This is a genomic window from Alcaligenes sp. SDU_A2 (assembly GCF_038237375.1).
Taxonomy (GTDB): Bacteria; Pseudomonadota; Gammaproteobacteria; order Burkholderiales; family Burkholderiaceae_B; genus Alcaligenes.
On the sequence record NZ_CP151273.1, the window covers coordinates 1,138,400 to 1,595,846 of the forward strand.

431 protein-coding genes, 5 tRNA genes, 1 other RNA gene, 4 pseudogenes and 1 riboswitch (2 of these 442 cut by a window edge) are annotated in these 457,447 nt (G+C 58.9%); of the genes and pseudogenes, 296 read left to right on the forward strand and 145 right to left on the reverse strand.

Features of this window, described 5'->3' with window-relative positions; genetic code table 11:
- The 5 genes in view from AADW57_RS05270 to AADW57_RS05290 are tightly spaced (at most 59 nt apart) and all read left to right on the forward strand, a layout consistent with a single transcriptional unit that may run on beyond the window.
- A protein-coding gene (locus tag AADW57_RS05270) for a tetratricopeptide repeat protein (RefSeq protein ID WP_341669008.1) crosses the window boundary here: on the forward strand, positions 1-729 show its 3' portion. Its footprint begins 237 nt before the window's first position; only the last 729 of its 966 coding nucleotides appear in the window; its start codon lies beyond the left edge, outside the window; it ends in the stop codon at positions 727-729.
- Between the two features lie 28 nt (positions 730-757).
- Positions 758-1,228: a DUF3613 domain-containing protein gene (locus AADW57_RS05275; protein ID WP_341669009.1), complete on the forward strand. Its 471-nt coding sequence runs from the start codon at positions 758-760 to the stop codon at positions 1,226-1,228.
- A gap of 23 nt (positions 1,229-1,251) precedes the next feature.
- Positions 1,252-3,351, forward strand: a complete 2,100-nt coding sequence (locus AADW57_RS05280) for a pilus assembly protein TadG-related protein (protein ID WP_341669010.1) — start codon at positions 1,252-1,254, stop codon at positions 3,349-3,351.
- A 19-nt stretch (positions 3,352-3,370) separates the two neighbouring features.
- Positions 3,371-4,774 carry a sigma-54 dependent transcriptional regulator gene (locus AADW57_RS05285; protein ID WP_341669011.1) on the forward strand — a complete coding sequence of 468 codons (1,404 nt, stop codon included), beginning with the start codon at positions 3,371-3,373 and terminating at the stop codon, positions 4,772-4,774.
- A gap of 59 nt (positions 4,775-4,833) precedes the next feature.
- Positions 4,834-5,550 carry a DUF2968 domain-containing protein gene (locus AADW57_RS05290; protein WP_341669012.1) on the forward strand — a complete coding sequence of 239 codons (717 nt, stop codon included), beginning with the start codon at positions 4,834-4,836 and terminating at the stop codon, positions 5,548-5,550.
- Between the two features lie 57 nt (positions 5,551-5,607).
- Here AADW57_RS05290 and AADW57_RS05295 read toward each other — a convergent pair whose 3' ends face one another.
- The 3 genes from AADW57_RS05295 to AADW57_RS05305 are packed head-to-tail and all read right to left on the reverse strand — an operon-like array spanning position 5,608 to position 8,267.
- A complete protein-coding gene (locus AADW57_RS05295) occupies positions 5,608-6,780 on the reverse strand; it encodes a vWA domain-containing protein (RefSeq protein ID WP_341669013.1) in 1,173 nt (390 codons plus the stop codon).
- The gene (locus AADW57_RS05300; protein ID WP_341669014.1) at positions 6,770-7,390 is read right to left on the reverse strand and encodes a GNAT family N-acetyltransferase; all 621 of its coding nucleotides are present in this window, start codon (positions 7,388-7,390) and stop codon (positions 6,770-6,772) included. The genes AADW57_RS05295 and AADW57_RS05300 overlap by 11 nt, the downstream gene beginning before the upstream one ends.
- A 1-nt stretch (position 7,391) precedes the next feature.
- Entirely contained in the window at positions 7,392-8,267 is an 876-nt protein-coding gene (locus AADW57_RS05305) for an AAA family ATPase (protein WP_341669015.1), read from the reverse strand.
- A 259-nt stretch (positions 8,268-8,526) separates the two neighbouring features.
- On the opposite strand from AADW57_RS05305, the gene AADW57_RS05310 reads away from it, so the two are divergent.
- On the forward strand, positions 8,527-8,868 hold the full coding sequence (locus tag AADW57_RS05310) for a c-type cytochrome (protein ID WP_341669016.1): 342 nt from the start codon (positions 8,527-8,529) through the stop codon (positions 8,866-8,868).
- A gap of 14 nt (positions 8,869-8,882) precedes the next feature.
- The gene (locus tag AADW57_RS05315; RefSeq protein WP_341669017.1) at positions 8,883-9,245 is read left to right on the forward strand and encodes a c-type cytochrome; all 363 of its coding nucleotides are present in this window, start codon (positions 8,883-8,885) and stop codon (positions 9,243-9,245) included.
- Between the two features lie 3 nt (positions 9,246-9,248).
- Here the strand turns inward: AADW57_RS05315 and AADW57_RS05320 are convergent, their stop codons facing one another.
- On the reverse strand, positions 9,249-9,677 hold the full coding sequence (locus AADW57_RS05320; protein ID WP_341669018.1) for a DUF1841 family protein: 429 nt from the start codon (positions 9,675-9,677) through the stop codon (positions 9,249-9,251).
- A gap of 260 nt (positions 9,678-9,937) precedes the next feature.
- Here AADW57_RS05320 and icd point away from each other — a divergent pair, with 260 nt between their 5' ends.
- Both icd and AADW57_RS05330 read left to right on the forward strand, forming a co-directional pair.
- The gene (icd, locus tag AADW57_RS05325; RefSeq protein WP_341669019.1) at positions 9,938-11,194 is read left to right on the forward strand and encodes an NADP-dependent isocitrate dehydrogenase; all 1,257 of its coding nucleotides are present in this window, start codon (positions 9,938-9,940) and stop codon (positions 11,192-11,194) included.
- Positions 11,195-11,336: 142 nt separating this feature from the next.
- Positions 11,337-11,660: a tetratricopeptide repeat protein gene (locus AADW57_RS05330; RefSeq protein ID WP_341669021.1), complete on the forward strand. Its 324-nt coding sequence runs from the start codon at positions 11,337-11,339 to the stop codon at positions 11,658-11,660.
- Between the two features lie 264 nt (positions 11,661-11,924).
- Here AADW57_RS05330 and AADW57_RS05335 read toward each other — a convergent pair whose 3' ends face one another.
- Together AADW57_RS05335 and trxB are read right to left on the reverse strand one after the other, a co-directional pair.
- Complete coding sequence (locus AADW57_RS05335; protein WP_341669022.1) at positions 11,925-12,698, reverse strand: Smr/MutS family protein; 774 nt, start codon at positions 12,696-12,698, stop codon at positions 11,925-11,927.
- Positions 12,685-13,641: a thioredoxin-disulfide reductase gene (gene trxB, locus AADW57_RS05340; RefSeq protein WP_341669023.1), complete on the reverse strand. Its 957-nt coding sequence runs from the start codon at positions 13,639-13,641 to the stop codon at positions 12,685-12,687. The genes AADW57_RS05335 and trxB overlap by 14 nt, the downstream gene beginning before the upstream one ends.
- 43 nt (positions 13,642-13,684) lie before the next feature.
- On the opposite strand from trxB, the gene AADW57_RS05345 reads away from it, so the two are divergent.
- The 5 genes from AADW57_RS05345 to serS all read left to right on the forward strand — a co-directional run bounded on the left by AADW57_RS05345 (position 13,685) and on the right by serS (position 22,487).
- Complete coding sequence (locus AADW57_RS05345) at positions 13,685-16,060, forward strand: DNA translocase FtsK (RefSeq protein WP_341669024.1); 2,376 nt, start codon at positions 13,685-13,687, stop codon at positions 16,058-16,060.
- Positions 16,050-16,676, forward strand: coding sequence for an outer membrane lipoprotein chaperone LolA (gene lolA / locus AADW57_RS05350; protein ID WP_341669025.1), 627 nt, complete (start codon positions 16,050-16,052; stop codon positions 16,674-16,676). Before AADW57_RS05345 ends, lolA begins: the two co-directional genes overlap by 11 nt.
- Positions 16,676-17,980, forward strand: a complete 1,305-nt coding sequence (locus AADW57_RS05355) for a replication-associated recombination protein A (RefSeq protein WP_341669026.1) — start codon at positions 16,676-16,678, stop codon at positions 17,978-17,980. The genes lolA and AADW57_RS05355 overlap by 1 nt, the downstream gene beginning before the upstream one ends.
- Positions 17,981-18,733: 753 nt before the next feature.
- The gene (locus AADW57_RS05360) at positions 18,734-21,010 is read left to right on the forward strand and encodes a hypothetical protein (protein WP_341669027.1); all 2,277 of its coding nucleotides are present in this window, start codon (positions 18,734-18,736) and stop codon (positions 21,008-21,010) included.
- A 136-nt stretch (positions 21,011-21,146) separates the two neighbouring features.
- The gene (gene serS / locus AADW57_RS05365; protein ID WP_341669028.1) at positions 21,147-22,487 is read left to right on the forward strand and encodes a serine--tRNA ligase; all 1,341 of its coding nucleotides are present in this window, start codon (positions 21,147-21,149) and stop codon (positions 22,485-22,487) included.
- Positions 22,488-22,607: 120 nt separating this feature from the next.
- Here serS and AADW57_RS05370 read toward each other — a convergent pair whose 3' ends face one another.
- On the reverse strand, positions 22,608-22,922 hold the full coding sequence (locus tag AADW57_RS05370) for a hypothetical protein (RefSeq protein ID WP_341669029.1): 315 nt from the start codon (positions 22,920-22,922) through the stop codon (positions 22,608-22,610).
- 172 nt (positions 22,923-23,094) lie between these two features.
- Positions 23,095-23,511 carry a hypothetical protein gene (locus AADW57_RS05375; RefSeq protein ID WP_341669030.1) on the reverse strand — a complete coding sequence of 139 codons (417 nt, stop codon included), beginning with the start codon at positions 23,509-23,511 and terminating at the stop codon, positions 23,095-23,097.
- A 306-nt stretch (positions 23,512-23,817) separates the two neighbouring features.
- On the opposite strand from AADW57_RS05375, the gene AADW57_RS05380 reads away from it, so the two are divergent.
- A tRNA-Ser gene (locus tag AADW57_RS05380) sits at positions 23,818-23,907 on the forward strand.
- Positions 23,908-23,922: 15 nt separating this feature from the next.
- Here the strand turns inward: AADW57_RS05380 and AADW57_RS05385 are convergent.
- The 7 genes from AADW57_RS05385 to AADW57_RS05415 form a co-directional block, all read right to left on the reverse strand.
- A complete protein-coding gene (locus AADW57_RS05385; RefSeq protein ID WP_341669031.1) occupies positions 23,923-24,993 on the reverse strand; it encodes a tyrosine-type recombinase/integrase in 1,071 nt (356 codons plus the stop codon).
- Positions 24,994-25,188: 195 nt separating this feature from the next.
- The gene (locus AADW57_RS05390; protein ID WP_341669032.1) at positions 25,189-25,647 is read right to left on the reverse strand and encodes a hypothetical protein; all 459 of its coding nucleotides are present in this window, start codon (positions 25,645-25,647) and stop codon (positions 25,189-25,191) included.
- Complete coding sequence (locus AADW57_RS05395) at positions 25,644-25,829, reverse strand: helix-turn-helix domain-containing protein (protein ID WP_341669033.1); 186 nt, start codon at positions 25,827-25,829, stop codon at positions 25,644-25,646. The genes AADW57_RS05390 and AADW57_RS05395 overlap by 4 nt, the downstream gene beginning before the upstream one ends.
- Complete coding sequence (locus tag AADW57_RS05400) at positions 25,826-27,583, reverse strand: ParB/RepB/Spo0J family partition protein (RefSeq protein WP_341669034.1); 1,758 nt, start codon at positions 27,581-27,583, stop codon at positions 25,826-25,828. The genes AADW57_RS05395 and AADW57_RS05400 overlap by 4 nt, the downstream gene beginning before the upstream one ends.
- 220 nt (positions 27,584-27,803) lie before the next feature.
- Positions 27,804-28,001 (reverse strand): hypothetical protein, encoded by a 198-nt coding sequence (locus AADW57_RS05405; RefSeq protein ID WP_341669035.1) that lies wholly within the window; start codon positions 27,999-28,001, stop codon positions 27,804-27,806.
- On the reverse strand, positions 28,001-28,231 hold the full coding sequence (locus AADW57_RS05410) for a hypothetical protein (protein ID WP_035272403.1): 231 nt from the start codon (positions 28,229-28,231) through the stop codon (positions 28,001-28,003). Before AADW57_RS05410 ends, AADW57_RS05405 begins: the two co-directional genes overlap by 1 nt.
- 158 nt (positions 28,232-28,389) lie before the next feature.
- Entirely contained in the window at positions 28,390-29,052 is a 663-nt protein-coding gene (locus AADW57_RS05415) for a S24 family peptidase (protein ID WP_341669036.1), read from the reverse strand.
- 72 nt (positions 29,053-29,124) lie between these two features.
- On the opposite strand from AADW57_RS05415, the gene AADW57_RS05420 reads away from it, so the two are divergent.
- The 30 genes from AADW57_RS05420 (at position 29,125) to AADW57_RS05565 (ending at position 55,722) form a co-directional block, all read left to right on the forward strand.
- The gene (locus tag AADW57_RS05420; RefSeq protein ID WP_081055418.1) at positions 29,125-29,385 is read left to right on the forward strand and encodes a helix-turn-helix domain-containing protein; all 261 of its coding nucleotides are present in this window, start codon (positions 29,125-29,127) and stop codon (positions 29,383-29,385) included.
- 774 nt (positions 29,386-30,159) lie between these two features.
- Positions 30,160-32,487, forward strand: a complete 2,328-nt coding sequence (locus tag AADW57_RS05425; RefSeq protein WP_341669037.1) for a VapE domain-containing protein — start codon at positions 30,160-30,162, stop codon at positions 32,485-32,487.
- A 4-nt stretch (positions 32,488-32,491) separates the two neighbouring features.
- Positions 32,492-32,839, forward strand: coding sequence for a hypothetical protein (locus AADW57_RS05430; protein ID WP_155624348.1), 348 nt, complete (start codon positions 32,492-32,494; stop codon positions 32,837-32,839).
- Positions 32,836-33,327 (forward strand): hypothetical protein, encoded by a 492-nt coding sequence (locus AADW57_RS05435; RefSeq protein WP_341669038.1) that lies wholly within the window; start codon positions 32,836-32,838, stop codon positions 33,325-33,327. Before AADW57_RS05430 ends, AADW57_RS05435 begins: the two co-directional genes overlap by 4 nt.
- Before the next feature lie 360 nt (positions 33,328-33,687).
- Positions 33,688-34,464, forward strand: coding sequence for a phage antirepressor N-terminal domain-containing protein (locus AADW57_RS05440; protein ID WP_341669039.1), 777 nt, complete (start codon positions 33,688-33,690; stop codon positions 34,462-34,464).
- The gene (locus tag AADW57_RS05445) at positions 34,457-35,263 is read left to right on the forward strand and encodes a BRO-N domain-containing protein (RefSeq protein ID WP_341669040.1); all 807 of its coding nucleotides are present in this window, start codon (positions 34,457-34,459) and stop codon (positions 35,261-35,263) included. Before AADW57_RS05440 ends, AADW57_RS05445 begins: the two co-directional genes overlap by 8 nt.
- A 662-nt stretch (positions 35,264-35,925) precedes the next feature.
- Positions 35,926-36,321, forward strand: a complete 396-nt coding sequence (locus AADW57_RS05450) for an HNH endonuclease (protein WP_341669041.1) — start codon at positions 35,926-35,928, stop codon at positions 36,319-36,321.
- 142 nt (positions 36,322-36,463) lie between these two features.
- Positions 36,464-36,931 carry a P27 family phage terminase small subunit gene (locus tag AADW57_RS05455; protein ID WP_341669042.1) on the forward strand — a complete coding sequence of 156 codons (468 nt, stop codon included), beginning with the start codon at positions 36,464-36,466 and terminating at the stop codon, positions 36,929-36,931.
- Positions 36,928-38,592, forward strand: a complete 1,665-nt coding sequence (locus AADW57_RS05460) for a terminase large subunit (protein ID WP_341669043.1) — start codon at positions 36,928-36,930, stop codon at positions 38,590-38,592. The genes AADW57_RS05455 and AADW57_RS05460 overlap by 4 nt, the downstream gene beginning before the upstream one ends.
- Entirely contained in the window at positions 38,589-39,890 is a 1,302-nt protein-coding gene (locus tag AADW57_RS05465) for a phage portal protein (RefSeq protein WP_341669044.1), read from the forward strand. Before AADW57_RS05460 ends, AADW57_RS05465 begins: the two co-directional genes overlap by 4 nt.
- A gap of 10 nt (positions 39,891-39,900) precedes the next feature.
- On the forward strand, positions 39,901-40,770 hold the full coding sequence (locus AADW57_RS05470; protein ID WP_341669045.1) for a head maturation protease, ClpP-related: 870 nt from the start codon (positions 39,901-39,903) through the stop codon (positions 40,768-40,770).
- A gap of 9 nt (positions 40,771-40,779) precedes the next feature.
- Positions 40,780-41,997, forward strand: coding sequence for a phage major capsid protein (locus tag AADW57_RS05475; RefSeq protein WP_341669046.1), 1,218 nt, complete (start codon positions 40,780-40,782; stop codon positions 41,995-41,997).
- A gap of 51 nt (positions 41,998-42,048) precedes the next feature.
- Entirely contained in the window at positions 42,049-42,525 is a 477-nt protein-coding gene (locus tag AADW57_RS05480; protein ID WP_341669047.1) for a hypothetical protein, read from the forward strand.
- Positions 42,526-42,536: 11 nt separating this feature from the next.
- A complete protein-coding gene (locus AADW57_RS05485) occupies positions 42,537-42,860 on the forward strand; it encodes a head-tail connector protein (protein ID WP_060186428.1) in 324 nt (107 codons plus the stop codon).
- The gene (locus tag AADW57_RS05490; protein ID WP_081055420.1) at positions 42,857-43,231 is read left to right on the forward strand and encodes a phage head closure protein; all 375 of its coding nucleotides are present in this window, start codon (positions 42,857-42,859) and stop codon (positions 43,229-43,231) included. The genes AADW57_RS05485 and AADW57_RS05490 overlap by 4 nt, the downstream gene beginning before the upstream one ends.
- Positions 43,228-43,665, forward strand: a complete 438-nt coding sequence (locus AADW57_RS05495) for a hypothetical protein (RefSeq protein ID WP_341669048.1) — start codon at positions 43,228-43,230, stop codon at positions 43,663-43,665. Before AADW57_RS05490 ends, AADW57_RS05495 begins: the two co-directional genes overlap by 4 nt.
- Positions 43,662-44,264: a phage tail terminator protein gene (locus AADW57_RS05500; RefSeq protein WP_341669049.1), complete on the forward strand. Its 603-nt coding sequence runs from the start codon at positions 43,662-43,664 to the stop codon at positions 44,262-44,264. Before AADW57_RS05495 ends, AADW57_RS05500 begins: the two co-directional genes overlap by 4 nt.
- Entirely contained in the window at positions 44,261-44,443 is a 183-nt protein-coding gene (locus tag AADW57_RS05505) for a DUF2635 domain-containing protein (protein WP_341669050.1), read from the forward strand. The genes AADW57_RS05500 and AADW57_RS05505 overlap by 4 nt, the downstream gene beginning before the upstream one ends.
- A gap of 1 nt (position 44,444) precedes the next feature.
- Positions 44,445-45,938: a phage tail sheath C-terminal domain-containing protein gene (locus AADW57_RS05510; RefSeq protein WP_341669051.1), complete on the forward strand. Its 1,494-nt coding sequence runs from the start codon at positions 44,445-44,447 to the stop codon at positions 45,936-45,938.
- Between the two features lie 66 nt (positions 45,939-46,004).
- Positions 46,005-46,358, forward strand: a complete 354-nt coding sequence (locus AADW57_RS05515; protein WP_131070767.1) for a phage tail tube protein — start codon at positions 46,005-46,007, stop codon at positions 46,356-46,358.
- Positions 46,355-46,678 (forward strand): phage tail assembly protein, encoded by a 324-nt coding sequence (locus AADW57_RS05520; RefSeq protein WP_341669052.1) that lies wholly within the window; start codon positions 46,355-46,357, stop codon positions 46,676-46,678. The genes AADW57_RS05515 and AADW57_RS05520 overlap by 4 nt, the downstream gene beginning before the upstream one ends.
- Before the next feature lie 130 nt (positions 46,679-46,808).
- On the forward strand, positions 46,809-48,758 hold the full coding sequence (locus AADW57_RS05525; RefSeq protein ID WP_341669053.1) for a phage tail tape measure protein: 1,950 nt from the start codon (positions 46,809-46,811) through the stop codon (positions 48,756-48,758).
- On the forward strand, positions 48,755-50,056 hold the full coding sequence (locus AADW57_RS05530; protein ID WP_341669054.1) for a DNA circularization protein: 1,302 nt from the start codon (positions 48,755-48,757) through the stop codon (positions 50,054-50,056). Before AADW57_RS05525 ends, AADW57_RS05530 begins: the two co-directional genes overlap by 4 nt.
- A 16-nt stretch (positions 50,057-50,072) precedes the next feature.
- On the forward strand, positions 50,073-51,164 hold the full coding sequence (locus tag AADW57_RS05535; RefSeq protein ID WP_257724329.1) for a phage baseplate assembly protein: 1,092 nt from the start codon (positions 50,073-50,075) through the stop codon (positions 51,162-51,164).
- Positions 51,161-51,712 carry a phage baseplate assembly protein V gene (locus AADW57_RS05540; protein ID WP_341669055.1) on the forward strand — a complete coding sequence of 184 codons (552 nt, stop codon included), beginning with the start codon at positions 51,161-51,163 and terminating at the stop codon, positions 51,710-51,712. The genes AADW57_RS05535 and AADW57_RS05540 overlap by 4 nt, the downstream gene beginning before the upstream one ends.
- Positions 51,709-52,110 (forward strand): phage GP46 family protein, encoded by a 402-nt coding sequence (locus tag AADW57_RS05545; protein ID WP_341669056.1) that lies wholly within the window; start codon positions 51,709-51,711, stop codon positions 52,108-52,110. Before AADW57_RS05540 ends, AADW57_RS05545 begins: the two co-directional genes overlap by 4 nt.
- Positions 52,100-53,143, forward strand: a complete 1,044-nt coding sequence (locus AADW57_RS05550) for a baseplate J/gp47 family protein (protein WP_341669058.1) — start codon at positions 52,100-52,102, stop codon at positions 53,141-53,143. Before AADW57_RS05545 ends, AADW57_RS05550 begins: the two co-directional genes overlap by 11 nt.
- Positions 53,134-53,730, forward strand: coding sequence for a YmfQ family protein (locus tag AADW57_RS05555; RefSeq protein WP_239054359.1), 597 nt, complete (start codon positions 53,134-53,136; stop codon positions 53,728-53,730). The genes AADW57_RS05550 and AADW57_RS05555 overlap by 10 nt, the downstream gene beginning before the upstream one ends.
- 84 nt (positions 53,731-53,814) lie before the next feature.
- Positions 53,815-54,537 carry a hypothetical protein gene (locus AADW57_RS05560; RefSeq protein ID WP_341669059.1) on the forward strand — a complete coding sequence of 241 codons (723 nt, stop codon included), beginning with the start codon at positions 53,815-53,817 and terminating at the stop codon, positions 54,535-54,537.
- A 489-nt stretch (positions 54,538-55,026) separates the two neighbouring features.
- On the forward strand, positions 55,027-55,722 hold the full coding sequence (locus tag AADW57_RS05565; protein WP_341669060.1) for a hypothetical protein: 696 nt from the start codon (positions 55,027-55,029) through the stop codon (positions 55,720-55,722).
- Here AADW57_RS05565 and AADW57_RS05570 read toward each other — a convergent pair.
- Positions 55,705-56,691 carry a tyrosine-type recombinase/integrase gene (locus tag AADW57_RS05570; RefSeq protein WP_341669061.1) on the reverse strand — a complete coding sequence of 329 codons (987 nt, stop codon included), beginning with the start codon at positions 56,689-56,691 and terminating at the stop codon, positions 55,705-55,707. The genes AADW57_RS05565 and AADW57_RS05570 overlap by 18 nt on opposite strands.
- 93 nt (positions 56,692-56,784) lie before the next feature.
- Between AADW57_RS05570 and AADW57_RS05575 the strand changes: the two genes are divergently transcribed.
- The 28 genes from AADW57_RS05575 (at position 56,785) to yaaA (ending at position 79,042) form a co-directional block, all read left to right on the forward strand.
- Positions 56,785-57,132, forward strand: a complete 348-nt coding sequence (locus AADW57_RS05575) for a putative holin (protein WP_341669062.1) — start codon at positions 56,785-56,787, stop codon at positions 57,130-57,132.
- A gap of 1 nt (position 57,133) precedes the next feature.
- Positions 57,134-57,418, forward strand: a complete 285-nt coding sequence (locus AADW57_RS05580; protein ID WP_341669063.1) for a phage holin family protein — start codon at positions 57,134-57,136, stop codon at positions 57,416-57,418.
- Positions 57,419-57,427: 9 nt separating this feature from the next.
- Positions 57,428-58,003, forward strand: coding sequence for a lysozyme (locus AADW57_RS05585; RefSeq protein ID WP_341669064.1), 576 nt, complete (start codon positions 57,428-57,430; stop codon positions 58,001-58,003).
- Complete coding sequence (locus tag AADW57_RS05590) at positions 58,000-58,251, forward strand: hypothetical protein (protein WP_341669065.1); 252 nt, start codon at positions 58,000-58,002, stop codon at positions 58,249-58,251. Before AADW57_RS05585 ends, AADW57_RS05590 begins: the two co-directional genes overlap by 4 nt.
- A gap of 303 nt (positions 58,252-58,554) precedes the next feature.
- On the forward strand, positions 58,555-59,310 hold the full coding sequence (locus AADW57_RS05595; protein WP_341669066.1) for a hypothetical protein: 756 nt from the start codon (positions 58,555-58,557) through the stop codon (positions 59,308-59,310).
- Positions 59,294-59,803 (forward strand): PIN domain-containing protein, encoded by a 510-nt coding sequence (locus AADW57_RS05600; protein ID WP_341669067.1) that lies wholly within the window; start codon positions 59,294-59,296, stop codon positions 59,801-59,803. The genes AADW57_RS05595 and AADW57_RS05600 overlap by 17 nt, the downstream gene beginning before the upstream one ends.
- Positions 59,804-60,400: 597 nt before the next feature.
- On the forward strand, positions 60,401-61,564 hold the full coding sequence (locus AADW57_RS05605; RefSeq protein WP_341669068.1) for a tyrosine-type recombinase/integrase: 1,164 nt from the start codon (positions 60,401-60,403) through the stop codon (positions 61,562-61,564).
- A gap of 9 nt (positions 61,565-61,573) precedes the next feature.
- Complete coding sequence (locus AADW57_RS05610) at positions 61,574-62,368, forward strand: hypothetical protein (protein ID WP_341669069.1); 795 nt, start codon at positions 61,574-61,576, stop codon at positions 62,366-62,368.
- Between the two features lie 121 nt (positions 62,369-62,489).
- On the forward strand, positions 62,490-62,690 hold the full coding sequence (locus AADW57_RS05615) for a helix-turn-helix transcriptional regulator (protein WP_341669070.1): 201 nt from the start codon (positions 62,490-62,492) through the stop codon (positions 62,688-62,690).
- An 11-nt stretch (positions 62,691-62,701) separates the two neighbouring features.
- Positions 62,702-62,917, forward strand: a complete 216-nt coding sequence (locus tag AADW57_RS05620) for a helix-turn-helix domain-containing protein (protein WP_341669071.1) — start codon at positions 62,702-62,704, stop codon at positions 62,915-62,917.
- 374 nt (positions 62,918-63,291) lie between these two features.
- On the forward strand, positions 63,292-63,552 hold the full coding sequence (locus AADW57_RS05625; RefSeq protein ID WP_341669072.1) for a hypothetical protein: 261 nt from the start codon (positions 63,292-63,294) through the stop codon (positions 63,550-63,552).
- Complete coding sequence (locus AADW57_RS05630) at positions 63,545-63,877, forward strand: hypothetical protein (protein ID WP_341669073.1); 333 nt, start codon at positions 63,545-63,547, stop codon at positions 63,875-63,877. The genes AADW57_RS05625 and AADW57_RS05630 overlap by 8 nt, the downstream gene beginning before the upstream one ends.
- Positions 63,870-64,223, forward strand: coding sequence for a hypothetical protein (locus tag AADW57_RS05635; protein WP_341669074.1), 354 nt, complete (start codon positions 63,870-63,872; stop codon positions 64,221-64,223). Before AADW57_RS05630 ends, AADW57_RS05635 begins: the two co-directional genes overlap by 8 nt.
- Complete coding sequence (locus tag AADW57_RS05640) at positions 64,210-64,626, forward strand: hypothetical protein (RefSeq protein WP_341669075.1); 417 nt, start codon at positions 64,210-64,212, stop codon at positions 64,624-64,626. Before AADW57_RS05635 ends, AADW57_RS05640 begins: the two co-directional genes overlap by 14 nt.
- Before the next feature lie 817 nt (positions 64,627-65,443).
- Entirely contained in the window at positions 65,444-66,661 is a 1,218-nt protein-coding gene (locus AADW57_RS05645; protein ID WP_341669076.1) for a phage major capsid protein, read from the forward strand.
- Positions 66,662-66,676: 15 nt separating this feature from the next.
- Positions 66,677-67,204, forward strand: a complete 528-nt coding sequence (locus AADW57_RS05650) for an HK97 family phage prohead protease (RefSeq protein ID WP_341669077.1) — start codon at positions 66,677-66,679, stop codon at positions 67,202-67,204.
- On the forward strand, positions 67,198-68,415 hold the full coding sequence (locus AADW57_RS05655) for a phage portal protein (protein ID WP_341669078.1): 1,218 nt from the start codon (positions 67,198-67,200) through the stop codon (positions 68,413-68,415). Before AADW57_RS05650 ends, AADW57_RS05655 begins: the two co-directional genes overlap by 7 nt.
- Entirely contained in the window at positions 68,412-68,780 is a 369-nt protein-coding gene (locus AADW57_RS05660) for an HNH endonuclease (RefSeq protein ID WP_341669079.1), read from the forward strand. The genes AADW57_RS05655 and AADW57_RS05660 overlap by 4 nt, the downstream gene beginning before the upstream one ends.
- 45 nt (positions 68,781-68,825) lie before the next feature.
- Positions 68,826-69,287, forward strand: coding sequence for a TerS protein (locus AADW57_RS05665; RefSeq protein ID WP_341669080.1), 462 nt, complete (start codon positions 68,826-68,828; stop codon positions 69,285-69,287).
- Positions 69,284-70,780 carry a terminase large subunit gene (locus AADW57_RS05670; protein ID WP_341669081.1) on the forward strand — a complete coding sequence of 499 codons (1,497 nt, stop codon included), beginning with the start codon at positions 69,284-69,286 and terminating at the stop codon, positions 70,778-70,780. Before AADW57_RS05665 ends, AADW57_RS05670 begins: the two co-directional genes overlap by 4 nt.
- Before the next feature lie 10 nt (positions 70,781-70,790).
- Entirely contained in the window at positions 70,791-71,069 is a 279-nt protein-coding gene (locus AADW57_RS05675) for a head-tail connector protein (RefSeq protein WP_341669082.1), read from the forward strand.
- Between the two features lie 470 nt (positions 71,070-71,539).
- Complete coding sequence (locus AADW57_RS05680; RefSeq protein WP_341669083.1) at positions 71,540-72,859, forward strand: ABC transporter substrate-binding protein; 1,320 nt, start codon at positions 71,540-71,542, stop codon at positions 72,857-72,859.
- Positions 72,860-72,959: 100 nt separating this feature from the next.
- Positions 72,960-74,666 carry an ABC transporter permease gene (locus tag AADW57_RS05685; protein WP_341669084.1) on the forward strand — a complete coding sequence of 569 codons (1,707 nt, stop codon included), beginning with the start codon at positions 72,960-72,962 and terminating at the stop codon, positions 74,664-74,666.
- Positions 74,667-74,668: 2 nt separating this feature from the next.
- Complete coding sequence (locus AADW57_RS05690) at positions 74,669-75,763, forward strand: ABC transporter ATP-binding protein (RefSeq protein ID WP_341669085.1); 1,095 nt, start codon at positions 74,669-74,671, stop codon at positions 75,761-75,763.
- Positions 75,764-75,771: 8 nt separating this feature from the next.
- Positions 75,772-76,680: a LysR family transcriptional regulator gene (locus AADW57_RS05695; protein ID WP_341669086.1), complete on the forward strand. Its 909-nt coding sequence runs from the start codon at positions 75,772-75,774 to the stop codon at positions 76,678-76,680.
- The gene (locus AADW57_RS05700) at positions 76,677-77,327 is read left to right on the forward strand and encodes a histidine phosphatase family protein (protein WP_341669087.1); all 651 of its coding nucleotides are present in this window, start codon (positions 76,677-76,679) and stop codon (positions 77,325-77,327) included. Before AADW57_RS05695 ends, AADW57_RS05700 begins: the two co-directional genes overlap by 4 nt.
- Before the next feature lie 81 nt (positions 77,328-77,408).
- Positions 77,409-78,191, forward strand: coding sequence for a 3-hydroxybutyrate dehydrogenase (locus AADW57_RS05705; RefSeq protein ID WP_341669088.1), 783 nt, complete (start codon positions 77,409-77,411; stop codon positions 78,189-78,191).
- A 74-nt stretch (positions 78,192-78,265) separates the two neighbouring features.
- The gene (gene yaaA, locus AADW57_RS05710) at positions 78,266-79,042 is read left to right on the forward strand and encodes a peroxide stress protein YaaA (RefSeq protein WP_341669089.1); all 777 of its coding nucleotides are present in this window, start codon (positions 78,266-78,268) and stop codon (positions 79,040-79,042) included.
- Here yaaA and AADW57_RS05715 read toward each other — a convergent pair.
- On the reverse strand, positions 79,039-81,324 hold the full coding sequence (locus AADW57_RS05715; protein ID WP_341669090.1) for an FUSC family protein: 2,286 nt from the start codon (positions 81,322-81,324) through the stop codon (positions 79,039-79,041). The genes yaaA and AADW57_RS05715 overlap by 4 nt on opposite strands.
- A 443-nt stretch (positions 81,325-81,767) precedes the next feature.
- Between AADW57_RS05715 and ilvB the strand changes: the two genes are divergently transcribed.
- The 6 genes from ilvB to pnp all read left to right on the forward strand — a co-directional run bounded on the left by ilvB (position 81,768) and on the right by pnp (position 88,799).
- Positions 81,768-83,492, forward strand: a complete 1,725-nt coding sequence (gene ilvB, locus AADW57_RS05720; RefSeq protein WP_341669091.1) for a biosynthetic-type acetolactate synthase large subunit — start codon at positions 81,768-81,770, stop codon at positions 83,490-83,492.
- A 10-nt stretch (positions 83,493-83,502) separates the two neighbouring features.
- The gene (gene ilvN, locus AADW57_RS05725; protein ID WP_341669092.1) at positions 83,503-83,994 is read left to right on the forward strand and encodes an acetolactate synthase small subunit; all 492 of its coding nucleotides are present in this window, start codon (positions 83,503-83,505) and stop codon (positions 83,992-83,994) included.
- An 89-nt stretch (positions 83,995-84,083) separates the two neighbouring features.
- Entirely contained in the window at positions 84,084-85,100 is a 1,017-nt protein-coding gene (ilvC, locus tag AADW57_RS05730; protein WP_341669093.1) for a ketol-acid reductoisomerase, read from the forward strand.
- Positions 85,101-85,371: 271 nt separating this feature from the next.
- Positions 85,372-86,139 (forward strand): CDP-diacylglycerol--serine O-phosphatidyltransferase, encoded by a 768-nt coding sequence (gene pssA, locus AADW57_RS05735; RefSeq protein ID WP_341669094.1) that lies wholly within the window; start codon positions 85,372-85,374, stop codon positions 86,137-86,139.
- A 162-nt stretch (positions 86,140-86,301) separates the two neighbouring features.
- A complete protein-coding gene (gene rpsO, locus AADW57_RS05740; RefSeq protein ID WP_003801068.1) occupies positions 86,302-86,571 on the forward strand; it encodes a 30S ribosomal protein S15 in 270 nt (89 codons plus the stop codon).
- Positions 86,572-86,660: 89 nt separating this feature from the next.
- Complete coding sequence (gene pnp / locus AADW57_RS05745; protein WP_341669095.1) at positions 86,661-88,799, forward strand: polyribonucleotide nucleotidyltransferase; 2,139 nt, start codon at positions 86,661-86,663, stop codon at positions 88,797-88,799.
- 238 nt (positions 88,800-89,037) lie between these two features.
- Here pnp and AADW57_RS05750 read toward each other — a convergent pair.
- A tRNA-Leu gene (locus AADW57_RS05750) sits at positions 89,038-89,123 on the reverse strand.
- A gap of 8 nt (positions 89,124-89,131) precedes the next feature.
- Positions 89,132-89,221: transfer RNA gene (locus AADW57_RS05755), tRNA-Ser, on the reverse strand.
- A gap of 226 nt (positions 89,222-89,447) precedes the next feature.
- Between AADW57_RS05755 and AADW57_RS05760 the strand changes: the two genes are divergently transcribed.
- From AADW57_RS05760 to AADW57_RS16765, 21 genes and pseudogenes are all read left to right on the forward strand, one after another.
- Positions 89,448-90,422, forward strand: a complete 975-nt coding sequence (locus AADW57_RS05760; protein WP_341669096.1) for an NAD(P)H-quinone oxidoreductase — start codon at positions 89,448-89,450, stop codon at positions 90,420-90,422.
- Positions 90,423-90,574: 152 nt separating this feature from the next.
- Positions 90,575-91,315, forward strand: coding sequence for a triose-phosphate isomerase (gene tpiA / locus AADW57_RS05765; RefSeq protein ID WP_341669663.1), 741 nt, complete (start codon positions 90,575-90,577; stop codon positions 91,313-91,315).
- A gap of 17 nt (positions 91,316-91,332) precedes the next feature.
- The gene (secG, locus tag AADW57_RS05770; RefSeq protein WP_341669097.1) at positions 91,333-91,800 is read left to right on the forward strand and encodes a preprotein translocase subunit SecG; all 468 of its coding nucleotides are present in this window, start codon (positions 91,333-91,335) and stop codon (positions 91,798-91,800) included.
- A 158-nt stretch (positions 91,801-91,958) separates the two neighbouring features.
- Positions 91,959-92,043 (forward strand) — tRNA-Leu (locus AADW57_RS05775).
- Positions 92,044-92,466: 423 nt separating this feature from the next.
- Positions 92,467-93,639 carry a porin gene (locus tag AADW57_RS05780; RefSeq protein WP_341669098.1) on the forward strand — a complete coding sequence of 391 codons (1,173 nt, stop codon included), beginning with the start codon at positions 92,467-92,469 and terminating at the stop codon, positions 93,637-93,639.
- Positions 93,640-94,157: 518 nt separating this feature from the next.
- Positions 94,158-94,517 (forward strand): NADH-quinone oxidoreductase subunit A, encoded by a 360-nt coding sequence (locus tag AADW57_RS05785; protein ID WP_341669099.1) that lies wholly within the window; start codon positions 94,158-94,160, stop codon positions 94,515-94,517.
- Between the two features lie 146 nt (positions 94,518-94,663).
- Complete coding sequence (locus AADW57_RS05790) at positions 94,664-95,140, forward strand: NuoB/complex I 20 kDa subunit family protein (RefSeq protein WP_003801059.1); 477 nt, start codon at positions 94,664-94,666, stop codon at positions 95,138-95,140.
- A gap of 20 nt (positions 95,141-95,160) precedes the next feature.
- The gene (locus AADW57_RS05795; protein ID WP_341669100.1) at positions 95,161-95,778 is read left to right on the forward strand and encodes an NADH-quinone oxidoreductase subunit C; all 618 of its coding nucleotides are present in this window, start codon (positions 95,161-95,163) and stop codon (positions 95,776-95,778) included.
- Between the two features lie 5 nt (positions 95,779-95,783).
- Positions 95,784-97,037: an NADH-quinone oxidoreductase subunit D gene (locus AADW57_RS05800; protein ID WP_341669101.1), complete on the forward strand. Its 1,254-nt coding sequence runs from the start codon at positions 95,784-95,786 to the stop codon at positions 97,035-97,037.
- A 28-nt stretch (positions 97,038-97,065) separates the two neighbouring features.
- The gene (gene nuoE, locus AADW57_RS05805) at positions 97,066-97,560 is read left to right on the forward strand and encodes an NADH-quinone oxidoreductase subunit NuoE (RefSeq protein ID WP_341669102.1); all 495 of its coding nucleotides are present in this window, start codon (positions 97,066-97,068) and stop codon (positions 97,558-97,560) included.
- On the forward strand, positions 97,557-98,924 hold the full coding sequence (nuoF, locus tag AADW57_RS05810) for an NADH-quinone oxidoreductase subunit NuoF (RefSeq protein ID WP_341669103.1): 1,368 nt from the start codon (positions 97,557-97,559) through the stop codon (positions 98,922-98,924). The genes nuoE and nuoF overlap by 4 nt, the downstream gene beginning before the upstream one ends.
- 14 nt (positions 98,925-98,938) lie before the next feature.
- On the forward strand, positions 98,939-101,269 hold the full coding sequence (gene nuoG / locus AADW57_RS05815) for an NADH-quinone oxidoreductase subunit NuoG (protein WP_341669104.1): 2,331 nt from the start codon (positions 98,939-98,941) through the stop codon (positions 101,267-101,269).
- A 1-nt stretch (position 101,270) separates the two neighbouring features.
- A complete protein-coding gene (gene nuoH / locus AADW57_RS05820) occupies positions 101,271-102,344 on the forward strand; it encodes an NADH-quinone oxidoreductase subunit NuoH (protein ID WP_341669105.1) in 1,074 nt (357 codons plus the stop codon).
- 17 nt (positions 102,345-102,361) lie between these two features.
- Positions 102,362-102,850 (forward strand): NADH-quinone oxidoreductase subunit NuoI, encoded by a 489-nt coding sequence (nuoI, locus tag AADW57_RS05825; RefSeq protein ID WP_341669106.1) that lies wholly within the window; start codon positions 102,362-102,364, stop codon positions 102,848-102,850.
- A gap of 18 nt (positions 102,851-102,868) precedes the next feature.
- The gene (locus AADW57_RS05830) at positions 102,869-103,510 is read left to right on the forward strand and encodes an NADH-quinone oxidoreductase subunit J (protein WP_341669107.1); all 642 of its coding nucleotides are present in this window, start codon (positions 102,869-102,871) and stop codon (positions 103,508-103,510) included.
- 2 nt (positions 103,511-103,512) lie between these two features.
- Positions 103,513-103,821, forward strand: coding sequence for an NADH-quinone oxidoreductase subunit NuoK (gene nuoK / locus AADW57_RS05835; protein WP_341669664.1), 309 nt, complete (start codon positions 103,513-103,515; stop codon positions 103,819-103,821).
- A gap of 15 nt (positions 103,822-103,836) precedes the next feature.
- Positions 103,837-105,840, forward strand: coding sequence for an NADH-quinone oxidoreductase subunit L (gene nuoL / locus AADW57_RS05840; RefSeq protein ID WP_341669108.1), 2,004 nt, complete (start codon positions 103,837-103,839; stop codon positions 105,838-105,840).
- Positions 105,841-105,852: 12 nt separating this feature from the next.
- A complete protein-coding gene (locus tag AADW57_RS05845) occupies positions 105,853-107,340 on the forward strand; it encodes an NADH-quinone oxidoreductase subunit M (protein WP_341669109.1) in 1,488 nt (495 codons plus the stop codon).
- An 11-nt stretch (positions 107,341-107,351) separates the two neighbouring features.
- Positions 107,352-108,830 (forward strand): NADH-quinone oxidoreductase subunit NuoN, encoded by a 1,479-nt coding sequence (nuoN, locus tag AADW57_RS05850; RefSeq protein ID WP_341669110.1) that lies wholly within the window; start codon positions 107,352-107,354, stop codon positions 108,828-108,830.
- Between the two features lie 12 nt (positions 108,831-108,842).
- Positions 108,843-108,938 (forward strand): annotated as a pseudogene (locus AADW57_RS16760) (DUF2818 family protein); the annotation flags it as partial.
- A 123-nt stretch (positions 108,939-109,061) separates the two neighbouring features.
- Entirely contained in the window at positions 109,062-109,373 is a 312-nt protein-coding gene (locus tag AADW57_RS16765) for a DUF2818 family protein (protein WP_445819196.1), read from the forward strand.
- 96 nt (positions 109,374-109,469) lie between these two features.
- Here AADW57_RS16765 and AADW57_RS05860 read toward each other — a convergent pair whose 3' ends face one another.
- A complete protein-coding gene (locus AADW57_RS05860) occupies positions 109,470-110,585 on the reverse strand; it encodes an NAD(P)H-dependent flavin oxidoreductase (RefSeq protein WP_341669112.1) in 1,116 nt (371 codons plus the stop codon).
- A 188-nt stretch (positions 110,586-110,773) separates the two neighbouring features.
- Here AADW57_RS05860 and serB point away from each other — a divergent pair, with 188 nt between their 5' ends.
- A complete protein-coding gene (gene serB, locus AADW57_RS05865) occupies positions 110,774-111,625 on the forward strand; it encodes a phosphoserine phosphatase SerB (RefSeq protein ID WP_341669113.1) in 852 nt (283 codons plus the stop codon).
- Positions 111,626-111,821: 196 nt separating this feature from the next.
- On the opposite strand, the gene mfd is transcribed toward serB, so the two are convergent.
- The gene (gene mfd, locus AADW57_RS05870; protein WP_445819197.1) at positions 111,822-115,292 is read right to left on the reverse strand and encodes a transcription-repair coupling factor; all 3,471 of its coding nucleotides are present in this window, start codon (positions 115,290-115,292) and stop codon (positions 111,822-111,824) included.
- A 29-nt stretch (positions 115,293-115,321) separates the two neighbouring features.
- On the opposite strand from mfd, the gene ispD reads away from it, so the two are divergent.
- Together ispD and ispF are read left to right on the forward strand one after the other, a co-directional pair.
- A complete protein-coding gene (ispD, locus tag AADW57_RS05875; RefSeq protein WP_341669115.1) occupies positions 115,322-116,023 on the forward strand; it encodes a 2-C-methyl-D-erythritol 4-phosphate cytidylyltransferase in 702 nt (233 codons plus the stop codon).
- Entirely contained in the window at positions 116,020-116,505 is a 486-nt protein-coding gene (gene ispF, locus AADW57_RS05880; protein WP_341669116.1) for a 2-C-methyl-D-erythritol 2,4-cyclodiphosphate synthase, read from the forward strand. The genes ispD and ispF overlap by 4 nt, the downstream gene beginning before the upstream one ends.
- 16 nt (positions 116,506-116,521) lie before the next feature.
- Here ispF and AADW57_RS05885 read toward each other — a convergent pair whose 3' ends face one another.
- Together AADW57_RS05885 and ompR are read right to left on the reverse strand one after the other, a co-directional pair.
- Positions 116,522-117,922: an ATP-binding protein gene (locus tag AADW57_RS05885; RefSeq protein WP_341669117.1), complete on the reverse strand. Its 1,401-nt coding sequence runs from the start codon at positions 117,920-117,922 to the stop codon at positions 116,522-116,524.
- Between the two features lie 35 nt (positions 117,923-117,957).
- Entirely contained in the window at positions 117,958-118,692 is a 735-nt protein-coding gene (ompR, locus tag AADW57_RS05890; protein WP_341669118.1) for an osmolarity response regulator transcription factor OmpR, read from the reverse strand.
- 268 nt (positions 118,693-118,960) lie between these two features.
- Here ompR and tsaB point away from each other — a divergent pair, with 268 nt between their 5' ends.
- Positions 118,961-120,190: a tRNA (adenosine(37)-N6)-threonylcarbamoyltransferase complex dimerization subunit type 1 TsaB gene (gene tsaB / locus AADW57_RS05895; RefSeq protein ID WP_341669119.1), complete on the forward strand. Its 1,230-nt coding sequence runs from the start codon at positions 118,961-118,963 to the stop codon at positions 120,188-120,190.
- On the forward strand, positions 120,187-121,092 hold the full coding sequence (locus AADW57_RS05900) for a uracil-DNA glycosylase (RefSeq protein WP_341669120.1): 906 nt from the start codon (positions 120,187-120,189) through the stop codon (positions 121,090-121,092). Before tsaB ends, AADW57_RS05900 begins: the two co-directional genes overlap by 4 nt.
- A gap of 33 nt (positions 121,093-121,125) precedes the next feature.
- Here the strand turns inward: AADW57_RS05900 and lplT are convergent, their stop codons facing one another.
- Entirely contained in the window at positions 121,126-122,436 is a 1,311-nt protein-coding gene (lplT, locus tag AADW57_RS05905) for a lysophospholipid transporter LplT (protein WP_341669121.1), read from the reverse strand.
- A gap of 248 nt (positions 122,437-122,684) precedes the next feature.
- On the opposite strand from lplT, the gene smc reads away from it, so the two are divergent.
- The 3 genes from smc to ligA are packed head-to-tail and all read left to right on the forward strand — an operon-like array spanning position 122,685 to position 129,346.
- On the forward strand, positions 122,685-126,209 hold the full coding sequence (smc, locus tag AADW57_RS05910; protein ID WP_341669122.1) for a chromosome segregation protein SMC: 3,525 nt from the start codon (positions 122,685-122,687) through the stop codon (positions 126,207-126,209).
- Between the two features lie 45 nt (positions 126,210-126,254).
- Complete coding sequence (locus AADW57_RS05915) at positions 126,255-127,274, forward strand: cell division protein ZipA C-terminal FtsZ-binding domain-containing protein (RefSeq protein WP_341669123.1); 1,020 nt, start codon at positions 126,255-126,257, stop codon at positions 127,272-127,274.
- Positions 127,271-129,346 (forward strand): NAD-dependent DNA ligase LigA, encoded by a 2,076-nt coding sequence (gene ligA / locus AADW57_RS05920; RefSeq protein ID WP_341669124.1) that lies wholly within the window; start codon positions 127,271-127,273, stop codon positions 129,344-129,346. Before AADW57_RS05915 ends, ligA begins: the two co-directional genes overlap by 4 nt.
- Before the next feature lie 334 nt (positions 129,347-129,680).
- On the opposite strand, the gene AADW57_RS05925 is transcribed toward ligA, so the two are convergent.
- Genes AADW57_RS05925 through msrB form a run of 4 tightly spaced genes read right to left on the reverse strand, consistent with a single transcriptional unit; the run spans position 129,681 to position 131,696 of the window.
- On the reverse strand, positions 129,681-130,457 hold the full coding sequence (locus tag AADW57_RS05925; protein WP_341669125.1) for a peptidylprolyl isomerase: 777 nt from the start codon (positions 130,455-130,457) through the stop codon (positions 129,681-129,683).
- Positions 130,458-130,465: 8 nt separating this feature from the next.
- A complete protein-coding gene (locus tag AADW57_RS05930; RefSeq protein ID WP_341669126.1) occupies positions 130,466-130,729 on the reverse strand; it encodes a BolA family protein in 264 nt (87 codons plus the stop codon).
- A gap of 8 nt (positions 130,730-130,737) precedes the next feature.
- The gene (locus tag AADW57_RS05935; protein ID WP_341669127.1) at positions 130,738-131,304 is read right to left on the reverse strand and encodes a septation protein A; all 567 of its coding nucleotides are present in this window, start codon (positions 131,302-131,304) and stop codon (positions 130,738-130,740) included.
- Positions 131,301-131,696: a peptide-methionine (R)-S-oxide reductase MsrB gene (msrB, locus tag AADW57_RS05940; RefSeq protein ID WP_341669128.1), complete on the reverse strand. Its 396-nt coding sequence runs from the start codon at positions 131,694-131,696 to the stop codon at positions 131,301-131,303. The genes AADW57_RS05935 and msrB overlap by 4 nt, the downstream gene beginning before the upstream one ends.
- 324 nt (positions 131,697-132,020) lie before the next feature.
- Here msrB and AADW57_RS05945 point away from each other — a divergent pair, with 324 nt between their 5' ends.
- The 4 genes from AADW57_RS05945 (at position 132,021) to AADW57_RS05960 (ending at position 136,974) form a co-directional block, all read left to right on the forward strand.
- A complete protein-coding gene (locus AADW57_RS05945; protein ID WP_341669129.1) occupies positions 132,021-133,190 on the forward strand; it encodes an ABC transporter substrate-binding protein in 1,170 nt (389 codons plus the stop codon).
- A 136-nt stretch (positions 133,191-133,326) separates the two neighbouring features.
- Entirely contained in the window at positions 133,327-134,364 is a 1,038-nt protein-coding gene (locus tag AADW57_RS05950; RefSeq protein WP_341669130.1) for a branched-chain amino acid ABC transporter permease, read from the forward strand.
- 4 nt (positions 134,365-134,368) lie between these two features.
- Positions 134,369-136,201: a branched-chain amino acid ABC transporter ATP-binding protein/permease gene (locus AADW57_RS05955; protein ID WP_341669131.1), complete on the forward strand. Its 1,833-nt coding sequence runs from the start codon at positions 134,369-134,371 to the stop codon at positions 136,199-136,201.
- On the forward strand, positions 136,198-136,974 hold the full coding sequence (locus tag AADW57_RS05960) for an ABC transporter ATP-binding protein (protein ID WP_341669132.1): 777 nt from the start codon (positions 136,198-136,200) through the stop codon (positions 136,972-136,974). The genes AADW57_RS05955 and AADW57_RS05960 overlap by 4 nt, the downstream gene beginning before the upstream one ends.
- A 69-nt stretch (positions 136,975-137,043) precedes the next feature.
- On the opposite strand, the gene AADW57_RS05965 is transcribed toward AADW57_RS05960, so the two are convergent.
- The 10 genes from AADW57_RS05965 to fdxA (AADW57_RS06010) all read right to left on the reverse strand — a co-directional run bounded on the left by AADW57_RS05965 (position 137,044) and on the right by fdxA (AADW57_RS06010) (position 145,731).
- Complete coding sequence (locus AADW57_RS05965) at positions 137,044-137,679, reverse strand: OmpW/AlkL family protein (protein ID WP_341669133.1); 636 nt, start codon at positions 137,677-137,679, stop codon at positions 137,044-137,046.
- A gap of 159 nt (positions 137,680-137,838) precedes the next feature.
- Complete coding sequence (locus AADW57_RS05970) at positions 137,839-138,810, reverse strand: branched-chain amino acid ABC transporter permease (RefSeq protein WP_341669134.1); 972 nt, start codon at positions 138,808-138,810, stop codon at positions 137,839-137,841.
- Positions 138,807-139,694 (reverse strand): branched-chain amino acid ABC transporter permease, encoded by an 888-nt coding sequence (locus tag AADW57_RS05975; RefSeq protein ID WP_341669135.1) that lies wholly within the window; start codon positions 139,692-139,694, stop codon positions 138,807-138,809. Before AADW57_RS05975 ends, AADW57_RS05970 begins: the two co-directional genes overlap by 4 nt.
- A 77-nt stretch (positions 139,695-139,771) precedes the next feature.
- Positions 139,772-140,980: an ABC transporter substrate-binding protein gene (locus AADW57_RS05980; RefSeq protein WP_341669136.1), complete on the reverse strand. Its 1,209-nt coding sequence runs from the start codon at positions 140,978-140,980 to the stop codon at positions 139,772-139,774.
- Between the two features lie 57 nt (positions 140,981-141,037).
- Positions 141,038-141,751 carry an ABC transporter ATP-binding protein gene (locus AADW57_RS05985; protein WP_341669137.1) on the reverse strand — a complete coding sequence of 238 codons (714 nt, stop codon included), beginning with the start codon at positions 141,749-141,751 and terminating at the stop codon, positions 141,038-141,040.
- Positions 141,748-142,521 carry an ABC transporter ATP-binding protein gene (locus tag AADW57_RS05990; protein ID WP_341669138.1) on the reverse strand — a complete coding sequence of 258 codons (774 nt, stop codon included), beginning with the start codon at positions 142,519-142,521 and terminating at the stop codon, positions 141,748-141,750. The genes AADW57_RS05985 and AADW57_RS05990 overlap by 4 nt, the downstream gene beginning before the upstream one ends.
- A 126-nt stretch (positions 142,522-142,647) precedes the next feature.
- A complete protein-coding gene (gene nth, locus AADW57_RS05995; RefSeq protein WP_341669139.1) occupies positions 142,648-143,286 on the reverse strand; it encodes an endonuclease III in 639 nt (212 codons plus the stop codon).
- Complete coding sequence (locus tag AADW57_RS06000; RefSeq protein ID WP_341669140.1) at positions 143,283-143,930, reverse strand: RnfABCDGE type electron transport complex subunit B; 648 nt, start codon at positions 143,928-143,930, stop codon at positions 143,283-143,285. Before AADW57_RS06000 ends, nth begins: the two co-directional genes overlap by 4 nt.
- A 51-nt stretch (positions 143,931-143,981) precedes the next feature.
- A complete protein-coding gene (locus AADW57_RS06005; RefSeq protein WP_341669141.1) occupies positions 143,982-145,205 on the reverse strand; it encodes a polyhydroxyalkanoate depolymerase in 1,224 nt (407 codons plus the stop codon).
- A 202-nt stretch (positions 145,206-145,407) separates the two neighbouring features.
- Positions 145,408-145,731: a ferredoxin FdxA gene (gene fdxA / locus AADW57_RS06010; RefSeq protein WP_341669142.1), complete on the reverse strand. Its 324-nt coding sequence runs from the start codon at positions 145,729-145,731 to the stop codon at positions 145,408-145,410.
- Between the two features lie 233 nt (positions 145,732-145,964).
- Here fdxA (AADW57_RS06010) and pncB (AADW57_RS06015) point away from each other — a divergent pair, with 233 nt between their 5' ends.
- The gene (pncB, locus tag AADW57_RS06015) at positions 145,965-147,140 is read left to right on the forward strand and encodes a nicotinate phosphoribosyltransferase (protein ID WP_341669143.1); all 1,176 of its coding nucleotides are present in this window, start codon (positions 145,965-145,967) and stop codon (positions 147,138-147,140) included.
- 30 nt (positions 147,141-147,170) lie between these two features.
- Here the strand turns inward: pncB (AADW57_RS06015) and AADW57_RS06020 are convergent, their stop codons facing one another.
- Positions 147,171-147,689, reverse strand: a complete 519-nt coding sequence (locus AADW57_RS06020) for a flavodoxin family protein (protein ID WP_341669144.1) — start codon at positions 147,687-147,689, stop codon at positions 147,171-147,173.
- An 82-nt stretch (positions 147,690-147,771) separates the two neighbouring features.
- Here AADW57_RS06020 and AADW57_RS06025 point away from each other — a divergent pair, with 82 nt between their 5' ends.
- The 4 genes from AADW57_RS06025 (at position 147,772) to accD (ending at position 153,156) form a co-directional block, all read left to right on the forward strand.
- Positions 147,772-150,033: a RelA/SpoT family protein gene (locus AADW57_RS06025; RefSeq protein WP_341669145.1), complete on the forward strand. Its 2,262-nt coding sequence runs from the start codon at positions 147,772-147,774 to the stop codon at positions 150,031-150,033.
- A gap of 74 nt (positions 150,034-150,107) precedes the next feature.
- The gene (gene trpB / locus AADW57_RS06030) at positions 150,108-151,307 is read left to right on the forward strand and encodes a tryptophan synthase subunit beta (protein WP_341669146.1); all 1,200 of its coding nucleotides are present in this window, start codon (positions 150,108-150,110) and stop codon (positions 151,305-151,307) included.
- A gap of 17 nt (positions 151,308-151,324) precedes the next feature.
- The gene (gene trpA, locus AADW57_RS06035; RefSeq protein ID WP_341669147.1) at positions 151,325-152,158 is read left to right on the forward strand and encodes a tryptophan synthase subunit alpha; all 834 of its coding nucleotides are present in this window, start codon (positions 151,325-151,327) and stop codon (positions 152,156-152,158) included.
- A 116-nt stretch (positions 152,159-152,274) separates the two neighbouring features.
- A complete protein-coding gene (gene accD / locus AADW57_RS06040; RefSeq protein WP_341669148.1) occupies positions 152,275-153,156 on the forward strand; it encodes an acetyl-CoA carboxylase, carboxyltransferase subunit beta in 882 nt (293 codons plus the stop codon).
- Positions 153,157-154,172: 1,016 nt separating this feature from the next.
- Here accD and AADW57_RS06045 read toward each other — a convergent pair.
- On the reverse strand, positions 154,173-157,379 hold the full coding sequence (locus tag AADW57_RS06045) for an Rne/Rng family ribonuclease (RefSeq protein ID WP_341669149.1): 3,207 nt from the start codon (positions 157,377-157,379) through the stop codon (positions 154,173-154,175).
- Positions 157,380-157,864: 485 nt separating this feature from the next.
- Here AADW57_RS06045 and AADW57_RS06050 point away from each other — a divergent pair, with 485 nt between their 5' ends.
- The 4 genes from AADW57_RS06050 (at position 157,865) to AADW57_RS06065 (ending at position 161,113) form a co-directional block, all read left to right on the forward strand.
- Positions 157,865-158,833 carry an RluA family pseudouridine synthase gene (locus tag AADW57_RS06050; protein WP_445819184.1) on the forward strand — a complete coding sequence of 323 codons (969 nt, stop codon included), beginning with the start codon at positions 157,865-157,867 and terminating at the stop codon, positions 158,831-158,833.
- A complete protein-coding gene (locus tag AADW57_RS06055; RefSeq protein ID WP_341669151.1) occupies positions 158,830-159,483 on the forward strand; it encodes an HAD family hydrolase in 654 nt (217 codons plus the stop codon). Before AADW57_RS06050 ends, AADW57_RS06055 begins: the two co-directional genes overlap by 4 nt.
- Positions 159,484-159,545: 62 nt before the next feature.
- On the forward strand, positions 159,546-160,499 hold the full coding sequence (gene msrP / locus AADW57_RS06060; protein ID WP_341669152.1) for a protein-methionine-sulfoxide reductase catalytic subunit MsrP: 954 nt from the start codon (positions 159,546-159,548) through the stop codon (positions 160,497-160,499).
- On the forward strand, positions 160,499-161,113 hold the full coding sequence (locus tag AADW57_RS06065; RefSeq protein WP_341669153.1) for a sulfite oxidase heme-binding subunit YedZ: 615 nt from the start codon (positions 160,499-160,501) through the stop codon (positions 161,111-161,113). Before msrP ends, AADW57_RS06065 begins: the two co-directional genes overlap by 1 nt.
- A gap of 73 nt (positions 161,114-161,186) precedes the next feature.
- Here AADW57_RS06065 and AADW57_RS06070 read toward each other — a convergent pair whose 3' ends face one another.
- Genes AADW57_RS06070 through AADW57_RS06080 form a run of 3 tightly spaced genes read right to left on the reverse strand, consistent with a single transcriptional unit; the run spans position 161,187 to position 163,327 of the window.
- Positions 161,187-161,987: an N-acetylmuramoyl-L-alanine amidase gene (locus AADW57_RS06070; protein WP_341669154.1), complete on the reverse strand. Its 801-nt coding sequence runs from the start codon at positions 161,985-161,987 to the stop codon at positions 161,187-161,189.
- 11 nt (positions 161,988-161,998) lie between these two features.
- Entirely contained in the window at positions 161,999-162,721 is a 723-nt protein-coding gene (locus AADW57_RS06075; protein WP_341669155.1) for an SAM-dependent methyltransferase, read from the reverse strand.
- 9 nt (positions 162,722-162,730) lie between these two features.
- Positions 162,731-163,327, reverse strand: a complete 597-nt coding sequence (locus AADW57_RS06080) for a Maf family nucleotide pyrophosphatase (protein WP_341669156.1) — start codon at positions 163,325-163,327, stop codon at positions 162,731-162,733.
- A gap of 144 nt (positions 163,328-163,471) precedes the next feature.
- On the opposite strand from AADW57_RS06080, the gene AADW57_RS06085 reads away from it, so the two are divergent.
- From AADW57_RS06085 to rarD, 20 genes are all read left to right on the forward strand, one after another.
- Positions 163,472-163,978 (forward strand): YceD family protein, encoded by a 507-nt coding sequence (locus AADW57_RS06085; RefSeq protein ID WP_341669157.1) that lies wholly within the window; start codon positions 163,472-163,474, stop codon positions 163,976-163,978.
- Positions 163,979-164,049: 71 nt separating this feature from the next.
- Positions 164,050-164,232, forward strand: a complete 183-nt coding sequence (rpmF, locus tag AADW57_RS06090; RefSeq protein WP_003800968.1) for a 50S ribosomal protein L32 — start codon at positions 164,050-164,052, stop codon at positions 164,230-164,232.
- Between the two features lie 42 nt (positions 164,233-164,274).
- Positions 164,275-165,363 (forward strand): phosphate acyltransferase PlsX, encoded by a 1,089-nt coding sequence (gene plsX / locus AADW57_RS06095; RefSeq protein ID WP_341669158.1) that lies wholly within the window; start codon positions 164,275-164,277, stop codon positions 165,361-165,363.
- 25 nt (positions 165,364-165,388) lie between these two features.
- Positions 165,389-166,366, forward strand: coding sequence for a beta-ketoacyl-ACP synthase III (locus tag AADW57_RS06100; RefSeq protein ID WP_341669159.1), 978 nt, complete (start codon positions 165,389-165,391; stop codon positions 166,364-166,366).
- A 47-nt stretch (positions 166,367-166,413) separates the two neighbouring features.
- A complete protein-coding gene (gene fabD, locus AADW57_RS06105; RefSeq protein ID WP_341669161.1) occupies positions 166,414-167,349 on the forward strand; it encodes an ACP S-malonyltransferase in 936 nt (311 codons plus the stop codon).
- A complete protein-coding gene (fabG, locus tag AADW57_RS06110) occupies positions 167,350-168,093 on the forward strand; it encodes a 3-oxoacyl-ACP reductase FabG (RefSeq protein ID WP_341669162.1) in 744 nt (247 codons plus the stop codon). It begins immediately after the preceding gene.
- A gap of 186 nt (positions 168,094-168,279) precedes the next feature.
- The gene (gene acpP, locus AADW57_RS06115; RefSeq protein WP_003800961.1) at positions 168,280-168,519 is read left to right on the forward strand and encodes an acyl carrier protein; all 240 of its coding nucleotides are present in this window, start codon (positions 168,280-168,282) and stop codon (positions 168,517-168,519) included.
- Between the two features lie 141 nt (positions 168,520-168,660).
- On the forward strand, positions 168,661-169,893 hold the full coding sequence (gene fabF / locus AADW57_RS06120) for a beta-ketoacyl-ACP synthase II (protein WP_341669163.1): 1,233 nt from the start codon (positions 168,661-168,663) through the stop codon (positions 169,891-169,893).
- Positions 169,894-170,056: 163 nt separating this feature from the next.
- A complete protein-coding gene (locus tag AADW57_RS06125; RefSeq protein ID WP_341669164.1) occupies positions 170,057-170,359 on the forward strand; it encodes a hypothetical protein in 303 nt (100 codons plus the stop codon).
- Positions 170,356-170,958 carry an RNA polymerase sigma factor RpoE gene (rpoE, locus tag AADW57_RS06130; RefSeq protein WP_341669165.1) on the forward strand — a complete coding sequence of 201 codons (603 nt, stop codon included), beginning with the start codon at positions 170,356-170,358 and terminating at the stop codon, positions 170,956-170,958. The genes AADW57_RS06125 and rpoE overlap by 4 nt, the downstream gene beginning before the upstream one ends.
- A gap of 66 nt (positions 170,959-171,024) precedes the next feature.
- Positions 171,025-171,468, forward strand: a complete 444-nt coding sequence (locus AADW57_RS06135) for a sigma-E factor negative regulatory protein (protein ID WP_341669166.1) — start codon at positions 171,025-171,027, stop codon at positions 171,466-171,468.
- A 50-nt stretch (positions 171,469-171,518) separates the two neighbouring features.
- Entirely contained in the window at positions 171,519-172,490 is a 972-nt protein-coding gene (locus AADW57_RS06140; protein ID WP_341669167.1) for a MucB/RseB C-terminal domain-containing protein, read from the forward strand.
- Between the two features lie 24 nt (positions 172,491-172,514).
- Entirely contained in the window at positions 172,515-174,008 is a 1,494-nt protein-coding gene (locus AADW57_RS06145) for a DegQ family serine endoprotease (protein ID WP_341669168.1), read from the forward strand.
- Between the two features lie 236 nt (positions 174,009-174,244).
- Entirely contained in the window at positions 174,245-176,038 is a 1,794-nt protein-coding gene (gene lepA / locus AADW57_RS06150; protein ID WP_341669169.1) for a translation elongation factor 4, read from the forward strand.
- A gap of 61 nt (positions 176,039-176,099) precedes the next feature.
- Positions 176,100-176,984, forward strand: coding sequence for a signal peptidase I (lepB, locus tag AADW57_RS06155; protein ID WP_341669170.1), 885 nt, complete (start codon positions 176,100-176,102; stop codon positions 176,982-176,984).
- A complete protein-coding gene (gene rnc / locus AADW57_RS06160) occupies positions 176,984-177,742 on the forward strand; it encodes a ribonuclease III (protein ID WP_341669171.1) in 759 nt (252 codons plus the stop codon). The genes lepB and rnc overlap by 1 nt, the downstream gene beginning before the upstream one ends.
- Complete coding sequence (gene era / locus AADW57_RS06165) at positions 177,739-178,629, forward strand: GTPase Era (protein ID WP_341669172.1); 891 nt, start codon at positions 177,739-177,741, stop codon at positions 178,627-178,629. Before rnc ends, era begins: the two co-directional genes overlap by 4 nt.
- Positions 178,622-179,212, forward strand: a complete 591-nt coding sequence (gene recO / locus AADW57_RS06170; RefSeq protein WP_341669173.1) for a DNA repair protein RecO — start codon at positions 178,622-178,624, stop codon at positions 179,210-179,212. The genes era and recO overlap by 8 nt, the downstream gene beginning before the upstream one ends.
- Before the next feature lie 7 nt (positions 179,213-179,219).
- Positions 179,220-179,816 (forward strand): PIN domain-containing protein, encoded by a 597-nt coding sequence (locus tag AADW57_RS06175; RefSeq protein WP_341669174.1) that lies wholly within the window; start codon positions 179,220-179,222, stop codon positions 179,814-179,816.
- A 3-nt stretch (positions 179,817-179,819) separates the two neighbouring features.
- The gene (gene rarD / locus AADW57_RS06180) at positions 179,820-180,737 is read left to right on the forward strand and encodes an EamA family transporter RarD (RefSeq protein ID WP_341669175.1); all 918 of its coding nucleotides are present in this window, start codon (positions 179,820-179,822) and stop codon (positions 180,735-180,737) included.
- 92 nt (positions 180,738-180,829) lie between these two features.
- On the opposite strand, the gene epsC is transcribed toward rarD, so the two are convergent.
- Positions 180,830-181,759, reverse strand: a complete 930-nt coding sequence (epsC, locus tag AADW57_RS06185; protein WP_341669176.1) for a serine O-acetyltransferase EpsC — start codon at positions 181,757-181,759, stop codon at positions 180,830-180,832.
- A 582-nt stretch (positions 181,760-182,341) separates the two neighbouring features.
- Positions 182,342-182,479: pseudogene (locus AADW57_RS06190) on the reverse strand (IS5/IS1182 family transposase); the annotation flags it as partial.
- Positions 182,480-182,702: 223 nt separating this feature from the next.
- Between AADW57_RS06190 and AADW57_RS06195 the strand changes: the two are divergent.
- The 3 genes from AADW57_RS06195 to AADW57_RS06205 all read left to right on the forward strand — a co-directional run bounded on the left by AADW57_RS06195 (position 182,703) and on the right by AADW57_RS06205 (position 184,768).
- Entirely contained in the window at positions 182,703-183,536 is an 834-nt protein-coding gene (locus AADW57_RS06195) for a hypothetical protein (protein ID WP_341669177.1), read from the forward strand.
- 163 nt (positions 183,537-183,699) lie between these two features.
- Positions 183,700-183,978 (forward strand): AcaB family transcriptional regulator, encoded by a 279-nt coding sequence (locus AADW57_RS06200; protein ID WP_445819185.1) that lies wholly within the window; start codon positions 183,700-183,702, stop codon positions 183,976-183,978.
- Positions 183,965-184,768 carry a hypothetical protein gene (locus AADW57_RS06205; RefSeq protein ID WP_341669178.1) on the forward strand — a complete coding sequence of 268 codons (804 nt, stop codon included), beginning with the start codon at positions 183,965-183,967 and terminating at the stop codon, positions 184,766-184,768. Before AADW57_RS06200 ends, AADW57_RS06205 begins: the two co-directional genes overlap by 14 nt.
- 94 nt (positions 184,769-184,862) lie before the next feature.
- Here the strand turns inward: AADW57_RS06205 and AADW57_RS06210 are convergent, their stop codons facing one another.
- The 8 genes and pseudogenes from AADW57_RS06210 to AADW57_RS06245 form a co-directional block, all read right to left on the reverse strand.
- On the reverse strand, positions 184,863-185,090 hold the full coding sequence (locus AADW57_RS06210; protein WP_341669179.1) for a DUF2274 domain-containing protein: 228 nt from the start codon (positions 185,088-185,090) through the stop codon (positions 184,863-184,865).
- A complete protein-coding gene (locus AADW57_RS06215; RefSeq protein WP_341669180.1) occupies positions 185,087-186,349 on the reverse strand; it encodes a TrbI/VirB10 family protein in 1,263 nt (420 codons plus the stop codon). Before AADW57_RS06215 ends, AADW57_RS06210 begins: the two co-directional genes overlap by 4 nt.
- A gap of 2 nt (positions 186,350-186,351) precedes the next feature.
- Positions 186,352-187,011 (reverse strand): annotated as a pseudogene (gene trbG / locus AADW57_RS06220) (P-type conjugative transfer protein TrbG); the annotation flags it as partial.
- A pseudogene (locus tag AADW57_RS06225) lies at positions 187,002-187,229 on the reverse strand (DUF1016 N-terminal domain-containing protein); the annotation flags it as partial. The pseudogenes AADW57_RS06225 and trbG, both read right to left, overlap by 10 nt.
- The gene (locus tag AADW57_RS06230; protein ID WP_341669181.1) at positions 187,226-188,425 is read right to left on the reverse strand and encodes a tyrosine-type recombinase/integrase; all 1,200 of its coding nucleotides are present in this window, start codon (positions 188,423-188,425) and stop codon (positions 187,226-187,228) included. The pseudogene AADW57_RS06225 and the gene AADW57_RS06230, both read right to left, overlap by 4 nt.
- 224 nt (positions 188,426-188,649) lie before the next feature.
- Positions 188,650-189,360 (reverse strand): Bax inhibitor-1/YccA family protein, encoded by a 711-nt coding sequence (locus AADW57_RS06235; RefSeq protein ID WP_341669182.1) that lies wholly within the window; start codon positions 189,358-189,360, stop codon positions 188,650-188,652.
- An 85-nt stretch (positions 189,361-189,445) separates the two neighbouring features.
- Positions 189,446-189,871, reverse strand: coding sequence for a DNA polymerase III subunit chi (locus AADW57_RS06240; RefSeq protein ID WP_341669183.1), 426 nt, complete (start codon positions 189,869-189,871; stop codon positions 189,446-189,448).
- Between the two features lie 2 nt (positions 189,872-189,873).
- Complete coding sequence (locus tag AADW57_RS06245) at positions 189,874-191,367, reverse strand: leucyl aminopeptidase (RefSeq protein WP_341669184.1); 1,494 nt, start codon at positions 191,365-191,367, stop codon at positions 189,874-189,876.
- 54 nt (positions 191,368-191,421) lie between these two features.
- Between AADW57_RS06245 and lptF the strand changes: the two genes are divergently transcribed.
- Complete coding sequence (gene lptF / locus AADW57_RS06250) at positions 191,422-192,528, forward strand: LPS export ABC transporter permease LptF (RefSeq protein WP_341669185.1); 1,107 nt, start codon at positions 191,422-191,424, stop codon at positions 192,526-192,528.
- 56 nt (positions 192,529-192,584) lie between these two features.
- Here lptF and AADW57_RS06255 read toward each other — a convergent pair whose 3' ends face one another.
- Positions 192,585-193,478 carry a LysR family transcriptional regulator gene (locus tag AADW57_RS06255; RefSeq protein ID WP_341669186.1) on the reverse strand — a complete coding sequence of 298 codons (894 nt, stop codon included), beginning with the start codon at positions 193,476-193,478 and terminating at the stop codon, positions 192,585-192,587.
- A 163-nt stretch (positions 193,479-193,641) separates the two neighbouring features.
- On the opposite strand from AADW57_RS06255, the gene AADW57_RS06260 reads away from it, so the two are divergent.
- The 3 genes from AADW57_RS06260 (at position 193,642) to AADW57_RS06270 (ending at position 196,722) form a co-directional block, all read left to right on the forward strand.
- On the forward strand, positions 193,642-195,135 hold the full coding sequence (locus tag AADW57_RS06260; protein WP_341669187.1) for a CoA-acylating methylmalonate-semialdehyde dehydrogenase: 1,494 nt from the start codon (positions 193,642-193,644) through the stop codon (positions 195,133-195,135).
- A gap of 83 nt (positions 195,136-195,218) precedes the next feature.
- Positions 195,219-196,166 carry a CysB family HTH-type transcriptional regulator gene (locus AADW57_RS06265; RefSeq protein ID WP_341669188.1) on the forward strand — a complete coding sequence of 316 codons (948 nt, stop codon included), beginning with the start codon at positions 195,219-195,221 and terminating at the stop codon, positions 196,164-196,166.
- A gap of 220 nt (positions 196,167-196,386) precedes the next feature.
- A complete protein-coding gene (locus AADW57_RS06270) occupies positions 196,387-196,722 on the forward strand; it encodes a DUF2325 domain-containing protein (RefSeq protein WP_341669189.1) in 336 nt (111 codons plus the stop codon).
- Between the two features lie 248 nt (positions 196,723-196,970).
- Here AADW57_RS06270 and AADW57_RS06275 read toward each other — a convergent pair whose 3' ends face one another.
- Positions 196,971-197,678 carry a C40 family peptidase gene (locus AADW57_RS06275; RefSeq protein WP_341669190.1) on the reverse strand — a complete coding sequence of 236 codons (708 nt, stop codon included), beginning with the start codon at positions 197,676-197,678 and terminating at the stop codon, positions 196,971-196,973.
- Between the two features lie 337 nt (positions 197,679-198,015).
- Between AADW57_RS06275 and AADW57_RS06280 the strand changes: the two genes are divergently transcribed.
- The 3 genes from AADW57_RS06280 to AADW57_RS06290 all read left to right on the forward strand — a co-directional run bounded on the left by AADW57_RS06280 (position 198,016) and on the right by AADW57_RS06290 (position 202,751).
- Positions 198,016-199,335, forward strand: a complete 1,320-nt coding sequence (locus tag AADW57_RS06280; RefSeq protein ID WP_341669191.1) for an MFS transporter — start codon at positions 198,016-198,018, stop codon at positions 199,333-199,335.
- A gap of 93 nt (positions 199,336-199,428) precedes the next feature.
- Positions 199,429-201,414, forward strand: a complete 1,986-nt coding sequence (gene acs, locus AADW57_RS06285) for an acetate--CoA ligase (RefSeq protein ID WP_341669192.1) — start codon at positions 199,429-199,431, stop codon at positions 201,412-201,414.
- Positions 201,415-201,815: 401 nt separating this feature from the next.
- Positions 201,816-202,751, forward strand: a complete 936-nt coding sequence (locus AADW57_RS06290) for a DMT family transporter (protein WP_341669193.1) — start codon at positions 201,816-201,818, stop codon at positions 202,749-202,751.
- Positions 202,752-202,843: 92 nt separating this feature from the next.
- On the opposite strand, the gene AADW57_RS06295 is transcribed toward AADW57_RS06290, so the two are convergent.
- Positions 202,844-204,490 (reverse strand): electron transfer flavoprotein-ubiquinone oxidoreductase, encoded by a 1,647-nt coding sequence (locus AADW57_RS06295; RefSeq protein WP_341669194.1) that lies wholly within the window; start codon positions 204,488-204,490, stop codon positions 202,844-202,846.
- Between the two features lie 180 nt (positions 204,491-204,670).
- Here AADW57_RS06295 and AADW57_RS06300 point away from each other — a divergent pair, with 180 nt between their 5' ends.
- From AADW57_RS06300 to AADW57_RS06330, 7 genes are all read left to right on the forward strand, one after another.
- A complete protein-coding gene (locus tag AADW57_RS06300; protein WP_341669195.1) occupies positions 204,671-205,093 on the forward strand; it encodes an acyl-CoA thioesterase in 423 nt (140 codons plus the stop codon).
- A gap of 128 nt (positions 205,094-205,221) precedes the next feature.
- The gene (locus tag AADW57_RS06305; RefSeq protein ID WP_341669196.1) at positions 205,222-205,920 is read left to right on the forward strand and encodes a CoA transferase subunit A; all 699 of its coding nucleotides are present in this window, start codon (positions 205,222-205,224) and stop codon (positions 205,918-205,920) included.
- 17 nt (positions 205,921-205,937) lie between these two features.
- Positions 205,938-206,591, forward strand: coding sequence for a CoA transferase subunit B (locus AADW57_RS06310; RefSeq protein ID WP_341669197.1), 654 nt, complete (start codon positions 205,938-205,940; stop codon positions 206,589-206,591).
- A 96-nt stretch (positions 206,592-206,687) separates the two neighbouring features.
- Entirely contained in the window at positions 206,688-208,475 is a 1,788-nt protein-coding gene (locus AADW57_RS06315) for an aminopeptidase P family protein (protein WP_341669198.1), read from the forward strand.
- 147 nt (positions 208,476-208,622) lie between these two features.
- Positions 208,623-210,269: a CTP synthase gene (locus tag AADW57_RS06320; RefSeq protein ID WP_341669199.1), complete on the forward strand. Its 1,647-nt coding sequence runs from the start codon at positions 208,623-208,625 to the stop codon at positions 210,267-210,269.
- 325 nt (positions 210,270-210,594) lie between these two features.
- Positions 210,595-211,446: a 3-deoxy-8-phosphooctulonate synthase gene (gene kdsA / locus AADW57_RS06325; RefSeq protein WP_341669200.1), complete on the forward strand. Its 852-nt coding sequence runs from the start codon at positions 210,595-210,597 to the stop codon at positions 211,444-211,446.
- Positions 211,447-211,464: 18 nt separating this feature from the next.
- Positions 211,465-211,749 (forward strand): DUF1330 domain-containing protein, encoded by a 285-nt coding sequence (locus tag AADW57_RS06330; RefSeq protein ID WP_341669201.1) that lies wholly within the window; start codon positions 211,465-211,467, stop codon positions 211,747-211,749.
- A gap of 147 nt (positions 211,750-211,896) precedes the next feature.
- On the opposite strand, the gene AADW57_RS06335 is transcribed toward AADW57_RS06330, so the two are convergent.
- Positions 211,897-212,619 carry an SDR family NAD(P)-dependent oxidoreductase gene (locus AADW57_RS06335; RefSeq protein ID WP_341669202.1) on the reverse strand — a complete coding sequence of 241 codons (723 nt, stop codon included), beginning with the start codon at positions 212,617-212,619 and terminating at the stop codon, positions 211,897-211,899.
- Positions 212,620-212,784: 165 nt separating this feature from the next.
- On the opposite strand from AADW57_RS06335, the gene AADW57_RS06340 reads away from it, so the two are divergent.
- The 4 genes from AADW57_RS06340 to ftsB all read left to right on the forward strand — a co-directional run bounded on the left by AADW57_RS06340 (position 212,785) and on the right by ftsB (position 216,789).
- Positions 212,785-214,368, forward strand: coding sequence for an MFS transporter (locus AADW57_RS06340; protein WP_341669203.1), 1,584 nt, complete (start codon positions 212,785-212,787; stop codon positions 214,366-214,368).
- Positions 214,365-214,805, forward strand: a complete 441-nt coding sequence (locus AADW57_RS06345; RefSeq protein ID WP_341669204.1) for a MarR family winged helix-turn-helix transcriptional regulator — start codon at positions 214,365-214,367, stop codon at positions 214,803-214,805. Before AADW57_RS06340 ends, AADW57_RS06345 begins: the two co-directional genes overlap by 4 nt.
- A 349-nt stretch (positions 214,806-215,154) precedes the next feature.
- Positions 215,155-216,441 (forward strand): phosphopyruvate hydratase, encoded by a 1,287-nt coding sequence (eno, locus tag AADW57_RS06350; protein ID WP_341669205.1) that lies wholly within the window; start codon positions 215,155-215,157, stop codon positions 216,439-216,441.
- A gap of 45 nt (positions 216,442-216,486) precedes the next feature.
- Entirely contained in the window at positions 216,487-216,789 is a 303-nt protein-coding gene (gene ftsB / locus AADW57_RS06355; protein WP_341669206.1) for a cell division protein FtsB, read from the forward strand.
- A 145-nt stretch (positions 216,790-216,934) separates the two neighbouring features.
- Here the strand turns inward: ftsB and AADW57_RS06360 are convergent, their stop codons facing one another.
- The 13 genes from AADW57_RS06360 to AADW57_RS06420 form a co-directional block, all read right to left on the reverse strand.
- On the reverse strand, positions 216,935-217,543 hold the full coding sequence (locus tag AADW57_RS06360; RefSeq protein ID WP_341669207.1) for a hypothetical protein: 609 nt from the start codon (positions 217,541-217,543) through the stop codon (positions 216,935-216,937).
- Positions 217,544-217,624: 81 nt separating this feature from the next.
- Complete coding sequence (hslO, locus tag AADW57_RS06365) at positions 217,625-218,536, reverse strand: Hsp33 family molecular chaperone HslO (protein WP_341669208.1); 912 nt, start codon at positions 218,534-218,536, stop codon at positions 217,625-217,627.
- A 46-nt stretch (positions 218,537-218,582) separates the two neighbouring features.
- The gene (locus tag AADW57_RS06370; RefSeq protein ID WP_341669209.1) at positions 218,583-219,101 is read right to left on the reverse strand and encodes an RDD family protein; all 519 of its coding nucleotides are present in this window, start codon (positions 219,099-219,101) and stop codon (positions 218,583-218,585) included.
- Between the two features lie 155 nt (positions 219,102-219,256).
- Positions 219,257-219,409 carry a hypothetical protein gene (locus AADW57_RS06375; RefSeq protein WP_341669210.1) on the reverse strand — a complete coding sequence of 51 codons (153 nt, stop codon included), beginning with the start codon at positions 219,407-219,409 and terminating at the stop codon, positions 219,257-219,259.
- 99 nt (positions 219,410-219,508) lie between these two features.
- Positions 219,509-220,834: a THUMP domain-containing class I SAM-dependent RNA methyltransferase gene (locus AADW57_RS06380; protein ID WP_341669665.1), complete on the reverse strand. Its 1,326-nt coding sequence runs from the start codon at positions 220,832-220,834 to the stop codon at positions 219,509-219,511.
- Positions 220,835-221,819: 985 nt separating this feature from the next.
- Positions 221,820-222,236, reverse strand: a complete 417-nt coding sequence (locus AADW57_RS06385; RefSeq protein ID WP_341669211.1) for a CopD family protein — start codon at positions 222,234-222,236, stop codon at positions 221,820-221,822.
- 3 nt (positions 222,237-222,239) lie between these two features.
- Positions 222,240-223,535, reverse strand: a complete 1,296-nt coding sequence (locus AADW57_RS06390) for a glutamate-5-semialdehyde dehydrogenase (protein WP_445819186.1) — start codon at positions 223,533-223,535, stop codon at positions 222,240-222,242.
- Positions 223,536-223,602: 67 nt separating this feature from the next.
- Complete coding sequence (gene holA / locus AADW57_RS06395; RefSeq protein ID WP_341669212.1) at positions 223,603-224,664, reverse strand: DNA polymerase III subunit delta; 1,062 nt, start codon at positions 224,662-224,664, stop codon at positions 223,603-223,605.
- A gap of 2 nt (positions 224,665-224,666) precedes the next feature.
- Positions 224,667-225,296, reverse strand: a complete 630-nt coding sequence (locus AADW57_RS06400) for an LPS-assembly lipoprotein LptE (protein ID WP_341669213.1) — start codon at positions 225,294-225,296, stop codon at positions 224,667-224,669.
- A 4-nt stretch (positions 225,297-225,300) separates the two neighbouring features.
- Positions 225,301-227,958 carry a leucine--tRNA ligase gene (leuS, locus tag AADW57_RS06405; protein ID WP_341669214.1) on the reverse strand — a complete coding sequence of 886 codons (2,658 nt, stop codon included), beginning with the start codon at positions 227,956-227,958 and terminating at the stop codon, positions 225,301-225,303.
- A 221-nt stretch (positions 227,959-228,179) separates the two neighbouring features.
- Positions 228,180-228,347 carry a 50S ribosomal protein L33 gene (rpmG, locus tag AADW57_RS06410; RefSeq protein WP_341669215.1) on the reverse strand — a complete coding sequence of 56 codons (168 nt, stop codon included), beginning with the start codon at positions 228,345-228,347 and terminating at the stop codon, positions 228,180-228,182.
- A 35-nt stretch (positions 228,348-228,382) separates the two neighbouring features.
- Complete coding sequence (gene rpmB, locus AADW57_RS06415; RefSeq protein ID WP_341669216.1) at positions 228,383-228,619, reverse strand: 50S ribosomal protein L28; 237 nt, start codon at positions 228,617-228,619, stop codon at positions 228,383-228,385.
- 138 nt (positions 228,620-228,757) lie between these two features.
- Positions 228,758-229,951, reverse strand: coding sequence for a Bcr/CflA family multidrug efflux MFS transporter (locus tag AADW57_RS06420; RefSeq protein WP_341669217.1), 1,194 nt, complete (start codon positions 229,949-229,951; stop codon positions 228,758-228,760).
- A gap of 285 nt (positions 229,952-230,236) precedes the next feature.
- On the opposite strand from AADW57_RS06420, the gene AADW57_RS06425 reads away from it, so the two are divergent.
- From AADW57_RS06425 to AADW57_RS06440, 4 genes are all read left to right on the forward strand, one after another.
- On the forward strand, positions 230,237-231,493 hold the full coding sequence (locus AADW57_RS06425; protein ID WP_341669218.1) for a class I SAM-dependent methyltransferase: 1,257 nt from the start codon (positions 230,237-230,239) through the stop codon (positions 231,491-231,493).
- A gap of 514 nt (positions 231,494-232,007) precedes the next feature.
- Positions 232,008-233,060 (forward strand): ABC transporter substrate-binding protein, encoded by a 1,053-nt coding sequence (locus tag AADW57_RS06430; RefSeq protein WP_341669219.1) that lies wholly within the window; start codon positions 232,008-232,010, stop codon positions 233,058-233,060.
- A 181-nt stretch (positions 233,061-233,241) separates the two neighbouring features.
- Complete coding sequence (locus AADW57_RS06435) at positions 233,242-234,099, forward strand: ABC transporter permease (RefSeq protein ID WP_341669220.1); 858 nt, start codon at positions 233,242-233,244, stop codon at positions 234,097-234,099.
- Complete coding sequence (locus AADW57_RS06440) at positions 234,096-235,382, forward strand: quaternary amine ABC transporter ATP-binding protein (protein WP_341669221.1); 1,287 nt, start codon at positions 234,096-234,098, stop codon at positions 235,380-235,382. The genes AADW57_RS06435 and AADW57_RS06440 overlap by 4 nt, the downstream gene beginning before the upstream one ends.
- Before the next feature lie 783 nt (positions 235,383-236,165).
- Here the strand turns inward: AADW57_RS06440 and AADW57_RS06445 are convergent.
- The 3 genes from AADW57_RS06445 to AADW57_RS06455 all read right to left on the reverse strand — a co-directional run bounded on the left by AADW57_RS06445 (position 236,166) and on the right by AADW57_RS06455 (position 239,751).
- On the reverse strand, positions 236,166-237,578 hold the full coding sequence (locus AADW57_RS06445) for an MATE family efflux transporter (protein ID WP_341669222.1): 1,413 nt from the start codon (positions 237,576-237,578) through the stop codon (positions 236,166-236,168).
- 9 nt (positions 237,579-237,587) lie between these two features.
- The gene (locus tag AADW57_RS06450) at positions 237,588-239,348 is read right to left on the reverse strand and encodes an ArnT family glycosyltransferase (protein WP_341669223.1); all 1,761 of its coding nucleotides are present in this window, start codon (positions 239,346-239,348) and stop codon (positions 237,588-237,590) included.
- Between the two features lie 136 nt (positions 239,349-239,484).
- Positions 239,485-239,751, reverse strand: a complete 267-nt coding sequence (locus tag AADW57_RS06455; RefSeq protein WP_003802796.1) for a type B 50S ribosomal protein L31 — start codon at positions 239,749-239,751, stop codon at positions 239,485-239,487.
- Between AADW57_RS06455 and AADW57_RS06460 the strand changes: the two genes are divergently transcribed.
- Positions 239,750-239,929 (forward strand): hypothetical protein, encoded by a 180-nt coding sequence (locus tag AADW57_RS06460; RefSeq protein WP_341669224.1) that lies wholly within the window; start codon positions 239,750-239,752, stop codon positions 239,927-239,929. The two genes, AADW57_RS06455 and AADW57_RS06460, sit on opposite strands and share 2 nt — an antisense overlap.
- 74 nt (positions 239,930-240,003) lie before the next feature.
- On the opposite strand, the gene kynA is transcribed toward AADW57_RS06460, so the two are convergent.
- The 3 genes from kynA to radC all read right to left on the reverse strand — a co-directional run bounded on the left by kynA (position 240,004) and on the right by radC (position 242,249).
- Positions 240,004-240,864: a tryptophan 2,3-dioxygenase gene (gene kynA / locus AADW57_RS06465; protein ID WP_341669225.1), complete on the reverse strand. Its 861-nt coding sequence runs from the start codon at positions 240,862-240,864 to the stop codon at positions 240,004-240,006.
- Between the two features lie 14 nt (positions 240,865-240,878).
- Entirely contained in the window at positions 240,879-241,508 is a 630-nt protein-coding gene (gene kynB / locus AADW57_RS06470; RefSeq protein ID WP_341669226.1) for an arylformamidase, read from the reverse strand.
- Between the two features lie 69 nt (positions 241,509-241,577).
- Positions 241,578-242,249, reverse strand: a complete 672-nt coding sequence (radC, locus tag AADW57_RS06475; RefSeq protein WP_341669227.1) for a RadC family protein — start codon at positions 242,247-242,249, stop codon at positions 241,578-241,580.
- 49 nt (positions 242,250-242,298) lie between these two features.
- Between radC and AADW57_RS06480 the strand changes: the two genes are divergently transcribed.
- From AADW57_RS06480 to AADW57_RS06505, 6 genes are all read left to right on the forward strand, one after another.
- Entirely contained in the window at positions 242,299-242,775 is a 477-nt protein-coding gene (locus AADW57_RS06480) for an FKBP-type peptidyl-prolyl cis-trans isomerase (protein ID WP_341669228.1), read from the forward strand.
- Positions 242,775-243,746, forward strand: a complete 972-nt coding sequence (ispH, locus tag AADW57_RS06485; protein WP_341669229.1) for a 4-hydroxy-3-methylbut-2-enyl diphosphate reductase — start codon at positions 242,775-242,777, stop codon at positions 243,744-243,746. Before AADW57_RS06480 ends, ispH begins: the two co-directional genes overlap by 1 nt.
- Before the next feature lie 36 nt (positions 243,747-243,782).
- Positions 243,783-244,427 carry a maleylacetoacetate isomerase gene (gene maiA, locus AADW57_RS06490; RefSeq protein ID WP_341669230.1) on the forward strand — a complete coding sequence of 215 codons (645 nt, stop codon included), beginning with the start codon at positions 243,783-243,785 and terminating at the stop codon, positions 244,425-244,427.
- Positions 244,428-244,530: 103 nt separating this feature from the next.
- Positions 244,531-245,406: an NAD(P)-dependent oxidoreductase gene (locus AADW57_RS06495; RefSeq protein WP_341669231.1), complete on the forward strand. Its 876-nt coding sequence runs from the start codon at positions 244,531-244,533 to the stop codon at positions 245,404-245,406.
- A gap of 82 nt (positions 245,407-245,488) precedes the next feature.
- On the forward strand, positions 245,489-246,943 hold the full coding sequence (locus tag AADW57_RS06500) for a YdgA family protein (RefSeq protein ID WP_341669232.1): 1,455 nt from the start codon (positions 245,489-245,491) through the stop codon (positions 246,941-246,943).
- Between the two features lie 635 nt (positions 246,944-247,578).
- Positions 247,579-247,956, forward strand: coding sequence for a translation initiation factor (locus tag AADW57_RS06505; RefSeq protein WP_341669233.1), 378 nt, complete (start codon positions 247,579-247,581; stop codon positions 247,954-247,956).
- A gap of 8 nt (positions 247,957-247,964) precedes the next feature.
- Here AADW57_RS06505 and AADW57_RS06510 read toward each other — a convergent pair whose 3' ends face one another.
- The 10 genes from AADW57_RS06510 to AADW57_RS06555 form a co-directional block, all read right to left on the reverse strand.
- Positions 247,965-248,729, reverse strand: coding sequence for a MipA/OmpV family protein (locus AADW57_RS06510; protein ID WP_341669234.1), 765 nt, complete (start codon positions 248,727-248,729; stop codon positions 247,965-247,967).
- Between the two features lie 133 nt (positions 248,730-248,862).
- Entirely contained in the window at positions 248,863-249,165 is a 303-nt protein-coding gene (locus AADW57_RS06515; protein ID WP_341669235.1) for a DsrE family protein, read from the reverse strand.
- A 21-nt stretch (positions 249,166-249,186) separates the two neighbouring features.
- A complete protein-coding gene (gene dsbG / locus AADW57_RS06520) occupies positions 249,187-249,963 on the reverse strand; it encodes a thiol:disulfide interchange protein DsbG (RefSeq protein WP_341669236.1) in 777 nt (258 codons plus the stop codon).
- Positions 249,964-250,089: 126 nt separating this feature from the next.
- Positions 250,090-250,704, reverse strand: coding sequence for a Maf family protein (locus AADW57_RS06525; RefSeq protein WP_341669237.1), 615 nt, complete (start codon positions 250,702-250,704; stop codon positions 250,090-250,092).
- Between the two features lie 26 nt (positions 250,705-250,730).
- The gene (rlmH, locus tag AADW57_RS06530) at positions 250,731-251,201 is read right to left on the reverse strand and encodes a 23S rRNA (pseudouridine(1915)-N(3))-methyltransferase RlmH (RefSeq protein ID WP_341669238.1); all 471 of its coding nucleotides are present in this window, start codon (positions 251,199-251,201) and stop codon (positions 250,731-250,733) included.
- A gap of 75 nt (positions 251,202-251,276) precedes the next feature.
- A complete protein-coding gene (gene rsfS / locus AADW57_RS06535; protein ID WP_341669239.1) occupies positions 251,277-251,681 on the reverse strand; it encodes a ribosome silencing factor in 405 nt (134 codons plus the stop codon).
- Positions 251,682-251,707: 26 nt separating this feature from the next.
- Positions 251,708-252,307 (reverse strand): nicotinate (nicotinamide) nucleotide adenylyltransferase, encoded by a 600-nt coding sequence (nadD, locus tag AADW57_RS06540; RefSeq protein WP_341669240.1) that lies wholly within the window; start codon positions 252,305-252,307, stop codon positions 251,708-251,710.
- On the reverse strand, positions 252,298-253,203 hold the full coding sequence (gene hemF, locus AADW57_RS06545; protein WP_341669241.1) for an oxygen-dependent coproporphyrinogen oxidase: 906 nt from the start codon (positions 253,201-253,203) through the stop codon (positions 252,298-252,300). Before hemF ends, nadD begins: the two co-directional genes overlap by 10 nt.
- 21 nt (positions 253,204-253,224) lie before the next feature.
- Complete coding sequence (purD, locus tag AADW57_RS06550; RefSeq protein WP_341669242.1) at positions 253,225-254,514, reverse strand: phosphoribosylamine--glycine ligase; 1,290 nt, start codon at positions 254,512-254,514, stop codon at positions 253,225-253,227.
- A 53-nt stretch (positions 254,515-254,567) separates the two neighbouring features.
- Positions 254,568-255,296, reverse strand: coding sequence for a YebC/PmpR family DNA-binding transcriptional regulator (locus tag AADW57_RS06555; RefSeq protein ID WP_341669243.1), 729 nt, complete (start codon positions 255,294-255,296; stop codon positions 254,568-254,570).
- A 138-nt stretch (positions 255,297-255,434) separates the two neighbouring features.
- Here AADW57_RS06555 and AADW57_RS06560 point away from each other — a divergent pair, with 138 nt between their 5' ends.
- The 3 genes from AADW57_RS06560 to AADW57_RS06570 all read left to right on the forward strand — a co-directional run bounded on the left by AADW57_RS06560 (position 255,435) and on the right by AADW57_RS06570 (position 259,037).
- The gene (locus AADW57_RS06560; RefSeq protein ID WP_341669244.1) at positions 255,435-256,943 is read left to right on the forward strand and encodes a helicase HerA-like domain-containing protein; all 1,509 of its coding nucleotides are present in this window, start codon (positions 255,435-255,437) and stop codon (positions 256,941-256,943) included.
- Entirely contained in the window at positions 256,943-257,881 is a 939-nt protein-coding gene (locus tag AADW57_RS06565) for a 2-hydroxyacid dehydrogenase (protein WP_341669245.1), read from the forward strand. The genes AADW57_RS06560 and AADW57_RS06565 overlap by 1 nt, the downstream gene beginning before the upstream one ends.
- A gap of 85 nt (positions 257,882-257,966) precedes the next feature.
- The gene (locus AADW57_RS06570) at positions 257,967-259,037 is read left to right on the forward strand and encodes a tartrate dehydrogenase (protein ID WP_341669246.1); all 1,071 of its coding nucleotides are present in this window, start codon (positions 257,967-257,969) and stop codon (positions 259,035-259,037) included.
- On the opposite strand, the gene AADW57_RS06575 is transcribed toward AADW57_RS06570, so the two are convergent.
- On the reverse strand, positions 259,038-259,901 hold the full coding sequence (locus AADW57_RS06575) for a DMT family transporter (protein ID WP_341669247.1): 864 nt from the start codon (positions 259,899-259,901) through the stop codon (positions 259,038-259,040).
- A gap of 158 nt (positions 259,902-260,059) precedes the next feature.
- Here AADW57_RS06575 and AADW57_RS06580 point away from each other — a divergent pair, with 158 nt between their 5' ends.
- Entirely contained in the window at positions 260,060-261,046 is a 987-nt protein-coding gene (locus tag AADW57_RS06580; protein ID WP_341669248.1) for a quinone oxidoreductase family protein, read from the forward strand.
- Positions 261,047-261,483: 437 nt separating this feature from the next.
- Here AADW57_RS06580 and AADW57_RS06585 read toward each other — a convergent pair whose 3' ends face one another.
- Together AADW57_RS06585 and pepN are read right to left on the reverse strand one after the other, a co-directional pair.
- Complete coding sequence (locus AADW57_RS06585) at positions 261,484-262,545, reverse strand: class 1 fructose-bisphosphatase (protein ID WP_341669249.1); 1,062 nt, start codon at positions 262,543-262,545, stop codon at positions 261,484-261,486.
- Positions 262,508-265,186 carry an aminopeptidase N gene (pepN, locus tag AADW57_RS06590; protein ID WP_341669250.1) on the reverse strand — a complete coding sequence of 893 codons (2,679 nt, stop codon included), beginning with the start codon at positions 265,184-265,186 and terminating at the stop codon, positions 262,508-262,510. The genes AADW57_RS06585 and pepN overlap by 38 nt, the downstream gene beginning before the upstream one ends.
- Positions 265,187-265,347: 161 nt before the next feature.
- Here pepN and AADW57_RS06595 point away from each other — a divergent pair, with 161 nt between their 5' ends.
- Complete coding sequence (locus AADW57_RS06595) at positions 265,348-265,995, forward strand: DUF4136 domain-containing protein (protein WP_341669251.1); 648 nt, start codon at positions 265,348-265,350, stop codon at positions 265,993-265,995.
- A 93-nt stretch (positions 265,996-266,088) separates the two neighbouring features.
- On the opposite strand, the gene AADW57_RS06600 is transcribed toward AADW57_RS06595, so the two are convergent.
- Positions 266,089-266,436, reverse strand: a complete 348-nt coding sequence (locus AADW57_RS06600) for an H-NS histone family protein (RefSeq protein ID WP_341669252.1) — start codon at positions 266,434-266,436, stop codon at positions 266,089-266,091.
- Between the two features lie 537 nt (positions 266,437-266,973).
- Between AADW57_RS06600 and tldD the strand changes: the two genes are divergently transcribed.
- The 6 genes from tldD to thpD all read left to right on the forward strand — a co-directional run bounded on the left by tldD (position 266,974) and on the right by thpD (position 273,320).
- Entirely contained in the window at positions 266,974-268,434 is a 1,461-nt protein-coding gene (gene tldD / locus AADW57_RS06605) for a metalloprotease TldD (RefSeq protein WP_341669253.1), read from the forward strand.
- Between the two features lie 1,071 nt (positions 268,435-269,505).
- Positions 269,506-270,033: a MarR family winged helix-turn-helix transcriptional regulator gene (locus tag AADW57_RS06610; RefSeq protein WP_341669254.1), complete on the forward strand. Its 528-nt coding sequence runs from the start codon at positions 269,506-269,508 to the stop codon at positions 270,031-270,033.
- Positions 270,034-270,074: 41 nt separating this feature from the next.
- Positions 270,075-270,581, forward strand: a complete 507-nt coding sequence (ectA, locus tag AADW57_RS06615) for a diaminobutyrate acetyltransferase (protein ID WP_341669255.1) — start codon at positions 270,075-270,077, stop codon at positions 270,579-270,581.
- Between the two features lie 88 nt (positions 270,582-270,669).
- Complete coding sequence (gene ectB / locus AADW57_RS06620) at positions 270,670-271,977, forward strand: diaminobutyrate--2-oxoglutarate transaminase (RefSeq protein WP_341669256.1); 1,308 nt, start codon at positions 270,670-270,672, stop codon at positions 271,975-271,977.
- The gene (locus tag AADW57_RS06625; protein ID WP_341669257.1) at positions 271,977-272,372 is read left to right on the forward strand and encodes an ectoine synthase; all 396 of its coding nucleotides are present in this window, start codon (positions 271,977-271,979) and stop codon (positions 272,370-272,372) included. Before ectB ends, AADW57_RS06625 begins: the two co-directional genes overlap by 1 nt.
- An 18-nt stretch (positions 272,373-272,390) precedes the next feature.
- The gene (thpD, locus tag AADW57_RS06630) at positions 272,391-273,320 is read left to right on the forward strand and encodes an ectoine hydroxylase (RefSeq protein ID WP_341669258.1); all 930 of its coding nucleotides are present in this window, start codon (positions 272,391-272,393) and stop codon (positions 273,318-273,320) included.
- Between the two features lie 151 nt (positions 273,321-273,471).
- Here the strand turns inward: thpD and ehuA are convergent, their stop codons facing one another.
- From ehuA to ehuB, 4 genes are all read right to left on the reverse strand, one after another.
- The gene (ehuA, locus tag AADW57_RS06635) at positions 273,472-274,263 is read right to left on the reverse strand and encodes an ectoine/hydroxyectoine ABC transporter ATP-binding protein EhuA (RefSeq protein WP_341669259.1); all 792 of its coding nucleotides are present in this window, start codon (positions 274,261-274,263) and stop codon (positions 273,472-273,474) included.
- The gene (gene ehuD, locus AADW57_RS06640; RefSeq protein WP_341669260.1) at positions 274,260-274,952 is read right to left on the reverse strand and encodes an ectoine/hydroxyectoine ABC transporter permease subunit EhuD; all 693 of its coding nucleotides are present in this window, start codon (positions 274,950-274,952) and stop codon (positions 274,260-274,262) included. Before ehuD ends, ehuA begins: the two co-directional genes overlap by 4 nt.
- Positions 274,953-274,954: 2 nt before the next feature.
- The gene (ehuC, locus tag AADW57_RS06645) at positions 274,955-275,626 is read right to left on the reverse strand and encodes an ectoine/hydroxyectoine ABC transporter permease subunit EhuC (protein WP_341669261.1); all 672 of its coding nucleotides are present in this window, start codon (positions 275,624-275,626) and stop codon (positions 274,955-274,957) included.
- Positions 275,627-275,722: 96 nt separating this feature from the next.
- Positions 275,723-276,586, reverse strand: coding sequence for an ectoine/hydroxyectoine ABC transporter substrate-binding protein EhuB (ehuB, locus tag AADW57_RS06650; protein WP_341669262.1), 864 nt, complete (start codon positions 276,584-276,586; stop codon positions 275,723-275,725).
- Between the two features lie 516 nt (positions 276,587-277,102).
- On the opposite strand from ehuB, the gene AADW57_RS06655 reads away from it, so the two are divergent.
- The 6 genes from AADW57_RS06655 to AADW57_RS06680 all read left to right on the forward strand — a co-directional run bounded on the left by AADW57_RS06655 (position 277,103) and on the right by AADW57_RS06680 (position 284,582).
- Entirely contained in the window at positions 277,103-279,190 is a 2,088-nt protein-coding gene (locus AADW57_RS06655; RefSeq protein WP_341669263.1) for a carbon starvation CstA family protein, read from the forward strand.
- A 1-nt stretch (position 279,191) separates the two neighbouring features.
- Positions 279,192-279,422: a YbdD/YjiX family protein gene (locus tag AADW57_RS06660; RefSeq protein ID WP_341669264.1), complete on the forward strand. Its 231-nt coding sequence runs from the start codon at positions 279,192-279,194 to the stop codon at positions 279,420-279,422.
- Between the two features lie 487 nt (positions 279,423-279,909).
- On the forward strand, positions 279,910-281,001 hold the full coding sequence (gene aroG / locus AADW57_RS06665) for a 3-deoxy-7-phosphoheptulonate synthase AroG (protein ID WP_341669265.1): 1,092 nt from the start codon (positions 279,910-279,912) through the stop codon (positions 280,999-281,001).
- A gap of 29 nt (positions 281,002-281,030) precedes the next feature.
- Positions 281,031-282,446, forward strand: coding sequence for an FAD-binding oxidoreductase (locus tag AADW57_RS06670; protein ID WP_341669266.1), 1,416 nt, complete (start codon positions 281,031-281,033; stop codon positions 282,444-282,446).
- A 202-nt stretch (positions 282,447-282,648) separates the two neighbouring features.
- A complete protein-coding gene (gene mnmA / locus AADW57_RS06675; protein WP_341669267.1) occupies positions 282,649-283,761 on the forward strand; it encodes a tRNA 2-thiouridine(34) synthase MnmA in 1,113 nt (370 codons plus the stop codon).
- Between the two features lie 8 nt (positions 283,762-283,769).
- On the forward strand, positions 283,770-284,582 hold the full coding sequence (locus AADW57_RS06680) for a sulfite exporter TauE/SafE family protein (protein WP_341669268.1): 813 nt from the start codon (positions 283,770-283,772) through the stop codon (positions 284,580-284,582).
- A 135-nt stretch (positions 284,583-284,717) separates the two neighbouring features.
- Here the strand turns inward: AADW57_RS06680 and AADW57_RS06685 are convergent, their stop codons facing one another.
- On the reverse strand, positions 284,718-285,329 hold the full coding sequence (locus tag AADW57_RS06685) for a glutathione S-transferase family protein (RefSeq protein ID WP_341669269.1): 612 nt from the start codon (positions 285,327-285,329) through the stop codon (positions 284,718-284,720).
- Positions 285,330-285,564: 235 nt separating this feature from the next.
- On the opposite strand from AADW57_RS06685, the gene purB reads away from it, so the two are divergent.
- Positions 285,565-286,941: an adenylosuccinate lyase gene (purB, locus tag AADW57_RS06690; protein ID WP_341669270.1), complete on the forward strand. Its 1,377-nt coding sequence runs from the start codon at positions 285,565-285,567 to the stop codon at positions 286,939-286,941.
- A 100-nt stretch (positions 286,942-287,041) separates the two neighbouring features.
- Entirely contained in the window at positions 287,042-287,494 is a 453-nt protein-coding gene (locus AADW57_RS06695; RefSeq protein ID WP_341669271.1) for a c-type cytochrome, read from the forward strand.
- Between the two features lie 115 nt (positions 287,495-287,609).
- Here the strand turns inward: AADW57_RS06695 and AADW57_RS06700 are convergent, their stop codons facing one another.
- From AADW57_RS06700 to ypfJ, 4 genes are all read right to left on the reverse strand, one after another.
- The gene (locus AADW57_RS06700; RefSeq protein WP_341669272.1) at positions 287,610-288,851 is read right to left on the reverse strand and encodes an ammonium transporter; all 1,242 of its coding nucleotides are present in this window, start codon (positions 288,849-288,851) and stop codon (positions 287,610-287,612) included.
- Between the two features lie 17 nt (positions 288,852-288,868).
- The gene (locus AADW57_RS06705) at positions 288,869-289,207 is read right to left on the reverse strand and encodes a P-II family nitrogen regulator (protein WP_341669273.1); all 339 of its coding nucleotides are present in this window, start codon (positions 289,205-289,207) and stop codon (positions 288,869-288,871) included.
- Positions 289,208-289,768: 561 nt separating this feature from the next.
- A tRNA-Lys gene (locus AADW57_RS06710) sits at positions 289,769-289,844 on the reverse strand.
- Positions 289,845-289,923: 79 nt separating this feature from the next.
- Entirely contained in the window at positions 289,924-290,772 is an 849-nt protein-coding gene (gene ypfJ, locus AADW57_RS06715) for a KPN_02809 family neutral zinc metallopeptidase (RefSeq protein WP_341669274.1), read from the reverse strand.
- Between the two features lie 216 nt (positions 290,773-290,988).
- On the opposite strand from ypfJ, the gene AADW57_RS06720 reads away from it, so the two are divergent.
- The gene (locus tag AADW57_RS06720; RefSeq protein WP_341669275.1) at positions 290,989-292,635 is read left to right on the forward strand and encodes an ABC1 kinase family protein; all 1,647 of its coding nucleotides are present in this window, start codon (positions 290,989-290,991) and stop codon (positions 292,633-292,635) included.
- A 157-nt stretch (positions 292,636-292,792) separates the two neighbouring features.
- Here AADW57_RS06720 and AADW57_RS06725 read toward each other — a convergent pair whose 3' ends face one another.
- Positions 292,793-293,491 (reverse strand): cytochrome b/b6 domain-containing protein, encoded by a 699-nt coding sequence (locus tag AADW57_RS06725; RefSeq protein WP_341669276.1) that lies wholly within the window; start codon positions 293,489-293,491, stop codon positions 292,793-292,795.
- A gap of 79 nt (positions 293,492-293,570) precedes the next feature.
- Positions 293,571-294,083, reverse strand: coding sequence for a hypothetical protein (locus AADW57_RS06730; RefSeq protein ID WP_341669277.1), 513 nt, complete (start codon positions 294,081-294,083; stop codon positions 293,571-293,573).
- Between the two features lie 317 nt (positions 294,084-294,400).
- Here AADW57_RS06730 and ribA point away from each other — a divergent pair, with 317 nt between their 5' ends.
- The gene (gene ribA, locus AADW57_RS06735; protein WP_341669278.1) at positions 294,401-295,066 is read left to right on the forward strand and encodes a GTP cyclohydrolase II; all 666 of its coding nucleotides are present in this window, start codon (positions 294,401-294,403) and stop codon (positions 295,064-295,066) included.
- A gap of 85 nt (positions 295,067-295,151) precedes the next feature.
- Here ribA and AADW57_RS06740 read toward each other — a convergent pair whose 3' ends face one another.
- Entirely contained in the window at positions 295,152-295,778 is a 627-nt protein-coding gene (locus tag AADW57_RS06740) for an FMN-dependent NADH-azoreductase (protein ID WP_341669279.1), read from the reverse strand.
- Positions 295,779-295,904: 126 nt separating this feature from the next.
- Between AADW57_RS06740 and AADW57_RS06745 the strand changes: the two genes are divergently transcribed.
- Complete coding sequence (locus AADW57_RS06745) at positions 295,905-296,813, forward strand: LysR family transcriptional regulator (RefSeq protein ID WP_341669280.1); 909 nt, start codon at positions 295,905-295,907, stop codon at positions 296,811-296,813.
- Between the two features lie 6 nt (positions 296,814-296,819).
- On the opposite strand, the gene AADW57_RS06750 is transcribed toward AADW57_RS06745, so the two are convergent.
- Positions 296,820-298,382 carry a glycosyltransferase family 39 protein gene (locus AADW57_RS06750; protein ID WP_341669281.1) on the reverse strand — a complete coding sequence of 521 codons (1,563 nt, stop codon included), beginning with the start codon at positions 298,380-298,382 and terminating at the stop codon, positions 296,820-296,822.
- 96 nt (positions 298,383-298,478) lie between these two features.
- Positions 298,479-298,652, forward strand: a riboswitch (yybP-ykoY riboswitch).
- Here AADW57_RS06750 and AADW57_RS06755 point away from each other — a divergent pair.
- Entirely contained in the window at positions 298,653-299,228 is a 576-nt protein-coding gene (locus AADW57_RS06755) for a TMEM165/GDT1 family protein (RefSeq protein ID WP_341669282.1), read from the forward strand.
- Here the strand turns inward: AADW57_RS06755 and AADW57_RS06760 are convergent.
- Together AADW57_RS06760 and AADW57_RS06765 are read right to left on the reverse strand one after the other, a co-directional pair.
- A complete protein-coding gene (locus tag AADW57_RS06760) occupies positions 299,210-300,901 on the reverse strand; it encodes a methyl-accepting chemotaxis protein (RefSeq protein ID WP_341669283.1) in 1,692 nt (563 codons plus the stop codon). The two genes, AADW57_RS06755 and AADW57_RS06760, sit on opposite strands and share 19 nt — an antisense overlap.
- A 191-nt stretch (positions 300,902-301,092) precedes the next feature.
- Positions 301,093-301,707: a helix-turn-helix domain-containing protein gene (locus AADW57_RS06765; RefSeq protein ID WP_341669284.1), complete on the reverse strand. Its 615-nt coding sequence runs from the start codon at positions 301,705-301,707 to the stop codon at positions 301,093-301,095.
- Positions 301,708-301,877: 170 nt separating this feature from the next.
- Here AADW57_RS06765 and AADW57_RS06770 point away from each other — a divergent pair, with 170 nt between their 5' ends.
- Together AADW57_RS06770 and speE are read left to right on the forward strand one after the other, a co-directional pair.
- Positions 301,878-303,902, forward strand: coding sequence for a sensor histidine kinase (locus tag AADW57_RS06770; RefSeq protein WP_341669285.1), 2,025 nt, complete (start codon positions 301,878-301,880; stop codon positions 303,900-303,902).
- Positions 303,903-304,072: 170 nt separating this feature from the next.
- Positions 304,073-305,350 (forward strand): polyamine aminopropyltransferase, encoded by a 1,278-nt coding sequence (gene speE, locus AADW57_RS06775; RefSeq protein ID WP_341669286.1) that lies wholly within the window; start codon positions 304,073-304,075, stop codon positions 305,348-305,350.
- 98 nt (positions 305,351-305,448) lie between these two features.
- Here speE and AADW57_RS06780 read toward each other — a convergent pair whose 3' ends face one another.
- From AADW57_RS06780 to sstT, 3 genes are all read right to left on the reverse strand, one after another.
- Positions 305,449-306,252 (reverse strand): MurR/RpiR family transcriptional regulator, encoded by an 804-nt coding sequence (locus AADW57_RS06780; RefSeq protein WP_341669287.1) that lies wholly within the window; start codon positions 306,250-306,252, stop codon positions 305,449-305,451.
- Positions 306,253-306,393: 141 nt separating this feature from the next.
- Positions 306,394-306,903 (reverse strand): nucleoside 2-deoxyribosyltransferase, encoded by a 510-nt coding sequence (locus tag AADW57_RS06785; protein ID WP_341669288.1) that lies wholly within the window; start codon positions 306,901-306,903, stop codon positions 306,394-306,396.
- Between the two features lie 275 nt (positions 306,904-307,178).
- Positions 307,179-308,405: a serine/threonine transporter SstT gene (gene sstT / locus AADW57_RS06790; protein WP_341669289.1), complete on the reverse strand. Its 1,227-nt coding sequence runs from the start codon at positions 308,403-308,405 to the stop codon at positions 307,179-307,181.
- Between the two features lie 160 nt (positions 308,406-308,565).
- Here sstT and ssrA point away from each other — a divergent pair.
- Positions 308,566-308,927: a transfer-messenger RNA gene (ssrA, locus tag AADW57_RS06795) on the forward strand.
- Positions 308,928-308,984: 57 nt separating this feature from the next.
- On the opposite strand, the gene AADW57_RS06800 is transcribed toward ssrA, so the two are convergent.
- The 4 genes from AADW57_RS06800 to AADW57_RS06815 are packed head-to-tail and all read right to left on the reverse strand — an operon-like array spanning position 308,985 to position 313,007.
- Complete coding sequence (locus AADW57_RS06800) at positions 308,985-310,010, reverse strand: NUDIX domain-containing protein (protein WP_341669290.1); 1,026 nt, start codon at positions 310,008-310,010, stop codon at positions 308,985-308,987.
- Between the two features lie 5 nt (positions 310,011-310,015).
- Positions 310,016-310,897, reverse strand: a complete 882-nt coding sequence (gene nadE, locus AADW57_RS06805; protein WP_341669292.1) for an NAD(+) synthase — start codon at positions 310,895-310,897, stop codon at positions 310,016-310,018.
- Between the two features lies 1 nt (position 310,898).
- Positions 310,899-312,134 carry a nicotinate phosphoribosyltransferase gene (gene pncB, locus AADW57_RS06810; RefSeq protein ID WP_341669293.1) on the reverse strand — a complete coding sequence of 412 codons (1,236 nt, stop codon included), beginning with the start codon at positions 312,132-312,134 and terminating at the stop codon, positions 310,899-310,901.
- An 18-nt stretch (positions 312,135-312,152) separates the two neighbouring features.
- On the reverse strand, positions 312,153-313,007 hold the full coding sequence (locus AADW57_RS06815) for a cysteine hydrolase (RefSeq protein WP_341669294.1): 855 nt from the start codon (positions 313,005-313,007) through the stop codon (positions 312,153-312,155).
- 54 nt (positions 313,008-313,061) lie between these two features.
- On the opposite strand from AADW57_RS06815, the gene AADW57_RS06820 reads away from it, so the two are divergent.
- Complete coding sequence (locus AADW57_RS06820) at positions 313,062-313,841, forward strand: NUDIX hydrolase (RefSeq protein ID WP_341669295.1); 780 nt, start codon at positions 313,062-313,064, stop codon at positions 313,839-313,841.
- Between the two features lie 437 nt (positions 313,842-314,278).
- Here the strand turns inward: AADW57_RS06820 and AADW57_RS06825 are convergent, their stop codons facing one another.
- From AADW57_RS06825 to AADW57_RS06835, 3 genes are all read right to left on the reverse strand, one after another.
- Positions 314,279-315,817, reverse strand: a complete 1,539-nt coding sequence (locus AADW57_RS06825) for a type VI lipase adapter Tla3 domain-containing protein (RefSeq protein WP_341669296.1) — start codon at positions 315,815-315,817, stop codon at positions 314,279-314,281.
- 107 nt (positions 315,818-315,924) lie between these two features.
- The gene (locus AADW57_RS06830) at positions 315,925-318,123 is read right to left on the reverse strand and encodes a T6SS effector phospholipase Tle3 domain-containing protein (RefSeq protein ID WP_341669297.1); all 2,199 of its coding nucleotides are present in this window, start codon (positions 318,121-318,123) and stop codon (positions 315,925-315,927) included.
- 849 nt (positions 318,124-318,972) lie between these two features.
- On the reverse strand, positions 318,973-319,920 hold the full coding sequence (locus AADW57_RS06835) for a COG2958 family protein (RefSeq protein ID WP_341669298.1): 948 nt from the start codon (positions 319,918-319,920) through the stop codon (positions 318,973-318,975).
- A gap of 305 nt (positions 319,921-320,225) precedes the next feature.
- Here AADW57_RS06835 and AADW57_RS06840 point away from each other — a divergent pair, with 305 nt between their 5' ends.
- Positions 320,226-320,732, forward strand: coding sequence for a MarR family winged helix-turn-helix transcriptional regulator (locus tag AADW57_RS06840; protein ID WP_341669299.1), 507 nt, complete (start codon positions 320,226-320,228; stop codon positions 320,730-320,732).
- A gap of 5 nt (positions 320,733-320,737) precedes the next feature.
- The gene (locus AADW57_RS06845) at positions 320,738-321,526 is read left to right on the forward strand and encodes a DNA alkylation repair protein (RefSeq protein ID WP_341669300.1); all 789 of its coding nucleotides are present in this window, start codon (positions 320,738-320,740) and stop codon (positions 321,524-321,526) included.
- Here AADW57_RS06845 and AADW57_RS06850 read toward each other — a convergent pair.
- Both AADW57_RS06850 and AADW57_RS06855 read right to left on the reverse strand, forming a co-directional pair.
- Complete coding sequence (locus AADW57_RS06850; RefSeq protein WP_341669301.1) at positions 321,523-322,650, reverse strand: metallophosphoesterase; 1,128 nt, start codon at positions 322,648-322,650, stop codon at positions 321,523-321,525. The genes AADW57_RS06845 and AADW57_RS06850 overlap by 4 nt on opposite strands.
- A 159-nt stretch (positions 322,651-322,809) precedes the next feature.
- Positions 322,810-323,580 carry a hypothetical protein gene (locus AADW57_RS06855; RefSeq protein ID WP_341669302.1) on the reverse strand — a complete coding sequence of 257 codons (771 nt, stop codon included), beginning with the start codon at positions 323,578-323,580 and terminating at the stop codon, positions 322,810-322,812.
- A 181-nt stretch (positions 323,581-323,761) separates the two neighbouring features.
- Here AADW57_RS06855 and AADW57_RS06860 point away from each other — a divergent pair, with 181 nt between their 5' ends.
- From AADW57_RS06860 to fdxA (AADW57_RS06875), 4 genes are all read left to right on the forward strand, one after another.
- Positions 323,762-324,247: a DUF2165 family protein gene (locus AADW57_RS06860; protein WP_341669303.1), complete on the forward strand. Its 486-nt coding sequence runs from the start codon at positions 323,762-323,764 to the stop codon at positions 324,245-324,247.
- Between the two features lie 149 nt (positions 324,248-324,396).
- Complete coding sequence (locus AADW57_RS06865; protein WP_341669304.1) at positions 324,397-325,455, forward strand: linear amide C-N hydrolase; 1,059 nt, start codon at positions 324,397-324,399, stop codon at positions 325,453-325,455.
- A 132-nt stretch (positions 325,456-325,587) separates the two neighbouring features.
- Positions 325,588-326,160: a lipocalin family protein gene (locus tag AADW57_RS06870; protein ID WP_341669305.1), complete on the forward strand. Its 573-nt coding sequence runs from the start codon at positions 325,588-325,590 to the stop codon at positions 326,158-326,160.
- Between the two features lie 68 nt (positions 326,161-326,228).
- On the forward strand, positions 326,229-326,561 hold the full coding sequence (gene fdxA, locus AADW57_RS06875; RefSeq protein WP_341669306.1) for a ferredoxin FdxA: 333 nt from the start codon (positions 326,229-326,231) through the stop codon (positions 326,559-326,561).
- Here fdxA (AADW57_RS06875) and AADW57_RS06880 read toward each other — a convergent pair whose 3' ends face one another.
- Positions 326,562-328,085, reverse strand: a complete 1,524-nt coding sequence (locus tag AADW57_RS06880) for an MFS transporter (protein WP_341669307.1) — start codon at positions 328,083-328,085, stop codon at positions 326,562-326,564.
- Positions 328,086-328,169: 84 nt separating this feature from the next.
- Here AADW57_RS06880 and AADW57_RS06885 point away from each other — a divergent pair, with 84 nt between their 5' ends.
- The gene (locus AADW57_RS06885) at positions 328,170-329,036 is read left to right on the forward strand and encodes a LysR family transcriptional regulator (protein WP_341669308.1); all 867 of its coding nucleotides are present in this window, start codon (positions 328,170-328,172) and stop codon (positions 329,034-329,036) included.
- An 11-nt stretch (positions 329,037-329,047) separates the two neighbouring features.
- On the opposite strand, the gene gph is transcribed toward AADW57_RS06885, so the two are convergent.
- The 3 genes from gph to ompA all read right to left on the reverse strand — a co-directional run bounded on the left by gph (position 329,048) and on the right by ompA (position 331,163).
- Positions 329,048-329,746, reverse strand: coding sequence for a phosphoglycolate phosphatase (gene gph, locus AADW57_RS06890; protein WP_341669309.1), 699 nt, complete (start codon positions 329,744-329,746; stop codon positions 329,048-329,050).
- A gap of 11 nt (positions 329,747-329,757) precedes the next feature.
- Positions 329,758-330,486 (reverse strand): bifunctional 2-polyprenyl-6-hydroxyphenol methylase/3-demethylubiquinol 3-O-methyltransferase UbiG, encoded by a 729-nt coding sequence (gene ubiG / locus AADW57_RS06895; protein ID WP_341669310.1) that lies wholly within the window; start codon positions 330,484-330,486, stop codon positions 329,758-329,760.
- A gap of 80 nt (positions 330,487-330,566) precedes the next feature.
- The gene (gene ompA / locus AADW57_RS06900) at positions 330,567-331,163 is read right to left on the reverse strand and encodes an outer membrane protein OmpA (protein WP_341669311.1); all 597 of its coding nucleotides are present in this window, start codon (positions 331,161-331,163) and stop codon (positions 330,567-330,569) included.
- A gap of 432 nt (positions 331,164-331,595) precedes the next feature.
- Between ompA and gyrA the strand changes: the two genes are divergently transcribed.
- The 15 genes from gyrA to cysM all read left to right on the forward strand — a co-directional run bounded on the left by gyrA (position 331,596) and on the right by cysM (position 347,825).
- The gene (gyrA, locus tag AADW57_RS06905; protein WP_341669312.1) at positions 331,596-334,274 is read left to right on the forward strand and encodes a DNA gyrase subunit A; all 2,679 of its coding nucleotides are present in this window, start codon (positions 331,596-331,598) and stop codon (positions 334,272-334,274) included.
- The gene (gene serC / locus AADW57_RS06910) at positions 334,274-335,383 is read left to right on the forward strand and encodes a 3-phosphoserine/phosphohydroxythreonine transaminase (protein ID WP_341669313.1); all 1,110 of its coding nucleotides are present in this window, start codon (positions 334,274-334,276) and stop codon (positions 335,381-335,383) included. Before gyrA ends, serC begins: the two co-directional genes overlap by 1 nt.
- On the forward strand, positions 335,376-336,467 hold the full coding sequence (pheA, locus tag AADW57_RS06915) for a prephenate dehydratase (protein ID WP_341669314.1): 1,092 nt from the start codon (positions 335,376-335,378) through the stop codon (positions 336,465-336,467). Before serC ends, pheA begins: the two co-directional genes overlap by 8 nt.
- 2 nt (positions 336,468-336,469) lie before the next feature.
- Positions 336,470-337,597 carry a histidinol-phosphate transaminase gene (hisC, locus tag AADW57_RS06920; RefSeq protein WP_341669315.1) on the forward strand — a complete coding sequence of 376 codons (1,128 nt, stop codon included), beginning with the start codon at positions 336,470-336,472 and terminating at the stop codon, positions 337,595-337,597.
- Between the two features lie 2 nt (positions 337,598-337,599).
- On the forward strand, positions 337,600-338,505 hold the full coding sequence (locus AADW57_RS06925) for a prephenate dehydrogenase (protein ID WP_341669316.1): 906 nt from the start codon (positions 337,600-337,602) through the stop codon (positions 338,503-338,505).
- Positions 338,502-339,824: a 3-phosphoshikimate 1-carboxyvinyltransferase gene (gene aroA / locus AADW57_RS06930; RefSeq protein ID WP_341669317.1), complete on the forward strand. Its 1,323-nt coding sequence runs from the start codon at positions 338,502-338,504 to the stop codon at positions 339,822-339,824. Before AADW57_RS06925 ends, aroA begins: the two co-directional genes overlap by 4 nt.
- Positions 339,821-340,501, forward strand: a complete 681-nt coding sequence (cmk, locus tag AADW57_RS06935) for a (d)CMP kinase (protein ID WP_341669318.1) — start codon at positions 339,821-339,823, stop codon at positions 340,499-340,501. The genes aroA and cmk overlap by 4 nt, the downstream gene beginning before the upstream one ends.
- A gap of 83 nt (positions 340,502-340,584) precedes the next feature.
- Positions 340,585-342,303 (forward strand): 30S ribosomal protein S1, encoded by a 1,719-nt coding sequence (gene rpsA, locus AADW57_RS06940; protein ID WP_341669319.1) that lies wholly within the window; start codon positions 340,585-340,587, stop codon positions 342,301-342,303.
- A gap of 5 nt (positions 342,304-342,308) precedes the next feature.
- Entirely contained in the window at positions 342,309-342,668 is a 360-nt protein-coding gene (locus AADW57_RS06945) for an integration host factor subunit beta (protein ID WP_341669320.1), read from the forward strand.
- A gap of 115 nt (positions 342,669-342,783) precedes the next feature.
- Positions 342,784-343,110, forward strand: coding sequence for a LapA family protein (locus tag AADW57_RS06950; RefSeq protein ID WP_341669321.1), 327 nt, complete (start codon positions 342,784-342,786; stop codon positions 343,108-343,110).
- An 18-nt stretch (positions 343,111-343,128) separates the two neighbouring features.
- The gene (lapB, locus tag AADW57_RS06955) at positions 343,129-344,382 is read left to right on the forward strand and encodes a lipopolysaccharide assembly protein LapB (RefSeq protein WP_341669322.1); all 1,254 of its coding nucleotides are present in this window, start codon (positions 343,129-343,131) and stop codon (positions 344,380-344,382) included.
- Positions 344,379-345,308: a D-glycero-beta-D-manno-heptose-7-phosphate kinase gene (gene rfaE1 / locus AADW57_RS06960; RefSeq protein WP_341669667.1), complete on the forward strand. Its 930-nt coding sequence runs from the start codon at positions 344,379-344,381 to the stop codon at positions 345,306-345,308. The genes lapB and rfaE1 overlap by 4 nt, the downstream gene beginning before the upstream one ends.
- Complete coding sequence (gene rfaD, locus AADW57_RS06965; protein ID WP_341669323.1) at positions 345,305-346,303, forward strand: ADP-glyceromanno-heptose 6-epimerase; 999 nt, start codon at positions 345,305-345,307, stop codon at positions 346,301-346,303. The genes rfaE1 and rfaD overlap by 4 nt, the downstream gene beginning before the upstream one ends.
- A 196-nt stretch (positions 346,304-346,499) precedes the next feature.
- On the forward strand, positions 346,500-346,802 hold the full coding sequence (locus AADW57_RS06970) for a ComEA family DNA-binding protein (protein WP_341669324.1): 303 nt from the start codon (positions 346,500-346,502) through the stop codon (positions 346,800-346,802).
- A 117-nt stretch (positions 346,803-346,919) separates the two neighbouring features.
- Positions 346,920-347,825, forward strand: coding sequence for a cysteine synthase CysM (gene cysM, locus AADW57_RS06975; protein WP_341669325.1), 906 nt, complete (start codon positions 346,920-346,922; stop codon positions 347,823-347,825).
- Here the strand turns inward: cysM and mltB are convergent.
- Entirely contained in the window at positions 347,822-349,015 is a 1,194-nt protein-coding gene (gene mltB, locus AADW57_RS06980; protein WP_341669326.1) for a lytic murein transglycosylase B, read from the reverse strand. The two genes, cysM and mltB, sit on opposite strands and share 4 nt — an antisense overlap.
- 11 nt (positions 349,016-349,026) lie before the next feature.
- On the opposite strand from mltB, the gene AADW57_RS06985 reads away from it, so the two are divergent.
- The 6 genes from AADW57_RS06985 (at position 349,027) to AADW57_RS07010 (ending at position 355,043) form a co-directional block, all read left to right on the forward strand.
- Positions 349,027-349,950, forward strand: a complete 924-nt coding sequence (locus AADW57_RS06985; protein WP_341669327.1) for a histone deacetylase family protein — start codon at positions 349,027-349,029, stop codon at positions 349,948-349,950.
- 80 nt (positions 349,951-350,030) lie between these two features.
- Positions 350,031-350,780, forward strand: coding sequence for an electron transfer flavoprotein subunit beta/FixA family protein (locus AADW57_RS06990; RefSeq protein WP_341669328.1), 750 nt, complete (start codon positions 350,031-350,033; stop codon positions 350,778-350,780).
- Positions 350,781-351,710, forward strand: a complete 930-nt coding sequence (locus AADW57_RS06995; RefSeq protein ID WP_341669329.1) for an electron transfer flavoprotein subunit alpha/FixB family protein — start codon at positions 350,781-350,783, stop codon at positions 351,708-351,710.
- 187 nt (positions 351,711-351,897) lie between these two features.
- On the forward strand, positions 351,898-353,718 hold the full coding sequence (locus AADW57_RS07000; protein ID WP_341669330.1) for an acyl-CoA dehydrogenase: 1,821 nt from the start codon (positions 351,898-351,900) through the stop codon (positions 353,716-353,718).
- 176 nt (positions 353,719-353,894) lie between these two features.
- A complete protein-coding gene (locus tag AADW57_RS07005; protein WP_341669331.1) occupies positions 353,895-354,536 on the forward strand; it encodes a peroxiredoxin in 642 nt (213 codons plus the stop codon).
- A 315-nt stretch (positions 354,537-354,851) separates the two neighbouring features.
- Positions 354,852-355,043 (forward strand): hypothetical protein, encoded by a 192-nt coding sequence (locus AADW57_RS07010; RefSeq protein ID WP_341669332.1) that lies wholly within the window; start codon positions 354,852-354,854, stop codon positions 355,041-355,043.
- Positions 355,044-355,050: 7 nt separating this feature from the next.
- On the opposite strand, the gene AADW57_RS07015 is transcribed toward AADW57_RS07010, so the two are convergent.
- Positions 355,051-355,821, reverse strand: a complete 771-nt coding sequence (locus AADW57_RS07015) for a lipoate--protein ligase family protein (RefSeq protein ID WP_341669333.1) — start codon at positions 355,819-355,821, stop codon at positions 355,051-355,053.
- Positions 355,818-356,093 (reverse strand): lipoate protein ligase C-terminal domain-containing protein, encoded by a 276-nt coding sequence (locus AADW57_RS07020; protein ID WP_341669334.1) that lies wholly within the window; start codon positions 356,091-356,093, stop codon positions 355,818-355,820. The genes AADW57_RS07015 and AADW57_RS07020 overlap by 4 nt, the downstream gene beginning before the upstream one ends.
- Positions 356,094-356,360: 267 nt before the next feature.
- On the opposite strand from AADW57_RS07020, the gene rplS reads away from it, so the two are divergent.
- Both rplS and AADW57_RS07030 read left to right on the forward strand, forming a co-directional pair.
- Positions 356,361-356,735: a 50S ribosomal protein L19 gene (gene rplS, locus AADW57_RS07025; protein ID WP_189390916.1), complete on the forward strand. Its 375-nt coding sequence runs from the start codon at positions 356,361-356,363 to the stop codon at positions 356,733-356,735.
- Positions 356,736-356,796: 61 nt separating this feature from the next.
- Positions 356,797-357,549 carry an NUDIX hydrolase gene (locus AADW57_RS07030; RefSeq protein ID WP_341669335.1) on the forward strand — a complete coding sequence of 251 codons (753 nt, stop codon included), beginning with the start codon at positions 356,797-356,799 and terminating at the stop codon, positions 357,547-357,549.
- Positions 357,550-357,621: 72 nt separating this feature from the next.
- On the opposite strand, the gene rsgA is transcribed toward AADW57_RS07030, so the two are convergent.
- Both rsgA and AADW57_RS07040 read right to left on the reverse strand, forming a co-directional pair.
- Entirely contained in the window at positions 357,622-358,524 is a 903-nt protein-coding gene (rsgA, locus tag AADW57_RS07035) for a ribosome small subunit-dependent GTPase A (protein ID WP_341669336.1), read from the reverse strand.
- Positions 358,521-359,768 carry a M48 family metallopeptidase gene (locus tag AADW57_RS07040; RefSeq protein ID WP_341669337.1) on the reverse strand — a complete coding sequence of 416 codons (1,248 nt, stop codon included), beginning with the start codon at positions 359,766-359,768 and terminating at the stop codon, positions 358,521-358,523. Before AADW57_RS07040 ends, rsgA begins: the two co-directional genes overlap by 4 nt.
- Positions 359,769-359,812: 44 nt before the next feature.
- On the opposite strand from AADW57_RS07040, the gene orn reads away from it, so the two are divergent.
- The 15 genes from orn (at position 359,813) to AADW57_RS07115 (ending at position 374,037) form a co-directional block, all read left to right on the forward strand.
- Positions 359,813-360,358: an oligoribonuclease gene (orn, locus tag AADW57_RS07045; protein WP_341669338.1), complete on the forward strand. Its 546-nt coding sequence runs from the start codon at positions 359,813-359,815 to the stop codon at positions 360,356-360,358.
- 253 nt (positions 360,359-360,611) lie between these two features.
- Entirely contained in the window at positions 360,612-361,604 is a 993-nt protein-coding gene (gene paaA, locus AADW57_RS07050; RefSeq protein ID WP_341669339.1) for a 1,2-phenylacetyl-CoA epoxidase subunit PaaA, read from the forward strand.
- Between the two features lie 92 nt (positions 361,605-361,696).
- On the forward strand, positions 361,697-361,981 hold the full coding sequence (gene paaB, locus AADW57_RS07055; protein ID WP_341669340.1) for a 1,2-phenylacetyl-CoA epoxidase subunit PaaB: 285 nt from the start codon (positions 361,697-361,699) through the stop codon (positions 361,979-361,981).
- A 9-nt stretch (positions 361,982-361,990) separates the two neighbouring features.
- A complete protein-coding gene (gene paaC / locus AADW57_RS07060; protein WP_341669341.1) occupies positions 361,991-362,755 on the forward strand; it encodes a 1,2-phenylacetyl-CoA epoxidase subunit PaaC in 765 nt (254 codons plus the stop codon).
- A gap of 5 nt (positions 362,756-362,760) precedes the next feature.
- On the forward strand, positions 362,761-363,261 hold the full coding sequence (paaD, locus tag AADW57_RS07065) for a 1,2-phenylacetyl-CoA epoxidase subunit PaaD (RefSeq protein ID WP_341669342.1): 501 nt from the start codon (positions 362,761-362,763) through the stop codon (positions 363,259-363,261).
- A 4-nt stretch (positions 363,262-363,265) separates the two neighbouring features.
- Complete coding sequence (gene paaE, locus AADW57_RS07070; RefSeq protein ID WP_341669343.1) at positions 363,266-364,348, forward strand: 1,2-phenylacetyl-CoA epoxidase subunit PaaE; 1,083 nt, start codon at positions 363,266-363,268, stop codon at positions 364,346-364,348.
- An 83-nt stretch (positions 364,349-364,431) separates the two neighbouring features.
- A complete protein-coding gene (paaN, locus tag AADW57_RS07075; protein WP_341669344.1) occupies positions 364,432-366,096 on the forward strand; it encodes a phenylacetic acid degradation protein PaaN in 1,665 nt (554 codons plus the stop codon).
- 15 nt (positions 366,097-366,111) lie between these two features.
- Complete coding sequence (paaG, locus tag AADW57_RS07080; RefSeq protein WP_341669345.1) at positions 366,112-366,903, forward strand: 2-(1,2-epoxy-1,2-dihydrophenyl)acetyl-CoA isomerase PaaG; 792 nt, start codon at positions 366,112-366,114, stop codon at positions 366,901-366,903.
- Positions 366,903-367,361: a hydroxyphenylacetyl-CoA thioesterase PaaI gene (paaI, locus tag AADW57_RS07085; protein WP_341669346.1), complete on the forward strand. Its 459-nt coding sequence runs from the start codon at positions 366,903-366,905 to the stop codon at positions 367,359-367,361. Before paaG ends, paaI begins: the two co-directional genes overlap by 1 nt.
- Positions 367,362-367,435: 74 nt before the next feature.
- Complete coding sequence (gene paaK, locus AADW57_RS07090; RefSeq protein ID WP_341669347.1) at positions 367,436-368,749, forward strand: phenylacetate--CoA ligase PaaK; 1,314 nt, start codon at positions 367,436-367,438, stop codon at positions 368,747-368,749.
- Positions 368,750-368,875: 126 nt separating this feature from the next.
- A complete protein-coding gene (gene acpS, locus AADW57_RS07095) occupies positions 368,876-369,334 on the forward strand; it encodes a holo-ACP synthase (RefSeq protein ID WP_341669348.1) in 459 nt (152 codons plus the stop codon).
- Positions 369,331-370,386 (forward strand): beta-N-acetylhexosaminidase, encoded by a 1,056-nt coding sequence (nagZ, locus tag AADW57_RS07100; RefSeq protein WP_341669349.1) that lies wholly within the window; start codon positions 369,331-369,333, stop codon positions 370,384-370,386. Before acpS ends, nagZ begins: the two co-directional genes overlap by 4 nt.
- Positions 370,349-372,172 (forward strand): excinuclease ABC subunit UvrC, encoded by a 1,824-nt coding sequence (gene uvrC, locus AADW57_RS07105; protein ID WP_341669350.1) that lies wholly within the window; start codon positions 370,349-370,351, stop codon positions 372,170-372,172. Before nagZ ends, uvrC begins: the two co-directional genes overlap by 38 nt.
- A 36-nt stretch (positions 372,173-372,208) precedes the next feature.
- Complete coding sequence (gene pgsA / locus AADW57_RS07110) at positions 372,209-372,781, forward strand: CDP-diacylglycerol--glycerol-3-phosphate 3-phosphatidyltransferase (RefSeq protein ID WP_341669351.1); 573 nt, start codon at positions 372,209-372,211, stop codon at positions 372,779-372,781.
- A gap of 2 nt (positions 372,782-372,783) precedes the next feature.
- Positions 372,784-374,037: an MFS transporter gene (locus AADW57_RS07115; protein ID WP_341669352.1), complete on the forward strand. Its 1,254-nt coding sequence runs from the start codon at positions 372,784-372,786 to the stop codon at positions 374,035-374,037.
- Between the two features lie 147 nt (positions 374,038-374,184).
- Here AADW57_RS07115 and queF read toward each other — a convergent pair whose 3' ends face one another.
- Positions 374,185-375,012, reverse strand: coding sequence for an NADPH-dependent 7-cyano-7-deazaguanine reductase QueF (gene queF / locus AADW57_RS07120; RefSeq protein WP_341669353.1), 828 nt, complete (start codon positions 375,010-375,012; stop codon positions 374,185-374,187).
- A 312-nt stretch (positions 375,013-375,324) separates the two neighbouring features.
- Here queF and aceA point away from each other — a divergent pair, with 312 nt between their 5' ends.
- From aceA to AADW57_RS07170, 10 genes are all read left to right on the forward strand, one after another.
- Positions 375,325-376,632: an isocitrate lyase gene (gene aceA / locus AADW57_RS07125; RefSeq protein ID WP_341669354.1), complete on the forward strand. Its 1,308-nt coding sequence runs from the start codon at positions 375,325-375,327 to the stop codon at positions 376,630-376,632.
- Positions 376,633-376,978: 346 nt separating this feature from the next.
- The gene (locus tag AADW57_RS07130) at positions 376,979-377,947 is read left to right on the forward strand and encodes a P-type ATPase (RefSeq protein WP_341669355.1); all 969 of its coding nucleotides are present in this window, start codon (positions 376,979-376,981) and stop codon (positions 377,945-377,947) included.
- Position 377,948: 1 nt separating this feature from the next.
- A complete protein-coding gene (gene ccoS / locus AADW57_RS07135) occupies positions 377,949-378,140 on the forward strand; it encodes a cbb3-type cytochrome oxidase assembly protein CcoS (RefSeq protein ID WP_341669356.1) in 192 nt (63 codons plus the stop codon).
- A 174-nt stretch (positions 378,141-378,314) separates the two neighbouring features.
- Entirely contained in the window at positions 378,315-379,799 is a 1,485-nt protein-coding gene (gene ccoN, locus AADW57_RS07140; RefSeq protein WP_341669357.1) for a cytochrome-c oxidase, cbb3-type subunit I, read from the forward strand.
- A 10-nt stretch (positions 379,800-379,809) separates the two neighbouring features.
- Positions 379,810-380,469: a cytochrome-c oxidase, cbb3-type subunit II gene (gene ccoO, locus AADW57_RS07145; protein ID WP_341669358.1), complete on the forward strand. Its 660-nt coding sequence runs from the start codon at positions 379,810-379,812 to the stop codon at positions 380,467-380,469.
- On the forward strand, positions 380,470-380,643 hold the full coding sequence (locus tag AADW57_RS07150; protein WP_341669359.1) for a cbb3-type cytochrome oxidase subunit 3: 174 nt from the start codon (positions 380,470-380,472) through the stop codon (positions 380,641-380,643).
- Positions 380,636-381,547, forward strand: a complete 912-nt coding sequence (gene ccoP / locus AADW57_RS07155) for a cytochrome-c oxidase, cbb3-type subunit III (RefSeq protein ID WP_341669360.1) — start codon at positions 380,636-380,638, stop codon at positions 381,545-381,547. Before AADW57_RS07150 ends, ccoP begins: the two co-directional genes overlap by 8 nt.
- A gap of 36 nt (positions 381,548-381,583) precedes the next feature.
- Entirely contained in the window at positions 381,584-383,083 is a 1,500-nt protein-coding gene (ccoG, locus tag AADW57_RS07160; RefSeq protein WP_341669361.1) for a cytochrome c oxidase accessory protein CcoG, read from the forward strand.
- A gap of 20 nt (positions 383,084-383,103) precedes the next feature.
- Entirely contained in the window at positions 383,104-383,307 is a 204-nt protein-coding gene (locus tag AADW57_RS07165; protein ID WP_341669362.1) for a hypothetical protein, read from the forward strand.
- Positions 383,308-383,370: 63 nt separating this feature from the next.
- Positions 383,371-383,625, forward strand: coding sequence for a hypothetical protein (locus tag AADW57_RS07170; RefSeq protein ID WP_341669363.1), 255 nt, complete (start codon positions 383,371-383,373; stop codon positions 383,623-383,625).
- 85 nt (positions 383,626-383,710) lie between these two features.
- Here the strand turns inward: AADW57_RS07170 and AADW57_RS07175 are convergent, their stop codons facing one another.
- Entirely contained in the window at positions 383,711-384,439 is a 729-nt protein-coding gene (locus AADW57_RS07175; protein ID WP_341669364.1) for a helix-turn-helix domain-containing protein, read from the reverse strand.
- Positions 384,440-384,761: 322 nt separating this feature from the next.
- Here AADW57_RS07175 and clpB point away from each other — a divergent pair, with 322 nt between their 5' ends.
- Positions 384,762-387,353: an ATP-dependent chaperone ClpB gene (gene clpB, locus AADW57_RS07180; RefSeq protein WP_341669365.1), complete on the forward strand. Its 2,592-nt coding sequence runs from the start codon at positions 384,762-384,764 to the stop codon at positions 387,351-387,353.
- Positions 387,354-387,564: 211 nt separating this feature from the next.
- Here the strand turns inward: clpB and AADW57_RS07185 are convergent, their stop codons facing one another.
- Both AADW57_RS07185 and glnE read right to left on the reverse strand, forming a co-directional pair.
- Positions 387,565-388,260, reverse strand: a complete 696-nt coding sequence (locus AADW57_RS07185; protein WP_341669366.1) for an epoxyqueuosine reductase QueH — start codon at positions 388,258-388,260, stop codon at positions 387,565-387,567.
- 97 nt (positions 388,261-388,357) lie between these two features.
- Complete coding sequence (gene glnE / locus AADW57_RS07190) at positions 388,358-391,108, reverse strand: bifunctional [glutamate--ammonia ligase]-adenylyl-L-tyrosine phosphorylase/[glutamate--ammonia-ligase] adenylyltransferase (protein ID WP_341669367.1); 2,751 nt, start codon at positions 391,106-391,108, stop codon at positions 388,358-388,360.
- Between the two features lie 99 nt (positions 391,109-391,207).
- Here glnE and AADW57_RS07195 point away from each other — a divergent pair, with 99 nt between their 5' ends.
- Complete coding sequence (locus AADW57_RS07195; RefSeq protein WP_341669368.1) at positions 391,208-394,816, forward strand: YhdP family protein; 3,609 nt, start codon at positions 391,208-391,210, stop codon at positions 394,814-394,816.
- Positions 394,817-394,891: 75 nt separating this feature from the next.
- Entirely contained in the window at positions 394,892-395,407 is a 516-nt protein-coding gene (locus AADW57_RS07200) for a GNAT family N-acetyltransferase (protein ID WP_341669370.1), read from the forward strand.
- Between the two features lie 140 nt (positions 395,408-395,547).
- Here AADW57_RS07200 and AADW57_RS07205 read toward each other — a convergent pair whose 3' ends face one another.
- From AADW57_RS07205 to trxA, 5 genes are all read right to left on the reverse strand, one after another.
- Entirely contained in the window at positions 395,548-395,850 is a 303-nt protein-coding gene (locus tag AADW57_RS07205) for a helix-turn-helix domain-containing protein (RefSeq protein WP_341669371.1), read from the reverse strand.
- Positions 395,834-396,217, reverse strand: coding sequence for a type II toxin-antitoxin system RelE/ParE family toxin (locus tag AADW57_RS07210; protein WP_341669372.1), 384 nt, complete (start codon positions 396,215-396,217; stop codon positions 395,834-395,836). Before AADW57_RS07210 ends, AADW57_RS07205 begins: the two co-directional genes overlap by 17 nt.
- Positions 396,218-396,580: 363 nt before the next feature.
- Positions 396,581-397,921, reverse strand: coding sequence for an NADP-specific glutamate dehydrogenase (gene gdhA, locus AADW57_RS07215; RefSeq protein WP_341669373.1), 1,341 nt, complete (start codon positions 397,919-397,921; stop codon positions 396,581-396,583).
- A 139-nt stretch (positions 397,922-398,060) separates the two neighbouring features.
- On the reverse strand, positions 398,061-399,317 hold the full coding sequence (rho, locus tag AADW57_RS07220) for a transcription termination factor Rho (RefSeq protein WP_341669374.1): 1,257 nt from the start codon (positions 399,315-399,317) through the stop codon (positions 398,061-398,063).
- 69 nt (positions 399,318-399,386) lie between these two features.
- Positions 399,387-399,713: a thioredoxin TrxA gene (gene trxA, locus AADW57_RS07225; RefSeq protein WP_341669375.1), complete on the reverse strand. Its 327-nt coding sequence runs from the start codon at positions 399,711-399,713 to the stop codon at positions 399,387-399,389.
- Positions 399,714-399,949: 236 nt separating this feature from the next.
- On the opposite strand from trxA, the gene AADW57_RS07230 reads away from it, so the two are divergent.
- The 6 genes from AADW57_RS07230 (at position 399,950) to AADW57_RS07255 (ending at position 408,540) form a co-directional block, all read left to right on the forward strand.
- A complete protein-coding gene (locus tag AADW57_RS07230; RefSeq protein WP_341669376.1) occupies positions 399,950-401,911 on the forward strand; it encodes a DNA topoisomerase IV subunit B in 1,962 nt (653 codons plus the stop codon).
- 20 nt (positions 401,912-401,931) lie between these two features.
- Positions 401,932-404,241, forward strand: coding sequence for a DNA topoisomerase IV subunit A (parC, locus tag AADW57_RS07235; RefSeq protein ID WP_341669377.1), 2,310 nt, complete (start codon positions 401,932-401,934; stop codon positions 404,239-404,241).
- A gap of 69 nt (positions 404,242-404,310) precedes the next feature.
- Complete coding sequence (locus AADW57_RS07240; RefSeq protein WP_341669378.1) at positions 404,311-405,345, forward strand: CDP-6-deoxy-delta-3,4-glucoseen reductase; 1,035 nt, start codon at positions 404,311-404,313, stop codon at positions 405,343-405,345.
- Between the two features lie 36 nt (positions 405,346-405,381).
- Positions 405,382-406,635: a D-amino acid dehydrogenase gene (locus AADW57_RS07245; protein WP_341669379.1), complete on the forward strand. Its 1,254-nt coding sequence runs from the start codon at positions 405,382-405,384 to the stop codon at positions 406,633-406,635.
- A 7-nt stretch (positions 406,636-406,642) separates the two neighbouring features.
- On the forward strand, positions 406,643-407,962 hold the full coding sequence (locus AADW57_RS07250) for an extracellular solute-binding protein (RefSeq protein WP_341669380.1): 1,320 nt from the start codon (positions 406,643-406,645) through the stop codon (positions 407,960-407,962).
- 104 nt (positions 407,963-408,066) lie between these two features.
- Positions 408,067-408,540, forward strand: a complete 474-nt coding sequence (locus tag AADW57_RS07255; RefSeq protein ID WP_341669381.1) for a TrbG/VirB9 family P-type conjugative transfer protein — start codon at positions 408,067-408,069, stop codon at positions 408,538-408,540.
- Between the two features lie 163 nt (positions 408,541-408,703).
- Here AADW57_RS07255 and AADW57_RS07260 read toward each other — a convergent pair whose 3' ends face one another.
- Positions 408,704-409,933 carry a urate hydroxylase PuuD gene (locus AADW57_RS07260; protein WP_341669382.1) on the reverse strand — a complete coding sequence of 410 codons (1,230 nt, stop codon included), beginning with the start codon at positions 409,931-409,933 and terminating at the stop codon, positions 408,704-408,706.
- 63 nt (positions 409,934-409,996) lie between these two features.
- Positions 409,997-410,350, reverse strand: a complete 354-nt coding sequence (gene uraH, locus AADW57_RS07265) for a hydroxyisourate hydrolase (RefSeq protein WP_341669383.1) — start codon at positions 410,348-410,350, stop codon at positions 409,997-409,999.
- A gap of 203 nt (positions 410,351-410,553) precedes the next feature.
- Between uraH and AADW57_RS07270 the strand changes: the two genes are divergently transcribed.
- From AADW57_RS07270 to trmD, 7 genes are all read left to right on the forward strand, one after another.
- Positions 410,554-411,309 carry a GntR family transcriptional regulator gene (locus tag AADW57_RS07270; RefSeq protein WP_341669384.1) on the forward strand — a complete coding sequence of 252 codons (756 nt, stop codon included), beginning with the start codon at positions 410,554-410,556 and terminating at the stop codon, positions 411,307-411,309.
- An 11-nt stretch (positions 411,310-411,320) separates the two neighbouring features.
- Complete coding sequence (puuE, locus tag AADW57_RS07275; RefSeq protein WP_341669385.1) at positions 411,321-412,256, forward strand: allantoinase PuuE; 936 nt, start codon at positions 411,321-411,323, stop codon at positions 412,254-412,256.
- A 272-nt stretch (positions 412,257-412,528) separates the two neighbouring features.
- A complete protein-coding gene (gene alaS, locus AADW57_RS07280) occupies positions 412,529-415,153 on the forward strand; it encodes an alanine--tRNA ligase (protein ID WP_341669386.1) in 2,625 nt (874 codons plus the stop codon).
- Positions 415,153-415,407 (forward strand): sulfurtransferase TusA family protein, encoded by a 255-nt coding sequence (locus AADW57_RS07285; protein WP_341669387.1) that lies wholly within the window; start codon positions 415,153-415,155, stop codon positions 415,405-415,407. Before alaS ends, AADW57_RS07285 begins: the two co-directional genes overlap by 1 nt.
- Before the next feature lie 143 nt (positions 415,408-415,550).
- The gene (gene rpsP, locus AADW57_RS07290) at positions 415,551-415,811 is read left to right on the forward strand and encodes a 30S ribosomal protein S16 (protein WP_341669388.1); all 261 of its coding nucleotides are present in this window, start codon (positions 415,551-415,553) and stop codon (positions 415,809-415,811) included.
- A 36-nt stretch (positions 415,812-415,847) separates the two neighbouring features.
- Positions 415,848-416,447 (forward strand): ribosome maturation factor RimM, encoded by a 600-nt coding sequence (gene rimM / locus AADW57_RS07295; protein WP_341669389.1) that lies wholly within the window; start codon positions 415,848-415,850, stop codon positions 416,445-416,447.
- A gap of 95 nt (positions 416,448-416,542) precedes the next feature.
- Positions 416,543-417,313 carry a tRNA (guanosine(37)-N1)-methyltransferase TrmD gene (trmD, locus tag AADW57_RS07300; protein ID WP_341669390.1) on the forward strand — a complete coding sequence of 257 codons (771 nt, stop codon included), beginning with the start codon at positions 416,543-416,545 and terminating at the stop codon, positions 417,311-417,313.
- A gap of 172 nt (positions 417,314-417,485) precedes the next feature.
- Here trmD and AADW57_RS07305 read toward each other — a convergent pair whose 3' ends face one another.
- Entirely contained in the window at positions 417,486-420,338 is a 2,853-nt protein-coding gene (locus AADW57_RS07305; protein ID WP_341669391.1) for a valine--tRNA ligase, read from the reverse strand.
- Positions 420,339-420,588: 250 nt separating this feature from the next.
- Here AADW57_RS07305 and ndk point away from each other — a divergent pair, with 250 nt between their 5' ends.
- The 22 genes from ndk (at position 420,589) to AADW57_RS07415 (ending at position 445,870) form a co-directional block, all read left to right on the forward strand.
- Entirely contained in the window at positions 420,589-421,014 is a 426-nt protein-coding gene (ndk, locus tag AADW57_RS07310; protein WP_341669392.1) for a nucleoside-diphosphate kinase, read from the forward strand.
- A gap of 206 nt (positions 421,015-421,220) precedes the next feature.
- Complete coding sequence (gene rlmN / locus AADW57_RS07315; protein WP_341669393.1) at positions 421,221-422,369, forward strand: 23S rRNA (adenine(2503)-C(2))-methyltransferase RlmN; 1,149 nt, start codon at positions 421,221-421,223, stop codon at positions 422,367-422,369.
- The gene (locus AADW57_RS07320; RefSeq protein WP_341669394.1) at positions 422,366-422,854 is read left to right on the forward strand and encodes a helix-turn-helix domain-containing protein; all 489 of its coding nucleotides are present in this window, start codon (positions 422,366-422,368) and stop codon (positions 422,852-422,854) included. Before rlmN ends, AADW57_RS07320 begins: the two co-directional genes overlap by 4 nt.
- Entirely contained in the window at positions 422,851-424,137 is a 1,287-nt protein-coding gene (ispG, locus tag AADW57_RS07325; protein ID WP_341669395.1) for a flavodoxin-dependent (E)-4-hydroxy-3-methylbut-2-enyl-diphosphate synthase, read from the forward strand. Before AADW57_RS07320 ends, ispG begins: the two co-directional genes overlap by 4 nt.
- 43 nt (positions 424,138-424,180) lie before the next feature.
- Complete coding sequence (hisS, locus tag AADW57_RS07330) at positions 424,181-425,464, forward strand: histidine--tRNA ligase (RefSeq protein ID WP_341669396.1); 1,284 nt, start codon at positions 424,181-424,183, stop codon at positions 425,462-425,464.
- 2 nt (positions 425,465-425,466) lie between these two features.
- Positions 425,467-426,102, forward strand: a complete 636-nt coding sequence (locus AADW57_RS07335; protein WP_341669397.1) for a YfgM family protein — start codon at positions 425,467-425,469, stop codon at positions 426,100-426,102.
- Between the two features lie 3 nt (positions 426,103-426,105).
- Positions 426,106-427,293, forward strand: a complete 1,188-nt coding sequence (gene bamB, locus AADW57_RS07340; RefSeq protein ID WP_341669398.1) for an outer membrane protein assembly factor BamB — start codon at positions 426,106-426,108, stop codon at positions 427,291-427,293.
- Positions 427,290-428,648, forward strand: a complete 1,359-nt coding sequence (der, locus tag AADW57_RS07345) for a ribosome biogenesis GTPase Der (protein WP_341669399.1) — start codon at positions 427,290-427,292, stop codon at positions 428,646-428,648. The genes bamB and der overlap by 4 nt, the downstream gene beginning before the upstream one ends.
- Entirely contained in the window at positions 428,648-429,733 is a 1,086-nt protein-coding gene (hisC, locus tag AADW57_RS07350) for a histidinol-phosphate transaminase (protein WP_341669400.1), read from the forward strand. The genes der and hisC (AADW57_RS07350) overlap by 1 nt, the downstream gene beginning before the upstream one ends.
- A 112-nt stretch (positions 429,734-429,845) precedes the next feature.
- A complete protein-coding gene (gene hfq / locus AADW57_RS07355) occupies positions 429,846-430,082 on the forward strand; it encodes an RNA chaperone Hfq (protein WP_341669401.1) in 237 nt (78 codons plus the stop codon).
- A 78-nt stretch (positions 430,083-430,160) separates the two neighbouring features.
- Positions 430,161-431,249: a GTPase HflX gene (hflX, locus tag AADW57_RS07360; RefSeq protein ID WP_341669402.1), complete on the forward strand. Its 1,089-nt coding sequence runs from the start codon at positions 430,161-430,163 to the stop codon at positions 431,247-431,249.
- On the forward strand, positions 431,233-432,549 hold the full coding sequence (hflK, locus tag AADW57_RS07365; RefSeq protein WP_341669403.1) for an FtsH protease activity modulator HflK: 1,317 nt from the start codon (positions 431,233-431,235) through the stop codon (positions 432,547-432,549). The genes hflX and hflK overlap by 17 nt, the downstream gene beginning before the upstream one ends.
- A gap of 9 nt (positions 432,550-432,558) precedes the next feature.
- Positions 432,559-433,452 carry a protease modulator HflC gene (gene hflC / locus AADW57_RS07370; protein WP_341669668.1) on the forward strand — a complete coding sequence of 298 codons (894 nt, stop codon included), beginning with the start codon at positions 432,559-432,561 and terminating at the stop codon, positions 433,450-433,452.
- 168 nt (positions 433,453-433,620) lie between these two features.
- Positions 433,621-434,778 (forward strand): ATP phosphoribosyltransferase regulatory subunit, encoded by a 1,158-nt coding sequence (locus AADW57_RS07375; protein ID WP_341669405.1) that lies wholly within the window; start codon positions 433,621-433,623, stop codon positions 434,776-434,778.
- Between the two features lie 74 nt (positions 434,779-434,852).
- A complete protein-coding gene (locus tag AADW57_RS07380) occupies positions 434,853-436,148 on the forward strand; it encodes an adenylosuccinate synthase (protein ID WP_341669406.1) in 1,296 nt (431 codons plus the stop codon).
- A gap of 151 nt (positions 436,149-436,299) precedes the next feature.
- Positions 436,300-436,845 carry a phosphoribosyltransferase gene (locus tag AADW57_RS07385; protein WP_341669408.1) on the forward strand — a complete coding sequence of 182 codons (546 nt, stop codon included), beginning with the start codon at positions 436,300-436,302 and terminating at the stop codon, positions 436,843-436,845.
- Positions 436,846-436,970: 125 nt separating this feature from the next.
- Positions 436,971-437,183 (forward strand): 30S ribosomal protein S21, encoded by a 213-nt coding sequence (rpsU, locus tag AADW57_RS07390; protein ID WP_266124966.1) that lies wholly within the window; start codon positions 436,971-436,973, stop codon positions 437,181-437,183.
- The gene (gene dnaG, locus AADW57_RS07395) at positions 437,180-439,195 is read left to right on the forward strand and encodes a DNA primase (protein ID WP_341669409.1); all 2,016 of its coding nucleotides are present in this window, start codon (positions 437,180-437,182) and stop codon (positions 439,193-439,195) included. The genes rpsU and dnaG overlap by 4 nt, the downstream gene beginning before the upstream one ends.
- Positions 439,196-439,450: 255 nt before the next feature.
- Complete coding sequence (gene rpoD, locus AADW57_RS07400; protein ID WP_341669410.1) at positions 439,451-441,673, forward strand: RNA polymerase sigma factor RpoD; 2,223 nt, start codon at positions 439,451-439,453, stop codon at positions 441,671-441,673.
- A gap of 794 nt (positions 441,674-442,467) precedes the next feature.
- Positions 442,468-443,742: a sensor histidine kinase gene (locus AADW57_RS07405; protein ID WP_341669411.1), complete on the forward strand. Its 1,275-nt coding sequence runs from the start codon at positions 442,468-442,470 to the stop codon at positions 443,740-443,742.
- A gap of 169 nt (positions 443,743-443,911) precedes the next feature.
- Positions 443,912-444,613: a response regulator transcription factor gene (locus AADW57_RS07410; protein ID WP_341669412.1), complete on the forward strand. Its 702-nt coding sequence runs from the start codon at positions 443,912-443,914 to the stop codon at positions 444,611-444,613.
- A gap of 3 nt (positions 444,614-444,616) precedes the next feature.
- Positions 444,617-445,870, forward strand: coding sequence for a sensor histidine kinase (locus AADW57_RS07415; protein ID WP_341669413.1), 1,254 nt, complete (start codon positions 444,617-444,619; stop codon positions 445,868-445,870).
- On the opposite strand, the gene guaD is transcribed toward AADW57_RS07415, so the two are convergent.
- From guaD to xdhA, 4 genes are read right to left on the reverse strand one after another with little or no spacing between them, the layout of a single operon-like run.
- Positions 445,867-447,192: a guanine deaminase gene (gene guaD / locus AADW57_RS07420; protein ID WP_341669414.1), complete on the reverse strand. Its 1,326-nt coding sequence runs from the start codon at positions 447,190-447,192 to the stop codon at positions 445,867-445,869. The two genes, AADW57_RS07415 and guaD, sit on opposite strands and share 4 nt — an antisense overlap.
- Before the next feature lie 27 nt (positions 447,193-447,219).
- The gene (gene xdhC / locus AADW57_RS07425; RefSeq protein ID WP_341669415.1) at positions 447,220-448,185 is read right to left on the reverse strand and encodes a xanthine dehydrogenase accessory protein XdhC; all 966 of its coding nucleotides are present in this window, start codon (positions 448,183-448,185) and stop codon (positions 447,220-447,222) included.
- Entirely contained in the window at positions 448,182-450,509 is a 2,328-nt protein-coding gene (xdhB, locus tag AADW57_RS07430) for a xanthine dehydrogenase molybdopterin binding subunit (RefSeq protein WP_341669416.1), read from the reverse strand. Before xdhB ends, xdhC begins: the two co-directional genes overlap by 4 nt.
- Positions 450,506-452,005: a xanthine dehydrogenase small subunit gene (gene xdhA, locus AADW57_RS07435; RefSeq protein ID WP_341669417.1), complete on the reverse strand. Its 1,500-nt coding sequence runs from the start codon at positions 452,003-452,005 to the stop codon at positions 450,506-450,508. The genes xdhB and xdhA overlap by 4 nt, the downstream gene beginning before the upstream one ends.
- A gap of 141 nt (positions 452,006-452,146) precedes the next feature.
- Here xdhA and AADW57_RS07440 point away from each other — a divergent pair, with 141 nt between their 5' ends.
- Both AADW57_RS07440 and AADW57_RS07445 read left to right on the forward strand, forming a co-directional pair.
- A complete protein-coding gene (locus AADW57_RS07440) occupies positions 452,147-453,106 on the forward strand; it encodes a LysR family transcriptional regulator (RefSeq protein ID WP_341669418.1) in 960 nt (319 codons plus the stop codon).
- Positions 453,103-453,861: a LamB/YcsF family protein gene (locus AADW57_RS07445; RefSeq protein WP_341669419.1), complete on the forward strand. Its 759-nt coding sequence runs from the start codon at positions 453,103-453,105 to the stop codon at positions 453,859-453,861. The genes AADW57_RS07440 and AADW57_RS07445 overlap by 4 nt, the downstream gene beginning before the upstream one ends.
- Here AADW57_RS07445 and AADW57_RS07450 read toward each other — a convergent pair whose 3' ends face one another.
- Together AADW57_RS07450 and AADW57_RS07455 are read right to left on the reverse strand one after the other, a co-directional pair.
- Entirely contained in the window at positions 453,862-455,064 is a 1,203-nt protein-coding gene (locus AADW57_RS07450) for a benzoate/H(+) symporter BenE family transporter (RefSeq protein WP_341669420.1), read from the reverse strand.
- Between the two features lie 13 nt (positions 455,065-455,077).
- Positions 455,078-455,860 carry an AraC family transcriptional regulator gene (locus AADW57_RS07455; RefSeq protein WP_341669421.1) on the reverse strand — a complete coding sequence of 261 codons (783 nt, stop codon included), beginning with the start codon at positions 455,858-455,860 and terminating at the stop codon, positions 455,078-455,080.
- Between the two features lie 97 nt (positions 455,861-455,957).
- Between AADW57_RS07455 and AADW57_RS07460 the strand changes: the two genes are divergently transcribed.
- A complete protein-coding gene (locus AADW57_RS07460) occupies positions 455,958-457,148 on the forward strand; it encodes an MFS transporter (protein ID WP_341669422.1) in 1,191 nt (396 codons plus the stop codon).
- A gap of 11 nt (positions 457,149-457,159) precedes the next feature.
- On the opposite strand, the gene AADW57_RS07465 is transcribed toward AADW57_RS07460, so the two are convergent.
- Positions 457,160-457,447 carry the final stretch of an MFS transporter gene (locus AADW57_RS07465; RefSeq protein WP_341669423.1) on the reverse strand. Its footprint extends 909 nt past the window's final position, so only the last 288 of its 1,197 coding nucleotides appear in the window; its start codon lies off the right edge, out of view; the stop codon is at positions 457,160-457,162.

A 457,447-nucleotide genomic window follows, 5' to 3' on the forward strand; every position in this document is an offset into this window, starting at 1 on the left:
GCCTCGCTGGCGTATGCCGATGCCATGCATAAAGAGTATGGCAGCGATCCGGAAATGCGCGTCTTGCGGGCGGAAGCCCTGCGTCAGACCGGGCAACTGGAACAGGCTGCCGCTGCGTTCCAATCCTTGCTGGATACTTCTGTCAGCGCGCGTGCCTATCAGGGATTAGGGCTGATTGCTGGTTCACAGCAACGCTTCGAGGCGGCGGCCCATTATCTGTCCAAAGCGGCGGCTCAAGATCCCACGCAAGCCATGTTGCAAAGCGACCTGGGCTATGCGTATCTGCGTGCCGGACAGCCAGAACAGGCGCGGCTGGCCTTGGGCAAGGCTGCCGAACTGGAGCCGGAGAACGGAAAAATACTAAGCAATATGGCCCTGTACTTGTTGGTCAGCGGTGCAACGCAGCGTGCCCAGTTCGTCATGCACCAAGCCGGCATGGATCAGCAGACACAGCAGGCCGTCGCTCAGATGGCCATGCAGATCGGACAGGAATTGGAGCAGATGCATGCCGTTCGTCAGCGCGAACAATTGTTGGCGCAGGCGCGCCGCTCCCAAGCAGGGACGGCGGTAGTGGGAGATTCGGATCAGGCTCAGCCAACGGGCGCAGTGGTCAGCCGTGACGGACAAGCAGTGGGGGCGCAATCTGCCGCCGCTTCGAGCACATTGCTGGTGAATGCGGGCTTGAACCAGCCTTTGCTGGAAAGATTGGCACCGGTGTCGGCGCATTGATCCAGGACAGCTTATTAAAGGATATGACATGAAGCATTACGCACTATCGGCAGTTTGCACTCTGTTTTTGGCGGGTACCGCGCAGGCTCAAATCCAGTCCCCTCTGACGAGCGATGTCACGCTCGGACCGGTTTCCTATCCCGTGTCCTCTGAACCTGCCAAGAGCGCGTCGGGCACGACTTCTGCGGCACCATCTGTAGCCGCCAAAAAGCCCTACGAAACCTACCACCTGACCACGCAAGAAGTGCATCCCTGGCCGCAGGCCGAGGGTTTGTCTGTGCAGGTACAGACAGATCGTCGTCATATTCCCCCTGTTCTGGAGGTGGGTCTCGGTACTCGCAGTCTGCTCAACATGCAGGCCGACCCACAGCGCGACGGCCAGGCGCTTCCGGTTGCCGGGGCAGCGGCCGCGCTGGCTTGGGAGCGCTACCTGAACAGTTTTAAACATCCGATTCCTGAATATATGCAGGAACGGGTCAAGTCCGGCAGCGATAAGTAAATACGGATGGCAAAGGAGAGGGCATGACGTGGTTCGGGCGTAGGCAACGGGCACAGCGAGTCGACAGGCAGGCCGGATCGGTGATCGTGCCTGCCGCCGCTGCCCTTTTGGTCGGGCTGGTCCTGCTGGGAGCGGCGCAACTGGGCCAGAACTTTTACATTAAGCGCGAACTGCAAAATGCCGCTGATCTGGCTGCACTGGCGGGGGCCCAATCCTTAGGGGCGGGCGATACGCTCGGGTGCCAGCAGGCACAGCGCATGGCCGACATCAGTCTGCGTAGCCAGGAAGGCTCTGCGGCCGCGGAACTGGGCGGCGCGGGCGTTCAAGTGCAATGCGGTCGTTGGGAGGGAGGGGCGCACGATCCGGCGCAGCGCTTTACAGAAGGGCTGCCGGCGCATTCCGTGCAGGTTCGCTTGCGCCATCAGGCCCCATCATTGTTTCCTTTTCTGTCGCCCGCTTCCATTGATGCATTGGCCGTGGCCAATACCAGCGAACCCGTAGCCACGTTTTCAGTAGGCAGCCGCTTGTTGGCGCTAAAGAAAAACGGTCTGGTCTATCAGTTACTGCGCGGCGTGGGCTTGAGCGCCAATGATTTAAGAGTGCTCGATTCCGCAGGTCTGGTCAATGCCTCGATCACGCCTTCTGGTTTGCTCAAGGCTTTGGGCTTGCCGGCGACGGTCATTGCCGGTGTAGGCACGCCGGATGAGCTGGCGCGACTGGAACAGTTGACCTTGGCCGACTTGCTCGATGCCAGTCTGGAACTTGTGGATCAGCAAAAGACCTTGGGTCTGGACGTGGGAGCGTTACAGGAGTTCATACGTTTGCTGCTGGGCGTGGGGGCGTTGGACGTGCCTATCAAGCTGTTGGGTGAAGGCGGTGTATTGGCGGTGGTTGATGGGGTTGACCCCTTGTCGGCCTTGAACGTCAAGCTGGATGTACTGCAACTGGTAAGTACTGGCTTGGTCGTGGCCAACGGCGCAAACCTGATTGATTTGAACCTGTCTGGCCTGCCGATATCGCCGTTTAATAAAACCGTGGATCTGCGGGTCCGCATTGTGGAGCCACCCAGTATTGCCGTGGGCGGAGTCGGTACCACAGCCAATTCCGCAGGCGTGCGAGTGTATTTAAAGTTGGATACATCCAATATCCCAGCTGTTGGTCCCATCTTGAAAGTATTGGGTACACAAGTCAGCTTACCTTTGATCATCGAGTTATCGCAGGCACGCGGTAAGTTGGTCAATGTATGTCGGGCTCCTATTGAGCGAGATCAGGCCACTGTTGCCGTTACATCGTCCTTGGTCAATGTGTGCCTGGGGCAGTTCCCGCATAACGATTTTTTTTCCGCATCTAATAGCTGCAAGGACACAGAGTTCGGCACGATCGAACGACATGAAATTATTAATGTGTTGGGGATTTTGCCCTTGACCGCAAAGGTCGCCTTGCCGTTGATTAGCTCTAAAAGCCCTAGAGAGGTTACGTTAACAGCCCCCCCGGGAAGCCCTTCAGAGGATACCGTCAAAGCGCTGGATATCAATCTGGGAGACAGCGTGCGGTTATTGTCTGATGCGATATTTGACGGTTTGCTGGGTGATATTTTGAATGCTGTTCCTGCCGTCAGATTGAGTGCCGAAGAAAAGAAAAAAATGGCAAGCAGTTTGGTGGGCGATGGAGAAGGACGCTCGATCTCCGCAGTCGCCGCGGAAATGAATTGGTCCAAAGAAAGAATGAATCAGATTGCGAAATCAATGGGGGCTAATGGACTGACAGGTGTATTGGGGGGGACATTGAGCCTGGTCGATAATCTGTTGGTGACCATACTGGCTGCTCCTTTGGGGGATTTCCTGTGTTTGCTGGGGGGGATTGGCGGTGAAAAGGCCATGAATGACTGCAGGGTTGGGGCAGTCGAGACATTGGTCTTGAAGGGGAATGGAGTATTAAGTGATCAAGGCAGCTCTGGCTTGCTTGGAGCCGTTCTGAATATGGTTGTTGCACTACTGGACCCGGTGCTGCATGCATTGAGTGCCTTGCTCGAAGGCTTGTTGCAGTTGCTTGGACTGAGTTTGGTCGAGGCTGATGTCAAGCTGCACGATGTTCAGTGCGGCACGGCGTACCTGGTGCAGTAGATAAAGGGCGGACAAGACGATGAGCAGCGGTTTCCTGGGTAATGAACCAATTGTGTATGTTTGGGAGGGGGCGTCCGATCTGGCGGCGCGTGCCGAGCGTGCCCTGGACAGTTCCTCGGTGGCTGTACTGCGTGTGGACCCGTCGCTGCAATTGGACACCCAGACCTATCCTACCCAGCAGGCGGTGGCACTGGTGTCGGTCAGCGTCATGGCGCAAGGCCGGTTCGAGCAGCACGATTGGCTGGTCAGGCATGCCATACCGGTCATCTGGGTGGCCTCACAAGAACGCAGCTACGATCCACGCTTTTATCCGTCCGCTTATTCGTATACCTTGCCGCTGACATTTAGCGGGGCGCAGTTACGTGCTTTAGTGGCCAAGCTGGCCGGTCTGGCGGCTCAGGCCGAGCGCTCCGAGCAAGTAGGGGCACATCCGCTGGTGGCCGTATCGCCGCCGATGCGGGCCTTGCTGGCCGAGGCGGATATGTACGCCGACAGTGGGGCCAGCGTATTGATTCACGGTGAAACCGGCGTGGGCAAGGAGCGTATCGCCCGCTTGTTGCATGAACGCTCCAGGCGGTCCCAAGGGCCTTTTGTGCCTGTCAATTGCGGCGCTGTCCCCGAGGGGCTGTTTGAAGCTCACTTTTTTGGTCATGCCAAAGGAGCGTTCACGGGAGCCATCGGCGCGCATAAAGGGTATTTCGAGCAGGCCGACCAAGGCACCTTGTTTTTGGATGAAATCGGCGATCTTCCTTTGCATCAGCAGGTCAAGTTGCTGCGTGTGCTGGAGCAGCGCACGGTTACCCGGCTGGGGGCCACACAAGATATTTCCGTGGACTTTCGCATGGTGGCGGCGACCAACAAAAATTTGTTGGACTTGGTGCGTACCGGGCAGTTTCGCGCCGATCTGTACTACCGGTTGGCCGTGGTCGAATTAGTCATACCGAATCTGGAGCAGCGTGGGCCGCAGGAAAAAATTGCTATTTTTTGCGCCTTGCTCGAACAGGAACTGCAGTGCGACATCGAGGACATACCGCAGTGGGTACTCGATACGGTCGGCAGCATGCGCTTTAATGGCAATGTGCGCGAACTGGCCAATCTGGTCGAGCGTGTCGCCGTCATGAGCAAGCAGTTCGGGGCATGGGAATCAGTACACCTGCGTCAGGTGCTCGAGCGTTTCAATGCTCCGCTAGAGTCGCAGGCTATGCCGGGAGGCGATGTCGCGCCGCTGCGCCAGTACCAGGTACCGATACCGGCTTTGAGCGAAGCTGAGCAGCACGAACGGGATCGTATCGTGGCGGCCTTGGATTCGCAGAGCTGGCGTCGGCAGGACACCGCGGCTGTTTTGGGAATATCTCGTAAGGTTTTGTGGGAAAAAATGCGTAAATTCAACATAAAGGCACAAGATGCCACAAGTGACGTTTAGAATACGCACTGCTCTCTAGATCAAGCGAATCACAATAAATGGACTTACAAGGGAAGGGTATGGTGATCCTTAGTCGCAAGACAGGCGTGGCTCTGTCGTTGGGTGCGCTGTTTGCGCTGTCGGCATGTAGTTCCGTGTCCTTGAAGCAGGAGCCGCAGCGGCCCGTGGTGGCGCAGACTCAGAATGAGGCCGTTCAGGAGGTAGAGCCGGTCGCTCCTGCCGCCGCGCCTGCGGCACCGGCCAGCCGGCCAGCCGCCACGTTAAATACCACGGTTTCCGAACTGCAGCAGCTTATCCAGGCGCGTGGCGTGCAGGAACTGCGTACCGCCTATAACGGTCGTTACGGTGCCAGCCTGCTGTTTGCATCCGAGAACCTGACGTATTACGTGGCCCTGTTTCAGCAACGCGAGTTCTGGCGGGTGTTCAAGACCAGCGATGCGGACCTGGCCGAGCGTATGTATACTCAGTACCGCCAGGATACGGTGGACTATGCCGCTTCGGATCTGGAACGGATCAAGCTGCAGGCCGAAGTAGCCCGTACCGAAAAAGAATTGACCGAGAGCGCCGATCAATTGACCGTGTTGCAGAACGATCTGGTCATGCAGCGTCAGCAGGAAGCCTTGGCCATTGCCCAGCGTGAAGAGGCCCGCCGCCAAGCACAGGCTCTGGCCGAACAGGAACGCGACGCACGCGACCAACTGCGCGAATTACAGCGTCAGATCAAAGAGCTGGAGCAACAGCGCGCCGGCATGCTGGAGCGCCAGAAACGGCGCTGACCGTCGCACCCCAAGCAAAAAAGCCGCAGCGGTGCCAGCCCTGCGGTTTTTTTGCTTTTATCGGGACAGGTGTCGCATGGCCTCTTCCAGACCTGCCGTGGTGACCGGGTACATATGGCCGGACATCAGGTTTTCGATGATGGCGATGGATTGGCGGTAGGGCCAGTAGGCGCGCGGTTCGGGGTTCAGCCAGACGGCACGCGGCCAGTGCTCTTGCAGGCGTTGCAGCCAGGCCGCACCGGTTTCCGGGTTGTAATGTTCGACCGAACCGCCGGGGGCCATGATTTCGTACGGACTCATGGTGGCATCGCCCACGATAATGACGCGCCAGTCCTCGTTGTACTTGCGCAGCAGATCCCAGGTATCCAGACGTTCGTCGTGACGGCGCGAATTGTGTCGCCAAAGTGTCTCGTACACGCAATTGTGGAAGTAGTAGGCTTCCAGATGCTTGAATTCGGAGCGCGCCGCCGAGAACAGGGCTTCAACCTGGGCGATATGGTCGTCCATGCTGCCGCCCACATCCAGCAGTATCAACACGTTGACGCGGTTCTGCCGTTCCGCGCGCATCTGCAGATCCAACAAACCGGCATTGCGCGCCGTCTCGCGTATGGTGCTGTCCAGATCCAGTTCGTTGGGTGCGCCTTCGCGGGCAAAGCGCCGCAGTCGGCGCAACGCCATCTTGAAATTGCGCGTGCCTAATTCCTGGCTGTCGTCGTAGTCCTGAAATTCGCGTTTTTCCCAGACTTTGATGGCCGTGCGGTTTCCTGCCGATGGCCCGCCCAGGCGTATGCCTTCGGGGTGGTAGCCGCCGTGGCCAAAAGGGGATGAGCCGCCGGTGCCGATCCACTTGCTGCCGCCTGCGTGGCGCTCTTTCTGTTCGTTCAAGCGCTCTTTGAACATCTCCAGCAATCGGTCCAGGCCGTGTTTTTCCAGGGCGGCTTTTTCTTCCGGACTCAGGTGCTTGGTCAGTGTCTGGCGCAACCAGTCCTCGGGCAGCACTTTGCCTTCTTCCAGGGCTTGCAGTTGCGGGGCGTAGAACTCGCCGAAGGCTTGGTCAAAACGGTCGTAGAGTGTCTCGTCCTTGATCAAGACCAGTCTGGACAAGGTGTAGAACTCGTCCAGGCTGGGCGGCATGATGCCTTGGCGCAAGGCGTCCAGCAGCGTCAGATGCTCCTGGATGGAAACGGGCAGGCCGCGGGTGCGCAGGTGGTAGAAGAACTCAAGCAGCATGGCCGTACTGCGCTAAGCGTTCGAGTAGGCGCGCGCGCGACGACGGCCATTCCTGGGCAAGCAGACTGTAGAGCATGGTGTCGCGAACCGTGCCGTCGCGCCGCAGAATATGGTGGCGCATACGGCCTTCAAACTGTGCGCCCAGGCGTGCGATGGCCTGCTGAGAGGCCACATTCAGATTGTCCGTGCGCCAGCCTACAGCGGCGGCACCCAAGGTATTGAAGGCGTGATCCAGCAAGAGCAGTTTGCAGGCCGTGTTGACGTGGCTGCGCTGCATGCGCTTGGCATACCAGGTATAGCCGATGTCCAGCCGCGCCACGCTGGGGTCTATATGGTAGTAGCGTGTCGTGCCCACGGCCTGTCCGCTGGTCAGGTCACGCACCAGAAAGGGCAGCATATGACCTTGCTGCAACCCGTCCAGCGCGACGCGCACGTATTGCTCGGCCTGACCGGGGCCGGGGACGCCGGCAAAACGCAAGGTCCATAGTTCGCCGTCGGCAGCGGCTTGCTCCAGCAGGGGCGTGTGTTCGGCTTGCAAAGGGTCCAGGCGCACCCCCCAGCCTTGCAGCGTCGTCGGGGCAATGGGGGTCGAAAAGGCGTGGTGCGTCATGTCAGCCTCGACGTTGGGTTCTTTGGCTCATCGCGGCCAGGCGCTGCATCAGGGAAAGATCTTGTTCGTTCTTGAGCAGCGCCCCTGCCATCGGTGGCAGTCCGTGGTCCAGCTCCTGCAGGGCACTGGCCGGGACATCGTGGGCCAGAAGCAGATGCAGCCAATCCAGAAACTCCGAGGTGGATGGCTTTTTCTTCAAGCCGGGGACGTCGCGCAAGGCAAAGAAGGTGTCCAGCGCACTACCCAGAATGTCGCTGCGCAGGTTCGGGTAATGCACCGCCACGATCTGTTCCATGGTGGCCCGCTCCGGGAAACGGATGTAGTGAAAAAAGCAACGGCGCAAAAAAGCGTCCGGCAAGTCTTTCTCGTTGTTCGAGGTAATGATGATCAGCGGCCGGTGTATGGCTTTGACGGTCTGGCGTGTCTCGTACACATGAAACTCCATGCGATCGAGCTCTTGCAGCAAATCGTTGGGAAACTCGATATCGGCCTTGTCGATTTCGTCGATCAGCACCACGCTGGGCTGCTCGGATTCGAATGCTTGCCAGAGCACGCCTTGCACGATGTAGTTGCCGATGTCGCGTACTTTTTCCTCGCCCAGCTGCGAGTCGCGCAGACGCGAGACGGCGTCATACTCGTACAGCCCCTGGTGTGCCTTGGTGGTGGATTTGATGTGCCATTGCAGCAGAGGGCGCTCCAGGGCGCGCGCCACTTCCAGGGCCAGCAGTGTCTTGCCCGTGCCGGGCTCGCCCTTGATCAGTAGCGGACGTTGCAGTGCCAAAGCGGCATTGACCGCCAGTTTCAGGTCATCGGTGGCAACGTACTGGTCGGTCCCTTCAAAAGAGGCGGGTGCGTCGGAACGGTAAGCGGTGGTCATGTTGCGTATCCTGTTGCTGACGTCAAATATTGATCTGTCAAGAATGGGTTTTCAGGGATAAACACTATATCAATCATACTTGGCAAGTATCATACAATCGACGCAGGGCAAAGGGTTCTCCTGCGCCCTGGTACTCGTCGGTCAGCATCACAGAGCCAGGTGTCGCGTTGTCCCACCCCGTGCTGTATTTGACGCAGAGAACCTGACCCGGACCGTTTTCAACTCCACGACAAAGCGAATAGCGATGAGGAAGTTGCAAATGAAGCGGTATGTCTCTTTTATTTTTCTGGCCGCATCGTTCTGTACCGGCCTTCCGGCCCTGGCGCAGAATGCTCCGGCTGTTCAGGCCAATCCCCAGGCCGCGCACGACAAAATTTCCATGTGCATAGGCTGTCACGGCCTGCCCGGCTACAAGGCCAGCTTCCCCGAGGTATATCACGTGCCCAAGATCGCAGGGCAGGGCGCGGCCTATATCCAGGCGGCGCTGAAGGAATACGCCAGCGGTGCCCGTAGCTTTCCGACGATGCAGGCCATCGCGCAAAGCCTGTCCGAACAGGACATGGCCGATATAGCCGCGTATTACGCCGGCATCAAACCATAAGAAAGGGGGCGAGCATGCAAAAAACAGTACTGCTGGCAGCGACACTGCTGGCCTGGACGGGCACGGCTTGGGCGGCCGATGATGTCAAGGTCGTGGGCGAGGCCGCCTGGAAGAAATTCAACTGTGCATCCTGTCATGGCGCGGATGCCAAGACGCCGTTAAATCCCGACTACCCGATACTGGCCGGGCAGCATGCGGATTATCTGCGCCAGTCCCTGATGGCTTACCAGCGTGGCCAGGCCGGCGCGCCCGCCACGGCGAATATTCGCAAGAATGCCGTCATGGGGGCGATGGCGGCAAGCCTGGGGCAGGCGGACATCGATAGCATTTCGGTTTGGCTGGCCAGCCTTCCCGGCCCCTTGTCAACGCATAAATAAATTTTAATTACGGGTGGCCCGGCGCAGGATCAGTTCGATATAGCGTTCGTTGTTCAGTGGCGTGCCCAGGCGCTGGGCTTCCCAGATGACTTCACCCAAGGCGTCCATGATGATGTGGGCGGCTTCGTGGCGATCGTGCGTAGTCAACAGTTTTTGGTACGCGGCTTTGATGCCTGGCGGCTGGTCGATGGAGAGCTGCTCGTCGATGGCCAGGTGCATGGACAGGTGCAAAAAGGGATTGGTGCGTCCTTGCTCGACCGAATAGTTCTGCTCGACAGCATCTGGGTTGCTCAGATCATCGTGGTATTCGGGGTGCTGTCGCATCAGGTCCACAGCCATGGTTTCCAGGGCGGTCAGCAGGTGGCCGCCCTGGTGCTTTTGCCAGGCTTCGATGAAGAATTGGCGGACCTGTTCGCGGGAAGGATTGAACATGGTTTAGTCTTGAAATAAAAAAATCCGTAACCGGGCATGCGCACGTCGGTATTGGATGAGTGTACGCGCCTTGTGCACGCCTATGTGCGGTACGTGTAGAATCAATAGCCGGCACAGAATGGAGACATTCTTGGCAAACATTGAGTCTGCAGGCGCATGATTGCGCAGGAATTAAGTTAAACTCTTATATAAGACTCCGGAAACGCCGACGCGTTCCGTGTTTAGCCATTTTCTATTATTGGAGCACAACTGGAGCATCCATGTCTTATCAGCACATCAAGATCCCCGCGTCGGGGCAGAAAATCACGGTCAACGCGGACTTTTCCCTGAACGTCCCCGATCAACCCATCGTTCCTTACATCGAGGGCGATGGCACGGGCGTGGACATCTCGCCTGTCATGATCAAGGTGGTTGACGCTGCCGTGGCCAAGGCCTACGGCGGCAAGCGCCAGATCCATTGGATGGAAGTCTACGCCGGCGAAAAATCCACCCAGGTCTACGGTTCGGACGTCTGGCTGCCCGAAGAAACGCTGGACGCCGTCAAGGATTACGTCGTTTCCATCAAAGGCCCCCTGACCACGCCCGTAGGCGGCGGCATCCGTTCCCTGAACGTGGCCCTGCGTCAGCAACTGGACCTGTACGTCTGCCTGCGCCCTGTGCGTTACTTCACCGGCGTTCCTTCGCCTGTGCGTGAACCCCAGAAGACCAATATGGTCATCTTCCGCGAGAACTCGGAAGACATCTACGCCGGTATCGAATTCGAAGCCGAATCCGAAAACGCCAAGAAACTGATCGACTTCCTGCAGAACTCGCTGGGCGTCAACAAGATCCGCTTCCCAGGCACCTCGGGCATCGGCGTCAAGCCCGTGTCGCGCGAAGGTACCGAGCGCCTGGTGCGCAAGGCCATCCAGTACGCCATCGACAACGATCGCTCCTCTGTGACTATCGTTCACAAAGGCAACATCATGAAGTTCACCGAAGGCGGCTTCCGTGACTGGGCTTACGCTCTGGCCCAGAAGGAATTCGGTGCCGAACTGATCGACGGCGGCCCATGGTGCAAGTTCAAGAATCCCAAGACCGGTCGCGAGATCACGGTCAAGGATTCGATTGCCGACGCCTTCCTGCAGCAGATCCTGCTGCGTCCTGCCGAATACGATGTCATCGCCACACTGAACCTGAACGGCGACTACATCTCCGACGCTCTGGCTGCCCAGGTTGGCGGTATCGGCATTGCTCCCGGCGCGAACCTGTCCGATTCCGTGGCCATGTTCGAAGCCACGCACGGCACGGCTCCCAAGTACGCCGGCAAGGACTACGTGAACCCAGGTTCGCTGATCCTGTCCGCCGAAATGATGCTGCGTCACATGGGCTGGACCGAAGCGGCCGACCTGATCATTGCCAGCATGGAAAAATCCATCACGTCCCGCAAGGTCACTTATGACTTTGCTCGCTTGATGGAAGGCGCCACTCAGGTGTCGTGCTCCGGTTTCGGCGAAGTCATGATCGAAAACATGTAATCGTTGCGGGCCATTGTGCCTGCTCGATACAGAAAAAGCCGTCGGCCTTGCAGGTCGGCGGCTTTTTTACTGTTCTGTCCGTTCCGGTGCCGGGTGTCATGTTTGCCTGGGCCAGGGCATCACATCAGAAAGGGGTAAGCGCATGCGTGAAGGATTGGAAAAACTGCTGGCGGCGGGCAAGGATAGCGCCTTGTTGCGTCTGGGTCTGGGCAATGCCTGTCTTGCCGATGGCGACTTGGCGATGGCCGAGGAGCACCTGCGCCGTGCCGTTTGCATGGACGCGAACTATACGGCAGCCTGGAAACAGTTGGGACGGGTCTTATTGGACAGTGCCCAGCCGACACAGGCACAACATGCGCTGGAGCAAGGGCTGGAGGTGGCGCGCCGTCACGGTGACAAGCAGGCGGAAAAAGAAATGCAGGTTTTTTTGAAGCGTGCTTTGAAGGCGCAGTCAGCAGGAAAATAATAATTTAAGCTTAAAAAGAAAGGTGCCTTCTTAGTTCTGTTTGAGGCGGTATCAGTGCATTCCCTAAGTGTGACATTGTCATAATTGGGGCACAATACGTTTCATGCAGGTGAGGAGACAAAGCCCGCTTAAGCAGGCAACAAGACCGACACTGATTGGTCGCCATTATAAAAGCAATAGGCAGTACAACATAACAACAACAAGAAGAAGCCACCCGTAAGGGTGGCTTTTTTGATGTCTGGTCCAGATGTGGACGATAAACGGTCAACTCCGTTCGAGCTGGCCGGGCGGCGGTGCTTGCAGCACCAGCTTGACCGCGCCGTCGCCCCCTTCGTTGGGCGCACATTCCATAAAGGCCAGCACGCTTGGCAGTTGGGTCAGCCAGCGTCGCACGGTATGTTTAAGCACAGGTTCCCCATCGCGTGAACCATAGCCGGCTCCATGTACGATGCGCACGCAGCGTACCCCGTGTTCCAGACAGGAGCGCAGGAAATTGTCCAGTCGGTCGCGAGCTTGTTCAAGATCGGCTCCATGCAGATCCAGGCTGGATTCGATGGGCCAGCGATTGCGCTCCAGATCGCGCAGGACATCAGTACCGCAACCTGGGCGCAGGTGCTGCCTGTCGTTGCGTTCGCCTTTGATGCCCACGTACTGGTCGGACGCGGCCGGCAGGGCCGGAGGCTTGATCGGTTCACCTACCGCGTGGCGGCGTCGTTGTTCCAATAGCTCTGCAGTGGCCGCAGGGCGCGACAGCGTTACGTTGGAACCGCGTTTTTTAAGTGGTGCGACGTCACGCAAAGAGCGTTGCAGCAAGCCCAGATCTTCAGGAGCCAGGGCGGAGGCAGGTTCCGGTGTCGCCTGTAAGGCAGATAGGCGATGCCGTGTCGGCTTTTGGCCGGGGTCGGGGGGACGCGGGCGCTGTCGGCGCTGGGGGCGGGCAGGTTCGGGCGTGGGCTGGTCTGCCCGGCGGACCTGATGCTGCAGTTTTTTCAGGTCGGCCAGGCTATTGCCCACGGCGCGGGGCTTACTTGTTTTCATCCAGCCAGCGCTGTGCGTCCAGGGCGGCCATGCAGCCGGTGGCGGCGCTGGTAATCGCTTGACGATAAATATTATCTTGCACATCGCCAGCAGCAAACACGCCAGGCACCGAGGTCATGGTAGCCATGCCTTGCAGACCGCTGCGCGTGGTGATGTAGCCGTCGTGCATATCCAGCTGGCCCTGGAAAATGCCGGTGTTGGGCTTGTGGCCGATGGCAATGAAAGCACCGGTCACATCCAGGTCTTCGGTGGTGTTGGTCTGATTATTCTTCAGACGCACGCCGGTGACGCCGGAGGCATCGCCCAACACTTCCTGCAATTCGCTGTGCAGCTTGAGCTGGATATTACCGTTTTCCACCTTGTCCATCAGCTTGTCGGTCAGGATGGGTTCGGAGCGGAAGGTGTCGCGACGGTGCACCAGGGTGACGGTCTTGCAGATGTTGGACAGGTACAGGGCTTCTTCTACGGCAGTATTGCCCCCGCCCACCACGATGACATCCTGGTTCTTGTAAAAGAAGCCGTCGCATGTAGCACAGCCCGATACGCCGCGGCCCATGAACTCTTGCTCGGTCGGCAGGCCCAGGTATTGGGCCGATGCGCCGGTGGCGATAATCAGGGCGTCGCAGGTATAGACCGTGCCGCTGTCGCCATTCAGCACGAAAGGTCGCTGCTTCAGATCTACCGAGGTCACCATGTCAAAGACCAATTCTGTTTCGAATCGTTCTGCATGGGCCTGGAAACGTGCCATAAGATCGGGGCCTTGCACGCCTTGCGCATCGGCCGGCCAGTTGTCCACGTCAGTGGTGGTCATCAGTTGGCCGCCTTGTTCCATGCCTGTGACCAGTACGGGCTGAAGGTTGGCGCGGGCGGCATAGACGGCTGCTGTATATCCGGCCGGGCCCGAACCCAGAATAAGTACTTTTGCGTGTTTTGTAGTCGACATCACAGAAAATCCGAAAAAGACGATCTCCAATTATAATGAGTCCATGGCAAGAATACCCGCAACATCCCCTCGTCCCTCCCGGTCATCGAAAAACGTGCGTAACGGGCCTTCGGCGCTACAAGTACGTTTGACGGGTCTACTGCGTGAAGCGCGGTGGATCATCTTCGCCGCCCTGGCAGCCTGGCTGGGACTGGTGCTGGCCACCTGGGACCCGGGCGATCCGGGTTGGTCGCACTCGGTGCATGCCGGTGCCACGCAAAATGGTGGCGGTATTTTCGGTGCCCATATTGCTGATTTTTTACTGTTCCTGTTCGGGCTGTCGGCCTGGTTGTGGGTGGTGCTGCTGGTGCAGCGCGTCGGCGTAGGTTTTTATCGCCTGACGGCGCTGCTTTTGCCCAATAGTAAAGGTGCCGATGTCCTGCCCCGCGTGCGTTGGGAAACAGGTATTGGTTTTTTCTTGCTGTTTCTGGGTTCGATGGGGTGCGAAGCGCTGTTCTTCAAGGAGTTTGGCACTCGTCTGGGCTTGCCGGCCGGAGCAGGCGGGCAGTTGGGGCAGCTGTTTGGGCAATTGCTGGCGACCGCCATTGGTGCCGGAGGCGCAACCCTGGTGCTGCTGGCCCTGGTAGCCGTCGGTTCCAGCTTGTTCTTTGGTTTCTCCTGGCTGGTGTTGGCCGAGCGTCTGGGTGCCGTCATTGAAAACAGCATACGTCGTGTACTGGCCTTGCGTGCCGCCCGTCAGGATAGACGGGTGGGCGAAGTCAAGCGTGCCGAGCGCACCGAAAGCGTAGTGGCCAAGCAAGAACAATTGGTGCATGAACAGCCGGTGCGCATAGAACCGGCATTTGTGGCCGTGCCCAAGTCCGAACGGGTCGAAAAAGAAAAGCAGCAGACCTTGTTCAAAGCGCCGCGCCAAGCGGGCGAGTCCGGCGATCTGCCACCTTTGTCTCTGCTGGATGCGGCGACCCAAAATATTGAAACCGTTTCCCCGGAAACCATCGAATTCACATCCCGCCTGATCGAAAAGAAACTGTCCGATTTCGGCGTGGCGGTCACTGTCGTGGCGGCACAGGCCGGCCCTGTCATTACCCGTTACGAAATCGAGCCGGCCACCGGCGTCAAGGGCAGCCAGATCGTCAATCTGGCGAAAGACCTGGCGCGGGCGCTCAGCCTGGTCAGCATCCGTGTGGTCGAAACCATCCCCGGCAAAAACCTGATGGGGCTGGAGCTGCCCAATCCGCGCCGCCAGATGGTGCGCCTGGAAGAAATCGTCGGTTCGCAAACCTACCATGCCAGCGCGTCGTTGCTGACGATGGCCCTGGGCAAAGATATTGCCGGCAAGCCGGTGGTGGCCGACCTGGCCAAAATGCCGCATTTGTTGGTGGCGGGTACAACGGGTTCGGGTAAGTCGGTCGGGATCAATGCCATGATCCTGTCCTTGCTGTATAAAGCCGATCCGGCCGATGTGCGGCTGATCCTGATCGATCCAAAAATGCTCGAAATGAGCGTCTACGAAGGGATTCCCCATCTGTTGGCCCCGGTGGTCACCGATATGCGTCTGGCCTCTAATGCGCTGAACTGGTGCGTGGCCGAAATGGAGAAACGCTATCGCCTGATGAGCAAGATGGGAGTGCGTAACCTGGCCGGTTTCAACGCCAAGATCCGCGACGCGCAAAAGCGCGACGAAGTCATTCCCAATCCCTTTTCGCTCACGCCCGATGCGCCCGAGCCCTTGTCTGTCATGCCTATGATCGTTGTCATCATCGATGAGCTGGCCGATCTGATGATGGTGCAGGGCAAGAAAATCGAAGAGCTTATCGCCCGTCTGGCACAAAAAGCGCGGGCGGCCGGCATACACCTGATTCTGGCCACGCAACGGCCTAGCGTGGATGTCATTACTGGCTTGATCAAGGCCAATATCCCGACCCGTATCGCGTTTCAGGTGTCCTCCAAGATCGACTCGCGCACCATTCTGGACCAGATGGGGGCCGAAACCTTGCTGGGCCAGGGCGATATGCTGTATCTACCGCCCGGTACTGGGCTGCCTAATCGTGTTCACGGTGCGTTTGTCAGCGACGACGAAGTCCACCGCGTGGTGGAACACCTGAAGGAGCATGGCGAACCCGACTATGTCGAAGGTTTGCTTGAAGGTGCCTTGGAAGGTGAAACGGGCGACGGTGTGAATCCGGTCACCGGCATGGCCGATGCCGAGTCCGATCCTTTATACGATCAGGCAGTGCAGGTCATTATCAAAAATCGGCGCGCGTCCATTTCTTCGGTGCAGCGTCATCTGCGCATCGGATACAACCGGGCGGCGCGTTTGTTGGAACAAATGGAGCAGGCCGGCCTGGTGTCCGCCATGCAGCCTAACGGCAATCGGGAAATTCTTGTTCCCGCAGGAGGTGCCAGCGATGAAAATTAAGATGTTGATGGCCGGCCTGGTCATGGCCGCGACCCCTATCCTTACGCTGGCCGCCTCGGCCAGCGAACAACTACGCGCTTTTGTGCAGAATGTGCAGACAGCCCAGGGGCAGTTTTCCCAGCGCACGCTCGATGCCCAAGGGCAAGCCAAAGGCGCGCCGCAGTCGGGCGACTTTGCCTTTCAGCGTCCCGGCCAGTTCAAATGGCAGGTGCAGCGTCCGTACGAACAACTGATTATCTCGGATGGTAAAAAGCTGTATCAGTACGATCCCGATCTGGCTCAGGTCACGCAGCGCGGGGTGGATCAGTCCATCGGTGCGTCCCCGGCAGCCATACTGTTTGGCACGGGAAACCTGGAACAGTCTTTCGAGCTTAAAGACCAGGGGGCCCGCGACGGGTTGGATTGGCTGCGCGCCACGCCGCGCCAGAGCGATGCCGGCTTTGCCTATGTGGATATTGGCTTTAAGGGGCGTGAACCGCGCCGGCTGGAGCTGAAAGACTCTTTTGGTCAGACTACATACATTGATTTCACCGGTTTGCAATCTAACCCACGCTTTGCCGCCGGTACGTTCGACTTCAAGGCCCCTGCCGGCGTTGATGTCGTCTCCATGCCCTGATGCAAGATCTGTTCAAAGTCGAGCCGGCTGCGCCTCTGGCCGAAGCCTTACGTCCACAGACGCTGGACGAGGTCATTGGTCAGTCTCATTTATTGGGACCGGGCAGGCCGTTGCGCTTGGCGTTTCAGTCCGGCAAACCGCACTCCATGATCTTCTGGGGGCCGCCCGGCGTGGGCAAGACTACGCTGGCGCGCCTGACCGCCCACTCCTTCGATTGTGAATTTATCGCGCTATCGGCGGTGTTCTCGGGGGTCAAGGATATACGCGCCGCCATGGAGCAGGCCGAGCGCAATCTTAGCCTGGGCAAGCGCACTATCTTGTTTGTGGACGAAATCCATCGCTTCAACAAGAGCCAGCAGGACGCTTTGCTGCCCTACGCCGAAAGCGGGCTGGTCACGTTCATTGGCGCGACCACGGAGAACCCCTCCTTCGAGGTCAATTCGGCCCTGCTGTCGCGGGCCCAGGTCTATGTGCTCAAATCCCTGACGGACGAGGAACTGCGCCAGCTTCTAAGGCGCGCGCAGGATAAGGCGCTGTCGCATTTGCAATTCGATGAGCTGGCCATCGACACCCTGATCGGCTATGCCGACGGCGATGCACGCCGTTTTCTGAACTTGCTGGAGCAATGCAGCACGGCTGCCGGAGCCGCCGGCGTGGCCCAGATCGATGCCGCCTTTATCGAGCAGGCCCTGACCTTGAACGCCCGCCGCTTTGACAAGGGCGGAGATAATTTCTACGACCAGATTTCGGCTTTGCACAAATCGGTGCGCGGCTCCAGCCCGGACGGCGCGCTGTACTGGTTGACGCGCATGTTGGACGGCGGTGCCGATCCGCGTTATCTGGCGCGGCGTATCGTGCGCATGGCCTGGGAAGACATTGGCTTGGCCGATCCCCGCGCTTTGCAGATCGCGAACGACGCGGCCAATACCTACGAGCGCCTGGGCAGCCCGGAAGGCGAACTGGCTTTGGGGCAGGCCGTCATTTATCTGGCCGTGGCAGCCAAAAGCAACGCAGGCTACATGGCCTACAATCAGGCGCGCGCCTTCGTCAAACAGGACAAGAGCCGTGAAGTGCCGGTCCATTTGCGCAATGCTCCCACCAAACTGATGAAAGAACTCGGTCATGGACATGCATATCGCTATGCTCACGACGAACCCAACGCCTATGCCGCCGGCGAAACGTATCTGCCCGATGGTATGCCCGAACCAGGTTGGTACAGACCTGTGCCCAGAGGTCTGGAAATCAAGATAGGCGATAAATTGAACCTGCTGAAAAAGTGGGATCAAGAAGCGGGCAAAAAATAAGGTTCTCCGCGGAACACCGAGAGCCAATGTATCAAACCGCCGCCGAATAGAACGGTGTTTGCACCTCGTTTCCACGTGCCGCCTGCGGCAAGCCATTTGACTCGCTCCCGCCGGGCTTGCTGCGCTTTGAGCGGTTCAAGACATCGATGACATAGCCTCGGCTATGCGCATCCATGCCAAATAGAACATTTAGCGGGTAGCTGATACCTGTAGGGCGCGCGCGGACGGCCCGCCCAATGCGAAGACGTCGCCGAAATCTCTCGAAGAACCACAATAAGCCATTCAGGCCAGAAAAACGGCACTTACGCCATACATAGATAAAGCGTTTGCTTGGATCATTCCCTGAGGTCCAGAGGGATGGTTGCGTACTGTCTGGAAAGCAGTGGTTCTTTCATTTATTACCCTTGCTTTGTTCATTTTTTTTGTAATGGGGACTCTTGCTCAAGGATTTTCTGGTGTTTGTCGTCTCACTCTTTTGGGTGCATGGCGAAAATTTTTTTCTTTAAGAGGTGGCTTATTTTTTAAATTTAAAACTGTTTTCGTTAATTTTTTATATCCTGAAGCATCGTGTTTGATGCAAACTATGCTTTTGCTTCTATCGTGCCTGTGGATATTGGTCGGTTGTTTTTTGGGGTTTTAGAGAAATTTTTTTTTAGTCTTTCTTTGATAATTTAAATGGAGGGCAGTCCGAGCAGTAAATTAAGATCAAAAATGATTTTGTTTATCTTGCAATATTAAACTCGTAGAGGAAATATGGACTACTCTTGCTATCTGAAAATAACTAACAATCTGACTCAATCCCTGACCTTGGTGGATAAAAGTGCGCAGGAAGGCAGCTGGAGTAAAGAGCCGCCGCGCACTGTTTCAGGAAACTCGACCTCAATCCAGTTTCAGCTTAAAGATAGTTTTGGGTTTTATGGTTCAAGGGGGAGTTTTTCTTATGAATCGGATTTTTTTTCTCTGGCGAAATTACGATTCTCGGCTTCGTTTGGTTGCCCTGCCAGCGATGATAATTATGTCAATGTATCAGTAGTACCAAATACATTCTGCACGGTCTCGTATCGCGCCAAATCTTCGGATGGGTCCTGGCAAACCAATTCTGTGCCTAAGCGTGGGCATCCTTTGTATGTAGAATTTACCTTGATGTATAAGGAAGTAAAAACATCACCTTCTATTTCTGCTGTTTATGCAAAAGGAAGTTACGGCATTCAGAATGATTACGGAAGCCTTGTTGATTATAAAAAACCTATTTGGTCTAGTTCGGGTGTGTTTACCGATGGCATATTTTCTAAATGCCCCGCGCTTTTTCAGTCTGGTAAAAAAAATATCTTGACGGTTGATCTGTATTTTGATGATGCTATGTATAGCGTTCCTTTTCGACTGGAAGGATACTTAAATTCAGAACTGATTTTTAGATCGGCCAGTATGCTAGGGGCGCGGGGGAGTAATTCGGTTGCAGTGGATTTTTTACCTGATACCCAAGGTGCTGTTCAGAAGTACGGGGATGTTAGCTGGGTCTTGGTCGTGTTAACCAATGATCAAAAAATTAAAGTACCAGGTGCTACTCGCTTGGAGCTGTACTGGATACAGTCTGCGCCAGGGCCAATGTTCACCAAAGGTGTCTGGGTAAAGTTGTACAGAAGTCTATTTGTCGCTCTTGTGCAAAATTCCAACACGGAAAATCTAGTGCGGCAACTTGTGAATTACTGCTTTAGCCCGACACAAGAGGGGTTTCGTAAACTCTATGATAGCAGGCGGGGTGCTGCCCATTATGGGCCAAGGAATTGGGGTGGTTTTTTTGATATAAATAAATATTTCGGGGGGTCGACAGACTGGGCTAATTGCTATGATCAAGCAGGGGTGTTGCAGACTGCATTAGGGGCATTTGGTATTTATAATACATGGGCTTTTCAAAATCCTTTTGGGTTTATTAATAAAACAGACCTGTTAGGAAGGGGTTTGTGTAATAATCCATTTTATTTAATTAATAATAGCGATAAGCTTATTGGTATCAACGATCCCAAGCGCACATTATTCGGTAATCACGTCTATTTAGTCATTCGCGGCAACGTACTGGATGCGTGCCAGGGACCGTATAGGGGCGATGACAGCATTCAGTCCTATATTTCGCAATCGATCGATACCGTCACCACGCTCTACGCCAATCAGAATCCACCCAGCAACTTTCCCGGAACTGCCAATGATGTTTTTTCGGCTCAGGGGATTACCAGTGTGGAGAGTGCTGCTATGTCTGACACCCGTCCGACCTCTATCCATAGCGCAGCATTGAAACAAGTGCTGGGCACTTTGGATACAAGCACGGCCCAGGCCGATGCCTTGTGTTTCTCGGCACCGAAAGAAGGTTTGTTCCTTACAGCATTTGCGCAGTCCGGTTATCAACTTAGCTATCGCCGAATTGTCATTGGTCGTGATGGTGTGCTGGTGCTCGATTCCTTGTTGCATGCCGCGTCAGGCCTTTCGGTCAGTGGCAAGGTCTGGATATCCAGTCGGGGAGACACGGATGCCAGAGAACAGTTACTGCATGAAGTCGACTCTGTTCAATGGCCATTGACCGCCACAGACATGCATCCTGTGGCGCAATTGGGCGACTATGCCATTGCGCTGGGTGCCGATATGGAACATGTGCTTTGGGCGCAGCATAATGTTTTTGTATCGTTGGTTGCGATGGGGAAAAACAATGTATTGCCTCTTGCTCAGGCTATCCATGCCAATATCGAAGGGGCACTGCTGACACCTTCCCAGCTCAAGCGTTTGGCCGTATCTATCCTGGAACCGGCTGGGCAGAGCGTTGCCGTCGGCCAGAGCATGACGATCAAATTCAAGCAGGCGCTGCCGTGGTTCGAGTTCGACTACAGCGGTAACGGGCGCCTGGAGGCATTAAGCGTGACCCCGGAATCCGTGGAATTTAAGGGGATTGAAGCCGGCAGCGTCGAGGTCACGTTCATGGTGGGTCACCCCGATTCTCTGACTGTCACGCGCAGCTCGGTGCATATTGTGGTAACACCCTGACCAAGCGTGGATGTGCGCAGGGCTGCTTGTGGGACCGGCCAATGCACGATAAGGCTGGCCTGGTCCTGCGCATTACTCTGCTTGAGGGTAAAATCCAGAGTTCAATCTGGATTGAACCCACCTTTACGGCTATTACATGTTAGATCTGAACCAAATACGCAAAGACCCGGCCCCCTTGGTCCAGGGCCTGGCCAAGCGCGGCGTGCAATTCGACATCGAGCGTTTTCAAAAGTTGGAAGCGCGGCGCAAGTCCGTGCAGGTCGAAACCGAAACCTTGCAGGCCGAACGCAATGCCCTGGCCAAACGCATCGGTCAGCTCAAGTCCAAGGGCGAGGATGCCAGTGCCGAATTGGCTCAGTCTCAGCAGATTCCGGTGCGCCTGAAGCAGCTGGAGCAGGATTTGTCCGAGTTGCAGGCCGAGCTGTCCGCCTGGTTTGCCACCATTCCCAACCTGCCCCACGAAAGCGTGCCGGTTGGTCAGTCCGAAGCCGAGAACGTCGAGGTCCGTCGCTGGGTTCCCGGTGCCAAGGACGAGCAAGGCAATCCGGCCAAGCTGGCTTTTACTGCCCGCGACCATGTGGATCTGGGTGAGCGCCTGGGTCTGGACTTCGAGGCGGCCCGCAAGCTGTCAGGCGCTCGTTTCATGGTGCTGCGTGGTTCCATGGCCCGCCTGCATCGCGCCCTGGCGCAGTTCATGCTGGACATGCAGACCGAACAGCATGGTTACACCGAATGCTATACCCCCTACATCGTCAATGCTTCGACCTTGTACGGCACGGGTCAGTTGCCCAAGTTCAAGGATGACATGTTCTGGGTGACCAAAGGTGGGCAAGATAGTGAACCGGTGGAAGACGGCGAGGGCAAGCCCGAAGACCTGTACCTGATTTCCACCTCCGAAATCACCCTGACCGGAACCGTCCGTGACGAGATCCTGCCAGGAGATCAACTACCGGTGCGTCTGACGGCCCATTCCCCGTGTTTCCGTTCCGAAGCAGGCAGCGGTGGCCGCGATACGCGTGGCATGATACGCCAGCACCAGTTCGACAAGGTCGAAATGGTGCAGATCGTGCATCCCGAGCAGTCCTACCAGGCGCTGGAAGACATGGTGGGCCATGCCGAAAATGTGTTGCAGGCCTTGGAGCTGCCGTATCGCGTGGTGCAGTTGTGCACAGGCGACATGGGTTTTGCGTCCGCCAAGACCTACGATCTGGAGGTCTGGCTGCCGGCACAGGATACGTTCCGCGAAATCTCCTCGGTCTCGAACTGCGAAGCGTTCCAGGCCCGCCGCCTGCAAGCGCGTTTCCGTGCCGATAGCAAGGCCCGCCCCGACTATGTCCATACCCTGAATGGTTCGGGTTTGGCGGTGGGGCGTGCGCTGGTCGCGGTCTTGGAAAATCATCAGCAAGAAGATGGCAGCGTGATCATTCCCCAGGCATTGCGTCCATATATGGGGGGGCTGGAGCGTTTGGCTCCCTAACGGCGCATCTGTTGTTGCAGGCAGTGGGCTGGCTGCAACAAGAAGGGCTGATGACTATAAAAGTCATCAGCCCTTTTTTGTTGTTTGGTCGGGTAGGTGCCCGGTGATGATTAAAGGCCTTCAATCGTCCCAGTCGTCTTCTTGGGCCTTGCGCCAGCGTTTGTAAGCGCGTTTTTGCTCTTTGCGCCAGTGCTTGTGGTGTCTGTCATATTCCACGTAACCCGGGCGATAGACATAGCGGGGAGGGTGGTAGACCACAGGAGGAGGGGCGACGTAGACAGGGCGCTCCTCGACATAAATGGGTGGGCGATACACAGGTCCGAAACCGAAGCCAGGAATGCCCACATTGATATCGACATCGACGCCGCCGGCAAACGAGGGGCTTGCGCCCAGCGCTGCCAGCGAAGCCAGGCCGATCAACAGGAGTTTCTTCATGTGCTGCACCTATAGTTGGTCAAGGTGCAGGTATTGTTGCCGGGAAAGCAGTCCGCAAACGTTAGGTAATCCTGGCAAAGCACTTCTAAACGCTACAGGAACAAGACTGCAAAGGCATCTGTTTACGCTTCTTAACACATATTGGCTCTTGTTCTTATGGGCACAGATGTGCCTAGGAAGAATGGCGGTGGATTTGTTGCTGGCGTGGGTGATGCCGATCGTGGTTGGCATGCAATTGCAGGCCGTGGCCGGTGTGGGCGGGCATGCGCAAACGCGGCATGCGCCGTGGCGAGTCGCTTTCGGGTTCGGCTTTGGGCGTGGAGCTGGAGTACAGCACCCAAAGAATCAGCATGGCCCAGAACATCAGGGACAGGATATTGACCAGCCCGCCTTGCAAGGAGGCATAGCCGCGTGCCGCCGAAGCCTGAATGCCCAGCATGTCCGACAGCACAGGCGCATTGCCCATCGCTTCGACCAGCAGGCTGCCCGGAATACGGTAGAGCCAGCGCAGGGTATCGATAAGTTCAATCAGGCTGTAGGAGCCGTTGCCATTGGCGTCGATGACCCATTGAAAGGTTTGGATTTGCATGACGACTCCTTTGGGAAAAACCGGCGGATTCACCGGAATTACAAGGGCTGCCGTTCAGCGGCAGGGCTGCAGTGCAGGTTCATGCGGTAAATTCACTATAGGCCTGCCGGCATCGGCGGACAAGCAAAACACCCCTGAATCCAGGGTAAACCCTTGACTGGGAAGGGTTTTGTTTTTGTGTGCGGCCATGCGGGTGCTGCACGTTGTCAGCCGTACCCGGGGGAAGGTCATTTAATGCTTGCCAGAAAGCGGATACTGCCTGTATATTTATGGGCTAGCTTGTAGTAATACAAACAAGCTAGTCGCGGACAGGTGGCAGAGTGGTCGAATGTACCTGACTCGAAATCAGGCGTACGTGCAAGCGTACCGTGGGTTCGAATCCCACCCTGTCCGCCACTTCTTCATTGAAGATCAATAGTTTACGGCAACTAGGGCGCAATCCTTGTTGCCGTTTTCTTTTTCCTCTTCCTGTTCTTGTGACCAAAACGTGACCGTGTTCGCGTGGGTTGCCAAGTGACTTGGGGCTAGGTGTGCATACTTCTGCACCATCTCAATGGTCTCCCATCCTCCCAATTCTTTCAGCACCATAAGCGGCGTTCCGCCCTGGACGTGCCAACTGGCCCAGGTATGTCGAATGTCGTGGAAGCGGAAGTCTTCAATCCCAGCATCAGCGCATGCCCTGATAAACATTCGGTCATCCCCGCCACGGATTTGTTTGTCGTTGCGTGACAGCACATAGCGCGGATGGCTGCCTTTCCGGCGACGGATCACTGCCAGCGCATCATCGTTAAGCGGGATGCTGCGGGCTCGGCCAGATTTGGTTTGATCGTTGCCGACCCAGGCTGTATGTGCCCGCTCGTTTACCTGAGTCCATTCCATCCCATATAACTCAGCTTCACGCATGCCAGTCGCAAAGCCAAGAATGCAGGCATCTTGCAGCCACGGTTGAGGTATGCGGCTAATCAGCACCATGGCTTCTGCGCGTGTAATCCATCGAATTCGCTTCTTCGGCTCCGCATAGTTCGGGAGTTTCGGTGCGTGATGGATCCAGCCCCAGGTTACGCACATGTTGAGCAGGCTACGGATTGTGGCCAGGTAACGGTTCTTGGTGGCAGGCGAAAGAGGCTGCGCTCCTTGATGCTTGTAGGTCTTGTGTGTAGGCAGTCCGTCAAATATGACGTCAGCAGTGATCTCACTAACCGTCAAATGCCCCAAGTACTGACGCCAATAGGCTATGTATCGGACTTTCGAGTCATAGTCAGACTGGTCCTCATGGGCTGCCAGGAAGCGCAATGCTGCTTCGCTGTATGAGCGAGGCTTTTGTTCGCCGAGTTTATGTTGTCGCCAGAGCTGAGCTTTCAGGCGGTCGTGGTATTCCTGCGCGGCCTTTTTGTCCGCTGTGCCAGTAGAGTGTCTAATTCTCTCTCCGCTTGGCGCATAGAAATCGACGTGCCAGATACCTTGACGTTGTCGGATTGACATTGTGTTCTCCTGTCACCGACCGACGCTATCCGAGTGACGTTGTAATTCGGTTGAGTGATCTTTGCAAGTTGAGATGGCCAGACCCGCCAGATCCGGCTATCAGGTAGCCGGAAAGCGATTTTGTGGCGGCGCTGCCAGACTGTTTGATACGAGACACCCAGGCGCTCGGCAGCTTCTTTTAGGCTGATAGCGGTCTCATTCATTCGCTTTGACCTCTTTAAGTAACCTGAGTAATGCAGAGCGGTATTGGCCCAAGCTCTGGTAGGTGATAGCGGACGCATCGCAGGCGACGAAGCCCTTGATATTCGCCAGGGTTCTTTGTTGCTGGTGGACCTGGGCGCTTTCTTGTGTGTTCGGCACCGCGCTCACCGGGGCGGCTCCGTATCTCCTCACAGCCTTGCGCCAAGATTCCAAAGTGCGCTCATCGGCATAGGAAAGCACTTCATTCCAGTCATCATCGGTCCAGGTTGTAATGACATCCAGCTTTGCCTGTTCCCTTGAGTCGGTGCATTCGTCGCTTGGCTCTGCGCTCACAGAGGCAGAGAACAGTGCTTTCTTGAGCAGATCGGCAGAGTGGTATTGGCCAGACAAGCGGAGATCATTCATTGCCAAAACCAGATCGGCTTTTGGGACTGAGATATGGTGGTTGGTCATTGGGTTTTCCCTCCGCGCTGTGCGTTGATGATGTTGAAAACTGTTGTCCTTGAAACGCCGACTTCCACGGCAATCTGGTTCAAGCTCAACCCTGCCTTGGATAACTGCAGAACTTGCGTGTCGCGGTCTGGCTTGTTTTGTAAGTGAGTCAATTGGAGGACCATGTGTTGTAGGGCAGTCATGCGCCTTTCTCCTTACTGGCTGCGTCGATGACGGCGGTGCTTGGGTGCGGGTCCTCGTATTCCGGATTTAAGAATTCGTCGCGTGATTGGCCAGATGCTTCAGCACTCACTATCCATTGCGGCGGTTTGCCTCGGCCGCTCCAGCATGAGTCTGTAACCGGGTCTAGGTACTTGACCTTGGATATGTTCTTGAGCGGCATCTTCTTGACTGGTGCCGTGCTGTGTTGACGCTTAATAGCTTCAGCATCTACGCCATAACGCTCACAAGCGGTGAGTAGATCAGCAGGCGGGCTGCAGTCCTCGATGCACCAGTGACTGACGTATGTTTGTGGTGCCAAGGCGCAAGACAGCATTAACAGCGCCAGCTCACCTGGTTCCATTTTGGAAATATCCTCGGTTGCAGCAGCGAATTCGTTTTTTGGCCAATTCCAGAAGGCGGTGACAGCAGGTCGATTGTCGTGGCCCAGATTACGAAACATCTTCTGCGCAATCAGACGCATCTCGCTGAGCGACAGAACACCTCCATTTCCCAGGTGGTCCCGTACTCTCTCCAGAGTCTCAGTCAGCAACTGACGACGATACTCGCGCTCAACTTTCGCCTTCTTCATTTTTTCCCGCTCAGACGCTGAGGATTCTGATCCGCCACGGCTTACCGTGATCCCATTTTTTTTGAGTGCTGCCCTTACAGCATCCTCAGGGACAATTTCAATGAGATCTCCTTTATGGGGACACTCCAGCAGCACTGTCTCGGGCATATCTTTCCCAAGCGTCTTCTTGATGCTTTTGTCCCCCTCCATCCACCAGGGCGAGTCTTCGGGCTTTAAGTAGCCATTCAAGTCTCCGTACTGATGGGGCCGGATCTTCTTTGCTTCCTTCCCTGTTACCACTTTTTTGCCCGACTCTATCGCCGCGTGTCGGATCCGTTCTCGGTGCAGAATAACTTTCTGGCCGTAGCAACTGGGGTCTGTGCAGACGTCTGCACGTCCTACATCGCTGAATAGATCAGGATTCGCGCCAGTGCGTTTGGGGCATGCCGTACATGCGCCAGCAGCCGTATATAAGGAAGCGTCAGACGGCTTGAACGGCGCCTGATCAAGCCGTGTCATGTACGAGGTTTGAATGTGACGAGCTGCGTCACGGTAAGACATTGGGCCATGGCCCCATTGCCCCTCGGTGACTTCTTTAAGCGCCTGTTCCTGCAGGTCAGCGACTGGGATCCGTGCCAATAGCAGGGCGACGGATGGGCTAATCTTGCCTTCATAGAAGGCGGTTCGCGCAGCGGGTTGCAGAGCGCACAGCTTGAGGCGAGCGTAGATATACGCACGGCTTTTCCCCAGCTTTGCTGCGACCTGATCCACTGAATAGTTCGGGTCGTCTTTGTGCTGGGCTAACAGGGCCTCGTAGCTTTCTGCTTCTTCCAAGGGGTGGAGATCTTCGCGTTGCAGATTTTCGATGATCTGCATTTCAAACATTTCCAGATCATCAACCACTACCGTTCGGGCGGGGATTTCTGTCAGACCTGCACCCACACTGGCGCGGTAGCGGCGCTCACCGGCAATGATTTCATACCAAGCGTCGTTTTCATCTCCATCCAGCAGCGGCAACTTGCGCAGCAGAATGGGCTGCAGCACGCCATGCTTGGTGATACTTTCTTGCAGCTCCAGCAGACCTGACTCTTTGAATGTTTTGCGCGGATTTGTGCGTGATGGCTGGATCCGAGCGAGCGGAATCATTGGGTAGGTTGTCGAATTCATGGCCTGTCTCTTTGAAGCGATGCATATGCGTGGAAGTCGAATGTCGGTGCCGCACTCAATGCTTTGATAGACCGTCCTTCATAGAAGGCGGCGGCTCGGTCTTGATTGATCTGCTCCTGCGTCAGATCCTGTGATGGCGCTCGTTCCCACGGGCCTGGGTAATCGCGTCCGGGCTTCTGCCGGCGCTCTTTGCTGTGTTTACACATGAGTCATGCTCCAGTCAGTCGTTGTCGCCAGCGGCTAGACGTTTTACGTCGGGTCTCGGCGGCTTTAAGTAGCGTTTTTTGTTGGATAGCGCGGTATTGCGCAGGGCCAGGGCCAATGCACGTGACTGCAATGCGGTTTGCAGCGACATGCCTGTGATGCCGGCGTCTTTCATTGCATTGAGCAGATCCTGCTCGGTCACGTCGGGATCCATCACTGAATGCCTAATGCGCGAACCGTGGCGGGTAGCAGCACAAAGAGGGTGAAGACGAAGAGGCTGGCGACGATCCAGGCGCAGGCCGGAATGCGTTCATCAGTACGCACCGTGCGCCAGCCGTAACGACGGGACAGCCTTGGCCGCAGGTGTGTCAGCCAGAGATGATCAAGAACACTTGCTGCAGCGAACAAGCTGACCAGCAGGGCTAGTTGTGTTTGAGCGGTCATAATCCACCTCACAATGTATGCGTGAATGGATTATGCATATTTACATGTATTTGGTCAATGCATTAGCGCATAGATAAATGCGTATTTGCTTTTTTATTCGGTAGGGCGAGAAAAAACCCGCTCAAGGCGGGTTCATAAGGTGGGGCGAAAGGGCGAGCTTAAGGCAGTAGCTTGTGCTTACGTGGGGAAACGACAGCAGTAACAGGGTGCATGCTGATGATGTCCGTCGCTTGCAATGTCAGGCGCTCCTGGCCGTTGATGGATTGCAAATGGATCTCGGCGGGGGTCTTGAACAAAAACTCTTTGACCATTTTTTTATCGTTCTTTAGGTGAACGGCGACGTACTCACCGCCCATCGGAACGTGATTGGGTTCCACGATTACATACCAACCGCTACGAATTGCCGGGAACATGCTGTCACCCTTGACCAGCAATGCGTAAGCGTCCGGATCGTCGGAAAAGTGAGCAACATAGCCATCCGAGCCAGCTTCTGCATCGTTATACCAGCCGTTATCTCCCAGTTTAGCGGTGCTGACAACAGGGACAAGAGAAGACGGAGGAGCGTGTCCGATTTCCTGTAGATCGCTGCCTTCGTCATTACGAAACAAGTATGCCCTTCGTGCTTGGTCGTTCAGGAAGGCCTCTACGGGGACACCGTAGACGCGGGCAATCTTTTCCAGCGTGCTCAGCCTAGGCTCTTTTGATGTGCCGGTGACAAAACGGAAAATCGTCGACTGCGGCACATTGGATTTTCTGGCCAGTGAGTTTGGGTTGTCCTTGGCCTTGTCCATGAGGTGTTGGAGAAATTCAGAAGATTTCATATGGGTAACTATGCATCAATGAATAAAGCGTTTGGGCATTGACATTTATATGCAATCGCGCATAATTGCAGCATGAGAACTACACACGACATTTTGAAAGAGCTGCGGGCTGCTGGTTGGAGCCAGTCTGCCATCGCGCGCAAAACAGGGATCCCGCAGCCGCGTCTGTCGCGCTGGCAGTCCGGTCAGGTGCCGGATGGAGCCGATGACGCGCTACGGCTCGCCGCCTTGCTGGATGAGGTCTCACAACCGGCTCAATGCGATGTGGTTGAGCCGAGTGGCATGGTGTTACCCGTTTCGGAGTCCTCCCAGGCTTCCATGCTCAGGGAGTGAAACACCGCACAAATCAGGTCGTCCGATGGGTTTGGCCGGCCTGTGATCTTTTTGCAGATCTCTAGCGCGGTAACGAGTTGGGATTCTGTTCTGGTTGGGGGCTGCATGCTGGCTCCTGTTTGTAATTTGCGCGGCTGGGGAGTCGCGCTTTTAACCAGTATTGCGTAGGTCATACGCAATCACACGCAGAACATTTTGCGGAGGCGTGCAATGGGAACAACGGCAACACAAATACTTGCTCGTCCAAAAATTGGCGTTGAAAAGGTCTTGCGCGATGCGTTGACAGACCCTCGTCGGCGCGAGTTGGTATGTCAGGCGGCGGGCTGGAAAGACTCGTCCAGCGCGACTAGCCGGGTACTTTCCGGTCAGCAAGGAATTCCCCTGGAGCGATTGGATAGTGTTCTACGGGCGACTGGCTTGACGGTGGTCACACCAGGATATCTGGATTGGCTGTCTGCGGGGCTAGTGATGTGGGTGCAGCACAGCTGTGAGCTGAGCAACCTGGAGGGATAGGAATGTTTAGTCTGGGAGCGGCTGAGCGTAAGCAGGGTAGGCCTTTAGGTGAGGTTGCCGAGTCAGTGTTGACTGCAACAACCAACAATCCGCGCACAGCACGCCAGTTGGCGGCCCAGTTGCGGTGTGCAATTCCAGTTATGGAGAAAACCTGCCATCGGCTGCGTGTGGCTGGCCGTTTGCGGGTGGCGGGCTATATCAAAGCGCCTGGTGCAAATCGACCCAGTGCGCTGTATGAAACCGTCATAGAGAAGGTTGGCGATGACGCAAAATAGTATTGATTTTCATCAGATTGCCGAAGCTGCACTGAATGGGGCAGACACGCTTGTTCCCGCCTGGCTACCACAAGGGAAACGCTCTGGACATGAGTGGCAGTGTGGAAGCCTTCGCGGTGAGCCCGGAAACTCGCTATCAGTCAATCTGAATACAGGGGTCTGGTGCGACTTTGCTACGGGCGAAAAGGGCGCGGACCTGATTTCACTGTATGCGGCAATTTATACAAACGACGAGCAGGGCAAGGCGGCCAAAGAATTAGCTGAGAAATTGTCCATTACTGTCGGGCAGCCTACACAAGCGCCACGTAAGAAACGTGTTGTGTCGGCATGGCAGCCGATACAGCCAGTCCCAGTCAGTGCCAAGCCTGCTCCAGTTGCCCATCCAGTACGTGGTAGGCCCACTCATACCTGGGACTATCTTGGAAGCGAGGGAGAGTTATTGGGCAGGATCTACCGATTTACTACCTCAGATGGTGGTAAAGAGGTGCTGCCGTGTGTCTGGGCAAAGAATGCCGATACCGGCCAGGAGGATTGGCGCTGGCTTCAGTTTTCGGTGCCGCGCCCTTTATATGGGCTTCATGAACTCAAAGGCCAATGCCGGTACGTGCTGGTCGTTGAAGGTGAAAAGTGCCGTGATGCGGCAGCTCAAGCTTTTGAAGGCAGTTTCGAGGTTGTGTCCTGGCCAGGTGGTGGCAAAGCCGTCAGTAAAGCGTATTGGGAGGTATTGAGGGGACGCAAGGTCATAATTTGGCCAGACTGCGACGCTAAGAAAAAGAAAGATAGCGACGAGCTCTTGCCTGAAATGCCAATCAAAGGTCAGGCCAGTCAGCCAGGTATCAAAGCGGCGGAGGATATTGCCGAGATCCTGATCGGCTTGGATTGTGAGGTGCGCATTGTAAGTCTGCCTGCACCTGGTGCCGTTGTTGATGGCTGGGATGTGGTAGACGCGCTAGAAGAAGGAACGTCTCCAGCCGACTTGCGTGCGTGGATTTACGAGAATCTGCGTCAGCCGGCATCAGTGGTGCAGGCTAAAGAGCAAGGTTCGACTAAACAGGAGGCTTCTGCCCCCTCGCAAGCTGGCGCGGCCCGTGGCGGATGGCGAAATCATTTGATTCAGGGGGCCCGAGGCGGCTTCATGGATTGTAAAGAAAACGTCGCACTGGCCTTGTCACATTGCTCCGAGCTCAAGGGCTTGGTGGGATTCAATGAATTCTCCGGCCGCATCGAGCGATTGAAAGCCGCCCCATGGTCAGAGCGATTAGGAGAGTGGACAACCGTGGATGACCTAGAGCTATCCATGTTCCTGGCGACGGAAGTAAATCTGCTGTTCAAAAGTACCGGCACGATCAGCGAGGGTGTTCATTTGGCTGCTCATCGCAATCCTATCCATCCTGTGCGGGAGTATCTGACAGGCCTGGATTGGGATGGCACAGACCGTGCAGCGACCTGGTTGCATACCTATCTGGGTACTCAAGACGGGGATTATGAGTCGCTGGTCGGGCAACTGTGGCTACGGCAGGCTGTAAGACGTATTTTGGAGCCCGGCTGCAAGGCTGATTACACCTTGATTCTGGAGGGTGGCCAGGGAGCCGCCAAATCAACATCGTTGCGTGTGCTCGGTGGCGAGTGGTTCTCTGATGCGGCTCTAGATTTGAACAGTAAAGAGGCGTGCCAGCAGATTTTCGGCACGTGGATTTACGAGATTGCCGAGCTGGACGCCTTCAACCGGGCAGAGTCGACGCGAATCAAGGCGTTTCTTACACAAAACTTTGACCGGTACCGGCCACCGTACGAGCGCAGACAAATTGTTCAGCTTCGCCAGACGGTGTTCGCGGCGACAACGAACTTCTCTGAGTACCACAAGGATCCAACAGGCAATCGCCGGTTCTGGTCCGTTCGCTGTGGAAACATCAACTTGGAGGCGCTGCGTAATGACAGGGACCAGATTCTGGCCCAAGCAGTATGGGAAGTGCAGAACGGCTATAGATCATGGCCAACACGGGACGAAGAGCGCGACTTGATCGTGCCTGAACAGCAGATGCGGGAGATTGTGGATCCGTGGGCTGAGGCCATTGCTGAGTGGGTTGATGAAGGCATCCAGTTCACAAAAGATCAATTTACATCTGCACAGCTTTTAGAAGGCGCGATCGGTATGGAACTGTCGCGTATAGACGGCCAGCGATCAGCCACTACTCGCATCGGCACCATCATGATGCGCATGGGCTGGAAGAAGATTAGGGCCAGTACGGGGCCGAGACAATATTTTTATTGCAGGCCCGAGAGATCACAAGGGGGGAATCATGCCAAGAATTAAGTGGGTGGATGATCGTCTGGAAGAATGGGCGATGTGGCGCGAGGGCGCGGGTCTCTACCGTTCTATTTCATATGACAGGGAAGTGTCCGGTGACGCTGTTGGGCTGGTGGAGTTAAGCGCAGAGCAAGAGGCAGGCTGTGTTGAGATCGATATGGCAGTTGCAAAGCTACCCGCTGAACTTAAGCAGGCAGTGTTCGCGTTCTACACCTGGCAGGGTGGCATGGGAGTGATCACGGAAAAGCTGCGTGTTACACGGGCGACGATACATCGACGCCTGTGCCACGCAGATCTGCGCATTGTGGGATGGTTTGATGCGCGGTCACAGGTTATTGCAAAAGGAGAAAGGAAATGAGTCAGGAAAAGAGCCCCGATACAAATCTACTGCGTATCCTGTTTCGCGGAATGGTAATCGATGCCCAAGCCGACGGCTGCGGCATCATAAATCTTACTGTCCGCACACACAAACAGCACAGCAGCGCCGGGAGGCGCTTGCTTCAATACATGGCGAACGCGGTCTACCGCTTTGGTGATCTGCTGAACCCCAGCGACTATAACGGGTTGCCCAGGGTAGTTGAGCGCGTGGTGGTCCGCCAGGCAGGCAATCACAGCCATACCAACGTGGCTGACTTTTACGTCGTCAACCGTTTGCCCGTTTACCTGGCCAACGGTGATGCCAGTTACGAGACTTTTTTCTTTTACGAGGGTATCGAAAACAAAGAGCTGGGCCTTTTGGGCAGTGAAAGCGCCGGCTTCAGCCATGATCTGTCCGATTCGTTCCTCGGTGGCAGGCACAGGCTGAACGAATGTGCTGATAACGTTCATGAGTTTTCCAAGCAATGAAGTGGCACCCTGGCCACGGAATTAGTTGTCAGCAAGCATAGGCACTGGGAAAGACTATGGCAACTGCTTGTGGTGCTTGGTTGATCTTGTTTTCATGGTTGCCTGGTTCTATACTGCGCCTAATGCCGACACATCGGCAGGCAGGTTTGACAGCCTGGAACGTAACGGCGTGCAGCCGTCTGATAACCGTTATCGCGGCTTTTTCTTCGTCTGTACGCATCGTGGCATCTCCTATGGGCGGGGCCATGTGGGAGACCTTCGGGTCTGCCGGTTTCGTTACGCCGGTCTGTCAACCTGCATGTGTCCCGTCCACCCTATTGACAGAGGGTGGCGGCAATCAAGCACGTAACGGAGTTAGCCATGTCTGAAATTCAAAGTGTTCCCGCGACCGTCGATTTCCACGGTAATCCCCTCACTGTTGTTACAGCCGCTGATGGTCAGCGGCTTGTTGCTATGCGTCCCATTTGTGAAGCGATCGGCGTGCAATGGGAAGCACAGCTTAAACGCATAAAGCGCGATCCTGTCTTATCTGAAGCCATGTCCATAATGGACATACCTTCTTTGGGTGGAGAGCAGTCCACGGTATGTCTCCCCTTGGAGTATCTGAACGGCTGGCTCTTCGGCATCAGTACCAGCCGCGTCAAGCCGGAGATTCGCCAGCGCCTGGAGGATTACCAGCGTGAGTGTTATCAGGTACTCAACGCATATTGGAGCGGTGAACAGGACAGCAACCCCCGCGTACCGCAACAGTCAGAGATCCTTGTGGCGCAAGCCTATGCTCGCGCGGCCGAGGCAGCGGATATCGTATCCCGGCATGTGTTCCAGGCTGTGCTGAATGGTCAGGTTACTTCTAGTAAAACCAAAGTGCCCTTGTTTTCATGGTTATGCGGTTTTATACTGCGCTTAATGGGTTTGGCGACCCTGAATGAAAAGGCGCACGTACATAGCCGCGCCAATATTGGTTTGCGGCTTTTTTGTCGTGCATGGCAACGTCTTCCATGGGCGGGGCCGTGTGGGAGACCTTCGGGTCTGCCGGGTTCCTTTTCTCCGGTTCGCCAACCCGCACGTGTCCTGCCCACCTCATTTGGCGATGTAGTGGCAGGCTTACTCGGAAGAAAAGGAGCTAGCCATGTCTAAATCTACTCAAGGCGCACTCGCGCCAACCGCAACGTCCCCTTCTGTTTTTAATTTTGGTGCTCATTCGGTACGCATTGTTATGCGCGATGGCGAGCCTTGGTTTGTTGCTGCTGATGTGTGCAAAGCTCTTGCGATTAGCAATCCAACTATGGCATTGCGTGCTCTGGATGATGACGAACAAGCCCTCAGTTCAATTGAGGGCTTAAGTAGAGGCAGCGATCAAGGCAATATTATCAGTGAAGCTGGCATGTATACCTTGATGCTGCGTTGTCGTAACGCCGTGAAGCCAGGAAGCGTACCTCATCGCTTCCGTAAGTGGGTAACATCTGAAGTCTTGCCGAGCATTCGCACAAAGGGCGGATATGTCAGCAATCCTCGTGTACCGCAACAGTCAGAGATCCTTGTGGCGCAAGCCTATGCTCGCGCGGCAGAGGCAGCGGATATTGTTTCCCGGCATGTGTTTCAGGCAGTGCTGAATGGTCAGGTCGATCCTTACCAGGGCCGCTGGTTGTTGGAGACGCGCTATGCCGGTCCCAAGCGTGAGCTGGTGCCATCGATGCGCATGGTTGCCGATGATGCCCTGGTGGTCTCTGTTGAAGAGATGATAGACGCGCTAGAGGATGGGCTACTGGCTCACTTTGGCATGGCAGACTTGGCCAGGATGAATACCGTTTGCAGCTCGGCGCTGATGAATCGTGTGCAGTCAGGCTTGCGTGCCCAGGAATTGAAGAACAGAATGGCGGCTCGTAAAGTGCCAAAGACTGCGCTGGCGACAGCTGACGTGGGGTCTAAGAACTAACAGCAAGCTGGCCGCGCCAGCTTTTATTGGGGGTGAGCCCGGATGGGCAAACTGTTTTGTAAATACTTCGGCGTGAAGGCTATGATGTCGCTGCTGGTTCAGAGATGGGGGAGAGTGTTGTCTGCTCGTAACCCGAAAAGAGCCACTGCGGATTATGGTGTACGCCGCCGTCTGACCTATAGGTTAGGTCAGACGCGACAGGTTAGACGGCTGAAAACCGCATGAATACTCAATCCGTCTAACCTCCTAACCTTTCTCATGCGCCCGCCCGTGGGCGCGTACGCATACGTGCGCGTAGACGTGATGTATTAATTGAAAACCTATTTAAGTTGATTGTTGGTTAATTAGGTTAGACGGTTAGACGGAGTTAATAAAATCAATAACTTATTTACGTCCAACCTAGTGGCTAACCTATTTATAAAGTTAGACGGTTAGACAGAGTTTTCATTTTTTAAATTATTTTCCTCCAGCACTCAAAAACAATTTCGGGAGTTATACCGAATAGGTTAATATGTGCTAACTTTCAGCAGTTTTGCGACTGCACAAATCATCACTGAGCCCGGACGCCTTGCGCTTCTGGGCTTTTTTTATTGTTCCCTTATGTCTCCGTACTCAGTGCGCGATCCCCATCGCGTCTGGGCTCAGTGATGGTGCGTGAAGAAATGGCCACAGCTGCTCCTAAACCTTGTCGTCGCGCTGGTTGTTCTGCCCTGGTCTATGGCGGCAATGGATATTGCGACCGGCACCAGGCAGATGCAGAGCGGGAATGGGTGAAAGCCCCAGAGCACTCAGGTCGTGGTGGTCGGCAATGGCGGCGGTTGCGCCTGCAGGTGTTGGAGCGTGATGGGTGGCTTTGCCAATGCGACGACTGCGCTACCCGGCCAGTGCCGCTGGTGGCGCATGAGGTGGACCACATCAGCAACGAACGCGATGCGGATGGCGCCCTGGATGACTCGCTGGAGAACCTGCGGTCAATGAACCGCGACTGCCATCGGAAAAAAACCCAGCAGGAGGCGGCCCGAGGTCGGCGGCGCCGCTGGGTGGGTGGGGTGGGGTAAAAGTCTGGGCGATTTTGCTGGACACCCGTCGCCCCGCATCACTTTTTGCACGACAGTTTTTTAGATAGGGGGGGGGTTAAAACACCTTCTCAAATATATGAACTCACATGTCCGAGTAGTCCCGGAGGTTGATTCCCGGACTGTGGGGGAAGTTGCGCCCTCTCAAAGCGTCACGTCAGAAATTCCGAGTCTGGTTGCAAAGCTTTCTGCGAAAGAAAAAAAATTATGGGATCACGTTACACAGGCGCTGCATGAATACGGATTGATTCATCGAACGGATGCAATGGTGCTGACCGTCATTTGCCGGACCTTTATTCGTTGGGTTGAGGCCGAGGAATTGCTGTCGCGTTTTATGAAAGAGAACGATGGCAGCTATTTTGCAAAGACACCGAATGGATATGAGCAGCCACATCAAAGTTTTTATGTGGCTCGAAACTTAAAAAAAGAGCTTTTGCAGTGGCTGCCTGAGGCCGCTTTAACTATTCCATCTTTTCAAAAAGCGATCAGCACTCAGCCGACTGGTGGGCCCCAGGGGCAACTACCGGGGTTTGAGGATCCGGTGGAGCTGCACCGCAAACGCAAGGTGGCAGCGGGGATGCGATTGGTATGAGCACATTCGACTGGGACGCATATGGCCGCCGCGTGATGGCAGGCGATATTGTTGTCTGCAAATGGATCCGCCTGGCGGTGGAACGGCATTACCGGGACCTGGAGACTTGCCACGCACGCGGGCTGTATTTTAGTGACGAGCTGGCGCAGCATGCCCTGGAGTCTTTCCTGTTCCTGCGGCACTCCAAAGGCGAGTGGGCGGGCCAGGTCTTCGTGCCTTCTGACTGGCAGCAGTTCTGGATTGCGTTGGCATTTGGGTGGATGCGTGCCGACGGCACACGGCGTTTCCGAGAAGTCTGGGAAGAAGTGCCGCGTAAGAATGGTAAGTCCACGAAATTGTCAGGTGTCGGTCTATATCTGATGGTGTTCGATGGTGAGGGCGGTGCCGAGGTCTATAGCGCCGCCACCAAAATGGACCAGGCCAAAATTTTGCATGCCGAGGCTGAGCGGATGGTGCTCGCGTCGCCGCAACTGCGCCGCGCTGTAGGCGTTCGGCTCAATGAGCTGTACGACATACGGCCAGGCCGGGCAGATAAGTTTGTGCCTCTGGGCCGCGATGCCCGAACAATGGACGGGCTGAATCCGCACGCCGGCCTGCTTGACGAGGTCCATGCGCATCCCACTCGGGAGATATACGACGTAATCAAATCGGGGATGGGCGCACGGAAGCAGCCGATGATCTGGCAGATCACCACGGCTGGGTTTGACCTGTCTTCATTTGGCTATGCCCAGCATGAATATGCTCAGAAAGTGCTGCAGGGTATCTTTCAGGACGACGAGCTGCTGGTCATTATTTACACGGTGGACGACCCCGAAAAGTGGGATGACCCGGTGGAATGGGCGAAAGCAAATCCGAACCTGGGCGTTTCAGTCTACGAGCCACAGTTGCGGGCACAGGCGGAGTTGGCAAAACGGAAGCCCAGTGAGCTGCCTGGGTTTTTGACCAAGCGGCTGAATATTTGGCTGCGTGGCGGTTCGATGTGGCTGGCGGCTGAGGCCTGGGCGGACTGTGGAGACACCGAGGCATCCCTTGACGACTTCAAGGGTGAGTCCTGCTGGATAGGTCTGGATCTGGCGGAGAAAAGCGACATTGCCGTTCTGTGTATTGCCTTCAAGCGCGGTGGCGAATACCACTTGTTCTTCAAATGCTATTTGAATGAAGACCAGGCGCACGCACCGGAGAACCGACATTTCTATGGTTGGGAGCAGTCAGAACATTTGATTGTGACGCCAGGCAATGCGACCGACTTCGATGCAATACGTGCTGATCTGAATGATTTGCAAGCCAATCACCAGATTGAAGAAGTGGTGTACGACCCGAAATTCGCAGCTTATTTCGCTACAAAACTGGCTGACGAGGATGGTTTATTGATGGTTGAAATGCCTCAAACGTCGGCTCGCTTCACGCTGCCAATTGTGGAAATTGAGAATTTGGTTCTGACTCAAGACCTACATCATGACGCCAATCCGATGGTGGCCTGGATGGTGAGCAATGTGGTGATGCGCGAATCGAAGTTTTCTGGGCTACGGCACCCGACCAAGGAAAAACCGGAAAACAAAATTGACGCTCCGGTCGCAATGATCATGGCAATGTCTCGGGCATTGAATGACGATGGCGACAACGGACTAGGCAGCTACTTTTCTAACGTGGTGACTGGATGAAACAGAAAGCGCAGAAAGTCGGAAAGATCCGGGCTGCAGTGCTGGGCTGGCTAGGCGCTCCGTTTGGACTGACTAATGTAGACGCCTGGGCGCGACTAGGGGCAGAAGGTGCAGCTGGCGTTGCTGTAAATGGTCAGAACATCCTGCAGTTGTCGGCTGTCTGGGCATGCGCGCGCTTGATCTCGGAGACGATAGGCACATTGCCATTGGGAATGCATGAGCGCACGCGCGAAGGAAAGCTCTCGGCGCCGCAACACTCTCTCGATTTTATTCTGGGTGTGCAGCCTAACGCTGACGCTATTTCGTCAGTTTTTTGGGAGTCTGTTGTTGCCGCCATGCTGCTACGAGGTAATGCTCATTGCGAAAAGTTGATGATCGGCAACCGCCTGGTGGGGCTCAATTTTTTGCATCCGGCTCGTCTTTCGGTGACCCGCAAGGGGGGAGGAATTAAGGAGTATCGCTACACGGAGGATGACGGGCGTCAACGCGTTGTCGAGGAATCACGGATCTGGACAATTCCGGGATGGTCGTTGGACGGAAAGACTGGTGTGTCAGTGATCCAATATGGTGCACGGGTGTTCGGTTCTGCACTGGCCACCGATGAAGCCGCAGGCGGTACGTTCAAGCGCGGCCTGATGCCCACAGTGTGGTTCAAGTACCCAAAAATTCTTAAGGACAATCAGCGGGAAGAGGCCCGCGAAATGATTGAGGGTCGATTGTCAGGGGCTGTTAATGCTGGTCGCCCAGCGATTTTGGAGGCCGACATGGAGGTCGGCACCATCGGCATCAACCCGCGCGATGCCCAACTGTTGGAATCGCGTGCTTGGGGGGTTGAGGAAATATGCCGCTGGTTTCGCGTATGGCCAGGGCTGATAGGCCACGCCTCGAATGGGCAGACCATGTTCGGTACCGGTGTTGAGCAGATGATGAACTGGTTTTTGATAGCCACAATTAATCCGTGGTTGCGTCGCATTGAACAGAGCATCATGAAGGATTTGCTGACTCCAGCCGAACGTCTGCGGTATTACCCCAAGTTTGCTGTAGAAGGTCTGCTGCGTGCCGATAGTGCCGCCCGTGCCGCGTTCTATTCGGTCATGGTCAACAACGGCATCTTGACCCGCGACGAGGTGCGAGAGCTTGAGGATCGGCCGCCGATGGGTGGGAACGCGGCAGTGCTGACAGTTCAAACCGCCCTGGCACCGCTGGATAGCCTGGGTTCCAACACAGCAGACCAGAACGCCCGCAATGCGATGGCCAACTGGCTGAAAGACTTGATGGCCGGCACGGCCGACACCTGAGGTATCCCCTATGAGTATTAAGAACCTGCCGGCTGCGCCGGCCGGACGGCCTTCTGCTGCCGTCAATTCCTATCTGTCGCCTCGTGCTCTTGAGCGGTGGGATGCGGGAGTGCGAGCGACGGCGGACGACCAGGCGGACCGAACCATCAGCATCTATGACGTTATCGGCTATGACTGGTGGACTGGCGAAGGCGTGACGGCCAAGCGTATATCAGCGGCTTTGCGGTCCATGGGGGCGGGGCCTGTGACCGTCAATATCAATAGCCCCGGCGGTGACCTGTTTGAGGGATTGGCCATCTATAACGTGCTCCGTGAACACCAGGGCCATATCACGACCAAGGTGCTGGGACTGGCGGCATCGTCGGCATCGGTCATTGCCATGGCCGGCGACACCACGCAAATTGCTCGCGCAGGGTTTTTCATGGTCCACAACGGCTGGCTGATCGCTCAGGGCAATCGCCACGACCTGCGTGAGATTGCTGACTGGATGGAGCCGTTTGACGCGGCGATGGCAGACATTTACGCCACACGTACCGGCCAGGACATCGCTGACGTGCGCCGCCAGATGGATGGCGAAACGTGGTTTGGCGGTACGCAGGCGATTGAGCAGGGCTATGCCGACGAAATGCTGAACGCGGACCAAGTGGGCAAAGGTGAAGGTGCCGCCCAAGCCAGTGCTGTCCGCCGCATTGAGGCCGCCATGCGTGCGTCAGGGCTGCCCCGTAGCGAGGCCCAGCGCCTCATCTCTGATTTCAAGTCCAGTCTGAGCGATTCGACTGGCGGCGGTGCGCCTGATGCCACCGGACGCGGCTTGAGCGATTCAGCCGCCCTCAGCACCACGGCCGCTTTGGCCGCATCTCTAACCAATATTTTGAAATAGGAGCCAACAATGGCGAACCCCGAACAGCAGATCGAACAGATCAACGCCAGCCTGAAAACGGTTGGCGACCAGCTCAAGGCGATGGCCGAGAGAGCCGACGCTGACATGAAGGCGCGCGGTGCGCTCGACCAGCAATTGCGTGCTGACATCGACAAGACCCTGACGACCCAGGGCGAGCTGCAGGCCCGCTTGGCCACCGCCGAGCAGCTGCTTGCAAAGGTTCAGAACGATGGCGGCGTGTCCGCTGGCTCGCAATCCATGGGCGAGCAGATTGCCGCGAGCGAGGATTTCCGGGCATTCGCCGGCAACCCGCGGGGGTCGTTCCGTATGCCGGTGCAAGCCGCCATCGGCTCGGGCGCTGGTTCGGCGGGCGGCCTCATCGTGCCCGACCGCCAACCCGGTATCCAAGCTCCCGCTCTGCAGCGTTTGGTCGTGCGCGACCTCATCAACTGGGGGCGGACCGCTTCCAATAGCATCGAAGCTGTGCGCGAACTGGTGTTCACCAACAATGCGGCGCCGGTGGGCGAAAACCCGAGCGGTGGCAAGCCCGAATCGAATATCACCTTCGAGCCCTATCAGGCGCCGGTGACGACCATCGCTCACTGGATCCACGCTTCTCGCCAGGTGCTGGCGGATGCTCCGATGCTGCAATCCTACGTGGACGGACGTCTGCGCTATGGCCTGAAGCTCAAGGAAGAAGGGCAGTTGCTCAAGGGTAGCGGCGTCGGCCTGAACATCGACGGCATCTACACCCAGGCTTCGAGCTATGCGAATCCTGGCGTTCTGGTGCAGGCAGAGACGCGAATCGACCGTCTGCGCCTCGCGCTTTTGCAGGTAGAGCTGTCCGAGTATTGGGCCGATGCCATCGTGATTAGCCCCCTGGACTGGGCAGCCATCGAGCTGACCAAGACCGATGACAACGGCTATCTGTTCGCCAATCCGCGCGCTCAAAACCTTCCGGGCCTGTGGGGTCGCAACGTCGTACCCACCCAGGCCATGGAGGTGAGCGAGTTTCTGGTGGGTGCTTTCGGCGGCGGCCTCGCTGTTCAGGGCTGGGACCGAGAGGATGTCAGCATCATGGTATCGCTGGAGGACCGCGACAACGTGATCAAAAACATGGTGACCATTCTTTGCGAGGAGCGCGTCGGCTTGGAAGTGCGCCGCCCTCAGGCGTTCGTGAAGGGCAGCTTTGAGGGAATTGACGCAGTTCCGGGTGCGGGCGGCTGATAAGCGCGGGGCGGCGCTTTGTCTGGCCGCCCCAGCCTTAAAGGAATCGATATGAAAGTAAAAGCGATTTTCTCGTTTGACCATGATGGCGCCAGGCGACGGGGTGACGAGTTTGAGGTCTCTGATCGGGTAGGGAATCAACTGATCAACAAGGGACTAGCTCGTCTCATGGAATGTGTGGCTACTGCTCCGGCTCTTCCTGCCGTCCAGGCAAATGACATGCCAAGCGCAGATGAGAATGCTGCCGTTGCACTGGTGGCAGTTTCTGGCGTGGCGGACGGCCCGGTAGCGCAGGCCCAGGCAGGTGGCGCCCCAGGCGTAGGTGAGGATGCTGCCGTTGCGTTGGTGGCAGTTTCTGGCGTTGCGGATGGTCCGATAGCGCAGGCCCAGGCAGGTGACACCCCAAGCGCAGGTGAGGATGCTGCCGTTGCTACGGAGCTGTTTCAGGATGACGCCGCACCTGGCACCGGCTCTGGCCGCAAAGCAAAACGGGCATCTGCTCCAGTTGAAGGAGCTGAGCCAAAGTAAAAGGGGTGAGCATGCAGGAACTAGATTTCTTGCCGCTGGAGCTAATCAAGGCTCAGTTGCGTTTGGAGCTGGATGACACCGACGAGGACAGGCTTTTGATTCATATGAGCCGTTCCGCTGTTGACTATGCCAGCAATTACTTGGGGCGACCCATCCCTTGGCTAAATCCCGACGGCACAGAGGCTGTTGTCCCTGCGTCGGTGGTGTCTGCGTTGCTGATGATTGTGTCTGATCTATTTACCAATAGAGAAGGCGCGATGCGGGATGCACGTATTTATGACAACCCTGCAGTGGGCAACTATTTGCATTTCTATCGTGTGGGGATAGGGGCATGAGTAAAGGATCAAGGGCGGGTGCGCCAACATTCTCTGAGCCATTCGCTGGTGAGCTGAGCAAACGCGTTCAGATTCGATTGTGCCGGGACCATCCGGTCGGTTGGTCGGGTGTGACAGAGCAACGTCTAGATCCGATACGTCGCTGGGCAGCGTTGACGCCGGTTGGAACTGCTGTCTGGACTGCTACGGCACAGACGGACGAACGAATAACCCATCGTTGTCTTTTGCGTTATCTGGATGGCATTACCAATCAGCACGAGATTTTCTATGCCGGCAGAGTTTACCGGGTGCGGCGGGTCGCCCCGCTGCGTGGGGAGCGTCAGTTTTTGGTGCTCGACCTTGAAGAATTTGGGGATGGGGAGCTGGTATGAAATCCACTGGAATACAAGCAAAGCTTGGGTTCGATGGCTACGAAAATATCAGCCAGATGTTGTTCAAGCGTGGTCCGATGCGTAAGGCGTTTCGTGATGCTGGCCGCATGGTCGCAAAGGCTTCACGAAAAAAGATTGCCAAGCGTGGTAATGGCGGTGGCTACCCCAATCGACAAACAGGACGGATGGCCAAGTCGATCAAGGTACGTCTGGGTTCGGGTGGGTTCTACGCAAAAGTCCAGCACCAGATGCCGACGCCCGCCAGCAAGTGGAATGCTGATCCTAGAAAACAAGGCTTCTATCCGGCGTTCCTGCACTACGGCACAAAGCGCGGTCTGCGCTCCAGGGGCAACTGGATTGCTGATGCACTGACTGAACAGGAAGGCGCTGTCATGCAGCGTCTACGGGCCTCATTGAACGAGGCACTGAAATGAAACTGTCCGATGTTGTAGGCCATTTGCGCGCCTACTGCCCGACTTTTGACAGGCGGGTGTTTGTCGCTATCGACTTCAAGCCTGAGCGTGAGCAGGTCAAGGTTGTTGTGCCGGCTTTGGTGGTGATGCCGGCCGACGATGAGGCCAGGCCTCCAATTGCCCAGAACCTGGCCGTGCAGGAGGTTATCGACCGCTTCACGGTTGTGTTGATGATGGCGACGGCGAGCAACGAACGGGGTGATGCAACCGCAGACGCGCTGCATGACCTACGTGCCGAGGTCTGGCGGGCCTTGTTGGGTTGGCACCCTGGCGATGAGTACGAGCCTATCGAGTACGAGGGCGGCGAAATTATCGACATGAACCGCGCTGTGACGTATTACGGCATGACGTTTTCCGCTGAGCTGACCGTGGGGTATTCAAACGGGCTGCCGGCGGACACCATCCCTCAAACCTGGCAGGAGTATGAACTGGCGCAGCTCCCGCTACTGAGGCGCTTGGACATTAGTGTGGATGTGATTGATCCCATCGCAGATCCCAATCTGCAAAAGCCAGGACCGGATGGCCGGACTGAATTCAAACTGCAAGAGGATGTGTCATGAAGAAAATGCACGTGGTGCCGGTGGAGGGCCGGATGGTGCTGGACCCCGAGCGCGGGGCGGTGCTGACCGGCGAGGGCTGGGCAGTTCCCAAAACACAGTATTGGATGCGGCGCCTGTTCGATGGCGACGTGACGACCAAGCAAGACGATGCCCCAGCAGCGGGCAAAAAGGAGCGTTGACATGGCGGTCAGCATGAATCAAATCCCGAATGATCTGCGCGTGCCGCTGTTCTACGCGGAAATGGATAATAGCCAGGCAAACAGCGGCGCGACGCAACTGCGGCGCCTGCTCATCGGGGCGGTCAATGACGACGTGACCGCCGCACCGGCTCTGCAGCTGCCTTCGTCCTCCGACGATGTTGCCACGATTGCGGGCCGTGGCTCGATGCTTCACGAAATGCACATGGCCAGCCGGCGCGTTGACCCCATGGGTGAAATCTGGATCCTGCCGGTCAATGTCACGGGAGCCAAGGCATCGGGAAAATTTACCGTTGCGGGCACCGCGTCGGCGGCCGGCGTGCTGTCGGCCTATGTGGGCGACGCGCGGGTTGCGGTGACGGTAGCCAGCGGCCAGGCCGCCGCCGATGTGGCTACGGCTCTGGCTGCGGCTATCAATGCGGCGACGCTGGCTGTAACGGCTGCAGCTGCCGCTGGCGTTGTGACCGTGACTGCGAAATTTTCCGGTGAGCTGGGCAATGATCTGCGCCTGGCTGTCAATCTGCGAGGCTCGGCGGGCGGAGAGGTTGTGCCGTCGGGTCTGACCGTCGCGGTTACTCCCATGGCAGGTGGCGTAGGGGTGCCAGATCTGGACGTCGCGCTGGCGTTGCTGGGCGATGCGCCGTTCGAGTTCATCACCCATCCGTTCACCGACGCCGGTTCGCTGGCGGCTTTCCAGGCCTTGATGGATGACACCTCTGGTCGCTGGGCATGGCTCAAGAAAATTTACGGACATGTGTACTCGGCCCGGCGCGGCACGATGGGCCAGTTGGTGGCCTTCGGTCGTGGTGCTACCAATGACCAGCATATGACGGTCGCCGCCGTCGAGCCCGAGGCGCCCACGTCGGTGTGGCGGTGGGTCGCGGATTTTGCCGGGCGAACAGCTGTGTTCATTGCGGCGGATCCGGCGCGGCCCACGCAGACGGGTGCGCTGCTCAGCTGCATGCCGGCGCCAGAGGGTCGCCGTTTTGGCCTGCTGGAGAATAACTCGTTGCTGTGGGCGGGTGTGGCCACGTCCTATTACGAGGGCGGGTATCAGCGGATCCAGCGTGCAGTCACCCTGTACCAGAAAAATGCGTTCGGTCAGCCCGATGACAGCTATCTGGACAGCGAGACGATGCACCAGTCTGCGGCGATTCTGCGCCGGTTGGAGGCGGTCATTACCAGCAAATTCGCACGCCACAAGCTGGCCGACGACGGCACCCGCTTCGGGCCTGGCCAGTCAATTGTCACACCTAAGACCATCCGTGGCGAACTGATCGCCGAGTACGAGCGCATGGAGCGATTGGGCCTGGTGGAGAACCTGCAACTGTTCGCGCGCTACCTGATCGTGGAGCGCGACGAAACAAACCCGAACCGGGTCAATGTTCTGTTCCCGCCTGACTACGTGAACCAGCTGCGCATCGTCGCGCTGCGCAACGAGTTCCGCCTGCAGTATCCCGACACGATGGCGGCATAGCCACCGCGTCACTTTTGATTGAACCCAGGCCCGCCATTGAGCGGGCCTTTTCTTTGGGAGCTGGACATGGGCCAGAAAGTAGCAGGGACAGTCTACGTCAAAGTGGACGGTCAACAGTTGGTGATCACTGGCGGCGTGGAATGCCCTATCGGCGATGTGATCCGCGAAACCGTCGAAGGTGCGCCGGGCTATTTTACCGAGCGCGACCGCGTGCCGTACGTGAAGGTCGAGGCATTGCATACGGCGGATTTCCCGGTGGATGTGATCGCCAACGGCACGGACATGACCGTCCAGGCCGAGTACCGCAACGGCAAAACCTACGTGCTGACGGGCGCCTACATGGTCGGCGAGACGACCAGCACCGGGGACGACGGCAAAGTCACGTTGGAATTCAACGGCGTTAAAGGGATCTGGCAATGAGCGATGCGAAATTTCTGACGGTGAAGACTTTGTCCGCCTCTATCAATGCCTACGGCAAAGAGTACACGGAGCTGCGGCTGCGCGAGCCGGCGGTGGCTGATGTACGGGCGCTGAAGTCCTTGCCCTATTCGTTTGCGCCCGAGGATCAGGTCCCACGCCCACTGCTGGATGTGTGCGCGCGGTACATCGCGCGTCTGGGCGAGGTGCCTGAGTCGGCGGTGGATCAGTTGGGGATGCGGGACTTTCACGAGCTGGCATGGGCGGTAGTCGGTTTTTTTATCAGTCAGGGCTCGGACCCGGCAGCACAGTCTCAGGCCTGATTGATTACGCCTACTCGGCCGCCTATTTCTGGCGGCTGGATCCTTTTGCGGTCATGGATCGGCCGCTGTCCGATGTGTTTGAAATGACCAGCCAGGCGCATCGGGTTGCGAACGAAATGAAGGAGTAGCTATGGCCCGCGAGTTTCAATTGAAGGCCCTGATCACGGGGGTCGATAAACTCTCGCCCACCCTGCATAAGGCCCGCGCCAATGCCATGAATTTCCGGCGCGGGCTGCTCAACAGCGGTTTGGGGCAACCCATCAATCTGATGGACGTTGTGAAAGGAGGGGCCATCGCGGCCCCTTTTTTTGCGGGTGCGCGTGCCGCCATCGAGTTTGAGTCCTCGATGGCCGATGTGCGTAAGGTGGTCGATTTTGACACGCCTGAACAATTCGCCAAGATGGGGCAGGACATCACCAAAATGTCGACTAAGCTGCCGATGGCGGCCAAAGACATTGCCGCCATCGTGGCCGCCGGCGGGCAATCGGGTATTGCGCGGGACGAGCTGCAGGCCTTCGCCCAGGACGCCGTCAAGATGGGTATCGCGTTCGACCAGACGGCGGAGGAATCTGGCGACACCATGGCCAAGTGGCGCACGTCGTTCAAGCTAGGACAGGTCGAAGTGGTGGCGCTGGCCGACAAAATCAATCACCTTTCCAACAATGGGGCGGCGACGGCCCAGCAGATCAGCAATATTGTGACGCGCATTGGGCCGCTGGGTGCGGTCGCTGGCCTGGCCGCTGGCGAGATTGCCGCCATGGGGTCGACGCTGGCTGGTGTGGGTGTCGGCCAGGAAGAGGCGGCGACCGGCATTAAGAACTTCATGCTGGCCATGACCTCGGGACGAGCGGCCACCAAGACGCAGCAGCAGGTGTTCAAGGCATTGCGACTGAATGCTGAGCAGATCTCGGTGGGAATGCAAAAGGACGCCAAGGGCACGATGCTCAAGGTGTTGACGGCCATTAGTAAAGTCGATGCGTCCAAACAGGCCGGGGTGCTTCAACAACTGTTCGGCAAGGAGTCGATCACGGCCATTGCGCCGATGCTGGATAACCTGGGCCTGCTTAAAAAGAACTTCGAGCTGGTGGCCGACGCAACTGAGTACGCCGGATCCATGGAAAAGGAGTACGCCGCCCGATCAAAAACCACGGCCAACAGTATCCAGCTGCTGTGGAATCGCGTCACGGCGCTGGGTATGGCCATTGGCAATGTCCTGTTGCCGCCGATCAATTCGTTCATTGCCTACGTCGGACCAATGATTGATCAAGTCACAGCGTTGGCGCAGGCCAATCCGTGGTTGATCAAGGGGCTGGTGGGTGCCGCTGCGGCATTCGTGGGCATGCGGCTGGCCGTGGTCGGGGTGACCTGGGCAATCAAGATTATGTCCGGCGTCATGACGATGTCGCCGCTGGGCATGCTCATACGGGGTATAGCCCTGGCAGCAGGGTTCCTGATCGCCAACTGGGAGCCGGTGAGCGCGTGGTTTAAAAATCTGTGGGCGAAGGTTCAAGCTCCAGCGCAGGCGGCATGGGACTGGCTCAAGAATGTATTTCTGAACTGGCATCCACTGGGTTTGATTATCAAGAACTGGGAGCCGATCACAGCTTGGTTTGTTGGGCTGTGGGCGCAGGTCCAGGCACCTGCCCAGGCGATCTGGGACTGGATGCAGGGCGCATTCCTGAACTGGAGCCCAATGGGAATCATCATCAAGAACTGGGAGCCGATTGTGGCCTGGTTCAAGGATTTGTGGGATCGGGTATCGGGGTTTATCGAACCCATCATGAAGGGGGTCGATGCCGCCAAGGGCGCGGCCGCCTCCGTGGGTGAGTCGGTTTCAAACACCTGGGATAGCGGCATGGGCTGGTTGAAAAACGCCGTTGGGCTGGGCGATGAGGCACCGGCAAAGCCTGCGCCGGCGCTGGCAGCGCCAGGTCGAGAGACGCGCCTGGATGGGGAAATGGTAATTCGGTTCGAGAATGCGCCGGCTGGCATGAGGGCAGAGCCAGCGCGCACCAATCAACCAGGCCTGAACGTCCGTCAGGACATTGGCCTGCGGTCAATGGCAGGAGCGAGCGGATGAGCTGGCGAGATCAAAAACAGGCCGCCTCATTTCGTGGGGTGGCGTTCGAGGTGTTGCGGGACTCGGCGCCTGCTGGGCAGCGCACGCAGGTGCATGAGTATCCCCAGCGCGATATCCCGCTGGTGGAGGCGCTGGGCAAGCGCACCAAAGAGGTTCGCATCACGGCGTTTGTCGCGGGGGATGACTGTCTGAGCCAGCGTGACGCGCTGCTGGAGGTGATCGAGCAGCCGGGTTCTGGTGAGCTGATCCTGCCCTGGACCGGCAGCATCACCGCTACGTGCATCGACTGTACCTATTCGCACGACCGGCGCACGCAGGGAATGGTGCAGTTTGAGCTGGTGTTTGTGGAAGGGGAGGCCGAACCATCCTATCCGGTGGCCGGCGCCGATGCGGCGTCCACACTGAACAGTGCCGCCGATGCCGTGCAGATGTCTGCACTGGAGCGTTTCACGGCGGTGCTGGAGGGCATCGACCTGTCGCAGATCAGCCTGGACGCGGTATTGACGCCCATCGGGCAAGTGCTGGAGGTTGTTCAGGACGTGTATGGCTCGGTGTCCGGCGTGCTGGGGTCCGCGCAGCGTGTTTTTGATTCGGTCATGGCAGGGCCTGGGGCGTTCGCCGATGCGGTGTTCGGCATTATCGGTGGTGCGCGTTCGCTGTTTGGCGGGTTCTACTCACGCGCCCAGGGCGTCATGTCGCTGTTTGGGCTGGCTGACCGTGCTGATGCGGTGCAGCGCCTGGGCGGCACGCTGTTGCCCAGCGGCGCGGCCAATCGGGTGTTTGTGGCGGCGGTGCGCTCGCTCGTGCAGGATGCGGTGGCGGTCGATGCCGTGCGCGGTACGGCTGCGTTGCCGTCCAAAACCATCAGCGTCACCCGTGCCGGGCAGGTGGCCGTAGACGGGATGGCACAGGGCGGGGTTGCGGTGGACTCGGGGACGCTGGGGCAAGTTCTGGACGGGCTGACGGGTGTAGATCGCGTTGAGTTGCCGGTGGCAGACGATGTGCTGCAGGTGCGCGATGGCGTATCGGAATCGCTCTGGGCCTTGGCCGAGCAGTCGCCAACGACGCATTACGAGGTGATAGCCCAGGCCCGCGTTGCCGCTACCCGGCATTTGACTGCCGTGGCGCGCCAAGGTGATGTGCTGACGCGCTACAGCAATCCGGCGCCTATTCCGGCGCTGGTGTTGGCGTATCGCCGCTATGGGGACGCGGGCAGGGTGGGGGATATCGTTGCTCGCAACGGCGTACGTCATCCTGGGTTTGTGCCTGCCACTGAATTGCTATTGCCAAGGGGCTGAGATGACAGCAGAGGACATGGACCGCGTGACCCTGGTGGCGGACGGCATGGAGTACGGAGGCTGGAAATCGGTTGAGATTACAGCCGGCATTGAGCAGCAGGCACGGGATTTTAGACTGGGAGTGACCTGGCGCTGGCCCGGTAGCGGCGAGGCACCCGCACGGATTCGCCACGGCTCGCGTTGCGAGGTTCGGATCGGCCCGGATCTGGTGCTGACAGGCTATGCCTATGCCACTCCTATCGAGTACGACGCACGACAGATCACGGTTGGCGTTGCCGGCCGCTCCCTGACCTCGGACCTCGTCGATTGCAGCGCGGCTCGTGGCCAGTGGCGCGGCCAGACCGTGGCGGCAGTTGTCGCCGCTCTGGCAGCTCCCTACGGCCTGAGCGTGGTTGACCAGGCCGGGGATGGACTGACAATTGCGGACCATCAAACCGAGCCGGGGGAGACGGTTTTTGCCTCGATTGACCGGCTGCTGGAACAGTCGGCGCTGCTCTCTACGGACGATGCCCACGGGCGCGTAGTGCTGGCGGCGCTGGGATCGGCGGGCCGAGCGACCGATGCGATTGAACTGGGCGTGAATGTGTTGGGGGCATCGGCGCCGCTGGACTTTTCAGGCGTGTATTCAACGTACGAGTGCATTGGCCAGCAGGCCGGCACCGATGAGGCGTTCGGTGTCGAGGCGGCCGAGGTGCAGAGCGTGGCGGGGGATGATCGTGTAGACCGCTATCGGAATCTGACCGTGCAACCGCAAGGCCAGGTCAGTGCTGCTATCGCCGCCAAGCGCGCCGCTTGGGAGCGCGAGAGCCGGATGGGGCGAGCTTTGGCAACGGACTATGAGCTGCAGGGCTGGCGTCAAAGCGACGGGCGGCTCTGGCTGCCCAATATGTTCGTGCCGGTGCGCGACGCCATGATCGGGTTCGACAGGGAGATGCTGATTGGCAAGGTGGTTTACACGCTCGATGAGCGCGGCAGACGCGTCTCGTTGCGGGTGGCGCCGCCCGGTGCGTACTCGCCTGAGCCCAAGGCGCCGAAAAAGCAGAAGAAGGGCAAGCGGGGCGGCGATTCGTTCGAGTACCTGTTGCCGGCTGACTGGGATAAATCATGAAAATTCTGAACTTTATTGCGCGTGGGACGCTGTCTCTGGTCGATGCGGCCCGCAAGCTTCAGGGATTGCAGGTGCGCCTGACCGCCGGTGAGGTGAAGGATGGCGTGGAGCACGTGGAGCCGTACGGATTCACCTCCCATCCCCTGGCGGGTGCAGAGGCCGTGTTGGGGTTTATCGGTGGCAACCGCTCGCATTGCGTCGCGTTCATCGTGACGGACCGGCGATACCGGCCTGTCGGCCTGCAGCGCGGCGAGGTTTGTTTGTTCACCCATGAGGGGGACGAGATCCGTCTCCAGCAGGGCAGGGTGATCAGCATCACTGCCGGCACCAAGATTGAAGTCACCGCCCCAGAGGCGGTTTTTAATTGCTCGACCAGCGTCACGCTCAATACCCCCAAGGTGATCGCCACTGGGGACATTGAGGCGGCCGGCGAGATCCGCGACGGCGTCGGCACGATGAGCGCGATGCGCGGCACGTACAACGGACACAACCACCCCGAAAACGACAGCGGTGGGCCAACTGATAAACCCAATCAGAGGATGGAATGAGCATTCGCAATTTATTGGCCTCGGCGGATCAGTTGGAGCGGGCGGTGGTAATCAGTCTGTTCACCTGGCGGCGCGCTGAACCGTCGGATCCGGTTGATGACGATGAACGCCACGGGTATTGGGGGGACGCCTACCCTGATCAGCCCCAGGATCGAATCGGCTCCAGGCTGTGGTTGCTGCGGCGCCGCTCGCTCACCGCGCAGACCATGCAGGATGCCCAGCGGTATGCCGACGAGGCGCTGGCCTGGATGGTAGAGGATGGCGTCGCGCAGCGGGCAGTGGCCCGCGTTGAGCGCCAGGGCGCAACACGCCTTGACCTATACGTGACGTTGACCCTGGACGAGGGGCAACGGCAAATGCAGTTTGACGATGTGCTGGGGGTGATCAATGCCATTTGAAATTCCAACACTGCCAGCCCTGGTGCAGCGTGCTGGCGAGGATCTGGCTCGGGCAGGGGTGGACGGGGTGCTGCGCCGATCTGATAGCGCCGTTCTGGCCCGCGTAATGGCGGGCGGCGCCTTTGGTCTGTACGGCCTGCTGGCCTGGCAGTCCAAACAGATCCTGCCCGATAGCTGCGATGAAGACATGCTGGCGCGCTGGGCTGGTCTCAAAGACGTTCCACGCAAGTCCGCAACGCCGGCGCAGGGAGCCATCGAAGCAACCGGGGCTGACGGCGTTTTTGTCCCGGCAGGCATGCTCTGGCAAACGCGGGCCGGCGTGCAGGTGCGCGTGACGCAGGACACGCTTTTGTCCGGCGTCACGCGTGTACCTGTTGAGGCCGTGGTTCCAGGGGCTGCGGGCAATTTGGTGGCGGGCACGCAGCTGGTTGCCATATCCCCGGCGCCAGGCGTCATTGATCGGTCGACAGTCGCGGCGCCTGGCCTGGTCGGCGGGACAGATCTGGAGCCGCTGGAGCGATGGCGCCGGCGAGTGGTGCGAGCATTTCGTATTCAACCTCATGGCGGTGATGTGGACGATTACGTCACCTGGGCGCTGGAGGTTCCAGGCATCACGCGGGCATGGGTGCGTCGCGCCTGGCTCGGGCCGGGGACGGTCGGCGTGTTTGTTGTTCGTGATGATGACGACAACATTGTTCCAGATGCGGCCGAGCTGGAGGCGGTACGGGCCCACATTCAAAGCAAGCGTCCGGTGACAGCAGAGATTCATGTGTTGGCGCCCATGCTGTTGCCCGTGAATTACCAGATCCAACTGTTTCCCGATGGCGATGCGCTGCGGGGCAAAGTCGAAGAGGCTCTGCGCGAGCTGCATATGGCGGAGGCCGATCTGGGAACGCGTCTGTACCGCACGCATGTGGCGGCCACCATCAGCAACGTCCCAGGCGAAACGGATCACAAACTGCTCTCTCCGGCCGCCGACGTTGTGCCCCAGCCGCAGGAGCTGCCGGTATTCGGGGGGCTGACATGGGTGTGAGAACGGCGCAGGACTATCGCGCACAGCTGCAGCAGCTACTGCCCCCTGGGCCAGCCTGGGATCCTGAGCTGTATCCGATGCCGGCGATTGTGGCTGATGCCATTGCTGCCGAGTTGGCGCGGGTGGATGCACGGGCGGCTGATCTGCTGTCTGAAATGTTCCCCGGCACGCTGCGCGAGCTGCTGTCCGATTGGGAGCGTGTCATGGGGTTGCCCGACGAGTGCCAGGGGAACACGGCTTCTCCGAGCGGGCGGCTGCGTGAGGTGCTGCGGCGTTTCTCGGATGTCGGGCGACAGGATCCTCTCTATTTTCAGGAGATGGCGCAGCGCCTGGGCTATCCCGAGGCGCGGGTGATTGAATGGCGCACGCCGCGTTTTGGCCTTGCCCGATTCGGCAGCAGCCAGTTTGGCAGCTGGGATTGCCAGTTCGTATGGGTGGTCCAGTTGGGCGCGCTGCGCGCCAAAGAGCCGGTATTTGGTAATGCCCAGTTTGGCGACCGATTCGGCGCCAACGAGACCGACATTGTTGAGTGCGTGATTCGACGCTACGCGCCGGCGCACACCGTCGTGTTTTTTGATTATTCCTAGGAGCTGACATGCTGGACAGACTCCGAGGACGTGCCGACATTCGGCAATGGCCAATTTGGTAATAAATTTTAGTGGAGAGTACAGATGGATTACCCCAAAAGTTTGCCGGGCATTGGGTTGGTGGGTGGAAAGTTCGCTGATGCCAATGCCGCAACGGGCGCGGCCGGATCCTGGATTTCGGCAGTATGGGCAAATAGTGTGATGGACGAGCTGTTGAATGTGATCACAGCAGCAGGCATTGACCCCAGTGAAGCCGATAACGGCCAGATACTCAAAGCGATGCGTGCCCTGGCAATGCCCATTTATGCGACGGCGCCCGCAACAAATGTAGGCCCGCTGGTGTACGTCATTGACCGCCAGCAGATATTGCACTGGCAAACGGTAGGCTCATTCACCGGCTACGTCAGCCCAGATGTGGGCCGGTTCATCTGGGGTACATCCGCTACTGCGCGTCCCGATGAGGTAGACCTGATCGGTCAGACGGTGGATCGTACGAACGCAAGGTTCCGGGCGCTCATTGCCTGGGCCGAGGCCAATAGCCACATGGTTGCATCCGGCTCCTGGGCCGTTGGCGCTTTCAAGTTTTCGGTGATCTCCGGAAATAATGTGCGGCTACCTGATTTGCGCAACCAATTCATCCGCGCGACCGGAACTGACGCTGACACTGCAAATGCGAGAGCCCTCGGGGCCGTTAATAGAAGCCTGGAACTGTGGAGACTGCTGTTTAATCGCCTCGCCCTGGGCGGATCCGAGTGCCCGCGCATTTGCAGTGGAGTGGCCACCTCGCTGCAAATGCGAGGGCGCTAGGGACTGCTCAAAAAGACGCCATGCAGACCATTGCTGGGGATGTTGGCGCCCTAATCCAGAGCAGTACATCGGGCCCGTTCAGGGCCCCCGGCTCCCCTACCCATTATGCTGAAAACGCTGCGCCAGGAACGGGGAATTTCTTGGGTAGAGTGGATTTCGACAATTCGCGAGTTGCACGGACCTCAACAGAGACTCGTCCTAGCAATGCCGCGTTACATCCTCGTATTCAAATCTGAATCCGAGGATGCAACGCTATGCTGGCGGGGCGGGTTTCGCTGGCTGTCCGCGCTGGCGAACGGGAGAGATCAAAAAACAAATCCCCAACCCGTGTATCAACAGTGCCTCCGTTGAACGAGATGCCCGTGCCCCTATTTGTGCCGATGTTCTGCAGTGCGTCATTTTGGTGCGAGCCGAGCGCCCGTGCATTTGCAGTCCCATAACCACTTTTTCTTTTTTCAATCAGCCACGCATGTGGCCAGGAGTTTTTGTATGTCGAATTTTCAAACCGATGCCCTGGGCGTGCTCAACGGCCAGTCTCCCTATGCTGATAAGGGGTTCGCGGATGTGACCGTGGCACCACCTGCGAGCATTCCTGTTGGCCAGGTGGCGCGCTGGGTCTCCACCGTTGATCGGTACGCGCTCGAATATGGCGATGCCGGCACCGGCGCTTGGGAGCTGGTGGATGACAACCGGCAGGCAACGCTGTACACGGCCGACGGCGAATACAGCCTGGGCACAGTGCACAACGGGCAGGAATACGACGGCCTGGGCCCGCTGCCTGCCTGGCTCAGCACCGATGCACCGGCGGCGCCAGAACCCACACTGAGTGATCTGCGCGAGCTGCAGCTGGCATTGGTGAACGCAGGGTTTGAGCAGGCGGCCGTCGCCCTGACCAGGGGTTACCCCGAGGCCGAGCGCTTGACTTGGCCAGTCCAGCAGGCCGAGGCACTGGCGTGGGCAGCAGACCAGACCGAGCCCACTCCCTATCTGGACGGCCTGGCCGCTGCCCGGGGCATCGCTGTCGAGGATATGCGACAGAAAACTCTGGACCAGGCGCAACTGTTCCTGCAGTCGAGCCAGCAACTGGTCGGTACGCGCCAGCGGCTGCGAGACCAGATCTATGCCGCAAAGACCGCCAAAGCCATTAAAGCCGTCGTCTGGCCGGAATCAGGCGGCCAAGCGTAGCTGCTCAGCCTGCGCGCGGCCGAGCTTGCTACGCATGAGTTTCTGCGCGAGATCTCGCCCGCGCGGGTGAAAATATCGCTGCAGCATGCGGGTGTCTCGGTGGCCGGTTACCTTGGCCAGCTCATGCGCGGGGAACACGTCGGCCAGTCTGGACGTGGCCTCATGTCTCAGATCGTGCAGACGTAGGTCCAGGAAATAGGCGCGCACGGGGCGGCGGCCGTACTGCCGGCATAGGGCGCCATAGGCGCGGCGCGCGCGCTCACGGGCGCGGGCAAATGCCCGGCTGACGGATCCCGCTGATACGTCGAATATGCGGCCGCGCAGCGGTTTGCCGACGAGCCATTTACGCAGCGCGTCGCGGGCGAATGGCGTCAGCGGGACATACCGGGTATCGCCGTTTTTGGTGTCCTGCAAGGTGATGACGCCGTGGGTCAGGTCGATCTGCTCGCGTGTCAGCGTGACGATCTCCGAGCGGCGCATGCCTGTCTCAACAGCCAACGCCACGATTGTAGGCAGGCATTCTGAGCGGGTGTGTTTCAGGATCCAGTCGATTTCCGAGCGTGGGCATTCGTCGGGACTCACGCCGTACAGGCGTATCTGAGTGAACAGGCGGCGGTCGCGCGCGTCATTGACGGCTGGCCGCCGCACCAGTTGCACGGGGTTGGCCAGCCAACTGTAGCCCCAGTCTTTGCGCGCCACGGTGAATAGATGCGACAGCAGCGCCATGCGCCGGTTAACGGTTGCCGGCGCCCGTTCTTGCATCCAGTCATCGCGGATGCGTTGCAGATCCTGCTGCGTGATTCTGGCCAGGTTGCGGCCGGCCAGCAGCGTGCCGGTCCAGGCGCGAACCAGCGACCGCTCTTGATACGCGGATTTTTTTAGGGTCGACACCTCCAGCAGGTAGCGTTCCATGGCCTCGGCGAGGGTGGGGCAGGAGCGGGATAGACGGCGCTGGCGGGAGGCATTCATAGGTAAATCTGCGTTGTAGGCCGTACAGAAAATTGTTTCAACTGTGGATTTTTACAGCCGCCAGCAGGGCGGCATATTTTTTGGGGAGAGGAAATGGAGCCGACATCAAGCGCAGTATCGGCGGGAGTAGCCATGGGAGCGGTGGCGGCAACGTCGCTGCTGCCTGGCGTGAATGGGGATGCGCTGATCGGGGCATTCGCAGGGGCCGTAGTGTTCGCGTTGCAGGCCAAGGATCTGGGACTGCTCAAACGAATGGCGTACATGCTGATCTCCATATTGATCGGCTATCTGGGCGCCGGGGAGGTCATGACGCGCACGGGGCTACAGAGCTGGACATTGGCGGCGTTTGGGCTGTCGGCGACGGTTGTGACGCTGGCCTTGGTGGGCATCGACAAAATCAAGTCGTTCGACATCACCAGTATTTTCAAACGGGGGTCATGACATGATTGGCTTCTTTGACTTTGTGTTCGTTTGCGTCGCGGTTTTGGCCAATGCGTTCACTGCCGGCCGGTTGATCTGCTATCGACGGGGTTGCGCACGGTATCGACTCGGAGTCTCGTTTCTGGCGTACGTGCTGATCGTCTGCTCAGGCGGGCAGGCGTTGGACGCTCTGTTCAATCACAACCCGGCAACGCCCTGGGAGGCCGGATTTGCGGCGGTCATCGCGGTGCTTGTGTGGCGCGCGCGTGGCAACGTTGCCTGCATTGTGCGGATCGCACACGACTGAAGGAAAGACATGCAAAAACTGATTGATTTGTTTTCGGGCCTTCTGGCCCTTTTTTTTCGTCCGCAGAAACCGGAGCAGGCTACACCAGAGCCAGAGAAGGCTTCGCCTACGGGCATGTCACCTGACGGCCTGGCCATCCTGCAGTATTTCGAGAGTTGCCGCTTGGATGCCTACTGGGATGCTGACGGCAAAGTATGGACCATCGGCTGGGGTGACACGGGGCCAGATGTCGTGGAAGGCCTACGTATCACTCAGGCGGAGGCCGACGAACGTCTGAAGCGCCGACTGGCCCGCGAGTTCGTGCCTGGTGTTCTGAACGTGCTGACTCGTCCAGCAAATCAGGCGCAGCTCGATGCCATGATGGACCTTGCATACAACATCGGCGTCTCGGCATTTCAAGGCTCTACTTTGTTGCGCCTGTTCAATGCCGGTGATCAAGCCGGGGCTGCGGAACAGTTCCCGCGCTGGAACAAGTCAGGTGGCAAAGTCCTGCTGGGCCTGCGCCGTCGGCGCGCTGCAGACCGTGCGCGTTTCCTTGGGGCAACAGGAGCAGAGGCAATCAAGACTGGAGCGGCTATTCAATGATCGAACTCATTATTGGCCAGGCCTGGCCCTACGTGTTGGGTTTGCTGGCTCTCGTCGCTGGCTGGCTCACGGCCAAGCGGACAGGGCAGCAGGAAGGGCGCCGCGAGGCGGAACAAAAACAGGAAAAGGCGGACATGGCCGCCGTGGAGGTAGGACGTGATGCAGCTGAAACGATTGAGCGCTTGGATGATGATGCTGTGCGTGACCGTGCTCGCGCTCGCCGGATGCGCAGCACCGAGGGGCGGTAGCTACTGCGCTGCTGCCCAGCGTCCTTTTCAATGGCGCTCAGACGCCGAGATCGACGCCACGCCGATCAGGGTGGTGCGCTATGTGGAAACGGAGGCTGAGACTTGGGAGCGACTGTGCCGCATGGAGCGCCCTACCCGGAAGGAGTTCAAGCAGGAGTACTTTGCTTCGCCAGATGGGCGCAGGCTGCGTGCCCCGGATCTGGGGAGGGCGGTGGGAGAGTACATACAACAGCCATCCCCAAAATTGTAGAAGTCGCATACACTGCACTTACTGCGTTTTCTAAATATTATTAAGCACTGACCATGGCCGCCCGACAAAACTGGGATTTCGCTTTGCATATCAAAGGGGTTTCTTTGAAAACCCTGGATATGTCTCGTCTCGCGGAATACATGAAAGAGTTTGCGGCCCTGATGGGAGAAGGGGCATCGCCAAAGTTCGCTGGAATTGTTCAGGGCAGCGTAGTTATGCGCGCCCGCGATTGCAATGAGCATATGGGATTAACTCGACAGCGATTGTTGTCAGCGGTTAATGACGAGGCCCCGGGTCATTCTGCCTACCAGAAGATCGAAAACCTCATGCGAAAGGATGGAGCAAGAGGCGACATTATTGATAGTCAAAAAAGCGTCATCCTTAGCTTTGATTCCAGGAAGGCTGCGAACGATGATGTACGTGAAATAATCATCCACGACAACGGTGAGATTGACGGAACAGTTGTTGGTATTGCTGGGGCCGATGACACAGCGCATGTAAGATTGCAAGTTTACGGTGGGAAGGTAGAGACCGTTACTGTCCGTGACATGGCATTAGCGAGAGAGCTTGCGACTCGGTTTCGGCTGGGGCCTGTTCGTGTTTATGTTCATGGGACTTGGAAACGCACAAAAGAAGGGGTATGGGAGCCCAATAGGATTTATGCCGATCGTATTGAGGATTTGGATTCTGATAGCGTTCATGATGTTTTTCGCGAGCTTGCAACCATTCCAGGTAACGGCTGGAGTGACGTCAAGGACGCCAATGAACTATGGAAAAAAATAAGAGGCTTGGATGATAGTAGCCCTTGATGCGAACTGCTTGGTTGCTTGGTCGTCTCGAAATAACCCAGATAATGTAGCCCGTCTCGACGAGCTGCTTAAAACGGTGTCGGATGCTCGCGGGAAGATCATTATCCCCGTTCCTTGTTTGGCCGAGTATTTAGTGCATCTTGGTGACGCAACAGAGGCTTGGTTTGCTGCGCTAGAAAGAAAGAGCAGCGTTGTGCTTGCCCCGTTTGACAAACGCGCTGCATATGAGTGCGCTCTCATCGATAGGAACGCGATATCGAACGGCAGCAAGAGGGCCGGTCGCTTAGACGCTTGGCAGAAAATTAAAATTGACCGGCAGGTTATTGCTATTGCAAAAAACCACTCGGCCAAAGAAATAATCTCCGAAGACAAAGAGGTTCGTGCTGAGGCCATCTCTATAGGACTGAGAGCCCGTGCGTTAGACGAATTAACTCTTCCCGATTCGGCTAGGCAGAATTTAATACCGCTCGAGCCTATGGGTGATCAGCCTTAACTTACGCAGAATCCCGGACAAGCCACCTACGAGGTGGCTTTTTCGGACAAAAGTCCGCATCCGTAAGTAGACCATGACAGGCATTATGCCCCCAGATTGTGCCTGCCATGACAGTTTCCTCAGAACAGTACCGTGTTTGGGCAGACCGAGTGAATGGACTCCAAGACTGGGCGAAGATGGTTCTGAATGCCAACCTAAGATAAGCTCCAGGCACAAAAAAGCCCGTACTATTGCGGGCTATATATATCGTGGTGTGACTTTTTTGTGACCATAAGAGGCACAAGACCAAGGTAATTCATATCAAAGAAAAATCGGATAGCGACGGAGGGTATTGATAAATAAGGGTTTTGTTTGCTTTGGTTTATATGCGGCAAGACTCGAAATCAGGCGTACGTGCAAGCGTACCGTGGGTTCGAATCCCACCCTGTCCGCCATTATTTAGTTCAAAGCAGTACAAAGAAGTCTACAGAACCCGCATGTTTAAAAGCATGGCGGGTTTTTTGTTGCCCGTAATGTCCATCAAGGTTCGTTGACAGCGACGGTATTTGGACGGTATCAATGACGGTATGTGTAACTACCGTCAATCGAGATACCGTCATGAAGCTGAAAGACACGGCTGTCAGGCAGGCCAAGCCAGGGGATAAGCCCTACAAGCTGACCGATGGCACAGGCCTGTACCTGCTGATAAATTCGGCGGGCAAATACTGGCGCTATGACTACCGTTTTGACGGTAAGCGTAAAACGGTTTCGTATGGCGTCTACCCTGTTGTCACGCTGGCGGCAGCCAGAGAGCTACATATCGACACCAAGCGCCAGATCAACTCTGGCATTGATCCTATGGCGACACGACGGGATGAGCGCGCAACAGATCAAAACACTTTTCAACATGCCGCTGAGCAATGGCGTAAGCATTGGCGCACTGGCAAAACCGAAAAGCACGATAAGGACGTATGGCGACGGCTCGAGGTGGACGTATTACCTACCTTGGGGGCGATACCGTTGTCTGAAATCACGGCGGCCCATGTGCGTGATTGTGTGAAGGCCATCGAAAAGCGTGGAGCTATCGACATTGCCAAGCGTCAGTTGCAGAAGTGCAATCAGATTATGCGATTTGCCGTGGTTCATGACCTGGTGGAGCGCAATCCGGTTGCCGACGTTCAGCCGTCAGATATTCTGCCGGCCAGGAAGAAGCGCAATTATTCCCGCGTAGATGCCAAGGACTTACCGCAGTTGCTGCGTGACATTGACGCCTATATAGGCAACGAGCACACCCGCCAGGCACTTTGGCTGATGGCTTTGACGTTCGTGCGAACGTCTGAGCTGATTGGGGCGCAGTGGTCAGAGTTCGATCCAGACGCCGCCCGTTGGGTGATCCCAGCCGAGCGCATGAAGATGCGGACACCCCATATTGTCCCCTTGAGCAATCAGGCGCTGGCCGTGCTGGAGAAGCTGCAAGCTATTTCCTATGGCCGGGAGTTCGTCTTTCCTGCTGATACCGGCAAACCCACACACATGAGCAATAACACGATCCTGTACGCCTTGTACCGCATGGGCTATCGGGGGCGCATGACAGGCCACGGATTCAGGGGAGTGGCATCGACTATTTTGCATGAGCACGGTTGGCCACATGAGCATATCGAGCTGCAATTAGCACACCAGGAACGAAACGAAATAAGCGCAGCCTACAACCATGCCCTGTATCTGGAGCCGCGAGCTAAAATGATGCAGTGGTGGGCGGATCATATTTCTTCAATGGAATAGGGGAAGATAATGGCAGAAAAGATTAGTGAAAGTGATTTTTTTCAATCAGTAATTCGCGCTGATGCGGAGCGAGTGGATCTGATATTTTCCTCCCTGGATGGTGATCTTATGTCGGGTTATCGAGGTGATCTAAGGTTTCACCCGGAGACGGCAGGTAGAATTAAAGAAAAATTTATTGAGCTTAGAAAAGAGAAATGGGATGCAGATCTAGATTGGCTTAAGCGTGAGGCTAGATCGTTTGTTGACGGTATACGAGATATTGCACGAACGGCGCCAGCGACTCAAAAATATGAACCAGATAACCAAAGACAGAGAAAAGAGCGTTTAGAGTCGATCGGCAAACATGTAAATGCTTTGGCTGACCTTATGAATGATGCTGATAGCATGGCTTTAGGCTGGCTTCTGGTGCAGTTCTTTGCTATCCATGAGAACGATGACGAGCCGGGAAAAGACCCGATGAAAGCTCAGGCTATGGCCTTACATACTCGTAAGTTTTTGCGTGAGATTTTGCCCGATCTGGGCCTGGCGGCTATCGAGGCAAGTAAAACTCTTCCTCTGGCAGATCGACCTAATCCGTACTTAACGGCTGGGTTAATCCTAAATCGTAGATTTTATGATGCTGGCTTGCTGGAGCATTTCAAACCAGAAAAGAATAGCTTTGGCTGGCTTTGCATGTCAGAAATGATGATGCTCATGGGGGCTGAAGATAGTGATAAAACATCTTATTGGCTGCGTAAAACCATCGAAGACCCTGAGTCAACAACGGCTTGGATTGAAGGTTTAAGGAAGAGAGCGGTCGAATAGGGCAGCAGAGAAACCGAGGGGGAAAAAAACCCCTCATTTTATTTCACCTCGTTTTTTTTGGATAAAGAGAACGAAACGGAAAGAATGAGTGCCATGTACAGCGCCTTTCAAGGAGATTCACATGGCACCCAACAATTCCACCCGCATCATCCGCCTTCCCGCCGTCATTGACGCAACCGGCCTTGCCCGCAGCACCATCTACAAGGGCATGGCAGACGGCACCTTTCCTCAGAGCATCCAATTAGGCCCACGCGCTGTAGGCTGGCCTGAAAGCGTCATCCAGAAGTGGATCTCCGACCGCATCAACTCCGCTGGGCAATAGGGGGGGCGGACATGGAGACCAAACAGAATATGATCCTGCGCACCTTGGCCGAGCGAAGCTTGAATCGCTTCGAGGCTGAGCGCCTAGGGGACCATTGCCTTCATAGCACCATCTCCACGCTGCGCGGCCTGGGCTACCAGTTCCACACGGTATGGGAGACCGTCCCCACCAGGTTCGGCACAGAAGCGCGTGTGAAGCGTTACTACCTGCTGCTGGGGGGGGCGTGAAAGTGGCTCTCAACCCACCCGGCTATCGAAACAGCATTTCCCGAATTGCGTTTGCGCGTTTCGGGAATTGCGAAAGCGCATTTCAGGAGCACGAGGACACAGTTGCGCACGACGCAGATAGGTGGCAGAATGCTTGCACGGCTCAAACAACAGCCGTCGGGTTTAGCAGCCCGGAATCACACTGGCGGACAACCGCTGCTAAGCGGTTTTTTCACGTCCGTACGCTATTGCGCGCCTTCTATGGGCGGGCCATGGTGGGGGCATCTTCGGATGCGCCGGGTTCCTTTGTGTCCGGTCTGCTAACCCTGCCATGTGCCCGCCCGCCCCATTTAGCAGTGGGGCGCGGGTTTACCGCTCACAAAGGAGGCCATCAAATGGCACACGCTTCTATTCCCGCTCGTTCTGAGCAAACACATTCCCACGATTTTAATTTGGCCGCCCGCGCCGCCCGTCGAGCTGTGCGCCAATGGTTTGCTGGCTGGCCTGTTCACTCCTTGGCCGAATGGCGTGATACCTGCCGTGCGGAGCATTGCGATGGCCTGCCTTCGCCCGTCGAACGTGGTCAGGCATTCGATGATGCTTTCTGCCGTGAGATTGGCTGCGTAATCGTATCGGGAGGGCTGCGCAATGTCTAAGAAAGTGGATGCGCTACATGCTGCCGTTCAAGATATGGACAGCATTGGGCAAGGGGCGCTGGGCTCTATCAGCACCATTGCAAAACTTACTTTGGCTTGGCTGGAAACGCCTTCAGCCTACGCTCAATGGTGGCGTGTGGCAGACGCTCTGGAGTCAATCCAGGCAATAGCGGATACGGCTGAAATTGACCTGAGCAATACAGCGCAATCGGTCGAAGCTGCTCACCCTAACTACGCGGCATTGCGTCGCCAAAAGGCATATGAGCAAGCCCAGTTGTTGAGCAAAAGCTCCACCCGACCGATTGCAGGGGGTAGCCATGAGTAATCGCTATCTCGAAGAGGATTTGGGCGTAGTTTCCCGCCAGATGAAAAGCCGACTTTCTCGTAAGCTGGGGCCGGAGCTTTACGTCATGCTTGATATGCTCGATCAGGCCCAGCAGGTGGCTGGAGATGCTGCTACGGCGCTGCGCATCGCAGATCAGTCATCCATGGCCCGCGACTGCGCAGACCCAGATGAAGCTACGCCGCTGAGCGCCTACGGAGAAGGCGCACTACGCCGCCTTGCGATGAATGCCCTTTCTCTGACTGAGGAGCGTATAAGTGAGTGGCTCTCAAGCTACGTGGCCCGTCATCTGAATGAGGCCGAGGATCAGCGGCATGGCGCGGACTAAGCACCGTAAAGGCGCTTTAGCGGCCCTGGGCGGGTTCGTGGCAATGCCATTCAATGTACTGGATAGCCGTGCGTACCTGTCCCTGGGGCCATCAGGCGTAAAGCTGCTGATGGATGTGTGCCGTCAGTACACAGGCGCCAATAATGGCCGCCTGACGCCTTCTATGGGCATGATGAAGGATAGAGGGTGGACATCACCAGATACTCTAAATCGAGCCAAGAAAGAACTCCGTGAGTCACGGTTAATCACGGTGACCAAGCAAGGGAGCCGCCGCAAGGGTGATTGTGAATTTTGGGCGCTGAACTGGCATAAGCTGGACTGGCGCGATGACATGGACATTCAGCCAGGTGGACATGACTACATGGGGTTTCTGAGGCTCGAAGACGCGAAGACCAAGCCGTAACCCAAACTGCCTTTTGGTATGCAAAGCCCAGCCCTGGACGGCTGGGTTTTTTCTTGGGTGAAAAATAATTCTTAAGTACGGAATCCGTATTCAGTTTGACCTTGAAAGGCCGTTTTAAGTACGGTTTCCGTATTCAGTTTTCACTATGTACGCCACCTGTGAGTACGGTTTCCGTATTCAGGAAAACCGAATAAAATTCGTGTTAGTTAAGCATTATCAATTGGTTAAGCGTTTCCTGCCTACAAAAGAAACAAAATATTACTGAGTACGGTTTCCGTACACCTATATAGAGGTAGCCATCTATACCTCAATTCTAAGGACAGACTCACTGGCTACACGGGGGCGGCCGCTGGATTTCAAACCGGGAGTTCCGGTATTGGTTTGTGAGCGCGGCTTCGAGACCCCCTCTTTGGGGCAGGCCCTCAATCTGAGGTTCCGCCATTCAGGTGCCAATTCCTTGTTTTGATTGGATTCCTCGAAAGTGGGGAATCGACTCCATCGGTCAGGGGCAAATACGGGAATAGCCCGCGAATCACTGTCACTCACAGGATCGACACCCAGATTTTGGGTATCGACCCCCGCAGCATTTTCACCCCCGTAGGAATTGCACCCCTGACCAACGGCGTCGGGTGGCAAAACACCACCCCATACAAGCCCCTTCAAAGCCCCTTTAAATGTGGCTTAACGCCCACAGTCAAAAATAGTTTTTGTCCAACAAAATTCATTAACGTTTTCAGATAATTAGGGCCATTGCGCTTGTTTTTGCAGGGTGATATTTACTGTATGTGTATACAGATCACCCTATAGGAACCCTGCAATGAAACTTCATGAAATCCGCGAAGCCCGCGCTACCAAAGTGGCTGAGGCCCGCAGCCTGTTGGAAGCCCACAAGACTCTGACGGCTGACCAGCAAACCGCCTTCGACAAGCTCAAGGCGGATATTCAAGACCTGGAGCAGCAAGAATCCCGCCAACAGTTCATTGACGACATGGAGCGCCGCCAAGCGGGTGCGCCGGTTGATGGGGGCGGTGATAACTTGGCCGCGCTGGAAAAGCGCGTCTCCCTGCTGGATGTGCTGCGTACCCAGATGGAAGGCCGAAGCCTCACTGGTGCCGCTGCCGAGTACACCCAAGAAACCGAGCGCCGTACAGGTCGCAAAGCACAAGGCGCATTCGTTCCCCTGGCCCTGCTGGAGCAACGCGCCGCCAATGACACGACCAGTGCCAAAGAACTGGTACCCACGACCCACCGCCCTGACCTGTACATTCCGGCCCTGCGTGAGCGCCTGGTAGCGCGTCAGCTTGGCGTTCGTGTGCTGACGGGCCTGACTGGCAACCTTTCGATCCCAAAGTATGGCAGCGGCCTGGCAACCGGCTGGGTGGCCGAAGGGGGCGCAGTGCCAGACGGCCAGATGGGTTTTGATTCGGTGGGCCTGTCCCCCAAGCATGTAGGCGGCAAGACGGAAATGTCTCGCCAGTTGCTGCAACAGTCCAGCCCCGACATTGAGCAGTTGGTGCGTGATGACCTGGCGTTCCTGATCGCTAAGCAGATTGACGCCGCCATTATCGCGGGTACGGGTACAGCCAATGACCCCGTGGGCGTGCTGAACATGGCTGGCATCCAGTCTGGCTCACTGGCTACGCTGGACTGGCCTGCCGTGTTGGCTTTTGCTCAGAAGCTGGAAGATGAAGAAATCTACGGGGGCGCATGGCTGACCACGGCCAAGGCCAAAAACAAGTTTGCATCGACCTTGAAAGCAGTGGGCCTGCCTGGCTACCTGCTCGAAGGCGGCATGATGGCAGATCGCCCCCTGGTGACGTCCAAGCGCGTCCCGTCTGACGTGGCAGGTGAAACCGTCATCCTGGGCGACTTTTCGCAAATCCTGCTGGGCGTCTGGTCGGAGCTGGATATTCTGGTCAACCCCTTTGCTGAACCCGCTTACAGCCGTGGCGGTGTTGTGGTGCGGGCAATGGCGACCGTTGGTACGGCTTGCCGCCATGAACAGGCGTTCGTGGTTGCCAACGACCTGGCTTAATTGGTGGGGGCGCGTATGTTGGAAGTCAGATCCACGGCAGGCATTGAGCATAAGGGGCGCACCGTGACCGGATACGCCGCTGTGTACGGTAGTCCGGCAGACCTGGGGGATTTTTCGGAGACGATCCTACCGGGGGCGTTTGATGCGAGCTTGCGCGACGGTCAGAACATTCGCGCCCTGTACCACCACCAAGGAGCGGCGATTCTGGGCAGTACCCGAGCGCAGACTTTACGCCTTCGGAGTGACGCCAAGGGGCTGGCTTTCGAGCTGGACTTGCCTAACACCACGGCGGGCAATGATGTACTGGAGCTGGTTAAGCGTGGTGATGTGGCCGGGTGTAGTTTCGGCTTTCGTCTGAGTCCTGGCGGCGACGCCTGGGAACATCGCAACGGCAAGCCTTGCCGTGAGCTGCGTGCCGTGGAGCTGATCGAGGTGACGCTGACGGCTGACCCGGCCTACGGCGATACCAGCGTGGCCCTGCGTTGTGCTGCGCGACTGGCCTTTGATGCGAACCGCGCTTGGCTGGAGACCGTGCGATGCTGAACCGGATATTGACCCGCATGGGCTACGAGCGCCGCAGCAGCAATCATGCCCCTGGCGGTGATTCCTATTGGAAGGACTTTGCCGCTTTGCGTACTGGCCCAGTCAATGCGGACACGGCCCAGGGCGTTGCAGCCGTCTACGCCTGCGTACAGGCCATTTCCGAGACGGTGGCGACCTTACCCCTACATCTGTACAAAGATACCGGCAAAGACCGTCAGAAGGCCCGCAATCATCCTTTGTATCGGGTGCTTCATGATGCGCCGAACCCTGAGCAAACCACGATGGAGTTCCGGGAGGCGATGACGGCGGCGGTACTGCTGACCGGCAATGCCTTTGCCCGGATCGTGCGAGACCGTGACGGCCAGGTGCGCGAGCTGTGGCCGCTATCCAATGTCCAGGTGCTGCGATTGGATAGCGGCAAGCTGGCCTACGAGTATTCCGAGCGTTCGGGCAACATGGTACGGCTGCTGCAAGACGAGTGCTTGCACCTTCGCCACCGGATTAGCACGGATGGTGTGCTGGGCCTGAGTCCTGTTTCTGTGGCGCGAGGCGTGATTGAGCTGGCTCAGTCTGAGCAAGAGCATGGTACGGCCACGTTCCGCAACGGGGCCAAGCTGGCCGGTGTGCTGGAAACGTCCCAGGTGCTCAAGCCAGAGCAGAAAATCGCTTTGCGGGAGTCGTGGGGCAATCAGTACGGCGGTACTGCCAACAGTGGCCGGACGGCAGTGTTAGAAGCGGGTCTGAGCTACAAGCCCATCAGCATGAGCCTGGAGGACGCCGAATGGATCGAAGCCCGCAAGTTCAACGTGTATGAGGTCTGCCGCTTGTTTCGTGTCCCGCCTGTGATTGTGGGGGCGATGGAGAGCGCGAACTACAGCAACAGCGTGGAGCTGAACCGACAGTTCGTCACCTTGACCTTGCGCCGCTGGCTGGCCATGTGGGAGCAAGCCATCAATGCCAAGTGCCTGAGCGAGACCGCCCGCCAAGTCTACTTTGCCGAGCACAGTGTAGAAGGGTTGCTGCGTGGGGACAGCGCGGCCCGCGCCGCGTTCTATGCCAGTGGCATACAAGCGGGATGGATGCGCAAGAGCGAGGCCCGTGAGCTGGAGAACCTGCCGCCTATCGAGGGGCTGGACGATCAGCAGGTAGAAGGCGGTAACGTCCGAACCATGCCGTCCCAGCCATACCCCAGCAAGGAGACACCGACATGAGCCGTAGAGCCAACCCCACCGGACGCCATGCCGACCCGCGCCGCACATTGCCGCTGACGGGAAGCGCCTGGCGCAAGCTGCGCGAACGTGTGCTGGCGCGTGACCCGATCTGCCAAGAGTGCTACCGGCGCGACCACTTCACTGAAGCGACGGATGTTGACCACATCAATGGCGACCCGAGTGATAACAGTCTGAAGAACCTTCAAGGGCTATGCCATTCGTGCCATAGCCGCAAGACGCGCCGGGAGATGAACGGCAGCGCAGGCGTGTGGGGGTGCGATGTAAACGGGTATCCACTTGACCCTGACCACCCTTGGAACATCGAGGAACGGCAACGGAAATCACTGGAAGCTGAGCGCGCTTGACCGCCCTCCCAGTCTCTTTTTTATGCTAACTGCAAATCCCGGACTATGAAAACCACCCAGAAACGCGCCCGCACAGACACGACCAAAGCTGCCGTACAGGCCGCCCAGAATGCCGCCTTGCCACCGCTGGAGCCGCCCGCATGCGTGATCCTGCGCCCAGGCGATCAAGCCTTCTGGGAGCGCATCGTCATGTCCAAGGCCCGCGATAATTGGACGGAGGTGGATTTGATCACGGCAGCGCAATTGGCCCGCGCCCAGGCCGACATCGAGACGCTTCAGCAGCAGGTGGATGCCGAAGGCTACATCATCGAAGGCAAGGTGAATCCGGCGGCGCAGATGCTGGAGATGCTGAGCAAGCGAGCCGTTTCTCTGACTCGGGTCTTGCAGGTTCACGCCCTGGCCACCGTTGGCCGTGCTTCCGATGCCGTGGCCTCTGCCAAGCTGGAGCGCGACGCCCGCCAGGCCGATGATGATGAACTGATTCCGCGCCTATCCGTAGTCCGATGACCCGAGCCGACAAGATCATCCGCTTCATTGAATCCTACTGCCGAGTGCCGGAAGGGGCGCTGGTGGGCCAGCCGCTACACTTGGCCGACTTCCAGAAGGACTTTATCCGCGACACCTACAACAACCCCGCAGGGACGCGCCGGGCCATCCTGAGTATCGCCCGCAAGAACGGTAAGACGGGCCTGATTGCAGGCATGTTACTGGCACACTTGGTCGGGCCAGAAGCGCGACAAAACAGCCAGATTGTCAGCGGTGCCATGAGCCGGGATCAAGCCGCTTTGGTGTTCAACCTAGCTGCCAAGATGGTGCAGCAGTCCCCTAAACTGGTGGACTTGGTGCGTATCATCCCCAGCGGCAAGCGGTTGATTGGCCTACCGATGAACGTGGAGTATCGCGCCCTGGCCGCTGACGGACGCACGGCCCACGGCCTTTCCCCTGTGCTGGCGATCCTGGACGAAGTTGGGCAAGTACGTGGGCCGCAATCGGACTTTGTGGACGCTATCACGACCAGCCAAGGGGCGCACGAAAACCCCTTGTTGATTGCCATCTCGACACAAGCTGCTAGCGATGCTGATTTGTTGAGCACCTGGATAGACGATGCCAAGGCCAGCAATGACCCACGTATTGTCAGCCGGGTGTACGAAGCGCCCAAGGACTGCGACTTGTTGGATGAAGATTGCTGGAAATCCAGCAATCCGGCGCTCGGTAGCTTTCGCAGCCTTGATGATTTGCGCGAGCAGATGCAGCAGGCAGCGCGTATGCCCAGCATGGCTAATACCGCTCGTAATCTGCTGCTAAATCAGCGAGTGAGCTTAGACAGTCCCTTTATTAGCCCTGACGTGTGGAAAGCCAATGGTGCTATGCCGGTGTCCTTTGATGGGCCTGTGTACGCCGGATTGGACTTGTCTGCCCGTACCGACTTAACAGCCCTGGTGCTGATTGGGCAGGTGGACGGGATGTGGTGCGTACAACCCCATTTCTGGACACCCAAAACGGGCGTCCAGGAGCGCGAGCGCCGTGACCGTGCGCCGTACATGGCGTGGGCGCAGCAAGGCTATCTGCGTGTCTGTGATGGCGCGGCCATCGACTACGAGCAAGTCGCCAACGACATGGGGGAAATCTTATCCGATGTGGAGGTACAGGCGATTGCATTTGACCGCTGGCGGATTGATGTGCTGCGCCGTGAGCTTGACCGGATGGGCCTGGATTTACCGCTGATCGAATGGGGGCAGGGTTTCAAGGACATGTCCCCGGCCTTGGATGCGCTGGAAGTGGCCTTGTTGAATAACGATGTGGCCCACGGCAATCATCCGGTGCTGACCTGGTGCGCGGCCAACGCTACGACCACGAAAGATCCCGCAGGAAACCGCAAGCTGGATAAGAGCCGACCTACTGGCCGTATTGATGGCATCCAGGCGCTGGCAATGGCGTTTGGAGTGGCGACCCGCACCGAGGCGGCACAGACAGTACCTGACGAAATTTTCTTTATATGAGAGGTTGGATATGGCCCTGACACTGGAGCGGGTGAAATCCCACTTGCGGGTGGATGATGATTACGAGGACGCCGATATTCTCACGATGGTGGAGGCGGCCAAGGATGCCGCCTTGGATTATTTGAACCGTGATGGCTTCGACGGTGACATGCCGCCAGCCGTAGAGGCGGCTATCTTGTTGCAGGTAGGTGATTTGTACACCAACCGAGAGCGGCAGGCTAACGGGCCATTCCATGCCAACCGAACATACGAACGCCTGCTGGCCCCTTATCGGGTGTTAGCTGTTTAAATAGACGGTATTTTTGACGGTATGTTAAATTGTTGTATTCATAATGTGTTGATAAATAACTGTTAATTTGATAATGTGAATGACACCCTGCCGCCACCAAATTAGCCCCGAAGCCACTCTATGCCGGGGCTTTTTTGTGCCCGGGAAATCTCTGCTGTAGTACGACCGTCTTTGTTTTGCCGGCTGGTGTGTGGACGGTCAGTTTTGACTAGAATACGTAAAATAATAAAAATGACGGCAGTCAAAAAGATGTGGCCTAACAACGCGGAAGGCGCAGTCTCTTTATTCTTAAAATATGGCCGTTAAACAAAGCACCTAGGGTTTTTCACTACATCAATCAAATCATTGATAATTAAACATTATTTCTGATTTATGACATGTATTAAATCTTTTTATTGGACGCTTTGATGGGTGCTCCCTACTGTGCCTGTAGCAAAAATGCTAAGGCTAAAAAAGAGGAGTCCATCAATATGTTGACACGCAAGAATTTATTATTGGCTGGTCTGATGTTCGCGCTGAATGGGACGGCTTTGGCCGGAACGGTCACCATCGTAACCTCGTTCCCCAAGGAATTAACCCAGGCGTACAAGAGCGCGTTCGAGAAAGCGAATCCGGATATTAAGCTCGAAATTCTGAACAAAAATACGGTTTCCGGCATTGCCTATGTGCGGGAAACGCCGGAAGGGCGGCGTCCCGATATTTTCTGGGCCAGTGCGCCGGATGCGTTCCAGGTTCTGGTCAAAGAAAATCTGCTCGACAAGATTGCCGATATTGCCAATCCGGCGGTACCGGCCGTGGTAGGCCGCTTTCCCATTAATGATCCCAACGGCTATTTCCTGGGCCAGGCCTTGGCCGGCTACGGCATTATGTACAACACGCGCTTGCTCAAAGCCAAAAAGCTGCCCGAGCCCAAGACGTGGGAAGATTTGATGCGCCCCGAGTGGTTTAACAACGTCGGGCTGACCTCGCCATCGCGTTCGGGTACGACCCATCTGACAGTAGAAACCATTTTGCAAGGCGAAGGCTGGGATAAAGGCTGGGAGACATTGCTGCGCATTTCGGGCAATAGCGCGGCGCTGACGGACCGCTCTTTTGGTGTTCCGGATGGCGTAAACAACGGTCAGTTCGGGGCCGGCCTGGTGATTGATTTCTTTGGCTTGTCCAGCAAGTACTCCAAGTTCCCCGTGGAGTTTGTCTATCCTAACGAGACCTCCATCGTGCCGGCCAACATTGGCCTGATTGCGGGTGCCGCCAACGGCCAGGAAGGCAAGAAATTCATCGAATTTTCCTTGAGCAAAGAAGGTCAGGAGCTGTTGTTGGCTCCACAGATCTCTCGCTTGCCTGTCTTGCCCTATGCCCAGTTGAGCAATGTGCCCGAGAACTATCCCAATCCCCAGGTGATTGTCGAGCGCAGCACGGTCAACTTTGATGTGAACCTGTCCCAGCAGCGCTACTACATCGTGCAGTCCTTGTTCGATCAGACCATCACCTTCAGGCACAAGGAATTGCAGGCAGCCAGCAAGGCCATTTTTGATGCTCAGGCCAAGCTGGGCGATTCGCCGCAAGGCGAGGCGGCCGAGTTGCTTGCGCAAGCCAAGAAGCTGGCGTGGACACCTTTGCTAAGTGTGGAGCAGGTCCAGGCCCCAGAGCTTGTCGCTCTGTTCTCCGGTGATAAAAAAGACACCCAAGTCAGCCAGCAGTTGTCCAAGCTGCAGGGCGACTGGAACAGTCAGGCCAAAGTGAATTACGAAAAGGCCGTGGAGCTCGCCAACAAGGCGAAATCTTCCTAATACGCCAGAGCGGCATGTCTCCTCCCATTGAGACTGATGGGGGGAGACTATTTTTTCTGTTTATTGGCGCGATATCAATCGCATCATAGCGGTGTACTTCATGGCCCAATCCTTTTCTTCCCGATACCCGGCGGGGTTGATCGCGGCAGCTCTTGTCGTGTTGTCCTTCCTGGTCTTGTTTCTGGTCGTTCCCATTGGGAACGTCTTTTATACGGCGTTTGTTGATACAGACGGAGGCTTTACGCTAGGGCACTTTGGTGCGTTTTTCCACCAGACCTTGCTGAAAGAGTCTTTTCTGAACAGTCTGTACGTGGCCATCATGTCCACGGTATTCGCATCGTTGATTGCTATTCCATTGGCTTACCTGACGATTCGTTTTCAGTTTCGCGGTGCGCTCATCATTCAGACCTTGGGCATTTTGCCTTTGATCATGCCCCCCTTTGTCGGGGCGGTGGCCATGCAACTGCTGTTTGGCCGCTCGGGCTCGCTGAATCTGCTTCTGGATGACTGGTTTGGCATTACCTTGCCCATCATGGATGGCCTGAATGGCATTATTTTTGTTGAAGCGCTGCACTATTTCCCCTTCATTCTGATGAACCTGACGGTTGCCTTGCGCAATATCGACGGCGCAATGGAGGAGGCGGCGGTCAACCTGGGCTCCAAAGGCTGGCGGCTGTTCCGTCGCATTATTTTCCCCTTGGCCCTGCCTGGCTATATCGCCGGAGCGTCGCTGGTTTTTGTCAAAGTGTTCGATGATCTGGGCACGCCTTTGGTGCTGGGTATCACCAATATGCTGGCTCCCCAGGCCTATCTGCGTATTACGCAGGTTGGGATCGACGACCCGTTGGGTTACGTCATCAGTGTATTGATGATTGCGTTCTCGATCCTGGCATTGTGGCTGTCGGCATCGTCCTTGAAGGGGCGGGATTATTCCACGATCCAGAAAGGCGGCTCATCCATTCAACAGCGTCGTCTGACCCCGACTCAAGCCTGGCTGGCGTATGGCTGGATCGCTCTGGTGTTGCTGCTGGTCTTGTCGCCGCACTTTGGCGTGTTGCTGCTGTCGCTGGCGACCGTATGGAGCTATGCCCCCTTGCCCGACGGTTATACCCTGGCGCATTACACGGCGGTTTTCCAGGAATCGCAGGGCATGATAGGCAATACCTTGTTGTATTGCGGCATTGCGGCCGGCGTGGACGTCATCCTGGGTACGGCGATTGCATACATCATGTTGCGCACCAAAATCCCTGGACGTCAGTGTCTGGACTGGATTGCGTCGGCGGCGCTGGCTGTGCCCGGCATTGTGCTGGCGATCGGACTGATGCGTACCTTCCGCGATGTCACCTTGCCCTTTACCGAAGATGCGCTGACATCGACCTGGGTGCTCATTATGATTGCCTATGCCGTGCGCAGATTGCCGTATGCCCTGCGATCATGTGTAGCGGCCTTGCAGCAGATCAGCCTGTCGCTGGAGGAGGCCGCCGCCTCGGTGGGAGCCAACCGTTTCAGCACTATTCGACGCGTGGTGGTGCCGTTGATGGGGGGGGGCATTTTGGCCGGTTTCGTGACCAGCTTCATTACGGCGGCCGTGGAGTTGTCGGCCACCATTATGCTGGTGACGCGCGATAGCGACGCCCCCATGAGCTATGGCATTTATCTGTATATGCAAAGTGCGTCAGGGCGCGGGCCTGGGGCCGCCCTGGGCGTGCTGGCCGTGGCCGTCGTTGCCATCGGCACCTATGTATCCCATGTGATTATTGAGCGGGCCTCCGCGCGTCAGCGCCCAGGCAAGGTAGATCAGGAGTAGTCATGAAAAAAGTAAGTGTGGAATGCCGCAATATTCGGCTGGCATATGGCAAGAACGAAGTGTTGAAAGACATCAACCTGACGATTGAGCCCGGTGAGTTCTTTGCCTTGCTGGGGCCATCCGGTTCGGGTAAGTCGACGCTGCTGCGTCTGATTGCCGGCTTCAATCAGCACAACTCCGGGCAGCTCTTGATCGATGGCAAGGATATCGGCAATATGCCCGCGCACAAGCGCAATATCGGCATGGTGTTCCAGAGCTATGCATTATGGCCGCACATGAGCGTCTGGGATAATGTGGCCTTCGGCCTGGTGGAGCGTCGCCTTCCGTCGGCGGAGATACGCCAGAAAGTGGCGGCTGCGCTGGATCTGGTCGGTCTGGCTGATTTTGGCAAACGCAGACCCAATCAGCTCTCGGGCGGCCAGCAGCAGCGTGTCGCGCTGGCGCGCACCATCGTCATCGAACCGCAGGTATTGTTGCTGGACGAGCCTTTGTCCAATCTGGACCAGAAGCTGCGTGTGCAGATGCGCCAGGATCTGTTGTCTTTGCAGCGTCGCCTGGGAATTACGACTATTTTTGTGACGCACGACCAAGAGGAGGCCATGACCACGGCCGATCGCATGGCTGTGATGGATCAAGGAGTGGTGCAGCAGGTGGGTAGTCCGGCGACCTTGTTCGATTTTCCTTGCAATCGCTTTGTGGCCAATTTCGTGGGCACGATGAATATGCTGGAAGGCAGCGTGAAGGAGCGTTCGGCTTCGACCATGACGCTCAAGGTCGACGGTATCGGTGATATGGTTCTGCCCTTGATGGATAACGAGCACAAGGAAGGTGAGCGTTTCTCGGTCAGCTTCCGTCCCCATACGGTGGAGCTGGAAAGCGGCAATACGTCACGCACCACCGATGCTCGTTATATCTGGATACCGGGCCAGGTCGCGCAGAGCGAGTTTCTGGGCGAGTTCACTCGTTACGACATTCGGATCGGCGAGGAAACCGTGGTGGCCGATCAGGCGCACTTTGCCGGCGGTTCTCGCTTGCGTCCAGGCGCGCCGGTCTTTGTGGGGGTGGAGCCGGCGCAGGTGCGCTTGTTGCCGGTATAACGATACTGATGGAAATCAATCAAATCAGGGCTTTCATGACCGTGGCTCGTCTGGGTAATGTTACCCGGGCGGCCGAGGCCCTGAACTTGACCCAACCGGCCGTGACAACGCAGATCAAAGCCCTGGAACAAAGCCTGGGCGTCAGTCTGTTCGAGCGCACGGCCGGTCGCATCAGTTTGTCCAAGGCGGGCGAGTGTCTGTTGCCGGCAGCCGAACAATTGCTGTTGCAGGCTCGCCAATTGAAAGCCCAGGCCAAGCAGTTGCAAGGGGAACTGAGCGGGTCCATTGTGCTGGGCCTGCCCAGCGAGCATCTGGATTTTCTGCGTCTGGGTGAGTTGATCAACAGCATTTCCACGCGCCTGCCGTTGATCGATCTGCAAACCCAGGTCATGCCGGCCATGCAACTGGAAGAGTATGTCAGCACTAACAGATTGACGGCTGCCTTCAGCATTTCGGCGTATACACCGCGGGACGTGAACTGGCTGCCTTTGCGCAGTATCAGTTACCGCTTGGTGCTGCCCAACGAATTGGCTAAGGACATCAGTCTGGGCGGTTGGGCTGCCCTGGCGGCCTTGCCCTGGCTGGACGGACCACTGGGCAGTCATACGCATTTATTATTGCGCGAGATCTTCGAGAGACGGGGGCTGACGCCCAGGGTTATCATGCAAGGGGCCGATCAGGCCCAGATGGATGCCTTGGTGCGGGCCGGCTCGGGCTGCGCGTTGTTGCGCGAGGAAATTGCCCTGAAAGGTGTCCAGCAAGGGCACTTCACGATCTGGGGCGGAAACGTCAAAGTCGACGCCTCGCTGGGCTTTATTACGCCTTTGGAAAGCATAGAGTCGCCTGTTAAAGTGGCGTTGATCTCTATGCTGAAAACTATCTGGCACCTGGATGGTGCAACTATTTTGCATTCATGAAACAAGAAACCCATATCTGGTTGATACGTCACGGTGAAACGGTCTGGAATGCGGCGCGGCGGTTGCAGGGATGGCAAGACACCGCCCTGAACGAAGTGGGTGAGCAGCAGGCGCGTGATCTGGCCGGGTTTTTGGCATCGGAGCATTTTGGTGTTCAGTTTGATCATGTCATCAGCAGCGACCTGCAACGGGCGGCGGCAACGGCGGCCATTGCTTGCGCACATACCGGTCTGCCCGTGGTGCTGGATGGCGGTTTCAGGGAACGTGGCTTCGGCGTCCTGGAGGGACGCAGTTGGGATAGCTTCGGCGGTCGTGTGCCGGATCAACCCAGCCAGAGTGTCGAAGACAGTCCGCAAGGCGGGGAAAGCATTCTGGTGTTTCAGCAGCGTGTGCTCAGCGCCGTGCAAGCGCTTGCGCAGCGCTACCCAGGTCAGAAATTGGCTGTATTTACGCATGGCGGGGTCATCGATATGGTGTGGCGTCGCTTGTTGCGCGTGGATCTGTTCGCGCCTCGCACGCAGACTATTTTGAACACAAGCATCAACCATTTCAGCGTGAGCCCTTTAGAGCAAGGGGGCGAGTGGGTGTTGCAGCGCTGGGGGCTGGCCAGCCACATCGATGCAGGCGCGCTGGATGACTTGGGGTGATAACAGAGCACTCGCAACAGAACCTCAGCCCGAGTACACTCAGAGCTTGAATTTCCTGTCGTCAATACTCACGAGGTGCACATGCTGAAAGGAAAACGAGCAGTAGTTACGGGGTCGACCAGTGGCATCGGTCTGGCCATCGCGGCCGAGCTGGCCAGGGCCGGGGCCGATGTGGTCATCAACGGCTTTGGCGATGCGGATGCCATCGAACGCGAACGTAGCGGTCTGGAGTCGACCTTCGGCGTCAAGGTGCATTACTTGAATGCAGACCTGAGCGATGCCCAGGCTACGCGCGATTTTGTAGCCAAGGCAGCCGAGTTGCTGGGCGGTCTGGATATTCTGGTCAATAATGCCGGCATTCAGCATACGGCTCCCATCGAAGCGTTCCCGGTGGACAAATGGAATGCCATCATTGCCTTGAACCTGTCGGCGGTATTTCATGGCACGGCAGCGGCCTTGCCCATCATGCAGCAGCAGGGCTGGGGGCGCATCATCAATATCGCCTCGGCGCATGGCCTGGTGGCGTCAGTGAATAAATCGGCGTACGTAGCGGCCAAGCACGGTGTGGTTGGGCTGACTAAAGTGACGGCCCTTGAAAACGCCGGGAAAGGCATTACCTGCAACGCCATTTGTCCGGGTTGGGTGCGTACGCCTTTGGTGGAAAAACAGATCGAAGCCATCAGCCAGCAAAAGGGCATCGATATCGAAGCGGCAGCCCGTGAATTGTTGGCCGAAAAACAGCCTTCCTTGCAGTTTGTCACCCCTGAACAACTGGGTGGTGCAGCAGTTTTTATAGCGTCCGATGCGGCGGCGCAAATGACCGGCACCACACTGAGCCTGGATGGTGGCTGGACGGCGCGCTGATCGTAGCAGTACCGTTGTATTTATAGACGGCGGGCATCAGCCCGCCGTCCGTTTTTCAAAGAAGGATGATGCGCATGTTGTTGCTGCTCTCGCCAGCCAAGAAGCTGGATTACGATTCTCCCGTTCGCACCGAGCTCAGCTCCCAGCCGCTGTTTGTGCAACAGGCGGCGGCTTTGATTGATATTTTGCGCACGCGCTCCGAGGACGAGATTGCCGGACTGATGAAGCTTAGCCCCGATCTGGCACGTCTGAATGTGCAGCGCTATCAGGAGTGGGAGCCGGTGTTTGATCGGTCTAATGCGCGTCAGGCCGTGCTGGCGTTCAACGGCGATGTATACGAAGGCATGGCCGCCCAGGATCTTTCCGACAAGGATTTGGCCTGGACGCAGGATCATCTGATTTTGCTCAGTGGTTTGTATGGGGTTTTGCGGCCGTTGGACCTGATGCGTCCGTATCGCCTGGAAATGGGCACACGTCTGGATAACCCGGCAGGCAAAACGCTCTATGCCTATTGGGGCAGCCGTATTGCCGACTACCTGAACGAACGTCAAGAGGGCGAAGCAGCGCCGGTGGTGCTGAACCTGGCCTCTGAAGAGTATTTCAAAGTCGTAGACCAGAAAGTGTTGCGCGCCCGTGTTGTGCAGTGTGTCTTTCAGGACGAGAAAAACGGTGCCTGGAAAGTCATCAGTTTCTATGCCAAGAAGGCGCGGGGGCTGATGGCGCGTTACGTCATCGACCACCGTATCCAGAATGTCGAGCAGCTCAAGGCGTTCGATAGCGAGGGTTATGCGTTTGAGCCAGAGCTGTCCAGCGCCGACAAGCTGGTCTTTCGTCGTGCCGAGCAGGCTTAGGCGGTGCTTTGTCCAGCCGCCGATTTGTGTTCGGTCGGCAACTGAGGGCCGGCCTCGTATTCCAGGCCGCGCATGTCCTGGCGGATCAATTGGGCCGCCTTGCTCATCTGGCGGATCGGGTAGGCCAGCATGGCCAGGTCGCCCTCGGTTTCTATCGAGGCCGGCGGTTCGGCATCCTGATCCTGGATCAGTGCGCCAATGGCCTGTAGCGATTGGGCAATGCCTGGCGGCACTTCGGTCAGATTGGCCAATAAAGGTACGGCGGCACTGATCTGCGAGGCCAGCACATGGTTTTGGATCAGTAAATTGTTCAGCAAGGACACATTGCGCTGACGGCTGACAGGCTCATCCATCATGCGATAGAACGCCGAGGCGAAGTTGCTGAAGGCAATATGCACGTTCTTGTTGGCCACCTGCCAGGCAGTGTCAGCCTCCATCAATTCCAGATCCAGCTGATCACGTTGCGCATCGGTCTGTGCCGGGGCGCTGTCCTGACGTTCTTTGACGCCTTGATTGTGCAGGCGGCTCAAGCGGGCAAACTCCAGCCCGGTGCGCCAGAACTCCTGGTTGGCAGCCAGGGCGGCGCGGGCCAGGCTGGTCATGGCATTGGCTTCCCAACTGGGCAGCAGATAACTGGCAGCCATGGCGATGGCGCAGCCGATCAGTGTATCGACCAGACGTTCGCCGATGATGAAGGAGCCGCCTGTGGACAGGAACTGAAAAGACAGGATCACAAAAATCGTGTTGAACAGAGCCGAGAGCATGAAGTTCAGTTGCACCAGACTGTTGCCCAGCAAATAGGCCAGCAACATGGCCGCCAGATAGATTTCCCGGTTGTCGGTCAGTTTAAAGAGCACGAACGCGGCTGCGCAGCCCAGTACGGTGCCAAATAGACGCCAGCCGTTTCGTTGGCGCGTAGTGGCAAAGCCCGGCTTCATAATCACCAGGATGGTCAGAATGATCCAGTAGCTGTGTGCTGTCAGCGCGCTGACCAGGCCCAGTTGGGCTTCAAAGTGGCTGCTCAACGAGCCCACGCCCAGGGCGATCATGGAGGCAATGCTGACGCGCGCGGCGTAGCGGAAATGAGAGGACTTCAGTTTCAGGTTGCTGGTCAGCATGCCCAGGCGTACATCTTCGCGCGACAGAAATCGGCTCAGGGACTTGTTCAGGTACTGGTCCACGGGCAGATTCTGGCTGGCCCGGTGAGTCTGACCGGCCATGTGGTCCACAATGCGGTTTAGATTGCGCAGGCGTCGCAATACCTGCACAAGCAAGGCATAGGTTTCCGGGTCTTTTTCGGGCATGCCCTGGCGGCGGTAGTGCTCCAGCTCGTACTCCATGGCGCGGATTTCGGCTTTGACGCTGGCGCGCCGGCGCGTGCTGCTGCTGCGCGAGACGTTCATGGCGATGCGGCCTATATCCAGCGACAGCTTGTGCAGGCCGTCGCGGGCAAACACCATGAAATCGCTGTCCGCCACCTGGCGGCGCAGCACGGTGTAATCCGTGTAGGTTGCGACCAGGGAATCCAGAATGCTGACCATATTCAGGAAAATGGTCAGCAATGCACGGCGATGGTAATCCCCCCGCCCGTGACCACGCGGTAATTCGCGCAGCACCATGTCGCGGGCGGCCTGGTGCTTGTCGGTCATGTCCGACTGCAAATTGATCAAGCGCCGGTAGCAGTCATCCAGGTCCGAACCAGGGTCATAGAACTGCGCCCGGGCTTCCATGTACTGCGCGGTGGCAAACAGCGCGACCGCTAAAGTCTGGCGTTCTTCGCGATACCAGAGCAGGCGGCGAAATAGGGTACTGAACAAGTAGTAAGACAGGCCGCCGAAAAATGAGTAGAGCGTATGCGCCAGCACTTCCTGCGGCTGCATGGGGAAACGCATGGTCAAGGTCATCAGCAGCAGGGCGGCAAAACCGATCAGGCCGCCGCGTCGGCCAAAGACCGAGAACATGCTGTAAAGAAAACACAGCAGCGGCACGCATAGCACCAGCAGCAGTGGTTCGCTGGAGGCCAGCCCGGTCAGTGCGACTGTCAGGGTACCCAGGGCGATTCCGCCCAGCATTTCATTGTTGCGATAGCGGCGCGGGCCGCCTGGTTGGTCGATGATGGCCACGCAGGTGGCCCCCATGGAGGCGATCACGCCGATATCGTAATGACCGAAAAAACGTCCCAGAATAATGACCGGCAACAATACGCCTATGGACTGGCGCAGTCCGCCCAAAAAGTAGTGGCTATACAGGAATTGTTTTAATTGTGGAATCGGCGATGCCATGGGCTCCCCGGCCTGCGTGTCATGGTCAGACAGTATATCGTTTTAGGCATGTCTCTATTTTGACGCATATCTATTGCACTTTACCAACAATCCCAGTTGCCCGCTTTGGTGCGACGCGGTAAAGTAAGCAGATATTTTTGCTCTATATCCGGGGCAAAATGTTGCGAGGCACTGTCATCCGGGCCATCCGCCCGGTTTTTTGTGTCTGTAAACTTTGTTGCTGGCCGCGCCACAAGCGTGTGTTGCCGGGCTTCCGTTTCAAGCTAACGCATATTGTTTTATGTGCACGCACTGTATGTCGATGAGTGCAGGCCGGACGGTAATGTGTCTGGGTGGTGTGGTCCCGTGGGCCATGAAGCGCCAGATCATGTTGCTGAAATCGGTTCAAGCTCGGACCGTTGTTGGTCACTCGATCTATCAGGGCAAGACTGAAAGGAATATTTATGTCTGAATTAAATGGCGCGGATATCGTCGTGCGCACGCTCGCGGACGAAGGCGTGGAACACGTTTTCGGTTATCCCGGCGGTGCCGTCCTGTATATCTACGACGCAATCTTCAAGCAAGATCGCTTCCAGCACATTCTCGTGCGTCACGAGCAAGCTGCCGTGCATGCGGCCGATGCTTATTCCCGCTCTTCCCAGAAAGTAGGCGTCGCCCTGGTGACCAGCGGTCCCGGCGTGACCAATGCCGTCACGGGCATTGCCACCGCGTACCTGGACTCCATCCCCATGGTGATCATCAGCGGTCAGGTCAACAGCCACGCCATCGGTGAAGATGCTTTCCAGGAATGTGATGCCATCGGAATCACGCGCCCCTGCGTCAAGCACAATTTTCTGGTGCGCGATGTGCGTGAACTTGCCGATACCATTCGTAAGGCTTTCTATATCGCCACCACTGGCCGTCCTGGCCCGGTGCTGATCGATATCCCCAAAGACATTACCACTGCCGTCTGCAAATATACGCCCAAGCGCGCCGAGCCCAAGATGCGTTCCTATTCGCCCGTTACCAAGGGTCACCAGGGACAGATCAAGAAAGCCGTGCAGATGCTCGGCAATGCCGAGCGCCCGCTGATCTATGTGGGCGGCGGTGTGGTGTTGGGCAATGCCTCGGACGAGCTCGACGAATTGGTCAAGTTAAGCGGCGCACCGTGTACCACCACCCTGATGGGCCTGGGTGCCTATCCCGGCACAGCCGATCAGTACATCGGCATGCCTGGCATGCACGGCACCTACGAAGCCAATATGACCATGCAGCATTGCGATGTGCTGGTCGCAGTGGGCGCGCGTTTCGACGATCGCGTTATTGGCAACACGCGCCACTTCAGCCAAGTTCCACGCAAGATCATCCATATCGACATTGATCCCTCCGTAATTTCCAAGCGGGTCAAGGTGGATGTGCCTATCGTGGGCGGGGTCAAGGAAGTCCTGCAAGAGTTCAACGAGCTGTTTGCGCAGATGCGCCAGGAAAGCAATGGCGCAGCGCCTTCGCTGAACGAATGGTGGAAACAGATCAATGTGTGGCGGGGCAAGAACTCGCTGGCTTATGCTAAGTCCGACGAGCTCATCAAGCCTCAGTTTGTTGTTGAGTCCTTGTGGGAAGTCACAGGCGGTAACGCCTTTGTCACCTCCGATGTGGGCCAGCACCAGATGTGGGCTGCGCAGTATTACAAGTTCAACAAGCCGCGTCGCTGGATCAATTCCGGTGGCCTGGGCACGATGGGCGTGGGCCTGCCTTACGCGATGGGCGTGCAGATGGCTAACCCTGGTCAGGACGTTGCTGTCATTACCGGCGAAGGCTCCATCCAGATGAACATCCAGGAGCTGTCCACCTGCAAGCAGTATCGTTTGACGCCCAAGGTGTTATGCCTGAACAACCGTTACCTGGGCATGGTTCGCCAGTGGCAGCAGATCGATTATGGTTCGCGCTATTCGGAATCCTATGTGGATGCCTTGCCGGATTTCGTCAAGCTGGTCGAAAGCTACGGCCATGTGGGCCTGGAGATCGACAAGCCGGCCGATGTGGTGCCGGCCATCCGCGAAGCCTTTACCAAGCACAAAGACCGCCTGGTGTTCCTGAATTTCATCACCGATCAGACCGAAAATGTCTTCCCTATGGTGAAAGCGGGGCGTGGCTTGACCGAAATGTTGCTGGGTCCGGACGACCTGTAAGGAGAGAACCATGAAACACGTCATTTCTATCCTTCTGGAAAACGAACCTGGCGCGCTCTCGCGCGTGGTTGGCCTGTTTTCGGCGCGTGGCTACAACATTGAAACCCTGACCGTGGCTCCGACCGAGGACGACACCTTGTCCCGGATGACCATTGTCACCAAGGGGTCGGACGATGTCATCGAGCAGATCACCAAGCACCTGAACCGTCTTGTGGATGTGGTCAAAGTGGTGGACCTGTCCGAAGGGCCGCATATCGAACGCGAGCTGATGCTCATCAAGGTGCGTGCGGTTGGCAAAGAACGCGAGGAAATGAAGCGCATGGCCGATATTTTCCGGGGCAGCATCATTGATGTCACGGACAAGACCTACACCATTGAATTGACGGGCGTGCAGGAAAAAATCGCGGCCTTCATCAATGCGCTGGACCGTACGGCTATTCTCGAAACGGTGCGCACCGGCGTGTCTGGTGTCAGCCGCGGCGAACGTGTCCTGAAGCTGTAAGGCCTGCATTTCCTCTTTTTTACGCCGCGTGCAGGTTGCGGCACCCATAGAATTGCTGCATAAGCGAAAATTATTACTTGGAGCACCTAATGAAAGTTTTCTACGACAAGGATTGTGATCTCTCCCTGATCAAAGGCAAGACCGTTGCCATCATCGGTTACGGCTCGCAAGGCCATGCCCACGCCCTGAACCTGCATGAGTCGGGCGTTAATGTGGTGGTTGGCCTGCGCAAGGGCGGTGCTTCCTGGAGCAAGGCCGAAAATGCTGGCCTGAAGGTTCAGGAAGTGGCCGAGGCCGTCAAGGCCGCCGACGTGGTCATGATCCTGCTGCCCGACGAAAACATCGCCGAGGTCTACCGCACTCAAGTGGCCGACAACATCAAGCCCGGTGCCGCTCTGGCATTTGCCCACGGCTTTAACGTGCACTATGGCCAAGTCGTGCCACGCGATGACATCGACGTCATCATGGTGGCCCCCAAGGCTCCCGGCCACACCGTGCGCGGCACTTACCGCCAGGGTGGCGGCGTTCCTCACCTGATCGCCGTGTACCAGGACAAGACCGGCGCTGCACGCGATGTGGCCCTGTCCTACGCATCGGCTAACGGCGGCGGCCGTGCCGGCATTATCGAAACCAATTTCCGCGAAGAAACCGAAACTGACCTGTTCGGCGAGCAGGCCGTGCTGTGCGGTGGTGCCGTCGAGCTGATCAAGGCAGGTTTCGATACGCTGGTGGAAGCCGGTTACGCGCCGGAAATGGCCTACTTCGAGTGCTTGCACGAACTGAAGCTGATCGTGGACCTGATCTACGAAGGCGGTATCGCCAACATGAACTACTCGATCTCCAACAACGCTGAATACGGCGAATACGAGACCGGCCCCAAGATCATCACGGACGAAACCCGCAAAGCCATGCGCCAGTGCCTGGAAGACATCCAGACCGGTGTCTACGCCAAGAACTTCATCCTGGAAAACGCAGCCGGCGCACCTACGCTGACTTCGCGTCGCCGCATCAACGCCGAATCGCAGATCGAACAGGTCGGTGGCAAGTTGCGCGCCATGATGCCTTGGATCGCCGCCAATAAGCTGGTCGACAAGTCCAAGAACTAAGCCGATGGCGGCCTTGAGTCGCCCGACTATGTTTTGCTTCACGCCTCCCGCATTGCGGGAGGCTTTTTTATGTGGCCTGTTTTCTGTGAACCGTTCCCAGAGAGCATCGTCCTGATCTTGTGCTTGCCATGATTTTTTGTCCTGCGCCTAGAATGTGGAGCGGGGTGGGCTGTCAGGGCGGGGGCAAGATGCGTTATTCTTGCGGGTGTAGCGGTTTTCCCAGGGCCGATTACGGCGGGGATGCTTTTTTATAGAATCAACAGCGAGTCTTATGCCCAATTTTCTTAACGATGAAACCCGGCGTCGGCGCAGCATCTATCTGCTGCCCAACGCATTCACCACAGCCAATCTCTTTGCAGGGTTTTATGCTGTGGTGCAAGCCATGAACGGGCGTTTCGAAGCCGCCGCCATTGCCATTTTTCTGTCGCTGGTGTTTGATGGCATGGATGGCCGGGTGGCGCGTCTGACCAATACGCAATCGGCGTTTGGCGAGCAATACGACTCCATGGCGGATATGATTTCCTTCGGGGCCGCACCGGCTCTGGTCATGTATGTCTGGGCTATGCAGGGCTTGGGACGTTGGGGGTGGCTGGCTGCTTTTATTTATGTGGTAGGGGCCGCATTGCGCCTGGCCCGTTTCAATACCAATATTGCCGTGGTCGACAAGCGTTTTTTTCAGGGCCTGCCCAGTCCGGCGGCTGCCGCGCTGGTCGCAGGCTTTATCTGGCTGGCTGTGGACAATAAATTGTCGCTACAAGCACATGCCATCCCTTGGGTGGCGTTTGGTCTGACGGTTTATGCGGGCTTGGCCATGGTATCCAATGCGCCGTTCTACAGCGGAAAGTCTTTCGCGGTGTCTCGCAGCGTGCCATTTTGGGGCATGCTGTTGTTCGTGCTGGCGTTTGTGTTTGTGTCCACCGACCCGCCTGTTGTCCTGTTTGCTCTGTTTTGCGTGTATGGCGTTTCGGGGTGGGCCGTCATGGCCTGGCGCTGGCGCCGGGCCCGCGATCTAAGCCGTCGCCGGCGCGAAAACAACTGAACACAATCGCATCCAACGCTTTTCTGCTCAAAGCCTGAACGGCGCTGCGCTTTGTGGTTATAATACGTGCCTGCATCCGGCTTTTCTTGGGCGGGATGCATTTTCATTGTTAAACACGTTAGGGCACCTCGGTCCTAACGCATGTCCTAGAGGCTAAATAAAATGGCAGTTGCAGATATCAAAAAAGTCGATATCGTCTCCGAGTTTCAGCGCAAGCAAGGCGACACCGGTTCCCCAGAAGTGCAAGTGGCCCTGTTGACCGCTCGCATCAACGAACTGACCGGTCACTTCAAGGCCCACAACAAAGATCACCACTCCCGTCGTGGTCTGCTGCGCATGGTCAGCCGTCGCCGCAAATTGCTGGACTACCTGAAGGGTCGCAATCCAGATGCTTACCGCGCACTGATCGAAAAACTCGGTCTGCGTAAGTGATACCGGGGCTGGTTCCCCGCTAGACAACCGTGCACACTGCGAACTGGTTTCGCAGTGTGCACGGTTTTTTTATTGTAAGGATTCTCCTAATGTTCAATAAAGTCACCAAGTCATTCCAGTACGGCGAACATACCGTCGTTCTGGAAACCGGAGAAATCGCACGTCAGGCGTCAGGTGCCGTGCTGGTTTCCATTGAGGATACTGTTGTGTTGGCTACCGTGGTGGGTGCCAGCAAGGCCAAGCCAGGCCAGGATTTCTTTCCCCTGACTGTCGATTACGTCGAAAAAACCTACGCCGCCGGCAAGATTCCAGGTGGTTTCTTCAAGCGCGAAGGCAAACAGTCCGAGCGCGAGATCCTGATCTGCCGCCTGATCGACCGTCCTTTGCGCCCGCTGTTTCCCGAAGGCTTCTACAACGAAGTCCAGGTCATCATCCACACGATTTCGGTTAACCCCGAGATCGATCCCGACATTGCCGCCATGCTGGGCGCTTCGGCTGCCCTGGCTATTTCGGGCATTCCGTTCAACGGTCCAGTGGGCGCTGCCCGCGTGGGTTACGTGGATGGCCAGTACGTGCTGAATCCTTCGGCTACTCAGTTGCAGTCGTCTGACTTGGATCTGGTTGTGGCCGGTACCGAAGAGGCCGTGCTGATGGTGGAGTCTGAAGCCAAGCAACTGCCCGAAGATGTGATGCTGGGCGGCGTGGTCTATGCCCACGAACAGATGCAGGCCGCTATCAATGCCATCCACGAGTTGGTCGAAGAAGCGGGCAAGCCCGAGTGGGATTGGCAGCCGGCCCCGGTCAATGAAGCTCTGCAGACCGCCGTTGCCGCCGCTGCCCAGGAAGGCTTGAGTCAGGCCTACCAGATCCGCGAAAAGCAGGCCCGTACCGAGCAGGTTCGTGCTGTTTACGCCAACGTCAAAGAAGCGCTGGCAGCGCATGCCGAGGCCAAGGGCGAAGCCGCGCCGGATTCCGTGGCGGTTGAAAATATGCTGTTCGATCTGGAAAGCAGCATTGTGCGCAACCGTATTCTCAGCGGCGAGCCTCGTATCGATGGCCGCGATACCCGCACTGTGCGCCCCATCAGCATCCGCTTGGGCGTTCTGCCCCGTGCTCACGGCAGTGCCTTGTTCACGCGCGGCGAAACCCAGGCTTTGGTCGTGACCACCTTGGGTACCAAGCAGGACGAGCAGATCATTGACTCCATCATGGGTGATTACCGCGATCGGTTCATGCTGCACTACAACATGCCTCCCTTTGCCACCGGCGAAGCAGGCCGTTTCGGTGCGCCTAAGCGCCGCGAAATCGGTCATGGTCGTCTGGCCAAGCGTGCGTTGACCCCGCTGCTGCCTGTGTCCGAGGATTTCCAGTACACCATCCGCATCGTGTCCGAGATCACCGAGTCCAATGGCTCTTCTTCCATGGCATCGGTGTGTGGCGGTTCGCTGTCCATGATGGACGCTGGCGTGCCAGTGCAAGATCACGTGGCAGGTGTGGCCATGGGCCTGATCAAGGAAGGCGGCAAGTTCGCCGTGCTGACCGATATCCTGGGCGACGAAGATCACCTGGGCGATATGGACTTCAAGGTGGCCGGCACTGAAAAAGGCATTACCGCCTTGCAGATGGACATCAAGATTCAGGGCATTACCAAGGAAATCATGCAGGTGGCTCTGGCCCAGGCGCACGAAGGCCGCATGCACATCCTGTCCAAGATGAAGGAAGCCATCGACGGTTCCCGTACCGAAATGTCCGAATTTGCTCCTCGCATGTTGACCGTCAAAATCAATCCCGAGAAGATCCGTGACGTCATCGGCAAGGGCGGTGCTACGATTCGTGCGCTGACCGAAGAAACCGGCACGCAGATCGATATCTCCGACGACGGCACCATCACTATCGCCAGTGCCGATCTGGACAAGGCCCGTGAAGCCGAGCGCCGCATCAAAGAGCTGACCGCCGAGGTCGAAGTGGGTCAGGAATACGAAGGTCCTGTGATGCGCCTGCTGGATTTCGGAGCCATCGTTCAGGTTCTGCCTGGTCGTGACGGCTTGCTGCACATCTCCGAGATCGCCAACTACCGTATCGCCAATATCAACGATGTGTTGAAGGTGGGTCAGGTCGTCAAGGTCAAGGTTATCGAAGCCGACGAGAAAGGCCGTCTGCGCCTGTCCATCAAGGCTATCGGTGGTATCGAGGCCCAGGGCGGCCCTGCTGCCCCTGCCGCTTCCTGATCGCTCCGGCGGTCTGCTTAAAGGAAAACCCGCCTTTTGGCGGGTTTTTTGTGCACCCATGTGCTCTGCGCAGCATACCAAAAAGCCCGCTAAAAAGCGGGCTTCTATATATATTAGTGCAACACCTTCTGGTGCTTGGGATGCTATCGATCTGGCCGGGTCAATGTCTGTTCCGGCTTATGAGGGAGAGCCGCTTGGGTCTCGATGCCGTAGCGGATTTGTAGGCCGCTTACGGTAATGGTGCATCCAGCCGGAATCGAACCGGCACGATCAAGGATCGAGGGATTTTAAGTCCCTTGCGTCTACCAATTCCGCCATGGATGCAGCGGGTGTGGCGGAAGCGGTGAGATTCGAACTCACGGATGGGTTACCCCATCGCCGGTTTTCAAGACCGGTCCATTCAACCGCTCTGGCACGCTTCCTGTGTTGCGTCTACTGGGACGCAGCTCTTCTGGTCGCAAGGACCAGGATAGCCGTAAAGTGTAACGTAAAAGTGTGGTGGCGTCATCGGATTATTGCCCTTCGATTGGCGATTGCGCACTGTAGGCAAGATGCCCGTGTGGTAGATTGCGAAAGTCGAGTTTGAATTGGCCTTGTTATCGGGCAGGATGCGCTGCCGTGGTGGCAGGGCGCAGATAGGGAGCAAGCATGCGCGCCGTAGAGATTTCTGAGTTTGGTGGCCCTGAGGTGTTGCGGGTGGTGGATCGTCCTGTTCCGCAGGCTGGGCCAGGGGAAGTGCTGGTTAAAGTCTTGGCGGCAGGGGTGAACAGGCCTGATGTCTTGCAGCGTGCCGGGGTCTATCCGCCGCCGGCGGGGGCTTCCGATCTGCCGGGTTTGGAGTTGGCCGGGGAGATTGTGTCTGGTGATGTGCAAGGCAGTGCGTTCAAGATCGGTGATTTGGTCTGCGCGCTGGTGACGGGCGGGGGATATGCTGAGTATTGCGTCGTTCCGGTGCAGCAGTGTCTGTCCATTCCAAGCGGTTTCAGTCTTATCGAAGCGGCCGGTTTGCCCGAAACCTTTTTTACGGTTTGGAGCAATGTGTTCGATCGCGGGGGGCTGGCGCAGGGTGAAACCTTGCTGGTGCATGGTGGAGCCAGCGGCATAGGCACCAGTGCGATTCAGCTTGCAGTGGCGATGGGAAATACGGTGTATGCGACGGCTGGTAGCGATGACCGGGTTCAGGCTATCAATCGATTAGGCGGCATAGGCATCAACTACAAGACCCAGGTCTACGAAGACGTCATCAAGGCTAAGACTGGCGGGCGCGGTGTGGATGTCATTTTGGATATGGTGGCCGGCGACTATATCAACCGTGACCTCGCCTGCTTGGCCGACGATGGCCGCATTGTCATCATTGCTTTGTTGGGCGGTGCCAAAGCCACCATTAATTGCGGTGAAATTTTGCGTCGTCGCTTAACGATCACTGGTTCCACATTACGGCCGCGTCCGGTGGCTTTCAAGGCGGCGTTGGCGCGGGCCTTGCGCGAACAGGTGTGGCCTTTGCTGGAGGCCGGCAAGATTCGGCCGCTTATCCATGCTACGTTTCCGCTGGAGCAGGCGGACCGTGCTCATGCCATGATGGAAGCGGGCGAACAGGTGGGCAAAATCATTCTGCTTCCTTGATCGATGCAAGAGGGGGTGGGTTGCCCGTTGGTTTTTCCACGCTTGGATACGCCAATATCAAGCGGAATTATTAAGCACGCGCTACAATACTAGGTTAGCTGCGTGCGCGTGATGCGACGCTGGTGCAATTACTGACAGACATCAAGGGAGCAATGGGCGTACATTCTTTGCGAAAGCGTATGGTCGCGGGCAATTGGAAAATGAACGGTTCGCTGCAGAGCAATCGTCAGTTGCTGGATGTCGTGCTCCCCCAAACGCAGCTCTTGTCGGAATGCGATGTGCTTTTGTGCGCGCCGTTTGTTTATCTGCCCCAATTGCAGCAGGCTATGGAAGGTACAGGTTTTGCGCTTGGGGCGCAGGATGTCAGTGTGCATGCCAAGGGGGCTTACACCGGCGAGGTTTCTGGTGCTATGTTGGCTGACGTGGGCTGCCGTTGGGTCATCGTCGGTCACTCGGAGCGCCGGCAGTACCATCAGGAAAGCAGCGCGCAGGTCGCGGCCAAAGTATTGGCGGCCCTGGGTGCGGGCTTGACGCCTATTGTGTGCGTGGGCGAACAATTGGCGGATCGCCAGGCTGGACAGGCTGTCTGCGTGGTGCACGATCAGCTGGACCCGATCAAGGCTTTGGGTGCGCAGATTGTTGAGCGGGTGGTATTGGCATACGAGCCGGTTTGGGCCATAGGCACGGGGCTGACCGCCACTCCGCAACAGGCTCAGGATATGCATGCGCAGATCCGTGCCTTCATGGGTTCGGATGTTGTGCGTATTTTGTATGGTGGTAGCGTCAAGGCGGATAATGCCGCCGAGCTGTTTGCCATGCCGGATATTGATGGTGCCCTGGTGGGTGGTGCATCTTTGGATGCGCAGGAATTCTTACGTATAGTGGCCGCTTGAGGCCTCGGAGTCTTTGAATGCAACATTGGATGTCTTCCGTTCTGATGGCCGTGCAGGTCATTTCTTCGCTGCTGATTATTGGTCTTGTACTGTTGCAGCAAGGTAAAGGCGCAGATATGGGGTCCGCATTTGGTGGTGGTTCGGCCGGCAGCGTATTCGGTGCTGCAGGTGCGGCTAACTTCCTCTCGCGCATGACCAAGTGGGCCGCGATCGTGTTTTTTGTGTCTACCGGTGGTCTGGCCTGGATGGCGCATCAGCCGGCCAAGCAAGTTGAGTCGGGTGTCATGCAAGGCTACGAGTCTGCCGTTCCTGGTGCGGTGCCATCCGGTGCCGCGGCCGTGCCCGCGCCCGTGCCTGGCGCTGTGCCTGCGGCACCGGTTGCGGCTCCTTCCGCCGCGGTACCGGAAAGTGTTCCTGCGGCTGTGCCGGCAGCTCCGGCTGCGCAGAGCGATGCCGCCTCTGGTGCTCCTGCTGCTAAGCCTTGATCGCTTCGCTTCATATAGAAGTAAGCCCGCTGAAAAGCGGGCTTTTTTTATGCCTGGTGTCGCGGCAGGCATACGAAATCAGCGTTTCGGGGTAAAAACACAAAGGCAAGGCTGACAGCTAATTCTTTATCGTGCTAATATCGCTGTCTTAGTTTGAAGCCGACGTGGTGGAATTGGTAGACACGCTATCTTGAGGGGGTAGTGGCGAAAGCTGTACGAGTTCGAGTCTCGTCGTCGGCACCAAAAACAAGCAGGCCATTTTTGGCCAATCAATAAAACCTGACCAGCATGTGGTTGGGTTTTTTTTTGCCTGCCGTTTTTTAATGTATCGGGGCAGGGGCAAAAAATAAAAAAGAGGCTGGTGAAAGGCTTGAGAGACAGACTTAAAGCAGGTTCTTAGCTTGCGGCCTCGTGATAAGTTTGCTGATGATTTGGAAGCGCGGCGCAGGGCGGGGTAAACCCTGCTTCGCGGCTTTCTGGGGTGCCGGTTTGTTGTGTATAGCCAACAGGGTGCGCACAAAGCTTCACGTTTCTGAATGGTTTCGTAGTCAAGCGTCGGGAATTTTGATGCAATAGCGTTAACTTCCCATCGCGGAGTTAGAAAGAGCAGCAGCACTGTTGTAGTTGGGCTGCTCTGATTTACTCAAATCTACGGAGATTTCTTACATGAAAAAGACTCTGCTCGCTGCTGCTCTGATGGCCGGCTTCGCTGGCGTCGCACACGCAGAAACGTCTGTTACCCTGTACGGTATTCTGGATGGTGGTATTGGTTACCAAAAGTTCAAGGGCGTTAACTCCTACGGTGCTAACCGTGATGGTCTGGAGTCCACCAGCCAGAAGAAAACCGGCCTGATCAACGGCATCCAGTCCGGCAACCGTTGGGGCCTGAAGGGTTCCGAAGATCTGGGTGACGGCCTGCGCGCTGTGTTCCAACTGGAAAGCGGCTTCAACCTGGGTACCGGTAAGTCCGCCCAAGGTGGCCGTCTGTTCGGTCGTCAGGCCACTCTGGGTCTGGCTGGCGACAGCTGGGGTCAACTGGACTTCGGTCGTCAAACCAACATCGCTTCCAAGTACCTGCCTGGCGTAGCCGATCCTTTCGGCGGTGGTTTCGACCAAGCTAACATCGGCGCGGCCTTCACTTCGGCCAACACCGTTCGTTACGATAACATGGTCATGTACCAGACCCCCAACTTCTCGGGCTTCCAGTTCGGCGTTGGTTACTCCTTCAACACCAACGGCGATCAACAGTACAAGATCACCAACAGCCAGAACCCTGAAGACGGTCTGGAGCGCAACCAGCGCGGTATCACTACCGGTCTGCGTTACGCTAACGGCCCCATCGGTGTTGCTCTGACGTACGATCAGTACAAGACTCGTGAAAACCGTGCCGCTATCGGCGCTCCTGTTACCGGCGGCGACACTGTCAAAGCCTGGAACCTGGGCGGTAGCTACGACTTCGAAGTGGTCAAGGCTCACCTGGCTTTCGGTCAGACCCGTGACGGCCTGTTCGCTGTGCAAGAATTCAGCGGCGTTGGTCTGGACACCGGTGGCAGCCTGAAAGGCCTGAAGGTTAACTCCTACCTGGTCGGTCTGTCCGCTCCTGTTGGCGCTGGCAACCTGATGGCTTCCTGGACCATGGCTGATCCACGTTCGGCTCCAGACGGCATGGACAACGCTGCTTTCGAACTGAAGAAGCAGCACGTGTACAGCCTGGGTTACACCCACCCACTGAGCAAGCGCACCAACGTGTACGCTATCGGCTCCTACGCCAAGAACGTGCACTTCTTGCCTGACGGCAAGTCCACTCTGCTGGGCGTTGGTCTGCGTCACCAGTTCTAATTGTGTCGCGTAGCTTGTCTACGCGCTCAATGGCAGGCCTTCGGGCCTGTGGAACTGCAAAGCAGTCAAGCTTGTAAAAAAAGCCACCCTTATGGGTGGCTTTTTTGTATCCGTATCGGGCAATTTGGGATGCTGTCGCACTTGTTAAATGTTCTTTGGGTGCTTGGGCTTTGTTGTCTTTGAGTGTTCCTTGGTTGCTCTGTTTTTTGTTTCTTGTGTGGTGGGGGTATTGGTTTGGTTTGTTACAAATTGAGGGCCGCTTAGGGGCTTGAGTGTGTGTGTGCCTGGCTGACTGGACGCTGACGAAAGGCGGCGTGACTGTGTTTTTTGGGGCGGATAGCAACCTTGATTAATGAATATAATCAATAAAAAACAGGGCTTTCCTATATTTAGGCGGCTATTTTGCGGCTCATCCGCAACATCACCCTCAAGATGTAATGGTTTGGGGTTATCCCTCAAAACTCTGCTCTCAAAATGCTACAATCCAAGAGTTTATTTACTGCGATTGGATGCTTTGCATGAACCTGCAAGAGTACTTTCCCGTTTTGCTGTTTATCATCGTCGCCACTGGCATAGGTCTGGCTTTGCTGACCGCAGGCCGGCTGTTGGGCCCGAATCGCCCCGATCCCGAAAAGCTCTCGCCGTACGAGTGCGGTTTCGAGGCTTTTGGCGACTCTCGCATGAAGGTGGATATCCGTTACTACCTGATTGCGATCCTGTTCATCATGTTCGACCTGGAAATCGCTTTCCTGTTTCCCTGGGCCATGGCCAATGGCACGGTAGGCATGGTGGGTTTCTGGACTGTCATGGCCTTTTTGGGCGTGCTGACGGTCGGCTTTATCTACGAATGGAAAAAAGGCGCGCTGGACTGGGAATAATCCCCCAGGCTTAGGTCCGCGCAGCGGGTCTTGGCGTCTCTTGCTGGTATCAAGGCGCACCGGGATGCACCTTTGCGACAGCAAGTTTGGTCAGCAATTGGATCGGCGCGGCGTACCCGGGTCGAATCCGGCAAAAGGCAACTACTATGGCTATCGACGGCATTCTTAAAGAAGGTTTTGTGACGACCAGCGCAGACAAGTTTCTGAACTGGGCAAAGACAGGGTCTATGTGGCCCATGACATTCGGCCTGGCCTGTTGTGCGGTGGAGATGATGCACGCAGGCGCGGCGCGTTACGACCTGGACCAGTTCGGCATTATTTTCCGACCCAGTCCCCGTCAGTCCGATCTGATGATCGTGGCCGGCACCTTGTGCAACAAAATGGCACCCGCCTTGCGTAAGGTGTACGACCAGATGGCCGAGCCGCGCTGGGTGGTGTCCATGGGGTCCTGTGCGAACGGTGGCGGCTATTACCACTACTCCTATTCCGTCGTGCGCGGCTGCGATCGCATCGTGCCGGTCGACGTCTATGTTCCGGGCTGTCCGCCCACGGCCGAGGCTCTGGTCTATGGCCTGCTGCAAATGCAGAACAAGATCCGCCTGACCAACACCATTGCGCGTTGAACGGCTAGAACAGGTTAAGAATGACTATGACACGGCTAGAAACACTGAAGACCAATCTGTTCGCCGTCCTGGGCGAACAGGCCGCGCTGACCGAGGCGCTGGGCGAATTGACCCTGGAAGTGCCGGCGGATGCCTGGGTGGATACCTGCACGCTGCTGCGCGATCACGCAGATTTGCGTTTTGAAACCTGTATAGACTTGTGCGGCATCGATTATTCGGCCTGGAAAGCGCCGACTCACCAACCTGTGGCGGGACAGTTCCCTCATCGTTTTGCCGTGGTGCTGCACCTGACCTCGCTGACTCATAACTGGCGCCTGCGCGTGCGCTGCTTTGTGCCCAACGACGATTTTCCGGCCATACCGACCTTGTTCGAGGTCTGGCCATCGGTCAACTGGTTCGAGCGCGAGGCGTTCGATCTGTATGGGATCATCTTCGAGAATCACCCCGACCTGCGTCGTATCCTGACCGACTACGGCTTCATCGGCCATCCTTTCCGCAAAGACTTCCCGATCTCCGGCTATGTCGAAATGCGCTACGACACCGAGCAAAAGCGCGTCATTTATCAGCCCGTCACTATCGAGCCGCGTGAAATCACACCGCGCGTGGTGCGCGAGGACGACTACGGAGTAGGGCGTTAATCATCATGGCAGAAATTCAAAACTACACCCTGAACTTTGGCCCTCAGCACCCGGCCGCGCACGGCGTGTTGCGACTGGTTCTGGAGCTGGACGGCGAAGTCATCCAGCGTGCCGACCCACACATTGGCCTGTTGCACCGCGCTACGGAAAAACTGGCTGAGCACCGCACCTATCTGCAGGCCTTGCCCTATATGGACCGTCTGGATTACGTGTCCATGATGGTGAACGAGCACGCCTACTGTATGGCCATCGAAAAGATGGTGGGCGTGCAGGTGCCGCTGCGCGCCCAGTACATCCGCGTGATGTTCGACGAGATCACCCGCATCCTCAATCACCTGATGTCAGTGGGTTCGCATGCCCTGGACGTGGGCGCTATGGCGGTGTTTTTGTATGCGTTCCGCGAACGTGAAGACCTGATGGACTGCTACGAGGCTGTTTCGGGTGCGCGTCTGCATGCGGCCTATTACCGGCCTGGCGGCGTGTATCGCGATCTGCCCGACACCATGTCCTTGTACAAGGGCAACAAGTACCGCTCCGAAAAAGAGCTGAAGTCCATGAACGAAGCCCGGTCGGGTTCTTTGCTGGATTTCATCGAGGACTTCACCAACCGCTTTCCGGCTTGTGTGGACGAATACGAAACCTTGCTGACCGATAACCGCATCTGGAAGCAACGTCTGGTGGGCGTGGGTGTCGTGGACCCCGAACGTGCCAAGGCATTGGGCTTTACTGGCCCCATGCTGCGCGGTTCCGGAGTGGAATGGGATCTGCGCCGGGTGCAGCCTTACGAAGTCTATGACCGTATGGATTTCGATATCCCCGTTGGCTGTAACGGCGACTCCTACGATCGTTATCTGGTGCGTATCGCCGAAATGCGCGAAAGCAATCGCATCATTCGCCAGTGTGTGCAGTGGTTGCGCAATAACCCCGGTCCTGTCATTACCGACAACCATAAGGTCGCCCCGCCATCGCGCGAACGCATGAAAACCGGCATGGAAGACCTGATCCACCACTTCAAGCTGTTCTCCGAAGGCATGCACGTGCCGACCAGCGAAGCCTATGCGGGCGTGGAGCATCCTAAGGGCGAGTTCGGTATTTACCTGGTGTCCGACGGCGGCAATAAACCGTACCGGCTCAAGATCCGCGCTCCTGGCTTTGTTCACTTGCAGGCTCTGGACGAAATGAGCCGCGGTCACATGATCGCCGACGCCGTCACCATCATCGGGACGCAGGATATTGTGTTTGGCGAGATCGACCGCTAGGTCGCGCCTGGAAAAACGGAACCGAATTATGTTGCTTTCCGAAAAAGCCTACCAACAGATAGATCGGGAACTGAGCAAGTTTCCAGCCGACCAGCGCCGTTCCGCCATCATGGCATCTCTGGCCATTGCCCAGCAGGAGCAGGGCTGGGTTTCGCCCGAGATCATCGCCGATGTGGCGGCCTATATCGGCGTGGAAGCCATTGCGGTGCAGGAGGTTGCTACCTTCTACAATATGTTCCACACCAAACCTGTGGGCCGCGTGACCATCTCGGTCTGCACCAACTTGCCCTGTGCGCTGCGCGATGGCGTCAAGGCAGGCGAATACCTTAAAGAAAAACTGGGCATCGATTACGGCGAGACCACCGCGGATGGCCAGTTCTCCCTGATCATGGGGGAATGCATGGGTTCGTGCGGCGATTCGCCCGTCATGCTGCTGAATAATCAGCATATGTGTGTGCGCATGGAAGCCGAACGCATTGACGCCATGCTCGAAGAATTGAAGAAACACGGAGAGTCGGCATGAGTGCACCGGACATTCTGCGCAAGCTCGCCCAGGGGCTGGAGCCCAATCCCGGGGCCGACCTGTCGCGCAGCATGATTTTTCATGATCGCCACATCGAGCCCCAGATTCTGGCAGGCCTGAATGGCGACAATTGGGGTCTGGAAGACTACGTCAAGCGCGGCGGCTACGAAGCATTGCGCAAGGTCTTGACCAGCGGCATGAAGCCCGAGGACGTTATTGCCGAAGTCAAGACCTCGGCCTTGCGTGGCCGTGGCGGCGCGGGCTTTCCCACCGGCCTGAAGTGGAGCTTCATGCCGCGCGCCATCCCTGGCCAGAAGTACCTGGTCTGCAATTCGGACGAAGGCGAGCCAGGGACGTTCAAAGATCGCGATATTCTGCGCTTCAATCCGCACATCGTCATCGAAGGCATGGCGATTGCCGCCTATGCCATGGGCATCAGCGTGGGATACAACTATATCCACGGCGAAGTCTTTGAAATCTATCAACGCTTCGAAGAAGCGCTGGAGCAGGCCCGTGCCGCCGGATTCCTGGGTGACAACATCCTGGGATCGGGCTTTAACTTCCAGTTGCATGCCTTTCATGGCTATGGTGCTTACATCTGCGGCGAAGAAACCGCGCTGCTCGAGTCGCTGGAAGGCAAAAAAGGCCAGCCACGCTTCAAGCCACCGTTTCCTGCCAGCTTTGGTCTGTACGGCAAGCCGACCACCATCAACAATACCGAAACCTTCGCGGCCGTACCCTGGATTATCCGTAACAGCGGCCAGCAGTACCTGGAAGTCGGTATTCCCAATGCCGGTGGCACCAAGATTTTCTCCATCACCGGCGACGTCGAGCGTCCCGGCAACTACGAAGTTCCTTTGGGCACCCCGTTTGCCACCCTGCTGGAGTTGGCGGGCGGCATGCGTCATGGCCGCAAGCTAAAAGCAGTCATCCCCGGTGGTTCCAGCTCTCCGGTGTTGCCGGCCGACATCATGATGGCTACCAACCTGGATTACGACTCCATCGCCAAAGCCGGTTCTATGTTGGGCTCGGGCGCGGTCATCGTCATGGACGAGACACGCTGCATGGTCAAGTCGCTGCTGCGCCTGTCGTATTTCTACTATCACGAAAGCTGCGGGCAGTGCACACCGTGCCGTGAAGGCACGGGCTGGCTGTGGCGCATGGTGCATCGTATCGAGAACGGCCAGGGCCGCCAGGAAGATCTGGACATGCTCGATGAGATCGCACACAACATCATGGGCCGCACGATTTGCGCTCTGGGTGATGCCGCCGCTATGCCGGTGCGCAGTTTCGTTAAGCATTTCCGCGACGAGTTCGCACACCACATCGAGCACAAAGGCTGTGTGGTGCCTCAATATCTGTAGGCCAGGACAACGTAATGGTAGAACTCACCATCGATGGCATTAAAGTTGACGCCCCGGAAGGCAGCATGGTCATTCAGGCTGCCCATGATGCCGGGGTCTATGTGCCGCACTTCTGTTATCACAAAAAACTGAGTATTGCCGCCAACTGCCGCATGTGTCTGGTGGACGTGGAAAAAGCGCCCAAGCCTTTGCCGGCCTGCGCCACGCCCGTGACCAACGGCATGGTTGTGCGTACCCGCTCGGAAAAAGCCATTGCCGCCCAGAAAAGCGTCATGGAGTTTCTGTTGATCAACCACCCCCTGGATTGCCCCGTGTGCGACCAGGGCGGCGAGTGTCAGCTGCAGGATCTGGCAGTGGGCTACGGCGGTTCCGAATCGCGCTACAAAGAAGAAAAGCGCGTGGTCGCCGCCAAGTCCATGGGGCCGCTGATTTCCACCGAAGCCATGCAGCGTTGCATTCATTGCACGCGTTGCGTGCGTACCGGCGAAGAGATCGCCGGCGTGCAGGAAGTGGGCATGCTCAATCGCGGCGAACACGCCGAGATCACCACCTTTGTGGGCAAGGCCGTGGAGTCCGAACTGTCGGGCAATATGATCGACGTCTGTCCCGTGGGTGCGCTGCTCTCCAAGCCGTTTCGCTTCAATGCCCGTACCTGGGAACTGGCCCGTCGCCGCAGCGTCAGCCCGCACGACAGCGTCGGTGCCAATCTGGTCATTCAGGCCAAGATGGACAAAGTGCTGCGCGTGGTGCCCTTCGAGAACGAAGAGGTCAACGAATGCTGGATCAGCGACCGCGACCGTTTTTCCTACGAAGGTCTGTATACCGAAGACCGCCTGACCCATCCTATGGTGCGTGGCGATGACGGCCAGTGGCGTGAAGCGTCCTGGAACGATGCCATGCAGACCATCGTGGCCGGCATGAATGCCGTACGCGAGAAATTCGGTGCCGATCAGTTGGGCTGCATCGGCTCGGCCACGTCGACCACGGAAGAACTGGCCTTGCTGGCCCGCCTGGGCCGTGCTCTGGGCACTGAAAACATCGACTTCCGCCTGCGTCAGACCGATGCGCGCCTGGATGCTGCCCTGGCCGGTGTGCCATGGCTGGGTATGCCGCTGGCCGAATTGAACAATCTGGATCGTGTTCTGGTTGTCGGTTCGTTCCTGCGCAAGGATCACCCACTGATGGCCCAGCGCCTGCGTCAGGCTGTCAAGCGCGGTGCGCAAGTCTCGTTCATCGATTCGGCGGCCGACAATCCATTGTTCAACGCCATTGCGGGTCGCCTGACCGTTGCGCCTAGCCAATTGCCCAAGGCCTTGGCCGAAGTGCTGGTGGCGCTGGCCAAGGCTAAGGACGCTGCCGTCCCAGCGGGCCTGGAAGGTGTGCAGGTTTCGGCACAAGCACAGCAGATCGCCGATAGCCTGGCTTCGGGCGAGCGCGTGGCCGTATTGCTGGGCAATATGGCTGTCAATTCCGATCAGGCCAGTGTCATTGCCGCCAATGCTAGCGCGATTGCGCAGGCCAGCGGTGGCACGCTGGGCTTCTTGACTGCCGGCGGCAATACCGTAGGCGGTTATCTGGCCAATGCCGTGCCCGGCAAGGGCGGCTTGACGGCCGAACAGATGCTGGCGCAGTCCCTGCGTGCCTATCTGGTTCTGAATGTCGAGCCCTCCCTGGACAGCGATCTGGGCGAACGGGCCGTCGAAACCCTGAAGTCCGCGACCTTCTCGGTCGCCTTGACCTCTTACCGCTCGGCGGCCGAGAGCTGGGCCGACGTCATGTTGCCTGTGTCGCCATTCACGGAAACCTCCGGCACATTCGTGAACGCCGAAGGCCGCGTGCAAAGCTTCAAGGGTGCAGCAGCGCCTGTGGGCGATACGCGTCCCGCCTGGAAGGTCTTGCGTGTGCTGGGCAATCTGTTCCAGCTCGACGGCTTTGACGACGAAACCTCCGAATCGGTACGTGACTCGGTCATGGCCGGCGGCGTGGAATCGCGCCTGTCCAACCAGATCAAGCTGGCCCCTTCGGCACAGCCTGTGGTGTCCGGTCTGGAGCGGGTGGCCGATGTGCCTATTTACCGCAGCGATGCCTTGGTACGCCGTTCCGCTCCCCTGCAGGCCACGCCGGCCTCCGAGGCTCCTCGCGCGCGCATGTCCGCCGCCACGCTGGCCCATTTGGGTCTGGCCGACGGTGATCTGGTTCGCGTCCGTTCCTCGCAAGGCGAGGCTACCTTGCCAGCACAGCTGGACGATACCGTGGCACCGTCGTCGGTTCGCGTGGCCACGGCTTTTCCTGAAACCGCCGCACTGGGCAGCGCATTCGGTCAATTGACAGTGGAGCGTGCATAACATGGATTTTCTCTCTGTCATCAATAACTTTGGGACCGAACTGCTGGGCGATACCGCCTGGTTCGTGGTCTGGACCCTGCTCAAAATCGTCGCTATCGCGCTGCCCATCATCCTGTGCGTTGCCTACCTGACGTACTGGGAGCGCAAGATGATCGGCTTCATGCACGTGCGGCTGGGGCCGACCCGCGTAGGTTATCGGGGCTTGTTGCAGCCCTTTGCCGACGTTTTCAAGCTGCTGACCAAAGAGCTGATCGTTCCCGCCAAGTCCAACAAGACTTTGTACATCCTGGCACCGGTCGTTACGCTGATGCCGGCGCTGGCCGCCTGGGCCGTCATTCCCTTTGGCCCGGATATGGTCCTGGCCAATATCAATGCCGGCTTGCTGTACATTCTGGGCATTACCTCTCTGGGTGTGTATGGCGTGATCGTGGCCGGTTGGGCCTCCAACTCCAAGTACGCTCTGTTGGGTGGCTTGCGTGCCGCCGCACAGGTGCTGTCTTACGAATTGGCTATCGGCTTTGTGCTGATCACCGTGCTGCTGGTCTCGGGTACCCTGAATCTGTCTGGCATCGTCATGGGCCAGACCCAGGGTTACTTTGCCGACAAAGGGCTGAACTTCCTGTCCTGGAACTGGCTGCCGCTGTTGCCGCTGTTCGTCATCTACGTCATTTCCGCCGTGGCAGAGACCAATCGCCACCCCTTTGACGTGGTGGAAGGCGAATCGGAAATCGTGGCCGGCCCTATGGTGGAATACTCAGGCATGGGTTTTGCCCTGTTCTTCCTGGGCGAGTACGCCAACATGATTTTGTTGTCTGCGCTGGCATCGATCATGTTCCTGGGCGGTTGGACTCCCATCGTCGAGTTCGCTCCCTTCACCTGGATTCCAGGCTGGCTGTGGTTGGGTCTGAAGACCTTTATCGTGGTCTCCATGTTCATCTGGTTCCGCGCAACCTTCCCACGGTATCGCTATGACCAGATCATGCGTCTGGGCTGGAAAGTATTCATCCCGCTGACGGGTGTGTGGCTGCTGGTCGTGGCGATCTGGATGCAGACGCCATGGAACATCTGGCAATAAGTCAAAGGGGCAAGATTATGGAAGCAATCAAAGATTTCTTTGGCAGCCTGATGCTGTCCGAAATGCTCAAGGGCATGCGCCTGACCGGCAAGTACTTCTTCAAACGCAAGGTCACGTTGCGTTATCCGCTGGAAAAGACGCCGACTTCGCCTCGGTTCCGTGGTTTGCATGCACTGCGTCGCTACGAAAACGGCGAAGAACGCTGCATCGCCTGCAAGCTGTGCGAAGCCGTGTGCCCGGCCATGGCCATTTCCATCGAGTCCGCCGAGCGCGAGGACGGCACGCGCCGTACCACGCGCTACGACATCGATCTGGCCAAGTGCATTTTCTGTGGTTTCTGTGAAGAAAGCTGCCCGGTCGATTCGATCGTGGAAACGCATATTCACGAGTACCACGGCGAGAAGCGGGGCGACCTGTACTACACCAAGGATATGCTGCTGGCCATTGGCGATCGCTACGAGGACGAAATCGCTCGTCGTCGCGCCGCAGATGCACCTTATCGCTAAGGCCGGAGCTTTACATATATGTTATTTACTACTGTTCTGTTCTATGTGCTGGCGCTGGTGCTGGTGGTGGCCGCGTTCCGCGTCATTTCCGCCAGCAACCCGGTCACAGCCGTGCTGCACCTGATCCTGGTTTTCTTCACGGCCGCCATGCTGTGGATGCTGATGGGAGCCGAGTTCCTGTCGCTGCTGCTGGTGGTGGTGTATGTGGGTGCCGTCATGGTCATGTTCCTGTTCGTCATCATGATGTTGGATGTGCGCCAGGAAGCGGGTGGCTCCAAGTTCAAGGCCTACATTCCTCTGGGTTTGCTGATCGGGGCCATCATGGTTCTGGAAATGGGCTTTGTCCTGACCCAGTTGTGGCTCAATACCGGCCCGGCTGCCGTCATGCCGGATGACTACAACAATACCCAGGTGATCGGCGAACTGATGTACTCGCAGTACGTCCTGGCTGTTCTTGTCGGCGGCATCGTGCTGCTGGTGGGCATGGTCTCGGCCATTGCCCTGACGCTGCGCAAGCGCGAAGGCGTCAAGCGCACCGTGTCTGGCCAGCAGGTCAAGGTCCGCGCCCAGGATCGCCTGCGCATGGTCTCCATACCTTCTCAAACCGAAAAGCCGTCGGTATCCAGTTCGGCTGACGCCGTCGTTTCGGGAGACAAATGATGATGACGCTGTCGCTTGCGCACTATCTCGTCCTGAGCGCCGTGCTGTTCACGGTAGGCCTGTTCGGCTTTTTCCTGAATCGCCGTAACCTGATCATCTTGCTGATGTCGGTGGAATTGATTCTGCTGTCGGCCAACATGAACTTTGTCGCTTTCTCCACATGGATGGGGGATGCGGCCGGTCAGGTGTTCGTCTTCTTCGTCCTTACGGTCGCAGCGGCCGAGGCGGCGATTGGTCTCGCAATTCTCGTATTGCTGTTCCGCAATCTGAATTCGATCAATGTCGATGATCTCGACCAGCTCAAGGGTTGATGGGATAGCACAACAATGAACTCCATAAATCTTTACTTAACCATTGCGCTTGCTCCCCTGGTGGGGGCCGCGCTGGCCGGTCTGTTCGGCACCGGCTTTCTGGGTCGGCTTATCGGCCGGACCGGCGCGCATCTGATCACCATCGCCGGTGTGCTGATCTCCTTCATCGGTTCCGTCACCGTATTGCTGCAGGTGCTCGATGGCCAGACCTTCAACGGTCCGGTCTATACCTGGATCACCATAGGCAGCATTCAGTGGGACATCGGCTTTCTGATCGATCAGTTGACCGCCCTGATGATGGTGGTGGTTACTTCTGTATCTCTGATGGTGCATATCTACACCATCGGCTACATGAAGGATGATCCGGGCTATCAGCGTTTCTTCTCCTACATTTCGCTGTTTACCTTCTCCATGCTGATGCTGGTCATGTCCAACAACATGCTCCAGTTGTTCTTTGGCTGGGAAGCAGTGGGTCTGGTTTCTTACCTGCTGATCGGCTTCTGGTACGAGCGCAAGACCGCCATCTTCGCCAATATGAAGGCCTTCCTGGTCAACCGCGTGGGCGACTTCGGTTTTGCTCTGGGTATCGGCCTGTTGTATGCCTACACCGGTTCCATGAACTACAGCGACGTGTTCGCCAAGGTGCAGGAACTGAGCACCATGACCTTCCCCGGCACGGACTGGCAGTTGCTGACCGTCGCCGCGCTGGCCTTGTTCGTTGGTGCCATGGGTAAATCGGCTCAGGTGCCGCTGCATAGCTGGCTGCCCGATTCCATGGAAGGTCCTACCCCGATCTCCGCCCTGATCCACGCTGCGACCATGGTGACGGCGGGTATCTTCATGGTGGCCCGCTTTTCGCCTGTGTTCGAGCAGTCGACCACCGCGCTGTCTTTCATCATCGTGATCGGTGCCACAGGCGCTTTGTTTCTGGGCCTGCTGGGCATTATCCAGAACGACGTCAAGCGCGTTGTGGCCTATTCCACGCTGTCCCAGCTGGGCTACATGACCGTCGCGTTGGGCGCATCCGCCTACACCGGCGCCGTGTTCCACCTGATGACGCACGCTTTCTTCAAGGCGCTGCTGTTCCTGGGCGCAGGTTCGGTCATCATCGGCATGCACCACGATCAGGACATCCGCAATATGGGCGGCCTGCGCAAGTACATGCCCATCACCTGGATCACCTTCCTGATCGGCACCCTGGCTCTGGTCGGCACGCCTTTCTTCTCGGGTTTCTACTCGAAAGAGCACATCATCGAAGCGGCCGGTGCCGCGGACATCTGGGGTTCCAGCTATGCGTACTACGCAACGCTGATCGGTGTGTTCGTTACCTCGCTGTACTCCTTCCGTCTGTATTTCCTGGTCTTTCACGGCAAGGAACGCTTCCGTGACGTCAAACACGACGATCATCACGCGCACGACGATCATCATGCCCATGGCGGCGATCCGCACGAATCCCCTTGGGTCGTGACTTTGCCGCTGGTCTTGCTGGCTATTCCATCCATTTTTGCCGGTATCTGGTTTGTCGATCCGCTGCTGTTCGGCTCTTTCTTTGACGGTATCGTCAGGGTTCTGCCCGAGCACCCTGCAATGGCAACGCTGGAGCACCACTGGACAGACTGGATGGCCTATGCCTTGCACGGCTTTGTTACCGTACCGTTCTGGCTGGTCGTGGCCGGCGCCGTCGTGGCCTGGTATATGTACCTGGTCAATCCGGCCCTGCCTGCCGCCATCAAGAAAAATTGCTCCTTCATCTACCGTATCCTGGAGAACAAGTACTACGTTGACTGGTTCAACGAACAAGTGCTGGCTCGCGGCGTTCGCTGCCTGGGTACTGGCTTGTGGAAGGGCGGCGACCGCGGTCTGATCGACGGCCTGCTGGTCAATGGTAGTGCCCGCGTGGTGGGCTGGGTGGCTGCAGTCACCCGTCACCTGCAGTCGGGTTATGTCTACCATTACGCCTTTGCCATGATTCTGGGCATCTTGGCGCTCTTAACCTTTTTTGTACTGACGGTTCGGTAAATGGCTAGCGATATGGCGTCTTCTACTCTTCCTTGGTTAACGCTGGCGATTTTCGTACCTATCGTCGCCGGTCTGCTGGTGCTGGCTTTGGGGCGCGATGACCGCCCCGAGTTCACCCGCTGGCTGGCGCTGCTGGGCTCGATTGCCGGCCTCATTGTCACCATTCCCTTGTATACCGGCTTTAATCCGGGCACAGCCGACATGCAGTTTGTCGAGCTGGCTCCCTGGATCGATGCCTTCAAGATTAACTACCACTTGGGCGTGGACGGCATTTCGATGTGGTTCGTGCTGCTGACGGCCTTCATCACGGTGATCGTGGTGCTGGCCGGCTGGCAAGTCATTACCAGTCGTGTTGCCCAGTACATGGGTGCCTTCCTGATCCTGTCGGGCTTGATGGTAGGCGTATTCGCTGCGCTGGACGGCCTGCTGTTCTACGTGTTTTTCGAGGCCACCCTGATCCCGATGTATCTGATCATCGGCGTGTGGGGCGGTCCGAACCGCGTGTATGCCGCCTTCAAGTTCTTTCTGTACACCTTGTTCGGCTCCTTGCTGACCCTGGTTGCATTCATCTACCTGTGGAATGCATCGGGCGGTTCGTTCGACATCCTGAGCTGGCATGACACCAAGCTGGGCTATACCGCCCAGGTGTTGATCTTTGCTGCTTTGTTCATGGCTTTTGCCGTGAAAGTGCCTATGTGGCCTGTGCATACCTGGTTGCCCGATGCACACGTGGAGGCACCGACCGGCGGCTCCGTGGTGCTGGCCGCCATCATGCTCAAGCTGGGTGCTTATGGTTTCCTGCGTTTCTCCCTGCCCATCGCTCCGGATGCGTCCCAGGGTCTGGCCGGCATCATCATCGCCTTGTCGCTGGTTGCCGTGATCTACATCGGCCTGGTCGCCATTGTCCAGGACGACATGAAAAAGCTGGTGGCCTATTCCTCTGTGGCCCACATGGGTTTTGTCACCCTGGGCTTTTTCGTGTTCAACACCACGGGCATGGAAGGCGCGATCATGCAGATGATCTCGCACGGTTTCGTCTCCGGTGCCATGTTCCTCTGTATCGGCGTCTTGTATGACCGACTGCATTCGCGTCGCATCGATGATTACGGCGGTGTAGTCCACGTGATGCCGCGTTTCGTGACCTTTTTCGTGCTGTTTTCCATGGCCAACAGCGGCCTGCCCGGTACCAGTGGCTTCATCGGCGAGTTCACTGTCATCATGGGCGCGGTCGAGTACAACTTCTGGATCGGTCTGCTGACCGCAACGGCCTTGATCACTGGTGCGTCCTATTCGCTGTGGATGCTCAAGCGCGTGGCCTTCGGCCCGGTCGGCAACGATAACGTCGCCGGCATGAGCGATCTGAGCGGTCGCGAGTTCTTCGTTCTTGGCGTAATGGCGATTGCTGTGTTGGGTATGGGTGTTTATCCAAAACCATTCACCGATGTCATGCACGTTTCGGTTGAAGCGCTGCTGCAACACGTGTCCATCTCGAAACTGTAGGCCGAAAGACAATGGAAACTACCTTCAATTTTTCTTTGGCACTGCCCGAGATTCTGCTTCTGGTGCTGGCTTCGTGTGTGCTGATTTTTGACTCTTTCAGCGCCCACAAGCAGCGTCACAATACGTTCGTACTCAGTCTGGGTACGCTGGTGGTGGTGGCTCTGAGCGTGGCCTGGCAATGGTCGCAGGGCATGAGCGGGGTCTCCTTCGGCGGCCTGTACGTGGTGGACGAGCTGTCCCACTTCTTGAAACTGCTGTCCTGCGTGGCCGTGGCCGCCACCCTTATTTACGGCCGCGACTATGCCGAGCAGCGCACGATGCTCGATCGCGGCGGCGAGCTGTACACGCTGACGCTGATGGCCCTGCTGGGCCAGATGCTCATGATCTCGGCCAACAGCATGCTGACGGTGTACCTGGGCGTCGAACTCATGTCCTTTGCGCTTTATGCCTTGGTGGCCCTGCGTCGCGAACATCGCCAGTCCATTGAAGCAGCCATGAAGTACTTTGTGCTGGGCGCGCTGGCTTCCGGGGTTCTGCTGTACGGCATGTCCATGATCTACGGCGCTACCGGCCAGTTGGAGCTGCCGCGTATTGCCGAAGTCATCACGGCCGGCAAGGCCGAGCGCCTGGCCCTGGTGTTTGGCGTTGTGTTCGTGGTGTCCGGTCTGGCCTTCAAGTTGACGGCAGCGCCTTTCCATATGTGGACCCCCGACGTTTATCAAGGTGCCCCAACGATCGTCACCCTGGTGATCGGCGCAGCACCCAAGCTGGCTGCCTTTGCCATCACCCTGCGCTTCCTGGTCGAAGGCCTGCACGGCATTGCCGTGGATTGGCAGCCCATGTTGCTGGTGCTGGCCGTTGTTTCGCTGGCCTTGGGTAACCTGACCGCCATCGTGCAGAAGAACCTCAAGCGGATGCTGGCGTATTCCACCATCTCGCACATGGGCTTTATCTTGCTGGGTCTGCTGGCCGGTGTGTTCGACGGTCAGACTCATATGCAGGCTTACGGCGCTTCGTTGTTCTACGTCGTGATCTATGTCCTGACCACGCTCAGCACCTTCGGTCTGATCTTGCTGATGAGCCGTCGTGGTTTTGAATGCGAAAATATCGATGACCTGAAAGGCTTGAACCGTCGCAGCCCCGGCTTTGCTCTGGTGTGGCTGCTGTCCATGTTCTCGCTGGCCGGTATTCCTCCGTTGGCCGGCTTTGCCGCCAAGCTCAGCATTTTGCAGGCTGTGATCGGCGCGGGATATATTTGGCTGGCCGTATTCGCCGTTATCATGTCCCTGATCGGTGCCTTCTATTACCTGCGCGTTGTCAAAGTAGCGTACTTCGACGAGCCTGAAGGCGAAGAGCAGCCCTTGGCAAGCGGCGTACTGACCAAAGCGGTCATGCTGGTTAACGGCGTGTTGATCATCGGCCTGGGTCTGTTGCCTGGTGGCCTGATGGATACCTGCATCCGCGTGATCCAGGCTTCCTTGACATTCTGATAGAGGCGCATCATGGACCAAAGTCTTTCCATCTGGGTATTGGTTGTACTTGCCTTGATTACGGCTAATCTGCCGTTTTTTGTGGAAAAGCCCTTGCTGGTGCTACCTTGGTCCATACCTGGGCAAGCTCCCCATCCGGCCTGGTTGCAGCTTCTGGGTGGCGTGGCGTATTTGGCTGTGGTCGTGGCCCTGGGGCTGGGTATCTACAGTGTGATCGGCCACTCTTCCGCTTTGAGCTCTAAGCCGGCGCTGTTAGGCAAGGTGGCGCTGGTTTTGGCTTTGGCCGCCGCGGTATTTTATTTTCCGGCCTGGCGCGCCCGTGGGCAAAAGACTCACAAGAGTTTTTTTTCCCGCCTGCTGGAGGTCTGTGCTTTTTACGGGATAGTGGGTGCGTTGGGCTTCGGATTTGAAGCCAGCATCGGTAATCCGTTCAGCCAGACCTGGGTGTTTTACACCATTACCTTTGCTCTATTTCTGGTGTTGGCTTATCCGGGCTTTGTCTATCGCTATCTGATGCGTCATCCCAAGGGCAAGTTTGAATAGCCTTGGGCAATAGCAAAAAACCCGCTACGGCGGGTTTTTTTGTGCTTCCGATAAGCATTCAGAAGTAGACGGAGCGACTTAGCAGGGCCACGAGGATCAGGTCTGACCCAGGGGCGCATGCGTAGCACCGGCCACCCCCAGTCGTTTGCAGACACCTTGGGCCTCTTGGGCCAATACCAGTGTCAACTGCTCGGCGGGCAGACGGCGGCCCAGCGGGGCGGATTGCCCGCTCCAGAGCGAAGTGAAGTCGCTGCGGCCTTGCTTTTCCGCTTCGATGCGCAACGGACTGAGCGCCGAGCCGGCATGGGGAAAGACAGGAGCACTGGCATTCAGGGGGCCGATCTCGTCCATTAGGCGGGTGCGAATGCCGCGCGCCGGACGGCCGGTGAACAGATTGGTAATAGCAGTGCTGTCCGAGACGCTAGTGCTGAGTGCTTGACGGTGCAGGTCGCTGATTTTCGCTTCGGGGCAAAACAGGTAAGCCGTGCCGATTTGTGTTGCGCAAGCACCCAGCGCCATTGCCGCAGCGATGCCACGCCCATCGGCGATCCCGCCGGCGGCCACGACAGGCCGATCCACGGCATCAGCGATTTGCGGCAGCAGAGCCAGGGAGCCGACCTGGGTAGCCACATTCTTGCCCAAAAATAGCCCACGGTGACCGCCGGCCTCTGCGCCCTGGGCAATGATGATGTCGGCACCATGTTCCTGCAGCCAGACAGCTTCGGCCACTGTGGTTGCGCTGGATATGACCAACGCGCCTATTTTTTTGACTCGCTGGACCAGTTCTGCGGCAGGCAGCCCAAAGTGAAAGCTGACGACTTCCGGGCGCAGTTCTTCAAGCAGATCGGCGTGGGCATGGGAGAAGGGCGCGCGCGCTGCCTTGGGCAGTTCCTGATTGGGGTCCAGACCATACTGTTGATAGTAAGGCATCAGCTGCAGCCGCCATTCCTGCAAGGCTTCAGGTTCCAGGCGCAGTTCCTGGTGGCAGAAAAAGTTCAGGTTTAAAGGTCTGCTTGTGGCCTGGCGGAACAGATTTGTTTGTTCCCGTATTTGTTCCAGGCCGAGCATGGCACAGGGCAGCGAACCCAGACCTCCGGCGCGCGCGACCGCGATGGGCAGTTCACTGTCCTGAGCGCCCGCCATAGGGGACTGGATAATAGGGTGTTCGATGTTCAGCAAGTCCAGCAATGCATTATTGGGCCATACATACATAACAGGGTCCTCAGTTGACGGGATTTTTCATCGTATCAGGATGTGTGCCGGCTGCAAATGGGGTGGCTAGGCGTATGGGGCCTTGATAGCGGCAATGGCTGCCTGGTCATGCGGCCGGCGCGATACAATACGGCCTTTGTCACGCACCCTTTAAGGGGCCGTGTTTTTCTTGTTTCGTGGATGTTCCGATGTCTCATCTTATTCTTCAGGGGCCGCGCCTGGATCGCGCCACCATAGAAAAAATAGCTGCTTTGGTGCAGGCGGACGGTGTGCAGGAGCTGGGACCGACTGCCGTGCGCCTGTTGGGTGCCGATCAGGAACAGGCCGCACAGGTTCGGGTCTTGGCGCAGGCTGCCCAGATGGATCTTGCGTTTTTGGACCAGATAGATCGTCTCAAGGATATGCGTGTGTTAGCCATGGATATGGACTCCACGCTGATCAATATTGAATGCATTGACGAGATTGCCGATATGGCGGGGCGCAAAGAGCAGGTGGCGACGATCACCGAAGCGGCCATGCGTGGTGAAATCAAGGATTTTTCCGAAAGCCTGATTCGTCGAGTGGCCTTTCTGGAAGGGGTGTCTGTCAGTGATCTGACCCGTGTCTATCAAGAGCGCCTGCAGCCCAATCCTGGTGCCGAGCGTCTGGTGGCTACAGCCCATGCGCATGGCGTTCAGACCCTGTTGGTGTCTGGTGGCTTTACTTTTTTCACAGAACGGATGAAGGACAGGCTTAGCCTGAACTATGCTCACTCCAATACGCTGGAAGTGGTCGATGGCGTGTTGACCGGCAAAGTGCTGGGCGATATTGTGGACGGACAGGCCAAAGCGCGGTATTTGCAGGAATTGGCGGCCCAACTGGGTGCAGAGCCTGCGCAATGCATTGCTATCGGGGATGGTGCCAATGACTTGCCCATGATGGCCCAGGCAGGGTATTCGGTGGCGTACCGGGCTAAACCGGTCGTGCAGGAGCAGGCCCGCTTTGCCTTGAACCATTCGCCTTTGGATGCGGTGCTGAATTGGTTTCGCCAGGACGTGTAAGCTGCCTGTCGCTGTATTTCGAGGAAAAAAACACCGCTAGACTGGCGCTAGCGGTGTTTTTTTGTCCTTGGCCTGAACCGATGGTCGAGCGATTGATGCGGGTGCCGGTCAGCGATGTGCTCAAGCCGGGCCTACAGGGTGTAGAGCGCGTGGCCCATCCGGTCGGTGCGGTGTTGGTGTGTGCGGCCAGAGTGTTTTATTTTTCCCTTTTCAGGCTGGCCAGCACGCCTCGCACGGCCTGGATACGGTTTTTGACCAGTTCGCCGTCGCGGATTTCGATGCGCAGCTTGTCGGGACCAGCCAGCCGTACCTGTTTGTTTTTCTGTACCAATTCTATGATGCTGACCGGGTCCACATTGGGTTTGCTTGAAAATTGAACGGTGGCCTGGGCCTGGCTGGCATCGATTTTGACAATGCCCAGTGGCTCGGCCTGAATGCGTAGCCGGTGGACGGCCAGCAAGTGCTCGCCTGGCTCTGGCAAGGGGCCGTAGCGGTCGATGAGCTCTTCTTGGATGCTGAACAAGTCTTCTTCGTTGCGTGCGTGCGATAGCGCTTTGTAGTGGCCCAGGCGCGCATTGACGTCGGGGCAGTAGCTCGATGGCAGCAAGGCGGAAGTACGTAGATTGACCTCGCACTGCAGGGCGAAAGGAGAATCCAGATCGGGCTCCTCGCCGGCTTTGAGCGCCTTGACGGCGGTATTGAGCATGTCCGAGTACATGGAAAAGCCCACTTCCTGGATATCGCCCGATTGGGATTCGCCCAGCACCTCGCCTGCACCGCGGATTTCCAGATCGTGCATGGCCAGGAAAAAGCCTGCACCCAGCTCTTCCATGGCCTGAATCGCTTCCAGGCGCTTTTTGGCGTTGCTGGTGATGGCATCTTCGCCCGGTGTCAGCAGGTAGGCATAAGCCTGGTGATGGGAGCGTCCCACACGTCCGCGCAACTGATGCAATTGGGCCAGGCCCAGACGATCGGCGCGATGGATGACAATGGTGTTGGCGCTGGGAACGTCGATGCCGGTTTCGATGATGGTGGTGCACAGCAGCACGTTGTAGCGCTTCTGATAAAAGCCCTTCATGACCGCTTCCAATTCGCGCTCGGGCATCTGACCGTGGGCCACGGCGATGCTGGCTTCGGGAACCAGTTCTTCCAGCCGGGCGCGTCGGTTGTGGATGGTTTCTACTTCGTTATGCAGAAAATAGACCTGACCGCCGCGTTTGAGCTCGCGCAGCAGTGCTTCGCGTATGGTGCTGCCGTCCTCGCGGCGCACGAAGGTTTTGATGGCCAGCCGCTTTTGGGGAGCAGTGGCGATGACGGAAAAGTCGCGTATGCCTTCCAACGACATGCCCAGGGTGCGCGGAATGGGCGTGGCGGTCAGCGTCAGTATATCGACTTCAGCGCGCAGGGCTTTCAGTGCTTCTTTCTGGCGCACGCCAAAGCGGTGTTCTTCGTCGATGATGACCAGGCCCAACTGCTTGAAACGGACATCCGGGGACAGGATTTTGTGGGTGCCGATGACAATGTCCACGCTGCCCTCGCTCAGACCGGTAATGGCCGCCTGGGTTTCTTTGTTGGAACGGAAGCGGGAAAGTTCGGCCACGCGTACCGGCCAGTCGGCGAAGCGATCGGCAAAGGTTTGTGCGTGTTGTTCGGCCAGCAAGGTGGTGGGGCACAGCAGGGCGACCTGCTTGCCGTTGGCCACGGCCAGGAAGGCGGCTCGCAAGGCGACTTCGGTTTTGCCAAAACCTACGTCGCCGCAGACCAGCCGGTCCATCGGTCGGCCCGAGGTCATATCCTGAACCACGGCTTGGATGGCGTCGGCCTGATCGGGCGTTTCTTCAAAGCCGAAGCCTTCGGAGAAGGCCTGGTAGTCGTTCAGGGGAAGTTTGAACTGAAAGCCTTGGCGGGCGGCCCGTTGCGCGTACAGGGCCAGCAGTTCGGCGGCGCTGTCTCGTGCCTGTCTGGCGGCGCGGCGGCGGGCTTTGTCCCATTGCCCCGATCCCAGTTGATGCAGCGGCGCATGCTCGGGGTCGGCACCGCTGTAACGCGCAATCAGGTGCAGTTGCGCCACGGGCACGTACAGCGTGCTGCCCTTGGCGTATTCCAGATGCAGAAATTCGACCGGGCCTTCGCCCAGGTCCATTTCCTTCAGACCGCAATAGCGGCCTATGCCGTGTTCGGCATGGACGACAGGATCGCCGGCGCGCAGTTCCGACAGATCCCGCACCATGGCTTCTACATCGCTGCTGCGTTCGTTGCGGCGACGGCCGCGCTGGGTGCGCGCCTGCGTGGGGTACAGATCGTTTTCGGTCAGCAGGCTCAGACCGCCATGCACCAAGGCGAAGCCGTGGAACAAGGGGGCCACGATCAGGGCGAAGGGGATGTCTGAATCCAGGAAAGAGGCCAGACTCTGGCAGTCGGGGTCGGGGCGCAGATCGTTTTCCAGCAACATCTGCAGCAAGGTTTCGCGTCGGCCTGCAGAATCGGCGCACAGTACCGTACGGCGACGCTGATCGTGGACTTCGCGGCGCAGTTGGGCCAGCGGATCGTCGGCACGGCGGTTCACGGCGACCACAGGCAGCGGCTCGAAGTCCGGATGGGGCGCTGCGTCGGCACTGCTCAAGTTAAGCCGGGAGAAGGGCTTGATGTGGTTGAAGAACTGTTCGTCCGACAGAAACAGGCTGGCAGGCGGCAGGATAGGACGCTCACGGTCATTCTTCAGAAAGGCATAGCGGCTGTGCGTGTCGCTCTGGAAACGCTGAATGGCCGTTTGTGCATCGCCATGAGTGATCAGCAGGCTACCCTCGGGGACATAGTCCATCAAGGTGGCCGTTTGCTCGAAAAACAGTGGCAGATAGTATTCGATGCCCGCAAAGGCAATGCCGTTGCCCACATCTTTGTAGGGCAGCGCGCGCGAGGGGTCGCCTTCAAACTGTTCGCGAAAGCGCGCCCGGAAATTGTTGCGCGCTTCTTCGTCCATGGGAAATTCCCGCCCTGGCAGGAGCTGGATTTCTTTGACCGGATACAGACTGCGCTGAGTATCGATATCGAAGCTGCGTATGGTTTCGATCTCGTCGTCGAACAGATCCAGGCGGTAGGGCAGGACCGAGCCCATGGGAAACAGGTCGATCAGGCCGCCGCGTATGCTGAATTCGCCGGGCGCGGTAACCTGCGTCATGTGGGTGTAGTTGGCCAGCGTCAGTTGGGCGCGCAGGCTGGCTTCGTCCAGGGCATCGCCCTGGCGGAACGAGAAGGTATAGGCGGCCAGAAAGGCGGGCGGTGCCAGGCGGTACAGGGCGGTGGTGACAGGGACTGTCAGCACATCCACATCCTGCATCATCAGGGCATGTAAGGTGCGCAGACGCTCGGAAATCAGATCCTGATGGGGTGAGAAGCTGTCGTAGGGCAGCGTTTCCCAATCGGGCAATTGGCGTACGCGCAGTTTGGGCGCAAACAACAGGATTTCTTCGGCCAGCCGCTGCGCGGCCAGCGGGTCGGCGCACAGTACGACCAGCGGTGCGCCATGCTGGCGTGCCAGGTCGGCAATCAGGCAAGCGTCTCCCGAGCCGGGCGGCATGGTTTGCACATAGCGCTGGCCGGGACGCAAGGCGGCCAGCACCTGAGAGGTGCTGGGCAGGGACAGAGAATGCTGTTTTTCGGTTTCCATCAGGATTGTCATTATAAAATCACCCACCTATGAAGACTACCTTGATTGCGATAGTGCCGGCCGCCGGCATCGGTTCGCGCGCCCTGGATTCTGCCACGAAGGCGCAGGGTCTGCCCAAGCAGTACCGTCTGCTGGGCGGACAGGCCATGTTGCGCCGTTCGGTACAGGCTTTGCTGGCCGATGAACGGATTGCCCAGGTGCGTGTGGCGGTGGCGCCGGACGATATCTGGGCCAGCCAGGTTCTGCAGGGGCTGCCGCGTACGGTCTGTCTGCCTTGCGGCGGTCCCACGCGTGCCGATACGGTCCTTAATGCTCTGCAGGATCTGACACCGCAGATCGGGCAATGGGTGCTGGTGCATGATGCGGCGCGTCCCGGACTGCCCGCTCAGGCGCTGTCGCGCCTGATCGATACGTGCCTGCAGTCAGGGCGAGGCGGCCTGCTTGCCGTGCCGGTGCCCGATACTGTCAAGCGCAGCGTGGCGCACGATTGCCCGGCGGTGGCCGGCACGGTGGACAGAGAAGGGCTGTGGCTGGCGCAGACGCCCCAGATGTTCCCTGCCCAGGCGCTGTGCCTGGCATTGGAGCAGGCCCGCAGTCGCGGCCTGCCTGTTACCGACGAGGCCAGTGCCATGGAGCTGGCGGGCGAACAGCCTTTATTGATAAACGGTTCGGCACGTAATTTTAAAGTGACCTGGCCCGACGATTTTGAATTGATGGAAAAATGGTTATGACAATCCCCTTTCGTGTTGGACAAGGTTTTGATGTGCATGTGCTGTGTGAAGGCCGGCCTTTGATTCTGGGGGGGGTCACCATTCCTCATACCCACGGTTTGCTGGGGCATTCGGATGCCGATGCCTTGCTGCATGCCATTACCGATGCCATCCTGGGGGCCGCAGGCCTGGGCGATATCGGACGTCACTTCCCGGATACCGACCCGCGCTATAAAGGAGCAGATAGCCGGGTCTTGCTGCGCCATGCCTTCGAGCAGGTGCGCCATGCCGGTTGGAAGGTCGGCAATGTGGATGCCACCATTCATGCCCAGAAACCCAAGATTGCGCCGCATGCGCCGGCGATGGTCGCCAATATACAGGCCGATCTGGAGCTGGAGGACGGTTGCGTGAATATCAAGGGCAAGACAAACGAATCAGTGGGCTTTGTCGGACGTCAGGAAGGCATTGCCGTCACGGCGGTAGCCCTGCTGCTGAGGGCTTGACGCAGGCAGCGCTGCGTCAGCCTTCCTTGTCGGTGATAGGGGCCGCATTGTTGCGACCAGCACGGATGCGCGGCAACTGAATGCGCGCCGTCAGTCCGTTGGACGGGGTGCTGATCAGCTCGAAGTGGCCGCCCACCTGGCCCAGCAGACGCTCCACGATGGCCAGCCCCAGTCCGGCACCACTGACGCCGGTGCGTGCGGACACTCCACGGGAAAAGGGGCGCAGCAAACGCTGGATATCGTTTTGGGCGATCCCCATGCCCTGGTCTTTGACGGCGATTTCCAGGATGTTGCCTTGCTGGTGGGCGGATAGCTCGATGCGCGCGCGGTCGTCTTCCGGGCTGCGGCCATAGCGGCGCGCGTTTTCGATCAGATTCGAGACAATGCGCTTCAGATCATGGGCACTGATGCGGGCGTAAAGATTGGGCTCGATGGATGCAGTCAGGATACCGCCCAGCGTTTCGGTGTGGGTGCGTTCGCGTTCGTAGACGTCGTTGAGCACGGCGGATACATCGATGCCATGTTCAGGCACAGCGGTCGCTGGACGCGCGTATTCCATCAACTGGCCTATGCTGTGGTCGATCTGCGCCAGGTCTTCGTCGATGGCGGCGCGTGTTTCGTCCGACACCTGACTGAGTTCGATTTCCAGGCGCATGCGTGCCAGCGGCGTGCGCAGATCGTGCGAAATGCCAGCCAGCATGATTTCGCGGTCGGCCTCTGTCTGGCGGATATCGCGTGCCATGCGGTTAAAGGCGATATTCATGTCGCGGATTTCAGCCGGCCCTTTTTCGGGCAGGGTATTGGGAGTTTCGCCGCGTGCCAATTGTTGAGCCACCTTGGCCAGTTGCGCCAGGGGGCGGTTGACGAAACGCACACTGACGGCCGCGCCGATCAAGGCCAGCAGCAATGCTGTGGCTCCCCAACCCAACCATTCTATGCCGGCAGTCAGGCTGAGCTGTTCGCGATCAAAGACCAGCCAGTACTGGTCGTCGTTGATATCGAAGGAGACCCATACGCCGGGTACATTGTTGACGGACCACATGACCAGGGTCTGGCTGCCGAGCGCGCCGCGCACCTCGGTGGATACATGCTGCCAGTAGTTGGAGCGGGGCAAGGGCTCCAGTTCGTCGGTGGTTTCCCGTGGCTGCACGCGCAGGCTTTCCTTGGTGGCCAGATCCAGCAGCAGGGCAGGGCGCACGGCCGGTGGCGCATAGACCAGTGCCGAGCGGGTAATGCTGACCACGGAAGCCACGCGTTGTGCCATCTGGGCGGCGCGCGGGCCTTCTTCCATGCTGAAAAATACCTGCAGCCACGCCCCCAGGCTGACCAGCATCAGGGCAGCCAGCAATAAAAAAGACCGGCTGAATAAACCCAGCCGGATACGTGATTGCTTGGAAGGGGGGCGTTTGGCGGCCACTGAGGACCGCCCTGCCGTCTGTCCGGGGGACAAGGCTAGTTACCGCCGTCGGGAACGAAAACGTAACCCAGGCCCCAGACCGTTTGGATGAAGACTGGCTTGGACGCGTTGGGTTCGATCAGTTTGCGCAAGCGGGAAATTTGCACATCCAGGCTGCGATCGAAGGCTTCGTATTCGCGGCCGCGGGCCAGTTCCATCAGCTTGTCGCGCGACAGCGGGATTTTGGGATGGCGGGCAAATACCTTGAGGACCGAAAACTCGCCTGTCGTGATGGGGACGACTTCGTTGTTGCGGGTCAGGGTGCGGGTGGACAGATTGAGTACATATGGGCCGAACTCAATCGATTCGTTTTCCTGGCTGGGGGCACCCGGATGTTCCTCGGTGCCGCGGCGACGCAGGATGGCATTGACGCGCGCCAGCAATTCGCGAGGGTTGAAGGGTTTGATGAGATAGTCGTCCGCGCCCATTTCCAGACCGACGATGCGGTCGATTTCTTCGGCCTTGGCGGTTAGCATGATAATGGGCGTATTGTCGTGCCCGCCACGCAGTCGGCGACAGATGGACAGGCCATCTTCGCCGGGTAGCATCAGATCCAGTACCAGCAGATCGAAATGCTCGCGTTGCCAGAGCTTGGACATTTCCTTTCCGTCTTCGGCGACGAAGACGTTGAATCCTTGTTCGGACAGATAGCGGCGCAGCAGGTCGCGCAGCCGGGGATCGTCGTCGACGACAAGGATTTTGCGGGTGAGGGGGGGGGTCTGCGTGTTCATGGTGAAAATGTAACAGGCATCAGAAAGCGCGTACAGGGGGGTGTAGAAAAATATTACACATTAAGTCTTTTGTACGAATTACGCGTCTTTTAGCGCTTTTACAGCCTCCGTTCAGAAAGGGCGAAAGGGGAGTGGGCTGGAGCGGACAAAGCTAGTTTAGCGGTAAAAAACGCAGTTTGGCTCACCGGCGATACGACCTTTTTGTCTGCTGGAGAAAGAGCTCCGGTCAGTGACCTGCGCAACCCGTCTTTTAAACTAAAATACCAGGATGGATGCACATATTCTTGCCCTGGAAAGTTCCTCCAGCCTTTGCGAGCTGGCCCTGTTGTCGCGTACCCAAGATGGTGTACGCGTGTGCGAAATTGCCCACGAAGGTACGGGCGACCATGCCGAACGCTTATTGCCCATGGCGGATCAGTTGCTGGCGCAGGCAGGGGTGGAACGCCGCGCCCTGACGGCCATTGCCTTTGGGCAAGGGCCGGGCGGTTTCACGGGACTGCGCGTGGCTTGTGGCGTGGCGCAGGGAATGGCCTTTGCTCTCGGTTTATCGGTGTTGCCGGTATCGTCCTTGCTGGCTGCGGCGGCGCGGGCGCAGGAGCAGGACAATATGCTGTACGTCGTGGTGCAGGATGCGCGCATGGGCGAAGTCTATGCCGGTGTGTATGCCTGGGCCCCGGGGCAGGGATGGCGCGTGGCACAGGCTCCTGTGCTGCTGGATGCCGAACGGATCGCCGACTGGATAGATCGCTTGGCGGCGTCCTGGTCGCAAGGTATGTCGCAGCCGCGCATACAGGTGCTGGGCGACGCTGTCTTGTCGTTTCCTGCGCTTGTCGAACAAGTTCATGCCAAAGGCTGGCTGCTTGGGCCGCCCGTGCGCGCCGGGGCGCAAAGCGTGGCTAGGCTGGCTTTACAGGATCTGGATCGTGGTCTGGGTGTGCCGCCAGAGCTGGCCATGCCCCTATATGTGCGCGACAAAGTCGCCTTCACCATCAGCGAACGGGAGCAAGGGCACGGCGGCAATCCATCTGCGGGCGACCAGCCTCTGATCATCGAAGCGATGCGTGCCGAACATTTGGATGCCGTCTTGCAGATCGAGCGCCAGGTGCAAACACATCCGTGGACAAGTGGCAATTTTGCCGACGGTCTGGCTGGTGCCGGTTATTACGCGCGTGTCGCGCATCGTCAGGGCGTCGTGCAGGGATTTGCGGTTTGGCTGGCGGCACCCGATGTCATGCAGTTATTGCTGATCGGCGTGCAGGCTCAGCGCCGGGGCGTGGGCCGACAGTTGCTGGACGATGGTCTGGCCTGGACACGTAGCCAGGGGCTGGATCGGATCGTGCTGGAAGTGCGGGTCTCGAATGCCGGTGCCATTGCGTTCTATCGCAGCATGGGTTTTCAAATGGACGGCGTGCGTAAAAACTACTACCCATTGGGCAATGGGCAACGCGAAGATGCGGTGCTGATGAGTCTGGTTGTGCCGGTTAAGGTGGCACCATGAGCGCTTTCGAGCCTTTGTCGCTTTTGCAGCGAACCTGGCTCTTGGAGCTGGGACTGGAGCGTTCCTTTCTGGCGCGTCTGCCCCAGGCACAGGAACCAAGCGCGCGGCCGACCTTGCCCGAACAAGGGGCACCTGTCATGGACAGCGTCCCCGCGCGTGCGGCGCAGGCCGTGTCGTCATTGTCGGCATCGGACTCGCCATCTGTCGAGCAGTCCAGTGCAATGACGGCGCGCGATCAAGCCCTGGCCTTGTTGCGCAAACCGGGCCGACAGACGGTGTCGGCAGCCGAACCTGTTCAAAATACGCGACCGGCCGTGCTGATTCAGCCCGAACAGGCTGTCGACATGTCGTCTTTGCAGGAGCAGGTTCAGGCGTGTCAGGAGTGCGGTCTGTATACGGGTCGGGCGCTGACGGTGTTCGGGGCCGGTGTCACGCCTGAGCCGGACTGGATGGTTATTGGCGAAGCACCCGGCGCAAGCGATGATCGCAGTGGTCAGCCTTTCGACGGTAAGGCAGGCCAGTTGCTGCAGGCTATGCTGACCAGTGTGATTCCGCAGGCCTCGGTGTATATGTCCCATCTGGTCAAGTGTCGCCCCTTGGGCAATCGACCGCCTACCTTGGAAGAAATGGCGGCCTGCCGGGCTTTTCTGGATGCCCAGATCCGCTTGGTACAGCCGCGCCGTCTGCTGGCGGTGGGCAATCTGGCGGCAGCCGCTTTAAGCGGCCGTTCGGACGATCTGGAAGTCTTGCGTGGCCAGACCTTGTCGTATACCGATGCCTTGGGGCGCGAATTGCCTTTGCTGGTGACGTATCATCCGGCGTCTTTGCTGTTGCGTCCGCAACATAAGGCCAATGCCTGGCGCGATCTGGTGCTGCTGGGCCGTTTGCAGGCCCAGGGCTAATGCAAAGCAGGGGCGCAGCCCGCCCCCTAATTGTCAGTGCGAGGCCAGAGCCTGGCCGTGGCCTTCTTGGCCTATGCTGGCTTCCAGTTGTGGTTGCGCGCGCATATTGGCGTTTTTCCACATAATAAATACCGTCATCAGGCAGGCCACCAGCAGGCCGAACAGCACGATGATGTAGTTGATCGGCAGCCCCAGCCACAGCAGCAGGCTGTAGAACGCCAGCATGAACAGAATGTTAAGTTGCTCGTTGAAGTTCTGTACCGCGATAGAGTGGCCGGCCGATAGCAGTACGTGACCGCGGTGCTGCAACAGGGCATTCATGGGCACCACAAAAAAGCCCGATAGTCCTCCTATGCTCATCAGCAGGACATAGACCGCCCATTTTTCGTACACAAAGGGCATCAGCAGCACGATCAGCCCCATCAATACGCCTACGGGCAGAACCCGTAACGATTTCTTCAGGGGCACGCGGGCGGCGAAAACCGCGCCAAATACCGTGCCCAAGGCGGCGACGCCCATCAGGATAGAGGCCTGGTCCAGGCGGTAGCCCAGGTGCTGTGCTCCCCACTCGATGACAATGAACTGCAAGGTGGCACCTGCCCCCCAGAACAAGGTGGTGACGGCCAGAGATATTTGCCCCAACTTGTCCTGCCACAGAATGCAGACGTAGTTACGAAACTCCTTGAGCAGCTTGAGCGGGTGCCGCTGTTGGGGAGGATAGTGGATGTTGGTGCGGGGAATCAGCAGATTGCACAGCGCAGCCAGCAGGTAGATCAGGGAAATCAGTAAAATGGCGACTTCGGTGCGCGTTTTTGCCAGGGGGGCGATGAGTGGGTGTTCGGCCAGCACGGCGGCTACATGCGGGCTGATGAGCACACCGCCCAGTACGGTGCCGGCAATAATGGACAGCACGGTCAGGCCTTCGATCCAGCTATTGCCTTTGACCAGCAGCTCGGGCTTGAGCATTTCCGTGACGATGCCGTATTTGGCCGGCGAATAGGCGGCGGCTCCTACGCCCACCAGTGTGTAGGACACAAAAACCAGGACCAGTTGCTGGGCATCGCTCATGCCGAAATACTGGTGGCAGAACATCATCAGGCAACCGATCAGCTTGATGGCATTGGTGGCGAACATGACCCGGCCCTTGGGGAAAGAGTCGGCAAAGGCACCGACGAAGGCGGCCAGGACCACATAGGAAAGGGCAAACCACCATTTCATCATGGGGGCCATCCAGGCAGGCCCCTGAAGGTCGACGATCAGGGCAATAGCGGCGATCAGCAGGGCATTGTCCGCGATGGACGACAAGGCCTGCGCGGCCATGACCAGATAGAATCCTTTATTCAAAATGTGTCTCGAATGCGTGTGTCTGCTCTGGCCGGGCGATGACGACGACGGCGAGACACGGATCAAAGTAAGTTGCTAAGTTTACCGCCTGATAGAGCAAGCGACCAATAATTGCCGCTCAATAGTTTTTTGTCCTGTCTGGCTGTCCGGAGCAGGCGCTGCGGTATCATACGTGGCGCGGCGTTCGGCCATGCCGTATTGTTTTCACGCCCGCCCGAACTGGACCCTATCTAGCTGATCCTTACCTTGTGCGTTTAACCCAGATCAAACTCGCCGGTTTCAAGTCGTTTGTGGACCCGACTTCCATCCCCACGCCCAGCCAATTGGTGGGTGTGGTGGGGCCCAATGGCTGCGGCAAATCCAATATTATCGATGCCGTGCGTTGGGTGCTGGGCGAGAGCAAGGCCTCCGAGCTGCGCGGCGAGTCCATGCAGGACGTGATTTTTAATGGTTCCGGGCAGCGCAAGCCAGCGGGTCGCGCTTCGGTGGAACTGGTGTTCGACAATGGCGAAGGGCGCGCGTCCGGCCAATGGAGCACCTACGCCGAGATTTCCGTGCGGCGCGTCCTGACCCGCGATGGCACCAGCAGTTATTTCATTAACAATCAGGCGGTACGCCGGCGCGATATTCATGACATCTTTCTGGGTACAGGCCTGGGAGCCCGTGGCTACGCCATCATCGGCCAAGGGATGATCAATCGCCTGATCGAGGCCAAACCCGAAGAGCTGCGTGTCTTTCTGGAAGAAGCCGCCGGGGTTTCGCGTTATAAAGAGCGCCGCCGCGAAACCGAAAACCGCTTGAAAGACACGCGGGAAAACTTGCTGCGTGTCGAGGATATTCAGCGCGAACTGGATGCGCAACTGGAAAAATTGCAGGCCCAGGCGCACGTAGCCCGCCAGTACCGCGATCTGCAGCAGGAAGGGGAGCTGAAGCAAAACCTGCTATGGCTGGTGAAGGAGGCCAACGCTCAGGGCGATCAGAAAACGCGTTTTCTGGCTATTGAACAAGCGCAGACGCGGTTGGAAGAAGCCATGGCCGGTCTGCGGCATACGGAATCTTCGTTGGAGTCTCAGCGCCAGGCGCACTTGCAGGCGGGCGATACGCTGCATGCCGCGCAGGCGCAGCTATATGAAGCCGGCTCACAGGTATCCAGCCTGGAAGCGGAAATTCGCCATGTGCTCGATTCGCGCAATCGCATGACGCAGCGTCGCGAACAGCTCGAACAACAGCAGCGCGACTGGCAGGAGCAGCAGGCGCATTGTCAGGAAGAGCTGGCAATCAGTGAAGAGCAGCGCGAAGAGGCGGCGGTGCGGGTCGAGGAACAGCAGATGCTGGCCGATCAGGCCCAGGATAGCTTGCCGGATCTGGAGCTGCGCGTGCGCGATCAAGCGCGTCAGCGCGACGAGATGCGGATGGCCTTGGCCCGCGTGGAGCAGAATCTGGCGCTGGCGGCCCAGTCCCAGCGTGATGCGGACAGGCAGATACAGGGGCTGGATGTGCGGCACGAACGCCTGATTCAGGAGTCGCGCCAACTGAATGCACCGGACCCGGATAATCTGGAGCGTTTGCAGGGCGAACTGAATATGTTGCAGGCGCAACTGACCCAGGCCCAGGAGCATATGCAGCAGCTGGAGGCGCAAGTGCCTGAGCTGGAAAGTGAGCGCAAGCATGCCCAGCAGCAGGCGATTCAGGGGGGGCAGGAATTGTCTCGCCTGGAAGCTCGCCTGCAAGCGTTAAGCCGCCTGCAAGAGGACGTTGCCCGCAAGGGTACCTTGGAGCCTTGGCTGGCTAAGCACGGGCTGGACAGCATGAAGCGGCTCTGGCAAAGCCTGGACGTGGAGAAAGGGTGGGAAACCGCTTTGGAGTCCGTCTTGCGTGAACGCATGACGGCGTTGGAGCTGCGTCGTCTGGACATATCGGCTGCTTTTGGCGCTGATGCGCCGCCGGCGCGCCTGGCTTTCTACCAGCTGCCTCCAGCATGTGCCCAGCCTGGCGATGGTTTCCAGCTTCCCTTGTTGGCATCGGTGCTGCGCTTGTCCCAGCCAGAACTGAGCGCTCTAATGCATGACTGGCTGCGGCATGTGTACATAGGCACGGATTTAAAGCAGGCCCTGGCTGTGCGGGATAGCCTGCCCCAGCAGGCCTTGATCGTGGTGCGCGAGGGGCATGTGGTTGATCGCCACAGCATTCGTTTCTACGCGCCCGATTCCGAGCAGGCGGGGATGTTGGCACGGCAGCAAGAGATAGCCCGTCTGGAGCGCGAGGTTAAAGCTTCACAGTTGATTGTGGACGAGTTGACCGGAGCCAGTGCGCGAGCGGAGTCGGTCCTGCAACAGGTCAGCGGCAGTTTGGCTCCGGCCCGGGCGCGGGTGGGCGAATTGACGCGCCGCATGCACGATGTGCAGCTGGAGCATTCCCGTCTGGCGCAGCAGGCGCAGCAATCTCAGGAACGGGCCGGGCGCATTGGCGAAGAATTGGACGAGTTGCGTTTTCAGCGCGAACAACTGCTGGCGAGTCGGGAAGAGGCCGAAGCCCGTTTCGAGGAATTGGATCAGGAGTTGGCCGAGCACCAGACCCGTTTTGCCGATGCGCAGATCGAGGGCGAAACCTTGGCCGATCAGGCCGAGCGCGCCCGCAATCTCTTGCGTGACCGTGAGCGTGCCGTGCAGGATGCCCAGTTCGCCGAACGGGCGCTGGTGCAGCGCATGGCCGAATTGCAGCGCAACCTGACCTTGGCCCAGGAGCAGGCGCAGCGCGCCATCGGTGAATTGCAGGGTTTGCAGGGAGAGTTGCTGGAGCTGGATGCCTCGGCGGCTCAAGCCGGATTGCAAGAAGCGCTGGAGCTACGTGCCGAGCGCGAGGAAAACGTGCGTCTGGCCAAGATCAGTCTGGATACGCTTGCTGCGCAATTGCGCGAGAATGAACAGGCCAGGGGAGAAATCGAAAAGACGCTGCAGCCGCTGCGCGAACAACTGACCGAGTTGCAGTTGCAGGAACAGGCTTCACGTCTGGCGGTAGAGCAATTTGCCGAGCAGTTGGATGCGCGCCAGGTCAATCGCGCTCAGTTGCGTGCTCTGTTACAGGAAAAAACACCGGAGTGGCAGCGTGCGGGTTGGTTGCAGTCGGAGGTGCAGCGCATTTCCCGCCAGATCGAGGCCTTGGGCCCCGTGAATCTGGCCGCGCTCGAAGAATTAAGTACGGCCCAGGAACGCAAGACTTACCTGGATGCCCAGCACAAGGATTTAAGTGACGCCATTGAGACGCTGGAAGATGCCATCCGCAAGATCGATCGCGAGACGCGTCAGTTGCTGATGGAAACGTTCAACATTGTTAATCAACATTTCGGCGAGCTTTTTCCGCGCTTGTTCGGTGGTGGAGAGGCTAAACTGACCTTGGTGGGCGATGAAGTGCTGGAGGCCGGCGTTCAGGTCATGGCGCAGCCGCCGGGTAAGCGTAACAGCACGATTCATCTGCTGTCGGGCGGCGAAAAAGCCTTGACGGCGACGGCGTTGGTGTTTGCCTTCTTTAAACTGAATCCGGCTCCGTTTTGTCTGCTGGACGAGGTGGATGCGCCCTTGGATGATGCCAATACGGAGCGTTATGCCAATCTGGTGGCCAGCATGAGCGATCAAACGCAGTTTTTATTCATTTCCCACAATAAAATTGCCATGCAAATGGCTAAACAGTTGGTAGGCGTCACCATGCAGGAGCAGGGTGTTTCGCGTATTGTGGCAGTAGATGTAGACGCCGCCATGCAGATGGCCGATGCGTGACCGTGTTTTTTTAACCGTGGTAGTGTTGATTCGACGGAACTGACAATGAGTGATTTGCAAATCGCACTGATTTTATTGGGCATTTTGCTCATTTTGCTCGTGGTGGTGTTCAATTGGTGGCAGGATCGCCGCATACGCCAGCAGATGCAGAGCCAATTCCCGGACGGCGATACGGACCCGCTGATGAGTCAGCTGTCCGATGCGCAGCGGCGCGAACCGAGCATGGGGCGCGGCGAAGCCGCGGCTGCCGATGCCGAACACGATGCCGCCGAGGTCGACTGCACGACCGAGGCCGTCATCGATATCAGTTTCAGCAACCCTGTGCAGGCCCAGGACCTGGCCCAGGCCCTGCAAGGCATACAGCGGGTCGGTAGCAAGCCGGTGCGTTACTTTGCCGAGTGCGAGGGGGGCGGGCACAGGGCGCGCCTGCGTGCTGGCGAATCGTATGCCAGCATGCAGTTGGCTGTGTTGCTGGCCAATCGTAGCGGCCCCTTGTCCGCCATCGAATGGTCTCAGTTGTGGACGGCCGCCCAGTCTTTGGCGCAGCAGTTCGATGCCTCGGTCGAAGGGCCGGAACAGAACGATGTGCTGCGCCATGCTGCCGCCTTGGATAACGCCTGCGCCGATCTGGACGCGCTGGTGGGCATTTCCGTTCGTCTGCCTGGTCCTTTGCCGGCTGCCAAGGTCATCCAATTGGCCAAGGATGCGGGTTTTTTGCCGTATGGCCGGCAACTGGCCTGGCTGGCCGATTCTGGGCAGCCACGCTTTACCGCCATGTTCGATGGCACCAACCCGACCGATATCCAGTCGGCTAGCATCGAGCGCATTGACCTGCTGCTGGACTTGCCCAATAGTCCTGCCGATGATCACGCGTTCAGCCGCATGGCGACGGTGGCCCGCGATCTGGCTAGCCGCCTGGATGGGGCGGTGCTGGACGATCAGGGGCGGCCCTTGCCCGAGAGCACAGACCAAAATATCGATGAACAATTAAGCAATTTGTACCGTCGCCTGGACGAAGCGGGTTTTCCGGCCGGCCAGGAGCGGACCGGCAGGATTTTTTCGTGACATTGAAACGAGTACAGCAACTGCATCAGGAACTGGCCCAGCACAACTGGGCCTATTACGTTCAGGACGCCCCCACCATATCGGACGCGCAGTATGACGCGTTAATGAATGAGCTGCTGGCCCTGGAAGCCGAGCACCCTGAATGGATCAGTCCCGATTCACCGACCCAGCGGGTCGGCGCGGCCCCGTTGGATGGTTTTGCGTCGGTACAGCACGCTGTGCCCATGCTCTCGCTGGGCAATGCCTTTGCCGACGACGACGTCCAGGCTTTTGACAAGCGCGTGGGCGACACCTTGGTGGAAGCTGGCCTTGCCGGTCTGGACCGGCGCGTGGACTATGTGGCCGAATATAAGTTCGATGGTTTGGCTATCAGCCTGCGTTACGAGCAAGGCCTGTTGGTGCAGGCGGCTACGCGCGGCGATGGGACGACGGGCGAGGACGTGACCAGTAATATACGCACCATCAAGTCCGTACCGCTGCGTCTGCGTGGCGATCCGGCCGCTTTGCCGGCTGTTTTGGAGGTGCGTGGCGAAGTGCTCATGAACCGGGCCGATTTCGAGCGCTTGAACGAGACGCAGGCGCGTCGTGGTGAAAAGGTGTTTGTCAATCCGCGCAATGCGGCGGCAGGGAGTCTGCGTCAGTTGGACCCACGGATTACCGCGCAGCGACCGCTGCGCTTTTTTGCCTATGGCTGGGGACAGATCAGCGGCATGCCGCAGAGCGGCCAGGGCGGTTTGTTCGACGAGCCGCTTGATGGTGTCCTGCCATACGATACGCAGGCAGGCATGATGGACTGGCTGGAAAGCCTGGGCCTGCCCGTCAGCCATGACCGGCGTGTTGTGCAGGGGGCGCAGGGGCTGCTCGATTTTTACGCCCGTACCCAGGAAGGACGCGGCACCTTGCCCTTTGAAATTGATGGCGTGGTCTACAAGGTCAATGCTTTGGCTGCACAGCGCGTATTGGGTTATGTGGCTCGTGCCCCGCGTTTTGCAGTCGCGCACAAGTTTCCGGCCCAGGAAGAGATAACCTGCGTGGAACGCATCGAGTTTCAGGTCGGACGCACCGGCGTGGTAACGCCGGTGGCACGCTTGAAACCGATTTTTGTCGGCGGGGTGACGGTCACCAACGCGACGCTGCACAACGAGGACGAAGTGCGCCGCAAGGATGTGCGCGAAGGCGATATGGTCGTGGTGCGGCGGGCCGGTGACGTCATCCCTGAAGTGGTGGCTGTCGTCTTGGAGCGGCGGCCCGAGAATAGTTTGCCTTTTGCCATGGCCAGTGCCTGTCCGGCGTGTGGATCTGCTCTGGAGCGTCTGGAGGGCGAAGCGGCCTGGCGCTGCACAGGCGGCCTGATTTGCCCCGCCCAGCGCAAGCAAACCCTGATCCATGCGGCCAGCCGCAAAGCCTTGGATATCGAGGGGCTGGGCGAGAAGCTGGTGGATCAACTGGTGGACACCGGCCTGGTGAAAACCTTGGCGGATGTCTTTAAGCTGGAAGTGCATCATCTGCTGTTGTTGGATCGCATGGGCCAGAAGTCGGCGGAGAATTTGATCCAGGCCATCAACAAAGTGCGTCGGCCGCCCTTGAATCGTCTGGTCTATGCCTTGGGCATACGTCATGTGGGTGAAACGACGGCCCGCGATCTGGCACAGCACTTTGGTTCTTTGCAGGCCTTGCAAGAGGCCGATGAGCAGGCTTTGCTGGCGGTGCATGATGTGGGGCCGGTCGTGGCCGCCTCGGTGCGCCATTTCTTTCAGGAGCCGCACAATCAAGAGGCCTTGGTTCAGTTGCTGAATGCCGATGTTACGCCTGAGCAGGCCCAGCGTCGGGCCGACAGTGCCGCTTTACCGTTTGCGGGCAAGACCTTCGTCATTACGGGCACCTTGCCCAGCATGAGCCGGGACGAGGCCACGCGCCGCGTGCTGGAGGCGGGCGGCAAGGTCAGTGGCTCGGTCTCCAAAAAGACGGCCTTTGTGCTGGCAGGGGCGGAGGCAGGTTCCAAACTGACCAAGGCTCAGGAGCTGGGCGTAGCCATATTGGACGAAGAGCAGTTCCTGGCGATGTTGGCTTAGCAATGGTTTGGTACGCAGTACGCCTGCGCTGCTCTATAGGCTTTAGAAAAAGGTACGTTCTGGGCGAATTTGTAGCAGGTGAGCGAGATGCGAGCAGAGCCGCCGCTCGAAGGTGCTCGAGTCCCACACCGGCAAGGTCTCCGCCTGGGCGGGAGGTTTCCCCCTTAGAGCGGCGGTTCAATTTGCGCCTTATTCATACCCTGCCAGGGTGCCATTCATTGACAGGCAAGGCCGCTCCAACGATGAGCGAACACAAAAAAAACCGGCACTCCGATGAGGAGCGCCGGTTCGGCCTTGCCTTTGCGGTCCGGTGTTCAAGCCGGACCTGGAAGCTTTACTTGATGTTGGCGTCTTTCAGGATTTTCTGCTGGTACTCGGCCAGCTTGCGCTGACGCAGCATTTCTTCCAGCTGGGGTTTGACGTCGTTCAGGGCGGGGAAGGTCACAGGGCGGGCGTCATCGACCTGGATGATATGCCAGCCGAACTGGGATTGCACGGGCGCGGCGGCCAATTCGCCTTTCTTCAGCTTTTCAACCGCTTGGGCAAATTCGGGCACGTAGGTCGAGCTGGGAGCCCAGCCCAGGTCGCCGCCTTGCTGGCCGCTGCCGGTGTCGATGGAGTTTTTCTTGGCCGCATCCGCAAAGTTGACCTTCTTGGATTTGATCTGGGCCAGCAGGTCTTTGGCGGCTTGTTCATCCTTGACCAGGATGTGGCGCACCTTGTATTCCTGCTTGCCTTCTTCCATGCCCTTGATGGTGTTGTATTCCTTGGTCAGGTCGGCGTCGGAAACGGGGTTTTTCTTCAGGTAGTCGGCCATCAGGGCGCGCACCAAAATGCCCTGGCGGGCCAATTCGATTTCCTGCTGGACATCGGCTTTTTTGTCCAGGCCGGCTTTTTCGGCGGCCTGCACGACGGCCATGCGGTTGACCATTTCCTGTTTGACTTGCTCGCGCAGCTCCGGCGAGTCCTTGGCTCCTTGCTCGACCAGCAGGGCGACGAACTGGTCCATGTCTTTTTGGCTAATGGCTTTGCCATTGACCGTGGCGACCGTCTGGGCGTAGACAGGGGCGGCCAGGGCGCAGGTCAGGGCGAGAGCGGCAAAACGTTTCATGTGCATCCTTAAGCAGTAGTTTTGGCTTGGATAGCCAATGCGTGAATCGGGAAAGGCATCAGGTCGTGGACGCGATCATACACAAGTCTGTGCCTGGCAAGGGTTGAAATTCCATCAAATTGTTTCGAGGTAATCAGCACCCGAAAGTGGCTGGCCCCGCCTTGCGCGCCAGCGTGGCCGGCGTGCAGATGGGATTCGTTGATGATGTCCAACTGCGTGGGCTCCAGCGCCTGAAGGCGTTCGCGCAGTTGCAGTTCGAGAGAGTCGGTCATGGTAATGATTAGGATTTGGGAGGGTTGGACTTGTCGGATGGGTCTTGCAGGTAACGGCCCAGCCACAGCGACTGTGCGATGACAAAGACCAGCATCAGGCCCAGTAGCCCGAAGGCTTTAAAATTAACCCATTGGGATTCGGTGAACTGGCCCGAGAAAGCCACGTACAGATTGAGTATGCCGGCAGCGACAAAAAACAGCGACCAGGCCAGGTTCAGTTTGTCCCAGACGCCTTCGGGCAGCACGAGTTGGCCGCCCATGAGCTTTTGCATCAGGTTGCGGCGCATGATGTAGCGCGCGCCCAGCAAGATGGCGGCAAATATCCAGTACAGGACGGTGGGTTTCCAACGGATGAAGACATCGTTGTGAAAGATCAGGGTGGCACCGCCGAACACCACGATAACGGCCAGGTTGATCCAGTGCGAGGTTTCGATCAGCTTGTTGGTCAGCTTGAGCCAGACGATTTGCAGCACCGAGGCCAGCATGGCCACGCCCGTGGCCATGTAAATGTCGGAGAAGCGAAAGACCAGGAAAAACAGGACGAGCGGAAACAGGTCGAACAGGAGTTTTTTCATGCTTGCGGTTCGAAGGTCAACGACAGGGAGTTGATGCAGTAGCGCAGCCCGGTGGGCGGCGGGCCGTCGGGAAAGACGTGTCCCAGGTGAGCGTCGCATACATTGCAGAGCACTTCGGTGCGTGTCATGCCGTGGCTAAGATCGGCCTCTTCGCGCACTTTGGAAGGGTCCAGCGGTTCGAAGTAGCTGGGCCAGCCGCAGCCGGCATCAAATTTGGTGTCCGAGGCGAACAGGGCGGTGCCGCAGCCCACGCAGCGGTAAATGCCCGGCGTGGTGGTGTCCCAATAGCGGCCCGTAAAGGCGCGTTCGGTGCCTTTTTGCCGGGTAACGAAGAATTCTTCCGGGCTGAGCAGGGCGCGCCATTCGGCTTCGGTTTTTCGTACTTTGTCCACAAGTGCTGCCTTTTCAAAGTCGGGGATGCCTGCCGGGCAGGCGCAATATCACATAGTAAACGAGAATTAGAGCGTATTTTCGTCCTCAGGTTCCGTCCTGCTGCGCGAGGGCCTGTCCGCCCCTGCGAGGTAGGCGTCGCGGTCTGGTCCGAAATGATGGTGGCGTATTAGTGCAGTATTAAAATTTTTAATATTTAAGGTAAACACCAATACCTTGATTCCGCGCGACTTGATACGGTTCCGGTATCTGCTGGTGATTATCTGTATTACGATTTTTCGGCCGCCCAAACGGCCAACAACAATGAACAAATCTGGGAGATAAGAATGAATTGCTTTCCAACCGTGCGCCTGACTACGCTGGCGACTGCCTTGGCGCTGTCCGTACCGCTGGCGGTATCCGCTCAGGTGAAAGTGGGCGTGACCATTGCCGCTACCGGACCGGCAGCCTCGCTGGGCATTCCCGAGCGCAATACGGTAAGCCTGCTGCCTACCGAGATCGGCGGTCAGAAAATCGAATACATCGTTTTGGATGATACGACGGATACGACGGTTGCCGTGCGCAATATGCGCAAACTGATCACCGACGATAAAGTGGACGTGGTGATCGGTACGTCTGTCACGCCAGGTTCCTTGGCCATGGTGGATGTGGCCGGCGAGACCAAGACGCCCATGATCAGCGTGGCGGCCAACGCCAAGATTGTCGAGCCTGTAGAAGGCGCGCGTACCTGGGTGTTCAAGACCCCTCAGAACGACCAGTTGATGGCCGGTGCGCTGGCCGACGCGATGGTCAAGCAGAACGTCAAGACCCTGGGTTTTATCGGCTATAACGATGCTTATGGCGACGGCTGGCTGAATGTCATTACCGAAGCTGCCAAGGCCAAAGGTATCAATGTGGTGGCTTCCGAGCGCTATGGCCGCAACGACACCAGCGTGACCGGTCAGACCCTGAAGCTGCTGGGTGCCAAGCCCGATGCCGTGCTGATCGCCGGTTCCGGCACGCCTGTGGCCCTGCCGCAGCGCGAACTGAAAGGTCGTGGTTACGCCGGCATCATCTACCAGACGCACGGTGCGGCCAACAGCGATGTGTTGCGCGTGTGCGGCAAGGATTGCAACGACATGATCTTGCCGGCTGGCCCATTGCTGGTGGCTGAACAACTGCCCGACAGCAATCCGGTCAAAAAGACGGCCATCGAGTACAAGAACAAGTACGAGGCCAAGTTCGGCGAAGGGTCCATCAATACCTTCGGCGGCCATATGTGGGATGCCGGCCTGTTGGTGGCCGAAGCCATTCCTGGCGCGCTCAAGACCGGTGCCAAGCCTGGCACGCCGGAATTCCGCGCCGCCTTGCGCGATTCCATCGAGCAGATCAAGGATTTGCCGGCCTCCCAAGGCGTGTTCACCATGTCCGACAAGGACCATGCCGGTCTGGATACGCGTGCCCGCGTCATCGTCAAGGTGGTGGACGGCAAGTGGACCTATCAGCCTGATCTGTAATTACCGACAGGCGAAAACCGGCTCCCCAGCCGGTTTTTTCCGGGGAGGGTCGGGCGCATGCCCGACTCATCCTTTTGACTGGTTTGCGTTACAGTGAGCCCCTTGCCCATTTTTGTTGTACAGGATGTTGTCCGACATGGATACCACCATAGCTTTGATTTTATTGCAGGATGGCATATTGAACGGTGCCATCTATGCCCTGCTCGGACTCGCGTTGGTCCTGGTTTTTCTCGTCACCCGCGTCATCTTCATTCCGCAAGGCGAGTTTGTCACCTTCGGTGCGCTGACCTTAGCATTTGTCGTGAACGGCCGCATGCCCGGCACGGTCATCTTGCTGTTGATCGCCGGTGCGCTGGTCTTTTTCCTGGAACTGCTCTCGGCGCTGCGCAGCCGTAGCATGAGCGGGTTGCCCCGCAAGTTCCTGGTCAATATTCTGATCCCGGTCGCGGTGTTTTTTGCCGCGCCGTACATCGTGGCGGCCAATCTGCCCTTGTGGATGGATGTGCTGTTTTCGCTGGCCGTGGTCATTCCCTTGGGGCCTATGGTCTACCGCCTGGCGTACCAGCCCATTGCCGAAGCCAGCGTGCTGGTGCTGCTGATTACCTCGGTGGCCGTGCACTTTGCCTTGACCGGCCTGGGTCTGGTGTTCTTTGGCCCAGAAGGCTGGCGCACGCCGCCCTTTATGCAGGGCGAAGTGTCCTTGGGAGCCGTCAGCTGGTCGGCGCAGACCTTCTTTGTGATGGGGGCTTGCGTGGCCTTGATTCTGGCGCTGTGGGCCTTTTTCGGCAAGACGCTGTATGGCCGTGCTTTGCGGGCGACGGCTGTCAACCGCCGCGGTGCCCGTCTGGTGGGCATCAGCACGAATATGTCCGGCTCGCTGACCTTTACCCTGGCGGCCGCCATTGGCGCTTTCTCGGGCATGTTGATTGCGCCTGTCACCACCATTTATTACGACACCGGTTTTCTGATCGGCCTGAAGGGCTTTGTCGCCGCTATCTTCGGCGGACTGGTCAGCTATCCGGTCGCCTTGCTGGGCGCGCTGTTCATCGGCGTGTTGGAGGCTTTCTCGTCCTTCTGGGCTAGCGCCTATAAAGAGGTCATTGTATTTACCATGGTCATTCCGGTTTTGTTGTGGCGCTCCTTCGGTAGCAAGCACGTGGACGACGAGGAGTAATCGCATGAAACGCTTGCTGACGATTTTATTTATTGCGGTACTGTTTGTACTGCCTCAGTTGGGCGCGACGCCCGAGTTCTGGATTACCCAGCTTAACTACATCGGCCTGACCAGTCTGGTCGTGCTGGGGTTGGTCTTGCTGACCGGGGTAGGGGGCTTGACCTCCTTCGGCCAGGCGGCGTTCGTGGGCCTGGGGGCCTATACCACGGCCTATCTGACGGTACGACTGGGCTGGTCGCCCTGGTTGAATCTGTTGATCGGTCTGGGTCTGACCTTGCTGGTGTCCTATGTGCTGGGTGCCATCACGCTGCGTCTGTCGGGGCACTTCTTGCCGCTGTGTACCCTGGCCTGGGGCCTGGCGCTGTTTTACCTGTTCGGCAACCTGCAGTTCTTGGGGCAGTATGACGGTATCTCGGGTATTTCGCCCCTGGAGTTCTTCGGGCTGTCCCTGGCCTCGGGTCGCGATATCTATTACCTGATCTGGGTCGTGGCGTTGCTGGCCATGTGGGGCACGCGCAATTTGCTGAACTCGCGTCCGGGCCGTGCCATCCGCGCACTCAAACACGGCAGCGGCATGGCCGAATCTTTTGGCGTGAACATGGCGGCCTACAAGGTCATCATCTTTGTGTATGCCGCCTTATTGGCCTGCCTGTCGGGTTGGCTGTACGCCCACTACCAGCGCGCCGTCAGCCCCAGCCCTTTCGGCCTGAACTACGGTATTGAATACCTGTTCATGGCTGTGCTGGGCGGCGCAGGCAGCGTCTGGGGCGCGGTTCTGGGTTCGGCCTTGGTGCTGACCTTGAAAGATCAGTTGCAGAACTGGTTGCCCAAGCTGTTGAGCACGGACATCAACTTCGAGCTGATTGTATTCGGTATCTTGATGGTCCTGATCCTGCAATATGCCCGTGACGGACTGTGGCCTATTTTGCAAAAGGGCTGGGAGCGCGTGTTCGGCGTGCAGACCCGTCAGCAGGCTGCGCCACCACAGGCAGCGGCCTTGCCGCAGCGGACTCGCCCGCAGTCCGGTTCGTTGGTATTGCAGGTGGACAAGATCCGTAAGGAATTTGGTGGTTTGGTTGCTGTCAATGACATCAGCTTTACCCTGAATGCGGGTCAGATCATGGGTCTGATCGGCCCTAACGGCGCGGGCAAAAGCACGACCTTTAACCTGATTACCGGCGTGCTGTCGGCCACCAGCGGTCAGGTCAGCTTTTTGGGACAACGCATCGACAAGTTGCCCGCACGGGAAATTTCCCGTCTGGGGGTGGGCCGCACCTTTCAGCACGTGCAATTGCTGCCGACCATGACCGTGCTTGAAAACGTCGCCTTGGGAGCGCACTTGCGCCGCAAGGTGGGCGTGGTGCCGGCGGTGCTGCATGCCGAACGGCGCAGCGAAGCCGAGCTGCTGCATGAAGCGGCAGTCCAGCTGCAGCGCGTGGGCCTGGGCGATTATCTGTATGAACAAGCCGGCAATCTGGCTTTGGGCCAGCAGCGCATTCTTGAAATTGCCCGCGCCCTGGCGTCGGACCCTGTGCTGCTCTTGCTGGACGAACCGGCTGCCGGTCTGCGTTACAAGGAAAAGCAGGAACTGGCCAAGGTGCTGGATCAGTTGCGCAGCGAAGGCATGAGCATTTTGCTGGTCGAGCACGATATGGACTTCGTCATGAATTTGACGGACAAACTGGTGGTCATGGACTTTGGCACCAAGCTGGCCGAAGGCCTGCCCAAGGATATCCAGCAAAATCCCGCTGTGCTGGAAGCCTATCTGGGCGGCATCGATGACGATCTGGAACTGGACGAACCCGCAACACCCGCACAGGCAGGAGCATCCGCATGAGTCAGGCAACACAGCAGGATGTGATCCTGAAAGTCACCAATCTGGCTGCCCAGTATGGCAAGGTCAGCGCCGTGATGGGCGCAAGCCTGGACGTGCGGGCCGGCAGCATTGTTACCGTAATCGGGGCCAATGGCGCGGGCAAGTCCACTTTGCTCAATGCCATGATGGGGGCCTTGCCCAGCGTGGGTCGCAGCACCGGATCGGTGCAGTACCAGGGCCAAGAGATTGGTCACTGGGAAGTGGAGCGGCGCGTGGCCGGTGGTATTTCGCTGGTGCCCGAACGCCGCGAACTGTTCGGCAGCATGACGGTGGAAGATAATCTGCTGCTGGGCGGCTTTCGTCTGTACCGGGCCCGTCAGGCTGGCTGGCGCGATACCTTGGACCATGTCTACACCTTGTTTCCGCGTCTGAAAGAGCGTCGCAGCCAATTGGCCGGTACGCTGTCCGGCGGCGAGCGTCAGATGCTGGCCGTGGGGCGCGCCTTGATGGCCCAGCCCAAGGTGCTGATGTTGGATGAGCCCAGCCTGGGGCTTGCGCCGCGTATCGTGCGCGAGATCTTCATGATTATTGCCCGCTTGCGCAGCACGGGCGTGGCGATTTTGTTGGTCGAGCAGAATGCGCGCGCTGCCTTGCAGGTAGCCGATTATGGCTATGTGCTGGAAACCGGAGACGTGGTGCTGGAAGGTCCGGCTCGAGAGCTGGCCGACAATCCCCGCGTGATCGAAAGCTACCTGGGCCTGGGTCACGGCAAGCGCGAAGCAGAAACGGCTTAAGGAAAGCCGACTTTGCCATCTTAAACGGGCCGCCCTGCACAGGGCGGCCCGTTTTTTTGGTTACGTCGCTTAGAAGCGGTAGCCCACGCCTATGGTGGCGACCACGGGGTCCAGTTTGGCCTTGCCGATGGACTGGCCGTTCAGTTGCACGTCCGGACGGATGCTGATGTAGCGCACATCGGCGTTCAGGAACCAGTTCTTGTCCAGCTTGTAGTCCACGCCGACCTGGGCGGCAAAGCCCCAGCTGTTCTTTAACTTCAGGTCTGCGCCTTCCAGCGCACCTTGCGATTGGGTGTCGAAGAACATGGTGTAGTTCAGACCCACGCCCACATAGGGCTGGAAGTCACTGTCGGGCAGGAAGTGGTATTGCAGGCTAAGGGTAGGGGGCAGGTGCTTGGTGCTACCGATGCGGCCCAGGTTGCTGTCGATGTTGTGCTTGAAGGGGAAGGCACCGAGCAGTTCCACACCGATGTTGCGCGTAGCCATATAGGTCAGCGAAAAGCTGGGGCGCACGTTGTTGCCGACATCCAGTTTGACGGTGCCGTTGGCCACCGTGCCGTTGTTGGATTTGGGCTGGACCAGGGTGACGCCGCCTTTGACCAGGAAGTCGCCCGCTTCGTGGGCCAGGCCGGCCGGCGAGTACAGTGTGGCGGCCGCGCCGATGGCGCACAGAGACAGGACTGGAAGCAGGTGGCGGGTTTTCATGAGGACTCCGTAAGTATTGGTTTGGACTTACAGAATGCATCAGTGTTCTGGTGTCTGATTTGACCCAGAGCAACATCTTGAAATAGTGGGCCATCCGCCCTTGTTCCAGATCAAATGAAGATCAGGATAAGCCCGCGCCGGGCGCGGGGTTTGTCGCTTTTACGCGTCGTGGCGTCGCAGCCTGAAGGCCAGTTCGCCCACGATGCCGCGACGAAACGCCATGACGCACACAATGAAAATCAGGCCGATGACGATGGTGACCGATTCGCCCAGCGTGCGAAAACCGTTCCAGCCCGTCCATTGGGCCAGCATGGCTCCCCATTCACCGACTTTGTTTTCCAGCAGCACGACGATAATGGCCCCGACCACGGGGCCGGCCAGCGTGCCCAGTCCGCCGATCAAGGTCATCAGGATGACCAGACCGGACATTTGCCAGGTGGCGTCGGTCAGGGTGGCCGAGACAAAGACCAGCGACTTGGTGGCCCCCGCCAGCCCCGACAGCGCCGCCGACAGCACAAACGCCAGCAGCTTGAAGCGGTCCACGTCGTAGCCCAGAGAAATGGCGCGTGGTTCGTTTTCGCGTATGGCTTTCAGAACCTGACCGAAGGGCGAATGTACACAGCGCCAGATCAGCAGAAAGCCGAAGGTAAAGATAGCCAGCACCAGATAATACAGATTCAGGTCATCGGACAGGTCCAGCCCCAGGATGCTGCCGCGCGGAATCCCTTGCAGGCCGTCTTCGCCGCCTGTAAAGGGAGCTTGCAGGAAAAAGAAGAACAGCATCTGCGCCAGCGCCAGGGTGATCATGGCAAAGTAGATGCCACTGCGCCGGATGGACAGCGCGCCCATGACCAGACCCAATGCGGCCGCGCTGGCCGTGCCGAACAACAGCCCGGCCAGGGTAGGCCAGCCCCAGACGGCCAGCGATTGACCGGTGGCATAGGCGGCTGCGCCCAGAAAGGCGGCATGCCCGAAGGACAGCAGGCCGGTGTAGCCCAGTAGCAAGTTGAAGGCACAGGCAAACAAGGCATAGCACATGACCTTCATGATGAAGATCGGGTAGGCCCCCAGGGCCGGCAGCAGCGCCACGATCAGGAGCAGTGCGATGAAGACTGGGATTTCTCGTTTCATTTGACTTTCCCGAACAGGCCCGCCGGACGCAGCAGCAGGACAATGACCATGATGATAAAGACAACCGTGTTCGAGGCCTCGGGCCAGAACACTTTGGTAAAGCCTTCGATCACGCCCAGACCCAATCCGGTCAGTATGGAGCCCAGGATGGAGCCCATGCCGCCGATGACCACCACGGCAAAGACCACAATGATCAGGTTGCTGCCCATCAATGGCGATACTTGCAAGATAGGCGTGGCCAGCACGCCGGCAAAACCGGCCAGGCCCACGCCGAAGGCATAGGTCAGGGTTATCATCAGTGGCACATTGACGCCGAAGGCTTCAACCAGCTTTGGGTTTTCGGTGGCTGCCCGCAGCAGAGCGCCCAGGCGCGTCTTTTCGATGATGAACCAGGTCGCCAGACAGACGATGATGGAGGCGACCACGACCCAGGCTCGGTAGATGGGCAGAAACATAAAGCCCAGGTTGTAGCCGCCTTGCAGGGCGGCGGGCGTGGGGTAGGGCTGGCCGGAGACGCCGTAGATGCTGCGGAAAACGCCTTCAAGCAGCAAGGTCAGGCCAAAGGTCAACAGCAGGCCGTACAGATGATCCAGGCGGTATAGATGGCGCAGGAACAGACGCTCCAGAACAATGCCGAACAAGGCGACGCCCAGCGGAGCGAGCAGCAGCATGGTCCAGTAGTTCAGGCCCAGGTATTGCAGCCCCATCCAGGCCAGGAACGCGCCCAGCATATACAGCGCGCCGTGGGCGAAATTGATGATGTTGAGCAGGCCGAAAATAATAGCCAGCCCCAGGGACAGCACGGCATAGAAAGAACCGTTCACCAGGCCCAGCAGTAGCTGGCCCAGCAGAGCCTGCAAAGGAATGCCAAAAAAATCCGTCATAGTGTGCGCGACCCGTGCAGATAGTCAGTCATCAGGCATGGCGCGGCCGGCCAGGGGGCCGGCCGCACCGCGGGTTTCTATTTTTTTACCAATGCGCAAGTGGATTCTTGCAGCGAGGCGTAGACCTTGTCGCCCGGCAGGGTCTCGACCAGTTTGTAGTAGTCCCAAGGTTTGGTGGATTCTCCTGGTTTTTTGACTTGCATCAGGTACATGTCGTGCACCATGCGCCCGTCCTCTCGCACCACGCCGTGATCGGTGAACATGTCTTTGATGGGCGTGGATTTCATCCATTTCATGAGCGTGTCGGCATCATCCGAGCCGGTTTCCTTGACGCCCTTCAGATAGAAAGCCGCGCTGGAGTAGTCGCCGGCCTGCAGAAAGGACGGCATGCGGTTCTGTTCCTTGAAAAAGCGTTGCGCCCACTGCCGCGAAGCATCGCTCTGGTCCCAGTACCACGCGGTGGTCAGATACAGGCTCTGGGTGGCCTCCAGGCCCAGGGCATGCACATCGTTGATGAACACCAGCAGACCGGCCAGATGCATGGTGCCGGTAATGCCGAATTCGTTGGCCGCCTTGACCGAATTGATGAAGTCGCCGCCCGCATTGGCCAGGCCCAGGATCTTGGCCCCCGAGGACTGTGCCTGCAGCAGGAAGGACGAAAAATCCGAGGCTCCCAAGGGCACGCGCACCTGTCCCTTGACCTCGCCGCCAGCCTTCTTGACCACTTCCGCCGTGTCGCGCTCCAGCGAGTGTCCAAAGGCGTAGTCGGCCGTCAGGAAGTACCAGCTTTTGCCGCCATCCTTGACCACCGCCGTGCCTGTGCCGCGTGCCAGGGCGATCGTGTCGTAGGCATAGTGAACGGTGTAGGGCGTGCATTGGGAGTTGGTCAGGTTGGACGAGCCGGCCCCCACTGCGATAAAAGGTTTTTTCTTTTCTGCCGCCACGGCGGCCATGGCCAATGAGGTCGCCGAGTTGGTGCCGCCGATCAGCACATCCAGATTCTGGCTGTCGAACCATTCGCGTGCCCGTGCAGAGGCGATGTCCGCCTTGTTCTGGTGGTCGGCGACCAGCAGCTCGATCTTTTTGCCGTTGATCTCTCCGCCTGCATCGGCAATGGCCATGCGGATGGCATCGCCCCCCGCCTTGCCGTCGATGTCGGAGTAGACCCCCGACATATCGGTGATGAATCCGATGCGGATCACATCATTGGAAATGGCGGCAACAGCGGGTTGCGCCAGTAGTAGTCCGGCCGTCGTCAGGGCGGCGCTGAGCGTTGCAAGCTTCATGGGCTGTCTCCTCGTTGTAATAATGGGCGTGCCGGCTGGGCAGGCGTATTGGGGGGATCAGACCCCCAGCAGCGTATTGAGCGTGTCGTGCTTGTCGGCCAATTCGTGGGCGGCAAAGCTTTCCACGACCTGGCCGTGTTCCATGACATAGAAATGGTCGGCCAGGGGAGCGGCGAAGCGAAAGTTCTGCTCCACCATGACGATGGTGTAGCCTTTGGATTTCAGGGTGGCAATCATGCGGGCCAGCGCCTGCACAATGACTGGAGCCAGGCCTTCGGATATTTCGTCCAGCAAGAGTAAATTCGCACCGGTGCGCAGAATGCGCGCGACCGCCAGCATCTGCTGTTCTCCGCCGGACAGGCGCGTGCCGGGCGAGTGGCGGCGCTCTTCCAGATTCGGGAACATATCGTAGATTTCGGCCAGGGACATGCCTCCGCCCGGCGTGGTGCCGATAGCAGGCGGTAGCAGCAGGTTTTCTTCACAGCTCAAGCCGGCGAAAATACCGCGTTCTTCGGGGCAGTAGCCCACACCCAGATGCGCGACCCGATAGGTAGGCAGATGGATGGATTCGGCTCCCTGGATGCGTATGGAGCCGCGGCGCGTGTCGGTCAGGCCCAGAATGGCCCGTAGCGTGCTGGTGCGACCAGCGCCGTTGCGTCCCAGCAAGGTGACGACTTCGCCTTGCGCCACGCTCAGGTTGACGCCATGCAGGATGTGGGACTCTCCGTACCAGGCATGCAGGTCCGTGATTTCCAGGGCGGTCTTGCTCATGGATGCGCTCCTTGCAATTGGGTTTCGGCGGTACCCATATAGGCCTGCATGACGGCCGGGTCGCGGGATACGCTCTCGTAGGGACCTTCGGCCAGCACGGCTCCACGGGCCAGGACGGTGATGCAGTCGGCGATCGAAGACACGACGTTCATATTGTGTTCGACCATCAGGATGCTGCGCCCTATGCTGACCTTGCGGATCAGCTCGGTAATGCGTTCTACATCTTCGTGTCCCATGCCTTGGGTGGGCTCGTCCAGCAGCATCAGCTCGGGCTCCATCGCCAAGGTAGTGGCGATTTCCAGTGCGCGCTTGCGTCCGTAAGGGAGATGGACGGTCAGGTCCTGGGCGAAATCACTCAGATCTACCTGGTGCAGCAATTCCAGGGCGCGTTCATTCAAGGTGTCCAGGCAATGTTCGCTGCGCCAGAACTGGAAAGAGGTACCGGTTCTGCGCTGCAGGCCGATGCGTACATTCTCCAGTACCGTCAGTTGCGGAAAGACCGCCGAAATCTGAAAGGATCGTATGATGCCGCGCCGCGCGATCTGCGCCGGGCGTTCACGGGTAATTTCCGTGTCTTTGAAAAAAATCCGTCCGGAAGTGGGCGTGATGAATTTGGTGAGCAGATTAAAGCAGGTGGTCTTGCCTGCTCCGTTCGGTCCGATCAAGGCATGGATATGCCCTTTTTTGACCTGCAAATTGACCTTGTCGACAGCCACGAAACCCAGGAATTCCTTCACCAGGTTTTCTGTGCGCAGAATATATTCTGTCATCGCCTGCCAGCCCTTGTGCGGATTGTTCGTCGGGTTTCAGTATGAAAGCGCACATAGGGGAATGCCATGCGGGTTTCTCATAGGATAGGGAAACTCCGGTGGGCGGGGCAGTGTCGACAGCGCGGCTTATTTGCTGACGGTCTTGGGTTTGAAGTCGCACAGATCGGCAATGCCGCATTGTGGGCATTTCGGGCTGCGGGCCACGCAGATGTAGCGACCGTGCAGGATCAGCCAGTGGTGGGCGTCCAGCAGGAACTCCTTCGGAATGACGCGTTCTAGCTTTTTTTCCACCTCCACCACGTTTTTCCCTGGAGCGATGCCGGTACGGTTCGAGACGCGGAAAATATGCGTGTCCACAGCAATCGTGGGAAGGCCAAAGGCGGTATTTAGCACCACATTGGCGGTCTTGCGGCCGACACCGGGCAGGGCCTCCAGCGCGGCCCGGTCACAGGGCACCTGTCCCTGGTGCAGTTCCAGCAGCATCTGACAGGTTTTGATGACGTTGGCGGCCTTGGTCTTGTACAGGCCTATGGTCTTGATGGCCTCGCGCAGCCCTTCTTCGCCCATGGCTAATATGCCTGTGGGCGTGCCATGTTCCGGGAAAAAGCGACGCGTGGCCAGATTGACCGATTTGTCGGTGGCCTGTGCGGACAAAATGACGGCAATCAGCAGCTGAAAGGTGCTGTCGTATTCCAGCTCGGTGGTGGGCTTGGGGTTGGCCGCCTGGAAACGGCTGAAGATTTCGTGGCGCTTGGCAGCGTTCATGAAGCGGTTTCCTTGTCCTGCGTGTTCGGGCCGACACGGCGCGCGCGGGCGCGGGCCAGGGCGGCGGCAATCGAGGCCTGGCGCTTGTCGGCCTGATCGGCGTCGCCAGCCAGCATGGGCTTGTTCGCCAGGGTGCGGGCCGCCAGATCCGAGTCTTCGGCGTGGCGTGCCTGCAGCCGCAAGCGGCGCTGTTCGGTGTCCCGTCTGGCCTGGTCGGCTTGCGCGACTGTCCAGTCGTCGGTCGGCACCATCGTGATGCAGTCCACCGGGCACGGGGGCAGGCACAGTTCGCAGCCGGTGCATGTATCGGCCAGGACGGTGTGCATCAGCTTGTTGGCTCCGACGATGGCATCGACAGGACAGGCTTGTATGCACAGCGTACAGCCTATGCAGTGTTCCTCGATGATGACAGCGCGACTGGGACCGGTGAATTCGCCACATTCGGGGTCCAGGGGCATGGGGGCGCGCTCCAGTAGCTGGGCCAGGGCGCGCACGCCTTGTTCGCCGCCCGGCGGGCAGCGATTGATGGCCTCGTTATCCAGGGCAATGGCCTGGGCATAGGGCAGGCAGGCCTCGTAGCCGCAACGCGTGCATTGAGTCTGGGGTAACAGGGCGTCGATGCGCCGTATCAGAGTATCGGACATGAAAACAAAAACGGGGCCGACCGGCCCCGTGCGGATGTACGGCAGAAGGGGTCAGGCGTGCTGGCGGATGAAGTCTTTGATTTTAGGACAGATCAGCGTGCGCCAGCGACGTCCCGAAAAAATCCCGTAATGACCGCAGTCCGGTGCCGTGAAGCGTTGTTTAAGATCGGGGGCGATGTGGCTGCACAGATCCTGGGCCGCATGGGTCTGGCCCAGGCCCGAGATGTCGTCCAGTTCGCCTTCGATGGTGAACAGGGCCACGCCCTGAATGTCCTGGGGGCGGACTTGTTCGCCGCGCACATGCCACTGCCCCTTGGGCAGGCGTTGTTCCTGGAACACGATGCGTATGGTATCCAGGTAGAACTCGGCCGGCATGTCCAGAACCGCGTTGTATTCGTCGTAGAAGCGGCGGTGCGCTTCGGCATCGTCGTCATCGCCCTTGATCAGGTGCTGGTAGAAGTCGTAGTGCGAATGCATGTGCCGGTCGGGGTTCATGGCGATGAAACCGGCATGTTGCAGAAAGCCCGGATACACGCGGCGGCCTGCGCCTGGGTATTTGGACGGCACGCGATGGATCAGATTGTTCTCGAACCAGGCGTAGGGCTTGGTGGTGGCCAGGCGATTGACCTGGGTGGGCGATTGCCGTGTATCGATGGGGCCACCCATCATGATCAGGCTGCGCGGCATCTTGGGGTCGCGATGGCTGGCCATGAGCGATACAGCGGCCAACACCGGCACCGTAGGCTGGCAGACCGACATGACATGCACATTTGGGCCCAGGGCGCGGATGAACTCCTGGATGTACATGACATAGTCATCCAGGTGAAAGGGACCGGCGTTGCGGGCCACCATGCGCGCATCCACCCAGTCGGTCACATAGACTTCGTGGTCGGGCAGCAAGGCGCGCACGGTTTCGCGCAGCAAAGTGGCGTGGTGGCCCGATAGTGGGGCCACCAGCAAAATCTTGGGGTCACGGGTCGGGGCTGGCAGGTCGCGGCTGAAGTGAATCAGATTGCAGAAAGGCTTGGCGATCTGCACGCGTTCGGTAACGGCAACGGTCTGTCCCTGAACCTCGGTCTGATCCAGACCCCAGGCGGGTTTTTCGTAATCTTTGCCCAGGCGGTGCACAAGTTCGTAGGCAGCGGCCAACTGCCGGGAGACCGGCGTATAGGCCAATGGACTGTACGGGTGTGAGAACAGTTGCGAGCTGGTGCCCGAGAAAGCGGCCAGTGGCGCTAGAAAGGACCGCTGGAGTTCATGCAAATCGTAAAGCATAGTGGTGCGCCTTGGTGTTGCCGGGTTTTATACAAAAAAATGTATAAGCTTATTTCTTGCTTGTAACAATACGGCTTTTGTCGCCGGATTTGACTTGGGATTTTCCCCTTGCTGCATTGCAGCAATGTGTCTTTTATCAAAAGTCCGGCGACCGGCGCAAGCGCTTGAAGGCGAAGTGGGGCGGCTGCTTGGGGTGGGGGAGTCAGCGCTCCAGATACTGTAGTTTGTTTTCAACACCGTTCCAGTCGTCGGCGTCGTCTAAGGGTTTTTTAGAACGGTTGATGCTGGAGAACACCGGCGAGAGCTCGGCGTTCAGCTCGATGAACGGGACCTGGTCCTGGGGGACGTCCTCTTCGGCGAAAATGGCGTTGGCCGGGCATTCAGGAATACAGACGGCGCAGTCTATGCATTCGTCCGGATCGATCACCAGAAAGTTCGGGCCTTCACGAAAACAATCCACCGGGCACACATCCACGCAATCGGTGAATTTGCACTTGATACAGTTTTCGGTGACGACGTGGGTCATTTCAGTAAAGCTCCTGCGGGATCGGTAGGGCTGTCGGTTCCTGGCCGGTGCTGCGGCTGCGCGGCGCAGGCTGACAGGGCTCAAGAGGACAGAGTCTGGAATCAATTTGCTGATTTTAACGAATATTCGGGTTCTTGCTTATTGAGATGACGCAAGCCGATCCGTCATGCCCTGGGGTGCGCGGGAGCAGGCCGGCATGCTATGGTTGCGCAAACCAACCTGGCATGCCCGCGATGATCATCACTTCTCTTCTTGACACGGATCTGTACAAATTTTCCATGATGCAGGTTGTGCTGCATCAGTTTCCGGCGGCACAGGTGGAATACCGCTACAAGTGCCGCACCCCCAATATTAATCTGAGCCAGTACCTGGACCAGATCCGCGCCGAAATCCACAACCTGTGCCAGTTGCGCTTTAGCGAAGCGGAACTGGATTATCTGCGCACGCTACGTTTTATCAAGAGCGATTTTGTCGATTTTCTTGGCCTTTTTCATTTGCCCGAGCGTTGCATCAGTGTCGAGCCCGGCGAGCGGCCCGGCGAGATCGAGATACTGGTCAAAGGGCCGTGGCTGCACACGATTTTGTTCGAGATTCCGGTGCTGGCCATCGTTAACGAAGTCTACTTTCGCAACGAGTGTCCCAACCCGGCCTGGGCCGAAGGGCGTCAGCGCCTGCAGTCCAAAATGCGCTTGGTGGTCGATGATCCTGCCCTGGCCGATTTCCGGGTGGCCGACTATGGCACCCGCCGGCGCTTTTCCAAGCAGTGGCACGAAGAAGTCGTCACCACCATGATTGCGCAGATGCGTCCGCATTTTGCCGGCACCAGCAATGTGTGGCTGGCCATGAAGCATGGTGTGACCCCTCTGGGCACGATGGGGCACGAGTATCTTCAGGCATGTCAGGCGCTGGGGCCGCGTCTGCGCGATTCGCAGATTTTCGCGCTGGAGGTCTGGGCAAAAGAATATCGGGGCGACCTGGGCATTGCCTTGTCCGATGTGTACGGCATGGATGCGTTCCTGCGTGATTTCGATATGTATTTCTGCAAGCTGTTCGATGGGGCGCGTCACGATTCCGGCGATCCCTTTGTTTGGGGCGAGCGCCTGCTGGCGCACTATGCCGCCAACCGTACCGACCCGCGCACCAAGACTTTGGTGTTTTCGGACGGGCTGACTATCCCCAAGGCGATCGAACTGGCTTTGCGCTTTGCAGGGCGTTGCAAAGTGTCGTTTGGCATAGGCACCAATCTGACCAACGATCTGGGCCACGAACCGCTGCAGATCGTCATGAAGATGGTGCGGTGCAATGGTCAGCCCGTAGCCAAGGTGTCGGACGCGCCCGAAAAAACCATGTGCGATGATCCGGCCTATCTGGCGTACTTGCGCCAGGTGTTTCAGTTGCCGCCTGCCTGATCGACTGTTTCTCGGCCCCTGGCGTCTTGCCTACAGGCAGAGCAGGGCGGCCAGGTGCGCGCCGGCTTGTTCTGCTTGTTCGGCCTGCTCCGGCGTCAGATGCTTGGGTCTTAGAATCGCGGCAGGTGTCTGTGCTTGGAAGTTGAAGATCCGGCCGGGCCAGGCCGGTTCCAGCCGCCAGCCGGTGCAGATGCGCTCCAGCTGTGCTAAGGCACCGTGCCCGTCGCTGCCGGCACTGATCAGGGCGGCATACGGGCGGCCATTTATTTGTTCCAGCACGGCGTAATACAGCCGATCAAAAAACTCTTTCATGGCACCGCTCAGGCTGCCCAGGTTTTCGGGAGCGCAGAACAGGTAGGCCTGTGCCTGGCGCATATCGGTGTCGCTGACTTGTTCGCATGGCAGTACACGGACCTGGATGCGGTGTTGTTCTTGCAGTTGTGCCAGTACGTGGCGCGCTCCGTGGCCGGCGTGTTCGGCCAGTTGGCGGGCCGCGCCGGTGCGCGAATGCCAAATAATCAATAGTTCCCGGGGCTCGGACAGGCTCATAAGCTCATACTCGCGGTGATAGACTACGACTTGTAGTATAGAGAGCGGCCGTAGCAATGGTCGCCATACCGACGTATACGATATGAATCACACCGAATCCTCCTCTCTTGCTGAACCGGTTTTCAGTCCGCAGTGGCTGGCGCAGGCCGGTACCGGACTGGATGAACCGGGACGGGAATTGTTGCAGCGCGCCGCCCAGTGGGCGGCTCCGGCCTTGCTGGATCTGCCCGGCAGCACGGGCGAACCGCTGGATCAGCATTGCGCTCAGGTGGCCGTTATTCTGGCTGGTCTGGGTGCCGATGCGCAGACGCGTGCCAGCGCCTTGCTGGCGGTTATTCCTTCGCCGGGCCGCGACGTCAAACAAGACCCGATCCAGAAAGCGTTCGGCGCCGAAGTCATGACGCTGGTGCGCGGTTCGCGCGCGCTGTACAGGCTGGGTTCCATTACAGGTCAGGCCAAGGAACAGCCGGGGGCCGGCGACCAGAAAGAAATGAAGCGCAAGATGTTGCTGGCGATGGCTGCCGATCTGCGCATCGTCTTGATGCGGCTGGCCTCGCGCTTGCAGTCGCTGCGCTGGTTTCGCCAGTCCAAGACCCCATGCCCGACGGCCTTTGCCCGCGAAACCCTGGAGCTGTATACGCCGCTGGCCAATCGTCTGGGCATCTGGCAGGTCAAGTGGGAAATGGAAGACCTGGCCTTTCGTTTTCAGAATCCGGATATTTACAAAGAAATTGCCCGTCAGCTCGACGATAAGCGGGTGGAGCGCGAAACCCTGATTGCCCAAGTGCGCGACCAATTGCTGGCGGCATTAAAGCGCGAACACATTGTTGCGCAGGTATCGGGGCGTCCCAAGCATATCTACAGCATCTGGAACAAGATGCGCAACAAGCACCTGGACTTTGCTCAGTTGTATGACTTGCGCGCCTTGCGCGTCATTGTCGAGGATGAGCGCAGTTGCTACAACACGCTGGCTGTCGTGCATTCGCTCTGGACGCCGGTGCCGGCCGAGTTTGACGATTACATCTCCCGACCCAAGCCCAATGGCTACCGCTCCCTGCATACGGTGGTGGCCGATGCGCAGGGGCGCAGTTTCGAGATCCAGATCCGTACCCACGAGATGCACCAGCATGCCGAGTTCGGGATGGCCGCGCATTGGCGCTACAAAGAGGCAGGGCCGCAAGGCGGGCAGGTCGCCGCCGATGGCGAGGACGATCGCAAAATCGCCTGGATGCGCCAGTTGCTGGCCTGGGATCGGGAAGCGACCACGTCCAATGGGACGCCGTCAGAGACACCTGGGATGCGGTCGGATGCTTTGCCGGCAGCGGCAGTGCCGCGCCCCTTGAAAGCGCAGGATGACGAGCACATTTATGTGCTGACCCCCCAGGCCCGCGTGATTGAGTTGCCTGTGGGCGCGACCCCCGTGGACTTCGCCTACTATTTGCATACGGATCTGGGGCATCGCTGCCGGGGCGCGCGCGTGGATGGGCAGATGGTGCCTTTGTCCACGCGCCTGAGCACCGGGCAGACTGTCGAGATCGTGGCGGCCAAGTCGGGCGGCCCGTCCCGGGACTGGCTCAATATCCAACTGGGCTTTCTGGCCAGTCCGCGTTCGCGCTCCAAAGTGCGGGCCTGGTTCAATGCCATCGAATTGCAGCAGCGTATCTCCCAGGGCCAGGCCATGGTCGAGAAAGAGCTGCAGCGTCTGGGGCGCACGGCCGTCAATCTGGAACAGATGGCTCAGCAACTGGATTTTGCCCGTGCCGACGATCTGTATGTGGCCGTGGCTAAGGACGAGTTCAGCCTGCGTCACATAGATGCGCTGTTTCGTGCGGATACTCCGGACGAGGAGCCTGTGCGCCGGGTATTCGATTCGGCCAGCGACAGCGTGGCCAAAACAGGCAAGAGCGGCGTTCTGGTCGTGGGGGTGGATTCACTGATGACCCAGTTGGCGCGCTGTTGCCGTCCCGCCCCGCCTGATCTGATTTCGGGCTTTGTGACGCGGGGGCGGGGGGTGTCCATTCACCGTGCGGACTGCAAGTCGTATCGCGAACTGGCCTTGCGCCAGCCGGAGCGGGCGATCGATGTGGACTGGGGCAAGACAGGCGATGCCTTGTACCCGGTCGATCTGGCCATCGATGCGCAAGAGCACCCTAATCTGTTGCGCGATCTGTCGGAAGTGTTTGCGCGCCTGCGCCTGAATGTCACCGGCATCAACACTCATAGTCGCCGTTCGCTGACCCAGATGGTTTTTACGATCGAAGTGCGCGATGGCGAGCAGATTCAGAAGGCGCTGACGGCCTTGAACGAGCTGCCGGGCGTCAGCGCCCGCCGTTACTCGTGCTGAACTGCTAAAATCAAGAAATTCGAGCCTGACGCGCCTTGCGTTCGTCATGCTCCTGTCAACCAAGAGAGCTAGCTTTGAAAACCTATACCTTGCCCGACCCGGATGGACATTTTGGTCAGTTTGGTGGTTCGTTTGTAGCCGAGACTCTCGTTCACGCCCTGGACGAGCTCAAGGCCGCCTACGAACGGTATCGGAACGATCCTGACTTTCTGCACGAGTTCAACTACGAGCTCAAGCACTTCGTCGGTCGTCCCAGCCCCGTGTACCACGCCCGTCGATGGTCGGAGCAACTGGGTGGCGCTCAAATCTGGTTCAAGCGCGAAGACCTCAATCACACTGGCGCGCACAAGATCAACAACTGCATCGGTCAGATACTGCTGGCACGCCGCATGGGCAAGCCGCGCATCATTGCCGAGACCGGGGCCGGCCAGCATGGCGTGGCAACGGCCACGGTGGCGGCTCGTTATGGCCTGGAGTGCGTGGTTTATATGGGCAGTGAAGACGTGCGCCGTCAGGCATCCAATGTCTATCGCATGAAGCTGTTGGGGGCGACCGTGGTGCCGGTGGAGTCCGGTTCGCGCACTCTCAAGGACGCCTTGAACGAAGCCATGCGCGATTGGGTCACCAATATCGAAAACACCTTCTATATCATCGGCACGGTAGCCGGTCCGCATCCTTATCCCATGATGGTGCGGGACTTCCAGGCTGTCATCGGTCAGGAATGTCTGGAACAAATGCCCCAGGCCTGCGGCCGTCAGCCTGATTATGTGGTGGCGTCGGTAGGCGGCGGCTCCAATGCGATGGGTATTTTCTATCCCTATATCGAGCATCAGGATGTGGCGCTGGTCGGGGTGGAAGCGGCCGGTCGCGGCCTGGAAACGCTGGAACACTCCGCGTCCCTGAACAAAGGTCAGGTGGGGGTGCTGCACGGTAACCGTACCTACGTGCTGCAAGACGACAATGGCAATGTCATGCCCACGCATTCTGTGTCGGCAGGCCTGGATTACCCGGGTGTGGGTCCGGAGCACGCCTGGCTTAAAGATTGTGGCCGGGCTCAATATGCCACAGTCACCGACCAGGAGGCCCTGCAGGCTTTTCACGAGTGTTGCCGCATCGAAGGCATCTTGCCGGCTCTGGAGTCCGCCCATGCGCTGGCTCACGCCGCCCGCATGGCACCGACGCTGGGCAAGGACAAGATCATTCTGGTCAGCTTGTCCGGGCGTGGCGACAAAGACATGCATACGGTTGCCGAATACGGCGGCCTGACTCTGTAATTAAGCGGGAATTCACTATGTCGAGTAACGTGCGCCTGAAAGCGGCGTTTGAGCGTTTGAACGGGCGCTGTGCCCTGATTCCCTACGTCACGGCCGGGGACCCGTCCGTGCCGTCCACGGTAGCCCTGATGCATGCTTTGCGTCAGGCCGGCGCGGATGTCATCGAACTGGGCGTGCCGTTTTCCGACCCCACCGCCGACGGTCCAGTCATCCAGCGTGCTGCCGAACGGGCCATCAGCCGTGGGGTAGGATTGCGCAAGGTGTTGGATATCGTGCATCAGTTTCGGCAGTTGGATTCCGAAACTCCCGTGGTGTTGATGGGCTACGCCAATCCTATCGAGAACATCGGTCAGGCCGAATTTGCCCGCCTGGCCGGACAGGCGGGAGTGGACGGTGTGTTGACGGTGGACTACCCGCCCGAAGAATCGCAGCAGTTCACCGCCTTGTTGACCGAGCATGGTGTGGACACCATTTTTCTGCTTTCACCCACATCGACGGACGAGCGTATCGCCAAGGTGGCTGCATTGGCGCAAGGCTATGTGTACTATGTTTCGCTCAAGGGCGTGACCGGCTCCGGGCAGATCGATATTGCCGATGTGGAGCATCACCTGCAGCGCATCCGCCAGCACGTTACCATTCCGGTCGGCGTGGGGTTCGGCATTCGGGACGCAGATAGCGCCAAGGCGATTGCCCGCAATGCGGATGCCGTGGTGATCGGCTCCAAGCTGATTGAAACCATGGAGCAGGCAGTCCAGGCCAATACCGGCAAAGACCCCAAGGATGTGGATGCCGCGGCCGTCGCGGCTGCCGGCCAGTGGCTGGGGCAGATCCGCCAGGCCTTGGATAATTAGCCTAAAAGCGCTTTTAGCGTTTAGAATCATGTGCCTGTTCCCGGTGAACAGGCGCTTTTTTTCAGAATAAGAGGCTCGTCTGCCTTGGGCGGGCGGGCCGAACACAGGATCTCACAATGAGCTGGATCGAGAAAATACTGCCACCGCGAATCAACCGCAATCCCGAGAGCAGCCGCCGTGTGCCGGAAGGCCTGTGGGTCAAATGCCCTTCGTGCGAGTCGGTGCTTTACAAAGAAGATCTGCAAGCCACTCTGAATGTCTGCCCTAAGTGTAGCCATCACATGCGCATCGGCGCACGTGCGCGCATCCGGGCGCTGCTCGATGCCGATGGCCAGGTTGAGATCGGTTCCAATACACGTCCTATGGACCCCCTCAAGTTTCGTGACTCGCGCAAGTACACGGAGCGTGTGGCTGAAGCGAACAAGCAGACGGGTGAAACCGAAGCGATGGTGGTGGTTAGCGGCACGATATTGTCGGTACCGGCCGTCGTGGCCTGCTTCGAGTTCGAGTACATGGCCGGTTCCATGGGGTCGGTCGTGGGCGAGCGCTTTACGCGTGGTGTGCAGGCAGCCATTGCCAATCGCAGTCCTTTTGTCTGCGTGGCGGCATCGGGCGGTGCTCGTATGCAGGAAAGCCTGTTTTCGTTGATGCAGATGGCCAAGACTACGGCCATTCTGGCCGAGCTGTCCGAAGCCGGCCTGCCATTTGTCAGCATCCTGACCGATCCGACGATGGGTGGCGTGTCTGCCAGTTTTGCCTTCATGGGCGATGTGGTCATTGCCGAACCCAATGCCCTGATTGGTTTTGCCGGTCCGCGCGTCATCGAACAGACAGTGCGCGAAAAACTGCCCGAAGGTTTCCAGCGCGCCGAATTCCTGCTGGAAAAAGGGGCCATCGATATGGTCATCGACCGCCGCGAACTGCAGCGCGAATTGGCCGAGCTGCTGGCCTTGCTGACCCGTCAGCCGGCCGAGGCGGTGTCGCGTCTGGCCTGCTGATCTGGCCCGGTAGTCCGAGTTTTTTGAAGATGCCGCCTTTCGAGGCGGCATTTTTTTATCTGACGTAGTGCAGGTGCCGTTTTCTCCGACTCATGCCCTATCAATAAGGGGTGTGCTCGATTGTCGGATTCCGGCCGGACGGCGCAAGGGCAAACCTGAACGAGACCGAGCCGATTTTTTTTGTCGGCCATTGCTCCGCGGAGCTGTGCTTGGAGCAAAAAAGGTTCTTCGAAGCATTCTGGGAGCCAATTTACCCGCTCGATGAGGAGCTGGCTTTTTTAAGACGCCATTCAAGGCGCAGCACGCTCGGACGGTGCTGATGGCTTACCGGCGCGCTGCGCCGGTACCCTGGTCGGGACGCATGGCCGGGCGCGTCGTTAACTCCGGCGGGTTACTTGTCCGCCGGACAAGTAACAAGCGCCGCCGTCAAACAGAACGACGCTTGCATCCCGTCCCCGCGCCCCGCCTGCGGCAAGCCATCCGATCCGCCCCGTTCGAGCGTGCTGCGTCTTGAACGGCTCAAAACACCGATTACATAGCTCCGGCTATACATCGCCATACCCAACAGCCCATTAAGCGGATCGCTGATATCTTGTATGACGTATGCGGACGTCCCGCCATTTGGGCCAAGCACAGGGGTGCTGTTCTCGTCAGGCCGACCATAGCGGGCCGGCGGGCGAATCAGGACCTTCGCCGCAGGCGGGATGCCGGGGCGGGAAGCAAGGAGCGTGCTGTTCGAGCAGGACGCGTGTGATTCGTCCGGTGGACGAATCACCCTGCGAGTTCACGCTCCGCCCGCCCCGGTATCCTGACCAGGGAACCTGCGCGCAGCGCGGGCGAAGGACCCAGCCTAGCCGGCCCGCTATGGTCGGCCTGGCGAGAATCCGAGGTTCTCTCTGTTTGGCTTAAACGGGCCAAGCAATACGAAGAAATCCCCGGCATTTAGCGAAGAAGCAAAAAAAAAGCCAGTCAGTATGGAACTGACTGGCATTGACCCGAGGGCTTAGGTCGGTCGCTTAGTGCGTTTCGACTTGCTGCAGCGGTTCGCTGCTCTCGGTCTTGGCAGCACGCTTGCGCGGACGGCCTAGGCGTGCCGGCGTGGGCTGGTAGTCGTCCTGAACCGCAGAGCGGGAGGTTTCTACCAGTTCGATGCCGGCTGCTTCCAGGACGGCTTCCAGCTGAGCGGGTTGGGCAACGACCGCTTCGCTTGCGCCATTGTGTGCGGCTTGGGCCTGGGTGGCGACAGGCGCAGCCTGTTCAAGCACCGGGGCTTGCTGGGCTGGCTCGGTGCCGGACACAGGCTCTTGCGCCAAGGCGTCGACTGGGGCTGGCTCCTGAGCCACATCTGCTGGCGCGGGCTGTTCCTGTTCAAGCGGTACAGAAGCGGTAGGTTGCTCCTGTTCGATCTGTACAGAAACCGCAGGCTGTTCCGGGGCGATGGATACCGCTTCTTGGGCGTGTGCCACAACCACAGGTTCGGTCTGCACCGGCTCGGCGCTGTGTTCCACGACAGGGGCTGGCTCGGCTGCTGGCGTTGCTGCCTGTTGCTGGGGCTGGATAGCCACGGGTTCGGCGACGTGTTCCACGACGGCCGCTTGCTCCTGTGCGGGCTGAACCTGCTCTGCGGTCACTGGCACGACAGGCTCTTGGGGAGCTGGCGCAGCCGGTTCGGCGTCGATGGCCGTCGCGGTGTGCTCGGGTTGTTGAACAGGAGCCTGGTCTTGTGCTTGTACCGAGTCAGCAGGGGCTGGTGCCGCTGCGGAAGTAACGACGGCGGCTGCCTTCTGGGCCTGATCTTCCAAAGCAGCGGGGTTGAAGGCCGGCGTTTCGTGCGCGACGTAAGCAACGGCAGACGCATCTTCTGCGCTATCTTCGTTTTCCGTGGCGGCATTGGCGTCCGGGCTGCGACGGCCGCGACGGCTGCGGCGGCGGCGGCGCTTGCGCTCGGGGTCCAGTGCATTGGCGTCGGTGCCTTCTTCGCCGTCCAACTGATCGTTGTCGGTTTCCTCGGCTGCGTCGGTACGAGCGTCCGCCACGGCAACGATGCCGGCTACGGCGGCGGCCGCTGCGACAGGTGCTGGCTCTTGCGCGGAGTCGGGCGTTGCTTCGACGGCCAGGTCTTTATTCAGTTCCGGCGTGTCCGTGGTGCCTTCTTCGCGGCGCTGGCGACCACGACCGCGTCGATTGCGCGTGCCACGGTTGCTGGTGGTCGTGCTTTCGTCGTCGATGGGGGCAGCCGGTGCTGCGGCAGTGGTGCTGTTCTGGCGGGTTTCCAGCGCCGATTCCGAAGCGGCGGACGCCGGACGGCGGCGACCGCGTCCAGAGTTGCCGGCGGCGGGCGTTTCGGCTGCCGGTTTTTCTTCGGGGGTGGATTCGCTGCGATTGCCTTGACGGCGTCCGCGCGAACGGTCGGTCTGGCTGCGGCCATTGCCGGACTGGCCGCTGCGTCCTTGACGGCGATTCGATGCCGACTTGGCCGAGTCGGCCTTGGGCGCTTCTGCGGCAGGTTCGGCGGGGGTGCCGGTCAGCCAGCCGATCAGACGCTTGATAAGGCTGGGCGAACCGCTGGCGGAAGCCGCTGCGGCAGGGGCGGGGCTGGGCTTGCTGATGGGGGCAGGCTGAGCCGGCGTAATGCTCTTGACCAGTGCTTCGGGGCGTGGCTTGACTTCGTGGCTGCGGTGCGGCACCAGACTGTCTTGCTGCTCGGGCTGTTGAACCAGTTCGTAGCTGCTGCGCAGTTCGTCCAGGCGTGGATCATCGTGACGCAGACGTTCGATGACGTGATGCGGGGTTTCCAGATTCTTGTTGGGAATCAGGACCAGGGCGATGTTCAGGCGCGATTCGATCTTGGTGATGTCGCTGCGTTTTTCATTCAGCAGGAAGGTGGCCACATCGACAGGCACCTGTGCGTGCAGGGCCGCTGTGCCTTCCTTCATGGCCTCTTCCTGCAGCAGGCGCAGCACATGCAGGGCGCTGGATTCGGCATCGCGCACCACGCCGGTGCCGGTGCAGCGTGGGCAGGTGACGTGCGAACCTTCGTTCAGGGCGGGGCGCAGGCGCTGGCGCGACAGCTCCATCAGGCCGAAACGCGAAATCTTGCCCATCTGAACGCGGGCGCGGTCAAAGTGCAAGGAGTCGCGCAGGCGTTGTTCGACAGCGCGCTGGTTCTTGCTGTCTTCCATATCGATGAAGTCGATGACGATCAGGCCACCCAGGTCGCGCAGGCGCAGTTGGCGGGCGACTTCGTCGGCCGCTTCCAGATTGGTGCGCAGGGCGGTTTCTTCAATGTCGGCGCCTCGCGTGGAACGCGCCGAGTTGACGTCGATGGCGACCAGCGCTTCGGTGTGGTCGATGACCACCGCACCGCCCGAGGGCAGTTGTACCGTGCGCGAGTAGGCGGTTTCGATCTGGTGTTCGATCTGGAAACGCGAGAACAGGGGGATGTCGTCGCGGTACATCTTGACCCGATGCAGATTGTCCGGCATGACCACGCTCATGAAAGCGGCGGCCTGCTCGTGGATCTCGTCCGTATCGATCAGGATCTCGCCGATCTCGGGCGAGAAGTAGTCGCGGATGGCGCGGATGACCAGGCTCGACTCCAGGTAGATCAGGATAGGGGCGGCGTTGTCGCGGGCGGCACCGTCGATGGCCGTCCACAGTTGCATCAGGTAGTTCAGATCCCACTGCAGCTCTTCGACGCTGCGGCCTATGCCGGCCGTGCGTGCAATGATGCTCATGCCCTGTGGGATATCGAGCTGGTCCATCGCTTCGCGCAGTTCCTGGCGATCCTCGCCTTCGACGCGACGCGACACACCGCCCCCACGGGGGTTGTTAGGCATCAGGACCAAGTAGCGGCCAGCCAGCGAGACGAACGTGGTCAGGGCTGCGCCCTTGTTGCCACGCTCTTCTTTTTCGACCTGAATAATCAGTTCCTGACCTTCGGTCAGGGCGTCCTGGATGCGGGCGCTGCGCACATCCACGCCTTCCTTGAAGTAGCTGCGGGCCACTTCCTTGAAGGGCAGAAAGCCGTGCCGCTCTTCGCCGTAGCTGACGAAGCAGGCTTCCAGGCCGGGTTCGATGCGGGTGATGACCCCTTTGTAGATATTGCCTTTGCGCTGTTCGCGCCCGGCTGTTTCGATGTCGAGGTCAATAAGCTTTTGACCGTCGACAATGGCGACGCGTAATTCTTCTTGATGCGTCGCATTGAACAACATGCGTTTCATGAGTGAGGATCTCCGTAGTCATGGAGCACCGTTTATCGGCGCACGACCTCGGATCACTTGGTGTGTAGCGCAATAGCTGCAGCAGAACAGGGCGGACAGGCGTATTCGGCCTGCCTGCTTATAGTCTGGAAGGCACGAATCGCAGGTAAGTGCGAAGTTCAGTCAGCAGGGGGGTCAGGTTCACGTGTGTGGTTGACGGATACAAAGTTGCTGGGAACGGCAGTCGCGTTGATGACGCGCCTGGTGCAAAAGAGCGGGACAATCTGTGCAGGAATTCAGCGCCGCACGCGGGAGGCAGGCATTTGACTGGAAAGCGGGCGTCTCGCCACGCGACTTTCACTATTTCGGGCCTGCCCCGGCGACCTTGTGACCCGGAAGCTGGAACTCAAGGATACAATTATAAAACCTTGTCCATCCAACGGAGACGCACCCTTTGCATCTCTACGCCGGACCTAGTCTCAGCTTCCTTAGGCTGAAGCGATTATATGCCCCTTTTTGTTATGTGCAAACCTCACGATTCACAAAGATTGCCCCCCCAGGTGCGAATGATACGCATCGATGAAAGCCATGCGGGTCAGCGCATCGACAATTTTCTGCTGCGCGAGTGCAAAGGGGTGCCCAAAAGCCATATTTACAAGGCGATCAGGGGTGGCGAAGTGCGTGTCAATAAGGGCCGCATCAGCAGCGACTATCGCCTGGAAAACGGTGATATGGTGCGCGTGCCGCCCCTGCGCCTGCCCGAGCGCGATGCGCCCCGTCATGTCCCGGCCGCGGTCTTTCCGGTGGTATTCGAGGACGAGCACCTGATGGTCATCGACAAGCCCGCCGGCGTGGCTGTGCATGGCGGCAGCGGCGTGTCCTTTGGCGTCATCGAGCAGTTGCGCGCCGCCCGTCCCCAGGAGCGGTTTTTGGAGCTGGCGCATAGGTTGGATCGCGAAACCTCCGGCCTGCTGATTATTGCCAAGCGCCGCGCCGCGCTGGTCGAGCTGCACGATATGTTCCGCGAAATCCGTGCGCGCAAGTTCTACCTGGCCCTGGTGCAGGGCGATTGGGTGAATGACCGCCAGCATATCCGCTTTCCCCTGCTGCGCTGGTTGACCGCCAATGGCGAGCGGCGGGTGCGCGTGGACAACGAGGGCAAGTCCGCGCATACCATCATTACTTTGCAACGTCGTTTCGGGCGCTTCAGCCTGTTGCAGGCCGAGCTCAAGACCGGTCGCACGCACCAGATACGGGTGCATCTGGCGCATTCGGGCTTTCCTATCGTCGGCGACGAAAAATACGGCGACGATGCATTGCGCGAACAATTCGCGCGCCAGGGCTTTAAGCGCATGTTCCTGCACTCGGGGCGTCTGGAGTTTGATCATCCTGTTACCGGCCAGCCTCTGGTTCTGGAGGCACCTTTGCCGCCCGAATGCAGGGCGGTGTTAGATCGTTTGGAGAAACAGCCATGAATCGTTACGCCGCTGTGGTGTTCGACTGGGACGGAACCGTCATGGATTCTACGTATTCCATTGCCAGCTCGATCCAGCAGGCTTGTGTTGACTTGCAACTGCCCATGCCGTCCATCCAGCAGGCCAGTTGGGTTATCGGACTGTCCCTGGAAAGTGCTTTGTATCGGGCCGTGCCGGACCTGAGCGCCGAGCAGATGCCGCAGTTTCTGGAACGCTATCGTTTCCACTTTATGCAGCGCGATCCTCATATCAAGCTGTTCGACGGCATTGTGCCGTTCCTGGGCGAGTTGCGTGACCGGCAGGTGGCGCTGGGCGTGGCTACCGGGAAAAGTCGCCAGGGTTTGGATCGTGTTCTGCAGCAAGTCAGCTTGGGGACGTATTTTAATGCCACGCGCTGCGCGGACGAAACACGCAGCAAGCCCGATCCGGAAATGCTGCATCAGTTGCTGGACGAGCTGATGCTGGAGCCGGAGCAGGTGCTGATGGTGGGTGATACCGCGCACGATATACATATGGCGGCCAATGCTGGCGTGGATAGCGTGGCCGTGACCTACGGTGCGCATGATCCAAAGACACTGGCGCAGGCCCGTCCTACTGTGATGGTGGACAGCGTGGCGCAGATGCGGGACTGGGTCTTGCCGCGCATCTGACAGACAACAGGAACTTGGCGGCGAAGTGGCAGTCTCAATCAGACAAACGACAGGAGATGGCCATGTTTAAGTCGCGCTCAAGGCCCGTGCGCTCTTCGGAAATCACAGACGAGTCGGTCTGGCGAATGCGTCGCCGGATACTTTTGCAGGCACCTGGCGCATTGGCGCTGGCGGCGGCGCTGCCGGGCAGGGCGCAGGCCCTGGGCGCGTCTCAGTCCTTGGATTTCAGTCCTTCGACGCGTTGGACAGTGGCGCAGAAACCGACCAGCGAATCCGATGTCACGTCCTACAATAATTATTACGAGTTCGGCACCGGCAAGGAAGACCCGGCTCGTTACGCGGGTGCCCTTAAAACGGAGCCGTGGACTTTGACTGTCGACGGTCTGGTCGGAAAGCCTCTGACGTTGGATATCGATCAGATCGTAAAACTTGCCCCGCTGGAAGAGCGCATCTATCGCCTGCGCTGCGTGGAGGCCTGGTCTATGGTGGTGCCTTGGGTGGGGTATTCCCTGTCCGAGCTGATCAAGCGTGCCGAACCGTTGGGTAATGCCCGTTTTGTGCGCTTTGAAACCGTACGGGACGAGGCCGCCATGCCGGGCTTGCGTTCCTCCATTCTGGATTGGCCCTATGTCGAGGGCTTGCGTTTGGACGAGGCCATGCATCCCTTGACCTTATTGGCGACAGGTTTGTATGGCAAGTCCCTGCCCAAGCAAAACGGCGCGCCGGTACGGCTGGTCGTGCCCTGGAAATATGGTTTCAAATCCGCCAAGTCCTTGGTGCGCATTACGCTGACGGATGCCTTGCCGGTATCCAGCTGGATGCGGGCGGCTCCGCAGGAATATGGTTTTTATGCCAATGTGAATCCTGCGGTGCCGCACCCGCGCTGGAGCCAGGCGACCGAGCGCGTCATCGGCTCGGGTTTTTTCGCCGCCAAACAGCCAACGCTGCCGTTCAATGGCTATGCCGACGATGTGGCCGGGCTGTACGCCGGCATGGATCTGGCGCGGGATTATTGATGCGAGCCTGGAAATCCGTGCAGGTGGATCGCGTCAAACCGCTGGTGTTTGTGCTGGGTTTGTATCCTTTGTTGCGTTGGGTCTGGCTGGGTTTTTCGGGCGGGCTTACAGCCAATCCCGCCGAATTCCTGACGCGTTCCAGCGGCCTGTGGGCCTGGGTGTTGCTGCTGATCACTCTGGGAATTACACCGTTGCGGCGTGTGTTGGGCCAGCCTGCTTTGCTGCGGCTGCGGCGCATGTTGGGGCTGTTTGCTTTTTTCTATACGGCACTGCATACGGTGGCCTGGGCCTGGTGGGATCGTTCCGGCGACTGGCTGTCGATGTGGCACGATATCGTCCAGCGCCCTTTTATTACGCTGGGTGCCGTGGCAACCGTGCTGATGTTGCTGTTGGCCGCGACTTCTACGCATGGCTGGCAACGGCGTCTGGGGCGTCGCTGGAGCACCCTGCATCGTAGCGTTTATGCCGTGGCGGCCCTGTCGGTCGTGCATTTTTATCTGGTCAGGGCGGGCAAGAACGATGTGCTGGATGTGCTTGTCTACGCGGCTATTTTTCTGGTGCTGATGCTGCTGCGTAAATGGCCGGCGGCGGCTCGGCAGTCGCCTGCTGCCTAAGTCTGTCTGGCGTGTTTTGCCGGGATCGGCCGCAACCGTTTTGTGTCGCGGCCGATTGCCTTGCGGTGGCTCTTCAGTTCAGGCTTTTCAGTATGGCCAGGGTTTCGGCATCCAGCACGCCATCAAAGCGCGCCGGCCTGTAGTGCATCTGGAAGGCGGCAATCACGTTTTGCGTGGCCTTGTCCCATATGCCGCTTTCGGGTGTTTCGTAGCCGGCTTTGCGCAGCAGGGCTTGTACTTCCGTCGCCTGTGGCAAGGGCTGGGTGGCGTACTGCACCTGTAATTGGCGTGCCCGTGCTTCGTTATACCAGCGTCCCAGACCGGCCCGGGCCAGTTCCTGCCAGGGGAACAGGGGGCCAGGGTCCAGCTTGCGTTGTGGTGCCACGTCGCTGTGGCCAATGATATTGCGAGGGGTCACGCCGTGGCGTTGCGCCAGGTCTTTGAGCAAAACGATCAGTGTCTGAATCTGTTCGGGCGTATAGGGTGCCCAGCGCCCGTCGTCCAAGCGTCCAGGATTGACAATTTCAATGCCGATCGACCCTGTGTTCAGGTCCGTGAAACCATACCAGGAACCCAGGCCGGCGTGCCAGGCCCGCCGGTTTTCATCCACCAGTCGGTAGACCGTGGGGCGGTGTTCGTCAGTAATCAGGTAATGAGCGCTGACATTGCGCTGGGTCAGGACTTTGAGCGAGGTCGGCGTATCGCCGGCTGTGTAATGCACGATCAGGTAGCGCACGCGACTGTTCTGGCCTTCGGCCCGCAGGCTGTCGTTGATTTTCAGTGGTCCGCCGCTGCCGCAGGCAGCCAGCAGGGCGGCTGCGGCCAGAACGGCGGCTTGGGTGATGCGACGCAGCGCAGAGCGAGTGTGCGACATGGGATTCCTTTTTAGCGGCCGGCCAGAAACAGGAAGATGCAGGGGATTTTGTCCAGATCAGGGGTGCGGCGTTCACGCCATTGCTCGATGCTGGCGGTGTGTACCCATTCCTGGGGCGTGGTCAGGCCCCGGGCCACGCACAGGCGCGTGCCGGGTTTGAGGGTTTGCAGCAATGTGGCGAACATGGCCTGATTGCGGTAGGGCGTTTCGATCAGGATCTGAGTCTGTTTAAGGGATTGCGATGTGCTTTCCCATTGTTTGATCTGTTTGGCGCGGGCGGCGCTGTCTACCGGTGCATAGCCGTGAAAGGCAAATTGCTGGCCGTCCAGGCCGCTGGCCATCAGACTGAGCAAGATCGAGGACGGGCCCACGTGGGGACGAACGGCAATGCCCATGTCGTGCGCCAAGGCAACAACGGCGGCACCTGGGTCCGCCACGGCGGGGCAGCCAGCCTCCGACACCAGGCCTATGGCCTGTCCGGCCAACGCAGGCTTCAGCCATTCGCGGATCTCGCCGGGTTTGTTGCCGCGCTTGTCCAGGGTATGGATGGTGATTTCCTGCAGGGGCGTAGCGGTGCCGATCAGTTTCAGAAAGGCACGGGCTGTTTTGGCGTTCTCGGCAATAAATACCGTCAGTTCGCGGGTCAGGGCCTGGACATGGGTTGGCAGCCAGTCGTTAGCGGGGCTGTCGCCCAGGCCGACGGGAATAAGGTGCAAGGGGGCGGATTGGGGCATGGGGTGTTCCTAGGCGAAGGTGGTCGGCAGGCTGGGCAGCAGAGGGTTCAGGCCGAAGCGGCGCAGCATGGAGCATAGTTCGATCAAGGGCAGTCCTATGATGGCGGTCGGGTCATCCGAGCGCATGCTTTGCATCAAAGCGATGCCCAGGCCTTCGGCCTTGGCGCTGCCTGCCGTATCGTAGGGGGTCTCGGTGCGCAGGTAATGTTCGATTTCTGCATCGTCCAGCGTGCGGAACAGACAGTGTGTGATGATGTCGCTGCATAGCGTCTTTTGTCCGTCGGTCACGCATAGGGCGCTGTGAAACGCGACTTCGCGTCCGCTCAGGGCGCGCAATTGACGTACGGCACCGGCATGATCGCCGGGCTTGCCAATGGCGTCCGTGCCCAGTGTGGCGACCTGATCCGAACCGATGACCAGAGCACCGGGATTCAAGGTGCTGATGCGGGCGGCTTTTTCGCGTGCCAGGCGCAGGCTCAGGGCGGCCGGCTGTTCGTCGGGGTGCGGTGTTTCGTCTATGTCCGGGGACTGGCAGGTGAAAGGCAGGCCCAAACGCGTTAACATGTCGCGTCGATAGATTGAGCTTGATGCAAGGATGATACGCATGGTGTGTCTTGCTGTGCTTTGGTTTGACTGTCGTGCTCGAAGCGCTGTATTATCTAATGTTTTCTTCGTTATTGAAATGGTCCTACTTGCACAGGCCTTGCGTTTTTGGGGCTTGTTTGGGCAGGGTTGTTCTTTGATGCGCTCATGGCGAAACACTATATAGATACCCAAAGTCTTGGCCGCGGTCCCCAGCGTCTGGCTGGCCAGGCCCGTGTTGCGGATCTGTCTCGCCTGGTGTCGGATCTGCCGGCGCAAGGCGATCTGGTCGTGGACTGGAGCGTGGCGGGCAGAGCGGATTCGGCAGGGCGGAATTTTGTGCTTGTACAGGCCCAGGGTTCCGTGGTGTTGCAATGCCAGCGCTGCATGAAGCCGTTTGAATGGCCTCTCGATATTTCCAACGAAGTGGAAGTTGTGGCAACAGAAGCCGAGCTTGAGCTGGATGACGACGACGTCGAAGGCCCGGATCGCATTTTTTGCGAAGGCCGTCTGGATGCCCTGGGTCTGGTCGAGGACGAGCTGATTCTCAGCGTGCCGTATGTGCCGCGTCACGAGGTCTGCCCCGGCAATCAGCCGGATGCAGCGCCCGAGGACGAACCGCCGGCTAAGCGGGAATCGCCGTTTGCCGTACTGGGTTCGCTCAAGAAACCTTGATTGTTTGTTGCTAATTCGTTAATTTTTCGGGCTGTTCCCATATTCGGGCCAGTCTATCTACAGGAGTCATCATGGCTGTTCAGCAGAATAAAAAGAGCCCGTCCCGGCGCAACATGCGTCGTTCGCACGACGCACTTACCGGTCCTTCGACGGCCATCGAGCCAACGACGGGCGAGCTGCACCTGCGCCACCACATCAGCCCCAACGGCATCTACCGTGGCCGTAAAGTGCTGAAAACAAAGAACGACGAGTAATCTACCTCTTTGTCTTTGCAAGCAACATAGGTTGCATGCTTGATGTCTAACAAAAAAATACGTATTGCCATCGACTGCATGGGCGGCGATGTCGGTTTGCCGGTCACCGTCCCTGCGGCACTGCTTTTTGCGAAGCGGTTCCCGGATGTGCACTGCTTATTGGTGGGCGATGCCCAGGCCATCGAGCAAACCCTGCGTGCGCAAGGCAATGTCGATACCTCCTGGTACGACATTCTTCATGCATCTGAAGTCGTCACCATGGCCGATTCGGTCGAGGTGGCCCTGCGCCGCAAAAAAGATTCTTCCATGCGTGTGGCTGCCCAGTCCGTCAAGGACGGGTTGGCCGACGCGTGCGTCTCCGCCGGCAATACCGGTGCCTGGATGGCGATCACCCGCTACGTGCTCAAGACGCTGGACGGCATAGATCGTCCGGCTATCGCCACTTCCATTCCCAACCAGAAAGGCGGTGCCACCACCATGCTGGATCTGGGGGCCAATGTCGATTGCACGGCTGAACACCTTCTGCAATTCGCCATTATGGGTACGGCATTGGCCAGCATCGTGGACGGACACGAGCGGCCCACGGTCGGCTTGCTCAATATCGGTGAAGAAGTCATCAAGGGCAACGAAGTCGTCAAGCAGGCGGCCGAGCTGTTGCGCTCAAGCGGCCTGAACTTCTATGGCAATGTGGAAGGCGACGATATCTGCAAGGGCACGGTCAATGTGGTTGTCTGCGATGGCTTTGTCGGCAATGTCGTGCTCAAGTCCATCGAAGGCCTGGCCAAGATGGTGGGCGGCATGCTGCGCGAAGAGTTCACGCGCGACGCCTACAGCAAAGCGTCTGCTTTGCTTGCCCGTCCGGTCTTGAATCGTTTCCGCGATCGGGTGGATAATCGCCGGCACAATGGCGCTGCCCTGCTGGGGCTGCGTGGCATTGTCATCAAAAGCCATGGTTCGGCCGATGCCTATTCTTTCGGGTATGCTTTGCAGCGTGCCCGAGGCGCGGTCCTCAATGGCTTGCTTGATGGCACCAGTCAGGCAGTGGAGCGGATCAGGCAAAGCCTGAATTCGCTTCAGTCTGCGCCTGGTGAGCCGGATTCACTCCACACTTCAGAGCCCTCATCCTCATAACACGGGTTCGACTGGGAAGAAAACTATGACGATATTTGCCAAAATTATCGGTACGGGCGGCTACCTGCCACCTCGGGTCGTGTCCAACGAGGATCTGGCCGCCGAGCTGGCGCAAAAGGGCATCGAGACCTCCGACGAGTGGATTGTCGAGCGCACCGGCATACGGCAGCGTCACCTGGCCGAACCCGGCGTGCGCTCCAGCCAACTGGCGACTCAGGCGGCCCGGCAGGCGCTGGAGGATGCCGGTATCCAGGCCCAGGATCTGGATCTGATCGTCGTGGCCACGTCCACGCCGGACTATGTGTTTCCCAGCACGGCTTGCCTGGTGCAGGCCGAATTGGGCAACAAAGGCGCGGCTGCTTACGATGTGCAGGCGGTGTGCAGCGGATTCGTGTACGCACTGACTACGGCAGATGCCATGATACGCGCGGGCCGCGCGCGCCATGCCCTGGTGATCGGGGCTGAAGTGTTCTCCGGTATTCTGGACTGGAGCGACCGCCGCACATGTGTACTGTTCGGCGATGGCGCCGGTGCCGTGGTGCTGTCCGCCAGCGATGAGCCGGGCATTTTGGCCGCTCAGCTTAATGCCGACGGCAGCCAGATGGGTATTCTGTGCGCGGCTGGCAATGTGTCCTATGGTCAGGTTGTCGGCGATCCGTTCCTGCGTATGGACGGCCAGGCCGTCTTTAAATTGGCGGTCACGTCCTTGGCGGCTTCCGCGCATCAGGTCTGCGAACAGGCCGGCGTGCAGTTGTCCGATATCGATTGGCTGGTGCCTCATCAAGCCAATATCCGCATCATCAATTTCCTTGGCCGCAAGCTGGGCATCCCCGCCGAAAAAGTCGTCGTTACGGTGGATACGCATGCCAACACGTCTGCTGCCAGCGTGCCGCTGGCCCTGAATGCCGCGCGACGTGACGGTCGTGTCCGTGCGGGCGATCTGGCCCTGTTGCAAGGCGTGGGCGGCGGCTTCACCTGGGGTTCGGTGCTGGTGCGCTTCTAAGCGCGGTCAGGCTGGATTCCCGTCCACTTTCTTCGAGTCTCTCTACCATGAAAATTGCGTTTGTCTTTCCGGGACAAGGTTCGCAGTCTGTCGGCATGCTGGATGCCTGGGCAGAGTCGGACGTCGTGCGTCAGGCTATCGAACAGGCCAGCGCGGCGTTGGGCCAGGATCTGGCGGCGCTGATGGCCCAAGGCCCGGCCGAAGACCTGAACCTGACGACCAACACACAGCCTGTCATGCTGGCCAGCGCCGTGGCGATGTATCGTGCCTGGATAGCAGCGGGCGGTCCGGTGCCCGACATGATGGCCGGCCATAGCCTGGGCGAATACTCGGCCTTGACCGCGGCTGGTGTCTTGACCTTAGAGCAAGCCGTGCCTTTGGTGCGGGTGCGTGCTGATGCCATGCAGGCGGCTGTTCCCGTGGGAATGGGCACGATGGCGGCGGTCTTGGGTCTGGATGATGATCAGGTGCGCGATGTCTGCGCCCGCGCGGCTCAGGATCAGGTGGTGCAGGCGGTTAATTACAATGCGCCGGCTCAGGTCGTAATCGCAGGTCACGTTCAGGCGGTCGATCGCGCCTGCGCGCTGGCTAAAGAGGCCGGTGCCAAGCGTGCCCTGGTTCTGCCCGTGTCTGCGCCGTTTCACTCCAGCTTGCTTGAACCGGCGGCCGCCGTGTTGCAGCAGGCGCTGGATGCATTAGAGTTGCGCGAGCCTTGTGTGCCTGTCATCAATAACGTGGATGTCCAGGCTCCGACGCAGACGATCCAGATCAAAGATGCGTTGGTTCGTCAGGCCTGGCATGCGGTGCGTTGGGTAGAATCCATCCAGGCCATGAAGGCGCAAGGCGTCACCCATGTGGTCGAATGCGGTCCAGGCAAGGTGCTTAGCGGGCTGGTCAAGCGTATTGATCGCGATCTGGTCGCCCTGTCTATTACCGATCCCGCCTCGTTGCAGGCGACTCTGCAAGCCTTGAAGGAAGCGTAAATGCAAGATTTCAACCTTAGCGGCAAGACGGCCCTGGTAACCGGCGCATCGCGCGGCATCGGCCAGGCCATTGCAAAAGAATTGATGGCGCGTGGTGCCAAGGTCATCGGCACGGCCACCTCCGAATCCGGCGCGCAGGCGATTTGCGCCGTGCTGGATCAGAACGGCAGCCGGGGCGAGGTCCTGAATGTGGATGATGCCCAGGCTTGCGAAGCCCTGATCCAAACTTTGAGCAAGGATGACGGCGGCCCGCACATTTTGGTCAATAATGCCGGCATCACCCGCGATAATTTGGCAATGCGCATGAAGGACGAGGACTGGGACGCGGTTATCCAGACCAACTTGAGCGCTGTGTTCCGGTTGGCGCGTGCCGTCATGCGGCCCATGATGAAAGCCCGCTGGGGCCGCATCATCAGCATCACCTCGGTGGTGGGGGAAAGCGGTAATCCAGGCCAGGCCAACTACGCCGCTGCCAAAGCGGGCGTGGCCGGCATGAGCCGCGCGCTGGCGCGCGAACTGGGCAGCCGCAATATTACGGTCAATTGCGTGGCCCCAGGCTTCATCGACACCGATATGACCCGTTCGCTGACCCCCGAACAATCCGCCGCCATACTGTCCCAGATTCCCTTGGGACGCCTGGGCGCGGCAGAAGATATCGCCAATGCGGTCGCCTTTCTGGCCGGCCCGCAGGCGCAGTACATTACAGGCAGCACCATTCATGTGAATGGCGGCATGCATATGTAAGGGCTTGGCATCGCGCCCGGCTGAGGTAAAATTGCGGGATTATTTGGGGCCTATTGCTTGAGCCGGCGTTGCACGGGTAACGTTGGGCCTCATACAAGAACGCCGTTTTTTGTCATAGCCTACACCTTTTAGCAGTTTGGATTGGCTATAATTCGCGGGAATTTTTCCCCAACTTGGAGAATCTGCATGGAAAGCATCGAACAGCGCGTCAAGAAGATCGTCGCTGAACAACTTGGCGTCAACGAAGCCGAGATCAAGAACGAATCTTCTTTTCTCGACGACCTCGGTGCCGACTCGCTCGACATGGTCGAGCTCGTGATGGCGCTCGAAGACGAATTCGAAACCGAAATCCCAGACGAAGAAGCTGAGAAAATCACGACGGTCCAGCAAGCTGTGGATTACATCAATTCGCACAGCAAGCAGTAAGTTCAATCCAGGGTGCGGGCTGCGTTCTTGCATGCCCCCGCTCCAAGGCGGTTCCCAGAGAATGGCTTGCGCCCTGCAGCTTTGGCCGGCAAGACGCAGTCATTCCCCTTGAGCCGCTTTTTTTGTGTTTAGGAGTCATCCGTGAAGCGACGTGTCGTGATTACCGGTCTGGGTATTGTTTCCCCGGTCGGCAACGATATCCCCACCGCGTGGGATAACATCGTCAATGGACGTTCGGGCATCGGGCGTATCACCCGTTTCGATCCGTCGGCCCTGAGTGCCCAGATTGCGGGTGAGGTCAAGGATTTCGATATCACGCAGTACATCTCGGCCAAAGAAGCCAAGCAAATGGATACCTTCATCCATTATGGCGTGGCGGCCGGCATGCAGGCCTGGAAGGATTCCGGCCTGGAAATCAACGACATCAATGCCGAGCGCATGGGTGTCATCGTCGGGTCCGGTATCGGCGGCTTGCCCCGTATCGAAGAAACCCAGAAAGAATACCTGGATCGGGGGCCGCGCCGCATTTCCCCGTTCTTTGTGCCCGCCTCCCTGATCAATCTGATCTCGGGCCATCTGTCCATCAATCTGGGCCTGAAAGGCCCCAGCTACGCCGTCGTGTCGGCCTGCACCACAGGTTTGCATTCCATCGGCGACGCCGCCCGCCTGATCGAGTATGGCGATGCCGACGTCATGATTGCCGGTGGTGCGGAATCTACCGTGTCGCCATTGGGCATCGGCGGCTTTGCCGCCATGCGTGCCCTGTCGACCCGTAACGACGATCCGCAGACTGCATCGCGCCCCTGGGATGTGGACCGCGATGGCTTCGTGCTGGGCGAGGGTGCCGGTGTGCTGGTGCTGGAAGAATACGAACACGCCAAAAAACGCGGTGCCCGCATTTATGGCGAGTTCGTTGGCTATGGCATGAGCTCGGATGCGCACCACATTACGTCGCCTGACCGCGACGGTCCGCGTCGGGGTGTGCTCAATGCGCTGCGCAGCGGCGGCATCAATCCGGATCAGGTCGATTATGTCAACGCACACGGCACGTCCACGCCGCTGGGCGATGTCAACGAGTCCGAAGCGCTCAAGCTGGCTTTCGGCGACCATGCCCGCAAGCTGGTTGTCAATTCGACCAAGTCCATGACCGGCCACTTGCTGGGTGCCGCTGGCGGCATCGAAGCGGTGTTTACCACACTGGCGGTCTACAATCAGGTTTCGCCACCCACGATCAACATCTTCAATCAAGATCCGGCCTGCGATCTGGATTATTGCGCCAATCAGGCCCGTGACATGAAGATCGACGTGGCCTTGTCCAATTCCTTTGGATTTGGCGGCACCAACGGTTCTATGGTGGTTAGCCGTCTTCGTTAACACGACCGGTCCCATCTGCCACGCCCAGTCCTGGCGAACCGGCGCTCCTGCGTCGGTTCGCAGGCTGGGCGTTGTTGTATGTGCGTTGGCGTTTGCTGGCTTTGTCTGGGCGTTGCTGTCCTGGCATAGGGTCGGGGGATGGGGCGTGCTGCTAGGTCTGTTCTTGGCGTTTATTCTTTTTTCACGCTTTGGTCATCGGCAGGCTGCCTGCGCTACCCTTAGCTATAGGGCAGGGCTATACTGGCTGGACCGTCCCGGAGTGGGGGCAGAACCTGTGCAACTGGGCCAGGTGTGGCGCTCACCCTGGTGGCTGACTGTGCAATGGATGGTTCAGGGCCAGCCAGCTCGGCGTGGCACGCTGACCGTGTGGCGCACCGCTGTGCCGCAGCAGGCTTGGTGGGCTTTGCGTTTGCGCATGAACAGGCTGGCGCTCCAAGTCCGTGTTCAGAACAAGGATATTCAATGAGTGAACGCGATACCGATGCCGAACTGATTGCACGTGTTCAGCGTGGGGACAAGCGCGCCTTTGACCTGTTGGTAATCAAATACCAACGCAAGATCATGCGTCTGCTCAGCCGCATGATACGTGATCCGTCCGACATCGAGGATGTGGCACAGGAAACCTTCATCAAGGCCTATCGGGCCCTGCCGCAGTTTCGTGGCGACAGTGCCTTTTATACCTGGCTGTATCGCATTGCCATCAATACGGCGCGTAACTGGCAGGCCTCTGCCGGGCGCAGGCCCAGCGCCTTGCAGGCACTCGAAAACGAAGACGGTGAAACTTTTGATCAAATTGACAACCTAACTGACATCAGCACGCCGGAATCCGTCATGGTCAGCCGCCAGATTGCCGAAACTGTTAACAGTGCAATCCAGGCCTTGCCCGAAGAATTGCGGACCGCGATCGTGCTGCGTGAAATCGAAGGTATGAGCTACGAAGACATTGCTCAGACCATGGATTGCCCGATAGGAACCGTGCGTTCGCGCATTTTTCGGGCCCGCGACGCCATTGCAACGCAATTGCGCCCCATACTGGATGGTGAAGATAGTGAACGACGGTGGTAAGGATTGATGATGCAAGCCCTGAAATCCCATTCCGATGAAGAGCAGCTCCACGCCTGGGAGGCCTCCGTGTCTTCCTGGGTCGATGGCGAGGCCGAGATGCGTCCCGAAGAACTGGACTCGCCTTATGGGCGTCAGGTCTGGGATGCCTATCATCTGATCGGTGACGTCATGCGCACCGAAGCGCTGGCGATACGCACCTCGGATCGTTTCTACGCACGCCTGTCCAAGGCGATCGACGAGGAGCCCACTGTTCTTGCGCCTCATGCGCTCAAGAAGTCCCGGGCGCAGCGCTACGCGATTCCGGGACTGGCGGCGGTGGCGACGGTCGCGGCGGCGTTGTGGATGGGCCTGCCCTATCTGGGCCTGAGCGATACGCCTGCCGGCGCTTCGCTGGTCGCCGGCATCCAGGACGAGCAGCTCTGGAACGATTATGTCGATCTGCATCGCGATTTTGTCGGTGCCGGGCCGGTTCGCTACGTCTCATTCGATAGCGGAGCCGGCGGACAATGAGGTCTGTTTACCCGTCTTCGCGCGCAACTGTCGTCCGTGCATGCCAAGGCATGGCTGCGGCCTTGTTGGCCCTGTTGGCGCTGCCCGCAACCGCTCAGCAGCCGCACGCTGTCCAGGCGCTGGACCTGCCCTGGTTGCAGCAGGTGCATAAGGCGGCCCGGGACCTGGATTACTCCGGCGTCATCATCTATACCCAAGGCCAATCCAGCCAGTCCATGAAGCTGGTGCATGTGGTCGATGGCACGGGCGAGCGGGAACGGCTGGAGATCATGGATGGCCTGCCGCGCGAATTTTTGCGTCAGAACGAAGTGACCCAGTGCTTGCTGCCGGAAAAGAAGATGGTGGTCATCGAACGTCGTCAGAACGAGCGCTTTCCCAGTTTTCTGGTCGGGGACGTAAGCCAGTTGCCGCAACATTACGATATGCGCCGCCTGCCCGAGCAAGAGCGCGTGGCAGGGCGGCCCTGCGATGTGGTGGAACTGGTGCCCAAGGATACCCAGCGCTATGGCTACCGGCTGTGCGCCGATACGGATCATCGCTTGTTGTTGCGTATGCAGACGGTCGACGCCACGCAGTCCGTGGTCGATCAGATTGCCTTCGCCTCGGTGTCGTTCGGGGATCAGGTGGCCTTGCAGGATCTGCGCACCAGCTGGAATGCCAGCCAGTGGCAGGTCGTCGAACCCGAAGTGCGCCAGATCCAGGCCAGTGAGCAGGGGTGGGTGTTTACCATGCCGCCCGGATTTACCATGCATTCCGAAATGCTGCGTCCCATGCGCGCCGGCCGTCAGGTCACGCATTTGGTCATGGCCGATGGGCTGGCCGCCATTTCCGTATTTCTGGAGCGCGTCGGCGCACCCGAGGCCGAAGAGAACAGTCTGGGTGCTTACCATCGCGGTGCCATGAACATGTTCCGCACGCGTATCAACGATTATGTCCTGACGACCACCGGCGAGGTACCTATGCCGACCTTGCGCGCGCTGGCCGAAAATACCCAGTTTGTTTCCCCATCCCGGACACATTGAGCATCGTCCACCAGGAGTTTTTCAATGGAAAAATTGAGTCATAAAATGCGTTTCAATGTCCTGTCGGTTCTGACGGCGTCGGCGTTGCTGGCCGCTGCCGCGCCTCTGGCTACGGTTCATGCTCAGGCGGCTGAGCAGTCCCAGGCCAGCGTGGCCGGATTGCCCGACTTTACTGGCGTGGTGGCCCGGACCGAAGATGGCGTAGTCAATATCCGCACGACCGAGGCGGTGCAGGTGCGCTCGCCCGCCATGGGGCCGGGTTCGGACCCTTACGATATGTTCCGCTGGTTCTTCGGTCCAGACTTCGTGCCGCCCGGCATGGCTCCGCAAGGCCCGCGCGGCGGCAATCAGCCCCAGGCCCCTTCGGAACGTACCGTGCCGCGCGGTGTGGGTTCCGGGTTCATCATCTCTGCCGACGGTTATATCCTGACCAATAACCATGTCGTGGCCGATTCCAACGGTATTTTCGTCACGCTGAGCGATGGCAAGGAGTATCCGGCCAAAATCATCGGCACGGACGAGCGCACCGATGTGGCTCTGATCAAAATCGAAGCCAAGGGCCTGAAACCGTTGGTTATCGGGGATTCCAACAAACTCAAGAAAGGGCAATGGGTGCTGGCCATCGGTTCGCCTTTTGGCCTGGAGTCCACTGTCACTTCCGGCATTGTCAGCGCCATCAACCGCGATACGGGCGATTATCTGCCGTTCATCCAGACCGATGTGGCGGTCAATCCCGGCAATTCGGGTGGTCCGCTCATCAACCTGAATGGCGAAGTCGTCGGGGTCAACTCTCAGATCATTTCGCGCAGCGGCGGCTTTATGGGCATTTCCCTGGCCATCCCTATCGACGAAGCAATGCAAGTCGTGGAGCAGCTCAAATCGCATGGCAAGGTCACACGCGGGCGCATCGGCGTGCAGATCACGCCGGTGGCCGACGATGTCGCCAAGGCTCTGGGCCTGCCCGACAGCAAGGGTGCGCTGGTCAGCAGCGTGGAAGAAGGCGGTCCGGCTGCCAAGGCCGGGATTCAATCCGGCGATGTGATCTTGCAGTTCAATGGCCGCAAGATCGATCAGATGTCCGATCTGCCACGTATCGTGGGCGGCACCAAGCCGGGCGAGAGCTCTACGATCGATATCTGGCGCAAAGGCAAGCAGCAATCGGTCAAGATCGATGTGGCCGAAATGCCTTCGTCGGCCTCGGCTTCGGCCAACGCCCCCGAGAAAGCCGCGCCGGCCACTAGCGTGGATGCGTTCGGCCTGAAAGTGGCGGCAGTGCCGCCGGCCGACCTCAAGCGTCTGGGCCTGGATAGCGCTGTGCAGATCACCGATGTCGCCGCGCCGGCCAGCGAAGCGGGGCTGCAGCCGGGCGACCTGATTCTGCGCGTGAACGATAAAGACGTGGGCACGCCCGAACAATACGCTAAACTGGTAGCCTCGCTGGATAAGTCCAAGGCAGCCGCTTTGTTGGTGTTGCGTTCGGGGCAGTCTCAGTGGGTTCTGGTGACGCCCTCGAAATAAATCCTGTAAAACGGCTAAAATGATAGCCAGTGAAGAACTCCGGCCCAGGGCCGGAGCTTTTCCGCCGCCATTCAGGCACGCCCCGGGCGTCGAATGGACAATGATCCCGCGCACCCGTCCAAAGGACGGGTCTTGCGCTTATGGCGCGTGGTCGGAAGGGGCGTCCTGGACGCCCCTTTTTTGTGTCGCTTTCCTGGCATTGAGCCACAACACCTTCTTTGTTTATTGACCCATCTATGGATCACATCCGCAATTTCTCCATCATTGCCCATATCGATCATGGCAAATCCACCCTGGCTGATCGCCTGATTCAACGCTGTGGAGGCCTGGCCGACCGCGAGATGTCGACCCAGGTTCTGGATTCGATGGACATCGAGAAAGAGCGAGGCATCACCATCAAGGCCCAGACCGCTGCCCTGCAATACAAATCCAAGAGCGGCAAGATCTACAACCTGAACCTGATCGACACCCCCGGTCACGTGGACTTTTCCTACGAGGTCAGCCGGTCCTTATCGGCTTGTGAAGGGGCGCTGCTGGTGGTCGATGCCTCTCAGGGCGTGGAAGCGCAAACCGTCGCCAATTGCTATACCGCCATCGAGCAGGGCGTGGAAGTCATCCCCGTGCTCAACAAGATGGACCTGCCGCAGGCCGATCCCGACGCCGCCCGCCAGGAGGTCGAAGATGTCATTGGCATCGACGCCAGCGATGCCATTGCCGCCAGCGCCAAGACGGGCCTGGGCATTGACGATATTCTGGAAACCATCGTGGCGCGCGTGCCCCCGCCGGTGGGCAGTCCCGATCAGCCTTTGCAGGCGTTGATCATCGATTCCTGGTTCGACAACTACGTTGGCGTGGTCATGTTGGTGCGCATTGTCAACGGTGTGTTGCGTCCCAAGGACAAGGTGTTGCTGATGGCCACCCGCGCCACGCATCTGGTCGAGCACATCGGCGTGTTCACCCCCAAGTCAGAAAACCGCCAGCAGTTGTCCGCCGGCGAGGTGGGCTTTGTGATTGCGGGCATCAAGGAGCTGGAACACGCTAAAGTGGGCGACACCATCACGTTGGCCGGCAAGCCGGCCGCCGCCGCCTTGCCCGGCTTTAAAGAGGTCAAGCCGCAGGTGTTTGCCGGGCTGTATCCGGTGGAAAGCAGCGAGTACGATCAGCTGCGCGACTCGCTGGAAAAGCTCAAGCTCAACGATGCCTCGCTGATGTTCGAGCCCGAAGTCTCCCAGGCATTGGGCTTTGGTTTCCGCTGCGGTTTTCTGGGCTTGTTGCACATGGAGATCGTGCAAGAGCGCCTGGAGCGCGAGTTCGATATGGACATCATCACCACGGCACCGTCGGTGGTCTACGAAGTCGAGCGCCGCGACGGCGAAGTGCTGATGATCGAGAGCCCATCGCGCATGCCCGAGGTGGCGCACATCGAAGATGTGCGCGAACCCATTGTGGTGGTTTCGCTGCTGATGCCGCAAGAATACGTGGGGCCTGTCATGACTTTGTGTACAGCCAAGCGTGGTCTGCAGTTAAATATGACCTATCACGGGCGTCAGGTAAACCTGACCTACGAAATGCCTTTGGCTGAGATCGTGCTCGATTTCTTTGATCGCCTGAAGTCGGTGTCGCGCGGTTACGCATCGATGGACTATGAATTCAAGGAATACCGCTCTGCCGATGTGGTCAAGGTCGATGTGCTGATCAATGGCGATCGGGTCGATGCTCTGTCCATGATTGTGCACCGCAGTAATGCGCGCTATCGTGGCCGCGAAGTCGTTGCCAAAATGCGCGCCCTGATTCCGCGCCAGATGTTCGATATTGCGATCCAGGCGGCCATCGGTGCCGAGGTCATCGCCCGCGAGAACGTCAAGGCGCTGCGCAAGAACGTGCTGGCCAAGTGTTATGGCGGCGATATTTCACGCAAGAAAAAGCTGCTTGAAAAGCAAAAAGCAGGCAAGAAGCGCATGAAACAGGTGGGTAACGTCGAAATTCCGCAAGAGGCTTTCCTGGCCATTTTGCAGGTCGAAGACAAATAATTCCCATGCGCAGGCCCAAGACCTGCGCGCGGGAACGAATTACTTTCTTTAAAGGAAACCGATGAGCTGGGATTTCGCTCTGATTTTGTTCGTGCTGCTGGTGGTGACCGGCGTGATCTGGTGTCTGGATCGCTTCTCGCTGCGTCCGCGCCGGCAGCGGCGCGCTCAGGCGGCGATGGATGCCGTGCCGCTGGATGCGGGCGTCGACCCGGAGGAAAACCAGCGCCTGCGTCAGGAAGCCTATGATCGCGAAAATCGCATGCCCTGGTGGATTGAGTACGGCGTCAGTTTTTTTCCGGTCATTCTGTTCGTGTTTGTGTTGCGCTCGTTCATTTTCGAGCCGTTTCGCATTCCATCGGGTTCCATGCTGCCCACACTCAAAAGCGGCGACCTGATTCTGGTCAATAAATTCGAGTACGGCATTCGCCTGCCGGTCAGCGGTGCCAAGGTCATCCCTCTGGGGCAGCCCGAGCGCGGCGATGTCATTGTGTTCCGCTACCCCGTGGACACCAATGTGGATTACATCAAACGCGTGGTGGGCCTGCCGGGCGATCGTGTGGAATATCGCGACAAGATTCTGTCCGTCAACGGCCAGCCTGTGCCGCAGGTGCGCAATGGCGATTATTACGAGCCCGATCGCACCGCTTATATCGGCCGCTATCTGGAAGAGTTGGGCAAGACCCAGCACAACATCTTGCTCAACAAAAATGTGCCGCAGGGCCTGATGCCCATCGTGGCTTTTCCGCATCGTGAAGCCTGCGAATACTTCGTCAACGGCGTGTCCTGCGTTGTTCCTCAAGGCAATTACTTTGTCATGGGCGATAATCGCGACAACAGCCTGGACAGCCGCTATTGGGGCTTTGTGCCCGATGACAATGTGGTTGGGCGTGCTTTCTTCATCTGGATGAACTTCCGCGAACCAGGGCGTATTGGCCGCTTCCACTAATGAAACGCTTATCTTTGCTTGAGGCCGCCATCGGCCACTCTTTCAAGGACGTCTCCCTGCTGGAGCAGGCGCTGACGCACCGTAGCCATAGCGCCCGCCACAACGAACGCCTGGAGTTCCTGGGCGACTCGGTGCTCAATTTCACCGTGGCCGCCTTGTTGTATCAGCGCTTTGAGCGCATCGACGAGGGCGACCTATCGCGTCTGCGTGCCAATCTGGTCAAGCAGGCGGCACTGGCCGAAGTTGCTCAGAATCTGGAACTGTCCGAATACTTGCGACTGGGCGAAGGCGAGCTTAAAAGCGGTGGCTTTCGGCGTCCATCCATTTTGGCCGATGCGCTTGAAGCCATTTTCGGCGCTGTGTTTCTGGACGCTGGTTTCGTGCAGGCGCAGGCCGTCATCACCCGTTTGTACGAACCCATGATGGTCAACGTGGACCCCAAAACCCTGGGCAAAGATCCCAAGACCTTACTCCAGGAGCTGCTGCAAGGGCGCAAGCTGGACTTGCCCGTCTACACCGTCGTGGCCACGCATGGCGCTGCCCATGACCAGATGTTTGATATCGAGTGCACTATCGCTAAACTGAATATCCATGTGCAGGCCAGCGGCAGCAGCCGCCGCGCTGCCGAACAGGCGGCCGCCATCCAGGCCATCGAGTTGCTGCAGGCCCAGTTGCCTGCCAAGACCACACGCGCTTCGCGGCATCGCCGCCCGTCCCAATTGACCCTGCCTGTGGCGGTGTCCCAGGAAAAATCATGACAGACCCTTCTTTTCGCTGCGGCTTTGTCGCTATCGTCGGACGCCCCAATGTGGGCAAGTCCACCCTGGCCAATGCCTTGATCGGCAGCAAAATCTCCATTGTTTCGCGCAAGGCGCAAACGACGCGGCATCGCATCAACAGCGTCTTGACCCGTGACCACGACCAGATCGTCTTTGTGGACACGCCTGGCTTTCAGACTCGTCATGGCGGTGCCATGAACCGCATGATGAATCGCGTGGTCACCCAGGCGCTGGCAGATGTGGACGTGGTCGTGCATGTGGTTGAAGCCGGCAAATGGTCGGCGGCCGATTCCGAGTTGTTGCCCATGCTGCCCAAAGGCGGCAAGACCATTTTGGTGGTCAACAAAGTGGACGCCCTGAAAAGCAAGAACGAGTTGTTGCCCTATATTGCCCGCCTGTCCCAAGAGTTTGACTATGGCGCGGTGATTCCGGTCAGCGCCGCCAAGCGCGTGCAGTTGGATCAGCTTCTGGATGAAATCGCTCAGCGCTTGCCCGAAGGCGAGGCCATGTTCGATGCCGAAACCATTACCGATCGTTCGGTGCGTTTCATTACATCGGAACTGTTGCGCGAGAAGATCTTTCGTCTGGTTGGCGACGAACTGCCTTATGGCTGCACGGTCGTCATCGAACAATGGGAAGAAAACGAGCAGGGCGCGCGCATCGCTGCCTGCGTGGTGGTGGAGCGGGAAAGCCATCGTCCCATTCTGTTGGGCGCGGGCGGCATGCACATGAAGCGCATCGCTACCGAAGCTCGTCAGGATATTGCCAAGTTGATCGACAAGCCTGTCTACCTGGATGTGTATATCAAGGTGCGCAAGGGCTGGTCCGACCGCGAAGCGGCCTTGCGCGAATTGGGGTATGAGTAGCCGTCGGCAGCGTTTTCAGGACGAACCCGGCTACATACTGCATACCAGTGCCTGGCGCGAAACGTCTCTGATCTGCCAGGCTTTTTCGCGCAATCATGGATTGGTGCCGCTGGTGGCCAAGGGTGCCAAGCGGCCGCATTCTGTGCTCAGGCCGGCTTTGTCGGTGTTTCAGCCTTTGCTGCTCAGTTGGACGGGGCAAAATGAAGTCAAGACGCTGACCCGGGCCGATTGTGCCGGCATCCGCCCCCTGAAGGGGCGGGCGCTGATGTCGGCCTGGTACATGAACGAACTGTTGATCCGCCTGTTACCGCGAGAAGATCCGCATCCGGTGTTGTACGAAGCCTACGAAGCAGCGCTGGCCCACTTGGCGCAACAACCCAGACCACCGGTGGCCGGGGCCTTGCGCCGCTTTGAATGGGTGCTGTTAACTGAAACCGGCTATGGTTTTGAAGATGATATGCCCGATTTTGACGATGCGCAGCGCGAGCCCGAGCTGCGCATTCTTTTGCGCGAACGCATCAACAGTTTGTTGGGGCGCCCTTTGCACACTCGTACCGTGCTGATGCAACTGCAACGCTACTGACACTGCTATGGCCACCTCCCTTCCTGCTGTTCTGGTGCTTGATACTTGCGTGCTGATCTCCAACGTGCTGCGACGGCTCTTGTTGGCGATGGCCGATGCCGGTGTGTTTCAGCCGGCCTGGAGCCCGGTCATTGGCGACGAATGGCGGCGTAATGCGGGGCGGTTGTGGAAAGTGATGCCGGTGTCTATCGATGAGCAGTGGGAGCAGTTGCAGCAGACTTATCCGCAAGCGGATTTGGGGGATGCCACGGCCTTCAAGGATGGGCTGCGGCATTCGGATGCCAAGGACTGGCATGTGATTGCCACGGCGCGCGCCGCGCAGCAGCGCTACCCTGGGCAAGCCGTGGGCATATTGACGCGCAACATCAAGGATTTCAATCGCTCCGAACTGCGTCGTCTGGGCCTGACGCTGTGGGAGCCGGATCAGTATCTGGCTCAGTGCATGCAGGATCAACCGTTAGTGTTGCGTCGCCTGCTGGATGGTCTGCCGGATCTGATGCTCACCCCCGAGGCGCAGGCACTGGATACTGCGACCTTGCTCAAGCGAGATCGTCTGTTCCGGCTGGCGCAACTGTATGTTCAACCCAGTTCCATGGAGACATAGAACATGAAGCAGGGCGTTTTGCTGTCGGTCTTTGCGTCGTCACTGTTCGCGCTGCTTTATTTTTATGCGACGGTGCTGCAGCCTTTAAGCGGTGAACAGATTTTTGCCTGGCGGATCGTGCTGGGCTTACCAGCACTGGCGCTGGTCATTACGCGGGCGCGTCGCTGGCGTGAAGTGCGTTGGGTGTTGCGTCATTGGCCGAGTAACTGGCGATATTTTGCGCTGTTGGCGCTGGCGGCGGCCTTGGTGGGCGTGCAGCTGTGGATTTTTGTATGGGCACCTCTGCACCAGATGGCGCTGGATGTATCGCTGGGGTATTTTCTGTTGCCTTTGATGATGGTGCTGGTCGGGCGCGTGTTTTACAAGGACACGTTGACCCGGCTGCAATGGCTGGCTGTGGCGCTGGCCGCTGTCGGCGTGCTGCACGAACTCTGGCGTGTAGGCGGAGTATCGTGGGCGACGGCGGTGGTGGTGCTGGGCTACCCCCCGTATTTCATGCTGCGTCGTTATCTGCGACTGGGTTCGCTGGCTTCACTGTGGTTCGACCTCAGTTTTCTGTTTCCGGCGGCCTGCTGGCTGCTGTTTGTGCAGGACCCTGGCATGTGGGGACAGTTTCTGGAGCATGGCCGCTTGTTTTGGCAGGTGCCTGTGCTGGGCTTGATCAGCTCTGTGGCGTTGGTCAGCTATTTGTCGTCCAGTCGGCAATTGCCCTTGGCCCTGTTCGGTATTCTGGGTTACGTGGAGCCCGTGCTGCTGTTCTGGGTGGCGTATCTGCTGCTGGACGAACCCATGAGCCCCGAGCAGTGGTGGACCTACATTCCTATCTGGACAGCGATTTTTCTGGTGGCGCTGGAGGGCGGCATACGCTTGTGGCGTACTGAGCACCTGGCGCGTCGGTCGCAAAGGCTGAAACCTTCTTGAGGTTTTGGCGATGTCTGTGCGCCATGTAGATGGCCATTCCCGTTTCGGGAACGGCCATCTACAGGAATGGAGTGCATGCACCCGGTTCTGGCTTAATCCAGTGCTGCCTTGTCGTTTGTTTGTTCGCGCAGCAGGCTGGCTTGCGTTACGGACAGACCGGCGGGGACGTCGTCGGTAATCCAGACATTACCGCCTATGGTGCAGCCTTTGCCCAGCGTTACTCGGCCAAGAATGGTGGCCCCGGCATAAATGACGACGTCGTCCTCGACGATAGGGTGACGCGGCTGCCCCTTGAGCAATAAACCTTTCTCGTCCTTGCTAAAGCGCTTGGCACCCAGCGTGACGGCCTGGTATATGCGCACGCGCTTGCCGATAATGGCGGTTTCACCGATGACCACGCCCGTGCCGTGATCGATGAAACAGGCATGGTCGATACGTGCGCCAGGGTGGATATCGATGCCGGTCTGGCCGTGGGCCAGCTCGGCGATAATCCGGGCGATCAAAGGCAGATCCAGGATGTGCAGCGCGTGGGCGATGCGGTGGTGGATCATGGCCAGCACGCCGGGATAGCAGAGCAGCACTTCGTCCACATTCTGGGCGGCCGGGTCGCCTTGATAAGCGGCGACGACGTCCAGGTCTAGAGTGCGGCGCATATCGGGCAAGGAATCGGCGAAGGACTGGATGGCGGCCTGGGCGTGCCGCTCGATGGCGTCGCGATCCAAGTTCAGGCGCGAGGCCACGACCGAGCGGCGCAGCTCGATGCGGGCTTGTTCCAGCAGGGTGTTCAGAGCCTGGCCCAGGGTGTAGCCTACATAGTGATCTTCGTGTTCGCGGCGCAGATCCGGGCTGCCCAGGCGCATAGGAAACAAGACACCTTTCAGTTGTTCGGCGACTCGGGTCAAGGCCTGCACCGACGGGAACTCCTGCCCGTCCGGCTCTTTCAGGCGTTGCTGCGCATGTCGCCAGTCCTCGCGCGCACCGCGCAGATTGTCCACGATGTGTTGGGTTTCAAATACAGCCACCTGCGTTCTCCGGGTCGGAAGTTTCTGACAGGAAACACTATACTCCCACGCCTGTCTGCATACATGAAAAACCAGTTTGAAGCTCAGGACGAATCTGTCCTTGCCGATGGGGACGGGAAAAAAGGTTCTTCGTAGATGTGCGGGATGGACTTGCCGTCGGATAGAAGTAAGGCAGCGGCAAGTCACCATTAGCAGGTGTGCGGCACCAGCAAACCGTTAGCCCGAACAGCCCAGCTCCAGACTTGAACGACGATTTCTAGAGGTCGTGCTTAGCCCATTAATGAACAGAGTGGTTCCCGATCATAGATGAGGGGCCAAAAAAGGGCCGACGTCAAGCTTTTTTATAAATCGCGCGGGGATTGAAACTACATATGGGGCAATAGGTTAGCTCTGCTTTGCGCCTTCTGCATGAGAGCCAGCGTAATAGGCTAGGAGCCACATAAGAGTCTTAGGAAAGCAAGCCAGGGCGCACTTTAGCAGCGTCAATTGCAAAGGGGCGAACTGGTCTATGATCATCATAGCCCGTTCTCTCTCACCCGATAAAACTACAGACCGCGCGGACGATGAATGGACGGAAGCTGTCGAGGGGCGCCCGCGCTGAGCGTGCACCGCATCGAAATCGGCACTCATCGTTGCAAACAGTGCATCGACCACCAGGCGCAGCTTGCGCAGCAGATGTGTCTGCGGCACCCAATCTTCAAGGCTGACGTAGCTGAACATTCCCCCCGAAAGCTTTGATCGCCTCTCGTTGTCCTCGTCTGGCTTGTTCTCGGATCTATTTACACCGTAGCGGCCAACGCACACGCCCACGAGGGTTTTTCCAACGGTTTGTTAATGAACTGCCCAAGGGCAAAGTGCAGTATCCGGGAGTTGTTGACCACTACTACTCTGGAAGGCCCGCAGATTAAAATCAGGATGCGAAAATCTCCTATCGGCGACCTCCATGACGAAATCGTTTACATTTGACAGCCCCTTCGGGGCAAACGCCATCTTTTGGCTTTGTGGCCTACAAGAAGATGAGCGAGGCCCAACCCGCAGAATAGTTGAAGACCTCCAAGTTCAAGGCCGACTACCAATTCCAGTGAGGCAGGTCGATCTGAACTCGCCCGACGACTTGACTATCGCTATCCAGTGCTTATGCAGCATGGCCGCACGCGAAGGAGGAATCCGACCCATCGTACACCTTGACATGCACGGTAGCCCGAGCGATGGGATCAAAGCTGGGAATGGCTTCCTTGACTGGGAGTCGCTCGGCAATGCTCTTCGCGATTTGAACTCTACGACAGGCAATAAGCTCTTGGTCGTTGGTGGAGCATGCCATTCGCTTTCAACAATCCGTTCGCTTGACATTCACTCAGCGTCACCGTTCTATGCTCTCATTGCTCCTGAAGGAGAGATATTAACTGGTGTTCTCGAAGAGAAGGTTGTTCCGTTCTATGAAACTCTTTTCAAAACGGGCTCATTGGATCAAGCCGCAGCACAGCTCGGTCAACCGTTTCGATACGTTCATTGCGAGAAAGTCCTCTTCATCATACTTGCTCGGTATATCAAGAATGGCTTGAAGGGAAGAACACTTGAGGAGCGCCGGGAACGACTGCTTACCGAAGTTTTTCTAGGACATGAAGATAAGACGCCTGACGCGATCAGGCGAGCCCGTGCGGCGATTAAGGACGGCCTGAAGCCCACACAGGATCTCGTAAACCGATACGCCGGCCCCTTCCTTTGTAACCGTCCTTGCGGATTTTCCATCGAAGACTTACTCAATATGGTCTCTTGACTTCTGTAGACCTTCTTAGAGCTATCTCCAGGGGATAGTTGCAACATACAGGCCCTCCGCACGTATCCAAATTGGCGTTCTGTCCGTGCGGTTTGTTGTTGACAGCCAGCCACCGACCTGTCCCGATGCTGGCGACTCGCTCATTACCTGCCGAGTCGTCGCTATGCCAAACGAAACCTTCCTGCTCAACCTCGGGGCGCTGTGCAGAGTCATGTCGCTGACGCTGCACACTCATCACTTTTCCCGTATCTGGCACGGTCGCGCTGCTGCTGGCAGGCCAGGTAGCGTCGGTCTGAATGGGCACCTCTCGATTATGAGCAAGCTGCGGCGCGGTGTCGAACAGGGCGATCCGTACAGCAACTGGTGGATCACCATAAAAGCAAGGATAATCGAAGCGGCCTACTACGAAATGTCTATACAGGGGGAACGTGTTGAAATCTGATGACTTAGCCGAACATACGCTGACACAGCTAGGTTTCAGCGTAGAAAAACTGCCCGAATCCACGGAAAGGGGCAAGAAGATGCCGGATTTTCTCGTGCGGCATGGTTCCTCTAGCGCTTTGGTGGAAGCCAAGCTTAAGGGCGACGATCCTGATGAGGCCTCCGTGCGGGAGAAAACCTTGGATACCGGCGAAGTCTACGTCTCCGATCACGAACTCGGTCGAGACGAGACCCTCTCGGGCATCGTTCGAAATGGCTCGAAGCAGTTGAAGGCCGAAACAGGAGTCGAAGCTGACTTTAAGGTTATTTTCGTCCTGATGGATTGCATCAATGCTCGTGTTGTAAGCGAGCAGCTCGTCGATACGCTGTACGGCAGAACGAGCGTCATCGAATATGGCAAACCACCTCAACCCAAGCCTTGCTATTTCTACAGAAACAGCGATTTCTACAGAAGGCAGGAGACCGATGCGGCAATTGTCGGTCATGTGCAGGCGCACGGCGGCACTACGACATTGAGAATCTGCCTCAATCCTTATTCGCCACGCTATCAGAAACTCAAAGCATCCGAGTTCCTGCTGCCATTTGGTCAAGCAGTGTTAGACCCGATCCATGAAGAAGAAGCCGGCCAGGCCTATATCCCCGACGCCGAGGTTGAAAGAAGGGAACAGGAGTTCACGCGGGTTTTCTCCCTCTACGATCCAGTTCTTCATCATCTCGCCAAAAAATACAAAACAGCGCCGCTTCTACGTCTCGACTTCAATGCACCGGAGTTTGCCATTCGGTCACGATAATTTCGTCTGATGTGGTTTCAACCTGGCAGGCGGGCGTTGCATCCACCGGTTGAATCCGCAGCCGATAGCTGTCAGTATAAAATTTCGTATTTTTTTACTTTCTGTCCGACTCACTCCTTCGAAAACCTCGATCCCCTGCCATGAAGGCTTCCAGCATGTGCGGGATCAGGGTCGCCGCATCGACCGCCTCTCCATACGCCTGCGCATGCAGCGCGGCGTAGCGATCGAGATCGGCTTTCAAGCTGGCCGGGCAAGCGAAGGTCAGCTTCACGCTCTCGGTCTTGGGCAGCGGCCCCAGCCGCAGTTTCCTGGTTGTGCTCATCGTGAAGTCCCCTTGTTGAAGAACAGCGGCTGATAGGGCCGCAGCACCAGATCGCGGTTGACGATGATGCGCACCGGCAAGCCCGGGCGGCTGGTCAGCGTGGGCTGGATGTTGAGGTTGCGCCGGGTCACTTCCTGGCCGACCTGGTTCACGGTGTCCTGCAGGCTGTCGCGCCCGGCAATGATGACGCGATCACCGTCCTGGCGGTTCTCGGGTGCGGCCAGCTCGGCCCCCACGCCCAGCAGCGTGGTCAGCACGGCACCGGCAAAGATCCGATCCCAATGCCAGTCCACGTCGTCTTCCAGGCCGGCATAGCCTGCGGGGTCGGTGCCGATCAGGTTGTCGAGCGTGAGCGATGACGTATCCGGCAGGATGATGCGGTTCCACATCACCTGCACGCGGCTCTGGCCGTAGCTGACTTGGCTGTTGTACTTGCCCAGGATGCGCGAATCCTGCGGGATCAGCAGGAACTTGCCAGTGGCCGTGTCATAGATCGGCTCCGTCACCGTGGCGATCACGTCGCCCGGCAGGTCGGACTTGATGCCCGTGACCAGAGCCCCGGCAATGACCGTTCCGGCCATCACCTGATACGGCGAGGTGGGCATTTGCAGGTTGCCGGAATTGCGGGTTTCCGTAGAGCCGCCTGTCAGGAACGCCTCTTTCTGGTCTTGCCGGTTCTGTACGGCGGTCGGGTCGGCAGGCTGGGCCGCCGTCGAGGCCGGGCCAGCCGCCAGCGGGTCGAACGCCGCATTGGCGGCGACCTGCGTTTGCGCCACTGGCGCGGCTGCCTGCGCCCCCGAACGGAAGAACACGGACGAAGTCGCCGCCGCTTCGGCTTCCTTGCGCAGCGCGTCGTTGGGATCATGGCCGGGGGCCGCGTAGGCGGCCGTTACTGGCTGCTGCGACTTCACGATGGCCGGGCCGAGATCGCCCGGTAGCGGCGGCCCCAGCTCCGGCACGGCAGGCGGCAAGGCCGGCGGCAGCTTGGAGTAGTCCGCTGGCAGCGCGTCCAGCCCTTCGGACTTCGAGACGCGATCGACGTTGTAAAGCTCGGTCTGCTCGCCTGCGCCGCGCCGCTGCGGTTGCAGCGACCACATCAGCGCGCCGAGCACGGCGACCGACAGGCCACCGGCGAGGATCGCCAGCGTGCGCCGGTTCAGGCGCGTGACCGGGCGCGGTTGGGCGCGCAGCGCCACCGCCTCGGGAGCCACCTTGCCCGCCTTCGGCGTGGCAAGGTCGGGAATGTCGTCCTGGCTCATGCTCAGTTCCTCCCGGCGATGCCATCCGTGCGCTCGATGCGCACCACATCGCCCTTGTCAGCGCCCAGGCGCAGTTCGGCCGCGCCGAAGAGCCGATCCACGATGTAGTACGGCGAACGGAAGCGGTAGTTCACCAGTTGCCCGTCGCCCTGCGCGCCGATGAGGAACAACGGCGGCAGCTCGCCCTGGGCGATGCTTGCCGGGAACTGGATATAGACCTTTTCGCCATCATCGAAGGCACGCAGCGGCTTCCACGGCGGATTGCTGCCGCTGATCGCATAGCGAAAGCGGATGTTCTCCAGAGACAGGCCCGCATCGACAGGCGCGGCAGCGTGGGCAGCCTGTGCCTGGCGCTGCAAGGCCAGCATCCGATCCTTGGGGTAGTCCCAGGACACCGACGCCATCCACGCCTTGTCGGTCGAAGTCAGTTCCAGCAGGTACGTCCTGCGGCTGGTGGTGATGACCAGATTGGTCTTCAAGCTGGAACGGATAGGTTTGACCAGCACATTGACCCGCAGATCGGCCCCGCTGCCGCTGGAGGTGTCACCCACGATCCAGCGCACAGTATCGCCCGCAGCGACCGTCACCAGTTCCTCGCCAGGCTGGAGCGCGATCACCGTCACGCGGCCCACCGACGCATAGACCTGGTACAGCGCGCCATCAACTGCTCGCCGTAACCAGCCCGCCGCCTGCCTTTCTGCTCGGCTTCGACGATCCGGCGGCCAATCTCCCAATAGCTGGCCGTCATCAGCGCATTGACACTGCGCGCCGCTGCTTGGCGCGCCGCGTCCAGCAGCTCCACGATGCCGCCGTGGATGCCGGCATAGCCAGCTGGTAAGGCGGTGCGTTTCCCCGCTGCCACAGGCGTCTTCCTTGTCATGCTGTCACCTCCATAGAACGGGACGCCCCGGTAATCGCCAGCCGCCGATTCGCCACCAGTTCGGCCGCATCCCGCACCGGCTTGTCCTCGGTATGAACATAGTGCATAAACATCGCCACGGTCTTGTGACCTGTGAGCTTCATGCCCACCTTGGTTGGCACGCCCGAGTTGGCAATATCGGTGGTCGCCCGGTGGCGGATGCCGTGCGTGCCGACGTGCGGCACACCAGCGGCCTTGAGCGCGCGCGTCCAGCCGCCGTAGTGTTCACCGTGGGTCATGTGCCGAGTCGGATCGTTGGGCGACGGCAGAACGTAGGGGCAGCCTTCCCGGCGCGGTGCGGTGGACAGCAGCCGATAGGCTTCCTCACTCATCGGCTTGGAGATGCCGCCGGTCTTGCTGTCAGGCCAGACGACGCGGCGGTTTTCCAGATCAATCCAATCCCACTCCAACGGGCAGATTTCGGAGCGGCGTGCGGCAAACTCGAATTGCAGGCGGATCGCCAGCGGGATGACGTAGTTCTCCAGTCCTTCCCCCTCCAAGTGCTCCAACTGGCGGAAGATCCGCACCAGCTCATCGTCCACGATGAGCCGGGTTTCCTTGCCGGGCGGATACATCGGGACGTGGCGGCATGGATTCGTGCCGTCAGGGCGCAGCCCCCACACTTCGGCCAAGTTGAACATCTTGCGCAGCACGCCAAAGGTGCGATTCGCTTCTGCCTGCTTGTAGGCCAGCTTCTTCATCAGCGCAGCCACGTCGGGGCGCTTCACGTCCTGCACCTTCATCCGGCCCATGATCGGGATGATGCAACGGTCGATGACGCCCTGATAGCCGCGCTGCGTGCTGGGCTTGTTGCGCTGCTTGGAGTAGTCCTCCATGAAGGTGTGGCAAAACTCCTTCATGGTCGGTGCCTTGCGGGCGGCGTTCTTGGCTGCGCTGGGGTCGCCGCCCTTGCGCACCTCGGCCAGCCACTCCTGCGCCATCGTGCGTGCCTGGTCGACCGTCAGTTCCCCGTACTGGCCCAAAGCGGGTTTGCGGCGCTCGCCAGCGTTCGTGCGGTACTGGAGCATGAACACCTTGCGGCCTGCCGGGGTGATCTTGCACAGGAAGCCAGGCACTACGGTATCCCGCAGTTCGATGGCCTTGTCTTGGGGTTGTGCCGCATCGACTGCGGACTTGGTTAGCTTGATCTTCGCCATGATGACTCCTCGGAAAGCCCGGTTTCCAAGAGCCGCATGGGAGCCACGCGAGGGGAAGCCGGGTCAAGTTTCGGAAAGCACCGGCATATGTTGAACTAGCCTAAGTTATTGATAAACCTGCTGTATCGAGCCTTGGCGTAGTCCAGCAAATTGCGGTACTGGAGTCATCGTGAAACAAAAAAAACCCCCTGATGGACAGGGGGCTGAACGATTCAGAAAACCGTTTATTCGCGGTCGCCGCCAAGGACGCCCAACAGCACCAGCAGGTTGCTGAAGATATTGTAGACGTCCAGGTAAATGGCCAGCGTGGCCGAGACGTAGTTGGTTTCGCCGCCGTTGATGACGCGCTGCAGGTCAACCAGCAGGAAGGCCGAGAAAATACCGATGGCCAGCACCGAGATGGTCAGCATCAGGGCGGGCAGTTGCAGAAAGATATTGGCCAGAGCCGCTACCAAGATGATGACCGCGCCGATGAACAAGAACTTCTGCATGCCGGAGAAGTCGCGCTTGGACGTGCTGGCGACTGTTGCCATGGCAGCGAACACGGCGGCTGTGCCACCGAAGGCCAGCATAATCAGCTGCGAGCCGTTACCCATGCCCAGCACGAAACCGAGCAGGCGCGAGAGCATGATGCCCATGAAGAAGGTAAATGCCATCAGCAGGGCGACGCCCAGCGAACTGTTCTTGTTGCGTTCGACCAGGAACATCAGGCCGAAGGCACCGACCAGAAAGACGATGGCGCTCAGGCCAGGGCTGGCACCCATGACCCGGTTGATGCCGGAGGTCAGGCCAAGCAGGGCACCCAGCACGGTGGGTACCATGGACAGGGCCAGCAGCCAGTAGGTATTGCGCAGGACGCGATTGCGCGCAATCAGCGACTGTGCGCCCAGGGAGCCATTGTGCTCAGGCAGGCTGGATTGACGAAATTCGCTCATGGTGATTCCTTAGAATACAAGTGGGATCAGTTCCACAGAATAACTGACAAGTACCTGAACAATCAAGATAGGCAAGGAGCTGGCCTTAGTGCTGATCCAGCTTGTGGGCATGCACATCACAACCCTGGGCTTGATAGAGCCGCCAGCGTTCGCGGGCCTGCAGGCGGTCGGATTCGCGCTGGGAAACAATTTCGAGCACACGCGTAAACCGCTCGAAACCGGGCGGGCACTGCGTGTCCAGGTTCAGCAGCCATGTCTGGTCGTCGTTGGGTACAGGAGCGCTGGAGGTCAGGACCACAGGCGTGTCCGGAGCCAGTGGATCATCCGCGCCTACGTGCGGCACGAAGGCCGTGGATTCAAAGCCCCACAGCAAACGGTCGAAGCGGGCCAACTGGCGTGTGTCCGATACGTACACGACGACCCGTCGGCCTGCCTCGTAGTGCTTGCGCACGACCTCGCAGGCCATGCGCAAGCGATCCGGCGCGCCGAAAGCGAAATCGACGCGGCTCATCCCTAGCGGTCCTGATTCAGCAGGTATTGGACCAGTAAGGGAACCGGACGACCCGTGGCACCCTTATCCTTGCCGCCGCGCCAGGCGGTGCCGGCTACATCGAGGTGTGCCCAGCGATAGGCTTTGGTAAAGCGTGCCAGAAAGCAAGCGGCTGTGACCGAACCGGCCGGTGGGCCGCCGATATTGGCGATGTCGGCAAAGTTAGAGCGCAACTGCTCTTGGTAGGCGTCTTCCAGCGGCATGCGCCAGGCGGTATCACCCGTCTGCTTGCCGGCCTGTTGCAGTTGGTCGGCCAATTCGTCGTCAGTCGAGAACAGGCCGCTGTTCACATGGCCCAGGGCGACTACGCAAGCGCCGGTCAGGGTGGCGATATCGATGACGGCGGCGGGCTTGAAGCGTTCCACGTAGGTCAGCGCATCGCACAGCACCAGTCGGCCTTCTGCATCGGTATTCAGGATTTCGATGGTCTGGCCGGACATGCTGGTGACTACATCGCCGGGTTTGTTGGCGCGGCCGCTGGGCATGTTTTCACAACTGGCCACCACACCGATGACCTCGCGATCCAGGTCCAGCTGAGCCACGGCACGCATGGTGCCCAGCACGCTGGCAGCGCCGCCCATGTCGTACTTCATCTCGTCCATATTGGCGGCGGGCTTGATGGAAATGCCGCCCGAGTCAAACGTCAGGCCTTTGCCCACCAGCACGATAGGGCCGTCTTCGTGGACTTTTTTGCTGCTGGGCGTGTGGCGCAGCACGATGAAGGCAGGCGGCTCGTCCGAGCCACGGGCCACGGACAGGAAGGAACCCATCTTCAGAGCTTCGAGCTGCTTGCGCTCCAGCACGTCGACCTTCAGCGATTTGAACTCTTTGCTGAGCTGCTTGGCGGTCTGGGCTAGGTAGGTCGGCGTGCAGACGTTGCCGGGCAGATCGGCCAGCAAGCGGGCCAGATTGACGCCATTGCCCACGGCCTGGCCTTGCTCCAGCCCCGCCTTGGCCTCGCCAGCTTGGGTGCGTGCGGTCCAGAGCAGGAATTTCTTGAGCTTTGGCGCGGGTTCGGGCTTGCTGAAGGTAGCGGTGTACCGATACAGAGCGCGGGTCACCGCCAGGGCGGCATCCTGGGCGCGGCTGCGCAGGGACGTGCCGGTGCAATCGACGCTGGCCAGAGCGGAAACCGCCTCCGGCAGCTCAGCCTGGATACAATAGTCGGCCAGGCACGCTTGCGCATCCGTATGCGTGGCAGCTTTGTACTCCTCTTGAACGCCCAAGCCGATTAAAATGACCCGTTCGGCCTTGACGCCGGGCAGGTTGCGCAGCACCAGGTGGGTCTTGGGCTTGCCTTTGAACTCGGCCTTGACGGCAGCGCTGACGGCACCGTTGCTGGCGCGGTCGATCAATTCCGCTGCGGGACTCAGGATGCCCTGTGCAAAGACACCCACGCCCAGCGCGGCAGTCTTAATCTGGTGCAAAGAAGCGGATGTCTGTGTGCTAAATTCCATTCAACTATCCTCAAGGTCGCAAATCTGATTGGCGATTATCCCGCAAATTCTCTCATGTCTCTATTCAAACGTTCTGCGGTCTCTGAAATACTAAGTCATGGCGGCGTGGTTTTGTCGACCTTGTTGATTGTCTGGCTGAGCGTGCTGTTGGTGCGTTTGCTGGGCGAAGCGGCCAATGGCTCCATTGGTCCGGATGTGGTGCTGGGTCTGGCTGCGTTCTCCAGTATCACGGCCTTACCCATTATTCTTGCCGTTTCCCTGTTCATTGCGGTGCTCACCACCGTCACCCGCAGCTTCCGCGATTCGGAAATGGTCGTGTGGTTTGCCAGCGGCCTGTCGCTCAAGGACTGGATTGCGCCGGTGTTGCGCTGCGCCATTCCGGTAGCGGTGCTGATTGCGTTGCTGACACTGGAGGCTTCGCCCTGGGCTTATCGGCAAATCGCCGAATACCGGCAGCGTTTCGAGCAGCGTTCGGACCTGAGCAAAGTCACGGCCGGACAGTTCATCGAGTCCGAAAATGGTGGGCGGGTATTCTATGCGGACTCGCCGCAGCAAGAGGGCGACGAGCTGGGTAATGTGATCGCGCGTGTCATCGAGCCCGAATGGGTCAGCATCGTGACGGCCGACAGCGCCCGCCTGCAGGATGATCCCAATGGGGATCGCTTTCTGGTGCTGAGCGACGGCCATCGTTACGACTTAAAGCCTGGGCAGGCCCAGTTTCGCGTGGTGGATTTCGAGAATTACGGTATTCGTCTGGAAAGCCGCGATAGCGGCAATACAGCGGAAACCATACGAGCCCGGGCCGAGCAGGAAATCAAGGCGCGCCAGACCACCTTGCTGTTCGGGGATGGCAACGCCGAAGCCTTGTCGCAAATCATGTGGCGCTTTGCTTTGCCGCTGGCGGCTTTGAATCTGGCCTTGCTGGCCATTCCGCTTGGGGCCGTCAACCCGCGCATGGGGCGTTCGGGCAATATCCTGATGGCCGGGCTGGTGGGGCTGCTGTACATGAACCTCATCAATTTGTCGCGTGGCTGGATAGGCCAGGGACAATTAAGGTTTGAAGTCGGCCTGTGGCTTGTACACGCCTTGTTCCTGGGCGTGATGGTTTTCATGATGTGGCGCAGGCTGCGCGTCAAGGCACCCAAGCCGCCTGCGGCTTGACGGTTTTAAAGGGGCCTTAGGGCCCCTTAGTCATTTCTAGATTGGATGTCGGGCGGTCAAGCCCCGTCCAGCAGGGCCTGGCGCTCTTGTACGGCGTGCTTCAGGTAGTGCCAGAGCCGGGTCAGGCTGGGATTATGGCGCTGCTCCTCGTGGCAGAACATCCAGAAGCGCCGCCGCAGTTCGATCTGTTCCGGCAGCACGCAGCGCAGACGTGGGTCGGTCTGCGCCAGAAAGCAGGGCAGCACGGCCAGCCCTTGCGCCTGGAGCGTGGCCTGGTACTGCGCGATGACGCTGGTACTGCGAAAGCGCACGGGGGCGCTGCGCACGATTTCTTCCAGATAGCGCAGGCTGTCGCTAAACAGCAAATCATCTACATACGCAATAAAGCGGTGCTGCGACAGGTCCTGAATCTGCTCGATAGGCGGGTGGGCGCTCAGGTAGTCGGCGTGGGCGTACAAACGTAGATTGTAGTCCGCCAGTCGGGTGCACCAGTAGGGGCCGCGCTGGGGACGTTCCAGGGCGATGGCCAGATCAGCGTCGCGGCGCGACAGGCTAATAGGGCGGGGAACAGGCAGCAGCTCCAGGGTCAGGTCGGGATAGCAGGCCTGAAATTGGCTGAGCAAGGGCGTCAGCACATAGCTGCCAAACGCTTCGGTGCACCCCAGGCGCAGAGTTCCGGACAGAGGGCGTGCTTTGCCGGCCAGGGCATCGCGTGCCGCCAACAAACGGTTTTCGACCGGCTCCAGGCGTTGCTGCAGGTTTAGCCCATCGCTGGTCAGGCTGTAGCCGCTGACTGTTGATTTGTGAAACAGCCGCAGGCCCAGCTCCTGCTCCAGGGCCTGAATGCGGCGCGCGACGGTGCTGTGCTGAACACCCAGACGCTGGGCTGCCAGGCTGATGCGTTGGCAACGGGCCACTTCCAGGAAGTAGCGCAGATTATCCCAGTCCATGGTGCCGCCGCTCTGAAAGTATTGCTTTGTGCATTTATGCCCAGCCCCTGTGCATTTTTCATCATGGTAAACAGTCCGGTGGCCTTCTACACTCGATAAGAACCCTCATACAAGGCCAAGCCGTTTGGGCAACAGCCATCCTATGCACAGACAGGAGACAACAATGACAGAACCCGTTCGCGTACCTTTGCTGATCGATGGGCAGCACGTGCAGTCCGGCAGCACCCACTGGGAAGATGTACTGGACCCGTCCAATCAGGAAGTCGTCGCGCGTGTCCCTTTTGCGACCCAGGCAGAACTGGAGATGGCTGTCGCCAGCGCCGCCAAGGCGTTCGAGAGCTGGCGTCATTCCAGTCAGGGCACGCGCATGCGCGTCATGCTTAATCTGCAGCGTCTGGTGCGCGAGCGCAGCAGCGAACTGGCCAAGGTGATTTCGCGCGAACACGGCAAAACCTTGCCGGATGCCGAAGGCGAAGTAGGGCGTGGCCTGGAAGTGATCGAGCATGCCTGCTCGATCGTGTCTTTGCAGTTGGGCGAATACGCGGAAAATGCGGCCAGCGGCATTGATGTCTACACCTTGATCCAGCCGCTGGGTGTCTGCGCGGGCGTGACGGCCTTTAACTTTCCCGTCATGTTGCCATGTTTCATGTTTCCGCTGGCGGTGGCCTGCGGAAACACGTTTGTGCTCAAACCATCCGAACAAGATCCTACATCCAGCCTGATGCTGGCGGAAATGGCTCTGGAGGCGGGTTTGCCGCCCGGCGTGCTGAATGTGATACATGGCGGGGCCGACATTACCAATGCCCTGGTCACCCATCCCGATGTCAAGGCAGTGTCTTTTATCGGCTCAACCGCCGTAGGCACGCAGTTGTATCGGCGCGCCACTGAAGCGGGCAAGCGTTGTCAGGCCATGATGGGAGCCAAGAACCATTGCATCGTCATGCCCGATGCCGATCGCGATGTGGCCTTGAATCAATTGTTGGGGGCGGCTTTTGGGGCTGCCGGGCAGCGCTGTATGGCAATTTCGGTGGCTGTCATGGTGGGCGAGACCGGGCAGTGGATCGACGATCTGGCGCAACGGGCCCGTTCCCTGAAGGTCAATGTGGGCACAGACCGACAGGCTGATCTGGGGCCATTGGTGTCGCCGCGCGCGCGGCAGCGCGTCGAGGCCTTGATCGAGGCCGGAGTCCAGGAGGGAGCGAATCTGTTGTTGGATGGGCGCGGAGTGCAGGTGCCCGGATACGAGCAGGGCAACTTCGTGGGGCCGACCATCTTTAGCGATGTTCAGCCGCAGATGCGTATTTATCAAGAAGAGATTTTTGGACCGGTTTTGTGTGTCGTGCAGGTGGATACCCTGGAGCAGGCGGTGCAATTCATCAACCGCAACCCTAATGGCAATGGGGTATCGATTTTTACCCAGGACGGCGGCCATGCGCGCTACTTTCAGAACATGATCGATGTGGGCCAGATCGGTATCAATATCCCCATCCCGGTTCCTGTGGCCTGGTTCAGCTTTACCGGTTCGCGCGCCTCTAAATTGGGTGACCTGGGGCCCAACGGCAAGCAGGCCGTGCAGTTCTGGACGCAGGCCAAGACGGTGACTGCGCGCTGGCAGGCCCATGCCAATACTGTTAATACGACGATTACGATGAAGTAAGTTGCGGACCTAAGCTTATTACTTTATATAATATATAAGGCTTGTCTTATTACATATAATAGCCTCGTACATGGGGCTATTATATGAATCTACAGCAATTCCGATTTGTGCGTGAAACCATACGGCGCAACTTCAATCTGACTGAAGCGGCCCGTTCGCTCTACACGTCCCAGCCTGGGGTGTCCAAAGCCATCATCGAGTTCGAGGATGAGCTGGGCATCAAGATCTTTGAGCGACATGGCAAGCGCATCAAGGGCCTGACCCGTCCGGGCGAGGCCGTTGCCGAAGTCATCGAGCGCATCATGCGTGAGGTCGATAACCTCAAACGCGTCAGCGACGATTTTGCGCGTCGTGATGAAGGTGCCCTAGTGATAGGTTGTACCCATGCGCAGGCGCGTTATCTGTTGCCCAAGGTCATTCCCGAGTTCCGCCGACGCTTTCCCAAGGTCCATATGTCCCTGGCGGAAGGCAATCCCACGGCCCTGGCCCAGATGGTGCTGCATGAGCAGGCCGATGTGGCGATTGCGACCGAAAGTCTGGCCCGCACTCCTGGGTTGGTGGCTTTGCCTGTGTACTCCTGGGAGCACACGGTCGTGGTGCGCCCGGATCATCCGCTGGCCGATTTGCCGTCTAACAAGCAGCTATCCATCAAGACCCTGGCCCAGTATCCCATCGTTACCTACGACCATGCGTTTTCGGGACGTCGCTCGATTGACGAAGCCTTTGCTGCCGAAGGCATCACGCCTGATGTCGTGTTGGAAGCCATTGATGCGGATGTCATCAAAACGTATGTGGATGTGGGGCTGGGCATAGGCATTATTGCCGGAGTGGCGTTTGATCCGCGTCGGGATAAAGGCCTGGTCGGGCTGTCGGCGGGGCATTTGTTCGGCACCCACCACACGCGGGTTGCGGTCAAATCTGGAGCGTTCCTGCGCGATTATATTTTTGTATTGCTGGAAATGCTGGCACCGGCGCTGACCCGGGACGTGGTGCAAAATGCCTTGGATGAAAGCCAGTCTATCGCTCCTTGAGCCGATTCTTTTGATCTATCGGGAGGCCGTTCGAGCCTCCCGCCTCGCCTGTAATACGGGTGTCCAGGATTGTTGTCTTCTCTTATCGCTCCCTCGATGTTGTTCGTGAAAAGGGCTTGATGTGTCTGCCCATAAAATTTGCAACAGACTATCATTGCAATTGACTATGGTAATAAGAATTATTATCATTAACTAACTTTCACACCTTGATGGAGTTCCCATGTCGCAATTTGTCAGTGCTGTTGTTGTCGGGGCGGATCGCCTGGGCAACATCCCGGATCTGCTCAAGATTCACAACATCACCATCAAGCACCACATCAGCGGACGTGATCCGGCTCACCAGAAAAAAACATTGCAGTTGCCGTCAGGCACCGATCTGTTGATTTTGCTGACTGATTTCCTGGGCCACAATGTGATGAAGACATTTCGCACTGCTGCCCAGAAATCCGGCATTCAGGTACTGGCTTGTCGTCGCTCGGTCTGCAGCATGAAGCAGGCATTGGCACAGTGCGGCTATTGCGAATCCTGCCCGCTGAACAAGGCCAAGGCCCACTAGGCACCGCGATCGGCCATGTCTCATGCCGTGGCATCGATGGGATTTTAAGGCGCTGAAAAAAAGAACCGTTGCACCAGCGATGCAGCGGTTTTTTTATTGGGCGGGCCATAGGGGCACACAGCGAATCGCAACAGAGGCAGGCCCACGAGGGGCAATCTGTGTTTCGGGTGTAGAGCGTGTGGCAGGGAAGGCCGATCAGGCAAAAAAACAGCGCCTTGAAGGCGCTGTTTTATCTTGCACAGGCACCCTTACTTGACGCTGCGCAGACGGGTGCCGGTATCGGTTTGGGCGGCGGCCAGCCTGCGGGCACCGTTATAGCGTTTTTTCCAATAGGTGGTCTGCATGTTTTCTACACGCACTACCGAGCCACTGCGGGGAGCATGCACGAATTTGTCATCGCCCAGGTAGATGCCTACATGCGAATAGCGTGCGCCACGGGTATTGAAAAAGACCAGATCACCCTTGCGCAATTCGCTGCGGTTGACCGATATGCCTTGTTTGGCAATGTCTTTGGATTGGCGTGGCAGCTTTAGCCCCAGGGACTTTTCGGCTGCGTAGGAGACCAGGCCGCTGCAGTCAAAGCCGGTGCTGGGGGCATCGCCGCCAAAGCTGTATTTGACGCCCAGGAAGGAAAGAGCGGTGGATGCCATGCCGGGAGTATGACCGCCACGAGCCGATTCGCGGGCTTCGCCGCGATTTTGACGGCGTTCGCTGCTGTAGGCGATATTGATATCGTTGCGGGCGCGGTTGGCCAGATAGGCACCCAGCGGATCGGATTCGGTCTGGAAATCGTAGTCGGCGTAGTATTCGTCGTCGAGCTGTTGTTGCGAACTGGCTTGTTGCGTGCCGGTGGTGGCGCAACCAGTCAAGGCAAGCGCGGCTGCAATAAGTAGGTATTTAACGCTACGATAGCCAGATTGCAGAAGCGCTGGCGGATTCAGGTAATGTGGCGGCATGACCGAGGCTTTTTTAAGGACTTGGTGGGTAGCAGCACAACCTTGATGCCTATTTTCGCTGAACTTAGCAGCAATTGATGGGTATCAGGGCTGTAAGTATGGCTAAAAGCGCATACCTTGCCGAACGTTGCTCTACTTCAATGGTAAGGCAGTGTACCGGAGGAAAATCCCATCGTAAAGCTTTGAAAAGCTCAAATTCTCTACTGAATCATACTGTTTCAAAGTATGTATATAGGCCAAATGGTGAGTGCAAGTGTTGTTGTCATGTGCTTGTCATTGGATATGTGGAAGATGCGCTGGTTTTGATGTTTTTTAATGACAATTAAGGATGCTTTGCATGATGCGATTGCGGGGGAAAGGCCTGGGGAAATCCCTTAACGAAGGTGTGCGCCTGCGCGAGCTCTGGGCCTGGGCCATGTACGATTTTGCAAACTCCGGCTACACCACGGTCATCCTGACCAGTGTATACAGCGCGTATTTCGTCGGTGTGGTGGCTCAGGGGCGTACCTGGGGGACATTGGCCTGGACGGTGGCGCTCTCGCTGTCGTATCTGGCCATTATGCTGACCATGCCTATGCTGGGTGCGCGTGCTGACGCGCGTCGCGGCAAGCGCCGTTTGTTATTTAGCAGCACGGTGGGTTGTGTGCTTTTTACCGGGATGCTGTTCTGGGCCGGGCACGGGGGCATTGCGTGGGTGCTGCTCTTTATTGCCCTATCCAATTATTGTTATTGCATCGGTGAGTCGGTCGTGGGGGCCTTTTTGCCCGAGATTGCCCGCCCGCAGGCCTTGGGCCGTGTGTCGGGTTGGGGGTGGGGGTTTGGGTACTTTGGCGGCATGCTGGCTTTGGGGCTGTCCTTGGCGTTTCTGGGCTGGGCGAGTGGGCAGGGATGGACTGCCCAACAATACGTACCGGGTATTGTGCTGATTACGGCTGCGTTGTTTGCCCTGTCCGCCATGCCCGCATTTTTGCTGTTGCGTGAACGCAGCGCGCCCAGCAAAGCGGCCGACAGGGGCATGCTGCGTCGTCTGGTTTTTTCCTGGCACGAAGTCAGCCGGGATTTTCCCGATTTTCGCACCCTGCTTTTTTGCGGCGCGTTCTATCAGGCAGGTATTGCCGTCATTATTACCTTGTCGGCAGTCTATGCGACCGAGGCGATGGGCTTTACCATGGCACAGACCATGCAGTTAATTTTTACCGTCAATATCGCTGCGGCGGTAGGCGCATTGGTATTTGGGCATGTGCAGGACAAAATAGGTCACCGTCGCGCGCTTACCCTGACTTTATGCGGTTGGCTGGTTATGGTCACGATTGCCGTCAGCTCACGTTCCTTGGCCAGTTTTTGGATAGCGGCCGCCGTGGCAGGCCTGTGCATAGGCAGCAGTCAAAGCGCCGGTCGGGCGATGGTGGGTGTTTTGGCCCCACGGGGCCGTCTGGCGGAGTTTTTTGCCTTGTGGACGTTTGCGATTCAATTGGCTGCCGTATGCGGGCCGGTTTCGTACGGCCTCATCGCCTGGGTCAGCGGTGGTAATCACCGTTTGGCGCTGGCGTGTACGGGGCTGTTTTTTGTGGCAGGACTCCTGATATTGTCACGCATGAACTTCGCGCGCGGCATCCAGGCCCGCGATCGGGCCAGCGCCACTGTCAGGATCGAGTAAGTCTGGCGCGGTACGTTTATGCAAAATCAATACAAGCAGCCTGGATGCTGCTTGTTTAAAACACCAAATCTGGAAGAAAAAGGAGCCAAAAACATGAGCGGTGCTACGTCCATTGAATCCGTCCTGTCGGAAAGCCGGGTATTCCCAGTTTTTCCAGATCTGGAACGCGATGCACGAATTTCAGGCATGCAGGCCTATCAGGATCTGTGCCAGCAGGCCGAGAACGATTACCCCGGCTATTGGGCCGGGCTGGCCCGGGATCGTCTGGTCTGGACCAAGCCCTTTACACAAATCCTGGACGACAGCAAGCCGCCTTTCTACAAGTGGTTTCATGACGGCGAACTCAATGTGTCAGCCAATTGTCTGGACAAACATCTGGGCACGCCTACCGAAAACAAGGTTGCCCTGATCTTTGAATCGGACGACGGCGAAGTCACCAAGGTCACTTTCCGTCAGCTCTATGAACAGGTCTGTCAGTTTGCCAATGGCTTGAAGGCTCTGGGTTACAAGACCGGCGAACGTGCCCTGATCTACATGCCCATGTCCGTGCAAGCCATCGTGGCCATGCAGGCGTGCGCACGTCTGGGAATTACCCACTCGGTGGTATTCGGTGGCTTTTCCGCGAAAAGCCTGCACGAGCGTGCCGTGGACGTTGGTGCTTCTTTGGTTATTACCGCCGACGAACAGCGTCGGGGCGGTCGCGCCATCCCCCTGAAGAATGCCGTGGACGAAGCCCTTGCCGGCGGCGATTGCGAAGCCGTTCGCCATGTAGTGGTTTACAAGCGTACCGGTGGCCCCGTGGTCTGGAATCAGGGCCGCGACCTGTGGTGGGATGACGTGGTCAAGGGACAGTCTGCCGATTGTGCCCCGGTTCCGGTCAACGCCGAACATCCCTTGTTTGTTCTGTACACCTCCGGTTCGACGGGTAAGCCCAAGGGCGTACAGCATTCGTCCGCCGGTTATCTGCTGGGCGCGCTGCTCAGTGTGCAATGGACCTTCGATGCCAAAGACAGCGATGTATTCTGGTGTACCGCTGACATCGGCTGGGTTACGGGCCATACGTTCATTACCTACGGTCCTTTGGCAGCCGGCCTGACGCAGGTTGTCTTCGAAGGTGTGCCCACCTATCCGGATGCGGGCCGCTTCTGGGACATGATTCAACGGCACAAAGTCACCATTTTCTACACGGCCCCCACGGCGATCCGGTCGCTGACCAAGGCAGCCGAAGCCAACGAGGCCGTGCATCCTAAGCAGTACAACCTGGATACCTTGCGCATCATCGGCTCGGTGGGCGAACCCATCAACCCCGAAGCCTGGATGTGGTACTACAAGAATGTGGGCCGCGAACGCTGCCCCATCGTGGATACCTGGTGGCAGACCGAGACGGGTGGTCATGTGATTACACCGCTGCCGGGTGCCACCCCGCTCAAGCCTGGTTCCTGCGGCATGCCTATTCCGGGCATGGACGTAGCGATTGTGGACGAAGTCGGCGAAGAAGCCGAGCGCGGCAATGGTGGCTTCCTGGTCATCCGCAAGCCGTGGCCCAACATGATCCGCACCATCTGGGGCGATCCCGATCGTTTCGTCAAAAGCTACTTCCCGCCCGAACTCAAAGGCTATTATCTGGCCGGTGACGGCGCGCAGCGCGATGCCGACGGTTATTTCTGGGTCATGGGCCGTATCGACGATGTCCTGAACGTGTCGGGTCACCGACTGGGCACGATGGAGGTCGAATCGGCGTTGGTGGCGCACGAACTGGTGGCCGAAGCCGCTGTAGTCGGCAAACCCGACCCCACGACCGGCGAAGCAATTGTGGCTTTCGTGGTCCTGAATGGCGATCTGCCTTCGGGAGAGAAGGCAGACAAGATCGCCGCCGAATTGCGCAACTGGGTCAGCAAGGAAATCGGGCCTATCGCCAAGCCGCGTGAAATCCGCTTCGGTGAAAACCTGCCCAAGACTCGTTCGGGCAAGATCATGCGTCGTCTGCTGCGTTTCGTGGCCAATAACGAACCCATTACCCAAGACGTATCCACGCTCGAGAACCCTGCGATCCTGGATCAGCTCTCCGAAGCACACTAATACACGACGTTCTTTTTTTCGGTAGTTCCTGTTTAGCCCTGGTCTGTTTACGGACCAGGGTTTTTTTATGGTTCTTCGCAGAATGTCGGGAGTCAGTTTACCCAGTCGATGACAAACTGCCTTTTTGAAGACACCATTCAAGACGCAGCAGACTCGGACGGCCCATAACACCGATGACATCGCCCTGGCTATACGGCTTTATGCCAAAGGGGAAATTCAGCGGATAGTTGATGCCTTGTACGGCGTGCGCAGATGTCCCACCGTTTGGGCCAAGCACAGCGATGCCGTTCTCGCCACGCCCGGCCTGGCGAGAACCCGAGGTTCTCTGCGCTTGGGGCGTGTCGGCGCATGTGGGGTGCGTTTCTTCGTGGGGTGCTTTGGCGTAGCATAGTGCCACTTTGATGTTTTTTGGGTATTGGGGGCATGGTTTGAATAAAGGGCAGACGCAGGACAAGGTGGCATTGCTCCTGATGGGCCTGGTGGTGTTGACGTGGGGCATGAGCTGGGTCGTTATGAAAGCCATGACCACCCATATCGGCCCGGTTGACCTGATCGCGGCGCGCTACGGGCTGGCCTTTGTGTTTCTGTGGGGGTTCATGCGTTTTAAAGGCCTGCAATTGCAGGCCACTCCCTGGAAACTGAGCCTAGGCGTGGCTGTGTTCCAGACGGTGGGTTTTCAACTGCTGAGTCAGTTTTCCCTACAGGCGGGGGGAGCCGGAAAAATGGTGGCCTTGGCTTACACCATGCCATTTTGGATTGTGGTGTTTTCCTGGCCTTTGCTGGGCGAGAGGCCACAGCGACGGCATGTGTTGGGCATGTTTGCCGCCCTGGGCGGTTTGTTGCTTATTATTGCTCCTTGGCAGGGCATGGGAGGCGCATTGGGCGCGGCGCTGGCTGCGCTCAGCGGCGTCAGTTGGGGCCTGGGCGCGGTCTTGTCCAAGATGCTGTTTCAGCGCCATCGTGTGGCCTTGCTCAATGCCACTGTCTGGCAGTGCTTTCTGGGTATGGTGATTGTGGTGCCTTTGGCTTGGCTGGTGCCGCAGCGCGCGCCTTCTATGGAATGGCCTATGCTGACCGGCGTGCTGTTTTTGGGCGTGGTGGCCACCGGCGTGGGCTGGCTGTTGTGGATGGCGGTCATGAGCCGCGTCAGTGCCGCCGTCGCCGGCATGTCCAGTCTGGGCGTGCCGGCCTTGACTATCGTGTTGGCCTGGCTGATTCTGGGTGAGCAGCCGACGGCGCTGGAGCTGGCGGGTACAGCCTTGATTTTGCTGGGTTTGTTGATCGTGAATTGGCCATCGCGGCAGGCGCAAACCGATGAAAGGATGCCTGGGCGGTAAAGCCCTGCCCCAGGGCATGTTGTGGCGATGCGGATCGGTTTGTGGAGGCGTCTCCGGGCACGCCGACGGCGTGCCCGGAGACGGACCTGGTTTTACATGCCGCTGTAAACCGGGCCTTCGCCGCCTTGGGGCGGAACCCAGACAATGTTCTGGGTCGGGTCTTTGATATCACAGGTTTTGCAATGCACGCAGTTCTGCGCATTGATCTGTAACCTGTCGTCGCCTGTTTCGGTCTTTACGAATTCGTACACCCCGGCAGGGCAGAACCGGGCTTCCGGGCCGCCATAGCGGGCCAGATTGACAGCCACCGGGACCTTGGGGTCTTTCAGGGTCAGGTGGATAGGCTCGTCTTCTTCGTGGTTGGTATTGGAAATGAATACGGAGCTTAGACGGTCGAAGGTGATCTTGCCATCGGGCTTGGGGTAGTCGATGCGGGCGCATTCGGCCGCCGGTTGCAGACAGGCGTGGTCGGGTTTGTCGTTGCGCAGTGTCCAGGGCATTTTGCCTTTGAGCAATCCCTGTTCCACAAAGGTCATGACCGATGCGATGGAGCGACCTTTCTTGAACCATTGCTTGAAGTTGCGTGCTTTGTTCAGCTCCTCGTGCAGCCAGGACTGCTCGAATTGCAGGGGGTACTGGGTCAATTCGTCGTGTTGGCGACCGGCCTGCAAGGCTTCGAACGCCGCTTGCGCAGCCAGTGTGCCCGACTTGATCGCGGCATGGCTGCCTTTGATGCGCGAGGCGTTCAGGAACCCGGCTTCGCAGCCCACCATGACGCCGCCTGGGAAACTGAGTTTGGGCAGGGCTAGCAAGCCACCGGCCGTCAGCGAACGGGCTCCGTAGGCAATGCGCTTGCCGCCCTCGAACGTGGGGCGTATGGCCGGGTGTGTTTTGTAGCGCTGGAATTCTTCAAAGGGCGACAGCCAGGGGTTGGCGTAGTCCAGGCCCACCACCATGCCCACCATGACCAGATTGTTATCCAGATGATACAGGAAGGAGCCGCCATAGGTGTCCGAGTCCAGAGGCCAGCCAGCCGTGTGCGTGACCAGGCCCGGGCGGGATTGGGACGGGTCGACCTCCCATAGTTCCTTGATGCCGATGCCGTAGCTTTGCGCGTTGCGTCCTTGGTCAAGCGCATAACGCGCGATCAGTTCGCGGCCCAGGTGACCGCGTGAGCCTTCGGCAAACACGGTGTAGCGGGCCAGCAATTCCATGCCGGGCTGATAATGGGCGGTATGGGTGCCGTCGCGGGCAACGCCCATGTCGCCGGTGACCACGCCGCGTACGGCACCGCTGTCGTTGTAGAGCACATGGGCGGCGGCAAAGCCGGGAAATATGTCCACGCCCAGTGCTTCGGCCTGCTCGCCCAGCCACTGCACCACATTGCCCAAGCGCACGATGTAATTGCCGTGGTTCTTGAAACAGTCGGGCAATAGCCATTCGGGCGTGGCCCGGGCGCTTTTCTCGGTCAGAAAGAGGAATTTGTCTTCGGTGACTTCGACGCTGACTGGAGCCCCCTTGGCTTTCCAGTCGGGGATCAGCTCGTCCAGGGCGCGCGTGTCCATGACTGCGCCGGACAGGATATGGGCACCGAGCTCGGCCCCTTTTTCCAGAACACAGACGCTCAGTTCTTGTTCTTTTTCCTGGGCCAGTTGTTTGAGGCGGATGGCCGTGGCCAGTCCCGCCGGTCCCGCTCCCACGATGACTACGTCATATTCCATCGATTCGCGTTCTGACATTGCTGTCGCTCTCCTGAAGGGTAACCGTTCTGTTCTTGCTTGTTCGGCGGTGAAACTCGTGCGCAGTGCGTACGGTCGATTGTATTGCAGTCTGCCAGGCTTGTTTTAAGTTTAGACTCCTGCAAGAGTGCGTCGGATCGGGTCCGGCGCGATCCAATGAGTCAGCAAGGAGAAGTACCGATGTCGGAAGCTGTCCGCTCCGAGCCTGGTTTTGTGTTTGACATTCCGGTGCGCTGGGGTGATCTGGATGCCATGAACCATGTTAACAATACTGTGTATTTTCGCTATATCGAAGAGGCGCGTGCGCAGTTGATGCTGCAGCTGGGGCTGTTGCCGCCATCGCCGCGCACCGGCGTGCTGGCCCACGCCAGTCTGGATTTCGTGCGTCCGGTGCTGTATCCGGCCACGGTCCGGGTGGTGCACCATTTGGTACGCATGGGGCGCAGCAGCTTCGAGGTCGAAGTGACGGTGCGCGATGCCGGGCAACCCGAGCTTATCTATGCGCGCGGTCGTAATGTGCTGGTGTCCGTCAGCCCGCAAGGCGGCTCGCAGCCCTGGAGCGAAGAGGAAATTCCCCGGATTCGGCAGGCCTTTGGCGGCTGATCTGCTTTCCCTAAACGTAAACCCTGATATTCATCAAGCCTGAACCATCGGGGTGCTATGTTCCAGGACATGCGTGCTTTATTCTAGAATGTGCTGTGCTGGATACTTATAAGTAACTGGAGAGTAAATTGAACAAGGTCTATCCAAGCGCCCTGGAGGCGTTGCAGGGAGTCGTCGCCGATGGGCAGACGATAGCAGTAGGGGGGTTCGGCCTGTGCGGGATTCCCGAGGCGCTGATTGCCGCCTTGCGGGACAGCGCGGTCAAAGACCTGACCTGCATCAGTAACAATGCTGGCGTGGATGGTTTTGGCCTGGGCCAACTGCTGACGACCCGTCAGGTGCGCAAGATGATCTCGTCCTATGTCGGCGAGAATAAAGAGTTCGAGCGTCAATACCTGGCCGGCGAGCTGGAACTGGAGTTTACGCCGCAGGGCACGCTGGCCGAGAAGCTGCGCGCAGGCGGCGCAGGCATTCCTGCTTTCTTTACGGCGACCGGCGTGGGCACCATTGTGGCCGACGGCAAGGAAATCCGTGAATTCAATGGTCAGCAGTACGTGCTCGAGCACGCGCTGGTGCCGGATGTTTCGCTGGTCAAGGCGCATATGGCCGACCGCAGCGGCAATCTGGTGTTTCGCAAGACCGCCCGCAATTTCAACCCTAACGTGGCCATGGCCGGCAAGATCACCATTGTCGAGGTCGAGGAAATTGTCGAGACCGGCACGCTGGACCCGGACCAGGTGCATCTGCCCGGCATTTATGTGCACCGCATCGTGCTCAATGCCAATCCCGAGAAGCGCATTGAACAGCGCACCGTTCGTCCTTCCTGATAGCGAGGCACATCATCATGGCTTGGAATAGAGATCAAATGGCGGCGCGTGCCGCCCAGGAGCTGCAGGACGGCTTCTACGTCAACCTGGGCATCGGCCTGCCCACCCTGGTTGCCAACCACGTGCCCGAGGGCATCGAGGTCTGGCTGCAGTCGGAAAACGGCTTGCTGGGCATTGGCCCGTTTCCCACCGAGGAGCAGATCGATCCGGATCTGATCAACGCCGGCAAGCAAACCATCACGACATTGCCCGGTTCGTCGATTTTTTCTTCGGCCGACTCGTTTGGCATGATCCGGGCCGGCAAGATCAATATCGCCATCCTGGGTGCCATGCAGGTGTCCGAAAAGGGTGACCTGGCCAACTGGATGATTCCGGGGAAAATGGTCAAGGGCATGGGCGGAGCGATGGATCTGGTAGCCGGCGTAGGCCGTGTCGTGGTCCTGATGGAGCACGTCGCACGCAAGAAAGACGGCTCTGAAGACCTGAAGATCCTGCCGGAATGCACGCTGCCGCTGACCGGGCTGGGCGTGGTCGATCTGATCATCACCGATCTGGGTGTCATTGAAGTCACCGAAAATGGTTTAAAGTTGCTGGAGTTGGCACCTGAAGTCAGCGTCCAGGACATTCAGGCCAGAACCGGCGTCACTCTGGACGTCAGCGCGCTGGCTTAATTGTTTTATTGCGTCGCTTGAAAGCTTCGGCCTTGGCCGAAGCTTTTTTTATGGCTTGTCACGGATGCATATCTGATGTTTTCAAAGGAAGTCGGCATGGCCCATCTCCCCATCGCTGCGCGCCTGCACGCGCTGCGCGAACAAATGTCTTTTCAATCGCTCCAGGCCAGTATTTGGCCCAGCGCCGATCCGCATCTGTCCGAGTACCTGCCGCCACGTTGGCAAAGCCGCGAATGGCTCAGTGGTTTTGCTGGTTCGGCAGGGTTGCTGGTCGTCACGCAGGACTGGGCGGGGCTGTGGACCGACAGCCGTTACTGGGAGCAGGCCGCTAAGGATCTGGCGGGCAGTGGCATCGAGCTGATGCGGGCCGGCGAGGCAGGCGTGCCCGAGCCGTCTGCCTGGCTGTCCGCGCATTTGCCGGCGAAGTCGCGTGTGGCCTTGGATAGCCGCTCTGTTTCCATGCAGGGCCTGGCGGTCTGGCAGGAGGCGGCGCAGGATCAGGCGTTTGAATGGGTGTCTGGCGCCGATTTGCTGGGGCCTATCTGGACCGAGCGCCCGGCCGCGCCCTGCGGCAAGGTTGTGGAACATAAACCCCCGCATGCTTGCCGGACTCGTCAGGAAAATCTGGAGCGCACGCGCCAGTCCATGCAGGAGCAGGGCGCGCACTGGCATTTGATCAGCGCGCTGGACGATATTGCCTGGACCTTGAATCTGCGCGGCGAGGATGTCTCCTACAATCCCGTTTTTTTGTCGTATCTGCTGATCGGTCCCGATCAGGCGCATCTGTTCGTGGACAGCGGCAAGCTTGCTGCGGGCGTTCACGACGTTCTGGCCCAGGCCGGCGTGGCTGTTCAGGATTACGAATCTTTGCCGTCTTTTCTGCAAGCCTTGCCGGCCTCGCTGACCCTTTTGCTGGACCCGGCCAGAACCACCGCTTGGGCGGCGCAACTGGCCGCCCATCTGACTATCCTTGAGCAGATCAATCCGGCCCAGTTGTTCAAGTCCTGCAAGACCGAGGCCGAATTGCAGCATGTGCGCCAGGCCATGGAGAAAGACGGCGCGGCGCTGTGCGAGTTCTTTGCCTGGCTGGAAACGCACGATGGCGAGCTGACCGAACTGGATGTGGATGTGCAGATTACTGCTGCGCGGGCCAGACAGGCAGAGTTTGTCAGCCCCAGCTTTGGCACGATCGCGGCCTATCAGGCTAATGGCGCCATGCCGCATTACCATGCTACCGAACAGTCCCATGCCCGTATCGAAGGCGATGGCTTGTTGCTGATCGACTCCGGCGGGCAGTATCTGGGCGGCACTACCGACATTACGCGAGTCGTGCCGATCGGGACGGTGTCGGCCGAGCAGATCCGCGATTTCACCCTGGTTCTGAAGGGCATGATCTCCTTGTCCCGGTTGGTGTTTCCGCAAGGTATTGCCGGTCAGCAGATTGATGCGCTGGCACGCCAGCCCCTGTGGGAGCAGGGGCTGGATTTCGGCCACGGCACCGGGCATGGGGTGGGCTATTTCATGAATGTGCATGAAGGGCCTCAATCCATATCCTGGCGCGGCCGCATCGGGCCGCATTCGGCCATGCGCGCCGGCATGATTACCTCCAATGAGCCGGGCCTGTACCGTCCCGGCCAATGGGGGATACGCATCGAAAACCTGGTGGCGGCCGTGCCCGCTATGCAGACCGAATATGGGCAGTTTTTGCGCTTCGAGACCTTGACCCTGTGCCCCATCGACACGCGTTGTATTGACGCATCATTGCTGAGCCAGGAGGAGCGTGTGTGGCTCAATGAATACCATGCGCAGGTACGTGATCGCCTCTTGCCCCGTGTGCAGGGGGCGGCGCGCAATTGGCTTGAACAAAGGACGCAAGCGATCTGAATCGGGCTTTCCCAGCCGTCAAGAGCACAGTAGCAAGAAGGTCTGCGCAGATCGCAGGCCTCTTGCGCAGTCCCCACGTCCGGGCGCTTGCCGTTATAATCCAAATTTCCCGCTATCGCCTGATTTGACCACAGGCGCGTTTTTATAATGACCACCAAATACGTATTCGTGACGGGAGGCGTCGTGTCCTCCCTGGGCAAAGGTATTGCGGCCGCATCGTTGGCTGCCATTCTGGAGTCCCGCGGCTTGCGCGTGACCATGCTCAAGCTAGACCCCTACATCAACGTGGACCCGGGCACCATGAGCCCGTTCCAGCATGGTGAAGTATTTGTTACCGAGGACGGCGCGGAAACCGATCTGGACCTTGGCCACTACGAGCGGTTCATTTCCGCCCGCATGCACAAGGTCAATAACTTCACCACCGGCCAGATCTACGAATCCGTGCTGCGCAAGGAGCGCCGTGGCGATTACCTGGGCAAGACGGTTCAGGTCATTCCCCACATTACCAACGAGATTCAGGATTTCGTCATGCGCGGCGCTAAAGCGGCGTACGATGGAGCCGCCGATGTGGCTATCGTGGAAATCGGCGGAACTGTAGGCGATATCGAATCTCTGCCTTTCCTGGAAGCCGCCCGCCAGATGAGTCTGCGCCTGGGCCGCAATAACTGCGCTTTCGTGCACCTGACGCTGGTGCCGTTCATCGCCTCGGCCGGCGAGCTCAAGACCAAGCCTACGCAGCATTCGGTCCAAAAGCTTCGCGAAATCGGCATTCATCCTAATGCCTTGCTGTGCCGCGCCGATCGCGTCATCCCCGACGACGAGCGCGCCAAGATTTCCCTGTTCTCGAACGTGCCTATGGATGCGGTCATCTCCGTCTGGGATGCCGACTCCATCTACAAGATTCCCGCCATGCTGCATCAGCAAGGGCTGGACAGCCTGGTTTGCGATGCGTTGGCCTTGTCGCCGCCGCCGGCAGACCTGTCCATGTGGGATCGTCTGGTGCAGGCGCTGGAAAATCCCGAGCACGAAGTGCGCATCGGCATGGTGGGCAAATATGTCGACCTGACCGAGTCCTACAAATCGCTCAGCGAAGCCTTGGTACACGCCGGCATTCATACCCGTACGCGCATCAATATCGAATACCTGGACTCCGAGGTCATCGAGAACGAAGGGACCGAGTGCCTGAAAGGTCTGGACGCCATTCTGGTGCCCGGTGGTTTCGGCAAGCGCGGCACCGAAGGCAAGATTCGTGCCATCCAGTATGCTCGCGAAAATGGCGTGCCATTCCTGGGGATTTGCCTGGGGATGCAATTGGCTGTGGTCGAATTTGCCCGCCATGTGGGCAATCTGGTCGGAGCCAACTCCACCGAATTCGATCCGTCCGCCGTACACCCGGTTGTGGCCTTGATTACTGAGTGGGCGGACCGTGATGGCAAGGTAGAGCGTCGCGACGGTGGGTCCGATATGGGTGGCACCATGCGCAAGGGCGCGCAGCGTTGCCCGGTTAAACCCGGTTCGCGTGCCGCTGCTATTTACGGCACGGATGTAAACGAGCGCCATCGTCATCGTTTCGAGGTCAACACCTTGTACGTGCCGCGTCTGGAAGAAGTGGGTATGGTCATCAGTGCCCGTACACCTACCGAAAACCTGCCCGAAATCATGGAACTGCCTAATCACCCTTGGTTTATGGGCGTGCAGTTCCACCCCGAGTTCACTTCCACGCCTCGCGATGGTCATCCGCTGTTTACCAGCTACATCAAAGCGGCGCTGGAGCACCAGAAGAAGTCGGCCTGATTATTCGGCCTGCAGGACAGAAGCCCGCCATGTGTCATGGCGGGTTTTTTTATTGTTTTGGTCTGTTTGCATCCTTGTCTGCTGAAGGGGCATGGCGAAAAGACGCTTTACGTGGAGTAAGCGTGAGTCCCGTGGTGCTTTGCCGGTGCGCACAGTACCGGCAAGCGCTTGGCACAACAGAACCGTAGTATCTGGGAGCAGCAGCCTTGTGAGCCGGCTTTATAGGTAGTAAGCAGGGACAAATCGAGCCATCTTGGCATCTCGGCGCAGTGTCCATGACCCCGGTAATATGGGAGAATGCAAAGATACTGAAACGAGGTCTATTATGGATTTATGCGGTTACGAAGTCGGGCTGGATCAGCCCTTTTTCCTGATAGCCGGACCCTGTGTTATCGAATCGCGCCAAATGGCCTTCGATACGGCAGGGCGGCTGACCGAGATCACCTCTGCCCTGGGCATTCCCTTCATCTACAAAAGTTCCTTCGACAAGGCCAACCGCAGTTCGGGCAAGTCCTATCGTGGTCCGGGCATCGCCGAAGGCTTGCAGATTCTGGCCGATGTGCGTTCGCACTTCAAGGTGCCTGTCTTGACGGACGTACACGATAAAGATCAGGTGGACGATGTGGCGGCAGTGGTCGATGTGTTGCAGACCCCCGCGTTTCTGTGTCGTCAGACCGATTTTATCCAGGCCTGCGCAGCCACGCTCAAGCCAGTCAATATCAAGAAGGGGCAGTTCCTGGCTCCGCACGATATGGTACAAGTTGTTGCCAAGGCGCGCGAAGCGGCGTTGGATGCCGGCGGTGATGGTTCCACCATTATGGTGTGCGAGCGTGGGGCGTCGTTCGGCTATAACAATCTGGTCTCGGATATGCGTTCGCTGGCCATCATGCGCGAAACAGACTGTCCGGTGGTGTTTGACGCCACTCATTCGGTGCAGTTGCCCGGTGGCCAGGGCACGTCTTCGGGCGGGCAGCGCGAGTTCGTGCCTGTGTTGGCTCGGGCTGCGGTAGCGGCTGGCGTGGCAGGCGTTTTCATGGAAACCCATCCCGACCCGGCCAAAGCCTTGTCAGACGGCCCCAATGCGGTGCCTATGGCGCAGATGGCCGATCTGCTCCGGACCTTACAGCAGATCGACTCTATTGTGAAAAGCAGCGGTGCCCTGCAGCACGGCTATTAAGTTGTTTTTGGAGACAGCATGTCCGCATTTTTGATTGCCAATGTCGAAGTAACCAATCCCGATCAGTACAAGCAATACCAGGAGTTTTCCAGCATCGCCATGCAGACGCACAACGTCAAGGTGCGTGTGCGCGGCGGCAAAACCCTGGCCCTTGAAGGCGATGCGCCCTTGCGCACGGTTGTGATGGAGTTCGACACGCTGGAGCAGGCGCAGGCTTTTTATGAGTCGCAGGAATACCGCCGTGCCCGTCAGGCCCGCGATGGTGCCGCCAACATGACCATGTACGTGGTGGAAGGGCTTTAATTTCGCAGAACAGACACCGCTTAGGTGTCTGGGGCGATCTGGAGCGTGCCGCGCGTTTCTGGTTTTGCCGCTAAACCCCAAGCCGCATCGCTTGGGGTTTTTGTTTTCTGTTATGGGTGCGCATACCCGGAGTCGGCACGCCTGCATTCAAAAACGCGTGTCTTTGATCGCCGGCAGTGTCAATTCGCGTACAAAACTGGCGCTGGACAAACTTAGCAAACTGCGTACCAGAGCGACCACGTCATGGACGGGGATCGTCTGGCCGTCGTCACGCGCGATGGCTTGCGCCAGAGGCACTTGCAGCGTGTCCGTCGTATTCAGATAGCCCAGTTGCAGGCAGGTGACCGCCAGATTCTGATCGCGATACCCTTCGCGCAGGGCGTCGGCCAAGCCGTTCAGAGCGAACTTGGTGGCCCCGAATGCCACTTCCGGGCGGCCACTTTGGCGTAGCCCGCTGGTCGAGCCCGTCAAAATAACCCGTGCTTGCGTGCTGCGCAACAAATGGGGCAGCAGATGCCGCAAGACCAGCAGCGCCCCGGTCAGATTGACGTCCACTAGGTGTTTCAGCGCCAGGTCCGACTGGGCCAGGAAATCGTAGTCGTCGCTGAAGGCCGTGTCCTCCCAAATCCCCAGGTTGTAGATCAGTACGTCCAGCACGTCGGGGCTGGACGCGGCAATCTGTGCGGCGGCTTGCGGCTGGGCCAGGTCGGCGGCGATCCAGTGTTGCTTCGGGGCAGAGGAAAGTGGGCTGTTTGTCGAGGCATCCGGTACGCGGCGTGCGACGCCGAACAATTGGTCGCCCGTATCGCCCAGCCCGTCCATGAAGGCGCGGCCCAATCCGCTGCTGGCTCCGATAATCATGATGTTCATTGTTCTGATTTCCTGTTTCAGGATAGAGAGGCGAGTTGCCTGGTGACTTTTACCTGTATTGTCGGCTGTGCAACAGGAAGGGCTGAAAAATGGCATTGGCCTTGTCAGGTTTTTGGCAATTCCGTAGAATTATTGATAAGGCAATCATTGTGTGGTCAATTAAATATGGCAAGCATTCCCGATCCGTCCCAGTTGGCCCAGGGACGCATGTTATCTGTTACGCAATCCATCTTGGCCATGATGGGACTGTGCTTTGTGGTCATGCTGGTTGCCATAGACCAGACCGTGGTGGGCACGGCCATGCCTAATATCGTGGCCGAGCTCAATGGGTTTGAGCTGTATGCCTGGGTTGCAACGTCTTATTTGCTGACATCTGTCATTACCGTGCCTATTTTTGGCCGGCTGGGCGATTTCTATGGGCGCCGGCGCTTTGTCGTGGTGTCCATCATTCTGTTTACGGTGGCCTCTGTCTTGTGCGGTATGGCTCAGAGCATGATGCAACTGGTGTTGGCGCGTGCCTTGCAAGGCGTGGCGGGCGGGATGCTGGTCGGCACGGCCTTTGCGTGTATTCCCGATCTTTTTCCCGATCCCCGGGTGCGTTTACGCTGGCAGGTCATGATGAGCACGGCTTTTGGCATCGCCAACGGCATAGGGCCGTTTCTGGGCGGTTTGCTGACTGAGCAATATGGCTGGCGTTCGGTCTTTTATGTCAATTTGCCCATCGGTTTGCTCAGTCTGTATTTTGTTTACCGCTACCTGCCTTTGATCCGGCATTTCAGACAGGACAGCGTGCGGCTGGATTGGCAGGGCGCGCTTTTGCTGATGCTGGGCTTGGGCTGTGTGCAGTTGCTGGTCGAGCTGCTGCCGCAGTATGGAGCCAGCACATTCATGGTGTTGCTCGGGGTAGTCAGCCTGGCGGCCTTTGTGGCCTTGGCACACTGGGAGCAACGGGCGGCCGAGCCTTTGCTGCCGCCGGCCTTGTTTGCCAATCCTGCTCAATTGGCGCTGTTGCTCATGTCGGCGGGGCTGGGCTTCATTTTGTTTTCCCTGCTGTTCTATGGCCCCTTGCTTTTGCAGGGCGGTCTGGGGCTGCGCCCTCAGACGGCCGGCCTGTTGATTACGCCGCTGGTCGTATTCATTACCGTGGGCAGCATTATTAATGGTCGTGTGGTCACTCGTTTGGCGCGTCCCAACATCATGCTGTATCTGGGGCTGGTCCTGTTGGCCCTTGCCTGCACGGGCATGGTCTTTATGGACAAGACCGTTTCGCACTGGCTGTTTGTGGTGTATGCGATGGCCGGCGGCACAGGCATTGGTTTTGTCATGCCCAATTTAACCGTGTTTTCTCAGGAAATCGTCGCCCGTTCCATGTTGGGTATTGCCACGGCCATGCTACAGTCCATGCGCATGGTGGGTGGTATGTTGGGTACGGCAGTTGTGGGAACTCTGGTCACGTACCAGTACGGTGAGGGGATACGTGCCCGGCTGGAGCAATTACCGGCCGACCTGGGCAACACGCTGGAAGATCCGCAACTGCTCATGAGCGCCGCACAGCAGGCCCAGTTTCTGGAGTTGGCCGGCCAGCAAGGGCAATCCGGTCAGATGTGGCTGGGTGTGGCCCGAGATTCGCTGACCCATGCGGTCAATATAGGAATGGCGATCACCTTGGTGCTGATCGTCTGGTGTTTTTATTGGGTTAGAAAAGTGCCGCCGATCCGTTTTGGCAGGATGGCGGAGTCTTCGCAATGACAGAATTTCCTCAACTGCAGGCCGTACAGCAACTGGGCCGCACCTATCGCAGCCTGATGGCGGCTTTCGATCAACAACTGGGCATGCCCATGCCGCGTTGGCGCGTGCTGATTTATTTGTACCAGGAAGGCTGTGTTTCTCAGAAGCAGTTGGTGCGCCATCTACGAGTCGATCCCGCGGCGGTTACCCGTCAGCTCAAAGGCATTGAATCCAATGGGCTGATCGAGCGCTTTACCGACGAACAGGATAATCGCCTGACCAATGTCCGTTTGAGCCAGGCAGGTCGCGAACTGGTCGAGCAGACCTTGCCGCGCCGCCATCATCTGGTCCAGACGATGTTGCAGGATTTTTCCGATCAGGATCTGGAGCAGCTCATTGCTTTGCTCACCACCTGGGAGCGTTCTTTGTCGCGTTCGGTGCCAACAGATCCATCCTGAGACGTATCGGTACTTTTGGTATTTACTGATGCAAGGCGCAGTCTCGGGGTTTCTTGTGATAATGCATGTGTCCAGGTCCCGTTCCGGCCTGGCCGGACGCCAGGCTTTTTTGGCGGCTTTTGGGGACAGACATGGCACGGCTGTGTCATGGGCAGGTACAATCCTAGTTCATTGAAAGATGGCCTGGATGGCTTTGTCCGGAGTGTGGGCGTAAGACGGCGAATGCTTGGCCGCTTATGCAGGCAGTGCCTTCGGTTTGCCTGCTGGGCCCGTCCTGGGCTGCAGGCCAGGCTACAGGATTGTTTAACTTATCTAGCTTAATGCTACTTCAGGCAGGACTGTCAAAATCATGAGTGCAATCGTAGATATTATCGGACGCGAGATTCTGGATTCCCGCGGTAATCCGACTGTTGAGTGTGACGTGTTGCTCGAGTCGGGCGCCATGGGTCGTGCGGCCGTTCCCTCCGGTGCATCCACCGGCGCGCGTGAAGCCTTGGAGCTGCGTGATGGCGACAAGAGCCGTTACCTGGGCAAAGGCGTGCTGCGCGCTGTTGAGAACGTAAACACAGAGATTTCCGAGGCCTTGATGGGCTTGGATGCTCAGGAGCAAACGTTCATCGACCGTACCCTGATCGAGCTGGACGGCACCGAAGACAAAGGCCGCCTGGGTGCCAATGCGCTGCTGGCCGCCAGCATGGCTGTGGCCCGTGCCGCCGCCGATGATTCGGGTCTGTCGCTGTACCGCTATTTCGGCGGCAGCGGCGCGATGGCCATGCCTGTACCCATGATGAACGTCATCAACGGCGGTGCGCATGCCAACAACACCCTGGATTTGCAGGAGTTCATGATTATGCCCGTGGGAGCCAAGAGCTTTCGCGAATCGCTGCGCATGGGAGCCGAAGTATTCCATTCCCTGAAGTCCTTGATTCATGGCCAGGGCATGTCCACGGCTGTCGGTGACGAAGGCGGTTTTGCGCCTAACGTGGCCAATCATGAAGCGGCCATCGAGCTGATTTTGCGCGCCATCGAAAATGCAGGCTACGAAGCCGGTTCGCAGATCGCTCTGGCGCTGGATTGTGCTGCGTCCGAGTTCTACCGCGACGGCAAGTACCACCTGGCTGGCGAAGGTGGCGTGTCTTTGAGCTCCCAGGATTTTGCCAATCTGCTGGCCAACTGGTGCGACAAGTACCCCATCATCTCTATCGAAGACGGCATGGCCGAGGACGACTGGGACGGTTGGCGCATCTTGAGCCAGCAACTGGGTGATAAGATTCAGCTGGTGGGCGACGACCTGTTCGTCACCAATACCAAGATCCTGAAAAAGGGCATCGACCTGGGTATTGCCAACTCGATCCTGATCAAGATCAACCAGATCGGTACCCTGACCGAAACCTTCGCGGCCATCGAAATGGCCAAGCGTGCCGGCTACACTGCCGTTATTTCGCACCGCTCGGGCGAAACCGAAGATTCGACCATTGCCGATATCGCCGTGGCGACCAATGCCATGCAGATCAAGACTGGTTCGCTGTCGCGTTCCGATCGTATGTCCAAGTACAACCAGCTTTTGCGCATCGAAGAAGAGCTGGCTGAAGTGGCATCCTTCCCAGGTCGCGACGCGTTCTATAATCTGCGCTAACTTTGTTTAGCAGGCCGGGTCGCAAGACCCGGCCCATCCGCTGCCATGCGTCTTCTCGCTCTGTTGTTGTTCTGTCTGATACTGGTGACCCACTATGCATTGTGGTGGGGCAAAGGCGGCTGGCTGGACGTTCGGCAGATGGAAACCAATCTGGCGGCACAAAAAGAAACCAACGAAGCCCTGACCGCCCGCAACAACGCTTTGCTGGCCGAGGTTCAGGATCTGCGTTCCGGCACACATGCCGTGGAAGAGCGCGCCCGCAGCGAGTTCGGCATGATGCGGGAAGGCGAAATCTTCGTTCAGATTATTCCTCCTGGCGGCACCGTCAACCAGGGCTTGCGGCCCTGACTCCTGGCTGCATCAGCGGCTGTATCTGCTTATATTTTCTTTTTTGCCGGTTTTTGGCAGGCATGGTGGCGTGCTTTGAATCCGTGCCGTGCTTAGCTGCGGGTATCAGGCAAGGGCTTGGGGGGCGATGGCTCGGGCCGGGTGTCTATGCTGGACCGTAGACGACACGGCCATTGGGAAGGTCTGCCCATCGAACCGGGTCCGACTGCATGGGATGCTGGATATCGACGCGTATCAGAAGTGAGCGGTTTGCGTAACCCAGCCATGCCGTCAGAGCGGACAGGGCGCGCAGCGCGGACCAGGGAGCCGGCTGGTAGTGATAATGGAGTTGCAGATGCAGGGTATTGGCCTGAAAGATGGAGGGCTGAGCATCTGGGCGCAAAGCATGTTGTTGGGCTTGCCAGGCTTGGCGGATGGTGGGACGCAGTGCGTGGCGATTGGAAGGGCGACCGTGCTGTGCGAAAGCACTGGCCGAGGGTGACAGAATGCGGATTTGCCAGCTGTTCCGGCGGGATGCCCGGGCGCGGTGCAAGCCTTGAGTGAAGGTGGCGGCGATTTGCTCGGGGTTGGCGTGATGGGTGCTGGCCTGACGTGCCGTTTGCAATAGGGCGTGATGCAGGCGTACGCGCAGGGAATACAGGCTCAGTGTGTCCAGCGCCAGCAGTGTCAGAGAAATAAGGGCGGCTAAAGCAACAATCGCTTGGGCAGCAGCCAGACCGGTCTGGCGTGAAAAGGGGAAGGCGAGAGCAGGCATGATGTGGTCATGATGCCGTAAGCCTCGGCGTGTAGGCAGACGGACTTGTACTTGCGTACAAGTCCGTAGCGTCTGTGTTGCTTAGTGCAGAGTAGTGTCGCCGGGCTGGCTGTCGCCGTTGTCCACGAACAGGGACGCGCAGTCGATGGGGTCAAACTCGTAGGGTTTACCGCAGAAGTTGCAGGAAACATGGATAGAGCTGCGTTCGCGCAGCAATTGCTCGACTTCTTCCCGGCCCAGCATGCGCAGCATATTGCTGACCCGCTGTCGGGAACAGGGGCAATGCCAGCGTACGGTTTGCGGGTCGAATGCCAACAGATCTTCTTCCCAGAACAGGCGGTGGATCAGGGTGTCGCAGTCCACTTGCAGCAGCTCTTGCGCTTGGACGGTGGCTCCCAGGGCCAGAGCGCGTTCCCAGGTTTCCAGGCTTTCGACGATGCTTTGCCCGCCTTGTGAAGGCAGGCGCTGTAAAAGCAGACCGGCACAGTGTTGGCCGTCGGCTGCCAGCCAAAGGCGGGTGTCCAACTGTTCGGAGCCGTGCATATAGGTCTGCAGAACCTCGGCGACGGTATCGCCCTCCAGGGGCACGACGCCTTGATAAGGGCGAAAGTCGGCGCTGCTCTGACGTGGTGCCAGCACGACGGTGAAACGGCCTTCACCTTGTGTGTTCAACAGGCTTTGCAAGGTGCCACTATGCGGAATGGGTTGGTTTTCGCGCAGGGAAACGGTTGCGCGTATTTCCATCTCCGAGGTGCATTCCACAACCAGCAGGGCAATGGGACCGTCGCCCTGGATCTGCAGAATCAGGGAGCCGTCGAATTTCAGGTTGCCGGCCAGCAGCACGGAGGCCGCGACCAGTTCACCCAGCAGGTTGCGGATGCAGTCCGGATAGTGCTGGTGTTCCAGACCGGTCTGCCAGGCTTGTTCCAGGTGAACAACTTGAGCGCGAGTGCTCTGGTCGGCAAACAGGTATTTTTTGAGAATGTCGGTCATGACTTTGTGGCGCTACTAAATAAGAATAATCTGCACGCCGCCGGTATCAGGCGGCAGGCGTTGCACGGCGGGCCGGGCGGGCGTCGATCAGGCGCGTCTTGGACAGGCGATCGTGCAGAAATTGCTGGTCCGTATCGAACCAGGTCCAGATGAAATTCAGAAATGGCGTGAACACGATGAGCAGATCCGTGGACGCGTAGCCGGTGTAGGTGGAGAGCTGCTTGATCAGTAGGGCACCTAGCAAGGGCAAGGGCCAGATCAGCATATAACGCAGCACGAGCATGTGCAAGGCGGGAATACGACCGTAGATGTCGACCAGACGGATGTTCCAGGTTTTCATGGGCAAAGTCTGGCCCAGGCGACGCCAACTGAGGATGAAGTACACCCCGAGCGCCAAAAACAGCACCAGTTGCCGGCCGTAACGCAGATCCAGTCCACTGCGGCTTTGAGTGAGGGTATCGAACAGGTAGCTGGCCGTGAAGATGACGCCGAACAGCAGGACGGATTCGTACATCATGCAGGCGAAGCGCCGCCAACGGCCGGGCGTGGAAAGAGATGAGGTCATGGTGCAAACGGTGGCATACAAGACTGCATTATCGCGTATATCTGGCTCTTGCGTCGATACGCTCGGGAGGGAGGGCTGACGGTGAGCGGATAATAAAAAAGCCACCGGAAACGGTGGCTTGATCGCGCCGGTGGTACCGGCAGGCCAGAGATGGATCAGGCGTTGATGCGGCGTCCTTGACCCAGCAGACGTAAGAAGAGTTTTTTAAGCGCCGCAAAAGGGCGGAGGCGATCCTGCTCGTACAGCGCCTGGGTAAGGAGCTGGCGTTCGATCGCATCGGTCAGATGCAAGTCGTTGCGGTAGTTCATAGTGCCGTCCAATGAATGGTAAGGGTTAACCCTTATTTTAGGATTAACCCCGACCTTTAGCAATTGGCTGGCCCGAGGGCCGTGGCGGATGTCGCGCGATTACGACTGCGGTCCGGTTTGCGTCGCGTCCTCGTCCTGGCGGTAGCTGGATTCCACCATGTCAAAGCAGAACAGGCGGCAGTCCAGCGAGCCATTGAACAGCGGGTAGCGACGTTTGGGTTTCAGGCGCATGTGGCGTGGCAGTTCCAGATCGCTGCTGATCATATTGACACTCCAACCGGCGAAGTTCTGTTTCAGATTGGTGGCCCAATCACGCCAGAAGTCATCATTTTGATGGTCCAGGCGTTCGCCGTAAGGCGGGTTGGTGACGATCCAGCCCGGCTCGGTAGAAGGCCGTATGTTCAGGGCATTGCCTTGCTCGAAGCGGATTGTGTCCCGAGTCAGATGGGAGCGATCCAGGTTGGAGCGTGCCGCTTCTAGAACGGCCGGGTTCAGGTCGTACCCTATCAACGGGGTGTCCAGGCTGGGCGCGATGCGTGAACGGGCTTCGTCCTTGATGTCGCGCCATAGACGGAAATCGTGGCAGCGCAGGCGCTCGAAGTTGAAGGGCCGCCAGATGCCGGGAGGGGCTCCCAGCGCCATCCAAGCTGCTTCGATCAGAATCGTGCCGCTACCGCAGAAGGGGTCGAGCAAGGGCTTGGTGGGGTCCCAGCCGGACAGCGCTAGCAGGCCAGCGGCCAGATTCTCGCGCAGTGGGGCATCGCCCTTGTCGTGGCGCCAACCGCGTTTGAACAGCGATTCGCCGCTGGTGTCCAGGTAGAAGGTTGCTGTGGTTTCGTCCAGGAACAGATGTACGCGGGCATCGGGCCGCACGGTGTCGATGGAAGGACGTGCGCCTTCCAGTTCTCGTAGCCGGTCGCAGATGCCGTCTTTGGCGCGCAGATTGCAATATTGCAGACTCTGCATGGGGCTGCGCACGGCAGACGTATCTACGCGCAAGGTCTGTTCGGGGCCGAACCACCGCTCCCAGGGCGTGACCCGGGCCAGAGCCAGGATGTCGTCCTCGGTGCTGACCGGAGCGTGGGACAATTCCAGCAGAATGCGGGTAGCCAGGCGGGAGGACAGATTGGCGCGCATGACACCGATCCAGTCGGCCACGAAGTGGCAACCGGCACGGCCAGCTTGCACGTGCTCGTAACCCAGGGCCTGCAGTTCGTGCAGCAACGCTTCTTCCAAACCCTGCGGGCAGGGGGCGAACAGACGGTACTGCTCGGACTGGCTGGCCTTGATCTGGACGCGTTCGTTCTGTTCGATGTCCGGATTTTGTAGGCGTTGGCCAGGGCGAGGTGCCTGCGGGCTGTCTACCTTTTTAATGGGTGAGTCGTAGCTGGGAAACGCATCGCCGTTTTGAGCGGGGCTGAACAAGCTGCTGCTGCGCTTAGCTGGTTCGCGCTTTTCGCCCGAGTGTGGTCGGCGATCCTGGTCGCGGTTGAAGGCGGGACGTTCGCGGCGTTCGCCGGAGAATTCGCGCTTTTCGCCCGAGTGCGGTCGGCGATCCTGGTCGCGGTTGAAGGCAGGTCGTTCGCGGCGTTCGCCGGAGAACTCGCGCTTCTCGCCGGAGTAGGGGCGTCGTTCCTGGTCGCGGTTGAAGGCAGGTCGTTCACGGCGTTCGCCGGAGAACTCGCGCTTCTCGCCCGAGTGCGGTCGGCGATCCTGGTCACGGTTGAAGGCAGGTCGTTCGCGGCGTTCGCCAGAGAACTCGCGCTTCTCGCCGGAGTAGGGGCGTCGTTCCTGGTCGCGGTTGAAGGCAGGTCGTTCGCGGCGTTCGCCGGAGAATTCGCGCTTCTCGCCCGAGTGGGGGCGGCGATCCTGGTCGCGGTTGAAAGCAGGTCGTTCGCGGCGTTCGCCGGAGAACTCGCGCTTCTCGCCGGAGTAGGGGCGTCGTTCCTGGTCGCGGTTGAAGGCGGGACGTTCACGGCGTTCGCCGGAGAACTCGCGCTTCTCGCCGGAGTAGGGGCGTCGTTCCTGGTCGCGGTTGAAGGCAGGTCGTTCGCGGCGTTCGCCGGAGAATTCGCGCTTCTCGCCCGAGTGGGGGCGGCGATCCTGGTCGCGGTTGAAAGCAGGTCGTTCGCGGCGTTCGCCGGAGAACTCGCGCTTCTCGCCCGAGTGTGGTCGGCGATCCTGGTCGCGATTGAAGGCAGGTCGTTCACGGCGTTCGCCGGAGAACTCGCGCTTCTCGCCGGCGTAGGGGCGGGCCTCTCGCTTGGGCGCGCCGGGCTGACGTTCTTGCTGGCTGACGGCGCGGGCACGCGAACCGGAGCGCACGCGCGGTTCCTTGCTGGTTTTCTTTTTGGTGCCTGGGGTCAGGCTAAGTGTCTTGCGTTCGGGTTGGTCTGACATGAAGAGTGCATTAAAAGGGTTTTACAACCACCAGGATGAGGACCAGCAGCAGAACGATGACCGGAAATTCATTGAACCAGCGGAAGAAGATGTGTGAGCGCGTGTTGACGCCTTGCTGAAACTGCCGCAGGAAGCGGCCACACACACCATGGAAAGCAAACAGCGACAGGACTAAAGCCAGCTTGGCATGCATCCAGCCTTGTCCTTTGCCTATGCCGTAGTACAGAAACAGCCCCAGGCCTGTGAGCAGCGTCAGGATGGCCAGGGGTGCCATGAAGCGATAGAGCCGCCGGGCCATGCCCAGCAGCGTATCGCGGGTTGCGGTGTCGTGGTCCTGTGCCAGATTGACGTAGATGCGAGGCAGGTAGAACAGCCCTGCAAACCAGGAGGTGACAACCAGAATGTGAAATGCTTTGAGCCAGAGCATGATTTATCCGCGCATTTGGCCGTTGCCGTGCAGAACCCATTTATAGGTCGTGAGCCCTTCCAGGCCGACTGGGCCGCGGGCATGCAGGCGATTGGTAGAAATGCCGATTTCGGCACCCAGGCCATACTCGAAACCATCGGCAAAACAGGTGGGCAGATTGACCATGACCGAGCTGGAGTCGACTTCGCGCTGAAAGCGTTCGGCCAGGCTCAGGTTTTCTGTAATGATGGCTTCGGTATGCTCGGAGCTGTATTGGGCGATGTGGTCCATGGCCTGATCGATCGAGTCTACAATGCGCACAGCCAGAATGGGCGCGGCGAATTCGGTTTCCCAATCGGACTCGGTGGCGGGGAGCACATCGGCGACCAAGGCGCGAGTCTGTTCGCAGCCGCGCAGTTCCACGCCTTTTTCTTGTAGTTGGCGGGCGGCTCCAGGCAGGAAGGCAGGCGCAATATTGCGATGCACCAGCAAGGTTTCCATGGTGCCGCAAATGCCGTAGCGGTAAGTCTTGGCATTAAATACGATGCGGGCGGCCTTTTCCAGGTCGGCGAATTCATCGACATAGACGTGGCAGTTGCCGTCCAGATGTTTGATCAGGGGCACGGTGGCTTCGGCGCTAAGGCGCTGGATCAGGCTTTTGCCGCCGCGCGGGACGATGACATCCACAAAATCGGTCATGGTGACCAGCAGGCCGACGGCGTCGCGATCCGTCGTGGGCACGACTTGTACGGCATCTTTGGGCAGGCCGGCGCGCTCCAGGCTTTCGGCAATGATGCGTGCCAGCGCCTGGTTGGAGTGAAATGCTTCGCTGCCACCGCGCAGGATGGTGGCATTGCCTGATTTCAGGCACAGGGCCGCGGCATCGATGGTGACGTTGGGACGTGATTCGTAGATGATGCCGATGACGCCCAGCGGCACGCGCATTTGGGCCACGCGCATGCCGTTGGGGCGGGTGCGCGAGGCGCTGAGCTCGCCGACTGGATCGTCCATGTCGGCAATCTGACGCAGTCCGGTAGTCATGATGTTCAGGGCCTTGTCGGACAGGGCCAGGCGTTCGATCATGGCGGGAGCGATCTGACGTTCGCGCGCAGCTTGCAGATCCAGCTCGTTGGCTGCCTGTAATTGCACTTTCTGTTCAATCAGGGCATCGGCCATGTAGCGCAAGGCGTCGGCCTTGGCTTTGCCGCTGGCAGCACGCATACGGCGCGCCGCCGCTTGGGCGCGTGCGCCCAGGTCGCGCATTAAAGAGGGCAAGTCGCTGGTTTGCTGAGTGGCGCTGGATAGGGTGATGTCGTTCATAGCCGTGGACTCTCCGGTTCAAGAGAGCATTATCGCAACAATTAAAGGATTCGGGGTCTAGTGAAGCTTATGCGCGAGCCGCGCGTGTCGCAACGGCGATACGCAGGGTCAGGCGGCGCATTTCTTCCCAGGGGTCGTTTTGCCGGCCAGCCGGGCGCAGACCCTTGATCAGCCGGTCTATGTCGTGGGCATGCAGCACGGCTGCCGGCCAGGCATTGTCCGGAATACGGTCCAGGGTCTGGCGGACCAGTTTTTCGCGTGGGCCGAAGATGCGATTCTGGCGAAACAGCATGGCAATGTCCTGGCCTTGCTGACGAGCCCGGGCCAGCCGTGCCAGTGTACGCACTTCGTCGCCGACCGCCCAGAGCACCAGGGGCAGCGCTTCGCCTTCGGCCTGCAGCCCGTCCAATATGGTCAAGGCACGTTGGCTTTGGCCGGACAGCATGGCATCGCGCAGATCGAACACGCTGTAGCGCGCCACGTTCAGGACCGCGTTTTCCAGTTCCTGTTGGCTGAGTGCGCCGGGGGGGTAGATCAGGGCCAGCTTCTGGATTTCCTGAAAAGCGGCCAGGAGATTGCCTTCGACCTTGTCGGCCATCCATTCCAGGCTGTCGCGCTCCAGGCTTTGTTCCTGGCGTCGCAGCCGCTGGGCAATCCAGCCGGGCAAAGCTGCCCGGCCCACTGCTTGAATATCCACCCAGCAGGCAGCCTGTTCCAGGGCCTGGCACCATTTGGCATTGCGCGTGGCTTTATCCAGGCGTGGCAACTGGATCAGAATGGCCGTGCCGTCCATCTGGCCGCTGGCAATCAGTTGGCATAGGCGTTGCAAGGCATCGGCACCGGGTTTGCCGGGCTTGCCGCTGGGGATGCTGAGGTCCACCAGTTTGCGGTCGCCGAACAACGATATGTTCTGGGCGGCGGCAAACAGCGGCGACCAGTCGGCGCGGGCATCGAAGGTAAAGCTGCTGCGCTCGGTAAAACCGTCTTGGCGCGCACGGGTGCGCACGGCGTCGGCGGCTTCCACCTGCAACAGAGGTTCGTCGCCGCACAGCACGTATAGGGGCTGGAAGGCCGCAGACGGCGTTCCCAGCTCCCGCAACAAGGTGTCGTGATCGGCTTTACGGCCCATGATCAGAGTCTGGATTCGGAAGAGGGCAGGAGTTCGCTTTCTTCGAGCGGCGGCAGATCGGGCTGGCTGGCAGCGTAGCGGAATGCGCTTTCTACGTCGGGCGAACTGAGGCGACGTACGATGCGGTTGATGAGCGACTGTTCCATGTCTCGGAAGATCATGGTGATTTCGCTGTCTTTGGCCTGTACGGCTTCGGCATCGTAAGGGACTTCTCGGATGGCGCTGAGTGTGGTGGGGGGCAGAATGACGTGCCCCTTGGCATCGTTCAGTTGAAAGACGAAGTTAAGCTGCAGCTCGTATTCTTCCACCTGGCCTTTGGCGTTGATGGAGATTTCTCGCTGGCTACGGGTGTTGCTCAGTTCCAGCAGCACGGCTTCGGCATCCTGTTGGCGGGTGACAAAGCGAGTATTGGGCGAGCTGGCCATCAGGTTGCGGCGCAGATTGGCGCCGAAAGCCGTGTTGTCGGAGATGTTGGTGTAGACCGTATTGAATGGCAGCGGTGCCACCCCTTTGAGATGAAAACCGCAAGCCGTCAGGAACAGGCCGAGCAGGATAAGTGCGCCCGCCAGCCTCCAGTGCCGTGGATGGAACGCGGACAGGTGGGCAGGCAGGAGGAGGCGGGCAGTATGCATGGGTTTATCCTACGACGTTCACGAGTTTGCCAGGTACGACGATGATGCGCTTGGCGGGGCGGCCTTCCAGATACTTGGTGACGGCTTCGTGTCCGGCCGCAGCCTGTTCGATGGCGGCCTTGTCCGAACCGTGCGGGACCACGACCGAGCCGCGCAGCTTGCCGTTCACTTGCAGCATCAGTTCGATTTCGTCGGCGATCAGGGCTTGCTCGTCGACGGCAGGCCATTGGGCGTCCAGCAAGTCGCCCAGCACATCCGCCCAGCCCAGTTCACGCCACAATTGCCAGGTGATGTGCGGGACCACAGGATACAGGACCCGCAGCAAAATGGACGTGGTTTCGGCCAGGGCGCGTTGGGCCGCCGGCGTGTCTGCCCACTGGGTCTGCTCCAGGGTGTTGAGCATTTTCATGCAGGCCGATACAACTGTGTTGTACTGGATGCGTTCGTAGTCGTAGTTGGCCTGCTTGAGCAATGCGTGGATTTCCAGGCGGGCACGTTTGGACGCGGCATCCAGATCGCTCCAGTCGGTGGGCTGGGCGCTGCCGGCGCGCAGGGCATCGGCGTGGTTATGGCAGAACGACCATAAGCGGCGCAGGAAGCGGTTGGCACCATCCACTCCGGAGTCGGACCATTCCAGTGTTTGTTCCGGTGGACTGGCGAACATGATGAACAGGCGGGCCGTATCTGCGCCCAGGGTGTCGATCAGTGATTGCGGGTCCACGCCGTTGTTCTTGGACTTGGACATGGTGCCGATGCCGTTGTATTGCACGGGCTGGCCATCGCTTTTCAGGCGTGCACCGACAATGGCTCCTTTTTCGTCGTAGATGTTTTCGACGGTTTCAGGCCAGAAGTATTCGATGCCGCCCTGAGGCGTGCGGCGGGTATAGCTATGGTTGAGCACCATGCCCTGACACAGCAGGCGGGTAAAGGGCTCGTCGATCTTGACCAGACCCATGTCGCGCATGACTTTGGTCCAGAAGCGGGCATACAGCAGGTGCAGCACGGCGTGTTCGATACCGCCAATGTACTGATCCATGGGCATCCAGTAATCGGTGCGAGGATCGGTCATGGCCGTGTTCAGATCCGGCGTGGTGTAGCGCAGGAAGTACCAGGACGAATCCACAAAGGTGTCCATGGTGTCGGTTTCGCGACGAGCCGGTTTGCCGCAGGAAGGGCAGGTGCATTTCAGGAAGGCATCGTGCTTGTTCAGCGGGTTGCCGCTGCCATCGGGAATCAGCTCTTCGGGCAGGACAACGGGCAGGTCTTTTTCGGGGACGGGAACCGGGCCGCAATCGTCGCAGTGGATGATGGGGATGGGGGTACCCCAGTAGCGTTGGCGGGAAATGCCCCAATCGCGCAGACGGAAGGTGGTCTGCTTTTCGCCCAGTTCAAGGGCGTTAAGGTCGGCGGCGATCGCATCCACAGCCGCCACGTGGGCCAGGCCGTCGTACTTGCCGGAGTTGATGGTTTGGCCTTGCTGTTTGTCGCCGTACCAGTCTTGCCACTGGGTGGCGTCGTAGTTTTTGCCTTCCACGCCGATGACCTGATTGATCGGCAACTGGTATTTAAGGGCAAAGGCGAAGTCGCGCTCGTCGTGGGCTGGCACACCCATGACGGCACCATCGCCGTAGCTCATCAGGACGTAGTTGCCGACCCAGACAGGAACGTCTGCGCCGGTCAGCGGGTGTTTGACGGTCAGGCCGGCAGGCACGCCTTCTTTTTCGCGGGTAGCCATGTCGGCTTCCGTGGTGCCGCCTTTTTTGCATTCTTCGATAAACGCAGCCAGCTTGGGATTGTTGCGGGCAGCCAGGGTGGCCAGTGGGTGTTCGGGAGCCACGGCGCAGAATGTGACGCCCATGATGGTGTCCACGCGGGTGGTGAACACGTAAAGGCGACCGTCCTGGATCAGTTGGCCTTGCTCGTCCCGGATATCGTGGGGGAAGGCAAAACGCACGCCCTGGCTTTTGCCGATCCAGTTTTCCTGCATCAGGCGGACACGTTCGGGCCAGCCGGGCAAACCGGTTTTAACGGTTTCCAGCAGTTCTTCGGCGTAGTCGGTGATGCGCAGGTAATAACCGGGGATTTCGCGCTTTTCGACCAGCGCGCCGGAGCGCCAGCCACGGCCTTCGATAACCTGCTCGTTGGCCAGCACAGTCTGGTCTACCGGGTCCCAGTTGACGGTCTGGGTCTTGCGGTAGGCAATGCCTTTTTCCAGCATCTTCAGGAACAGCCACTGGTTCCATTTATAGTAGTCGGGGTCGCAGGCGCACATTTCGCGCGACCAGTCGATTGCCAGACCCATCGCCTGCATCTGTTTTTTCATGTAGGCGATGTTGTCGTAGGTCCACTTGGCGGGCGGAACCTGGGACTTGATGGCCGCATTTTCGGCGGGCATGCCAAAGGCATCCCAGCCCATGGGCATCAGGACATTGAACCCGCGCATGCGCAGCTGGCGCGCCATCATGTCGTTGATGGTGTAGTTGCGCACGTGCCCCATGTGCAGCTTGCCGCTGGGATAGGGCAGCATGGAGCATGCGTAGAACTTGGGCTTGAGCGTGCCGTCGGGCGTGGTGGCGTTTTCGATGGCGCGATAGGCGTCGCGATCGGACCAGTTCTGCTGCGCGAGTTGTTCAACCTCGCGGGGGTTATAGCGTTCCTGCATGAGTGGCAATACCGTTTAGACAAGATGAATGGAGTATCCGCCATTATACGGGGCAAACATCAATATGACCCGGACGGGACAGCAGGCAAGGCTAGACATTCTGAGCCAGATGCATGCTTGCCGGGCGGGGCATGGACGGATGTGGCGGACGAGGGCGAAAAAAAACCCTGCCTGGCAGGGTTTTTTGACTGAAACCAGGCCTGTCTTGACAGGCGGGCTGCTTAACGCAGCTTGGTTTCTTTGTATTCGACGTGCTTGCGGGCAACGGGATCGAACTTCTTGATGACCATTTTTTCAGGCGTGTTGCGCTTGTTTTTGGTGGTGGTGTAGAAGTGACCGGTGCCTGCGGACGATTCGAGTTTGATTTTCTCGCGTATACCTTTAGCCATGTTGAGCTCCTGGTGAGATGTTGGTGAAGCGCGGCTTAGACGTTTTCGCCGCGGGAGCGCATTTCGGCCAGAACGGAGTCGATGCCGTTCTTGTCGATGGTGCGGATGGCGTTAGCGGATACGCGCAGGCGCACCCAGCGGTTTTCGCTCTCGACCCAGAAGCGGCGGGACTGCAGGTTTGGCAGGAAGCGACGCTTGGTCTTATTGTTGGCGTGCGAAACATTGTTGCCCGACATTGGGCCTTTTCCGGTCACTTGGCATACGCGTGCCATGGTCATACCCCTTGAGAACTAAATCAGCCTCCGCTCAAGAAAAAAGCTGTGGGCGATTGTAAAGTTAGGATCGTGTTAACCCCGACATGGGGCGTAAAGAGGGTTATTCTAATATGGAAAAATCGGTTAGATCAAGTATTACCGCGTATTTGCGCGGGCGTTGCGGCCAAACAGCCACGATAAAACCGCACAGGCAGCCAGTACGGAGGTCAGCGGCAGAGCGCTGACCTGTGCCCAGGCGCTGACTGCCAGTCCGGCCAATGAACCGCACAGCATTTGCATGGCACCCATCAGGGCCGAAGCCGTTCCAAGGCGCTGTCCTTGTTGCGATAGCGCCAAGGCGGCCGAGTTCGGATTGACCAAGCCCTGACAGGCCATGAAACCGATCAGTATGGCCATGAGCATGGGTAAGGACATCAGGTCGAAGGCAGCCAGGGCGGCACCGGAGACGGTAATCAGCGCTTGCAGATTTTGCGCGGTGCGCAGCAACGTGCCGGGGCTGTATGTGTTCAGCAGGCGCGCCCCGATCTGTGAAAACAGGATCAGCGCGGCGGCATTGGCTCCGAAGTAAAAGCCGAAATGACGGGGCTCGACATGAAACAGTTCGATGAATACTCGGGGCGAACCCGAGATATAGGCGAACATGCCGGCCGAGCTCAGGCCTCCTGCCAGCGAATAGAACATGAACTCCCGATGACGCAGCAGGCCGGCATAGTTGCGCGCAATAATGCCTGGATGCAGCGGCACGACGCGATCGGCCGACAGGGATTCGCGCATGGTGAAGATGGTAAACAAGCCCAGCAGTACACCAGAGCCGGCCATGAAGTAGAAAATGCCGCGCCAGTCGCTGAACAGCAGAATCTGCCCGCCTATCAGGGGGGCCAGAATGGGCATGACACCCATGATCAGTATAAGCAGCGACAGGGCTTTGGCAGCTTCGCGCGTCTCGAAGCGGTCACGGATGACGGCGCGAGGAATGGCCATGCCGGCTGCGCCGCCGAAGGCCTGCACGATGCGCCACAAGGTCAGATCCTGGATGTTGTCGGCCTGGGCGCAGAACAGCGAGGCCACTATAAAAATGGCCAGGCCCAACAGCAAGGGTGGCTTGCGCCCGAATCGGTCGGCCATGGGGCCATAGAACAGTTGCGCCAGTCCTACGCCCAGCAGGTAGCCGGCCAGCGTGCGCTCGACCATCGCGGGCGAGGTGACCAGTCCCTGAGCGATTGCCGGGAAGGCGGGCAGATACATGTCGATGGCCAGCGGGCCAAGAGCGGTGAGCAGACCCAGCAGGATCAGCCAGCGCGGGAAGGAGAAAGTGGTGTTGCGTGTCATCCGGCTTCTTGTTGTGGCGGGCCTGATCCGGCCGTCTGGCCGGGTCTTGGCCCCTGTGCGCCGTTTTCGGTGATAAATTGTTTGCACGGCGAGAGAGTCGAGTTTAGCACGCAGTAAGGGCGCTCCATAGACTGTTGTTTTAGGTTTGAACTAATAAAATGACCTCTGTGGATGCACCACCCATGCCGGTCGCGTTCCTGTTGGGCGTGCCGGCGGCTTACGGGCGATGCGCCCAGGTACAGGGGCGTCGCCATCTTTGTTTGTTCTACATACAGGGAGGCGGAGTTGAGTTCTATTTCATCAGCAGTAGAGGCCAAGCTGGCGCAGTTGAGCACACCGGTCAGATTGACCTTGCCAGGAGGCGGGCAAGTGGGGCCGGCCAATGCCCAGATGCATTTGATCATCAAGGACAATATCACTCTGGCGCAGTTGGTTGCGGGGCAGTCCGGGCAGTTGGGCGAGGCCTATGTGGAAGGGCGCATGGATTTCGAGGGCTCCATGCGCGACCTGATGCGATTGGCCGCCGAGATCTTACCGGGCTCGCCTGTGGATGCTGCGCAGGCCGGATGGCTGACTGCCATCATCAAGCGCCTGACGTCCGTCTGGCGTCATTCCCTGGAACGCGACGCCAGGCAGATCCAGTTTCATTATGATTTGTCCGATGATTTTTATGCGTTGTGGCTGGACCCGAGGCGGGTCTATTCTTGCGCGTATTATCGTGAGCCGGGCATGGCCTTGGCTCAGGCCCAGGAAGCCAAGCTGGACCATATTTGCCGTAAGTTGCGCCTGCAGCCTGGCGAACGCTTTCTGGACGTAGGGGCCGGCTGGGGCGGGTTGCTGTTGTGGGCAGCCGAGCAGTACGGCGCGGATGTCACCGGCATTACCTTGTCCCGTAATCAACATGCTTATGTCAGTGGCCTGATCGAGAAGAAGGGTTTGGCAGGGCGGGCGCGCATGATGTTGTTGGACTACCGGGAACTGGATGAAATCAGGCCGTATGACAAGCTGGCGTCGGTGGGCATGTTCGAGCATGTAGGCCGGGCGCAGCTTAGCGCGTATTTCGACAAGCTGCGGCGTCTGGTCAAGCCGGGCGGGCTGATTCTGAACCATGGCATTACAGCCGGTGGGGTGGATAACAGCCAGTTGGGCGCGGGCATGGGCGACTTCATCGAAAAGTACATCTTTCCCGGCGGTGAACTGACGCATATCAGTCATGTGATGCGTCATCTGGCCGAAGGCGGGCTGGAAGGGCTGGATGTGGAGAACCTGCGCCCGCATTACGCCAGGACGTTGTGGGCCTGGAGCGATGCCCTTGAAAAGCAATTGGATCAGGCGGGTGCCGCTTTGGCGAGCGAGCAGGGTCAGAAGTCCTTGCGTGCGTACCGGGTGTATCTGGCTGGTTGCGCCATGGGCTTTGAGCACGGCTGGATCGCTTTGCACCAGGTGTTGGCGCACCCGCAAGGGGGTGGGCGCGCTGACGAGCTCGATTATCCTGCCGATCTGGCTTATCCGTGGCGGCGGGATTATATGTACCGGGCTTGAGTGAAGTCGGGCGGGGCAATGCCCTGTTGTTCTGCCCGATTTATCCTGTCAATCAGCTTTGATGCAAATTATTACAAAATAAAGCGTTGGATTAGTTCTAAACCGCATGAGCAAAGGCTTTTGTTGTGTTTTTGCAATTGACATATTTGCTTTTTGCTTGAATAAAAATCAGTAAAAAATTGTTTTTGATCGCAAACGCTCGTAGAATGGCCTGCGTCTTTTGATGCATCAACTTGGTGAGACCGGCTTCCTGCCGGAGTGTCACCGCAGCATTCACCGTGTTCGCACGGTGTCACCCCGCCACCGCCCGGTTTTTTATCGGCTGGGAATGGCGGCGGTCAGCATGACGGACACGATGTGTCCCCTCTGGCCGCCGTTGGTGGTTCCACGAGTGCTTTGCACTCGCTACGCAGGTATGTATTGGCGATAACCCATCGTCTTCCGCACACCCCTTTAGCCTTGGCGCCGACTGATCATGCAGGACGCGTCCACAGTAACTCAAAGGAGGAGCATCATGTCTTCATACTTCCCTCGCGCCGGTGCGCAGTCGTGCTCGCACCGATCCACTCTTTTCCGACGTTCTCTTCTGGCCAGTGTCGTGCTGGGCTTGTCGGCTGTATCGGGTCTGGCCCAGGCGGCGGGCGCGGCGGCCTGCGAGCTGGACCGCAGCGTGCGTTTCGGCGGCATGAACTGGGAATCCAATCTGGTTTTGACTGAAGTCGAGCGCTTCATTACTGATAAAGGTTTTGGCTGCAAGACAGATGTGGTTTCGGTCGAGACGCTGCCGGCCTTGGCCGCACTGGAACGTGGCGATCTGGATGTGAACAGCGAAATCTGGCTCAACAGCGTTGCCGAACCGTGGCAGAAGGCGCAGGCCAGCGGGCGCGTCAAGCGGGTGGGTGATGTCTACATGGGAGGGGAGGGCTGGTTTATCCCACGCTATACCGCCGAGCGTTTGCCCGAGCTGAAATCGGCGCAGGACTTGCCTCGCTTCAAAGACGAGTTCAAGGACCCGGAAGAGCCCGGCAAGGGGCGTTTCTATGGCTGCCCGGCCGGCTGGGGGTGCGAGGTGGTCAGCGGCAATCTGTTCAATGCCTTGAAATTGGGCGATACCTTTACGCTGTTCTCGCCAGGCACGGGGGCCACGCAAAAGGCGGCCTTGACCTCGGCCTATCAGCGTAAGGAAAACATAGTTTTCTACTACTGGTACCCCACGCCGCTGGTCGGTTCTATGGATCTGGTCAAGCTGGAGCTGCCCGACTACGACAAGACCAAACACGCTTGCCTGACCGATCCGAATTGCGCCGACCCACAGCCAAGTGCTTATCCTGACAATCCGGTCTTTACCGCCGTCAATACCGAGTTTTCGGAAAAGGCTCCGCAATTGACCGCTTTTCTGTCCAAGGTCAGTGTGCCGCTGGAGCTGATGAATCAGACCATGGCGCATATGGAAAAAACCGAAGGCGAACCCGAGGATGTCGCGCAGTGGTTCCTGAAGGAGCACGCCGATGTGTGGACCCAATGGGTGCCTGCCGAGGTGGCCGAACGCGTAAAAACCGCTCTGTAGCGCTCGTTTCTCCGATACGCCGTCTAGTCTGGACATCAGTCGTATCGCGCCCGGTGGATTGCGGTCCCCGGGCGTTCTTGCCGTATCCGTTCACGGCGCGGCCGCTGCGGCCTCTGGCCAGCAGTGGTGCTGACGGCGGGCCTGCCCCGCTTGTTCCTACGAGTTCTACGGAGTGTTTTTTATGTTTCCTGATCTGATTGATCCGCGCGCCTTGCGCCAACCCATCGACCAGTTCGTGGGTGATCTGGTCGCCAATTATTCCAGTGTGCTGCGCGCCATGACGCAGCCTTTGCTGGACATGCTGATTTTCATGGAGTCCGTGCTGCGCAGCAGCCCGTGGTGGGCCGTGGTACTGGTTGTGTTCGGCCTGGCCTGGCTGGCCAGCCGGCGTGTTGTCTTTGCCGCGGCGATGGCCTTGATGTTGTTTGCCATCGGTTTGATCGGTCTGTGGGATGCGGCCATGCAGACGCTGGCGCTGATGATCGTAGCGGTATTTTTGTCGGTGTTGATCGGCATTCCGCTGGGCTTGCTGATGGCCAGCTTCAACTGGCTGAGGCGCATTATGCTGCCGGTGCTGGATGTGATGCAGACCATGCCCAGTTTTGTGTATTTGATCCCGGTGGTGATGTTGTTCAATCTGGGCAAGATCGCCGCCCTGATTGCGACTGTTATCTACGCAATTGCGCCGGTGATACGCCTGACGGATCTGGGCATACGACTGGTGGACAGCGAAGTGCTGGAGGCATCGCGTTCGTTCGGTTCCAGTCGCTGGCAGCAATTGCGCGGCGTGCAATTGCCGCTGGCCATGCCCAATATTATGGCGGGCATCAACCAGACGACCATGATGGCCCTGGCTATGGTGGTGATCGCGTCCATGATCGGTGTGCGCGGCTTAGGTTACGAGGTACTGCAAGGCATCAACCGCTTGCAGGTGGGGCGCGGCCTGATGGCTGGATTGGGGATTGTGCTGCTGGCGATCTTGTTTGATCGCATTACTCAGGAATTCGGACGTCGATTTCAGACTCGGGAGGCGGCATGAGCAAGATCGAGGTACGCAATATTTACAAGATTTTTGGTCCTCATCCCCAGCGTTGGCTGGAACGTGCCCGGCAGGGCGTGCGCAAGGACGAGTTGCTGGCGGAAAGCGGTCATACCCTGGGCTTGCGCGATATCAGCCTGTCCATCGAGCATGGCAGCATTTATGTCATCATGGGTTTGTCGGGATCGGGCAAGTCCACTTTGATCCGTCATTTCAACCGTCTGATTGAGCCCACGGCCGGCCAGATCCTGGTGGACGATGTGGATGTGATGAGTCTGGATGCGCGGGCGTTGGCGCAGTTTCGCCAACAGAAGATCAGCATGGTTTTTCAGCGTTTCGGCCTGTTTCCGCACCGCACGGTGTTGGATAACGCCGCATATGGCCTGCAGGTGCAAAGGGTGGCGCGCGCCCAGCGCGAAGAGAAAGCCTTGTATTGGCTGGAGCAGGTGGGTCTGCAGGGGTTCGAGAAGCAGTATCCCCACCAGTTGTCGGGCGGCATGCAGCAGCGCGTAGGTCTGGCCCGTGCGCTGGCGACCGACGCCGATATTTTGTTGATGGACGAGGCTTTTTCGGCTCTGGACCCTTTGATACGGCGCGAGATGCAAGACCAATTGCTGGAGTTGCAGGCGCGCCTGAACAAGACCATTGTGTTTATTACGCATGATCTGGACGAGGCCTTGCGCCTGGGTAACCGGATTGCCATCCTCAAGGATGGGGAGCTGGTCCAGGAGGGTTCCCCCGAGGATATTTTGTTGTCGCCTGCTACCGATTATGTTCAGGCATTTTTGCAGGACGTCAATCGTGGCAAGGTGTTGAATGCCACGCATGCGGTGCGCGAATCCAGCAAAACCCTGACGCTGACTATGCGCACCCGCGCGGCCCAGGCATTGGAGCGCATGAGCGAACGTGGTGTGCGCTATGCGCCCGTTTTGGATGGCAAGCGCCTGGCAGGCGTGCTGACGCGTACGCGAGCCGAGGAGGCGGTGCGCAGCGGCGCACGGGATGTCTCCGGGTATGTGGATGAAATGGCTTCGGTCCCGGCCAGAACCGGCCTGGATGAAGTGCTTGGACATATGCTGCGCAGCAACGAACCGATGGCGGTGACAGGCGAGAATGACGAGTTCCTGGGCTTGCTGTCGCGCAGCAAGGTCGTGGATTTGGTGACGCCGCTGATCGATAATGTGGCTGCGCCAGATGCGCCAGATGCGCCAGATGCGTCAGTGCCTCAGGAAGCGGAGCCCACCGTGGCACCGGCTTCGTCAGGTGGGGCGAACGCGGCGTAATGCTGGGATGGCAGTGACTAAAAAAAGGGGGGGGATTCACTCCCTTTTTTGTGTCTATTTTGGGAAACAGCTGCTCATTAATGAGCAGAGTACGAACGCTAGAAACCGCCGTTCAAATCTAGGGCTGAGCCGCCTGGGCTGACGGCTTGCCGGTGCTGCGCACCGGTACCCTTGTCAAGCACACAGGCCGGGCGCAGCCTGAACTCCTGGGGTGTCTCGTCCACTGGACGAGACACAAGCGCCCCAGTCGAACAGCAGGCCGCTTGCCTCCCGGCCCGCGTACTTGCCGGCGGCAAGCCGTCTGATCCGCCCCCTCGCCCCAGCCCTAGACTTGAACGGCTTGCACCAGCTAGACGACGCATCGGTAGGCTTGAATAAGAGCTGCTCCGCCCATGCTTCATTCTGATGGTTGATGGGATCATTCCAACAGAGAAACGTACTGAGCCGTTCGCTGGTGTGCGGATTTCGTGCGGGCGGGTCAGAGGGCTTGCCGCAGGTGCAGGAGCGATACGGGAGGCAAGCGCCGTTTTGTTCGAGCCCGACGCGTGTTGTTCGCCTGGGGGGCGAACAACCGGGCGAGTTAACGGCGCGCCCGTATCGCTCCTGCGACCAGGGAACCGGTGCGCAGCACCGGCAAGCCGTCAGCCCGAACGAAATCCGCACACCAGCGAACGGCGGCCTCAGTTGTATTCCTTCTGTCCGACGTCAAGTCTATCGCGGGAATCTGCAAAGAACTTTTTGGCACGTCATGTCGTGGTCGGGCAGGACTTTGCCATGCGGGCATCAGGCTGGTGTCCGCCGAGCGGGACTGTACAAGCGCAGGATGCGCGCATACCACAGCACAAGCAGCAGTGCCGATGCGCCCAGTCCCAGGCTGGCCATGAGCCACAGGCTGGCGGCTCCGGTGGGGGCACCGGGTGCCAGCCATTGGATGACACCGTCCAGTGAGCCGGCTGCCGGGCCGAAGCCCAGCCACCAGCCGCCGCCCAGGCCCAGCACGCTTAGGGCTAAAAATTGCAGCAGCATGGGTACAAAGGCGACTTTATAGGCGCGCAGCAGGTAGGAGATGACGCACTGGAAGGCGTCGCAGAAGTGAAAGTAGGGCAGCAGTTGCAGCAAAAGCAAGGCCAGCAGGGCGACCTGGGGATCGTCGGTGTAGGCATGTGCCAGCGTGGGCCGCAGTACCACCAGCAGGCTGGTGATGATAAAGACACCGGCCAGTACCAGTGCCAGACCCAGCATGCCGATGTGGCGGGCGCGGTGGAACTGGCCGGCACCGATGGCCTGCGCGCTGACCGAGGCCGACGCCACGCCGACGGCCATCGGCACCATGAAGCACACGGCGGCTAGATTGGCCATGATTTGATGTGCGCCCGAGACAAAAACCCCTTCGCGAGCGACCAGCAGGGCCATGAAGCTGAAGGCGCAGATTTCGATTAGGTAAGAGCCGCCCATGGGCAGTCCCAGACGCAGCAGTTCTTTTTGGGAGCGCCAGTCGGGTAGCCCCAGGCGTAGCCGGAAAGGACGAAAGCAGGGGTCGGCGCGCAGCACCCACAGGCCGGCCAGCAGCATCAGCCAGGAAACCAGGGCGGAGGCCAGCCCCGAGCCGACGGCACCCATCGCCGGCAAGCCGGCTTTGCCGAAAATGAACAGCCAGTTGAACAGGGCTTTGAAGAGCACGCTGAGCAGATTGATCATCATGACCATCTTGGGGCGGGAGACGGCTGTGCCCAGACAGTAGATCGTACGAAATATCAGTGCGGCGGGCAGGGCCAGAATCAGGCTGCGCAAGTACAGGGTGACGCGTTCGTGTACCTGTGGGTCCAGTTTGCCTGACCAGCGCAGCCACAGATCGGGGACGGCTAAGGCGGCTGTGCCGATCAGGGTCAGCAGCAGCGCCAGCCATACTCCCTGACCCCACCATCGACCTACCTCGGCAAATTTGCGGGCTCCGTAACTTTGGGCGGTAATGGGAATCAGGGCGTGGATGACCCCCATCAAACCGATGAACACGGAAAGATAAATGGACACGCCCAAGCCCATGGCCTGCAGGTCGATGGCGCTGCTGTGGCCTACCATGACGGTGTCCAGCACCCCGAACATAATGCCCGCCCAGGAACCGACCAGCACCGGCCAGGCCTGACGCAGAATCAGGCCGGCCTGGCTTTTCCAGTTATGGTGGAACAGGGCACGCATGGTGAGCGATCAGGGGTTCTGGATGCGCAGCAGACGGAATGCCTCGTGTCGTTCCGCGCCGCGCTTGCCTTGCCAGAGCTGCTGGGCGTTGGCCGGCAGCGGCGCATTGCCGTCGCGCAGATCGCGCAGCGAGAATTGTTCGAGCACCAGAGGGCAACGGTTGTCGAAATTGATGTTGATGTCGTTGAACACCAGGAAAGAGGCGCGTTGCCCTGAACCGACGCCCCAGGAGCGCAGGCATTCGCCGGGGCGGCGGTATTCCTGCAAGGCAGCCGCCAGTTCGCCGGAGACATCGCGGTAACTGCGTATGTAGTCCAGCGAGGGCATCCAGAGGGTGACCAGCAGCAGCCAGGTGGTGATCAGACCGCCGGCCGACAGAACGGTGCCGCGTAGCAGACCCTGGGGGTGGACGGACAGGCGCCAGCGTACCAGAGCGATCCAGGCCAGTGTGCCGACCACAGCCAGGAGCAGGACCGGCCAGGATACAAATGTGTCGTAGCCTTGAGTTTGCCGGGCGATGCTGCCGGCGATCTTGCTGGGCCAGCCGGTTTGCTGGGCGATCCAACCCAGCCAGACGGTGGCGGCCGTCAGGGAAAAGCACATGATGGCAAACCAGTCCAGCGTGTTGACTACGCCGCGGCGCAGCGTGGGCAGCGAAAAGGCGGCCAGTATGGCGCAGGGCACGACCAGCAGGGCGAATTCGGGCTCGAAGGCATCGCGTACCAGCAGCAGGCTGATTGCGGGGATGACGAGGCTGATGGCCGGCACATAAATGTGCGGCGCACGCAGCCAATGCCGCCATTGCCACAAGGCCAGCACTGCCAGCGGCCAGATGGGCCACAAGAACCAGGTCAGATCACGCAGGGTATTGAGCTGTTCGGCCAGGCCGCTCCAGCCCCAGGCGGCCTGGTGCCATAGGCTCCATTGTTCGGTCCAATAGACGCTGACTCGCTTGGCTGGTATCCACCAGGCCATGATGATGGCGGTGGTCAGGGCAATGCTAAGGGCCAGCCACTGAATGTGCGAACGCAGCGGGCCACGCGGCAGAAAGCATAATGTAGTCGCTACCATGATCGGCAACGCGCCCAGCCAGCCGCGTGCCAGAAAGCAGGCTCCCAGCGACAGCCCAAGCAACACAGCGCCGGAAGCGGGGCGCTCGAACATGCGCACCAGACTGTAGAGTGCCAGCGCCTGCAAGGCGATGATGGCCGGCACTTCAGAAGTTTCGTGCATGCGCCAGATGATGCCCACGGTGGCCACGGTCAGCAGCAGCGTGGCGTCGGCAATCATGCGGCCATAGTCGGCGGGCGAGGGTTCGCCGCCAAAGGGCAGGCGCAGCGGTTGCGCTTCGGGACGCCGGGCCAGCAGATAGGCGCATTGCCAGACCGAACCGGCCAGCATGCCGAACCATAGCAGATTGGGCAGCCTGGATGCGGCGATCGTGGCGTTCAGCTCGGAGGTGAACAGCTTGAGCAAGGGGGCGAACAGGGTAATGCACAGTACCCCCAGCCAGGTTGCCAGCGGGCCGTCTTGCGCGTGCGCCAGGTTACCGACCTGTGGCAACAGCAGGGCCTGCCCGCTGGGGTCGCCCAAGGCGGTCATCATGGTGGCCAGGCCGATGACATCGTCTGTTTTCCAGGGATCGCGGAAAAACAGGCCGGCAAGAATATAGATCGTGCCCACGACGATCAGAACCAATCGGGGCAGTTTGACAGCCGCAGTGGCAGTCAGCCGGGCAGGCGTGGAGGAGGGTATGAGGCTGGTGGACACGTACGAGATGAAGCAGTCGGTGGATTCGCCCTATGTTAAATCAAAGGACGGTGCAGTGGCCGTGAAAAGCCCGGATAAAAAAAGGCAGCCGAGGCTGCCTTTTCTTGCTCTGAAAGCGAGTACTGCAAAAGAGGGCTTATTCGCCTTTTTTGACGGTACCGGCAGTGCGGGCGAAGCGGGCGCGGAACTTCTCGACGCGGCCGGTTTCCACGATGCGGGTCTGAGCGCCCGTGTAGAAGGGGTGCGACTCGGACGTCACGTCACACTTGAACAGCGGGTAGGTCTTGCCGTCTTTTTCGGTGGTTTCGCGCGTCTGGACGGTGGAACGGGTAATAAAGGAGTTGCCCGTTTGCAGGTCCAGAAACACCACGTCGCGGTATTCTGGGTGAATGCCTTCTTTCATGATGATTCCTGTTTTGACAAATAAGGACCGCCAGCAGGCACTGGGCAAACTTGGGCAGATGACGCCTGCTGAAAACAAGCCGTTGCCTGTTGCCGCGTGCTTGGCGCTATCTGCTGTTTATTGCCGTTCGGCACCAAAAAACCCACAGGGCTTTTGCCACGTATCCGGTAAAGCCTGAAATTCTAACACTGCACCGGGGCTTTTCAAAGAAAATCAGGGCTGTGCCGGTGCAATAGCGCAACAGGGACGTATTTATAGATTGGTGCGCAGGCTCCAGAGCTCGGGAAACAGTACGGTATCGAGCATTTTGCGCAAGTAAGACACGCCCGAGGTGCCGCCGGTGCCGCGCTTAAAGCCGATGATGCGCTCAACCGTGGTGACATGGCGAAAGCGCCAGAGCCGGAAGGCGTCTTCCAGGTCCGTCAGTTTTTCGGCCAGCTCGTACAACTCCCAGTATTGGGGGGCATTGCGGTAGACCTGCAGCCAGGCTTGCTCGATCTGCGGGTTGGCTTCGTAGGGCTGGCGCCAGTCGCGTTCTAGGTAGCTGAGCGGTACGGACACGCCATGCCGGTGCAGACAGTGCAGGGCTTCGTCGTATAGCGAGGGCGATTCATACGCCTGGGTGACGCCGGCCAGTCGCTCCGGGCTGTGCTGGTGCGGCTTGAGCATGGCGGCGTTTTTGTTGCCCAGAGAAAATTCGATTTCCCGATACTGGAAGCTTTGAAAGCCGCTGGACTGCCCCAGGTAGGGGCGCAGGGCGGAGTATTCGGGGGGCGTCATGGTGCTGAGCACGTCCCAGGCATTGACCAGTGCGGCCATGATCTTGCTGACCCGGGCCAGCATTTTTTGGGTTTCCTGCAGCTTGTCCTGACGCAGATTGGCGATGGCGGCGCGCAGCTCGTGCAGCAACAGCTTCATCCATAGTTCGCTGGTCTGGTGTTGGATGATGAACAGCAGTTCGTTGTGTTCGGGCGAGAGCGGGTGCTGCGCATTGAGCAATTGATCCAGCGACAGGTAGTCGCCATAGCTCATGTCGCGGGAAAAATCGAGTTGGGCGTGTTCTTCGGTGACGATGCGTTCGCCCTTGCCGGGCGTGTATTCGGTATGGGTCATGATGTCGGCTGGGTTCAGGCTAGGGATCGGAGTATGGCGCGTACCGGGCTGGCGTCCGCCTCGACCAGGGCCAGGGGCAGGGCGATCAGTTCGTAGTCGCCGGGGGCGATGTGGTCCAGCACCAGGTTCTCCAGCACACGCATATCGTGGCGGCGCAGAATCTGGTGGCTGTCCAGGGATTTGCTGGTGGCCGGGTCTACGCTGGGGGTGTCTATGCCCACCAGTTGCACGCCGCGTTCGGCCAGCAATTGCAGGCTGGCCGGCGCGTAGGCAGTAAATACGTCTGTCCAGGCGTGTTGCGGTGCCCGGGCCGTGGTGCTGACCAGGACACGGGGTGGGCAGCCGTCCAGGTGTTCAAGCAGGTCCGCCGGTTCGATAAGCGGTCCGCCATGGCGGACATGAATGACCCGGCAAGGCCCGATAAAGGGTTCCAGGGCCATGGTGCCGGCTGCGCGTCCTTGTGGATCGTAGTGCAGGGGCGCGTCGGCGTGGGCACCGACGTGTGGCGAGAGCGTGATTTCGGAAACATTGACGGGGCAGGCGTCCGTCAGCGTCCAGCGCCAGCTTTGGCGATAGGGCGTGTCGCCCGGAAAGACGGGCGAGTGTCGGCTGACCGGCGGAGAAATATCCCAGATAGTGCGCATGGCGAAATCAGAGTTCGGACGGTAATGACTGCAGTGTAGATGATTTATCTTAGAGCTAAAGCAATTCGTTTACAGATCGCCCCGTTCAGCCATAGAGACGGCCTGGGTGGGAGTGACGATGATATGGTCCAGCAGGCGGACATCGATCAGGGCCAGGGCCTGACGGATATGCCGCGTCAGGCGGATGTCGGCTCCGCTGGGGTGGGCGGCTCCGGATGGGTGGTTGTGCGCCAGAATGATGGCTGCGCTGTGGTGGCGTAATGCAGCGCGTACGATTTCGCGTGGGTAGACCGATGCCTGATTGAGCGTGCCACGGCTGATTTCTTCGGCGCAGATCAGGCGTAATTGATTGTCCAGAAATAAGGCCAGGCAGTGCTCGACCGGCAGGTGCCCAAGATGCGAGAGACAGTAGTCGCGTACTTTGTCGGCCTGGTCGAGCAATGGCAGGCCGGCCAGGGTTTCCAGCGCGCAGCGGCGCTGCAGTTCGCGGATGACCAGCAGTTCGGCGCATTTGGCCGGGCCTATGCCGCCGAACTGGCGCAATGCGTTGGCCTCGGCCGATAATAATCCCTTGAGTCCGTTAAAATGCTCCAGTAATGCCTGTCCGAGCTGTACGGCATTGCGTCCGCGCGTGCCGGTGCGCAATACGATGCCCAACAGTTCCGGTGTGGTCAGGCAGGCTGGGCCGTGTGTCAGCATGCGCTCGCGCGGCCCTTGTCGGCGTAATGTGGGTATGGCCATAAGAAACGCTAAAATGCGGTAATTGAATGATTCTCCATGGTGATCGAACGTGAGTAACACTGCTAGTTCCGAGGCTGCAATTGTCCGTCCGGATTCCTACCTGACGCTGCATTACCGTATCGAGCTGGCCAGCGGCCCGGCGGCCGGTTCTGTGTTTGCCGATACCTATACCGGCCGGCCCGCCACCTTGCAGATGGGCAATGGGCAATGGGCACCGGGCATGGAGGCGCGTCTGCTGGAGCGGCGCGAAGGCGAGCGCTTTCAAATCGATATTCCCGCCAACGATGCCTATGGCGAGCGTAATCCGGATCTGTTGCAGCGTGTCACGCGCAGCATGCTGGCGACGCACGCGGCCGAAGGTGTGCAGTTCGAGCCGGGCGATATGGTTGAATTTGCCGCGCCCGATGGCAGCCGCTATTCGGGCGTGCTTAAGGAAATCGACGAACAGACCGCCTTGTTCGACTTTAACCATCCGCTGGCCGGCGTTGCGCTGCGCCTGGATGCTCATATTCTTGGGATTTTGTGATGAGCCAATTGACTGCCAGCCAGGACGCCGAAGTCGTCCTGGCCCAGCCCCGGGGTTTCTGTGCCGGGGTGGATCGCGCCATCGATATTGTTGAGCGCGCTCTGGAACTGCATGGCGCGCCAATTTATGTGCGTCATGAAATCGTTCATAACCGCTATGTGGTGGACGACCTGCGCAACAAAGGGGCGATTTTCATCAAGGAACTGGACGAGGCTCCTGCCGGGGCCATCGTCATTTTCTCGGCGCATGGTGTTTCGCGCCAGGTGCGCGACGATGCGCAGGCGCGCGGCCTGAAGGTGTTTGACGCGACCTGCCCGCTGGTGACCAAAGTACACATTGAAGTCTCGCGCATGCGTGCCGAAGGCCGTGAGATCATCATGATCGGGCATGTGGGCCATCCCGAGGTCGAGGGCACGCTGGGCCAGGCCGACGGCGGCATGTACCTGGTCGAGACGCCCGAGGATGTGGCGCGGCTGCAGGTGGCCGATCCCGACAAGCTGGCTTTCGTCACCCAGACGACCTTGTCGGTGGACGATGCGATGGTGGTGGCCGATGCCTTGCGGGCGCGTTATCCCAATATTGTCGAGCCCAAGAAAAGCGATATCTGCTATGCCACGCAGAACCGGCAGGATGCAGTCAAGATCATGGCTCCCCAGTGCGATCTGGTGTTGGTGGTTGGCAGCACCAACAGTTCCAATTCGAACCGTTTGCGTGAAGTGGCTGAGCGCAAGGGGGCCGAGGCCTATTTGCTGGACAAACCCGAAATGATCGATCCGGCCTGGCTGGTGGGCAAAAAGCGCGTCGGCGTGACTGCCGGCGCATCGGCCCCGGAAGTGTTGGTCAATCAGGTAATCGAGCGATTGCGTGAATTGGGCGTGGGGCGGGTGCGTGCCCTGGACGGGGTGGAAGAAACGATTGCTTTCCCCTTGCCCCGTGAACTGTCGCGCAAAATCGAGAAGCTGAATAAATAAAACCGGTGCCATCTGGAGCGCAGGACAGGAGACAGCATGATTCTTTATAGCTACTTTCGCAGCTCGGCGGCTTACCGGGTGCGCATAGGCCTGAACCTGAAAGGGCTGGCCTATCATATCGAGCCGGTGCATCTGCTGCAGGACGGCGGGCAACAGCATCAGCCGGGGTATGCGCAATTGAACCCGGCCGAACTGGTGCCGACATTGGTCGATCAGGGCCAGACCATCACACAGTCCCTGGCGATTCTGGAATACCTGGAAGAGCGCTATCCGCAGGCCCCTTTGCTGCCCGCCGATCCAGTGCAGCGTGCCTGGGCCAGATCGATGGCGCTGGCGGTGGCCTGCGATATTCATCCGCTGAATAATTTGCGGGTTTTGCAATATCTGAAGCACGAATTGCACGTGCCGGACCCGGAACGCGATGCCTGGTATCGGCATTGGGTGGCAGCCGGTTTCCACGGTCTGGAGGCGCTGGTGCAGCGGCATCGCGATGGTCGCCATTTTATTTTCGGCGACCAGCCCGGCATGGCCGAGGCTTGCCTGATTCCGCAATTGTTCAATGCGCGTCGTCTTGAGTGCGATCTGGCACCTTATCCTACCTTGCTGGCGATCGAGGAAAAGTGCTTGGAATTGTCGGCTTTTCAGGAAGCGGCACCCGAGCGCCAGATTGATGCCGCCTAGATGGCGTTAATGCGATACAGAAGGTTCCCGGCCCTTCACAGCCCGCCCGCATGGCGGGTTTTTCATGTTCGGGGAAATAACAGATAGGCAGGAGGCGAAAACAATGAAAATAGGTTTTTGTGGCTTGGGATTGATGGGTCAGCCTATGGTGCGCCGATTGTTGCAGGCCGGGCATCAGGTGCGGGTCTGGAATCGGTCTGCCGATAAGGCCCGGGAGTTGGTGCAAGCAGGCGCACTGTGGTGCGATAGCCCAGCGGCAATGGCCGGCGAGTGCGAAATCGTGATGCTGTGTGTGTTCGATGCCCAGGCGGTACACGATGTGGTCTTGGGCGAACAGGGATTGGCTCAGGCTCGGGGCACGCTGCGCATCGTGGTGGATCATTCTTCGATTGCGCCGCGGGCCACGCGCGAGATGGCCGCTTCCTTGCAGGAGCATTGTGGTGCGCAGTGGCTGGATGCGCCGGTGTCCGGCGGTGTAGGCGGTGCAGAACAGGGGACCTTGGCCATTATGGTCGGCGGCTGTGCGCAGGCATTGGAGCAGGTGCGTCCTGTCTTGTCGGTCTATTCACAGCGGGTTACGTTGATGGGGCCGGTCGGAGCCGGACAAGTAACAAAATTATGCAATCAGACCATTGTGGCGACGACCTTGACGGCCATTGCCGAAGCGTTAAGCCTGGCCCGGGACAATGATGTGGATGCCGCTTTGCTCAGTCAGGCCTTGGGAGGGGGCTGGGCGGATTCGGTACTGTTGCAACTATTTGTGCCGCGCATGACACAAGGCACGGAACAGGTAAAAGCCACTATTGACACCATGTTGAAGGATCTGGACACCGTTGCGGACCTGGCGCGCAGCAGTTACACGACGATGCCCGTCGCACATGCCGCGCAGCAGACATATCGGGCGGGACACAGGCTGGGAATTGGCGCTCGGGACGTGGCGGAAATCGTAAAAGTGCTCGGTTACAATTTCAATAAATAAACCACGGTGCTTAAACTTAGTTTCGGTATCATGACGGCAATCTGAAAATCCAGGTTTTCTGGTTTGACAAAAAGGGAAGTAAATGAAGAAAAGTACAGGGGTTGTCGCTCTGGTCGTAGCATTGGCCGCCGTCTACGGTGGGTCGACCTGGTATATGGGCCAGAAGACCGAAGAGCTGGTGCGCGAAAAAGTCGCCGAGTTCAATACGGTGGCGGCCGAAAAGCTCAAGCAGTCCGGCATCGACGGCAAGGTCACGATGGCCGTGGTGGAATACAAGCGCGGCGCATTTTCGTCCGACGCCCGTTATGTCATCAGCATTGCCGGCCAACAAGACCAGGAAAAGCCACTGGAACTGACCTTCGATGACAAGATCAGCCACGGTCCGTTGCCCCTGGCTGCATTGCAGCAGGGCAGTTTTGCACCGGTTGCCGCCATGTCGCACAGCACCCTGGTCAAGACCAAAGATACCGAAGGCTGGTTCAAGCTGACCGGCGACAAGACCCCGCTGTGGGCCGATACCTTGGTGGGTTTTGACGGTGCCGTGGATTCCACCACGCACTTTGAAGCCATCAAGAACCAAGGCGATACCGTCAAAGTGGAATTCAGCGGCGGTCAACTGCGCGCCAAGGCAGGCGGCAAGAGCGACGATATTCTGGTGTCGGGTAACTTCCCCAGCTTGTTGGTCGATGATATTGGCGAAGACCCCCTGAAGCTGCAGGCTGCCAATTTTGTGCTCGATTTCAAGCAGATCGGCGATATCAATGTCGATGGCACGCAGACATCCAAGCTGAGCGTGGACAATGTTCAGTTCCAGACGCCCGAGAGCGAAGGCTTTAGCTTCAAGCAGATCGTGGCCGATACCGATAGCGTTTCCAAGGCGTCCCTGAACGACACCAAAGTGCGCTATGTGTTCGCCGACATGATGTTCGAGAACAAGCTGAACCTGGGTTCGGCCGAACTGGTCATGAATCTGAACAGCCTGTACGTGCCTGCGCTCTCGGCGCTCAGCACGCTGGTGTCGGACCCGGCCTTTGAAGAGAAGGTGGATAACGACGATCCTCAACTGACGCAGCAATTGCTCGATCAGGTCTTGGTGGCACTGGAGCACAAGCCGGTTCTGGGTATTGATCCGCTGCGTTGGTACAACGCTCAGGGCGAGACCAAGGCCACACTGAACGTGAACTTGCAAAAACCGACGGCCAGCGCTGCAGAATTGCAGCAAAATCCGGAAATGTGGCTGCAGGCGATTCCTTCGGCTCAACTGACGCTGTCGGTGTCCAAGCCCATGCTGCGTGATGTGGCTGCCCAGTTGGACAAGGCTGAGGGCACGGCTCCCCAGGAAGGCGCTGCCGCCATGCTGGACATGATGCTGGAAGCGGCCGTTCAGCCTTATGTTGAATCCAAGCTGCTCAAGCAGGACGAAAAGACGGTGTCCACCGAAATTAAATACCTGGGTGCCGATCAGGTGTTTGATATCAATGGTCAGCGTTTCACCACCAAAGATCTGATGGGTCTGGTGTTGATGAGCATGATGTAATTCGCTCTGGCCTTGCCGAAAAAGCCCACTTATCATAGGTGGGCTTTTTTTATGTTCTTCGAGAAATTTCGGGGATTCCTTTGTATTGGGCAGGCCCTTTGGGCCAAGCAGAGAGAACCACGGATTCTCGCCAGGCCGGCCATAGCAGGCTGGCTTGGCTGGGTCCTTCGCCCGCGCTGAGCGCGGGTTCCCTGGTCAGGATACTGGAGCGGGCGGGGCGTGAACTCGCAGGGTGATTCGTCCACTGGACGAATCACGAGCGTCCTGCTCGAACAGCACGCCCCTTGCCTCCCGCCCCAGTATCCCGCCTGCGGCGAAGGCCCTGACTCGCCCGCCGGCCTGCTATGGCCGGCCTGACGAGAACGGCACCGCTGTGCTTGGCCCAAACGGCGGGACGTTTGCGTACGCCCTACAAGATAGCAGCCATACGCTGAATGTCTTGTTGGATATGGCTATAGCCGGGGCTATGCCGTCGGTGTTTTGCGCCTTGAATGGCATCTTCAAAAAGCCAGTGCGTCATCGACTGGGTAAACAGGGTCCCGAAATTCTTTGAAGAACCTTTTTATGATGTGCTGGCGGTGCCGTTCGTGTCACCAGCGTCTGTTTTGCGGGTTTTTTAGCTAAGGTAGGAAAGCATGGCGAGTTTGTCGGATCAGTTGTCCAGGCTGGTGTACAGCACCGAGCAGGGCCGGATGTGCCCGGACTGCGGTCAGTCTCAGCCCCGGTGCGTCTGCGAGCAACAACGCAAATTGGCGCAGTTGTCGCAAGCGCAGGGGCCGGTGCGCCTGATGCTGGAGACCAAAGGGCGCAAGGGCAAGGGCGTGACGGTGGTGCAGGGCCTGATCATGGACGAATCGAGCCTGAAGGCCTTGCTCAAGGAGCTGAAAAACGCCTGCGGGGCCGGCGGCACATGGAAGGACGGCGTCTTGGAGATCCAGGGGGAGCACCGCGATCTGGTGCAGGCCCGCCTGGAACAACGGGGCTTGAGCGTCAAGCGGGCCGGCCGACCATAATTCGGGTACTAAAAGCTGTAGCCTAGCCCTACGCCGCCGAACACGCTGCTGTCTTTCTCGACCAGTGGGCTGTCTTTAGCCTCCCGACCCAGGGTAGTGACGCCCAGCACGCCTTGCAAAGACCAACTGTCGCCCAGTTTGTGGGTGAATTGCCCGTACAGCGAATAAGAACGAAAACCGGCATCGGGCCGGTAGGCGCGCAATTGACCGTTGCTGGCGGCCGCTTCGTGGGGGCGCACGCCAAAATAAGTGCGCATGGCTTTGTCATTGGACCATTTGAACTCACCGCCCAGGGACACGCTGCTGCGCTGATTGTTCCAGACCCGGTAGCTCAGATCGAGCACGGCATTGCCGCCATAGCCGTTTTTAAGAGCTTGGTAATAACCGGCCTCCAGGTGTGCGCGGCCCAACTGCAAGGCGGTGAACACCCCCACGTTGCCGTGACGGTCGATATCGTCGGTGCCATGCAGACGGTCGGCATCATCCGCTTTGCGCGAGCGCGATAGCGAGGCATACGTGCCGATCGTCCAGTTTTCGCTCAGGTTCATTTGCAGACCCAGGGCGGGCTGGCCCGCTTTGGGCGCAATAAAAAAATGACCGTTGCGATGTGATAGAAATGGGTAAGGGCGTGCGCCGTAGCTGTCCGCACCTTCGTACTTGGGCATAAAGCCCAGGCCTGCCCCGACCGTGGTTTGCTGGGCGATAGCCTGACCTGTTCCTGCAGCAAGCAGAGTGATCAGCAGACAGGGGCGTGCAAGAGAGCGGACATGCATGGGACGATCCTTGTAAAACAGAAAAAATACGCCCGCATGGGTAGCGGGCGTGCTTATCCTAACAAGGTTTGCCGGTCCAAGAAACAAATAATGACCGAACGGTACGGTATGTTGTTTGCAACCTACATGTCTATCAGGCGCGTATGTAGAGCCATCCCGCCTGCTGCAAGAGCACCAGTGTGGTGACTGCGCCTTGGTCCAGGACGTGCAGGCGGGCTGGGGCCTGGAGGCCTTGATTGCGCAGCGTATTGGGACACAGATAGGTGTAGGCGTCGCTGTCGTGAGCCTGGTCGTTCAGGCAGGCCGCGACGGCCTGCGCGTTGGCGATGATGCGCACTTGAGCATCAGGCATATCGCTGAGCAGATTGCGGGCGTTGCTGCGCGCGCGTTGCAAGGCATCGGGCGTAGGGGCGTGAAGCAGGACCTGGGCCGTCATGGCTGGGCTCCATAGAAAAGGTTAGCGCGGCCCGAAGGCGCGTTGGGCGACGTCGGGAGAAGCGCCGGTCTGCATCTGGATGCGGCCTTGTTCGTCTTGCCAGACCAGAGCCGGCGTGGCGCGCAAGTCCCAGCCGACCATCAGATCTTCGTTGGCTGTCAGTTGGGCGTCGATGTCCGGCGGAATCGCAGACAGACCTTTGATGCCGCCGCTACGGTCTTTAAGCATGGCCACCGAGTGGTCGTGCAATGCCGCCGTAGGGTCCTGGGCGGCCAGGATGGCGGCCGATTTGGGGCCGCTAGTCGGGGTCAGAATACCCACGGGGATATGACGCAGTTGCACCTTGCCTGCATCCACCCAGGGACGGGCCATTTGCCAGAGCTGCATGCAATAGGGGCAATTGGGATCGGTGAATATATACACGACCCGAGGGGCATCATCCTTGCCGTCGGCAATCCAGCGTGATTTTTCCAGTTTATCCAGCATGTCCTTGGCAATGGCAGGTTGTACCAAGGTGTCCAGGCCGGCAGGGCGGACTTCTTCGCCTTTGGCGTCGATCAGGGTACCGACCAACATATGCTGGCCGTCGGGCAGCGCATAGATGGCCAGAGGGTGGTTGCCATTGTAGGCTCCCCAGGCTTTCAGGCCGCCGGGGGCGTCGAACTGCCCGACGATGGACAAGCCTTGTTCTTGCAAGGATTGCAAGGCGGGGGGCAGATCGGCGGCCTGGGCAAGCGCGCTGGAGCACAGCAGGCCGGCCAGTGTTGCGCGAAACAGAAACGAAGAAGGCATGGTCATGGGAATACCTGAAAAACGGATCAACATAGTCTTTATATATCTAATGAAAATATATAAATAATAAAATTACATAAAGAAGTGGGACTATGTTTGTTGCCTGGAGTTCCCGGATGAATCTGTTACGGGTCAGGCAGTGACATTCACCAGGTCCGCCAATTGAAGCAGATGGTAGGTTTCGTGGACCGGCAGGCCCATGATGCCAGTGTAGCTGCCGCTAATATGGCGCACGAACAAACCTCCCAGGCCTTGAATTCCGTAAGCGCCGGCCTTGCCCATCGGCTCGCCGCTGGCGCAGTAGCTGTCAATCTCGCGTTCGCTCAATGTTTTGAAGCTGACTTCGCTGATGCTGATGCTTTCGTATTCGTTACCATGGGCACCCAGACTGAGCGCGGTCATGACCCGGTGCGTTTTGCCTGAGAGGGCGCGCAAAATGCGGCGGGCATCGTCCTGATCAGCGGGTTTGCCGAAAATGTCTTCGCCCAGGCAGACGGTGGTGTCGGCTGCCAGGATGGCACGCTGCGGGTCCAGATCCGCGTGCGCGGCGCGCCACTCCAGGGCACGCAGCAATTTGTCGCGTGCCGTGCGGCGCACGTAATCCAGAACACGTTCGTCGGCCAGGCGCGGCTCGTCCTCGCCGGGTGGACTGGGCACATCCAAGATGTCGTGGGGTACGCCCATGCTGTTCAGAATATCGTGGCGGCGTGGACTGGCGGAAGCGAGGTAGATGGGCAGAAATTGCATGATGCGCAAGTGGGGGGAGGCGCTGTTCAGGCGCGGTGATAAGGATGGCCGGTCATGACCGACCAGGCACGGTACAACTGCTCGGCCAGCAGGATGCGCACTAAAGGGTGGGGCAGAGTCAGGGAGGACAGGCGCAGCATGCTGTGACAGCTTTGCTTCAGGGCTGCATCCAGACCGTCCGGGCCACCCACCAGAATGGCGATATCGCATCCTTGGCCGCGCCAGCGCTCAAGTTCCTGGGCCAGCTTGACGGTGGTCAGATCTTTGCCGCGCTCGTCCAGGGCAATGCGCAGAGCCTGCGCCGGGATGGCGGCTTCGATGCGCTTGGCTTCGGCCTGCATCATCTGAGCGGCGGTTTTGCCGCCGCTGCGCGGCTCGGCCTTGATTTCGCGCAGTTCCAGGGCGCAGTCGGCCGGCATGCGGCGCGCGTATTCCTGCCAGCCCTGCTCGACCCAGTCGGGCATGCGCTGACCAACGGCGATGACAATCAGTTTCATGAAAGCGTTCGTAAAAACAAAAAAGGCCGCCTTTAAAGGGCGGCCCGGACGCCGCCGGCTGGGGCGGAAAAGAGCTTATTGCTCGTCGTCGTCGGCGCTGGCGTAAAAACCCGGCTGCGGGATTTGACGCGATTGCGGCAGCAGATCGACGTCTACGGGACGTTCGCCCCAGAGCTCTTCCAGGTTGTAATACTGACGGATGGTCGGCTGCATGCAATGCACGACGATATCGCCCAGATCGATCAGGACCCATTCGCCCGTATCGTCGCCTTCGTGGGCCAGGATGGGCACTTTGTGCTCTCGGGCCTTGTCGATGACGCTGTTGGCCAGTGCGCGGGTCTGGCGGTTGGATGTGCCGCTGGCAATGACCACGCGGTCGAACAGACCGGTCATGTGGGTCGTGCTGAAGACTTTGATGTCTTGCGCCTTGACGTCTTCGAGGGCATCGATGACGATGCGTTGGAGTTTTTCTATATTCATAAAAAGAACTATACAGGGCAGGCCTGTCAGTGGGAAAGATAGAGTCTGTTTTTGCGGATGTAGTCGGCTACCTGAGGGGGAAGCAGGCCATCGATGTTGTCGCCACGCTGCACACGTTCGCGTATATCCGTGGCGGAAATATCCTGGGGAGGAAAATTGATCAGGTGCAGGTCGCGACCGTGCTGCTTGAGCAGAGCGGCCAGCGGCTCGGGGGTTTGCAATTGCGCGCCGGGGCGTTGGGCGACGGCCAGTTCTACCTGCGCGACAATATCCTGCCAGCAATGCCAGCTGCAGAAGTTGAGCAACTGGTCGCTGCCCAGTATCCAGTAATAGCGGGCACCTGCGGGTAGGGCGCGCAGGGTTTCGATGGTGTAGGTCGGCCCGCCGCGGCGTATTTCTTCCGGATTGACGCTGAGCGCCGGATAGGGGCGCACGGCCAGGGATGTCATGGCCAGCCTGTCCTGGGCGCTGGCACCCAGGGCGGGCCGTTGCCAGGGCTGAGCGGCCGGGATCAACTGGACTTCGTCCAACTGTAATTGTTCGCGTGCCGCCAGCGCCAGTTCCAGATGCGCTTTATGTATAGGGTCAAAGCTGCCGCCCAGCAGCCCGATACGGGCTAGATCCATTCGCGGGGAACCAGGTACTGCGCCAAAGCGGCTTCCGGCGTATGGGGTTCGGGCGACCAGTTGTAGCGCCACTGGGCCTGGGGCGGCATGGACAGCAAGATGGATTCGGTGCGCCCGCCCGATTGCAGGCCGAACAGGGTGCCGCGGTCAAATACCAGATTGAACTCTACATAGCGGCCACGTCGGATGGCCTGGAATTGTCGTTGCGCCTCGGTGTAGGGCCGGTCCATGCGCGCCCGGACGATGGGTGCGTAGGCCTGCGTGAAGCAGTCGCCTACCGAGCGTGTCAGGGCAAAGCTGGCCTCGAAGCCCGGTTCGTTCAGGTCGTCAAAGAAGATGCCGCCGATGCCGCGTGTCTCGTTACGATGCTTCAGGTAGAAGTATTCGTCGCACCAGCGCTTGTAGCGCGGATAGTAGTCCGAGCCGTGCGGGGCCAGGGCATCGTGGCAGACCTGGTGGAAATGCCGTGCGTCGTCCTCGACCAGATAGTAGGGGGTCAGATCCAGGCCGCCACCGAACCAGAACACGTCTTTCTGACCATGCTCTTGTGCTTGCGCGACGAACATGCGCACGTTCATGTGCGTGGTCGGCACGAAGGGGTTGCGAGGGTGGATGACCAGCGACACGCCCATGGCCTCCCAGGGCCGGCCTGCCAGCTCGGGGCGGTGGGCGCTGGCCGATGGGGGCAGGGTATGGCCTTTGACGTGGCTGAACAGCACGGCCGCGCGCTCGAACACGGGGCCGTTTTCCAGAAAGCGCGACAAACCGCCGCCGCCTTCCTGGCGCTGCCACTGGTCTGCCTCGAAACGCGAGCCGTCCAGCTCTTGCAGCGTGTCCACGATGTGGTTTTGTAGCTGACGAAAGTAGGCCTGGACGGAATCAACGGGTAAAGACATGGAAAGACCTTGCTGCAAGTATCAGGATTCGCCGGCGGGCAGGGCGCGCCAACCGATGTCGGTGCGGAACTGCTTGCCATCGAAGTGCGTTTGGGAAATGGCCTGGTAGGCCGCTTCTTGGGCGCGGCGGATCGAATCGGCCAATGCGGTGACGCACAGCACCCGTCCGCCCGTGGTGACGATAGTGTCGCCGTCCAGGCGCGTGCCGGCGTGGAAGGTGACGCAGGTGTCGGTATCCGGCGCGAACTGGACGATGGGATCGCCTGTGCGCGGCGTGTCGGGATAGTGGGCTGCCGCCAGCACCACGCCGATGGCGGTGCGCCGGTCCCAATCAATGGTGGCCTCGTCCAGTTTACCGGCCAGGGCCAGCTCGAATGTTTCGGTCAGGTCGCTTTTGATGCGCATCATGATGGGCTGGGTTTCCGGGTCGCCCATGCGGCAGTTGTATTCCAACACCTTGATGGGGCGGGTGGCGTCCGGTCCTTCGCCTATCATGACGCCTGCATACAGGAAACCGCTGTAGGGCAACCCTTCTTTGGCCATGCCTTGCATGGTCGGCAGGATGACTTCGCGCATGATGCGGTTGTGCAGCGTGGGGCTGACGATAGGCGCGGGTGAATAAGCCCCCATGCCGCCAGTGTTGGGGCCCTGGTCGCCATCTTTCAGGCGCTTGTGATCCTGGCTGGTGGCCATGGGCAGCACGTTCTTGCCGTCGCACATGACGATGAAGCTGGCTTCCTCGCCGGTCAGGCATTCTTCCACGACCACGCGCGCGCCGGCCGCGCCGAAGCGCCCGTCCCCCAGAATGCTGTCGATGGCATCAAGCGCTTCTTCCAGCGTGGTGGCTACGATCACGCCCTTGCCGGCTGCCAGACCGTCGGCCTTGACCACGATGGGCGCGCCTTGCTGGCGTATGTAGTCCTTGGCGGCATCCGGATCGGTAAAGGTCTGGTAGGCCGCCGTGGGGATTTTGTGGCGGACCATGAAGGCCTTGGCGTAATCCTTGGAGCTTTCCAGTTGGGCGGCTGCCTGGGTGGGGCCGAATATCTTCAGACCGGCGGCACGAAAGGCATCCACGATGCCGGCGGCCAGGGGCGCTTCCGGGCCCACGACTGTAAAGGCGATTTTTTCCTGCTGCACGAAGGCGATCAGTTCCTGGATATCGGTGATGTCCAGATTCTTGATGCGTTCGGCGCGCGCCGTGCCGCCATTGCCCGGGGCGACGTATACCAACTGCACGCGGGGGGACTGGGCCAGGCGCCAGGCCAAGGCGTGTTCACGGCCGCCGTTGCCGACAACAAGTAGCTTCATAGTGATGAATTCGGGCTGGGCCCGCAAAGAAGAGTTTTTGGAAATCAATAGGGTCAGGCTTCGTCCATGACGGCGGTGGTGTAGACCTCCTGGACATCGTCCAGGCCTTCCAGCGCATCCAGCAGTTTTTGCATCTTGGCTGCATCGTCGCCGGACAGCTCGGTTTCGTTCAGGGCTTTCATGACGATGCCTTCGACTTCAGGTGCCAGCGCGGCGGCTTCGAAGGCGGCCTTGACGGCGGGATAGTCCGAGGGCGGGCACAGCACTTCGATCAGGCCTTCGTCGTCGGTCAGCACATCGTCGGCACCGGCTTCCAGGGCGATCTCCATGACGGTGTCCTCGGAGGTGCCTGGCGCGAACAGGAACTGGCCGCAATGGCGGAACTGGAACACCACCGAGCCGTCCAGGCCCAGGTTGCCGCCGTTCTTGGTGAAGGCATGGCGTACGTCCGAGACTGTACGCTGACGGTTATCGGTCATGCAGTCCACAATGACGGCGGCACCGTTGATGCCGTAGCCTTCATAGCGGATTTCTTCATAGTTGGCATCGTCTGCGCCGCCCGATCCACGCTGGATCGCGCGCATGATGTTGTCTTTGGGCATGTTCGCGGCCGTCGCCTTGTCCCAGGCCATGCGCAGGCGTGGGTTGGCATCGGGATCGGCACCGCCGGCACGCGCGGCCACGGTGATTTCACGAATGATCTTGGTCCAGAGCTTGCCGCGCTTGGCGTCCTGCCGTCCTTTGCGGTGCTGGATATTTGCCCATTTACTATGTCCGGCCATAAGGTATTACCAATTCAGTAGTCTACATTCAAGAAAAGTGAAGTTATTTTAACCCGACTGGGACCGAAGGCCCGAGCCCCGGCGAAAGTCGCTAGAATTTAGCCATTTGGCATTCTATCCGGAAGGTAACAAACGATCATGGCCGATCCCATTTTGCTTGCCCAGCACGGCGACACGCCTGTGTATCTGCTGCCCGCCCTGGCTAACCGCCACGGCTGTATCACGGGTGCCACAGGGACGGGCAAAACCGTCACCCTGCAGGTGCTGGCCGAAGCTTTCTCGCGCCAAGGCACGCCGGTTTTCATGGCCGATGCCAAGGGCGACCTGAGCGGTGTTTCCCAGGCCGCCCAGCCTAATCCCAAACTGCAGGAGCGTTTGCAGAAACTGCATTTGCCCGAACCGCTCTGGGGCGGCAATCCGGTGGCTTTCTGGGATATTTTCGGCCAACAGGGACATCCGGTACGTGCCACGGTTTCGGACATGGGCCCCTTGCTGCTGGGCCGCATGCTGGAGTTGAACGATACCCAGGAAGGCATACTGAATATTGTGTTTCGGGTCGCGGACGACGAAGGCCAACTGGTGCTGGACCTGAAGGATCTGCGCGCGATGTTGCAGAACGTGGCCGATCGCGCCACAGAACTGCGCGCGCAATATGGCAATGTGTCGGCTGCCAGTGTGGGGGCCATCCAGCGCGCCTTGCTGCGCCTGGAAACCGAAGGGGCGGACCGTTTCTTTGGCGAGCCGGCCTTGGATGTCATGGACTGGATACGCACCGACGCATCGGGGCGGGGCATGATCAATGTGCTGGCGGCCGACAAGTTGATGCAATCGCCGCGTTTGTACGCCGTGTTTTTATTGTGGATGCTGGCCGATCTGTACGAGCGTTTGCCCGAAGTGGGCGACCTGGACAAGCCGCGCCTGGTGTTCTTTTTTGACGAAGCCCATCTACTGTTCACGGGCGCGCCCAAGGCCTTGCTGGAGAAAGTCGAACAAGTGGTGCGCCTGATCCGCTCCAAGGGCGTAGGAATTTATTTCGTTACCCAGAACCCTCTGGATATCCCCGACACCGTGCTGGGTCAGTTGGGCAACCGCGTGCAGCACGCTTTGCGTGCCTTTACCCCGCGCGATCAGAAAGCCGTGCGCACGGCGGCCCAGACGATGCGCCCCAATCCGGGCTTGGATATCGAGGCGGCCATCACCGAACTGGGGGTGGGCGAAGCCCTGGTGTCCATGCTGGATGACAAAGGGCGTCCCAGCCCGACCGAGCGTGCGTGGCTGGTGGCACCCGGCAGCCGCATCGGTCCGGCCACGGATGCCGAGCGTCAGGCCGTGCGCCAGGCTTCCTTGTTGGGGCTGAAGTACGACCAGGGCGTGGATCGTGAATCGGCCTACGAAGTGCTGGCCAAGCGGGTGAACAGCGCGCCGGCGGCTGCTGCGCCGGGCGGCGGTAATGGCGCGGGTGCCGCGCCTGCCGCCTCGGATGACGGCTTGATGGGAGCTGTGAACGATTTTCTTTTTGGTTCCACCGGCCCGCGCGGAGGCAAAAAAGATGGCTTGGTGCAAAGCATGGTCAAGACCGAGGCCAAGCGCGCGGCCACGAAACTGCTGCGTGGCGTGCTGGGTTCTTTGCTGGGAGGCAAGCGTTGATGTTGAATGGACAGCCCCACCTGATCGTGGCCACGCCGCGCGAATCCGAAACACAGCGCTGGGCACAGCACTTCCGTGATGCCTATCCCGATTGGCGCGTGGACCTGTTTCAGCCTGGGCAAGCCGCAACGGGCGCGCAGTATGCCGTGGTCTGGCAACCCGATCCGCTGCTGTTCAGCCAGGAGCCCTCTGTGCGAGCCGTGTTCAATCTGGGTGCCGGCGTGGATGCGATGGCGGCGTCGATTCCATCGGATATGCCTTTGTACCGGCTCGAGGACGCGGGCATGGCCGAGCAGATGGCCGAGTACGCTTTGTATGGCGTGCTGCAGGCCACGGGCCGTTTTCGCCCCTACGAAGAGCAGGCGCGGGAGGGACGCTGGAAGGCGCATCGTCCTGTCGATCGCAAACAATGGCCGGTGGCCGTGCTGGGTCTGGGTGTGATCGGTCGTAAGGTGGCGGATGTCATTGCCAGCCTGGGTTATCCGGTGCATGGCTGGTCGCGTACCTTGCACCAAGCTGATTTTCCCACCTATGCCGGCCAGGCCGGTCTGCATGACTGTCTGGCCGCTAGCCGCATTCTGGTCAATGCCTTGCCCTTGACGGCGCAGACCCGCGGGCTGATCAACGAAGATACCTTGTCCCGCTTGCAGCCGGGAGCCTATCTGATCAATCTGGCGCGCGGTGCCCATATTGTCGATCAAGATGTGCTCGATGCCCTGGACAGCGGCCAGTTGTCCGGAGCGTTGCTGGACGTGTTCACGCAGGAGCCTTTGCCGGCCGATCATCCCTACTGGGGCCATCCCGGCGTCATGGTCACCCCGCACATATCCGGCATTACGCTGCGCGAGCAGGCCTTGGAGCAGATCGGTTCGCGCATCGCCTTGCTGCATCAGGGCCAGCCGGCCGAAGGGCGGGTCGATGTCCGCCTGGGATATTGAACGCTATTTTTTGTCTGTCCGGCGCCGGCTGTGATGCCGGCGCTTTTTTTACGATAACGACATTGAAAAACCACAAGGAGATGGAATGAGCGCAGTACATCGCATTGCCGTGATTGCCGGGGACGGGATAGGCAAGGAAGTCATGCCGGAAGGCTTGCGGGTCATGGAGGTGGCCGCGCGTCGCCACGGTATCCGCTTTGATTGGAAGCAGCTGGATTGGAGTTCCGACTATTATCAGCAACACGGTCGCATGATGCCCCAGGATTGGAAAGCACAATTATCGGATGTGGAGGCCATTTACTTCGGTGCGATGGGCTGGCCGGACCTGGTGCCCGATCATGTGTCGCTGTGGGAGTCCTTGTTCAAGTTCCGTCGCGAGTTCGATCAGTACATTAATCTGCGGCCGGTGCGCTTGATGCCGGGCGTGCGCTCTCCACTGGCGGGCCGCGAACCGGGCGATATCGATTTTTTTATCGTGCGCGAAAATACCGAAGGCGAGTATTCCAATAGCGGCGGCATTCTGTTCGAGGGTACAGAGCGCGAGGTCGTCATTCAGGAAAGCGTCTTTACCCGCACAGGCACGGACCGAGTGCTGAAGTTTGCCTTCGAGCTGGCCCGCAAGCGCGGCAAGCATGTCACCAGCGCCACCAAGTCCAACGGCATTTCCATATCTATGCCTTGGTGGAATGCGCGTCTGGCTGAAATGGGCACGCAGTACCCGGACGTTAAATGGGACAAATATCACATCGATATCTTGTGCGCGCACTTTGTGCAGCACCCGGACTGGTTCGATGTGGTCGTGGCTTCTAACTTGTTTGGCGATATTTTGTCGGATCTGGGCCCGGCATGCACTGGCACCATCGGTATTGCTCCCTCGGCCAATCTGAATCCGGAGCGGCGCTTTCCATCTTTGTTTGAACCTGTGCACGGCTCGGCTCCGGATATTTACGGCAAGGGGATTGCCAATCCGGTCGGGCAGATCTGGAGCGGTGCCTTGATGCTGGACTTTTTAGGCTATCCCCAGGCGGCGGCTGAGGTCGTGCAGGCCATCGAGCAGGTTTTGTCGCAAGGGCCGCGTACGCCGGACCTGGGCGGTCAGGCCAGCACCAGCCAGGTCGGTCAGGCAGTGGCCCAAGCCCTGCAGGCTATGGCTTGATCAAGTGCTTTGCTTGGGCGGGCGCAGCCCCGCCCAGGTAATGGCTCCGATCATGATGGCACCGCCGATCAAGGCGCGTGTGCTGGGGTACTGTGCGAACAGCACGGCGGCAAAGACAATGGCGTACACGGGTTCCAGCGCGATCACGATGCCGGCGCTGCGCGCGTTCAGCACGGTCAGTGCCGATACCAGCAGGTAATGCGACAAGGCTGTGCAAAAGACGCCCAGCAGCGCAATCCAGAACCAGTCCAGCAGCGCGGGCTGACCCAGAAAGGGCAGGGCAAAAGGCCAGCACATCAGGGCTACGAACAGGTTTTCCCACCACGCTACTTGCTGGGCGGGCAGATGCTTGGCGGCGCGCCGGTTGATGATGGTGAACATGGCGAAGGTAAAGCCCGATGCCACCGCCCAGGCCAGACCTATCGTGGACTGATCTTGGAAGTCAAAAGACGGGGTGACCAGGAGCAGTCCGAAGGTGACCAGTGCCAGAATGATCCATTCCCTGGCCGTGACGCGTTCGCGCAGCACCCCCCATTCGCACAGGGTAATGAAGGCGGGGAAGCTGGCAAAGCCCAGGGTGGCAATGGCCACGCCGCCCACTTTTACCGCCACAAAGAAGGTCGCCCAGTGTATGGACAGCATGACCGCCGCCGCCAGCAGTGTGCCGTAGTCGCGTCGGCCCATGCCCTGGCGCAGGCGTCGACCTTGGGAGCGCACGCTGATGAACAAGGCCAGCACGGCGAAGCTGGCCCGCCCGGCCGTGATCAACATGGCTCCGGCCTGTATCAGTTCGCCGAAGATGCCGGTCAATCCGAAAAGAAGGGCTGCCAGGTGAATGGAAACCAGGGCGCGCTGCTGGGTCATGGGGGACAGTCCGACAAAAAGAGAATCAAAGTAGGCTATTCTGGTGTTTTTGGCCAGGAGCGGCGCTAGGCGAAACGCGGATGCGGCGCTATGGCATGTACGCACTGCGCCATTCTAACGAACTTGTCGCGCGCAGCCGTCATCGAAGGAGTAAAACCGTGAGTCAGAAGGTCAAGGCGATACGCATAGAGCACAACGGCGGACCGGAAGTATTGCAGTGGGCAATGGTGGACTTGCCGGCACCTCAGGAAAATGAGGTCACCATTCGGCAAAAGGCCGTGGGTCTGAATTTTATCGATATTTACTACCGTAATGGTCTTTACAGCGCCCCCTTGCCGCACGGTTTGGGGTTCGAGGCGGCCGGCGTGGTAGAGGCGGTCGGGGCCGCGGTCACGCACCTGAAGGTGGGCGACCGAGTGGCGTATGGGCAAAGCCCGCTGGGCGCGTATGCGCAGGCCCGCAATGTGCCTGCGGACCGGGTGGTGCGCATTCCCGATGCCGTGTCTTTCGAGCAGGCGGCAGCCCTGATGCTCAAGGGCTTGACCTGCTGGTATTTGCTGCGCCAGACCTACCGCGTACACGAGGGCCAGACGATCTTGTTCCATGCGGCGGCTGGTGGCGTGGGCTTGTACGCCTGCCAATGGGCGCGGGCCCTGGGCGTGAAGCTGATCGGCACGGCGTCCAGTCCCGAAAAGGCGGCCCTGGCCAAAGAGCACGGCGCGTGGGAAGTGATCGATTATTCCCGTGAAGACGTGGTGCAGCGCGTGCTGGAACTGACCGGCGGCCAGAAAGTGCCGGTAGTGTACGACGGTGTGGGTAAGGACACCTGGGAGCGTTCCCTGGATTGCCTGCAGCCGCGCGGCTTGCTGGTCAGTTTCGGCAATGCGTCGGGGCCGGTTACCGGAGTTAATCTGGGCACCTTGGCGGCCAAGGGGTCTTTGTACGTGACGCGGCCTGTTCTGGGTGCTTATGTGCCTACGCAGCAGGCGATGCAAGAGGCCGCCGACGAATTGTTCGGCATGGTCGTGCAGGGCAAGATCAAGGTGCTGATCGGCCAGCGCTTCCCCTTGGAACAGGTGGGACAGGCGCACGAAGCCCTGGCTGCCCGTCGCACCATAGGCTCTACGGTGCTGACGCTGGACTGATACGTTGGGCAGTGTACGAGGATATCGCGCTGTTTGGGCTAAGCAGAAAGAAACCTGGGTTCTCGCCAGGCCGGCCACAGCGGGCCGGCTTGGCTGGGTCCTTCGCCCGCGCTGCGCGCGGGTTCCCTGGTCAGGATACTGGGGCGGGCGGGGCGTGAACTCGCAGGGTGATTCGTCCACCGGACGAATCACAAGCGTCCTGCTCGAACAGCACGCCCCTTGTCTCCCGCCCTGGCATCCCGCCTGCGGCGAAGGCCCTGACTCGCCCACCGGCCCGCTGTGGCCGGCCTGGCAAGAACAGCACCGGTCTGCTTGACCCAAACGGCCCGCCCAATACACAGGAATCCTCTCAATTTCTCGAAGAAGCAAAAAAAATGCCAGTCAGTGCCTGACTGACTGGCATTGCGCCCAAGAACGACTCTTTTACTGAGTCTGCATTAGCCTTGTTCGTGATACTGGCGGATGCGTTCGACTTCGTTGCGCGAACCCAGGATGACACCGATGCGCTGGTGCAGTTCGGTCGGCTGCACGTCCAGGATGCGCTGGCTGCCGTCTATGGACAGGCCGCCGGCCTGCTCGACCAGAAAGCTCATGGGGTTGGCTTCGTACATCAGGCGCAGCTTGCCCTTGCGGCCCGATTCACGTGCATCGCGCGGGTACATGAACACGCCGCCGCGGGTCAGGATGCGGTGTACATCCGCCACCATCGAAGCGATCCAGCGCATATTGTAGTTTTTGCCCAGCGGGCCTTGTGCGCCGGCCAGGCAGTCGTCGATGTAGCGCTTGACCGGAGCTTCCCAGTGGCGCATGTTGGACATATTGATGGCGAATTCGGCGGTGTCTTCGGGAATGGTGACGCGCTCGGTGGTCAGCACCCAGGACCCCATTTCCTTGTCCAGCGTAAAGGCGGCCACGCCGTCGCCCACGGACAGCACCAGCATGGTCTGGGGGCCGTAAATGGCATAGCCTGCGGCGACTTGGCGCACGCCCGGTTGCAGGAAATCTTGTTCCTGGATCAGGCGGCTGCGCGCTTCTTCAGGTACGCTCAGCACCGAAAAAATCGTGCCGATCGAGACATTCACATCGATATTGGACGAACCGTCCAGGGGATCGAACAAAAGCAGGTTCTCGCCTTTGGGGTAATAGTCGGGAATCCGGTGCAGGGTGTCCATTTCTTCGGAAGCCATGGCCGCCAGATTACCGCCCCATTCGTTGGCTTCCAGCAGGATTTCGTTGGACAGCACGTCCAGTTTCTTTTGTACTTCGCCTTGCACGTTTTCGGTACCAAGACTGCCCAGGACGCCGCCCAGGGCACCTTTGCTGACGGCATGACCGATGGCCTTGCAGGCGCGTGCCACGGTTTCCAGCAAAAGGCGGACATCGGCGGTGACGGTCTGCTTTTGGCGTTGCTGCTCGACCAGATACTGAGTGAGGTTTTTCTTCAAGAGAGACTCCGGGTAATCAAAGAGTAAGTGCCTTGTGTACGATTTCGGCCACATTGCCCGACAGGCCGGGTTCGGCCTGAATGCGTTCGAGCGCCTGTTTCAGGCCCGCGCGCGCGGCCGGCTCGAAACGGGCCCAGTTATCGAAGACACGGGCCAAGCGGGCAGATATTTCGGGATTGAGCTTGTCCAGCGCAATAACCTGTTCGGCCCAGAACTCGTAGCCTTCGGGGCAGTGCACGCCGTGTAGATTATTGATGCAGAACTGAAAGATCAACGAGCGGGCGCGGTTGGGATTGCGCAGCGAGAAAGCCGGATGCAGCATCAGGGCGCGGACTTGGTCCACCGCTGTGCCGGGCGCGGTCGCCTGCAGGGTAAACCAGCGATCCAGCACCAGCGGATTGTGTTGCCAGCGCTGGAAAAAATCCTCCAGTCCGTCCAGCCTGTCCTGTTCCGAACCGTAGTTGACCAGTTGGCTGAGCGCGCCCATGCGGTCGGTCATATTGCTGGCTTTGTCATATTGGTTACGGGCCAGTTGAGCGCCTGCGCTGACGCCTGCGGCCATCAGGTAGGCCAGCGCCAGATTGCGCAGCGAACGTGTGCCGGCCTGCAGGGCGTCCGGGCTGTAGTCAGGGTGTTCCAGGCTCAGGAACTGGTACAGCTCTTGCCAATAAGGAGTCAGGGCCAGCCCCAGTTCCCGTTGCAATTGACGGCGAACCTGCACAATGGCGCGCGGCGTCATGGGCTGGGTTTGCTCCAGCAGCTCGCGTTCGCTGGGCAGAGCCAGGATGCGGGCTTTGTAGGCCGGACTCAGGGCCGGGTCTTGCAGCAGCGCACGCCAGGTCTGTACCAGGGTTGCCGTCTGGCTGGGCGACGGCGTGCGTCCGGCTGCACGCGCCAGAATCAGTCGGGTGGCCAGCAACTGGGCGGCTTCCCAGCGGGCAAAGGGGTCGGGGTCGTGGCCGGCCAGCAGCGCCAGTTCGGCGTCTGGGCGATAGTATTCCACGCGCACCGGAGCGGAGAAATTGCGCAGTAAAGACAGCACAGGCGGCTGGGGTATATGTGCAAAGGTCCAGCTCTGTTCTTGCTGGGTGAAGTCCAGCACCAGGGTGTCGGCGCTGTTTCCGTCCAGGTGTAGCGTCAGGGGGCGGCCTTCTTGATCCAGCATGCCCAGGGCAAAAGGGATATGCAAAGGCGGCTTGGCGACGGATTTGGATTCGATGCCGGCAGGCGGATTGCTTTGCGTCAGCGTAAGCGTGCAGGTCTGGGCGTCAGGGTCGTGCTGGAGATGGACATGCACGCGTGGCGTGCCTGCCTGTTCGTACCAGCGGCGGAATTGGCTCAGGTCGCGGCCCGGGTGGCGAACGCGATAGACGCTGTCCATGGCGTCCACGAAATCGTCGCAGGTGACGGCCTGGCCATCGTGACGGCGGAAATATTCACGCATGCCGGCCTGAAAGCCTTCTTCGCCCAGTAAAGTGTGCTGCATGCGTATGACTTCGGCCCCTTTTTCGTAAATGGTGGCCGTATAGAAGTTGCTGATTTCCTGATAGCTCTCGGGGCGAATGGGGTGGGCCATCGGGCCGGCATCTTCGGGAAATTGAGCGGCCCGCAGCACGCTGACATCGTCGATGCGTTTGACGGCCCGCGCGCTGGCGGCTTGAGCACCGTCCAGCCCTTGGGCCAGCATGTCGCCGGAGAACTCCTGGTCGCGAAAGACCGTCAGCCCCTCTTTCAGGGATAACTGGAACCAGTCGCGGCAGGTGACTCGGTTGCCGGTCCAGTTATGAAAGTATTCGTGGCCGATCACCGCTTCCACGGCGCGGAACGAAGCATCGGTGGTACTTTGCGCATCGGCCAGCACATAGGCGGAATTGAAAATATTCAGCCCTTTGTTTTCCATGGCCCCCATATTGAAGTCGCGCGCCGCGACAATCATGAAGCGGTCCAGATCCAGCGCCAGTCCGAAGCGTTGCTCGTCCCAACGCACAGAGTTCTCCAGGCATTGCATGGCCCATTCGGTTTTATCGCCATCGCCACGGTCGCAATAGACCTGCAGCAGGGCAGGACGGCCGTCGGCCTTGGTGATTTCGCGTTCGCGCAGATCGAATTGGCCGGCCACCAGGGCAAACAGATACGAGGGCTTGGGGAATGGGTCTTGCCAGATGGCCTGCTGGCGGCCGTCCGGCAAGGTTTCGCTACTTAGCAGATTGCCGTTGGACAGCAAAGTGGGGTAGGCGGTCGGATCGGCCCGCAGCACGACTTCGTAGCGCGCCATGACATCCGGGCGGTCGGGGAAAAAGGTGATGCGCCGAAAGCCCTGGGCTTCGCATTGCGTAAACAGATGCTGGCCCGAGACGTACAGCCCCATCAGGGAGGTATTGTCCAGTGGGCGGCAACGGCTAAGCAGGCTGACCTCGACCTGCGCACGCTGCGGGTGCAGGGTCAGGCCCTGGGCGGTCAACTGATAGTCCTGGGGGGACAGTGCCTGGCCGTCCAGGCAGACTTCGATCAGTTCGATGTCCTCGCCATCCAGTACCAGCGCGGCCGCCTCGCCGTTCAGGCTGCTGGCGCGAAACTGCAGACGCACATGCGTCTGTTCGGCTGCCAGGTCAAATTCCAGTCGTACGTGATCAATCCGGTACGGGTAAGGCTGGTAATCCTGGCGAGAGATCGTGGCTTGGGTATCTGTGCGCATGGAGTCCGACAATCAAAGAAATAGATGTGCCTATTGTAATGTTGTTTGACGGGCGGGGCGGCAGGCCGGGGCAGCGGTACACTAAATAGATGCGCTGCGCTTTATGTCGGTATGGGCAATGCAGGGCGGCAGGAACAGGATATTTTTCAAGGGCGAATGCCATGACTATTTTTTCAGCAATATTTTCTGTGCGTACGGCTCGTTTGGCGGCCTTGAGTCTGGTGATGTTGGCGACGGGATGCGCAGCGCCCAGCTGGTCGGCGAAACTGACTCGTTACCAACAATGGCCGGATCAGACACAGGGGGAAACCTACCATTTAGCATCCAGTCCGGCCCAGAGCAGTAATCTGGAATATCAGTCTTTTGCCGATTCGGTGCGCGCCGCGATTGGTGTGACCGGTCTGGTCGAGGCTAAAGATGGCGCTGCGGCGCGTTTTGTGGTGGAAATCGATTACGGCAATCCGCAGGAGCAGACCTGGGTGCCCCAATATGCGGACAGTTTCTATGGCCCCATGGGTTGGGGCATGGGGCGCGGTTACTACGCGCCCAATGACGGCTTAGCGGGTGGTTTCTTTTATTCCCCGCCGGTTGTTAATGTGCCGGTCACGATCTATCGAAATTATCTGAGCGTGGTAATTAAAGATAAACGCAAGCAGCAGGCCGAGGTCTATCGCGCTACGGCAGTCAGTTATAGTCAGTCGGACAATCTGGCGGTGCAGATGCCTTATTTGTCCCAGGCCATATTTGATCATTTTCCTGGCAATAATGGCCAAGTGATCGATATTGAGTATTCCTTGCCTAAACCTTGATGGATCGGACCTGAACTATTCTGTAAATGTATTGAATAAACGAGAAAGGGACAGCATATGCATGCTGTCCCTTTTTGCTGGCACCTGCAAGACTTACTTGATCAGGAAGTCTTCGCGGCTTTGGCCTTGCGCTTCGGCGTCGATGATCCAGCGCGGAGGGCGGCCACGTCCTGTCCAGGTGTCTTGTGTCGCGGGATGGCGATACTTTGGAGGCAGGCTGGCTTTGGGTTCGGCAGAGCCGGCGGAAGAACCGCGCGCAGAGGTTTTTTCCAGAGCTTCGGCTACTTCTTCAAGCGTGATTTCGTTGTCCTGCATGGACTTCACGATGGAAGCGATGATAGGACGGCGCTGCTTGACCTTTAGGGATTTCATCTGCTTTTGCAACCGCAGAATCTCTTTTTCTATCTTCTGCTTGGCAGAGCTGTATGTTTCGACGGACATGTTGGATTCCTGTTTAGTGATTGTAATTATCAGATAAACGCTGCCTGCGCGAGCGCGTGTTTATCATGCGAAAACAGTTTACTTTGAATTTTTGAAAAATATAAGAGCCGAATGAAAAAAATTAAATTTTAATTCGATGTCACCCTTGAATTCTGTAATCGATTTGTCAGCTTGATAATTGAATCACCAGTAGTGATTAATTATTCTGATGGGGGGTTATCATATTTTCGAATAGGTTTATATGGAAATGGTATGGCTATATGGATTTTTAATGCATTTGCACGAAATAATTTGCATCTATATTCACGGAATGTCGCGACTAAGCGCACAGCTATGTCATGTCATGATGGGGGAGCGGACGTTGCGCGTGGGTGAAACACACCAGGCCATCGCGCGCCGCAGCGCATTCTGTTTTAATGCTGTGATGGATTCTTTTCGCGCGCCCCGGCCGCTCTGGCAAGGTGCGGCATCGCGATAAAAAATGATTGCCCCCTGGCGCAGTAGCGCCGCAATCGATTTGTTAGTAGGAATAAAAGAATGAAGCTTGTTGATCCCGCCATCGATGCGTTGGCCTGCGCCCGTGGCCTGCTTCTGGAGCCTTGGGGACTGAACGAGTCCCATTTGTCCGGCGCGCTGGGCGAAATACTGACCCATCAGGCGGATTATGCCGACCTGTACTTTCAGTACACGCGCAGCGAAGGCTGGAGCCTGGACGAGGGCATTGTCAAAAGCGGCAGTTTTTCGATTGAGCAAGGCGTGGGCGTGCGTGCGCTCAGCGGCGAAAAAACCGCTTTTGCCTATTCAGACTCTATTAGCCAGGATGCGTTGCTGTCCTCGGCCCGCGTCGTGCGCTCCATTGCCCGCCAGGGCGGCAACGGTGCAGGCGGCGTGCTGGTTCCGGCCAAATCGGCCCGGCCTGCTTTGTATACGGGTATCGATCCCATCAGCAGTCTGTCCGCTCCGGACAAGGTGGCGTTGCTGGGGCGTCTGGATGCATTGGCGCGCGCGGCCGACCCACGGGTGGTGCAGGTCATGGCCAGTCTGGGAGCCGAATACGATGTGGTGTTGGTGGCCGGTAGCGATGGTCGTCTGGCTGCCGATGTGCGCCCTTTGGTGCATTTGTCGCTGTCCGTCATCGTCGAGGAAAATGGTCGCCGCGAACGCGGTTCGGCATCGGGCGGCGGCCGTGTGGATCTGGCGTATTTCTCGGACGATCTACTGCGGACCTACGTGGACAAAGCCGTGCGTTCGGCCAGAACCAATCTGCAGGCGCAGCCGGCTCCGGCAGGCCAGATGACCGTCGTGCTTGGGCCGGGCTGGCCCGGCGTCATGTTGCACGAAGCGGTAGGCCATGGCCTGGAGGGCGATTTCAACCGGCGCGGCAGCAGTGTGTTTTCGGGCCGCATTGGCGAGCGCGTGGCCTCCAAGGGCGTCACCGTGATTGATGACGGTACCCTGGCTAACCGACGCGGCTCGCTCAATATCGACGACGAAGGCAACCAAACCCAGCGCACTGTCTTGATCGAGGACGGTATTTTGAAAGGCTATCTGCAAGACACGCACAATGCCCGTCTTATGAATACCGCCGTGACCGGCAATGGCCGGCGTGAATCCTATGCCAGCTTGCCCATGCCGCGCATGACCAACACCTTTATGCTGGGCGGCGATCAGGACCCGCAAGAAATCATCGCTTCGGTTAAAAAAGGTTTGTATGCCGTCGATTTCGGCGGTGGCCAGGTGGATATCACCAGCGGCAAGTTTGTTTTCTCTGCTTCCGAGGCCTGGGTCATAGAAAACGGCAAGCTGATGTACCCGGTCAAAGGGGCCACCCTGATCGGTAACGGTCCGGACGCCATGAATCAGGTCACCATGATAGGCAACGATATGCAGCTCGATCCGGGCGTGGGTACCTGCGGCAAAGAAGGCCAGAGCGTGCCGGTGGGCGTGGGTATTCCCACCGTGCGCATGGAGAACCTGACGGTGGGCGGCACAGCCTAGTCGGGCGATCAGCCATGTTGCTTAAACCTGCCTGCGGGCAGGTTCAAGACTGCTGATAACCCTTTGCGTAAAATCCTCTTGCCAGCCCTTGAATGTGGGCTGGCTTTTTTTTGCATTCCGTTCGGCTGCCGATGTTCATTGCCGAACCGGTTTTCTATAGACGCCGCTCAAGGCGCACGCTGAACGGGGCAGGCTGACGGCTTGCCGGCGCTGCGCGCCGGTGCCCTGGTCGGTTCGCGGGGCCGGGCGCGTCGTGAACTCCGGCGGGTCGCTTGTCCGCCGGACAAGCAACAAGCGCCGCCGTCAAACAGCACGACACGTGCCTCCCGTCCTCGCGCCCCGCCTGCGGCGAGCCATCTGACCCGCCTGCCCCGTTCAGCGTGCGCCTTGAGCGGCTCGAAGCCCTGATGGCATAGATTTCAACCCTTGGTCTATGGGAGATTCACGGATAGCAAGACTAGGGGCGACCGAGAGAGCTCCCGCCTGGTAGGGTTGGTCGATGGGCCTTGGGCCTGAAACCATCACGTTGCCAGGGTGAGTTCGGTGGCCCTGAGTCGGCGGGCGAGTCAGGGCATTCGCCGCCGACGGCTGGCCGGGACAGGGGGCAAGCCCCGTTCTGTTTGAGACGCGCGCTTATGGTTCGGCACGAACCATGCGGCGAGTTAACGGGGTGCCTGTCCCGGCCAGCCGGCAAGGGAACCGGCGCGCAGCGCGGGCGAAGGCCCCAGCCCGCCGACTCAGGGCCGCCGGACTCACCTTCTTCGATGTCGTTTCTGCTTCGCTCAACGACCGAACGCGACATAGGGATGTGTTCGCCCGACGGTCCGAACATGTGTTTGGGCTGAGCAAACAGACATGGGTGCAGCAGCGGAGTTTGTCAGCAGTCTGAAATCTGCCTGCGGGCAGGTTTTTTTTGCCTTATCGGATGCCCGCAGGTGCGCCCGGCCACTACACGCGTGCGTGTGTTTCAAGGTGTATCCTATCGCCCAAACCTGTTTGACTTACATCTTTACTAATCATATTATTTCAGTGCGAATGAATTGTGCTGAACTATTTTGCTTGGCTAATTAAATGACTACTGACCAACAATACGATCTGCGCATCCTGCGGGCTTTGCGTCGTATTACCCGCTCGATTGCCCTGCATTCTCGGCAACTATCCGCCTATAGCAACATCACGGCCCCCCAACTGATCTGCTTGCGCACAATCATTGAAAAAGGGCCGCTTACCGCCACGGCTATCAGTCGCGAAATGCATGTCAGCCCCAGTACGGTGGTGGGTATTTTGGACCGTCTGGAAGACAAGAAACTGGTGCTGCGCGAACGGGGGCGGGAAGACCGCCGCATCGTGTTCGTCAGCGCAACCCCCGAAGGTGTGGAACTGGCGCGTGACACGCCCTCGCCTCTGCAAAAGAAACTGGCCGATGCCTTGAAAGAGCTGCCCGAGCTGGAGCAGGCCACCATGACGCTGTCGCTGGAGCGCATCGTCCGTTTGATAGACTCAGATCCGGAATCGCCCACGGAGGCCGGCGATGCCGTATCGCCGATACTGGAGGTCCCGGAGGGAGACGTGCCCCCTGAATCCGGGCTTGTGGTTTGACTCTATATACCGACCTATCCCCCACATCCACAGCGGCCCCGGTGGGGCCCGCAACAAGCCAGGATCTGGTACTGCGGGCTCCCCAGACACAAGATGCCGCCGCCATCCATCAGTTGATCGCAGAGTGCCCGCCTCTGGATCTCAATTCTGTCTACGTCTACCTGCTGCTTTGCCAGCACTTCCGTCATACCTGTGTGCTTGCCGAACGCGCTGGCCATGTGGACGGCTTTATTTCCGCCTATTTTTTGCCGGATCAGCCCGAAGTGCTGTTTGTCTGGCAAGTGGCCGTGCATCAGCGCGCCAGGGGGCAGCGGCTGGGACAGACCATGCTGGAGCACCTGAAGCAGCGTCTGGACGGCTGCGCGCTGCGTTTTCTGGAAACCACGGTTAGCCCGGACAATCTGGCTTCGCGCGGTCTGTTCAACGCAATGGCCCGGCGCTGGCAAGCGCCCTTGCAGGAGCAGGAATTTTTTCAATCGACGTTGTTTGGCCGGCAGGCCCACGACGCCGAACCTCTGTTACGAATCGGTCCCTTGGGCGCAGCCTGAGGAGATCCCTACGCAACAGGACGTTCAATGCTGGCCCTGCGCATGCGGGCGGCTTGAGGAGGGGCGTCCAACAACCAGGAGAGGAAACATGACTGACTTGAAAATTTTCGACCGGATGGAGTCCGAAGTCAGAGGCTACGTCCGGTCCTTCCCAGTGGTCTTTAATAAGGCACGCGGTTCAGTGCTGGAAGATGAAAGCGGCAGGCAGTACATCGATTTTTTCAGTGGCGCGGGAACCTTGAACTACGGCCACAATAATCCCCACCTGAAAGACAAACTGATCGAGTACCTGCACACCGATGGCGTGGTTCACGGACTGGATATGGCCACCAGCGCCAAGAAGTATTTTCTGGAGTCCGTGGACAGGGTGTTGCTCAAGCCGCGCGGCTGGAATTACCGGCTCCAATTTACCGGCCCGACCGGCACCAATGCCGTCGAAGCGGCGCTGAAACTGGCGCGGCAGATCAAAGGACGTCAGAACATCGTTTCTTTCACGCACGGGTTTCATGGTGTCAGCATGGGGTCGCTGGCGGCGACAGCCAATGCCAAGTTCCGTGGTGCCGCCGGTGTTGCGCTGGGAAATACGACCTTTATGCCCTATGACGGCTATCTGGGACCGGATGTCAACACCATGGCGTATTTCGAGCGCCTGCTGGAAGATCCCAGCAGCGGGCTGGATCATCCTGCCGCTGTCATCGTGGAAACGGTGCAGGGCGAAGGCGGGGTCAATGTGGCCACCCAGCGCTGGTTGCGCGAACTGCAACGGCTGTGCCGCGAGCACGACATGTTGCTGATCGTGGACGACATTCAGGTCGGCTGCGGACGCACAGGCCGCTTTTTCAGCTTCGAGCAAGCCGGCATCAGCCCCGACATCATCACGCTGTCTAAATCGCTGTCAGGCTTTGGTCTACCCATGTCACTGGTGCTGCTGCGCCCCGAGCTGGATATCTGGAAGCCTGGTGCGCATAACGGTACGTTCCGGGGCAACAATCTGGCCTTTGTCACGGCCGCGCAGGCTTTGGAAACGTACTGGGCGGACGATGCCTTCGAGCAGCAAGTCCAGGCCAAAGAGCGCCAGGTGCGCGACTGGCTGGAGAACCTGGTGCATAGCTATCCCGATGCCGGCCTGAGCGTGCGGGGACGCGGTCTGATCCAGGGGTTGGTGACCGTGCCGGGCGAAGGGCTGGCCAATCGGATTGCCGCCCAGGCCTTCGAGCAAGGATTGGTGATCGAAACCTCGGGCGCGCACGACGAAGTGCTCAAGCTGCTGCCGGCCCTGACGATAGATAGCGAGCAGTTGGCGCAGGGCTTGAACATCATCGAACGCAGCGTGGCGCAGTGTCTGTCGCAGCGCACCACTAAAGCACGGGTATTGAAACTGGGAGGAGCACGCTGATGCTGGTCAAGAATGTACAAGACGTCATTGGAACAAGCGACGAGGTTCGCACCGAGAATTGGGTCAGCCGTCGCGTGCTGCTGAAAAAGGACGGCATGGGATTTTCGTTCCACGAAACCGTTATTTTCCCGGGCACCGAAACACATATCCATTATCAGAACCATCTGGAAGCGGTCTGGTGCGTGGAGGGTGACGGCGAAATTGAAACGATTGCCGACGGCAAAAAGTATGCGCTGGGTCCAGGCGTTGTTTATGCGCTGGATCAGCACGATGAACATTGGTTGCGTGGCGGAGAAAAGCCGCTGCGCGTGATCTGCGTCTTTAACCCGCCCCTGACCGGGCAGGAAGTTCATGACGCCAAAGGTGTATATCCTTTGGTCGCGGATGCGGATTGAATCAGGAAGGAGGCCATCATGACTGTAATGATGACAGACCGGTACGCCTCGCGTACCGAGCGGGGAGCGGCGATTGTGGCCCGTCAGGAGCCGGTGGTGTATGACACGCCGGTCGGGAGCCGGCCCTTGTCGGCCGCTCAGTTGCGGGAATACGAAGACAATGGTTTTTTGCTCTTGCCGGATGTGTTTTCCGCGCAGGAGGTGCGCAGCCTGTTGGCCGACGTGCAGGGTATGAGCACCGATCCGGCCATTCTGAAGCGCGAAGAGGCTGTCGTCGAAAAAGGCAGCCAGGCCGTACGTTCTATTTTCCGGGTGCACGATTTAAGTCCTTTGATTGCCCGTCTGGTACGCGATCCGCGCGTGCTGGATGTGGCGCGTCAGATTCTGGGCTCGGACGTTTACGTACATCAGTCGCGTGCCAATCTGAAGCCTGGCTTTACAGGCAAGGAGTTTTACTGGCATTCGGACTTCGAGACCTGGCATGTCGAAGATGGCATGCCGCAGATGCGCGCGCTAAGTTGTTCCGTGTTGCTGACCGATAACAACGTCTGCAACGGCCCGTTGATGTTGGTTCCCGGCTCGCATCGCCAGTTTGTGTCCTGCGAAGGCATCACCCCCGATGGGCATTACAAGGAGTCCTTGCGCAAACAGGAATATGGCGTGCCCGATCCGATCAGTTTGCGTTTATTGGTCGATAAGGGCGGTATCGAAGCCATTACCGCCAAGGCGGGTTCAGTCATCTTTTTTGACTGCAATACCATGCACGGTTCGGCCAGCAATATTTCGCCCTGGCCGCGCGCCAATGTCTTTACCGTGTACAACAGCATGGAAAATAGCGTGCAGGACCCGAAATACGGCCTGCAGCCACGGCCCGAGCACGTCGCGACGCGTGGTCGCTTTGCTATGCTCAAGCCCTTAGAAGGCCGTTTGCTTGATCCGTCGAACTAGCCGTTTGCTGAAGCAGATTGGATTAAACCCCTTGGGACGTTGTCCTCAAGGGGTTTTTTGTGCCTGACACCGTTGAGAAGAGTTGTTTACTGCGTTGCGGGCAGGCTTGAGATAGTAGGGGAAGCACGCGATTGATGGGCGCGGCTGGCGCTTAGGACGGGTTGATGAAGTTGCTCAGAAACTCCTGGGTGCGGGCGTGTTGCGGGTGGCTGAACAATTGCTCGGGCGGGGCCGATTCGACGATGACGCCCTTATCGAAAAAGCACACGCGATCGGAGATTTCTTTGGCAAACTGCATTTCGTGCGTCACCAGCAAAATGGTCAGATCGTGTTCCTGGACCAGCTTCTGGATGACGCCCAGCACTTCGCCCACCAGTTCGGGGTCCAGTGCCGAGGTCGGCTCGTCGAACAGCATGATGTTGGGGCGCATGGCCAGGGCGCGGGCGATGCCGACGCGCTGCTGTTGGCCGCCCGAGAGCTGGCTGGGAAACTTATCGGCCTGATCGATCAGCCCGACCAGTTCCAGGTACTGCTCGGCGCGTTCGCGCGCCTCTTGCCGGGACAGGCCCAATACGTGTTCCGGGGCTTCTGTCACATTGCGCATGACGGACATATGCGGGAACAGATTGAACTGCTGAAACACCATGCCCATTTCCTTGCGCATCTGGCGCAGGTGTTTTTCTCCAGCGGTCACCAGTTGGCCGTCGCTGGCTTGTTCGTGCCAGAGCGGCTTGCCAGCCACCGTAATCATGCCTGCATCGATATTTTCCAATGTCATCAAGATGCGCAGCACTGTGGATTTGCCAGAACCGGACGGGCCGATGATGCTGACTTTTTCGCCGCGTTGTACTTGAAAGTCGAGTGCGTCCAGCACCGTCAGGTCACCGAATTTTTTGGTGACCTGCTCGAATTGGATGATGGGGGCGTCGTTTTGCGTGGTCATCGTAGCGGAATTCCTTGTTTGGGCAGGCGGGTGTCCAGGGCGCGCACGCCGGCCGAAGCCAGCAGCGTCATGACCAGATACAGGCCGCCCACCATGGACAGGGGGATGATGTAGTTGAACGTGCGATCGCCGATGATTTTTGCCACATTCAGCATTTCCAGCACGGAGACCACCGACAGGACCGGTACATCCTTCATGATGGAGACCAGGTAGTTGCCCATGGCAGGGATGATGCGTGGAATGGCCTGCGGCAGGACGATGACGCCGAACGTGCGTAGCGGCGACAAATCCAGCGACCGGGCGGCCTCGGTCTGGCCGTGGGTGACCGATTCCAGACCGGCTCGGTAGACCTCGGACAAATAGGCGCTGTACTGCACGCCCAAGGCCAGCGCGCCGGTCAGAAAGGCCGGCAGCACAATACCGTAGTCGGGCAGCACGTAGTACAGGAAAAACAATTGCACCAGCAGCGGTGTGTCGCGCAGAAACTCTGTCAGGACATACGCGGGCCAGGAAATCAGGCGCAGTCGTACGCTTTTCAGGCCAGCCAGAATCAGGCCCAGGACAGCGGCCACCAGAAAACCCAGAACGGTGGCCTGGATCGTGACCCACAGCCCCTTGAGCAAAATGGGCAGGATAGAGACGGCAAAGGCCCAATTACTGCTTGTGTCCCATTCAATGCCAAACAGCATGGTTAGCTCCTTGTGGCGCGCCACCGGCCGGTGGCGCGCTCGATCAGTTTCATCAGAGCGGTCAGTACCAGTGCCATGCCAAAGTACATCAGCAGCAGCAAGGTGTAGATGGTGGTGCTGTCCTGGGTGAAGTTACGGATCTGCTCGGCCCGGAAGGCCAGGTCGCCCAGACTGATCAGCGACACCAGGGCGGTGTCTTTCAGGTTCTGCACCGCCAGATTGCCGAAACTGGGCATCATTTCTGGTATGGCTTGGGGCAGGCTGATGCGCCAGAGTGTCTGGCGTTCTGTGAAATCAAGGGCTTTAGCCGCTTCCAACTGAGCAGGAGGTACGGCTTGCAGCGCGCCACGCACTACTTCGGCTCCATAGGCGCCGATATTCAGGCTCAGGGCCAAGGTGCCGGCCACCACGGGCGGCAGGCGCAAGTCCAGGCCTATGGCTTGCCCCAGAATGGGCAAGGCAAAATACAGCCAGAACAATTGCACCAGCAAGGAGGTGCCACGAAAAACTTCAATAATGGTCACAGACAGCGTGCGCACGCCCAGATTGCGCGACAGTTTGCCGATGCCCAGAGCAAAAGACAGCAGCCCGCCCAGCATGGTCGAGTACAGCGTCAGCTCGGCCGTGACCCAGGCCCCCTCCAGCAGGGGGGCGCTATAGCTAAGCCAATCCATAGAGGGTTCCGAATAAAGGCGGGGGGCGCGTAGCCCGCCTGGATGGAAAGTGCGCCAAGGCGTCGCAGCCGGACTGCGACGCCGGCTCGGCCGGGCTTAGCCCTTGCACAGCTGCGCCGTGTTTTTCTCGAAGGAATGCGTCAGGTCTTCTTCGGTAAATCCGTAGTTGGCCAGGATCGCCTTCCATTGCTCGGTCTTTTTGAATTGAGCCAGTTCTTTATTGACCGCATCGCGCAGGTCCTGCGAGTCCGAGGCAAAGGCAAAACCGCCCCAACTGCGCACGGGGCTGCCATTGACGACAGGGTCGTTGAACGGCGCGGCCAGTTCGGTTTTGCCAGCGCTTTTGGCGGCCAGGTCGTTGACCGTCAGGCCGGTGGCGGCGTAGGCGTCTGCCCGGCCGGTGGCGACGGTGGAGATGGCGTCGGCATTGTTGGAAATAGTGACCATGCGCTGATCGGGCACGCCCAGCGCCTGCATCATTTCTAACTGATCGGCACCGGCCATGATGGCAATGGTGTGATCGGTCTTGGCAAAGTCTTCGTAGGAATGAATGTTCTTCGGATTGCCTTTGGCGACCAGCAGCCCTTCGCCGTAAGAACTATTGGGCTCGGAAAACAGGACTTGCCGGCAGCGCTGGGGCAGGATGGCCATCTCGGCGGCAACCATGTCAAATCGCTTGGCTTGCAAGCCGGGAATCAATGAGCCGAAATTAGCGGTTTCCCAGGTGATATTTTCAATGCCCAGACGCTGCATGATGGCTTGGGCTACTTCAGGACCGGCCCCTTTGGCCTGGCCTGACATGTCCATGTAGCCGTAGGGAATTTCGTTGGCCAGGGCGATACGGATCGTGCCGCGTTTTTGAACCTCGGCCAGCGTTACTGCGTGCGCTCCGGCCATGATGCCCAGGCAGCCGGCCAGGGTTCCGGCCAGGGCAGAAAGTGTGTGGAGTTTTGTTTTCATGCGTATTTCCTTTTCTGGTGCAAATCATTTTTTAAAAAATGATTTGCATTACAAAAGATTTGCTGAGAAATCATACTTCATAAAAACATTTCAACTCAAATCAATTTAATAGAAACTATTAGTTAGGTAACCTAGGTAGAAAACATCAATCATCATAATTTCTGCTTATTAACCAGAGGCTTGCGCATTTATTGAGCTGCTTTTTTGCTATGCTCTGCGGCAGAGCGCGGGGACCGTCTTGGACAGAACGTCCTGGCTCTGCAGGCATCCAGATCATTGCAGTACGCAGCCTCGTCCATGGGGCGGCGGCACCTTTTTCGTGGCGCGTATCGGCGCGCCGCGTGCAACATGCCGATATAGGTCGGACCTCGCCTCAACAGGGCGGCGTCGGCCACGAGACGCGAACCTATAAAGCTGCGGGCGCGGGCTCGGTTCGGCATGTCGCTCCAGGCCCATCCATCCGGGCGCGGGGCAAAGCAGGTGGCAGCTCGACTAAGGCTAAATCGTGGAGGCTCTATGAGCAGAGAAGAGGGGGGTTTTGTCCAACGGCACCTGATCTGGGTGCTGGTGGCGTTGCTGGGCGCATTTGCGCTGGGGACAGTGGCTTTGCACAGGGGGGAAACCATCAATGCCCTGTGGATTGTGGTGGCGGCGGTATGCGTTTACCTGATTGCGTATCGCTACTACAGCCGTTTCATTGCGCGCAAGGTGTTTGAGCTGGATGCAAGCCGTCTGACACCAGCTTGGCGTCATAACGATGGTCTGGATTATGTGCCGACCAACAAGCATGTCCTTTTCGGGCATCACTTTGCCGCGATTGCGGGGGCCGGACCGCTGGTCGGCCCAGTGCTGGCGGCGCAGATGGGCTATTTGCCCGGCATGCTCTGGATTTTGGCCGGCGTGGTGTTTGCCGGAGCTGTCCAGGACTTCACGGTTTTGTTTATTTCCTCGCGCCGCGATGGCCGTTCATTGGGTGATCTGATCAAGGCCGAGTTGGGTACCGTGCCCGGCGTCATTGCGCTGTTTGGTGCCTTTATGATCATGGTCATCATTCTGGCGGTGCTGGCACTGATTGTGGTCAAGGCCCTGATCAACTCGCCCTGGGGCACCTTTACCGTCGTGGCCACCATTCCGCTGGCCATCTTCATGGGTGTGTATCTGCGCTATATCCGGCCAGGACGTATTGGCGAAGTGTCGGTTATCGGCCTGGTCTGCCTGCTGGCGGCGATTGTGTTTGGCCAGGATGTGGCGGCCCATCCCACATGGGGGCCATTCTTTACGCTCAATGGCGAAGAACTGACCTGGGCGCTGATTATTTACGGCTTTATTGCCGCCGTCCTGCCGGTATGGCTGCTACTGGCACCGCGCGACTATCTGTCCACTTTTCTGAAAGTGGGCACCATTGTGGGTCTGGCGATTGGCATCGTTATCGTTGCGCCGCAGATGAAAATGCCTTCGACCACGCAGTTTATCGATGGCACCGGCCCGGTTTGGTCGGGCAGTCTGTTCCCCTTCTTGTTCATTACCATTGCGTGCGGTGCCGTGTCGGGCTTTCATGCGCTGATCTCCTCGGGCACCACGCCCAAGATGATCGAGAACGAAACCCAGGCCCGCTACATCGGGTACGGCGGCATGCTGATGGAGTCCTTTGTGGCCATCATGGCCTTGGTGGCGGCGTGCGTCATCGAGCCGGGTATTTATTACGCCATGAACAGTCCGGCGGCCATCATAGGCACCACGCCCGAGCAGGTCGCTCAGGTCGTCTCCAGTTGGGGTTTCATGGTGACGCCGGCCGACTTGACCCAGATGGCCAGCGACGTGGGCGAGAGCAGCATTATTTCGCGCGCTGGCGGCGCGCCGACACTGGCGGTGGGGATGGCGTACATTCTGCACAGCGTGGTCGGCGGCCCTGGCATGATGGCATTCTGGTACCACTTTGCCATTTTGTTCGAGGCCTTGTTTATTCTGACCGCCGTGGATGCCGGCACGCGTGCCGGACGCTTCATGCTGCAGGACTTGATGGGTACCTTTGTTCCCAGCCTGCGGCGCACCGAGTCCCTGATTGCAAACCTGATCGCGACCTCGCTATGTGTGGCTGCGTGGGGATACTTCCTCTATCAGGGCGTGGTCGATCCGTTGGGCGGCATTAACACTCTGTGGCCCTTGTTCGGCATTGCCAACCAGATGCTGGCAGCGGTTGCCCTGGTGCTTGGCACGGTAGTGCTCTTTAAGATGAAAAAAGATCGTTATGCCTGGGTCACGGTCTTGCCCATGCTCTGGCTGCTGATCTGCACCCTGACGGCGGGCCTGCAGAAAATGTTCCACCCTGATCCAAAAATCGGCTTTCTGGCGCACGCGCGGCGCTACCAGCAGGGGCTGGCCGAGCAGACTGTCCTGGCTCCGGCCAAGTCGCTGGATCAGATGCAGCAGGTCATTTTCAACGATTACGTCAACGCCACGTTGTGCGGACTGTTCATTTGCGTGGTACTGAGCATGGTGTTCTTTGGCATACGTTGCGTTTTGCGCGCCCGCCGCGCCCATGCGCCGCACACGGCAGAAACCCCTTACGAGCCTTTGCCCCACCAGGCAGCGGCAGGAGCCTGATATGAAAGGAATGTTCAGCGCCGCTATGGCGCGTGGCTCCCAGGCAGGGCGTGATACCGGCCGCTATCTGGCCACTACCTTGCGTCTGATGGTGGGGGTACCGGATTACGAAACCTATCTGGAGCATATGCGCCGTAATCATCCCGATCAGACGCCAATGGACTATTCCGCGTTCTTTCGCGAGCGTCAACAAGCCCGTTATGGTGGACGCGGGCGTATTGGCTGCTGCTGATCGATAGCGGCGGGCCGGTGCAAGGTGGTTTTCCGTGCCGGCCAACCGTTGCGCCATGCGCCATGAGCAAGGCAATGGCGCTAAAAACAACGCTATCGGATCAAGGCGATGGACTTTTTCGTGATTCGCTTGAAAATGCGAAACAAAAGGGCCTTCTGAAATTAAATAACGAAATATTTATTTCGTTGCATGCTTGTTTTTAGGGTGGTTTTGGTATGGATATTTTGTAAGTAGCCGTATTTTTAACGGGTTCTTGCTGTAATCCTTGGCGAAGACGCAGAAACTGTGTTAGGATTTTTCCTATGAAACACGCAACCCCATTCGTTTACTTTTATTTTTACGCTTTTCCGATGCCGCTGGTGGAGGAAAGGACGGGTTGCACCAAACAGAAGTAAGCCCAAAATCCTGAAAAAAGCCGCCAGCATCGTCCGGGCGGCTTTTTTTTCGCCTTCCCCCCCGGCCCTGGCAAACCTACTGGAGTAACGTCGTGTCGCACAATACTGATGATTTACGGATTCGTGAAATCAAGGAACTTTCCCCGCCTGCGCATGTGATGCGCGAGTTCCCCTGCACATCCGAAGTATCGGCCACGGTCCATGATGCCCGCCGCAGTATTCACAATGTCCTGCACGAACAGGACGATCGTCTGGTTGTCATCGTCGGTCCATGTTCCATCCACGATACCGAAGCGGCTCTGGACTATGCGCGTCGTCTGACCGTGCAGCGCAAACGCCTGGCCCCCGAGCTGGAAATCGTGATGCGCGTGTACTTTGAAAAACCCCGTACCACCGTGGGTTGGAAAGGGCTGATCAACGATCCGCATCTGGACGGCAGTTTCAACATCAACCAGGGGCTGCGTACGGCGCGCGAACTGCTGCTGGCCGTCAACCAGCTGGATCTGCCCGCCGGCTGCGAATTTCTGGACATGATTACCCCCCAGTACATTGCCGATCTGGTGTCCTGGGGAGCCATCGGCGCGCGCACCACCGAAAGCCAGGTGCATCGCGAACTGTCGTCCGGCCTGTCCTGCCCGGTGGGTTTCAAAAACGGCACGGACGGCAATATCCGTATCGCCCTGGATGCCATCAAGGCCGCGTCCCAGCCGCATCATTTCTTGTCCGTCACCAAGGGTGGCCATTCGGCCATTGTGTCCACCGTGGGCAATAACGATTGCCACGTGATCCTGCGCGGCGGCAAAGCTCCCAATTACGATGCCGAGCACGTCGAGGCAACCAGCCAGGCTATGATCAAGGCCGGCATGACGCCGCGTGTCATGATCGACGCCAGCCACGCCAACAGCAGCAAAGACTACCGCCGCCAGCCCGAGGTGTTGGCCGATGTGGCTGGTCAGATTGCCAAGGGCGATGCGCGTATTTTCGGCGTCATGATCGAAAGCCATCTGGTGGGCGGTCGTCAGGACATGGTCAATGGCTGCGCTCTTACCTATGGTCAGAGCATTACCGACGGTTGCATAGGCTGGGAAGATACCGTCAACGTGCTGGATCAATTGGCCCAGGCGGTGCGGGATCGCCGTCAGGCACGCGTCAAGCTTGAAGAGGCAGCGTTGAGCCACTCATAATAGCGTTTTGCACGTTATTAGGAATCATCATGAATGCTCCTGGTCACGCCGACGCCGTTCGGCGTCCTCTGCCGGACGTTTTTCTGCAGGCTTTGCAGTCCCGGTTCACGGACCGCTGTTCGCTCGCGCACGCCGTGCGCGAGCACCACGGAAGGGACGAATCCCCGTTCCCTCCTATGTTGCCCGATGCCGTGGTCTTTGCCCGCAGCACCGAGGAAGTGGCCTGGGTGGCGCGTCTGTGCCACGAGCACCATGTACCGCTGATTCCGTATGGCGTGGGTTCTTCGCTGGAAGGGCATCTGCTGGCCGTCCAGGGCGGGGTCAGTCTGGATCTGTCCGGCATGGACCAGATCGTGGCGATCAATCCGGAAGACTTTACGGCCACGGTACAGGCGGGTGTTACCCGCTTGACCCTGAACGAGCAATTGCGCGATACCGGTCTGTTTTTCCCGATTGATCCGGGTGCCGACGCCAGTCTGGGCGGCATGGCGGCGACGCGGGCTTCGGGCACCAATGCCGTGCGCTACGGCACCATGCGCGAGAACGTGCTGACCATGAAGGTGGTGACGGCCGACGGCCGTGTCATCGAGACGGCCAATCGCGCCAAGAAATCCTCGGCGGGTTACGATCTGACGCGCCTGTTCATCGGTAGCGAAGGCACCTTGGGCATTATTACCGAAGTCACGGTGCGCCTGTACCCGCAACCGGAGGCGATTTCTGCAGCCATCTGCAACTTCCCCGATCTGCGTTCGGCCGTGCAAAGCGTCATCGAAGTCATCCAGATGGGCATTGCGATCGCCCGAGTCGAATTTATGGATACGGGGGCAGTGCGCGCTACCAATGCCTACAGCAAGCTCACGCTTAAAGAGTCGCCGTTGCTCTTGTTTGAGTTCCACGGCAGCCCAACCGGCGTGCAGGAGCAGGCCCAGATCGTACAGGAAATTGCTCGCGATAACGGCGGCATGGATTTTGAATGGGCCGACAAGCCCGAGGACCGTTCGCGCTTGTGGACGGCGCGCCATAATGCGTATTTTGCCGGCCTGCAACTGCGCCCCGGCTGTCGTGCCAGCACGACCGATGTCTGCGTGCCTATTTCCGCTCTGGCCGATTGTGTCGAGCAGACGGCAGCCGATATGGATCAGGCTTCTTTCCCTTACACCATTGTCGGGCATGTGGGCGATGGCAACTTTCACGTTCTGATGTTGCTGGACCCAGACGATCAGGAGCAATGGCAAGAGTCCGAGCGCCTGAATCGCCGTCTGGTGCAACGCGCCATCCAGATGCAGGGCACCTGCACCGGCGAGCACGGCGTCGGTCTGCACAAAATGGAGTTCATGCTGGCCGAACACGGTCAGGACAGTCTGGACATCATGAGCAGCATCAAACAGGCGCTGGACCCCCACAACATCCTGAATCCGGGCAAGATGATTCCACCCCGCGCCTAGGTGGCCGGCCAGGGGTGGGAACACCGTCCCGGCTGCTGGCCAAGCCCCACGGGGCGGGGCATGCAACGCATTCGCCGGTCCCCCTCCAGGGCTTTGCCCTGGAGGAGTCCTGGGCAGGCGTACAATATTCTTTTTGTGGTTCGCCCTGGCGAGCCTTTTGCCATACAGCGCGCCCGTTGCGGCGTGCATCACCACCACAGCAATGACTACATCCAGAAAAAAAGGTCGCGTCGTGATCGGCATGTCCGGCGGCGTCGATTCCTCTGTTTCGGCTTGGCTGCTCAAGCAGCAGGGCTACGAGGTCGTGGGCCTGTTCATGAAGAACTGGGAAGATGACGACGATTCCGAATACTGTTCCTCGCGCCAGGACTGGCTGGATGCCGCCAGCGTGGCCGATGTGGTGGGCGTGGACATCGAAGCCGTCAATTTTGCCGCCGAATACAAGGACCGGGTCTTTGCCGAGTTTCTGCGCGAATACTCAGCCGGCCGCACGCCCAATCCCGATGTGCTGTGCAATGCCGAAATCAAATTCAAGGCTTTTCTGGATCACGCCATGACGTTGGGGGCGGACTGGATTGCGACCGGCCACTATGCCCGCGTGCGCGGCGTGTCGGTGGGCGGTCGTACCCAGTACCAGTTGCTCAAGGGGCTGGACGCGTCCAAAGATCAGAGTTACTTCTTGCATCGCCTGAATCAGGCGCAGCTTTCGCGCACCTTGTTTCCGCTGGGCGAAATCAACAAGCAGGATGTGCGCCGCATTGCACAGGAACTGCAACTGCCTAACGCGGCCAAGAAAGATTCCACCGGCATCTGCTTTATCGGCGAGCGTCCGTTCCGCGACTTCCTGAATCGTTATCTGCCCACCCAGCCCGGCCCTATCAAGACGCCCGAAGGCGTGGTCGTCGGCCAGCATGTGGGCTTGTCGTTCTACACCTATGGGCAGCGCAAGGGCCTGGGCATAGGCGGGGTCAAGGGCAAGCAGCGCGAGGACGGCACGGCCGATGCCTGGTACGCAGCCCGTAAAGACCTTCAGACCAATACCCTGTATGTGGTTCAGGGGCACGATCACCCTTGGTTATTGCAGTCCGAGCTGCGCGCGGACGATGCCAGTTGGGTTGCCGGTCATCCGCCCGCGCAGGAGGTACTGGGAGCCAAGACGCGTTACCGCCAGTCGGACGCGTCCTGTCGTCTGACCGATGCCGCCGGCAGCCGTTTTACTCTGGCTTTTGATCAGGCCCAGTGGGCCGTTACCCCCGGACAATCTGCCGTGCTGTATGACGGCGATGTCTGCCTGGGCGGCGGCATTATTCAATAGAGATACTCATGGACCCTGTTCTTGTCGCTAGTTTGCTGGCCCTGGGGGCCGGCGTAGGTGTGGCGGCCGGTTTGCTGGGGATAGGCGGGGGCATGATTCTTGTGCCTTTCCTGACCTTTTTGCTGCCGCGCTTTGGCGTGTCGCAGGAACTGGCCGTGCATGCGTCCATCGCCACGGCAATGGCCACTATTCTGTTTACGTCTTTGTCCAGCGTGCGCGCGCATCACAAGCGCGGTGCCATACGCTGGGATGTGGTGCGCGCCATGACGCCGGGGCTGATCGTAGGCGGAATCCTGTCCGGTGGCGCTGTGTTTGCGGTCATCGACGGCACCTTGCTGGCCTTGGTGTTTGCGACGTTTGTGCTGTATTCGGCCTATAAGATGGGGCGCAATACGCCGGTGCCGCAGGGGCGGGCCATGCCGGGCCGGCCTGTTATTGCCGGCATGGGCGTGCTGATCGGTTTTGTGTCTGGCCTGCTGGGCGCGGGTGGTGCCTTTTTGTCGGTGCCGTTTATGCTGCGCGGCAATGTCCCGGTACGCCAGGCAGTAGCCACATCGGCGGCGCTGGGTTTCTTTATTGCCTTGGCCAATAGCGTGGGCTATATCTGGTCTGGACAGGCGGTCAATGGGGGACAGCCCGGCATGCTGGGTTATATCTACTGGCCTGCCTTGTTGATTGTCTCGGCCATGAGCGTATTGACGGCACCGGTCGGGGCCAGTCTGGCGCATCGGATTTCTCAGGTCACGCTTAAACGCATCTTTGCGGCCATGCTCAGTACGTTGGCCGTTTATATGATTGTGCAGGCTATTTTCCACGCCTGACGCCCCTTGCTGACCGGATGCGCCAACTGGTGGCGTTCAGGGCCTGCTGTCTACTGGCTAGACGGTGTGCGGTAGGGCTCCGGATACAAAAAAGCCCATTCAATCGAATGGGCCCTGTCTTGCCGGAGAGTGCGGTCAAAGAGCAGGGAGGGTGCTGGCGAACGAAGGCCGCGTCTGCAGTTTCTCGTCCAGGCGTTGCAGATTGCCGTACTGCGTGCGCCAAGCCATAGTGGGAAAACGCAGGTCCAGATAGCCTAGGGCACAGCCGACGGCGATATCGGCCAGGCTGAAGGTCGTGCCCATGCAGAAGGCTTGTTCGCCCAGGCTGCTGTTCATGGACTGCAACGCGGCGGCGATCTTGCCGTGTTGGCGGTCGATCCAGGGCTGATGGCGCAGTTCCTGGGGGCGGCGGTTTTCTTCGATCACGATGGCAACGGCGGCATCGAGCACGCCGTCTGCAATGGCTTCCCAGCATTTGACCGCAGCGCGATCGCGCCCGGCCTGGGGGATGAGACGACCGACGGGCGACAAGGTATCCAGGTATTCGACAATAACGCGCGAGTCGAACAGGCTGCCCTGGTCATCCATGATCAGGCAGGGAATCTTGCCCAGCGGGTTGTACTTCATGATATCGCTGTCGTCAGCCCACACATCTTCCAGAATCAGCTCGTAGTCGAGCTTTTTTTCCGCCATGACGACGCGGACTTTGCGCGCGTAAGGGCTGGTGAGGGAAGCAAGGAGTTTCATAGGAAGCTATCAAAAGTTACAGGCTAAAAAAGTATAGCAGGAACACCTGTAGGAACGACCCGCTCGCCTGGCCTAAAAGGTCTTGTCGGCGCATTGGATTCAAACTGTGGTTTATTCGTCAAACATCTGGACGTAGACGGGCCTGTCGGGGCGCTCTTGCGCTGGGGCGCGCGGGGGTGGGCGGGCAATGTTAGAATGCTGGCTGAATTTTCTCCCCTCTTTTTCCTGTAGAACGATGCAAATAGCCGATACTTTGAGCACTCTCAATGCCCTGTCCCCCCTGGACGGGCGTTATGGCAGCCGTACGGGCACCCTGCGGGGACTGTTGTCCGAAGCTGCTTTCATGTGGCACCGCGTGGAGGTCGAAGTGGCCTGGTTGATCGGTCTGTCCGATGCCGGTCTGCCGGAGCTGCCCGCGTTTTCGTCTCAGGCGCGCCAGGCGCTCAAAAGTCTGGTAGAGAGTTTCTCCGAAGACGACGCGGCCCGTATCAAGGCCATCGAGCGCACCACCAACCACGATGTTAAGGCGGTGGAGTATTGGCTCAAGGAAAAAGTGTCGGGTAATGCCGAACTGGCCCAGGCGGCCGAATTCATCCACTTTGCGTGTACATCCGAGGACATCAACAATACATCGCATGCCTTGATGCTGACCCGTGCCCGCGAACAGGTCATCTTGCCGCAGTTGCAGGCGGTGTGTGATGCCATCAAGGAGCAGGCTCGTCAGCACGCAGCCCAGCCATTGCTCTCGCGCACGCACGGCCAACCAGCCAGCCCCAGTACCATGGGCAAGGAATTTGCCAACGTCGCCGCCCGCCTGCAGAACGCCATTGCCGCCATTGCCGCTGTGCAGCCCCTGGCCAAGCTCAATGGCGCGACCGGTAATTACAATGCCCATTTTTCGGCGTATCCCGACATCGACTGGCCGGCTTTCAGCAAGCAGGTGCTGTCCGGTTTGGGTTTGACGCAGAACGTCTACACCATTCAGATCGAGCCGCATGACTGGATGGCGGCGCTGTTCGATGCCATTGGCCGCGCCAACACCATTTTGCTCGATTTCAACCGCGACGTCTGGGGCTATATCGCCTTGGGGTACTTTAAGCAGCGCCTCAAAGAAGGCGAGATCGGTTCGTCCACCATGCCGCACAAGGTCAACCCGATCGACTTCGAGAACTCCGAGGGCAATCTGGGTCTGGCCAATGCCGTGCTGCGCCACCTGTCCGAAAAACTGCCCGTGTCCCGCTGGCAGCGCGACCTGACCGACTCGACCGTGTTGCGCAACCTGGGCGTGGCGTTGGGTTATAGCGTGGTGGCCTATGACGCCTGCCTGCGTGGTCTGGGCAAGCTGGAGCTGAACGCGGCGGCTGTCGACGCCGACATCGATGCCTGCTGGGAAATTCTGGCCGAGCCGGTGCAAACGGTCATGCGCCGTTATGGCTTGCCACAGCCCTACGAGCAGCTCAAGGCCCTGACACGCGGCAAAGGTATTACCGAAAGCGCACTGCGCGAATTTATCGGCGGCCTGGATTTGCCGGCCGATGCCAAGAATTATCTGCTCAATCTGACCCCGCGCAGCTATCTGGGTGTGGCGGTCGAGTTGGCCAAGGCTATTTAAGAACCGTGTCATGCGTGCCGTGGGAAAGCGGCACGCCAAACGGTCCGCTATGCGCTTCATGCCCCCCGGGGCGCTTTACGTTTTATTTACAGGAGTTAGTATGAAGAAATTCGCATTCCTGGCTGCCGCTGCTGCGGTATGTGCTGCCATTGCCACTCCGGCCACGGCGCAGTTTGCCAAGCCCGAACAGGCTATCAAATACCGTCAGGCCGGCATGGCCCTGATCGGTTCGCATTTCGGTCGCATGGCGCCTGTGGCCAAGAAGGAAGCGCCCTTTGATGCGGCTGCGATTGCCAAGAACGTTGAAGTGTTGTCCGTGTTGGCTACCTTGCCTTGGGCCGGCTTCGCACCCGGTACCGAAGGTGGCGATACCAAAGCAGAAGCCTGGAGCGATGCCAAGGGTTTCAAGCAGGCCGAAGACGATTTCCTTGCCGCAATGGGCAAGCTCAAGACAGCTGCTGACTCGGGCGACTTTGATGCCTTCCGCGTCGCTTTTGGTAATGTGGGCAAGTCCTGCAAGATCTGTCACGACGCCTACCGCAAAGATAATTAATCGGCGCAGCTCAAAAAAAGCCCTCGAAAGAGGGCTTTTTTGCGTCTGTGCCGTAACCGTGAAGAGGGGCAGGGCAGCCCCTTTGGGTAGCGTCGATTCCGCATCATGATGGGTCTCAGTTCTGGTAGCCGGATTCGCCGTGGGTACGGATATCCAGGCCTTCGCGCTCGTGCTCGGGGCTGACACGCAGACCACCGCAGATCCACTGCGCCAGTTTGAACGCAATCAGTGCGGCCACGCCCGACCAGACCAGGGTCAGCAATACGCCTTCCAGCTGAATCCATAACTGCATCCAGACACTATGGCCAGCGGCGGTGCCGGGGCCACCCCAGGAGGGCGCATTGAACAGACCGGTCAGCAAAGCTCCGACAATGCCGCCCAGGCCATGAATGCCGAATACATCCAGCGTATCATCGGCGCGCAGCAGGCGTTTCAGGCCATTGACGCCCCACAGGCAGGCCAGCGAGGTGATCAGACCAATGGCCAATGCTCCGGAAGGTGCCACAAAGCCGGCGGCAGGGGTGATGCCGACCAGGCCGGCAATTGCACCTGAGCAGGCTCCCAGCAAAGACGGATGTCCTTTGGTCAGCCATTCGCCAATGGTCCAGGCAAGCACGCCGATGGCAGCCGCCAGCATGGTATTGAAGAAAGCCAGGGCGGCATTTGCGTTGGCTGACAGGGCCGAGCCTGCATTAAAGCCGAACCAACCCACCCACAGCAAAGCGGCGCCGATGAAGGTCAGGGGCAGATTGTGCGGAGGCATGGCTTCGCGGCGATAGTTCAGACGCGGGCCGATCAGCCAGGCACCCACCAGTCCGGCCATGCCGGCGTTGATATGCACCACGGTGCCCCCGGCAAAGTCCAGTGCGCCGCGCTCATTCAGCAGGCCACCATGTTCAGGGTCGGCGAACCAGACCATGTGGCAGATCGGCAGATAAGCCAGGGTGAACCAGATCAGCGTAAATACCAGAATGGAGGATAGCCGGGCGCGTTCAGCCAGGCTGCCGACAACCAGTGCGCACGTCAGACCGGCAAAGGTGGCCTGGAAGGCGGCAAACAGCAGTTCGGGCAGGGAACCGGACAGGGTGAACTTCTGATCGCCTGGGGTAAAAAGGCCATTCAGAAAGAGCTTGTCCAAACCGCCGATAAAGGCGTTGCCGGAAGTAAAGGCCAGCGAATACCCGTAGATGAACCACAGCACCACGCCCAACGAAAACACCAGCAGTGTCTGCGAGAGCATGGACAGGGCATTTTTGCGACGCACCATTCCAGAGTAAAACAGGGCTAAGCCTGGTGCGGCCATCATCAGCACCAGCAGGGTGGAAACCAGCATCCACGATAGGTCAGCGTTGTTCATGACGATGTCTCCCGAGCTTAAAGGGCGTTTTCATCGCACTCGCCGGTGCGGATGCGGACCACATGATCCAGGGCCTGAACGAAGATCTTGCCGTCACCGATGCGTCCGGTACGGGCGCTGTTCTGGATGGCTTCCAGTACGCTATCGAGCAGGGCGTCGGGGACGGCGAGTTCGATACGGATCTTGGGCAGAAAGTCCACGGCATATTCGGCCCCCCGGTACAGTTCGGTATGGCCTTTTTGCCGGCCAAAGCCTTTGACTTCGGTCAGTGTCATCCCTTGAATGCCAAGCTCGGAGAGCGCTTCGCGGATTTCGTCGACCTTGAACGGCTTGACGATGGCTGTAATGAGTTTCATAGGTGTTCCTGAGGTAAACGCAGGTCGGCCAGCCATGCAGGGGAAAACAGGAGTACCGTTCAGGATGGGACGGGTGGAGAGATGCCAGCCGGAACTTGTGGTTCCGGTGGTGGGCTTGAAGCCGGGCGCGCCGTCGGCGGTTTCGGCTTGAGTTGATCCCCGGCTGCTCGGCCGCAAGGCAGCAGCGTGGGCGCAAGGTGAAGGCAAGCGGACCTGTGTTGTAGGTTGAAGAGCAACACAATTCCGGCAAGGCGAGTAAGCTAGCTTGGCACGTGACCCCGATCTTGCCTAGTCGGTGGGCAGTGAGGGCAGCGGTGGCGCTCTGTGGCACCTGTTTCCGCGGATCTCACTACCGCAGGAACAAAGACTATGGAAAAATAATATATGCTGCGGCGCAACAAGTGAGCGCCAGATGTCATTTTTTTTTAATTAGTCTTAACTTTGCAACAAATAAGGGGCCATTCGTGCAGGAAAATAAAAAAGCCCGCACAATGGCGGGCTGATTTATGTGTTTGCGGAGCAAACGCTTACAAGAATATTTCCGGTAAGCCGCAGAAAGCTTGGTGGGTCGTGACAGACTCGAACTGTCGACCAATGGATTAAGAGTCCAGTGCTCTACCAACTGAGCTAACGACCCGTGTTTCCTGCGAAGAAAAGAATTATAAGCCTGAATCCGCAATGCACAATATCAGTTTACATATTGTTTCAAATAGACGCTAACTCGGGTCGGCTTGATTGAAGGTGTCGCAGCGTTGCAGCTGGCCGCTGCGGTAGCCTTGCTGGAACCAGGCCATGCGCTGCTTGGCGCTGCCGTGGGTAAAGGAGTCGGGCACGACATAGCCTTGGGCCTGTTTTTGCAGGGTATCGTCACCCACGGCCTGAGCAGCGGCCAGGGCCTCCTGTATGTCGCCGGGTTCCAGGATCTGACGCTGTGCATCGGCGTGATGGGCCCAAACGCCTGCATAACAGTCGGCTTGCAGCTCCAGCCGTACCGAGGCCTGATTAGCGCGGCTTTGCGAGCCGCTGCGGCGCGCTTGCTCCAGGGTGCGCATGGCACCGAGCTGGTTCTGCACATGATGCCCCACTTCGTGCGCAATGACATAGGCGGGCGCAAAGTCTCCTTTGACTCCCATGCTGCGCTCCATTTCATCAAAAAATCCCAGGTCTATATATAGCTTTTCGTCGCCGGGGCAGTAGAACGGTCCCATGGCCGATTGACCGGTCCCGCAGGCGGTGGGCGTGGCACCGCGATACAGCACCAGAACTGGGTCCCGGTACTGGCCGGTGGTTTGCTGCTGAAAAATGGCGCGCCAGACATCTTCGGTTTCGCCCAGGACCTTGGCGATGTATTGTCCCTGGGCGTCGTTGGCGGGGACCGATTGGGCAGGCGGCTGCGTAACGGGGCCTTGGGCAAGATTTAGCACCATAGTCGGGTCCAGGCCGAAATACATGGCCACGAGCGCCAGAACAATAGCGCCCAGCCCGATCTTGCCGCGTCCGCCCCGGGGGCCGGCTGCGCGGCGGTCTTCGACGTTCCGGCTGGAACGGGATCGATCCAGGCGCATGGTGTTCTCCTTGTTTCCGAAAAAGCGTCAATGTACCCTGAATTGGAGCCAGCGCTGGCGCAAGACGGTGTGCGTTAACTGTTCTTGAAGAATAAGTCACTGACATAAAAAGGGAAATGTTCTTTGTCCAAGGGCTTTCCCCATTCTTGCCCACTGCAATTGTGGATAAGTGGGCCGGTGTATGCTGTTGGTATCGAGTGTGGCGGGAGGTGCCCGATGCTGGCTGGAACCTTGTTGGCCCTGCGCGATCATGCGCGGGTTCGTGCCATAGGCGCAGTGGTGGCGCGCTATGGCATACAGGATGTGATGGCGCGCCTGGGGCTGGAGCAGCTCTGGCCCGGCACGCAAAGCTCGGCCCAGGTTGATGTGCGCGATGCGACTGCGCCAGTGCGTCTGCGCCGTGCTCTGGAAGAGTTGGGGCCAACGTTTGTGAAACTGGGGCAGATTCTGGCGACCCGCAATGATCTGCTGTCGGTGGAATGGACCCAGGAGTTGGAAAAGCTGCAGGGGCAGGCCGCTCCTGTACCTTGGGCAATCATAAAAACTGAACTGGAGCAGGCGCTGGGACAGAGCCTGGAGCAGGCTTTCGCCTGGTTTGACAGCGATGTGCTGGCGGCCGCGTCGATGGCGCAGGTATACCGCGCACGCTTGCATGATGGCACACCCGTGGTCGTCAAGGTCCAGCGTCCGGGGTTGGAACCTTTGATTCAGGCCGATCTGCGCCTGCTAGGGCAGATTGCGCGCTTGATTCAGCAGCAAGGGCTGCTGCCCGAATACCGCCCGCACGATATTGTGCGGGCATTGGCGTTGGCGATTGCCGACGAGCTGGACTTTACTCGTGAGGCGGCCAATGGCCGGACGGTGCGGGATAATCTGGCGCAGCTCGATTATGTGCTGGTGCCGCGCGTACACGACGAGTGGACCAGCCCTACCGTCATGGTGCAGGACTATGTGCAAGGAGTCTCGCCCCTGAATGGGGCCGCCTTGCAGGCCATAGAAGCAGATCGCCGTCTCTTGGCCCGGCGTGGAGCCATCGCCTTTTTGCATATGGTGCTGGAGGACGGTGTTTTTCATGCCGACCCTCATCCCGGCAATATCATGGCTTTGCCCGGCAATCGTGTCGCGTTCATCGATTTTGGGCTGGTCGGCCACCTGACAGAGCGCCGCAGGCAGCAGTTATTGATCTTGTTGCGCGCCATTGTGGATGGGCAGGCAGACGGCGTGGCCACTACCTTGCTGGATTGGTCTGGGGCAGACGATTTCGATTGGGCCAGGCTGGAAGAAAGCGCGCAGCGCTACGTGGCCCGCCAAAGTCGGGGCTTGCTGTCTATTTCGGCTGCGCTGATGGACTTCATGGCTCTGGCGCGCGAAAACAAATTGATGTTGCCGCCTGATCTGGCCTTGCTGTTTAAGGCCTTCATTACCGCCGATGGCGTGCTCAAGCGCCTTGACCCCCAGTTTGACGTGATTGCCGTGGCTCAGCCCATGATTGCCGCCATGATGCGCCGGCATTATTCCCCCCGTCGCTTGTACGACGATTTGCAACGTAGTTTGTTGGAATCGCGTCAGTTGGCGATGGAAGCCCCGCAACTGCTGCGCTTGTTGATGCACCGGATACGGCAAGGAAAAGTGCAGGCCCGCATCGAAGTGCAGGGACTTTCCCGTCTGGGCAGTGCGTTGGAAAAGGCGGCGCTGCGTCTGGCGATAGCAATCGTTACCGCGGCATTTGTACTGGTGCTGGGGCCCGGGTTGCTCACGCGCGGGCCGTCGTGGCTGGGCCTGACTATTTTTGGCTGGGCGGGTCTGGCGGCCGCTCTGATCGGATTGGTGCTGGTCTTGTGGGGGTATTGGCGTCGCCGCTAAGGTCGCCGGTAATTGTATCCGGATGGCTCTAGGCCATCCGGCCTAGGGCGGACAGTCACCGCCCACTTTAAAAGACAGTCAGCAGGGATGCGGCTCAGGCCAAACAATCCCCGCGTTATCCCCAGGTTTGTGCACAGTTTCTGGGGATAAGTTTGTCTTACATGAAGTCGTCCATGCCGCCGGCAGGTGCCAGTCCGGTCAGCGCGTAGACGGCCCAGCCTATTAGCGCAGCCAGCACAAGAGCGATCAGTCGTGTTTTCCAGGTATCGGTACTGGCCGGCAAGTGGGTGTCGGCAGGTATCCGGGCGTCTCCGCTGATCATGACACTGGTTAATTTTTGGCCACCACGAACGCGATACAGGATGATGGCCAGGATGTGCAGCGCAATCAAGGCCAATATGATTGCTTCGTTGGCTTTGTGCAGGCCGGTCAGGGTTTTGGACCAGTCGCTGCTCAAGTAAGCCAAGGGGCCGGTTGTGAAAATATCGTCGTTGGCAAACAGCCCGGAAACCGCCTGAAAGCCAAGAACCAGAAGCATGGCCCAGACCGACCATGCCCCGATGGGGTTGTGGCCTGGGTAGATGGCTGGTTTGTCGCGTAGATAGCGCAGGCTGCGTGCAGGATGGGGCAGAAAATGCACAAAGCGAGAATAATGGCCGCCGATCAATCCCCAGACCAGACGAAAGGCCAGTAGCCCAAGGGCCAGCAGGCCAAAGCGCACATGCCAATCCATCCATAGTCCGCCTACTTTAATGGTGACAAAGCAGGCCACGATACTTAAAACCAATAGCCAGTGGAAAAGACGTGTGGGTAAATCCCATACCCGCAGGCGATGGGGGGATGGTGTAGTAGTCATAGTGATATCCGGGGTGAAACAGGACGATTGATTATAAGCAATGTCCTGTTGGAGATCCCCGCTGTGCCGAAGTTCCGGGCTAGCGCATCAGTTGCTTGCGTTTGCGCAAGCTCACCTTGCGCCCGTCGTAGCGATATTCGTCGATATGGGCAGGGTCGTCCCGGCTGGGTGTTTCCATGATCAGGGTCTGCCCCTGATGGCGTACGCGTATCTGAGCGCTGCATGAGCCAAAGGCCGGCGTCAGCGTATATCCACCGGAGGCCACCGTGATCCAGTGGTAGCGGATGGGGCAGCTGCCCAGCCCGGTATCGACCGAAATCAAGGCGGTCTGGCCTTTTTGTTGCTTGAAAGCGTACGGAATGTTGATCATGCCCTTGATCTGTGGGCGGATGACTTCCGAGCCCAGCAGCAGTTGAGCTTCGTAGACGTACTCGCTCTGGCTGACTTGTAATACACCATACGGCGTATCCAGGCTAAGTTGGGAAGGCGGCTGCGGCCAAGCCAGCGGTGCAGTGGCACCGGCTGACAAAGAGAGGGCTAGAAGTACCAGCCCGCATAGGTGCCGATAGAAATGAGCTGTGGAAAGACGCATGGCGAGTCGAGTCTGGAATGGTTCAGGACTGTGCTGCGTAGGGACCGCGCAGAATTTCCTCTGTTTGTAAATTCTATGACATTTTATGTAAATTGTCAGGACTGCCAAAGAAAGCGGGCTTGATGCTGAATTGGATGCCGCGGAATCACACCATTGCCGTCGTTTATTTTCCGTATGTCTATAAAGCCTGCCGTGCCTTTATTTAAGGGATGTGGGGCCGGGCGCACTTAGAAGAAGCTGGCGGTTTTGCGCTATGATTACCGGATTGGCCCGGTTCTGGGCCTAGCCGCATTTTTTTGTAGCAACCGAGACTTATTATGCAATCCACGCCGGATTCCTCTCTGCCTCTTCAGGCCGAGGGTCAGGGCCACGTCGGCCCAGCCGCTGCGCAACTCGATTTTGTCAGTGCCAGCCAGTTGCCTACACCGTGGGCTGTCTTCAAAATTCATGTTTTTGTCGAACGCGACACGCAGAAAGAGCATGTGCTCCTGACGTTGGGCAATGTGGCGGGCGGCGAGCCTGTGCTGGCGCGGGTGCATTCCGAATGTCTGACGGGCGATGCCTTGTTCAGCCTGCGTTGCGATTGCGGGCCGCAATTGCAGTTGGCTCTGGAACGTATTGCCAAGCAGGGCCGGGGTGCCCTGATGTATCTGCGTCAGGAAGGACGCGGCATTGGCCTGGTCAACAAGATCCGGGCCTATCAATTGCAGGACCAGGGGGCCGACACTGTCGAGGCGAACGAGCGGTTGGGCTTTCCGGCCGATATGCGGCGTTACGATATCTGCAAGAGCATGCTTGATCACGTAGGCATACGCCAGATTCGGCTCATGACCAATAACCCCCGCAAGGTCAAGACCTTGCAGGATATAGGCATTGATGTGGTCGAGCGAGTGGCGCACCAGATCGAAGGCAATCCCTATAACAAGAACTATCTGAATACCAAGCGTCTGCGTCTGGGGCATTGGCTGGATACGGATCAGTAAAAACTCAGCTGGAGCGCACTGTGTTGCTTAAAAAAATCGCCAGCTTGCAGGAGCTGGCGATTTTTTTTGCAGGACGGCGCGGGCGTTAGGCCGGGGCTTGTTCCAGCAGGTTGCTGACGCTGGCCTTGGCATTGTCCAGAATGGCGGCGCGCTGTTCGGGAGCCTTGGCCATGCCTTCGGCATAGATAAAGTGCAGATTGGTGACACCCATGAAACCGAACATGACGCGCAGGTAGCTTTCTTGGTGTTCCAGGGCCTGGCCTTGTTCCGAGTTCGAGTAAACACCGCCACGGCTGACGACAATATATACCGTTTTGTCGCCGGCCAATCCTTCGGGGCCATTGGCGGTATAGCGGAATGTGCGTCCAGCCTGGGCAATGCGGTCCAGCCACGACTTGAGCTGGCTGGGAATCGTAAAGTTATAGAAGGGCGCGCCGATCACCAGCGTGTCCGCTTCCAGGAACTGGCTGACCAGTTGTTCCGATATCCGATTTTCGGCTCGTTGGCGCTCGTTCAGGCTGGCATCGTCCAGACCCAGGCGCAATCCCATCGAGTCGGCCGAGAAGTAGGGTGGGGGATTGTCGGCCAGATCCAGGTATTCCAGTTGCACCTTGTCGTTCTGGCGGCGTATCTGTTCGACCACGTATTGTGTCAGCATGCGCGAAGCCGATGCCGCGCCGGTAATGCTGGAGTCGATGTGCAGCAATTTCATGATGGTGAGAGTCCAAGAAGTTCACGGGATGCTTGGTATTATGTTTGAACTCATCGTCGGCGATAAGCCGGTGATTTTGAGAAAGATTGTTCCACTTTTGTAGGTAATGCGGCGGAAGCGCTAGAAATGCACGACTTGAATGATATGGTGCTGTTCACCGAAGTGGTGCAGCGAGGAGGATTTAGCGCGGCGGCGCGGCATTTGGGTATGCCGCCTTCCCGTTTGTCGCGGCGGATCAACAGGCTGGAGACCGAATTGGGTGTGCGCCTGTTGCAGCGCACAACGCGCAGTCTGTCGCTGACGCCGGCCGGCGAGGTTTTTTTGCGTCATTGTCAGGCCATGCGGGACGAGGCCGAGGCAGCACATGCTGCGGTGGCGCAGGTCCAGCAAGAGCCGCGCGGCTTGCTCAGGGTCAGTTGCCCGGTCACTCTGGCCCAGACGGTGCTGCATCAGGTGTTTGCCCAGTATTTGCTGCGCTATCCACAGGTCGATCTGGAGGTGGAGGTCAGCAACCGCGTCGTCGATCCTGTTGTCGATGGCGTGGATGTGGCCTTGCGTGTGCGCAGCACGCTGAGCGACAGCGCCAGCTATATCGTCAAGCGCCTGGGCGAGAGCAGTTCCATTCTGGTTGCCGATCCCGCCTTGCTGGCCCGGTTCGAGCCGGTGCGCGGGCCGGGCGATCTGGCCCGGCTGCCTACCGTGGGCATGTCGGCCCGGCAGGGGCAGGCCGAATGGCAGTTGCATGGCCCTGGCGGCGCATCGGTCAATGTAACCCATCGACCCCGCTACGTGGCCACGGACTTGCTGACCTTGCAGCAAGGGGTCGAGTTGGGCGTGGGGGTTGGTATCCTGCCCGACTATATGTGTTGTGACTCTTTGCAGTCGGGTCGCCTGGTTCGTGTCTTACCGCAGTGGGCACCTTTGCCCGGCATTATTCATGCGGTCTTTGCTTCCCGCCGGGGCATGGCCCCGGCAGTGCGGCGGTTCCTGGACTTTCTGGCCGAGCAATTGCCTGTCCATCATCCGCGTATTTGACCTTTCTTAGCGGGCCTGATCGGGTGCGCAAGAGGGACGAGCCGGCAGAATGGCCCAGTGCAGATCTATCATGGGGCTGCGCTCGGAGGACCAGCGCTGGGCGCGCAAGCCCTTGATGGGGGCTTGTTCGTACAGCGCGGCCAGGGCCGGCTGGGGTGCGCCGCGTGTCTGCAGGCTATACACAATCAAGGCACCGCAATCCAGGTCTTTGGGCAGATTCAGCCAGGGCGATGCGGCCGGGTCGGCATCGATGTACACCTGGACCTGCGGGCCGGCATGGACGGCGATATTGCCCCCCAGCCAGGTGTCCGAGACTATGACGCGCAAAGGAATCCCCGGCATGTGTTCATCCCAGACTTGCTGCATCTGAGCGGAGATTTCCGGTCCCGGAAAAGTGGCGCGTGAATCGCGGCCGGCGTGCCAGGCCAGCGGGCCGCGTGCCAAGGCGTAGCCGCCTGCCATCAGAATGTGCAGCACAATCACGATGACGGCCAGGCGGCGCAATTGAATCCGTTCGCGTCCATACATGATCCAGAGCGCGTAAAAACCATACAGAACAAAGAATGTCGTGGCCCAGGAGGCGACCAGTCGTGTGCCCAGCACGGCCGAGATCAGTACGGTGCTGATGAACGGCGTCAGCCCGACCCAGAGCAGAAACTGTTTGTCTTGGGGGCTGATGGCGTTGGCGTAGCGGCGAGCCTGACGTACATCTGCGCCCGGGTCATAGTTGACGCGATGGCTGCTGCGCCGGTTCCAGATGTGCAGTGCGATCAGCGCTACGATCATGGGACTCAGGCGTGCCAGTTGATCCAGCGTAAACTTCAGCAGTTCTTTGTAGGCCTCCCAACGGGTATGGGTTTCCAGCGAACCGTCCATATAACGGAATGGCGCAAAGTCATTGGCTATCAGCCAGTACAGATGCGGGGACAGCACGAGCAGATAGGCCAGCAAGGCCAATCCCAGTCCTTGCCAGGTCTGTTTGCGGGTGAAGGCAGCGCTGCGCAGCAGATACAGGAAAAATGCGGCGAACAGGATCAGCGCGCTGTATTTGGTCATGGTGGACAAGGCGGCGACGGCACCCAGCCAGAGCCAGCTCGATAGCCGTCCGCCACGGGTGGCCCGGTAAAACAGCCAGATCGAGGCGGTGACGGACCAGAGCTGCGCCGTGTTGTGGTTGAAGATGGTGCCGCGCAAGGAGAAGTAAATGCTGACCGAGCTGATCAGTACCACCATGAAGGCGCGCCGCTGGCTCAGGAACTCGCAGGCCAGTTTCCAGATGAACCACAGCCCCAGTACCGAAGAGAACATGCCGGCGGCAAAAGTCAGCCAGATAGGGCGACCGACCAGGCTGGTCAGGATCGCCATGATCCAGGAGGGGAAAGGCGGGTGTTTCAGATAGCCCAATTCAAAGCTGGCCGCCCAGACCAACTCCTCCATACCGTCCAGATCGGGGGCCTTGTGGCTGATGGCGGTCAGAGTGGTCCACAACAGCGCGATGAACACAAGATACAGCGCCAATTGGCTGCTCAGGTTGCGACGTGTAGCAAGGGCAGGGGGGCGTGCGCGCATGACTTGAACGGGGAATGACGAAAAGCGCAAGTGTATCGTCTTTGTGCGGCGCGCGGCGTTGAAGGCTCGACAGCTTGGGCAATCTGGGCTAGCATGCGCCTAGTCATTGGGGAGTAGCCGCTCCGGCTCCGGAGGACAGCGTCAACACACTTGGTCATACACCGACCATGGCGCTGGCAGCAATCGCCTGGCAAGACCTTTGATCATAAGCCTTCGCGTTTGGCCGGGGAGGCTTGTGGTCATTTGTCTGTTGACCGGCCAGGAGTTGTTATGGAAGCCCTTTTTGTTTCTACCGGTGTGGTCGCTCTGGCCGAAATCGGTGACAAAACCCAATTATTGGCCCTTATTCTGGCCGCGCGCTACAAGCGTCCCTGGCCCATCATTCTCGCCATCCTTATTGCAACCCTGTTCAACCACGGCCTGGCCGGGGCGGTGGGGGCCTGGGTGCCTGCCCTGCTCGATCCAGACGTCTTGCGTTGGGTGTTGGGACTGTCGTTTCTGGCCATGGCGATCTGGATTCTGATCCCCGATAAAATCGATGATGCGCAAGCCGCCCGCACCCGCTTTGGCGTGTTTGGCACGACGCTGGTTACGTTTTTTCTGGCCGAAATGGGCGACAAAACGCAGATTGCCACCGTGGCGCTGGCCGCCAAATACCACGACTTTTGGTGGGTGGTGGTGGGCACCACCCTGGGTATGATGCTGGCCAATGTGCCTGCCGTGTTATTCGGTGAGCGTATCGCCCGCCGTTTGCCCACCCAGTTGGTCCATCGCGTGGCGGCCTGTATTTTTGCGGTACTGGGCGTGTTGGCCTTGACGGGCAGCGCTCAGAGTCTGGGCTTGTAAGTGTTCAGGCGCAAGGGGCCTGGTAGCGCAGCGCGCGGCTGGGCCTCAACGGCCGGGGGAGTGGGGCGTAGCGGCCTTGTGTCCTGATGCGCATCGCTGTCGTGATTGAGCACACTGATGGCCTCTTGCAGACGATTTCCGTTTTCGTTCAGGCGTCGCGTTGTCGCGCCAAGATCATGCACCAGGGCAGCATTGCGGGTGGTGATCTGGTCTACCTGGCCCAGGGCTTGGGTCAGTTGACTCAAGCCGGTGCTTTGCTCGGTGGTGGCGGCGGAAATTTCGCCCATCAATCCCGATACTTCCGAAACTGATTGCAGAATGTCGTTCATGGTCTGACCGGCGTGCTCGGCGTGCGCAGCACCTTGGGCGCTCAGGGCCGTGGTGTCCTGAATCAATTGCTTGATGTTGTCTGCGGCGGCCGCCGCCTGCTGGGCCAACGAGCGTACGGCCGACGCAACCACGGCAAAGCCTTTGCCAGCCTCGCCGGCCCGGGCTGATTCGATGGATGCATTGATGGACAAAATATTGGTCTGGAAGGCAATACTGTCAATCATGGAGACAATATTGCCGATATCGCGGGAGCTATCCAGAATCCGTTGCATGGAGGCGGTGACCTGCTGGACCGCCTGATTGCCGCGTGCGGCGATTTCAGCGCTGCGCGTAGACAGCTCATGGCTGGTCCGGGCATTTTGGGCAGTCTGCAGTACGGTTTGGCTAAATGAGTTCATGCTGGCCGTGGTTTCTTGCATAGACGCGGCTTGTTCGTGGGTGCGCGTCTCCAGCAAGGCGCTGCTTTCGGACAGTTCCATTGCGACGGCCTGACTGTCGTGGGTGCTGCGGTGCACATCCGTGCTGATACTCATCAAGCTTTTGCGCATCAGGTCCAGGCTCAGTCCCAATTTTTCCAGTTTCTGCACAGCTGCCGTGCGCGTGTCCACAGTCAGGTTACCGGCGGATATTTGCTGGGCAATGTGGGTGGCGATACGCAACGAGCCCAGGACGCGGCGCATCAGCACGGCTTGATAGATCAGCATCAGTCCGGCACCCGTGCTCAGGGCTGCGATCAGGGTCGTGGTGTCCTGCGTGGATAGTTTCATGTTCAGAATCAGGGCTGCCAACAGAGCGGTAACGCCGATGTTCAGCAGGCCTTTGCGCAGAAAGGCCGCCAGCAGACTAGGGCCAACCAATGTGTGGATGGCGGCCCAGGGACGTCGCCAGCCGCGGGCCACGATCCGACCTTCGCAGATGCGCCGTGTCCGTGCGCGTCCCTGGCGCAGTTCCTGGTAAAACTGCTCCGCTTCTTGGATCTGCATTGGCTCGGCGCGTACCCGGACCGAGGCAAAACCGGTCAGTTCGCCGTTTTCCAGAATGGGGCTGGCATTGGCCAAAACCCAATAGAAACCGCCATCTTTGCGGCGGTTCTTGACCATGCCTGTCCAGGAACGACCATGCTGCAAAGTGTGCCAGAGATCGGCGAATACCTCCGGGGGCATATCGGGATGGCGCACGATATTGTGAGCCTGTCCCATCAATTCTTCCCGACTGAAACCACTGACTTCGATAAAGGCCGGATTTGCATATACGATCCGGCCTTTCAGGTCTGTTTTGGAAATCAGGTATTGATCATCCAATAAGTTGGTTTCTGTATCGGTAACAGGCAGATTTTTGCGCATGACCTTCTTTCCCCCTGTATTGCACGGATCAGCGAGCCGCCAGTAGCGATCAGTAATGTTGCAATTTTTGTGCAGATGGTATCACTTTGATTTATTTTTGTGTTAAAAATTAAAAAAATGATAATAAAACACGCAAAAAACGCAAAAACGCGCCCCGTAATGTACGGAGGACGGGCGCGTCAAAAAGGAGGTCAGGTGGTCAGGTAATGGGCCTGAAAGGCTTCGCTGAGCAGTTGCAGCAAAAGCGCGATGGGGATGGGCTTGGCAAGCGCAGTGGCGCTGGGCGGCAGGCCGCCGCGCGAATGAATGTCGGCGGCGCTCAGTGCCGAGATGACGTAAATACGGGTGTGTTCGGTTGCCGGAGAGTTGGCCAGCGCCTTGAGCATGGCAAAACCGTCCAGTTCGGGCAGGTTCAGATCAACAAGCAAAACATCAGGATGAAAATGACCGGCTGTGATGAGCCCCTTGAGACCATCTTGTTCGCAACGCAGGTCAATGGGAAAAGGCAGATTTTCCATGGCCAGGCGGTAAATCGCCAACAGATCCTTGTCGTCTTCGACCACCAGCACACGCAGGTTGGGCTCTTCAGTCTGGGGGCGGGACGGTGAGGACAGGTCAGGGGGCGCGGCAATGTTTTTTTGGCGTTGTTGCAACATTGCCTGCACGGACTGATGGTCTATGCGGCGGTGACCGCCCTGTGTTTTCCACGCTTTCAGGGTACCTGCTTCTACCCATAATTGCACGGTACGCACTGAAACGCCTAGTAAATCAGCGGCTTGCCGAGTGGAGTAGAAAGCAGTGCTCATGGCGTCGAGAGAGAGGGAGTCGCAAGAGACGGATGAGTCATGCCGTACCGCGCTTCTGTTTGCATACGGTCGCATAGTTTGTAGACGGTATCATTTGCTGCTTTATTGACAATGATGGTAACGATAAACGGTCGATTCAGTGTGCTGGGCGGTCGGAAAGCCATATAAGCATGTTTCCTAGAACCCGAAGTTTCAAGTTTTCGTACGCCGTTGCGGCAAAGCTCAAGAAGTTGCAAGACCGTTGGAGAGTCATTGTTGCCCTTGTTTTAAGCTGGGCGGTACTGCTGTCCTGGGTCGCATGGGATGAGGGGCTGGAGCAGACGGCGGGCGTACGTTCCCAACAAGCCGTGTCCGAAACCCTGGCCATGCACACGAAGCAGATACTGGCTGAAGCGGATCGCCTGGTCTGGCGGCTGGTCAGGCAAGCCAGCATCCGAGGTCATGATCATAGCTGGCTTGACTCCGTTCTGGAAGAAGCAAAATTGTCCAGCCTTATTTCCGGGATCGCCATTTATGATCAGAATAAACAATTGCTTATGTCAGCCGGTCAGATCAATGTGAAACTGCCACCGGCTGATCTGAAAGGGGCGAACCATGCGCGTTATGTAGCAGCGCCCGAATCATCGCTAACCTTGATCAGTAAAAGCCCCCCTGGTGAGCTGACGCAAGCGGGTATGGTCAAGTATCGCATCAATCTGGCTTATTTTCACCAGATGGTGCGTCTGGTCGTGGGGGATGAACCCTGGTTGTTGCTTCTGATGGACGCTAATAGTTACTGGGTTCTGGGGGCGTATCCCAGCATGCCGCCACGGTGGCAAGAGCAGGATGTGCAACGAGCGATGCGACGTTTGGCTGCGCAAGGCGGCACGGCAAATGCGTTTACGTATTTTACCGAGAACAAGCGGCATGTGTTGAGCGTTGCCCGCATGGAGCCTTGGCCGTTGCTGTTGGTCACCGAAAGCGGAACTTTGCATCCGTGGGCATTGGTATGTTGGAAACGCTGGGGGGCGGTAGGCGTTTTGTTGCTGCTGTCGGCGGTATTGTTGCGGTGGGACTGGAGACGTCAGCATGGAACTGGGCGGCGCTTGCTGGACAGCGGGCGGGCGCGAGGGCGGCGCGCTTCACGCGTGTTTGAGCGTATGTTCGAGACTTTGCCCGATGCCGTGATCATGTTCGATGCCCAAGCTCAGGTGGAGGGCATCAATCTGGCCATGCAGCGTTTGCTTGACTGTGGGGACGATAAATCCCGGCCTCATTGTTTGCTGGATTTTATCCGCTTGCTGCTGCCGGGCCAGGAGCGGGTGAGCGGCGGCGATAGTGCTGGTCTGGAGTCTGTGTTGCGTGGCTTGAATGCGGTCATCCGGCGTGCTCAGCGGGAATTCCGCTGCATGCAGGTGCAGGCGGTCAGCCATCCGGCCCGGGTTCTGGAACTGCGGGCGCATGCGGCTTTGGAGCCGGACGATGCGACTTTAGTGGTGGTCCGTGATGTCACCCTGCAAGTCGAGTTGGATCGGATGCGCTCCGAGTTCCTGTCTTTGGCGGCTCACGAGTTGCGCGCGCCATTGGCCGCCGTTTCGGGCTATGTCGAGTTGTTGGAGCTGGGCTTGGTGGCACCAGATCGGCAGCCGATGGTCTATACCCAGGTGCGCGAGAAGGTGCGGGACATGACAGCCTTGCTCGAGAGTCTGGCGCGTCTGAATCGGGTCGAGCATGCTGGCGACTGGCGGCAAGATTGGCGGCAAGTGGATTTGCGTGCTTTGCTGCGTTTGAGTTTGCGGGCATTTTACGAAACCAGGCATCGCATTCGCTTGGAATTGCCCTCGTCGGCCTTGCATGCCAATGTGGATGCCATGCAATTGTTGGTGGCTGTACGCAATGCTTTGGAAAACGCCTTGAAATATTCGGCGCAGGACACCGAGGTAGTGCTGCGCTTGTGGCGTCTGAGTGCTGGTTGGGCCTGTGTGGAAGTGATCGATCAGGGGCCGGGTATCGAGCCCGGCTACCATGGGCGGGTGTTTGATAAGTTTTTTCGCGTACCGGGCCAACAGGTGCAGGGAACGGGTTTGGGATTGGCAATTTTGAAGTCCATCATCACCAATCATGGTGGTCGGGTTTACTTTCATCCCGACACCCGGCATGGCACGCGTCTGGTCATGGAATTGGCTTTGCTGTCTTCCGCGCCTTATCTCAGTTAATTTGCTTTTAATTCTGCGTATCTTCTTATATTGTAAAAAGATATAAGGTACAATCCCCTGTTTATATTTGAAGCGAATGGCGTGTTGCCTACGTCTTATCCCGCTTCGGGCTTTTTTTGCGGCTTACCTGTTGCGGGTGCTGCAGAATCCTTTTCAAGGAGCACCCAATCATGCAAGGCCTGCACCTGACCGCAGATCTTTACCAATGCGCCTGCCCCTCGCAGTTGCTGACCGACGCCGATGCGCTGGCCGATTTTTGCCGCCAGCAAACCCTGGATGCAGGGCTGACCATTGTCGGCGAAGAATGGCAGGCATTTCCCGAATTTGAAGGCCAGCCAGGTGGCGTTACCGGCATGCTGTTGCTGGCCGAATCACATCTGGCCATCCATACCTGGCCGGAAAGAAATGGCGTTACGCTGGATGTCTATGTATGTAATTTCATGCAGGACAATTCCGGCAAGGCCCAGAGCCTGATCGATGGCCTGGAAGCTGTTTTCAAGCCTGGGCAGTCGCAGCGCAATCGCATCTGGCGGGGCGATGCCGATGGCCCGGCGACCAATGGCGAACTCATCACCGAAAACCTGAACGATCAGGCCTTGTACGGTTTTCGTTTTACCGAGCGACTGCTGGAACGTCAGACAGCGTTTCAGCGCTTGGAACTGTTGAGTTCGGAGAGCCTGGGCACGACCTTGCGCCTGGATGGTTGTCTGATGACCTCCGAGGTCGATGAGTTCTTCTACCACGAAGGCTTGATCCATCCGGCCGCCATGGCGCACCCTGCGCCACGCCGCGCGCTGATCGTGGGGGGCGGTGACGGCGGCGCGCTCGAAGAGCTGCTCAAGCACAATTGCGTGGACCATGTCACCTTGGTGGATCTGGATGCCGAAGTGATCGAGGTGGCACGCGAGCATTTGCAGTCTATCCACAAAGGGGCGTTCGACGATCCGCGTGCCGATATCCGCGTGGGCGATGGTGCTGATTTTCTGGCCCGAACCGCCGACCGTTTCGACCTGATCTACCTGGATCTGACTGATCCGGAAACACCCGCCGGTCCTTTGTACACCACCGACTTTTTCCAGTCCTGCCAGCGGGTGTTGGCACCAGGCGGTGCCTTGGTATTGCATCTGGGGTCGCCGTTTCACGAAGCGCAACAGGTCCAGGCCTTGGGTGCAGAGTTGGCGCAGGTGTTTGAGCAGGTCCACGGCTATGGCCTGCATATCCCGCTTTATGGCTCATACTGGGGCATGGTCGTCGCTTCCGACGAATTGGACCCGACGGCACTGTCGGCACAGGATATCCAGCAGCGTCTGGAACAGCGCTTCAGCGCCGATCAGCAAGAGTCCCTGCAGTTTTATAACGCTGCGCTGCATGGTGCTTTATTTGCCTTGCCAACCTTCTATCGTCGTTTGCTGCCTGCACAGCAAAGCTGTCTGGAAGCGCTCTGCTGATCGGCAGGGTACGCGCAGTGTGCAAGACACAAGGCCTCTCAGGTTTTATGCCTGGGAGGCCTTATTGTTAAGCGGCACCGCGCCGTGCCGGCGTCTGTTCACTTTTTGTGTGTTTGTGAAGCCGTCTTGTCCTTGATCAGACTCAGCACAAGATGCATCAGCCCCATGACGGCAATCGGATTGTCCAGATCGCCTGGGGAATGGATATCACAGCGCAAGTGCCAGCGGAAGGTTTCTTTTTCGGGGGCGGGCTGGTCGTCGATTTGCAATAGATTGGGGCAGGCCATGGCAAGGTGTTCGAGTTGCTCCAGCGTCTCCGCGGCTGGACGCCCCAGGTTGAAGGCGACGATAGCATCGTTCTTGCGTATGCTGCCCTGGTACTGATCCCAGGTTTCGCCAGGGCCGGGAATCAGGTCTACATCGGCTCTAAGCGGTAAAAGCTGCCAGCGGAAATAACTGGCTAGCGCATAGCCACTGCGCCAGCCAAGTACCCATACCTTGCGGGCATCTAATAAGGTCTGGGCGATGTCGTCAAGCAGGCTGTCGGGAATGCGCCGATAAGTGCCGGCCAGATTGTCGTGACACTGCTGCAAGTGGACGCTCAGAGAGCGTCCAGTACTGGTCAGCGGGGCCTTATCCTGGCGTAGTGGAGTCTGGGCTTGCTGTTCGGATCGTACCTGGCGCCGGGCCGCTTCGTAGTTGGGGTAGCCAAGCCTGTGAATAAAGCGCGTGACGGTAGCGTTGGAGACCTGCGCCAGGCCGGCCAGCTCCGATGCCGTATACCCAGCCAGGTCGCCGGGAAAGTCCAGGGCAAATTCGGCCAGGCGGCGTTCAGAAGCGGGCAGCTTGCCAAGCATGGCGCGAGTGCGTTCGATAAAGGACTGGGCGGTGGAGTGGGGCATAGTTCAACAATCTTTATTATTAGAGTGGCGGCATTGTAGGCGGATCTTGGCCAGGCTGTCGTGGCACGGCGTCTCGACACACAATCAGGCTGGCCAGTCACTGCCGCAGCACGGCGCTTGTCTGTGCGGACAGTGTCTGCCTTAGCGCGGGTCCAGTACCTCAAAGTGGCGGCGTAGCTCGTTCAAGGCGTGTACCAGCGAGCCCTGGACGAATTGAGTGCTGATCGCCACCATCAGATTGCTGGGTAAGCCGAAATCTTCGACCAGCGCGCCGTCGCGGTCGCGCCAAACCTGGCTAGCCGAGTCCAGAACGAGAGGGCCGTAGTGTTCGCGCACGGTATCCAGCACCGTATCCGGGTTTTGGCGGTAGGTCAGTACCGGCAGGCCTCGTGCAATGGCATAGCCGATTTCAAACGCCGTGCCGGTGTCTACTTCCGGGCCCCGAAAAGGACTGATATTGGCCAGCACGGCATCGGCTGTATTGAGCAGGTGGATATTGTGCTGATAGATGGATGCCGGATCGTTCTCATCCTGGTCTACGGGGTGCAGGGGCTCGAATCCGAATTCGCGCACCATTTGCTTGTGCAGGGTGGCCCTTTCTTGTGCATCGCTAAAAAAAACATCCGGGCCGGCCAGATAAATGCGTTTCATGGGCAGTCTCCTTAACAGGGCGTGTCGGGGCAACGGGGCTGGCCGCCGCGGCATAGCCGGCGGGTACATCAGGCAGTCTGTTGTCCAGCGGTGCGGGCTCAGCGTCTTTATGTGCAGGATGGCCAGCTATATACCGGAGCATGTCGCTACTTGGTGCGCTGCATTGCACGTACAGCTTAGAGCGGGGCTGCATCCATACGCAAGGCTGTGGTGTATTTCTGATGAAATAAAAAAGCCAGCCCCGCAGGGCTGGCTGTAGGCCATGGCGTGCTGCCTTATGCCTGGCCGGGCTCTAGCGTGGCCGCTGCCGTAAACAGCACATCGGTCGAGGAGTTCAGGGCGGTTTCCACGGAATCCTGGACCACACCGATCACAAAGCCCACGCCGACTACTTGCATGGCGACATCGTTGGAAATACCGAACATACTGCATGCCAGAGGGATCAGCAGCAGCGAGCCGCCGGCCACCCCGGATGCGCCGCAAGCGGCCACCGTCGCCACCAGACTGAGCAGCAGGGCCGTCGGCAGATCCGGGGTGATGTCCAGCGTATGCACGGCCGCCAGCGTCAGCACGGTAATGGTAACGGCCGCGCCCGCCATATTGATGGTGGCTCCCAGCGGGATAGACACCGAATAGGTATCCTTGTTCAGGCCCAGGCGTTCGCACAAAGCCATATTAACCGGGATATTGGCGGCTGAACTGCGGGTGAAAAATGCCGTGATGCCGCTTTCGCGCAGGCAGGTAAAGACCAGGGGGTAGGGATTGCGGCGCAGTTTGAAAAAAACAATCAGCGGGTTGACGACCAGTGCCACCAGCAGCATGCAGCCCACCAGCACCAGAAGCAGCAAGGCGTATTGGCGCAGGGCTTCGAAGCCGGACTCGGCGATGGTCACCGCTACCAGGCCAAAGATGCCCAGGGGAGCAAAGCGGATCACAATGCGCACCAGCGAGGACACCGCCCCGGCCATGTCGGTCAGGAAGTCGCGCGTGCCTTGCGTGCCGTGCTTGAGCGCCATGCCCAGGGCAATCGCCCAGGCCAAAATGCCCATATAGTTGGCATTGAGCAGTGCATGTACAGGGTTGACCACGATGCTGGCCAGCAAGCCCAGCAAGACCTCGACAATATCGCCAGGGGGATTGAGCGTGGAATTGGCCAGGTCCAGCTTGAGCGTGACCGGAAAAGCAAAGCTGGCGATCACGGCGATCAGCGCCGCCAGGAACGTGCCCAGCACATACAGCAGCAAAATGGGAGCCATGCGGCTGCTGGATTGAACCTTCTGGTTGGCGATGGAGGACATCACCAGCACAAAGACCAGGACAGGTGCCACCGACTTCAGGGCCGAGACAAAAAGCTGTCCCAGCAAGGAAATGGACTGGGCAGCATCGGGGGCGAAGTGTCCAAGAAAAATGCCGGCAATCAGACCAATCACGATTTGCGTGACCAGGCTGCCGTGCAGAATGAACCCAAATGGGCCCCGGGCTTGTGCTGCGGTGTGAGCCATGAGAAGGCGACTCCAAACAAAGTGGGGTAAGGCAGAAAACCTGAACGGGGCGCAACAGTAGGGGCTGCAAACACGAGCCCTGCCAGGTCGGAAAAAACACGTATTCTAACACTTTAGTATGTACATTTAACGGCGCGTATGGTACGCTGCTTTATCCACTGGGGTCGACATGGCTTCGACGTGGGTCATGAAACAGAGCAGGGCGTGTCGAGCACCAGTTCGCTCGTAAATCCACTGGAAAACCACAAACGCCAACGACGAGCGTTTCGCTCTAGCCGCTTAAGGCTGGGCCGCTGCACTAATTTGTCTTTGGGTTAGGTAGGGCAACCTACAGCAGCGACATTCACAAAGAATCGAATCGGCCTGGGCCACGTAGGCCGGTTCTAAAACCTAGTGGCTCGCCAAGGAAAGGCCTGTCGATCGGCACAGTCCAAGGTTAAAACTTAAAATTAATCGACTACACATGTAGAACTGCCTGCGGACGACTTGCGGACGGGGGTTCAATTCCCCCCGACTCCACCAAGTTTTTCTTAAAAGCCAAGGATCTTACGATCCTTGGCTTTTTTGTTTGTCTCTACCTTATGCCGCGGATTCAGTAGGAATGAACTTCAGGAAGTGGTCCAAAATCAGGGCGTGGTCTTCAAAGAGCTGGTCTTCGATTTCATGCAGGCGGTCAATGGGCCACCAGCGAGCTTCTTTGGCGTCATCCGCGCCACGCACTTCCGGCATTTTGCTTGCGCCCAGTTGGAAGTGATATGCCGTAGTGACCAGGCGGCCACGTGGGCTGCGACTTGGATGGTCAAAAACGTGGCTGCCTTTCTTGGCCGCATCCATGGTGTCACGCAGCGGGCGGTAGCATGTTTCTTCGCTGAGCTCGCGCAGGGCCGCGTTGTAGAAGGTTTCGCCGGCGTCCACAAACCCGCCCGGCAGAGCCCACTGGCCATGGCCGATAACACCGCCGCGCTTGATTAGTAGAACGTGACCTTGGGACTCAACGACCGCATCGGCGGTTAGGTAACAGGGGGCCGTGTATTTTTTGCGATACGCAGTCACGGCGTTATGTTCGGACAAGCATTCCAGGTACGCGGGCAGGTGCTGCCAGGCCAGCAGGTAGTTGATGACGGAAGGTGCCACGAATGGGGCCAGTACCGACACGAAGTCGCCACCACTGAAGAAGACGTCACGCATAGCGGTTGCATCCACGGCCATGGTCGACGGGGCTTCAACGAACTTCCAGCTGAACTTATCCAGGTAGTAGCTGGAGTTATCTTTGTGGTGACCCACCAGAGCGACATCTTGGCGCGCATTCAAGTCCGGGTAGGCCGCTGCCAGACCTTGTTCGATAGCTTTCATCCAACGACGGTCGTTTCCGTAGTCGCGCACCGGTAGAAACTTCACACGCGCCAGTTGCTCATCGGTCAGCATGGTCTTGAGCATGGCTTCACGTTCTGCTGCAGTGAAGGGGTTCTTCGGCGTACGTGAGCGAAAAGCCGAGCCGATAACCACCAGCACAGATTCCGCCGATTCAAAGGCTTTTTGAATCAGGCCCAGGTGCGCCAGGTGAGGGAGTTGCCAACGGCCAATAACAACAGCAAGTTTCTTCATACAGATTACTTCGTAAATAGTTGAGCATCACGAGAAGGTAGTGCGACAGCAGGAGCCATTTGCAGGCGCTTGAACGCGCTACGACGAACCAGCGTCGCAACTTGTTCCTTGTAGCTGCTCAGCACGTTAGGGGCCAAGCCGGCCAGAATCGCGGAGGCCGCATTGAGGTCTCCACGAGCCTGAGGGTCTCGCTGGCAGTGAGCAATTCGCAGGATGCTATCCAGGATGGGGTAGGGGGGCAGCGAGTCTTCGTCGCGCTGGCCTGGGGCCAGCTCAGCCGACGGCGGCTTGTCGATGATGGATTGTGGAATCAATTCCTTGCCGGCTTTGTCATTGACCAAAGTGCTCATATCGAACACATCCGTCTTGAACAGGTCGCCAATCAGATTCAAGCCACCATTCGTGTCGCCATACAGGGTGCAGTAGCCCACCATGACCTCGGACTTATTTCCAGTGGTCAGTAGCAGGTGGCCGTTCATGTTGGAGTACGTCATCAACATCAATCCACGCATACGGGCTTGCAAGTTTTCCAGCGCCACACCGGTGACCGGCTGTTGCAGATAGTCGCCCATCGCGTTTCGAACCGTGTCCACTGAGAAGCGAATAGGGCAAGTCAGCAGTTCTACGCCCAGGTTCTTGCATAGAGCTTGAGAGTCGGTAACGCTGCCGTCGCTCGAAAACTCGGAGGGCATGGTGATGGCCGTCACATTTTCAGGCCCCAGGGCTTCCGCCGCCAAGGCGATGGTCAGAGCGCTGTCGATGCCGCCGGAACAGCCCACCAGGACTTTCTTGAAGTCGTTTTCTTTCGCAAAGTATTGCAGGCCGTTCACGATGAGCTTCTTGAAGTAGGTCAGCTTGGCGTTTTGATGTTGCGTCAGCTTGCTCATGTTAAGCCTTGATTTCAGGGTGGTTGAAGACCTTGCGCAGGTAGCTCAGAAAAACTTCATCTTCGCACAAAGTCTTGCCGGGCGAATCTGAAAGCTTAGCCACAGGTTGGTCATTGCAGCTCACCAGCTTCATGACGATATTCAATGGCGTATAGCCCACATCATTGGTCAGATTGGTGCCGATGCCGAAGCCCAACTGGACTCGATTGCCGAAGTGGCGGTATAGCGTAATCGCCAGGGGCAGGCGCAAGCCGTCGGAAAACGTCAAGCGCTTTGTGTTCGCGTCGATACGCAGTTTGGCATAGTGCGCCAGAGCCTTTTCACCCCAAACCACAGGGTCACCACTGTCATGACGCAGGCCGTCGAACAGCTTTGCGAAATACAGGTCGAAATTGTTGAGGAACGCATCCATGCCGATGACGTCAGTCAGGGCCGTGCCCAGGTCGCCGCGGTACTCTTGAACCCAGGTTTCCAGCGCAGCCTTTTGCGAGTTACGCAGTTGGCCGCCCACTGCTTGGAAGGTCTGCAGGTATTCGTGCGCCATTGTTCCAATAGGCGTCAAGTCGTACTTCATGGCCAGGAACACGTTCGAGGTGCCGCGGAAATAGCAGGGCAGCTCGCTTTTCAGCGTACCCACCACTTCATCGTGCCAATCCCTTGTAAAGCGGCGGCGCAGGCCGAAGTCAAAGAATTCGAACGGATGCATGGTGCCCACATCTTCAAAAGGGATAGCCATCTGCTCACGGACGTAGCTGACTTTTTCACGCAGGCGTCTTCGTCCTTCTTCCAGCACCAGGGTGGAGTTGTCTTTGTTGTGCATCAGGCGTCGGAAGTACAGCTCATTCACGATGGCCAGCACATAGATTTCGAACAGCATGACGTGAATCTGAGGGCCCTTGGCCACGATTTCCAGGTTGTCGCTGTTGCGGGAGACTTTGATGAAGTCACGGTTCAGCTGGAAGATGCGCAGGAACTGGATGAAGTCATCCTTAAAGTAGCTGCGGCCAGACAAGTAGTTCAGCTCGCTTGCCGAGAAGCGCAGGTTGCACAGGTAGTCCAGCTGCATGTTCAATTCATCAGCCAGGGCTGCCAAGGGGAACACGGGCTTGTTGCGACACACAAAGCGGTATTCCGCCGTGTTCGAAGGAAAAGCGTGCAGCATCGCTTGCAGCATCGAAAACTTGTACAGGTCTGTTTCCAGCAGGGACTTGATGACAGGTGCGAAAGGAATAGTCATGGTGTTCTTTCAGTTCAATTACAGAGATTCAACCGCATCGGCCCAGCCCATGCAGCTTGCGCCGCGAGACTGCATGTATTCGAAGAAATCGGAAACCTGTTGCTCAAAACCAGCCACAGGGCTCATGCAATCAGTCAGCAAAACGACCTTGGCAGGGTCAAAATCAATTAGGCCATCATCCGCCGCTTCCACCAGCTGCATGACACTTGCTCGAACACAGTGACTTGCCGCTTCGCCCGCCACGACCAGCTTGTCAGCTGCGGAGATGTGGTTTGCCAGGGTGAAGTTGAATTGGGTGTTGTCCCATTCGGGCAGGGGAGTTTCCGCCACAAAAATGCCGTAGTGCTCGGTCCAAGGGCAGGCACCCTTAGAAACCATCTGAGCGGGACGCCCAGTCAAGAATTCCCAGCCGTGAACAGCAGAGGCCACGCTTTCATTGAGCATGTGGCCCCAGGTGCCGGTGACGCAGTGCACAGGCCAGATCATCAGCTTTTCGCCCTTTGCTTCGAGGCGCTCCAGCTGCATCAGTACGGTATCCATTTCGAAGCGCGGCACATACTTGCCCGACTTCACGTCGGCCAGGCTGATTTGAGTGAAGGGGCTCACAAGATTGTGCTGGTCTTCAGCGTTTTTCCAGAAAGTCGGGCGCTCGATAGCCACAAACGGATGCGAATCCAGAGTGACAGTGAGGTTGCTCAAGCGAGAACCCATTTCTTGAATGAAAGAACCCAGGCGAGAGAGGTCGCCAGTTGCGCCGGCTACCGACAGACTGGGGCGGGCAATCACATGACCATTGACGTCGCGGGGCAGATTGCGCTCAGGGGTATCGCAGAAGTCATTCTGAGGGTCGATAGCGAGAAGATGGATGTTCATGTGAAAGCTCCTGGTTGATGCGAGTTGCCTTCAGTATAGCAGCTTTCGGCAAATTTGCCGAAAGTCATTACGATTTTCCCGGAAAGTGGTTTATTTGATTGTTTTTTGTTAAAGTCAAATCAAACATCTTTAGGCAAATACGCTATATCTAGTATGACTCTCGAATACCCAAAACCTTTTCTGACGGTTGACGTCGTCCTTCTCACGCTCATTGATGGAGTCTTACATTGCGGCCTTTTGAGGCGTGAGAATCCCGCCGAAGTTTACTTTGGTGCTTGGTCCTTGCCCGGTGGTTTTATTCGCCCTCAGGAAGATGAGGATGCGATGGCAACAGCAACTCGTGTCCTGCGCGACAAGGTTGGGGTTGCAAGCCCTTATCTTGAGCAGCTGGGCACGTTCACTGGTAGTGCAAGGGACCCTCGCGGCTGGTCCGCCTCTATCGCCTACTATGCTCTGGTTCCGGCTCACATTGCGCCCGAGAACTCGGAACATTTCGAGTGGCGAAACATTGAAGACGTGCAAAGCATGACTCTGCCCTTTGACCACAGTTACATTGTTCAGCAGGCCATCTCCCGCGTTCAGTCTAAAACCAGCTACTCCACACTCCCCTTGTACCTTATGCCGGAGTTGTTTTCGCTGACTCAATTGCGAACGGTCTATGAGCAAGTTCTGGGGGGAAGCCTGGAGCCCCGCGGCTTCAATCGCCGTATGCTTGAAATGGGAGTTTTAGAAGAGACGGACCAAAAGCAAAGCGAAGGCTTCCGCCCGGCCAGGCTGTACCGAAAGTTGACGCGAAAGCTGCAGGAATCAGCAGGCGTATTTCAGCCTCAGTAATCCGACGGGCTTTAAGGATTTTCCTTTTCTGCTAGAAAGAGCTCATGTTGCTCCACGAATTTCAGCACTCAGTCTCAGTGAACTCCATGGCTATCAAACCTTGTGCTTGGGTGTCGAAATCAGAACTTGTCCCTGAGTGAGGGGCCTACCTTGGGGATGTGACGCTCTACGGTTGCAATGCCTTTACAGTCGGCAATGATGAGGGCATGGTGCCTCTTTTTAGCTTTCCGGACATCAAGGCTTACTTTGACAAACTGCACCAGATGACGGGGCAGAATTGCCAAGATCGACCAGCAGTTTTCCGATCTTTTAGAGGCGTCCGTTTAATCGGGGTAGAGCCCTCCGGGAATTCTCAATGTTCTTGAACCCATACGCACGGCTTGAGAGCATTTCCATGCTATGACGAAGAGCCCAGAGCTTCCCTTGTGTGGTCTTCGTTACCGAAAAGGATTGCTATTGTTTGTTCGGGCCGCCCAGGCGGCTTTGATTTCGTCTTCGGGCGGGCTGACCATGATGACGGTGGCGGTGCCGTCCGGGCGACGGTGTACCGTCGCGCTGACTCCGCCTTGCTGGTAGCTGGCCACCAGCCCCAGTCCGATCTGCACCAGGGGGGAACTGATGCCTGTATTGCCGATGCGTCGGCCTATGTCGTAGCCTGTTTTTACGTCATTCAGATCCGGTGCCTGCGGGCCGATCTGGGCCAGCGCCTGATTCAGGGGAATGACCGAACGCGCATCGCCTGTGGTGTCGTAGAACACCCGCGCCGGCTCCTGTTCCGACGGCAGGGCCGCTACCGCTTGCTCCCAGCCGGCCTTGATCGCCGCCGCCTGATCCGCCTGAGGCAGCGGTTGGCCATCGTCTTTACTCAAGGATACGGTCACGGGTCGATGCAGATAGCCCAGCAAGGGTGCCCGGTCGAATTGGCGCACCTGCCAGGTGGTCCAGCGCACGGGGATGTAGGGCGAGGGCGTAAATTCGCCTGGTCCGTCGTTGCTCAGGGTCGCCCACAAGCGGGGCAAAATACCGTGCCACCATTCGGAGGACATAAAGCTGGCGGCTTGCGGCATATCGGCACCTGTCGCCGCGGCTTGGGCTTTGGAGTATGCATAAAAACTGCCGGGACCGAGGTCCTTGTCGTTTTCCCAAAAAAAGTTCCATAAGCGCGTAATGTCCAGATCTGTGGTGTTGCGATTGACCGGTCCGCTCTGCTCGAATGCGTAGGGTCGGATACGCGCATCCACCCGGTCCGAGCGCGCTACCAGTAAGGTCGCAATGCTGTCGGGCATGGGCGGGATAACTTTACCCTCGCGCGGCAGACGCGTATGCCCAGGGGTACGCATCAAGGAACGCGTCATAGAGCCGTCCAAGCTGACCAGCAAGGCTTCGGGCACGTCGGGATGCGCATCAAAAAACGCAAACACTCGCTCCAGCATCAGCACCCCGTCTTCGGTATTAGCGTCCTCTTCCCACAACAGCAAATGCACGCCCAGGCTGGCCCCCTGCCGCAAGCTGGCCAGGCCAACAGCCGGTCGGTCCGTATCCAAATGCTTGGGAGGCTCCCAGATCAGCACCGGTACGGGCCAATGACTGACGGCGTGTTTGGCACCTGTTTTAAAGCTCGCACGCTCCGATAAATCTAGTTCGATAGAGCGACCTCTATCACCATTGAAATAATCATCAATGTTTTCTGATAGATACGTCGTGAAGTTATCTGCCTTGGCTTCGATATCCCGCCAGGTCTCGTGATTGGTGGTCGTTCCTGTTACCACCCCCATCCCACGCACTTCCAATACATAGTCGGCACCGGTCCGTGCCAACATGGTGGGAGAGCCGTTAAAGTTTTTGGGTTCGGTCGGCACGGATGGGGCGACCTGTGTTGGGGCGGACGGGCTTGATGAACTAAGACCGTGCAGGCCATAGCCCAGCAGGCCGATGGCCACTATTACCAAGGCTCCGTTACGTATCTGTGCTCCCATCTGCGTCAGCTCCTCGTGCCTGAATAATTCCGTCCATACCGATACCCCGGTGGCCCAAGTCAGACACGCCAGGATAAAAAAAAGTACATACAGCCGTAAGCGTGGCCTCATGGCTGGCCGCCCTGTGTAGGAACGCCTGCTTGCGCTTGCAAGGCTTGACCATGCGCCGTCAGTTCGTAATCCACCAAGGGCGGTGGCGAAACGGCCACAAGGGTTTCGGCAGGGAAAATACCTTTTTGGTAATACAACACGCAGGCTTCCATTAACGCCCTTGTGTCAGGCGACAAGTGCTTAAAACATGGATTTTCACGAAAATCCTTTATGTTTTTTACCCGCCAATCCGCCATTAAATACAGCAAGCTCCGCCAGCCCGCATCATCCATCGTGATCGCCTGCCCCAAGGCCACATCCATCGCCGTGACCCAGCGGTGATTTTCAGGGCTGCGCAAGATGGCGGAATGGTAGTTATTGCTCTCCAATTCATCCGGGTCCTGCGCCAGGCGCACACGTGCTTCGTTAGGCGTTTCCTCCCGCTCGATCATGCCGCCGGTGGGCCGTGGCGTAAAACGCCAGTTGTGCGCCTGATCGTCCCGAGCTTTGCCTTCGTTGAAGGCGGTTTTGTACGATGTCAGATCCCAAGGGTAGTCACTGACTCTCTGAACGAACAGCCACTCAAACGAGGCATACTGATTGCCCAGCGCCACGTTCTGACCTACCTCGTCCAGCCGCAACTGGCCGGCCACGTCGGCAAGCCCGGGACGCTGCCCGCCGCGCACCACTTCACCCCCATGCAGCTCGGGTTCGTGCGGCGGCGTCAAGGCCTCGGCATTGATGTGGCGTTCGCTGTTCTGCTCGAACGAGGTCTGCAAATATGCGGCCTTGATACTTTCAGTCAAGGGGCCCCATATCGTGCCGTCTGTTTCAGGGCCGGGTGTGCGACGTTGATACCGATTACGTGCCTGAATCCGGCCCGGAGTCAGACCAACCTGCACGGTATGATCCTGGCCCGCATTGACATCCCAGTCCCAACGCCGCAAACGCGTCCACATCCGTTGGAAAAATCGTCTTTTTTCGAGCACCGACATGGCCTCCAACTGCTCGTCCGTTTCATTCTGCACCGTGTCGGGCACCCCAAAAGTGCCGATGCCCTGTATTTTTTTCATGCCGGTGACCGTATCCTCGGGGCAAAAGTACAGATAGACCTTGCCGCGGTTGTCACGCTCCTTGAAGGTAATCCATTCCTGGCCGCTCTTGTCCAGGCGTTCGCCCTGACTCGCACTCCAGCGCGGCCCGGAGCGCCCGCAGGACCGTCCCGAGGACAGCATCAGATCGGCCAAGGCGGGCACATCGTGGGGACTAGCGGTAACCGCATTGACAATGCGCACCAATGTCTTGAGTTTGCTGCGACCCGTCAGATGACCATCGCCGTCCGTAGCATGCAGGCTGTAGGGCGTATCCACCATGATGATGCAATCGACGCAGCGCTCGCCCCAACTCTTGAGCAAAGCCTGGGCCAACAAGGTAATGATGCTGCCCTGGCTGTGGCCCATGATGGTGATGGTTTCGTTGTGGGGGCTTTGGCCCGAGCGCAGTTCCAGCTTGGCCTGGCGAATCGTCTTGATCAGATGCGCCAGGCGAGTAGCAGCCAGCACAAAATAGCGTCGATCGGGGGCCGTGCCGGCATACACGGCCTTGCCGCCCAAGGCGTTGTGCATAGCAAACTTTTCGATACCTCCAAGCAAAAAACCCGGTTCATACATTTGCGGGATGTTGTTGGTGGCATTGGCAAAGAACCCACCGCCCTTGGCAAAGTTCGCGTCCAGGCGATTGCCATGCACATCCTGATACTGGCCGCGCGTCATCAGCCGGCCATGTTCGTCGGCGTGCCGGCTGGTAATGACCCCGGGATTATCCAAAGTAGCAATGTCCTGGTTATCCGGCCGCAAGCCCCAGTAGAACGGCAAGACCACGCTGGGGCCTGTTTTCCCTGGCTCGCGCTGATAAAGATAGGTGTCCGGGTCATCTAAGGCCTCGTCGTCCCGAATACCATCGCCTTGTGTCTGGGTCTGTCTGGCTTGTTCATAACGCTTGCCATATAGGCCTGGCTGCATATCCGTACGCCCCAGGCGCTCGTTCAGCCCCTGGCACAGACCCTGTTCGACCGTGCCATAGTTGGCCCCGTTATCGTTCACCCCGTGAATGAAGATGACAATGCCCGGCAGGTCTGCCGGGATCTGCACCGGACACAGGCCAGGGCGGTTCGCCATCGTCAAGGCGCTGGCCTGCGCAATTACGTTATCTGCCATGCGGTTTCTTCTCCCGATTTTCTTCTGCAATTCATTGGCTGGCTCCGTGGTACTTCAGCATTCGATGCGGGCCATGGGCGTGGTGTCGTCCCGCACCAGTGAAGTGCGTCCCGCACCGTCAGTGTGTCGTCCTGTGGGAGCAGCCGGCACGACGCCGATTCATGCGATACGGCGACAGGAGGCCAAAAAAGGCTGTGTGGGTAAATGATCGATGGCTTTTAAAGAAAGACACGGGTTTTACCTTTCTATCGATGTTGCGTAATGTGACAGCCGGGATGGTTTTCGATAGAAATGCCAATTTTTTTATACGCGAAAGTAGGGCGACTTTTTGAGTATAAGTGCTGTGGCTTTGTATTGGTAATGAATATTATTTTTGTAAATGTAAGATTTTGAATGATTGTTGTTATTGGTTCTGATTAGTCTTTTGTTTATATTTAAACGTGCACAATTTATTTCCATTGAAAACACTAATTAAATCAATGTTTTGTATTTTTTTATTAATGATATTTTTATTTTTTCTTCTATATAATAAACAGCCTTATTATTTATTTTTGGATGGCTGCTTAAAGGCATGATTTTTTTGCCTGGCCTGTGTGGTCTGCTGTGGTGTGTGCCTGGATGGGCGGCGCTTTAAAAATGGCATATACGCCCGCCCACCCGTAGCGATACGCTGCAGGCGGTCGGGCGTATTGGATCGGTGGTGTTTCTGTCAAGAAACCTCTAACAAGATTCATGGATAATCCCCCCGTTTTTAGCGGTTGCCGATTTATTAGGGGATTACCGTAAAACGCAAGAGGGAACCTGAAGGGAGTTCGGCAGCCGTGCTTGTTGATAGGTCGGTCAGTGTTCTTAGTCTGTGGTTTCGGGGATATCCCAGTCGACCCGTCTGGCCTCTCCGGTTTGATAGAACTGTTTGACCAGCTTTATATATTCCAGAAAGTGTCTGTTTTCGGTAGCCAGTCGATTCGCCATGTCCCAATCGATCGCGTCTTTTTCTCGGGCTGGAATCAAGACTTGGCTTTCTGCCGGACTGTCCGCATCCAGCTTGATCAGGCCAATGCCGTGCGCAGCGAACAGCATCCGTAACTCCTTGAGTGTATCCTGGCCTTCGATTTCTGCTGCGACCAGATAGCCGAAGTTGGCCCAAGACGAGTTGGATACGGCTTGGAAAAAACACTCGCGCACGTTCGAGCGATTGATCAGCAGCTTGACCTCGAATGACCACAGCTTGGTTCGTTTGTCGGAGTATTGATGGACGCAATCCCGTACTTCTTGGTGCCACTCTGCGCCTAAGTCTTCCATGCCGACCACGTCCGGGTACAGCCAACGATTACCGTTGGGCCCGCGTTTGTTTGATGAGCGTTTCTCGTCGATGCGTTTTGAGTAAACCCCAAACTCCTCCCACAGATACATGGAAAGTAATGGGTAAAGCGCGTGTTCGCCAAGCCTGGCATCGTCATTCTCTGTCATCGGGATGATCGCTGCCCCTTCTGCAGCAGCGACTTCGGCCATGTCGGATTTTTCCGAGTAGTAGTACTTGCGTGGCCGCCCTTCGGTTGTTTTTAGTTGTGGGTTGCGTTTTTGCAGGCGAGGTCGTTGCGAGCTGATTTCCGCAACCAATTGTTGAATCAAGTCGGCATCGGTATTGAGGTAATCGCCCCGGCTATTGGATCGTTTTTCTTGGCATTCGGCAGGGTAGGTCTCAAAAATCCATTCGGCGATTTGTCGAGCGGAGAACTTCTGTTCTGGGTGTGAGGCAAGGTAGTTAACAACTGTTTTGCCCAGATTGAGTGCCATGAATGTTTCCCCTGTCTGATGTGCTTTCAAGCCGGATGAATGTTGATGGTGTGGACCCGAGTGTTGTTTGAACTGTATTGCGAAAAATGGTGCCGAATGTTGGCTAGGCAGGCCTTAAAGTGATGTATCTGGCGCTGTCGATACATGTTTGCTTCAGCTTCCGCAGGGTGAATATACCTGATAGGCGATGACGGCTAAGTGATGAAGCAGACTGCGACTGAGTGAAGTGCTGTCAGTTTTAAGAATTGTGTTTACTTGGCTATCTTATTAATATAATTAGATATCAAACTATAAGATATCAAGCAATGACCTCTGAAAAACTGGACACGAAGTATCACGCTTTGCTGGGTGAGGCCCGGCGGCGGGGTGGGGCGGATGTGCTGGGGATGCAGCTGTGTTTTCAGTTGTTGTCTTTGGCGGGCGGTATCGACAGAGAGTGCGCGGCGCGGCTGGCTCCGCATGGTCTGACGGAAGGGCGGTTTGTGCTGTTGTTTTTGTTGGATGCGGCGCAGCAGGGTGTGGCTCCGCATGTGCTGGCGCAGCGGGCGGGGGTGACGCGGGCGACGATCACGACTTTGCTCGATGGTTTGCAGCGCGAGGGGCTGGTGTTGCGGCGGGCGGATGCGCAGGACAGGCGTGCGTTGACGGTGCATTTGACCGCCAAGGGCAAGCGCTTGGCGTTGTCCTTGGTGGGGGAGCATGCGCAGTGGATAGGGCAGGTGTTCGGGCATTTGTCCGGGCCGGAACGCGAACAGTTGGCGATCTTGCTGGCCAAGGCGGCGGATCGTTCGACGGCAGACGATAAGGAGTGATGGGGATGACGCAGGGACAACGTAAAGGTTATGCGCGGGCGGCGGATATTCCGCCGGATGTGTTGCAGTCTTTGTCGCGTGGGGAGTCGGCCAGTCTGACGCTGACCGAGTCTTTGGCGCTGGATCAGCGGGTATTGGTTCGGGCTGTGTTTCCGGAGCTGGACGATGTTCAGCTGGAACCGGTGCAGGCCTTGTGCGAACTGGGCATATTGAAGCGCATGATGGGAATGGGCGCCTGGCTGTGGCAGACGCAGCAACAGCACGCCTGGGAGCGGTGCCGGGGGCATGGCTCCGATACGGTGCGCGGCTGGGCGTGCTTTATGGTGGGTGCGCAACCGGATTTGAGTCTGGCCCAGCGTTTGAAGCGCCTGGAGCCATTGGCCGACGATGCGCACTTCGGGGTGCGGGAATGGGCCTGGATGGCGGTGCGTCCGCATCTGGCGGCGGACTTGGAACAGGCAATGGATTTGCTGGCGTCCTGGACGCAGGCACCGTCGGCGTATCTGCGCCGCTTTGCTTGCGAGGCTTTGCGCCCGCGTGGGGTTTGGTGCGCGCACATTGCGGTCTTGAAGCGCCAGCCGCAGCTTATGCTGCCGATTCTGTCGGCACTGCGTGCCGACGAAAGCGTGTATGTGCAGGATTCGGTGGCGAACTGGTTGAATGACGCCGCCAAAGATCAGCCGCAGTGGGTGCGTGAACTGTGCGCGCAGTGGCAGGCCCAGGCACCGGAGTGCGCGGCTACGCAGCGTATCTGTCGCCGCGCGTTGCGTAGTGTTTCGCCGGTGTCCGCCTAGGGGGCGCGGCGCAGGGTGATCAGGGTGATGTCCGAAGGGCGACCGACGCGCAGCGGAAACCCTGGCCATAATCCAGCGCCATTGCTGACATACAACTGCATATCGCCGACCTCGTACAAGCCGGAGACATAGCCGCCGTTGGCCAGGGCGACGATTTTGTGCATGCCCAGGATTTGGCCGCCATGTGTGTGGCCCGACAATTGCAGGTGGGCACCGGCGGTGGCGTTCAAGGGCGCATTGGCGGGGCGGTGGCTAAGCAAGACAGTCAGCATGCCAGCGGGAATGCCGGCCAGGGCAGCGCGGGTGTCCGGGCGTGGTTGTCCGTGCTGGACAGCGGTGGCATCGGTAATGCCTGCCAGGGCGAAGGCGGCGTCGTTGCGCGTAATGAGGGTGTGCTCATTGCGCAGCAGTCGCAGACCTAGCGCATCAAAGTGCTCCATCCACTGTACGTAGTTGGCGTAATACTCGTGATTGCCTGCGACAACAAAGACGCCGTGCGGGGCGCTCAGATCTTGTAGTGGGGCAACATCGTTGCGGCGTGCAGCAACGCTGCCGTCTACCAAGTCGCCGGTAATCACGATCAGGTCGGCCGACAGCGCATTGGTTTTGTCCACAACGGCGCGCATCCAGTCCTGTTGCAGCAAGCGGCTGGCGTGCAGATCGGTCAGTTGCGCCATCCTGAATCCGTCCAGTTCGGCGGGCAGATTGGGCAGTGCGATCTCTATGGTCTTGACCCCGGGTACGCGCACGGCCTGCCAGACGCCCAGGGCCGCGATGACCATGACGGCGACGCCGATTGTGGCCCGTGGACGGGACGCGCGCAGCAGTTTCTGGCCGCTTGGGCGGTGCAAGGCCCAGGTCAGCAGTCCAACTATATCCAGGATCAGCAACAGGCAAGCCGCCATCAAAAGAGTGCCAAAGCCCCAGCCCAGCAGCATGATCAGTTCGCCGGGAATCTCGGGCGATGCGCGTGTGCCCCAATAGGTGGCAACGATGCGATGGTGCAGAGCCGTGGCAAAGACCAGGAGGGTCAACAGCCATTTGAGCCAGGGGCGCAAAGGCAGTGGACGTATCAGGCGCAGAGTCACATACAAGGCCAGCAATAGGGCGACAGCTTGAAACACGAGGCGAATCCAGGAATATATAACCGGAATGTATCCGCAGACAGGGACGGGACGAGGGAGCAGTATAAAGGCTGCGTCTGTTCTTTTTTGTTGTTCCTGCGGTAACGAGATGGTTCAGCGCGCAGGGCGGGGGAACCATCTGTGTGTCCGGTGTGGGCGCTAGAAGCGCCAGGTCAGGCCCAGGACGGGGCCGGACATGCGGGTGTCAAAGACATGGCCGGAGCGCCGGTAATTGACATCCAAGACCTTGTAGCCTGCGGCCAGGCTGAAGCGTTCGGACAGGTCGTAGTTTACGGTGAATACGGCCTGATGACTGTGTCGGGAGCCTGCGCCGAATCCGCCCACGCTGCCTTGCGCTTGCAGGGAGAATTGTTCGTTCAGGCGCCAGAAGGCGCGCAGCCCTATCATGGGGTCCAGCCAGTTGAAATTTTCTTTGTGGGTGACGGAAACCGGGCCTGTGCGCAAGTGCGCCTGGGTGTCAACATCCCAGAACGAGACGCCGGCCAGCATATCCAGGCTGCCGCGTTCTGACTCCAGCACGCGGTAGCCCCCTTGCACCGAGGCCATGAACAGGCGATTGTCGACTTTGCCCTCCAGCGCCCCCAGCAGGGGCAACCCGTCTTTGATCCGGCTTTCGGTGGTGTCCACATACAGCAGGTCCGCCGAAAATACATACCGGTCGCGTCTGGCCCATACATTGATAAATCCGCCTGCATTCAGATCTCGCCAGACATCGTTGAAGGATTTTTCCACGCCCACGGTGGGGCTGCGACGGAATGGTGAAACATCGCCTTTCAGGCCGCTGATCCAGATGTACGGCGTCACTTGCAGGGCGGAGTCTGTCTCTTGCGCCTGGGCCAGACTGGTCACCGACACCAGGCCTAGAAGCGATAGCCAAGTGCGGTATGGGGTCGAGAGCGAAAAAATCATAGCTTTGATTTATCTTGAAAACAGAGATGCTCAGTATTAAAACAGGCTGGCAGCCCGGCGAGGGCTCAATGTAGCATGGCCTGCGTCAAAGAAGAGTCGACGCGACGGGCGGGGACATCGTTCTGCAGAATGCGTGGTTTTACTTACAATCCAGGCTTCAAGTATTAAAAGGGGAACTTCTATGATTCGCTTGTCCAAGACCTTAATGGTGGCCGCCATTGGCTTTTTCTCGTTGCTGGTGGCGTTTGGCAACATTACGGATTACGGCACCAATTTCGCCTTTGTGCAGCATGTGTTCATGATGGACACGATCTTTCCGGATGCCGCCATCAAGTACCGTGCTATCGATACGCCCTGGATTCATCACGCCGGCTATATCGGCATTATTACCCTGGAAAGTCTGACCGCTATTTTGTGCCTGGCGGGAGCCTGGGTCATGTTCAAGAATCGGCATGGTTTGGATTTCAATAAGTCCAAACGCATGGCTGTGGCCGGGCTGACCCTGGGCTTTTTGACCTGGCAAGTGGCGTTTATGTCTGTGGGTGGCGAGTGGTTCGGCATGTGGATGTCCAAGACCTGGAATGGCGTGCCCGATGCGTTCCGCTTTTTCATTACGATTTTGCTGGTCCTGGTTTATGTCGTGCAGCGCGACGAGCTGGACGACTGACGGGCAGACCGAGGCTGCGCAAGAGGGCCGCAGGTTCTACGGGCGCTGGGTTATGATGGCCCGGCGGCTGAGTTCAAGGCCTTGGCCCGGATAAGTGTCATCGTGCGTGCCGGATTGGCCCATGTGTTTCGTTTTCGGAGAAAATAGCTATGCTGCAACAACGGATTCGTCGGACCTTGCTGGCGTGCACGCTGGGATTGTCGATGCTGTCATTAGCGGCGCAGGCCTGCACCCGGGCGGTGTATCTGGGCGATGATGGCCAGATCATCACCACCCGATCCATGGATTGGAAGACGGATGTCATGACCAATCTGTGGATCTTCCCGCGTGGGGCGCAGCGCTCCGGGCAAGCCGGTCCGGATTCTATAGAGTGGACATCGCGGTACGGCAGCCTGATTGCTTCTGGCTACGACATTTCCACGACCGATGGCGTTAACGAAAAGGGCTTGAACGCCAATTTGTTGTGGTTGGTCGAGTCGGACTATCCCACGCCTGCCAAAGGCGAGCGGACCTTGAGCCTGTCTTTGTGGGCCCAGTACGTGCTGGATAACTTCGCCACGGTGGCCGAGGCGGTGGCGGCCCTGGAAAAAGAGCCGTTTGTGGTCGTGACCGATCAGGTCCCCGGCGAGAGCCGTCTGGCGACGCTGCACCTGTCCATGTCTGACTCCTCGGGGGACAGTGCCATTGTTGAATATATCGATGGCAAGCAGGTCATTCACCATGGGCGTCAGTACCAGGTCATGACCAATTCCCCTACATTTGACCAGCAACTGGCACTGAATGCCTATTGGCAGCAGATTGGCGGCACGGTGATGTTGCCGGGCACCAACCGGGCCTCGGACCGTTTTGCGCGCGCTTCGTTTTATATCAATGCGGTTCCGCAAAAAGCGCCCGCCAACGAAGCGCTGGCCAGTGCGTTTGGCGTCATTCGCAATGTTTCGGTGCCGTTCGGCATCACGACCGAAGGTCAGCCCAATATTTCGTCCACGCGCTGGCGCACCGTCTTTGACCACAAGCGCGGTCTGTATTTCTTCGAGTCCGCACTGACGCCCAATACCTTCTGGGTGGATACCAGGCGGATCGACTTTTCGGCTGAAACGGGCAAGGTGCTCAAGCTGGATCTGGGGCCGAACCAGACCCGGGTTTTCTCGGGCGAGACCTTGGATCAGTTCACGCCGGCCAAGCCGTTTACTTTCCTGGGGACGTGATCGCTGGACGGATCACTTCGTGCAAAGAGGCCCGGCGGGCCTCTTTGTCATTTCGGCGATAGGGATTTTCATAAGCACCGCATCGGTCTATGCTGTGGCATGCGCATGGGTGCTTATCTGCAAGGAGTCGTCATGCATGCCTATTCTTTCCGTCCCTGGCTGGCAGGCCTGGCCAGCACTTTCGTCCTGATGCTGGCTGGTTGCAGCAATGAGTTTTCGGGTGCGCCGCCATTGGGAACCCAGAAAAATGTGGATTTGGCCCGTTACGCGGGCGTGTGGTACGAGCAGGCCCGTTTGCCCAATCGCTTTCAGAAGCAGTGTGTCGATAATGTGCAGGCGCGCTATCAGTTGCAGGGACAAGGCTTGCTGGTGGTCAACAGTTGTCGCAATGCGGCGGGGCAAACCGAACAGGCCCAGGCGCAGGGGCGGCTGAATCCGGATACGAATGATCCGGCGCGTCTGCAAGTACGCTTCGCTCCTCAGTGGCTGTCCGGTTTGCCTTGGGTCTGGGCTGATTACTGGATCTTGCGCATCGATGGGGATTACGACTATGCGCTTGTCGGCACGCCAGATCGCGATTATTTATGGGTGTTGAGCCGTATGCCGCAGGCGGATGAGGCTCGTGTTCAGGCGCTGCTGGATTATGCCGCAGCCCAACGGTTTGATGTTTCCAACATGATACGGACTCGGCAATTGCCTGATTGAGTCCGGCACGGGCAATTGTCATCGCCACGACGTACAGTGGTGGTTTTTTTGAGTAGAGCGGTATCGCCATGCCTTATGTAGTGACGGATGCCTGCATCCAGTGTAAGTACACGGATTGCGTCTCGGTTTGTCCGATGGATTGTTTTTTTGAAGGGCCGAATTATTTGGTGATCCATCCGGATGAGTGCATTGATTGTTCTATTTGCGTGGCCGAATGCCCGGTAGGGGCTATTGTCAGCGAACAGGATTTGAAGCCCGGGCAACAGGTATATGCCGATCTGAATCGGGAGCTTAGCCAGGCACCGGGCTGGACGCGAATCACTCGTCAGAAAGCGCCCTTGCCCGATCACGATTATTGGGCAGGGCGCAGTGATAAGTTGGCGCTGTTGCAGCGATTCTGATCAGACAGGCTGACGCTGGAAACCCCAGCGCCAGACCGCCAGCGCGGCGAGCAGCAACAGGGAGGTGCAGGCGGTCAACACCGCCACAAATCCGCCATCGAAGGCGTTGCGGGCCAGTTCGCCTAGTTGAGCGGCATGTTCCCGCGACAGGCCTTCGGCCGCCATCAAGGCCTCGTCCAGACTGTCGCGCACAGAGGAGGGCACATTGCTGTTCGATGGCAGAATCAAGGTGGCGCTGTAGACGGCCGACAGTAAGCTGCCCATCAGGGTGACGCCCAGCGCGCCGCCTAATTCATACGACATTTCTTCTATGGATGCGGCCATTCCGGCGCGCGATGCGGGCACGCTTTGCATGATGGTGCTGGAGGCGGCCGTCATGGCAGCGCCGATGCCCAGACCCAGCAGAACCAGGCTGAGGGTTTGCAGGGCCTGGGGCGCATTGTGCCAGAGTAGATAGGCCCCCATACCCAGTCCGGCTAGCGTCAGCGATGCGAACAGCAGACGGGCGCTGCCGATCTGTGGTAGTAACTTGCCGGCCAGCGGCCCGGCCAGAAAGGCCGCCAATGGCAGTGGCATGATGGCCATGCCAGCCTGCAGCGGCGAAAATCCCAATACCAGTTGCAAGCGTTGGCTAAAGACCAGTTCCATGCCGATCAGGGCGGCCGAGGCGGTCAGCGCAGCCATGACAGAGGTGGCGAAAGCGGCATTGCGAAACAGGGAAAAATCCAGCAAGGGGAAGGCGCTGCGGCTCTGGCGGCGTACAAACAGGGTCAGGAACAGCGTGCTGATCAGCAGTGCGGCACCGGTCAGTGGCCAGGAGGGCGCGTGTTTGCCCAGTTCTTTGATGGCGAAGGTGCCGGCCACCAGGCCTACCATGATGAGCAGTGAGCCATGCAGGTCCCATGGGCGCGAGGTATCAGGCTGCGAGCGCGGCACAAAGAGCCAGCCCAGCGGCAGTGCGATCAGGACGATGGGCACATTGATCAGAAACACGGACCCCCACCAGAAGTGCTCCAGGAGGAAGCCACCCACCACCGGACCGAAGGCCGCGCCGCCCGAGGCGACCGAGGCCCAGACGCCGATGGCGACGGCGCGCTCGCGTTCGTCGGCAAAGGTGATGCGGATCAGGGAAAGGGTGGCGGGCATCATCATGGCGGCGGCGACACCCAGCAGAGCGCGCGCGGTGATCAGGGCCGTGGGGTTGGGGGCGTAAGCGGCCAGCAGGGACGCCAGGCCGAACAGGGCCAGTCCGGACAGGAACAGGTGTTTATGGCCTAGGCGATCACCCAGCGTGCCCATGCCCAGCAGCAAACCGGACACGACCAGGGCGTAGCTGTTGATGATCCATAGCTTTTGCGAGGCCGAAGCGTGCAGGTCGTGGGTCAGGCGGGGCAGGGCGGTATAAAGCACTGTCATGTCGATCACGATAAGCAGCAGCGCGACCGAAACGATAGCCAGAACCAGCCAGCGTCTGCGCACGCTTGGAGGAGATTGAGTCTGGCCTGGAGTCGTAGAGAAAGACATTGGAAAGCACAAGAGTGGTGAAGCTAGTATGATCCATCAATAATTATTGTGATCAAAGTTAAATAGCATCTATAAATTTGATATATGGATTGGACTCTTGAACGGATACGGCATTTTGTCGTGGTAGCCGAAACCGGCTCCATGACCCAAGCCGCCCGCAGCCTAGGCAAAGTGCAGTCGGCTCTGAGCACCTCGATCAGTTTGCTGGAGGCTGACTTGAATCTGGATTTGTTTGATCGCAGCAGGCGGGCGCTGCGTCTGACCGAGGCCGGCCAGGTGATGTTGCTGGAGGCGCGTGCGCTGTTGCAGCAGGCTGATGTGTTGGAGCGCCGCGCTTTGGCGCTTTCCCAGGGGCAGCCGGCACGCTTGGAAATCGCCATGGACGAAGCCCTGCCTTATGAGCCGGTCGCGTTGTTGTTCAAAGAATTGGCGCAGCGCTGGCCCGCGCTGGAACTGACCATATTGAACGGCACGGCCACAGAGGTCATGGATTATGTGGAGCAGGGGCGTTCACGTATTGCGATCCAGTTTGACCGTGGGCCTGTTCCCGTTCATTTTGCGCAGCGCTACGTGGGCACGGCACCGCAGGCGATCTGCGTGGCCCGGGAACATGATCTGGCGCGTCAGGCGCAGGTCAGCCGCAAAGAGCTGGTGGCGCATCGCCAGTTGGTCATGCATATCGAAGGCGCGGATCAGGCCGTATTCAGTCCCAGCGTCTGGCGTTCGGACAGTTTCTATGTGATTGCGGACATGGTGGCCGAAGGCATGGGTTGGGCCATACTGCCCTTGAACATCGCGGAATACGAACATCTACGTGTCAAGCTTAGGCAGCTGCATTGCCAGGAACTGATGCTGCCGCCGTTGGCGGTCCGCATGTTGTGGCGGCAGGGCGAAGCCTTGCCGCCCGTCATTTTATGGATACAGCAACGCTTGTCGGCGCTGCTGCCTTAATTGACGGCTGCTCAGCAGGCCGGCAGGCTGGCGCGTGCCCGGTGCTGGCCTTGGGCCCAGCGCTGCACGCCGTCCCAGACTTCGGCGGCATTGTTGGCAATCAGGTCGGCCCGCCAACTGGGAATGGCCGGGTCCTGGGCGCAATAGCCGTAGGCTGCGACCATTGTGGCCATGCCGGCAGCCTGTCCGGCCTGAATGTCGCGCTGGTCGTCACCTACATACAGGCAATGCTGTGGCTGAAAACCGGCTTTTTCGGCTGCGTAGAGCAAAGGGGCAGGGTGCGGCTTGATGTGGCCGGTCGTGTCGCCGCCTACGGCAACGGCGCAGGATTGCTCCAGCCCCAGATGGCGGATCAGAGGCAAGGCCAGGTACTCCAGCTTGTTGGTGACGATGCCCCAGGTGTATTGGTGTTGTTCCAGCTGCTTCAGCATGTCGGCCACGCCGTCGAACAGTTGGGTCAGGCTGGTCATGTTGGCCTCGTAGTCCTGCAGGAAATGGGCGCGTAGCTGGGCATACTCGGGGTGATCCGTCTGTATGTCCAGGGCCGCCTTGATCAGGCCGCGCGCGCCGTGCGAGGCAAAAGGACGCAGGGTGTCGTAGGGTAGGGCAGGCAGGCCACGGGCCAGTCGCAAACGGTTGGCGGCGGCGGCCAGGTCAGGGGCGGAATCGGCCAGGGTGCCGTCGAAATCGAACAGGACAAGTTTCTTCATGGATAAGGCAGTCAGTCCTGCCGGCGTGTGGCCACCAGGTAGTTGACGGAGGTGTCGCCGGACAGAAAGTAATGATCGGTAATGGGGTTGTACTCCAGGCCTTTCAGGGCCTGGGCGTCCAGCTTGCAGCGGCGTGCGGTTTGGATCAGTTCGCTGGGCTTGATGAAGCCTTCGTAGCTATGCGTGCCCTTGGGGATCAGGCGCAGCACATATTCGGCACCGACGATGGCGAACAAGAACGATTTTGGATTGCGGTTCAGGGTGGAGAAAAACACCCAGCCGCCGGGTTTGACCAGCTGCGAGCAGGCGCGGATGATGGAGCCGGGGTCGGGGACGTGTTCCAGCATTTCCATGCAGGTCACGACATCGAAGCGGCCTGGGTGCTGGTCGGCCATGTCTTCGGCGCTGATGGCTTCGTACTGAACAGGCACGCCCGACTCCAGGCTGTGCAGCCGCGCTATTTTCAGGGAGCGTTCGGCCAGGTCTATGCCGGTTACCTGGGCACCGGCCTGTGCCAGGCTTTCGGACAAGATGCCGCCGCCGCAACCTACATCCAGCACTTGCTTGCCCTGCAGGGGGCCGGTCTGCGAAAGAATCCAGTCCAGGCGCAGCGGGTTGATGGCGTGCAGCGGCTTGAACTCGCTGGTAGGGTCCCACCAGCGGGATGCCAGTGCGCTGAACTTGTCGATTTCTGCCTGGTCGACGTTGGCGGTCGTGGCAGTGGGAGTGGAGACGGTCATGGTTCACCCAAAAAATTAAGGCCCCGCAAAAGCGGAGCCTTAATTGTAGCCTTAGCTACAGAAATGCGTGGCAGCAGGTATTACTTGCGGTTGCCGACGATTTCGATTTCCACGCGACGGTTCTGGGCACGGCCTTCACGCGTCTTGTTGGATGCCACGGGCTGGCTTTCGCCCTTGCCTTCGGCGTAGATGCGATCGGCAGGGATGCCCTTGCTGACCAGGTACTGCTTGACGGTGTTGGCACGACGCTCGGACAGCTTCTGGTTGTAAGCTTCGGCACCGATGGAGTCGGTGTGACCAACAGCGATCAGGGTTTCCAGATCGATGGAGCCAGCGGCGTCAGCCACTTGATCCAGAACCTGACGGCCTTCTGGCTTCAGGGTGGACTTGTCGAAGTCGAAGAACGTGTCGGCGTTCAGGGTCACTTTGGTGACGGTAGGAGCAACGACAGGAGCTTCGGGGGCCTGGGCAACGGGCACACCGTCACAACCTGGGATACCCGTTGCTGGGGTCCAGAAGTTGTTACGCCAGCACAGTTCGTTGGTGCCGTTTTTCCAAACGTCGCCAAACGGATTGCGCCAGTTGTTGACTTCGCCCGATTCCTGTGCGGAAACCGCACCGGAGGCCGATACAGCGGCAATGGCGAGTACAAGTGCGATTTTGGAGGGTTTGTTCATATTTCTCCTCGTTGAGCTGATGCTGTTAAGTGACCGCAGCGAACCCCTGCCGCCGATTTACGGAACCAGTATAGCAATGCCCTGAACGGATCAAAGAATTGCGCTGGGTTTCATGCGTGTTAGCTCGAATCTTATGACATTTCGGTCCCATGCGTTAGGTCGGCGGCAGGCAATTCGGCCAGATAAACGGAATTGGCCCCGTTCTTTCCTGTTATTGTTGGTTTTAGGCAACAGGACGCAGCGTGGCGGCAGGGGGCGACAAGATGGCCGTCGGCCCCGGATTTTTGTCCTTTGCGCATCACTGAGTGCCAGTCTGGGGCTGCCCCTGCGCACCGGCTGCGTCCCTCTAGGCGAAAGTGCTAGAATTTCCCTTTGTCCTTGTCCGTTTACGGCTGGCTTACTGCTTAACCCATATCTATAAAGAATTAATCTATGGATTCCTTTGCCAAGGAGACGCTTCCCGTTTCACTTGAAGAGGAGATGCGCCGCAGCTACCTCGATTACGCCATGAGCGTGATCGTTGGCCGTGCTCTTCCCGACGTGCGAGATGGTTTGAAGCCTGTGCATCGCCGTGTCTTGTTCGCCATGCACGAACTCAATAACGACTGGAATCGTGCCTATAAGAAGTCGGCCCGTATTGTCGGCGACGTCATCGGTAAGTACCACCCGCATGGCGATTCCGCCGTTTACGACACCATTGTGCGTCTGGCGCAGGATTTTTCCATGCGCTATATGTTGGTGGACGGGCAAGGGAACTTCGGCTCCATCGACGGCGATAACGCGGCCGCGATGCGTTATACCGAAATCCGTCTGGCCAAGATCGCCCACGAATTGTTGGCCGATATCGACCAGGAAACGGTGGATTTCGTGCCCAACTACGACGGCAGCGAAAAAGAGCCGGCCTTGCTGCCCTCGCGCCTGCCTAACCTGCTGGTCAACGGCAGCTCGGGCATTGCCGTGGGCATGGCCACCAATATACCGCCGCATAATCTGGCCGAAGTGGTCAACGGCTGCCTGTATTGCCTGCGCAATCCAGAGTGCACCATCGATGAACTGATCGAGCACGTGCCTGCGCCGGACTTTCCTACCGGCGGCATTATCTACGGCATGTCCGGGGTGCGCGAAGGCTACCGTACCGGGCGTGGTCGGGTCATCATGCGCGCCAGCACGCATTTCGAGGACATGGAAAAAGGCAATCGCCAGGCCATCGTGGTCGATGCCATTCCTTACCAGGTCAACAAAAAGTCGTTGCAGGAACGCATCGCCGAGCTGGTCAACGAAAAGCGCATCGAGGGCATTTCCGATATCCGCGACGAGTCCGACAAGGACGGCATGCGTCTGGTGATCGAACTCAAGCGTGGCGAAGTGCCCGAGGTGGTGCTCAATAACCTGTACAAGAATACCCAGTTGCAGGAAACCTTCGGCATGAACATGGTGGCGCTGGTCGATGGCCAGCCGCGCCTGTTGAACCTGAAGCAGTTGGTGGAATACTTCCTGAGCCACCGCCGCGAAGTGGTGACGCGCCGCACCGTGTTTCAGTTGCGCAAGGCCCGCGAACGGGGTCATGTGCTGGAAGGTCTGGCGGTGGCCCTGGCCAATATCGACGACTTTATCGCGATCATCAAGGCTGCGCCTACGCCGCCGGTCGCCCGCCAGGAGCTGATGGCCAAGTCCTGGGATTCCAGCCTGGTGCGCGAGATGTTGGCACGCGCCGATACCAGCGCCATCGTGGGCGGCCGTCAGGCGTATCGCCCCGACGAGCTGGGCGAGGAGTTCGGCATGGGCGCGGACGGTCTGTACCGTCTGAGCGAGGTCCAGGCGCAGGAAATTCTGAACATGCGTCTGCAGCGTCTGACCGGCCTGGAGCAGGACAAGATTGTGGCGGAATATCGCGAGGTCATGGACAAGATCGCCGACCTGCTGGACATTCTGTCCAATCCGGGGCGCGTTTCGGCCATTATCGGCGACGAGCTGATCGCGTTGCGCGACGAATTCTCGGCCACCGGCAAGGATGTGCGTCGTTCGCAGATCGAGCACAATGCGACCGAGCTGGATACAGAAGATCTGATCACCCCTATGGACATGGTGGTGACGCTCTCGCATACCGGCTACATCAAGAGCCAACCGCTGTCTGAATATCGGGCACAGCGCCGTGGCGGCCGTGGTAAGCAAGCGACCGCCATGAAAGAGGACGACTGGATCGATAAGCTGTTTATCGCCAATACGCACGATTATCTGCTGTGCTTCTCCAACCGTGGCCGGGTGTACTGGCTCAAGGTGTGGGAAGTGCCGCAAGGCTCGCGCAATTCGCGCGGCCGTCCCATCGTCAATATGTTCCCCCTGGAAGATGGCGAGAAGATCAACGTCGTGTTGTCCGTCAAGGAATTCAGCGAAGAGCAATTCGTGTTCATGGCCACGTCGCGCGGCACGGTCAAGAAGACCCCGTTGTCCGATTTCTCCAACCCCCGCAAGGCCGGCATCATCGCCGTGGGCCTGGATGAAGGCGACTATCTGATCGGCGCGCAGCTGACCGATGGCGTGCACGATGTCATGCTGTTTTCGGATGCCGGAAAAGCCGTGCGTTTTGACGAAGGCGATGTGCGCCCAATGGGCCGCGCGGCCCGTGGCGTGCGCGGCATGACGCTGGAAGAGGGCCAGTCCGTTATCGCTCTGTTGGTGGCCGAAGACGAAAGCCAGTCCGTGCTGACCGCAACCGAGAACGGTTTCGGCAAACGCACCCCCATCGGCGAGTACACACGTCATGGTCGCGGTACCAAGGGCATGATCGCCATCCAGACATCGGCCCGCAACGGCAAAGTCGTGGGGGCCGTGCTGGTGCGCGAAACCGACGAGATCATGCTGATCACCAATGCCGGCGTGCTGGTGCGTACCCGTGTTTCCGAAATCCGCGAAATGGGTCGCGCCACGCAAGGCGTTACCTTGATCAGCGTGGATGATGGCAGCGAACTGTCCGGCGTGTATCGCGTGGTCGAAACCGACGACGAGGTCGAAGCCAGCCTGGCCGACGAAGGGCGGGCCGCTGATGAGCAGAATCAGGACAGTCCGCCCGCCGCCGGCGAAGCGGACGCAACCGGCAAGGAAGATGTGTGATGCGTGTATGGAATTTTTCGGCAGGCCCGTCGATGCTGCCGCTGGAAGTGTTGGAGCAGGCGGCCGCCGAAATGACCGATTGGCACGGCACCGGCATGTCCATCATGGAAATGAGCCATCGCAGTAAGGACTATATGGGTGTGCGCGACCAGGCCGAGGCCGATTTGCGCACGCTGCTGGCCGTGCCCGATGACTTTGCCGTTCTGTTCGTGCAGGGCGGAGCGCAAGGCCAGAATGGCCTGCTCCCCCTGAATCTGATTCAGCGTAACGGCAGCGGCAAGGCCGACTATGTCTTGTCGGGCAGTTGGTCGGTCAAGTCCTGCGAGGAAGCGCAGCGCTACGGCGATATCCATGTCGCCGGCAGCAGCGGCCAGGCCTGGCAGGATCAGGGCAAAGAATGGGCCCCTTGGACCTGGTTCCCCGAGCCTGCCCAATGGGATGTGCGCCCGGATGCGGCTTACTTGCACGTCTGCACCAACGAAACCATTGGCGGCGTCGAGTTCAACGACATCCCCAAGCTGGATGTGCCCGTCATTGCGGATGTCTCCTCCAACATCCTGTCCTGCCCGATTGATTTCTCGCGTGTGGCCGTAGCCTACGCAGGGGCACAGAAAAATGCCGGCATGTCCGGTATTGCCTTGATGATGATCCGCAAGGACTTGCTCGGTCATGCCATGGACTTGTGCCCGTCGGCGTTCAACTACGCCAATATCGAAAAACAGCAGTCCATGTTCAATACGCCGCCTACCTACTCTATTTATATGGCCGGCCTGATGTTCAAGTGGTTGCAGCGCCAGGGCGGCGTGGCGGCGATGCAAGCGCGCAATGCGGCCAAGTCCGAAGCCTTGTACGGCTATCTGGATTCGTCGGATTTTTACACCAACACGGTGCATCCTGCGTACCGTTCGCGCATGAACGTGCCCTTCCTGCTGCGCGACGAGTCCTTGAACAGTGTGTTTCTGGAGCAGGCCCAGGCTGCGGGCCTGACCTCGCTGAAAGGGCACAAGAGCGTGGGTGGCATGCGTGCGTCCATCTACAACGCCATGCCGCTGGAGGGCGTGCAGGCCTTGATCGACTTTATGAAAGACTTTGAACAACGGAATGGCTAATACCTTATCTGAACGCCTGCTGCCCTGGCGCAACCGCATCGACGAGCTGGATCGCCAGATTCTGGAGCTGCTGAACGAGCGTGCCCGCGCGGCGCTGGAAGTCGGCAAGATCAAGCAAGGTTTTAATGCTGACGAGGCCATTCTGAAGCCCGAGCGCGAAGCGCGTATCGTGCGCCGCTTGCAGTCTGAAAATGACGGCCCTTTTACGCCGGCTGCTGTCGAGGCGGTGTGGGGGCAGATCATTTCCGCTTGCCGTGGTTTGGAAAGCGTGTTGCGCGTGGCCTATCTGGGGCCGCAAGGCTCGTTTTCCGAGCAGGCCGCCTACGAACATTTCGGCCATGCCCTGGATGGACTGCAGTGCGACTCCTTTGACGAGGTGTTTCGCAGCGTGGAAGTAGGGCAGGCCGATGTAGGCATGGTGCCGGTGGAAAATTCCACCGAAGGCGCGGTCAACCGCACGTTGGATCTGCTGCTGAATTCGCCGCTGCGCGTGCTGGGCGAGCGCTCGATCCGGGTTCATCACAATCTGTTGACTCAGACCGGGACCATGGATGGCATCACCCGCGTGATGGCGCATCCGCAGGCCCTGGCGCAGTGCCAGAATTGGCTGCAAAAGCACTTCCCGCATTTGTTGCGCGAAGCCGCTTCCAGCAATGCCGAAGCGGCCCGTATCGCGGCGTCCGACCCTTCCGTGGCGGCCATCGCCGGCAATACGGCGATTACGGCCTGGAATCTGGGCGTTGTCGAATCCGGCATTCAGGACGACCCGCACAATCGCACCCGTTTCCTGGCCATCGGCAATATTGAAGCCCTGCCCAGCGGCAACGACAAGACCAGCATCATCCTGGCCGTGCCCAACCGGGCGGGTGCCGTCTACGATATGCTCTCGCCGCTGGCGGTGCATGGCGTGTCCATGACGCGTCTGGAATCCCGTCCGGCCCGTACCGGTCAGTGGGAATATTACTTTTACGTGGACCTGATCGGACACCGCGACGAACCGGCCATGGCGGCTGCCTTGACCGAGCTCAAGAAGCAGGTCGCCTTTTTCAAGATCCTGGGTTCTTACCCCGTTAACGACTTCTGACCATGACAAGCACACGCGCAGCACTGGAGGCGGCCGTCGCCGACCATATTCTGGCCATCGCTCCCTATCAGCCGGGCAAACCCGTCAGCGAAATCGCGCGCACGTTTGGCCTGCAAGAGAGCAGCATCGTCAAGCTGGCTTCCAACGAGAATCCTTTGGGCATGGCCGACTCGGTACGGGCAGCGGTTGCGCGGGCCGTGCAGGAGCTGGGGCGTTATCCCGACCCCAACGGTTTTGACTTGAAGCAGGATTTGTCACGGCGTTATCAGGTGCCGGCAGACTGGATTACGCTGGGTAACGGTTCCAACGATTTGCTGGAGCTGATTTCCCTGGTGCTGCTGGGGCCGGGTGTGTCGTGCGTGTATGCCGAGCATGCCTTTACCGTCTACAAGCTGTGTACGCAAGAGCGCGGTGCGCGCCATATCATGGTGCCGGCCGTGGACTATGGTCACGACCTGGATGCCATGCTGGCGGCCATTTGCGCTGACACGCGTCTGTTGTTCATTGCCAATCCCAACAACCCCACCGGTACCTTTTTGCCTGCCGAGCAGATTGACGCCTTTCTGGCCCAGGTCTGGGAGCGTCACGGTCGACAGCTTACCGTCGTGCTGGACGAGGCCTACAACGAATACCTGGCTCCCGAACTGCGTTTTGACAGCGCCGAGTTGGTGCGCCGCTATCCCAACCTGATTGTGACGCGTACCTTCTCCAAGGCCTATGGTCTGGCGGGACTGCGCATCGGTTACGCGTTGGCCCAGGCCGAACTGACCGATGTCTTGAACCGTGTGCGTCAGCCTTTCAATGTCAATAGCGTGGCACTGGAGGCTGCGCGTGCCGCACTGGCCGACCAGGACTTTCTGCAACGCAGCTACGAACTGAACCAGTCCGGCAAACAGTTCCTGGAACAGTGTTTTGAATCGTTGGGTCTGGATTACGTGCCCAGCCACGGCAACTTCATTCTGGTGCGCGTGGGGGATGCGGCGGCGATCAATCTGGCCTTGCTCAAGCAAGGCGTCATCGTGCGCCCCGTGGCAGGCGATGGCTTGCCCGAACATTTGCGTATCACCATCGGTTTGCCGGAAGAGAACCAGCGCTTTGCGCAGGCTCTGGCCGGTATCTTGCAGGCTTGAGCATGAGCGCATTGCCTGGGTCAGTGACGTCGGAGCCACTGATTCCAGTGCTCGCCGTCGTAGGAGTGGGGCTGATCGGCGGTTCGGTCGCGCTGGCGCTCAAGCGTGCCGGTGCCGTTGGGCGGGTGCTGGGTGTTGGCCGACAGCTCAAGAGTCTGCGTCGCGCCCAGGAGCTGGGCCTGATCGACGATATTGCCACGCTGGAGCAGGCGGCCGCGCAGGCGGATCTGATCATGCTGGCTACCCCCATCGGGGCGATGGGGCCTGTCTTGCGTGCCATGCGTGGGCATTTGCGCGATCAGACATTGATCAGCGACGCGGGCAGCACCAAGGTGGATGTGGTGCAGGTGGCCCGCGAGGCCTTGGGCGAGCGCATCGCTCAGTTCGTGCCTGGGCATCCCATTGCCGGTGCCGAGACGCTGGGGCCGGATGCGGCGCGTGCCGATCTGTACGAGGGGCGTAATGTCATCCTGACGCCTTTGGACGAGAATCCGGCGGCGGCGCGCAAGCGCCTGATTGCGGTCTGGGAGCGTTGCGGCGCACGCGTCATGTTGATGGACCCGCCCACGCACGATCAGGTGTTGGCATCGGTCAGTCATGTCCCTCACTTTTTGTCTTCTGTTTTTATGTGGCAGGTTGCCTCCAGCGCCAATTCAGATCAGCGCTTTGCGCTGGCCGGCACGGGCTTTCGCGACTTTACCCGCATCGCAGCCGGTTCGGCGGAGGTGTGGCGGGATATTTTCCTGAGCAACCGCAGCGCCGTTCTGGCCGAACTGAAAGAGGTGCGGCAGGCGCTGGATCAGGCCGAACAGGCCTTGGAGGACGGTGATGATCAGGCTTTGTACGAATTTCTGGAGCGTGCCGCCTTGGCGCGCCGTTTTTGGGCGAGCAGGAGCGGTTTGAAATGAGCCAGGTTGATTCTATTGTCTTGAATCCTGTCGTGCAGGCCCGGGGCGAGCTGGTGCTGCCCGGCTCCAAGAGCATATCCAATCGCGCGTTGCTCTTGGCTTCGTTGGCGCGGGGACGGACCCGCTTGGAAGGCTTGCTGCATTCGGACGACACCCGCGTCATGCTGGCTGCTCTGCGCCAGATGGGCGTGGAACTTCAGGACCTGGGGCAGGGCGTGGTCGAAATTGACGGCGGCGCGCCCTTTGCCCTGCGCGATGCCGATTTGTTCCTGGGCAATGCCGGTACGGCTTTTCGCTCCTTGACGGCGGCGCTGGCCTTGATGGGTGGGCGATTTACATTGACAGGTATTGCCCGCATGCACGAACGGCCTATTGGCGATCTGGTGGACGCTTTGCGCAGTCTGGGGGCTGATGTCAGCTACCTGGGCAACGAAGGCTATCCGCCGCTGGCGATCGGTGCCGCGCCGCAGAGCGGGGGGCGCAGCGTGTCGGTCAAAGGCTCGGTGTCCAGCCAGTTCCTGACAGCATTGCTGATGGCCGCGCCCTTGTTGACGGCGCAGACCGGACAGGATCTGCGCATTCAGGTGGACGGCGAACTGATCTCCAAGCCGTATATCGACATTACGCTGGCTATGATGGCGCGTTTTGGCGTGACGGTGCAGCGCGACGGTTGGAGCAGTTTCACCGTGCCGGCGGCAGCCGCGTACATCAGTCCCGGACGCTATCCGGTCGAGGGAGACGCGTCGTCGGCGTCGTATTTTATTGCCTTGGGGGCATTGGGCGGCGGGCCGGTACGGATTCGCGGCGTGGGCACCGATAGCCTTCAGGGCGATATTCAGTTTGCAGATGTGGCCCAGGCTATGGGGGCGCGCATCGAGCGCCATCCGCAGGAACTTGTGGTCAGCGGTCCTTGTGTGGCGCGCGGCGAACGCCTGCGGGCGTTTGACATGGATTTCAATCGCATCCCGGATGCGGCCATGACGGCGGCCGCCATGGCCATGTTTGCCGACGGGCCATGCACCTTGCGCAATATCGCCAGCTGGCGCGTCAAAGAAACCGATCGCATCCACGCCATGCATACCGAACTGGCCAAGCTGGGTGCCCGGGTTGAGTCCGGCCCCGATTGGCTGACAGTGCATCCTATCGATGCGGCCAATTGGCGGTCGGCCAGTATCCATACCTACGACGATCACCGCATCGCTATGTGTTTTTCTCTGGCCAGTTTTGGGCCCGTCCCGGTGACGATCCTGGACCCGGACTGCGTCAGCAAGACATTTCCTGATTATTTTTCTGTTTTTCAGCACTTGGTGCAGGCATGAGCGCAACACAGACCATACCCGTCATTACCATAGACGGCCCTACCGCTTCAGGCAAGGGCACGATAGCCCACCTGGTGGCCGAGCGACTGGGTTGGCATACGCTGGACAGCGGTGCCTTGTATCGCCTGACCGCGCTGGCCTGTTTGCGCCAAGGTCTGGATACGGAGCTGGAATCCGAGGTGGAGCGCGTCGCCGCCGGCTTGGATATCCGTTTTCAGCATCCGGCCGTTTTTTTGGCGGGACAGGATGTCAGCGAGGCTATCCGCCAGGAGCAGGTGGGCAACCTGGCCTCGCAGGTGGCAGCCATGCCCGGCGTGCGTGCCGCTTTGCTGCAGCGCCAGCGCGACTTTCGCATCGCCCCCGGCTTGGTCGGCGATGGGCGCGACATGGGGACAGTGGTGTTTCCCGATGCGCCTTTGAAAATATTTTTGCTGGCCGATGCGCAGGTGCGTGCGGAAAGGCGTTGTAAACAGTTGAGCGAAAAGGGGATTTCTGCTAATCTTGCAAGCCTGCTGGCCGATCTTCGCGCGCGTGATGCGCGTGACAAGAATCGCACGCACGCACCGCTGGTGCCTGCGCAGGACGCCCACATTGTGGATTCGTCCAAGCTAAGCATAGATGAAACAGTCAATATTGTGCTTGACCTTTGGTCGGGCGTGTCGTTCCCGACGGCGTAATTCTGCGCTGCGCGGTTTTTTTCACTCCACCGGGTTCGCCTGGTGTGTTTTTTAACAGCCATTCTGGCTGATGGATTGATTGAATGTCCACTAACCTTCAAACAGCTGCAACCGGCGGCGAAAGCTTTGCCGACTTGTTTGCAGAAAGCATCAAGAACCAAGACCTGAAAAGCGGCGAAGTCATTTCCGCCGAAGTTCTGCGCATCGACCACAACTACGTTCTGGTCAACGCCGGTCTGAAGTCCGAAGCCCTGATCCCCCTCGAAGAATTCCTGAACGACCAGGGCGAACTGGAAGTCCAGGCCGGCGATTTCGTGTCCGTGGCCATCGATGCTTTCGAGAACGGCTATGGCGACACCATCCTGTCCCGTGACCGCGCCAAGCGCCTGTCGGCCTGGCTGTCCCTGGAACAGGCGCTCGAGTCGGGCGAACTGGTCAACGGCACCATTACCGGCAAGGTCAAGGGCGGTCTGACCGTCATGACCAACGGCATTCGCGCCTTCTTGCCCGGTTCGCTGGTCGACCTGCGCCCTGTCAAAGACACTACGCCGTACGAAGGCAAGACCCTGGAATTCAAGGTCATCAAGCTGGATCGCAAGCGCAATAACGTCGTGCTGTCGCGCCGCGCTGTGCTGGAAGCTTCCATGGGCGAAGAGCGCCAGAAGCTGCTGGAAACCCTGTCCGAAGGTGCCATCGTCAAGGGCATCGTCAAGAACATCACCGATTACGGTGCGTTTGTGGACCTGGGCGGCATCGACGGTCTGTTGCACATCACCGACATGGCCTGGCGTCGTGTCCGCCACCCATCCGAAGTTCTGCAGGTGGGTCAGGAAATCGAAGCCAAGGTTCTCAAGTTCGATCAGGAAAAGAGCCGCGTCTCCCTGGGCGTCAAGCAGTTGGGCGAAGATCCATGGATCGGTCTGGCACGTCGCTACCCACAAAACACCCGCCTGTTCGGCAAGGTTACCAACCTGACCGACTACGGTGCATTCGTTGAAGTGGAAGACGGCATCGAAGGCCTGGTGCACGTGTCCGAAATGGACTGGACCAACAAGAACGTGGACCCACGCAAGGTCGTGACCTTGGGCGAAGAAGTCGAAGTCATGGTTCTGGAGATCGACGAAGACCGTCGCCGCATCTCGCTGGGCATGAAGCAGTGCCGTGCCAACCCATGGGAAGATTTCGCCATCAACTTCAAGCGTGGCGACAAGGTTCGCGGCGCCATCAAGTCGATCACCGACTTTGGTGTGTTCGTTGGTCTGCCTGGCGGCATCGACGGCCTGGTTCACCTGTCCGACCTGTCCTGGTCCGAGTCCGGTGAAGAAGCCGTGCGCAACTTCAAGAAGGGCGACGAAGTCGACGCCGTGGTTCTGGGTATCGATACCGACAAAGAACGCATTTCGCTGGGCATCAAGCAGCTGGAAGGCGATCCGTTCAACAACTTCGTGGCCACCTACGACAAGGGCGCTGTCGTCCAGGGCGTGATCAAGGCTGTTGAAGCCAAGGGCGCTGTTGTTACTCTGTCGCTAGATGTGGAAGGCTACCTGCGCGCTTCCGAGATCTCCTCGGGCCGCGTTGAAGACGCTACCACCGTCCTGAAAGAAGGCGAAGAAATCGAAACCATGATCCTGAGCGTGGACCGCAAGACCCGCTCCATCCAGCTGTCGATCAAGGCCCGCGATACTGCCGAGACTGCTCAGTCCATGGCCCGCCTGTCCGAAGCCAGCGCTTCGTCGGGTACGACCAACCTGGGTGCTCTGCTGCGTGCCAAGCTGGACCAGCAGCAGCGTGACGACGGTTAATCAGCGTGACCAAGTCTGAGCTGATTGCGCTGTTGGCCAGTCGCTATCCGCAACTGGCGCTGCGCGACATGGATTTCGCCGTGAAAACGGTACTCGATTCGATGACCCAGGCTCTGGCCAGCGGTCAACGGATCGAAATCCGCGGATTTGGCAGCTTTTCGCTCTCTACCCGTTCGCCGCGGGTGGGGCGCAATCCCAAGTCGGGCGAAAAAGTGTTGGTACCTGGCAAGCAGGTGCCGCACTTTAAGGCCGGCAAGGAATTGCGCGAACGCGTCGATTCTGTTTTTCTCCAGCAGGAACAGATCGAAACCGATGATCAGTCGTCTGCGTTCGAGCAGCTGAATGCGCGGGTCCGTCACGGCTAAAGACACCCTTGCAAGCTGATGAAACAGGCCCTTTACAGGGCCTGTTTTGCGTGTGCGCTAAACGGCGCTTGCACGTACAATCAGTCAATATAAAAAACACTGTTGGAGCCTAATAATGCGCTATCTAGTCTGGGTACTGCGTCTGCTCGTCTTTCTGGTCGTGCTGTTGTTTGCACTCAAGAACACCGAGCCTGTACAAGTGAACTTCTTTGCCGAGCACATTATTCAGGATGTTCCCCTTATCGTCGTCATGCTGGGAGCCTTCATTCTGGGCCTGGTCATGGGCTTGTTGATCATGGTTGGCGCGGTTATGCGACGCCGCCGGGAAGTCAACCGCCTGCGCCGCGAAATGGACCGATTGCAAGAGCGCCTGGAGCTGTCCGGGCAATCACCGGCATCGGCCGTGGCTCCGGAAACCGTTGCACCCCTGGCACCGTTGTAATCAGCCGGAGTATCACACGTGGATTTTGAAACCTGGTGGCTGGTCTTTGTACCCATTCTCTTCGCCTTGGGCTGGGTGGCGGCGCGAGTGGATTTCCGGCAGATGATGTCCGAGACCCGCAGCCTGCCCGATTCGTATTTCAAGGGCCTGAATTTCCTGCTTAACGAAGAGCCTGATCGCGCAATCGATGCCTTTGTGGAAGTGGCCAAGCTGGACCCGGAAACCACCGAGCTGCACTTTGCGCTGGGTAGTCTGTTTCGGCGTCGCGGCGAGATGGAGCGCGCCATTCGCGTTCATCAGAGCCTGCTGTCGCGTACTGACCTGCCGCAAAGCGACCGGGAAAATGCCCAGTTCCAGATCGCTCAGGACTTTCTGAAAGCCGGCATGCTGGACCGGGCCGAAGCCGCTTTCGAGGCGGTGCGCGAAACTCGGTTTGCTGTCCCCGCCATGCGTGCCCTGATTCGCATTTACGAATCCGAGCACGACTGGCCCCGCGCGATCGAGGCGGTGCGTCGACTGCGCGCCCTGGTCGATGAGCCTGTGCCGCAATTGGTGCATTATCAGTGCGAGCAGGCCGAAGCCGCATTGCAGGGCAAACAGGCCGATTTCGAGCGGGCTTCTAAGGCGTTGGACGAAGCCGACAATGCCATTCGCAAGCTGGGCGCGGAGCAGACGACGCAGGCCTCCCAGGCCCGCGTGGCGGCTTTGCGCGCCCGCGTGGCCCGCATGCAGAACCAGACCGAGCAGGAGCGGGCCTATCTCGTGTCGATTCTGGACAGCGCGCCGGAGTACGTGGGGTTGTACGCCACCGAACTGCTTGGCAGCTATCGACAGATGGGCCGCGAGGACGAGGGGGTGGCCATGCTGCGTGCTCACTACAAGCATCATCCCAATCTGGACACATTCAATGTCCTGTTCCGGGTGCTGCGTGAACGCCGCGGTTATCAGCCCGCGTGGGCGTTTGCGCGCGAATCGTTGCGTTCGCACCCCTCTTTGCTGGGGCTGGATAAAATGCTGGAAGTCGAGTTGCAGGACGAAAGCCAGCATACTCAGGCACGTAACGAACAAGAGCCCGGCTTGACGGCCGCCGCCGATATTGTGGCGGGAGCCGATCTTAGCCTGCTACGCTCCTTGATTCATAAACATACCCAGCGCCTGGATCGCTATGCCTGCCATGTCTGCGGTTTTGAGGCGCGGCATTTCTACTGGCAATGTCCAGGGTGCAATTCCTGGGAAACCTACGCCCCTCGACGGCTCGAGGAACAACGATAATGGAATTTCCGACGCAAGCCGTACAGGCCAGCCGGGTGCTGGTGGTGGGCGATGTCATGCTGGATCGCTATTGGTTCGGTGACGTGGATCGCATTTCTCCCGAAGCACCGGTTCCTGTCGTCAAAATGGGGCGCACCGAGGACCGCTTGGGCGGTGCCGCTAACGTGGCGCGTAATATTGCCGCGCTGGGAGCTCAGGCCAGCCTGTTGGGCGTCATCGGGGTGGACGAAGCGGGTGATAAAGTGCGTGAACTGGCTCTGCACGATCATGTGCAGGCCCATTGGATACAAGACCCGGGCATGCCTACGTCGCTCAAGTTGCGCGTGTTGGGCCGCCAGCAGCAATTATTGCGGGTCGACTTTGAACATCGGCCCGGTGCAGGTGCGTTGGAGCAATTAAGTCGGCAGATGGGCGATTTGCTGGACCAGCATCAGATCGTGGTGTTATCGGATTATGCTAAAGGGGCCCTGGCTCAGGTGGAGCAACTGATTGCGTTGGCACGCGAAAAAGGCATTCCGGTTCTGGTCGACCCCAAAGGAAAGGCTTATCAGCATTATCATGGCGCGACTATTCTGACGCCTAATCGATCCGAAATGCAGGATGCGGTGGGGGCCTGGGCTAGCGAGTCCGACCTGCAGGAACGAGCGCAGCAGCTACGCCGTCAACTGGATTTGGAGGCCTTGCTGATTACCCGTTCGGAACAAGGCATGACGCTGTTTACCGAAAGCGGCAGAGAGCATGTGGATGCGCAGGCGCAGGAAGTCTTCGATGTGTCGGGTGCCGGGGATACCGTGCTGGCCACACTGGCGGTGATGCGGGCAGCCGGGCTGGATTGGCTCCAGGCCATGCGCTGGGCCAATCGCGCCGGCGGCATTGTCGTAGGAAAATTGGGCACGTCCGTGGTGACGGCAAAGGAATTGGCATGATAGTGGTAACGGGCGGTGCCGGCTTTATCGGCAGCAATCTGGTTTTGGGGCTCAATCGTCAAGGCATGACGGACATTCTGGTGGTCGATGACCTGAGCGACGGCGATAAGTTCGTCAATCTGGTGCATGGTCAGATTGCAGACTATATGCATAAGGACGACTTTCGCGCGCGCCTGGCGCGTGATGAGTTCAACAATATCGAAGCCATCCTGCATCAAGGGGCCTGCTCGGACACGACCGAGCGCAATGGCCAGTTCATGATGGACAACAACTATCGCGTCACGCTGGAGATTTTCGAGTATTGCCAGCGCAAGCGCATTCCTTTGCTCTATGCTTCCTCGGCGGCCGTATACGGTGCCGGGCCGCGTTATGCCGAAGACCTGGCCAACGAAGCCCCCTTGAATGTGTACGGCTATTCCAAGTTCCTGTTCGATCAGGTGTTGCGCCGCGAGTTGCCTGCCTTGACCGCCCCGGTGGTGGGGCTGCGGTATTTCAATGTGTACGGCCCCCAGGAGCAGCACAAAGGGCGCATGGCATCGGTGGCTTACCACAATATGCTTCAGTACCGTCGCGAAGGCCATGTGCGCCTGTTTGGCGGCTGGGATGGCTACGTGGATGGCGGCCAGCAGCGCGATTTTGTGTTTATCGACGATGTGGTTTCCGTCAATCTGCATTTTTTGAATCAAGGTACGCGATCGGGCGTATTTAACTGCGGTTCCGGCCGAGCGCAGCCGTTCAATGATGTTGCCCAGACGGTAGTCAATACCTTGCGCGAACACGAAGGCTTGGAGCCATTGGCACTGGAGGCGTTGGTCAGCCAGCAGTGCTTGCAGTACATTGATTTTCCGGATGATCTTAAAGGTCGCTATCAAAGCCATACCCAGGCTGATCTGACACAGTTGCGGGCTGCCGGGTACGACAAGCCGTTTCACGACGTGCAAAGCGGCGTGGCCGAGTACGTGCGCCGTCTGTTGGTTTCGGGCGCGTTGCGCTAGTGCCAGTTTGTCCATGCGTAACTGCGCGCATGGATCAAGCCTTGCCGACGGTCCCTGCATGCCGGCTTAGCGTAGCACCATGAAGGCTCCTTTTTATGGAGCCTTTATCATGTCCGTTTTCCTGAATTCCTCTTGTGCGCCGGTTCCAGTAGTCAAGCTTCGGACTGCGTGGCGTGCCGCTACACAGAAATGCGCGTTGGCATTATGGCTGGTTTTTTGTCCGGGCTTTGTCGCGGCTGTGGACCTGAATACCGCCACAGCCGAGCAGTTGCAGCAGATCAAAGGCATAGGCCCACGTACCGCGCAACTGATTCTGGAGGAACGCCAGCGCGGCGGAGATTTTGATTCCCTGCAGAACCTGGCCGATCGGGTCAAGGGCATAGGCCCCAAAAAAATCGGCACCATGGAACAGTCCGGCCTGACCGCAGGCGCAAGCAAAAAGCCCGCCGCTTCCTCTGTTGCACCGCGTCCGGGCGTGGATATAAGGAAAAAGCCGTAGCCCCGAGGCGAGTCTCGTTTTAAGCTATTAGATTGTGTTTGAATACGGTGACCGGCATTGTTGGCTGTTCACCGTGCTGCGCCAGGTTCGGCGTGACAGGCAAGGTAGAGTCCGTTGATGAAAAATTATCCCACTATCGAAGATACCGTAGGCCACACCCCTTTGGTGCGGCTGCAACGCATTCCGGGCCAGTTCGGTCAGGCTCGCGGCAATGTGATCTTGGCCAAAATGGAAGGCAATAACCCGGCCGGCTCGGTCAAGGACCGCGCCGCCCGCTCCATGATCCAGCAGGCCGAATTGCGCGGCGACATTCAGCCGGGCGACACCCTGATCGAGGCCACCAGCGGCAATACCGGTATTGCGCTGGCCATGATTGCCGCCGTGCGCGGCTACAAGATGATTCTGATCATGCCCGACAATCTATCGGTCGAGCGCCGTGCGTCCATGACGGCCTATGGCGCGCAACTGATTCTGACGCCGGCCAAGGAAGGCGGAATGGAATATGCCCGTGACCTGGCTTTGCAAATGCAGGCCCAGGGGAAGGGCAAAGTACTGGATCAGTTCGCCAATCAGGACAACCCCGCAGCCCACGTGGGCAGTACGGGGCCGGAGATCTGGCAGCAGACCGACGGGCAGATTACCCATTTTGTCAGCGCCATGGGAACCACCGGCACTATCATGGGGGTGGGCAGTTATCTGCGTGCCCAGAACAGCAATATCGTTGTTGTGGGGGCTCAGCCTGCCGAAGGTTCGCAGATTCCGGGCATACGCAAATGGCCGGACGAATATCTGCCTAAGATTTACGATCCCAGCAAAGTAGACGCTTTCGAGTATATCGAGCAGCAGCAGGCCGAAGACATGACCCGGCGTCTGGCGGCCGAAGAAGGCATTTGCGCCGGCATATCATCGGGCGGCGCTCTGGTAGCCGCTATGCGCGTGGCCCAGCGGGTCCAGAACGCCACGATCGTGTTTATTGTCTGCGACCGTGGCGACCGGTATCTGTCTACCGGCGTGTTTAATTAATTAGGGTCGCCGTAACCCATCTGCTGGGCCAGTTCGGAGGCCAGGTCAGCCACTGAACTGGCGTAAAAGTAGCTGCGGTTGTAGTGGGTAATGGCAAAGAAATTAGGCGTGCCCAAGCGGTATTCCGTGGTGTTGCGTGGCTCGTCCACCAGGTTGACCACGCCGAGCAAGGACTGTTGCCACGGGCCGGGGTGCCGGGTCTGTCCGTGCGCGCGGGCACCTGCTTGGCTCAGTTCCGTCCAGTTGCGTTTGGGGTAGATGCCACCGTCCACCATGGATTTGCTGGCCGTGCTTAGTCGGGCGGGAGCAAAGACGGGCAAACCCGGCTCCCAGCCGTGCGCGCGCAAAAAGTTGGCGATGGACGCCATTGCATCGACAGGGTTGTTGCGCAGGTCGATGCGTCCGTCGCCGTTGCCGTCTACTGCGTAGCGGATCAGACTGCCAGGCATGAACTGTGGCATGCCCATGGCACCGGCAAAGGAGCCTTGCACGATGCGCGCGTCCAGTTCGCCTTCGTGGTGCAGTTGGATCAGGTCCGCTAATTGGTCGCGAAATAATTGGCCACGTTCGGGGCGGCTGTTGTCCGGGTAGGCAAAGCCAAGAGAAAACAAGGCGTCCAGCACCTTGAAGTCCCCCATGATCTGTCCGTATACCGTTTCAACGCCCAGAATCGCCACGATGACCGAAGGAGCCACGCCGTAGGCTTGCGATATGCGATCCAGGTCGTCGCGGTGGGACTGCCAGAAGGCGATGCCGCGGCGGATGCGGATCGGGTCTACATTACGCTGTCTATAGGTGACCCAGCTGCGCTTGATGCGCCCGCCGGTGGGACGCATCAGCTTAACGGCGGTGGCATTGTACTGAGCTTGCTGCAGCAGGTCGGTGACCAGCTCCAACGGTACTTGGCGGGTAGTGGATACATCGCGCGCATAAGCGGCTATATCGGCGTTTAGCTGACCGGTGGCTGTAAAAAACTGGGTTCGACCCGCGATTGACTGGCCGGCGCGAATGGGTGGCGGTTCGTCCAGCGACTTGATGGCAACAGTGCCGGAAACAGGCTTGGCAGGGCTGGAGGCCGCAGCGCCGCTGGGTTTGGCCGGCGTGGGGGCGACGCTGGATGGGGTGGCGGCACAGCCGGCCGTGGTCAGCGCAATCAGCGCCGCTTGCAAAATACGAGTGGGTCTGAACATAATCCATCCTCATGGAGACACTATATATTACCCATCCGTCATGCCATCTGCATGAGATGGGACGATGGCACCCCGAAAGCCCGGAGCGGCTGGATGCCATCAATGACCAGCTACTGTCCAGCGGACTGGCATCCTATCTGCTCGGCCGCAAGGCGCGGCTGGCGACGGATCAGGATATCTTGCGTGTTCACGATGCCGCCTATCTGCAGCAGCTCAAGCAGCAGTTGCCCAAGCAGGGCTACTTCAATATTGATGCCGACACCTTGATGAACCCGCACACTCTGGAGGCGGCCTACGCCGCTGCCGGTGCGGGCCTGGATGCGGTGGACGGTGTGATGCAGGAAGGGGCGGCCGGCGCATTTTGCTCGGTGCGGCCACCAGGGCATCATGCCGAAAGCAATCGAGCCATGGGGTTTTGTTTTTTCAATAATGTGGCCGTGGCGGCGGCGTATGCCATGGAGCGCTATGGCTTGTCGCGCGTATTGATCGTCGATTTTGATGTGCATCATGGCAATGGCACAGAGCAGATTTTTGCCGACGACGAACGGGTTCTGATGTGCAGTTTTTTTCAGCATCCATTTTTTCCTGGTTCATATCAGGTTCCTGTGCCGAAAAACATGGTAAACATACCGGTTCAAGCCTATGCAAAGTCGACTCAGGTTCTGGAGGCGTTCAAGCAACAGTGCATGCCCAGAATTAAGGCCTTCCGGCCCGAGATCGTCTTTTTTTCGGCAGGCTTTGATGCACACCGCGAGGATGAAATGGGACAGCTCAGTCTGGTAGAGGCGGATTATGCCGAACTGACCACTGCGGTGGTCAAAGCCTGTGCGCCCAGTGCCGGCCAGCGTCTGGTCAGCATGCTCGAAGGCGGTTATGACGCATCCTCTCTGGGACGCAGCGTGGTGGCGCATGTCCGGGCTATGGCCGGACTCTAGGCGAACCGTATTTTCGGTCAGTGGCCTGCTGCGCAAAACCAAGCATTATTTCTATTCAAGATAGCATTGGAGAAAACTAAATGAAGGTGTTAGTACCCGTGAAACGCGTGGTTGACTATAACGTCAAGGTGCGCGTGAAATCCGACCAGTCCGGGGTGGATATCGCCAATGTCAAAATGTCCATGAATCCGTTCGACGAGATTGCCGTCGAAGAGGCGACGCGCCTGAAGGAAAGCGGAGCCGTGACAGAAGTGGTGGCTGTGTCCTGCGGCGTGGCCCAGAGCCAGGAAACCCTGCGTACGGCACTGGCCATCGGCGCGGATCGCGCCGCTCTGGTGCAGACCGATGCCGAACTGCAGCCGCTGGCCGTGGCCAAGCTGCTCAAGGCGGTCGTGGACAAAGAGCAGCCTTCCTTGGTGATTCTGGGCAAGCAGGCCATTGACGACGATGCCAACCAGACCGGGCAGATGCTGGCCGCCTTGCTGGACTGGCCGCAAGCGACGTTTGCCAGCAAAGTGGAGCTGTCCGCGGACAGCGTGTCGGTCACGCGTGAAGTGGACGGCGGCCTGGAAACCATCAAGCTTGCGCTGCCTGCCGTCATTACCACGGACTTGCGCCTGAACGAGCCGCGTTATGTGACGCTGCCCAACATCATGAAGGCCAAGAAAAAAACGCTGGATACGCTGACACCCGAGGAGCTGGGCGTGGATGTGGCTCCGCGCATCAAGACCTTGAAGGTCAGCGAGCCGCCTGCACGCTCGGCCGGCATCATCGTGCCGGATGTGGCGACGCTGGTTGAAAAATTGAAGAATGAAGCGAAGGTGATCTAAATGTCGATTCTTGTCATTGCCGAACACGACAATCAGCAGCTCAAGGCTGCAACCCTGAATGCCGTGGCTGCCGCCCAGAAAATCGGTGGCGATGTCCATGTGCTGGTAGCCGGCCACCAGGCCCGCGCCGTGGCCGATCAGGCGGCGCAGGTACAGGGCGTCGCCAAGGTGTTGCTGGCCGACGGCGCGGCGCTGGCCGATGGGCTGGCCGAAAACGTGGCAGCCCAGGTGCTGGCCGTGGCCTCCTCGTATGGTCATATCTTGTTCCCCGCTACGGCGTCGGGCAAGAACGTCGCGCCGCGCGTGGCCGCCAAGCTGGATGTTGCCCAGGTGTCCGATATTTTGTCGGTGGAGTCGGCCGATACCTTCACGCGGCCCATCTACGCAGGCAATGCGATTGCCACCGTCCAGTCGGGCGACCCGGTCAAGGTCATTACTGTGCGTACTACTGCCTTCGATGCTGTCCCAGCACAAGGCGGCGGCGCGGCTATCGAAGAACTGTCCGCCGTGGCCGATTCGGGCCGTTCGGCTTTTGTCAGCCGCGAAGTCGCCAAAAGTGATCGTCCTGAACTGGCGGGTGCCGCTGTCGTGGTATCGGGTGGGCGTGGCCTGGGCAGCGCCGAGAATTTCAAGATGCTCGATGGCTTGGCCGACAAGCTGGGTGCCGCTCTGGGCGCATCGCGGGCCGCCGTGGATGCGGGCTATGCCCCTAACGATTGGCAGGTCGGCCAGACCGGCAAGATCGTGGCACCGCAACTGTACGTGGCCGTCGGTATTTCGGGAGCCATCCAGCATCTGGCGGGCATGAAGGACTCCAAGGTGATCGTGGCTATCAACAAAGACCCGGAAGCGCCTATTTTCGGCGTCGCCGATTATGGTTTGGTGGCGGATTTGTTTGAAGCCGTGCCAGAATTGGAAAAGGCACTGTAAAAGCCCACAAGCCTGCCGGCGATGTTGCCGGCAGGCTTTTTTTTACCCTTGATGCGCCTGCTGGCCGGGCGGGGTCAAGATAAAAGCTTCTCCGACAGCCGGCCTGTGCCGCACGGGGATTTTTCATTGCGTGTCCGGCGGGGCGCAGCATTGGCAGCGGCCTTGTCGTTTCTGTGTAGGAGTGTTCATGACGTATCGTGTTCCCACCCAAGACATCCGCTTTGTGCTGCAAGAACTTGCCGATCTGCCCGGTGTGCTGGCTTTGCCGGGGTTCGAGGAGTTTTCGGCCGAGCTGATCGATGCGATCATCGACGAGAACGCCCGTTTCGTCGAACAGGAAGTCGCTCCGCTCAACCGTGTCGGTGACGAGCAGGGGGCGCAGTGGCAGGACGGTCAGGTCAAGACGGCCCCCGGTTTCAAGAAGGCGTTCGAGGAGTTTTCCAAGGCGGGTTGGCAGGGCCTGCAGCACGAACCCGAACTGGGTGGTCAGGGCTTGCCCAAACTGATTGGTGCGGTGGCCGGTGAAAACATCAATGCCGCCAATCTGGCGTTTTCCTTGTGCCCTTTGTTGACCGATGGCGTGATCGAGGCCTTGTCTTTAGTGGGCACCCCTGAACAGAAAAAGCGCTTTCTGCCGGCGTTGTTAGAAGGCCGCTGGACCGGCACCATGAACCTGACCGAACCGCAGGCGGGATCGGATCTGGCACAGGTCAGCAGTCGCGCCGTGCGCCAGGCGGACGGCAGCTACAGGCTGAGCGGGCAGAAAATATTCATTACTTACGGCGAGCATGATCTGGCCGAAAATATTATCCATCTGGTGCTGGCGCGCACGCCGGACGCACCGGCGGGCGTCAAAGGGATTTCCTTGTTCATCGTGCCCAAGTTCCTGGTCAAGGACGATGGCTCTTTGGGCGCACGCAACGATGTCTGGTGTGCTTCGCTGGAGCATAAGCTGGGCATACACGGCAGCCCGACGGCGGTGCTGTTGTACGGCTCGGGCAAGGGCGAGGCAGGCGAGGGCGCGGTGGGCTACCTGGTGGGCCAAGAAAATCATGGTCTGCAATATATGTTCATCATGATGAATGCCGCTCGCTACGCGGTCGGTCTGCAGGGCGTGGCTGTTGCCGAGCGTGCTTTGCAGCAGGCCCAGGCCTATGCTCAGGAGCGTATTCAGGGCGCCCCGCTTGCCGGTGGCAAGCAGCCGGTGTCCATCGCTCACCACCCGGATGTGCAGCGCATGTTGTTGCAGATGCGTGCCCTGACCGAAGGAGCGCGGGCGTTAGCCTATTTTGCGGCCGGTATCAACGACAAGGCCCATCACGGCACGGACGAATCGCGCCGCAAGCGATACCAGGCCCTGTACGAGTTCTTGGTGCCAGTGGTCAAGGGCTTTAGCACCGAAATGTCTGTGGAGGTGGCGTCGCTGGGTGTGCAGGTGCATGGCGGCATGGGCTTTATCGAGGAAACCGGCGCTGCGCAGCACTATCGTGACGCACGTATTCTGCCCATCTATGAAGGCACGACGGCAATTCAGGCCAACGACTTCATCGGCCGGAAGGTGCTGCGTGATGCCGGCACGGTCATCCAGGCGCTGTCGCCGCAGTTGGAGGAAACGATTGCGCGTCTGCGCCAACGCGCCGACCAGTCCGAAGAACACGGCACGGCGTTGAACCTGATTGCCGATCGCCTGGAGGGAGGCATGCAGAATGTCGAGCTGGCGGCCACCTTTACCTTAATGAATGCCCAGCAGAACCTGCCGGCCGTGTTTTTGGGCAGTGTGCCGTTTCTGATGTTGGCCGGTTATGTATTGTCTGGTTGGCAGATGGCGCGCGCCGCCTTGGTGGCCGAGGCCGCCTTGTCCCAGGGCAGCCAGGATGTGTTTTTGCGCCGCAAGCTGGCGACCAGCGTGTTCTACGCCAGTCATATTCTGCCGCGCGGCGATGCGCTGGCCTTGTCGATCTCGGACGGGCTGGATCTGGCACCGTATTTGTCGGCCGATCTTTTGTAAAGCAGGCGTCAGCGGGGGAGCTTTCAAGTTCCTCGCCTGCGTTCAGCATAGCTATATGTATATAAGCAATGGCTATTTGAATTGAGTCTCTTATGCTGACAAAATCTATCCCATCATCTTACTGATCGGATTCGCCGATCTTTCCAACGCCGGCTTATCCAGCAAGGGAGCACACAATGGCAACATTACGTCTGGGCGATACCGCCCCTGATTTCGAGCAGAAATCTTCGGTTGGCACCATCAAATTCCACGACTTCCTGGGCAATAGCTGGGGCGTGCTGTTCTCGCACCCCGCCGACTTTACCCCCGTCTGCACCACCGAGCTGGGCTACACCGCCAAGCTGGCCGACGAGTTCGCCAAGCGCAACGTGAAGGTGTTGGCTGTTTCCGTGGACGATGTCGATTCCCACAATCAGTGGATCAGCGATATCAACGACACACAGAAAACAACGGTCAACTTCCCCATCCTGGCCGACGACGACCGCAAGGTGGCGGATCTGTACGACATGATCCATCCCAACGCCAGCACTACTGCCACCGTGCGTTCGGTGTTCATCATTGATCCGGCCAAGAAGGTGCGTCTGGTCATTACCTACCCTGCCAGCACAGGCCGTAATTTCAACGAGATTTTGCGCGTCATCGATTCGCTGCAATTGACCGACAGCCACAGCGTGGCCACGCCCGTGAACTGGGAGGATGGCGACGATGTCATCATCGTTCCTAGCCTGAAAGACCCCGAGGTCCTGAAGCAGAAGTTCCCCAAGGGTTACACCGAAATCCGTCCTTACCTGCGTGTGACGCCTCAGCCGAACAAGTAAATCGGCGCTGCGTTCATTGCCAAGCCCCGCGACCTTTACAGGCGCGGGGTTTTTGTTTTTCAGTTTTCATGCAAGGCCGATGGGCAGGTGTCTGGTCAAGGAGTGTGGGTACTGAGCTTTGTTTCTGAAAGGGAAACGGGGCAGCTGTCCTGGCTTGCGGGCCAGGACCGGCGTAGGCAAGGACGCCAGGCCATATCGATGCGGGCGCGTATTTTGTACTCGTGGGGCATAAGCAACAAGGCGTGGTAAACGCTTGCCTGGTATGCTGTTATTAAGTACAGTGCTGTATAAGAAAACAGTAATCAGGAGACTGCTATGTCCCGCCCAAACCGTCATTCGCCAGCTGCTTTGCCCGCCCGCCACCGGACTGCCGTCCGCAAGGTAGGGCGCAGCCCTTTTCCGACTCAACTTTCTTTGCGCTCCAAAGTACTGGATGTATGCCTGGTGGCGGTGTGGGGGGCAACAATTCCGGGACTGCTCTGGCTGGGCAGCATGGGCGGGTTCTAGGCATGCCTTACGGGACGATGTTCGTCCATTCGGACGTCAGAAATCGATCCTGCGCAAGCTGCTGTGCGCGTGCCAGCGTAGCCTCATTCAAGGCTACCTGCTTCAGGGGCGCTTGTTGGCGAAAGGTGGCCAGCATGGCTTCGATCACGGCTTCGCGGCTCATCCCGGTCTGGCTGCGCAAAGGGTCGACGCGTTTTTTGGCGCTGGTCGTGCCTTTGTCCGACAGTTTTTCTTTGCCGATGCGCAGCACATCCAGCATCTTGTCTGCATCAATGTCGTACGCCATCGTCACATGATGCAGAACGGCATTGCCTCGTCTTGCCTGCGCGGCTCCGCCTATTTTGCCGCCCGCGCTCGTAATGTCGTTCAGGGGTTGATACCAGGCATCTATGCCCAAGCCGCGCAATGCGTCTACGACCCAGGAGTCCAGAAACTCGTAAGATTCCTGAAATGTCATGCCGGTAACAAACGGCAGCGGCATGCTTAACGAATAGGTAATGGTGTTGCCAGGCTCGATGAACATGGCACCGCCGCCGCTGATGCGGCGCACTACTTTAATGCCGTGCCGGTGTGCACCTTCGTAGTCTATTTCGTTGCGCAGCGATTGAAACCGGCCTATGACGACAGCGGCCTCCTGCCATTCCCAGATGCGCAGTGTGGGCGCGCGCAGGCCGTCGCTGACCTCCTGGGTAATGACATCGTCCAGCGCCATATGCAGGGCGGCTGGTTGCGGGCCGGTATGAATCAGCTCCCAGGACAACTGGCTCCATTTGTTCATGCCAGGGCCCTCCGCACCACAATGCCGATGGCTTGGGGCGTCACGCCGAACATATCGATATCTTGTGGCAGGGTGCGGCTGATATGCGCCGCTATTTCTTCGGCGCTGCTGTGTATGGATAGGCCGGCCAGAGCCTTGTTCATCATGCTTAGAGCTTCCGGCGGTTCCAGGAAAAAGTCGCCGCTTAGCTGGGCTTGTTCGATACGGCCGCCCTCGACGCTCAGGTCCACGACGACCAGCTTTCCACCTGGAACTTTATATTCGGCATGCATAGTGTTCTCTGTGTTTCTGGATATAGGCCGCCGTGCGCAGCAACCTTTGTTGGATTGTCCTGACTGGCGCAGCTTCTGTGCCGACGCCGGTTGTGCCGTATATTAACGCAGTTAAACGCCTGTCGTGCTAGGGCGACACGGGTGCAGGGCGCTTGTGGAGCCAAGGGGTTTGGTGATAGAATTTTTGGCTTAACCTTTGTTTTTCATCCTCTTTCAGCGCTGTTTTTTTCGATTGTTGCGGCTGATACGATGATTTTGGAGTCAATCGTGGATTTGATCGCTATTCTTGAGCAAGAAGAAATCCAGCGCCTGACCGGTGGCAAGCTGCCTCCCGAGTTCGGTCCTGGTGACACCGTTGTCGTTAACGTGAACGTGGTTGAAGGTACGCGCAAGCGCGTCCAGGCCTACGAAGGCGTGGTCATCGGTCGTCGTAATCGCGGCCTGAACTCCTCGTTCATCGTTCGCAAGATTTCTTCCGGCGAAGCCGTCGAGCGTACGTTCCAGCTGTATTCCCCGCAGATCGCCAGCATCGAAGTCAAGCGCCGTGGCGCTGTGCGTCGTGCTAAACTGTACTATCTGCGCGAACGCTCGGGCAAAGCCGCTCGCATCAAAGAAAAACTCGTTCGTCGTTCGGGCAATTAATTCCCGGCGATTTGCGATGCAAAGGCACCCAAGCGGGTGCCTTTGTTTTTATGTGAGCACGATGCCGACCTCTATCATCAAGCCTGATCGCAGGCCTGTCATCGTTCCAGGATTCGATCCTCGCAGCCAGCCTCTGGTGGCTATGGAGCCTTTGCCTGGATTGCCTTTGCAGGCGCTGCAGCTCGATTTCATGCGTAGCGCGTTCAGCCAGCCTGTCCAGTGGCAGGTCGAGCCGGTTTTCCGTGGCTCGTTCTATCCCGAGTTTCTACCCGAATCGGTCAATATACGTGCGGCTGTCTGCATTGGCGTCATACAACGCCCGGACGGCCCGGCCGTTATTTTTACCCGGCGTGCCAAGCATCTACATAACCACGCGGGGCAGATCAGCTTTCCCGGCGGTCGTATCGAAGCATCCGATCTTGGGCCGGTTCAGGCGGCCTTGCGGGAAACGCAGGAAGAAATCGGCATTGAACCGCGCTTTGTGCGCTATCTGGGCCAGCATCCGATCTTTGTCACCAATACGCAGTTTGCCATGCGCCCCATCATAGGCGAACTGCAGGCGGGGTTTACGGTCGTGCCCGACAAGGCCGAAGTCGCTGAAGTATTTGAAGTTCCCTTGGCTGTCCTGCTGGACCCGCAGCGCCATCAGTTGCACCATGCCACCTTGCCCGATGGCACCCAGCGCCAGTACTTTTCTATCCCTTGGGGGCCGTACTTCATCTGGGGAGCCACCGCCGTACTGGTGCGCAACGTGTACCACCATTTGTCTGCGGCCTGGAGTCAGTTGTCGGCCGGTGGAGACATGAAGCGCTAGCCCAGGCAGGGATGACGTCGGTCCCGGCGGGATCGGCCTGGGCCGAGCGGATGTCGGCAGTCAGAGCCGCGCTCAGTAGCGCGGCTTGTTTTCGTGCTCGGCCAGCAGACGCTGGTACAGTGCGTGGCGGTCCGGATGGATGGAGCCAGCCTCAATACCGGCTAGCACGCCGCAGCCGGGTTCGTGGCGGTGGCTGCAGTTATAGAAGCGACACGATTCAATGGCTTGCCGGAAGTCCGGGAAGCCATGCGCAATGTCTTCCTGTTCCAGGTGCGATAGGCCAAACGCCTGAAAACCGGGACTGTCGATCAGGTCGCCACCCTCGGGCAAATGGTACAGGCGTGTGCTGGTGGTGGTGTGCCGGCCCGTTCCCAAGGCTTGGGAGTGTTCCCGTGTCAGAGCATGCGCATCGGGCACCAGGGCATTGAGTAGGGTGGACTTGCCCATGCCGCTTTGGCCCAGCAGCAATGTGCGCTTGCCAGCCAGCCAGGGAGCCAGGATCTGGCGTGTCTGGGCGGGCTCCAGGGCCACCATTTCCAGAATCGGCACGCCCAGCGCGGCGGTGGGGGCCAGCTTGGTGCGGGCTTTCTGTAGCGATGCGCTCAGGTCAGCCTTGTTCAGAATAATGACGGGTGCAATATCCGCGCTCCAGGCGGCGACCAGCGCACGGCCCAGCAGGTCCTCCGAATACGAAGGCTCTGGTGCCACCACGATCAGCAACTGGTCGATATTGGCGGCAAATTGCTTGGTGCGGAAATCGTCCGAGCGGTACAGCAGGTTGCGTCGCTCCTGCACGCGTTCGATGGCACCTTCGTCTTTGCCCTGCAGGAGCACATCGACCTGATCGCCCACGGCAATGCCGGCTTTTTTGCCGCGTGGAAAACATTTGATTGTGCGGCCATCGGGCAGTTCGACGAAGTAGTGGCGACCGTGCGCGGCCGTGACCAGGCCGCTGAGTGTGGAGTGTGGTGTCATGCCAGGCTTTTCAGGTGTTGGATGCGGTCGATGGCATTGGGGTGGCTGTCATAGAAAGCAGAGTGGATGGGGTCGGGAGTCAGCGTGGCGGCGTTGTCGTTGTACAGCTTGAGCAAGGCCGAGATCAGATCGTCTGCCTGGCTGTGGCTGGCGGCAAAGCGATCAGCCTGATATTCGTCGCGGCGCGAGACATAAGCGGCCAAGGGAGACATCCAGAAGGTAAAGGTGGGCAGAACCAGAAAAAACAGGATCAGGGCCAGTGCGTCGTTGGGGCGTCCCAGTTGGGGAATCACGCCCAGACTGGTGTAGAAGTTCATGCTGGACCAGGCCCAACCGGCCAGCAGGAAAAAGCCCAACGAGGACAGCAGGCTGATCAGCAGGCGGCGCTGGATATGGCGGTGCTTGAAATGCCCCAGTTCGTGGGCCAGCACGGCTTCTATCTCGGATGCTTGCAGCTTGTTGAGCAAGGTGTCAAAAAAAACAATGCGCTTGCTGCGGCCCAGTCCGGTGAAGTAGGCGTTGCCATGCGCGGAGCGACGCGATCCATCCATGACGTACAGGCCGTCGGCCTGGAACTGGCAGCGTTGCGCCAAGGCGGCGATGCGCTCGCGCAGTTCGGCGTCCTCCAGAGGCTTGAAAGTGTTGAACAAGGGGGCGATCACGCGCGGATACAACCACAGCACCAGCAGGTTGAAGGCGACCCACAGGCCCCACCCGTACCAAGGCCAGTCAGAGCCGGCCCAGGCCATCAGGCCCAGCAGGGCCGCGCACAAAGGGGTGCCCAGCAGTAGTACCAGCAGGAGCGCCTTGACGGTGTCGGCAACAAACAGGCCCGGGGTCATGCGGTTAAAGCCAAAGCGTGCTTCCAGCACGAACTTGCGATACCAGGCAAAAGGCAGGCCGGCGGCACCCATGATGGCCAGCACGGTGCCGATCAGGACAAGCTGGCGCAGCAGCTCGTGGTCGATGAGTCTGGCGATTGCAATATCCAGCCATTGCAGGCCGCCCAGCAGCGTCAGCGCCAGCAGCAGACAGGCTTCGACCAGACGCTCGATCAGGCCAAGACGGGTGCGCGCAATGGTGTAGCGCGCGGCGCGCTGGTGGCTGTGCAGGCTGATGCGTCCGGCGAACTCGGGCGGCACCTGGCCGTGATGGCGATGGACGTGGCGGATCTGGCGCACTCCCAGCCAGAAGCGCAGACAGACATCGCAAAGCAGGAAGATGACGAACAACAGAGTCAGCATGGGCACAGGCAATATGTAAAATAGGCGTTTTGAGGAATGATTATATGGCGGTTCAAACACAGCGTCTGGTCTGGCTCGATATGGAGATGACGGGCCTGGACCCAGACAAAGAGCGCATCATCGAAGTGGCCGTGGTGGTCACCGAGGCCGATCTGACCGTGGTGGCCGAAGGCCCGGTACTGGTGGTGCATCAGAGCAATCAACTGCTCGATGGCATGGATGCCTGGAACAAGGGCACGCATGGCCGCAGTGGCCTGATCGATAAGGTGAAGGCCTCCACCTTGACCGAGGAACAGGCCGAGGACATTTTGCTGGATTTTCTCAAGCAGCATTTGCCGGCCGGCAAGTCGCCGCTGTGCGGCAATACCATCAGCCAGGACCGCCGTTTCATGTATCGCTACATGCCGCGTCTGGAAGCCTTTTTTCATTATCGTAATCTGGATGTCAGCACCCTCAAAGAGTTGGCGCTGCGCTGGAAGCCCGAGGTGGTCAAGAGCTTTGTCAAGCAAAGTCGTCACGAGGCCCTGGCCGACATCTACGAGTCCATTGCCGAGCTCAAACACTACCGCGAGCACTTTATTCAGGCTTAGACCATTAATACGTCACGCTGTTTTTTTTGTCCGGTGCCGACGGCCGGAAATGAAGTCCGACCCCGTAACGATTCAGTGCGTTTCGGGGTCTTTTTTTGCCCCTAGGTATTTACCCTTAAAACCTTGGGAACATCCCCATATGATACGGATTTTTGATTGACATCAAATTTTTCGTATTAAATAATGAAGTGTATATGGTTTGCGCTGAAATTAAGTGTTTTGGCGCTGTCTGCACTATTACCAGGGGTTTGTCATGTATGCACAACTCGTAGAAACCGGCGTCAAGCAGGTCAAGGGCATGGACGATATGTCCGAGCAGGAGCGCCAGTTCCAACAGCGCATCGACGACGGTGTACGCATCGAAGCCAAGGACTGGATGCCCGAGGCCTATCGCAAGACGCTGGTGCGTCAGATCTCCCAGCACGCCCACTCCGAAGTGGTCGGCATGCTGCCAGAAGGCAATTGGATCACGCGTGCGCCTTCGCTCAAGCGCAAAGCCATTCTTATGGCCAAAGTCCAGGACGAAGCCGGTCATGGTCTGTATCTGTACAGCGCGGCCGAGACGCTGGGCGTCGACCGCGACCAGATGGTGGGCGATCTGCTGTCGGGCAAGGCCAAGTATTCCAGTATCTTCAACTACCCGACCCTGAACTGGGCCGATATCGGCATGATCGGTTGGCTGGTCGACGGCTCGGCCATCATTAACCAGATTCCCTTGTGCCGTTGCTCTTACGGTCCTTATGCGCGCGCCATGGTGCGTGTGTGCAAGGAAGAATCGTTTCACCAGCGCCAAGGCTACGATTTGCTGCTGCAGATGTGCCTGCATGGCACGCCCGAGCAGAAAGCGATGGTGCAGGACTCCATCAACCGCTGGTGGTGGCCCGCTTTGATGATGTTCGGCCCTTCGGATGCCGATTCCACCAATAGCGCTCAGTCCATGCAGTGGAAGATCAAGCTGTTTTCCAACGACGAGCTGCGTCAGAAGATGGTCGATCAGACCGTGCCGCAGGCCGAGTATCTGGGGCTGACCATTCCCGACCCCGATCTGCGCTGGAACGAGGAGCGTGGTCACTACGATTTCGGCGAAATCGACTGGGAAGAGTTCTGGGCTGTCATCAAGGGTAACGGCCCCTGTAACCGTGAACGGCTGCAGGCGCGCGTCCAGGCTCACGAAAACGGTGCCTGGTTCCGCGACGCCCTGGAAGCACACGCCGAAAAGCAAGCACTGGCCCGCAAGGTCGCCTAAGCATTTATGTGTGCGGAAAGCATCAGGCTTTCCGCCCGATCCGATACGCAGCGCGCGGTTACAGCTCGCCGCTGCACAGCGAGGAATACAGCATGAGCAAGCACGATTGGCCCCTTTGGGAAGTCTTTATCCGCAGCCAGCACGGTCTGGCCCACAAGCATGTCGGCAGCCTGCACGCGCCTGATGCGGAAATGGCCATCAACAATGCCCGCGACGTCTATACCCGTCGTAACGAAGGCGTCAGCATCTGGGTGGTGCGCGCGGCCGATATCGCCGCGTCCAGCCCCGAAGATAAAGGCGCGCTGTTCGAGCCATCCAACAGCAAGGTTTATCGTCACCCCACTTTCTTCCCGATGCCCGACGGCATCAATATGTAAGGGGGCGGCATGGACAAGGCATTGTTTTCTTTTGCCCTGAGACTGGGCGATTCGACCCTGGTGCTGTCGCAGCGTCTGGGCGAATGGACCGGTCATGGCCCGGCACTGGAAGAAGAACTGGCCAGCGCCAACACCGCACTGGATTTGCTGGGCCAGGCCCGCATGTGGTTGACGCTGGCGGGCGAAACAGAAGGGCAGGGCCGTGATGAAGACCGGCTGGCCTACCACCGCGACGCCCACGAGTACACCAACTACCTGCTGGTCGAACGCGACAACGGCCATTACGGCCAGACGCTGATGCGTCAGTTTCTGTTCGACAGCTGGCATTTTTTCTTGCTCGAAGAACTGGTCAATTCGTCGGACGAACAGATCCGGGCCATCGCCCAAAAGGCACATAAAGAAGTCATGTACCACGTGCGCCGCTCCAGTGACCTGATCGTGCGCCTGGGCGATGGCACGCCTGAAAGCCATGCCCGTATGCAGGGAGCGCTGGACGATGCCTGGCGTTTTGTGGGCGAACTGTTCCTGGACGACGAAGTGACGCAGACACTGGCCCAGCGCCAGGCCGTGCCTTTGCTGGCCAGTCTGTGGACTCCCTGGCTCGATTATGTCGGCGAAGTGTTCGAGCGCGCGACGTTGCGCCGCCCAGCGGAGCAGGAAGCGCAGCATAAAGCCTATCGTGGCGGCCCACAGGGACGCCACACCGAGGCGTTGGGTTATCTGCTGGCGGAAATGCAGCATCTGCCACGCATGTACCCCGACGCCCGCTGGTGATCGCCATGAGCACGGCCTGGACGACGGAGCAGGTCATGGAGCGTCTGGCCTGCATTCCCGATCCCGAGATTCCGGTTATTTCTTTGCTGGATCTGGGTATTGTGCGTAAGGTGCATTGGGAAGATGGAACCTGTGTGGTCACCATCACGCCCACGTATTCGGGTTGCCCGGCCATGTACGAGATCACCCGCTCAATTGAAGAAGCCTTGCGCGAACAAGGGTTGGAGCAGGTGCGTGTGGACACGCAATTATCGCCGGCCTGGACCACGGACTGGATGAGCGAGCAGGGCAAGCAGGCCTTGCGCGGGTACGGCATTTCGCCGCCTGCCCAGCAGTCCGTGGATGTGTCGGGCCTGCTGCGCCGGCCCGAAGCTCCGGTGGTGGCCTGTCCGCAATGCGGCTCCACCCATACCCGGGTCATCAGCCAGTTCGGCTCTACGCCATGCAAGGCGCTGTATCGCTGCATCAGTTGCGGCGAACCTTTCGATTACTTTAAGGCGCATTAGTCCTATGAGTCAGTTTTATTCTCTCCCAGTGGCGTCGGTTTCACGCAGCACCCGTGATGCGGTGGTGGTGGCATTCACCGTGCCGGAGCAATTGCAGGATGTGTTCCATTTCCGTCCTGGTCAGTACCTGACCTTGCGCACGCATCTGGACGGGCAGGAGCTGCGCCGTTCGTATTCGATCTGTGCGGCTCCGCACGATCGCTTGCTGCGCGTGGCCATCAAGCGCGTCAATGATGGTGCGTTTTCGACCTGGGCCAACAGCCACCTGGAAGCAGGCGCTACGCTGGACGTCATGCCCCCGGACGGGCATTTTACGGTCGAGTTCGATCCCGCTCAGGCGCGTCGCTATGTTGCGTTTGCGGTGGGCAGCGGCATCACCCCCATTCTGTCCCTGGTCAAGACGGCGCTCAATACAGAGCCGGACTCCACGTTTACGCTGTTTTTCGGCAACCGGGCGTCCTCGGCCATCATGTTCCGCGAAGAAATCGAGGACCTGAAAAACACCTATATGGAGCGTTTCTCCATCGTGTATATCATGAGCCGGGAGACGCAGGACATAGACCTGTTCAATGGTCGCCTGGATGGCGAGAAAGTGCGTCAGTTGATGCAGGTGTGGTTCGACCCGGCCAGCGTCGATGTGGCCTTTGTCTGTGGCCCGCAGGACATGAGCGAGCAGGTCATTGCCGCGTTGCAGGAAAACGGCCTGGACAAGTCCCAGATCAAGTTTGAATTGTTCGGCGCGCCCAAGGGACCGCGTGCCCTGCGCACCGGCGAAGAGGCCCGCAAGGCACCGGGCAAGGAGCAGTGCGAACTGACGGTGATCCAGGACGGCGTGACGCGCAGCCTGACCATAGACAAAAACAGCGCCAGCGTGCTGGATTCGGCCCTGCAACAGGGGCTGGAGCTGCCCTACTCGTGCAAGGGCGGTGTCTGTTCGACATGCCGCTGTAAAGTGGTGGAAGGCGAAGTGGACATGGATGCTAACTTTGCCTTGGAAGATTACGAGGTGGCGCGCGGTTTCGTGCTGAGCTGCCAGAGCTTCCCGGTCAGCGACCGCCTGGTCATTGATTTCGACCAGGAAACCTGAGGCGGGGCCGCGTGCGCGGCTTTTTCAGATCATCAACGGCGGCCGGCCGGTCCGGCTGCAGTTCAGAATCAGGAGCAATTTGTATGGCAGCCGATTTTTTCAAGAATCACCAAGCAACGCTGGAACAGGCGCTGGCCAGCATTAACGAGCGCACCTTCTGGAGCGCCTACCCCGAAAACCCCAGTCCACGTGTGTATGGCGAAACGGCTGCCCAGCAGGGTCAGGAGGCGTTTGAGGCCTATCGCGGCAAGTCTTTCCCCCTGACGCTGGAAGGCGCGCAAGGCGAAGTCGGCGACGAACAGTCGCCGTTTGGTTTTGCACTGAATATCCGTTACCCCAAAGTCGCGGTCGATCAGTTGATCGCCCAGTCGCAACTGGCGCTTGATAGCTGGCGTGATGCCGGGCCGCAGGCCTGGGTGGGCGTGTGTCTGGAGATTCTGCACCGCCTGAACCAGCGCAGCTTCGAAATGGCCAATGCCGTGCAGCACACCACAGGCCAGGGTTTCATGATGGCTTTCCAGGCCGGCGGTCCGCACGCCCAGGACCGCGCGCTGGAAGCAGTGGCCTATGCCTGGCAGGAAATGGCCCGTATTCCCGGCATGGCCGACTGGATCAAGCCCCAGGGCAAACACGATCCCATCCAGATGAAAAAGCAGTTCAAGGTCGTGCCGCGCGGCATTGGACTGGTCATCGGCTGCTCCACCTTCCCGACCTGGAATGGTTATCCAGGCCTGTTTGCCTCTTTGGCAACCGGCAATACCGTCATCGTCAAGCCGCACCCAGGTGCCATCTTGCCTTTGGCCATTACCGTGGCCGTAGCCCGTGAGGTGCTGGCCGAGGCGGGCTTCAATCCTAACGTGGTGCTGCTGGCCGCGCACGACCCGCAAGACGATACGGCTCAGCAACTGGCCCTGAACCCGGCAGTCAAACTGATCGACTTTACCGGCAGCAGCCAGAACGGCAACTGGCTGGAGGCCAATGCCCGTCAGGCACAGGTTTATACCGAGAAAGCCGGCGTCAACCAGGTCATCATCGACTCGGTGGACGACTTCAAGGCGGTGGCTCGCAATCTGGCGTTCTCGTTCGCCCTGTATTCGGGTCAGATGTGTACGGCTCCACAGAATATCTATGTGCCGCGCACAGGCATACGCACGGCCGATGGCGTCATGAGCTTTGACGAGGTTGCGCAGGGTCTGGCACTGGCTGTGCAAAAGCTGGTGTCCGATCCGGCGCGCGCCGTGGAAATTACCGGGGCGGTGCAAAACGAAGCCTGCGCCCAGCGTATCGATGCTGCCCGCCAGTTGGGCATGCCTATCTTGGCCGATAGCCAGACCTTGGAGCATCCTGCGTTTCCGGGTGCGCGCGTACGTACGCCTTTGCTGTTGCAGGCCCGTGCGGATCAAGCCGAGATCCAGAAGGAATGGTTCGGCCCCATCGTTTTTGTGGTGCAGACCGATTCCACCGAGCACAGTATCGAGCTGGCGGGGCGCACTATTGTCGAGCATGGCGCATTGACCCTGTCTGCCTACAGCACAGACCAGAACGTCACGGCAGCGATTCAGCGTATGGCTGAGCGTGCCGGTGTGTCCCTGTCGCTGAACCTGACCGGTGCCGTGTTCATCAATCAGACGGCGGCCTATAGCGATTTCCACGGCACGGGTGCCAACCCAGCCGCGAATGCTTCTTTGTCGGATTCGGCCTATGTGGCCAACCGTTTCCGTGTAATCCAGACCCGTTGGCATTTCTGAAAGGAACAAGTCCGGATGACTTACCAGAATATCCAGTTTGAACTGCAGGACGGCGTAGCCCGTATTACGCTGAACCGCCCCGACAAGCTCAACAGCTTTACCGCAGACATGCATGCCGAGCTGGCCGACGCCTTGACCCGTGTCGAACAACAGGCCGATCTGCGTGTCCTGGTGCTGACCGGCAATGGTCGTGGCTTTTGCGCCGGTCAGGATCTGTCCGAGCGCCAGATGAGCGCGGGCGATGCGCCCGTGGATCTGGGTGCCACCATCCAGAAGTTTTATGCGCCGCTGGTGCGTCGCCTGCGCGCTTTGGCAGCGCCGGTGGTGGTCGGGGTCAATGGGGTGGCGGCCGGTGCCGGTGCCAACCTGGCCTTGGCCGGAGACATCGTCATTGCCCGCCGTTCTGCCAGCTTTATCCAGCCTTTTTGCCGGCTGGGCCTGCTGCCTGATACGGGTGGCACGTTCTTTTTGCCGCGCCTGGTCGGGCCGGCTCGGGCAATGGGTCTGGCCTTGCTGGGCGACAAGTTGCCGGCTGAGCAGGCTGCACAGTGGGGGCTGATCTGGGAATGCGTGGCCGACGAGGACTTCGAGACGCGCCTGAACGAGCTGGCCGGTCATTTCGCACAGGCACCGACCAAGGGGCTGGCTTACGCCAAGAAGGCCATTTACGCTAGTGATGCCAACACCTTGGATGCGCAATTGGACCTGGAACGCGATCTGATGCGCGAATTGGGGGCCAGCCAGGATTATCGCGAAGGCGTGGATGCTTTCCTGGCCAAGCGTGCACCAGTTTTCAAGGGGAAATAATGGACAACGTCCTTGTAGCGGAAGATGCGCAGCAACTGGCCCAGCAGGTCAGCGACCATATGTACGGCAATGACCAGGCCTCGCAGGGCCTGGGCATGAGCCTGGGCGAGGTTGCGCCCGGGCAGGCCAGCATGAGCATGACGGTGCGCGCCGACATGCTCAATGGCCACAAGACCTGTCACGGCGGGTTTATCTTCGCCCTGGCCGACAGCACCTTTGCTTTTGCCTGCAACTCCCGCAATGCGCCTACGGTCGCTTCGGGCTGCACCATCGATTATTTGGCTCCTGCCTTTGAAGGCGATGTGTTGACGGCGCAAGGCGTGGAGGCTTCTCTGGCAGGACGCACCGGGGTTTACGATATTGAAGTGGTGAACCAGAACGGGCGTCGTATCGCTTTGTTCCGGGGGCGCTCGTACCGCTTGAACGGCACGGTACTGGGCGGAATCGAGAAAAAGTAATTTTTATTGACGAGACATACCCTGCAAGCCCGGGGGGCTGTGAGTTCACACGAGTGGCAGGGCAGGAGTACATCATGACAGCAATTCAAGAACACGTCGGCCGCGATGCCATCGAGCACGCGAGCATTGACGAAATCCGCAATGTGCAGCTCGAACGCCTGAAATGGACGCTGCGCCATGCTTACGAGAACGTGCCGCATTATCGCCGCAAGTTCGACGAGGCCGGCGTGCATCCCGACGATCTCAAGCAGTTGTCCGATCTGTCCAAGTTCCCGTTCACGACCAAGCAGGATCTGCGCGACAACTACCCCTTCAATATGTTTGCCGTACCCCGCGAACAGGTGGCGCGTGTGCATGCCTCCAGCGGCACCACAGGCAAGCCTACCGTCGTGGGCTACACGGCCAAGGATATTTCCACCTGGGCGGATCTGTTTGCCCGCTCCATGTGGGCAGCCGGCGCACGGCCGGGCGATATTGCCCATGTGGCCTATGGCTATGGCCTGTTCACGGGCGGCCTGGGCGCGCATTACGGTGCCGAACGGTTGGGATGCACGGTCGTTCCTATGTCCGGCGGCCAGACTGAAAAACAGGTTCAGCTGATTCAGGATTTTCGCCCCGACGTGATCATGGTCACGCCGTCCTACTTCTGCAATATTCTGGAAGAGATGACCCGTCAGGGTATTGATCCACGCGATACCTCTTTGCGCATCGGTATCTTCGGTGCCGAGCCCTGGACGGGGCAGATGCGGGTGGATATCGAACAGCGCGCCGGCATCGACGCGGTGGATATTTACGGTCTGTCCGAAGTGATGGGGCCGGGTGTGGCTATGGAGTGCGTGGAAAGCAAGGACGGTCCGGTGGTGTGGGAAGATCACTTCTTTCCCGAGATCATCAATCCCGAAACCGGCGAGCCGGTGGCCGACGGCGAAAGCGGCGAACTGGTGTTTACCTCGCTCAGCAAAGAAGCCATGCCTGTCATTCGCTATCGCACCCGCGACCTGACGCGTCTGTTGCCGCCCACCTCGCGCAGCATGCGCCGCATCGGCAAGATCACTGGCCGCAGCGACGATATGCTGATCGTACGTGGCGTGAACTTGTTCCCCACGCAGGTCGAGGAACTGGTGTTGAAAATGCCGGAACTGGGGGCTCAATATCAGTTGGTACTCAGCCGCAAGGGCAATATGGACGAGCTGGAAGTGCTGACCGAAGTGCGTGCCGAGCATAATCATCTGGATCAGGCGGCCCGCGATCAGTTGGCCAAACGCTTGACCCATTCGATCAAGACTTTCATCGGCGTCAGCGCCCGCGTGCAAGTGCAATCGGCCGGCACGGTTGAGCGTACCGTTACCGGCAAGGCCAAGCGCGTCGTGGACAAGCGCAGCTTCTAGGCGTTTTCTCCGGATGTAAAACGGCTCTGCCATGGCAGAGCCGTTTTTGTATTCGCCCGTCTCACGGTATCATGCAAGCTGGCAGGCGGCGCAAGCCGTCTTTCTGTTTTTTATTGCGGCCCGATCATGTCTTATTCTGTTCCCGGCTCGATTGCCGGCATAGGCACCGACTTGATCCGCATCGAGCGGATCGAACGTGCGTTGGCCCGGCATGGCGAGCGCTTTGTGGCCCGCATCTTGGGCGAACAGGAGCGCATCGTCTATGCGCGCCGGGCAGCACGCGATCCGGCACGCGGCATACGCTATCTGGCCACCCGGTTTGCTGCCAAGGAGGCCTTTTCCAAGGCCATCGGCCTGGGCATGCACATGCCTATGGCCTGGTCGCGCATGCAGACCTTGAATGCGCCTGGCGGCAAGCCCGTCGTGTGCTTGTCGGAATCGTTGCAAAGCTGGTACGACGCGCGTTTTGGTACCGCCCATATTTCCCTGACGGACGAGTCCGATCTGGCTATGGCCTTTGTCGTGCTGGAGCATAAAATGGCTGCCGCTTCTCCTATTTCTCTATCCGAGTCCGAAACCTCATGAGTCCTTCTTCGCAAGCAGTATTGCCGCCCGGTCCGGTCATGGTCGACGTACAGGGCTTTACCCTGACCGAGCAAGAACGTCAGCGCCTGCGTCATCCGCTGGTCGGTGGCGTTATCCTGTTCAGCCGCAACTTCGAGAGTCGCGCTCAACTGACGGCCTTGTGCCAGGCCATTCATGCCGAGCGCGACGAGCCGCTGCTGATTGCCGTTGATCACGAAGGCGGTCGCGTGCAACGCTTCCGAGAAGACGGCTTCACTACCTTGCCAGCCATGAGCCAGTTGGGCCAGCTATGGACGCGGGATGCCGTCAAAGCGGCCGCCGTGGCCGCTGATACCGGTTATGTGCTGGCGGCCGAACTGCGCGCCTGCGGCGTGGACATGAGCTTTACGCCTGTCCTGGATTTGGATTGGGGGGTCAGCAAAGTCATCGGTGACCGGGCCTTTCATCGCAGCCCGCGTGCGGTGGCCATGTTGGCAGCCGGATTGATCCGAGGATTGAACAAAGCGGGCATGGCGGCTTGCGGCAAGCATTTTCCGGGACATGGTGGTGTAGAGGCTGATTCGCATCACGAAATTCCTGTGGACGATCGTCCCCTGGAGCAGATTTTGGACGAAGATGCCGCCCCTTACGGTTGGCTGGGCACCTTGCAGTTGCCGTCCGTCATGCCGGCGCACGTGATTTACTCCAAGGTGGACCCCAATCCGGCCGGATTTTCGCCTTACTGGATTGGACGCGTGCTGCGCAAAGCCCTGGCTTACGACGGCGTGGTGTTTTCGGACGACCTGACCATGGAAGGCGCGTCGGTAGCCGGCGATATTCTGGACCGCGCCAAGGCGGCATTGGGTGCCGGTTGCGATATGGTGCTGGTGTGCAACCGTCCCGATCTGGCCGACGAGCTGCTGGCGCGCCTGGAGTTCACGCCGTCACCCGAATCCATTGAACGCATCCGTAAGCTGATGCCCACGACCCCCGCCCTGGACTGGGACGCCCTGCAGGCGGACGAGCACTATCAATATGCCCGCGGACTTCAATCTAAAATCCTTTCTGTCTGAGCTGCCGAATCTGCCGGGTGTGTACCGGCATATCGATGCGCAGGGCGAGGTCTTGTATGTGGGTAAGGCCCGCGACCTGAAGCGCCGCGTCAGTTCTTATTTCCAGAAAAACCTCAGCAGCCCGCGCATCGCCTTGATGGTGGCGCGGGTAGCGCGCATCGAAGTGACGGTCACCCGCAGCGAGGCCGAGGCCTTGCTGTTGGAAAACAACCTGATCAAGCGTCTGCGGCCGCGCTACAACATCTTGTTCCGGGACGACAAGTCCTACCCCTATCTGTTGATCAGCGCCCACGAAGCGCCGCGCATCGCTTATTACCGGGGCAGCACCAGCGGCAAAGGGCATTTTTTTGGTCCCTATCCCAACTCCTGGGCCGTGCGCGAAACCATACAGATCCTGCAACGGGTCTTTCGGCTGCGCACCTGTGAAGACAGCGTGTACGCCAACCGTACGCGCCCCTGTCTGCTGCACCAGATCGGGCGCTGTTCCGCGCCGTGCGTGAATCTGGTTCCGCCCGAGCAATATCAGCAGGACGTGCAGCGTGCCATTCGCTTTCTGGATGGTCATACGTCGGAAATTCTGGATGATCTGCAGGCACGCATGATGCAGGCTTCCGAAAACCTGGATTTCGAGCAGGCTGCGGCCTTGCGCGACCAAATGAAGGCCTTGTCCGCCGTGCTGCACCAGCAGAGCATGGAGCAGGTAGGCAACGATGATGTGGACATCATTGTCGTGGCCAATGCGGGCGGTAAGTTCTGTGTCAACTTGGCGATGGTGCGCGGCGGCCGTCATCTGGGCGACAGGGCGTTCTTTCCCACCCATATCAACGAGGACACCCCGGGCGATGTGTTGGCCGCCTTTGTGGCCCAGCATTATCTGGAACGTCGCATGCCGCCCGTGCTGGTCTGTTCGCATGCCTTGCCCGATGCCGATCTGCTGACCTTGTTGGCCGAACAGACCGGCGTCAAGGCGCGGGTGCTGATTCGGCCGCAAGGCATGCGCAAGACCTGGCTGGAGCAGGCAGGCAAGAATGCCGAACTGGCCCTGGCCCGCGCACTGGGCGAATCGACGGCACGAGCCGGTCGTACCCTGGCGCTGGCGCAGGCCCTGGAGCTGGATCTGGACGATGCCCAGCTCGATGCCCTGCATATTGAATGCTTTGACATCAGCCATACGGCAGGCGAAGCCACCCAAGCCTCGTGTGTCGTCTACAAGCAGCATGCCATGCAGCCTTCCTTGTATCGCCGTTACAACATTGCCGGCATTACGCCGGGCGATGACTACGCCGCCATGCGACAGGTGCTGAACCGGCGCTTTGCGCGGGTGGCCGAAGGCCTGGCCGAATTACCCGATATCGTGCTGATCGACGGCGGCAAAGGGCAGGTCGAGATTGCCCGGCAGGTTTTCGTCGAGCTGGGCCTGGATATCCATGTGCTGGTGGGGGTGGCAAAAGGCGAGAAGCGCAAGGTGGGCCTGGAAACCTTGGTCTTTGCCGACGACAGGCCGGCTGTGGCCTTGGGCGTGGAGTCGGCTGCGCTGATGCTGGTGGCGCAGGTGCGCGACGAGGCCCATCGTTTTGCCATTACCGGCATGCGTGCCCAGCGTGCCAAAACGCGCAATGTGTCGCGCCTGGAAGACATCGAAGGGGTTGGTGCCAAGCGGCGTCAGCGCTTGCTGGCGCGTTTTGGCGGTTTCAGCGGTGTGGCCGATGCCGGTATTGACGAGCTCAGTTCGGTTGAGGGAATTTCGACCGAGCTGGCCGAGCGCATTTATCATGCTTTACGATAGGCGTAAGCCTTTGTCTATTTAGGTTGGTATCTCTTTATGCCTTTCAATCTGCCCATTGCCCTTACGTGGCTTCGCATCATCCTGATCCCCCTGATCGTGGCGCTGTATTACCTGCCCGATAGCTGGCTGTCCGAACCTTCGCGCGACTTGTGGGCGGCTCTGGTTTTTATCGTGGCGGCGCTGACCGACTGGTTCGATGGGTGGCTGGCACGGCGCTGGAACCAGACATCGTCCTTCGGCGCATTTCTGGACCCGGTGGCCGACAAGCTGATGGTCGGGGCAGCCTTGCTGGTCCTGCTGGATCTGAATCGGGTGGATGCCTTCATTGCCCTGATCATCATCGGGCGTGAAATTACCATTTCTGCATTGCGGGAATGGATGGCCAAGATCGGTGCCAGTGGTAGTGTGGCTGTTCACCGGCTCGGCAAATTCAAAACGGCGGCGCAGATGGTTGCTATTCCCTGCCTGCTGTATTGGCATCCCATCATGGGCTTGCCGACCCGTATCATCGGCCAGGCGCTTATTGTCGTGGCCGCCGTCCTAACGGTCTGGTCCATGTGCTATTACTTGCAAAAGGCCTGGCCAGAGATCAAGAAAAAACAGGTCTAGGCATGTCTGATACGCAATCCACGACGCTCGATAGGCAGCAAGAACTTGGTTCACAGGACTGGCAAGTCATCGGCGTCGTGGGTATTGCGCACGCCAGTTCGCATTTTTTTCAGCTGATCCTGCCCACCTTGTATATCTCGCTCAGTCAGGAGTTCAACTACGACTTTCTGACACTGGGCGGCTTGGTTACCGCGTTTTATCTGGTCTCTTGCCTGGGGCAGGCTTCATCGGGTTTTCTGGTCGATCGCGTCGGAGCGGTGCCGGTGCTCAAAGTGGGCCTGGCCTGTTTTGTAAGCGCGGCCTTGTTGATCGGCTTGGCCAATGGCTATGTCATGTTGCTGGCTGCCGCCTTGATCGGCGGGGTGGGGAATGCGGTCTTTCATCCGGTGGACTACTCCATCATCAACCATCGCGTCAGTCCGGCGCGTCTGGGCCATGCCTTCAGCACGCACGGCCTGACCGGCAATCTGGGCTGGGCGCTGACGCCGGTTTTCATTACCACGCTCACTATTTACTTTGGCTGGCGGATAGCCGTGCTGGCCGCTGCCGCCCTGATTGGCGCAGTCTTGATGTTGGTGCTGTTCAACCAGCATGCGCTGGCCGGGACATCGCCGATGCGCGGGGCGCGCGCGGCGCGGCAGCCGCATAAAGAACCGATCTGGACCACCTTGTCCACTTTATTGTCACGCCCTGCGCTGTGGGGGGCGTTTCTGTTCTTCGCCTTTGCCACGGCGGCAATGGCCGTGGTGCAGAACTATACGATTCCCATGCTGCACACCACCTATGGTATCGACAAGGTCGTGGCAGGTTCGGCCCTGTCTGGGTATATGCTGGCCTCGGCCACCGGCATGCTGGTCGGGGGATTCATTGCCTCCAGCACGCCGCGTTCCGAATTGATCGTGTTTGTCTCTCTGATCGTGTCCGGCACCTTACTGCTGGTCTTGGGGGCTGGCTGGGTGGCACCAGCATCGGCGTTGTTCTTTGTAGGGGCGGCCGGGTTCTGTTCGGGTATTGCTTCGCCCTCGCGCGATATGTTGATCCGCCGTGTCACGCCCAAAGGGGCTACTGGTGCCGTATACGGATTGGTGTATTCGGGCATGGATGTCGGCTCGTCCCTGGCTCCGGTCGGGTTTGGCTTGCTGCTGGACGCGGGCTTGAGCCAGGCCCCCTGGTGGGGGGCCGCCATCGGCTACTGGACGGCAGCAGGGCTGGCTGTTTACGTGGCATCGACGGTGACGCGCGCCGCGCCTCGCTAAACGGCATTATTTAGAAATACGAAATCGTCGCTCTGGCGCAGGCACTGCCGGTGTGTGGGCAATGCCTGATCCTGGATTGGAGGTTCCGCTCGTGTTTGCTCTGTCTTTGCGCGCAGCCTTGCGCCCGAAAGAGCATAAAGAATGCTTTTACTGCCGGGCCAGGCGCGGTTCGTCCACGCTGTCCGGATGACTGCTGCGCCAGGGGTTGATGTCCAGGCCGCCGCGACGCGTGTAGCGCGCATACACCAGCAGGCGCTCTGGACGGCAGCCTTGCATGATGTCGCTGTAAAGCCGCTCGACGCAGTGCTCGTGAAACTCCGTATGGCGACGTAGCGAGACGATATAGCGCAGCAAAGAGGCCGGATCGATCTGCGGGCCGGTGTAGCGCACTTGTACGCTGCCCCAGTCGGGCTGGCCCGTCACCGGACAATTGGATTTGAGCAAATCGGACATCAGCGTCTCGCTTACCGTGGCAGCATCGGGCAGGCAGCGCAGCATGTCCTTCTGTGGCGTGTAGTCGCGGATCTCGATATCCAGTTGATCAATGCATACCCCCTCCAGTATGCCTATCTGCTGGCCCTGCAGCGCATCCAGCGGCAGCAGAGTCACTTCCACGGGGGCACCGGCGACGGCGCTCAGGTCCTGAGCCATGCGCTGTCGCAGCGTGTCGGCGTCTTCCACGATTTCATCGTTGAACGAGTTCAGATAGAGCTTGAAGGATTTGGATTCGATGATGCGGGGGCTGTTCCAGGGAATCGTGAAGCGAGCCAGGGCCACTACAGGCTTGCCTTTGGGGTTGAGCCAGGATAGTTCGTAGCCGTTCCAGATATCGGCACCATGCCATTGTGCCGGCACGTGCAGGGCTTGCCGGTTTAATGAGCGTTCGATGCCAAACAGCACGCCCGGATCGTAGCGGCTGGGGTAGACCACGTCGTGGCCCAAAGGGGAGTCGTTCAGGGGAGAGTGATTCTTCATAGATTCAGAAGGCAAAACAGTGCCAGTCGATAAAGTGCACACGGGCTGTAGCCGGGACACGAGACATCTATTATCCCACATGGTGAAACATCCATACCAGTATGCAGAAAATAGCTGCTGCGACGCAGGGGATTTTTTTTCACAAAAGGGTATGGCGTTTCGTATCTCGAAATTTAATAATTAATTCGTTGATTATAAAGATAAAAATAATTAGTCTTGTATAAGATATAAAACATCATTGCAATGCAGCATTTATATAGACTGTAGTCATCTGTTCAACGTCATCTCTGATCTTAATTACAGGAGTCAACCATGAATGCTCGTGAAGCTGAAATCCGCAATCTGCAAAAGCGCTGGGCCGAAGATCCTCGCTGGCAGGGTGTCAAACGCGGCTACAGCGCGGAAGAAGTCATCCGCCTGCGCGGCTCTTTGGTCGAAGAACATACACTGGCGCGGCGTGGTGCAGAGCGTCTTTGGCAGTCCATCAACCAGGAGCCCTTCGTTAACGCCCTGGGCGCCTTGACCGGCAACCAAGCCATGCAGCAGGTCAAAGCCGGCCTGAAGGCGATTTACCTGTCCGGCTGGCAGGTGGCGGGCGATGCCAACTCGGCTGGCGAAATGTATCCTGATCAGTCCCTGTACCCCGTCAACTCGGTGCCCTCCGTTGTGCGTCGCATCAACAACTCCTTGGCGCGCTGTGACCAGATCCAGTGGATGGAAGGCGTCAATCCAGGCGACGAAAGCTACATTGATTATTTTGCTCCTATCGTGGCCGATGCCGAAGCCGGTTTTGGCGGCGTGCTCAATGCGTTCGAGCTGATGAAAGCCATGATTGCCGCCGGTGCCGCCGGTGTGCACTTTGAAGATCAATTGGCTTCGGCCAAGAAATGCGGTCACCTTGGTGGCAAAGTGCTGGTGCCCACACGCGAAGCCGTCTCCAAGCTGGTCGCCGCCCGCCTGGCCGCCGACGTCATGGACGTGCCCACCATTTTGGTTGCCCGCACCGACGCCGATGCAGCCGACTTGATCACCAGCGACGTGGACGAGTACGACCGCCCCTTCATTCTGGAAGAGCGTACGGTCGAAGGTTTTTACCGCACGCGTGCCGGCTTGGATCAGGCCATTGCCCGTGGTTTGGCCTACGCCCCCTATGCAGACCTGGTCTGGTGCGAAACCTCCACGCCCAATCTGGAATACGCCCGTCAGTTCGCGGAAGCCATTCACCGCCAGTTCCCCGGCAAAATGCTGGCCTACAACTGCTCGCCGTCCTTTAACTGGAAAAAGAACCTGGACGATGCCACGATCGCCAAGTTCCAGCGTGAACTCGGTGCCATGGGTTACAAGTTCCAGTTCATCACGCTGGCCGGCTTCCATGCATTGAACTACGGTATGTTCGAATTGGCCCACGGCTATGCTCGCAAGCAGATGAGCGCCTTCGTGCAACTGCAGGAAAAAGAGTTTGCCGCCGCTGATCTGGGCTTTACGGCTGTCAAGCACCAGCGTGAAGTGGGTACGGGCTATTTCGATGCCGTGACCCAGACCGTTGAAGCTGGCAAGTCGTCTACGACGGCACTGGCAGGTTCTACCGAGGCACAGCAGTTCGCTGGCTCGGAAGCGTAATCGGGGAGGGTGCCTGTGCTGGGCACCACCGCGATGCAGGCAGCCCGTCGGACCGCTCCAGCCGACGGGCTGCCTTTTTGTGTGCGTAGCGCGGACACATATAAGAACCCGTTTATTAATTACTTTAATTTATTAAGTGGGCTGACTTTCTGCTGCTTCGGCTATAAAATCATGGCAAGCAAAAAAAAGAGGCTGCCAGCGGCAGCCTAAAGCATTGAACAGTTGATGCCGTGTTGGGGGGATAACGGCCTGAACAAGATGCGTATGGACAACGATATAGGAAGCAAGCAAAGTCGTATTGATTTAGATCAACAATAAAGAAATATCAGTGGTTTATAGTCCTTTCATGCCCGCCTACTCCATCTTTTCCCTGCCCAAGCCCCTGACCGCCGAACAGCGTTCGCGCAGGCGGCACACCTTGGCGCGCCTAGGCCTGGCCTGGCTGTCGGCCATGCAGGTCATGATGTTCGCTTTCCCGGGCTATATGCGCTCGTTCAGTTCTTCCCCGGACAATATCGAATCCCTGTCGCAAGCCATCGTGCTCATGAACTGGGCCAGCCTGGCCCTGACCATGCCAGTCGTGCTGTATTGTGCCTGGCCCATCCTCAAGGGCGCGCTGGCCAGTCTGTCTACGGGGCGCGTGGGCATGGACGTGCCCGTTGCTCTGGGCATCATTGGCGCTTTTCTGCCCAGCGTGGTCAGTACCTGGACGCATCAGGGCGAAGTCTATTACGACTCGGTCACCATGTTCGTGGCCTTTTTGCTGACGGCGCGTTATCTGGAACTGTGTGCCCGGCAGTCCGTCGCGCAAGGCGGTTCGCACGACGTTATCGAGCAGTTTCGCCGTTCGGTTACCGGCCATGCCAATACCCTGGCCTTCTGGTTCGTCACGATTCAGCTGGCGCTGGCGGCCGTAGTGGGGCTGGTCTGGTACTGGCTGGATGCTTCCCATGCGGTTCCCGTTGTGGTTTCGCTGCTGGTCATGAGCTGCCCCTGTGCCATGTCCATGTCCGTGCCTACGGCAGTGGCGTCGGCGCATGCCGGCTTGTCGGCCCGCCCGGCGTCCAGCGAATTTGAAGTGGTTCAGCTTACCCAGCAAACCGGCCGCATTGCCCGCCAGAACCTGTACGGCTCTATTGCCTGGCATTTGCTCATGACGCCGCTGGCCGCTGTGGGCATCGTGGCTCCCTGGCTGGCAGCCGTCAGCATGTTGGTGTCTTCGCTGGCGGTGGCGGCCAACTCCTGGCGCATCTATCGCAGCCGTGTCCGCCGCGCTCCTGCCGGCTGGACTGGACCGGCGGCAGGGCAGGCCTGATATGCTCGGCTCTTTACTGGTCCTTATCCCAATTTCCGTCGCGCTGGTCATCCTGATCGGCGTGGCCTTCTGGTGGGCGATCTTTGCCGGCCAGTTCGAAGACACTCAGACTGCAGCCGATTCCATTCTTCTGGATGACGACACCACGGTCGCCCGCCAGCCGCGCCGGGGGCGGCCGCCGGATACGCAATAATTATTCTTTTAAGCTTCAAGGGCTGTTCGCGACAGGTAGTCCAAGGGGCTGGATCGCGCGTGTTTATGCGACTTTCCACGGCTTTTTGATGCACATCAAGGAGCCGTATTTCGACTTGCAGGATGATGCTGATAGTTGTCGCTTGTATTAACAATGTTTGTTTAGGGGAAGAAAATGGGCACTTCCGATACGGTCGGAAATAACGCCGAAGTCTTCAATTACGGGGTGGTGCGACAATTCACCATCATGACCGTATTTTGGGGCGTCATAGGCATGGCAATGGGCCTTTTCATTGCCTTGCAATTGATCTGGCCAGAACTTAACTTTAATACGCCATGGCTGAGCTACGGACGTCTGCGTCCGCTGCATACCAACGCCGTGATTTTCGCCTTCGGCGGCACCGGCTTGTTTGCCACGTCGTACTACGTCGTGCAGCGTACCTGTCAGGCCCGTCTGTTCAGCGACAAGCTGGCAGCCTTCACCTTCTGGGGCTGGCAGGCCGCTCTGGTGGCCGCTGTCATCACCTTGCCCATGGGCTACACCAGCAGCAAGGAATACGCCGAACTGGAATGGCCCATCGACATCCTGATCACGCTGGTCTGGGTCGCGTATGCCATCGTGTTCTTCGGCACCATCGTCAAGCGCCGTGTGCGCCACATTTATGTGGCTAACTGGTTCTTCGGATCTTACATCCTGACGATCGCCGTTCTGCACATCTTCAACAACCTGGAGCTGCCGGTCAGCTTCATGAAGTCCTACTCGGCGTATGCCGGCGTTCAGGACGCAATGGTGCAGTGGTGGTATGGCCACAACGCAGTGGGCTTTTTCCTGACCACCTCCTTCCTGGGCATGATGTACTACTTCATCCCCAAGCAGGCCAACCGTCCCATCTACTCGTACCGTCTGTCCATCGTCCACTTCTGGGCGCTGGCGTTCACGTACATGTGGGCGGGTCCGCACCATCTGCTGTACACCTCGCTGCCCGACTGGACACAGTCTCTGGGCATGACTTTCTCGCTGATTCTGCTGGCTCCATCGTGGGGCGGCATGATCAACGGCATCATGACCATGTCCGGTGCCTGGCACAAGCTGCGTACCGACCCCATCCTGAAGTTCATGGTTGTGGCCATGTCCTTTTACGGCATGTCCACCTTTGAAGGCTCCATGATGGCCATCCGTACGGTCAATGCCCTGTCGCATTACACCGACTGGACCATCGGTCACGTGCACTCCGGTGCGCTGGGCTGGGTCGCCATGATCACCTTCGGCTCCTTGTACTACCTGATTCCACGTCTGTACGGCCGCACCGAAATGGCTAAACCCCGCCTGATCGAGCTGCATTTCTGGCTGGCTACGCTGGGTGTGGTGCTGTATATCGCCGCCATGTGGATTGCCGGTGTCATGCAGGGCATGATGTGGCGCGCCACCGGTGCCGACGGTACCCTGACCTACAGCTTCGTTGAAGTCGTGAAAGCCACGTATCCTTTCTACGCCATCCGCGCTCTGGGCGGCCTGTTGTTCGTGACCGGCATCTTGCTCATGGCCTGGAATACCTTCCTGACCATCAAGGGCCAGCCGCGCGTCAACCCTGTCGTGCCTCTCAAGAACCCCGATGCCCGCGATCCAGCCCTGGTGGGGCAAACCACCGTGCTGGCTTAAGGAGTAAATCATGGCTAACGAAACCAATAAGCGCTTTTCTCACGCAACCATCGAGAAAAACATCGGGCTGATGATCATCCTCAGCATCCTGGTCATCTCTTTTGCCGGCCTGGTGCAGATCGTTCCTTTGTTTTTCCAGCACTCTACGACCCAGCCTACCGAAGGCACGGTGCCTTACGAGCCCCTGAACCTGATCGGACGTGACATCTACATCCGCGAAGGCTGCGTCGGCTGCCACTCGCAGCAGGTACGCATGCTTCAGTCCGAAGTGCAGCGTTACGGCCCATACTCCCTGGCCGGAGAATCGGTCTACGACCACCCCTTCCTGTGGGGTTCCAAGCGTACCGGTCCCGACCTGGCCCGTGTTGGTCAGCGCTACAGCGACGAGTGGCATCGCATCCACTTGCGCAATCCGCGCGCCCTTGTCAAGGAGTCCAATATGCCCGCCTATCCGTGGCTGCAGCATAACTCTGTCGAAGGCGAGAACGTGCAGGATCGCATGCGCGTGCTGCGCAAGTTGGGCGTGCCCTATACCGACGAACAAATTGCCAAGGCTCCCGAGCAGCTTGTAGGCAAGACCGAAGAAGACGCCGTGGTGGCGTATCTGCAAGGTCTGGGCGTACAAAGCCGCGCTGCCGCCGCCAAGGCTGTGGAGCAAGGAGTTCATTAAATGGCCATGGTCAACGCCGTAGTTACGATTCTGGCGATGGCGACCTTCCTGGGCATTTGCTGGTGGGCGTTCTCCCGAGGACGCCGCCAGGCCAATCAGGAAGCTGCGCTCCTGCCTTTCGCTTTGCCCGACGAGGGACGCAACGACAAAAACCTTGGGGGTTCGAATGAGTGATTTTTTCAATAATGGCTGGAGCCTGTGGATCTCCGCCATCGCTTTGGGCGGTATCGCATTCTGCTTGTGGCTGCTGTTTACGCAGCGCTCTTTCCTGGGCAAGAATGTCCCGGTCGAAGAGACCGGCCACGTGTGGGATGGCGATCTGACCGAACTGAACAATCCCGTGCCGCGCTGGTGGACGGTCATGTACATCGGCCTGTGCATTTTTGCCTTGGGGTATCTGGTGCTCTACCCAGGTCTGGGTACGTACAAGGGCGAACTGGGCTTTACCGCCGGTAAGCAGGTCAAGGAACAGCAGGCGGAAATCAATGCTCGTCTGGAGCCTGTGTATGCCCGTTATCGCGAAATGCCTATCGAAGACATCGCCCGCGATCAGGAAGCCCGCGAGATCGGTCAGCGCCTGTTTCTGAACAACTGTGCCCAGTGCCACGGCTCGGATGCTCAGGGTTCGCCCAGTTTTCCCAATCTGGCCAACAAGGCCTGGTTGTGGGGCGGCAAGCCAGAACAGATCCTGCACACGATTACCGAAGGCCGTACCGGCATGATGCCGCCGCAGTCGCAGCTGACGCCCGCAGAAGCGTCGGATGTGGCCCAGTACGTGCGCTCGATGTCCGGTCTGGCTGCCGATCCGCTGCGCGTCGTGCCTGGCAAGCGTGTGTATGACAGCACCTGCTTTGCCTGCCACGGTGCCGACGGCAAAGGCAATGTGCTGTTGGGTGCGCCCGACCTGACCGACGATTACTGGCTGTATGGCAGCTCCGAAGCCACTATCGTCCAGACCGTCCTGCAAGGCCGCACCAACCAGATGCCTGCCCAGAAAGGTACGCTTACACCCGAGCAGATCCGTCTGCTGGCCGGCTGGGTCTGGGGCTTGTCCAATACGGAACCCCAAGCCAATTAAGTTGTTTTAAATCGACAGACGTCTTCAGGACCTGCAATGAGTAGTGACTCCCCCCAAGCTAGCGCCGACAATGCGCAGGAGCGCGTTCCCAAGTGGCAGCCGCCACGCAAAGGCAAAGGAGCGGGGGGCACCTCGCCGCAGGTCGAGAAGGCCCTGGTCGATGTACGCAGGAAAATCTACCCCCGTTCAGTGACCGGCGTTTTTGCCCGTTGGCGTGTGTGGATGGTGTATTTTACGCAGATCATCTTTTATGGTCTGCCCTGGATCGAATGGCACGGTCGCCAGGCTGTGCTGTTCGATCTGCTGGAACGCAAGTTCTACATCTTCGGCATGATTTTATGGCCGCAGGACGTCATCTACCTGACCGTTCTGCTGCTGATTTCGGCCTTTTCTCTTTTTCTGTTTACCGCTATGGCGGGGCGACTGTTCTGTGGCTACGCCTGTCCCCAGACCGTCTATACCGAAATTTTTATGTGGGTCGAGCGCAAGGTCGAAGGCGACCGCCTGGCCCGCATCCGGCTCGATGAACAACCCTGGACCCTGAAAAAACTGCGCATCAAGGCCCTCAAGCACCTGCTGTGGGTGGTGATTGCCTTGTGGACCGGCTACACATTCATTGGCTATTTCGCGCCCATCCGCGAGCTGGGAGGCGAACTGATTGCGCTTTCGCTGGGGCCTTGGCAGTGGTTCTGGTTGTTGTTCTACGCGTTTGCGACCTGGGGCAATGCAGGTTTTATGCGCGAGGCCGTCTGTAAATACATGTGCCCTTACGCCCGGTTCCAGAGCGTCATGGTGGACCGCGATACCTTTGTGGTTACCTACGACTTCGTGCGTGGCGAAACGCGCGGCGGCCGGTCGCGCAAGATAGACCACAAAGAGGCCGGCATGGGCGATTGCGTCGATTGCAGTCTGTGCGTGCAGGTCTGTCCGACGGGCATCGATATTCGTGATGGGCTGCAGTACATGTGCATAGGCTGTGGTGCCTGTGTGGACGTCTGTGATCAGGTCATGGACAAGATGGGTTACGAGAAGGGCTTGATCCGTTATACCTCCGAGCGCGCCATCGAGGACCGCATGACGCAATCTCAGGTACGACGGCGCATGCTGCGTCCGCGTGTCATCTCCTATATTCTGATTCTGGCGGTGATCTGCGGCGCGTTTGTCTACACGCTGGCCACGCGCACGCCCATGCGGGTCGATGTCATACGGGACCGTGGGGCCTTGGGTCGTGAAGTGCCGGGTGGCCTGATTGAAAACGTATTCCGCTTGCAGGTCATCAACACGTCGGAAGAGTCGATGGAACTGCAATTGTCCGTCAGCGGCCTGGAAGGCGCGCGCATTACCTTGACGGAAAATGGCAGCGATCATATCCATGTCGATGCCGCTGCCAATAAGCTGCTGCCGGTGGTGGTGCAGGTGCCGATCAACAGCGCCAAGCCGGGGCTGTACGATATCTCCATCCAAGCGGTGGGAGAGCACGAAAATGGCCGCAAGACCTATGTTAATGAGCGCAGCAGTTTTTATATACCTCAGTGATTCAACAGGGAGAACAAGTCATGGACAACAGTACAGACAGTCAACCGTGGTGGCGTGAACCCTGGCCTTGGCTGCTGATGGCAGGTCCGGCACTGGCGATTGTGGGGTGTGCTATCACCATTGTTCTGGCTTTTCAGAACTATGGCGATCAGGCTATCCACGACGGTGGCGTCAAGCAAGGGCTGGTGGTCAGCAAGCCTGAGCCTGTTCAGGAAAAGAACTGATAGCCCGGAATTCCGGTTTGCGATAGGGTAGACAATATGTGGCCTTTCAAGAAGGGGGTGCGAATGGGTATTCGGTCTCTGATGTGGATATTGTGGCCTTCGTTTCTGGCGGCGGGCGTGGTCAGTGCCATTGTGTTTGCGCTGGTCGACCCTTTGGATATCGTTTTTCTGGGGCATTTGCAGGCCGATCGCGTGTCCGTCTACACGGCGTCTTTCTTTTTGTTCTGGCTGGCGGCCGCGGGTTCTAGCGCACTTAGCCTGTTCATGGCGCCCGGCGGCAAGGCGGACGTGCCGGAACCGGCCGACAGTCTGGATTAAGCGAACCGGGCAGCAAGAAAAAAAGCACAGGTGTTTTTGCCTGTGCTTTTTTTTGCCGGTGAACAGCGCATGGAAAAGTGGCGCTTTAGTCCAGCTCGCTGCCGGCCAGGTTCTGCAAGGCGGGCAGATCCAGCAGATGCACTTCGCGCTGGGAAATCTTGAGCAGACCTTCGCGGGCAAAGCGCGAGAACAGACGGCTGACTGTTTCCAGGGTCAGGCCCAGGAAGTTGCCGATTTCTTCGCGGCTCATGCGCAGGATGAATTCGTAGGGCGAATAGCCCAGCAAGGACAGGCGTTGGGACAGGTTCAGCAAGAAGGCGGCCAGACGCTGCTCGGAGCGCAGGCCAGCCAGGGTCAGCATCAACTGGTGGGCGCGGTTGATCTCTTTGCTCATCAGACGGCGAAACTGCTGCTGCAAGATGGGCAACTGGGCCGATAGACGATCCAGGTCGTCCAGGCGTATGACGCAGACCTCGCTATCTTCCAGGGCGATGGCATGCGAGACATGTCGGTTTTCGACCAGACTGTCCATGCCCAGGATTTCGCCGGGCAGCAAAAAGCCCGTGATCTGGATGTGGCCGATGGAATCTTCCAGCTGCATTTTGATCGAACCCGAACGCAAGCCGTATATCCCTTCGACCGGGTCGGCCAGCCGGAACAAGACTCCTCCCTTGGGGATGCGAATACGCTCCTTGACCAGATCGTCGAGCCTTTCCATTTCATGCTTGGGCATGCCTAGAGGCAGGCACACCTCATTCAGCATACAGCTTGAGCAGCGTATGGAGTCCGAGGTAACTGAGATACGTTTTTGCATAAAAATAGGGACGGAAAGCGAAACGCAGAGTCCTTGAGTCAAATCAAGGTTAATTGTAGCTTTTTATTGACGACTATTCCGGGCAATGCCCGAATATGTTCCAGTCAGGGCGTGGCGGGCAAGGCCGAAGCGGCTCTGCCGGCCTGTTGCACTGGCTAGGCGGCTGATTTTCGCTTGTTGTATAAAAGCGATGGCGGGACTTGAATACCGCGCGTTCGTCCTTATCTGCATTGCATCCTGTTATTTGTTGCGAGACTCGCTGGGGCAGTGATCGGTAACTGTTGATGGTGGGGTGTCGCATTTATTCATAAGTGAATACGCTATGCGAATCGATAAACTGACAACGAAGTTTCAGCAAGCTTTGGCCGATGCCCAAAGCTTGGCTGTCCGGGAAGATAACCCTTACCTGGAACCTGCCCATGTACTGGTGGCCTTGCTGGCCGATACGGATTCGGGCACAGGCAGCTTGCTGGCGCGTGCCGGCGTTGCCATCGCGCGTCTGGACACCGAGCTGACCCGACTCATCAACAATCTACCCAAGGTGCAGGGAGCCGAAGGCCAGCAGCAGCTTAGCTCGGCCTTGCAGGCTGCGCTGGCGCGTACCGAAAAAGAAGCCGCCAGCCGGGGTGACACCTATATTGCCAGCGAATTGTTCCTGCTGGCGTTGGCCGACGACAAGGGCGAGACCGGCCGCGCATTGCGCGACAGCGGCTTGCAACGCAAGGCGCTGGAAGCGGCGATTGATGCGGTGCGTGGCGGTGCCAATGTGTCCGACCCAGAGGGTGACAGCAACCGCGAAGCCCTGGACAAATACACGACCGACCTGACCGAGCGTGCCCGTCAGGGCAAGCTGGACCCGGTCATCGGACGGGATGATGAAATCCGCCGCACGATCCAGATTTTGCAGCGCCGCACCAAGAACAACCCCGTGCTGATCGGTGAACCGGGCGTGGGCAAGACCGCGATTGTGGAAGGGTTGGCTCAGCGCATCGTCAACAACGAAGTGCCCGAAACCCTGAAAGGCAAGCGCCTGTTGGTGCTGGACCTGGCAGCGTTGCTGGCCGGTGCCAAGTACCGGGGCGAATTTGAAGAACGCCTGAAGGCGGTGCTTAAAGAGTTGTCCAAGGACGATGGCAAAACTATCGTTTTTATCGATGAACTGCACACCATGGTGGGAGCGGGCAAGGCGGAAGGGGCGATGGATGCGGGCAATATGCTCAAGCCGGCCCTGTCGCGCGGCGAACTGCATTGCATCGGCGCGACCACCCTGAACGAGTACCGCCAGTACATCGAAAAGGATGCCGCTCTGGAGCGTCGTTTCCAGAAGGTGTTGGTCAACGAGCCCGACATGGAATCGACCATCGCCATTTTGCGTGGTCTGCAGGAGCGCTACGAGCTGCACCACGGCGTGGCCATTACCGATCCGGCCATTGTGGCGGCGGCCGAGCTGTCGCAGCGCTACATTACCGATCGTTTCTTGCCCGATAAGGCCATCGACCTGATCGACGAGGCCGCTGCCCGTATTCGCATGGAAATCGATTCCAAGCCCGAAGTCATGGACAAGTTGGACCGGCGCATCATTCAGCTCAAGATCGAGCGCGAAGCCGTCATCAAGGATACGGACGAAGCGTCGCAACGGCGCCTGCAGGCCATCAACGATGAGATGGAAAAGCTGCAGCGCGAGTACAACGATTACGAGGAGGTCTGGAAGGCCGAAAAAGCGTCTGTGCAAGGCTCACAGGTCATCAAGGAAGAGATCGAGCAGGTGCGTGCCGAAATGGCCGAGCTGCAACGCAAGGGCCAGTTCGACAAACTGGCCGAGCTTCAGTACGGCAAGCTGCCCGAACTGGAAGAGCGCCTGAAGGCCGCCGAGAAGGCGCTGGACAATGCCGAGCAGGATAAGCCGCGTTTGCTGCGCACGCAGGTCGGTGCCGAGGAAATTGCCGAGGTTGTCTCGCGCGCCACGGGCATTCCTGTATCCAAGATGATGCAGGGCGAACGCGAAAAGCTGTTGCAAATGGAAGACTATCTGCACAAGCGTGTGGTGGGTCAGGACGAGGCCGTGCGACTGGTCTCCGATGCCATCCGCCGTTCACGTGCCGGTCTGTCCGATCCGTCGCGTCCGTACGGCTCTTTCCTGTTCTTGGGTCCGACGGGCGTGGGCAAGACCGAGCTGACCAAGGCCTTGGCTAACTTCTTGTTCGATTCGGAAGACCACATGGTTCGCATCGACATGAGCGAGTTCATGGAAAAGCATTCGGTGGCCCGTCTTATCGGCGCGCCCCCCGGCTATGTAGGCTACGAGGAAGGGGGTTACCTGACAGAGGCGGTACGCCGCAAGCCGTATTCGGTCATCTTGCTGGACGAGGTCGAAAAAGCCCATCCGGACGTTTTCAACGTGCTCCTGCAGGTGCTGGACGATGGCCGCCTGACCGATGGTCAGGGGCGGACGGTGGATTTCCGCAACACGGTCATCATCATGACCTCCAACCTGGGCTCGCAGCACATTCAGCGTTTGGCCGGCGAGTCATATGATGTGGTCAAGGAAGTGGTCTGGGAAGAAGTCAAGCAACACTTCCGCCCCGAGTTCCTGAACCGTATCGACGAAGTGGTGGTGTTCCACGGTCTGGAATCCAAACATATCGAATCCATTGCCCGGATTCAGTTGCAGCGTCTGGATGCGCGTCTGGCGCAGCGCGATATGCACCTGGAAGTCAGTGATGCGGCGTTGGAGCAACTGGCCAAGGCCGGCTTCGATCCGGTGTTTGGTGCGCGGCCGCTAAAGCGGGCCATTCAGCAGCACATCGAAAATCCGGTTGCGCGTCTGATCCTGGAAGGGCGCTTCGGTCCCAAGGATGTGGTGCCGGTGGATTGGAAAGAGGGCCAGTTTGTTTTTGACCGGACTATACAGTAAGCACACTTCCGGGGGGCATCCCCCGGAGCGGTGCGGCATGCGGATGTATGCCTTGCCCTATGTGTTTAGCGGTAGAGACTGCTTTCCATAAAAAAAATGCCAGTCAGCGAGATGCTGACTGGCATTTTTTGTCGCTTCAGGGGCCAGATGGATCAATTAAGATTGTTCCCCGGCTGGCCCCCTTGACGCCGCCGCCAAGGGGGGACTCAAGTCAGGGCGTGGAGACGGGGGCAGGCGGCGGACTCAGTTCCAGCTCGTCCTTGCCGTAGAATTTGACGCCGATCTGGATGCGTTCGCGGCCATTGGCGCGGCGGTGGCGGTTGGTATCGCGCAGCGAGTAGACGCAGCCGCAGTATTCCTGCTGGTAAAAGTTTTCGCGCTTGCTGATTTCCAGCATGCGTTGCGAACCACCGCCTTTGCGCCAGTTATAGGTCCAGTACTTCATTTCCGGATAACGGGCGGCGGCGCGTTCGCCGCAGTCGTTGATCTGGTTCATGTCCTTCCAGCGCGAAATCCCCAGGACACTGGAGATGATGTCATAGCCGTGTTCGTGGGCATACAAGGCCGTGCGCTCAAAGCGCATGTCAAAGCACACCGTGCAGCGCTCACCCCGTTCAGGGGCGTGCTCCAGGCCGCGCACCCGCTCAAACCAGTTGTCTACATCGTAGTCAGCATCAATGAATTCGATGCCGTGCTTTTCGGCAAAGCGTATGTTTTCCTGTTTGCGCAGCTCGTATTCGCGTACGGGATGGATATTGGGGTTGTAGAAAAAAATCGTGTATTGGATACCGGAGGCGTGCAGCGCCTCCATGACCTCGCCCGAGCAGGGAGCGCAACAGGAATGCAGCAGCAGCTTTTGCCGTTCCTGCGGCAGGGTCAGGGGTTTGCGGTCTACCAGGGTGGACATGATCGTGAATCCGTGAAATCAGCGCCCACGTATGGGCGCGCCAAATAGCGTTGGCTCTATTTTAGGTTTTTCGGGACATTCGTGCAGCGCCCGCGTTTCAATACCCCAGCACCTGATCCCAGAGCCGCATGACCGCCTGGCGTTCGGCTACCAGTTCGGTCTGTGGCACGCGGGCCTTTTCGGCCCCTTCCAGGCGCAGGGCATGTTGGCGGCGACGCAGGCTGCGGTACGCATCGGCCACCTGCTGGGCCTGGGTGGAGGAGATCAGGCCGGCCTGGGCGGCAATGCCCAGCAGCGCGATATTGCCCAGATTTTCCAGCAACTGAGGGTGGTTGCGGCTGTGGCACAGCACCAGATACTGGGTGACAAATTCCACGTCCACCATGCCACCGCGGTCGTGTTTCAGATCGAACAGTTCGCTGCGATTGGGGTGTCCCGCGCTGATCTTGTCCCGCATATCCAGGATGTCGGCGCGTAGTTTTTGCGGATCGCGCTCCATGAGCAGGATAGAGCGCCGAATGTCGTTGAAACGAGCCTGGATGCCTGGGTCGCCGGTTACAAAGCGCGCCCGGGTAATGGCTTGATGTTCCCAGGACCAGGCGCTGCGCGTCTGGTATTGTTCAAACGCCGCAATGCTGACGGCCAGCAGGCCCGCGTCCCCGTCCGGGCGCAGGCGCAGATCGATTTCGTACAGGCGGCCCGAGGAGGTCATGGTCGAGAGCCAACTGGTCATGCGCCGCGCCAGTTTTATATAGCGTTCTACCTGGTCCTGGTCCGGGTCATCGTACAGAAACACCAGATCCAGGTCGGAGGCATAGCCTATTTCTTTGCCGCCCAGCTTACCGTAGGCAATCACGGCAAAACGGGGCGGGGCGTCGTCGGCGGCCGTCAGCGTGCGGGGGCGGGTCAGGGGCCAGGCGCGGCGTACGGTTTCGGCCAGCATCATATCGGCCAGGCCAGAGAGCTGGTCGGCCAGTGCTTCCACCGTCAAAACGCCTTCCAGATCCTGGGCCAGCAGCTGGAAGGTAATCTGGTGCTGCCAGTCTCGCATCAGGTTCATTTGCTGTTCGACATCGGCATTGCCGTCGGGCAGCAGGCAGGCATCCAGATCGCGCTGCATTTGTGCCGACAGAGTGGCAAAGTCAGGTATCTCCATCAGGGAGCGCCATTCGATCAGGCTGTCCAGCAACAGGGGATATTGGGCCAGATATTGGGCGGCCCAGGGACTGGCCGCCACGATACGGGCCACGCGGGCCAGTGTGTCCGGGTACTCGGCCAGCAAAGCCAGGTAGGCGCTGCGCTGCGCGATCAGTTCAATCAGGTTGAACAGACGGGTTGCGGTATTTTCCGGGTCGTTCGATTGCAGGGCGCAGTGTTCAGCCAGGGGCAGCAGGCGCTGCACCCGGTCAAGGCTGATGTTGGGCAGGCTGCGTATCCGGTTGCTGTCCAGCATGGCCTGGCGTCGTCGGGCAATGCGCTCTTGCAATTCCTGGTCCTCGCTCGGTGTCAGTTCTGGCTGCGGCGGTGCGGGTGCCGGTTCTGGGGTGGACTCCTCTCCCATGCCGGCCAGACGAAAGGCGTTACGGAATGTATGAGATACAAAGCTGCGATGCGCAGCCAACTGCGAATCGAAGTCCCTCAGGGACAGCCCCAGGGTATCGGCCAGAGCGGTGCGTTGTGCATCGTCCTGCGGCAGCAGGTGGGTCTGCTGGTCCTCGCGGTATTGCAGGCGGTGCTCGATACGCCGCAAAAAGGTATAGGCCGTCAGCAGCCGGTCGCACATATCCTGCTCCAGCAGGCCGGCTGCGCATTGCCGTTGCAGGGCCAGATGCAGGCTGGGGGTCTGTAGCGAGGGTTGGCGTCCACCGCGTATCAATTGGTTCAGCTGCACCACGAATTCGATCTCGCGTATGCCGCCATCGCCCAGTTTGATGTTCTGCCAGGCTTCCACGCCGCTGCGGTTCAGGACTCGGCGGTTCCAGTCCTGACGTATGCGTTCGCGCAGGCCGCGCAGCGCGGCCAGGGCGTCGAAATCGAAGTATTTGCGATACACAAAAGGAGTGCGCAGTGCTTCAAAGTGGCGCACATCGACATGGTTCTCGCTGTCCTTAAAAGCACGGGCTGCAATCGGCCTGGCCTTGATCCAGGCATAGCGTTCCCATTCCCGGCCCTGGTTGACCAGATAGTTTTCCAAGGCCTGCATGCTCCAGGCCAAGGGGCCGGCATCGCCATCGGGGCGCAGGCGCAGGTCGGTTCGGAAAACGAGTCCGTGGGCGTCTGTGTCCGAGAGCACCGGCATCATGCGCTGGGTCAGCTTGCCGTAAAACTCGTGGTGGCTGATGGGGCGGCGTCCGTCGGTTTCTCCGTCCTCGTCATAGAGCATGATCAGGTCTATGTCCGAGGATACATTCAGTTCGCGCCCGCCCAGTTTGCCCATGCCCAGGATCAGCATTTCCTGGGGCTTGCCGGTTTCGGGATGGCGGGGGATACCGTGGATCTGCGCCAGTTGCGTGGCGACGGTCTCGTAGGCTTGCGAGACGGCCAGATCAGCCAGGCAGGACATGGCGCACATGACCTCGTCCAGGTCGGCCTGGCCGTTGATGTCGCGCACCATCAGCAGCAAAAAGACCCGTTCGCGCAATTGTCGCAATCCTTGACGCACCTGTTCCAGCGGGTCGGAAGCGCACTTGGGTAGCCAGTCTTGATACCACTGCTCGATGCGCTCGGGTGTGACGGCCGAGCCGGCATGCTCGTGCAGCCAGTGCTCCAGCTCCGGATGAGCGTTTACTTTTCGACGCAAGGGGCCGGACCATTGCATCGCCGGCTTCAATATAATGGATGAGCTCATACGGATAAGAGACTAGTCTTTAAAAGTGGAGCAGGCGCGCAAGCCATACCTGGCAAAGCGGCAAAAGGCCGAATCTAACTATACTCGGGAATTGACTGCATGGTGGTACGAGGGGTCCTGCGACTGGCGCTGTTGCTCTATTTCGCGCTGATGCTGGGCCTGGTCGGGGTTCGTTACCTGCTGGTGCCTAATCTGGACGAGATTCGTCCTTATTTAATTGAGCAATTAAGCGCGCGCACCGGCCTGCAAGTTAGCATCGATCAGATTCAGGGGCAGTGGCAGGGGTGGAATCCACGCTTGCAGCTTACTGGCCTGTCCCTGTCCGAGCCTGGGCAAGCGCCGTTGTTGGCGCTTCCCCACCTGGAGGCCAGCGTCAGCTGGAAATCCTTGTTCCTGGGGTCCTTGCAGTTGCGGCAATTGGACGTTCAGGGCCTGAATATTCCGGTGCGGCGCGATGCCCGGGGCCATTTCTGGATCATGGGGCAATCCTTTCATCCCGACGACGATCCTACGCCCGACGATCCCGATGCTTGGCAGGGGCCTGCCCGCTGGTTATTGCAGCAGCGTGGCATTCATATCCAGGGTGCATCCCTGACGTGGGAGGATGAGCTGCGCGGCGCGCCCGAGCTGCGTCTGCCGGATATCGAGATACAGATGCGTTATGCCGACGGCTGGCACGAACTGGCTTTGTCGGCCCCTTTGCCGGTCAACCTGGGCGAATCTCTGCAACTGCAGGCGAGGGTGCAGGGCGAACGCCGCTTGCCCGCCGAGTTGGATCTACGCAGCTTGCCTTGGGAAGCATCGGTCGTGGGGCGCGCCGTGGATCTGCCAGGCTTGCGTGCCTGGCTGGATGTGCCGTCCGCCGTTTACCGTGGCTGGGTCGACCTGCGCCTGTCGGCACAGCAGCCAGACCCAGCGCAGGCGCAGCGGGTTCAGGCCGCCCTGTCCTTGCGCGAATTGGGCATGCAAAGTGAGCAGGGCCAGCGCCTGCTGGTGCGGCAGGCCAATGTTCAGGCCAACGGTGCGCTTGCCGATGTTCAACATCTGATCCAGGGCACACCCAGTGGGTCCGTGGACTGGTCCGTCAGCGTGGCAGAGCTTGGCTTGCGTCTGCCACAGGAGTTTCCCCGTTTGCTGGAACTGGAACAGTTCAGCGGACAGGGCCGTGTGCGGCGCGACGACCAGGGGCGTCTGAGCCTGGAGGATATGGACCTTGCTTTGCAAAACCCGGATATGGCATTGACGCTGGGCGGGAGCTGGCGACAGGACGATCGTTTCGTGGCAGGCGTGGCTGATTGGAGTGGGCGTCTGGAACGCTTGAATTTGGCGGCCCTGGTTCACTATCTGCCCTTGATCGTCAATCAGGACGCGCGTGATTGGATGGCGGCCGGGTTGGTGCAAGGTACCGTCAGCCAAGGAACGCTGATGCTTCGTGGTGGCCTGGATACCTTTCCGTACGGTCTTGCGCCGCAAGACGGTCAGTTCGAGATCGGCGGTGTGTTGCAGGATGCCATCATTGATTACCAGCCTACTAGGCCCGATCGTCCGGCCTGGCCGCGATTGGAGCAGGTGCAGGGCAGTATACGCATGCATAACGACAATCTGGATGTTGATGCGAGCACAGCCCGCATGCCTATCTCGGATCAGGCCGATATCGTCATGGAAGATATCGTGGCCCGTATAGTGGACATGGAGCAGGATGCGTTGCTGACAGTCGATGGCCGTACCCAGGCTCCGGCTGCCAGTTATATGGGTTTGGTACATCAGTCGCCTTTGGATGCATTGCTCGACGGTGCCTTGTCTGACAGTCGGGGGCAAGGCAATTGGCGTGTGCCGCTTAGTTTGCAGGTGCCATTGAACGATGTTGATAACACGCGGGTGCAGGGACGTATCCAGCTTGAACAAGGTTTGTTTCAGTACATGCCCGAGGCCCCCCCTTTGACCGCGCTCAAGGGCGAGCTGCTCTTTACAGAGAACGGGGTCAGCGCGCAATCGTTGTCAGGCCAGTTTCTGGGAGGTCCGGCGCGTATTAAAGGGGTGTTCGAGTCCGGCAAGCCTGGCTTGCGTATCGATGGCGAGCTGACGGCTCAGGGCATACAGCAATATCTGGATCTGCAGGGCGCGCAGCGCCTGAGCGGCGCTACCTCTTATGTCTTGTTGCTGACCCTAAGTCCTAAAGGGGCGTTTGGCATGACGCTGGACTCCAACCTGAAGGGCCTGGCGCTGGACTTTCCTGAACCTTTGTCCAAACCGGCAGACCGGAGTGCGACGCTGAAGGCGCAGTGGAGCTCGGACCAGGCTGCGCGCACGGATCTGCTGCAAATCAGCCTGGCGGATCGCCAGACCTTGCTGGTCCATCTGTTGCGTCGACAAGGAATGGACAAGGGACCGTACTTCCAAGGTGTTACCGTTGGTTCACCCGGCCTGCTGGGTACGCCGACACGCGGCCTTCAGGTGCATGGGCAATACGACAAGCTGGACATTGATGCTTGGGAACGGGTATTGCTGGAATTTGAGCACACCCTGGAAGGCAACGCGGTCGCGCCTCGTGCCCGCGCTTTGTTTCCCGAATTGGACAGGGTTCGTCTGAAGGCCGGGCAAGCGTATTTTATCGGCATGCTGCTCGATGAGCTGGACATGGACAGTACGCAGCAAGCCGACGGACGTGTGCGCTTGCGTCTCCAGGCACGACAAGTGGATGGCACATTGCAAGGGCAACGCCAGCAAAATCGCTATGTCGGTTTGGTGACGGCCGATTTTGCGCGTCTTTATGTGGACAAGACCAGTGCGGATTGGGTGCAAGCCGAGCCGGAAACGCGGACGGTGGACGACAACCTGGAGCTGCCGGCCGTGGCTTTGCGGGTTCAGGATTTACGCATGTATGGCGTCAGTCTGGGCCGTTTTCAGGCACGGGGTCGCCCCCAGGACGCCGGGCGGCAGTGGCTGTTGGATAGCCTGGCCTTGAAGGCCGACGGCCTGGAACTCAACGGCACGGGTAAGTGGATTTTGCGCGGAGAGCAGCGCGGCCTTCAACTGACGGCGTTAAGTGATATCAGCGATCTTGGGCGTTTCATCGATAATAGCGGTCTGCCTAAAGAGGTGTTGCGCGATGGGGCCGGAACGGTGCAGGGGGCGTTGTTCTGGCAGGATTTTCCCTGGAGCGTGGACAAGAGCAGGATCAGCGGGCAGGTCACGGTGGACCTGGCTAAGGGCCGCTTTTTAAGTGTCAATTCGCGGTCGGCCAAGCTGCTGGAATTGTTGAGCCTACAGTCCTTGGCCCGCCTGAGTAGCCTTGATATCGATTTGTTCGGCGCAGCCCGGGAAGGGTTTCCCTTTGACGATATGACAGGCCGCTTGACCCTGCGCAACGGCAAGGTCGATCTGGAAAACTACCAGGTTGTGGGGCCGGCCGGCACCATACGTTTACAAGGACAGGTGGATATTCAGCAGAAAAAACTGGATCTTACGGCTGTCGTTACCCCGAACCTGGATGTCAGCGGTGCAGCCATTGCCACCATGTTTGCTGTTAACCCGGCCGTGGGCGTTGGTGCCTTTCTTACCCAATGGTTGATGCAGGCTCCGCTGAGCAAGAGTTTATCGATTACCTATGCAGTTAGCGGTGACATCGACAATCCCCAACTTAAAGAAGTGACCGCACCGCCAGTTCCCCGGCGTCGGGGCGAACCGCAGGTGTTTATTGAGCCCTGATGGCCGAATCAGCGGCGCATTGCGCCGCTACGCCCCGCCTGTTCTGTATTTTCAGAGAAAAAGCAGGAGCAGCCCATGACACTTCAGCTTCGACACGAAACCGCCGCAGATATTGCCGCCATTGAGGCCGTCACGATAGCCGCCTTTGCCGACAACGAGCACACCAGTCATAACGAACAGTTGATCGTGCGCACGTTGCGCGCAGCCAATGAATTGACCCTTTCCATTGTGGCCGAGGAACAGGGCCACATCGTGGGGCATGTCGCCGTGTCGCCCGTGACCATCGTCGACAGTGATGGTCACAAGGCCCCAGGCTGGTATGGCCTGGGACCGATCTCTGTGTTGCCATCCCGACAAGGGCAAGGCATCGGTTCACGTCTGATGGAGCATGCGCTGTCTGAATTGCGCGCTTTGGGGGGAGCGGGCTGTGTCGTTTTGGGGGAGCCTGCCTACTACATGCGCTTTGGTTTCCAGTCCTACGCAGGGTTGCTGCTACCCGGCGTGCCGTCGGAGTACTTCATGGCGCGAGCGCTGGAAGGGCCTATACCCAAAGGCGTGGTGACGTACAGCGATGCCTTTAACATCGCTTGAGCCTAGTGTTGAAAGCGCGGGAGTCTTGCTGTGGCAGCTGCCGTTTCATTACGGCGCAGCCCGATATTGAGAGATGGGCCAATGGCCGTTGCCGGGCAGGTAAGATCGCAAGTGTCAGTTGGGGTGGCGTAAAGACGGTATCAGATAATGGCCTGCAGGCCCTTGTCGGCGATGATATTGAGCAGTTTGAGCGCCGGGCCAGCAGGTCGGGTCTCGCCTTGCTCCCATTTGCGCACGGTCGAGGCCGATGTATGCAGAAGGAGCGCGAATACAGGCTGGCTGAACTTTAGGGCTTCGCGCAGGTGCTTGATATCCGCCGCAGCGAACTCCCGCACCGGCGGCGGGCATAGGGCGTCGAACTCGCGCATGGTCACCTTGTTGATCGCTCCCGCTTTATGGAGCGCGGCGATATCGCCGCGCAGCGATTCAATGATTTTGCTCACAATATACCTCCAGTAACACGCCAGTTTGCACAGCAATTGATAAGGCCTGTGCGGACAGTTCCAAAAATACCTTTCCTGCAAATTGCAGTGCTTTTTTCTCGGCCAACGTGATGCTTGTCTTGTCGCTTTTTGGGAACCCATGCAGAAATACATGGCGCTTACCTATCTTGGCCGATAGCAAGGTGCGATAGCCACCACGTTTGCCACTGCCGGGGCGGGCTACCCGCTGCTTGTAGAGAAAGCCGCCCAAATCTGCGTCGATCAGGCCGCTTTCCATTTCCTGGATGGCCTTGCACAAGGCGGCATCAGGCAGCTTTTCCTTGGCTTGCCATTTCGCAAAGTCCCTACGCTTCAGAATGTAGCTCATGTTGTTCCTTAAAGTATGCCCGTTACGGGTATATTTTTCAAGTGCTGCGTTAGAACCGGCCAGGAAGGGATATGAAGCTTTCTGGGTGGGGCTGTCGCCTATGCTGGGGAACGATGCGACAGTCATCGGCAGTTAATGATTGTTCGTCTGTTTGCTTGCATGTCATATCGGCTGGTCGTGGGTATGAACATAATGCATAAGCGGTGCCACGGTCTTGTTGGCTGCGAGCTTTATGCCCACCTGGCCGGCCTGTGATTGGCAATGGGGGCTTGGCGCGCCTTGGGCATTCATTCGTGTGTTCCTGCGGGACAAAAAAAGACCGCCTCGTGGGCGGTCTTTTGACTACTGAGCAAGGCGCAGAATTTAATAAACACCTTGGTGACGCATCGCGGTGGCCACTTTGACGAAGCCGGCGATATTGGCGCCATTGACGTAGTTGACGAAATCACTTTCTTGACCATAGTTCACGCAATTCTCGTGGATGTCGCGCATAATGGAGTGCAGTTTGGTGTCGACCTGTTCGCGGGTCCAGTTCAGGCGCTGGGCGTTCTGGCTCATTTCCAAGCCGGATACCGCCACGCCGCCGGCGTTGCTGGCTTTACCGGGCGCGTACAGGATCTTGGCGTGGATAAACGCCTCGACTGCTTCCAGGGTGCTGGGCATATTGGCGCCTTCGGCTACGCAGCGCACGCCGTTCTTGATCAGAAGCTCGGCATCGGCGCGCTCCAGTTCGTTCTGGGTGGCGCAGGGTAGGGCAACGTCCACAGGCACATGCCAAGGGCGTTTGCCTTCGTCGTAGCGCAGGCCCAACTGGTCGGCGTAGTCTTTGACGCGGCCGCGCTGGGTGTTTTTCACCTGCATCAGGGCAGCCAGTTTTTCTGGCGTGAAGCCGTCCAGATCCACAACACAGCCGTGTGAGTCGGATACCGTCACCACTTTGGCACCTAAGTGCATGCACTTCTCGATGGCGTACTGTGCCACATTGCCTGAGCCGGAAACCGATACCGTCAGCCCTTCGATGGATTGGCCCTTGCGCTTGAGCATTTCTTCGGCGAAATACACGGTGCCGTAGCCGGTGGCCTCGGGGCGGATCAAGCTGCCGCCGAAAGTCAGGTCTTTGCCGGTAAACACGCAGGCAGCGCTGTTGGACAGCTTTTTCATCATGCCGGCCATAAAGCCGACTTCGCGGGCACCCACGCCGATGTCGCCGGCCGGCACGTCGGTGTCGGGGCCCAGGTGGCGGTACAGTTCGGTGATCAGGGCCTGGCAAAAACGCATGACTTCGCCGTCGGACTTACCTTTTGGGTCGAAATCCGAGCCGCCTTTGCCCCCGCCCATGGGCAAGGTGGTCAGCGCATTCTTGAACGTCTGCTCGAAAGCCAGGAATTTAAGGATGGACAGATTGACCGAGGGGTGAAAACGCATGCCGCCTTTGAAAGGACCGATGGCATTGTTGTGCTGAATGCGAAAGCCGCGGTTGACCTGAACCTGGCCGCGATCGTCCACCCAGGAAATGCGGAATTGAATGGCGCGCTCGGGCTCGACCAGGCGCTCCAGCAGGCCGTGGTCGGCGTACTGGGGGTTCTGCTCGATGAAGGGCCACAGACTGGACATGACTTCGCGCACAGCCTGCATGAACTCGGGCTGATGCGGGTCACGGGCCTGGACCTTGGCGAGGAACTGTTCTAATGAGAGAAGTTTCATTGCAAGCGAACTCTGTTTGCAAGACTGAGAATTAAATTAGAACTCAGTAGATTGAAAGAAGCGGTGCACGGGAATACACCAAGATCATACGACCATCGCAAGCAAGCCTCTCGTATAGAGAGGCTTGCGGATGTTCTATTTACTTCTTCATCATGTCGAAGAATTCGGAATTGGTCTTTGTAGCCCGGATTTTGTCCAGGATAAATTCCATGGATTCGATTTCATCCATGCCATGGATGAATTTGCGTAGCACCCAGACTTTTTGTAAAAGGTCCGGCTTGATCAGCAGTTCTTCGCGACGGGTACCTGATTTGTTCAGGTTGATGGCAGGGTAAATGCGTTTTTCGGCCAGGCGGCGTTCCAGATGGATTTCCGAGTTGCCCGTGCCTTTGAATTCTTCGTAAATAACTTCGTCCATCCGGCTGCCGGTTTCGATCAGGGCTGTGCCGATGATGGTCAGCGAACCGCCTTCTTCCAGATTACGGGCAGCGCCGAAAAAGCGTTTGGGACGCTGCAAGGCGTTGGCGTCCACGCCACCGGTCAGCACTTTGCCCGAGGCCGGCACGACGGTGTTATAGGCCCGGGCCAGACGGGTAATGGAGTCCAGCAGAATCACCACGTCTTTTTTCAGTTCGACCAGGCGTTTGGCCTTTTCGATGACCATCTCGGCCACCTGGACGTGACGCGTTGCCGGCTCGTCGAAGGTGGAGGCCACTACTTCGCCGCGTACGGTGCGCTGCATTTCGGTGACTTCTTCGGGGCGCTCGTCCACCAGCAGGACGATCATGGTGGCCTCGGGGTAGTTGGTCGTGATGGCATGGGCCATGTGCTGCATCATCACGGTCTTGCCCGACTTGGGGCTGGCAACGATCAGGGCGCGCTGGCCTTTGCCAATGGGGGCGAAGATATCCAGGATGCGGCCGGTAATATTTTCCTCGCTCTTGATATCGCGTTCCAGGCGCATGGGCTGGTTCGGATGCAAAGGAGTGAGGTTCTCAAACATGATCCGATGTTTGATGGCCTCGGGCTGCATGCCATTGACCTTGTCCACCTTGACCAGGGCGAAATAGCGTTCGCCGTCTTTGGGCGTGCGCACTTCGCCTTCGATGGAGTCGCCCGTGTGCAGATTGAAACGGCGGATCTGCGAGGGGGAAATATAGATGTCATCCGTGCTGGCCAGATACGAGGTTTCCGGCGAACGCAGGAAACCGAAGCCGTCCGGCAACACTTCCAGCACCCCATCTCCGAAAATCTGCTCGCCTTTCTTGGCGTGCTTTTTCATGATGGCGAACATGAGCTCTTGCTTGCGCAAGCGGTTCGCGTTGTCGATTTCCAGAGTGGCAGCCATTTCTAGCAGCTGCGAGACGTGCAGAGCTTTTAATTCGTTGAGGTGCATGAGAGGGGAAGGGTTTTTCAGCAGCAGACCGCGGACCGGCGGTGGGTCCGCGTGCGGTTAATCAGAGGATTACAGGGAGCTGTCGAGAAATGCGCTGAGTTGCGACTTGGAAAGAGCCCCGACTTTGGTTTCGGCCACTTTGCCGTCTTTGAACAGCATGAGCGTAGGAATACCACGAATGCCGAATTTAGCCGGCGTGTCGGGATTTTCATCGACATTGAGTTTGGCAATGATAACACGGCCTTGGTACAGTTCGGCGGCTTCGTCCAGCAGCGGGGCGATCATTTTGCAGGGGCCGCACCAGGCAGCCCAGTAATCGACCAGAACGGGCAGGTCAGCTTGAAGGACGACGCTCTCGAAGGAGGCGTCCGTAACGTGTTTGATGGAATCGCTCATGGCAAGATACAAAAAAAGAGAAAAGGATAAGAAAAACTATACGTGTGGCATGGCCCGAGCACAATGTATTCTACGGCGAATCGCAACAGCTCTGTTGCCAATTTTTGACAGGATAACATTGCCCGCAGGCCGCTTGCAGGCTCTTGCAGGCAGGCCATTGGCCGACAAAGCGTTTCCCCCTTGGCCCAAGCCCCCGTAAAATACCGTTTTTTCCGATCGATCTTCCAGGAATCAAGTTGTCTACTACACGTTACGACGAATCTTCCATCCGGGTGCTCAAAGGGCTGGAACCGGTCCGCCAGCGTCCGGGCATGTATACCCGAACCGATAATCCGCTGCACATCTTGCAGGAAGTCATTGATAACGCCGCTGACGAGGCCTTGGCCGGTTTTGCCCGCACCCTGACGGTGACGGTGCTGGAAGACGGCGGTATCGAGGTCGAGGATGATGGTCGCGGTATTCCGGTCGGTCTGCATCCGGACGAGCATGCGCCCGTGGTGGAGCTGGTCTTTACCCGCCTGCATGCTGGCGGCAAGTTCGATAAAGCTGATGGCGGAGCCTATGCCTTTTCGGGCGGCTTGCACGGGGTGGGGGTGTCGGTCACCAATGCCTTGTCCAGCCGTTTGGAAGTGTTGGTCTGGCGGGATGCCCAGGCGCACGAGATTGTCTTTGCCGGCGGCGAGGTCACACAGCCATTACGTGTGGTGGGTAGCGTTGGCAAGCGCAAGTCCGGCACACGCGTACGCCTGTGGCCCGACCCCCGGTACTTTGATTCCGCACAGATTCCCTTGGCTCAACTGGCTCATATCCTGCGCAGCAAGGCCGTGCTGTTGGGCGGGGTGACAGTGCAGTTGGTCAACCGGAAAACCGGTCAAAGCCAGCAGTGGTGCTATCAGGATGGACTGCGGGGCTATCTGAAAGAAGAACTGGGCGATACTGAATTGCTGGTGCCCTTGTTCGAGGGGCGGCAATACGCGCCGAAAGACGATGACAACTTCTCGCCGGGCGAAGGCGCTCATTGGGTGGTGACCTGGACGTTGGACGGCAACATTGTGCGCGAATCCTATGTCAACCTGATTCCCACCAGCGCGGGTGGCACGCACGAGGCCGGTCTGCGTGATGGTTTGTATCAGGCGGTGCGCAGTTTTGCCGAATTGCACAGCCTTATTCCCAAGGGCGTCAAGCTGTTGCCTGAAGATGTGTTCGCGCGCGCCAGCTTTGTGCTGTCGGCCAAGGTGCTGGACCCGCAGTTTCAGGGACAGATCAAGGAAAAGCTGAACAGTCGCGATGCGGTGCGCCTGGTGGGCGGCTATGTGCGCAACGCCTTGGAGCTGCATCTGCATGCCCATGTGGATCAAGGGCGCAAGCTGGCCGAAGTGGCCATACGTCAGGCTCAGGCGCGCACACGGTCAGCCCAGAAAGTCGAAAAACGCAAAAGCTCGGGCGTGGCCGTGTTGCCGGGCAAGCTGACCGATTGCGAGTCCCACGATCTGGATCGCTCCGAACTGTTTCTGGTGGAAGGCGATTCGGCCGGCGGTTCGGCCAAGATGGGGCGGGACAAGGAGTTTCAGGCCATCTTGCCTTTGCGGGGCAAAGTCCTTAATGCCTGGGAAGTGGATAGGGACCGGCTGTTTGCCAATCAGGAAATTCACGATATTTCCGTGGCCATCGGCGTGGACCCGCATGCCGCCGATAGCACGCCGGATCTGTCGGGCCTGCGCTATGGCCGTATCTGTATTTTGTCCGATGCCGACGTAGACGGCTCACATATCCAGGTACTGCTGTTGACCCTGTTCTTTCGCCATTTCCCCAAACTGATCGAAGCCGGCCATGTCTATGTGGCGCGCCCGCCGTTGTTTCGTGTGGACGTGCCGGCCGCCGGCAAGCGTGTCGCCCGCAAGATTTATTGCCTGGATCAAGGTGAGCTGGACGCCACGCTGGAGAAGCTGCGCAACGAATCCATCCGGGTCGAGTCGCTCAGCATCAGCCGCTTTAAAGGCTTGGGCGAAATGAGCGCCGAGCAGTTGTGGGACACCACCATGAATCCAGACACCCGCCGTTTGCTGCCAGTCAGTTGGGGCGAGGATGGGCTGTCGGATACCCAAGCCATGTTCACGATGCTGATGGGTAAGGGCGAAGCGTCCCAGCGACGCGCCTGGCTGGAAGAAAAAGGCAATCTTGCCGATGTTGATGTTTAGGTCCGGGCAAAGAGTACGATATGGATAGCAATCAATTGGATTTTGAGCCGGCGGGATCGGACGATCACATCACGCTGGCGGCGTACGCTGAACAGGCGTATCTGGATTACGCCGTGTCCGTGGTGCGTGGTCGCGCCCTGCCGGATTTGACCGATGGCCAAAAGCCCGTGCAGCGCCGCATTTTGTATGCAATGGATGCAATGGGCCTGGGCCCGACCGCCAAGCCGGTCAAGTCCGCGCGCGTGGTGGGCGATGTACTGGGTAAGTATCACCCGCATGGCGATCAGGCTGCTTATGACGCGATGGTGCGCATGGCGCAGGATTTCGTGTTGCGTTATCCCTTGGTGGATGGACAGGGCAACTTCGGTTCGCGCGACGGCGACAATGCCGCCGCCATGCGTTATACCGAAGCGCGCTTGACGCCGTTCGCGCGCCTGTTGCTGGATGAACTGGATGAAGGCACGGTCGATTTCGTGCCAAACTACGACGGCAGCCAGAAAGAACCTCTGGCCTTGCCGGCGCGCCTGCCCATCATGCTGCTTAACGGGGCATCGGGGATTGCGGTCGGCATGGCCACCGAGATTCCGTCGCACAATTTGCGTGAAATCGCCCAGGCCTGCGTGGCGTTGCTGCGCGATCCCAAGCTGGACGATCAGGCGCTGTACGACATGGTGCCAGGGCCGGACTTTGCCGGCGGTGGGCAGATCATCTCGCCGGCGCAGGATATTGCCGCCATCTACTCGCAAGGCCGCGGCTCCATCAAAGCGCGCGCCCGTTGGGTGTTCGAGGATATGGCGCGCGGCCAGTGGCAATTGGTGGTCACCGAATTGCCGCCCGGCACGTCGACCCAGAAGATTCTGGAAGAAATCGAAGAGCGCACCAATCCCAAGGTCAAGAGCGGCAAAAAATCCTTGACCGCCGAGCAGCAGCAGACCAAGGCCCTGATGCTCAATCTGTTGGATGCCGTGCGCGATGAGTCCGGCAAACAGGCCTCCGTGCGCTTGGTATTCGAGCCTAAATCGCGTGCCATCGACCGCGATGAATTCGTCAACACCTTGCTGACGCAAACCAGCCTCGAAGGCAGCGTCTCCATCAATCTGGTTTGTATCGATGTGGATGGCCGGCCCGGTCAGCGGTCTTTGCGTCAGGTCCTGGTTAATTGGCTGGAATTTCGTCGCCAGACCATGGAGCGGCGCACGCGTTTTCGTCTGGATAAAGTGTCGGACCGTATCCATGTGCTGGAAGGGCGCATGATGGTGTACCTGAATGTGGATGAGGTCATTCAGACCATACGCGAGTCCGACGAGCCCCGTGCGGCCTTGATGGCGCGCTTTGATTTGAGCGAGCGTCAGGCCGACGATATTCTTGAGATGCGCCTGCGTCAATTGGCTCGGCTGGAAGGCTTCAAAATCGAAAAGGAGCTGGACGAGCGTCGCAAGGAGCAGGCCGAGTTGCAGGAGTTGCTGGACAACCCCAAGGCCTTCAAGCGCTTGATGATTCGCGAAATCGAATCCGACGCTAAAACCTATGGCGACGAACGCCGCACCCTGATTGAAGCGGCCGAGCGCGCCGTATTGGAAAACAAGGTGGTGGACGAACCGGTTACTGTCATCATTTCGCGCAAGGGCTGGCTGCGCTGCCGCCAGGGCCATGGCCATGATGCGACGCAGTTTGCCTTCAAGACCGGCGATGCCTTGTACGATGCGCTGGAGTGTCGCAGCACGACAGATCTGGTGGCCCTGGGGCGCGACGGTCGGGTCTATACTGTCCCGGTCGCCAGCTTGCCGTCGGCGCGGGGCGATGGTCAGCCCATTACATCGATGATCGATGTCAGCCCTGGCGCACCGATCGAACATATGCTGGCTGCGCCTGGCGAACAGCGTTATGTGCTGGCGGCCAGCGACGGCTATGGTTTTATTGCCAGTCAGGCCGACATGAATACCCGTCAGCGCGGCGGCAAGCAGTTTTTGAGCATCGAGGCAGGCAAGACGCCGCTCAAGCCCTTGGCCTTGCATGCCGATGACCAGTACGTGGGGTTGCTCAGTGCCAAGGGCCGTTTTCTGGTCGTGGACGTCAACGAGCTCAAAGTGCTGGAGAAGGGCGGCCGTGGCACCATACTGATGGGGTTGGACGAGGGCGACAGTCTGGCGCAGTGGATAGGCATAGGTCAGGAAGGACTGGCGGTATCCGGTGTTTATCGCAAGCGCGAATCCACGGTGCTGATGGATCTGGATGCGTTGGCCGAATACCTGGGCAAGCGGGCCCGCAAGGGCAAACAACTGGGCGTCAAGCTGAACGACCCGGTCTTGCATCGGCCGCAGGTGCAGTAAAGTCTTGGTGCCGGATCGCCACCTTGTCTAGGGCACGATCCGGCTAGCTTCTTTTTTTGAGTATTGGACATGAGTTTCAAGATCACAGTACAGCCCAGTGGGCATAGTTTCGATGTACAGCCTGGGCAGTCTGTGCTGGATGGCGCGCTGAACGCAGGTATTGTCCTGCCGTATAGCTGTCGCAATGGCACCTGTTCCTCGTGTCGCGGCAAAGTGCTCGAAGGCGACTACGATGCCGGACGGGCTCCCGAGCAGTTGCTCAGCCAGCAAGACCGGGATGCCGGGTTCACCTTGTTCTGTCAGGCCAAGCCGGCCTCCGATATGGTCATCGAATCGCACGAGATTCGCATGGCTTCGGATATCCAGATCCGCAAGATGCCTTCGCGCGTGGCCGCTCTGGAAAAGGTGCGGGACGATGTCATGATCGTGCGTTTGCAGATGCCGACCTCCGAGCCATTTCGTTACTACCCTGGCCAGTATTTGGAATTTATCCTGAAGGACGGCAGTCGTCGCAGTTATTCCATGGCAACGCCGCCGCGCGAGGACAATCAGGTTGAGTTGCACATCCGTCACATGCCTGGTGGTGTGTTCACCGACCACGTGTTCGGCGCCGGCGCGACGGCCATGAAAGAGCGCGAAATTCTGCGTGTGGAAGCTCCGCTGGGGTCTTTCTTTTTGCGCGAGGACAGCACGGCTCCTATGGTTTTTCTGGCCAGCGGCACAGGTTTCGCACCCATTAAGGCCTTGATCGAGCGCTTGCGCCAGACCGGCAGTCGCCGGGAAATCGCCTTGTACTGGGGAGGTCGTCGTCCGCGCGATTTGTACCAGTCGGAACTGGCCGAGCAGTGGGCGGCGGACATGCCCAATCTGCGTTTCATCCCTGTGGTGTCCGATGCCCAGCCCGAGGACGGCTGGACGGGGCGCACTGGTTTTGTTCATCAGGCCGTGCTGCAGGACTTGCCCGATCTGTCGGGCTGGCAAGTCTATGCTTGCGGCGCGCCTGCCATGGTCGAGAGCGCCCGTCGCGATTTTGTCGAGCAGGCCGGGCTGGACCCCGAGGCTTACTTTGCCGACGCCTTTACCTCTTTGGCCGACGTCAAGTAAGCCGCGTCGCCTCTTATGCAATAACGGACAGCAAACATGAAAGTAGCAGTACTGGGCAGTGGCATCATCGGGGTATCGACAGCCTGGTGGCTGAGCCAAGATGGGCACGAAGTCGTGGTACTGGACAGGCGCAACGGGCCGGCCCAGGAAACCTCTCGGGCCAATGGCGGCCAGATATCGGTATCCTATGCGGAACCCTGGGCCAATCCGCACACGCCCTTGAAGCTGCTTAAATGGTTGCTGGACGATCAGGCTCCGCTCGTGTTTCGTCCGCGCCTGGATACCCGGCAGTGGCGCTGGTGCCTGTCTTTTTTGCGTGAATGCCTGCCTGCGCGCGTGGCCCCCAACGTGCGTGCCTTGGTGGGCATGGCCGAATACAGCCGCCGCACGCTCAAGCAGATGCGCCCGTCGCTGGATTTCGATTACCGTCACCAGGAAAAAGGCATTATTACGTTTTACCGGGACGCGGCCAGTCTGGATGAGTCTTTGCAGATGGCCGACCTGATGCGGGACATGGGGGTGGATCGGCGCGTGATGAGTGTGGACGAGCTGCTGCGGGTGGAGCCTGCGCTGGCCTCTGCGCGGCATCTGATCGTGGGCGGGGATTACACCAAGGACGATGAATCGGGTGATGTCAATTTGTTTGCCTGCGGGCTGGCCGGCATGGCCGAGCGGGCTGGCGTGCAGTTTCGTTATTCCACCCAGATCAATCGTCTGTTGACCGCGCAAGGGCGTGTGACCGGCGTGGAAATCATTGCGCCTGACGGCCATTTCGAGACTGTGCAGGCCGATGCGTTCGTGGTTGCCATGGGCAGTTTCAGCCCCGAGCTGCTTGAACCCTTGGGCATTGCCTGCCCTATCTACCCGGCCAAGGGCTACTCGGTGACGATTCCCATCCGTCGATCCGATGCCGTGCCGTTTGTCAGCCTGACCGACAAAGACAAGAAAATCGTCTATTCACGATTGGGCGATACCTTGCGCATGGCTGGCACGGCGGAGCTCTCCGGTTATTCCCGCAGTTTGAACACAAAGCGTTGCACATCCATGCTGGCGCAGGTGGCCGAATTGTTCCCAAGCGGGCTGGATTTTGATAATGTTCAATTCTGGGCGGGACTGCGTCCTGCCACGCCTTCAAACGTCCCATTGATCGGTCGCTCCCGGATAGCTAATCTGTATCTGAATACCGGGCACGGTCCGCTGGGATGGACAATGGGGGTCGGCTCCGGCCGGGCCCTGGCCGACCTTCTGGGCGGCCGTCAGCCCGAACCCGAATTTCCTTTTTTACGCTAAAGGGTTTATGAAAAATCTACGCGGATTAACGCTGAAGCAGTGCGTCTTGGCACTGGCGACGGCAGTGGGCGGCTCCGCCGCGCTCTTGTATGGTTCCGCTGCTTTGGCTGCGGTCGATATTCAGGTCTGGACAGCCCTGAACCCGCACAACCAGGCCGAATTTGAAAAACTGGTCAAAGACTTCAACCGCAGCCAGAAAGATGTCAAGGTCGAGGTCAAGGCGCACGATTCCGACACTTCCCTGGATCAGGCCATGCGTGCTGTTTCCGGCGCGCAGTTGCCCAACCTGGTGCAGTTGGGCGAGATGTCCGGCCTGGACGAAGTGGCTGATCGCCCGTACATCCTGCCCATGCATACCTTGCTGGCCAAAGAAAATCTAAGCAATGTGTCTTGGTTCCTGGCCTCCAATTCCTTTGTGCGCAATGGTCGTGGTCAGTTGCAAGGCTTTCCTTACATGGCGGAAATTCCGGTCATGTACTACAACACCGAGTCGTTCAATAAAGCCAAGCTTGAGCCGGCTGCTCCCAGTCGGGTCTGGCTGGATCTGCAGGGCCAACTGGTGCAATTGGCCAATAATGGCTCGCGCCGTTGTCCCTTGACGTCCGATCAGTCGGTTTCCATCAACCTGGAGAATCTGGCAGCGGTCAATAATCAGATCTACGGCCTGGCACCCGGCCCCAAGGTCAAGGGTAAAGTAGGGTTTGACTTTGACCTTATGTATATCCGCCATCTGTCCATGATGGTCAGCTGGGTCAAGTCCGAACTGATGGTCAAGCCCGAAATGCTGCCGCAGTCGCCACAGCGTTTTGCCAAGGGCGAGTGCGCTGTCATGTTTTCCAACTCCGGCCATATCGGCGAGTACAACGCCACCCGTGGGCTGAAGTTCGCCGTGACCGGCCTGCCGTACTACCCTGAAGTCACCCAGACTCCCGGCAAGCCCTTCGTGACCGGCGGTGCGCTGTGGGCGACCAAAGGCCATGCCGCCGATCAGAACCGGGCTACAGCGCGTTTTGTCAGCTGGTTGGCACAGCCTGAAAATGCTACGCGCTGGTATCAGCAGACCGGTTTTCTCCCCTTGAGCCGTGAAGCCTTTAACGCAACCGGCAGCGATTACTACAGCGACAAGGGCGATTGGCAGCATCTGGTGGGAGCTTACGGCAGTGGCGCGTCGGGCACGGCCAAAGGTAACTTCCGCAATTACCGCCAGATTCGTGCTGTGTTCAACCAGAGCCTGGAAAGCGCTTTGGACGGCAAGCAGCCAGCAACGACGGCCTTGCGCACTGCCGCCGCCGAGGCAAATCGTCTGGTGGCTCAGCGAGGACGCTGATTTATCCATTCGTATAAGCCGATCTGGCGCGCTCTGCCGGCCTGGCCCAAGATAAGCTCCACGCCCCTAATGGGGTGTGGAGTTTTTTTTAGGGGATGTGCGTCATGGTGTTTTTGTTACGGCTGGTGTGTGCGTGTTTGCTGCTGCCGGGCCTGTCGGCCTGCTTTAGTGCTACGGGCAACGCTCCTTCCATCGAGGGCGCTGGTTCGGTGTTCAACTTTGGCTGGCGATTATCAGGAGAGCCACGTATCGGTCCTATGCAGGTATTCGATAATGGCAAGCGCACTTGGCTACAGTTTGCGCCCGGCCAGCAAGTCCCAGCTGTATTCGGGCGTCGTCAGGGGCAAGAGCAGCTATTGCTAACCGTCCGTTCCGGTCAGTTTCAACTGCTTCAGGGGGTATGGCCCGAACTTGTTTTCCGGGCTGGTCATGGACGCGCCTGGGCCATTCGACTGCCTGGCTCTGATGTTCAGGATGCACAAGGATCTCGTCCTGGGCGGTCAGAACAAGACGCCGTATCGTCTTCTGTTTCTGTACCGGAGTTTGCGGCCGATCCAGGGACGCCCTATGTCCCCTGATGTCAGGGCGGTCTTGGCAGGCATGCTTTTGGGTGGGCAATGCTGACATTTACCGTGTCTGGCGTGCCGCTATGTGGCCATAGCCACAAAAAACCCGACATGTCTGCATGTCGGGTTTGGGGGGCTGCGATCGCTGCACCGCTGCTGCGGCACCGTGTCCGACTTAGTCGGCCTTGCCGCTCCAGGCGGCAATGTCGGCCCGTTCTTGCTCGGTCATCTGGGTCATATTACCCAAAGGCATGTAGTGCGATGCCACCACATTCTTGACCTGCTCTGCATGCAGCAAGGTGTGTTCCGTCGTGTCCAGCAGCATGCCGGCGGGTGCCGACGGGAAGCCAAATTGCGCGCTGGGCTTGGCGGCATGGCACTGGATACAGCGGGCATCCATGATCCCTTGTATGCGAGCCAGGCTGACCGTGGCAGCCGACGCGTCCGTTGCCGCCGTCTGGGCGGGTGCCTTGACGCTGACCGGAGCCGCTACCCAACCCACGATGATCAACAGGATGGCACCGGCAACCGGGTAAGCCAGATTATTGGTGCCGCCATGCAGCAGCACGAAGTACTGGCGTATTAATGCGCCGGCAAAGATGAACAGCACCATGATGATCCACGCGTTGGGGTGGTTGTACGTGAACGAATAATGGTTGCTCAGCATCAGCAGCAGGACGGGCAGCGTAAAGTAGGTGTTGTGCACCGAGCGCTGTTTGCCCCGCTTGCCATCCAGCGGGTTGGGGGTCTGGCCGGCCTTCAGGGCTTTGACCATGCGGCGCTGGCCCGGAATGATCCAGAAAAATACGTTGGCCGACATGCTGGTGGCCATGACAGCACCGGTCAGCAAGAAGGCGGCGCGGCCCGAGAAAATGTGCGCGCTCAAATAGGCGACCACAACCATCATGATGGCCACGGCAACGCTCAGCAGCCCGTCGCGCTCCATATTGGGGCTGATAAGGCGGCACAGCCCGTTGTAGACCACCCATCCCAGCACCAGAAAGGCAATGGCCACGACATTGGCTTGAGTGCCTGTCATCTGGGCGGCCCATTCCCATGCGCTGTTGGGGTTGACCAGATAGAACTCGGGCTTGGTCAGGTACAGCAGGGCAAACAGGGCAAAACCGGATAGCCAGGTTGTATAGGATTTCCAGAAAGACCAATGCAGGTCATCGGGCAGTTCGGCCGGATTGGTCAGGTATTTTTGGTTGTGGTAGAAACCGCCGCCGTGGACTGCCCACATTTCGCCGAAAACGCCCCGTTTCTTGCTTTCTTCGCCCTTGGGCGGTTTCAGGCCGTTGTCCAGCATCACAAAGTAAATGGATTCGCCTATCCAGGCTACGGCCGCAATAACGTGCAGCCAGCGCAGCAGCAAGTTGCCGTATTCAAGTAGGTACGCGTGCATATATGTCTCGTATCGATTTGTTTATTCGTTATGTGATCGAAAAAAGCAGTGCAGATACAAGGATCAACTGCCGCGGTACGTGGACCATGACCAAGGGGTGACGACCAGGGGGACGTGGTAGTTGGCATCGGCGTCGGCGATGCCAAACCGGATGCCCACCTGATCGACAAAACGTGGTTCGGGTAGGACGGTGCCGTTGGCGGCAAAATAATCGCCAGCATGAAAAACCAGTTCAAACACGCCGGTGGCCATGGTCGGACCCTGTAGCAGGGGTTCGTCGCAGCGTCCGTCGCTGTTGGTGGCTGTGGTCTTGATCAGAGTGCGCTGGTCGCCCTGAATGCGGTAGAGGTCGACGCGTACGCCTTGTGCAGGACGACCTTGAGTCGTGTCAAGCACATGGGTAGAGAGCTTGCCCATAAATGTCTCCGGATTATGGTGATCAAAAAAGTCCAGCGAGCCCAGTTTGGAGAACCGGCCGGGGGCCAGCGGTGCAAGGATCAGTGCGCTGGGTTAAGGCCCCGAAATTGCCGCTCTGGTTGAGATCCAGATTGTCGACAATTTATGTTGACGATTTTGTGGGGATACCGAATAATTGTCAAGAATAAATAACGAGAATTTTTATGCTTCAAATTCAGCGACACAAGGACGACGCCACGGCTGTGCAGGCACCCAGCGCCTCGTCGCTGCTGGAAGGCGGGCCGGCGGATAGCGAAACCGGACGTGTGTACAGTCAGATATTCGACGCGGTGGTGGATCGGCGTTTGTTGCCTGGGGCCAAGCTGACCGAAGCGACGCTGTGTACTATTTTTGACTGCTCTCGCGCGACGGTACGTGCGGCCTTGTCGGCGCTGGCACATGACAAGATTGTGGTCATCGAGCCCAATCGCGGGGCTTTTGTCTGGAAGCCGACGGTCAAGGAAACACAGGACGTGTTCGAGTTGCGGCGCGATCTGGAAGAGCTGATTCTGCGCAAACTGCTGGCTTTGCCCGATCTGCCCGCGCAATTGAAAGGGCTCTACGACATGGTGGCCCGCGAACAGCAGGCTTTCGAGCAGGGCGATCGCATCAGCTGGCTGCGCCTGTCCAATGCCTTTCATGTGGTGTTGGCGCGCTGCGCGGGCAACCACGAGCTGAGCGAGTTGATGCACACCTTGTGTGCCCGCACTACCTTGATTATTGCGTATCACGACACGCCGGGCGAAAAAGCCTGCTCCTTTCACGAGCACAAAGACATTCTGGATCGCCTGAGCCAGGGCGATGCCGATGGTGCGCGCCAGGCCATGCATCACCATTTAAGCGATTGCGAACACCGCATGAAGGAGGCGGAGAGCGGCCCATCGGCCGATCCCTGGCTGGCTTTCAGCGTCAAACGATAACAGGAGACCCCATGTCACAACAGAAGTCCTATCCTCGCGACTTGATCGGTTACGGCAAGCATGTGCCTCACGCCAATTGGCCGGGACAGGCGCGCATTGCCGTCCAGTTCGTGCTGAACTACGAAGAGGGGGGCGAGAATTGCGTCTTGCACGGCGATCCCGGCTCGGAACAGTTTCTGTCGGAGATCATCGGCGCGGCGGCGTATCCGGACCGTCATCTGTCCATGGAGTCCATCTATGAATATGGATCGCGCGCCGGGGTCTGGCGCATTCTGAATGAATTTGAAAAACGTGGCCTGCCCATGACGATTTTCGGCGTAGGCATGGCGCTGGAGCGCCATCCCGAGCTGGCCAAAGAGTTCGTGCGCCTGGGTCATGAGATTGCCTGCCACGGCTATCGCTGGATTCATTACCAGAATGTGCCCGAGGAGGTTGAGCGCGAGCACATGCGTCAGTGCGTGCAGGTGTTGAGCAAAATCCTGGGGCATCATCCCGAAGGTTGGTATACGGGTCGGGACAGTCCCAATACGCTGCGTCTGGTGGCCGAAGAGGGCGGATTTCTGTACGACTCCGATTATTACGGCGACGACCTGCCGTTCTGGAGCGAAGTGCCCCTGAAGGACGGCACGATCAAGCCCCAGCTGATGGTGCCTTACACCCTGGATACGAACGATATGCGCTTTGCCGCGCCCCAGGGATTTAACACCGGAGAGCATTTCTTCAATTATCTGAAGGACGCCTTTGATGTGCTGTACGAAGAAGGCGAGACGGCCCCCAAAATGTTGTCCATTGGCTTGCATTGTCGCCTGATCGGCCGTCCTGGCCGCTTCAAGGCCTTGCAGCGTTTTCTCGATCATATCCAGCAGCACGAGCGAGTGTGGATTTGCCGCCGGGCCGACATCGCCCGTCATTGGGTTCAGCAACATCCCTATCAGCCAGCCGGGTAACAGCCGGGCTGCTGCCGGGTGGGGGCCGTAAGGCCAGCGGCCGCTTTTGTAGGGCGACGATGTGCGCAATTGCGACCCTAGGGTCGCAATTGTTGTTTCCGTTTGCTGAAAACAGTACTATTTGTCGCTTGTGCCGCCCTCGGGTATGGATATGCACGCCCAGGTTTTTTGTGCGTGCCCGGTCCTCGGGCGTTGGACTGGCGCACGGCATGCAGGGGCTTGCGGGCTCATCGTCTTATAATAAGTTTTACTTTTTCATCGCGTTTCATGTAATGAAAACATCCGAAATCCGTCAGAAGTTCTTATCGTTCTTTGAGTCCAAAGGGCACAACATCGTACCTTCGGCCCCTCTGGTTCCAGGTAACGACCCCACCTTGCTGTTCACGAACGCCGGCATGGTGCAGTTCAAGGATGTTTTCACCGGCAAAGAAACCCGTCCCTATCATCGCGCGACCAGTTCGCAGCGTTGCGTGCGCGCCGGGGGCAAGCACAACGATCTGGAAAATGTGGGCTATACCGCCCGCCACCATACGTTTTTCGAGATGCTGGGCAACTTCAGCTTTGGCGATTATTTCAAACATGATGCCATTCGCTACGCCTGGGAGCTGCTGACCACGGTGTATAAGCTGCCCGCCGAAAAATTGTGGGTCACTGTGTATCAGGAAGACGACGAAGCCTACGATATCTGGGCCAAGGAAGTGGGTGTGCCGCACGAGCGCATTATCCGCATCGGCGATAAAGGCGGCGTTCGTTACAACTCGGACAACTTCTGGCAAATGGCCGATACCGGCCCTTGCGGCCCGTGCTCGGAAATCTTTTACGACCACGGCCCTGATGTCTGGGGTGGCCCTCCAGGCTCTCCCGAAGAGGATGGCGACCGCTACATTGAAATCTGGAATCTGGTGTTCATGCAGTTCGAGCGCGCCGCCGACGGCAGCATGACGCCGCTGCCTAAACCCTGTGTGGATACCGGCATGGGCCTGGAGCGCATCTCTGCCGTGTTGCAGCATGTGCATTCCAATTACGAAATCGACCTGTTCCAGGCCTTGATCAAGGCGGCTGCCCGCGAAACCGGCACGCAGGATATGGACAATAACTCTCTGAAAGTTATTGCCGATCATATCCGTGCCTGCAGTTTCCTGATTCTGGACGGGGTCATTCCCAGCAATGAAGGACGCGGCTATGTGTTGCGTCGCATTATTCGCCGTGCCTTGCGTCATGGCCACAAACTGGGCCAGAAAGGTCTGTTTTTCTTCCATCTGGTCAAGGATCTGGGCGAACAGATGGGGCAGGCTTATCCTGAATTGCTGAACCAGCGTGAACGGATCGAACAGGTACTGCGTCAGGAAGAAGAGCGCTTTAGCGAAACGCTGGAAAACGGCATGCGCATCCTGGAAGGCGCGCTGTCCGCGTTGCCCGCCAAAGGTACGCTGGATGGCCAGACCCTGTTCACCTTGTACGATACCTACGGTTTTCCTGTCGATCTGACAGCTGACATTTGCCGTGAACGCGAGGTGGATGTGGATTTGGACGGTTTTGAGACCGCCATGGATAATCAGCGCAAGATGGCGCGGGCGGCCGGCAAGTTCAAAGCGGCTGAAGGTCTGAGCTATTCGGGCGTTGACACGCGTTTTGATGGTTACGAGACGCTGGTGGGCCAGGGCACGGTAGTGGCGCTGTATGTGGATGGTACGTCTGTTGAGACGGTCGCCCAGGGGCAGCAGGCCGTGGTCGTGCTCGACGCTACGCCGTTTTACGCAGAATCCGGCGGCCAGGTGGGCGATGCCGGCGTGCTGTCGGCGCAAGGCGTCATCTTCGATGTGCAAGACACCCAGAAAATCGCTGGCCAGGTGTTTGGGCACCAAGGTGTGTTGTCCAGTGGCTCCCTGACGGTGGGCGACGTTCTTCAGGCGCAGGTTGATACAGCGCGCCGTGCGCGCATTGTGCGCAACCACTCCGCGACCCACTTGATGCACAAAGCCTTGCGCGAGGTGCTGGGCGGCCATGTGCAGCAGCGTGGCTCCTTGGTGGATGCGGACAAGACCCGTTTTGACTTTGCCCACGATGCCGCCATGACGGCCGGGCAGATCGCCCAGGTAGAGGCGATCGTCAACGCCCAGGTGCTGGCCAACCAGGATGTGCAGGCCCGCCTGATGTCGTTTGATGATGCCGTCAGCGGCGGCGCAATGGCCTTGTTCGGCGAAAAATACGGCGACGAAGTCCGTGTTCTGGATATTGGCTTTTCGCGAGAGCTGTGCGGCGGCACACATGTGGCCCGGACCGGCGATATTGGTTTGTTCAAGATTCTTTCCGAAAGCGGCGTGGCCGCGGGTGTGCGCCGGGTGGAAGCCATCACAGGCGACAATTCCCTGCATTGGGTCCAAGAGCAGCAGCGTTTGCTGAACGAAGCGTCCTCCAGTCTGCGCACTCAGCCTGAAGGGCTGGCAGGGCGGATCGCCGCGCTGCAGGGGCAGATCAAAGACCTGGAGCGTGAGCGTGAGCAATTGCAGTCCAAACTGGCCTCTGCGGCGGGACAGGATCTGGTTTCGCAGGCGGTGGCACTGGGCGGGGACAGTCGTCTGCTGGTCGCCACCTTAACCGGTGTCGATCCTAAGGCCTTGCGCGGCATGGCTGATCAGTTGAAAGACAAGTTTAAATCCGCCGTATTGCTGTTGTCCGTAGTGGCCGACGGCAAGGTCAGCCTGGTCGGTGGGGTGACCGCCGATTTGTCCGGCAAGGTCAAGGCGGGCGATCTGGTGGGCTTTGTGGCTGCTCAGATTGGCGGCAAGGGTGGTGGTCGTCCTGATATGGCGATGGGGGGCGGCACGGATGCGGCGGCTCTGCCGGCTGCCAATGCCTCGGTCCAGGCCTGGGTGCAGAATCAGTTGGGCGCGTAATGGCTGATTTCGATTCGGCAGGCTTACCTTCTTTCGATCTGCAGGTCGATGCCTCGGGACTGAAGTGTCCGCTGCCCATCTTGCGTGCCAAGAAAGCCTTGGCGCAGATAGAATCCGGACAGGTGTTGCTGGTCATCACGACCGATCAGCACGCTGTTCAAGACTTTCAGGCCTTCAGCCGGCAAACGGGCAATGAATTGCTGGCCCAGCAGGCTGAAGCCGAAAAAACTCTGCACTTTTTGCGCCGTCGTTGAGCCGGCGGCGTTAAAATACTGCTTTGTATGTTGCGTTTTTAGGACTTGGGCCGGTGTTTGGGCGCGCCAGTTTTGGCATGCGGCCGGAAAAAGTGCTAGAATTTTTTGTTTACCGTTTACCTTACACAATAAAGGGATTATCAATGGTGGTAATTCGCTTGGCCCGTGGTGGCTCCAAAAAGCGTCCTTTTTACAACGTTGTAGCCGCCGAGGCGCGTGATCGCCGTGATGGTCGCTTCATCGAGCGTCTGGGTTTCTACAACCCCGTCGCTGGCGAAGGCCAGGAAAACCTGCGTCTGCAATTGGATCGCGTTAAGCACTTCACCGACAACGGTGCTCAGGTTTCGCCAGCAGTGGCTCGCCTGGTCAAAGAATACTCGGCCAAGGTCGCCTCGGCAGCCTAAGTCGACGTTGCAGCTTTTTCGGTAGCGTACTGATTCGTGAAACACGCAGCGCCTCCTGACGACTTGGTCGAGCTTGGGCGCATTGTTTCCGCCTATGGAGTACGTGGTTGGGTCAAGGTCCAACCGCACTCTATGCAAACCAAGGCGCTCCTGAATGCTAAAACGTGGTGGATAAAAGCGCCCCGTCCTGGAAGCCAGGCGGGCGTTTTTGCGTCCATACCATCCCGAAATGTCGTGTCCGCGCGTCAACATGGTGCCACCATTGTGGCTCAGTTCGAGGGCATGGACGACAGAGATCTGGCTCAAGCCATGAAAGGGCAGACTGTCTGGGTCTCCCGTGCCGAGTTTCCGCAGGCGGACGACAACGAGTTCTACTGGGTCGATTTAATCGGTTGCCAGTTTTGGGGTGAGCAGGACGGACAGCCCCAGCCTATCGGCGAAGTGGTCGAGGTGCTGGATAATGGTGCTCATGCCATTTTGGCGGTGCATCGTGGTCTTTGGAATCCAGAGGGCGTATTTATGCCGCAGCTCGATGACAAGGGCCGTCCCTTGGAAGAGTTGGTGCCTTTTGTGCAAGCCATTGTCCACACCGTGGATCTGCCGGCACGCCTATTGCATAGCCACTGGCCGGCCTGACTGACTGCATCGTTGCGCATTGCGTAGCGCATGCGTGATGGCATACCGGCAAGGGCCGGGACTTTTCTTACTGTGTTTTCTCTTGGCCGGTCCCCATGCGTTTTGATGCCCTGACCCTGTTTCCGGATATGTTCAACCTGGTCAGCGAGGCCGGGGTGACAGGGCGTGCGCATAAGCTGGGCATCTGGCAGATGCGCACCTGGAATCCGCGCGACTACACAAGCGATGTGCATCGTACGGTGGACGACCGCCCCTACGGCGGCGGCCCGGGCATGGTCATGCTGGCCGATCCTTTGAATGATGCGCTGGACCATGCATTGGCGGATCGCGGCGATGCGCCTGCTGTCATTTTGCTCAGCCCCACCGGGCGGCGCTTTGATCAGGCGGTCGCGCAAGAGTTGGCCCAGGGGCCGGGCGCGGTGTTGGTCTGCGGCCGCTACGAAGGCATCGATCAGCGTTTTATCGACGCCCGCGTCACGCAGGAGTTGTCTCTGGGCGACTTTGTGCTGTCCGGCGGCGAGATTGCGTCGCTGGCTATCATCGATAGTGTGGTGCGTTTGTTGCCGGGGGTATTGAATGACGCGGATTCGGCCCGTCAGGACTCTTTTCATGCCGCCAACAGTGGTCTGCTGGACAGTCCGCACTACACTCGCCCCGAGGTGTACCGCGGGGAAGCGGTTCCCGAGGTCTTGATGTCCGGCCATCACGGCCGCATTCAGGCCTGGCGGCGCGAACAATCGCTGCGGCTGACGGCAACGCGCCGCCCCGAATTAATTCTTCTGGCGCGCGAACGCGGCGAGTTGAGCAAGGCCGACGAGCGCTTCCTGGCCGCCTTGGCCGAACCGGGAGAGCAGGGCGGGTCTTGATGGCTTGCCTGGGCGGGCCTTTGCGCATTGGGCCTGGCGCTGCTTTTTCTGGCGTCATCAAAAAGATCGTGGGCCGTTTATGCGCAGACCCTGCCTTGTGTGGACGGTTCAATCTGAGTCGATAAAAAAGGCCCTGCATCATGCAGGGCCTTTTTGTTGGGCGAGGTGTGGATCAGCTCAGGCGTTCGAATTGCTGCTGTACCTTGGCCAGTGTTTCGCCGAACTGGGCGACGCGCTGGCGCTCCTGCTCCACCACGGCAGCCGGAGCGCGTTCCACGAAGCTGGCATTGCCTAGTTTGCCTTCCGCCTTGCGGATTTCGCCTTGCAGGCGCTCGATTTCCTTGGAGAGGCGGGCCCGCTCGGCATCCACGTCGATTTCCACATGCAGCATCAGTTGCGAGGCACCGACAATCTGTACCGGCGCACCGGCGTCAGTGGGCAGTTGCTCCACAATCTGCACGCTGTCCAGCTTGCCCAAAGCAGCCAGATAAGGGCTGTTGGCATGCAGGGTGGCGGCATCGCCTTGGGCGATCAGCGGCACGCGCTGGGCGGGCGAGATATTCATTTCGCCGCGTAGGGCGCGGATGGCATCCACCTGGGCTTTGAGCTCGGCCACCAGAGTCTCGGCCTGCTCGTCGATGGCGGCTGGGTTGGCAATGGGGTAGGGCTGTACCGATATGCTGGTGACGGTGTCTTCGGCGCGTTTCCCGGCCACCACGGATACCTTCTGCCATAGTTCTTCGGTGATGAATGGGATGATGGGGTGAGCCAGGCGCAGCACCACTTCCAGCACGCGGATCAGGGTGCGGCGTGTACCCAGTTGCTGGGCGGGCGTGCCATGCTGGATCTGGGTCTTGGCCAGTTCCAGGTACCAGTCGCAGTACTCGTCCCAGACAAAGTGATAGATGGCATTGGCCACGTTGTCAAAGCGGTAGTCGGCAAAGCCGCGCTCGGCATCCTGTTCCAGGCGTTGCAGCAGGCTGATGATCCAGCGGTCCGCGAAGGAAAGCTCGGTCGGTGCTTCTTGTTGCAGGTCGTGGCCTTCGGTGTTCATCAGCACGAAGCGCGTGGCATTCCACAGTTTGTTGCAGAAATTGCGGTAGCCTTCGCAGCGCTTCATGTCGAAGTTGATGTTGCGTCCCAGCGTGGCATAGGCGGCCATGGTGAAGCGCAAGGCGTCGGTGCCGAAGGCCGGGATGCCGTCCGGGTAGTCCTTCTTGGTGCGTTTGGTAATGCTTTGGGCTTGCTTGGGATTCATCAGGCCGAAGGTGCGCTTGTGCAGCAAGTCCTCCAGTGCGATGCCGTCGATCAGGTCCACGGGGTCGATGGTGTTGCCCTTGGACTTGCTCATCTTCTTGCCTTCCATGTCGCACACCAGGCCGTGTACATAGACGGTGCGAAAGGGTACCTGGCCGGTCAGGTGCATGCTCATCATGACCATGCGCGCAACCCAGAAAAAGATGATGTCAAAGCCGGTGACCAGCACGCTGGAGGGCAGGTAGCGGTCCATGTCGGGCGTCTGCTCGGGCCAGCCCAGGTCGGTAAAGGGCACCAGCGCGGACGAGAACCAGGTGTCCAGCACGTCTTCGTCGCGGCGCAGTGGGCCGTCTACGCCAGCGGCGCGGGCCTGGGCCAGGGCGTCTTCTTCGCTGCGGGCCACGAAGATGCGGCCATCGTCGGCATACCAGGCGGGAATCTGGTGACCCCACCACAGTTGGCGGGAAATGCACCAGTCCTGGATGTTGTTGAGCCACTGGTTGTAGGTGTTGGCCCAGTTGTCGGGGTAGAACTGCACGCGACCATCGGCCACCACGTCCAGCGCCACCTGGGTAATGCTCTTGCCGGGATGCAGGGAGTCGGCCGGAGCGGGCTGGCTCATGGCCACGAACCACTGGTCGGTTAGCATGGGTTCGATCACGGTGTTGGTGCGATCGCCACGCGGCACCATCAGCTTGTGTGGTTTGACGGCTTGCAGCAGGCCCTGGGCATCCAGGTCGGCCACGATTTGCTTGCGCGCAGCAAAACGCTCCAGGCCTTGGTAAGCGGCAGGAGCAGTGTCGGCAATATGGGCATCCAGCGTCAGGATGCTGATCATCTCCAGCTGATGACGCTGGCCGACAGCGTAGTCGTTGAAGTCGTGGGCGGGCGTGACCTTGACCACGCCGGTGCCGAATTCGCGGTCTACATAGTCATCGGCAATGATGGGAATCTGGCGTCCGACCAGAGGCAGGGTGACGGTCTGGCCGATCAAGGCGGCATAGCGCTCGTCCTCGGGGTGTACCATGACGGCGACGTCGCCCAGCATGGTTTCGGGGCGCGTGGTTGCGACGACCAAATGGGTCAATCCAGCTTGTGGCTCGGTCAGGGGGTAGCGGATTTCCCACATGTGGCCGTCCTCTTCCTCGCTGACCACTTCCAGGTCGGAGACGGCAGTGCCCAGCACAGGGTCCCAGTTGACCAGACGTTTGCCGCGGTAGATCAGGCCTTGTTCGTACAGTCGCACGAAGGTTTCCAGCACGCCACGCGACAGATTGTCGTCCATGGTGAAGTACTCGCGGCCCCAGTCGCACGATGCGCCCAGGCGGCGGAATTGCCCCGTAATGGTGCTGCCGGACTTCTCTTTCCATTCCCAGACCTTTTCCAGGAATTTTTCGCGGCCCAGGTCGTGGCGGCTGATGTTCTGCGCATCCAGTTGGCGTTCGACGATGATCTGCGTGGCGATGCCGGCGTGGTCGGTGCCGGGAATGTAGACGGTGTCGTCGCCCTTCATGCGATGGTAGCGCGTCAGCCCATCCATGATGGTCTGGTTAAACGCGTGGCCCATGTGCAGCGTGCCCGTCACGTTGGGCGGCGGCGACTGGATGGCGAAGGGTTCGGCCGTGTGGCCGGGTTGTGGCTGGACGTGTTGGCCGCCCTGGAAGTAGCCGCCTTGTTCCCAGCGCGCATACCAGCGCGATTCGATTTCCTGGGGTTCAAAGCTCTTGGATAGCTGTTCGTCGGAGGTCGGTGCGGATGAGTTGGTCATGGTGATGCAGTCTGTCTTACCGTGATCGGTACGTGCGCGGCGCCGGCCGCTTGTTTCTGGACAAAATTCGAATTCAAGATGCGCTATTTTAAGATGTAGCCGTGCGTCTTTGGCGTGGTAAAATGCCGGGTTGCCGTAAATACGACGAAAGTGTTTGTTTTCATTCGGGAAATTAACACGGCTCGTTGGATGCGCATTTTTGCTTTACGCAGCAAAGACTACACTATATTGTTCTTATTTGGATTTTCACATGGCTATTGAACGCACTCTGTCCATCATCAAGCCCGACGCCGTTGCCAAAAACGTAGTCGGCCAGATCATCTCCCGCTTCGAAGGCGCCAACCTGAAGGTCGTCGCCGGCCGCATGGTTCACCTGTCCCGCGGCGAAGCCGAGCGTTTCTACGCTGTGCACGCTGCCCGTCCATTCTTCAAGGATCTGGTTGACTTCATGGTCTCCGGCCCTGTGTTCGTGCAAGTCCTGGAAGGCGAAGGTGCCATTGCCAAGAACCGCGAACTGATGGGCGCTACCGATCCCAAGAAAGCAGAACCCGGCACCATCCGCGCCGACTTTGCCGACAGCATTGACGCCAACGCCGTGCACGGTTCCGACGCTCCCGAAACAGCCGCTGTCGAAATCGCTTTCTTCTTCCCCGAGTGCAACGTCTACAGCCGTTAATTTGTTTACCCGCGCAGCGCAGGTTGGGCTTTGCCGCCTAAACGTCGCCGCTCCAAGGTAAAACGCCTCTCCCGCGAGGGAGGTGAACCCGGACACAGGATGCTTATTAGGATTGTCCTGTGTCTGGTCCATGCAAGCGGCATGCAAGCCGCGTGGCGGACAGCAAGCGGGCGTTAGCCTGCGCAGCGTGGGGGTATTATTTTTCTATGTCATCGCTCGAACCTATCAATCTTCTGGGCATGGGCCCGGAGCAACTCGTTGATCTTGTCGCCCAGTGGGGGGGCAAGCCCTTTCGCGCGCGGCAACTGCAGCGCTGGATACACCAGCGTCAGCAAGACGAGTTCGGGCAAATGACAGACCTGGCGCGCGAGTTCCGGGAACAGTTGACGGCGCATTGCGTGGTCAGCGCGCCCAGCATGTCCCACGAACATCTGTCTGCCGACGGCACACGCAAGTGGCTGTTCGATGTCGGCAGCGACAACGCCGTCGAAGCGGTCTTTATTCCCGAGGACGATCGCGGCACCTTGTGTATTTCCAGTCAGGCCGGCTGTACGGTGGCCTGTCCTTTTTGTTCTACCGGCTATCAGGGCTTTAACCGCAACCTGACCACGGCCGAGATCATTGGCCAGTTGTGGTTTGCGCGCCGCGCCTTGATGGACGCGCCCGAAACCGCCCGAATTGGCGAGGCCGCCGGCGAAACGTCCCGCGTCATCAGCAATGTAGTCATGATGGGCATGGGTGAGCCGCTGCTCAATTACGATCAGGTTCTGGGGGCCTTGCGCCTGATGCTGGATGACAACGCCTACGGGCTGTCGCGCCGTCGCGTTACCGTGTCCACGTCCGGGGTTGTTCCCATGATGGACAGGTTGGCGCAGGATTGCCCGGTCGCATTGGCCGTCTCGCTGCACGCGCCCAACGATGCACTGCGCGACCGTTTGGTCCCGCTCAATAAAAAGTACCCGCTGGTCGAATTGCTGGCTGCGTGTAACCGTTATTTGGAGCGTGCGCCGCGCGACTTCATTACATTTGAATACATTATGCTGGACGGGATCAACGACACCGATCAGCATGCCCGGGAACTGCTGGACATTGCCCGCCAGGTGCGCTGTAAGTTCAATCTGATCCCGTTCAATCCTTTCCCGCAATCTGGCCTGAAACGCTCCACGCATGCTCGGGTCAAGCAGTTTGCCCAGATGTTGATGGACGGCGGAGTCGTGACGACAGTGCGCAAGACCCGCGGCGACGATATCGCCGCTGCCTGTGGGCAGCTTGCGGGCGATATCCGCGACCGTACCCGCATCGAGCAGCGCTTGCCGGATCGCGCAGTCATTCAAATCAAACAGGAACGTGCATGAGCGAGACCCTGTCCTCTTCCAGCCAGTCTGCCCCGGTGTCCGGGGTGGGCCCGACCTTGCGCGAACTGCGCCAGGCCCAGGCATATTCCCTGGCCGATGTGTCCGGGCGTCTGAAATTTTCGGTTCGCCAGCTGGAGGCCCTGGAAGCAGAACAATGGGACCAGTTGCCGGGCGGGCAGTCTTTGCGCGGCATGGTACGCAATTACGCCCGCTTTCTGGAGGCCGACGGCACTGCCGTGCTGACCATGCTGGAGAGCCAGGTCAGCGATGCAGGCGCTCCCAAGCCCGTCCCGCGCAGTGCGCCGGGTGCCGGTCTGGCCGGTACTGAATTGTCCTTGTATTCCGAATCCCGCTCTGGTTTTTCCTGGGGCTGGCTGCTGATTATTGTCGTGTTTTTGCTGGTCGCCGGTTTTTATGCCATTGATCGGGGCTGGGTTCCCGACTCCTGGTTGGTGTTCGACTGGCTCAAAGGTCTGAAGTCATGACAAACGAAACCCTTGTCTCTTCGTCTTGCCAGCCTTTGCCGGTCGGTGCCCAGCCTAAACGGGTAACGCGCGGCGTACAGGTGCGCTGGGCGGATCATGTGGTGCAATTGGGCGGCTCGGCCCCGGTGGTGGTGCAGTCGATGACCAATACCGATACGGTCGATGCCATTGCCACTGCCATTCAGGTCAAGGAACTGGCGCGTGCCGGCTCCGAGTTGGTGCGCATCACCGTCAATACGCCTGAAGCTGCCCGCGAGGTGCCGGCCATCCGCGAACAGTTGGATCGCATGGGCGTCAATGTGCCTCTGGTCGGCGACTTTCATTACAACGGCCATAAGCTGCTGGCAGACTATCCCGAGTGTGCTCAGGCCCTGTCCAAGTACCGCATCAATCCCGGCAATATGGGCGGTGGCAAGCGGCGCGACGACAACTTCGCCAAAATGATCGAGGTGGCGTGCCGCTACGATAAGCCCGTGCGCATCGGCGTGAATTGGGGCAGCCTGGACCACGAGCTGATGGCGCGCATGATGGACGAAAACAATGCCCGCGCCCATCCCTGGACGGCGCAGGCCGTCATGCGCGATGCGCTGGTCGTATCGGCCATCAGTAATGCGCAGCGCGCCGAAGAATTGGGCTTGTCCGGTAACCGCATCGTGCTGTCTTGCAAAGTCAGCCATGTGCAGGATCTTATTACTGTCTACCAGGACCTGTCGGCCCGTTGCGATTATGCGCTGCATCTGGGCCTGACCGAGGCAGGTATGGGCAGCAAGGGGATTGTGGCCTCGACGGCTGCGCTGTCTGTGCTGTTGCAGCAGGGCATAGGCGATACCATACGCATTTCGCTGACTCCAGAGCCTGGCGGGGATCGGGCTCGCGAAGTCATCGTCGCCCAGGAAATCCTGCAAACCATGGGGCTGCGCGCTTTCACGCCTATGGTTGTGGCCTGTCCCGGTTGCGGGCGCACCAGCAGCACGGTGTTCCAGGAACTGGCCAACGATATCCAGAGTTATCTGCGCGATCAGATGCCGGTCTGGAAAGACCAGTATCCGGGCGTGGAAACCATGAACGTCGCTGTCATGGGCTGTGTGGTCAACGGACCCGGCGAAAGCCGCCATGCCGACATAGGCATCAGCCTGCCGGGTACGGGCGAAGTGCCGTCCGCGCCGGTCTATGTAGACGGCGAACGTGTGGTTACCCTGAAGGGTGATACTATCGCTCAGGAATTCCAGGCCATCGTGCAGAATTACGTCGAACGCCGCTACGGCAAGGCATCGACGGCTTGATCAACAGTCCTGTCATCCAGACGGCGGGCAAACTACCAGAATTATGACGCAGCAGTTTCAAAAGCTCCGCGCCCTGACGGGCATGAAAGACACTTTGCCGGGCGAAAGCGCCCAATGGGAGGCCCTGGAAGGGCTGGTGCGCGAATGGCTGGCCAGTTATGGCTACCGCAATATGCGCACCCCCGTTCTCGAGCATACGCAATTGTTCGCGCGCGGCATTGGCGAGGTTACCGATATCGTCGAAAAGGAAATGTATTCCTTTACCGACTCTCTCAATGGCGACAAGCTGACCATGCGGCCCGAGTTCACCGCCGGCATGGTGCGTGCCGCCATCGAACATAATCTGCTCTACGACCGTCCGCATCGCGTGTATGCGCTCGGACCCGTGTTCCGGCACGAACGCCCTCAGCGTGGCCGTTACCGTCAGTTCCACCAGATCGATGTCGAGGCGCTGGGCCTGCCAGGTCCGGACATCGACGCCGAGCTGATCGTCATGCTGGCACGTCTGTGGAAAAAGCTGGGCTTGAATGATATTCGCCTGGAGCTGAACTCCTTGGGGCAGGCGCAGGAGCGGGCTGCGCATCGCGCCGCTCTGATCCAGCACCTGGAAGCGCACATCGATGTGCTGGACGAAGAGGCCCGTCGTCGCATGCACACCAATCCGCTGCGGGTGTTGGACACCAAGAATCCGGCCATGCAGGACATGGCCAATGGCGCGCCGCGGCTGTTCGACTTCCTGGGCGACGAATCCCGCGCCCACTTTAAGGGCGTATGTGATCGTCTGGACGATGCGGGCATTGCCTATACCTTGAACCCGCGGCTGGTGCGCGGCCTGGATTATTACAACCTGACAGTGTTCGAGTGGGTCACGGATCGTCTGGGTGCCCAAGGAACCGTCTGCGGCGGCGGTCGCTACGATGGGCTGATCGAGCTGATGGGCGGCAAACCGGCTCCGGCCGTGGGCTTTGCTATCGGCATGGAGCGTTTGCTGGACCTGTGCTCGCAGGATGCCCAGCCGCTCGAGGCGTCCGAATGCCAAGTGTATATGGTGCATCAGGGCGAAGCGGCCCAGCGCAAGGCGGCCTTGCTGGCCGAGCAGTTGCGTGATGCGGGCCTGGATGTGATCGTGCATGCCGGTTCGTCCGGCTTTAAGTCGCAGTTCAAGCGCGCGGATGCCAGCGGTGCCCGTGTGGCTGTCATTTTGGGCGAAGAAGAGCTCCAGAACGGGCAAGCCAGCGTCAAGTGGCTGAGGGCCCAAGAGGGCACCGAGCAGCAGCAGTCTGTGGGTTTCAATGAACTCGCCAACGTTTTGTCAGCAAGGATTTAAGCATGGCCTACGATCTTGAAGAACAGGAAAAACTCGATGCCATGCGGGCATGGTGGGAACGCTGGGGCACCTTGTGCATCGTAGCGGCCTTTGTGTTGGTTGCCGCCGTCGCCGGCTGGCGTGGCTGGCAGTGGTATCAGGGGCATCAGGCGGCTCAGGCGATGGGGTATTTCGAGGCACTGCAAGGTGCCGCCGCTCAGCCCGGCGAAGAATCGGATGCTCGCATCAAGGCTGCCAGCAGCACCTTGCGCGCCGACTTCGCCAAGTCTGCCTATACGTCGCGTGGTGTATTGGTCGCCGCGCAGGCTCTGCAGCAGCGCGGCGATCTGGACGGCGCGCGTGAGCAACTGGAGTGGCTGGTCAAGGCCGACCATGACAAGGCCTTGACGCCGCTGGCGCGTCTGCGCCTGGCAGGGGTCTTGCTGGAACAGAAAAAATACGACGACGCCCTGGCTCAGTTGAATAATCCGCCGGCCAGCTTTGCCGGTCTGTTTGCCGACCGCAAGGGCGATATTCTGGCTGCGCAAGGCCAGAACGATGCGGCGCGCCAGGCCTGGAGCCAGGCCGTGGAATTGCTCAAGAATGATCCCATCTCGCAGGTCGTGCAGATCAAGCTCGACGCATTGGCAGGAGCCTAATCGATGTTTGCCCACTCTTTTCGCAGCACCAAGCCTTCCCTTTCCCGTCTTGGCCGTGTTCTGCGCCTGAGCGCCCTGTCGCTAAGCCTGGCTGCGGTGGCGGGCTGCTCCATGTTTTCCAGTACCGATCCGCGTTTCGAGCCGGCTCCTTTGACCGAGTATGCGCCCGGCATTTCGGCTTCCATTGTGTGGAATACGTCCATAGGCAGTGGGGCGGATTCGGGTTTTGCCCCGCAGGTCCTGGGAACGGATGTGTATGCGGCAACGGTCTCGGGCCAGGTCACCAAGCTGGATTTGAACAGTGGCCGCACCATGTGGACAGGCAACGCAGGCACTAAGTTGACTGCAGGCGCGGGGTCGGACGGTACGGTCACGGCGGTCGCCTCTCTGGACGGCCATGTGATTGCATTTGATGATACCGGCAAGGAACTATGGCGCAGCCGCTCCAGCAGCGCTGTCAATGTGCCGCCAGCTGTGGGCGCGGGCGTGGTGGTGGTGCGCACCAGCGACTATCGCTTGCAGGCTTTCGACGCCAGTACGGGCGATGTCCGCTGGAGTCTGCAGCGCCCCGGTCCGGCCCTGTCGCTCAAGACCAGCATGCAGATGCGCATTGTCGACGGTCTGTTGTTGGCCGGCATGCCCAATGGACGTCTGATGGCCATCAACGCGGCCAATGGCGCAGTGGTGTGGGAAGGCAGTATTTCGGTGTCGCGCGGTGCGACCGACCTGGAGCGCATCAACGATGTGGTCGGCGCTCCCCAGGTGGTGGACCCGCTGTTGTGCGGCGCTACCTATCAAGGTCGTGTCGCTTGCTTTGATGTCTCCCAGGGCGGACGTCTGGTCTGGGATCGCGGCTTTGCCGTCGGCACCGGCGTGGCCTCGGACAATCACATGATTTACGCGGCCGACAGCCGCGACAAGTTGGAGGCCTTTGCCTTGGCTGACGGGCAGACCATCTGGACGCAGGATGCGCTGCGCAATCGCCGTCTGGCACCCTTGGCCGTCGTTCCCCAGGCATTGGCCGCGGGCGATCACGAAGGCTATGTTCATTTCCTTTCCCGCGTGGACGGTACATTGCTTGGGCGCGTCAGCGTCGGCGGCGGTGCCATTGTCTCTCCTTTGGTGGGCACGGCGCGCGGCGTTCTTGTCCAGACGGGCAACGGTAATCTGGTTTTGGTTGGAATCAATTGAAAAGCGTTTCCTTTAAGCCCGTCGTGGCCCTGGTAGGCCGGGCCAATGTGGGCAAGTCCACTTTGTTCAATCGCCTGACGCGTTCTCGCTCGGCCTTGGTGGCAAACTTCCCTGGCCTGACCCGCGATCGCCATTATGGCGAAGGGCGCGTCGGCAGTCGTCCGTATATCGTCGTGGATACGGGCGGTTTCGAGCCGGTCGCCAAGACAGGCATGCTGTTGGAGATGGCTCGCCAGACCCAGCAGGCTATCGCCGAGGCGGATGTCGTTGTTTTTCTGGTGGATGCCCGCGAAGGCGTCAATGCCCTGGATCTGGAAATTGCGCAGTTGCTGCGCAAGCTGGGACAGAAGGTGTTGCTGGCGGTCAACAAGGCCGAAGGCATGCGGCATGGAGCAGGGGGTGTCGAATTCCACGAACTGGGATTGGGCGAACCTTACCTGATTTCCGCATCGCACGGCGACGGCGTCGAAGAGCTGATCAATCTGGCCCTGGAGAAAGTACCCGCGCCTATCGTCGAGGACGATGAGCAGGACGAGGACGATTTCCAGCATCGCATCAAATTGGCGATTGTGGGGCGGCCCAACGTGGGCAAATCCACGCTGATCAATACGCTGATGGGCGAGGAGCGAGTCATTGCCTTCGATCAGCCCGGCACCACGCGCGATGCCATCGAGATCGAATTCGAGCGTAACGGCGTGCAGTACACCCTGATCGATACGGCGGGTCTGCGCAAGCGCGGCAAAGTGTTCGAGGCGGTCGAAAAGTTCTCGGTCATCAAGACCTTGCAAGCAATCGAGGCCTGCAACGTCGTGCTGCTGATGATCGATGCGCACACCGAAATTTCCGACCAGGATGCCAGCATTGCCGGCTTTGTGGTGGAAACCGGCCGCGCCCTGGTGGTCGGCATCAATAAATGGGACGGCCTGGACGAATACCAGCGTGAATGGATCAAGCGCGAGTTCGATCGCAAATTGCGATTCTTGAACTTTGCCAAGATGCACACGCTGTCGGCCTTGAAAGGGCAGGGAATCAATCCTTTGCTGAAGTCGGTCAATGCCGCTCACGCCGCTGCATTTTCCAAATTGTCTACTCCCAAGCTGACGCGGGTCTTGCAGGAAGCGGTGGAACAACAACAGCCACCGCGCAAGGGCATTTTCCGTCCCAAGATGCGGTATGCTCATCAGGGCGGCATGAATCCTCCTATTGTGGTCATTCACGGCAATGCCTTGGATGCCATTTCGGATTCGTATCGTCGTTATCTCGAAACGCGTTTCCGCGAAGCTTTCAAGCTGGAAGGCACGCCGTTGCGCATCGAGTTCAAATCTTCTAAGAACCCTTACCTGAAGGAAGCGTGATGAGCCGTTTGTGGAGCGACCATGTTGCAGAGCTGTCGCCATATGTGCCGGGAGAGCAGGTCAAGCTGGATAAGCTCTTGAAACTAAACACAAACGAACATCCTTTCGGTCCGTCGCCTCATGTGTTGGAGGCCATCCGCCAAGCGGCGACGGACGATCTGCGCCTTTACCCTTCCTACAGCGCGCAGGAACTGCGCGAGGCGGTCGCGCACGCGCATGGTGTGCAGCCGGAAAATGTGTTTCTGGGCAATGGCTCGGACGAAGTGCTGGCCCATGTGTTCAGCGCCTTGTTCCTGCGCGGCGTGCGCCCGGTGCTGTTGCCCGACATTACCTATAGTTTCTACACCACGTATTGCTCGTACTTTGGCGCACCAGCCGATATCGTGCCGGTGCGCGAGGACTTCACGCTGGACGTGCAAGACTATCTGCGTGAACGCAAACTCAAGCCGGCCGGCATTATTTTTGCCAACCCGAACGCGCCTACGGGCATTCCTTTGCCCCTGGATCAGATCGAGGCCATATTAAGCGCCAACCCCGACACTACGGTTGTTGTGGACGAGGCCTATGTGGACTTCGGCGGGGAGTCGGCGGTGGGTCTGCTGGAGCGCTACGACAACCTGGTCGTTATCCAGACCATGTCCAAGTCGCGCGCCCTGGCCGGCTTGCGCGTGGGCTACGCCTTGGCGGGGCGCGAAATAATCCAAGCCCTGGAACGGGTCAAGGATAGTTTCAACTCCTACCCTCTGGACACCTTGGCTCAGGTTGGCGCTTTGGCGTCGTTGCGTGATCCCGAGTATTTCAAGCGCCAGTGCCAGGCGGTGATCGACGCGCGAGAACAATTGCGCGCCGATCTGGAGAAACTGGGGTTTCAGGTTCTGCCTTCCAAGGCCAATTTCCTGATGGCCACCCATCCGGCATATCCGGCATCCGGCATACAGAAAGCATTGCGAGAGCAAGGCATACTGGTCAGGCATTTTCGTCAACCGCGCATCGAGCAATATCTGCGTATTACCGTAGGTTCGCCCGAGCAGTGCGAACGCCTTTGCGCCAGTTTGCGTCAAATCCTGGAGCAGGGCGTAAAATAGTCCCCCGCTACACAAAAATGTCCAGTCTGGCGGATGCGGATTGAGGGAAAACCCGGTAAAGTATCAGCATTCGCTTCCACTCTGGAATAACAACATAACTGGAGCCTCACCAATGAGCAACAAAGGGCAAATACTACAAGACCCGTTTTTGAATGCGCTGCGCAAGGAGCATATTCCTGTTTCGATTTACCTGGTCAATGGCATCAAGCTGCAGGGCCAGATCGAATCCTTCGACCAGTACGTGGTGCTGCTTCGCAATACCGTCACCCAAATGGTGTACAAGCACGCGATCTCCACTGTCGTTCCTGCTCGTCCTGTCACCTTGGCAGCGGATGATCAGGCTGAGTAATTCCATTCTGCCTTCTTCGCGCCTCGAATTACCCGTCTTGCGGTATCCGCAGACGGGTCTTTCTTTCTGGAGCCTCCCATGAAAGCTCTTGTCATCAGTGTCGACATGGGGGAACTGGACTTCCAGGCGCACTCTGACGAGTTCGTGATGCTGGCCGAAGGGGCCGGTGCCCAGATCGTCGAGATGTTGATCGTGCGCCGCGCCAGACCCGATCCCGCCTATTTCATCGGCACTGGAAAGCTGGAAGAGGCCGTGGCCTTGGCCAAGGCCGCCGATGCCCAGATTGTTCTGTTCGACCGGGCGCTCAGTCCCGCCCAGCAGCGCAACCTGGAACGCCAGTTCGAGCTGCGCGTGGTCGATAGGGTCGCGCTGATTCTGGATATTTTCGCGCTGCGCGCACAAAGTCACGAAGGCAAGCTGCAGGTCGAGCTGGCTCAGTTGCAGCATCTGTCCTCGCGTCTGACGCGCATGTGGTCTCACCTGGAACGTCAGCGCGGGGGCATAGGGATGCGTGGCCCGGGCGAATCGCAGTTAGAGATGGACCGGCGCATGATCGGTGCCAAGGTACGGACCTTGCGCGAACGGCTGGACAAGGTACAGCGCCAGCGCAGCACACAGCGGCGCGCGCGTTCGCGTGGCGATACGCTGTCGGTGTCCCTTGTGGGTTATACCAACGCCGGCAAGTCGACCTTGTTCAATGCGCTGACCCGTGCCCAGGCTTACGCGGCCGATCAACTGTTCGCCACCCTGGACACCACCACGCGTCGCGTCTGGATCGAAGGGGCCGGGCAGGTGGTCATCTCCGATACGGTGGGTTTTATTCGCGAACTTCCGCCCACCTTGATCGCCGCCTTTCGGGCAACCCTGGAAGAAACGATTCATGCCGATCTGCTGTTGCATGTCGTGGATGCGGCCAGTCCGCAGCGCGACGAGCAGATCGCTGAAGTCCACAAGGTTTTGGAGGACATCGGCGCACATGGCATCCCCCGTATCCTGGTCTACAACAAAATCGATCAGGCCGGCTATGAGCCACGGGTGGAGCGGGATGAACATGGTACTATTGCCCGAGTCTTTGTTAGCGCTCTAGAGCGCATCGGATTGGATGGATTGCGTACGGCAATCGTCGAATCAGGTCACTTCGCGGAAAACAATGCGTCTGAACAATAAAATATTCAATCTCAATGATCCCGGTTGGGGGCGAGACAACGGCAAGAACGATTCCGAGCCGCCTCGCCGCCCCGAGAAACAAGATGGCCCGCCTGACCTTGACGAGGTGTGGCGCGATTTCAATAACCGCCTGGGTTCCGTGTTCGGCCGCAAAGGCCGCCGTTCCCCTCCCGGTGGCGGCATGCCTCCCGGCGCGGGCGGCCCGTCCATGCCCAAAGGTTCGCCCAAGCTGTTCGTGCTGGGCGGCGTGGTGGTGTTCGGTCTGTGGCTGGCCAGCGGCTTTACCATTGTCCAGGAAGGGCAGGTGGCGGTGGTCACGCGTTTTGGCGAATACACCAAGACCTTGAACCCCGGTCTGCAATGGCGCTGGCCCAATCCCATCGAGGATCACCAGACCGTCAATATTTCGCAGCTGCGCACCTTCGAGGTCGGTTATCGTGGCAATGCCCGCAACAAGGTGCTCCCCGAGTCCCTTATGCTGACCACCGACGAGAACATCGTCGACATGCAGTATGTGGTGCAATACCGTTTGTTGCCTACTGGCGCGCCGGACTATCTGTTCAATACCGTCGACCCCGACGAATCCGTACGCCAAGCCGCCGAGACGGCTATGCGCGAAGTGGTCGGCAAGCAGCCGATGGACACGGTGCTGTACTCCGGCCGTACGCAGATTGCAGCCGACGTGCAGCAATTGGCCCAGTCCATTCTGGACCGCTACCGTACGGGTATACAGATCAGCACGGTCGCCATCCAGAACGTGCAGCCGCCCGAACAAGTGCAGGCGGCGTTCGACGATGCCGTCAAGGCCGGTCAGGACCGTGAACGGCAGATCAACGAAGGCCAGGCCTACGCCAACAAGGTGTTGCCCGAAGCGGCGGGTCAAGTGGCCCGCATGTTGCAGGAATCCGAGGGTTACAAGGCCAAGGTGGTGGGCGACGCCAAGGGTGATACGGCTCGTTTCTCCAGCGTGGAAGCCGAGTACGTGAAAGCCCCCGGCGTCACGCGTGACCGTCTGTATCTGTCCACCGTGCAGCAGATCCTGGAGAACGCCAGCAAGGTGCTGGTCGACACACGCAGCGACAACAACATGATCTATCTGCCATTGGACAAGATCGTGCGTCAAGCCGGCAGCTTGCCGGGCGTGGAGCCGTCCACTCCGGCCGCTGCCGCGGCGGCTCAAGGTTCGCCGTCGCGCGCGGTTCCGGCTGCGCCTGCCAAGGCACCTGCGGTTGCCAATCCGGCCGGTATGGACACGTCGCTGGGCTCGTTGGTTAGCCCTTATTCCCCATATGCACGCTAGGAGAGCATGATGCAACGTTTATTTCCTGCTCTGGTGGCCCTGGCGGTAATCATCGGGCTGCTGCTGTCCTCTGTGTTTGTCGTGCGCGAGCGTGATGCCGCGCTGGTCTTTGCCCTGGGCGAGGTGCGTGGCACCATTACCAGTCCCGGTCTGTATTTCAAGTTGCCGCCTCCGTTCGAGAACGTGGTTCTTTTGGACAAGCGCTTGCAGACTATCGAAACCAAAGATCCGGAGCGTATCCAGACGGCCGAAAAGAAAAACCTGCTGATCGACTCGTACGTCAAATGGCGTATTTCCGATCCGCGCCTGTTCTACGTCACCTTCGGTTCCAGCGACCGCGGCGCGGTAGAGCGTCTGCAGGCTCAGATCCGCGATGCATTGAACGCGGCCGTGAACGTGCGCACCGTCAAGGAAGTGGTGTCCACGCAGCGCGATGCCATCATGCGCGAAGTGCTGACGGCAGTTGAGGCCCGGGCGCGTCCGCTGGGTGTCGAGGTCGTGGACGTGCGTTTGCGCCGCATCGAATTCTCGCCCGAGATTTCCGAATCCGTGTATCGCCGCATGGAGGCCGAACGTACGCAAGAAGCGAATCGTTTGCGTGCAACCGGTGCGGCCGAGAGCGAGCGCATCCGCGCCGAAGCCGATCGTCAGCGCCAGGAATTGCTGGCTGACGCTTATGCGCAGGCCCAAGCCGTGCGCGGGCAGGGCGATGGTCAGGCAGCCTCGATCTATGCCGACTCTTACAGCAAGAATCCGGAGTTCTATCGTTTCTACCGCAGCCTGGAAGCCTATCGTGGCGCTTTTGGCAAGGAAGGCGATACGCTGGTCATCAGCCCCGATTCGGAATTCTTCAATTACTGGAGAAATCCAAGCGGACAGGCTGAAACGGCAAGCGGCCGCTAACTGTCAGCAGGCATCAGGGCCGCCGGGTGTTCCCCCGGCGGCCCTGATCGTTTATACTATCGTGTAAGTTACTAACACCACTTCGCAGGCGACTTGGGCGGCTTACAGCCCCAAGTCGCTTTTTGTTTGGCTGGAACTTTCGTCTATCAAGTAGTTCGAGGCACGTGTATGTCCAATTGGTTGTTGCCAGAGAGCCTGGCCGATATCCTGCCCGCCGAGGCGCGCCGCATCGAAGAGTTGCGCCGCCATCTGCTGGACTTGTATCGTACCCATGGGTTCGAGCTGGTCGCCCCTCCACTGGTGGAATATCTGGAGTCCTTGCAGGCCGTATCGGGCACGGACCTGAATCTGCGCACCAGCAAAGTCGTGGATCAGATATCCGGTCGCACTATGGGTGTGCGTGCGGACATGACTCCGCAAGTGGCGCGTATCGATGCCCACTTGCTTAATCGCGAAGGCGTGACTCGTCTGTGCTATTGCGGTTCGGTGCTGCATGCGCGGCCTGCGGGCCTGCTGTCCGACCGCGAATTGCTGCAGATCGGTGCCGAGATCTTCGGCCATGCCGGGGTGGAGTCCGACTTGGAAATCATTCAGTTGGCGCTGGCCAGCGTCGCCCAGGCCGGCGTGCATCACCCGCGCCTGGATCTGAATTATCCAGGTCTGGGGCGTTTTCTGATTGAACGCGATCCCGTGCTAAAGAGCCGCGTGGCCGATGTGTGCGAACTGCTTAACGCCAAAGATGTGTCGGGCATTCATGCGCTGGGACGCGATTCCGGTTGTCTGCCTGAAACCACGCGTTATCTGCTTGCTCTGACTTCGCTGTACGGCGATGCCAGTGTGCTGGACAGGGCCAGAGCCTTGTTGCCCGATGCGCCCGAAGTGCGCGAGGCGCTGAGCAGCCTGCGCACGCTGATCGATGCATCGCCCGGCCACGAAATTACCGTCGATCTGGCCGATATCGGCAGCGGCTATGCCTATCACTCGGGCCTTGTTTTTTCTGTCTATGCCGAAGGTTGGCACGACGCGCTGGTGCGCGGCGGCCGTTTCGACGGTATAGGCCGCGTGTATGGGCGGGCGCGTCCCGCCACGGGTTTCAGTCTGGATTTGCGCAAATTGTCCGCCGGCTTGCCGCCGGCTCAGGCCGCGCGCGCAGTCCGGGCACCATGGGGTAATCAGCCCGACCTGATTGAGGCGCTCAAGCGTTTGCGCCAGAGCGGCGAAATTGTCATCCAGATGTTGCCCGGACAGGAGCTCAGTCTGGATGAATTCGTGATCGACCGCGAACTTGTTTCGCTGGACGGTCAGTGGCAGCTTAGGGCGCTGTAAGCCGGGCGGCTTGCTGCGCAGGTGATTGTTTTCGGTCCGGCACGGTGCCGGCCTCCTTTATTCTGATACTAGACATGAGCAAAAACATTGTGGTGATCGGCACCCAGTGGGGTGACGAAGGCAAAGGCAAGATCGTAGACTGGCTGGCCGAGTCCGCGCATGGCGTGGTTCGTTTCCAGGGCGGTCACAATGCCGGCCATACTTTGTGGATCAATGGCAAAAAGACCATTCTGCGTCTGATCCCCTCGGGCATCATGCACGCGCATGTAACCTGCTATATCGGCAATGGCGTGGTGCTTTCTCCCGAAGCGCTGCTGACCGAAATCGCCGAGCTTGAAGCCGCCGGTCTGGATGTGCGCTCGCGCCTGCAGATCTCGCCTGCCTGCCCGTTGATTCTTCCCTACCACATCGCAGTGGATCAGGCCCGCGAAAAGCGCAAGGGCGATGGCAAGATCGGCACGACAGGTCGTGGCATCGGGCCGGCTTACGAAGACAAGGTGGCTCGACGCGCGCTGCGCGTGCAGGACCTGTACGACCACGCCATCTTCGACGAGAAGCTGGCCGAGGCCCTGGACTATCACAACTTTGTACTGACCCAGTACCTGGGTGCCGAAGCTGTATCGGCCCAGCAAGTGCGCGACCTGGCCATGCAACATGCCGAGCAGTTGGCGCCGATGGTGGCAGATGTGTCCAATAATCTGTACCTGGCCAAAAAGGCTGGTCAGAAGCTGCTGTTTGAAGGGGCGCAGGGCGCGCTGCTGGATATCGATCACGGCACGTACCCCTTTGTCACCAGCAGCAATTGCCTGTCGGGCGCGGCTTCTGCCGGTGCCGGCGTGGGGCCGCAGGAGCTGAGCTATGTGCTGGGTATTGCCAAGTCCTACACGACGCGCGTGGGTTCGGGCCCATTCCCCACGGAGTTGCTGGATGACACCGGCATGCGCCTGGCCACGGTCGGCAAGGAATTCGGTTCGGTCACCGGCCGCCCTCGTCGTTGCGGCTGGTTCGATGGCGCCGCCATGAAGCGTTCGGTCATGATCAATGGCATCTCTGGTCTGTGCATTACCAAGCTGGATGTGCTGGACGGTGTGGAACAGATCAAGATCGGCGTGGGCTATCGCTACAAGGGTGAATTCCTGGACGTGCTGCCTTACGGCGCGCATGCCGTGGCCGAAGCCGAGCCTGTGCTTGAAGAGATGCCCGGCTGGACCGAATCCACCGTGGGCGTGACCGACTACGACAAGCTGCCTATCAATGCGCGTCGCTATCTGGAACGCATTGCCGAGATTTGCGACGTGCCTATCGATATGGTTTCGACGGGGCCGGATCGCAACGAAACCATTGTTCTGCGTGATCCGTTCACCAAATAAGCGCATTCTCGCGGTATAATGCCTTGCACCGTTGTACGGTGCGTACAAAGCGGCCTTTGGGCCGCTTTGTCGTTCTGGACGCTGCGCGGCCTGCCCAGACTCTCCCGCAGGCGTTCAATGCGCAGCTATTGCATCTATATCTGGAATACATATGAGTCTGCCCCCAAATACCGATACCGATGAGTGGGTTTCCTGGGACCAGTACAATCGCCTGATCGAGCGACTGGCCCTGAGCATTCACGAGTCCGGTTGGAAATTCGAGAAAATCGTCTGCCTGGCACGGGGTGGAATGCGAGTGGGCGATGTCATTTCGCGCATTTACGATGTGCCTCTGGGCATTCTGGCCACCAGCAGCTACCGCGAAGCGGCCGGCACGGAGCAGGGCGATCTGGATATTGCCCAGTACATTACCATTACGCGTGGAACGCTGGACGGCAACGTCCTGTTGGTCGACGACATGGTTGATACGGGCAAGACCTTCATGCGCGTGCGCGATCATCTGCGTGCTCAGTTTCCTGCTATTACGGAGCTGAAAACGGCTGTTTTGTGGTGGAAAGGCCACGCGCAGGTGGAGCCGGACTACTACGTGTCCAAATTGCCGACAAACCCCTGGATTCATCAGCCCTTTGAGGACTACGATAGCATTCGTCCTCATCAGCTTGATGCCTGGATGCGCAAGGGTCCTGCGCAGGCTTGAGCTTTTTGATCCAGACATACGGTGGACAGCCCAGATTGCGCCTTGCTTGGCCGTGGCCGGCAATCGTGCTATGATTTTGGGCTGTCTGTTACGCTAACCCTTTAATTTACAAGGCCAGGGATTACATGCCTATTGTTCGCCTGAAAGAAAACGAGCCTTTCGAGGTTGCACTGCGTCGCTTTAAGCGCACGATCGAAAAAACCGGTCTGTTGACCGAGTTGCGTTCGCGCGAGTTCTACGAAAAGCCAACGGCCGAGCGCAAGCGCAAGCACGCCGCCGCTGTCAAGCGTCACTACAAACGCATTCGTAGCCAGCAGCTGCCTCCACGCTTGTATTGATTCCTGAATCATTTGTTCAGGAACTGCTCGCCCGTGTCGATGTCGTTGATGTCGTCGGGCGATATGTGCAGTTGCGCAAAGGCGGGGCCAACTTGCTTGGCCTATGCCCTTTTCACAACGAAAAATCTCCTTCCTTCACGGTCAGCCCTACCAAGCAGTTTTATCATTGCTTTGGGTGTGGGGCCCACGGATCAGCCATATCGTTCCTGATGGAGCATACGGGGGCGTCGTTCCCCGAGGCCGTACGCAGTCTGGCTGCGTCTGCCGGCATGACTGTACCCGAAGCGCAGCGTTCGCCGCGGCAAAGGGCTGCTGATGCCCGCCGCAAGGACGAACTGACTCGTCAACACCATATTCTTGAAACCGCCCAGGCGCATTATCTGCGTCAACTGAAGCAATCGCCTATCGCCATCGACTATCTGAAGCGTCGTGGCCTGGACGGCGAGACGGCCGCGCGGTTCGGCTTGGGGTGGACAGGGGCGGAGCGCCGTGGCCTGGCCACGGTATTTACGCAGTACGAAGATAATCAGCTGGTCGAGTCCGGCCTGGTCATCGAGTCCGAAGACGGCCGTCGCTACGACCGCTTTCGTTCCCGGATCATGTTCCCGATCCGTAATGCCAAGGGCCACATCATCGGTTTTGGCGGTCGCCTGATCGAGAAAGGCGAACCCAAGTACCTGAATTCGCCGGAAACCACCTTGTTCTCCAAAGGGCATGAGCTGTATGGCCTGTGGGAGGGGCGGCAGGGTATACGCCAGGAAGGCTTTGTCCTGATCGTGGAAGGCTATATGGACGTGGTGGCATTGTCCCAGCACGGCTTGCATAACGCCGTGGCCACATTGGGAACTGCCACGACCGAGCACCACATTACCAAGCTGATGCGGGCCAGCGACAGGCTGGTGTTCAGCTTTGATGGTGATGCGGCCGGCCGCAAGGCGGCCTGGCGGGCGCTCAATACGTGCCTGCCCTTGGTGCGCGATGATGTCTCCATCCGTTTTATGTTTTTGCCTGACAAGCACGATCCGGATTCCTATGTGCGCGAGTTCGGTGCCCAGGCTTTCAGGGATCAGGCTCAGCAAGCTTACGCTTTGTCGCGTTTTCTTCTGGATGAGCTGGCCTCGCGCCATCGCATGGACGAAGCCGAGGGGCGTGCGGCCTGCGTGCATGAAGCCTTGCCCATGCTGACGGAGTTGGCGGACAGTACCTTGAAAGTGCAGATTCAGCACGAATTTGCCCGAATGGTGCTGTTGACGCCTGACGAGCTGGCGCAGCGCCTGAGCACGGTGGAGCCGCCGCGTCGTCCCCAGGCCGACAAACCGCCTGCGCAAGATGGTCTGGTGCCTCGTGCGCCGGTGCCGTCCGAGCCGCTCACCGCAGGCGATGTGCCTGAGTTCGACGGCGGTTTCGATGGCTTCGATGGTTTTGACGGTTCCTTTGCCGACAGCGTTCCTGTAGATGACTGGCAGGAGCCGCAGGATTGGCAAGCGCCGCCATCGGCACCGTCGCGGGAAAAAAGGGAATGGCGCACGGGAAAAGGCAAGCAGCGCCAGGGGCCGCCGCCAGTCATGGGCAGCCGGGCCGTTACGCCGATGGCCAAGCGTTTGCTACGCCTGCTAATTGCGCATCCGGCGCTGGTGGCTAGCCTGGGCGACCAGCAACTTGAAATTCTGGCCCAGAGTCCCCATTTGCGTCTTGTGCAGGAGCTGATTGCCTTGATCAATATCAGCGCGGCCCGACATGCGGGGGCATTGCAACAAGCGGTTGATGCTGACTCCGACCTGGCTCCTGTGCTGCAGGCTTTGGCTACAGAGCTGTTGGGCGAGGACGAGCTGCCTGATCCGCAAGGCGAATGGCGCGACGCCTTGCGCCGCATTGAACTCGATGCCATCAAGGCTGAACAGTCCTTGCTGGTGGAGACAGGATTGCGCGAGCCTGAGCAGCGTCAGCGTTATCAGGAATTGACACGCCGCATCGCTTTGTTGAATGCTGCTTATACTCGGCAAGTGAAGTAAAATATTAGGTTTATGTGTTGTGTTTGCATCCGGCCAGATGTATTTCTGGCACGCGGGCAAATGCGGCGGGTAGCGGGTTGCGAACCACATCATGCCTTGAGCCGTCGAGCCAGGGATTAAATCACGCCGGGTTCGCTGGCGCAGCACGCCCAAGAGCCGGCCGGATGACAGCGCGCGCATATCAGGTTCTGGCCTGTACGACTCGGTGGCTACATATTGGTACCACAGGGGTAATTGGCGTCTATGGAAGAAATTATGACTCAAACGACTGGTAAAACCTCGACGACGGTCTCTCGGTCTGGCAAGACAACCCTGGCCGCAACGGCAAAATCAGGGGCTTCAAGTTCGGTAGACCTCGATGATTTCCTCGAGGACGGGGAACCAGGCGCAGCGCCTGCCAGGAAGGCAGCCAAGAAAGCCGCAGCCAAAAAAACCGTTGCCAAGAAAGCCGCCGCCAAAAAGACGGCGGCCAAGGCCGTTGGGGGCGGACGGCGCGGACGTCCCGCCAAGAACGCCAATAACGACGGCATCGATTTCGTGGACGACGAGGACATGGGCGACGAGGAAGTCATTCCCGATCTCAAGCCAGTGGCCAAACGTGGTGCCAAGCGCGCCAAGGTCGAAAAAGACGTATTCGGCGTGCGTGGTCAGCTCAGCCCCGAAGAACAGGAAGCGCGGCGCAATCGCCTCAAGGCCCTGATCAAGCTGGGCAAGGATCGCGGCTACCTGACCTATGGCGAAATCAACGACCATCTGCCCGATGACCTGGTGGATGTCGAGGCCATCGATGGCATCATAGGCACTTTCAGCGACATGGGCATCTCGGTCTATGACCAGGCACCCGATGCCGATACCCTGCTCATGAGCGATAACGCGCCTATGGCCTCCAGCGACGACGACGTCGAGGACGAGGCCGAGGCGGCGCTGACCACCGTGGATTCGGATTTCGGCCGCACCACCGATCCCGTGCGCATGTATATGCGCGAAATGGGCTCGGTCGAACTGCTGACCCGCGAGGGCGAAATTGAAATCGCCAAGCGTATCGAAGACGGCCTCAAGCATATGGTCATGGCCATTGCCGCCTGCCCGACCACGGTCAACGAAATTCTGACCTATGTGCAGCGCGTGCGCGAGGGCGTGATCCAGATCGACGAAGTCGTGGATGGCCTGGTGGACGACGAGGGCGAAGAATACGCCGGTTCGGGCGTCTCGGCCGAGGACGAGGACGAAGGCCCGGCAGGCGGCATGAGCAGCAAGCAGATCGAGTATCTGCGCAACAAGTCGCTCAAGAAGTTTGACATCATCGGCGAATGGTTCGAGAAGATGCGCGTGTCCTTCGAGACCGAAGGCTACAAGAGCGCCGGTTATGTGCAGGCCCAGGAAACCATCCTGAACGAGTTCATGGGTATCCGCTTTACGGCCAAGATGGTCGAGAAGCTGGCTGACACCATGCGTGAGCAGGTGGCGGTGGTGCGCGCGCACGAGCGCGAGATCTTGAATATCTGTGTGGAACGCGCCGATATGCCGCGCGCGCATTTCATCAAAGCCTTCCCCGGTAACGAGACCAACCTGAATTGGGTGGTGGACGAGGTTGCTGCCGGTCATCCCTATGCGTCCATTCTGGAGCGTCATATTCCTGCCATCCAGGAAGTTCAGCAAAAACTGATCGACCTGCAGACCAGCGTCGTGTTGCCGCTCAAGGATCTGAAAGAAGTCAACAAACGCATGACCACCGGCGAAGCCAAGGCCCGCAAGGCCAAGCGCGAAATGACCGAGGCCAACCTGCGTCTGGTGATCTCCATTGCCAAGAAGTACACGAACCGTGGCCTGCAATTCCTGGATTTGATCCAGGAAGGCAATATCGGCTTGATGAAAGCCGTGGACAAGTTCGAGTACCGTCGTGGTTACAAGTTCTCGACCTACGCGACCTGGTGGATTCGTCAGGCCATTACGCGTTCCATTGCGGATCAGGCGCGCACCATTCGTATTCCGGTGCACATGATCGAAACCATCAACAAGATGAATCGCATCAATCGCCAGATCTTGCAGGAAACGGGCGTCGAGCCCGATCCAGCGACGCTGGCCTTGAAGATGGACATGCCCGAGGACAAGGTTCGCAAGATCCTGAAGATCGCCAAAGAGCCCATCTCCATGGAAACGCCCATCGGCGACGATGACGATTCGCACTTGGGCGACTTCATCGAGGACAACAACACGGTGTCGCCCTCGGATTCTGCCCTGCACGGTTCCATGCGCGAAGTGGTCAAAGACGTGCTCGATTCTCTGACTCCGCGTGAAGCCAAGGTATTGCGTATGCGTTTCGGTATCGAAATGAGCACTGACCAGACCCTGGAAGAAGTGGGCAAGCAGTTCGACGTTACCCGTGAGCGTATTCGTCAAATAGAAGCCAAGGCATTGCGCAAGCTGCGCCATCCCAGCCGCGCAGACAAACTCAAGAGCTTCCTGGAAAGCCAGTAGTTCTTTGTTTGATGCCATGTAAAGAAACCGGCCCTTGTGGCCGGTTTCTTTTTGTTCTCTTGAAGAGTTCCAAGCGCCAATTTACTCAGTCGGTGACATGCTGGCTTTTCGAAGACGCCATTGAACGCGCAGCAGGCTCGGACAGCGCACCGACAAGCCATCCGACCCCCCCTTTCGAGCGTGCTGCGCCTTGAACGGTTCAAAACACCAATGACATAGCCATACCCAACAGAACATTGAGCGTATGGCTGAAATCTTGCATGGCGTACGCCGATGTCCCGCCGTTTGGGCCAAGCACAGCGGTGCTGTTTTCCTACGAAGGAACCCCCGAAGTTTCTCGTAGAACTGTTTTTTTTGTGCTGGCCCCGCCACGCCCAGAGATTTTTTTTGCAGGCGCAGTAATCCAGAGGTTTTTTTCGCAGGCTCAACATGCGTGAACGCTGGCTTAACGGCCAGGCCGGGCCGGTTTTCTAGCGCTGAGCAGGCCAGCGTTTATTTTTTTGATGATTCGATCCCGTTTTTTTATTGACGGCCGCTTGCGTTTGGAAAATTTCACGCACCTTGTGCTATTTTTCGACATGTTTTCAGCTGAGTGAAGTAGGCGGGCGTCTGCGATACGTCGTTCTGTCGGCTTTGCTCATTGTTCAACGGCTGGTACGTGGGTTTTGCATTCAAACGGCTTGCCTGCTGCCCGAATCGATAAAGATCCTGGATGGGTTTGTCCGGGGCCGGGTCGCCGCCTTTCGCACTTTTTACATGAAGCCAACCATTTCTGAGCATAGGGAGCCAGGGGCATGATTGCGACCAGCTCTGTGACGTATCGCATTCAACTGGCCATGAGTCTTGCCCTGACTTTTGTGGTCTTGGTATTGGGGGCAGGCTCCTATCTGGCTTTTGGCTACCTGAAAGACAATGTCCTTAACGAGCACTTGAACGAAGTCGTCCAGCAGTTGGAGACGGTCAAGCCGGACGCCAGCGGTGCCTTGTCATTGGACCAGCGACATCGCCATCTCGCCTGGTTTTTGGCGACCGGGGAGCAAGGGGCGAACGACGTGCCGGCCGAATTTAGCGCGCTGACCGCGGGAACCCACGAGTTGAACTGGCAGCAGGAACAGTGGCGTGTGCGGGTGTTAGATCGCGAGGACGGGCGCATTATTACGGCGGCGACCTCCGAGTCTTTCCGGCAGCGTCAGACCGAGTTCGGCCTGCTGATTCTGGCCTGCATGACCTTTTGTTTGCTGATGGTCTGGTTGACGGCCGGTCATCTGGCTGCTTTGGCATCGGGGCCTATGATACGGTTGGTGCATATGCTGAGTCAGCGCAGCGGTGAGCAGCACCAGTATCAAGTGGCCAACGATAATGAAATGGGGCGTCTGCTGGGGGCGTTTAACGTCATGCAGAGCCGCCTGGAGGAAGAGCTTTACGAAGAGCGTGAAATGGCCCTGAATCTGGGCCATGAACTGAATACGGCCTTGTGTGCCATCCGCAGCGAGGCCGAAATGTTGCTGCTGACCGGGCAGGGAGGCGGACGCTCCCGCCTGGAGAACATCATACGGCAGGCCGACATTGCCGCCGCTGGCTTGCAGAGCGCACAGAACCTGGCGTCCATAGGGCGCTCTCATAAGCAGGAATGCTGTCTGTCTCGTTACGTGGATGATGCCTGGGGGTCCTTGCCGACAGGCGCGGGCAAGACTTTGCCGCATTTCCGTAACGAAGTGCCCGAATCACTGCGCTTGAATCTGGACCCGTCGGCCCTGTTGGTGGTGATTCGTAATCTATTGCAGAATGTGGTCGATCATGCCCGGGCCAGCGATGTCGTCGTCAGTGCGCCTACGCCGACCACATTGATGTTCAAGGATAATGGGCAGGGCATTGCTGCCGACCGGCTTGAGCGCCTGTTCGAGCGTCATTTCCATCAAGGAGCTCGCTCTTCGCCGCAGACCGGCCGACGTGGTCTGGGCATGGATATTGTGCGTCAGATCTGCCTCTATCATGGCTGGACCTTGCGTGTGCAATCCGATGTGCAGGGGGCGCAGCGTGGCACCCGGTTCTATCTGGAGCTGGAATAGCGCGGGCAAGGCTTGCGGAACCGATATTCACGCGGATTTTACGCCCCTGGCGTTACAGTGCCGTCGTCTGGGACCATGCGCATTGACCGATGCGCCTTTCAGAGCGACCCCATCTTGCCCGGCGTATCCGGCCGGGCCGACTCCCCCCTTGCGAAAAATAGATCAAGCCATGCGCGTACTGATAGTCGAAAATGACACGACCATTGCCGAGAACCTGTATACCTACCTGGAGCTGAAAGGCTTTGTGGTGGACGCCGCTTACGATGGCAATGGGGCTCTGGGCTTATTGCAGGACCTGGACTTTGACGCCATGATTCTGGATCTGGGCCTGCCGGGCCTGGATGGTTTCGGTGTTTTGCAGGCGCTGCGCAAGTCCAGCCGCACGCCCATACCGGTGTTGGTGCTGACCGCGCGCAGCCAGCTCGAGAGCAAGCTGACGGCGTTCGATCTGGGGGCCGACGATTATTTGATCAAACCGTTTGCGCTGGCCGAGGTCGAGGCGCGTTTGCGTGCTTTGTTGCGGCGTGGGCCTTCGCAAGTGTTGCATGGAGTGTTGCGCTGGGGCGAACTGGAATACAACCTGGATACGGCGCTGGTCAGTGTCGCCGGACAGAACTTGCATCTGAGCTTTAAGACGCGTCAGGTGCTGGAGGCTTTGCTGCGCGAGCCAGGGGCCATCATTACCCGTCGTTCGCTGGAAAAGACGCTCTGGCCGGAAGGGGCACCGTCTGCCGAGGCCTTGCGCAGTCAGATTCATTTGCTGCGCCGTGCGCTGGCCGAGGCCGGAGCAGGCAATATCGAAACACTTCCCGGGCTGGGCTGGCGCCTGGAACAGGAAGCCGAGGATGTGCCGGGGGCCGGGCGGGCTTGAGTCATGAGCGCGCTGAATCTGCGGGTATCCTGGGCCGCCACCTTGATTGCGGCTGTATTGGCTGTGATTCTGAGTGCCGTAGCGTATGTCACTTTCGCCAAAATGGAGCGCGATCTGGTCCATGCCACATTGCTGTCCGAAGCCGAGCAGTCTGCCGTGGGGCAGACTGCCGGCATGCAGCTTGAGCGTTACTGGTTTGCAAACGGGCAGCCCTTGACCGACTTACCTGCATTTGCGCAGGTGGATACGCCGGGCCTGCATACAAAAGCCGGTCCGGATGGTAATTGGTTTGTGTTTCGACTGGACCGGGCCGATGGTCGGATGTATGTGCTGCATCCGGCGCAGGTGCATGAACGTCGTGTCCACGACTTTGGCGTGGCGTTGGGGCTGGTGGGAACGCTGGCAGTGGTGCTGGTGTTTTTCTTGTCGCATCGGGTGGCGCGGGTTGCGGTGGCACCTGTGCGTGCCTTGGCGGCGCAGTTGGAGCGTTGGGCACCTGCGGGCAGCAGTCAGGGTGGCCAGCGCGGCCTGGGCGATGAAGCCCGCCTTAGGCAAGCGTTCAGTCGCTTGCAGGGACAGGTCGAAGAATTGCTGATTCACGAACGCGAGTATGCCGCCCGACTGGGGCATGAGTTGCGCACCGGCCTGGCGGCCATACGCAGCGATTGCGAGTTATTGCAGTTGCAGCTGCCGCAAGGACCTGTGCAGCAGCGTCTGCAGCGCATGAAGATGCAGGCCGATCAAGTCTGCGCCAGTCTGGACCGGGCTGAAAGCCAGGGATATTCCACGCGGCAGCCTAAGCAGGAGTTATTGCTGCGGGAATGGGTAGAGCAGAACTGGCAATCGGTATCCTTGCTGGAGCCGCGCAGTCAGCAGCTTGCCTGGATCAATGCCGTACCGCCGGATGTCGTCAGAACGCTGGATGTGTATGCCTTGTCCATGCTGCTGCGCATTTTGATGCGCAATGCCGTCGATCATGCCGCGCCTTGTCAGTTGCGTGCAGATTGGGTGGGGACATCGGTGCTGGAGCTGGCCGATACCGGTCCGGGTGTGGCTCCCGAGGAACAGGTCTTGATTTTCGAGCGCCACTTTAGTTGCGGGCGGCAATTGCCTGACGATGCCGACGGGCAGACACAGCGCGGCAAAGGCTTGGCCCTGGCCCGCCAGATCGCGCTGGCACAGGGCTGGAGCCTGACCGTGCAGCCGGGTCCGGATGGCACAGGCTGCGTGTTCAGGCTGGATCTGAGTCCTGCTTAGGCCGCCCGGCGATGCACACAGCGCCCGGCACTGTAGCTGGCGCTGATATTGCGGTCGTCTCCCAGCATGGCCAGGACAAACAACTGTTCTTCCAATGAATCTAGCTGGCTGCTGCGGCGTGCCATCAGTGGTGTGGCGGCCGGATCAACGATGATGAAATCGGCCTCTGCGCCGGGGGCCAGCGTGCCGATTTGGCCTTGCATGTCCAGGGCGCGCGCCGCTCCTTCGGTCGCCAGGTAGAACATGCTGGTTGCAGTCAGGTGACAGCCGCCCAGTCGGGCCACTTTATGGGCTTCGTTCATGGTGCGCAGCATGGAGAAAGACGTGCCCCCACCCACATCGGTGGCCAAGGTGTGGTGTACGCCGCTTTGTCGCATGGCCTGGAAATCGAACAGGCCGCTGGCCAGAAACAGATTGGAGGTGGGGCAATGCGCAGCCACGCTGCCGGTGTCGCGCATGCGTGCCCGGTCTGTCTCGTCCAGCCAGATGCTGTGTCCAAAGATGGCGCGTGGACGCAGCAGGCCGACGCTGTCGTATACATCCAGGTAACTGCGGTTGTGGGGAAACAGTTCGCTGACCCACTGAATTTCGTCTTTGTTCTCGGCCACGTGGGTCTGCACGAAAACATCGGGGTAGGCGCGTGCCAGTTCGCCGCAGGCCGCTAATTGCGCAGGTGTGGAAGTAGGTGCAAAGCGCGGAGTCAGGGCATAGAGCTGGCGGCCTTTGCCATGCCAGCGCCGGATCAGATCTTCGGACTCGCGCGCGCCCGACTCGGCCGTGTCTTGCAGATAGTCCGGGCAGTGGCGGTCCATCATGACTTTGCCGGCGATCATGCGCACATTACGCGAGTGGCTTTCCTGGAAGAAGGCATCAACAGACTGGGGGTGCACACTGCCGTAGACCAAGGCCGTGGTCGTGCCGTTGCGCAGCAGCTCGTCCAGAAAGACACCGGCTACTTCGCGTGCATGGTCACTATCGCCAAATCGGCCTTCGGCTGGGAATGTATAGGTTTCCAGCCAGGGCAGCAGGCCAGAGGCGGGAGAGGCGATGATGTCGGTCTGCGGGAAATGCAGGTGCGTGTCGATCAGGCCGGGCATGATCAGTTTGCCCGGCAGATGAGTCACAGGTACCGATGCGGGCAGCTTTCCGGCCAATTCGGCGTAGTCTGCGCAGGCATCGATCCGTCCCTGGGCATTGACCAGCAGCAGGCCGTCGCTGTGATAGCGCACCGCCTGGGACGGGTCTTCCAGCGTCGCCGGATCGGCCACAAAATAGAGCAATTGAGCGCGATAGGCGCAGGCGGTCGAATCGGGGGAAATCATGGTTGTCCTTAAAATAAAACAGGCGGCTCAGCGGCGCAGCTGGCCGAGCCGGTAGGCCTGGGCAAGCAGTTCGGCGGCCACGGCGACGGCGATGATTGCGGGCTCTTTGCCGGTAATGCCGGATGCGCCGATCGGGCAAACCAGCTCTTGAATACGGGCACTGGGCAGACCGCGTTGTTGTAAGCGCCGCTCAAACTGGCGGCGCTTGGTCTGCGAACCGATCAGGCCGACGTAGGCGGTATCGGTGCGTCGCAGAATTTGCTGGCACAGCTTCAGATCCAGGGCGTGGCTGTGAGTCATGACCAGAAAGTAGCTGCCGGGCGCGGCTTGTTCGATCAGGGCATCGGGAATGTCCGTGGCCTCGATGCTGACATTATCGGGCCAGCGATTCGGAAATGCCGCTTCCCGTTCGTCTATCCATTGCACTGTGCAAGGCAGGGTGCCCAGCACATTGATCAGGGCCTCGCCAACATGGCCTGCGCCAAACAGCAAGATGTTCAGGGGGGCGGGTGGCCAGTCCTCCAGCCATTGCGTCTGATCCGCGCGGCGTTCCAAGTGTGAGCCAGCACAGGAGTGTAACCGGATCTGCACCTGTCGTTCACCCGCCGGCAGCAAAAGGGAGCGGCGGCTGGCGGCCTGGCCAGTTTGCAGTGCTTTGTTCAGGGGTTCCAGCCAGACCAGATCAGCCGGTTCCAGCACCTCGTGCAGCAGCGTGACCGCGCCGCCGCAGCATTGACCCAGACTGGGGCCCAGCGGCAGACGCGCCAGAGACCAGGCTGGCGCATTGTCTTGCTTCAGCAGGGCGCGCGCTTGTTCGGCAGCTACCCATTCCAGATGGCCGCCTCCTATGGTCAGCCATTGCCCGGTCAAGCTGAACAGCATGGCGGTGCCGGTAGCGCGCGGGGTCGAGCCTTGCGCCTGGGCGACCGAACACAGCACCAGCCGCTCGCCGGCTTGCAGGCGGGGCAGCGCAATCCCCGGCCAGTTGTTCATTGTCCCTGGCGCAACCCGGTCACGGCGCGCAGAATGGCTTCAGGGGTGGCGGGGGCATGGAGTTGCGGCTCCAGGCGGTAGTCGGCCACGCTGGCGATGGCATCGCGTATGGCGTTAAAGACGCTGAAGGGCAACAGCAGCGGCGGTTCGCCTACGGCTTTGGAGCGATGAATGGAATCGACGCTATTGCGGTTGTCGAACAGTCGCACGCGAAAATCCGTGGGGCAATCGCTGATAGCTGGAATTTTGTAGGTGGACGGCGCATGCGTGCTGAGTTTGCCTTGGGCATTCCAGACCAGCTCTTCGCTGGTCAGCCAGCCCATACCCTGGATGAAAGCCCCCTCGACCTGGCCTATGTCCAGAGCCGGGTTGATGGAGCGGCCTACATCGTGCAGCACATCGGCGCGCAACAGGCGCGATTCGCCTGTCAGGGTGTCGATAATGACTTCGGCCACGGCAGCGCCGTACGAAAAATAGTAGAAAGGGTGGCCTTTCATGGATTTGGAGTCCCAGTGCAGGCCGGGTGTGGCGTAGAAACCGTCGGACCATAGCTGCACGCGTGCCTGGTAGGCGCGTTCGACCAACTCAAAAAAGGGCAGTGTCTGGTCGGCCACATATACCTGTCCCTGGCCCAGGCGCACCTCGTGTTCGGCAACTTGGAATACCTGGGCGGCCACGCCCACCAGGCGCTGGCGGATCTGGGAGGCGGCGTCCTGGGCAGCCTTGCCGTTCAGATCGGTGCCAGTGGAGGCGGCAGTAGCCGAGGTGTTGGCGATTTTGCTGGTATCGGTGGCCGTAACGCGCACCTGATCCAGATTCAGGCCCAGTTCGTGCGCCACGACCTGGGCCACTTTGGTGTTCAGGCCCTGGCCCATCTCGGTGCCGCCATGATTCACCAGTACTGTGCCGTCGCGGTATACATGCACCAGCGCCCCTGCCTGATTGAAGGCCGGCACATTAAAGGAAATGCCGAATTTGACCGGCGTCAGCGCCAGTCCTTTTTTGAGCACGGGGCTGGCGGCATTAAAGGCCCGAATCTGGCGGCGGCGTTCGCGGTAGTCGCTGCTGGCCTCCAGCTCGTCGACCAGCTCGTGGATGATATTGTCCTGGACCACTTGATCGTACGGAGTGACATTGCGCTCGTGCTTGCCATAGAAGTTCAAGCGGCGCACATCCAGCGGATCTTTGCCCAGGCGGCGGGCGATGGCATCCAAGGCCACCTCCATCATCAATGCGCCTTGCGGGCCGCCGAAACCGCGAAATGCCGTGTTGGACTGGGTGTTGGTGCGGCCGCACAGCGCGCTCATCTGCACGTCGGACAGGTAGTAGGCGTTGTCGAAGTGGCAGATGGCGCGGGTGGCGACAGGGCCGGACAGATCGGCCGAATATCCGGCGTTGGCCGTCATGTCCAGGCGCGCGCCCAGCAGTCGGCCCTGATCGTCATATCCAATGTCGTATTCGTAGTAAAAGCCGTGGCGCTTGCCGGTAATCATGAAGTCATCGTCCCGGTCCAGGCGCAGCTTGACGGGGCGTTGCAGTTGTACCGCGCAGATGCTGGACAGGCAGGCATAGAGGGCTGACTGGGACTCTTTGCCGCCAAAACCGCCGCCCATGCGCCGACATTCCACCAGCACCTTGTGCGCGCCCACGCCCAGCGCATGGGCAATCAGCTGCTGCATTTCGGACGGGTGTTGGGTGGAGCACCAGACATGCACCGCGCCATGCTCTTTGGGCACGGCGTAGGATATCTGGCCTTCCAGGTAGAACTGCTCCTGGCCATTGCACTCGAAGGTGCCTTGCAGGCGGTGCGGAGCCGATAGCAGGGCTTGCCGGGCATTGCCCTGAGTCAATTGCATCGGCGGCAGTACGCCGGCCTGTGCCTGTTTGGCCTGTTGCGGTGTCAGGATGGCGGGCAGTTCTTCGTAGTCGATCTGGCCCAGGCGGGCGGCGCGACGTGCCAGATCGTGCGAGGCGGCGACCACGGCGAAAACAGGCTGACCCACGTAGTACACGGTGCCATCGGCCAGAATGGGGTCATCGTGAATGATAGGGCCGCAATTGTTTTCGGCCGGTATATCGTTGGCTGTCAGCACGGCGATGACGCCCGGTGCGCGGCGCACCGCGTCCAGGTCTACCTTCAGCAGTCGTGCATGGGCTTTCTGGGACAGGCCCAGCGCGGCGTGCAGCGTGCCGTGCAATTCGGGAATGTCGTCGGTGTAGGTCGCGGTGCCGGTCACATGCAGTTCGGCCGATTCGTGCAGAAAGGATACGCCCACACGGTCGGGCGAAGGCTGGCCGGTCAGTTCTTTGGCGTCGACTTTCATGGCTGGGCCTCCTGGCGGACCTGTGGGCGGGCAAAGACGCTTAGCTGGTCCGGGCGCAAGGGGGTGTCCGGGCGCGTCTCCAGGTAGAAACGGTACAGCAGATTGGCCGCCGTCTGGCTGCGGTACTGGCTGCTGGCGCGCATGTCGCTAAGTGGCTGGTAGTCTTGTTGCAAGGCTTGCATGGCCGCTTGCACACTGTTTTCGTCCCAGGGCTGGCCGTGCAGCGCCAGTTCCGCGTGGGCCGCCCGCTTGGGTGTGGCGGCCATGCCGCCGAACGCGATGCGTGCCTGACGCACTCGCGTGCCATCCAGCTCGATGGCAAACGCGGCGCACACGGCCGAAATGTCCTGATCAAAACGCTTGGACAGCTTGTAGGTGCGCAACTGCCAGCCGCTCTTGTTGCGCGGCACCAGCAGGCCTTGTACGAACTCGCCCGGCTCCATGGCGGTTTTCTGGTAGGCCAGATACAGATCCTCCAGCGGCAGAATGCGTACGCGTTCGCCTTTGCGCAGCATGACGCGGGTGCGCAGGGCGATCAAGGCCGGCATGGAGTCGCCGATGGGCGAACCGTTGGCCACGTTGCCGCCCAGTGTTCCGGCATTGCGGATGGGGAAGGAGGCAAAACGCTGGCGCAGCTCGGTCAGTTCGGGGTGATCGTTGAGCAGGGCGTCGAAGGCATCGTTCAGCAGCACGCCGGCACCGATGTACAGATCATCCTGGCCGGTGGGGGCCAGTTCGCGCAGTTCGGCCACGCGACCGATATAAATCAGGTGCGGCAGATTACGGAATTGCTTGGTCACCCACAGGCCGATATCGGTGCTGCCGGCCAGGATGCGGGCCTGGGGAAACTGTTCACGCAGGTGCGCCAGTTCGTCCAGTGTGCGCGGCGCATGGAAGGTCTGGTCCTGGTGCCGGTAGGCCAGCATTGGGCCGGACTGGATGGCGCGCAGTTGTTTTTCCACGGCGTCGCGGTCAAAGTGCGCCCTCGGGTACCGGTGCATGGCCTGGGCGGCGTCGATAATGGGGCGGTAGCCGGTGCAGCGGCACAGATTGCCGGACAGCACATCGTCGATTTGAGCGCGTGTCGGGGGCGGCGCATCCTGCGGATGCGACAGGTAAAGTCCCCATAGCGACATGATAAAACCGGGCGTGCAAAAACCGCACTGGGCACCGTGCAGGTCGACCATGGCTTGCTGCACTGGGTGCAGGCTGCCGTCGGCCTGGCGCAGATCTTCGACGGTGTACAGCACTTTGCCGTCCAAAGTGGGCAGTAATTGAATGCAGGCATTGACGGCGCGCAGTTGCAGGCGTTGGTCGCCATCCAGTTCGCCCACCATGACGGTACAGGCACCGCAATCGCCTTCGGCGCAGCCTTCTTTGGTGCCGGTGCAGTGCAGATCCTCGCGTATATACTGTAGAACGGTTTGCGTGGCGGGGCTCTGGGTCACCTCTTGCACCTGACCGCGATAAATAAAACGAATGGGTCTTGTCTCCATGGTCTCGCTCGACTGTTTTTTTACCTGTTCAAGATAGCACTTGTCTTGGGCGCGGACATTTGTCTGGGATGATGTTTACTATTTTTCTCCCTGGTTCGCTCCGTCGCAACTGCCATGATGGCGGAGGACACGATTTACGCCATGCCAAAACTACGAGAACAATTGGATATTCATTTATTGAAGGTTCTGCAGTCGCTGCTTAAAGAACATAGCGTGTCGCGGACCGCCATTCGGCTGGGCATGTCCCAGCCGGCCGTCAGTAATGCCTTGCGACGGTTAAGGGAGATCACGGGCGACGCTATTTTGCTGCGCGGCAAAAAGGGCATGGTGCCGACCGAACGCGGCCAGGAGTTGCTGCGCAACGCCTCTGAAGCCTTGCAGGCCATCGAGCGCATTTCGGCTCTTGCCCAGGCACACGATCCGGCGCAGTCTACCCGTGTGTTCAATCTGGGCGCGCCCGACTATCTGGACGGTTCATTCATTCCCGATATTGCCGAGCGGGTGCGTCGGCAGGCGCCGCAGGCCCGGTTGGTAGTGCATGCCATCAGCCCCGATCTGGATTATGTCCAGGCACTGGAGGAAGGCGAGCTGGACGTGGTCATCGGCAACTGGCTGGAGCCGCCCGAAAAGTTGCATCTGGCGCGTTTGTTCGACGATGAGGTCGTCTGTATGCTGGGGCACCAGCATCCTTTGGCCCAGCGGGGGTTGTCATTGCAACATTATCTGGACATGCCGCATCTGGCACCGTCTGTCCATGTGTCCGAGAAGCAGGGGTTTATTGATGGCTGTCTGGCCGAGCAGGGCATCAGCCGCCTCGTGCAGATGGTGGTGCCGTATTTCGGCATCGTGCCTGGAATACTGTGTCGCACCGATATGGTGTTCACCACCAACCGTCAGTTTGCGGAGTATTATGCGCGTTTGCTGCCGATTGCCGTACTGCCCTGTCCGGTCAACTTGCCGCCTATGCGTTTTTATCAACTTTGGCACCCGCGCACGCAGCATGCGGCCGAGCTGCTGTGGTTTCGGCGTTGCATTGCGGATGCGGCGGCCCGCCTGGGCGGCGCGGCTTTATCCGGCAGCGCAGGAGAAGAATCAAAATGAGTCTGCAGATCGATCTAAACTGCGATATGGGCGAGAGCTTCGGGGCGTGGACGATGGGCCACGATCAGCAGGTGATGCCTTGGGTGTCGTCGGTCAATATTGCCTGTGGTTTTCATGCCGGCGATCCGGCCACCATGCGGCGCACCGTGGCCCTGGCCCTTGAACACGGCGTGCGTATCGGCGCGCATCCCGGCTTGCCCGACCTGGTGGGGTTTGGCCGTCGGGTCATGGCAATCAGTCCCCAGGAAGCCTATGACCTTGTCGTGGTGCAGGTGGGGGCGCTGGCGGCCGTGGCGCGCTCGCAAGGCGCTGCGCTGCATCATGTCAAGGCGCATGGTGCCTTGTATAACATGGCTGCCCGCGATGCAGGGTTGGCGCAGGCCATTGCGCAGGCTGTGGCCGATGTGGATGGCAGCCTGGTTTTGTATGCCCTGGCGGGCAGTGTGCAGGCACAAATCGGCCGGCAGGCGGGCCTGGCGGTTGCCCAGGAAGTGTTTGCGGATCGCAGCTACCAGTCAGACGGCAGTCTGACGCCGCGCCAGCAGCCCGGTGCCATGATTACCGATATACAGCAATCCGTGGATCAGGTCTTGCAGATGGTGGAACAGGGGCGGGTGACGTGTCTGACGGGCGAGTCGATCGCCTTGCAGGCCGATACACTGTGTCTACATGGCGATCAGCCTGGCGCAACTGACTTTGCCCGCCACTTGCATGCCGCTTTTCAGGAACGCGGCATACGTGTGCAGGCAGTCTGATCAGGACGTTTTGCGCTTTTGTATCAGATAGATGGCCAGGCCAAAGACCAGGCCCCAGAAGGCGCTGCCTATGTTCAGCAAGCTCATGCCCGATGCAGTGGTCAGGAAGGTGACCAAGGCGGCATCGCGCGTATCCGGAGATTCCAGGGCCATGTGTATGCTGTTGCCGATGGTGCCCAGCAGCGCCAGGCCGGCAATGGCGGCAATCAGTTCGGTGGGGAAGGCGGCGAACAGACTGACCACCGTAGCGCCAAAAATACCTGCCGCCAGGTAAAACAGTCCTGCCCAGACGCTGGCTCTGTAGCGCTGGCGTGGGTCCGGGTCCGCCTCCGGAGTCATGCACAGGGCGGCGCTGATGGCGGCCAGATTGTAGGCATAGCCGCCGAAGGGCCCCAGAATCAGTCCGACGATGCCGGTCCAGCTGATGATGACCGAGTTGGGGGCTTCGTAGTTGTGTGCTTTCAGCACCGCCACGCCGGGTACGTTCTGTGAGCTCATGGTGACGATGAAAAAAGGAATGCCCACGCCCAGTAGCGCTGTCCAGGAAAATTGCGGCCAGGTCAATACAGGCGTGGCTGGCGTCCAGCTGAGGGCCTGCACATTGAGCAAGCCTTGCAGGGCGGCAATGCCGATGCCGCACAACAGGGCCAAGGGTACCGCGTAGCGGGCGAACCATTGGCGCGCCAGCAGAAATACCGCGAACATGGCAACGCACATCAGCCATTGGGTCTGCATGGCACCGAACAGATCCAGGCCAAAGCGCAGCAAAATACCGCCCAGCATGGCGGCGGCAATGCTGCGCGGCATGTAGTGCATCAGTTTTTGAAAGCTGCCCGTCAGGCCGCATAACGTGGTCAGCAATGACGAAAACAAGAAGATGCCGATGGCCTGCGACATGGGCAGGCCGGCCAGGCCGGTGGCCAGCAAAGCCGCGCCGGGCGTTGACCAGGCGGTCAGAATGGGGATTTTGTAGCGCAGCGACAAGCCGCAGGACAGACAACCCAGGCCTATGCCCAGGGCCCACATCCAGGAACCCAGCTCAGCCGTGCTGGCACCGGCCGCTTGGGCGGCCTGAAACACGATGGCCGCTGAACTGGTGTAGCCCACCAGCACCGCGATCAGTCCGGCAGACATGTGGGAAATCTGGAACCAGCCCAGCAGGCGGAGCAAGGGAGCAAGACTGGAAGACGACGAGAAGGACATGGCGGCGTAAGTTCTAGGGTTGGCCGTGCAGGTGCGCAGGCGTCTGGTGGAGGTAGCGACTGGGTGTGCTGCCTAGAATGGACTTGAATACAGCAATAAAGGCGCTGGTCGATCCGTAGCCCAGCTCTTGTGCCGTGCTTTTGACCGGCATGCCCGAGGTCAGCTTTTGCAGGGCCAGCATCATCATCAGCTGATGACGCCAGCGCCCGAAGGTCATGCCTGTGTGTTTTAGCATATGTCGGGCCAGGGTGCGTTCGCTCATGGCAACATGGCTGGCCCATTGCGCCATGCTGATGCGCTTGTGGGGTGCCGCCAGCATCTGGCGGGCGATGTGTTGCAAGGTAGGGTCTTCAGGCAGTGGCACGTGCAATTGTCGGGCGGGCATGTCGGCCAGCGTATCCAGCAGCACCTGCACCAGACGATGCGTGGAACTGTCGGCCGGGTAGTCCCGTTCCAGGCTGCTCAGGTGCATGATCATCTCGCGCAGCATGGGGCTGATCTCCAGCGTGCAGCAGTGATCGGGCAGTGCGCCGGCCCCCGGCTCGATGAACAGAAAATGAATCAAGGCATTGGCGGCGGCATGGTTGCAGTGCCGTATGCCGCCGGGAACCCAGACGGCGCAGCCGGGCGGCACCATCCAGTAGCCGTCGTCGGCCTGAAAGGTGACCGCGCCATGCTGGGTCATGATGAGCTGGCCCTTGCGGTGCGTGTGCAGCGGCACTTCTTCAGGGCAACCGCCTATATCTACCTTGATACTGAAGGCCGGGCAGCCGTAGGAGTCGGGGTCGAAGTTCATGCTGTCTGTTTTCGGATATAAATTGGCATAATATCGTGATTACGTCGACTGAAAAACCGGCTAGAGTGTAGGCATCCTGAAAAACATGCCCCTCTTTATGTCCCGTCTTGCTTTTTTTCTGCCGTCCCGACCGATGCTGGTTCTGCTGGGCGTTTTATTGATTGCCGCCAATCTGCGTGCGCCTGTCACGGGTATCGCCCCGCTGTTGGAATTGATTCAGGCGGATCTGTCCCTAAACGCCACGGCGGCTGGCCTGTTGACGGCCATGCCTTTGTTTATTTTTGCCGTGGTGTCTTTGCTGTCGGCGGCGTTGGCCCGCGCCGTGGGCCTGTTCCGTTCCTTGTTTCTGGCGGCGGTGTTGATTCTGGCCGGTGTGTTGCTGCGTGTGTTGGGCGGCACTATCGCGCTGTTTCTAGGCATGGGGCTGCTGGCGATGGGAATTGCTATTGCCAATGTTTTGCTGCCGTCCTTGGTCAAGCAGCAGTTTCCGCAGCGCATCGCCTTTGTCACCTCTTTGTATGTTCTGGTGATGGGGCTGGTGGCAGCGCTTAATTCCGCTGTTGCCGTGCCTTTGGCCGAGCTGGCGGGGCAGAGCTGGCGTTGGTCATCCCTTGCCATCGGCGTGATTGCCCTGGCCAGCGTGCTGATCTGGCTGACTCAGCTGGGGGCGGATTCTCGCCAGACACCGCCGGATTCGGCCAAGCCCGCGACTGTGTCCGGGTCGGTTTGGCGGCTGCCTCTTGCCTGGCACATTACCTTGTACATGGGCTTGAACTCGGTGGTGTATTACATGATTGCCAGCTGGTTACCGGCGATGCTGGTCAGTTACGGCTTCGATCCCGAGCAGGCCGGTCAGATACACGGCTTAATGCAGTTGTGCTCAGCGGTACCCGGTCTGGTGTTGCTGCCATTGCTCAACCGTCTGCAGGATCAGCGACCCGTGGCGTTTGCGGGTGCCGCTTTGCAGACACTGACGATGCTGGGCTTGTTGCTGTTGCCTTCGTGGTCGTTGCTTTGGTCCTTGTTGTTCGGCTTTGGCAGCGGCAGCGTATTTATTGTTGCTTTGTCTTTGATCGGCTTGCGCTCGGCCTCGGCCCAGCAGGCAGCGTCTTTGTCAGGCATGGCGCAGTGTGTCGGCTATTTGCTGGCTGCCTGCGGGCCGCCGCTGATTGGTGCTTTGCACGATGTGTTCGGCGATTGGGCATGGGCCTTGGGCCTGTGCCTGTTGGTAACATTGGGCATGATATGGGCTGGCGTGCTGGCCGCGCGGCCAGCACACCGTGTCTGATCGCATCGGTTTCAGTGTTGATGTGGCGTGGTCATGGCCAAGCGCATCGACCAGGCATGAATGCCTAATCCGCCCAGCGCCAGCAGTGCGCCCACCCAGGCGGTCGAGGTCCAGCCCAGGCCTGCCGATACGGTCAGGCCGCCCAGCCATGCGCCCAAGGCATTAGCCAGATTGAAGGCCGAATGATTCAAGGCGGCGGCCAGCGTCTGGGCGTCGCCGGCCACATCCATCAGGCGTATCTGCAAAGCCGGCCCCAAGGCGACCAATGTGCCGATCAATACGATGTTCAGCGGGCCTAG

Coding starts and splice junctions, on each gene's coding strand:
- AADW57_RS05275 (WP_341669009.1), top strand. CDS start 758: ATGAAGCATTACGCACTATCGGCAGTTTGCACTCTGTTTTTGGCGGGT.
- AADW57_RS05280 (WP_341669010.1), top strand. CDS start 1,252: ATGACGTGGTTCGGGCGTAGGCAACGGGCACAGCGAGTCGACAGGCAG.
- AADW57_RS05285 (WP_341669011.1), top strand. CDS start 3,371: ATGAGCAGCGGTTTCCTGGGTAATGAACCAATTGTGTATGTTTGGGAG.
- AADW57_RS05290 (WP_341669012.1), top strand. CDS start 4,834: ATGGTGATCCTTAGTCGCAAGACAGGCGTGGCTCTGTCGTTGGGTGCG.
- AADW57_RS05295 (WP_341669013.1), bottom strand. CDS start 6,780: ATGCTGCTTGAGTTCTTCTACCACCTGCGCACCCGCGGCCTGCCCGTT.
- AADW57_RS05300 (WP_341669014.1), bottom strand. CDS start 7,390: ATGACGCACCACGCCTTTTCGACCCCCATTGCCCCGACGACGCTGCAA.
- AADW57_RS05305 (WP_341669015.1), bottom strand. CDS start 8,267: ATGACCACCGCTTACCGTTCCGACGCACCCGCCTCTTTTGAAGGGACC.
- AADW57_RS05310 (WP_341669016.1), top strand. CDS start 8,527: ATGAAGCGGTATGTCTCTTTTATTTTTCTGGCCGCATCGTTCTGTACC.
- AADW57_RS05315 (WP_341669017.1), top strand. CDS start 8,883: ATGCAAAAAACAGTACTGCTGGCAGCGACACTGCTGGCCTGGACGGGC.
- AADW57_RS05320 (WP_341669018.1), bottom strand. CDS start 9,677: ATGTTCAATCCTTCCCGCGAACAGGTCCGCCAATTCTTCATCGAAGCC.
- icd (WP_341669019.1), top strand. CDS start 9,938: ATGTCTTATCAGCACATCAAGATCCCCGCGTCGGGGCAGAAAATCACG.
- AADW57_RS05330 (WP_341669021.1), top strand. CDS start 11,337: ATGCGTGAAGGATTGGAAAAACTGCTGGCGGCGGGCAAGGATAGCGCC.
- AADW57_RS05335 (WP_341669022.1), bottom strand. CDS start 12,698: ATGAAAACAAGTAAGCCCCGCGCCGTGGGCAATAGCCTGGCCGACCTG.
- trxB (WP_341669023.1), bottom strand. CDS start 13,641: ATGTCGACTACAAAACACGCAAAAGTACTTATTCTGGGTTCGGGCCCG.
- AADW57_RS05345 (WP_341669024.1), top strand. CDS start 13,685: ATGGCAAGAATACCCGCAACATCCCCTCGTCCCTCCCGGTCATCGAAA.
- lolA (WP_341669025.1), top strand. CDS start 16,050: ATGAAAATTAAGATGTTGATGGCCGGCCTGGTCATGGCCGCGACCCCT.
- AADW57_RS05355 (WP_341669026.1), top strand. CDS start 16,676: ATGCAAGATCTGTTCAAAGTCGAGCCGGCTGCGCCTCTGGCCGAAGCC.
- AADW57_RS05360 (WP_341669027.1), top strand. CDS start 18,734: ATGGACTACTCTTGCTATCTGAAAATAACTAACAATCTGACTCAATCC.
- serS (WP_341669028.1), top strand. CDS start 21,147: ATGTTAGATCTGAACCAAATACGCAAAGACCCGGCCCCCTTGGTCCAG.
- AADW57_RS05370 (WP_341669029.1), bottom strand. CDS start 22,922: ATGAAGAAACTCCTGTTGATCGGCCTGGCTTCGCTGGCAGCGCTGGGC.
- AADW57_RS05375 (WP_341669030.1), bottom strand. CDS start 23,511: ATGCAAATCCAAACCTTTCAATGGGTCATCGACGCCAATGGCAACGGC.
- AADW57_RS05385 (WP_341669031.1), bottom strand. CDS start 24,993: ATGTCAATCCGACAACGTCAAGGTATCTGGCACGTCGATTTCTATGCG.
- AADW57_RS05390 (WP_341669032.1), bottom strand. CDS start 25,647: ATGACCAACCACCATATCTCAGTCCCAAAAGCCGATCTGGTTTTGGCA.
- AADW57_RS05395 (WP_341669033.1), bottom strand. CDS start 25,829: ATGACTGCCCTACAACACATGGTCCTCCAATTGACTCACTTACAAAAC.
- AADW57_RS05400 (WP_341669034.1), bottom strand. CDS start 27,583: ATGAATTCGACAACCTACCCAATGATTCCGCTCGCTCGGATCCAGCCA.
- AADW57_RS05405 (WP_341669035.1), bottom strand. CDS start 28,001: ATGGATCCCGACGTGACCGAGCAGGATCTGCTCAATGCAATGAAAGAC.
- AADW57_RS05410 (WP_035272403.1), bottom strand. CDS start 28,231: ATGACCGCTCAAACACAACTAGCCCTGCTGGTCAGCTTGTTCGCTGCA.
- AADW57_RS05415 (WP_341669036.1), bottom strand. CDS start 29,052: ATGAAATCTTCTGAATTTCTCCAACACCTCATGGACAAGGCCAAGGAC.
- AADW57_RS05420 (WP_081055418.1), top strand. CDS start 29,125: ATGAGAACTACACACGACATTTTGAAAGAGCTGCGGGCTGCTGGTTGG.
- AADW57_RS05425 (WP_341669037.1), top strand. CDS start 30,160: ATGACGCAAAATAGTATTGATTTTCATCAGATTGCCGAAGCTGCACTG.
- AADW57_RS05435 (WP_341669038.1), top strand. CDS start 32,836: ATGAGTCAGGAAAAGAGCCCCGATACAAATCTACTGCGTATCCTGTTT.
- AADW57_RS05440 (WP_341669039.1), top strand. CDS start 33,688: ATGTCTGAAATTCAAAGTGTTCCCGCGACCGTCGATTTCCACGGTAAT.
- AADW57_RS05445 (WP_341669040.1), top strand. CDS start 34,457: ATGTCTAAATCTACTCAAGGCGCACTCGCGCCAACCGCAACGTCCCCT.
- AADW57_RS05450 (WP_341669041.1), top strand. CDS start 35,926: ATGGCCACAGCTGCTCCTAAACCTTGTCGTCGCGCTGGTTGTTCTGCC.
- AADW57_RS05460 (WP_341669043.1), top strand. CDS start 36,928: ATGAGCACATTCGACTGGGACGCATATGGCCGCCGCGTGATGGCAGGC.
- AADW57_RS05465 (WP_341669044.1), top strand. CDS start 38,589: ATGAAACAGAAAGCGCAGAAAGTCGGAAAGATCCGGGCTGCAGTGCTG.
- AADW57_RS05470 (WP_341669045.1), top strand. CDS start 39,901: ATGAGTATTAAGAACCTGCCGGCTGCGCCGGCCGGACGGCCTTCTGCT.
- AADW57_RS05475 (WP_341669046.1), top strand. CDS start 40,780: ATGGCGAACCCCGAACAGCAGATCGAACAGATCAACGCCAGCCTGAAA.
- AADW57_RS05480 (WP_341669047.1), top strand. CDS start 42,049: ATGAAAGTAAAAGCGATTTTCTCGTTTGACCATGATGGCGCCAGGCGA.
- AADW57_RS05485 (WP_060186428.1), top strand. CDS start 42,537: ATGCAGGAACTAGATTTCTTGCCGCTGGAGCTAATCAAGGCTCAGTTG.
- AADW57_RS05490 (WP_081055420.1), top strand. CDS start 42,857: ATGAGTAAAGGATCAAGGGCGGGTGCGCCAACATTCTCTGAGCCATTC.
- AADW57_RS05495 (WP_341669048.1), top strand. CDS start 43,228: ATGAAATCCACTGGAATACAAGCAAAGCTTGGGTTCGATGGCTACGAA.
- AADW57_RS05500 (WP_341669049.1), top strand. CDS start 43,662: ATGAAACTGTCCGATGTTGTAGGCCATTTGCGCGCCTACTGCCCGACT.
- AADW57_RS05505 (WP_341669050.1), top strand. CDS start 44,261: ATGAAGAAAATGCACGTGGTGCCGGTGGAGGGCCGGATGGTGCTGGAC.
- AADW57_RS05510 (WP_341669051.1), top strand. CDS start 44,445: ATGGCGGTCAGCATGAATCAAATCCCGAATGATCTGCGCGTGCCGCTG.
- AADW57_RS05515 (WP_131070767.1), top strand. CDS start 46,005: ATGGGCCAGAAAGTAGCAGGGACAGTCTACGTCAAAGTGGACGGTCAA.
- AADW57_RS05520 (WP_341669052.1), top strand. CDS start 46,355: ATGAGCGATGCGAAATTTCTGACGGTGAAGACTTTGTCCGCCTCTATC.
- AADW57_RS05525 (WP_341669053.1), top strand. CDS start 46,809: ATGGCCCGCGAGTTTCAATTGAAGGCCCTGATCACGGGGGTCGATAAA.
- AADW57_RS05530 (WP_341669054.1), top strand. CDS start 48,755: ATGAGCTGGCGAGATCAAAAACAGGCCGCCTCATTTCGTGGGGTGGCG.
- AADW57_RS05535 (WP_257724329.1), top strand. CDS start 50,073: ATGGACCGCGTGACCCTGGTGGCGGACGGCATGGAGTACGGAGGCTGG.
- AADW57_RS05540 (WP_341669055.1), top strand. CDS start 51,161: ATGAAAATTCTGAACTTTATTGCGCGTGGGACGCTGTCTCTGGTCGAT.
- AADW57_RS05545 (WP_341669056.1), top strand. CDS start 51,709: ATGAGCATTCGCAATTTATTGGCCTCGGCGGATCAGTTGGAGCGGGCG.
- AADW57_RS05550 (WP_341669058.1), top strand. CDS start 52,100: ATGCCATTTGAAATTCCAACACTGCCAGCCCTGGTGCAGCGTGCTGGC.
- AADW57_RS05555 (WP_239054359.1), top strand. CDS start 53,134: ATGGGTGTGAGAACGGCGCAGGACTATCGCGCACAGCTGCAGCAGCTA.
- AADW57_RS05560 (WP_341669059.1), top strand. CDS start 53,815: ATGGATTACCCCAAAAGTTTGCCGGGCATTGGGTTGGTGGGTGGAAAG.
- AADW57_RS05565 (WP_341669060.1), top strand. CDS start 55,027: ATGTCGAATTTTCAAACCGATGCCCTGGGCGTGCTCAACGGCCAGTCT.
- AADW57_RS05570 (WP_341669061.1), bottom strand. CDS start 56,691: ATGAATGCCTCCCGCCAGCGCCGTCTATCCCGCTCCTGCCCCACCCTC.
- AADW57_RS05575 (WP_341669062.1), top strand. CDS start 56,785: ATGGAGCCGACATCAAGCGCAGTATCGGCGGGAGTAGCCATGGGAGCG.
- AADW57_RS05580 (WP_341669063.1), top strand. CDS start 57,134: ATGATTGGCTTCTTTGACTTTGTGTTCGTTTGCGTCGCGGTTTTGGCC.
- AADW57_RS05585 (WP_341669064.1), top strand. CDS start 57,428: ATGCAAAAACTGATTGATTTGTTTTCGGGCCTTCTGGCCCTTTTTTTT.
- AADW57_RS05590 (WP_341669065.1), top strand. CDS start 58,000: ATGATCGAACTCATTATTGGCCAGGCCTGGCCCTACGTGTTGGGTTTG.
- AADW57_RS05595 (WP_341669066.1), top strand. CDS start 58,555: ATGGCCGCCCGACAAAACTGGGATTTCGCTTTGCATATCAAAGGGGTT.
- AADW57_RS05600 (WP_341669067.1), top strand. CDS start 59,294: ATGATAGTAGCCCTTGATGCGAACTGCTTGGTTGCTTGGTCGTCTCGA.
- AADW57_RS05605 (WP_341669068.1), top strand. CDS start 60,401: ATGAAGCTGAAAGACACGGCTGTCAGGCAGGCCAAGCCAGGGGATAAG.
- AADW57_RS05610 (WP_341669069.1), top strand. CDS start 61,574: ATGGCAGAAAAGATTAGTGAAAGTGATTTTTTTCAATCAGTAATTCGC.
- AADW57_RS05615 (WP_341669070.1), top strand. CDS start 62,490: ATGGCACCCAACAATTCCACCCGCATCATCCGCCTTCCCGCCGTCATT.
- AADW57_RS05620 (WP_341669071.1), top strand. CDS start 62,702: ATGGAGACCAAACAGAATATGATCCTGCGCACCTTGGCCGAGCGAAGC.
- AADW57_RS05625 (WP_341669072.1), top strand. CDS start 63,292: ATGGCACACGCTTCTATTCCCGCTCGTTCTGAGCAAACACATTCCCAC.
- AADW57_RS05630 (WP_341669073.1), top strand. CDS start 63,545: ATGTCTAAGAAAGTGGATGCGCTACATGCTGCCGTTCAAGATATGGAC.
- AADW57_RS05635 (WP_341669074.1), top strand. CDS start 63,870: ATGAGTAATCGCTATCTCGAAGAGGATTTGGGCGTAGTTTCCCGCCAG.
- AADW57_RS05640 (WP_341669075.1), top strand. CDS start 64,210: ATGGCGCGGACTAAGCACCGTAAAGGCGCTTTAGCGGCCCTGGGCGGG.
- AADW57_RS05645 (WP_341669076.1), top strand. CDS start 65,444: ATGAAACTTCATGAAATCCGCGAAGCCCGCGCTACCAAAGTGGCTGAG.
- AADW57_RS05650 (WP_341669077.1), top strand. CDS start 66,677: ATGTTGGAAGTCAGATCCACGGCAGGCATTGAGCATAAGGGGCGCACC.
- AADW57_RS05655 (WP_341669078.1), top strand. CDS start 67,198: ATGCTGAACCGGATATTGACCCGCATGGGCTACGAGCGCCGCAGCAGC.
- AADW57_RS05660 (WP_341669079.1), top strand. CDS start 68,412: ATGAGCCGTAGAGCCAACCCCACCGGACGCCATGCCGACCCGCGCCGC.
- AADW57_RS05665 (WP_341669080.1), top strand. CDS start 68,826: ATGAAAACCACCCAGAAACGCGCCCGCACAGACACGACCAAAGCTGCC.
- AADW57_RS05670 (WP_341669081.1), top strand. CDS start 69,284: ATGACCCGAGCCGACAAGATCATCCGCTTCATTGAATCCTACTGCCGA.
- AADW57_RS05675 (WP_341669082.1), top strand. CDS start 70,791: ATGGCCCTGACACTGGAGCGGGTGAAATCCCACTTGCGGGTGGATGAT.
- AADW57_RS05680 (WP_341669083.1), top strand. CDS start 71,540: ATGTTGACACGCAAGAATTTATTATTGGCTGGTCTGATGTTCGCGCTG.
- AADW57_RS05685 (WP_341669084.1), top strand. CDS start 72,960: ATGGCCCAATCCTTTTCTTCCCGATACCCGGCGGGGTTGATCGCGGCA.
- AADW57_RS05690 (WP_341669085.1), top strand. CDS start 74,669: ATGAAAAAAGTAAGTGTGGAATGCCGCAATATTCGGCTGGCATATGGC.
- AADW57_RS05695 (WP_341669086.1), top strand. CDS start 75,772: ATGGAAATCAATCAAATCAGGGCTTTCATGACCGTGGCTCGTCTGGGT.
- AADW57_RS05700 (WP_341669087.1), top strand. CDS start 76,677: ATGAAACAAGAAACCCATATCTGGTTGATACGTCACGGTGAAACGGTC.
- AADW57_RS05705 (WP_341669088.1), top strand. CDS start 77,409: ATGCTGAAAGGAAAACGAGCAGTAGTTACGGGGTCGACCAGTGGCATC.
- yaaA (WP_341669089.1), top strand. CDS start 78,266: ATGTTGTTGCTGCTCTCGCCAGCCAAGAAGCTGGATTACGATTCTCCC.
- AADW57_RS05715 (WP_341669090.1), bottom strand. CDS start 81,324: ATGGCATCGCCGATTCCACAATTAAAACAATTCCTGTATAGCCACTAC.
- ilvB (WP_341669091.1), top strand. CDS start 81,768: ATGTCTGAATTAAATGGCGCGGATATCGTCGTGCGCACGCTCGCGGAC.
- ilvN (WP_341669092.1), top strand. CDS start 83,503: ATGAAACACGTCATTTCTATCCTTCTGGAAAACGAACCTGGCGCGCTC.
- ilvC (WP_341669093.1), top strand. CDS start 84,084: ATGAAAGTTTTCTACGACAAGGATTGTGATCTCTCCCTGATCAAAGGC.
- pssA (WP_341669094.1), top strand. CDS start 85,372: ATGCCCAATTTTCTTAACGATGAAACCCGGCGTCGGCGCAGCATCTAT.
- rpsO (WP_003801068.1), top strand. CDS start 86,302: ATGGCAGTTGCAGATATCAAAAAAGTCGATATCGTCTCCGAGTTTCAG.
- pnp (WP_341669095.1), top strand. CDS start 86,661: ATGTTCAATAAAGTCACCAAGTCATTCCAGTACGGCGAACATACCGTC.
- AADW57_RS05760 (WP_341669096.1), top strand. CDS start 89,448: ATGCGCGCCGTAGAGATTTCTGAGTTTGGTGGCCCTGAGGTGTTGCGG.
- tpiA (WP_341669663.1), top strand. CDS start 90,575: ATGGGCGTACATTCTTTGCGAAAGCGTATGGTCGCGGGCAATTGGAAA.
- secG (WP_341669097.1), top strand. CDS start 91,333: ATGCAACATTGGATGTCTTCCGTTCTGATGGCCGTGCAGGTCATTTCT.
- AADW57_RS05780 (WP_341669098.1), top strand. CDS start 92,467: ATGAAAAAGACTCTGCTCGCTGCTGCTCTGATGGCCGGCTTCGCTGGC.
- AADW57_RS05785 (WP_341669099.1), top strand. CDS start 94,158: ATGAACCTGCAAGAGTACTTTCCCGTTTTGCTGTTTATCATCGTCGCC.
- AADW57_RS05790 (WP_003801059.1), top strand. CDS start 94,664: ATGGCTATCGACGGCATTCTTAAAGAAGGTTTTGTGACGACCAGCGCA.
- AADW57_RS05795 (WP_341669100.1), top strand. CDS start 95,161: ATGACTATGACACGGCTAGAAACACTGAAGACCAATCTGTTCGCCGTC.
- AADW57_RS05800 (WP_341669101.1), top strand. CDS start 95,784: ATGGCAGAAATTCAAAACTACACCCTGAACTTTGGCCCTCAGCACCCG.
- nuoE (WP_341669102.1), top strand. CDS start 97,066: ATGTTGCTTTCCGAAAAAGCCTACCAACAGATAGATCGGGAACTGAGC.
- nuoF (WP_341669103.1), top strand. CDS start 97,557: ATGAGTGCACCGGACATTCTGCGCAAGCTCGCCCAGGGGCTGGAGCCC.
- nuoG (WP_341669104.1), top strand. CDS start 98,939: ATGGTAGAACTCACCATCGATGGCATTAAAGTTGACGCCCCGGAAGGC.
- nuoH (WP_341669105.1), top strand. CDS start 101,271: ATGGATTTTCTCTCTGTCATCAATAACTTTGGGACCGAACTGCTGGGC.
- nuoI (WP_341669106.1), top strand. CDS start 102,362: ATGGAAGCAATCAAAGATTTCTTTGGCAGCCTGATGCTGTCCGAAATG.
- AADW57_RS05830 (WP_341669107.1), top strand. CDS start 102,869: ATGTTATTTACTACTGTTCTGTTCTATGTGCTGGCGCTGGTGCTGGTG.
- nuoK (WP_341669664.1), top strand. CDS start 103,513: ATGACGCTGTCGCTTGCGCACTATCTCGTCCTGAGCGCCGTGCTGTTC.
- nuoL (WP_341669108.1), top strand. CDS start 103,837: ATGAACTCCATAAATCTTTACTTAACCATTGCGCTTGCTCCCCTGGTG.
- AADW57_RS05845 (WP_341669109.1), top strand. CDS start 105,853: ATGGCGTCTTCTACTCTTCCTTGGTTAACGCTGGCGATTTTCGTACCT.
- nuoN (WP_341669110.1), top strand. CDS start 107,352: ATGGAAACTACCTTCAATTTTTCTTTGGCACTGCCCGAGATTCTGCTT.
- AADW57_RS05860 (WP_341669112.1), bottom strand. CDS start 110,585: ATGTATGTATGGCCCAATAATGCATTGCTGGACTTGCTGAACATCGAA.
- serB (WP_341669113.1), top strand. CDS start 110,774: ATGTCTCATCTTATTCTTCAGGGGCCGCGCCTGGATCGCGCCACCATA.
- mfd (WP_445819197.1), bottom strand. CDS start 115,292: ATGGAAACCGAAAAACAGCATTCTCTGTCCCTGCCCAGCACCTCTCAG.
- ispD (WP_341669115.1), top strand. CDS start 115,322: ATGAAGACTACCTTGATTGCGATAGTGCCGGCCGCCGGCATCGGTTCG.
- ispF (WP_341669116.1), top strand. CDS start 116,020: ATGACAATCCCCTTTCGTGTTGGACAAGGTTTTGATGTGCATGTGCTG.
- ompR (WP_341669118.1), bottom strand. CDS start 118,692: ATGAACACGCAGACCCCCCCCCTCACCCGCAAAATCCTTGTCGTCGAC.
- tsaB (WP_341669119.1), top strand. CDS start 118,961: ATGGATGCACATATTCTTGCCCTGGAAAGTTCCTCCAGCCTTTGCGAG.
- AADW57_RS05900 (WP_341669120.1), top strand. CDS start 120,187: ATGAGCGCTTTCGAGCCTTTGTCGCTTTTGCAGCGAACCTGGCTCTTG.
- AADW57_RS05915 (WP_341669123.1), top strand. CDS start 126,255: ATGAGTGATTTGCAAATCGCACTGATTTTATTGGGCATTTTGCTCATT.
- AADW57_RS05925 (WP_341669125.1), bottom strand. CDS start 130,457: ATGAAACGTTTTGCCGCTCTCGCCCTGACCTGCGCCCTGGCCGCCCCT.
- AADW57_RS05930 (WP_341669126.1), bottom strand. CDS start 130,729: ATGACCGACTCTCTCGAACTGCAACTGCGCGAACGCCTTCAGGCGCTG.
- AADW57_RS05935 (WP_341669127.1), bottom strand. CDS start 131,304: ATGAAAAAACTCCTGTTCGACCTGTTTCCGCTCGTCCTGTTTTTCCTG.
- AADW57_RS05945 (WP_341669129.1), top strand. CDS start 132,021: ATGAATTGCTTTCCAACCGTGCGCCTGACTACGCTGGCGACTGCCTTG.
- AADW57_RS05950 (WP_341669130.1), top strand. CDS start 133,327: ATGGATACCACCATAGCTTTGATTTTATTGCAGGATGGCATATTGAAC.
- AADW57_RS05955 (WP_341669131.1), top strand. CDS start 134,369: ATGAAACGCTTGCTGACGATTTTATTTATTGCGGTACTGTTTGTACTG.
- AADW57_RS05960 (WP_341669132.1), top strand. CDS start 136,198: ATGAGTCAGGCAACACAGCAGGATGTGATCCTGAAAGTCACCAATCTG.
- AADW57_RS05965 (WP_341669133.1), bottom strand. CDS start 137,679: ATGAAAACCCGCCACCTGCTTCCAGTCCTGTCTCTGTGCGCCATCGGC.
- AADW57_RS05970 (WP_341669134.1), bottom strand. CDS start 138,810: ATGAAACGAGAAATCCCAGTCTTCATCGCACTGCTCCTGATCGTGGCG.
- AADW57_RS05975 (WP_341669135.1), bottom strand. CDS start 139,694: ATGACGGATTTTTTTGGCATTCCTTTGCAGGCTCTGCTGGGCCAGCTA.
- AADW57_RS05980 (WP_341669136.1), bottom strand. CDS start 140,980: ATGAAGCTTGCAACGCTCAGCGCCGCCCTGACGACGGCCGGACTACTA.
- AADW57_RS05985 (WP_341669137.1), bottom strand. CDS start 141,751: ATGAGCAAGACCGCCCTGGAAATCACGGACCTGCATGCCTGGTACGGA.
- AADW57_RS05990 (WP_341669138.1), bottom strand. CDS start 142,521: ATGACAGAATATATTCTGCGCACAGAAAACCTGGTGAAGGAATTCCTG.
- nth (WP_341669139.1), bottom strand. CDS start 143,286: ATGAACGCTGCCAAGCGCCACGAAATCTTCAGCCGTTTCCAGGCGGCC.
- AADW57_RS06000 (WP_341669140.1), bottom strand. CDS start 143,930: ATGTCCGATACTCTGATACGGCGCATCGACGCCCTGTTACCCCAGACT.
- AADW57_RS06005 (WP_341669141.1), bottom strand. CDS start 145,205: ATGCTTTACGATTTGCATGAACTCCAGCGGTCCTTTCTAGCGCCACTG.
- fdxA (WP_341669142.1), bottom strand. CDS start 145,731: ATGACCCACGTCGTCACCGAAAACTGTATCAAGTGCAAATTCACCGAT.
- pncB (WP_341669143.1), top strand. CDS start 145,965: ATGATCATCACTTCTCTTCTTGACACGGATCTGTACAAATTTTCCATG.
- AADW57_RS06020 (WP_341669144.1), bottom strand. CDS start 147,689: ATGAGCCTGTCCGAGCCCCGGGAACTATTGATTATTTGGCATTCGCGC.
- AADW57_RS06025 (WP_341669145.1), top strand. CDS start 147,772: ATGAATCACACCGAATCCTCCTCTCTTGCTGAACCGGTTTTCAGTCCG.
- trpA (WP_341669147.1), top strand. CDS start 151,325: ATGTCGAGTAACGTGCGCCTGAAAGCGGCGTTTGAGCGTTTGAACGGG.
- accD (WP_341669148.1), top strand. CDS start 152,275: ATGAGCTGGATCGAGAAAATACTGCCACCGCGAATCAACCGCAATCCC.
- AADW57_RS06045 (WP_341669149.1), bottom strand. CDS start 157,379: ATGAAACGCATGTTGTTCAATGCGACGCATCAAGAAGAATTACGCGTC.
- AADW57_RS06050 (WP_445819184.1), top strand. CDS start 157,865: ATGCCCCTTTTTGTTATGTGCAAACCTCACGATTCACAAAGATTGCCC.
- AADW57_RS06055 (WP_341669151.1), top strand. CDS start 158,830: ATGAATCGTTACGCCGCTGTGGTGTTCGACTGGGACGGAACCGTCATG.
- msrP (WP_341669152.1), top strand. CDS start 159,546: ATGTTTAAGTCGCGCTCAAGGCCCGTGCGCTCTTCGGAAATCACAGAC.
- AADW57_RS06065 (WP_341669153.1), top strand. CDS start 160,499: ATGCGAGCCTGGAAATCCGTGCAGGTGGATCGCGTCAAACCGCTGGTG.
- AADW57_RS06070 (WP_341669154.1), bottom strand. CDS start 161,987: ATGTCGCACACTCGCTCTGCGCTGCGTCGCATCACCCAAGCCGCCGTT.
- AADW57_RS06075 (WP_341669155.1), bottom strand. CDS start 162,721: ATGCCCCAATCCGCCCCCTTGCACCTTATTCCCGTCGGCCTGGGCGAC.
- AADW57_RS06080 (WP_341669156.1), bottom strand. CDS start 163,327: ATGCGTATCATCCTTGCATCAAGCTCAATCTATCGACGCGACATGTTA.
- AADW57_RS06085 (WP_341669157.1), top strand. CDS start 163,472: ATGGCGAAACACTATATAGATACCCAAAGTCTTGGCCGCGGTCCCCAG.
- rpmF (WP_003800968.1), top strand. CDS start 164,050: ATGGCTGTTCAGCAGAATAAAAAGAGCCCGTCCCGGCGCAACATGCGT.
- plsX (WP_341669158.1), top strand. CDS start 164,275: ATGTCTAACAAAAAAATACGTATTGCCATCGACTGCATGGGCGGCGAT.
- AADW57_RS06100 (WP_341669159.1), top strand. CDS start 165,389: ATGACGATATTTGCCAAAATTATCGGTACGGGCGGCTACCTGCCACCT.
- fabD (WP_341669161.1), top strand. CDS start 166,414: ATGAAAATTGCGTTTGTCTTTCCGGGACAAGGTTCGCAGTCTGTCGGC.
- fabG (WP_341669162.1), top strand. CDS start 167,350: ATGCAAGATTTCAACCTTAGCGGCAAGACGGCCCTGGTAACCGGCGCA.
- acpP (WP_003800961.1), top strand. CDS start 168,280: ATGGAAAGCATCGAACAGCGCGTCAAGAAGATCGTCGCTGAACAACTT.
- rpoE (WP_341669165.1), top strand. CDS start 170,356: ATGAGTGAACGCGATACCGATGCCGAACTGATTGCACGTGTTCAGCGT.
- AADW57_RS06140 (WP_341669167.1), top strand. CDS start 171,519: ATGGCTGCGGCCTTGTTGGCCCTGTTGGCGCTGCCCGCAACCGCTCAG.
- AADW57_RS06145 (WP_341669168.1), top strand. CDS start 172,515: ATGGAAAAATTGAGTCATAAAATGCGTTTCAATGTCCTGTCGGTTCTG.
- lepA (WP_341669169.1), top strand. CDS start 174,245: ATGGATCACATCCGCAATTTCTCCATCATTGCCCATATCGATCATGGC.
- lepB (WP_341669170.1), top strand. CDS start 176,100: ATGAGCTGGGATTTCGCTCTGATTTTGTTCGTGCTGCTGGTGGTGACC.
- rnc (WP_341669171.1), top strand. CDS start 176,984: ATGAAACGCTTATCTTTGCTTGAGGCCGCCATCGGCCACTCTTTCAAG.
- era (WP_341669172.1), top strand. CDS start 177,739: ATGACAGACCCTTCTTTTCGCTGCGGCTTTGTCGCTATCGTCGGACGC.
- recO (WP_341669173.1), top strand. CDS start 178,622: ATGAGTAGCCGTCGGCAGCGTTTTCAGGACGAACCCGGCTACATACTG.
- AADW57_RS06175 (WP_341669174.1), top strand. CDS start 179,220: ATGGCCACCTCCCTTCCTGCTGTTCTGGTGCTTGATACTTGCGTGCTG.
- rarD (WP_341669175.1), top strand. CDS start 179,820: ATGAAGCAGGGCGTTTTGCTGTCGGTCTTTGCGTCGTCACTGTTCGCG.
- AADW57_RS06195 (WP_341669177.1), top strand. CDS start 182,703: ATGACGAAATCGTTTACATTTGACAGCCCCTTCGGGGCAAACGCCATC.
- AADW57_RS06200 (WP_445819185.1), top strand. CDS start 183,700: ATGCCAAACGAAACCTTCCTGCTCAACCTCGGGGCGCTGTGCAGAGTC.
- AADW57_RS06210 (WP_341669179.1), bottom strand. CDS start 185,090: ATGAGCACAACCAGGAAACTGCGGCTGGGGCCGCTGCCCAAGACCGAG.
- AADW57_RS06215 (WP_341669180.1), bottom strand. CDS start 186,349: ATGAGCCAGGACGACATTCCCGACCTTGCCACGCCGAAGGCGGGCAAG.
- AADW57_RS06230 (WP_341669181.1), bottom strand. CDS start 188,425: ATGGCGAAGATCAAGCTAACCAAGTCCGCAGTCGATGCGGCACAACCC.
- AADW57_RS06235 (WP_341669182.1), bottom strand. CDS start 189,360: ATGAGCGAATTTCGTCAATCCAGCCTGCCTGAGCACAATGGCTCCCTG.
- AADW57_RS06240 (WP_341669183.1), bottom strand. CDS start 189,871: ATGAGCCGCGTCGATTTCGCTTTCGGCGCGCCGGATCGCTTGCGCATG.
- AADW57_RS06245 (WP_341669184.1), bottom strand. CDS start 191,367: ATGGAATTTAGCACACAGACATCCGCTTCTTTGCACCAGATTAAGACT.
- lptF (WP_341669185.1), top strand. CDS start 191,422: ATGTCTCTATTCAAACGTTCTGCGGTCTCTGAAATACTAAGTCATGGC.
- AADW57_RS06255 (WP_341669186.1), bottom strand. CDS start 193,478: ATGGACTGGGATAATCTGCGCTACTTCCTGGAAGTGGCCCGTTGCCAA.
- AADW57_RS06260 (WP_341669187.1), top strand. CDS start 193,642: ATGACAGAACCCGTTCGCGTACCTTTGCTGATCGATGGGCAGCACGTG.
- AADW57_RS06265 (WP_341669188.1), top strand. CDS start 195,219: ATGAATCTACAGCAATTCCGATTTGTGCGTGAAACCATACGGCGCAAC.
- AADW57_RS06270 (WP_341669189.1), top strand. CDS start 196,387: ATGTCGCAATTTGTCAGTGCTGTTGTTGTCGGGGCGGATCGCCTGGGC.
- AADW57_RS06275 (WP_341669190.1), bottom strand. CDS start 197,678: ATGCCGCCACATTACCTGAATCCGCCAGCGCTTCTGCAATCTGGCTAT.
- AADW57_RS06280 (WP_341669191.1), top strand. CDS start 198,016: ATGATGCGATTGCGGGGGAAAGGCCTGGGGAAATCCCTTAACGAAGGT.
- acs (WP_341669192.1), top strand. CDS start 199,429: ATGAGCGGTGCTACGTCCATTGAATCCGTCCTGTCGGAAAGCCGGGTA.
- AADW57_RS06290 (WP_341669193.1), top strand. CDS start 201,816: ATGTTTTTTGGGTATTGGGGGCATGGTTTGAATAAAGGGCAGACGCAG.
- AADW57_RS06295 (WP_341669194.1), bottom strand. CDS start 204,490: ATGTCAGAACGCGAATCGATGGAATATGACGTAGTCATCGTGGGAGCG.
- AADW57_RS06300 (WP_341669195.1), top strand. CDS start 204,671: ATGTCGGAAGCTGTCCGCTCCGAGCCTGGTTTTGTGTTTGACATTCCG.
- AADW57_RS06310 (WP_341669197.1), top strand. CDS start 205,938: ATGGCTTGGAATAGAGATCAAATGGCGGCGCGTGCCGCCCAGGAGCTG.
- AADW57_RS06315 (WP_341669198.1), top strand. CDS start 206,688: ATGGCCCATCTCCCCATCGCTGCGCGCCTGCACGCGCTGCGCGAACAA.
- AADW57_RS06320 (WP_341669199.1), top strand. CDS start 208,623: ATGACCACCAAATACGTATTCGTGACGGGAGGCGTCGTGTCCTCCCTG.
- kdsA (WP_341669200.1), top strand. CDS start 210,595: ATGGATTTATGCGGTTACGAAGTCGGGCTGGATCAGCCCTTTTTCCTG.
- AADW57_RS06330 (WP_341669201.1), top strand. CDS start 211,465: ATGTCCGCATTTTTGATTGCCAATGTCGAAGTAACCAATCCCGATCAG.
- AADW57_RS06335 (WP_341669202.1), bottom strand. CDS start 212,619: ATGAACATCATGATTATCGGAGCCAGCAGCGGATTGGGCCGCGCCTTC.
- AADW57_RS06340 (WP_341669203.1), top strand. CDS start 212,785: ATGGCAAGCATTCCCGATCCGTCCCAGTTGGCCCAGGGACGCATGTTA.
- AADW57_RS06345 (WP_341669204.1), top strand. CDS start 214,365: ATGACAGAATTTCCTCAACTGCAGGCCGTACAGCAACTGGGCCGCACC.
- eno (WP_341669205.1), top strand. CDS start 215,155: ATGAGTGCAATCGTAGATATTATCGGACGCGAGATTCTGGATTCCCGC.
- ftsB (WP_341669206.1), top strand. CDS start 216,487: ATGCGTCTTCTCGCTCTGTTGTTGTTCTGTCTGATACTGGTGACCCAC.
- AADW57_RS06360 (WP_341669207.1), bottom strand. CDS start 217,543: ATGCCTGCTCTCGCCTTCCCCTTTTCACGCCAGACCGGTCTGGCTGCT.
- hslO (WP_341669208.1), bottom strand. CDS start 218,536: ATGACCGACATTCTCAAAAAATACCTGTTTGCCGACCAGAGCACTCGC.
- AADW57_RS06370 (WP_341669209.1), bottom strand. CDS start 219,101: ATGACCTCATCTCTTTCCACGCCCGGCCGTTGGCGGCGCTTCGCCTGC.
- AADW57_RS06375 (WP_341669210.1), bottom strand. CDS start 219,409: ATGAACTACCGCAACGACTTGCATCTGACCGATGCGATCGAACGCCAG.
- AADW57_RS06385 (WP_341669211.1), bottom strand. CDS start 222,236: ATGCTCTGGCTCAAAGCATTTCACATTCTGGTTGTCACCTCCTGGTTT.
- AADW57_RS06390 (WP_445819186.1), bottom strand. CDS start 223,535: ATGAACGACATCACCCTATCCAGCGCCACTCAGCAAACCAGCGACTTG.
- holA (WP_341669212.1), bottom strand. CDS start 224,664: ATGGGCCGTAAAGCCGATCACGACACCTTGTTGCGGGAGCTGGGAACG.
- AADW57_RS06400 (WP_341669213.1), bottom strand. CDS start 225,296: ATGCATACTGCCCGCCTCCTCCTGCCTGCCCACCTGTCCGCGTTCCAT.
- leuS (WP_341669214.1), bottom strand. CDS start 227,958: ATGCAGGAACGCTATAACCCCCGCGAGGTTGAACAACTCGCGCAGCAG.
- rpmG (WP_341669215.1), bottom strand. CDS start 228,347: ATGGCTAAAGGTATACGCGAGAAAATCAAACTCGAATCGTCCGCAGGC.
- rpmB (WP_341669216.1), bottom strand. CDS start 228,619: ATGGCACGCGTATGCCAAGTGACCGGAAAAGGCCCAATGTCGGGCAAC.
- AADW57_RS06420 (WP_341669217.1), bottom strand. CDS start 229,951: ATGACACGCAACACCACTTTCTCCTTCCCGCGCTGGCTGATCCTGCTG.
- AADW57_RS06430 (WP_341669219.1), top strand. CDS start 232,008: ATGTCTTCATACTTCCCTCGCGCCGGTGCGCAGTCGTGCTCGCACCGA.
- AADW57_RS06435 (WP_341669220.1), top strand. CDS start 233,242: ATGTTTCCTGATCTGATTGATCCGCGCGCCTTGCGCCAACCCATCGAC.
- AADW57_RS06440 (WP_341669221.1), top strand. CDS start 234,096: ATGAGCAAGATCGAGGTACGCAATATTTACAAGATTTTTGGTCCTCAT.
- AADW57_RS06445 (WP_341669222.1), bottom strand. CDS start 237,578: ATGCGTGCCCTGTTCCACCATAACTGGAAAAGCCAGGCCGGCCTGATT.
- AADW57_RS06460 (WP_341669224.1), top strand. CDS start 239,750: ATGATGATTCCTGTTTTGACAAATAAGGACCGCCAGCAGGCACTGGGC.
- AADW57_RS06455 (WP_003802796.1), bottom strand. CDS start 239,751: ATGAAAGAAGGCATTCACCCAGAATACCGCGACGTGGTGTTTCTGGAC.
- kynA (WP_341669225.1), bottom strand. CDS start 240,864: ATGACCCATACCGAATACACGCCCGGCAAGGGCGAACGCATCGTCACC.
- kynB (WP_341669226.1), bottom strand. CDS start 241,508: ATGCGCACTATCTGGGATATTTCTCCGCCGGTCAGCCGACACTCGCCC.
- radC (WP_341669227.1), bottom strand. CDS start 242,249: ATGGCCATACCCACATTACGCCGACAAGGGCCGCGCGAGCGCATGCTG.
- ispH (WP_341669229.1), top strand. CDS start 242,775: ATGAGCCAATTGACTGCCAGCCAGGACGCCGAAGTCGTCCTGGCCCAG.
- maiA (WP_341669230.1), top strand. CDS start 243,783: ATGATTCTTTATAGCTACTTTCGCAGCTCGGCGGCTTACCGGGTGCGC.
- AADW57_RS06495 (WP_341669231.1), top strand. CDS start 244,531: ATGAAAATAGGTTTTTGTGGCTTGGGATTGATGGGTCAGCCTATGGTG.
- AADW57_RS06500 (WP_341669232.1), top strand. CDS start 245,489: ATGAAGAAAAGTACAGGGGTTGTCGCTCTGGTCGTAGCATTGGCCGCC.
- AADW57_RS06505 (WP_341669233.1), top strand. CDS start 247,579: ATGGCGAGTTTGTCGGATCAGTTGTCCAGGCTGGTGTACAGCACCGAG.
- AADW57_RS06510 (WP_341669234.1), bottom strand. CDS start 248,729: ATGCATGTCCGCTCTCTTGCACGCCCCTGTCTGCTGATCACTCTGCTT.
- AADW57_RS06515 (WP_341669235.1), bottom strand. CDS start 249,165: ATGACGGCCCAGGTCCTGCTTCACGCCCCTACGCCCGATGCCTTGCAA.
- dsbG (WP_341669236.1), bottom strand. CDS start 249,963: ATGACCATGCCTTCTTCGTTTCTGTTTCGCGCAACACTGGCCGGCCTG.
- AADW57_RS06525 (WP_341669237.1), bottom strand. CDS start 250,704: ATGCAATTTCTGCCCATCTACCTCGCTTCCGCCAGTCCACGCCGCCAC.
- rlmH (WP_341669238.1), bottom strand. CDS start 251,201: ATGAAACTGATTGTCATCGCCGTTGGTCAGCGCATGCCCGACTGGGTC.
- rsfS (WP_341669239.1), bottom strand. CDS start 251,681: ATGAATATAGAAAAACTCCAACGCATCGTCATCGATGCCCTCGAAGAC.
- nadD (WP_341669240.1), bottom strand. CDS start 252,307: ATGGATCTAGCCCGTATCGGGCTGCTGGGCGGCAGCTTTGACCCTATA.
- hemF (WP_341669241.1), bottom strand. CDS start 253,203: ATGTCTTTACCCGTTGATTCCGTCCAGGCCTACTTTCGTCAGCTACAA.
- purD (WP_341669242.1), bottom strand. CDS start 254,514: ATGAAGCTACTTGTTGTCGGCAACGGCGGCCGTGAACACGCCTTGGCC.
- AADW57_RS06555 (WP_341669243.1), bottom strand. CDS start 255,296: ATGGCCGGACATAGTAAATGGGCAAATATCCAGCACCGCAAAGGACGG.
- AADW57_RS06560 (WP_341669244.1), top strand. CDS start 255,435: ATGGCCGATCCCATTTTGCTTGCCCAGCACGGCGACACGCCTGTGTAT.
- AADW57_RS06565 (WP_341669245.1), top strand. CDS start 256,943: ATGTTGAATGGACAGCCCCACCTGATCGTGGCCACGCCGCGCGAATCC.
- AADW57_RS06570 (WP_341669246.1), top strand. CDS start 257,967: ATGAGCGCAGTACATCGCATTGCCGTGATTGCCGGGGACGGGATAGGC.
- AADW57_RS06575 (WP_341669247.1), bottom strand. CDS start 259,901: ATGACCCAGCAGCGCGCCCTGGTTTCCATTCACCTGGCAGCCCTTCTT.
- AADW57_RS06585 (WP_341669249.1), bottom strand. CDS start 262,545: ATGTGGCCGAAATCGTACACAAGGCACTTACTCTTTGATTACCCGGAG.
- pepN (WP_341669250.1), bottom strand. CDS start 265,186: ATGCGCACAGATACCCAAGCCACGATCTCTCGCCAGGATTACCAGCCT.
- AADW57_RS06595 (WP_341669251.1), top strand. CDS start 265,348: ATGACTATTTTTTCAGCAATATTTTCTGTGCGTACGGCTCGTTTGGCG.
- AADW57_RS06600 (WP_341669252.1), bottom strand. CDS start 266,436: ATGTCCGTCGAAACATACAGCTCTGCCAAGCAGAAGATAGAAAAAGAG.
- tldD (WP_341669253.1), top strand. CDS start 266,974: ATGAAGCTTGTTGATCCCGCCATCGATGCGTTGGCCTGCGCCCGTGGC.
- AADW57_RS06610 (WP_341669254.1), top strand. CDS start 269,506: ATGACTACTGACCAACAATACGATCTGCGCATCCTGCGGGCTTTGCGT.
- ectB (WP_341669256.1), top strand. CDS start 270,670: ATGACTGACTTGAAAATTTTCGACCGGATGGAGTCCGAAGTCAGAGGC.
- AADW57_RS06625 (WP_341669257.1), top strand. CDS start 271,977: ATGCTGGTCAAGAATGTACAAGACGTCATTGGAACAAGCGACGAGGTT.
- thpD (WP_341669258.1), top strand. CDS start 272,391: ATGACTGTAATGATGACAGACCGGTACGCCTCGCGTACCGAGCGGGGA.
- ehuA (WP_341669259.1), bottom strand. CDS start 274,263: ATGACCACGCAAAACGACGCCCCCATCATCCAATTCGAGCAGGTCACC.
- ehuD (WP_341669260.1), bottom strand. CDS start 274,952: ATGCTGTTTGGCATTGAATGGGACACAAGCAGTAATTGGGCCTTTGCC.
- ehuC (WP_341669261.1), bottom strand. CDS start 275,626: ATGGATTGGCTTAGCTATAGCGCCCCCCTGCTGGAGGGGGCCTGGGTC.
- ehuB (WP_341669262.1), bottom strand. CDS start 276,586: ATGAAAACAAAACTCCACACACTTTCTGCCCTGGCCGGAACCCTGGCC.
- AADW57_RS06655 (WP_341669263.1), top strand. CDS start 277,103: ATGAGCAGAGAAGAGGGGGGTTTTGTCCAACGGCACCTGATCTGGGTG.
- AADW57_RS06660 (WP_341669264.1), top strand. CDS start 279,192: ATGAAAGGAATGTTCAGCGCCGCTATGGCGCGTGGCTCCCAGGCAGGG.
- AADW57_RS06670 (WP_341669266.1), top strand. CDS start 281,031: ATGAATGCTCCTGGTCACGCCGACGCCGTTCGGCGTCCTCTGCCGGAC.
- mnmA (WP_341669267.1), top strand. CDS start 282,649: ATGACTACATCCAGAAAAAAAGGTCGCGTCGTGATCGGCATGTCCGGC.
- AADW57_RS06680 (WP_341669268.1), top strand. CDS start 283,770: ATGGACCCTGTTCTTGTCGCTAGTTTGCTGGCCCTGGGGGCCGGCGTA.
- AADW57_RS06685 (WP_341669269.1), bottom strand. CDS start 285,329: ATGAAACTCCTTGCTTCCCTCACCAGCCCTTACGCGCGCAAAGTCCGC.
- purB (WP_341669270.1), top strand. CDS start 285,565: ATGCAAATAGCCGATACTTTGAGCACTCTCAATGCCCTGTCCCCCCTG.
- AADW57_RS06695 (WP_341669271.1), top strand. CDS start 287,042: ATGAAGAAATTCGCATTCCTGGCTGCCGCTGCTGCGGTATGTGCTGCC.
- AADW57_RS06700 (WP_341669272.1), bottom strand. CDS start 288,851: ATGAACAACGCTGACCTATCGTGGATGCTGGTTTCCACCCTGCTGGTG.
- AADW57_RS06705 (WP_341669273.1), bottom strand. CDS start 289,207: ATGAAACTCATTACAGCCATCGTCAAGCCGTTCAAGGTCGACGAAATC.
- ypfJ (WP_341669274.1), bottom strand. CDS start 290,772: ATGCGCCTGGATCGATCCCGTTCCAGCCGGAACGTCGAAGACCGCCGC.
- AADW57_RS06720 (WP_341669275.1), top strand. CDS start 290,989: ATGCTGGCTGGAACCTTGTTGGCCCTGCGCGATCATGCGCGGGTTCGT.
- AADW57_RS06725 (WP_341669276.1), bottom strand. CDS start 293,491: ATGACTACTACACCATCCCCCCATCGCCTGCGGGTATGGGATTTACCC.
- AADW57_RS06730 (WP_341669277.1), bottom strand. CDS start 294,083: ATGCGTCTTTCCACAGCTCATTTCTATCGGCACCTATGCGGGCTGGTA.
- ribA (WP_341669278.1), top strand. CDS start 294,401: ATGCAATCCACGCCGGATTCCTCTCTGCCTCTTCAGGCCGAGGGTCAG.
- AADW57_RS06740 (WP_341669279.1), bottom strand. CDS start 295,778: ATGAAATTGCTGCACATCGACTCCAGCATTACCGGCGCGGCATCGGCT.
- AADW57_RS06745 (WP_341669280.1), top strand. CDS start 295,905: ATGCACGACTTGAATGATATGGTGCTGTTCACCGAAGTGGTGCAGCGA.
- AADW57_RS06750 (WP_341669281.1), bottom strand. CDS start 298,382: ATGCGCGCACGCCCCCCTGCCCTTGCTACACGTCGCAACCTGAGCAGC.
- AADW57_RS06755 (WP_341669282.1), top strand. CDS start 298,653: ATGGAAGCCCTTTTTGTTTCTACCGGTGTGGTCGCTCTGGCCGAAATC.
- AADW57_RS06760 (WP_341669283.1), bottom strand. CDS start 300,901: ATGCGCAAAAATCTGCCTGTTACCGATACAGAAACCAACTTATTGGAT.
- AADW57_RS06765 (WP_341669284.1), bottom strand. CDS start 301,707: ATGAGCACTGCTTTCTACTCCACTCGGCAAGCCGCTGATTTACTAGGC.
- AADW57_RS06770 (WP_341669285.1), top strand. CDS start 301,878: ATGTTTCCTAGAACCCGAAGTTTCAAGTTTTCGTACGCCGTTGCGGCA.
- speE (WP_341669286.1), top strand. CDS start 304,073: ATGCAAGGCCTGCACCTGACCGCAGATCTTTACCAATGCGCCTGCCCC.
- AADW57_RS06780 (WP_341669287.1), bottom strand. CDS start 306,252: ATGCCCCACTCCACCGCCCAGTCCTTTATCGAACGCACTCGCGCCATG.
- AADW57_RS06785 (WP_341669288.1), bottom strand. CDS start 306,903: ATGAAACGCATTTATCTGGCCGGCCCGGATGTTTTTTTTAGCGATGCA.
- sstT (WP_341669289.1), bottom strand. CDS start 308,405: ATGGCTCACACCGCAGCACAAGCCCGGGGCCCATTTGGGTTCATTCTG.
- AADW57_RS06800 (WP_341669290.1), bottom strand. CDS start 310,010: ATGAAGAAACTTGCTGTTGTTATTGGCCGTTGGCAACTCCCTCACCTG.
- nadE (WP_341669292.1), bottom strand. CDS start 310,897: ATGAGCAAGCTGACGCAACATCAAAACGCCAAGCTGACCTACTTCAAG.
- pncB (WP_341669293.1), bottom strand. CDS start 312,134: ATGACTATTCCTTTCGCACCTGTCATCAAGTCCCTGCTGGAAACAGAC.
- AADW57_RS06815 (WP_341669294.1), bottom strand. CDS start 313,007: ATGAACATCCATCTTCTCGCTATCGACCCTCAGAATGACTTCTGCGAT.
- AADW57_RS06825 (WP_341669296.1), bottom strand. CDS start 315,817: ATGGGAGCACAGATACGTAACGGAGCCTTGGTAATAGTGGCCATCGGC.
- AADW57_RS06830 (WP_341669297.1), bottom strand. CDS start 318,123: ATGGCAGATAACGTAATTGCGCAGGCCAGCGCCTTGACGATGGCGAAC.
- AADW57_RS06835 (WP_341669298.1), bottom strand. CDS start 319,920: ATGGCACTCAATCTGGGCAAAACAGTTGTTAACTACCTTGCCTCACAC.
- AADW57_RS06840 (WP_341669299.1), top strand. CDS start 320,226: ATGACCTCTGAAAAACTGGACACGAAGTATCACGCTTTGCTGGGTGAG.
- AADW57_RS06845 (WP_341669300.1), top strand. CDS start 320,738: ATGACGCAGGGACAACGTAAAGGTTATGCGCGGGCGGCGGATATTCCG.
- AADW57_RS06855 (WP_341669302.1), bottom strand. CDS start 323,580: ATGATTTTTTCGCTCTCGACCCCATACCGCACTTGGCTATCGCTTCTA.
- AADW57_RS06860 (WP_341669303.1), top strand. CDS start 323,762: ATGATTCGCTTGTCCAAGACCTTAATGGTGGCCGCCATTGGCTTTTTC.
- AADW57_RS06865 (WP_341669304.1), top strand. CDS start 324,397: ATGCTGCAACAACGGATTCGTCGGACCTTGCTGGCGTGCACGCTGGGA.
- AADW57_RS06870 (WP_341669305.1), top strand. CDS start 325,588: ATGCATGCCTATTCTTTCCGTCCCTGGCTGGCAGGCCTGGCCAGCACT.
- fdxA (WP_341669306.1), top strand. CDS start 326,229: ATGCCTTATGTAGTGACGGATGCCTGCATCCAGTGTAAGTACACGGAT.
- AADW57_RS06880 (WP_341669307.1), bottom strand. CDS start 328,085: ATGTCTTTCTCTACGACTCCAGGCCAGACTCAATCTCCTCCAAGCGTG.
- AADW57_RS06885 (WP_341669308.1), top strand. CDS start 328,170: ATGGATTGGACTCTTGAACGGATACGGCATTTTGTCGTGGTAGCCGAA.
- gph (WP_341669309.1), bottom strand. CDS start 329,746: ATGAAGAAACTTGTCCTGTTCGATTTCGACGGCACCCTGGCCGATTCC.
- ubiG (WP_341669310.1), bottom strand. CDS start 330,486: ATGACCGTCTCCACTCCCACTGCCACGACCGCCAACGTCGACCAGGCA.
- ompA (WP_341669311.1), bottom strand. CDS start 331,163: ATGAACAAACCCTCCAAAATCGCACTTGTACTCGCCATTGCCGCTGTA.
- gyrA (WP_341669312.1), top strand. CDS start 331,596: ATGGATTCCTTTGCCAAGGAGACGCTTCCCGTTTCACTTGAAGAGGAG.
- serC (WP_341669313.1), top strand. CDS start 334,274: ATGCGTGTATGGAATTTTTCGGCAGGCCCGTCGATGCTGCCGCTGGAA.
- pheA (WP_341669314.1), top strand. CDS start 335,376: ATGGCTAATACCTTATCTGAACGCCTGCTGCCCTGGCGCAACCGCATC.
- hisC (WP_341669315.1), top strand. CDS start 336,470: ATGACAAGCACACGCGCAGCACTGGAGGCGGCCGTCGCCGACCATATT.
- AADW57_RS06925 (WP_341669316.1), top strand. CDS start 337,600: ATGAGCGCATTGCCTGGGTCAGTGACGTCGGAGCCACTGATTCCAGTG.
- aroA (WP_341669317.1), top strand. CDS start 338,502: ATGAGCCAGGTTGATTCTATTGTCTTGAATCCTGTCGTGCAGGCCCGG.
- cmk (WP_341669318.1), top strand. CDS start 339,821: ATGAGCGCAACACAGACCATACCCGTCATTACCATAGACGGCCCTACC.
- rpsA (WP_341669319.1), top strand. CDS start 340,585: ATGTCCACTAACCTTCAAACAGCTGCAACCGGCGGCGAAAGCTTTGCC.
- AADW57_RS06950 (WP_341669321.1), top strand. CDS start 342,784: ATGCGCTATCTAGTCTGGGTACTGCGTCTGCTCGTCTTTCTGGTCGTG.
- rfaD (WP_341669323.1), top strand. CDS start 345,305: ATGATAGTGGTAACGGGCGGTGCCGGCTTTATCGGCAGCAATCTGGTT.
- cysM (WP_341669325.1), top strand. CDS start 346,920: ATGAAAAATTATCCCACTATCGAAGATACCGTAGGCCACACCCCTTTG.
- mltB (WP_341669326.1), bottom strand. CDS start 349,015: ATGTTCAGACCCACTCGTATTTTGCAAGCGGCGCTGATTGCGCTGACC.
- AADW57_RS06985 (WP_341669327.1), top strand. CDS start 349,027: ATGGAGACACTATATATTACCCATCCGTCATGCCATCTGCATGAGATG.
- AADW57_RS06990 (WP_341669328.1), top strand. CDS start 350,031: ATGAAGGTGTTAGTACCCGTGAAACGCGTGGTTGACTATAACGTCAAG.
- AADW57_RS06995 (WP_341669329.1), top strand. CDS start 350,781: ATGTCGATTCTTGTCATTGCCGAACACGACAATCAGCAGCTCAAGGCT.
- AADW57_RS07000 (WP_341669330.1), top strand. CDS start 351,898: ATGACGTATCGTGTTCCCACCCAAGACATCCGCTTTGTGCTGCAAGAA.
- AADW57_RS07005 (WP_341669331.1), top strand. CDS start 353,895: ATGGCAACATTACGTCTGGGCGATACCGCCCCTGATTTCGAGCAGAAA.
- AADW57_RS07010 (WP_341669332.1), top strand. CDS start 354,852: ATGTCCCGCCCAAACCGTCATTCGCCAGCTGCTTTGCCCGCCCGCCAC.
- AADW57_RS07015 (WP_341669333.1), bottom strand. CDS start 355,821: ATGAACAAATGGAGCCAGTTGTCCTGGGAGCTGATTCATACCGGCCCG.
- AADW57_RS07020 (WP_341669334.1), bottom strand. CDS start 356,093: ATGCATGCCGAATATAAAGTTCCAGGTGGAAAGCTGGTCGTCGTGGAC.
- AADW57_RS07030 (WP_341669335.1), top strand. CDS start 356,797: ATGCCGACCTCTATCATCAAGCCTGATCGCAGGCCTGTCATCGTTCCA.
- rsgA (WP_341669336.1), bottom strand. CDS start 358,524: ATGACACCACACTCCACACTCAGCGGCCTGGTCACGGCCGCGCACGGT.
- AADW57_RS07040 (WP_341669337.1), bottom strand. CDS start 359,768: ATGCTGACTCTGTTGTTCGTCATCTTCCTGCTTTGCGATGTCTGTCTG.
- orn (WP_341669338.1), top strand. CDS start 359,813: ATGGCGGTTCAAACACAGCGTCTGGTCTGGCTCGATATGGAGATGACG.
- paaA (WP_341669339.1), top strand. CDS start 360,612: ATGTATGCACAACTCGTAGAAACCGGCGTCAAGCAGGTCAAGGGCATG.
- paaB (WP_341669340.1), top strand. CDS start 361,697: ATGAGCAAGCACGATTGGCCCCTTTGGGAAGTCTTTATCCGCAGCCAG.
- paaC (WP_341669341.1), top strand. CDS start 361,991: ATGGACAAGGCATTGTTTTCTTTTGCCCTGAGACTGGGCGATTCGACC.
- paaD (WP_341669342.1), top strand. CDS start 362,761: ATGAGCACGGCCTGGACGACGGAGCAGGTCATGGAGCGTCTGGCCTGC.
- paaE (WP_341669343.1), top strand. CDS start 363,266: ATGAGTCAGTTTTATTCTCTCCCAGTGGCGTCGGTTTCACGCAGCACC.
- paaN (WP_341669344.1), top strand. CDS start 364,432: ATGGCAGCCGATTTTTTCAAGAATCACCAAGCAACGCTGGAACAGGCG.
- paaG (WP_341669345.1), top strand. CDS start 366,112: ATGACTTACCAGAATATCCAGTTTGAACTGCAGGACGGCGTAGCCCGT.
- paaI (WP_341669346.1), top strand. CDS start 366,903: ATGGACAACGTCCTTGTAGCGGAAGATGCGCAGCAACTGGCCCAGCAG.
- paaK (WP_341669347.1), top strand. CDS start 367,436: ATGACAGCAATTCAAGAACACGTCGGCCGCGATGCCATCGAGCACGCG.
- acpS (WP_341669348.1), top strand. CDS start 368,876: ATGTCTTATTCTGTTCCCGGCTCGATTGCCGGCATAGGCACCGACTTG.
- nagZ (WP_341669349.1), top strand. CDS start 369,331: ATGAGTCCTTCTTCGCAAGCAGTATTGCCGCCCGGTCCGGTCATGGTC.
- uvrC (WP_341669350.1), top strand. CDS start 370,349: ATGCCCGCGGACTTCAATCTAAAATCCTTTCTGTCTGAGCTGCCGAAT.
- pgsA (WP_341669351.1), top strand. CDS start 372,209: ATGCCTTTCAATCTGCCCATTGCCCTTACGTGGCTTCGCATCATCCTG.
- AADW57_RS07115 (WP_341669352.1), top strand. CDS start 372,784: ATGTCTGATACGCAATCCACGACGCTCGATAGGCAGCAAGAACTTGGT.
- queF (WP_341669353.1), bottom strand. CDS start 375,012: ATGAAGAATCACTCTCCCCTGAACGACTCCCCTTTGGGCCACGACGTG.
- aceA (WP_341669354.1), top strand. CDS start 375,325: ATGAATGCTCGTGAAGCTGAAATCCGCAATCTGCAAAAGCGCTGGGCC.
- AADW57_RS07130 (WP_341669355.1), top strand. CDS start 376,979: ATGCCCGCCTACTCCATCTTTTCCCTGCCCAAGCCCCTGACCGCCGAA.
- ccoS (WP_341669356.1), top strand. CDS start 377,949: ATGCTCGGCTCTTTACTGGTCCTTATCCCAATTTCCGTCGCGCTGGTC.
- ccoN (WP_341669357.1), top strand. CDS start 378,315: ATGGGCACTTCCGATACGGTCGGAAATAACGCCGAAGTCTTCAATTAC.
- ccoO (WP_341669358.1), top strand. CDS start 379,810: ATGGCTAACGAAACCAATAAGCGCTTTTCTCACGCAACCATCGAGAAA.
- AADW57_RS07150 (WP_341669359.1), top strand. CDS start 380,470: ATGGCCATGGTCAACGCCGTAGTTACGATTCTGGCGATGGCGACCTTC.
- ccoP (WP_341669360.1), top strand. CDS start 380,636: ATGAGTGATTTTTTCAATAATGGCTGGAGCCTGTGGATCTCCGCCATC.
- ccoG (WP_341669361.1), top strand. CDS start 381,584: ATGAGTAGTGACTCCCCCCAAGCTAGCGCCGACAATGCGCAGGAGCGC.
- AADW57_RS07165 (WP_341669362.1), top strand. CDS start 383,104: ATGGACAACAGTACAGACAGTCAACCGTGGTGGCGTGAACCCTGGCCT.
- AADW57_RS07170 (WP_341669363.1), top strand. CDS start 383,371: ATGGGTATTCGGTCTCTGATGTGGATATTGTGGCCTTCGTTTCTGGCG.
- AADW57_RS07175 (WP_341669364.1), bottom strand. CDS start 384,439: ATGCAAAAACGTATCTCAGTTACCTCGGACTCCATACGCTGCTCAAGC.
- clpB (WP_341669365.1), top strand. CDS start 384,762: ATGCGAATCGATAAACTGACAACGAAGTTTCAGCAAGCTTTGGCCGAT.
- AADW57_RS07185 (WP_341669366.1), bottom strand. CDS start 388,260: ATGTCCACCCTGGTAGACCGCAAACCCCTGACCCTGCCGCAGGAACGG.
- glnE (WP_341669367.1), bottom strand. CDS start 391,108: ATGAGCTCATCCATTATATTGAAGCCGGCGATGCAATGGTCCGGCCCC.
- AADW57_RS07195 (WP_341669368.1), top strand. CDS start 391,208: ATGGTGGTACGAGGGGTCCTGCGACTGGCGCTGTTGCTCTATTTCGCG.
- AADW57_RS07200 (WP_341669370.1), top strand. CDS start 394,892: ATGACACTTCAGCTTCGACACGAAACCGCCGCAGATATTGCCGCCATT.
- AADW57_RS07210 (WP_341669372.1), bottom strand. CDS start 396,217: ATGAGCTACATTCTGAAGCGTAGGGACTTTGCGAAATGGCAAGCCAAG.
- gdhA (WP_341669373.1), bottom strand. CDS start 397,921: ATGAAACTTCTCTCATTAGAACAGTTCCTCGCCAAGGTCCAGGCCCGT.
- rho (WP_341669374.1), bottom strand. CDS start 399,317: ATGCACCTCAACGAATTAAAAGCTCTGCACGTCTCGCAGCTGCTAGAA.
- trxA (WP_341669375.1), bottom strand. CDS start 399,713: ATGAGCGATTCCATCAAACACGTTACGGACGCCTCCTTCGAGAGCGTC.
- parC (WP_341669377.1), top strand. CDS start 401,932: ATGGATAGCAATCAATTGGATTTTGAGCCGGCGGGATCGGACGATCAC.
- AADW57_RS07240 (WP_341669378.1), top strand. CDS start 404,311: ATGAGTTTCAAGATCACAGTACAGCCCAGTGGGCATAGTTTCGATGTA.
- AADW57_RS07245 (WP_341669379.1), top strand. CDS start 405,382: ATGAAAGTAGCAGTACTGGGCAGTGGCATCATCGGGGTATCGACAGCC.
- AADW57_RS07250 (WP_341669380.1), top strand. CDS start 406,643: ATGAAAAATCTACGCGGATTAACGCTGAAGCAGTGCGTCTTGGCACTG.
- AADW57_RS07255 (WP_341669381.1), top strand. CDS start 408,067: ATGGTGTTTTTGTTACGGCTGGTGTGTGCGTGTTTGCTGCTGCCGGGC.
- AADW57_RS07260 (WP_341669382.1), bottom strand. CDS start 409,933: ATGCACGCGTACCTACTTGAATACGGCAACTTGCTGCTGCGCTGGCTG.
- uraH (WP_341669383.1), bottom strand. CDS start 410,350: ATGGGCAAGCTCTCTACCCATGTGCTTGACACGACTCAAGGTCGTCCT.
- AADW57_RS07270 (WP_341669384.1), top strand. CDS start 410,554: ATGCTTCAAATTCAGCGACACAAGGACGACGCCACGGCTGTGCAGGCA.
- puuE (WP_341669385.1), top strand. CDS start 411,321: ATGTCACAACAGAAGTCCTATCCTCGCGACTTGATCGGTTACGGCAAG.
- alaS (WP_341669386.1), top strand. CDS start 412,529: ATGAAAACATCCGAAATCCGTCAGAAGTTCTTATCGTTCTTTGAGTCC.
- AADW57_RS07285 (WP_341669387.1), top strand. CDS start 415,153: ATGGCTGATTTCGATTCGGCAGGCTTACCTTCTTTCGATCTGCAGGTC.
- rpsP (WP_341669388.1), top strand. CDS start 415,551: ATGGTGGTAATTCGCTTGGCCCGTGGTGGCTCCAAAAAGCGTCCTTTT.
- trmD (WP_341669390.1), top strand. CDS start 416,543: ATGCGTTTTGATGCCCTGACCCTGTTTCCGGATATGTTCAACCTGGTC.
- AADW57_RS07305 (WP_341669391.1), bottom strand. CDS start 420,338: ATGACCAACTCATCCGCACCGACCTCCGACGAACAGCTATCCAAGAGC.
- ndk (WP_341669392.1), top strand. CDS start 420,589: ATGGCTATTGAACGCACTCTGTCCATCATCAAGCCCGACGCCGTTGCC.
- rlmN (WP_341669393.1), top strand. CDS start 421,221: ATGTCATCGCTCGAACCTATCAATCTTCTGGGCATGGGCCCGGAGCAA.
- AADW57_RS07320 (WP_341669394.1), top strand. CDS start 422,366: ATGAGCGAGACCCTGTCCTCTTCCAGCCAGTCTGCCCCGGTGTCCGGG.
- ispG (WP_341669395.1), top strand. CDS start 422,851: ATGACAAACGAAACCCTTGTCTCTTCGTCTTGCCAGCCTTTGCCGGTC.
- hisS (WP_341669396.1), top strand. CDS start 424,181: ATGACGCAGCAGTTTCAAAAGCTCCGCGCCCTGACGGGCATGAAAGAC.
- AADW57_RS07335 (WP_341669397.1), top strand. CDS start 425,467: ATGGCCTACGATCTTGAAGAACAGGAAAAACTCGATGCCATGCGGGCA.
- bamB (WP_341669398.1), top strand. CDS start 426,106: ATGTTTGCCCACTCTTTTCGCAGCACCAAGCCTTCCCTTTCCCGTCTT.
- hisC (WP_341669400.1), top strand. CDS start 428,648: ATGAGCCGTTTGTGGAGCGACCATGTTGCAGAGCTGTCGCCATATGTG.
- hfq (WP_341669401.1), top strand. CDS start 429,846: ATGAGCAACAAAGGGCAAATACTACAAGACCCGTTTTTGAATGCGCTG.
- hflX (WP_341669402.1), top strand. CDS start 430,161: ATGAAAGCTCTTGTCATCAGTGTCGACATGGGGGAACTGGACTTCCAG.
- hflK (WP_341669403.1), top strand. CDS start 431,233: ATGCGTCTGAACAATAAAATATTCAATCTCAATGATCCCGGTTGGGGG.
- hflC (WP_341669668.1), top strand. CDS start 432,559: ATGCAACGTTTATTTCCTGCTCTGGTGGCCCTGGCGGTAATCATCGGG.
- AADW57_RS07375 (WP_341669405.1), top strand. CDS start 433,621: ATGTCCAATTGGTTGTTGCCAGAGAGCCTGGCCGATATCCTGCCCGCC.
- AADW57_RS07380 (WP_341669406.1), top strand. CDS start 434,853: ATGAGCAAAAACATTGTGGTGATCGGCACCCAGTGGGGTGACGAAGGC.
- AADW57_RS07385 (WP_341669408.1), top strand. CDS start 436,300: ATGAGTCTGCCCCCAAATACCGATACCGATGAGTGGGTTTCCTGGGAC.
- rpsU (WP_266124966.1), top strand. CDS start 436,971: ATGCCTATTGTTCGCCTGAAAGAAAACGAGCCTTTCGAGGTTGCACTG.
- rpoD (WP_341669410.1), top strand. CDS start 439,451: ATGACTCAAACGACTGGTAAAACCTCGACGACGGTCTCTCGGTCTGGC.
- AADW57_RS07405 (WP_341669411.1), top strand. CDS start 442,468: ATGATTGCGACCAGCTCTGTGACGTATCGCATTCAACTGGCCATGAGT.
- AADW57_RS07410 (WP_341669412.1), top strand. CDS start 443,912: ATGCGCGTACTGATAGTCGAAAATGACACGACCATTGCCGAGAACCTG.
- AADW57_RS07415 (WP_341669413.1), top strand. CDS start 444,617: ATGAGCGCGCTGAATCTGCGGGTATCCTGGGCCGCCACCTTGATTGCG.
- guaD (WP_341669414.1), bottom strand. CDS start 447,192: ATGATTTCCCCCGATTCGACCGCCTGCGCCTATCGCGCTCAATTGCTC.
- xdhC (WP_341669415.1), bottom strand. CDS start 448,185: ATGAACAACTGGCCGGGGATTGCGCTGCCCCGCCTGCAAGCCGGCGAG.
- xdhB (WP_341669416.1), bottom strand. CDS start 450,509: ATGAAAGTCGACGCCAAAGAACTGACCGGCCAGCCTTCGCCCGACCGT.
- xdhA (WP_341669417.1), bottom strand. CDS start 452,005: ATGGAGACAAGACCCATTCGTTTTATTTATCGCGGTCAGGTGCAAGAG.
- AADW57_RS07440 (WP_341669418.1), top strand. CDS start 452,147: ATGCCAAAACTACGAGAACAATTGGATATTCATTTATTGAAGGTTCTG.
- AADW57_RS07445 (WP_341669419.1), top strand. CDS start 453,103: ATGAGTCTGCAGATCGATCTAAACTGCGATATGGGCGAGAGCTTCGGG.
- AADW57_RS07450 (WP_341669420.1), bottom strand. CDS start 455,064: ATGTCCTTCTCGTCGTCTTCCAGTCTTGCTCCCTTGCTCCGCCTGCTG.
- AADW57_RS07455 (WP_341669421.1), bottom strand. CDS start 455,860: ATGAACTTCGACCCCGACTCCTACGGCTGCCCGGCCTTCAGTATCAAG.
- AADW57_RS07460 (WP_341669422.1), top strand. CDS start 455,958: ATGTCCCGTCTTGCTTTTTTTCTGCCGTCCCGACCGATGCTGGTTCTG.